Origin of the sequence: Microbacterium hydrocarbonoxydans, from assembly GCF_011752045.1 — a bacterium.
GTDB lineage: Bacteria > Actinomycetota > Actinomycetes > Actinomycetales > Microbacteriaceae > Microbacterium.
The window spans coordinates 166,958-622,929 of record NZ_JAAKXW010000001.1 but is presented as its reverse complement, the minus strand read 5'-3'; the positions used below and the strand labels follow the sequence as shown (position 1 = coordinate 622,929).

General features: G+C 70.3%; 414 protein-coding genes, 12 tRNA genes and 1 other RNA gene (2 of these 427 running past the window's edge). 183 read left to right on the top strand and 244 right to left on the bottom strand.

Features of this window, described 5'->3' with window-relative positions; all coding sequences use genetic code 11:
* The 4 genes in view from G6G98_RS02960 to G6G98_RS02945 are tightly spaced (at most 20 nt apart) and all read left to right on the top strand, a layout consistent with a single transcriptional unit that may run on beyond the window.
* Positions 1-1,620 carry the 3' portion of a hypothetical protein gene (locus G6G98_RS02960; RefSeq protein ID WP_164233706.1) on the top strand. Its footprint begins 1,152 nt before the window's first position, so 1,620 of the gene's 2,772 nt are visible here — the last part of the coding sequence; the start codon falls outside the window, past its left edge; its stop codon occupies positions 1,618-1,620.
* Positions 1,610-2,722: a glycoside hydrolase family 88 protein gene (locus tag G6G98_RS02955; protein ID WP_164233707.1), complete on the top strand. Its 1,113-nt coding sequence runs from the start codon at positions 1,610-1,612 to the stop codon at positions 2,720-2,722. Before G6G98_RS02960 ends, G6G98_RS02955 begins: the two co-directional genes overlap by 11 nt.
* On the top strand, positions 2,719-3,555 hold the full coding sequence (kduI, locus tag G6G98_RS02950) for a 5-dehydro-4-deoxy-D-glucuronate isomerase (RefSeq protein WP_243841981.1): 837 nt from the start codon (positions 2,719-2,721) through the stop codon (positions 3,553-3,555). The genes G6G98_RS02955 and kduI overlap by 4 nt, the downstream gene beginning before the upstream one ends.
* Before the next feature lie 20 nt (positions 3,556-3,575).
* Entirely contained in the window at positions 3,576-4,346 is a 771-nt protein-coding gene (locus G6G98_RS02945; protein ID WP_164233708.1) for an IclR family transcriptional regulator, read from the top strand.
* 57 nt (positions 4,347-4,403) lie between these two features.
* On the opposite strand, the gene glpK is transcribed toward G6G98_RS02945, so the two are convergent.
* The 3 genes from glpK to G6G98_RS02930 all read right to left on the bottom strand — a co-directional run bounded on the left by glpK (position 4,404) and on the right by G6G98_RS02930 (position 8,502).
* A complete protein-coding gene (gene glpK, locus G6G98_RS02940) occupies positions 4,404-5,918 on the bottom strand; it encodes a glycerol kinase GlpK (protein ID WP_067351501.1) in 1,515 nt (504 codons plus the stop codon).
* 29 nt (positions 5,919-5,947) lie between these two features.
* The gene (locus G6G98_RS02935; protein WP_067351505.1) at positions 5,948-6,700 is read right to left on the bottom strand and encodes an MIP/aquaporin family protein; all 753 of its coding nucleotides are present in this window, start codon (positions 6,698-6,700) and stop codon (positions 5,948-5,950) included.
* Positions 6,701-6,792: 92 nt separating this feature from the next.
* Positions 6,793-8,502 (bottom strand): glycerol-3-phosphate dehydrogenase/oxidase, encoded by a 1,710-nt coding sequence (locus G6G98_RS02930; RefSeq protein ID WP_164233709.1) that lies wholly within the window; start codon positions 8,500-8,502, stop codon positions 6,793-6,795.
* A gap of 173 nt (positions 8,503-8,675) precedes the next feature.
* On the opposite strand from G6G98_RS02930, the gene G6G98_RS02925 reads away from it, so the two are divergent.
* Positions 8,676-9,575: a sugar-binding transcriptional regulator gene (locus tag G6G98_RS02925; RefSeq protein ID WP_243842051.1), complete on the top strand. Its 900-nt coding sequence runs from the start codon at positions 8,676-8,678 to the stop codon at positions 9,573-9,575.
* Positions 9,576-9,577: 2 nt separating this feature from the next.
* On the opposite strand, the gene G6G98_RS02920 is transcribed toward G6G98_RS02925, so the two are convergent.
* Positions 9,578-10,729 carry a glutamate--cysteine ligase gene (locus G6G98_RS02920; RefSeq protein ID WP_164233711.1) on the bottom strand — a complete coding sequence of 384 codons (1,152 nt, stop codon included), beginning with the start codon at positions 10,727-10,729 and terminating at the stop codon, positions 9,578-9,580.
* Between the two features lie 208 nt (positions 10,730-10,937).
* Here G6G98_RS02920 and rpsP point away from each other — a divergent pair, with 208 nt between their 5' ends.
* The 7 genes from rpsP to G6G98_RS02885 all read left to right on the top strand — a co-directional run bounded on the left by rpsP (position 10,938) and on the right by G6G98_RS02885 (position 14,750).
* Positions 10,938-11,378 carry a 30S ribosomal protein S16 gene (rpsP, locus tag G6G98_RS02915; RefSeq protein ID WP_067351515.1) on the top strand — a complete coding sequence of 147 codons (441 nt, stop codon included), beginning with the start codon at positions 10,938-10,940 and terminating at the stop codon, positions 11,376-11,378.
* Between the two features lie 6 nt (positions 11,379-11,384).
* Positions 11,385-11,615, top strand: coding sequence for an RNA-binding protein (locus G6G98_RS02910; protein WP_042541671.1), 231 nt, complete (start codon positions 11,385-11,387; stop codon positions 11,613-11,615).
* A 1-nt stretch (position 11,616) separates the two neighbouring features.
* Entirely contained in the window at positions 11,617-12,222 is a 606-nt protein-coding gene (gene rimM / locus G6G98_RS02905; RefSeq protein WP_243841980.1) for a ribosome maturation factor RimM, read from the top strand.
* Positions 12,223-12,241: 19 nt separating this feature from the next.
* Entirely contained in the window at positions 12,242-12,943 is a 702-nt protein-coding gene (gene trmD, locus G6G98_RS02900; RefSeq protein ID WP_164233713.1) for a tRNA (guanosine(37)-N1)-methyltransferase TrmD, read from the top strand.
* A gap of 35 nt (positions 12,944-12,978) precedes the next feature.
* Complete coding sequence (locus G6G98_RS02895; RefSeq protein ID WP_164233714.1) at positions 12,979-13,716, top strand: class I SAM-dependent methyltransferase; 738 nt, start codon at positions 12,979-12,981, stop codon at positions 13,714-13,716.
* Positions 13,713-14,156, top strand: coding sequence for a pyrimidine dimer DNA glycosylase/endonuclease V (locus G6G98_RS02890; protein ID WP_164233715.1), 444 nt, complete (start codon positions 13,713-13,715; stop codon positions 14,154-14,156). Before G6G98_RS02895 ends, G6G98_RS02890 begins: the two co-directional genes overlap by 4 nt.
* A 195-nt stretch (positions 14,157-14,351) precedes the next feature.
* Positions 14,352-14,750 (top strand): VOC family protein, encoded by a 399-nt coding sequence (locus tag G6G98_RS02885; RefSeq protein ID WP_067351529.1) that lies wholly within the window; start codon positions 14,352-14,354, stop codon positions 14,748-14,750.
* Between the two features lie 21 nt (positions 14,751-14,771).
* Here G6G98_RS02885 and map read toward each other — a convergent pair whose 3' ends face one another.
* The gene (map, locus tag G6G98_RS02880; RefSeq protein WP_164233716.1) at positions 14,772-15,554 is read right to left on the bottom strand and encodes a type I methionyl aminopeptidase; all 783 of its coding nucleotides are present in this window, start codon (positions 15,552-15,554) and stop codon (positions 14,772-14,774) included.
* A gap of 110 nt (positions 15,555-15,664) precedes the next feature.
* Between map and G6G98_RS02875 the strand changes: the two genes are divergently transcribed.
* The 9 genes from G6G98_RS02875 to G6G98_RS02835 all read left to right on the top strand — a co-directional run bounded on the left by G6G98_RS02875 (position 15,665) and on the right by G6G98_RS02835 (position 22,716).
* A complete protein-coding gene (locus G6G98_RS02875; RefSeq protein WP_067351536.1) occupies positions 15,665-16,153 on the top strand; it encodes an MFS transporter permease in 489 nt (162 codons plus the stop codon).
* A gap of 179 nt (positions 16,154-16,332) precedes the next feature.
* Positions 16,333-16,683: a 50S ribosomal protein L19 gene (gene rplS, locus G6G98_RS02870; RefSeq protein ID WP_067351539.1), complete on the top strand. Its 351-nt coding sequence runs from the start codon at positions 16,333-16,335 to the stop codon at positions 16,681-16,683.
* Positions 16,684-16,801: 118 nt separating this feature from the next.
* Entirely contained in the window at positions 16,802-17,536 is a 735-nt protein-coding gene (gene lepB, locus G6G98_RS02865; RefSeq protein ID WP_164233717.1) for a signal peptidase I, read from the top strand.
* The gene (locus G6G98_RS02860; protein WP_067351545.1) at positions 17,533-18,195 is read left to right on the top strand and encodes a ribonuclease HII; all 663 of its coding nucleotides are present in this window, start codon (positions 17,533-17,535) and stop codon (positions 18,193-18,195) included. The genes lepB and G6G98_RS02860 overlap by 4 nt, the downstream gene beginning before the upstream one ends.
* 47 nt (positions 18,196-18,242) lie before the next feature.
* A complete protein-coding gene (locus G6G98_RS02855; protein WP_042541663.1) occupies positions 18,243-18,569 on the top strand; it encodes a DUF2469 family protein in 327 nt (108 codons plus the stop codon).
* 103 nt (positions 18,570-18,672) lie between these two features.
* Positions 18,673-19,035, top strand: a complete 363-nt coding sequence (locus tag G6G98_RS02850; protein ID WP_067351549.1) for a YraN family protein — start codon at positions 18,673-18,675, stop codon at positions 19,033-19,035.
* Positions 19,032-20,561 carry a YifB family Mg chelatase-like AAA ATPase gene (locus G6G98_RS02845; RefSeq protein WP_164233718.1) on the top strand — a complete coding sequence of 510 codons (1,530 nt, stop codon included), beginning with the start codon at positions 19,032-19,034 and terminating at the stop codon, positions 20,559-20,561. Before G6G98_RS02850 ends, G6G98_RS02845 begins: the two co-directional genes overlap by 4 nt.
* Positions 20,558-21,748 carry a DNA-processing protein DprA gene (gene dprA, locus G6G98_RS02840; RefSeq protein ID WP_164233719.1) on the top strand — a complete coding sequence of 397 codons (1,191 nt, stop codon included), beginning with the start codon at positions 20,558-20,560 and terminating at the stop codon, positions 21,746-21,748. The genes G6G98_RS02845 and dprA overlap by 4 nt, the downstream gene beginning before the upstream one ends.
* Positions 21,749-21,813: 65 nt before the next feature.
* The gene (locus tag G6G98_RS02835) at positions 21,814-22,716 is read left to right on the top strand and encodes a tyrosine recombinase (protein ID WP_164233720.1); all 903 of its coding nucleotides are present in this window, start codon (positions 21,814-21,816) and stop codon (positions 22,714-22,716) included.
* 22 nt (positions 22,717-22,738) lie between these two features.
* Here G6G98_RS02835 and G6G98_RS02830 read toward each other — a convergent pair whose 3' ends face one another.
* Positions 22,739-23,272, bottom strand: coding sequence for a murein hydrolase activator EnvC family protein (locus G6G98_RS02830; protein ID WP_067351615.1), 534 nt, complete (start codon positions 23,270-23,272; stop codon positions 22,739-22,741).
* 318 nt (positions 23,273-23,590) lie between these two features.
* Between G6G98_RS02830 and rpsB the strand changes: the two genes are divergently transcribed.
* From rpsB to G6G98_RS02785, 9 genes are all read left to right on the top strand, one after another.
* Entirely contained in the window at positions 23,591-24,442 is an 852-nt protein-coding gene (gene rpsB / locus G6G98_RS02825; protein ID WP_067351619.1) for a 30S ribosomal protein S2, read from the top strand.
* Between the two features lie 51 nt (positions 24,443-24,493).
* Entirely contained in the window at positions 24,494-25,321 is an 828-nt protein-coding gene (tsf, locus tag G6G98_RS02820) for a translation elongation factor Ts (protein WP_164233721.1), read from the top strand.
* A gap of 92 nt (positions 25,322-25,413) precedes the next feature.
* Complete coding sequence (gene pyrH, locus G6G98_RS02815) at positions 25,414-26,130, top strand: UMP kinase (protein ID WP_067351626.1); 717 nt, start codon at positions 25,414-25,416, stop codon at positions 26,128-26,130.
* A gap of 69 nt (positions 26,131-26,199) precedes the next feature.
* Positions 26,200-26,754, top strand: a complete 555-nt coding sequence (gene frr / locus G6G98_RS02810; RefSeq protein ID WP_067351630.1) for a ribosome recycling factor — start codon at positions 26,200-26,202, stop codon at positions 26,752-26,754.
* Between the two features lie 5 nt (positions 26,755-26,759).
* Complete coding sequence (locus tag G6G98_RS02805) at positions 26,760-27,929, top strand: phosphatidate cytidylyltransferase (RefSeq protein WP_208321412.1); 1,170 nt, start codon at positions 26,760-26,762, stop codon at positions 27,927-27,929.
* Positions 27,929-28,501, top strand: coding sequence for a DivIVA domain-containing protein (locus tag G6G98_RS02800; RefSeq protein ID WP_067351636.1), 573 nt, complete (start codon positions 27,929-27,931; stop codon positions 28,499-28,501). The genes G6G98_RS02805 and G6G98_RS02800 overlap by 1 nt, the downstream gene beginning before the upstream one ends.
* A 48-nt stretch (positions 28,502-28,549) precedes the next feature.
* Positions 28,550-29,212, top strand: a complete 663-nt coding sequence (locus tag G6G98_RS02795) for a transglycosylase SLT domain-containing protein (protein WP_243841979.1) — start codon at positions 28,550-28,552, stop codon at positions 29,210-29,212.
* A gap of 9 nt (positions 29,213-29,221) precedes the next feature.
* Complete coding sequence (locus G6G98_RS17115; RefSeq protein WP_084788267.1) at positions 29,222-29,509, top strand: hypothetical protein; 288 nt, start codon at positions 29,222-29,224, stop codon at positions 29,507-29,509.
* Positions 29,510-29,511: 2 nt separating this feature from the next.
* Positions 29,512-30,225, top strand: a complete 714-nt coding sequence (locus G6G98_RS02785) for an alpha/beta hydrolase (RefSeq protein WP_067351640.1) — start codon at positions 29,512-29,514, stop codon at positions 30,223-30,225.
* Here the strand turns inward: G6G98_RS02785 and G6G98_RS02780 are convergent.
* Complete coding sequence (locus tag G6G98_RS02780; RefSeq protein ID WP_164233722.1) at positions 30,222-31,274, bottom strand: AI-2E family transporter; 1,053 nt, start codon at positions 31,272-31,274, stop codon at positions 30,222-30,224. The genes G6G98_RS02785 and G6G98_RS02780 overlap by 4 nt on opposite strands.
* A gap of 179 nt (positions 31,275-31,453) precedes the next feature.
* Here G6G98_RS02780 and G6G98_RS02775 point away from each other — a divergent pair, with 179 nt between their 5' ends.
* Entirely contained in the window at positions 31,454-33,397 is a 1,944-nt protein-coding gene (locus G6G98_RS02775) for a glycosyl transferase (RefSeq protein ID WP_243841978.1), read from the top strand.
* The gene (locus G6G98_RS02770) at positions 33,394-34,326 is read left to right on the top strand and encodes a tetratricopeptide repeat protein (protein WP_067351651.1); all 933 of its coding nucleotides are present in this window, start codon (positions 33,394-33,396) and stop codon (positions 34,324-34,326) included. The genes G6G98_RS02775 and G6G98_RS02770 overlap by 4 nt, the downstream gene beginning before the upstream one ends.
* Before the next feature lie 65 nt (positions 34,327-34,391).
* On the opposite strand, the gene glgB is transcribed toward G6G98_RS02770, so the two are convergent.
* The 3 genes from glgB to glgX form a co-directional block, all read right to left on the bottom strand.
* A complete protein-coding gene (glgB, locus tag G6G98_RS02765; RefSeq protein ID WP_067351654.1) occupies positions 34,392-36,596 on the bottom strand; it encodes a 1,4-alpha-glucan branching protein GlgB in 2,205 nt (734 codons plus the stop codon).
* Entirely contained in the window at positions 36,593-38,665 is a 2,073-nt protein-coding gene (locus G6G98_RS02760; RefSeq protein ID WP_084788269.1) for an alpha-1,4-glucan--maltose-1-phosphate maltosyltransferase, read from the bottom strand. Before G6G98_RS02760 ends, glgB begins: the two co-directional genes overlap by 4 nt.
* A gap of 65 nt (positions 38,666-38,730) precedes the next feature.
* Complete coding sequence (glgX, locus tag G6G98_RS02755) at positions 38,731-40,803, bottom strand: glycogen debranching protein GlgX (RefSeq protein WP_067351659.1); 2,073 nt, start codon at positions 40,801-40,803, stop codon at positions 38,731-38,733.
* 91 nt (positions 40,804-40,894) lie between these two features.
* Between glgX and G6G98_RS02750 the strand changes: the two genes are divergently transcribed.
* Genes G6G98_RS02750 through ligA form a run of 3 tightly spaced genes read left to right on the top strand, consistent with a single transcriptional unit; the run spans position 40,895 to position 45,536 of the window.
* Positions 40,895-42,070, top strand: a complete 1,176-nt coding sequence (locus G6G98_RS02750; protein WP_067351662.1) for a cysteine desulfurase family protein — start codon at positions 40,895-40,897, stop codon at positions 42,068-42,070.
* Between the two features lie 10 nt (positions 42,071-42,080).
* Complete coding sequence (gene mnmA, locus G6G98_RS02745; RefSeq protein WP_084788270.1) at positions 42,081-43,178, top strand: tRNA 2-thiouridine(34) synthase MnmA; 1,098 nt, start codon at positions 42,081-42,083, stop codon at positions 43,176-43,178.
* A gap of 39 nt (positions 43,179-43,217) precedes the next feature.
* The gene (gene ligA / locus G6G98_RS02740) at positions 43,218-45,536 is read left to right on the top strand and encodes an NAD-dependent DNA ligase LigA (RefSeq protein WP_067351671.1); all 2,319 of its coding nucleotides are present in this window, start codon (positions 43,218-43,220) and stop codon (positions 45,534-45,536) included.
* Between the two features lie 94 nt (positions 45,537-45,630).
* On the opposite strand, the gene G6G98_RS02735 is transcribed toward ligA, so the two are convergent.
* The 4 genes from G6G98_RS02735 to G6G98_RS02720 all read right to left on the bottom strand — a co-directional run bounded on the left by G6G98_RS02735 (position 45,631) and on the right by G6G98_RS02720 (position 50,163).
* Entirely contained in the window at positions 45,631-45,912 is a 282-nt protein-coding gene (locus G6G98_RS02735; protein WP_067351674.1) for an acylphosphatase, read from the bottom strand.
* A 10-nt stretch (positions 45,913-45,922) separates the two neighbouring features.
* Positions 45,923-46,465 (bottom strand): GNAT family N-acetyltransferase, encoded by a 543-nt coding sequence (locus G6G98_RS02730; RefSeq protein WP_067351677.1) that lies wholly within the window; start codon positions 46,463-46,465, stop codon positions 45,923-45,925.
* 111 nt (positions 46,466-46,576) lie between these two features.
* Positions 46,577-48,415, bottom strand: coding sequence for a DEAD/DEAH box helicase (locus G6G98_RS02725; protein ID WP_067351682.1), 1,839 nt, complete (start codon positions 48,413-48,415; stop codon positions 46,577-46,579).
* A gap of 47 nt (positions 48,416-48,462) precedes the next feature.
* Positions 48,463-50,163, bottom strand: a complete 1,701-nt coding sequence (locus G6G98_RS02720; protein WP_164233723.1) for a long-chain-fatty-acid--CoA ligase — start codon at positions 50,161-50,163, stop codon at positions 48,463-48,465.
* Positions 50,164-50,230: 67 nt separating this feature from the next.
* Here G6G98_RS02720 and gatC point away from each other — a divergent pair, with 67 nt between their 5' ends.
* From gatC to G6G98_RS02690, 6 genes are all read left to right on the top strand, one after another.
* Entirely contained in the window at positions 50,231-50,530 is a 300-nt protein-coding gene (gene gatC / locus G6G98_RS02715; protein ID WP_067351689.1) for an Asp-tRNA(Asn)/Glu-tRNA(Gln) amidotransferase subunit GatC, read from the top strand.
* On the top strand, positions 50,527-52,044 hold the full coding sequence (gatA, locus tag G6G98_RS02710) for an Asp-tRNA(Asn)/Glu-tRNA(Gln) amidotransferase subunit GatA (RefSeq protein ID WP_164233724.1): 1,518 nt from the start codon (positions 50,527-50,529) through the stop codon (positions 52,042-52,044). The genes gatC and gatA overlap by 4 nt, the downstream gene beginning before the upstream one ends.
* Positions 52,044-53,558: an Asp-tRNA(Asn)/Glu-tRNA(Gln) amidotransferase subunit GatB gene (gatB, locus tag G6G98_RS02705; protein ID WP_067351695.1), complete on the top strand. Its 1,515-nt coding sequence runs from the start codon at positions 52,044-52,046 to the stop codon at positions 53,556-53,558. The genes gatA and gatB overlap by 1 nt, the downstream gene beginning before the upstream one ends.
* A 151-nt stretch (positions 53,559-53,709) precedes the next feature.
* Positions 53,710-54,969: a DNA polymerase IV gene (locus G6G98_RS02700; protein ID WP_164233725.1), complete on the top strand. Its 1,260-nt coding sequence runs from the start codon at positions 53,710-53,712 to the stop codon at positions 54,967-54,969.
* Between the two features lie 35 nt (positions 54,970-55,004).
* Positions 55,005-55,322 (top strand): hypothetical protein, encoded by a 318-nt coding sequence (locus G6G98_RS02695; RefSeq protein WP_067353693.1) that lies wholly within the window; start codon positions 55,005-55,007, stop codon positions 55,320-55,322.
* Complete coding sequence (locus G6G98_RS02690; protein ID WP_164233726.1) at positions 55,306-55,887, top strand: hypothetical protein; 582 nt, start codon at positions 55,306-55,308, stop codon at positions 55,885-55,887. The genes G6G98_RS02695 and G6G98_RS02690 overlap by 17 nt, the downstream gene beginning before the upstream one ends.
* Before the next feature lie 12 nt (positions 55,888-55,899).
* On the opposite strand, the gene G6G98_RS02685 is transcribed toward G6G98_RS02690, so the two are convergent.
* The 10 genes from G6G98_RS02685 to G6G98_RS02640 all read right to left on the bottom strand — a co-directional run bounded on the left by G6G98_RS02685 (position 55,900) and on the right by G6G98_RS02640 (position 62,295).
* A complete protein-coding gene (locus tag G6G98_RS02685) occupies positions 55,900-56,391 on the bottom strand; it encodes a DUF2017 family protein (RefSeq protein ID WP_164233727.1) in 492 nt (163 codons plus the stop codon).
* A complete protein-coding gene (clpS, locus tag G6G98_RS02680) occupies positions 56,388-56,684 on the bottom strand; it encodes an ATP-dependent Clp protease adapter ClpS (protein ID WP_067353697.1) in 297 nt (98 codons plus the stop codon). The genes G6G98_RS02685 and clpS overlap by 4 nt, the downstream gene beginning before the upstream one ends.
* Complete coding sequence (locus G6G98_RS02675) at positions 56,681-57,028, bottom strand: metallopeptidase family protein (protein WP_067351705.1); 348 nt, start codon at positions 57,026-57,028, stop codon at positions 56,681-56,683. Before G6G98_RS02675 ends, clpS begins: the two co-directional genes overlap by 4 nt.
* 35 nt (positions 57,029-57,063) lie before the next feature.
* Complete coding sequence (locus G6G98_RS02670; protein ID WP_164233728.1) at positions 57,064-57,582, bottom strand: OsmC family protein; 519 nt, start codon at positions 57,580-57,582, stop codon at positions 57,064-57,066.
* Between the two features lie 42 nt (positions 57,583-57,624).
* A complete protein-coding gene (locus tag G6G98_RS02665) occupies positions 57,625-58,254 on the bottom strand; it encodes a LysE family transporter (RefSeq protein ID WP_164233729.1) in 630 nt (209 codons plus the stop codon).
* A gap of 36 nt (positions 58,255-58,290) precedes the next feature.
* Positions 58,291-60,498: a heavy metal translocating P-type ATPase gene (locus G6G98_RS02660; protein ID WP_432207058.1), complete on the bottom strand. Its 2,208-nt coding sequence runs from the start codon at positions 60,496-60,498 to the stop codon at positions 58,291-58,293.
* Positions 60,499-60,626: 128 nt separating this feature from the next.
* Positions 60,627-60,699 (bottom strand) — tRNA-His (locus G6G98_RS02655).
* Between the two features lie 40 nt (positions 60,700-60,739).
* Positions 60,740-61,366: an oligoribonuclease gene (gene orn / locus G6G98_RS02650; protein ID WP_067351717.1), complete on the bottom strand. Its 627-nt coding sequence runs from the start codon at positions 61,364-61,366 to the stop codon at positions 60,740-60,742.
* Between the two features lie 52 nt (positions 61,367-61,418).
* A tRNA-Arg gene (locus G6G98_RS02645) sits at positions 61,419-61,494 on the bottom strand.
* Positions 61,495-62,025: 531 nt separating this feature from the next.
* Complete coding sequence (locus tag G6G98_RS02640) at positions 62,026-62,295, bottom strand: hypothetical protein (protein WP_084788272.1); 270 nt, start codon at positions 62,293-62,295, stop codon at positions 62,026-62,028.
* Positions 62,296-62,506: 211 nt separating this feature from the next.
* On the opposite strand from G6G98_RS02640, the gene ssb reads away from it, so the two are divergent.
* The 5 genes from ssb (at position 62,507) to G6G98_RS02615 (ending at position 95,038) form a co-directional block, all read left to right on the top strand.
* Entirely contained in the window at positions 62,507-63,016 is a 510-nt protein-coding gene (ssb, locus tag G6G98_RS02635) for a single-stranded DNA-binding protein (protein WP_164233730.1), read from the top strand.
* Between the two features lie 71 nt (positions 63,017-63,087).
* Entirely contained in the window at positions 63,088-63,612 is a 525-nt protein-coding gene (locus G6G98_RS17040) for a DUF6993 domain-containing protein (RefSeq protein ID WP_208321411.1), read from the top strand.
* Between the two features lie 71 nt (positions 63,613-63,683).
* Positions 63,684-65,363, top strand: a complete 1,680-nt coding sequence (ettA, locus tag G6G98_RS02625; RefSeq protein ID WP_067351729.1) for an energy-dependent translational throttle protein EttA — start codon at positions 63,684-63,686, stop codon at positions 65,361-65,363.
* 7 nt (positions 65,364-65,370) lie between these two features.
* Positions 65,371-65,859: an acyl-CoA thioesterase gene (locus tag G6G98_RS02620; protein ID WP_164233731.1), complete on the top strand. Its 489-nt coding sequence runs from the start codon at positions 65,371-65,373 to the stop codon at positions 65,857-65,859.
* A 355-nt stretch (positions 65,860-66,214) separates the two neighbouring features.
* On the top strand, positions 66,215-95,038 hold the full coding sequence (locus G6G98_RS02615; RefSeq protein WP_164233732.1) for a hypothetical protein: 28,824 nt from the start codon (positions 66,215-66,217) through the stop codon (positions 95,036-95,038).
* A 72-nt stretch (positions 95,039-95,110) separates the two neighbouring features.
* On the opposite strand, the gene G6G98_RS02610 is transcribed toward G6G98_RS02615, so the two are convergent.
* Positions 95,111-96,010: an acyl-CoA thioesterase gene (locus G6G98_RS02610; protein ID WP_164233733.1), complete on the bottom strand. Its 900-nt coding sequence runs from the start codon at positions 96,008-96,010 to the stop codon at positions 95,111-95,113.
* Between the two features lie 51 nt (positions 96,011-96,061).
* On the opposite strand from G6G98_RS02610, the gene G6G98_RS02605 reads away from it, so the two are divergent.
* Positions 96,062-96,727, top strand: a complete 666-nt coding sequence (locus G6G98_RS02605) for a hypothetical protein (protein ID WP_164233734.1) — start codon at positions 96,062-96,064, stop codon at positions 96,725-96,727.
* Between the two features lie 3 nt (positions 96,728-96,730).
* Here G6G98_RS02605 and G6G98_RS02600 read toward each other — a convergent pair whose 3' ends face one another.
* From G6G98_RS02600 to pepN, 4 genes are all read right to left on the bottom strand, one after another.
* Entirely contained in the window at positions 96,731-98,389 is a 1,659-nt protein-coding gene (locus G6G98_RS02600; RefSeq protein WP_164233735.1) for an FAD-binding dehydrogenase, read from the bottom strand.
* Entirely contained in the window at positions 98,386-98,835 is a 450-nt protein-coding gene (locus G6G98_RS02595; RefSeq protein WP_084788273.1) for a globin, read from the bottom strand. The genes G6G98_RS02600 and G6G98_RS02595 overlap by 4 nt, the downstream gene beginning before the upstream one ends.
* Positions 98,832-99,896, bottom strand: a complete 1,065-nt coding sequence (locus G6G98_RS02590) for a mechanosensitive ion channel family protein (RefSeq protein WP_084788274.1) — start codon at positions 99,894-99,896, stop codon at positions 98,832-98,834. Before G6G98_RS02590 ends, G6G98_RS02595 begins: the two co-directional genes overlap by 4 nt.
* An 80-nt stretch (positions 99,897-99,976) precedes the next feature.
* Positions 99,977-102,529, bottom strand: a complete 2,553-nt coding sequence (gene pepN / locus G6G98_RS02585) for an aminopeptidase N (RefSeq protein ID WP_164233736.1) — start codon at positions 102,527-102,529, stop codon at positions 99,977-99,979.
* A gap of 139 nt (positions 102,530-102,668) precedes the next feature.
* Here pepN and G6G98_RS02580 point away from each other — a divergent pair, with 139 nt between their 5' ends.
* Genes G6G98_RS02580 through G6G98_RS02555 form a run of 6 tightly spaced genes read left to right on the top strand, consistent with a single transcriptional unit; the run spans position 102,669 to position 109,707 of the window.
* Positions 102,669-103,853: a ferrochelatase gene (locus tag G6G98_RS02580; protein WP_067351757.1), complete on the top strand. Its 1,185-nt coding sequence runs from the start codon at positions 102,669-102,671 to the stop codon at positions 103,851-103,853.
* Positions 103,854-103,895: 42 nt separating this feature from the next.
* Positions 103,896-104,381: a ribose-5-phosphate isomerase gene (locus G6G98_RS02575; RefSeq protein ID WP_067351760.1), complete on the top strand. Its 486-nt coding sequence runs from the start codon at positions 103,896-103,898 to the stop codon at positions 104,379-104,381.
* A gap of 1 nt (position 104,382) precedes the next feature.
* Positions 104,383-105,381, top strand: coding sequence for an Fpg/Nei family DNA glycosylase (locus G6G98_RS02570; RefSeq protein ID WP_067351765.1), 999 nt, complete (start codon positions 104,383-104,385; stop codon positions 105,379-105,381).
* A gap of 23 nt (positions 105,382-105,404) precedes the next feature.
* On the top strand, positions 105,405-106,046 hold the full coding sequence (locus G6G98_RS02565; RefSeq protein WP_164233737.1) for an FMN-binding negative transcriptional regulator: 642 nt from the start codon (positions 105,405-105,407) through the stop codon (positions 106,044-106,046).
* Positions 106,043-107,539: an amidohydrolase gene (locus G6G98_RS02560; protein ID WP_067351771.1), complete on the top strand. Its 1,497-nt coding sequence runs from the start codon at positions 106,043-106,045 to the stop codon at positions 107,537-107,539. Before G6G98_RS02565 ends, G6G98_RS02560 begins: the two co-directional genes overlap by 4 nt.
* A gap of 59 nt (positions 107,540-107,598) precedes the next feature.
* Positions 107,599-109,707 (top strand): acyltransferase family protein, encoded by a 2,109-nt coding sequence (locus G6G98_RS02555; protein WP_067351775.1) that lies wholly within the window; start codon positions 107,599-107,601, stop codon positions 109,705-109,707.
* A gap of 77 nt (positions 109,708-109,784) precedes the next feature.
* On the opposite strand, the gene G6G98_RS02550 is transcribed toward G6G98_RS02555, so the two are convergent.
* Complete coding sequence (locus G6G98_RS02550) at positions 109,785-110,270, bottom strand: Dps family protein (RefSeq protein WP_067351779.1); 486 nt, start codon at positions 110,268-110,270, stop codon at positions 109,785-109,787.
* Positions 110,271-110,411: 141 nt separating this feature from the next.
* Between G6G98_RS02550 and G6G98_RS02545 the strand changes: the two genes are divergently transcribed.
* The 4 genes from G6G98_RS02545 (at position 110,412) to G6G98_RS02530 (ending at position 111,782) form a co-directional block, all read left to right on the top strand.
* A complete protein-coding gene (locus G6G98_RS02545) occupies positions 110,412-110,948 on the top strand; it encodes a gamma carbonic anhydrase family protein (RefSeq protein WP_067351783.1) in 537 nt (178 codons plus the stop codon).
* Between the two features lie 30 nt (positions 110,949-110,978).
* A tRNA-Ile gene (locus G6G98_RS02540) sits at positions 110,979-111,052 on the top strand.
* 132 nt (positions 111,053-111,184) lie between these two features.
* Positions 111,185-111,472 (top strand): hypothetical protein, encoded by a 288-nt coding sequence (locus G6G98_RS02535; protein WP_067351785.1) that lies wholly within the window; start codon positions 111,185-111,187, stop codon positions 111,470-111,472.
* Positions 111,473-111,578: 106 nt separating this feature from the next.
* Entirely contained in the window at positions 111,579-111,782 is a 204-nt protein-coding gene (locus G6G98_RS02530) for a DUF6458 family protein (protein WP_067351788.1), read from the top strand.
* A gap of 26 nt (positions 111,783-111,808) precedes the next feature.
* On the opposite strand, the gene G6G98_RS02525 is transcribed toward G6G98_RS02530, so the two are convergent.
* From G6G98_RS02525 to G6G98_RS02515, 3 genes are all read right to left on the bottom strand, one after another.
* Positions 111,809-112,123, bottom strand: coding sequence for a hypothetical protein (locus G6G98_RS02525; protein WP_067351790.1), 315 nt, complete (start codon positions 112,121-112,123; stop codon positions 111,809-111,811).
* A gap of 89 nt (positions 112,124-112,212) precedes the next feature.
* Complete coding sequence (locus G6G98_RS02520; protein ID WP_164233738.1) at positions 112,213-113,145, bottom strand: helix-turn-helix transcriptional regulator; 933 nt, start codon at positions 113,143-113,145, stop codon at positions 112,213-112,215.
* A complete protein-coding gene (locus G6G98_RS02515) occupies positions 113,142-113,870 on the bottom strand; it encodes an exonuclease domain-containing protein (protein WP_164233739.1) in 729 nt (242 codons plus the stop codon). The genes G6G98_RS02520 and G6G98_RS02515 overlap by 4 nt, the downstream gene beginning before the upstream one ends.
* 81 nt (positions 113,871-113,951) lie before the next feature.
* Between G6G98_RS02515 and G6G98_RS02510 the strand changes: the two genes are divergently transcribed.
* Positions 113,952-114,851, top strand: a complete 900-nt coding sequence (locus G6G98_RS02510) for an alpha/beta fold hydrolase (protein WP_067351796.1) — start codon at positions 113,952-113,954, stop codon at positions 114,849-114,851.
* On the opposite strand, the gene G6G98_RS02505 is transcribed toward G6G98_RS02510, so the two are convergent.
* Positions 114,823-115,296, bottom strand: coding sequence for an Lrp/AsnC family transcriptional regulator (locus tag G6G98_RS02505; protein ID WP_067351799.1), 474 nt, complete (start codon positions 115,294-115,296; stop codon positions 114,823-114,825). The two genes, G6G98_RS02510 and G6G98_RS02505, sit on opposite strands and share 29 nt — an antisense overlap.
* A gap of 170 nt (positions 115,297-115,466) precedes the next feature.
* Here G6G98_RS02505 and pdhA point away from each other — a divergent pair, with 170 nt between their 5' ends.
* From pdhA to G6G98_RS02490, 3 genes are read left to right on the top strand one after another with little or no spacing between them, the layout of a single operon-like run.
* Positions 115,467-116,582: a pyruvate dehydrogenase (acetyl-transferring) E1 component subunit alpha gene (pdhA, locus tag G6G98_RS02500; RefSeq protein WP_164233952.1), complete on the top strand. Its 1,116-nt coding sequence runs from the start codon at positions 115,467-115,469 to the stop codon at positions 116,580-116,582.
* Between the two features lie 2 nt (positions 116,583-116,584).
* Entirely contained in the window at positions 116,585-117,595 is a 1,011-nt protein-coding gene (locus tag G6G98_RS02495) for an alpha-ketoacid dehydrogenase subunit beta (protein WP_067353712.1), read from the top strand.
* A complete protein-coding gene (locus G6G98_RS02490; protein ID WP_164233740.1) occupies positions 117,592-118,938 on the top strand; it encodes a dihydrolipoamide acetyltransferase family protein in 1,347 nt (448 codons plus the stop codon). The genes G6G98_RS02495 and G6G98_RS02490 overlap by 4 nt, the downstream gene beginning before the upstream one ends.
* On the opposite strand, the gene G6G98_RS02485 is transcribed toward G6G98_RS02490, so the two are convergent.
* The gene (locus tag G6G98_RS02485) at positions 118,931-119,524 is read right to left on the bottom strand and encodes a TetR/AcrR family transcriptional regulator (protein WP_067351805.1); all 594 of its coding nucleotides are present in this window, start codon (positions 119,522-119,524) and stop codon (positions 118,931-118,933) included. The genes G6G98_RS02490 and G6G98_RS02485 overlap by 8 nt on opposite strands.
* A 111-nt stretch (positions 119,525-119,635) precedes the next feature.
* Between G6G98_RS02485 and G6G98_RS02480 the strand changes: the two genes are divergently transcribed.
* The 5 genes from G6G98_RS02480 to G6G98_RS02460 are packed head-to-tail and all read left to right on the top strand — an operon-like array spanning position 119,636 to position 125,567.
* Positions 119,636-121,189 (top strand): carboxyl transferase domain-containing protein, encoded by a 1,554-nt coding sequence (locus G6G98_RS02480; protein WP_243841977.1) that lies wholly within the window; start codon positions 119,636-119,638, stop codon positions 121,187-121,189.
* Positions 121,190-121,194: 5 nt separating this feature from the next.
* Positions 121,195-123,111, top strand: a complete 1,917-nt coding sequence (locus tag G6G98_RS02475) for an acetyl/propionyl/methylcrotonyl-CoA carboxylase subunit alpha (protein WP_164233742.1) — start codon at positions 121,195-121,197, stop codon at positions 123,109-123,111.
* Positions 123,111-124,259, top strand: a complete 1,149-nt coding sequence (locus tag G6G98_RS02470; protein WP_279587589.1) for an acyl-CoA dehydrogenase family protein — start codon at positions 123,111-123,113, stop codon at positions 124,257-124,259. Before G6G98_RS02475 ends, G6G98_RS02470 begins: the two co-directional genes overlap by 1 nt.
* Before the next feature lie 19 nt (positions 124,260-124,278).
* Positions 124,279-124,764 carry a MaoC family dehydratase gene (locus tag G6G98_RS02465; RefSeq protein WP_164233743.1) on the top strand — a complete coding sequence of 162 codons (486 nt, stop codon included), beginning with the start codon at positions 124,279-124,281 and terminating at the stop codon, positions 124,762-124,764.
* On the top strand, positions 124,761-125,567 hold the full coding sequence (locus G6G98_RS02460; RefSeq protein WP_164233744.1) for an HpcH/HpaI aldolase/citrate lyase family protein: 807 nt from the start codon (positions 124,761-124,763) through the stop codon (positions 125,565-125,567). Before G6G98_RS02465 ends, G6G98_RS02460 begins: the two co-directional genes overlap by 4 nt.
* Here G6G98_RS02460 and G6G98_RS02455 read toward each other — a convergent pair whose 3' ends face one another.
* From G6G98_RS02455 to G6G98_RS02445, 3 genes are all read right to left on the bottom strand, one after another.
* Complete coding sequence (locus G6G98_RS02455) at positions 125,568-126,155, bottom strand: histidine phosphatase family protein (protein ID WP_164233745.1); 588 nt, start codon at positions 126,153-126,155, stop codon at positions 125,568-125,570.
* The gene (locus G6G98_RS02450) at positions 126,152-126,991 is read right to left on the bottom strand and encodes a Sir2 family NAD-dependent protein deacetylase (protein WP_067351829.1); all 840 of its coding nucleotides are present in this window, start codon (positions 126,989-126,991) and stop codon (positions 126,152-126,154) included. Before G6G98_RS02450 ends, G6G98_RS02455 begins: the two co-directional genes overlap by 4 nt.
* 61 nt (positions 126,992-127,052) lie before the next feature.
* Positions 127,053-127,619, bottom strand: coding sequence for a hypothetical protein (locus G6G98_RS02445; RefSeq protein WP_164233746.1), 567 nt, complete (start codon positions 127,617-127,619; stop codon positions 127,053-127,055).
* Between the two features lie 83 nt (positions 127,620-127,702).
* Between G6G98_RS02445 and G6G98_RS02440 the strand changes: the two genes are divergently transcribed.
* Positions 127,703-128,503, top strand: a complete 801-nt coding sequence (locus tag G6G98_RS02440) for a TrmH family RNA methyltransferase (protein ID WP_208321410.1) — start codon at positions 127,703-127,705, stop codon at positions 128,501-128,503.
* A gap of 6 nt (positions 128,504-128,509) precedes the next feature.
* Here the strand turns inward: G6G98_RS02440 and G6G98_RS02435 are convergent, their stop codons facing one another.
* The gene (locus G6G98_RS02435; RefSeq protein WP_067351835.1) at positions 128,510-129,337 is read right to left on the bottom strand and encodes an SGNH/GDSL hydrolase family protein; all 828 of its coding nucleotides are present in this window, start codon (positions 129,335-129,337) and stop codon (positions 128,510-128,512) included.
* A gap of 112 nt (positions 129,338-129,449) precedes the next feature.
* Here G6G98_RS02435 and G6G98_RS02430 point away from each other — a divergent pair, with 112 nt between their 5' ends.
* The 3 genes from G6G98_RS02430 (at position 129,450) to G6G98_RS02420 (ending at position 134,368) form a co-directional block, all read left to right on the top strand.
* The gene (locus G6G98_RS02430) at positions 129,450-131,192 is read left to right on the top strand and encodes a DEAD/DEAH box helicase (RefSeq protein WP_067351839.1); all 1,743 of its coding nucleotides are present in this window, start codon (positions 129,450-129,452) and stop codon (positions 131,190-131,192) included.
* A 242-nt stretch (positions 131,193-131,434) separates the two neighbouring features.
* A complete protein-coding gene (locus tag G6G98_RS02425) occupies positions 131,435-132,994 on the top strand; it encodes an HNH endonuclease signature motif containing protein (RefSeq protein ID WP_164233747.1) in 1,560 nt (519 codons plus the stop codon).
* 279 nt (positions 132,995-133,273) lie between these two features.
* Positions 133,274-134,368, top strand: coding sequence for a VIT1/CCC1 transporter family protein (locus G6G98_RS02420; protein ID WP_067351846.1), 1,095 nt, complete (start codon positions 133,274-133,276; stop codon positions 134,366-134,368).
* A gap of 188 nt (positions 134,369-134,556) precedes the next feature.
* Here G6G98_RS02420 and G6G98_RS02415 read toward each other — a convergent pair.
* Positions 134,557-134,639, bottom strand: a tRNA-Leu gene (locus G6G98_RS02415).
* A gap of 113 nt (positions 134,640-134,752) precedes the next feature.
* Between G6G98_RS02415 and G6G98_RS02410 the strand changes: the two genes are divergently transcribed.
* Complete coding sequence (locus G6G98_RS02410; RefSeq protein WP_067351849.1) at positions 134,753-136,048, top strand: M20/M25/M40 family metallo-hydrolase; 1,296 nt, start codon at positions 134,753-134,755, stop codon at positions 136,046-136,048.
* A 41-nt stretch (positions 136,049-136,089) separates the two neighbouring features.
* Positions 136,090-136,914 (top strand): undecaprenyl-diphosphate phosphatase, encoded by an 825-nt coding sequence (locus tag G6G98_RS02405; RefSeq protein ID WP_067351853.1) that lies wholly within the window; start codon positions 136,090-136,092, stop codon positions 136,912-136,914.
* Between the two features lie 30 nt (positions 136,915-136,944).
* Here G6G98_RS02405 and G6G98_RS02400 read toward each other — a convergent pair whose 3' ends face one another.
* Entirely contained in the window at positions 136,945-137,793 is an 849-nt protein-coding gene (locus tag G6G98_RS02400) for a PAC2 family protein (protein ID WP_067351856.1), read from the bottom strand.
* 92 nt (positions 137,794-137,885) lie between these two features.
* On the opposite strand from G6G98_RS02400, the gene G6G98_RS02395 reads away from it, so the two are divergent.
* The 9 genes from G6G98_RS02395 to lnt are packed head-to-tail and all read left to right on the top strand — an operon-like array spanning position 137,886 to position 147,635.
* Entirely contained in the window at positions 137,886-138,569 is a 684-nt protein-coding gene (locus tag G6G98_RS02395) for an HAD family hydrolase (RefSeq protein WP_279587584.1), read from the top strand.
* Complete coding sequence (locus tag G6G98_RS02390; protein ID WP_067351863.1) at positions 138,566-139,585, top strand: tRNA (adenine-N1)-methyltransferase; 1,020 nt, start codon at positions 138,566-138,568, stop codon at positions 139,583-139,585. The genes G6G98_RS02395 and G6G98_RS02390 overlap by 4 nt, the downstream gene beginning before the upstream one ends.
* A gap of 10 nt (positions 139,586-139,595) precedes the next feature.
* Positions 139,596-140,522, top strand: coding sequence for a hypothetical protein (locus G6G98_RS02385; protein ID WP_067351866.1), 927 nt, complete (start codon positions 139,596-139,598; stop codon positions 140,520-140,522).
* On the top strand, positions 140,522-141,511 hold the full coding sequence (locus tag G6G98_RS02380) for a helix-turn-helix transcriptional regulator (protein WP_067351870.1): 990 nt from the start codon (positions 140,522-140,524) through the stop codon (positions 141,509-141,511). Before G6G98_RS02385 ends, G6G98_RS02380 begins: the two co-directional genes overlap by 1 nt.
* Positions 141,508-142,491, top strand: a complete 984-nt coding sequence (locus tag G6G98_RS02375; protein ID WP_067351873.1) for a helix-turn-helix transcriptional regulator — start codon at positions 141,508-141,510, stop codon at positions 142,489-142,491. Before G6G98_RS02380 ends, G6G98_RS02375 begins: the two co-directional genes overlap by 4 nt.
* A gap of 44 nt (positions 142,492-142,535) precedes the next feature.
* The gene (gene tatA / locus G6G98_RS02370) at positions 142,536-142,781 is read left to right on the top strand and encodes a twin-arginine translocase TatA/TatE family subunit (RefSeq protein WP_067351877.1); all 246 of its coding nucleotides are present in this window, start codon (positions 142,536-142,538) and stop codon (positions 142,779-142,781) included.
* Positions 142,782-142,837: 56 nt separating this feature from the next.
* The gene (gene tatC / locus G6G98_RS02365; protein ID WP_067351880.1) at positions 142,838-143,596 is read left to right on the top strand and encodes a twin-arginine translocase subunit TatC; all 759 of its coding nucleotides are present in this window, start codon (positions 142,838-142,840) and stop codon (positions 143,594-143,596) included.
* Positions 143,593-146,067, top strand: coding sequence for a DEAD/DEAH box helicase (locus tag G6G98_RS02360; RefSeq protein ID WP_067351884.1), 2,475 nt, complete (start codon positions 143,593-143,595; stop codon positions 146,065-146,067). The genes tatC and G6G98_RS02360 overlap by 4 nt, the downstream gene beginning before the upstream one ends.
* Positions 146,068-146,078: 11 nt before the next feature.
* Entirely contained in the window at positions 146,079-147,635 is a 1,557-nt protein-coding gene (lnt, locus tag G6G98_RS02355) for an apolipoprotein N-acyltransferase (protein ID WP_164233748.1), read from the top strand.
* Here lnt and G6G98_RS02350 read toward each other — a convergent pair.
* The 4 genes from G6G98_RS02350 to G6G98_RS02335 form a co-directional block, all read right to left on the bottom strand.
* Entirely contained in the window at positions 147,632-148,015 is a 384-nt protein-coding gene (locus G6G98_RS02350) for an RNA polymerase-binding protein RbpA (protein WP_067351887.1), read from the bottom strand. The genes lnt and G6G98_RS02350 overlap by 4 nt on opposite strands.
* A gap of 105 nt (positions 148,016-148,120) precedes the next feature.
* Positions 148,121-148,897 carry a glycerophosphodiester phosphodiesterase family protein gene (locus tag G6G98_RS02345; protein ID WP_067351889.1) on the bottom strand — a complete coding sequence of 259 codons (777 nt, stop codon included), beginning with the start codon at positions 148,895-148,897 and terminating at the stop codon, positions 148,121-148,123.
* Positions 148,894-149,820, bottom strand: a complete 927-nt coding sequence (locus G6G98_RS02340) for an SPFH domain-containing protein (protein WP_164233749.1) — start codon at positions 149,818-149,820, stop codon at positions 148,894-148,896. The genes G6G98_RS02345 and G6G98_RS02340 overlap by 4 nt, the downstream gene beginning before the upstream one ends.
* Before the next feature lie 8 nt (positions 149,821-149,828).
* Positions 149,829-150,302 carry an NfeD family protein gene (locus G6G98_RS02335; RefSeq protein WP_164233750.1) on the bottom strand — a complete coding sequence of 158 codons (474 nt, stop codon included), beginning with the start codon at positions 150,300-150,302 and terminating at the stop codon, positions 149,829-149,831.
* A 123-nt stretch (positions 150,303-150,425) separates the two neighbouring features.
* Here G6G98_RS02335 and G6G98_RS02330 point away from each other — a divergent pair, with 123 nt between their 5' ends.
* A complete protein-coding gene (locus tag G6G98_RS02330) occupies positions 150,426-151,190 on the top strand; it encodes an SDR family oxidoreductase (protein WP_164233751.1) in 765 nt (254 codons plus the stop codon).
* A 73-nt stretch (positions 151,191-151,263) separates the two neighbouring features.
* Here the strand turns inward: G6G98_RS02330 and G6G98_RS02325 are convergent, their stop codons facing one another.
* A complete protein-coding gene (locus G6G98_RS02325) occupies positions 151,264-151,857 on the bottom strand; it encodes an HdeD family acid-resistance protein (RefSeq protein WP_164233752.1) in 594 nt (197 codons plus the stop codon).
* A gap of 179 nt (positions 151,858-152,036) precedes the next feature.
* Between G6G98_RS02325 and G6G98_RS02320 the strand changes: the two genes are divergently transcribed.
* Genes G6G98_RS02320 through G6G98_RS02310 form a run of 3 tightly spaced genes read left to right on the top strand, consistent with a single transcriptional unit; the run spans position 152,037 to position 155,220 of the window.
* Complete coding sequence (locus G6G98_RS02320) at positions 152,037-152,429, top strand: helix-turn-helix transcriptional regulator (protein ID WP_164233953.1); 393 nt, start codon at positions 152,037-152,039, stop codon at positions 152,427-152,429.
* 10 nt (positions 152,430-152,439) lie between these two features.
* The gene (locus G6G98_RS02315) at positions 152,440-152,850 is read left to right on the top strand and encodes a VOC family protein (protein ID WP_067351906.1); all 411 of its coding nucleotides are present in this window, start codon (positions 152,440-152,442) and stop codon (positions 152,848-152,850) included.
* 18 nt (positions 152,851-152,868) lie between these two features.
* Entirely contained in the window at positions 152,869-155,220 is a 2,352-nt protein-coding gene (locus G6G98_RS02310; RefSeq protein ID WP_067351909.1) for an ATP-binding cassette domain-containing protein, read from the top strand.
* Between the two features lie 52 nt (positions 155,221-155,272).
* Here the strand turns inward: G6G98_RS02310 and G6G98_RS02305 are convergent, their stop codons facing one another.
* The 5 genes from G6G98_RS02305 to G6G98_RS02285 all read right to left on the bottom strand — a co-directional run bounded on the left by G6G98_RS02305 (position 155,273) and on the right by G6G98_RS02285 (position 159,657).
* Entirely contained in the window at positions 155,273-155,695 is a 423-nt protein-coding gene (locus tag G6G98_RS02305) for a hypothetical protein (RefSeq protein ID WP_067351913.1), read from the bottom strand.
* A gap of 122 nt (positions 155,696-155,817) precedes the next feature.
* Positions 155,818-156,663, bottom strand: coding sequence for a class I SAM-dependent methyltransferase (locus G6G98_RS02300; protein ID WP_164233753.1), 846 nt, complete (start codon positions 156,661-156,663; stop codon positions 155,818-155,820).
* Positions 156,664-156,751: 88 nt separating this feature from the next.
* Positions 156,752-158,377 (bottom strand): bifunctional phosphatase PAP2/diacylglycerol kinase family protein, encoded by a 1,626-nt coding sequence (locus G6G98_RS02295; RefSeq protein WP_067351918.1) that lies wholly within the window; start codon positions 158,375-158,377, stop codon positions 156,752-156,754.
* A gap of 41 nt (positions 158,378-158,418) precedes the next feature.
* Positions 158,419-158,796 (bottom strand): YciI family protein, encoded by a 378-nt coding sequence (locus G6G98_RS02290; RefSeq protein ID WP_164233754.1) that lies wholly within the window; start codon positions 158,794-158,796, stop codon positions 158,419-158,421.
* Between the two features lie 225 nt (positions 158,797-159,021).
* Positions 159,022-159,657 carry a TetR/AcrR family transcriptional regulator gene (locus G6G98_RS02285; protein ID WP_164233755.1) on the bottom strand — a complete coding sequence of 212 codons (636 nt, stop codon included), beginning with the start codon at positions 159,655-159,657 and terminating at the stop codon, positions 159,022-159,024.
* 75 nt (positions 159,658-159,732) lie between these two features.
* Here G6G98_RS02285 and G6G98_RS02280 point away from each other — a divergent pair, with 75 nt between their 5' ends.
* The 5 genes from G6G98_RS02280 to G6G98_RS02260 are packed head-to-tail and all read left to right on the top strand — an operon-like array spanning position 159,733 to position 162,813.
* Positions 159,733-160,113, top strand: coding sequence for a DUF1761 family protein (locus tag G6G98_RS02280; protein WP_164233756.1), 381 nt, complete (start codon positions 159,733-159,735; stop codon positions 160,111-160,113).
* A gap of 34 nt (positions 160,114-160,147) precedes the next feature.
* Entirely contained in the window at positions 160,148-160,432 is a 285-nt protein-coding gene (locus G6G98_RS02275; RefSeq protein ID WP_164233757.1) for a DUF1905 domain-containing protein, read from the top strand.
* Positions 160,433-160,462: 30 nt separating this feature from the next.
* The gene (locus G6G98_RS02270; protein ID WP_164233758.1) at positions 160,463-161,014 is read left to right on the top strand and encodes a GNAT family N-acetyltransferase; all 552 of its coding nucleotides are present in this window, start codon (positions 160,463-160,465) and stop codon (positions 161,012-161,014) included.
* 39 nt (positions 161,015-161,053) lie between these two features.
* Complete coding sequence (locus G6G98_RS02265; protein ID WP_164233759.1) at positions 161,054-162,379, top strand: MFS transporter; 1,326 nt, start codon at positions 161,054-161,056, stop codon at positions 162,377-162,379.
* Positions 162,380-162,399: 20 nt separating this feature from the next.
* On the top strand, positions 162,400-162,813 hold the full coding sequence (locus G6G98_RS02260; protein ID WP_347877961.1) for a GNAT family N-acetyltransferase: 414 nt from the start codon (positions 162,400-162,402) through the stop codon (positions 162,811-162,813).
* Positions 162,814-162,819: 6 nt separating this feature from the next.
* Here the strand turns inward: G6G98_RS02260 and G6G98_RS02255 are convergent, their stop codons facing one another.
* From G6G98_RS02255 to polA, 6 genes are all read right to left on the bottom strand, one after another.
* Positions 162,820-163,551 (bottom strand): SUMF1/EgtB/PvdO family nonheme iron enzyme, encoded by a 732-nt coding sequence (locus G6G98_RS02255; protein ID WP_084788339.1) that lies wholly within the window; start codon positions 163,549-163,551, stop codon positions 162,820-162,822.
* Between the two features lie 19 nt (positions 163,552-163,570).
* Positions 163,571-164,329, bottom strand: coding sequence for an SGNH/GDSL hydrolase family protein (locus tag G6G98_RS02250; protein ID WP_067351949.1), 759 nt, complete (start codon positions 164,327-164,329; stop codon positions 163,571-163,573).
* A gap of 38 nt (positions 164,330-164,367) precedes the next feature.
* Positions 164,368-165,720, bottom strand: a complete 1,353-nt coding sequence (locus G6G98_RS02245; RefSeq protein ID WP_164233760.1) for an MFS transporter — start codon at positions 165,718-165,720, stop codon at positions 164,368-164,370.
* A 40-nt stretch (positions 165,721-165,760) separates the two neighbouring features.
* Entirely contained in the window at positions 165,761-166,795 is a 1,035-nt protein-coding gene (locus G6G98_RS02240) for an LLM class flavin-dependent oxidoreductase (protein ID WP_067351956.1), read from the bottom strand.
* Positions 166,796-166,849: 54 nt separating this feature from the next.
* Positions 166,850-168,526 carry a DUF885 domain-containing protein gene (locus G6G98_RS02235; RefSeq protein WP_164233761.1) on the bottom strand — a complete coding sequence of 559 codons (1,677 nt, stop codon included), beginning with the start codon at positions 168,524-168,526 and terminating at the stop codon, positions 166,850-166,852.
* A 62-nt stretch (positions 168,527-168,588) separates the two neighbouring features.
* Positions 168,589-171,222: a DNA polymerase I gene (gene polA, locus G6G98_RS02230; protein ID WP_208321409.1), complete on the bottom strand. Its 2,634-nt coding sequence runs from the start codon at positions 171,220-171,222 to the stop codon at positions 168,589-168,591.
* Positions 171,223-171,267: 45 nt separating this feature from the next.
* Between polA and G6G98_RS02225 the strand changes: the two genes are divergently transcribed.
* A complete protein-coding gene (locus G6G98_RS02225) occupies positions 171,268-171,696 on the top strand; it encodes a hotdog fold thioesterase (RefSeq protein ID WP_067351965.1) in 429 nt (142 codons plus the stop codon).
* Here the strand turns inward: G6G98_RS02225 and G6G98_RS02220 are convergent.
* The 34 genes from G6G98_RS02220 to efp all read right to left on the bottom strand — a co-directional run bounded on the left by G6G98_RS02220 (position 171,671) and on the right by efp (position 209,849).
* The gene (locus G6G98_RS02220; RefSeq protein WP_067351969.1) at positions 171,671-172,234 is read right to left on the bottom strand and encodes a GNAT family N-acetyltransferase; all 564 of its coding nucleotides are present in this window, start codon (positions 172,232-172,234) and stop codon (positions 171,671-171,673) included. The two genes, G6G98_RS02225 and G6G98_RS02220, sit on opposite strands and share 26 nt — an antisense overlap.
* A 2-nt stretch (positions 172,235-172,236) precedes the next feature.
* Positions 172,237-172,854 carry an ANTAR domain-containing response regulator gene (locus G6G98_RS02215; protein WP_025103469.1) on the bottom strand — a complete coding sequence of 206 codons (618 nt, stop codon included), beginning with the start codon at positions 172,852-172,854 and terminating at the stop codon, positions 172,237-172,239.
* 25 nt (positions 172,855-172,879) lie between these two features.
* A tRNA-Leu gene (locus tag G6G98_RS02210) sits at positions 172,880-172,965 on the bottom strand.
* A gap of 83 nt (positions 172,966-173,048) precedes the next feature.
* Positions 173,049-174,497 carry a pyruvate kinase gene (gene pyk, locus G6G98_RS02205; protein WP_164233762.1) on the bottom strand — a complete coding sequence of 483 codons (1,449 nt, stop codon included), beginning with the start codon at positions 174,495-174,497 and terminating at the stop codon, positions 173,049-173,051.
* Between the two features lie 54 nt (positions 174,498-174,551).
* Entirely contained in the window at positions 174,552-176,018 is a 1,467-nt protein-coding gene (locus tag G6G98_RS02200) for a glutamate synthase subunit beta (protein ID WP_067351976.1), read from the bottom strand.
* On the bottom strand, positions 176,011-180,534 hold the full coding sequence (gene gltB, locus G6G98_RS02195) for a glutamate synthase large subunit (protein WP_164233955.1): 4,524 nt from the start codon (positions 180,532-180,534) through the stop codon (positions 176,011-176,013). Before gltB ends, G6G98_RS02200 begins: the two co-directional genes overlap by 8 nt.
* Positions 180,535-180,677: 143 nt before the next feature.
* Positions 180,678-181,706, bottom strand: coding sequence for a prolipoprotein diacylglyceryl transferase (gene lgt / locus G6G98_RS02190; RefSeq protein WP_067351983.1), 1,029 nt, complete (start codon positions 181,704-181,706; stop codon positions 180,678-180,680).
* Between the two features lie 10 nt (positions 181,707-181,716).
* Positions 181,717-182,520, bottom strand: a complete 804-nt coding sequence (gene trpA / locus G6G98_RS02185; protein ID WP_067351986.1) for a tryptophan synthase subunit alpha — start codon at positions 182,518-182,520, stop codon at positions 181,717-181,719.
* Positions 182,517-183,761: a tryptophan synthase subunit beta gene (trpB, locus tag G6G98_RS02180; RefSeq protein WP_067351988.1), complete on the bottom strand. Its 1,245-nt coding sequence runs from the start codon at positions 183,759-183,761 to the stop codon at positions 182,517-182,519. Before trpB ends, trpA begins: the two co-directional genes overlap by 4 nt.
* Positions 183,761-184,534, bottom strand: a complete 774-nt coding sequence (trpC, locus tag G6G98_RS02175) for an indole-3-glycerol phosphate synthase TrpC (protein WP_067351991.1) — start codon at positions 184,532-184,534, stop codon at positions 183,761-183,763. Before trpC ends, trpB begins: the two co-directional genes overlap by 1 nt.
* Entirely contained in the window at positions 184,534-184,764 is a 231-nt protein-coding gene (locus G6G98_RS02170; RefSeq protein WP_067351994.1) for an HGxxPAAW family protein, read from the bottom strand. The genes trpC and G6G98_RS02170 overlap by 1 nt, the downstream gene beginning before the upstream one ends.
* Positions 184,765-184,812: 48 nt before the next feature.
* The gene (locus G6G98_RS02165; protein WP_164233763.1) at positions 184,813-185,403 is read right to left on the bottom strand and encodes a Trp biosynthesis-associated membrane protein; all 591 of its coding nucleotides are present in this window, start codon (positions 185,401-185,403) and stop codon (positions 184,813-184,815) included.
* Positions 185,400-185,759: a phosphoribosyl-AMP cyclohydrolase gene (hisI, locus tag G6G98_RS02160; RefSeq protein ID WP_067352001.1), complete on the bottom strand. Its 360-nt coding sequence runs from the start codon at positions 185,757-185,759 to the stop codon at positions 185,400-185,402. Before hisI ends, G6G98_RS02165 begins: the two co-directional genes overlap by 4 nt.
* A complete protein-coding gene (gene hisF, locus G6G98_RS02155) occupies positions 185,756-186,517 on the bottom strand; it encodes an imidazole glycerol phosphate synthase subunit HisF (protein WP_067352004.1) in 762 nt (253 codons plus the stop codon). Before hisF ends, hisI begins: the two co-directional genes overlap by 4 nt.
* Positions 186,517-187,359 (bottom strand): ATP phosphoribosyltransferase, encoded by an 843-nt coding sequence (hisG, locus tag G6G98_RS02150; RefSeq protein ID WP_067352007.1) that lies wholly within the window; start codon positions 187,357-187,359, stop codon positions 186,517-186,519. The genes hisF and hisG overlap by 1 nt, the downstream gene beginning before the upstream one ends.
* A 40-nt stretch (positions 187,360-187,399) precedes the next feature.
* On the bottom strand, positions 187,400-187,663 hold the full coding sequence (locus G6G98_RS02145) for a phosphoribosyl-ATP diphosphatase (protein WP_067352011.1): 264 nt from the start codon (positions 187,661-187,663) through the stop codon (positions 187,400-187,402).
* Positions 187,660-188,340 (bottom strand): ribulose-phosphate 3-epimerase, encoded by a 681-nt coding sequence (gene rpe, locus G6G98_RS02140; RefSeq protein WP_164233764.1) that lies wholly within the window; start codon positions 188,338-188,340, stop codon positions 187,660-187,662. Before rpe ends, G6G98_RS02145 begins: the two co-directional genes overlap by 4 nt.
* Positions 188,341-188,344: 4 nt before the next feature.
* Positions 188,345-189,787, bottom strand: a complete 1,443-nt coding sequence (locus G6G98_RS02135; protein WP_164233765.1) for a transcription antitermination factor NusB — start codon at positions 189,785-189,787, stop codon at positions 188,345-188,347.
* On the bottom strand, positions 189,784-190,701 hold the full coding sequence (gene fmt, locus G6G98_RS02130) for a methionyl-tRNA formyltransferase (protein ID WP_164233766.1): 918 nt from the start codon (positions 190,699-190,701) through the stop codon (positions 189,784-189,786). The genes G6G98_RS02135 and fmt overlap by 4 nt, the downstream gene beginning before the upstream one ends.
* 18 nt (positions 190,702-190,719) lie before the next feature.
* Positions 190,720-192,678 (bottom strand): primosomal protein N', encoded by a 1,959-nt coding sequence (locus G6G98_RS02125; RefSeq protein WP_164233767.1) that lies wholly within the window; start codon positions 192,676-192,678, stop codon positions 190,720-190,722.
* The gene (gene metK, locus G6G98_RS02120) at positions 192,678-193,871 is read right to left on the bottom strand and encodes a methionine adenosyltransferase (protein ID WP_067352025.1); all 1,194 of its coding nucleotides are present in this window, start codon (positions 193,869-193,871) and stop codon (positions 192,678-192,680) included. Before metK ends, G6G98_RS02125 begins: the two co-directional genes overlap by 1 nt.
* 92 nt (positions 193,872-193,963) lie before the next feature.
* A complete protein-coding gene (rpoZ, locus tag G6G98_RS02115; protein WP_045258544.1) occupies positions 193,964-194,221 on the bottom strand; it encodes a DNA-directed RNA polymerase subunit omega in 258 nt (85 codons plus the stop codon).
* Positions 194,222-194,307: 86 nt separating this feature from the next.
* Positions 194,308-195,216: a guanylate kinase gene (gene gmk / locus G6G98_RS02110; RefSeq protein WP_067352028.1), complete on the bottom strand. Its 909-nt coding sequence runs from the start codon at positions 195,214-195,216 to the stop codon at positions 194,308-194,310.
* A complete protein-coding gene (gene pyrF / locus G6G98_RS02105) occupies positions 195,209-196,054 on the bottom strand; it encodes an orotidine-5'-phosphate decarboxylase (RefSeq protein ID WP_067352031.1) in 846 nt (281 codons plus the stop codon). Before pyrF ends, gmk begins: the two co-directional genes overlap by 8 nt.
* Entirely contained in the window at positions 196,051-199,338 is a 3,288-nt protein-coding gene (gene carB / locus G6G98_RS02100) for a carbamoyl-phosphate synthase large subunit (protein WP_164233768.1), read from the bottom strand. Before carB ends, pyrF begins: the two co-directional genes overlap by 4 nt.
* Positions 199,338-200,483, bottom strand: coding sequence for a glutamine-hydrolyzing carbamoyl-phosphate synthase small subunit (gene carA / locus G6G98_RS02095; protein WP_067352038.1), 1,146 nt, complete (start codon positions 200,481-200,483; stop codon positions 199,338-199,340). The genes carB and carA overlap by 1 nt, the downstream gene beginning before the upstream one ends.
* Positions 200,480-201,007, bottom strand: a complete 528-nt coding sequence (locus G6G98_RS02090; protein WP_067352041.1) for a hypothetical protein — start codon at positions 201,005-201,007, stop codon at positions 200,480-200,482. Before G6G98_RS02090 ends, carA begins: the two co-directional genes overlap by 4 nt.
* Positions 201,004-202,308 (bottom strand): dihydroorotase, encoded by a 1,305-nt coding sequence (locus G6G98_RS02085; RefSeq protein WP_067352045.1) that lies wholly within the window; start codon positions 202,306-202,308, stop codon positions 201,004-201,006. Before G6G98_RS02085 ends, G6G98_RS02090 begins: the two co-directional genes overlap by 4 nt.
* Positions 202,305-203,270 (bottom strand): aspartate carbamoyltransferase catalytic subunit, encoded by a 966-nt coding sequence (locus G6G98_RS02080; RefSeq protein WP_067352048.1) that lies wholly within the window; start codon positions 203,268-203,270, stop codon positions 202,305-202,307. The genes G6G98_RS02085 and G6G98_RS02080 overlap by 4 nt, the downstream gene beginning before the upstream one ends.
* Positions 203,267-203,797, bottom strand: a complete 531-nt coding sequence (gene pyrR, locus G6G98_RS02075) for a bifunctional pyr operon transcriptional regulator/uracil phosphoribosyltransferase PyrR (protein WP_067352050.1) — start codon at positions 203,795-203,797, stop codon at positions 203,267-203,269. The genes G6G98_RS02080 and pyrR overlap by 4 nt, the downstream gene beginning before the upstream one ends.
* Before the next feature lie 76 nt (positions 203,798-203,873).
* Positions 203,874-205,460 (bottom strand): Rieske 2Fe-2S domain-containing protein, encoded by a 1,587-nt coding sequence (locus tag G6G98_RS02070; RefSeq protein ID WP_164233769.1) that lies wholly within the window; start codon positions 205,458-205,460, stop codon positions 203,874-203,876.
* A 77-nt stretch (positions 205,461-205,537) separates the two neighbouring features.
* Positions 205,538-208,831, bottom strand: a complete 3,294-nt coding sequence (locus tag G6G98_RS02065) for an SNF2-related protein (RefSeq protein ID WP_164233770.1) — start codon at positions 208,829-208,831, stop codon at positions 205,538-205,540.
* Positions 208,832-208,874: 43 nt separating this feature from the next.
* A complete protein-coding gene (nusB, locus tag G6G98_RS02060; protein ID WP_067352056.1) occupies positions 208,875-209,285 on the bottom strand; it encodes a transcription antitermination factor NusB in 411 nt (136 codons plus the stop codon).
* A 3-nt stretch (positions 209,286-209,288) separates the two neighbouring features.
* Positions 209,289-209,849 (bottom strand): elongation factor P, encoded by a 561-nt coding sequence (gene efp, locus G6G98_RS02055; protein ID WP_045258534.1) that lies wholly within the window; start codon positions 209,847-209,849, stop codon positions 209,289-209,291.
* Between the two features lie 179 nt (positions 209,850-210,028).
* Between efp and G6G98_RS02050 the strand changes: the two genes are divergently transcribed.
* On the top strand, positions 210,029-210,388 hold the full coding sequence (locus G6G98_RS02050; protein ID WP_067352060.1) for a hypothetical protein: 360 nt from the start codon (positions 210,029-210,031) through the stop codon (positions 210,386-210,388).
* 10 nt (positions 210,389-210,398) lie between these two features.
* On the opposite strand, the gene aroQ is transcribed toward G6G98_RS02050, so the two are convergent.
* The 10 genes from aroQ to rpsD form a co-directional block, all read right to left on the bottom strand.
* Positions 210,399-210,836: a type II 3-dehydroquinate dehydratase gene (gene aroQ, locus G6G98_RS02045; protein ID WP_164233771.1), complete on the bottom strand. Its 438-nt coding sequence runs from the start codon at positions 210,834-210,836 to the stop codon at positions 210,399-210,401.
* Positions 210,833-211,921 (bottom strand): 3-dehydroquinate synthase, encoded by a 1,089-nt coding sequence (gene aroB, locus G6G98_RS02040; RefSeq protein WP_164233772.1) that lies wholly within the window; start codon positions 211,919-211,921, stop codon positions 210,833-210,835. Before aroB ends, aroQ begins: the two co-directional genes overlap by 4 nt.
* On the bottom strand, positions 211,918-212,436 hold the full coding sequence (locus tag G6G98_RS02035; protein WP_067352066.1) for a shikimate kinase: 519 nt from the start codon (positions 212,434-212,436) through the stop codon (positions 211,918-211,920). Before G6G98_RS02035 ends, aroB begins: the two co-directional genes overlap by 4 nt.
* A complete protein-coding gene (gene aroC, locus G6G98_RS02030) occupies positions 212,420-213,649 on the bottom strand; it encodes a chorismate synthase (RefSeq protein WP_164233773.1) in 1,230 nt (409 codons plus the stop codon). The genes G6G98_RS02035 and aroC overlap by 17 nt, the downstream gene beginning before the upstream one ends.
* 65 nt (positions 213,650-213,714) lie before the next feature.
* Entirely contained in the window at positions 213,715-214,536 is an 822-nt protein-coding gene (locus G6G98_RS02025) for a shikimate dehydrogenase family protein (RefSeq protein ID WP_164233774.1), read from the bottom strand.
* A complete protein-coding gene (gene mltG, locus G6G98_RS02020) occupies positions 214,524-216,005 on the bottom strand; it encodes an endolytic transglycosylase MltG (protein WP_164233775.1) in 1,482 nt (493 codons plus the stop codon). Before mltG ends, G6G98_RS02025 begins: the two co-directional genes overlap by 13 nt.
* A 2-nt stretch (positions 216,006-216,007) precedes the next feature.
* Complete coding sequence (gene ruvX / locus G6G98_RS02015) at positions 216,008-216,481, bottom strand: Holliday junction resolvase RuvX (protein WP_164233776.1); 474 nt, start codon at positions 216,479-216,481, stop codon at positions 216,008-216,010.
* Entirely contained in the window at positions 216,478-219,138 is a 2,661-nt protein-coding gene (alaS, locus tag G6G98_RS02010) for an alanine--tRNA ligase (protein ID WP_067352078.1), read from the bottom strand. The genes ruvX and alaS overlap by 4 nt, the downstream gene beginning before the upstream one ends.
* Positions 219,139-219,198: 60 nt before the next feature.
* Positions 219,199-219,387: a hypothetical protein gene (locus tag G6G98_RS02005; protein WP_067352081.1), complete on the bottom strand. Its 189-nt coding sequence runs from the start codon at positions 219,385-219,387 to the stop codon at positions 219,199-219,201.
* Between the two features lie 104 nt (positions 219,388-219,491).
* Positions 219,492-220,121 carry a 30S ribosomal protein S4 gene (gene rpsD, locus G6G98_RS02000; RefSeq protein WP_052676389.1) on the bottom strand — a complete coding sequence of 210 codons (630 nt, stop codon included), beginning with the start codon at positions 220,119-220,121 and terminating at the stop codon, positions 219,492-219,494.
* Between the two features lie 214 nt (positions 220,122-220,335).
* Between rpsD and G6G98_RS01995 the strand changes: the two genes are divergently transcribed.
* Positions 220,336-221,532: a hypothetical protein gene (locus G6G98_RS01995; RefSeq protein ID WP_164233777.1), complete on the top strand. Its 1,197-nt coding sequence runs from the start codon at positions 220,336-220,338 to the stop codon at positions 221,530-221,532.
* Positions 221,532-222,719 (top strand): ATP-grasp domain-containing protein, encoded by a 1,188-nt coding sequence (locus G6G98_RS01990; protein WP_164233778.1) that lies wholly within the window; start codon positions 221,532-221,534, stop codon positions 222,717-222,719. The genes G6G98_RS01995 and G6G98_RS01990 overlap by 1 nt, the downstream gene beginning before the upstream one ends.
* A gap of 44 nt (positions 222,720-222,763) precedes the next feature.
* Here the strand turns inward: G6G98_RS01990 and G6G98_RS01985 are convergent, their stop codons facing one another.
* On the bottom strand, positions 222,764-224,122 hold the full coding sequence (locus G6G98_RS01985) for a replication-associated recombination protein A (RefSeq protein WP_432207057.1): 1,359 nt from the start codon (positions 224,120-224,122) through the stop codon (positions 222,764-222,766).
* Between the two features lie 74 nt (positions 224,123-224,196).
* Between G6G98_RS01985 and G6G98_RS17205 the strand changes: the two genes are divergently transcribed.
* Complete coding sequence (locus tag G6G98_RS17205; RefSeq protein WP_164233779.1) at positions 224,197-224,511, top strand: hypothetical protein; 315 nt, start codon at positions 224,197-224,199, stop codon at positions 224,509-224,511.
* A 142-nt stretch (positions 224,512-224,653) separates the two neighbouring features.
* Positions 224,654-225,547 carry a formate/nitrite transporter family protein gene (locus G6G98_RS01975; RefSeq protein ID WP_067352092.1) on the top strand — a complete coding sequence of 298 codons (894 nt, stop codon included), beginning with the start codon at positions 224,654-224,656 and terminating at the stop codon, positions 225,545-225,547.
* A gap of 65 nt (positions 225,548-225,612) precedes the next feature.
* Here G6G98_RS01975 and G6G98_RS01970 read toward each other — a convergent pair whose 3' ends face one another.
* From G6G98_RS01970 to nirB, 4 genes are read right to left on the bottom strand one after another with little or no spacing between them, the layout of a single operon-like run.
* The gene (locus tag G6G98_RS01970; protein WP_164233780.1) at positions 225,613-226,740 is read right to left on the bottom strand and encodes a uroporphyrinogen-III synthase; all 1,128 of its coding nucleotides are present in this window, start codon (positions 226,738-226,740) and stop codon (positions 225,613-225,615) included.
* On the bottom strand, positions 226,737-227,504 hold the full coding sequence (gene cobA, locus G6G98_RS17105; RefSeq protein ID WP_243841975.1) for a uroporphyrinogen-III C-methyltransferase: 768 nt from the start codon (positions 227,502-227,504) through the stop codon (positions 226,737-226,739). Before cobA ends, G6G98_RS01970 begins: the two co-directional genes overlap by 4 nt.
* A complete protein-coding gene (nirD, locus tag G6G98_RS17100) occupies positions 227,501-227,863 on the bottom strand; it encodes a nitrite reductase small subunit NirD (RefSeq protein ID WP_067352097.1) in 363 nt (120 codons plus the stop codon). Before nirD ends, cobA begins: the two co-directional genes overlap by 4 nt.
* Complete coding sequence (gene nirB, locus G6G98_RS01960) at positions 227,860-230,439, bottom strand: nitrite reductase large subunit NirB (RefSeq protein WP_279587583.1); 2,580 nt, start codon at positions 230,437-230,439, stop codon at positions 227,860-227,862. The genes nirD and nirB overlap by 4 nt, the downstream gene beginning before the upstream one ends.
* Positions 230,440-230,655: 216 nt before the next feature.
* Between nirB and G6G98_RS01955 the strand changes: the two genes are divergently transcribed.
* Complete coding sequence (locus G6G98_RS01955) at positions 230,656-232,032, top strand: DUF349 domain-containing protein (protein ID WP_084788284.1); 1,377 nt, start codon at positions 230,656-230,658, stop codon at positions 232,030-232,032.
* Between the two features lie 60 nt (positions 232,033-232,092).
* Positions 232,093-232,644, top strand: coding sequence for a hypothetical protein (locus G6G98_RS01950; RefSeq protein WP_067352100.1), 552 nt, complete (start codon positions 232,093-232,095; stop codon positions 232,642-232,644).
* Here the strand turns inward: G6G98_RS01950 and G6G98_RS01945 are convergent.
* The 8 genes from G6G98_RS01945 to G6G98_RS01910 all read right to left on the bottom strand — a co-directional run bounded on the left by G6G98_RS01945 (position 232,631) and on the right by G6G98_RS01910 (position 241,284).
* On the bottom strand, positions 232,631-234,886 hold the full coding sequence (locus G6G98_RS01945; RefSeq protein ID WP_067352102.1) for a RelA/SpoT family protein: 2,256 nt from the start codon (positions 234,884-234,886) through the stop codon (positions 232,631-232,633). The two genes, G6G98_RS01950 and G6G98_RS01945, sit on opposite strands and share 14 nt — an antisense overlap.
* A gap of 69 nt (positions 234,887-234,955) precedes the next feature.
* Positions 234,956-235,945: a protein translocase subunit SecF gene (secF, locus tag G6G98_RS01940; RefSeq protein WP_164233782.1), complete on the bottom strand. Its 990-nt coding sequence runs from the start codon at positions 235,943-235,945 to the stop codon at positions 234,956-234,958.
* Positions 235,945-237,690, bottom strand: a complete 1,746-nt coding sequence (gene secD / locus G6G98_RS01935) for a protein translocase subunit SecD (RefSeq protein WP_164233783.1) — start codon at positions 237,688-237,690, stop codon at positions 235,945-235,947. Before secD ends, secF begins: the two co-directional genes overlap by 1 nt.
* A 58-nt stretch (positions 237,691-237,748) precedes the next feature.
* Positions 237,749-238,168: a preprotein translocase subunit YajC gene (locus tag G6G98_RS01930; protein WP_347877960.1), complete on the bottom strand. Its 420-nt coding sequence runs from the start codon at positions 238,166-238,168 to the stop codon at positions 237,749-237,751.
* 76 nt (positions 238,169-238,244) lie between these two features.
* The gene (gene ruvB, locus G6G98_RS01925) at positions 238,245-239,270 is read right to left on the bottom strand and encodes a Holliday junction branch migration DNA helicase RuvB (RefSeq protein WP_164233784.1); all 1,026 of its coding nucleotides are present in this window, start codon (positions 239,268-239,270) and stop codon (positions 238,245-238,247) included.
* Positions 239,263-239,883 (bottom strand): Holliday junction branch migration protein RuvA, encoded by a 621-nt coding sequence (ruvA, locus tag G6G98_RS01920; protein WP_067352117.1) that lies wholly within the window; start codon positions 239,881-239,883, stop codon positions 239,263-239,265. The genes ruvB and ruvA overlap by 8 nt, the downstream gene beginning before the upstream one ends.
* 9 nt (positions 239,884-239,892) lie before the next feature.
* Positions 239,893-240,477, bottom strand: coding sequence for a crossover junction endodeoxyribonuclease RuvC (gene ruvC / locus G6G98_RS01915; RefSeq protein WP_164233785.1), 585 nt, complete (start codon positions 240,475-240,477; stop codon positions 239,893-239,895).
* Positions 240,478-240,522: 45 nt separating this feature from the next.
* Complete coding sequence (locus G6G98_RS01910) at positions 240,523-241,284, bottom strand: YebC/PmpR family DNA-binding transcriptional regulator (protein WP_164233786.1); 762 nt, start codon at positions 241,282-241,284, stop codon at positions 240,523-240,525.
* 128 nt (positions 241,285-241,412) lie between these two features.
* Between G6G98_RS01910 and G6G98_RS01905 the strand changes: the two genes are divergently transcribed.
* The gene (locus G6G98_RS01905) at positions 241,413-242,777 is read left to right on the top strand and encodes a pyridoxal phosphate-dependent decarboxylase family protein (protein WP_164233787.1); all 1,365 of its coding nucleotides are present in this window, start codon (positions 241,413-241,415) and stop codon (positions 242,775-242,777) included.
* Positions 242,778-242,794: 17 nt separating this feature from the next.
* Here the strand turns inward: G6G98_RS01905 and G6G98_RS01900 are convergent, their stop codons facing one another.
* Genes G6G98_RS01900 through pdxS form a run of 3 tightly spaced genes read right to left on the bottom strand, consistent with a single transcriptional unit; the run spans position 242,795 to position 244,905 of the window.
* Entirely contained in the window at positions 242,795-243,397 is a 603-nt protein-coding gene (locus G6G98_RS01900) for a hypothetical protein (RefSeq protein ID WP_164233788.1), read from the bottom strand.
* A gap of 25 nt (positions 243,398-243,422) precedes the next feature.
* Positions 243,423-244,022 (bottom strand): pyridoxal 5'-phosphate synthase glutaminase subunit PdxT, encoded by a 600-nt coding sequence (gene pdxT / locus G6G98_RS01895; protein WP_067352129.1) that lies wholly within the window; start codon positions 244,020-244,022, stop codon positions 243,423-243,425.
* A complete protein-coding gene (gene pdxS / locus G6G98_RS01890; RefSeq protein WP_067352132.1) occupies positions 244,012-244,905 on the bottom strand; it encodes a pyridoxal 5'-phosphate synthase lyase subunit PdxS in 894 nt (297 codons plus the stop codon). The genes pdxT and pdxS overlap by 11 nt, the downstream gene beginning before the upstream one ends.
* Before the next feature lie 109 nt (positions 244,906-245,014).
* On the opposite strand from pdxS, the gene G6G98_RS01885 reads away from it, so the two are divergent.
* Together G6G98_RS01885 and pdxY are read left to right on the top strand one after the other, a co-directional pair.
* A complete protein-coding gene (locus tag G6G98_RS01885) occupies positions 245,015-246,322 on the top strand; it encodes an aminotransferase class I/II-fold pyridoxal phosphate-dependent enzyme (RefSeq protein ID WP_164233789.1) in 1,308 nt (435 codons plus the stop codon).
* A 46-nt stretch (positions 246,323-246,368) separates the two neighbouring features.
* On the top strand, positions 246,369-247,220 hold the full coding sequence (gene pdxY, locus G6G98_RS01880) for a pyridoxal kinase PdxY (protein WP_164233790.1): 852 nt from the start codon (positions 246,369-246,371) through the stop codon (positions 247,218-247,220).
* Here the strand turns inward: pdxY and G6G98_RS01875 are convergent, their stop codons facing one another.
* The 9 genes from G6G98_RS01875 to G6G98_RS01835 all read right to left on the bottom strand — a co-directional run bounded on the left by G6G98_RS01875 (position 247,221) and on the right by G6G98_RS01835 (position 252,777).
* Complete coding sequence (locus tag G6G98_RS01875; protein ID WP_067353755.1) at positions 247,221-247,778, bottom strand: HIT family protein; 558 nt, start codon at positions 247,776-247,778, stop codon at positions 247,221-247,223. It lies immediately after the preceding gene.
* Positions 247,779-247,846: 68 nt separating this feature from the next.
* Positions 247,847-249,847 carry a threonine--tRNA ligase gene (gene thrS, locus G6G98_RS01870; RefSeq protein WP_164233791.1) on the bottom strand — a complete coding sequence of 667 codons (2,001 nt, stop codon included), beginning with the start codon at positions 249,845-249,847 and terminating at the stop codon, positions 247,847-247,849.
* 151 nt (positions 249,848-249,998) lie between these two features.
* Positions 249,999-251,075 carry an FUSC family protein gene (locus G6G98_RS01865; protein WP_164233792.1) on the bottom strand — a complete coding sequence of 359 codons (1,077 nt, stop codon included), beginning with the start codon at positions 251,073-251,075 and terminating at the stop codon, positions 249,999-250,001.
* The gene (locus G6G98_RS01860) at positions 251,047-251,295 is read right to left on the bottom strand and encodes a hypothetical protein (RefSeq protein ID WP_164233793.1); all 249 of its coding nucleotides are present in this window, start codon (positions 251,293-251,295) and stop codon (positions 251,047-251,049) included. The genes G6G98_RS01865 and G6G98_RS01860 overlap by 29 nt, the downstream gene beginning before the upstream one ends.
* A complete protein-coding gene (locus G6G98_RS01855) occupies positions 251,292-251,492 on the bottom strand; it encodes a hypothetical protein (RefSeq protein ID WP_067352152.1) in 201 nt (66 codons plus the stop codon). Before G6G98_RS01855 ends, G6G98_RS01860 begins: the two co-directional genes overlap by 4 nt.
* A gap of 68 nt (positions 251,493-251,560) precedes the next feature.
* On the bottom strand, positions 251,561-252,412 hold the full coding sequence (locus tag G6G98_RS01850) for a transposase (protein ID WP_164233794.1): 852 nt from the start codon (positions 252,410-252,412) through the stop codon (positions 251,561-251,563).
* A gap of 70 nt (positions 252,413-252,482) precedes the next feature.
* Positions 252,483-252,554, bottom strand: a tRNA-Val gene (locus G6G98_RS01845).
* A 26-nt stretch (positions 252,555-252,580) separates the two neighbouring features.
* Positions 252,581-252,651: transfer RNA gene (locus G6G98_RS01840), tRNA-Cys, on the bottom strand.
* A gap of 53 nt (positions 252,652-252,704) precedes the next feature.
* Positions 252,705-252,777: transfer RNA gene (locus G6G98_RS01835), tRNA-Gly, on the bottom strand.
* A gap of 155 nt (positions 252,778-252,932) precedes the next feature.
* Between G6G98_RS01835 and G6G98_RS01830 the strand changes: the two genes are divergently transcribed.
* The 3 genes from G6G98_RS01830 (at position 252,933) to G6G98_RS01820 (ending at position 254,057) form a co-directional block, all read left to right on the top strand.
* Positions 252,933-253,005 (top strand) — tRNA-Val (locus G6G98_RS01830).
* Positions 253,006-253,144: 139 nt separating this feature from the next.
* A complete protein-coding gene (locus G6G98_RS01825) occupies positions 253,145-253,537 on the top strand; it encodes a hypothetical protein (RefSeq protein WP_067352157.1) in 393 nt (130 codons plus the stop codon).
* A 91-nt stretch (positions 253,538-253,628) separates the two neighbouring features.
* A complete protein-coding gene (locus G6G98_RS01820; RefSeq protein WP_164233795.1) occupies positions 253,629-254,057 on the top strand; it encodes a GIY-YIG nuclease family protein in 429 nt (142 codons plus the stop codon).
* A gap of 48 nt (positions 254,058-254,105) precedes the next feature.
* On the opposite strand, the gene G6G98_RS01815 is transcribed toward G6G98_RS01820, so the two are convergent.
* The gene (locus G6G98_RS01815; protein ID WP_164233796.1) at positions 254,106-254,492 is read right to left on the bottom strand and encodes an SPW repeat domain-containing protein; all 387 of its coding nucleotides are present in this window, start codon (positions 254,490-254,492) and stop codon (positions 254,106-254,108) included.
* A gap of 224 nt (positions 254,493-254,716) precedes the next feature.
* On the opposite strand from G6G98_RS01815, the gene G6G98_RS01810 reads away from it, so the two are divergent.
* Positions 254,717-255,877 carry a DUF1611 domain-containing protein gene (locus tag G6G98_RS01810; RefSeq protein WP_164233797.1) on the top strand — a complete coding sequence of 387 codons (1,161 nt, stop codon included), beginning with the start codon at positions 254,717-254,719 and terminating at the stop codon, positions 255,875-255,877.
* On the opposite strand, the gene G6G98_RS01805 is transcribed toward G6G98_RS01810, so the two are convergent.
* The 3 genes from G6G98_RS01805 to zapE all read right to left on the bottom strand — a co-directional run bounded on the left by G6G98_RS01805 (position 255,843) and on the right by zapE (position 258,874).
* On the bottom strand, positions 255,843-256,439 hold the full coding sequence (locus G6G98_RS01805; RefSeq protein WP_164233798.1) for a type II toxin-antitoxin system PemK/MazF family toxin: 597 nt from the start codon (positions 256,437-256,439) through the stop codon (positions 255,843-255,845). The genes G6G98_RS01810 and G6G98_RS01805 overlap by 35 nt on opposite strands.
* 20 nt (positions 256,440-256,459) lie before the next feature.
* Positions 256,460-257,698 (bottom strand): ammonium transporter, encoded by a 1,239-nt coding sequence (locus G6G98_RS01800; RefSeq protein ID WP_067352169.1) that lies wholly within the window; start codon positions 257,696-257,698, stop codon positions 256,460-256,462.
* Positions 257,699-257,833: 135 nt separating this feature from the next.
* The gene (gene zapE, locus G6G98_RS01795) at positions 257,834-258,874 is read right to left on the bottom strand and encodes a cell division protein ZapE (protein WP_164233799.1); all 1,041 of its coding nucleotides are present in this window, start codon (positions 258,872-258,874) and stop codon (positions 257,834-257,836) included.
* Positions 258,875-259,022: 148 nt separating this feature from the next.
* On the opposite strand from zapE, the gene G6G98_RS01790 reads away from it, so the two are divergent.
* Together G6G98_RS01790 and G6G98_RS01785 are read left to right on the top strand one after the other, a co-directional pair.
* The gene (locus tag G6G98_RS01790) at positions 259,023-259,919 is read left to right on the top strand and encodes a sulfurtransferase (protein WP_164233800.1); all 897 of its coding nucleotides are present in this window, start codon (positions 259,023-259,025) and stop codon (positions 259,917-259,919) included.
* A gap of 19 nt (positions 259,920-259,938) precedes the next feature.
* Complete coding sequence (locus tag G6G98_RS01785) at positions 259,939-260,370, top strand: SufE family protein (RefSeq protein WP_067352177.1); 432 nt, start codon at positions 259,939-259,941, stop codon at positions 260,368-260,370.
* Here the strand turns inward: G6G98_RS01785 and G6G98_RS01780 are convergent.
* Positions 260,354-261,508: an alpha/beta hydrolase gene (locus G6G98_RS01780; RefSeq protein WP_164233801.1), complete on the bottom strand. Its 1,155-nt coding sequence runs from the start codon at positions 261,506-261,508 to the stop codon at positions 260,354-260,356. The genes G6G98_RS01785 and G6G98_RS01780 overlap by 17 nt on opposite strands.
* A 25-nt stretch (positions 261,509-261,533) precedes the next feature.
* Between G6G98_RS01780 and G6G98_RS01775 the strand changes: the two genes are divergently transcribed.
* The 4 genes from G6G98_RS01775 to G6G98_RS01760 all read left to right on the top strand — a co-directional run bounded on the left by G6G98_RS01775 (position 261,534) and on the right by G6G98_RS01760 (position 266,722).
* Positions 261,534-262,115 carry a DUF3000 domain-containing protein gene (locus G6G98_RS01775; protein WP_067352183.1) on the top strand — a complete coding sequence of 194 codons (582 nt, stop codon included), beginning with the start codon at positions 261,534-261,536 and terminating at the stop codon, positions 262,113-262,115.
* Positions 262,108-263,301 carry a ribonuclease D gene (locus G6G98_RS01770; protein WP_067352187.1) on the top strand — a complete coding sequence of 398 codons (1,194 nt, stop codon included), beginning with the start codon at positions 262,108-262,110 and terminating at the stop codon, positions 263,299-263,301. Before G6G98_RS01775 ends, G6G98_RS01770 begins: the two co-directional genes overlap by 8 nt.
* A gap of 74 nt (positions 263,302-263,375) precedes the next feature.
* On the top strand, positions 263,376-264,581 hold the full coding sequence (locus G6G98_RS01765) for a thiolase family protein (RefSeq protein WP_164233802.1): 1,206 nt from the start codon (positions 263,376-263,378) through the stop codon (positions 264,579-264,581).
* Complete coding sequence (locus G6G98_RS01760; protein ID WP_164233803.1) at positions 264,581-266,722, top strand: 3-hydroxyacyl-CoA dehydrogenase NAD-binding domain-containing protein; 2,142 nt, start codon at positions 264,581-264,583, stop codon at positions 266,720-266,722. The genes G6G98_RS01765 and G6G98_RS01760 overlap by 1 nt, the downstream gene beginning before the upstream one ends.
* A gap of 46 nt (positions 266,723-266,768) precedes the next feature.
* Here the strand turns inward: G6G98_RS01760 and G6G98_RS01755 are convergent, their stop codons facing one another.
* Positions 266,769-267,686 (bottom strand): diacylglycerol kinase, encoded by a 918-nt coding sequence (locus G6G98_RS01755; RefSeq protein ID WP_164233804.1) that lies wholly within the window; start codon positions 267,684-267,686, stop codon positions 266,769-266,771.
* A gap of 179 nt (positions 267,687-267,865) precedes the next feature.
* Between G6G98_RS01755 and G6G98_RS01750 the strand changes: the two genes are divergently transcribed.
* A complete protein-coding gene (locus G6G98_RS01750) occupies positions 267,866-268,561 on the top strand; it encodes an SPFH domain-containing protein (protein ID WP_164233805.1) in 696 nt (231 codons plus the stop codon).
* Positions 268,562-268,622: 61 nt separating this feature from the next.
* On the opposite strand, the gene dxs is transcribed toward G6G98_RS01750, so the two are convergent.
* From dxs to dut, 5 genes are all read right to left on the bottom strand, one after another.
* On the bottom strand, positions 268,623-270,563 hold the full coding sequence (dxs, locus tag G6G98_RS01745; RefSeq protein WP_164233806.1) for a 1-deoxy-D-xylulose-5-phosphate synthase: 1,941 nt from the start codon (positions 270,561-270,563) through the stop codon (positions 268,623-268,625).
* Between the two features lie 159 nt (positions 270,564-270,722).
* On the bottom strand, positions 270,723-273,557 hold the full coding sequence (gene acnA / locus G6G98_RS01740; RefSeq protein ID WP_164233807.1) for an aconitate hydratase AcnA: 2,835 nt from the start codon (positions 273,555-273,557) through the stop codon (positions 270,723-270,725).
* 153 nt (positions 273,558-273,710) lie between these two features.
* Complete coding sequence (locus G6G98_RS01735) at positions 273,711-274,445, bottom strand: DUF3159 domain-containing protein (RefSeq protein WP_164233808.1); 735 nt, start codon at positions 274,443-274,445, stop codon at positions 273,711-273,713.
* Positions 274,442-275,029 carry a DUF3710 domain-containing protein gene (locus tag G6G98_RS01730; protein WP_067352210.1) on the bottom strand — a complete coding sequence of 196 codons (588 nt, stop codon included), beginning with the start codon at positions 275,027-275,029 and terminating at the stop codon, positions 274,442-274,444. The genes G6G98_RS01735 and G6G98_RS01730 overlap by 4 nt, the downstream gene beginning before the upstream one ends.
* On the bottom strand, positions 275,022-275,492 hold the full coding sequence (gene dut / locus G6G98_RS01725; RefSeq protein ID WP_164233809.1) for a dUTP diphosphatase: 471 nt from the start codon (positions 275,490-275,492) through the stop codon (positions 275,022-275,024). Before dut ends, G6G98_RS01730 begins: the two co-directional genes overlap by 8 nt.
* A gap of 12 nt (positions 275,493-275,504) precedes the next feature.
* Here dut and G6G98_RS01720 point away from each other — a divergent pair, with 12 nt between their 5' ends.
* Positions 275,505-275,969: a DUF3093 family protein gene (locus tag G6G98_RS01720; protein ID WP_164233810.1), complete on the top strand. Its 465-nt coding sequence runs from the start codon at positions 275,505-275,507 to the stop codon at positions 275,967-275,969.
* Between the two features lie 79 nt (positions 275,970-276,048).
* On the opposite strand, the gene G6G98_RS01715 is transcribed toward G6G98_RS01720, so the two are convergent.
* Positions 276,049-276,342, bottom strand: a complete 294-nt coding sequence (locus tag G6G98_RS01715) for a DUF4193 domain-containing protein (protein WP_067353762.1) — start codon at positions 276,340-276,342, stop codon at positions 276,049-276,051.
* 198 nt (positions 276,343-276,540) lie between these two features.
* On the opposite strand from G6G98_RS01715, the gene sepH reads away from it, so the two are divergent.
* Positions 276,541-277,569 carry a septation protein SepH gene (gene sepH / locus G6G98_RS01710; protein ID WP_164233811.1) on the top strand — a complete coding sequence of 343 codons (1,029 nt, stop codon included), beginning with the start codon at positions 276,541-276,543 and terminating at the stop codon, positions 277,567-277,569.
* A gap of 39 nt (positions 277,570-277,608) precedes the next feature.
* Here sepH and G6G98_RS01705 read toward each other — a convergent pair whose 3' ends face one another.
* The gene (locus G6G98_RS01705) at positions 277,609-278,730 is read right to left on the bottom strand and encodes an alkaline phosphatase family protein (protein WP_164233812.1); all 1,122 of its coding nucleotides are present in this window, start codon (positions 278,728-278,730) and stop codon (positions 277,609-277,611) included.
* 59 nt (positions 278,731-278,789) lie between these two features.
* On the opposite strand from G6G98_RS01705, the gene G6G98_RS01700 reads away from it, so the two are divergent.
* Positions 278,790-281,231 (top strand): DNA gyrase/topoisomerase IV subunit A, encoded by a 2,442-nt coding sequence (locus G6G98_RS01700; protein ID WP_164233813.1) that lies wholly within the window; start codon positions 278,790-278,792, stop codon positions 281,229-281,231.
* Positions 281,232-281,259: 28 nt separating this feature from the next.
* Here the strand turns inward: G6G98_RS01700 and G6G98_RS01695 are convergent, their stop codons facing one another.
* The 5 genes from G6G98_RS01695 to G6G98_RS01675 are packed head-to-tail and all read right to left on the bottom strand — an operon-like array spanning position 281,260 to position 286,197.
* Complete coding sequence (locus tag G6G98_RS01695) at positions 281,260-282,174, bottom strand: arginase family protein (protein WP_084788286.1); 915 nt, start codon at positions 282,172-282,174, stop codon at positions 281,260-281,262.
* A 19-nt stretch (positions 282,175-282,193) separates the two neighbouring features.
* Positions 282,194-283,126 (bottom strand): 3-oxoacyl-ACP synthase III family protein, encoded by a 933-nt coding sequence (locus tag G6G98_RS01690; protein ID WP_067352227.1) that lies wholly within the window; start codon positions 283,124-283,126, stop codon positions 282,194-282,196.
* On the bottom strand, positions 283,113-284,405 hold the full coding sequence (locus G6G98_RS01685; protein ID WP_208321407.1) for a F390 synthetase-related protein: 1,293 nt from the start codon (positions 284,403-284,405) through the stop codon (positions 283,113-283,115). Before G6G98_RS01685 ends, G6G98_RS01690 begins: the two co-directional genes overlap by 14 nt.
* Before the next feature lie 8 nt (positions 284,406-284,413).
* Complete coding sequence (locus tag G6G98_RS01680) at positions 284,414-285,211, bottom strand: MBL fold metallo-hydrolase (protein WP_164233815.1); 798 nt, start codon at positions 285,209-285,211, stop codon at positions 284,414-284,416.
* Positions 285,208-286,197 carry an NAD-dependent epimerase/dehydratase family protein gene (locus G6G98_RS01675; protein ID WP_164233816.1) on the bottom strand — a complete coding sequence of 330 codons (990 nt, stop codon included), beginning with the start codon at positions 286,195-286,197 and terminating at the stop codon, positions 285,208-285,210. Before G6G98_RS01675 ends, G6G98_RS01680 begins: the two co-directional genes overlap by 4 nt.
* A gap of 77 nt (positions 286,198-286,274) precedes the next feature.
* Between G6G98_RS01675 and G6G98_RS01670 the strand changes: the two genes are divergently transcribed.
* On the top strand, positions 286,275-287,498 hold the full coding sequence (locus G6G98_RS01670; RefSeq protein WP_067352241.1) for a glycosyltransferase: 1,224 nt from the start codon (positions 286,275-286,277) through the stop codon (positions 287,496-287,498).
* 2 nt (positions 287,499-287,500) lie between these two features.
* Here G6G98_RS01670 and G6G98_RS01665 read toward each other — a convergent pair whose 3' ends face one another.
* Positions 287,501-289,582: a DNA gyrase/topoisomerase IV subunit B gene (locus G6G98_RS01665; protein WP_164233817.1), complete on the bottom strand. Its 2,082-nt coding sequence runs from the start codon at positions 289,580-289,582 to the stop codon at positions 287,501-287,503.
* A 182-nt stretch (positions 289,583-289,764) separates the two neighbouring features.
* Between G6G98_RS01665 and G6G98_RS01660 the strand changes: the two genes are divergently transcribed.
* Positions 289,765-289,983 carry a DUF7455 domain-containing protein gene (locus tag G6G98_RS01660; protein WP_067352244.1) on the top strand — a complete coding sequence of 73 codons (219 nt, stop codon included), beginning with the start codon at positions 289,765-289,767 and terminating at the stop codon, positions 289,981-289,983.
* A gap of 21 nt (positions 289,984-290,004) precedes the next feature.
* Here the strand turns inward: G6G98_RS01660 and G6G98_RS01655 are convergent, their stop codons facing one another.
* A complete protein-coding gene (locus G6G98_RS01655; RefSeq protein WP_164233818.1) occupies positions 290,005-291,045 on the bottom strand; it encodes an alanine racemase in 1,041 nt (346 codons plus the stop codon).
* Entirely contained in the window at positions 291,042-291,746 is a 705-nt protein-coding gene (locus G6G98_RS01650) for an alanine racemase C-terminal domain-containing protein (protein WP_243841974.1), read from the bottom strand. Before G6G98_RS01650 ends, G6G98_RS01655 begins: the two co-directional genes overlap by 4 nt.
* Before the next feature lie 79 nt (positions 291,747-291,825).
* Here G6G98_RS01650 and G6G98_RS01645 point away from each other — a divergent pair, with 79 nt between their 5' ends.
* Complete coding sequence (locus G6G98_RS01645; protein WP_164233820.1) at positions 291,826-292,842, top strand: sugar-transfer associated ATP-grasp domain-containing protein; 1,017 nt, start codon at positions 291,826-291,828, stop codon at positions 292,840-292,842.
* Positions 292,843-292,906: 64 nt separating this feature from the next.
* Here G6G98_RS01645 and G6G98_RS01640 read toward each other — a convergent pair whose 3' ends face one another.
* The 3 genes from G6G98_RS01640 to G6G98_RS01630 form a co-directional block, all read right to left on the bottom strand.
* Positions 292,907-293,599, bottom strand: a complete 693-nt coding sequence (locus G6G98_RS01640; RefSeq protein ID WP_067352251.1) for a coenzyme F420-0:L-glutamate ligase — start codon at positions 293,597-293,599, stop codon at positions 292,907-292,909.
* Positions 293,599-294,840 (bottom strand): RNA polymerase sigma factor, encoded by a 1,242-nt coding sequence (locus tag G6G98_RS01635; protein ID WP_067352253.1) that lies wholly within the window; start codon positions 294,838-294,840, stop codon positions 293,599-293,601. Before G6G98_RS01635 ends, G6G98_RS01640 begins: the two co-directional genes overlap by 1 nt.
* 168 nt (positions 294,841-295,008) lie before the next feature.
* The gene (locus tag G6G98_RS01630) at positions 295,009-295,950 is read right to left on the bottom strand and encodes a proteasome assembly chaperone family protein (RefSeq protein WP_067352256.1); all 942 of its coding nucleotides are present in this window, start codon (positions 295,948-295,950) and stop codon (positions 295,009-295,011) included.
* A 114-nt stretch (positions 295,951-296,064) separates the two neighbouring features.
* Between G6G98_RS01630 and G6G98_RS01625 the strand changes: the two genes are divergently transcribed.
* The 3 genes from G6G98_RS01625 (at position 296,065) to sucB (ending at position 300,751) form a co-directional block, all read left to right on the top strand.
* The gene (locus G6G98_RS01625) at positions 296,065-297,561 is read left to right on the top strand and encodes a leucyl aminopeptidase (protein WP_067352259.1); all 1,497 of its coding nucleotides are present in this window, start codon (positions 296,065-296,067) and stop codon (positions 297,559-297,561) included.
* A gap of 3 nt (positions 297,562-297,564) precedes the next feature.
* The gene (gene lpdA, locus G6G98_RS01620; RefSeq protein WP_067352262.1) at positions 297,565-298,938 is read left to right on the top strand and encodes a dihydrolipoyl dehydrogenase; all 1,374 of its coding nucleotides are present in this window, start codon (positions 297,565-297,567) and stop codon (positions 298,936-298,938) included.
* Positions 298,939-299,005: 67 nt separating this feature from the next.
* Positions 299,006-300,751: a 2-oxoglutarate dehydrogenase, E2 component, dihydrolipoamide succinyltransferase gene (gene sucB, locus G6G98_RS01615; protein ID WP_164233821.1), complete on the top strand. Its 1,746-nt coding sequence runs from the start codon at positions 299,006-299,008 to the stop codon at positions 300,749-300,751.
* Between the two features lie 12 nt (positions 300,752-300,763).
* On the opposite strand, the gene G6G98_RS01610 is transcribed toward sucB, so the two are convergent.
* Positions 300,764-302,167, bottom strand: coding sequence for a hypothetical protein (locus tag G6G98_RS01610; RefSeq protein ID WP_164233180.1), 1,404 nt, complete (start codon positions 302,165-302,167; stop codon positions 300,764-300,766).
* Between the two features lie 170 nt (positions 302,168-302,337).
* Here G6G98_RS01610 and G6G98_RS01605 point away from each other — a divergent pair, with 170 nt between their 5' ends.
* Positions 302,338-303,048: a DUF4191 family protein gene (locus G6G98_RS01605; RefSeq protein ID WP_067352273.1), complete on the top strand. Its 711-nt coding sequence runs from the start codon at positions 302,338-302,340 to the stop codon at positions 303,046-303,048.
* 70 nt (positions 303,049-303,118) lie between these two features.
* Here G6G98_RS01605 and G6G98_RS01600 read toward each other — a convergent pair whose 3' ends face one another.
* Positions 303,119-304,306 carry a RimK family alpha-L-glutamate ligase gene (locus G6G98_RS01600; protein ID WP_067352276.1) on the bottom strand — a complete coding sequence of 396 codons (1,188 nt, stop codon included), beginning with the start codon at positions 304,304-304,306 and terminating at the stop codon, positions 303,119-303,121.
* 25 nt (positions 304,307-304,331) lie between these two features.
* Here G6G98_RS01600 and G6G98_RS01595 point away from each other — a divergent pair, with 25 nt between their 5' ends.
* Positions 304,332-304,841, top strand: coding sequence for an ATP-dependent zinc protease family protein (locus G6G98_RS01595; protein ID WP_067352280.1), 510 nt, complete (start codon positions 304,332-304,334; stop codon positions 304,839-304,841).
* 19 nt (positions 304,842-304,860) lie between these two features.
* Here the strand turns inward: G6G98_RS01595 and G6G98_RS01590 are convergent, their stop codons facing one another.
* Positions 304,861-305,289 (bottom strand): RDD family protein, encoded by a 429-nt coding sequence (locus G6G98_RS01590; protein ID WP_067352283.1) that lies wholly within the window; start codon positions 305,287-305,289, stop codon positions 304,861-304,863.
* Between the two features lie 120 nt (positions 305,290-305,409).
* On the opposite strand from G6G98_RS01590, the gene glnA (G6G98_RS01585) reads away from it, so the two are divergent.
* Positions 305,410-306,834 (top strand): type I glutamate--ammonia ligase, encoded by a 1,425-nt coding sequence (gene glnA, locus G6G98_RS01585; protein ID WP_067352286.1) that lies wholly within the window; start codon positions 305,410-305,412, stop codon positions 306,832-306,834.
* Positions 306,835-306,856: 22 nt separating this feature from the next.
* Here the strand turns inward: glnA (G6G98_RS01585) and G6G98_RS01580 are convergent, their stop codons facing one another.
* Entirely contained in the window at positions 306,857-307,396 is a 540-nt protein-coding gene (locus tag G6G98_RS01580) for a GNAT family N-acetyltransferase (RefSeq protein WP_067352289.1), read from the bottom strand.
* A 49-nt stretch (positions 307,397-307,445) separates the two neighbouring features.
* Positions 307,446-308,705 carry a serine/threonine-protein kinase gene (locus tag G6G98_RS01575; protein ID WP_164233822.1) on the bottom strand — a complete coding sequence of 420 codons (1,260 nt, stop codon included), beginning with the start codon at positions 308,703-308,705 and terminating at the stop codon, positions 307,446-307,448.
* A 143-nt stretch (positions 308,706-308,848) separates the two neighbouring features.
* Here G6G98_RS01575 and G6G98_RS01570 point away from each other — a divergent pair, with 143 nt between their 5' ends.
* Positions 308,849-310,015 carry an AI-2E family transporter gene (locus G6G98_RS01570; protein ID WP_084788289.1) on the top strand — a complete coding sequence of 389 codons (1,167 nt, stop codon included), beginning with the start codon at positions 308,849-308,851 and terminating at the stop codon, positions 310,013-310,015.
* On the opposite strand, the gene G6G98_RS01565 is transcribed toward G6G98_RS01570, so the two are convergent.
* From G6G98_RS01565 to G6G98_RS01550, 4 genes are read right to left on the bottom strand one after another with little or no spacing between them, the layout of a single operon-like run.
* On the bottom strand, positions 310,002-310,913 hold the full coding sequence (locus tag G6G98_RS01565; RefSeq protein ID WP_067352294.1) for a diacylglycerol/lipid kinase family protein: 912 nt from the start codon (positions 310,911-310,913) through the stop codon (positions 310,002-310,004). The two genes, G6G98_RS01570 and G6G98_RS01565, sit on opposite strands and share 14 nt — an antisense overlap.
* A gap of 60 nt (positions 310,914-310,973) precedes the next feature.
* Complete coding sequence (locus G6G98_RS01560) at positions 310,974-313,949, bottom strand: bifunctional [glutamine synthetase] adenylyltransferase/[glutamine synthetase]-adenylyl-L-tyrosine phosphorylase (RefSeq protein WP_067352298.1); 2,976 nt, start codon at positions 313,947-313,949, stop codon at positions 310,974-310,976.
* Positions 313,950-313,958: 9 nt separating this feature from the next.
* Positions 313,959-315,296 carry a type I glutamate--ammonia ligase gene (glnA, locus tag G6G98_RS01555; RefSeq protein WP_067352301.1) on the bottom strand — a complete coding sequence of 446 codons (1,338 nt, stop codon included), beginning with the start codon at positions 315,294-315,296 and terminating at the stop codon, positions 313,959-313,961.
* Positions 315,297-315,298: 2 nt separating this feature from the next.
* On the bottom strand, positions 315,299-315,514 hold the full coding sequence (locus G6G98_RS01550; protein WP_067353779.1) for a hypothetical protein: 216 nt from the start codon (positions 315,512-315,514) through the stop codon (positions 315,299-315,301).
* A 68-nt stretch (positions 315,515-315,582) separates the two neighbouring features.
* Between G6G98_RS01550 and ppgK the strand changes: the two genes are divergently transcribed.
* Positions 315,583-316,329, top strand: a complete 747-nt coding sequence (gene ppgK / locus G6G98_RS01545) for a polyphosphate--glucose phosphotransferase (protein ID WP_067352305.1) — start codon at positions 315,583-315,585, stop codon at positions 316,327-316,329.
* A gap of 89 nt (positions 316,330-316,418) precedes the next feature.
* Here the strand turns inward: ppgK and rnpB are convergent.
* The 4 genes from rnpB to G6G98_RS01525 form a co-directional block, all read right to left on the bottom strand.
* Positions 316,419-316,775: RNase P RNA component class A (rnpB, locus tag G6G98_RS01540), an RNA gene on the bottom strand.
* A 14-nt stretch (positions 316,776-316,789) separates the two neighbouring features.
* A complete protein-coding gene (locus tag G6G98_RS01535; RefSeq protein ID WP_243841972.1) occupies positions 316,790-318,487 on the bottom strand; it encodes a bifunctional 3'-5' exonuclease/DNA polymerase in 1,698 nt (565 codons plus the stop codon).
* A 25-nt stretch (positions 318,488-318,512) separates the two neighbouring features.
* Complete coding sequence (locus G6G98_RS01530; RefSeq protein ID WP_067352308.1) at positions 318,513-319,244, bottom strand: zinc ribbon domain-containing protein; 732 nt, start codon at positions 319,242-319,244, stop codon at positions 318,513-318,515.
* Positions 319,245-319,280: 36 nt separating this feature from the next.
* Positions 319,281-319,661, bottom strand: a complete 381-nt coding sequence (locus tag G6G98_RS01525) for a YchJ family protein (RefSeq protein ID WP_067352311.1) — start codon at positions 319,659-319,661, stop codon at positions 319,281-319,283.
* 22 nt (positions 319,662-319,683) lie between these two features.
* Here G6G98_RS01525 and G6G98_RS01520 point away from each other — a divergent pair, with 22 nt between their 5' ends.
* The 3 genes from G6G98_RS01520 to G6G98_RS01510 all read left to right on the top strand — a co-directional run bounded on the left by G6G98_RS01520 (position 319,684) and on the right by G6G98_RS01510 (position 321,917).
* Positions 319,684-320,523, top strand: coding sequence for an aldo/keto reductase (locus G6G98_RS01520; protein ID WP_067352314.1), 840 nt, complete (start codon positions 319,684-319,686; stop codon positions 320,521-320,523).
* 20 nt (positions 320,524-320,543) lie between these two features.
* A complete protein-coding gene (locus tag G6G98_RS01515; RefSeq protein ID WP_067352318.1) occupies positions 320,544-321,455 on the top strand; it encodes a methyltransferase family protein in 912 nt (303 codons plus the stop codon).
* Between the two features lie 72 nt (positions 321,456-321,527).
* On the top strand, positions 321,528-321,917 hold the full coding sequence (locus tag G6G98_RS01510; RefSeq protein WP_084788341.1) for a DUF2510 domain-containing protein: 390 nt from the start codon (positions 321,528-321,530) through the stop codon (positions 321,915-321,917).
* A gap of 15 nt (positions 321,918-321,932) precedes the next feature.
* Here the strand turns inward: G6G98_RS01510 and G6G98_RS01505 are convergent, their stop codons facing one another.
* Positions 321,933-322,823 (bottom strand): TIGR01777 family oxidoreductase, encoded by an 891-nt coding sequence (locus tag G6G98_RS01505; protein WP_164233823.1) that lies wholly within the window; start codon positions 322,821-322,823, stop codon positions 321,933-321,935.
* A gap of 28 nt (positions 322,824-322,851) precedes the next feature.
* Entirely contained in the window at positions 322,852-323,409 is a 558-nt protein-coding gene (locus tag G6G98_RS01500) for a dihydrofolate reductase family protein (RefSeq protein ID WP_067352325.1), read from the bottom strand.
* A gap of 71 nt (positions 323,410-323,480) precedes the next feature.
* Here G6G98_RS01500 and G6G98_RS01495 point away from each other — a divergent pair.
* The 7 genes from G6G98_RS01495 to G6G98_RS01465 all read left to right on the top strand — a co-directional run bounded on the left by G6G98_RS01495 (position 323,481) and on the right by G6G98_RS01465 (position 331,506).
* Positions 323,481-323,553 (top strand) — tRNA-Val (locus G6G98_RS01495).
* A gap of 332 nt (positions 323,554-323,885) precedes the next feature.
* The gene (gene aceE, locus G6G98_RS01490; RefSeq protein WP_067352328.1) at positions 323,886-326,612 is read left to right on the top strand and encodes a pyruvate dehydrogenase (acetyl-transferring), homodimeric type; all 2,727 of its coding nucleotides are present in this window, start codon (positions 323,886-323,888) and stop codon (positions 326,610-326,612) included.
* A gap of 31 nt (positions 326,613-326,643) precedes the next feature.
* On the top strand, positions 326,644-327,840 hold the full coding sequence (locus G6G98_RS01485) for a PucR family transcriptional regulator (RefSeq protein WP_067352331.1): 1,197 nt from the start codon (positions 326,644-326,646) through the stop codon (positions 327,838-327,840).
* 101 nt (positions 327,841-327,941) lie between these two features.
* The gene (locus G6G98_RS01480) at positions 327,942-328,862 is read left to right on the top strand and encodes an ACP S-malonyltransferase (RefSeq protein WP_067352335.1); all 921 of its coding nucleotides are present in this window, start codon (positions 327,942-327,944) and stop codon (positions 328,860-328,862) included.
* Positions 328,859-329,860 carry a beta-ketoacyl-ACP synthase III gene (locus G6G98_RS01475; RefSeq protein ID WP_067352337.1) on the top strand — a complete coding sequence of 334 codons (1,002 nt, stop codon included), beginning with the start codon at positions 328,859-328,861 and terminating at the stop codon, positions 329,858-329,860. The genes G6G98_RS01480 and G6G98_RS01475 overlap by 4 nt, the downstream gene beginning before the upstream one ends.
* Positions 329,861-329,928: 68 nt before the next feature.
* A complete protein-coding gene (locus G6G98_RS01470) occupies positions 329,929-330,177 on the top strand; it encodes an acyl carrier protein (RefSeq protein WP_067352341.1) in 249 nt (82 codons plus the stop codon).
* A gap of 93 nt (positions 330,178-330,270) precedes the next feature.
* Positions 330,271-331,506 (top strand): beta-ketoacyl-[acyl-carrier-protein] synthase family protein, encoded by a 1,236-nt coding sequence (locus G6G98_RS01465; protein WP_067352344.1) that lies wholly within the window; start codon positions 330,271-330,273, stop codon positions 331,504-331,506.
* Positions 331,507-331,569: 63 nt separating this feature from the next.
* Here the strand turns inward: G6G98_RS01465 and G6G98_RS01460 are convergent, their stop codons facing one another.
* Positions 331,570-332,229, bottom strand: coding sequence for a YczE/YyaS/YitT family protein (locus G6G98_RS01460; RefSeq protein WP_067352348.1), 660 nt, complete (start codon positions 332,227-332,229; stop codon positions 331,570-331,572).
* A gap of 95 nt (positions 332,230-332,324) precedes the next feature.
* Here G6G98_RS01460 and G6G98_RS01455 point away from each other — a divergent pair, with 95 nt between their 5' ends.
* A complete protein-coding gene (locus G6G98_RS01455; RefSeq protein WP_067352351.1) occupies positions 332,325-333,728 on the top strand; it encodes a PLP-dependent aminotransferase family protein in 1,404 nt (467 codons plus the stop codon).
* 128 nt (positions 333,729-333,856) lie between these two features.
* Here G6G98_RS01455 and G6G98_RS01450 read toward each other — a convergent pair whose 3' ends face one another.
* Positions 333,857-334,360, bottom strand: coding sequence for a DUF3145 domain-containing protein (locus G6G98_RS01450; RefSeq protein ID WP_067352355.1), 504 nt, complete (start codon positions 334,358-334,360; stop codon positions 333,857-333,859).
* A gap of 177 nt (positions 334,361-334,537) precedes the next feature.
* Positions 334,538-335,311 carry a hypothetical protein gene (locus G6G98_RS01445; protein WP_067352358.1) on the bottom strand — a complete coding sequence of 258 codons (774 nt, stop codon included), beginning with the start codon at positions 335,309-335,311 and terminating at the stop codon, positions 334,538-334,540.
* 174 nt (positions 335,312-335,485) lie between these two features.
* On the opposite strand from G6G98_RS01445, the gene G6G98_RS01440 reads away from it, so the two are divergent.
* Entirely contained in the window at positions 335,486-337,486 is a 2,001-nt protein-coding gene (locus tag G6G98_RS01440) for a DUF262 domain-containing protein (protein ID WP_067352361.1), read from the top strand.
* Between the two features lie 46 nt (positions 337,487-337,532).
* Positions 337,533-338,780 carry an alpha/beta fold hydrolase gene (locus tag G6G98_RS01435; protein WP_164233824.1) on the top strand — a complete coding sequence of 416 codons (1,248 nt, stop codon included), beginning with the start codon at positions 337,533-337,535 and terminating at the stop codon, positions 338,778-338,780.
* A 68-nt stretch (positions 338,781-338,848) separates the two neighbouring features.
* Here the strand turns inward: G6G98_RS01435 and G6G98_RS01430 are convergent, their stop codons facing one another.
* The 3 genes from G6G98_RS01430 to glgA form a co-directional block, all read right to left on the bottom strand.
* Positions 338,849-339,106 (bottom strand): type B 50S ribosomal protein L31, encoded by a 258-nt coding sequence (locus G6G98_RS01430; RefSeq protein ID WP_047520045.1) that lies wholly within the window; start codon positions 339,104-339,106, stop codon positions 338,849-338,851.
* A 107-nt stretch (positions 339,107-339,213) separates the two neighbouring features.
* On the bottom strand, positions 339,214-340,002 hold the full coding sequence (locus G6G98_RS01425) for an ABC transporter ATP-binding protein (RefSeq protein ID WP_067352368.1): 789 nt from the start codon (positions 340,000-340,002) through the stop codon (positions 339,214-339,216).
* Between the two features lie 18 nt (positions 340,003-340,020).
* On the bottom strand, positions 340,021-341,205 hold the full coding sequence (gene glgA, locus G6G98_RS01420) for a glycogen synthase (protein WP_164233825.1): 1,185 nt from the start codon (positions 341,203-341,205) through the stop codon (positions 340,021-340,023).
* A gap of 47 nt (positions 341,206-341,252) precedes the next feature.
* Here glgA and glgC point away from each other — a divergent pair, with 47 nt between their 5' ends.
* The 3 genes from glgC to G6G98_RS01405 are packed head-to-tail and all read left to right on the top strand — an operon-like array spanning position 341,253 to position 343,911.
* Positions 341,253-342,494 carry a glucose-1-phosphate adenylyltransferase gene (gene glgC, locus G6G98_RS01415; RefSeq protein WP_164233826.1) on the top strand — a complete coding sequence of 414 codons (1,242 nt, stop codon included), beginning with the start codon at positions 341,253-341,255 and terminating at the stop codon, positions 342,492-342,494.
* Positions 342,495-342,544: 50 nt separating this feature from the next.
* The gene (gene serB / locus G6G98_RS01410; protein WP_067352379.1) at positions 342,545-343,180 is read left to right on the top strand and encodes a phosphoserine phosphatase SerB; all 636 of its coding nucleotides are present in this window, start codon (positions 342,545-342,547) and stop codon (positions 343,178-343,180) included.
* Positions 343,181-343,212: 32 nt separating this feature from the next.
* A complete protein-coding gene (locus G6G98_RS01405) occupies positions 343,213-343,911 on the top strand; it encodes an alpha/beta fold hydrolase (RefSeq protein WP_164233827.1) in 699 nt (232 codons plus the stop codon).
* Positions 343,912-343,929: 18 nt separating this feature from the next.
* On the opposite strand, the gene G6G98_RS01400 is transcribed toward G6G98_RS01405, so the two are convergent.
* Positions 343,930-344,640, bottom strand: a complete 711-nt coding sequence (locus tag G6G98_RS01400; RefSeq protein WP_067352386.1) for a beta-ketoacyl-ACP reductase — start codon at positions 344,638-344,640, stop codon at positions 343,930-343,932.
* Between the two features lie 135 nt (positions 344,641-344,775).
* Here G6G98_RS01400 and G6G98_RS01395 point away from each other — a divergent pair, with 135 nt between their 5' ends.
* The 4 genes from G6G98_RS01395 to G6G98_RS01380 are packed head-to-tail and all read left to right on the top strand — an operon-like array spanning position 344,776 to position 346,782.
* Positions 344,776-345,369 (top strand): DUF4190 domain-containing protein, encoded by a 594-nt coding sequence (locus G6G98_RS01395; protein WP_164233828.1) that lies wholly within the window; start codon positions 344,776-344,778, stop codon positions 345,367-345,369.
* 50 nt (positions 345,370-345,419) lie between these two features.
* Positions 345,420-345,782 carry a DUF3099 domain-containing protein gene (locus G6G98_RS01390; protein WP_164233829.1) on the top strand — a complete coding sequence of 121 codons (363 nt, stop codon included), beginning with the start codon at positions 345,420-345,422 and terminating at the stop codon, positions 345,780-345,782.
* On the top strand, positions 345,779-345,973 hold the full coding sequence (locus G6G98_RS01385) for a hypothetical protein (protein WP_164233830.1): 195 nt from the start codon (positions 345,779-345,781) through the stop codon (positions 345,971-345,973). The genes G6G98_RS01390 and G6G98_RS01385 overlap by 4 nt, the downstream gene beginning before the upstream one ends.
* Positions 345,970-346,782, top strand: a complete 813-nt coding sequence (locus tag G6G98_RS01380) for an SURF1 family cytochrome oxidase biogenesis protein (RefSeq protein ID WP_164233831.1) — start codon at positions 345,970-345,972, stop codon at positions 346,780-346,782. Before G6G98_RS01385 ends, G6G98_RS01380 begins: the two co-directional genes overlap by 4 nt.
* 3 nt (positions 346,783-346,785) lie before the next feature.
* Here the strand turns inward: G6G98_RS01380 and G6G98_RS01375 are convergent, their stop codons facing one another.
* The 3 genes from G6G98_RS01375 to G6G98_RS01365 form a co-directional block, all read right to left on the bottom strand.
* On the bottom strand, positions 346,786-347,565 hold the full coding sequence (locus tag G6G98_RS01375) for a hypothetical protein (protein WP_164233832.1): 780 nt from the start codon (positions 347,563-347,565) through the stop codon (positions 346,786-346,788).
* 42 nt (positions 347,566-347,607) lie between these two features.
* Entirely contained in the window at positions 347,608-348,042 is a 435-nt protein-coding gene (locus tag G6G98_RS01370) for a cupin domain-containing protein (RefSeq protein ID WP_067352405.1), read from the bottom strand.
* Positions 348,043-348,146: 104 nt separating this feature from the next.
* A complete protein-coding gene (locus tag G6G98_RS01365; protein ID WP_067352408.1) occupies positions 348,147-349,745 on the bottom strand; it encodes an ABC-F family ATP-binding cassette domain-containing protein in 1,599 nt (532 codons plus the stop codon).
* Between the two features lie 146 nt (positions 349,746-349,891).
* Between G6G98_RS01365 and G6G98_RS01360 the strand changes: the two genes are divergently transcribed.
* From G6G98_RS01360 to G6G98_RS01345, 4 genes are all read left to right on the top strand, one after another.
* Entirely contained in the window at positions 349,892-350,566 is a 675-nt protein-coding gene (locus tag G6G98_RS01360; RefSeq protein WP_164233833.1) for a DedA family protein, read from the top strand.
* A 5-nt stretch (positions 350,567-350,571) separates the two neighbouring features.
* A complete protein-coding gene (locus G6G98_RS01355) occupies positions 350,572-351,807 on the top strand; it encodes a sensor histidine kinase (RefSeq protein ID WP_164233834.1) in 1,236 nt (411 codons plus the stop codon).
* The gene (locus tag G6G98_RS01350) at positions 351,804-352,475 is read left to right on the top strand and encodes a response regulator (protein ID WP_067352419.1); all 672 of its coding nucleotides are present in this window, start codon (positions 351,804-351,806) and stop codon (positions 352,473-352,475) included. The genes G6G98_RS01355 and G6G98_RS01350 overlap by 4 nt, the downstream gene beginning before the upstream one ends.
* 97 nt (positions 352,476-352,572) lie before the next feature.
* Positions 352,573-353,934 (top strand): acyltransferase family protein, encoded by a 1,362-nt coding sequence (locus G6G98_RS01345; protein ID WP_164233835.1) that lies wholly within the window; start codon positions 352,573-352,575, stop codon positions 353,932-353,934.
* Here G6G98_RS01345 and G6G98_RS01340 read toward each other — a convergent pair.
* Positions 353,846-354,868 carry an Lrp/AsnC family transcriptional regulator gene (locus G6G98_RS01340; protein WP_164233958.1) on the bottom strand — a complete coding sequence of 341 codons (1,023 nt, stop codon included), beginning with the start codon at positions 354,866-354,868 and terminating at the stop codon, positions 353,846-353,848. The genes G6G98_RS01345 and G6G98_RS01340 overlap by 89 nt on opposite strands.
* A gap of 114 nt (positions 354,869-354,982) precedes the next feature.
* Between G6G98_RS01340 and G6G98_RS01335 the strand changes: the two genes are divergently transcribed.
* Both G6G98_RS01335 and G6G98_RS01330 read left to right on the top strand, forming a co-directional pair.
* Complete coding sequence (locus G6G98_RS01335; RefSeq protein WP_164233836.1) at positions 354,983-356,206, top strand: amidohydrolase; 1,224 nt, start codon at positions 354,983-354,985, stop codon at positions 356,204-356,206.
* Between the two features lie 30 nt (positions 356,207-356,236).
* Complete coding sequence (locus G6G98_RS01330; RefSeq protein ID WP_164233837.1) at positions 356,237-357,634, top strand: DUF3100 domain-containing protein; 1,398 nt, start codon at positions 356,237-356,239, stop codon at positions 357,632-357,634.
* 39 nt (positions 357,635-357,673) lie between these two features.
* On the opposite strand, the gene G6G98_RS01325 is transcribed toward G6G98_RS01330, so the two are convergent.
* Genes G6G98_RS01325 through G6G98_RS01315 form a run of 3 tightly spaced genes read right to left on the bottom strand, consistent with a single transcriptional unit; the run spans position 357,674 to position 359,533 of the window.
* Positions 357,674-358,267, bottom strand: coding sequence for an energy-coupling factor transporter transmembrane component T family protein (locus tag G6G98_RS01325; RefSeq protein WP_067352440.1), 594 nt, complete (start codon positions 358,265-358,267; stop codon positions 357,674-357,676).
* Positions 358,264-358,956 carry an energy-coupling factor ABC transporter ATP-binding protein gene (locus tag G6G98_RS01320; protein ID WP_164233838.1) on the bottom strand — a complete coding sequence of 231 codons (693 nt, stop codon included), beginning with the start codon at positions 358,954-358,956 and terminating at the stop codon, positions 358,264-358,266. The genes G6G98_RS01325 and G6G98_RS01320 overlap by 4 nt, the downstream gene beginning before the upstream one ends.
* Entirely contained in the window at positions 358,946-359,533 is a 588-nt protein-coding gene (locus G6G98_RS01315) for a biotin transporter BioY (RefSeq protein WP_164233839.1), read from the bottom strand. Before G6G98_RS01315 ends, G6G98_RS01320 begins: the two co-directional genes overlap by 11 nt.
* A 76-nt stretch (positions 359,534-359,609) precedes the next feature.
* Between G6G98_RS01315 and G6G98_RS01310 the strand changes: the two genes are divergently transcribed.
* A complete protein-coding gene (locus tag G6G98_RS01310; protein WP_067352450.1) occupies positions 359,610-360,194 on the top strand; it encodes a TetR family transcriptional regulator in 585 nt (194 codons plus the stop codon).
* On the opposite strand, the gene G6G98_RS01305 is transcribed toward G6G98_RS01310, so the two are convergent.
* From G6G98_RS01305 to sufB, 7 genes are read right to left on the bottom strand one after another with little or no spacing between them, the layout of a single operon-like run.
* A complete protein-coding gene (locus tag G6G98_RS01305) occupies positions 360,157-361,521 on the bottom strand; it encodes an MFS transporter (RefSeq protein ID WP_067352454.1) in 1,365 nt (454 codons plus the stop codon). The genes G6G98_RS01310 and G6G98_RS01305 overlap by 38 nt on opposite strands.
* Entirely contained in the window at positions 361,518-362,672 is a 1,155-nt protein-coding gene (locus tag G6G98_RS01300) for a MalY/PatB family protein (protein WP_067352457.1), read from the bottom strand. Before G6G98_RS01300 ends, G6G98_RS01305 begins: the two co-directional genes overlap by 4 nt.
* Before the next feature lie 2 nt (positions 362,673-362,674).
* Positions 362,675-363,004, bottom strand: coding sequence for a metal-sulfur cluster assembly factor (locus tag G6G98_RS01295; protein WP_067352460.1), 330 nt, complete (start codon positions 363,002-363,004; stop codon positions 362,675-362,677).
* Positions 363,005-363,014: 10 nt separating this feature from the next.
* Positions 363,015-363,785: a Fe-S cluster assembly ATPase SufC gene (gene sufC, locus G6G98_RS01290; protein WP_067352462.1), complete on the bottom strand. Its 771-nt coding sequence runs from the start codon at positions 363,783-363,785 to the stop codon at positions 363,015-363,017.
* Positions 363,786-364,112: a non-heme iron oxygenase ferredoxin subunit gene (locus G6G98_RS01285; protein ID WP_067352467.1), complete on the bottom strand. Its 327-nt coding sequence runs from the start codon at positions 364,110-364,112 to the stop codon at positions 363,786-363,788.
* Positions 364,109-365,305 carry a Fe-S cluster assembly protein SufD gene (gene sufD / locus G6G98_RS01280; protein ID WP_067352471.1) on the bottom strand — a complete coding sequence of 399 codons (1,197 nt, stop codon included), beginning with the start codon at positions 365,303-365,305 and terminating at the stop codon, positions 364,109-364,111. The genes G6G98_RS01285 and sufD overlap by 4 nt, the downstream gene beginning before the upstream one ends.
* Positions 365,305-366,723, bottom strand: coding sequence for a Fe-S cluster assembly protein SufB (gene sufB / locus G6G98_RS01275; RefSeq protein WP_067352474.1), 1,419 nt, complete (start codon positions 366,721-366,723; stop codon positions 365,305-365,307). Before sufB ends, sufD begins: the two co-directional genes overlap by 1 nt.
* A gap of 233 nt (positions 366,724-366,956) precedes the next feature.
* Between sufB and G6G98_RS01270 the strand changes: the two genes are divergently transcribed.
* Positions 366,957-368,075 carry a COX15/CtaA family protein gene (locus G6G98_RS01270; RefSeq protein WP_084788292.1) on the top strand — a complete coding sequence of 373 codons (1,119 nt, stop codon included), beginning with the start codon at positions 366,957-366,959 and terminating at the stop codon, positions 368,073-368,075.
* Positions 368,076-368,153: 78 nt separating this feature from the next.
* A complete protein-coding gene (locus G6G98_RS01265) occupies positions 368,154-368,591 on the top strand; it encodes a hypothetical protein (RefSeq protein ID WP_208321405.1) in 438 nt (145 codons plus the stop codon).
* Here the strand turns inward: G6G98_RS01265 and G6G98_RS01260 are convergent.
* Positions 368,537-369,451 carry a heme o synthase gene (locus G6G98_RS01260; RefSeq protein WP_432207067.1) on the bottom strand — a complete coding sequence of 305 codons (915 nt, stop codon included), beginning with the start codon at positions 369,449-369,451 and terminating at the stop codon, positions 368,537-368,539. The genes G6G98_RS01265 and G6G98_RS01260 overlap by 55 nt on opposite strands.
* A 260-nt stretch (positions 369,452-369,711) precedes the next feature.
* On the opposite strand from G6G98_RS01260, the gene tkt reads away from it, so the two are divergent.
* Genes tkt through pgl form a run of 6 tightly spaced genes read left to right on the top strand, consistent with a single transcriptional unit; the run spans position 369,712 to position 377,813 of the window.
* Positions 369,712-371,805, top strand: coding sequence for a transketolase (gene tkt / locus G6G98_RS01255; protein ID WP_067353788.1), 2,094 nt, complete (start codon positions 369,712-369,714; stop codon positions 371,803-371,805).
* Positions 371,802-372,914 carry a transaldolase gene (gene tal, locus G6G98_RS01250; protein WP_067352478.1) on the top strand — a complete coding sequence of 371 codons (1,113 nt, stop codon included), beginning with the start codon at positions 371,802-371,804 and terminating at the stop codon, positions 372,912-372,914. Before tkt ends, tal begins: the two co-directional genes overlap by 4 nt.
* A complete protein-coding gene (locus G6G98_RS01245) occupies positions 372,911-374,518 on the top strand; it encodes a glucose-6-phosphate isomerase (protein WP_164233840.1) in 1,608 nt (535 codons plus the stop codon). The genes tal and G6G98_RS01245 overlap by 4 nt, the downstream gene beginning before the upstream one ends.
* A 27-nt stretch (positions 374,519-374,545) precedes the next feature.
* Entirely contained in the window at positions 374,546-376,096 is a 1,551-nt protein-coding gene (gene zwf, locus G6G98_RS01240; RefSeq protein ID WP_067352485.1) for a glucose-6-phosphate dehydrogenase, read from the top strand.
* Positions 376,093-377,028, top strand: coding sequence for a glucose-6-phosphate dehydrogenase assembly protein OpcA (locus G6G98_RS01235; protein ID WP_067352488.1), 936 nt, complete (start codon positions 376,093-376,095; stop codon positions 377,026-377,028). Before zwf ends, G6G98_RS01235 begins: the two co-directional genes overlap by 4 nt.
* On the top strand, positions 377,025-377,813 hold the full coding sequence (gene pgl, locus G6G98_RS01230; protein WP_067352492.1) for a 6-phosphogluconolactonase: 789 nt from the start codon (positions 377,025-377,027) through the stop codon (positions 377,811-377,813). The genes G6G98_RS01235 and pgl overlap by 4 nt, the downstream gene beginning before the upstream one ends.
* Positions 377,814-377,842: 29 nt before the next feature.
* Here the strand turns inward: pgl and G6G98_RS01225 are convergent, their stop codons facing one another.
* Entirely contained in the window at positions 377,843-378,826 is a 984-nt protein-coding gene (locus G6G98_RS01225) for a DMT family transporter (RefSeq protein WP_067352494.1), read from the bottom strand.
* 61 nt (positions 378,827-378,887) lie between these two features.
* On the opposite strand from G6G98_RS01225, the gene def reads away from it, so the two are divergent.
* Both def and G6G98_RS01215 read left to right on the top strand, forming a co-directional pair.
* Positions 378,888-379,454, top strand: a complete 567-nt coding sequence (def, locus tag G6G98_RS01220) for a peptide deformylase (protein WP_084788293.1) — start codon at positions 378,888-378,890, stop codon at positions 379,452-379,454.
* 124 nt (positions 379,455-379,578) lie between these two features.
* Positions 379,579-380,091, top strand: coding sequence for a septum formation family protein (locus G6G98_RS01215; protein ID WP_243841971.1), 513 nt, complete (start codon positions 379,579-379,581; stop codon positions 380,089-380,091).
* 89 nt (positions 380,092-380,180) lie between these two features.
* On the opposite strand, the gene G6G98_RS01210 is transcribed toward G6G98_RS01215, so the two are convergent.
* The 7 genes from G6G98_RS01210 to dusB all read right to left on the bottom strand — a co-directional run bounded on the left by G6G98_RS01210 (position 380,181) and on the right by dusB (position 387,586).
* Positions 380,181-380,756, bottom strand: a complete 576-nt coding sequence (locus G6G98_RS01210) for a CDP-alcohol phosphatidyltransferase family protein (RefSeq protein WP_243841970.1) — start codon at positions 380,754-380,756, stop codon at positions 380,181-380,183.
* Positions 380,757-380,855: 99 nt separating this feature from the next.
* On the bottom strand, positions 380,856-382,112 hold the full coding sequence (locus G6G98_RS01205; RefSeq protein ID WP_164233842.1) for a threonine/serine exporter family protein: 1,257 nt from the start codon (positions 382,110-382,112) through the stop codon (positions 380,856-380,858).
* Positions 382,113-382,181: 69 nt separating this feature from the next.
* Positions 382,182-382,257 (bottom strand) — tRNA-Asn (locus G6G98_RS01200).
* Positions 382,258-382,354: 97 nt separating this feature from the next.
* Positions 382,355-383,125, bottom strand: coding sequence for an ATP-binding cassette domain-containing protein (locus G6G98_RS01195; protein WP_067352509.1), 771 nt, complete (start codon positions 383,123-383,125; stop codon positions 382,355-382,357).
* Between the two features lie 36 nt (positions 383,126-383,161).
* Positions 383,162-385,021, bottom strand: coding sequence for a DNA primase (gene dnaG / locus G6G98_RS01190; protein WP_067352513.1), 1,860 nt, complete (start codon positions 385,019-385,021; stop codon positions 383,162-383,164).
* The gene (locus G6G98_RS01185; RefSeq protein WP_067352516.1) at positions 385,021-386,442 is read right to left on the bottom strand and encodes a deoxyguanosinetriphosphate triphosphohydrolase; all 1,422 of its coding nucleotides are present in this window, start codon (positions 386,440-386,442) and stop codon (positions 385,021-385,023) included. The genes dnaG and G6G98_RS01185 overlap by 1 nt, the downstream gene beginning before the upstream one ends.
* Positions 386,432-387,586, bottom strand: coding sequence for a tRNA dihydrouridine synthase DusB (dusB, locus tag G6G98_RS01180; protein ID WP_164233843.1), 1,155 nt, complete (start codon positions 387,584-387,586; stop codon positions 386,432-386,434). Before dusB ends, G6G98_RS01185 begins: the two co-directional genes overlap by 11 nt.
* Before the next feature lie 59 nt (positions 387,587-387,645).
* Here dusB and G6G98_RS01175 point away from each other — a divergent pair, with 59 nt between their 5' ends.
* Positions 387,646-388,140: a glutathione peroxidase gene (locus G6G98_RS01175; protein WP_164233844.1), complete on the top strand. Its 495-nt coding sequence runs from the start codon at positions 387,646-387,648 to the stop codon at positions 388,138-388,140.
* Here G6G98_RS01175 and G6G98_RS01170 read toward each other — a convergent pair.
* The gene (locus G6G98_RS01170; protein ID WP_067352524.1) at positions 388,137-388,823 is read right to left on the bottom strand and encodes a DsbA family oxidoreductase; all 687 of its coding nucleotides are present in this window, start codon (positions 388,821-388,823) and stop codon (positions 388,137-388,139) included. The genes G6G98_RS01175 and G6G98_RS01170 overlap by 4 nt on opposite strands.
* Positions 388,824-388,876: 53 nt before the next feature.
* Between G6G98_RS01170 and G6G98_RS01165 the strand changes: the two genes are divergently transcribed.
* Positions 388,877-389,482: an AAA family ATPase gene (locus G6G98_RS01165; RefSeq protein ID WP_164233845.1), complete on the top strand. Its 606-nt coding sequence runs from the start codon at positions 388,877-388,879 to the stop codon at positions 389,480-389,482.
* Here the strand turns inward: G6G98_RS01165 and G6G98_RS01160 are convergent.
* Together G6G98_RS01160 and recO are read right to left on the bottom strand one after the other, a co-directional pair.
* Positions 389,428-390,225, bottom strand: a complete 798-nt coding sequence (locus G6G98_RS01160) for an isoprenyl transferase (RefSeq protein ID WP_164233846.1) — start codon at positions 390,223-390,225, stop codon at positions 389,428-389,430. The genes G6G98_RS01165 and G6G98_RS01160 overlap by 55 nt on opposite strands.
* Positions 390,222-390,965: a DNA repair protein RecO gene (recO, locus tag G6G98_RS01155; protein ID WP_067352535.1), complete on the bottom strand. Its 744-nt coding sequence runs from the start codon at positions 390,963-390,965 to the stop codon at positions 390,222-390,224. The genes G6G98_RS01160 and recO overlap by 4 nt, the downstream gene beginning before the upstream one ends.
* Before the next feature lie 34 nt (positions 390,966-390,999).
* Between recO and G6G98_RS01150 the strand changes: the two genes are divergently transcribed.
* Entirely contained in the window at positions 391,000-391,704 is a 705-nt protein-coding gene (locus G6G98_RS01150; protein WP_164233847.1) for a trimeric intracellular cation channel family protein, read from the top strand.
* Positions 391,705-391,783: 79 nt separating this feature from the next.
* On the opposite strand, the gene leuA is transcribed toward G6G98_RS01150, so the two are convergent.
* The gene (leuA, locus tag G6G98_RS01145; protein ID WP_164233848.1) at positions 391,784-393,544 is read right to left on the bottom strand and encodes a 2-isopropylmalate synthase; all 1,761 of its coding nucleotides are present in this window, start codon (positions 393,542-393,544) and stop codon (positions 391,784-391,786) included.
* Between the two features lie 193 nt (positions 393,545-393,737).
* Between leuA and G6G98_RS01140 the strand changes: the two genes are divergently transcribed.
* Positions 393,738-394,382, top strand: coding sequence for a hypothetical protein (locus G6G98_RS01140; RefSeq protein ID WP_084788294.1), 645 nt, complete (start codon positions 393,738-393,740; stop codon positions 394,380-394,382).
* Positions 394,383-394,386: 4 nt separating this feature from the next.
* Here G6G98_RS01140 and G6G98_RS01135 read toward each other — a convergent pair whose 3' ends face one another.
* From G6G98_RS01135 to lepA, 15 genes are all read right to left on the bottom strand, one after another.
* On the bottom strand, positions 394,387-395,322 hold the full coding sequence (locus G6G98_RS01135; protein WP_067352545.1) for a quinone oxidoreductase family protein: 936 nt from the start codon (positions 395,320-395,322) through the stop codon (positions 394,387-394,389).
* A 3-nt stretch (positions 395,323-395,325) separates the two neighbouring features.
* Positions 395,326-395,820 (bottom strand): hypothetical protein, encoded by a 495-nt coding sequence (locus G6G98_RS01130; protein ID WP_067352548.1) that lies wholly within the window; start codon positions 395,818-395,820, stop codon positions 395,326-395,328.
* A complete protein-coding gene (locus G6G98_RS01125) occupies positions 395,817-396,794 on the bottom strand; it encodes a hypothetical protein (RefSeq protein ID WP_067352551.1) in 978 nt (325 codons plus the stop codon). Before G6G98_RS01125 ends, G6G98_RS01130 begins: the two co-directional genes overlap by 4 nt.
* Positions 396,787-397,314, bottom strand: coding sequence for an RNA polymerase sigma factor (locus G6G98_RS01120; protein ID WP_067352554.1), 528 nt, complete (start codon positions 397,312-397,314; stop codon positions 396,787-396,789). Before G6G98_RS01120 ends, G6G98_RS01125 begins: the two co-directional genes overlap by 8 nt.
* A 57-nt stretch (positions 397,315-397,371) precedes the next feature.
* On the bottom strand, positions 397,372-398,268 hold the full coding sequence (era, locus tag G6G98_RS01115; protein ID WP_067352558.1) for a GTPase Era: 897 nt from the start codon (positions 398,266-398,268) through the stop codon (positions 397,372-397,374).
* Positions 398,261-399,556, bottom strand: coding sequence for a hemolysin family protein (locus G6G98_RS01110; protein WP_067352562.1), 1,296 nt, complete (start codon positions 399,554-399,556; stop codon positions 398,261-398,263). The genes era and G6G98_RS01110 overlap by 8 nt, the downstream gene beginning before the upstream one ends.
* The gene (gene ybeY / locus G6G98_RS01105; RefSeq protein WP_067352566.1) at positions 399,553-400,011 is read right to left on the bottom strand and encodes an rRNA maturation RNase YbeY; all 459 of its coding nucleotides are present in this window, start codon (positions 400,009-400,011) and stop codon (positions 399,553-399,555) included. The genes G6G98_RS01110 and ybeY overlap by 4 nt, the downstream gene beginning before the upstream one ends.
* Positions 400,008-401,033 carry a PhoH family protein gene (locus G6G98_RS01100; RefSeq protein ID WP_243842046.1) on the bottom strand — a complete coding sequence of 342 codons (1,026 nt, stop codon included), beginning with the start codon at positions 401,031-401,033 and terminating at the stop codon, positions 400,008-400,010. Before G6G98_RS01100 ends, ybeY begins: the two co-directional genes overlap by 4 nt.
* A gap of 64 nt (positions 401,034-401,097) precedes the next feature.
* The gene (locus G6G98_RS01095; RefSeq protein WP_067352573.1) at positions 401,098-401,445 is read right to left on the bottom strand and encodes an HIT domain-containing protein; all 348 of its coding nucleotides are present in this window, start codon (positions 401,443-401,445) and stop codon (positions 401,098-401,100) included.
* Between the two features lie 24 nt (positions 401,446-401,469).
* Complete coding sequence (locus tag G6G98_RS01090; RefSeq protein ID WP_067352577.1) at positions 401,470-402,198, bottom strand: 16S rRNA (uracil(1498)-N(3))-methyltransferase; 729 nt, start codon at positions 402,196-402,198, stop codon at positions 401,470-401,472.
* Between the two features lie 12 nt (positions 402,199-402,210).
* The gene (dnaJ, locus tag G6G98_RS01085) at positions 402,211-403,323 is read right to left on the bottom strand and encodes a molecular chaperone DnaJ (protein WP_067352580.1); all 1,113 of its coding nucleotides are present in this window, start codon (positions 403,321-403,323) and stop codon (positions 402,211-402,213) included.
* 36 nt (positions 403,324-403,359) lie between these two features.
* Positions 403,360-404,391 carry a heat-inducible transcriptional repressor HrcA gene (hrcA, locus tag G6G98_RS01080; RefSeq protein ID WP_164233849.1) on the bottom strand — a complete coding sequence of 344 codons (1,032 nt, stop codon included), beginning with the start codon at positions 404,389-404,391 and terminating at the stop codon, positions 403,360-403,362.
* 75 nt (positions 404,392-404,466) lie between these two features.
* A complete protein-coding gene (gene hemW, locus G6G98_RS01075; protein WP_164233850.1) occupies positions 404,467-405,684 on the bottom strand; it encodes a radical SAM family heme chaperone HemW in 1,218 nt (405 codons plus the stop codon).
* Complete coding sequence (locus G6G98_RS01070) at positions 405,684-406,337, bottom strand: DUF1990 family protein (protein ID WP_067352590.1); 654 nt, start codon at positions 406,335-406,337, stop codon at positions 405,684-405,686. The genes hemW and G6G98_RS01070 overlap by 1 nt, the downstream gene beginning before the upstream one ends.
* Positions 406,338-406,409: 72 nt before the next feature.
* A complete protein-coding gene (lepA, locus tag G6G98_RS01065) occupies positions 406,410-408,263 on the bottom strand; it encodes a translation elongation factor 4 (RefSeq protein ID WP_067352593.1) in 1,854 nt (617 codons plus the stop codon).
* A gap of 238 nt (positions 408,264-408,501) precedes the next feature.
* Here lepA and G6G98_RS01060 point away from each other — a divergent pair, with 238 nt between their 5' ends.
* The 5 genes from G6G98_RS01060 (at position 408,502) to G6G98_RS01040 (ending at position 415,016) form a co-directional block, all read left to right on the top strand.
* Entirely contained in the window at positions 408,502-409,485 is a 984-nt protein-coding gene (locus G6G98_RS01060; protein ID WP_067352596.1) for an ABC transporter permease, read from the top strand.
* A gap of 1 nt (position 409,486) precedes the next feature.
* Positions 409,487-410,404 carry an ABC transporter permease gene (locus tag G6G98_RS01055; protein WP_164233851.1) on the top strand — a complete coding sequence of 306 codons (918 nt, stop codon included), beginning with the start codon at positions 409,487-409,489 and terminating at the stop codon, positions 410,402-410,404.
* Complete coding sequence (locus tag G6G98_RS01050; protein WP_067352601.1) at positions 410,401-412,332, top strand: ABC transporter ATP-binding protein; 1,932 nt, start codon at positions 410,401-410,403, stop codon at positions 412,330-412,332. Before G6G98_RS01055 ends, G6G98_RS01050 begins: the two co-directional genes overlap by 4 nt.
* A gap of 117 nt (positions 412,333-412,449) precedes the next feature.
* Positions 412,450-414,165: an ABC transporter family substrate-binding protein gene (locus tag G6G98_RS01045; RefSeq protein WP_067352604.1), complete on the top strand. Its 1,716-nt coding sequence runs from the start codon at positions 412,450-412,452 to the stop codon at positions 414,163-414,165.
* Between the two features lie 101 nt (positions 414,166-414,266).
* Positions 414,267-415,016, top strand: coding sequence for an alpha/beta fold hydrolase (locus G6G98_RS01040; RefSeq protein ID WP_164233852.1), 750 nt, complete (start codon positions 414,267-414,269; stop codon positions 415,014-415,016).
* Here G6G98_RS01040 and G6G98_RS01035 read toward each other — a convergent pair.
* Together G6G98_RS01035 and G6G98_RS01030 are read right to left on the bottom strand one after the other, a co-directional pair.
* The gene (locus G6G98_RS01035) at positions 414,985-416,202 is read right to left on the bottom strand and encodes an MFS transporter (RefSeq protein ID WP_243841969.1); all 1,218 of its coding nucleotides are present in this window, start codon (positions 416,200-416,202) and stop codon (positions 414,985-414,987) included. The genes G6G98_RS01040 and G6G98_RS01035 overlap by 32 nt on opposite strands.
* Positions 416,199-417,542 (bottom strand): GH1 family beta-glucosidase, encoded by a 1,344-nt coding sequence (locus G6G98_RS01030; RefSeq protein WP_164233853.1) that lies wholly within the window; start codon positions 417,540-417,542, stop codon positions 416,199-416,201. The genes G6G98_RS01035 and G6G98_RS01030 overlap by 4 nt, the downstream gene beginning before the upstream one ends.
* A 255-nt stretch (positions 417,543-417,797) precedes the next feature.
* On the opposite strand from G6G98_RS01030, the gene rpsT reads away from it, so the two are divergent.
* A complete protein-coding gene (rpsT, locus tag G6G98_RS01025) occupies positions 417,798-418,058 on the top strand; it encodes a 30S ribosomal protein S20 (protein WP_067352619.1) in 261 nt (86 codons plus the stop codon).
* A 93-nt stretch (positions 418,059-418,151) separates the two neighbouring features.
* Here rpsT and holA read toward each other — a convergent pair whose 3' ends face one another.
* The 5 genes from holA to G6G98_RS01000 all read right to left on the bottom strand — a co-directional run bounded on the left by holA (position 418,152) and on the right by G6G98_RS01000 (position 426,190).
* Entirely contained in the window at positions 418,152-419,189 is a 1,038-nt protein-coding gene (gene holA, locus G6G98_RS01020) for a DNA polymerase III subunit delta (RefSeq protein ID WP_164233854.1), read from the bottom strand.
* A 40-nt stretch (positions 419,190-419,229) separates the two neighbouring features.
* Positions 419,230-421,542 carry a ComEC/Rec2 family competence protein gene (locus G6G98_RS01015; protein ID WP_243841968.1) on the bottom strand — a complete coding sequence of 771 codons (2,313 nt, stop codon included), beginning with the start codon at positions 421,540-421,542 and terminating at the stop codon, positions 419,230-419,232.
* 14 nt (positions 421,543-421,556) lie between these two features.
* On the bottom strand, positions 421,557-422,153 hold the full coding sequence (locus tag G6G98_RS01010) for a ComEA family DNA-binding protein (protein ID WP_164233855.1): 597 nt from the start codon (positions 422,151-422,153) through the stop codon (positions 421,557-421,559).
* A gap of 109 nt (positions 422,154-422,262) precedes the next feature.
* Positions 422,263-424,842 (bottom strand): leucine--tRNA ligase, encoded by a 2,580-nt coding sequence (gene leuS / locus G6G98_RS01005; RefSeq protein WP_067352629.1) that lies wholly within the window; start codon positions 424,840-424,842, stop codon positions 422,263-422,265.
* A 34-nt stretch (positions 424,843-424,876) separates the two neighbouring features.
* Positions 424,877-426,190, bottom strand: coding sequence for an anthranilate synthase component I family protein (locus tag G6G98_RS01000; protein ID WP_164233856.1), 1,314 nt, complete (start codon positions 426,188-426,190; stop codon positions 424,877-424,879).
* 41 nt (positions 426,191-426,231) lie between these two features.
* On the opposite strand from G6G98_RS01000, the gene G6G98_RS00995 reads away from it, so the two are divergent.
* The 3 genes from G6G98_RS00995 to G6G98_RS00985 are packed head-to-tail and all read left to right on the top strand — an operon-like array spanning position 426,232 to position 428,781.
* Entirely contained in the window at positions 426,232-426,903 is a 672-nt protein-coding gene (locus G6G98_RS00995) for a DedA family protein (RefSeq protein WP_067352636.1), read from the top strand.
* Between the two features lie 4 nt (positions 426,904-426,907).
* Entirely contained in the window at positions 426,908-427,933 is a 1,026-nt protein-coding gene (locus G6G98_RS00990) for an App1 family protein (RefSeq protein ID WP_164233857.1), read from the top strand.
* Between the two features lie 2 nt (positions 427,934-427,935).
* Complete coding sequence (locus tag G6G98_RS00985; RefSeq protein ID WP_164233858.1) at positions 427,936-428,781, top strand: 3-methyladenine DNA glycosylase; 846 nt, start codon at positions 427,936-427,938, stop codon at positions 428,779-428,781.
* Here the strand turns inward: G6G98_RS00985 and G6G98_RS00980 are convergent.
* From G6G98_RS00980 to G6G98_RS00960, 5 genes are read right to left on the bottom strand one after another with little or no spacing between them, the layout of a single operon-like run.
* Positions 428,774-429,922, bottom strand: coding sequence for a glycoside hydrolase family 3 N-terminal domain-containing protein (locus G6G98_RS00980; protein WP_243841967.1), 1,149 nt, complete (start codon positions 429,920-429,922; stop codon positions 428,774-428,776). The two genes, G6G98_RS00985 and G6G98_RS00980, sit on opposite strands and share 8 nt — an antisense overlap.
* A 10-nt stretch (positions 429,923-429,932) precedes the next feature.
* Positions 429,933-430,460, bottom strand: coding sequence for a hypothetical protein (locus tag G6G98_RS00975; RefSeq protein ID WP_067352650.1), 528 nt, complete (start codon positions 430,458-430,460; stop codon positions 429,933-429,935).
* On the bottom strand, positions 430,457-431,248 hold the full coding sequence (locus tag G6G98_RS00970) for a hypothetical protein (protein ID WP_164233859.1): 792 nt from the start codon (positions 431,246-431,248) through the stop codon (positions 430,457-430,459). Before G6G98_RS00970 ends, G6G98_RS00975 begins: the two co-directional genes overlap by 4 nt.
* A gap of 37 nt (positions 431,249-431,285) precedes the next feature.
* On the bottom strand, positions 431,286-432,380 hold the full coding sequence (locus tag G6G98_RS00965; protein WP_164233860.1) for an NAD(P)-binding domain-containing protein: 1,095 nt from the start codon (positions 432,378-432,380) through the stop codon (positions 431,286-431,288).
* 43 nt (positions 432,381-432,423) lie between these two features.
* Positions 432,424-432,864, bottom strand: a complete 441-nt coding sequence (locus tag G6G98_RS00960; protein WP_067352657.1) for a GNAT family N-acetyltransferase — start codon at positions 432,862-432,864, stop codon at positions 432,424-432,426.
* Between the two features lie 110 nt (positions 432,865-432,974).
* On the opposite strand from G6G98_RS00960, the gene G6G98_RS00955 reads away from it, so the two are divergent.
* The 4 genes from G6G98_RS00955 to G6G98_RS00940 all read left to right on the top strand — a co-directional run bounded on the left by G6G98_RS00955 (position 432,975) and on the right by G6G98_RS00940 (position 436,021).
* Positions 432,975-433,050 (top strand) — tRNA-Ala (locus tag G6G98_RS00955).
* Between the two features lie 231 nt (positions 433,051-433,281).
* On the top strand, positions 433,282-434,658 hold the full coding sequence (locus tag G6G98_RS00950) for an NAD-dependent succinate-semialdehyde dehydrogenase (RefSeq protein WP_164233861.1): 1,377 nt from the start codon (positions 433,282-433,284) through the stop codon (positions 434,656-434,658).
* Positions 434,659-434,793: 135 nt separating this feature from the next.
* Positions 434,794-435,084: a hypothetical protein gene (locus tag G6G98_RS00945; RefSeq protein WP_243841966.1), complete on the top strand. Its 291-nt coding sequence runs from the start codon at positions 434,794-434,796 to the stop codon at positions 435,082-435,084.
* 10 nt (positions 435,085-435,094) lie between these two features.
* Complete coding sequence (locus tag G6G98_RS00940; protein WP_164233862.1) at positions 435,095-436,021, top strand: CorA family divalent cation transporter; 927 nt, start codon at positions 435,095-435,097, stop codon at positions 436,019-436,021.
* A gap of 33 nt (positions 436,022-436,054) precedes the next feature.
* Here G6G98_RS00940 and G6G98_RS00935 read toward each other — a convergent pair whose 3' ends face one another.
* The 12 genes from G6G98_RS00935 to rplU all read right to left on the bottom strand — a co-directional run bounded on the left by G6G98_RS00935 (position 436,055) and on the right by rplU (position 444,403).
* The gene (locus G6G98_RS00935) at positions 436,055-436,534 is read right to left on the bottom strand and encodes a ferritin-like domain-containing protein (protein WP_067352668.1); all 480 of its coding nucleotides are present in this window, start codon (positions 436,532-436,534) and stop codon (positions 436,055-436,057) included.
* A gap of 82 nt (positions 436,535-436,616) precedes the next feature.
* Positions 436,617-436,901: a hypothetical protein gene (locus tag G6G98_RS00930; RefSeq protein WP_067352671.1), complete on the bottom strand. Its 285-nt coding sequence runs from the start codon at positions 436,899-436,901 to the stop codon at positions 436,617-436,619.
* Between the two features lie 114 nt (positions 436,902-437,015).
* Entirely contained in the window at positions 437,016-437,705 is a 690-nt protein-coding gene (locus tag G6G98_RS00925; RefSeq protein WP_067352675.1) for an SDR family oxidoreductase, read from the bottom strand.
* 1 nt (position 437,706) lies between these two features.
* The gene (gene rsfS, locus G6G98_RS00920; RefSeq protein WP_067352679.1) at positions 437,707-438,087 is read right to left on the bottom strand and encodes a ribosome silencing factor; all 381 of its coding nucleotides are present in this window, start codon (positions 438,085-438,087) and stop codon (positions 437,707-437,709) included.
* Positions 438,087-439,286, bottom strand: coding sequence for a hypothetical protein (locus G6G98_RS00915; RefSeq protein WP_164233863.1), 1,200 nt, complete (start codon positions 439,284-439,286; stop codon positions 438,087-438,089). Before G6G98_RS00915 ends, rsfS begins: the two co-directional genes overlap by 1 nt.
* Positions 439,283-439,885, bottom strand: coding sequence for a nicotinate-nucleotide adenylyltransferase (gene nadD, locus G6G98_RS00910; RefSeq protein ID WP_067352685.1), 603 nt, complete (start codon positions 439,883-439,885; stop codon positions 439,283-439,285). Before nadD ends, G6G98_RS00915 begins: the two co-directional genes overlap by 4 nt.
* Before the next feature lie 6 nt (positions 439,886-439,891).
* Positions 439,892-440,116 (bottom strand): hypothetical protein, encoded by a 225-nt coding sequence (locus G6G98_RS00905; protein ID WP_067352688.1) that lies wholly within the window; start codon positions 440,114-440,116, stop codon positions 439,892-439,894.
* An 85-nt stretch (positions 440,117-440,201) separates the two neighbouring features.
* Positions 440,202-441,455, bottom strand: coding sequence for a glutamate-5-semialdehyde dehydrogenase (locus tag G6G98_RS00900; RefSeq protein WP_067352690.1), 1,254 nt, complete (start codon positions 441,453-441,455; stop codon positions 440,202-440,204).
* A 9-nt stretch (positions 441,456-441,464) separates the two neighbouring features.
* Positions 441,465-442,250, bottom strand: coding sequence for a glutamate 5-kinase (proB, locus tag G6G98_RS00895; protein ID WP_067352693.1), 786 nt, complete (start codon positions 442,248-442,250; stop codon positions 441,465-441,467).
* The gene (obgE, locus tag G6G98_RS00890) at positions 442,247-443,746 is read right to left on the bottom strand and encodes a GTPase ObgE (RefSeq protein ID WP_067352696.1); all 1,500 of its coding nucleotides are present in this window, start codon (positions 443,744-443,746) and stop codon (positions 442,247-442,249) included. Before obgE ends, proB begins: the two co-directional genes overlap by 4 nt.
* Positions 443,747-443,818: 72 nt before the next feature.
* On the bottom strand, positions 443,819-444,076 hold the full coding sequence (gene rpmA / locus G6G98_RS00885) for a 50S ribosomal protein L27 (RefSeq protein ID WP_028501603.1): 258 nt from the start codon (positions 444,074-444,076) through the stop codon (positions 443,819-443,821).
* A gap of 18 nt (positions 444,077-444,094) precedes the next feature.
* Positions 444,095-444,403 carry a 50S ribosomal protein L21 gene (gene rplU, locus G6G98_RS00880; protein WP_067352700.1) on the bottom strand — a complete coding sequence of 103 codons (309 nt, stop codon included), beginning with the start codon at positions 444,401-444,403 and terminating at the stop codon, positions 444,095-444,097.
* A 212-nt stretch (positions 444,404-444,615) separates the two neighbouring features.
* On the opposite strand from rplU, the gene G6G98_RS00875 reads away from it, so the two are divergent.
* Entirely contained in the window at positions 444,616-444,891 is a 276-nt protein-coding gene (locus G6G98_RS00875) for a DUF4031 domain-containing protein (RefSeq protein ID WP_067352703.1), read from the top strand.
* Here G6G98_RS00875 and G6G98_RS00870 read toward each other — a convergent pair.
* Positions 444,847-447,423, bottom strand: coding sequence for an Rne/Rng family ribonuclease (locus G6G98_RS00870; protein WP_164233864.1), 2,577 nt, complete (start codon positions 447,421-447,423; stop codon positions 444,847-444,849). The genes G6G98_RS00875 and G6G98_RS00870 overlap by 45 nt on opposite strands.
* Before the next feature lie 303 nt (positions 447,424-447,726).
* On the opposite strand from G6G98_RS00870, the gene G6G98_RS00865 reads away from it, so the two are divergent.
* Positions 447,727-448,338: a vitamin K epoxide reductase family protein gene (locus G6G98_RS00865; RefSeq protein WP_164233865.1), complete on the top strand. Its 612-nt coding sequence runs from the start codon at positions 447,727-447,729 to the stop codon at positions 448,336-448,338.
* 68 nt (positions 448,339-448,406) lie between these two features.
* On the opposite strand, the gene ndk is transcribed toward G6G98_RS00865, so the two are convergent.
* The 5 genes from ndk to G6G98_RS00840 all read right to left on the bottom strand — a co-directional run bounded on the left by ndk (position 448,407) and on the right by G6G98_RS00840 (position 455,131).
* A complete protein-coding gene (ndk, locus tag G6G98_RS00860; protein ID WP_067120383.1) occupies positions 448,407-448,823 on the bottom strand; it encodes a nucleoside-diphosphate kinase in 417 nt (138 codons plus the stop codon).
* Between the two features lies 1 nt (position 448,824).
* A complete protein-coding gene (locus G6G98_RS00855) occupies positions 448,825-449,256 on the bottom strand; it encodes a DUF4233 domain-containing protein (RefSeq protein ID WP_243841965.1) in 432 nt (143 codons plus the stop codon).
* On the bottom strand, positions 449,253-450,608 hold the full coding sequence (locus G6G98_RS00850) for a bifunctional folylpolyglutamate synthase/dihydrofolate synthase (RefSeq protein ID WP_164233867.1): 1,356 nt from the start codon (positions 450,606-450,608) through the stop codon (positions 449,253-449,255). Before G6G98_RS00850 ends, G6G98_RS00855 begins: the two co-directional genes overlap by 4 nt.
* Entirely contained in the window at positions 450,605-453,934 is a 3,330-nt protein-coding gene (gene ileS / locus G6G98_RS00845) for an isoleucine--tRNA ligase (RefSeq protein WP_164233868.1), read from the bottom strand. The genes G6G98_RS00850 and ileS overlap by 4 nt, the downstream gene beginning before the upstream one ends.
* A 357-nt stretch (positions 453,935-454,291) precedes the next feature.
* A complete protein-coding gene (locus G6G98_RS00840) occupies positions 454,292-455,131 on the bottom strand; it encodes an endonuclease domain-containing protein (protein ID WP_067352724.1) in 840 nt (279 codons plus the stop codon).
* Positions 455,132-455,359: 228 nt separating this feature from the next.
* Between G6G98_RS00840 and G6G98_RS00835 the strand changes: the two genes are divergently transcribed.
* Positions 455,360-455,972 carry the 5' portion of a pentapeptide repeat-containing protein gene (locus tag G6G98_RS00835; protein WP_164233869.1) on the top strand. It continues 38 nt past the right edge of the window, so the window shows 613 of its 651 coding nt (coding positions 1-613); it begins with the start codon at positions 455,360-455,362; its stop codon lies off the right edge, out of view.

Below are 455,972 nucleotides of genomic sequence, written 5' to 3'. Positions count from 1 at the left end.
CGAGCCGCCCTGGATGCCGCGACGCGAGTCACCGCCGCCGACCTCGTGTCCGCCCGGCACCGTGTCGTCACCCGGGGCGACTGCGCGGACTTCGAGGTGATCGCCCTTCTCTTCGCGTGGCACTGGATCCCTGCGGAGAACTGGGAGGACGGGCTGCGCGACGAGGTCCGCCATGACATCACCGGCATGAAGTACTGGATCACCCAGCCGGGCCTCGACGCCATGTGCTACTTCACGGAGAACCACCAGTTCGTGTGGCATGTGGCGCAGACGCTGGCGGGCGAGGCCTTCGCCGACGAGGTGTTCGCCGTCGACGGCCGGTCAGGACGGGAGCACGCGGACGAGGGGCGCGCGCGAGCGGCCGCCTGGATCGCCCGCAAGCTGCAGGGCGGCTACAGCGAGTTCGACTCGAACGCGTACCTGGCGATCGACTCCTATGCCCTCACGGCGCTCATCGAGCTGGCCGCGGACGACCGGCTGACGAAGCCGGCGACGACACTGCTCGACAAGACGCTCGTCACCCTCGCATCCAACTCGTGGCGGGGCGTGCACGGGGCAGCGCACGGACGATCCTACGTGCACACGCTGCGCAGCAGCCGGTACGAGGAGACGTCGCCGATGCTGCGCCTGATCGGCGGCGTGGGCACGCTCAACGACGCCGTGCTCCCGGTGACGGCGATGGCGCTGGCGCGCCGGTACGAGATCCCCGCCGTGGTGAGGGAGCTCGCCCGCACCCAGCCGGAGGAGTGGGAGGGGCGCCAGGTGTACCGCGGCGATCTCGCCTTCGAGCGGGATCTGCTCGCCCGTCCCTACCGCTCGGACCTGCGCGTGCACCGGACTCCCGATGTGATGCTCGCCAGCGTGCAGGACTACCGCTCGGGTCTCCCCGGCCTGCAGGAGCATCTCTGGGGTGCGACCCTCGGCCGCGAGCTGCAGGTGTTCGTGACGCACCCTGCGAACGCCGACACGGGATCCGCCGCGCGGCCCAACGGCTGGGCGGGTCACCGGGTGCTGGGCCGGGTCCAGCAGCACAGGGACGCGCTCATGCACGTGCAGCGCTTCACGACGACCGATCCGCGCCGGAGCACGCACCTGTGGTTCCCTGTCGAGCAGTTCGACGAGTTCGAGCTCCGCGGGGAGTGGATTCTCGGGCGGTGCGGTGACGGCTACGTCGCGGTCGCCGCCGAAGGCGGACTGCGCCCCGTGCTCGCGGGGGACACCGCTCAGCAGGAATGGCTCCCGCGAGCCGGCGGCGCCGCCTGGATCGCGGTCGTCGGCCGCGCGGCCGCCGACGGATCGTTCCGGGACTGGGCGGATCGCCTCACGGCGAGCAGCATCGAGTGGAACCCGCTCGGCCCGGAGGATCCCGGTGTGAGCTGGACGCGGGAGGAAGGCCGCTCTCTGGAGCTCACCTTCGACGGACCGTTCCTGATCGACGGCGCCCCGGCGGGGTTCGCCGACGGCGGCGTGGAGGTCGAGCCGCATCTGCAGAACCCCGCGGTGACGCTGGCCTTCGGCCAGGCCGAGGCGAACGTCGAGTGGAACGGAGAGCGACTGGTGCTCGAGATGGAGCGGGCGATCACGCTCGCGAAGGAGGTGTCGGCAGCACATGGCCGGTGAAGACCTGTCCTCGGCGGACCTGGCGGAGAGGCCGCTGGCCCCGCTGACACGCGCGCAGTTCCTGGCGCGCCAGGACGAGCTCGAGGAGTCGCTGCTGCGCGCGACGGGGGAGCAGGGCGTGAGCCGCTGGTTCTGGGGTGAGGGCGTGTGCCTGCTCGCCGGGTTCCGGCTGGCCGGTGCCCGAGGCGAGGCGCCACCCGCCTGGGTCTCGTCGTTCGAGGCGCCCTACCTGGCCGCCGCACCGGTGATCGAGCACGTGAACAACCTCGCACCCGGGGCCGTGCTGTGCGAGCTCCAGCGCGACGATCCCCGCGACGAACGGCTCGGCCTCATCGAGGCGTGCCTGGACTGGTACCGGTCGGCGCCGGAGGCGACCAGGGCGCCGAACGGCGCCCTGGAGCACTGGCCCGGCGGCGTCTGGGCGGACACCGTGTACATGGCCGGGCAGTTCCTCCTGCGGGTCGGCGGGGTTCTGGGGCGCCCGGAGTACGAGCAGGAGGCGCTGACCCAGTGGCTGGCGCACGCCGAGCTGCTGCAGCATCCGTCGAACCGACTGCTGGTGCACGGAACCAACGGCGGTGTGCGGATCGACTGCCATTGGGGACGAGCCAACGCATGGTTCGCCCTGGCCGGCGCCGATCTGCTCGCCGCCACCGGCGACGATCGGGTGCGGGAGCGCCTCGTCGCCCTGCTGCGCGCCGTCGCCGCCCTCCAGCCGGAGCACGGGGTGTGGGACGTGCTCGTGGATTCCCCGCCGGAGGTCCGCGGGCTCCTGGAGACGTCCGCCGCCGCCGGGCTCGGGGCCGCGCTGCTGCGCACCGCGCGGCTCCTCGGGCCGGAGGTGCTCGGTGCCGAGCTTCACGCGACGCTGTTCGAGGCGGGGGAGCGCGCCGTCCTCGGCACGGCCGCGTACGTGGACTCGGGGCTGCTTACGCGCGTGAGCGCGGGCACGATCCTGCAGCTCATCCCGTTCGGCTACTCGGTCATCCGAGACGACCGCCCGCAGCCCTGGGGCCAGGGCCTGATGATGGAGGCGCTCGCGGCCTGGCGCGAGACGCACGACGGAACGACCCCCGCCGAGGAGAGGACACAGCGATCATGACCGTGGAGACCCGCTACGCGCACAGCCCCTCGGCCGTGCGGCAGATGGACACCGCCGCCCTGCGGGAGGCCTTCGTCGACGACGGACTCTTCGCCGAGGGCGAGTGCCGCGGCGTGTACCTGCACCACGACCGCATCCTCGCGTTCGGGATCGTCCCGCTCGCGGAGCCGCTCGGCTTCCCCCACGTCGATCAGGTGCGTGCCGCGCACGTGCTGCAGCGGCGAGAGGCGGGGGTGCTGAACATCGGCGGACCCGGGGCCGTCACCGTCGACGGGCAGACCCTCGAGCTGGCGAACAAGGAGGCGGCGTACCTCGGACGCGGAGGGGCGGATGTCGCGTTCAGCTCGGAGGATCCGGATCATCCGGCCGTCTTCTACGTCTTCACGGCCGTGGCGCACACGTCCCTGCCGCACGTGAAGATCGGGCGCGAGCAGATGAACATCGTCGAGATCGGCGCCCCCGAGAGGTCGAACCACCGCACGCTGCACCAGTGCATCATCGAGGGGAGGACCGCGAGCGCCAACATCGCGTTCGGGTTCACGACCGTGCACAGCGGAAGCACCTGGAACACGATGCCGCCGCACACGCACGACCGCCGCACCGAGTGCTACCTGTACTTCGACCTCGACGAGGATGACCGCGTCTTCCACTTCCTCGGCCTGCCCGAGGAGACGAGGCACGTCGTGCTCGAGGACCGCGCCCTCGTCGCCTCGCCGAGCTGGTCGGTGCACTTCGGAGCGGGCACAGGGCCGTACAGCTTCGTGTGGGCGACGGCGGGTGAGAACGCCGCGTACGATGACATGGATCATGTGACGCTCTCTCAGATCCGCTGAGGTCACGGAAGGGGAGGGGAATGCCGGACCGCCAGCCGCCGCCGTCGGCCCTCGCGAAGGGGCTGAACATGCTCGAGGCGATGATGACGGCCGATCGGCTGTCCGATCTGGCGAAGGCGACGGACCTCTCCGTGAGCACCGCGCATCGGGTGCTCGGAGAGCTCGTCGCCACCGGATGGGCCTACCAGGATGCGGACAAGCGCTACGTTCCGGGACGGCGCATGCACGCGCTGGCCGGACTGCTCCGCGAGGACGGCGAGATCGGCCGCGTCGCGCGCCCGGCGCTGGAAGAGCTGCGCAGGGCCACGGGCATGACCGTGCACTTCGGGCTGATCAAGGGCGACAGCGTCATGTACGCGGCGAAACTCGACGGCCTGGGTTCGTACCGGATGCTCTCCCGGGTCGGGGGACTGGTGCCGCTGTACTCCACCTCGATCGGCAAGGCCTTCCTCGCCACGCTGCCCGACGCCCGAGTCGCCGAGATCGTGAAGCGCACCGGCATGCGCGGCGTCACCGATTCGACGCACACCTCGCTGCCCTCGCTGCTGGAGGATCTGCAGTCGACCCGCCAGCGAGGATGGGCGATCGACAACGGGGAGAACGAACCAGGACTCCGGTGCGTGGGCGTTCCCGTGCTGAACGCCGCGGGGATCGCCATCGGCGGCGTGAGCGTCTCGGCGCTGGAGTTCGAGCTCCCCGTGACGAAGCTGAGGGAGGTCGCCGAGCACGTCGTGCACGCGGGCCGCGACATCAGCGACGCCCTCGGGCACGAAGCCGTGGACGACCGCTGAGACGACGAAGGCGGGCCCGGAGCTCAGCTCCGGGCCCGCCTCGTCAGCGATGCAGGATCACTTCACGTCGTCGTCGACCCAGTCCATCGACTTCGTGACGGCCTTGCGCCACAGGCGCAGCTGGCGGTCGCGCTCGGCGGCGTCCATCGACGGCTCCCAGCGCTTGTCCTCCTGCCAGTTCGCGGACAGGTCGTCCAGACCGTTCCAGAACCCGACGGCGAGGCCGGCCGCGTAGGCTGCACCGAGCGCCGTCGTCTCCGCGACGACCGGGCGGACGACCGGCACGCCGAGCACGTCGGCCTGGAACTGCATGAGCGCGTCGTTCGCGACCATGCCGCCGTCGACCTTGAGCTCGGTGAGATCCACGCCGGCGTCCGCGTTGACCGCGTCGAGCACGTCGCGGGTTTGGAAGGCCACGGCCTCCAGCGCGGCGCGCGCGATGTGGTTCTTGTTCGCGTAGCGGGTGAGGCCGACGATCGCGCCGCGGGCGTCGGGACGCCAGTACGGGGCGAACAGACCGGAGAACGCGGGGACGATGTACACGCCGCCGTTGTCCTCGACCTGCTTCGCCAGCTCCTCGACCTCGGGTGCGGAGCTGATGATGCCGAGCTGGTCGCGCAGCCACTGGATCAGCGATCCGGTGACGGCGATGGAGCCCTCGAGGGCGTAGTGCGTCGGTCCGTCGCCGAGCTTGTAGCCGACGGTGGTGAGCAGCCCGTTCTTCGAGTGGACGATGTCCTCGCCCGTGTTGAAGATGAGGAAGCAACCGGTGCCGTAGGTGTTCTTGCTCTCACCGGCGTTGAACGCGGCCTGCCCGAAGGTCGCGGCCTGCTGGTCGCCCAGGATGCCGGCGATCGGCGTCTCGCGAAGCAGCGAGGAGTCCTCGGCGGCGCCGTACACCTCGGAGGAGGAGCGGATCTCCGGCATCATCGAACGCGGCACGCCGAACGCCTCGAGGATGTCGTCGCGCCACTCGAGCGTCTCCAGGTCCATGAACATGGTCCGCGAGGCGTTGGTCACGTCCGTGGCGTGCACGCCGCCGTCGACGCCGCCGGTGAGGTTCCACAGCACCCAGCAGTCCGTGGTGCCGAAGAGCAGGTCGCCCGCCTCGGCCTTCTCACGGGCGCCCTCGACGTTCTCGAGGATCCACGCGATCTTGGTGCCCGAGAAGTACGTCGCCAGCGGCAGGCCGACGACGGGCTTGAAGCGCTCGACGCCGCCGTCGGCCGCGAGACGGTCGACGATGGGCTGCGTGCGGGTGTCCTGCCAGACGATCGCGTTGTACACGGGCTCGCCGGTGGTCTTGTCCCAGACCACCGCGGTCTCGCGCTGGTTGGTGATGCCGACCGCGGCGATGTCGTGACGGGTGAGGTCGGCGCGGCTGAGGGCCAGGCCGATGACCTCCTGGACGTTGCGCCAGATCTCCGACGCGTCATGCTCGACCCATCCCGCCTGCGGCAGGATCTGCTCGTGCTCCTTCTGACCGGTCGCGACGATGCTGCCCTTCTTGTCGAAGATGATCGCGCGACTGGAGGTGGTTCCCTGATCGATGGCGATGATGTAGTCGGCCATTGTTTTCTCCTTTGAATTCAGGTGGCGGTTCAGGCGAGGTTCAGCAGGACGGGCGCCGCCAGGGCTGCGAGGGCGCCGCCGATGAGCGGGCCGACGACGGGGACCCACGAGTAGGACCAGTCGCTGGAGCCCTTGCCCTTGATCGGCAGGATCGCGTGGGCGATGCGCGGACCGAGGTCACGGGCGGGGTTGATCGCGTAGCCGGTCGGACCACCGAGCGAGGCGCCGATGCCGACCACGAGGAGGGCGACGGGCAGCGCGGTGAGCGGGCCGAGTCCGCCGGGCGTGCCGATCTCGATGTCGCCGTAGTCCGCGAACGCGAAGATCACGAAGACGAGGACGAAGGTGCCGATGATCTCGGTGACGAGATTCCAGCCGTAGGAGCGGATCGCGGGACCGGTCGAGAAGACGCCGAGCTTGTTGGCCGCCTCGGGCTCCTCGTCGAAGTGCTGCTTGTACGCGAGCCAGACCAGGATCGCGCCGACGATCGCACCCAGCAGCTCCGCGCCGGTGGCGACGGCGAACTGGGAGAAGTCGATCTTGCCGGCGACCAGCAGGCCGATGCCGACGGCAGGGTTGAGGATCGCGCCGGAGTAGGCGGAGACGAGCACACCGGCGAAGACCGCCAGGCCCCATCCCCAGTTGACCATCAGGAAGCCGCCGCCGAAGCCCTTGTTCTTCGTGAGAACGACGTTGGCGACGACGCCGCCACCGAGGAGGAGCAGCATCGCTGTGCCGACGAACTCCGACAGGAAGTAGAGACCGAGGTTCACTTCAGTCATGTCTTCATTGACCTTTCTTACGTGCCGGGACCCCTCTGCCCCGGCACAGTTGTGGGAGATACGCCGCGAGGAGGGCGGCGGGCGGATTCCCGTCAGCCGCGGGTGCGGGACGGGATGTGAAGTCCGTGGCGCTCGTTGAGCAGAAGCCGGGTCTGCTCGAGCTCGGCGTCGTGGCGGTGGCTGTCCCAGCCGAGAAGAGGGGCGAGGGCGTCGGCGATCTCCTCGAGGACGCCGGCGTCGACATGGCCGGTGAAGGCGAGGCTCGTGCGGCGGAGGACGACGTCCTGCAGCCGCGCGACCAGCTCGTTGCGCACCATCCACTCGAGCTCGCGCGTGGACAGGTCGCCGCCGGCGAGCGGGGCGTCCGCGCCCTGCTCGACGAAATCCCAGACCTGCGCTGCGCGAGTGCCGTACCGGGCGAGGAGGTGCTCGGCCCGGTCGCCGGCGCCCGCCAGGTTCTCCTGGATCCAGATGCGACGAGCCTTCTCGGTCCGCGGGAAGTCACGGCCCCCTCCGATCGCGCGGCCGGCCGTGGACACGGTACGGGTGCGGCCGATGAGGCCGAGCACCACGTCGGAGAGGGACTCGCCGAGGGCGCGGAACGTGGTCCACTTGCCGCCGACCAGGCTGACGAGCGGGACGGCGCCCTTCTCGTCGACCTCGATGCGGTAGTCGCGCGAGACGAAGCCCGGCGCGGTGTCCTCATGACGGGGGAGCGGACGGATGCCGGAGAAGTTGTAGACGATCTGATCGCGCGATACGGCGATCTGGGGGAAGACGTGGTGGATGAGGTCGAAGAAGTAGTCGATCTCCTCCTCGGTGCACACCGGCACCTCACGAGGGTCGGCGTCGATGTCCGTGGTGCCGACCAGCACGCGTCCCTTGAGCGGGTAGATGAGGACGATGCGCCCGTCGGAGTGCTCGAAGAAGATCTCGCGGCCGCGGGTGGCCTCCAGGAGCTCCGGGTGGTCCAGGACGATGTGCGATCCCTTGGTGCCGCCCATGAAGCGGGTGTCGGCGCCGAGTGCGTCGTTGGTGAGGTCGGTCCACGGGCCGGAGGCGTTCACGACGACGTCGGCCGTGACGGCGAACTCCGTGCCGCTCTCGCGGTCGCGCAGGATGACCTTGTCGCCGTCTCGGGCGACGGCCTCGACGTAGTTGAGGGCGATGGCGCCGGGATGAGCGGCCCTGCCGTCCTGGAGCACGTCGAGCGCGAGGCGCTCCGGATCGTGCATGGAGGCGTCGTAGTAGGTCGCCGTGTACTTGATGTTCGGGTCGAGCGCCGGCAGTTCGGCGAGCGAGCGCTTCCGGCCGAGGAATCGGTGACGCGGCACCGTGCCGCCGTCGCGCGAGAACGTGTCGTAGATGGTGAGGCCGACCTTGATGAGGAAGGCGCCGCGCTCCTGGGGCTTGCCGCTGCGGTGCGTCAGGAAGCGCAGGGGAGCGGAGAGGATCCCCGAGAACGTGGAGTAGATCGGAATCGTCGTCTGCAGCGGCTTCACGTAGTGGGGTGCGATCTTCAGCAGGCCGTTGCGCTCCTCGACGGACTCGCGGACCAGGCGGAACTCGCCGTTCTCCAGGTAGCGGATGCCGCCGTGGATCATGTGGCTCGATGCCGACGATGCGCCGGAGGCGAAGTCCCCGCGCTCGACCAGGACGACGTCGACGCCCTGGAGAGCAAGATCGCGGAATGTCGAGATGCCGTTGATCCCGGCACCGATGACAAGGACGCTCGTGCGCCCGGACTCGCGGACGGCGCGGACCTCCGCGCGCTCCGGCGATGAGTGTGTCGACTCGATCATCTTCGACCTCTCTTCTCTGCTTGCCCCCAGCTTCGACCCGACGCGCGGTGCGCGCAAGCGGAGTGCACATATGTGCAAGGATCGAGGGCGAGGAGGCATCGGTGACACATCCAGACGCGAGAACTCGCGACGCCAAGCTGATCGCCGCGCTCACTGCGGCCCAGCTCTACTACATGCAGGACAAGACGATGGAGGTCATCGCGCAGGAGCTCGGCACGTCGCGATCCTCCGTCTCCCGCCTGCTGAGCTTCGCGCGGGAGAGCGGTCTGGTCGACATCCGTATCAACTCGCCCCTCGAGCGGCTCGGCATGCTCGAGCAGCGCATCAGGGACCGCCACCACGTCGTGGCGCACGTCGTCCCGATCCCCGAGATCGTGAGCGAGGTCGAGCGGCTGGAACGCGTCGCGCTGACCGCCGGCCGTCTGCTGTCGCAATTCGTGGACTCGAACATGATCATCGGCATCGCGTGGGGATCGACCATCAGCGCGGTCAGCCGGGGGCTCACCCAGAAGGAGACGCACAACACGACATTCGTGCAGCTCAACGGCGCGGGGAACACGCAGACCAGCGGCGTCGAGTACTCCAGCGACATCCTGCAGCGGTTCGGCAGCGCCTTCGGCGCGCAGGTGCAGCAGTTCCCGGTCCCCGCGTTCTTCGACGATCCGTCGACGAGGGAGGCGATGTGGCGGGAGCGCAGCACCCTGCGCGTGCTCGATCTGCAGGCGAAGATGGACCTCGCGGTGTTCAGCCTCGGCTCACCTGCCGCGGAGGTGCCCAGCCGCGTGTACGTCGGCGGGTACCTGGGGCGCGACGACTACCGCAGCCTCCGGGAGGATCACGCGATCGGCGATGTCGCGACCGTCTTCTTCCGTGCGGACGGATCGTGGCGGGACATCAGGGTCAATGCCAGGGCGACCGGTCCGGGACTCGACCGTCTGCGTCGGGTGCCGCGGCGCGTCTGCGTCGTCTCCGGCGTCCCGAAGCTCGCCAGCCTGCGGGCAGCGATCGCCGCGGACCTCATCACGGACGTGGTCCTCGACGAGGGACTCGCCCGTCGTCTCGTCGAGGACTGAGCTCACGAGGCTGCGGTCGACGTCTCGGGGCCGGAGCGGAACTCGCGGATGAGATGCTGCACCACCGCGGAGAGATCGCCACCGGCGGCGTCTGCCACGGCCAGCTGCCTGGCGTAGCTCGCTCCCGCGTCGAGGATCGTCGTCACGCTGGCGAACTCGGCGGCGCAGCCGAGGTCGACCGCGACCGGGGCGAGCTTCTCGAGCGTCTCGGCAAGGTGCGCGCGCACCGGGCGCTGGGTGCCGGCGGCGTCCACGATCACCCTCGCATCGAGTCCGTAGCGCGCAGCGCGCCACTTGTTCTCCCGGTGGAACCACGCCGGCAGCTCCGGGAGCGCGCGCCCTTCATCCAGGTCCCTGGAGAACTGCTCCACGAGCACCTGCACGAGGGAGGCGACCGCCGCGAGCTCGGGCAGCGTCGACATCCCGTCGCACGCGCGGACCTCGATCGTCCCCCAGCGCGGCGCGGGCCGGATGTCCCATCGGACCTCGGAGGCGTCGGCCATCACCCCGGTGCGGACCATGTCGTCGAGGTAGGACTCGAACTCCGACCAGTCGTGCAGTGGCCAGGGGAGCCCCGCGGTGGGGAGCTGCTGGAAGACGAGGGCGCGGTTCGAGGCGTAGCCGGTGCGCTCTCCCGCCCAGAACGGGCTGGAGGCCGCGAGCGACTGCAGGTGAGGGAGGAAGCCCGCGAGCGCGTTGATGATGGGGAACACCTTGCGGCGGTCTTCGACGCCGATGTGCACGTGGATGCCCCAGATCATCATGTTGCGCCCCCACCACTGGGTGCGCTCGATGAGGGTGTGGTACCGGGTCTTGTCCGTGACCCGCTGGTCGTACCACTGCGCGAACGGGTGGCTGCCGGCAGAGAGCAGCTCGATCCCCGCCGGCTCGGTGGCGGAGCGGACGGCGGCGATCGCCCTGGCGACGTCGTCGACGGCCTGCGCGACGGAGGAGCCTATCCCGCTCGTCACCTCGATGGTGTTCGTCAGCAGCTCGCCGGTGACGGTGTGACGCTCATCGGCGCTCTCCTCCTCGAGGGCGGCGAGCAGCTCCGGGGCACGGCCGACCAGGTCGCCGGTGGCGGGATCGGCGAGCATGATCTCCCACTCCAGGCCGACGGTGGAGCGGTCCGAGCGGGCGAAATCCAGGTTCACGTGCACAGTCTGGCACGCAGCATCCGCGACACGGCAAGCACCGTGTCGCCGCGTTTCGCTCCTGGCGCGGGCATCTGGCAGAATAGAGGGTCGGACGACGTGCTCGACCCTCTATCCAGCACTCATCCTCCTTTCAGAGCTTCCGCCGGGTGTGCACCCCACTCTCCAGGCGACCGGTTCACTTCCTTCCACACCATTCAGGAGAATCGTGGCTGTCAAGATTCGTCTCAAGCGCATGGGCAAGATCCGCGCGCCTTACTACCGCATCGTCGTCGCCGACTCGCGCACCAAGCGCGACGGTCGCGTGATCGAGGAGATCGGCAAGTACCACCCCACCGAGGAGCCCTCGTTCATCGAGGTCGACTCCGAGCGGGCGCAGTACTGGCTGTCCGTCGGCGCGCAGCCGACCGAGCAGGTCACCGCCATCCTCAAGATCACGGGTGACTGGGGCAAGTTCAAGGGCGACAAGGACGCGAAGTCCACCCTCAAGGTCGCCGGCGAGAAGGCCGTCTTCGAGATCGACGCTGCCAAGAAGTCGGTCATCAAGCCCAAGGCGGAGAAGAAGGAGGAGGCTCCCGCTGAGGAGGCTCCCGCCGCCGTCGAGGCCGACGCGGAGGCCGCTGAGGCTCCCGCCGCCGACGCCGAGTAATCCGTCGTGCTCGCCGCCGCGCTCGAACACATCGTCAAGGGGATCGTCGATCACCCCGAGGATGTGCGCATCAACGCCTCCACCTCGCCGCGAGGCGATCTCCTCGAGGTGCGCGTGCACCCCGACGACCGTGGACGCGTGATCGGGCGCGGCGGCCGCACCGCGAAGGCACTGCGCACGCTCATCTCCGCCCTGGCGGATGGGCGTCGCGTCCGCGTCGACGTCGCGGACGACTGACGTGGTCGCGAAAGACCGCAACCAGGGCAAGAACCAGCTGCGCGTGGGGCGCCTCGTCAAGGCGCACGGCCTGAAGGGCGCGCTGAAGCTGGAGCTGTACACCGACAACCCGGAGCGACGGTTCGTCCCCGGGGCCGAGTTCACGCTGCAGGTGCCCGAGGCATCTCCGTGGCACGGCAAGACCGTGACGGTGCGTGAGTACCGGGTCATGAACGGCAACCCCGTGGTGTTCCTCAAGGACGTCGACGACCGCACCGCCGCCGAGAGCCTGGTGCGCGCGATCCTCTGGATCGACCAGGACGTCGACGAGGTCGAGGACGACGCGTGGTTCGACCACCAGCTCGTCGGGCTCGACGTCGTGCGCGACGACACCGTCGTCGGCCGGGTGGTCCGGGTCGACCACTTCCCGGCGCAGGATCTGCTGATCGTCAAGTCGGGAGACCAGGAGGTCATGGTCCCGTTCGTGCAGGCGATCGTGCCGACCGTCGACGTCGCCGCCGGCCGGGTCATCGTGACTCCTCCGCCCGGGCTCTTCGAGGAGCTCCCGGATGCAGAGGACGACGCCGTGTCGGCCGAAGAGGCTCCGAGCGCCGACGCGGCCGAGTGACCGCTGATACGGTTCCCCCGTGCGCATCGACGTCCTCTCCATCTTCCCTTCGTACTTCGACGGCCTGACGCTGTCCCTGCTGGGGAAGGCACAGGATGCCGGCATCCTCGACCTCTCGGTGCGAGACCTGCGCGACTGGACCCATGACCGCCATCGCACCGTCGACGACACACCGTACGGCGGCGGCGCCGGGATGGTGATGAAGCCGGAGCCGTGGGGACTCGCCCTCGACGAGGTGACCGCCGGTTCCGAGCACCCGACGATCATCTTCCCCTCCCCTGCGGGGGAGGTCTTCACGCAGAAGACCGCCAGGGAGCTCTCCGTGCGGGATCATCTCGTGTTCGGCTGCGGTCGCTACGAGGGCATCGACGAGCGCGTCTTCGAATACGCGGCGTCGCTCGGCGAGGTGCGCCTCATCAGTCTCGGCGACTATGTGCTGAACGGGGGAGAGGTCGCCACGATGGCGATGGTCGAGGCGATCGGCCGGCTCATCCCCGGCGTGGTCGGCAACCCTGACAGTCTCGTGGAGGAATCGCACGAGGACGGCCTGCTCGAGTACCCGTCCTACACGAAACCCTCCGTGTGGCGTGAGCGCGCCGTTCCCGACGTCCTGCTCAGCGGAAACCACGGTGCGATCGCGGCCTGGCGTCGGGAGCAGCAGCTCGAGCGCACCCGCCGGCGTCGACCGGATCTCCTCCGCGCGGCCGACGCCGACGCCTGAGACTCGGGCCCCCGGCGCGCTGGTAGCGTCGAGACATGGTCGATGAGGTGCTGGCGAAGTCATTCGAGAAGACCGGAGCGGACTACGATCGCTTCCGTCCCGGGTTCCCGCCGGCGGTCGCTGAGCACGTGATCCCGACGCGTATCGCGACCGTGCTCGATCTCGGCGCCGGTACAGGCAAGTTCACCGAGCAGCTCGTCGGCCGCGCCGATCGGGTCATCGCCGTCGAGCCGTCGGCCGCCATGCTCGACGTCCTGCGCGCGAAGCTTCCGGAGGTCGAGGCGCTCGAGGGAAGCGCCGAGACGATCCCGCTGCCGGATGGGGCGGTGGACGCGGTCGCAGTCGCTCAGGCGTTCCACTGGTTCGATCGCGAACCCGCCTGCGCCGAGATCGCACGCGTGCTCGCGCCCGGAGGGACGCTCGCGCTTCTCTGGAACCACTCGGATGCCGCATGCGCCTGGGACCGCGCCGCTCACCGTATCGCACACCCCGCCTTCGGCGAATCCGACGGGACGACGGACAGCGCCGCGGACGAGCTGCCCGGATTCGAGTTCGAGGCCAGGGAGGAGTTCGGCTGGAGCGAGCGGATCTCCCGCGCGGACTATCTGGCGCGCTGGGGGACGGTGAGCACCTTCCTCGTCGCAGACGACGAGACCAGGGCCGCGCTGACCGCGGAGATCGAGCGCATCCTCGACGGGGACCCCGAGACCGCCGGCCGTGCCGAGTTCGAGCTGCCGCTCGTCACCGACGTGTACCTCTACCGCCGCGCATGAGGATCTGGTCGCTCCATCCGCAGTACCTCGACCGTCAGGGCCTGCTCGCCTGCTGGCGGGAGACGCTGCTGGCCCAGGCAGTGCTGGCAGGTCGCACACGGGGGTACGACAGGCATCCGCAGCTGGAGCGGTTCCGAGCATCCGCTGACCCGCTCGCCGCGGTCGCGTCGTACCTGCACGCGGTCGCGGACGAGGCGGATGCCAGGGGGTACCGCTTCGATCGCACTCGCGTCGACCTTTCCGGCGCGGGTGCCGACGCGATCGATGTGACGACCGGCCAGTTGGCGCTGGAGTGGGCGCACCTGTCGGGCAAGCTCGCCGTGCGGGACCCCGGGCGTCTGAGCCGCTGGGGCGAGCTGACCGCGCCGGAGGCGCATCCGCTCTTCCGGATCGTGGACGGCCCCGTCGCGGGCTGGGAGCGGGCGCGCCCGCTCGGCTGACACGTCACGAGCTCGGCGCCGAGGGCGCGGCGGCAGACGTCGACAGCGGAGCGCCGGCGCCCTACGATCGGAGCGCATCCGTCCCTTCGCAGGGAGCATCATGACCGTCAGCCGCACGTTCGACATCTACGCCAGTCGACCGCGTCCAGCTGACGATCTTCCCGGTCATCACCGGACGGACCGAGGAGGACTCCCATGGAAAGACGTGTGCTGCAGATGCGGCTCGTGGTCGAAGCGGCGGACTACGAGGAGGCGGTGGCCTTCTATCGTGACGTGCTCGGCGCTCCCGAAGAGCTGTTCGTCGACAGCGGAGACGGAGCACGGGTGACGATCCTGGACGTCGGACGCGCGACACTCGAGCTGAGCACGCCGGAACAGGTCGAGCTGATCGATGAGGTGGAGGTCGGGCGCCGAGTGAGCCCGCGCCTCCGGGTGGCGTTCGAGGTCGCGGACGCGGCCGCGACGACCGCGGAGATGGCGGCGGCAGGAGCGGAGGTGGTGGCGCCACCGACTCGCACCCCGTGGGAGTCGCTCAACGCCAGGCTCGAAGCGCCCGCGGACCTGCAGATCACGGTCTTCGAGGAACTCCGCTGAGCTCTCGCCGCAGCCGTGCGCTCAGTCGACGCCGAGGAACGAGCGGTCGGTGAGGATGATCGGGCCGTCCGCCGTGACGGCGACCGTGTGCTCGGAGTGCGCCCCGCGGGAGCCGTCGGCGCTGCGCAGAGTCCAGCCGTCCGGGTCCGTGACGAGCTCATCGGTGGTGGCGAGCAGCCACGGCTCCAGTGCGAAGACGAGGCCCGCGCGCAGGGGGAAACCGCGTCCGGCTCGGCCGTCGTTCGGCACGTGCGGATCGCCGTGCATGATGCGCCCGACGCCGTGTCCGCCGAAGTCGGTGTTGATGGAATACCCCTCGCCGTGGGAGACCTCCGCGATGGCGGCGGAGATGTCGCCGATCCGGTTGCCGACGACGGCCGCGGCGATGGCGGCGTCCAGTGCGCGCTCCGTCGTGTCGATCAGGCGGAGGTCCTCGTCGCGAGGAGTGCCGACGACGAAGGAGACGGCGGAGTCCGCCACCCATCCGTCGACGGAGACGGCGAAGTCGAGGGAGACCAGGTCGCCGTCGCGCAGCGCGTAGTCGAAGGGGAGGCCGTGCAGCACGGCGTCGTTGACGGAGGTGCAGATGACCTTGCCGAAGGGGCTCGCGCCGAACGAGGGGTGGTAGTCGATGTAGCAGGACTCGGCACCGGCCCTGCGGATCAGGTCGTGCGCACGGCGGTCGATGGCGAGGAGGTTGGTCCCGACCTTGGTCTCCTCCCGGAGGGTCGCCAGGGTCTCGGCCACGAAACGGCCGGCGGCGCGCATCTCGTCGATCTCGGCAGGGGTGCGCAGTTCGATCATCGGGTGTCCTCTCGTCGGCATCCATTCTCCCCGATGCCGGAGGGGCCTGCGTCCGCGCGCTCTCAGCGAACACCGGGATCGGCGACGGCCGGCCGTCGTACGATCGCAGCATGTGGTTGCGTCAGGCGTTCTTCCGCTGGCTGATCCCGGCGGCCTTCGTGCTGCCGCTCTGGCTGCTGGTCGGCTGGGGCGTGTTCCAGGGCGGCTGGGCGATCCTCTGGGTGCTGTTCATCGCGGTTCCGTCGGTCTTCGCCGGACAGCTGCTGCTCACGCTGCTCACGCGGTCGCGCCCCTCGGTGCGCGTCGAGCGCGCGGTGTCCTGGTGGGACGTCTCCGGGTTCACGCTGTGGCACGGCCTGACGGTCGCAGTCGGCTTCTTCGTCGACGGTGCCTTCGGGTGGCTCCTGACCGGGGCGATCGTGGTCGGCATCGCGCTCATCTGGCTGCAGCTGTGGCAGCTGTGGAACGAGGCGAAGGGGTCGGGCGCGCGGATCCGCGAGACGATCTCCTGGTCGACGATCCCCGCGACGGACGGGCCCGCAGCACCCACCAGGGCCCATGACGTGATCGTCGTGCGAGAAGGCCGGCCGAAGGACTGAGCGCCGGGCGCGCGGCGTTTTGGCCGGGCGCCGCATCCGTGGCAGAATGGTTCCTTGTGCCGTGACCGGCTCTGCCTCAGGGGAGCCCGCGGACGCTTCGGCGCCGTACGGTGCACACCCGTTCTTATTCCTTCCAGCATCATGCATCCGACCTGAGGCGAGTGCAGAGAGAGACGATCATGCAGATCCTCGACGCCGTCGACGCGGCTTCGCTCCGTTCGGACATCCCTGTCTTCAACCCCGGTGACACGGTCAACGTGCACGTGAACATCACCGAGGGCAACCGCTCCCGTATCCAGGTCTTCAAGGGCGTCGTCATCGGCCGCTCGGGCGACGGCGTGCGTGAGACCTTCACGGTCCGCAAGATCAGCTTCCAGGTGGGCGTCGAGCGCACCTTCCCGGTGCACTCGCCGGTGATCGACCACATCGAGGTCGTCACCCGCGGTGACGTGCGTCGCGCGAAGCTCTACTACCTCCGCCAGCTCCGTGGCAAGAAGGCGAAGATCAAGGAGAAGCGCGACAACCACTGACGCGCAGATTCTCCACAGCACCCCGGGACACGATGTTCCGGGGTGCTGTGTTCTCCCCGCGGTGTGCGAACCTAGGTAGTGCCGTCTCAGAGCGGTGCGAGACTGCGAAGGAAGCTTGATGACGACTCACCCCGCGCCCACCTCCCGACGCGCGGCCAGACGGCGGCGGGGCCTGCTCGTCTTCCTGCGGGACGTGCTCATCATCGTCATCATCGCGGCTCTGGTCTCCTTCGTGGTGAAGACGTTCGTCGTGCGGTCGTTCTACATCCCCTCGGCTTCCATGGAGCGCACGCTCCTCATCAACGACCGCATCCTCGTCGACGAGCTGACGCCGCGCTGGACCGCTTACGAGCGTGGAGACGTGGTCGTCTTCAAGGACCCGGGCGGCTGGCTCGACGGCCAGTTGCAGTCCCCGGCGGCACCTCCGCTGGTCCAGGCCGTGGACTGGGTGCTCAACCTCGTCGGCATCTCGGCTTCCGACTCGCAGGATCATCTCGTCAAGCGGGTCATCGGTCTCCCCGGGGATCACGTCGTGTGCTGCAACGCTCTCGGGCAGATCACCATCAACGACGCGCCGATCGACGAGATGTCGTACCTGAACCTCCCGGAGGGGGACACCGCGGCCTCCAATGAGCCGTTCGACGTCGTCGTCCCGGAGAACTCGCTGTGGCTGCTCGGCGACAACCGCGACCGTTCGCGCGACTCCCGCGCGCACCAGGATCTGCCGAGCGGCGGATTCGTGCCGATCGGCAACGTCGTGGGCAAGGCGTTCCTGACGACCTGGCCGTTCGACCGCATGGGCGCCATCGACGGCCACCACGACATCTTCAACGGCGTGCCGGAGCCGGAATGACCGTCGTCGCACCGAAGCTGACCCTGGAGCGCAGGCTCCTCGGGGAGTGCGGTCTGATCATCTCGCTCGACGAGGTGGGCAGGGGAGCGCTGGCAGGGCCGGTGGCGGTCGGCGCGGCCGTGATGGATGCCGCGGGCGCCCGCAGACGGGTTCCGGAGGGGCTCAGGGACTCGAAGCTCGTCACAGAGAAGCGTCGTCCCGATGTCGCCGCGCGGGCGGCCGCCTGGGTGCAGGCCTCCGGCGTGGGCTGGGCGAGCGCCGCAGAGATCGATGAGGTCGGCATCATGCGGGCCCTCGGGCTCGCCGCATCCCGCGCCGTGCAGAGCGTCGTCGAGCAGGGGGCATCGGTCGAGGACGCCCTGATCCTCCTCGACGGCAACCACGACTACGTATCGAAGGTGCACCCGGTGCCGTTGCGGGTGCGCTCGGTGGTGAAGGCCGATCGGGACTGCGCCTCCGTCTCGGCCGCCTCCGTGATCGCCAAGGTCGCGCGAGACACGCACATGGCCGAGCTGCACGCGGACCACCCCGGCTACCAGTGGGACCGGAACAAGGGGTACGCGAGCCCCGAGCACCGGGAGGCGATCAGGGCGTTCGGTCTCTCCCCGTACCATCGCGCATCCTGGGCCATCGCGGATGCGGCCCCGACCCTGTTCTGAGGCGGCGGTGCGGCGGCGGCCCGCGGCCGCCCTAGGATGGATGAATCATGGATGAGGAAGCATTCGACGACTACGACCGCGAGCTCGAGCTGGCCCTTTTCCGGGAGTACCGGGATGTCGTGGCGCAGTTCCAGTACGTCGTCGAGACGGAGCGCCGGTTCTACCTCGCCAATGAGGTCAACGTGGTCCGCCGCGACACCGAGCACGACTTCTACTTCGAGATCTCGATGAGCGACGTCTGGGTGTGGGACATCTACCGCGCAGACCGCTTCGTCAAGGCCGTGCGCGTGCTGACGTTCAAGGACGTCAACGTGGAGGAGCTGCAGCGTCGCGAGTTCGAGCTGCCGCAGGAGCTCTCCCTCGACGGCGAGTGACCTCTTCTGCACCGACGTGGTGCACTGACCACTCTTCCTGAACCGCCGGGGATCTTCTCCCCGCGGGGCCGAGAGCGTCGATGCCGATCGGCAGGCTGTCGTCATGGCAGCGAAGGACATCCTCGGCAGGGCAGGCGAAGAGCGCGCCGTGCGGCATCTGACCGCGCAGGGCTACGAGATCCTCGATCGCAACTGGCGATGCCCCCAGGGCGAGATCGACATCGTGGCGCGTCGCGGCGGCATGCTCGTCGTGATCGAGGTGAAGACGCGCCGGACGGCCGCGTTCGGGCATCCCTTCGAGGCGGTGGACGGGCGCAAGCGCCGGCGCCTCTGGCAGCTCGCGCAGGCGTGGATCGCGACGAACCCGCACCTCGCGAACGGGCGGATGCTGCGGCTCGATGCGATCGGGATCATCGGCGCCGATCCGGATGCCGGCACCCTCGAGCACCTCGTGGACCTGACGTGAGGACGGCACGGACGTGGGCGGTGGCGCTCACGGGCGTCGACGGTCACCTCGTGGAGGTCGAGGCGGATCTGTCGAACCAGACGCCCGAGTTCAAGATCATCGGGCTTCCCGACAAGTCGCTCGGCGAGGCCGTGCAGCGGGTGCACAACGCATGCAAGAACGCGGGGCTGGATCTTCCGCGGAGGCGGCTCACCGTGAACCTGTCGCCGGCGAGCCTGCCGAAGCACGGCTCGGGCTTCGACCTCAGCGTGGCGGTCGCCACGCTTGCTGCCGGCGGCTCCCTGCAGCGGCGCTCGATCGCGCACACCGTGCACATCGGGGAGCTCGGCCTCGACGGCCGCATCCGGCCGGTGCCCGGCGTGCTGCCCGCGGTCTTCGCCGCGGCGCGGGCCGGCTTCGATTCCGTGATCGTGCCGCACGCCAACGCGGCAGAGGCGCGCCTCGTCCCCGGGATCGAGGTCAGGGCGGCATCGAGCCTCGCCGAGGTCGCGGTGTGGCACGGCGCGGAGGTCGACGTACCCGAGGTGGAGCCGGCGAGCGGGGCACCGCCCGTCGTCGACGTGACCGAGCCCCTCGATCTGGCGGACGTGGTCGGCCAGCAGGACGCGGTGGACGCCCTCATCGTCGCCGCGGCCGGCGGGCACCACATGCTGCTGAGCGGACCGCCCGGTGCAGGCAAGACGATGCTCGCCCGGCGCCTGCCGGGGATCCTTCCGCCGCTGACGGAAGAGGAGGCGCTCGAGGTCGCCTCGATCCGCTCGCTGACCGGCGAACCGGTGACGCGGCTCGATCCGCTGCCACCGCTCGAGGCGCCGCACCACAGCGCCTCCGTGGCCGCGCTGGTCGGCGGCGGGTCGCGCGCGGCCCGTCCGGGGTCGATCGTCCGCGCGCACCGCGGCGTGCTGTTCCTCGACGAGGCGGCCGAGTTCTCCCGCGTCGCGCTGGACGCCCTGCGGCAGCCCCTGGAATCGGGAGCGATCGAGGTGCACCGTGCCGGATTCATCGCGAGCTTCCCGGCACGGTTCCAGCTGCTGATGGCGATGAACCCGTGCCCCTGCGGGAACTACGGCGTGCGCGGGGCCGAATGCGTGTGCCCCTCTCTGGCGATCCGCCGCTACTCTGCGCGCCTCTCCGGGCCGCTGCGCGACCGCATCGACATCGAGCTGCAGGTCGCCCGCGTGGCGGCGTCCACGGCGACCGCCGGGATCAGGGCAGAGACCACGACCGCTGAGGCGCGTGCCCGGGTCGGCGCCGCCAGGGAGCGCGCGGCCGAGCGCTGGCGCGGGACGCCGTGGCGGCGGAACGGCGAGATCCCGGGTACGTGGCTGCGTCAGGGCTCGCTCCGCCTGGAGCCCGGTGCGCGGGCGCCGCTGGATCGCGCGCTCGAACGAGGCGCCCTCACGCTGCGCGGATACGACCGCGTGCTGAGGGTGGCGTGGACGATGGCGGATCTCGCCGAGCGTGAGCGTCCTGGCCGCGATGAGATCGGCCGAGCGCTCTATCTGAAGAAGGGACTCTCCGCATGATGGAGGAGCTGCTGGCCGACCCCGAGGTGATCGCGGCGATGCGCCGGCTCCGCGGCGACGGACCCGCAGACATCGCCGAGGTGATCGCCCGCGTCGCATGGAGCGTCGTGGCAGAGCCCGGTGACGGAGTCGCGGGCGCGCTCATCACCGAGCTCGGAGCAGCGGAGGCGATGCGGTTCGCCTTCGGTGGCGCTGCGCGCTCCGCGCCCGCGCAGCCCGGCGGTCGTGCGCTGAAGGAGGCGCTCGCGCGCTGGCGTCCGCGCGCCGCACCCCGGGCGGTGCGCGAGGCGATGAGCGGAGCCGACGAAGTCGGCGCCTCGCTGCTGCTGCCGGGGGATGCGGGCTGGCCGGCAGCCGTCGACGACCTCGGCCCGCACGCTCCGTCGCTGCTGTGGGTCCGCGGAGACGCCGGTCTCCTGACCGCCACGCCCCGGGTCGCGATCGTCGGTGCCAGGGCGGCGAGCGGCTACGGCGAGCTGCTCGCCTCCGAGTTCGCCGGCGACCTCGCCGCGACCGGCGCCGTGATCGTCTCCGGAGGCGCCTACGGCATCGACGGCGCTGCCCACCGCGCGGCCCTCAGTGTGCAGGGCGCCACCGTCGCCTTCCTGGCCGGCGGCGTCGACCGGGCCTATCCGCAGGGGCACCGGCAGCTGCTGCACCGCATCGCCGAGCGCGGAGCCGTGGTGAGCGAGGTGCCCTGCGGGGCGGCGCCCACCAAATGGAGGTTCCTCTCCAGGAACAGACTCATCGCCGCGCTCAGCGACGCCACCGTCGTCGTGGAGGCCGGATGGCGCAGCGGCTCCCTGAACACGGCAGGGCACGCGGCGGCACTGGGGCGCCCGCTCGGAGCGGTGCCAGGGCCGGTCACCTCGGCCACCTCCGCCGGCTGTCACCGGCTGCTGCGGGAGTACGACGCGCGCTGCGTGACGACGACGGCGGAGATCCGGGAGCTCTGGGCCGGCGACCAGCACGCTCCGGCCGGCGAGCAGGGAGCCGACCCGGATCAGCTGCGCCTCCTCGACGCGCTGAGCACGCGCACCGGGCTGCCGGCCCAGGAGATCGCGCGACGGAGCGGACTCGCGCCGGACACGGTCAGCGCCCTCCTCGGGCTTCTCGAGCTCGACGGCGTCGTTCAGCGCGGCGACACGGGCTGGCGCCGTGTGAGCGCACGCGAGCGGCTGGGCTGAGCCGCTCCCGGTGTCGCGCGGCGAGGCGGCGAGGTCATCGGGGGGCCTCCGGGCATGCTTGCTCCATGGACTTCACCGCGGCCGTGGACGCGTTCGCCGAGCACCTGCTGCAGGTGCGACGGCTCTCGCCGGCGACGGTGCGGGCGTATCGATCGGATCTGCGAGACCTCGGCGTCTCGCTCCGCGCCCCCGAGCTGACAGCGGTCGACCTGGAGGCGCTCCGTGACTGGCTCTGGCATGCGACCCAGCGGGGCGACGCCCGATCGACGCTCGCACGACGCGCTGCAGCCGCACGGTCGTTCTTCGGATGGGCGCACGAGCAGGGGCTCGTCGCCCACGATCCGAGTCTGCGTCTCATGGCGCCCAAGCGCGGTCGCACGCTCCCTGTCGTCGCCTCCCAGGACGCGATGGCGGCGCTGCTGGAGCAGCAGCGCGTCGCGGCGTCCGGCGGCGAGCCGAGCGCCCTGCGCGATCACGCGATCCTCGAGACGCTCTACGGCGCCGGCATCCGGGTCTCCGAGCTGTGCGGCCTCGACATCGACGACGTCGATCTCGACCGCTGCACCGCGCGTGTGCTCGGCAAGGGATCCAAGGAACGGGTCGTCCCCTTCGGAGCGCCGGCCCGCAACGCCATCGGCGCCTATCTGAGCCGAGGCAGGCCCGTGCTCACCGCCCGGGCGACGAAGTCGGTTCCGGCGCTCTTCCTCGGCGCCCGCGGCGGAAGGATCGGACCACGGGCCGTGTACGAGCTCGTCGCGGAAGTCCTCGCGCCCTACGTCGGCGCCGAGACGGTGGGGCCGCACGCCCTCCGGCACACGGCGGCGACACACCTGCTCGACGGGGGTGCAGACCTGCGCGCCGTGCAGGAGATACTCGGTCATGCCAGCCTCGGCACGACCCAGATCTACACGCACGTGTCCGCCGAGCGCCTCACCGCGACCTATCGCCTGGCGCATCCCCGCGCCTGACGAGGCGCGTCGCGCGCCGGAGTCAGAGCGGCGCGCAGCAGGGGAGGAGCACCGCCCGGGGGACGTCGCCGAACAGCAGCATCGGGTTGATGTACGCTCCGCCGAGACGCACTCCGAGATGAAGGCTCCCCGGTGGCGCATGACCGCCGACGTCGACGGTGCCGATCACTTCGCCCTCCTCGACCGCGTCGCCGGGCGACAGCGACGAGAGCAGCGGCTCGAACGTCGTGACGTATCCGCCGGGATGCTCCACGGTCAGCAGCGGACGGTCCACCACGGTGCCGCGGAAGGCGACGATCCCGGCGGCCGGGGCGTGCACCTCGGCTCCGTGGGCGGCGGCGATGTCCATGCCGCGGTGGCCGGGACCGTACTCGTGCGCGGGAGCCCGGTACGGTTCGACGATCTCTCGCGGGCCCGGCAGCGGCCAGCTCCACGACGGATGCCCGTCTGCGGACCCGGCGCCGGAGGGTGACGCGACGGCCAGGCCGGCTGCCGGTGCGAGAAGCAGCAGAGCCGCCAGCGCGGCAACGGCGGCGAGGCGCGGTCCGAGGAGCATGTCTTCACACTCGCGTGTCCGGGAGCACCCGGAGTGCCGGCTCTGCCCCGGAGGCGCGAACGGGGGAGAAGCCGAAACGCTGACCCGTGGTGCAGGAGAAGTCGCGCGGCGGCATCCTGTATGCTGGGGGAGCACCTCGAAATCGGGGTGACTACGCGTGCCCAGAGCGATGTCCGCAGATGCGGAGGTCGCGGCATCCACTCCCACAGGTCCGACTCGCAAGGGTCGGCGGGAGTGTGCCGGGCACCAGGAAGTCCGATCGCCCGATCGGCTTGACAACCTCAACGGCGCTGAACGCGCCAGAACAAGGAGACGACCATGGCTGTGGTCACCATCCGCCAGCTGCTCGACAGCGGCGTGCACTTCGGACACCAGACCCGCCGGTGGAACCCGAAGGTGAAGCGCTTCATCCTCACGGAGCGCAGCGGCATCCACATCATCGACCTGCAGCAGTCGCTGGGCTACATCGACAAGGCCTACGACTTCGTCAAGGAGACCGTCGCGCACGGCGGCACCATCCTCTTCGTCGGCACCAAGAAGCAGGCGCAGGAGATCCTCGCCGAGCAGGCCACCCGTGTCGGCCAGCCCTACGTCAACCAGCGCTGGCTCGGCGGCCTCCTCACCAACTTCTCCACCATCGCGAAGCGTCTCGCCCGCATGAAGGAGCTCGAGGAGCTCGACTACGAGAACCCGGCGGCATCGGGCTTCACCAAGAAGGAGCTCCTCCTCAAGAAGCGCGAGCTCGACAAGCTGCACAAGTCGCTCGGCGGCATCCGCAACCTCACCAAGACCCCGTCCGCCCTCTGGGTCGTCGACGCCAAGCGCGAGCACCTCGCCATCGACGAGGCGAAGAAGCTCGGCATCCCGGTGATCGGCATCCTCGACACCAACGCGGACCCGGACGACTTCCAGTACCCGATCCCCGGCAACGACGACGCGATCCGCTCCGTCTCCCTGCTCACCCGCATCATCGCGGATGCAGCCGCCGAGGGCCTGCAGCAGAAGCACAACCCCGAGGCCGGCGACGCCGAGCCCCTCGCCGAGTGGGAGCGCGAGCTCCTCGAGGCTCCGGTCGAGGAGGCCGCTGAGGCTCCCGCCGCCGAGGTCGTCGAGACCGAGGCTGTCGAGGCCGAGGTCGTCGAGGCTCCGGTCGAGGCCGACGCCAAGTAATCCCCGCGTACACAACGCACTCACACATCACGAAGCAAGGAGCCACCACACATGGCCAACTTCACCATCGCCGACCTCAAGGCGCTGCGTGAGCAGCTCGGAACGGGAATGGTCGACACCAAGAAGGCGCTCGAGGAGGCCGACGGCGACGTCGAGAAGGCCACCGAGATCCTGCGCCTGAAGGGCGCCAAGGGCAACGCGAAGCGCGCGGACCGCTCGACCAGCGAGGGCCTCATCGTCGCTCGCGAGCAGGACGGCGCCGTGACGCTCGTCGAGCTCGCGTGCGAGACCGACTTCGTCGCGAAGAACGAGCGCTTCATCGCGCTGGCCGACAAGGTCGCCGACGCCGTCGCCGCCGTGAAGGCGGACTCGGTCGAGGCCGCACTGGCTGCGCAGGCCGGCGACAAGAACGTCGAGACCGTCATCTCCGAGGAGGCGGCGATCATCGGCGAGAAGGTCGAGCTGCGTCGCGTCCGCACCGTCACCGGTGACAAGGTCGAGGTCTACCTCCACCGCACGAGCAAGGACCTGCCGCCGCAGATCGGCGTCGTCGTCGCCTACTCGGGTGACGACGCCGACACCGCTCGCAGCATCGCGCAGCACATCTCGTTCGCCAACCCGTCGTACCTCTCCCGTGAGGACGTCCCGGCTGAGGCCGTCGAGAAGGAGCGCGAGATCGTCACCGAGATCTCCCGCAACGAGGGCAAGCCCGAGGCCGCCCTGCCGAAGATCGTCGAGGGCCGCGTCGCCGCGTTCATCAAGCAGGTCGCCCTGCTCGAGCAGGACTACGCGAAGGACAACAAGCTCTCCGTCGCCCAGGTGGCGAAGGACGCCGGTATCATCGTGACGGACTTCGCGCGCTTCAAGGTCGGCGCGTAGCAGTTCATGAGGGGGTTCGGATCGACTCGATCCGGACCCCTTCTTCATGCCCAGAAGGCACTATCTTGAATCGGGACGAGAGGACCACATCCATGACCGAACGCACGGGACGCCGCCGCGTCCTTCTCAAGCTCTCCGGTGAGGCATTCGGCGCCGGCCAGCTGGGCGTGAACCCCGACGTCGTCAGCCAGATCGCCCGCGACATCGCGGCAGCGGTCGACCGCGTCGAGATCGCGGTCGTCGTGGGCGGCGGGAACTTCTTCCGCGGCGCCGAGCTCAGCCAGCGAGGCATGGACCGCGGCCGGGCCGACTACATGGGCATGCTCGGCACCGTGATGAACGCCCTCGCGCTCCAAGACTTCCTCGAGCAGGCAGGCGCCCCCACCCGGGTGCAGTCCGCGATCTCGATGACGCAGGTCGCCGAGCCGTACATCCCGCTCCGCGCGGAGCGCCACATGGAGAAGGGCCGGGTCGTGATCTTCGGCGCCGGCGCGGGGCTCCCGTACTTCTCCACCGACACGGTTGCGGCGCAGCGCGCTCTCGAGATCGGCGCCCAGGAGGTCCTCGTCGCGAAGAACGGCGTCGACGCGATCTACACCGCCGACCCGAACAAGCACGCCGATGCCGAGCGCATCGAGAGCGTCACCTACCGTGACGCGCTGCAGCGCGGCCTGAAGGTCGTCGACTCCACCGCGTTCAGCCTCTGCATGGACAACAACATGGACATGCGGGTGTTCGGCATGGAGCCGGCGGGGAACGTGACCCGGGCGCTCCTGGGCGAACCCATCGGCACCCTCGTCACCGCCTGAGCGCCGCTCCACGGCGACCCGGGTCGCGCCCGATAGAATTTTCTGAACACCCCGACGATAGGAGTCACCGTGATCGCGGATGTCCTCGCTGAAACCACCTCTCGCATGACGCGGGCGGTCGAAGCCGCCAAGGAGGACTTCGCCACGGTCCGCACCGGGCGGGCGAACCCTCAGATGTTCCAGAAGGTCCTGGTGGACTACTACGGCACGCCGACCCCGCTCGCGCAGCTCGCCTCGCTGGCCAACCCCGAGGCCCGCTCGCTGATCATCACGCCCTATGACAAGTCGGCGCTGAAGGCGATCGAGCAGGCCATCCGCGACATGCCCAACCTCGGCGCGAACCCGACCAACGACGGCAACATCGTGCGCGTCACGATGCCGGAGCTCACCGCTGACCGCCGCAAGGAGTACGTGAAGCTCGTCAAGTCCAAGGGCGAGGACGCCAAGGTGCACGTCCGCGGCATCCGCCGCAAGGCGAAGGACGAGCTCGACGCTCTCAAGAGCGAGCTCGGCGAAGACGAGATCGCCCGCGGCGAGAAGGAGCTCGACGCCCTCACGCGCCAGCACGTCGACCTCATCGACGACGCACTCAAGCGCAAAGAGGCCGAGCTCCTCGAGGTGTAGGCGGCATGTCCGACGACCGCACAGACGACGATTCCGGCACGCCTCAGACGCGCCGCGAAGCGCGCGATTCAGGGACACCGGAGAACGGCGCCCCGCCGGCAGGCGCGGCCTTCCCGGACTTCGATTCCTCCAGCATCCCCCCGCGGCCCCCGTTGCCGGCGGAGGCCGCTCCCGCGGAGGGATCGGCGGATGAGGCGCATCGGGCTCATCACTTCCGTCTGGACACGGGCGATCACACCGCGATCCGGGAGCAGTGGCGCGCGGCGCGCGACGAGCTGGGCAGCCACGTGACGCACGCGAAGGATCAGCTCGATCAGGCGAACGAGCGCATCAAGCAGCGCACGGGCCGAGACCTGATCGTCGCGACCGCGATCGGCCTGGCCTTCGGCGCCGCACTGCTCGCGTCGCTGCTGTTCATCAAGATGCTGTTCGTTCCCTTCGCCCTCGCGGCGGCCCTGCTGGGCGTGTACGAACTCGCCCTGGCGCTGCGCGCATCGGGCAGGAACATCGACGTGGTGCCGCAGCTCGTCGCTGCGGGCCTCCTCGTCGTCTCGGCGTACTTCGTCGAGGTGTGGCTGGTCTGGGTGCTGCTGTTCTTCGCCGTGGCCTTCGTGATCGTCTGGCGGCTCATGGCGCAGATGATCGCCAAGGACGGCCGGACCTATGGCGACGTGCTCGCGGATGCCGTCATCGGCGGCTTCGTGCAGGTCTACGTGCCGTTCCTCGCCGCGGTCGCCCTGATCCTGCTCAAGCAGGAGGGCGGCCAGTGGTGGGTGCTGGCCTTCATCGTCGTGGCGGTCGTCGCGGACACCGGTGCCTACGCCGCCGGTCTCGCCTTCGGGCGCCACCCGATGGCCCCGCGGATCAGCCCCAAGAAGACCTGGGAGGGCTTCGGCGGCGCGGTCGTCGCGTCGATCACCGCCGGAGTGCTGCTCGCCCTGTTCCTCCTCGAGATCCCGTGGTGGGCCGGCGTCATCTTCGGCGTCGCCATCCTCCTCTCGGCGACCCTCGGCGACCTCGGCGAATCGATGCTCAAGCGCGACCTCGGCATCAAGGACATGAGCTCCTGGCTCCCCGGTCACGGCGGGCTCCTGGACCGGCTCGACAGCATCCTGCCCTCGACGATCCCGGCGCTGTGCCTGTATTTCCTTCTCTCTCCCTGGGCGGTGCTGTGATGGCCTCTGACGTCGTGGATTCCGAACCGGCCGCGCGCCCGGCCTTCTCGCTCGCCGGCGGACGCACCCTCGGCTACCACCGGGCGGCAGTCGACACGTTCCTCGCCGCCGCCCGCACGGCGTTCGAAGGCGACGGAGAGCTCACCGCCGCAGACGTCCGGGTCGCCTCGTTCCCGCTGGTCAAGGGCGGCTACGTCGTTGCGGAAGTCGATGCGGCTCTCGGACGCGTGGAGGATGCTCTGGCCGGACGCGCCAGGGAGCGCGTCGTGCGCACGCAGGGTGCCGGAGCGTGGGTGCGGCAGGCGCGGGAGGAGGCGCAGGAGATCCTCGACCACCTCGCGCGTCCGCAGCGCCAGCGGTTCGCGCGCACGGGCTTCCTCACCTTCGGCTATCGCGTCGACGAGGTCGATCACGTCGCGACCCGGATCGTCCGCTACCTTCGCGACGGAGAGCCGCTCACCGCGGAGCAGCTGCGATCCGCTGCGTTCCGGATGCAGCGGGGCGGTTACCGCGAGGAGCAGGTCGATGCGCTCCTGGACGCCACCGTCGATGTCATCCTGGCGGTGCGCTGACGGCTCCCATCGCCGTCCCAGGGACGTGTGCGTAGACTGTCAGACATCGTGAACTCCCGAAACGACATGATCATCGAACGAAGAGACATCGCTCCTGTGCCTGCCTCCGCGGCCCTGTCGGCCCGCAAGGGCACGGTTCGTCGTGGCATCGTCGCGACCGTGAGCGCGCTCGCGGTCGTCGGATTCGCCGCCGCCATGGTCGCTCCGACCGGCGTCGCGCTCGCGGAGCAGGAGGAGCCGCCGGCCCCGGAGTCCGCGTACGCCGCCGCGCTCAGCGACACGCAGAACCTGACGGTCACGAACGAGGGCGCAGCCATCGCCCCCGTCACGCGCGGCACCTTCTCGGTGTACGTCACACCCAAGCCGACCCCTACGCCCGAGCCCGCCTCGAACTCGGGCTCCGGCGGCGGCGGACCCCTGTTCTACACCGGCGGCGGCGCGCCCGCGGAGTGGATGGCCGCTGCCGGCATCGCGGAGTCGGACTGGGGCTACGTCGACTACATCGTCTCGCGCGAGAGCGGCTGGAACCCGAACGCGACGAACTCGTCCTCGGGAGCCTGCGGACTCGTCCAGGCGCTGCCGTGCAGCAAGGTCCCCGGCAACGGCTACGACCCCGTCGACAACCTGCGCTGGGCCAACGGCTACGCGACGGGCCGTTACGGCAGCTGGGCGGGCGCTCAGGCGTTCTGGTCGAAGAACCACTGGTGGTGAGCCGGCGTCATGCCCCGCTCACGCAGACGGCATCCGGCGCGCCCTGACACCGACGACTCCCTCGACAGGCTCCTCGCGTCCTGGAAGCGCACGGAGATCCGGCGCGGCACCGAATGGACCGTGCAGCCTGTCTCGGCGGCACAGGCTCAGAAGGAGTACAGCTGCCCCGGGTGCGGTCGGGGAATCGAGCCCGGCACGGCGCACCTGGTCGCCTGGCGTGCCGACGGCGTTCTGGGCGACGCCGCAGACCTCGCCGCTCGACGGCACTGGCACACACACTGTTGGAGGATCGCGTGAGCATGGAGATCCGGGGGCCGCTCGAGCTGCCCGCTCGTCGTGAGGACATCGAACTCGAGACAGCCGATGATCTGACCCTGGTCGGCGAGCTCGCCCTTCCGGCGGCCACTGCTCCGGTCGCGACCCTCGTCACCCTGCATCCGCTGCCCACAGCCGGCGGGTTCATGGATTCGCACATCATCCGCAAGGCGGCAGCCCGGCTCCCCGCGCTGGCGGATCTCGCCGTCCTCCGCTTCAACACCCGCGGGACGACCTCTCCGCGCGGCACCAGCGGCGGGGCCTTCGACGGCGGCGCCTCGGAGCAGTTCGACGTGGCGGCGGCGATGGACTTCGTCCACGATCGCCGTCTGCCCCGTCCATGGCTCGTGGGCTGGTCCTTCGGCACGGAGCTGGCCCTGAAGTACGGCCGCGATCACGACATCGAGGGCATCATCCTGCTCTCGCCGCCGCTGCACCGGGCGACCGCCTCCGAGGTCGCGGCGTGGGCCGGGACGGACCGCGAGGTGGTCATCCTCGTTCCCGAGCTGGACGACTACCTGCGCCCCGACGAGGCCCGCGAGCGCTTCGCCGCCATTCCGCACGCACGTCTGATCGCCGTGGACGGCGGAAAGCATCTGTGGGTGGGGGAGAGCCAGACGCGCCGGGTGCTCACCGAGATCGTCGCCGCGGTGAATCCCGCCGCGCTGCCGCTGCCGACGCAGTGGCCCCGGCCCTAGAGCTCGTTCATGCGCGGGATCAGCACCTGCCGGTAGATGATGAGGATGCTCGCCGCGACCGGGATCGCGATGAGCGCGCCGAGCAGTCCGAGCAGGCTTCCGCCGGCCAGGGCCGCCACGACGACCACGGCGCCGGGGACCGACACGGCACGGCTCATGATGCGCGGGGAGATGACGTACGCCTCGATCTGCATGTAGACGAGATAGTAGATCGCGGCGGCGAGGGCGATCTGCGGCGATGACCCCACACCGGGGATCAGGCAGGCGAGCACGATGATCGTCGATCCGGTGAGAGTGCCGACCAGCGGGATCAGCGAGAAGAAGAACGCGACGACGGCGAGCACCGCCGTGAACGGAGCCTGGATGATCGACAGGTAGATCATGCTGAGCACGCCGTTGATGGCGCCGAGCGTGACCTGTCCCATGACGTAGTAGCCGACGGAGTCGGTGATCTGCTCGGCGAGGTCGACGAAGCGCCCCCGCTTGGACGCCGGCACCAGCTGGTAGACGGCGCGCTTGAGCGACGGCGTCGAGGCGGTCAGGTAGATCGTGAGGATGAGCACGATGAAGGCGCCGAAGAGCCCGCCGACGACGGACACGCTCGCGTCGATGACGCGGTTGGTGATGTCGCCCAGATTGCCGATCAGCCACTCCTGGGCCTCGACGAGCACGCGCTCGACATCCAGGTTCGGGAAGACGCTCGTGATCGTCTTCTCGAGATCGGCGAGCAGCGTCGGGCGGCTGACGAGCGCGGTGATCTGCTCCACGAGCTGGGAGATCTGGTCGACGAGCACAGGGATCACGATCAGCACGACACCCGCGAACGCGCTGAGGACGCCGAGGATCGTCACGAGCACCGCGAGCCAGCGCGGCAGCCGCCTGCGTTCGAGGAACGAGACCAGCGGATCGAGGCCGAGGCTCAGGAAGAGAGCTGTCCCGACATACAGGAGCACGGTCGACAGGCTCTGCAGGCTCCCGATGAGCAGGATCCCCAGACCCACGCCGAGCGTCGCCACCAGGGCGGTGCGGAACGGGTTGTGGATCTTCATCGGGGCTCCTCGGGAATGCGGACGCTCCCAGGCTATCGATCCCCGCGGACGCATGACGGCGACGTGCCGTGGCGTGCGGCCGGGCGGGGCTCGTGGGCAACACACAGGTCCTTTCGCTAGTCTGAAATGTCGAGTGTTGCGGCCCCGGCGCGTGCCGGAGCCGCGTGAGGAGACTATTCGTGCGTTTCGTATGGGCCGTCGTGGCCTTCGTGCTGGCCACGGTTCTGATCGGTGCGGGCATCGCACAGCGGACCGTCTTCATGGGCCCTTCCTCCCAGCAGACGGCTGTCGAGGTCGAGGAGGCGGCACCGTTCGTGCTCCTCGACGGCGACGTCCTCCGCGCGCACCCGGGAGCGCAGACCCTGCTCATCCGGGGTGACGGCGAGCTCTTCGCCGCCTACGGGCGCACCCCCGACATGAAGGCGTGGCTGTCGGACTCCGAGTACAACAGCGTCACCGTCGGCAAGGACGGCGACCTGGACGTGGAGCTGGTCAAGCCGGAGGGCTCCGACGAGGCGACGGAGACGGAGCCGACCCCGGCGCCGACGGAGACCCCCGCCGCTGATGGCGCGGAGGATGCCGCGGCCCAGCCGGCCGGCCGGAATCCGGTCGGCTCCGACCTGTGGCTCGACTCGTTCAGCGACACGGATGCGCTCATCGCCGACAACATCCAGATCCCCGAGGGCATGAGCATCATCGTGGCCCGCGACGGCACAGCAGACGCCCCGGAGGACATCCAGGTCTCCTGGCCGCTCGACACCTCCACACCGCTCGCCGGCCCCCTGATGGTGCTCGGAGCCATCGTGCTGGCGGCCGGACTCGTCCTCTACGTGCTCGCGATCCGTCATCAGCGTCGCGGACGCGGCCCCCGGCGCAAGGGGCCGGGGCCGCTTCCGGTCACCGAGCCGATCGACGTCGGCGCGCTCCCGCCTGCTGAACGCGAGGCGATCGAGGCACCCGCTGCGGATTCCCCGCGCTCTGAAGAGGGGGCGACGGACGCGGACGACGCGAAGGCGACCGGACCGAAGGCGGAGATGCGCACGGCAGGTTCGGCGCGCCGCCGTCGGATGCTCGCGCTCCCGGCGCTCGGCCTCACGGCGCTGCTCGCCGCCGGCTGCTCGGCCGATTCCTGGCCCCAGTTCGGCCAGGGCTCGCCGACGCCCTCGCCGAGCCCGACGGTGATCGCGCCGGAGAATCAGAAGCCGCCGGCCGTCACCGAGGCGCAGGCGACCCGGATCCTCCAGGAGGTCTCCACGACGCTGGCGGATGCCGACGCGGCGATGGATCTCGAACTGGCCAAGACGCGTCTCGACGGCGCGGCGCTGGCCGCGCGCACCACCGAGTACGCACTGCGCACCGCGCTTCCGGAGACCGCACCGCCGGCCACGATCCCGACGGATGAGGTCGAGGTCGTCCTCCCGGAGGCGACAGACCGCTGGCCGCGCACTGTCCTGATGCTCTCCAAGAACGCCTCCGACGACACCGTGCCCCCGGTGCTCCTGACCATGACGCAGCAGGACCCCTGGTCCACTTACAAGGTCACGGAGATCGCCGAGATGTCGGCCGAGGCCGTGTTCCCCGACGTCGCCGCCGCCTGGCTCGGCACCTCTCTCGTCCCTGCCGAGTCCGCGTTCCTCAGCGTCCCGCCCGGCGACCTGGCCGCGGCGTTCGCGGACGTCGTCGACGCCGGCGACCAGAGCCCGTTCTCCGGGCAGTTCGACGAACTGTCCCAGAACCTGGCGACCTCGATCCGCGACAGCCGGAACGCCGTGAAGCAGAACCTCATCGACAACAACGCGGCGGAGACCTCCGCGACGGCGTTCGACATGATCCCGTCGGACGCGCCGCCCGTGTCCATGACGACACTGGACAGCGGAGCGATCGTCGCGGTGTCGGTCATCGACACGGAGACGGTCACGCCCACCTCGGCGGACGCGGTCATCCGACTCGGTGACGCGAACCCGCAGGCCAAGGCGCTCACCGGAACCGCCGAATCGGCCAAGGGCTACCAGACGAATTACTCCTTCCAGCTGTTCTTCTCGGTGCCCGCCCAGGGGTCGACCGAGCAGATCCGACTCCTGGCGGTGCACCAGGACCTTCTCTCCGTCGAGGTGATCAAGTGAGTGAGATCTCTCCCGCCGCCCTCCGAGGAGCGGTCGACCTGTCCACGCTGCGCAACCGCCCGCCTGCTCCGGCGCCCGGCGCCCCGGCTTCGCAGGCTCCGGGCATCTCCGATGTGGTGGTCGACGCCACCGACGACTCGTTCGGCCAGATCCTCGAGATCTCCCGCACGGTACCGGTGGTCGTCGACCTGTGGGCCGAGTGGTGCGGTCCGTGCAAGCAGCTGAGCCCGATCATCGAGAAGGTGACGCGTGAGCTCGAGGGGCGTGTGCTTCTCGCCAAGGTCGACGTCGACGCGAACCCCCAGCTCGCGCAGGGCTTCCGCGCACAGTCGATCCCGATGGTCGTGGCACTGATCGCCGGCCAGCCGGTGCCGATGTTCACCGGCGCGGTGCCCGAGCAGCAGGTGCGCGAGGTGTTCGCGCAGCTGCTCCAGCTGGCCGCGCAGAACGGCGTCACCGGGACGCTCTCGATCGCCGACGGGGGAGAAGCCCCCGCGGCCGCGGAAGAGCCGCCGCTGCCCCCGCTGCACGCGGAGGCGTTCAGCGCGATCGAGCGCGGCGACTACGCGGCGGCCATCGCCGCATACGAGAAGGCTCTCGCCGAGAACCCTCGCGACGAGGACGCGATCGCAGGTCTCGGACAGGTGCGCCTGCTGCACCGGGTGCAGGGACTCGACCTGCAGGCCGCGCGTGCCGCTGCCGCCGCCGCTCCGCAGGATGTGCAGGCCCAGTTCGACGTGGCCGACCTCGACCTCGCCGGCGGGCACGTGGAGGACGCGTTCGGTCGCCTTCTCGACCTGTTCGCACAGCTCCCCGCCGACCAGCGCACCCCCGTGCGCGAACGACTCGTGGAGCTGTTCGGCCTCATCGGCGCAGCCGACCCTCGCGTCGTCACGGCCCGGAACCGGCTGTCGTCGCTGCTCTTCTGATGCGGAACGTCTGACGACGAGGGGCTCCCGCACGGCGATCCGTCGCGCGGGAGCCCCTCGTCCGTTCAGCCGTGGTTCACGGTCGGCACGTGCGGCTCTCCCTGGTAGCGGAGCCAGATGGTCGACAGCGCCGGCAGGGTGATCGTGGCGACCGGGCGACCGCCGTCCTCGGCCCGCGCGACCACCAGGCCGAAGTTGCCCGATCCGCGGCCGCCGAAGTCGGCGGCATCCGAGTTCAGGATCTCGTTCCAGACGCCCTCGCGCGGCAGCTCGAGACGGTAGCCGCCGTGTTCGACGCCGGCGAAGTTGCTCACGACGACCAGCCGGCCCCCGTGAGCGTCACGACGCTCGAAGGCGATGACCGTCGGATCCCAGCTGGGCGCTCCGAGACGGGAGAAGGAGGAGCCGTCGTTGTCCCGCTCCCACAGCGGGGCCTGCGCCCGGTAGGTGCGGTTGAGGGCGCCGACGAAGCCCTGCAGCTGAGCGTGCGAGGGCTGATCGAGCAGCCACCAGTCCAGCTCTCGGGACTCGGACCACTCCGCGAGCTGGCCGAACTCCTGCCCCATGAAGAGCAGCTTCTTGCCGGGGTGTCCCCACATGTACGCGAGGTAGGCCCGCATGTTCGCCAGCTTGTGCCAGTGATCGCCAGGCATCTTCGCGAGGAGACTGCCCTTGCCGTGCACGACCTCGTCATGACTGATGGGCAGCAGGTAGTTCTCCCCGAACGCGTACACGAAGGAGAACGTCATCTCGCCCTCGTGGTGCGAGCGGTACATCGGGTCACGCTCGATGTACTGCAGGGAGTCGTTCATCCACCCCATGTTCCATTTGAAACCGAACCCGAGTCCCGCGTGGTCGGTCGGCGCGGTGACCCCGGGGAACGCCGTCGACTCCTCGGCGATCATCAGGATGCCCGGGTGCAGACGATACGCGGTCGCGTTGACCTCCTGCAGGAAGCGGATGGCCTCGAGGTTCTCACGCCCGCCATGGACGTTCGGCTCCCATTCGCCGTCCTTGCGCGAATAGTCGAGGTAGAGCATGGAGGCGACGGCATCCACTCGCAGCCCGTCGACATGGAACTCGTTCAGCCAGTAGAGGGCGTTCGCGACGAGGAAGCCGCGGACCTCGGGGCGGCCGTAGTCGAAGATCAGGGTGCCCCAGTCCTGATGCTCGCCGCGTCGCGGATCGGGGTGCTCGTAGAGCGCCTGGCCGTCGAACCGTGCGAGCGCGAACGCGTCCTTCGGGAAATGCCCCGGGACCCAGTCCATGATGACGCCGATGCCGGCGCGGTGCAGGCGGTCGATGAGGTAGCGGAGATCGTCTGGGCTGCCGAAACGGCTGGTCGGAGCGTAGTAGCCGCTGACCTGATAGCCCCAGGAGCCGCCGAAGGGATGCTCGGCGAGGGGCATGAACTCGACGTGGGTGAACCCGGCCTCGGTCACGTGCGCGATGAGCGGTTCGGCGGCGTCCCGGTAGCCGAGTCCGCCGCGCCATGAACCGAGGTGCACCTCGTAGATGGAGAGCGGCTGCGCGACGGCGTGCGTCGCCGCGCGTCGCGTCATCCATGCGCCGTCCGACCAGGTGTACGACGAGGAGGTGACCACCGAGGCCGTCTCCGGAGGGACCTGCGCGGCCTGAGCCATCGGGTCGGCCTTGAGGATCCAGTCGCCGGCGCGGGTGCGGATCTCGTACTTGTACTTGGCGCCGGGCTCGAGGTCGGGGATGAACAGCTCCCAGATGCCGCTGACGCCCATGGAGCGCATCGCATGGCTCTCGCCGTTCCACTCGTTGTGGTCGCCGACCACGCGCACGGCGGTGGCGTTCGGCGCCCAGACGGAGAAGGCGACCCCGGTGTCGCCCTGGAGCGCGCGCGGGTGCGCGCCGAGCACCCGCCACAGCTGTTCGTGCCGGCCCTCGGCGATGAGGTGCAGGTCGATGTCACCGAGTGTCGGCAGGTGGCGGTACGGGTCGCCGGAGATGCTCTCGCCGCCCTCGTCGTAGGAGGTCGCGATGCGGTAGGGCACCGGTGAGCCGTCGTGCTGGCCCTCCCAGATCCCGTGCGCGACGTGTTCGAGCTCGAGCCGGCTGTCGTCTCCGAACACGGCCTCGACGGATGCCGCGAGAGGACGGCGCGCGCGGATGACCGTCACGGTGCGGTCAGCAGCGTCCTTGAAGGGATGCGCGCCGAGCACCGAGTGCGGGTCGTGGTGCGAGGCCGCTGCCACCGCAGCCCAGTCGGCGGATGCCGTCACGTCTTCCACGTAGCTCATGCTCGCTTCCTCACCTTCAGGATGTGCACCGGCTCCGAGAAGGCGTCGAGTCGCACGTAGTTGTGGTCTGTCCAGGTCCAGACAGCACCGGTGATGAGGTCTTCGACCTCGAAGCTCTCGCCGGGGGCGATGCCCCAGACGGTCGTGTCCAGATGGACCGTGGTCTCGCGGACGGAGTGCGGATCGACGTTGGCGACGACGATGACCGTGTCGGGCTCGCCCGTCCCCGTGAACGCGGCGTCCAGGTGCTTGCTGTATACGAGCACGGCGTCGTCGTCGCTCCAGTGCACCGAGAGGTTCCGCAGCTGGCGCAGCGCCGGGTGCGCAGCCCTGATCGCGTTCAGCGTGCGCAGCAGCGGGGCGAGGGAGTCACCGCGAGCTTCGGCGCCCTCCCAGTCGCGCACCTTGTACTCGTACTTCTCGTTGTCGATGTTCTCCTCGGAGCCCGGTCGCGCGACGTTCTCGAACAGCTCGTAACCGGCGTACACGCCGTATACGGGCGCTGCGGTCGCGGCGATGCACGCCCGGATCCTGTACGCGGCCCTTCCGCCGAACTGCAGGTACTCGGTGAGGATGTCGTGGGTGTTCACGAAGAGGTTCGGACGCATGTAGTCGCTGGTCTCCTGCGAGACCGTGGTGAGGAACTCCTCGAGCTCCGCCTTGGTGTTCCGCCACGTGAAGTAGCTGTAGCTCTGCTGGAATCCGACGGCGGCGAGGGCCCGCATCACCGCGGGCCTCGTGAAGGCCTCGGCGAGGAAGATCACGTCGGGGTCAGAAGCGTTGACCGTCGCGATGAGCCACTCCCAGAACTGCAGGGGCTTTGTGTGCGGGTTGTCGACCCGGAAGATCTTCACGCCCTGGCCCACCCAGTGCATCACGACGCGCAGCATCTCCTGATAGATGCCTTCGGGGTCGTTGTCGAAGTTCAGGGGGTAGATGTCCTGGTACTTCTTCGGCGGGTTCTCCGCATAGGCGATCGTGCCGTCGGGGAGCGTGGTGAACCACTCCGGATGCTCCGCGACCCAGGGGTGGTCGGGGGACGCCTGCAGGGCGAGGTCGAGTGCGACCTCCAGTCCCTCCTTCTGCGCTGCCCGGACGAAGGCGCGGAAGTCCGCGGGCTTGCCGAGATCGGGGTGGATGGCGTCGTGGCCGCCTTCCGCCGAGCCGATGGCGTAGGGAGAGCCGGGATCTCCCGGTTCGGCGGTGAGCGTGTTGTTGCGGCCCTTGCGGTTCGTCGTGCCGATCGGGTGGATCGGCACGAGGTAGATGACGTCGAATCCCATGGCGGCGACGCCGGGGAGGCGCTTGGCCGCCGTGCGGAAGGTGCCGGTCTTGATGCTGCCGTCCTTGAGGCGCTTGGCGCCCTCGGAGCGGGGGAAGAACTCGTACCAGGCGCCGACCCCGGCGGCCTCGCGCTCGACGAGGAGGGTGTGCGGGGCGGTGGCGGAGCGCAGCGACGTGAGCGGCCGGTCCGCGAAGATCTGCGCCAGCTCGGTATCGGTGGAGAGGGCGAGCGTGGTGGCGGCATCGCCGTCGCCGAGGGATGCGGCGAGGGCGGTGAGGCGCTTGCGCTGTGCGGCCGGACGGTCCTTCTCGGCGGCCGCTCGGGTGAGCAGCTCGGCGCCGAGAGCGGCCATGACGGCGACGTCCACGCCCGCGGCGACCTTGAGTTCCGCGGCGTGCGCCCAGGTGGCGAAGTCGTCGGAGAAGGCCTCGAAGCGGAAGGACCACGATCCCTGGACGTCGAGGGCGACCTCTCCGGCCCAGCGATCGGTGCCGTCCTTCAGGGGACGCAGGCGATGCAGGCTCTCCTCGCCGTCGGGGGAGGAGAGCCTCAGCTGGACGCCGATGATGTCGTGCCCCTCGCGGAAGGAGACGACGCTGAACGGGACCACCTCGCCGACGAACGCCTTGGGCGGGAAGCCGCCGGGCACCGACGGCGTGCCGCCGACGAGCGGTATCCGCGGAGTGCGGAGGCTCTCATCGAGAGAGGCGGCGCCGAACGGGCGCAGCGGGATCTGGGAAGGGCTCCGGAGAGCCGCGGGCCTGGTGCTCGTACGTGCTGCCACACCCTGAATGTACCGCTACGGCTGGACCGCGGGTAGCGACATGACAGGGCGCGTCGCCCGCGATCTCATTCGACCCGGAACAGCCTCATCGAGGTGCCGGGGATCGGCAGCACATCGCCCGGCGCGAAGATCTCCTCCGCCTCCGACGGACGCTCCTCCGCGCTCGACCAGAGCGACACGAAGCGCGTCGCCCCCTCGAGCTCCTCCGGCAGGCGGACGTCGATCGGCGACTCCGTGCCGTGCACGATGAGGAGGATGCGGTTGAAGTCCTCCTTGTCGGGGGTGGAGGCCGCGACGTACTGGAGGGTGCGGTTGCCGGGGTCGGTCCACTGCTCGCTCTCCATCGTCTCGCCGTTCTGGTCGAACCAGTCCATGACGGAGGCGTTGGGGATGTGCTCGCCGAGGCGCGCGTACCGGCTCGGCCGCAGCGCCGGGTTCTCCGCGCGGAGGCGGATCAGCCGCGTGACGTGGGCGCGCAGGTCCTCCTGCCAGGGCTCCTCGTCCCAGGCCAGCCAGGTCATCGCCGAGTCCTGCGCGTACGCGTTGTTGTTGCCGCGCTGCGTGCGTCCGACCTCGTCCCCGGCCGTGAGCATCGGGATGCCGGCGGAGAGCAGGAGAGTGCCCAGGAGGTTCCGCATCGCCTTGCGTCGCGCCGCGAGGATCGACGGGTCGTCGGTCGGCCCCTCGATCCCGTGGTTGAACGAGCGGTTCATGTCCGCGCCGTCCCGGTTGTGCTCGCCGTTGGACTCGTTGTGCTTGACGTCGTACGAGACGAGGTCGTGCATCGTGAACCCGTCGTGCGCGGTGACGAAGTTGATGCTGGCCAGCGGTCCGCGCTCCTCGGAGAACGTGTTGGACGACCCGGCGAGCCGGGTCGCGAAGCCGCCGACGCCCACGGGTGCGGATGCGCGCCGGGCGTAGTCGACGTCGCTGAGCCAGAAGTTGCGGACCCGATCCCGGTAGCGGTCGTTCCACTCGTGCCATCCGGACGGGAAGTTCCCGGTCTGCCAGCCGCCGAGGCCGACATCCCACGGCTCGGCGATGAGCTTCGTCTCCTTGAGCACCGGGTCGTTCGAGATCGCGGTGATGAGGGGATGCTCCGGGGTGAACGTGTGCGCCGCGTCACGGGCGATGGCCGTCGCGAGGTCGAAGCGGAAGCCGTCGATCTGCATGTCCTCGGCCCAGTAGCGCAGCGAGTCGAGCACGAGACGCGCTCCGGCATCCGTCGACGTGTTCAGGGTGTTGCCGCACCCCGTCGTGTCGATGTACGCGCCGGAGGCGTCCTGCCGGTAGTACGAGGCGTTGTCGATGCCGCGCAGGCTCCAGCGGGGACCGCCGATGCCCTCCTCGGCGGTGTGGTTGTAGACGACGTCGAGGATGACCTCGAGACCCGCCTCGTGCAGCAGCCGGACCATGCCCTTGAACTCGGCGAGAACCGCCTCCGGTCCGCCCTTGCGGGCGGCCTCCGTGGCGTACGCCGTGTGCGGAGTGAAGAAGTTGAGGGTGTTGTAGCCCCAGTAGTTCGTCAGCCCGAGCTGGAGCAGCCGCGGCTCGGGGACGAACGCGTGCACGGGAAGGAGCTCGACGGCGGTGATGCCGAGACCGCGGAAGTAGTCGATCATCGCGGGATGCGCGAGGCCCGCGTACGTGCCGTGCAGCGCAGGGGGCACGTCGGGATGACGCTTGGTGAGCCCCTTCAGGTGGCCCTCGTAGATCACCGTGCGGTCGAGCGGCGTCCGAGGCTTGCGGGAGTCGCCCCAGTCGAACCCGTCCACGATCACGACCGACCGCCACTCCTCGTACCCGTCGCCCTGCGCGAGTCCGCGCGCGTACGGATCGAGGAGAAGGGTCTCCGGGTTGAACGTGTTCCCCGGTCCGTGCGGTCCGCCGACCCGGATCGCATAGCGCGTGCCGGGCTGGAGCAGGTCCGTCGTGACCTCCCAGACGCCGCCGGGACGCCGCATGAGCGGCGCCGAGTCGGTGACCCAGTCGAGGTCGGTCGCATCGAAGATGACGAGCTCGACGGAGGAGGCATGCTGGGACCAGACGCGGAGGGTTCCGACGCCGTCGTGGAGACGGACGCCGAGGTCGTCGAGCGCTGTACCGCCGGGCACGGTGAAGTCTCGGATATCGGGCATGAGTACACATTAGAGGTCCGCACCCCGGTCCCAGGTCAATGCGCACTCAGTTCCATGTGCCACTCGCCCCGAAGTAGGGGAGAGTAGAGGGATGCGGCACTACCTCGATCACGCGGCGACGACGCCCCTTCGACCCGAGGCGCGCGCGGCCTGGATCGCGGCGTCGGAGACGGTCGGGAACGCGTCGTCGACGCACGGCGCAGGGCAGGATGCGCGCCGCCTCCTGGAGGAGTCGCGCGAGCGCATCGCCGCCGTGCTCGACTGCGACCCCATCGAAGTCGTGCTCACCTCCGGCGGCACCGAGTCGATCAACCTCGCGCTGCAGGGCCTGTGGCGGGGGCGTCCGGAAGGCGCAGATGCCGTCGTGCTCCCCGACGCCGAGCACCACGCGACCGTGGACACGGTGGAGTCGCTCGTCGCCGACGGCGCGGTACTCCGCCGGGTGGCGGTCTCGTCGTCGGCCGGTATCCGTCCGGCGGCGTTCGCCGCACAGCTGCCGGGTGCCGCCCTTGCGACCGCGCTCATCGCCAACAACGAGTCGGGGACGGTGAACGACGCGGCATCGCTCGCCGCGGCGGCGGCAGAAGCCGCGACGCCGCTGCACCTCGACGCGGTGGCCGCGCTCGGTCATCTGCCGCTGTCGTTCCGTGCCCTGCGCGGCGAGGCACCCTCGAGCGGCGGCCTCGTCGCGATGAGCGTCGCCGGTCACAAGATCGGCGCCCCGGTCGGCGTCGGCGCTCTCGTCGTCGCGCGATCCGCGCGGATCGCGCCGCTGCTCCGCGGCGGTGCCCAGCAGCGCGGGCTTCGCGCGGGCACACAGGACGTACCGGGTGCTGCGGCCTTCGCGACCGCGCTGGAACTCGCCGAGGGGGAGCGGGAGGCCGAGAGCGCACGGCTGCGGGAGCTGCGCGATCGCCTCATCGACGGCATCCGCGAGCGCGTGCCGTCGGCGGAGCTGCTCGGCGACCCCGTGCGCCGTCTCCCCGGCAACGCGCACCTGCTGTTCCCGGGTGCGGTGGGGGAGAGCCTGCTCTTCCTGCTGGACGTCGCCGGCATCGCCGCCTCCACCGGGTCGGCGTGCCAGGCGGGGGTGGCGGAGCCGTCTCATGTGGTGATGGCGATGGGCCGGAGCGAGCAGGACGCCCGGAGCGTTCTCCGCTTCTCCCTGGGCCGTACGTCCACCGCTGCGGATGTCGACGCCGTGCTCGCCGTGATCGGCGATGCGTTCGCCCGCGCATCCGGGGCCGGCACAGGCGCGCCCTCGTAGACTGGGGACCATGCGGATTCTTGCGGCGATGAGCGGCGGAGTGGACTCCGCCGTCGCGGCAGCCAGGGCCGTGGAGGCGGGGCACGACGTCGTCGGCGTCCACCTCGCGCTCTCCCGCGCCGGAGGCACGCTGCGGACAGGCAGCCGCGGCTGCTGCACGATCGAGGACGCGCTGGATGCGCGGCGTGCGGCGGACGTGCTCGGCATCCCTTTCTACGTCTGGGACTTCTCAGAGCGCTTCCGAGACGATGTGATCGCGGATTTCGTCTCCGAGTACCAGGCCGGGCGCACTCCGAACCCGTGCATGCGCTGCAACGAGAAGATCAAGTTCGCGGCTCTCCTCGAGCGCGCCCTGGAGCTCGGCTTCGACGCCGTGTGCACCGGTCACTACGCGACCCTCGTCCCCACCGCCGTGGGGCTGGAGCTGCACCGCGCCGCCGACAACGCGAAGGATCAGTCGTACGTGCTCGGCGTACTGACCGCGGAGCAGCTGGCGCACACGTACTTCCCGCTGGGGACGACCCCTTCGAAGGCGGTCGTCCGCGCGGAGGCCGAGAGGCGGGGTCTCAGCGTCGCGCAGAAGCCGGACAGCCACGACATCTGCTTCATCCCCGACGGTGACACGCGCGGCTGGCTCGCGGAGAAGGTGGGGACGGCGACCGGGGACATCGTCGACCGCAGCGGTGCCGTGGTCGGCTCGCATGAGGGAGCGCACGCGTTCACAGTGGGGCAGCGTCGCGGCCTGAAGCTCGGTGTCCCCGCCGCCGACGGCAAGCCGCGGTTCGTCCTCGAAGTGCGTCCGGTGTCGAACACGGTCGTCGTCGGCCCGAAGGAGGCCCTCGCGATCGGCGAGATCTCGGGGGAGCGGTTCAGCTGGGCCGGCGCGCCGCCGGCCGAGAGCGCCTTCTCCTGCGATGTGCAGATCCGCGCTCATGCCGAGCCGGTCGCCGCGCAGGCCTTCGTGACGTCCGACGGCGTCCGGGTCGTCCCGGACGCGCCGCTGGACGGTGTCGCCCCGGGCCAGACGGCAGTGCTCTATGTCGGCACCAGGGTGCTGGGCCAGTTCACGATCGACCGGACGGTGTCGGCGGTACCGGTCGACGCCTAGACGCCGTGGCGTGTCGGCCCCCGCTCGTAGACTGTCGGGGTGCCTGACGACATCTCGCTCGAAGCCGCCCGAATCGAAGCCGAAGAGCTGACCACGCTCATCCTCGAGGCGAAGGACGCGTACTACGGACGCGACACCTCCGTCGTCGACGACGCCACCTACGACGGCTGGATGCGGCGCCTCGAGGAGCTCGAGCGCCTGCACCCCGAGCTGCAGGGGCAGGACTCGCCGACGCAGATGGTGGGCGCCGCCCAGGCGACAGGACTCGCCACGATCGAGCACGCCGAGCGGATGCTCAGCCTCGACAACGTCTTCTCGATCGAGGAGCTCCGCGAGTGGGCGGCCAAGACCCGTGCCGCGGCAGGCCGCGACGTGGCGTGGCTCACGGAGCTGAAGATCGACGGTCTCGCGATCAGCTTGCGCTACGAGAACGGCCGGCTCACCTCGGCTGCCACCCGCGGAGACGGTCGCGTCGGCGAGATCGTCACGGAGAATGCGCTGCGTCTCCCGGAGATACCGCAGCGGCTCGCCGGCGAGGGGCATCCGCCGATCGTCGAGGTGCGCGGCGAGGTGTTCATCCCGGTCGCCGCTTTCGAGCGGCTGAACGCTGCGCAGGCGGCCTTCCGCGACCGCGCGTATGCCGACGCCCTCGCCCGCTGGGAAGCCCGCCCGGGGGCGAAGAAGCCCTTCGACGAGGAGAAGGCCCGTGCGGCCGCCGCACGCCGCTTCCCCGCGTTCGCCAACCCCCGGAACGCGGCCAGCGGCGGCCTGAGGCAGCAGATCGACAAGAAGGACGGTCTCGAGCTCGAGGCCGGCCTGCTGCGCATCGAGTCTCTCTCCATGTATGTGCACGGCATCGGCGCATGGGACGACCCGCCCGTGGCCGCGCAGAGCGAGGTCTACGAGCTGCTCGCCGGCTGGGGCCTTCCGACGAGCCCGCACACGAGAGTCTGCGCCACCATCGACGGCGTCGTCGGATTCGTCGAGCACTACGGAGAGCACCGGCACGACATCGAGCACGAACTCGACGGCATCGTGGTCAAGGTCGACGAGCTTGCGCTGCACGATGAGCTGGGCATGACCAGCCGGGCGCCGCGCTGGGCGATCGCCTACAAGTACCCGCCCGAGGAGGTGCAGACGAAGCTGCTCGACATCGTCGTCTCCGTCGGACGCACAGGGCGGGCGACGCCGTTCGCCGTGATGGCGCCGGCGCACGTCGCCGGATCCGTGGTCCGGCAGGCGACCCTGCACAACAAGGACGTGGTCAAGGCCAAGGGCGTGCTGATCGGCGACACCGTCGTGCTGCGCAAGGCCGGCGATGTCATCCCGGAGGTGCTGGGACCGGTCGTGGAGAAGCGCGACGGGACGGAGCGCGAGTTCGTCATGCCGGTCGGCTGCCCGGAGTGCGGGACGCCGCTGCGCCCGATGAAGGAGGGTGACATCGATCTGCGCTGCCCGAACGCGCGGTCCTGCCCCGCACAGGTGCGCGGCCGGGTCGAGCACATCGGGTCGAGAGGCGCCCTCGACGTGGAGGCCCTCGGCGAGGTCACCGCCGCAGCGCTCACCCAGCCGACCTCCCCGGCGATCCCGCCCCTGGAGACCGAGGCCGGCCTGTTCGCATTGACCCTCGAGCAGCTGGTGCCGATCGAACTGGTGGTGAAGGACGCTGAGACCGGACTGCCCAGGGAGGATGAGGACGGCATCGCCAAGATGCGGGCGCCGTTCCGCCGCAACCCCACGGCGGCGGAGAGGAAGGCGGGTCTCGAGGGGCCGCAGCCTTCGTCGCAGGCGCTGACGCTGCTCGCCGAGCTGGAGAAGGCGAAGACCAAGGAGCTCTGGCGGCTTCTGGTCTCCTTGAACATCCGTCATGTCGGCCCGGTGGCGGCGCGCGCCCTGGCGCAGTGGTTCGGGTCACTGGATGCGATCCGAGCGGCTTCGCGGGACGAGCTCGCGGCCGTCGAGGGCGTGGGCGGCATCATCGCCGATTCGCTGCTGGACTGGTTCGAGGTCGACTGGCACCAGGAGATCGTGCGCCGGTGGGCTGAGGCCGGAGTGCAGTGGTCGACGCCGGGGCACCCCGGTCCGGGGGCCGCCGTCGTCGAGGGCGGAGTGCTCGACGGCCTCACCGTCGTGGCGACCGGCTCCCTCGACGGCTACACGAGGGACGGCGCGCAGGAGGCGATCATCAAGGCCGGTGGCAAGGCGGCGTCGAGCGTCTCGAAGAAGACCGACTTCGTCGCGGCGGGCCCCGGGGCGGGCTCGAAGCTCGCGAAGGCCGAGGAGCTCGGCATCCGCATCCTGGACGCGGCGCAGTTCCACATCCTCGTCACGGACGGACCGGAGGCGCTGGACGCCTGACCGGCACGACGCGACAGCATGTCCGTCCGTTCTGGGCAGGCGACCTCGCCGTCAGGGCGATGACGTGGCCGACCCGGTCACGGGACCGTGACCGTCATTCGCTCGCGCGAATCTCGAATCCTGTCGGAGGCGAGTCGGACGGGGGGAGATCCTCGGAATCAATCCGGCTCACGGCCGCATTCGGGGGTCCCGTCCGAAGCAGGCGGAGGACGGCTTCCACGTCCTCCGCCGCACCGTGAAGCTCGGCCTCGACCGATCCGTCGCGGCGGTTGCGCACCCAGCCCGAGACACCGCGCGCCTCCGCGTGCGCGCGGGTGAACCAGCGGAACCCGACTCCCTGGACGACGCCGGTGATGCGCACGCGCGTCGATGTCATGACTCGCCGCTCACAGCTCGCGCACGTGGCGCAGCTCGTGCAGGCCCTGCACGCTCCCGCCCTCGCCGAACTTCTCGCCGCCATCAGCCGCCCAGCCGTGGGACTCGTAGAACCGGATCGCGCGTTCGTTGCCGTGCAGCACCCAGAGGTACGCGGCCGTCCAGCCCTCGGCGCGGAGCTCGTCCTCCACGCGCGTCAGCAATGCGTGACCGACGCCCTGCGACCAGGCCGAGGGATGCGCGTACAGTCCGGCGAGCTCGCCCAGATGCGTTGTCTCCGCGTCCCGGCCTCCGCCGAAACCCGCCCAGCCGACGATGCGACCGTCCGACTCGGCGACGAGCAGCCGGTGCGGCACCGGACCGTAGGCGTCCGTGGATTCGCCGGCCAGGGACTTCTCGATCCAGGTTCCCCACATCGCGGTGCGCTTCTCGACGCTCTGAGCGTCGAGCACGGCCTGGTCGATGAGTCCCGCATAGGCAGCGCGCCAGGCGTCCACGTGCACGACGGCCACGCCGCGCGCATCGGCGACCGTCGCCCATCTGATGTTCAGCATCCGACCACGCTAGCGCGCGCACGCCTTCGGAGCCGGCCGATGACACGCCAGCGGATCCTCGGATGCCGCGGCGCGCCGGCCGCGGCATCCGAGGACATGTCAGAAGGCGGATCAGCCCTTGTGCCGCGGCTTGCGGAAGGGCTTGTCATCGCGATCGCCCCGGGAGGGGCGGTCGTCGCGTGAGCCGTACGAAGGCCGGTCGCGGCGCTCGTAGCGGCCGCCGGCATCCCGGTCGCCGTCGCGACGTGCGCCGCCGCCGCGCGGGCCGCGGTCCGGCTTGATCTCGATGAGCCTGCCGGAGATGCGGGTGTCACGCAGCTTCTCGAGCACGGCGGCGTCGAGATTCGCGGGCAGCTCGACGATCGAGAAGTCCGGGCGGATGTTGATCGCGCCGAAGTCGTCGCGGCCGAGGCCGCCCTCGTTCGCCAGGGCGCCGACGATCTGCCGCGGCTCGACGCGATGCCGGCGTCCGACCTCGATGCGGTACGCAGCGTAGTCGCCGCGGCCCCGGCGCTCGGTGCGCGGCTCGCGCGGCTCACGGGTCGTGCGCTCGCGCGGCGGGCGGTTGTCGTTCTCGACGGCCTTCGCGAGCGGGTCGTCGGCGGGGTCGAGGAGCAGCGGGGTGTCGCCCTGGGCGACGACGGCCAGCGCTGCGGCGACGTCGGCCTCGGGTACGTCGTGGTTGCGCACGTAGTGGGCGATGATGTCGCGGAACTTCTCGATCCGCTCCGCCTCGCCGAGCGCGCTGGTGATCGCATCGTCGAAGCGCGCCAGACGGGTCGTGTTCACGTCCTCCGTGCTCGGCAGCTGCATCTGGGTCGGCTGCTGCCGCGTGGCCTTCTCGATCGACTTCAGCAGGTACCGCTCCCGCGGGGTGATGAAGCTGATCGCGTCGCCGGTGCGGCCCGCGCGTCCGGTTCGGCCGATGCGGTGCACGTACGACTCGGTGTCCGTGGGGATGTCGAAGTTGACGACGTGGCTGATCCGCTCGACGTCCAGGCCGCGGGCGGCGACGTCGGTGGCGACGAGGATGTCGAGCTTGCCGTCCTTGAGCTGGTTCACGCTCCGCTCGCGCTGCACCTGCGGGACGTCGCCGTTGATCGCGGCGGCGGAGTAGCCGCGGGCGCGGAGCTTCTCGGCGAGCGTCTCGGTCTCGTTCTTCGTGCGGACGAACACGATCATGCCGTCAAAGTTCTCGACCTCGAGGATGCGGGTGAGGGCGTCGACCTTCTGCGCGTACGAGACGACGAGGTAGCGCTGGGTGATGTTCGTGTTCGTCGCCGTCTTGGACTTGATCGTGATCTCTTCGGGATCGCGAAGGTACTGCTGGGCGAGCCTGCGGATCTGCGGCGGCATCGTCGCCGAGAACAGCGCGACCTGCTTCTCCTCGGGGGTCTGCGCGAGGATCTGCTCGACATCCTCCGCGAAGCCCATCTTCAGCATCTCGTCGGCCTCGTCGAGCACGAGGTACTGCAGCTCGGACAGGTCGAGAGTGCCCTTGGCGAGGTGGTCCATGATGCGGCCCGGCGTGCCGACGATCACGTGCACGCCGCGGCGGAGCGCGGACAGCTGGACGCCGTAGCCCTGGCCGCCGTAGACGGGGAGGACGTGCACGCCCTTCATCTTCGTCGCGTACGCCTCGAAGGCCTCGCAGACCTGGAGCGCGAGCTCGCGGGTCGGGGCGAGGACGAGGGCCTGCGGGCTCTTCTGGGCGACATCGAGACGCTCGAGGACCGGCAGAGCGAACGCCGCGGTCTTGCCGGTGCCGGTCTGCGCCATGCCGACGACGTCGCGGCCGGCCAGGAGCGTCGGGATCGTCGCGGCCTGGATGGGCGAGGGAGTCTCGTAGCCGAGATCCTTGATGGCTTTGAGGACCGGCCCGGTGATCCCGAGCGCCTCGAATCCGGGGGTCGAGGGGGCGTCGGTGGGCACAGCGTCTTCTTCAGTCACTGACCAAGGGTAGCGTGCGGCGTGATTCCGCGCCTGGGAGGGTGCCCTCAGGCGCCGCCGGTGAGGGCGACGAGCCTCTCCTTGACCTGGCGGCGGAGCACCTTCCCGATGAGGGACTTCGGCAGCTCGTCGACGACGAAGACCCGGCGCGGCACCTTGTACGGGGTGAGGATGCCGCGCGCGAACTCGCGGATCGCCTCGACGTCCACCTCCTCGCCGCTGTCGACGACGATCGCCGCGACGACCTCCTCGCCGGAGTGCTCGCTCGGGAGGCCGACGACGGCGGCATCCGACACCTGCGGATGCTGGCGCAGGGCGTTCTCGACCTCGGTCGGCGCGACGTTGAACCCGCCGGTGATGATGAGCTCCTTGATGCGGTCGACGATGCGGACGAAGCCGCCCTCGTCGATCGTGACGATGTCACCCGTGCGGAACCACCCGTCGGCGAAGACCGCCTCCGTCTCCTCGGGCTTGCCGTAGTAGCCGGAGAACACCTGAGGACCGCGGACGACCAGTTCACCGGCGGATCCCGCAGGCACGTCGACGGTCGGGTTCTCCGGATCGATCACACGGCACTCGGTCCCCGGAAGCGGAAGTCCGACCGTGCCGGGCACGCGGTTGCCGGCGACCGGGTTCGCCATGAGCACGGGGGAGCACTCGCTGAGGCCGTAGCCCTCGACGAGGTAGCCGTGAGTGGCCTCCTCGAAGGGGACCACGAGCTCGTGCGGCAGAGCCATCGCTCCGGAGATCGCCACCTCGATGCCGTCGAGGGAGACGCCCTTCGTCTTCGCAGCGGCGAGCAGGCGGTCGGCGATCGGAGGCACCAGAGGCAGGAACGTCGCCGGATGCTTCTCGACGACGTCGAGCACCAGGTCAGGGTCGAACTTCGGGAACAGCACGAGTCGTGCACCCATCGACATCGCGAAGGTGAGGCACAGCGTGAGTCCGTAGGCGTGGAACATCGGCAGCACCGCGTAGACCACGCAGCCCTTGCCGCGCTGGATGGACGGCACCCAGGCCTGCGCCTGCGCGGCGTTCGCGAGCAGGTTCCGATGCGTGAGTGAGGCGCCCTTCGGCGTGCCGGTCGTGCCGGAGGTGTACTGGATGATCGCGAGGTCGTCCGTGGCGGGCTTCGGATGCGACGGCGGGAGCGGCGCGGAACCGACGAGCGACTCCCAGGGGATCGTCCCGCGGACCTTCTCCGTCAGTGCCGCGCGCGACTCCCTCGCCTTCTCGACCGGCAGCCGCAGGGCGACCCGGGTGAGGAAGGGCATCGCCCGCGTCACGTCGACCGAGACGAGGTTCGTCACGGCGAGATCCACGGGGAACTCCTGCACGGTGGAGACGACCTTGTTCCACACGATGGCGTGCTTCGCTCCGTGGTCCTCGAACTGCTTGCGCAGCTCGCGCGGCGTGTAGAGCGGGTTGTGCTCGACCACGACGGCACCGAGGCGCAGCACCGCGTAGAACGCGACGATGTGCTGCGGGCAGTTGGGAAGCACGATCGCGACCGGGTCGCCCGCACGGACGCCGAGGTCGCGGAGCCCGGTGGCCGCGCGATCGATCGCGTCCTGGAGCCGCGCGTAGGTCGTCTCCCGGCCGAAGAACTGCAGGGCCGGAGCATCCGGATAATCGCGGGCGGATGCCGCCACGATGTCGATCAGGGATCCGGAGACGGGTGCGAGGTCCTCGGGGACACCGGCGGCGTAGCTGGCGACCCACGGACGAGGGGGCTGGAACGTGCTCACTCGCCCAGCATATGCGGGCCTCCGCGACCGGCACGGGAGCCGCGGACGCGGCAACTAGACTTGGGGCGTGTCTGAAATCACCCCTGATCTTGTGCGCCATCTCGGCGTGCTCGCGCGCATCCAGCTGAACGACGACGAGGTGACGCGGCTCACGGGCCAGCTCGACGCCATCGTCGACAACATCGCCAAGGTGTCCGAGGTCGCGACCGCCGACATCGCCGCCACGAGCCACCCGATCCCGCTGAGCAACGTCTTCCGACCCGATGTGGTCGGACAGACGCTCACGCACGAGCAGGTGCTCCAGAACGCGCCGGACCAGGCGGACGGCCGGTTCCGCGTCACCGCGATCCTGGGAGAAGAGCAGTGAGCGACATCATCCGCCTGAACGCCGCCGAGCTCGCCGAGAAGCTCGCGACGCGCGAGATCTCCAGTGTCGAGGCGACGCAGGCGCACCTCGACCGCATCGCCGCCGTGGACGGCGACGTGCACGCCTTCCTGCACGTCAACGAGGGCGCCATCGCGGCCGCCGCCGACATCGATGCCCGCCGCGCCGCGGGGGAGCAGCTCGGCCCGATCGCCGGCGTGCCCCTCGCCATCAAGGACGTCTTGGTCACCACCGACCAGCCCACGACGAGCGGCTCCCGCATCCTCGAGGGCTACCGCTCTCCGTACGACGCGACGGTCGTGGCTCGCTCGCGCGCCGCGGGTCTCATCCCGCTCGGCAAGACCAACATGGACGAGTTCGCCATGGGCTCCTCCACGGAGCACTCGGCGTACGGTCCGACCCGCAACCCGTGGGACCTGGACCGGATCCCGGGCGGCTCCGGGGGCGGCTCGGCGGCCGCCGTGGCCGCCTTCGAGGCCCCCATCGCGCTCGGCTCGGACACCGGCGGCTCCATCCGCCAGCCCGCGCACGTCACCGGCACCGTCGGCGTGAAGCCGACCTACGGCGGCGTCAGCCGCTACGGTGCGATCGCACTCGCCTCGAGCCTCGACCAGGTCGGCCCCGTGTCCCGCACCGTGCTCGACTCGGCGCTGCTGCACGACGCCATCGGCGGTCACGACCCGAAGGACTCCACCTCGCTCACCGACACGTGGCCGTCCTTCGCCGCAGCAGCCCGTGAGGGCGCACGCGGAGACGTGCTGAAGGGCCTGAAGGTCGGCGTCATCCGCGAGCTGCCCGACAGCGGCTTCCAGCCCGGCGTGGCGGCGTCCTTCCGCAGCGCGCTCGCGCAGATGGAGGCACAGGGCGCGGAGATCGTCGAGATCGGCGCTCCGCACTTCGAGTACGGCGTCGCCGCCTACTATCTGATCCTGCCGGCGGAGGCGTCGAGCAACCTCGCGAAGTTCGACTCCGTGCGCTTCGGCATGCGGGTCACCCCGGAGGGCGGCGCCACCGTCGAGGACGTCATGTCGGCGACCCGCGACGCCGGCTTCGGCGACGAGGTCAAGCGCCGCATCATCCTCGGCACCTACGCGCTGTCCGCCGGCTACTACGACGCCTACTACGGCAGCGCGCAGAAGGTCCGCACGCTCATCCAGCAGGACTTCGCGAACGCGTTCGCCGAGGTCGACGTCATCGCCACCCCGTCGGCGCCGACCACGGCGTTCAAGCTCGGTGAGAAGCTCGACGACCCGCTGCAGATGTACCTCAACGACATCACGACGATCCCGGTGAACCTCGCCGGCGTCCCCGGCATCTCCATCCCCAGCGGCCTCGCCGAGGAGGACGGCCTGCCGGTCGGCATCCAGTTCATCGCCCCGGCCCGGGAGGATGCCCGTCTGTACCAGGTGGGCGCGGCGCTGGAGGCCGTGCTGCTCGACTCGTGGGGAGCCCCGTTGCTCACCCGCGCGCCCCAGCTCGTGGGAGGGACCCGCTGATGGCCGCCGCCAAGCTCATGGACTTCGACAAGGCGCTCGAGCTGTTCGAGCCGGTTCTCGGCTTCGAGGTGCACGTCGAGCTCAACACCAACACGAAGATGTTCTCGGACGCGCCGAACCCGGCGAACGAGGCCTACCACGCGGCTGAGCCGAACACGCTCATCGCCCCGGTGGACCTCGGCCTGCCCGGTTCGCTGCCGGTCGTGAACGAGACGGCGATCCGCTCGTCGATCAGCCTGGGCCTGGCTCTCGGCTGCTCGATCGCCGAGTCGAGCCGGTTCGCGCGGAAGAACTACTTCTACCCGGATCTCGGCAAGAACTACCAGATCTCCCAGTACGACGAGCCGATCGCCTTCGAGGGCTCGGTCGAGGTCGAGCTCGAGGACGGCACTCTCGTGCAGGTGCCGATCGAGCGCGCGCACATGGAGGAGGACGCCGGAAAGCTCACACACATGGGCGGCTCGACGGGTCGCATCCAGGGTGCCGAGTATTCGCTCGTGGATTACAACCGCGCCGGGGTTCCGCTCGTCGAGATCGTCACCAAGACGATCTTCGGCACCGAGCACCGCGCTCCCGAGGTCGCCAAGGCGTACGTGCAGACCATCCGGGACATCGTGCGCAGCCTGGGCATCTCCGAGGCGCGCCTGGAGCGCGGCAACCTGCGCTGCGATGCGAACGTGTCCCTCCGTCGCCGTGGCGAGGAGAAGCTGGGCACCCGCACCGAGACGAAGAACGTCAACTCGATGCGCTCCGTCGAGCGCGCCGTCCGCTACGAGATCCAGCGCCAGGCGCAGATCCTCGCCGACGGCGGCACCATCACGCAGGAGACCCGGCACTGGCACGAGGACACCGGCACCACCTCGCCGGGGCGTCCGAAGTCGGATGCCGACGACTACCGCTACTTCCCCGAGCCCGATCTGCTCCCCGTCGAGCCGAGCCGCGAGCTGGTCGAGGAGCTCCGCGCCGCGCTGCCTGAGCAGCCGGTCGCCCGCCGCCGTCGCCTGATGGCGGAGTGGGGCTTCACCGACCTCGAGTTCCAGGACGTGCGCAACGGCGGGCTGCTCGACGTCGTCGAGGCGACGATCGCCGCCGGCGCGGCGCCCGCGTCCGCGCGCAAGTGGTGGACGGGCGAGATCACGCGACTCGCGAACCAGCAGGAGAAGGATGCCGCCGAGCTGATCAGCCCGGAGAACGTCGCCGCCCTGCAGCAGCTCGTCGATGCCGGGACCCTCACCGACAAGCTGGCGCGCCAGGTGCTCGAGGGCGTCATCGCCGGCGAGGGCACCCCGCAGGAGGTCGTCGACACGCGCGGCCTGGCCGTGGTGTCGGATGACGGCGCCCTGATCGCCGCGATCGACGAGGCCCTCGCTGCCCAGCCCGACGTGCTGGCCAAGATCAAGGACGGAAAGGTCCAGGCAGCCGGCGCCGTCATCGGCGCCGTGATGAAGGCCATGAAGGGCCAGGCTGACGCCGCCCGCGTCCGCGAGCTCGTGCTGGAGCGCGCCGCGCAGTAGCACCCTCTCCGTCGAGACCCCGTGCTCTCGTCGAAACCTCTCGCTGCCGCCGCCTGCAGCAGGGGGTCTCGACGGCTGCACGGGGTCTCGGCGCATCGTGACGACCGCGTCGGTGAGACCGCGTGTCCGACGTCCGGGGGACAATGGTCGTATGGGACACGGTGACGGCAGAGGGCGCGTCGTCTCGCCCGCCGGCGCCGATGACACCGGCACCCGCATCCTGCACGTCGACATGGACGCCTTCTACGCGGCCGTCGAGGTGCTCGACGACCCGAGCCTGCGGGGTCTTCCGCTGATCATCGGCGCACCCGACGGTCGGTCTGTCGTCGCCAGCGCGTCGTACGAGGCTCGCCGCTTCGGCGTTCGCGCCGCCATGCCGGTCGGGCAGGCGCTGAGGCTGTGCCCGAACGCCCGCATCGTCCCGCCGCACTTCCACCGGTACCAGGAGGTCTCGCGCGACGTGATGGCGATCTTCGAGTCGTTCACTCCGCTCGTCGAGCCGCTGTCGGTGGACGAGGCGTTCCTCGACGTGCGCGGGGTGCGCCGGCTGTGGGGGAGTCCCGGACGGATCGCCCAGCTGGTGCGGGAACGGGTCAGCGCGGAGGTCGGCATCACCTGCAGCGTCGGCGTGGCCGCCACGAAGCACGTCGCGAAGATGGCCTCCACGCTCGCCAAGCCCGACGGGATGCTCATCGTCGCCGAGGCGGACACGCTGGACTTCCTCGCGTCCCGGCCGGTGCGGGCGATGTGGGGTGTCGGTCCGAAGGCCGCCGAGGCGCTCGAAGCTCGGGGCATCCGCACGATCCGGGACATCAGGGCGACGTCTGCCGAGATGCTCGACCGCGCCGTCGGGCCGGCTCTCAGCGCCCGTCTCGCCCAGCTCGCCCGCGGGGAGGACGCCAGGGCCGTCGAGACGGATCGCGTCGAGAAGAGCGTCGGCCACGAGGAGACCTTCGACGAAGACATCACCGACCGCGTCTTCCTCCGCGCCGAGCTCCTGCGGCTCGCCGACCGGGTCGCCGCGCGGTTGCGGCGGGCGCAGTGGGAGACGTCGACGGTCGCCATCAAGATCCGCTTCGACGACTTCCGCACCCTCAGCCGCTCGCAGACGCTCTCCGAGCCGACGGCGGTCGGGCAGCGCATCGGCGAAGCCGCACAGGCGCTCTTCGAGCAGATCGACCGGCACGATCCCATCCGTCTGGTCGGCGTGCGCGCCGAGAAGCTGCGTCCTGCCGGTGGCGGTGCGCCGGGGCTCTGGGACGACGACGAGGACTGGCGCAGGGTCGAGGGCGCCATGGACGACGCGCGAGCCCGCTTCGGCTCCGCCACGATCACGAGGGCCCGGCATCTGGGCCGCGAAGACGGCCGCGGGGCTGCACAGCATCCGAAGGCGCACGGCGTCGAGAGGTGACGCGGCCGAGGTGTTCGTCGGCTAGCGTGGTGTTCATGCCGAACATCGCACTGGAACTCGGGAAGCAGGCCGCCTCGTTCGGGGTGAAGAGCGCGTACGGAGAGCCGCAGGACGTCGACGGCGTCAGCATCACGCCGGTGGCGCTCACCCTCAGCGGCTTCGCCGGCGGCAACGCCGAAGGCGGCGAGGGCGGAACCGGGGGCGGCATCGCCGTGCCGCTCGGCGTGTACGTGCGTCGCGAGGAGGGGCTGAGGTTCGAGCCGAACATCGTCACGCTGCTCGTGGTGGCGGCCCCGTTCGTCTGGATCGCCGGCCGGGCCCTCTCGCGCGTCATCCGTGCGCTCAAGAAGTGACGATCCGATCGCGGCGGCCCTCGGGCGCGCTGCGAGCCTGATCACCGAGGACATCCGCGCCCTCGCCGCAGCGAACCCCGTCGTCCTCATCGACGGCTGCAGCGGAGCGGGCAAGAGCTCTCTCGCACGCCGTGTCGCGGCGGCGTGGCCGGTCTCAGGGCGGCCGCAGCTCATCGCCCTGGACTCCCTCTATCCCGGCTGGGACGGGCTGGATGCCGGCGTGGACCGGGCACTGGAATGGATCCTCCGGCCCCACGGTCGAGGGCTGCTCGGAACATGGCGGCGGTGGGACTGGGAACGGAGCACCGAGGCGGAGAGCCATGCCGTCGATCCGGCGCTCGGCGTGATCGTCGAGGGCAGCGGCATCCTCACTCCGGCGACGGCGGCGCTCGCGGACGTGCGGATCTGGGTCGAATCGGCGGAGAGCGTCCGCAAGGTGAGGGCCCTCGCGCGCGACGGCGACACCTATCGACCGCACTGGGAGCGGTGGGCGGCGCAGGAGCGGCGGCACATCGAGCGTGACGATCCGCGGAGCCTGGCGACGAGGACGGTAGAGATCCCCTGACCGCCGGGCCGCTCAGAGCAGCTCGTCGGCGGCCTCGACCAGCGACTCCAGCCGGTAGGCGAGCCAGTCGTAGACGCCGTAGCGGGCGTCGTCGGCGCGGTTCTCCTCTTCGTCGACGATCCCGATGCGCTCGGCGATCACGAGCCGCAGGGCAGTCAGCGTGCGCAGCCACGCGTCGACCTGATCGGAGCCGATCGTCACCTCGTGCTCGGCGAACGCCTCCTGCTCGCTGATCGCCGACAGATCGGCGCGAAGGCCCGCGAGTCCTGCGGCCACGACGGCGGCGTCGGCCGATCGCCGGTCCAGCAGGTCCGACCGGGTCGTCTCCTGGAACGTCTGAGAGGCGCCGGCGTCGCCCGGGTACGCGTCCGGGGTGAGCCGGGCGACGGCCGGATCGTCCACATCACGCTCTGCGCCGACCAGGTCGCGCAGGTCGTCGACGAGTCGCCCGAGCTGCGAGGCCTCGATCACCGCCATCCGGAGGCGAACGCTCCCGCCGGTCATGCGGAGACCTTGCGCACGGTCGCCCAGAGACCGAAATCGTGCATGGCCTGCGCGTGGACCTCCATCGTCTCGCGCGGGCCGGTGGCGACGATGGCGTGACCCTCATGGTGCACGGCGAGCATGAGCTGCGTGGCGCGCTCGAGCGAATAGCCGAAGTACGTGCGGAACACGCGGACGACATAGCTCATCAGGTTGACGGGGTCGTTCCACACGACGACCTCCCACGGCTCGAGCGGAGCCGCCGCGAGGTCGGTGTCCTCTTGGATGTCCGGATGCGCGAACGGCGTGCTCATGCCCACCCCAGCTCGTGGAGCTGCTCGTCGTCGATCCCGAAGAAGTGCGCGATCTCGTGCACAAGCGTCGTGTGGACCTCGTCCCGCAGTTCGCCCTCCGTGTCGGCGGCCGCGAGATGCGGTTCGCGGTACACGATGATCCGGTCGGGGAGCTCGCCCATCCCGTACTGCCCGCGCTCCGTCAAGGCGAGTCCGTCGTAGAGCCCGAACAGGTCGAGACTGCCGTCCTCGGGGCGGTCCTCGACCACGAAGACGACGTTGTCGAGTCCGTCGACCATCTCATCGGGCAGTCGATCGAGCTCGTCCACCACGAGTGCCTCGAAGGCGTCGGCATCCATCTCCATCGTTCCCCAGCCTATTGCCGGCGGCGTGCGGAGGATCATCCGACGACGGGAGCGGCGCGGCGGACAGTGATGCGCACAGGTTCGCGCAGGCTCTGACCGACGACGCAGTAGCGCTCGGCGGAAGCGCCGAGACGTGCGAGGGAGGCGTCGTCGAGATCGCCGTCGACTTCCGCGAGCACCTCGATCGCCGACACACCCACAGGCGCCGAACGCTCGACGCCGAGCGTGCCCCGCACATCGAAACTGCCACGTGCGGTGAGCCGGGCGCCGCGGATGTCGAGGTCCATCGCCGTGGCGACGCTGCGGAGAGTGACGCCGGCGCAGGCGAGCACGGCCTGCAGCAGCAGGTCGGCTGAGCACGCGTCGGCGCCGGTGCCGCCGGTGGCCGGGTGGAGTCCCGCGCGGATCGGGCCCGCCCAGCTCTCGACGGTCGTCGTGATCCCGTCGTCGCGCCAGTCGCCCTCGGCGGACAGCGGCACGATCGCGGAACGAGGATCGGCCGCGTAGCGCTCTCGCAGCGGGGCCTGGAGTGCTCGGAGCTCGGCGCGGTCCATGTCCCGATGATCCCACCGGGATCGGCGGCGCGCCATGGGCGCTCAGTGCAGGAGAACGAGGAGACCGGCCACGGCGATGAAGAGGACGCCGAAGACCGTGTTGAGCGTGCGCTGACCGCGGACGGATCGGGTGAGGCGGCGGAACGGGCGTGCAGCCGCAGCGAAGAACCCCCACATCACGAGCACGTCGACGACGATGACGGTCAGGACGAGGGTGAGGTACTGCGGGAGCTGAGGCTGATCGAGCCGGATGAACTGCGGGATGAAGGCCAGGAAGAAGACGATCGCCTTCGGGTTGAGCAGGTTGACCCAGAAGCCGCGCCGGATCATCGACCAGTGGCTCTCGCGGGTGTCGTCCGCACCCTCCAGATCGTCGCCGGCGAGGTTCGGCTTCGCGAGGATCAGCCGGATGCCGAGATACACGAGGTACGCGGCGCCGGCATAGCGGATGACGTTGAACAGGAGTTCGGAGCGGGAGACGATCAGACCGACCCCGGCCGCCACGATGACGACGTGGACGATGAGGGCGAGCTGCTGGCCGGCGATGCCCCAGATCGATCGGCGCCATCCCTGCGTCAGCGCGTTCGACATCGTGTTGATGGCCCCGGCGCCGGGCGTGAAGCTGATGACGACGCAGGCGGTGAGGAGCGAGAACCAGACAGCGAGCGACACCTCGCAATTCTAGGGCTCGCCCCGCACCGTCCGCGGTCAGCCGGTGACGCTCTCCGGCCGCAGGTCGATCCGGCGCAGCAGCTGCGCGTTCAGCGCCACGACGATCGTCGACAGGGACATCAGGACCGCTCCGACCGACATCGGCAGCACGAACCCGAACGGGGCGAGCACGCCCGCCGCGAGCGGGACCGAGATCAGGTTGTATCCCGCGGCCCACCACAGGTTCTGCGTCATCTTCCGGTAGCTGGCGTGCGACAGTGCGATCACGGAGAGGACCGTCCTCGGGTCGTCGCCGGCGAGGATCACTCCCGCGGAGGCGATGGCGACGTCGGTTCCGGCGCCGATCGCGAGACCGACGTCGGCCTGAGCCAGCGCCGGGGCGTCGTTGACGCCGTCGCCGACCATCGCGACCTTCCGGCCCTCCGCCTGCAGCTCCCTCACCTTGGAGGCCTTGTCCTCGGGGCGAACCCCGGCGAACACCCGGTCGATGCCGAGCTCTGCGGCGACGTGCTCCGCGACGGCCTGTGCATCTCCGGTGATCATCACGACCTGGATGCCGCGCGCATGCAGCGCACGGACCGCCTCGGTGGACTCCGGCCTGATCTCGTCGGCGAGGCGCAGGGCGCCGGCCACGACGCCGTCCACGAGGACGTGCAGGATGATCGCACCCTCGGCGCGCCAGGCATCGGCGACCGGGAGCTCGACGGCTCCCGCCTCGGCGAGCAGGTGCGGGCCGCCGACCTGCACCGTCCGCCCGCCGACCGTGGCGCTGACGCCCACAGCGGGGGAGGAGGTGAAGTCCGTCGCAGAGAGGACGTCGAGCTCGTCTTCGGCTGCCGCGTTCACGATCGCCTTCGCGAGCGGATGCTCGGAGTCGTGCTCTGCGGCGGCGGCGAGCCGGAGGACGTCCTCGGCGGTGAACCCGCTCGCCGGTTCCACGGCGGTCACAGCAGGTGCGCCCTTGGTCAGCGTGCCCGTCTTGTCGAAGAGCACGGCGTCGACCGTGCGCATCGTCTCGAGAGCCAGCCGATCCTTGACGAGGACCCCGGCGCGTGCGGCCTTCTCCGTCGCGATCGAGACGACGAGCGGGATCGCCAGCCCGAGGGCATGGGGGCAGGCGATGACGAGGACGGTGATCGTCCGGATCACGCCTTCATCCGGCATCCCGACGAGCGACCAGATGATCGCCGTGATGACGGCGGCGCCGAGGGCGAACCAGAAGAGCCAGGCGGCGGCGCGGTCGGCGATCCGCTGGGCGCGGGAGGACGAGGCCTGGGCATCCGCCACGAGCTTCTGGATGCCGGCGAGCGCGGTGTCCGCGCCCACGGCGGTGATCTCGACACGGAGGCCGGAGTCCGTCGCCACGGTGCCGGCGACGACGTGATCGCCCGCCTCGCGGCGCACCGGCTTCGATTCGCCCGTGATCATCGACTCGTCGATGCTCGCGCTTCCCTGCACGACGATCCCGTCGGCCGGGAGGCGCCCGCCCGGGCGGATCACGACCACATCGCCGAGGCGCAGGTCTGCGGGGGACACGGTCACGACGTCGTCGCCGTCGAGGCGCTCGGCTTCGTCGGGCAGGAGCGCGGCCAGGGAGTCGAGCGCGGACGTCGTCCGGGCGAGGGACCGCATCTCCAGCCAATGGCCGAGCAGCATGATGACGATCAGCAGCGCGAGCTCCCACCAGAACTCGAGCTCGTGGTGCAGCATCCCGAGGCTGGCCCCCCAGGAGGCGAGGAAGGCGACCGTGATCGCGAGGCCGATGAGGAGCATCATCCCGGGCTTGCGCGCACGCAACTCGCTCACCGCCCCGGTGAGGAACGGCGCGCCACCCCAGACGTACATGACGGTGCCGAGAACCGGCGCGACCCAGCCCGCCCAGGCGGGCACCTCGTACCCGAGGATCATCGCGAACATCGGCGATGCGGCCACGACCGGGACTGCGAGGACGAGCATGATCCAGAACAGCCGGCGGAAGCGCTCGGTGTGCCCGGAGTGGTCACCGTGGCCGGAGTGGTCTGCGTGCCCGGAGTGGTCTGCGTGGTCGCGGTGAGCGGTATGGCCGTCGTGTGTGGCGTGCATCTCGTGACCGGCGTGGCCGTCGTGCGTGGCGTGCATCTGGTGACCGGCGTGCAGGTCGGGCGTGTCGACGGCCTGCCGGTCGTGTCCAGCATGTGCATGATGCTGTGCCGACGCGTCGCCGCCGGCGTGAGCGGTCGATGCCGCTTCAGGGTTCGTGCTCATGATGACGGGTCCCTTCGTGGATTCACTGGGACCAACCTAATACCCCGGTGGGGTATTCCCGGAGTGCGCAGGCAATTGTGCGGAGAATGCAGAAGGGCCCGAGTCTTCCGACTCGGGCCCTTCATCCGGGTGAGTAACGGGGCTTGAACCCGCGACCTCCTGGACCACAACCAGGCGCTCTACCAACTGAGCTATACCCACCATGTATGTGCCCGCCGAAACAGGCAACCCCACGATTGTATTACACGTTTGGGGCAAACTCCGACACGGTGCGGGCGGCGATGTCCCGGGCCTCGTCGCTGGAGGGTCCCGGCTCGTCGACGAACACCGCCTGGCGGTAGTAGCGGAGCTCGCGGATCGACTCCAGGATGTCGGCCAGGGCGCGGTGGCCGCCGTCCTTGAGAGGCGCGTGGAAGAACACGCGGGGGTACCAGCGGCGGGCCAGTTCCTTGATGCTCGAGACGTCGACGTTGCGGTAGTGCAGCCACTGGTCGACCTGGGGCATGTACTTGGCGAGGAACATCCGGTCCGTGCCGATCGTGTTCCCGGCGAGCGGAGCCTTGCGCTCCAGCGGCACGAAGCGGCGGATGTAGGCGAGCGTCTGAGCTTCGGCCTCCTCCAGGGACACGCCGTCGGGGATCTCCGTGATCAGACCGGAGGTCTCGTGCATCTTCGCGACGAAGTCGTTCATGTTCTCGAGTGCCGCGGCGCTCGGACGGATCACGACCTGGAATCCGGGATCGATCGGGTTGAGCTCGAAGTCGGTGATGACCACCGCGATCTCGACCAGCTCGTCGACGGCGAGGTCGAGGCCGGTCATCTCGCAGTCGATCCAGACGAGTCGATCGTTCTCGGACGCAGATACCATGCGGCCATCCTATCGGCGGCCTCGACATCGCCTTTCGGCGGCAGGAAGCAGGTGGCCCCCCAGGCACGATTCGAACGTGCGACCGGCGACTTAGAAGATCGATGCTCTATCCGCTGAGCTACTGGGGGTCAGAACTTCAGCCTACCCAATTCTTCAGGTCGGCTCGCTTCGTTCTTTCCGGGTCGGGGGCGACGGCTTTGGATCTCGCGCGCCACTCACGCGCATACGCGTTCCTTCGTTCCAAGCAGGCTTCGCAACGGCATCCGCGGCGTCCCTTGGCACCGCCTCCGTGCGGTACCCGCCTTCGACCGCCCACGTGCTCGGGCGCGTCGACGGGGAGACCCTGACTCAGCAGATGCCTGCGGTGGCCGGCCCGCGCCGCAGTCCGTCGGCGGTGGCAGTTGGCACAGACGACCTCGCATTTCCCGATCTCGCGAAGGATCGCCGGCCAGGCCCTGGTCGAGGAGTTGACCGCTCTTGCGATCTCGAACCGTTTCTCGACCCCGGGAAGGTGATCGAAGTCGAGGACGACAGGGTCGCCCTCGCCGCAATCCACGCACGGATGCCCCTGCAGATGCGCGATCATGCGGATGAAGTTCTGATGACGATGCCACGCCTGCGCCGTCTTGAGCCGCTCTCCCGTGCTCGGCATCGTTGCGTCACCCGTTGCGCAGCGCGGCCACCGCATCGTCGGCTCGCCAGAACTCGCCGATGAGGCGGAACGTCCCCGTGGCGAGCTGCAGGCGCTCGGCTCGATAGCGCAGGCCGAGCGGATCGGCAGCGATCCGAAGGTGGCCGAGCACGCGCCCGGTGCGGTCCTGCACGCGCCAGAGGTGATCGGCCGCGCGCACCAGATGCTCGCGGGGGGATGAGAGCCGAGGAGTCGCGTACGGAACCTCGGGCAGTGACGTGGTCAGGCTGTCGGACATCGGTATCTCCTTCCTGGTTCGAACATATGAGCGACCTCCGACATTGCGCCCTGCATCCAACACGCGGTCGCGGCCAGGACTTCTCCTGCACAGAAGCTGTCCGCGGACGATCTCTTCCCATGCCCCGGTTCCGGCGCGTCGAGCACTCCAGGCGGGAGCGCATCCTTGATCGATCCGGGCGAGCGTCCCGGCACACAGAGAAGAGACGAACATGATCGACACGCTGACGATCGTCGGCAAGGTGGCCACAGATCCGGTCCAGAGTCAGACCGCCGGAGGCATCCCGGTGACGAACTTCCGTCTGGCGAGCACGCACCGCCGGTTCGACAACGCGACCCAGGCGTGGGTGGACGCCGGCACCAACTGGTACTCCGTGGCGGCGTTCCGCCAGCTCGGCGAGCACGCCAAGGCGTCGCTGCGCACCGGCGACAGCGTGATCGTCACGGGCCGCCTGAGGATCCGCAACTGGGAGGCGGGCGGGAAGCTCGGGACCAGCGTCGACATCGACGCCGATGCGATCGGGCACGACCTGCGCTGGGGGACGACCGCCTATCTCCGCGCCTCCCGTGCGAGCGCCCCCGAGCAGGCGCGTGCCGCCGTCGGTGGCGGCGAGGTCGACGCCGCGCCCGACGCAGTCGACGAACGTCCCCTGGACACCTCGTGGGCCGTGCAGACGGATGCCGTCGAGGAGGTGGAGCAGGCCGAGACGGTGCCGTTCTGACCCGTGATGCACAGACGCGACGTCCGGGCATGAGAGCGGGACGCGGAGGAGGCGGGACATAGACTCGGTGCGTGCTCCGACGACCGGCCTCCTCCGCTCCGCGCGCCGCCCTCGCCGCGGCGGTTGCCGCGCTGGCCTTCGCGCTCGCGGCGTGCGCGCCGACGGACGGCGGCGCCCCGTCCGGTTCGCCGATCCCGACTCCCTCGTCATCCTCGCCGTCGCCGTCGCCGTCGATGACCGATGGGCCGGCCGGTGGGGTGCCGGAGTACGTCGCCGACGGCTCCGCCGCGGACAACCTCCCGCTCTTCTCCTCGGTCGCCTCCGCCGTCTGGAACTCGGATCAGCGCACGTCGGGCCGTGCGTACATCGACGCGCTCGTGGCCGCGGGCTTCGACAAGACGGCCATGCAGGTGACCCCGGACACGACGACGGTCGGCAACCCGGTGGAAAGCCTGCAGTTCTCCGTGCGCTGGGGGGAGACGGAGTGCCTGATCGGTCAGGTCGGCCCGTCGACGGGCGCACCCGTCACCGCCGTGATGCCGCAGCTCGCGAAAGGGCGCTGCCTCGTCGGCAGCACCCGCACCATCGACTGGTGAGGAGAAGTCGCTCAGCCGGGAGCCGGTAGGCTGGAGTGTCGATCTCGACGCCTACAGAAGGAGCTTTTTCGGTGGCTGAGTACATCTACTCGATGGTCCGTGCGCGCAAGGCGGTGGGCGAGAAGCTCATCCTGGACGATGTCACGATGGCATTCCTCCCGGGTGCGAAGATCGGCATGGTCGGCCCCAACGGCGCCGGAAAGTCCACGATCCTGAAGATCATGGCCGGCCTCGACACTCCGTCCAACGGCGAGGCGAAGCTGTCCCCGGGCTACACCGTCGGCATCCTCATGCAGGAACCCGAGCTCGACGAGTCGAAGACCGTCCTGGAGAACATCCAGGACGGGATCGCCATCAAGGCGAAGCTCGACCGCTTCAACGAGATCTCCGCGCTGATGGCCGACCCGGATGCCGACTTCGACGCGCTGCTCGCTGAGATGGGGTCGCTGCAGGAGGAGATCGACGCCGCCGACGGGTGGGACCTCGACTCCCAGCTCGACCAGGCCATGGACGCTCTGCGCACGCCGCCCGGCGACGCGGCGATCGGCCCGCTCTCCGGTGGTGAGAAGCGTCGCGTCGCTCTCGCGAAGCTGCTGCTGCAGAAGCCCGACCTGCTGCTCCTCGACGAGCCCACCAACCACCTCGACGCCGAGAGCGTGCTCTGGCTCGAGCAGCACCTGCAGGCGTACAAGGGCGCCGTCATCGCGATCACCCACGACCGGTACTTCCTCGACCACGTGGCCGAGTGGATCGCCGAGGTCGACCGCGGGCGGCTGATCGGCTACGAGGGCAACTACTCGACCTATCTGGAGAAGAAGGCGGAGCGCCTCGACATCCAGGGCAAGAAGGACGCGAAGCTCGCCAAGCGCCTCAAGGAGGAGCTGGAGTGGGTGCGCTCCAGCGCCAAGGGCCGCCAGACCAAGTCGAAGGCGCGTCTCGCCCGCTACGAGGAGATGGCCGCAGAGGCGGAGCGGACCCGGAAGCTCGACTTCGAGGAGATCACGATCCCCGCCGGTCCTCGTCTGGGCAATGTCGTGATCGAGGCCAAGAAGCTGCAGAAGGGCTTCGACGGGCGCTCGCTCATCGACGGTCTCAGCTTCAGCCTGCCGCCGAACGGCATCGTCGGCGTGATCGGCCCGAACGGCGTCGGCAAGACGACGCTGTTCAAGACGATCGTCGGGCTCGAGCCGCTCGACGGCGGTGACCTGAAGATCGGCGAGACGGTCAAGATCAGCTACGTCGACCAGTCCCGCGCCAACATCGACCCCGACAAGACGCTGTGGGAGGTCGTCTCCGACGGTCTCGACTTCATCACCGTCGGCAAGACCGAGATCCCCTCGCGCGCCTACGTGTCGAAGTTCGGCTTCAAGGGCCCGGATCAGCAGAAGAAGGCCGGTGTCCTCTCCGGTGGTGAGCGCAACCGTCTGAACCTCGCGCTGACGCTCAAGGAGGGAGGAAACCTGCTCCTCCTCGACGAGCCGACCAACGACCTCGATGTCGAGACCCTCAGCTCGCTCGAGAACGCGCTGCTCGAGTTCCCCGGCTGCGCCGTGGTCATCACCCACGACCGGTGGTTCCTCGACCGCATCGCGACGCACATCCTCGCCTACGAGGGCACCGACGAGAATCCCGACCAGTGGTACTGGTTCGAGGGCAACTTCGAGGCGTACGAGCAGAACAAGATCGAGCGCCTCGGCCCGGATGCCGCGAAGCCGCACCGCTCCACGCACCGCAAGCTCACGCGCGACTGAGCCCGAGATGTCCGTCGCCGACCCGGGGCCGCGCCTCCACATCCCCATCCACCTGCGGTGGGGCGACCTGGACGCGTTCAATCACGTCAACAACACCTCGATGCTCAAGCTGCTCGAGGAGGCGCGCGTGCGCGCGTTCTGGCGTGCCGGCCCCGGGGAGGAGGCACCGCCGACCGCGGTCCTCGACTCGGGCATCGATCAGGGCGTGCTCACGCTCATCGCCCGCCAGGAGATCGAGTACCTCGCCCCCGTGCCGTACCAGCGGCGCCCGCTCGAGGTGCAGATGTGGTTCGGCAAGCTCGGCGGATCGAGCCTCGAGGTCTGCTACGAGGTCTACAACCACCCGGAGAGCGACGGGCGGACGCTGTACGCGCGATCTGCGGCGGTGATCGTCCTGGTCGACGCCGCGACCGGCCGCCCGACCCGGCTCACGCCCGAGATGCGCGAGGTCTGGGAACCGTATGCGGGCGAGCCGATCGCCTTCGATCGCCGCTGACACGCCCATCGGCGCGGATGCTCCCCGAAGAATGTGCGTGACACCCGGGCCGGAGATCCGCGTCAAATCGCGGATATCACCATGCCGATGAGGGCATGGATTCACACCGCAGGGGAATTCTCCGCAACGTATTGACGAATCCGTCACCGCGGGTCTAGTTTTGCGTCGTTCGGTCCACGGACGGAGCCCTGGGGGCGACGCCGGACGGCCGGACGGGTTTGTCGCCGGGGTTCGGGGGAACCGCCACGCGGGAGAGTGTGCACCGGCGCGTTGTTGTCAGGTTCGTCCTACGAGCGACAGGCGCGTCATGGTTCGGAAAGTCGGAGCGAAGCGTTCATCGAGCGCGGCGTTCGGCATGATCACGTTTGCGACGGCGATCGCCGTCGCCGTGAGCATGGCGATCCCGTTCGGTGCGCCCTACTCCGCCCGGGCCTCCGCCCTCTCGATCTTCACGGCCTCACCGGTCGTCGAGCCGGCCTCGCCGCAACCGGCGGCGCTGCCGCTGCCGGCCGCAGACGTCGCTGCGGACCCGGGGATCGTCGTGCACATCAGCTCCGCCATCGGACCGGACAGCGCGGATGCCGCGCCCGAGACCGTGGTCGGCCAGCTCGCGTCCCTCGGCTCCCGCCCGCTCGAGGTCATCGAGCCGACGACACCGCCGGCGGAACCCGCGCCGGAGCCGAGCGAACCGGCCCCGGCCGAACCCACCCCGAGCGAGCCGGCTCCGGCAGATCCTGCACCCGCGGACCCCGCACCTGCGGACCCTGCGCCTGCGGACCCTGCGCCTGCCGACACCGCGCCCGCTGAGCCGGCACCTGCCGCTCCGGAACCGGAGTCCGTGACGGATCCCGCAGCTGCTCCCGCCGTGTCGGAACCCGCTTCCGCCGGCGACTCCCCGGCGGAAGCATCCGCCGCCCCGGCGCCGTGGACACTCACGATGGCGTCGTCGCATTCGCGGCTGGTGTTCCACGCCGACGGCACGGTGAGCATCGACGGCATCGTCCGTTCGCTCGCCGAGATCTCGGAGATCCGCATCTTCGGAACCGGCGCGGACGACACGCTGACCATCGACTTCGGCGGCACCGATCCCGGCATCCCGATCCTGTTCGACGGCGCTGGCGGCTTCGACTCGCTGGCCACCCTGGGCGCGGGGGGATTCGTCTCGCAGGCGGCCGACGCCTCCAGCGGAACCCTCCGATACGGCGGCACGGTCGTGACCTACACGAACATCGAACCGGTCGTGGACAACTCGCCGGGGGACAAGACCCTGACGCTGACTTCCGGCGACAACCAGGCCGAGCTCCTGCTCGACCCCGACGACAGCGGTCGGCTGCTGCTCCGGTCGACCGGCGGCGATGCGTTCGAGCAGGTGAGCTTCCTCGCGCCGAACCTCGACGGCGAGATGCTGCGCATCGAGGGCGGGGACGGCCACGACAGCATCGTCGTCAGCGGGGTGATCGCCCTGCTGAACGCCGCGCTCGTGATCATCTTCGAATCGATCCTCCTCGACGGCGCGCAGGTCACGGCAGGGTCCGTGACCCTCACGGCCGCCGAGAGCAACACCGACGGCGTGCCGCTCAACGTGGCCGACTGCACCGACTTCGACGACTTCAGCATCCTCGGCTGCCTCGACCACGACGCGACGGCCGAGGTGATCATAGACGACAGCACGATCACGACCACCGGGAACGTCACGATGACCGCCTCGGCCACGGTCGTGCCCGACGCGTCGGCGGCGACGGCTTACGCCGTGCTGGTGAACTCCGCGGCCGCTGTGGACGTGCGCGGCACCTCCCACCTGGACGTCGGCGGCGATCTCACCGCCACCGCGACCTCGGTGGTCGGACCGTTCGACCTCGTCAAGCAGTACGGCGACGCAGCGATCGTGTTCTCCACGGCGACGGCGACAGTCCGGGAGAGCGCAGTGCTCGACGTCGACGGCGCGGCGAGCATCTCCGCCGCCTCCACGGTGACGGCGAGCACGACCCCGCAGGTCGACGCCTCGAAGCAGCAGGGCAACTCGGCGAACGAGTACGACGCGGCGGTCGCCGTGATCACCGTCTGGTCCGACGCGGTGAGCCGGATCACCGGCACCGCCCGCGCCGCGATCGGGGGAGCCCTCGGACTCGCTGCGTCGAACGTCGCCACCCTCACCTCGACCGGCGACGCGAGCAACGCAGCGAGCGGCGCCGGCGTCGCCGTGGTGTATCTGGAGCAGAACACCGAGGCCGGCATCGACTCCACGAACATCACCGGCTCGACGGCGGCGTCCCTCTCGATCCTCGCGGACCAGGTCTCCACCGTCACCGCCCGGGCCAAGGCGGGCAAGGGCGGCGCCACGCAGAACAACCAGGGCGCGAACAGCTCGGGTCGCGGCAACGGCCAGTCCTCCACGAGCGACGGTGCGATCGATGTCGCCGGAGCCATCGCGGTCGTCGTGCTCGACAATGACACCCGCGCGCACATCACCGGCGCCGGCGTCGTGACCACGGGGGCGCAGTCGGTCACCGCTCGCGCGAAGAACACCGTCATCTCCGACGGCGACGGCGGAACGACCGACGGATCCGGCTCCGCAGGTGGCAGCGGGCTCGGCCTCGGCATCGGCGTCGGCATCATCGTCGCGGACCTCCTCACCGAGGCCTACGTCCAGAATGCGAGCATCGACGCCGCGGGCGGCCTCGTCATCGCCGCCTCCGAACCCTCGGCCGGCGACTCCAGCTACACGGCCACGGCCGTGTCCGGCAAGAACAGCGGCGGCTCGGCATCCATCGCCGGATCCTTCGCCCTCGTCAAGAAGGACGCGCGCACCTCCGCGCAGGTGCGCGGCACCGGCTCCTTCGGCGACAGTGCCGTCACCACCACGGCCCGTGGCAGCCACAGGAGCACCGCGAAGGCGACCGCCAAGCAGTCCGGCCGCGGGTCCAACGGCACCGCCGTGGGGGCCGGCGCCTCCGTCGCCCTCAGCCTCATCCGCACCACCGTCGAGGCAGGCCTCGCCGCAGGCGCCTCGCCGACCGCCCTCTCCGCCTTCACGGCGACCGCCACCGGCATCGACGACGCGACCACCGAGACCATCGGCGGCGCGGGCGGCGGCAGCACGGCGTCGCTCACAGGCGTCGCGAGCATCGCCATCCACAACGTCAAGACCGTCGCCGCACTCCTCGCGGGTCCCGCCGTGGTCGTCGCCGGCGCGGTGACCGCGACCGCCGTGCAGAGCGCCAAGGCGACGACCACCGCGACGGGTGCGACCGGAGCGGGCGCCGGATCCACGCTCGCCGCCACCATCGCGTTCGCGCTGACCTCGGCCGACCACGAGGCGAGCGCCACGATCGACCGCGGGCTCACCGCCCAGGGAGCAGTGACGATCACGGCGGAGAACACCTCGACCACCCTGACGAAGGCGGAGGCGAGTGCCGAAGGAGCCCCGGGGGAGTCCGGCGGCACCGGCAAGGACAGCACCGGCAAGGACGCCAACACGAAGTCGAACGACAAGCTCGGCAATGCGGCCGGGCGCACGACCGGGGGAGCGGGCGGCGGATCGACCACGCCGAAGGCGCAGAACGAGGACGGCACCACGGTCAGCGTCGCCGCGGCACTCGCCTTCAACCTCGTCCGCTCCGCGACCTTCGCGATGCTCGCCGCCGGGCAGTCGCTCACCACCACGGGCATCGCCTCGTTCCTCGCGAAGAGCAACACGGACGCCTCGGCGAGCGCCAAGGGCACAGCCACGAACTCCAGCTCGGTCGGCATCGGCGCGGCCCTCGCCGTCAACAAGGTCCGCCTCATCAACCAGGCCGGCATCGGCATCGGGGCCTCCGTGCAGGCGGCAGGACTCGTCATCAGCGCGACGGTCAAGCAGGTCGCCGCCGACGTCACGCACTCCTTCGAGGCCACCGCTGAGGCCGGAGCAGGAAACACCAGCGGCACGCTCGGCGTGGCCGGCGCGTTCGCGCTCAACCTCGTCGAGGAGGACACGAGCGCAGCGGTCCTCGGCGACCCGACACCCGGACCGCTGCCCGGTCCCGGACCACTGCCCGGCATCGCCATCGTCGGCGGCGGGGCGGTCACGATCACGGCGAGCTCGAAGAGCGTCGACAAGGCGTCCGCGAAGGCCACGCAGTCGGGTGGCGCAACGGTCGGCCTCGGCGCCTCCCTCGCCCTCAACCTGCCGACCCACCGCGTGTTCGCGGGCATCTCCCAGGTCCTCGACCCGACCCGCGGGCCTCCGCTCACGGGAGCCGGAGCACTCACGCTCACCGCGACCCACGATGTGACGCTGACGACCCAGGCAGAGGCCGGAGGCAAGTCGGGCACCGTCACGATCGTCCCCGCCGTCGCGATCGTCGTCGCATCCATCCGCACCAGCGCCACGCTCGGCGCCTCGAGCACCGCGCTCACCGCCTCGAGCATCACTGCCTCCGCCACTCAGAACGTGGCCGCGACCACCACCGCCAAGGGGTCGACGGTCGCCGGCAGCTCCGCCGGCATCGGCGTCTCGCTCGCCCTGGCCGTGCTCGACGACATCGTCGCCGAAGCCGCCACCGCTCGCAGCCTCGACGTCACAGGAGCCGTCTCGTTCACCGCCCATCAGCGCGCGGACATCGAGACCGAGGCCGAAGCCGCCACCAAGGGAGCGTCGCCCTCCGAAGGCGCAGACGGCGGCGGCAAGGACGTCAACCAGAAGGCCGATTCCAACCTCGGCAAAGCGAACGAGAGCAAGCAGCAGAACGCCGGCGGCGGCTCTTCCACCAGCTCCACGCCGAAGGCCGCGTCCAGCGAGAACGGCGGCAGCAGCGTCTCGATCGCCGGCGCCATCGCCATCAACGTGGTCGCCACCGCGGTGCGCGCCTTCTTCGCCGACGGGATCACGGTCGACACCGGCGGGGTCGTGACGCTCGAAGCGCGCGGAGACACCGACTCCTCGGCCGAGGCCTCCGGCGATTCCGCCACCGACGGGTCCGTCGGCATCGGCGCCGGCGTGGCCGTGCAGGTCGTCGGGATCGTCGTCCGCGCCACCACAGGGGCGTCGACGATCACCGCGACCGGTCTGAGCGTGACGGCCGGGATGCTCGCCGGCGACACCGACGACGTGGTGCGGCGCTGGAACGGCAGCGACTGGGAGGTCGTCGAATCGGGCAAGCAGCTGCCAGGCCCGTCCAAGGACGATCTCTCCTTCGTCCGCACGAGCGACGGGGGCGGGAACGACGGCCTCTACAAGTTCGACGGCTCCGACTGGAACCTCGACACCGACGTGAGCCTCACCGGCACCGTCGACACCCTTCCCGGCGGCGCGTCGGACGGCCAGTACTACCTGCTCAAGACGGCGAAGGACGGCCACCCGGCCGGCAGCATCTGGAAGCGCGACAGCGGCAGCTGGGTCTTCGTCACCGAGGACTCGGTCAACGAGAAGTCGGAGCTTCCGAAGGACGAGATCGAGAAGGACACCTGGTTCCAGCTCACCGCGCAGGACGGCGCGAACGCCGTCGGGTTCTACAAGCGCAACGACCAGCACCAGTGGATCCTGCAGGGATCGGTCACGGTCGGCTCCGGCGACCAGCTGCCGGCGAGCCCGGCGCTCGACAACCTGTTCCGCCTCTTCGAGCACGAGGTCACCTCGACCGCGCGGGCCGGCGCCAGCAAGGCCACCAGCGTCGGCGTCGCGGGAGCGCTCGCGATCAACGTCCTCGACAACACGACCGAGGCCCTCGTCGCCACGGGCGCCTCCGTGACCCTCACCTCCGCGGCGGCATCCGTCACCGCGCACAGCAACGAGCGCGACGCCGCACAGGCGACCAGCCGCGCCGAGGTCGGATCGGCCACCGGCGTCGGGGCATCCTTCGTCCTCCAGGTGATCGACACCAGCGACGTGCGGGCAGAGGTGCAGAACGGCGCCATGCTCACCGGCGGCACCGGCCTGACGGTCCGGGCCATCGGCCTCCGCGACATGAGCACGAAGGCCGAGGGCGGCACCGAAGGCGGCACGGCCGTCACCCCTGTGGTCGCGCTGGTCGTCAGCGTCGACGACGACGTGACAGCACGGATCGGCACCTCTGGCACGGGCTACGCCGGCACCGGTGCCGTGCTCGTGACAGCGACCAGGACCCTGTGGGTCCTGACCGAGAGCACGGCGGATGCCGCGGGCAAGAGCACCGCGGTCGGCGCGGACGTCGCGATCAATGCCGTCGTCGACCTCGACACGCTCGCCGAGATCGCCAGGAACGTGCAGGGCACCAGCGTGCAGGTGCTCGCCACCGTCACCATCGTCGCCGAGGCGAAGGCCACGGCGAGCGCGAAGGGCTCGAGCGACAGCGACGACTCCGCGGACAGCAAGTCCAACAGCCAGGTGAACGGCGCCGACAACCCGAACACCCAGGGCACCAAGGACTCCACGGCCGGGATGCCGTCGTCCAACGGCGGCACGAACGGCTCCAACGGAGCGACCGGCGCCAACGGGCAGGCGAGCGGGGAATCCGGCAGCTCCGGCGGAGGCACCGGCGTCGCCGCCGCGATCGCGGTCAACTGGATCGTGGCGACCAGCACGGCGCGCATTGCGGCGAACCGCACCGTCACGGCCACGACCGGTCAGGTGGTCGTCCGCGCGGTCCTCGGCGGCAGCGGCGCCGGGCGCGCGATGGGCTCGGCGATCGACCTGCAGAACGACACCGGGGTCGCCGCCGCCGTCGGCCTCACGGTCGCCGACACCACGGCCAAGGCCGAGATCGGGGCGGGCGCGACCGTCTCCGCGGCGACCGGCATCACCGTGCAGGCCCGGACGCCCTCCGGTCAGCGCACCGACTACATCACCTGGGGCATCGCGGCCGCCGGCGGAAAGAACACCGCAGGGGTCGCCGCATCCGCCGGCGTCCAGATCCTCCTCATCGACACCGAGGCCGTCGTCGGCAGCGGCGCCGACCTCGCGACGACGTCGGGCGGCATCACGGTCGACGCGGTCGCCGAGCTCGGCATGCAGAACATCGCCGTCGCCGGCGCCTTCTCCACCGGCAGCGGCACCGTCGTCGGCGGCGCGATCGTCGTCAACTGGCTCGAGGTGACGACGCTCGCGCACATCGAGTCGTCCGCGGCGGCCGACGCCCCCGGCGCGACCGCCGTGACGGCGCGGACCACGCTCACCCCCTTCGCCCCGGAGACGCCGCTGAAGGACAAGATCGACTGGCTGACCCTCACCTCCGTCGCCGTCGCGGGCGGCGCGGGCAGCAGCGGCACCGCGGTCGCCGGCGCCTTCGTCATCGAGATCCTCTCCTTCGACACCCGCGCCTGGATCGGCGCGAACGCCCAGATCAACCAGACCGGCGCGATCGGCGGCGCAGGGCAGACCGTGACCGTGAGCGCGACCGACGACATCCACGTCGTCGACATCGCCGGGGCCGTGTCGATCAGCCTGAGCTCCACGAGCGTCGGATTCACCGGCCTCATCGTGATCGTGAACCAGAACGCACAGGCCTCGATCGGCGACGGAGCGGACGTCCGCGCCGGCGGACTGATCCGCGTCGCGGCGACGTCGGGCGAGGAATGGTTCCTCATGTCGGTCGCCGGCGCGGGCACCGGCAGCTCGACCGCGGTGAGCGGCGCGGTGCTCGTGTTCGTCTCGAACCAGGGCGGCTCGAACCCCGCCGTGCGCGCCGCCATCGGCTCCTCGGCGGTCGTACGGGGCTCGGGCGGCGTGCAGGTCGACGCGGCGAAGACCGCGACGCTCGCCGGCTCCGCCGGGAACATCGCGATCGGCGGCGGAGGAGCGGGCGTCGGCGCCGGCGCCACGGTCATCGTCCGCGACAGCGTCGTGGACGCGGTGATCGGCTCCTCGGCCGTCATCCGGGCCGGTGGCACCGGGCTGCTCGTCCAGGCCGTCCAGAGCGGTTCGCTCACCCTCATCGCCGTCGCCGGCGCCGGAGGCAACTCCGCCGGGGTGGCCGGTGCGGCCCTCGTCGACGTACTCAGCGACACCACCACCGCGCACATCGAGGCGAACGCCGACATCGAGACCGGCACGACGCACGTCGCGGTGAAGGCGCAGGACACCACGACCGTCTTCGCCCTCGCGGGCATGCTCACCGTCGGCGGCACCGCGGGCGTCGGCGCCGGCGTCGACGTCGAGGTGATCACCAAGGTCACGCGCGCCTGGACCGGAACAGGCGTCTTCGTCCGCGGCACCGGGAACCTCACCGTCGACGCCGTGTCCAGAGAGACGATCACCTCGCTCTCGGTCGGCGGCGGCTTCGGCGGCAGCGCGGCGGTCAACGTGAACGCGGGCGTCTCCGTGATCGACATCACGACCGAGGCGTGGATCGGCGCGGATGCCGACATGATCGTCGACGGCAGCGTGCGGGTCTCCGCCGACGAGCGCATGAAGCTCAACGTCATCGCCGGCAACATCTCCGTCGGCGGCAGCGCCGGGGTGGGAGCATCCGTCTCCGTCCCGGTGACCACCAAGACGACCCGCGCCTGGATCGGCAGCGGCGCCGACGTCGCGGCGAAGGGGCTCAGCCCCGTGAACGTCGCCTCCGGCGCGTACTCCGTCATGACCGTGGATCTCCGGTTCGCGCCGAGCCAGGTCGACACCGGCAGCGGTCGGGTGACTGTGCCGGGGCACAACTTCGTGAACGGCGACCAGGTGCAGTACGACGTCGGCTGCGACACCGACGACGCCGCCTGCGTCGGCATCGGCGGTCTCACCCACCGCGGGCTCTACTGGATCGTCGGAGTCTCCGGCGACTCCTTCCAGCTCTCGCTCTCCAAGAACGGCGCGCCGATCACGCTCACCTCGCAGGGCGTGAGCAACAACCAGCGCTTCTTCAAGGCCGCCGAGGCCAACGTCCAGGAGGACTACTCGCCCCGCTTCGACCCGCAGTCCGCCGTGGACGCCGGCGCGAACACGATCACGCTGCCCTACGACTTCAGCGCAACCGACGGCGACGCGGTGGTCTACTCGTCCGGCGGCGGCGCGCCGATCCAGGGTCTCGTGGACGGCCAGACGTACTACTACTACGGCGCCGGCGGCTCCGCGTTCCGGCTGTACACCAAGCCGACCGCGCAGGGCGGCGTGGTCGTCGACCTCGGGCTCACCGGCACCACCGGACGGGCGCACAGCATCGTGAAGTCGGGCACGGCTCCGAGCGGCGACGCCTCGGCGTCCGGCCCGCGCACCATCACCCAGACGGCCCCCTCCTTCCAGGGCGTCGCGGTCACTGCCTCGAACTCCGACGACATCGGCACCTTCGGCGTCGGCGTCGGCATCGGCGGCACCGCCGGCGTCCAGGTCGCCGGCACCATCGCCGTGCACACCGCGGAGACGGCGGCGTTCATCGCGGCGAGCGCGCGCATCAACTGCGGCGCCACATGCTCCGACAACGTCGCCGGCGCGAGCGGCGCGCAGTCGGTCAAGGTCGCCGCGGCGAACCAGTTCTACGAGCTCGCCGTCGCCGCCGCCGTCGGCATCGGCGGCACGGCCGGCGTGGCGGTGCCGGTCGGCGTCCGCGTCGTGAACATCGACACCTACGCCTACATCGGCACCGGCGCCCACGTGAACGCTCGCGGCGACATCTTCGTCTCCGCCGACGGCGAGGACACCATCACCTCCGTCGCCGCCGGCGCGGGCGCCGGCACCGTCGGCGTCGCCGGCACCGTGTCGGTCACGATCCTCAACGTCCACACGGTCGCCTGCACGGGCACCCCGCTCGGCACCGAGGCGTACCTCTGCACGGGCAGCGGCGCCACCCTCCGCGCCGGCAACAACGTGGTCGTCTCGGCCAACGACGACAGCAAGCTGGTGCTCATCACCGTGGCGGCTGCCGGAGGATACGTCGGCGTCGGCGCCGCGGTCGGCGTGGCCGTCATCGACAAGCTCGTCCGCGCGGCCCTCGGCGCGAACGGCACCGTGGACGCACTCGCGGGCGGAGCACCGGTGAGCCTCGTCGCCGACGGCACCGTGGGCGCCGGCGGGGCGGGACGCAAGAGCTTCTCCGGCGTCGTGGTACGGGCCGATGCCAGCGAATCGCTGTTCGGGCTCGCACCGGCGATCGGCGGCGGAGTGGTCGGCGTGGCCGGTGGCATCGCCGTCACCGTCATCGACGTCCGCGTCGAGGCGCTGATCGGCGGCGGCTCCGCGGTGAACCACCTCTCCGGCGCCACCACGGCCCAGGGCGTCAGCGTCGCCGCGACCGACCGGTTCAAGAGCCTCACCATCGCCGGCGGTCTGGCCGGCGGCCTCGTCGGCGTCGCCGGCGGCGTCGACATCGGCGTGGTCAACATGGCCGTCCAGTCCACGATCGGCGCCTCCGCCGACGTGCGGGCTCGCGGCGCGATCGACGTCTTCGCCCTGTCGTCGAAGGACGTCTCCACCATCGCCCTGAGCTTTGCCGGCGGTTTCGTCGGCGTCGCCGCAGCGGTGTCCGTCTGGACCATCGGGACGACCGTCAGCGGGTCGTACCACGCGGCCGACGGCGGGAACGACCGCGGCGCCTGGAACGCGGCGACGAGCTACAAGATGAGCGACGTCGTCACGTACAACGGCAAGCGGTACTCGGCGAAGGTCGAGAATCCGACGGTCGGCGTCAACCCCGAGGCGAACCCCGGCCAGTGGCTGGCCGCCACCTCCGCACTCGGCCGCGGCACCTGGTCGTCGACGGCCGTCTACGACAAGGGCGACGAGGTCCTCGACGACAAGGGCACCGCCGACACGTCGGACGACGCGTACTACACCGCGAGGGACGACGGGGTCACCGGCGGCAGCCGGCCGAGCCTCAACCCCTCCGACTGGCAGGAGGGCGGCGTCCTGGGCAGCGCCATGGCCGGCGGCGACGTCGCCAAGGGCGACGGCGGCTACCTCGGGGCACTCGGCGGCACCACCTCCGCGAACCCCGTCGCCTGGGTGAGCACCGAGCCCTGGAACGAGGGTGCGCTCGTCACGCACGCGGGCAAGACGTGGGCGGCGACCGAGGACATCGCCGACAACACCGCGGCCGCTCCCGGCACTCCCGGTGCGAAGTGGCGCGAGGTCTCCGGTGCGTCGATGAAGACGCGCGAGCGGATGCTGTCGCACATCGGCACCGCGAACAGCGGCATGTCCACCGCCGCACCGGACTCGAACATCGCCGGCGACGCGCTCGGCAAGACCCCGACGGGCGGCACCAGCGTCACGATCAACGGCACCGTCAGCGCCGGCGGCGACCTCACCGTCTGGGCCTCCGACTGGCTGCGAGTGCTCGGCGTGGCCGGAGCCGGCGCCGTAGGCGCGGTGGGGGTCGGCATCTCGGTGCTCGTGCTCAACATCGACAGCAGCACGGAGGCCGCCATCGGCTCGACTGCACGGCTTTCCGCCGGCGGCGCGATCAGCATCAAGGCGGCGATGGACGAGTACTCCCGCGGCATCGGCGTCGCGGGCGGCGCCGGCCTGGTCGGCATCAGCGGTCAGGTCGTGGTGATCAACGACAGCGGCAGCCAGCACGCGCACATCGACGGCGGCGCGCAGGTGCGCAAGGCCACGGGCGGCCTGACGATCTCGTCGGTGGCGAACCGCACCATCGACAACCTGTCGCTCGGCTTCGCGGTCGGCTTCGTCGGCGCCGGCATCTCGGTCTCCGTCGTGAACGTGTCCGGCGACAACATCGCCGAGACCGGTGCCGTGGGCGTCGCGGCGGACGGCAGCGTCGGCGGCTTCACCGCCTCCACCACCGACAACGTGACCGTGGACGGACTCGGCGTCAGCATCGCCGGCGGCGTCGGCGCCATCGGCGGCGTGGTCGCGATCATCCGCCTCGACGGCGCCGCGCGCGCCGAGGTCGCCCCGGTGGGCACGGTGAGCGGCGGCGTCGGCGCCTCCCTCACCGGCACGCGCGCCGTCAAGGCCCGCACGCTGAACATCACCGCCGGCGGTCTCGCGGTCGGGATCAGCGTCGCCCGCGCGGTCGACGACCGCGACGCGGACGCGAAGCTCGGCTCCGGCGCCTCCGTCACGGCCACCGGAGGGGTGAGCGTCACCGCGCACGTCAGCAACACCGCCGACGCCAGCGCGCCGGGCGTGAGCGTCGGAGCCATCTCGATCGCCGTCCTCCTCGCCTTCGCCGAGGTCAACGGCCACACGACCGCCCGCATCGACGGGGACGTCGACGGCTCCGCATCGATCACGCTGCGCGCCGAGGGGGAGAACCACGCGAAGGCGCGGACCTACGTCGCCTCGCTGTCCCTCGGCGGTGCGGCCGGCGCCGTCGCGGTCGCGACGATCGGCGGGGGAGCCGACATCGAGGCGATCGCCGGGTCGGGCGCTCAGCTGAGCAGCACCGGCGACATCCTCATCGAGGCGAAGACCTTCGGCCTGCACGCCCTCGCCGACGCGAAGAGCGAGATCGACTCCGGTGCCCTCTTCGGCACCATCGCGATCGCCGGGTCCGTGGCCAAGGCATCGGGCGCGGTCACCGCCACCCTCGACGGCGGGGTCGCCGCCGCCGACGACCTCAGCGTCCTCGCCACCGGGACGATCATCGCGACGGCCGTCACCGACGTGCTCGCCGTCGGCATCGGCTTCGCCGGCGCCGGCTCGATCAGCGAGGCCAGCGTGCTGGCCGCGCACGTCACCGCGACGGTCGGCGGCGGTGCCGCGAACGCCGGCGGCGCGATCGTCGTCACGGCGAACGGCACCATGACCGCCACGACGACGTCGGACGTCGCCTCCGGCGGCATCGTGGGCATCGGCATCGCCGCCCCGATCGCGCAGGTGCAGGGCCAGGTGAAGGCCGCCTTCGGCGCCGACGTCACGGATGCCGACAGCCTCACCGTCTCGGCCATCGCGAACCGCACCGCCACGGCGACCTCGGCGGCGTTCGCCGCCGGGCTCGGTGCCGTCACCGACAGCCTCCCGCAGGCCTACATCGGCGACGACCCGTCGACCGGCGCCATCGAGCTGGGCGCCGAGACCTCCGCGGTGATCGGCTCCACGGCGCAGATCACCGTGACCGGAGCCGTGAACGTGACGGCGACCGCCACGAACGTCGCGAGGGCCGACCTCACCTCGAACACCCTCGGCGCCATCTCGGTGAACATCAGCAGCCCGACGGCGATCAACTCCGCCTACACGCTCGCCGCCATCGACGGATCGATCGGCGGCACGACCACCGGAGCCGGCGCCGACGGCGTGACCGGAACGCTCGGCATCCCCGGCGCCACCACCGTCACGACCATCGCCGCCGCGGCCGACCGCGCCGTCGCCCGGGTCGCGTCGACCACCATCGGACTCATCTCCGTCGATCCGTCCACGGCCCTCGCCCGCGTGCAGCCCACGGTCACGGCCCGCTTCGGAGGCGGACACATCGCGGCATCCGGCGACGTCGAACTCCGCGCGGAGTCGCACACCGACGCCGACTCGAACACCGACTCCACCGGCGGCGGCGCGATCAGCGTGCAGGACCTCACCTCGCGTTCGATCACCAACCCGACGGTCCGGGCGATCGTCACCGGCGGTCTCGTGCAGTCGGGTGGCACCTTGAAGATCTTCTCCCGGTACGGCAAGCTCGCCCCGCAGCTCGACGACGGCTCGGTAGACGGCGTGGACACGAACACCGACACCGTGTCCTTCGAGAGCCCGCACGGCCTCGTGTCGGGAGACAGCGTCGTCTACGAGGCCGGCGGCGACCTCATCGACGGCCTGGTCACCAAGCGCACCTACAGCGTCATCGTCACCGGCCCGAACGGCTTCCAGCTCGGCGCGCAGTTCAACGACGACGACGGCGACGCGGATGCCGAGCCGGGCGAGGCCTCCGTCGACCTGAACCAGGGCACCATCATCTTCCGCTTCGCGCACAACCTCGCCACCGGCGACCGGGTGCGGTACACCTCGACCGGCGCGGTCGTCCCCGGTCTCACGAACGGCACGCTCTACGAGGTCATCCGGATCGACGCCCTGCGCATCAAGCTGCGCCCGATCGGCAGCGCCTCCTTCGAGTTCGACCCCGGCACGGCCGTCGACGACGGCGACGACACCATCTTCCTCCCCGGCCACGGACTGCAGGACGACGACGCCGTCCACTACGTCGCGCCCCCGCAGCAGACCTTCCTCCCCGAGGGCGTGGACGTCGCGCTCACCGTCAAGGACGGCGTGAACGTCATCTCGCGCGACGGCAACGGCAACCCGGTCGGCGACGTCTCGGCGAACAACATCTACACGGGCACCCACGGGCTGTCGACCGGCCAGATCGTCCGGTACTTCAGCACCGGCGTCGCCCTCGCCTGCAGCGGCGGCTCGAGCGGGGCGCACACCGGCTGCGTCGGCGGGCGGCTCGTCAACGGCGGCTGGTACCGCGTGGTCGTGCAGACCGGCCAGTCCGTGCAGCTCGTCGATCTGGCGAACGCCGCCAACGCAGCGAACGTGATCGCGATCTCGGGCTCCGGAGCGACGGGCACCCACCGCGTCTACCGCGCGATCCACGAGCCGATCGCGACCTCCGACAGCACCTACTGGGTCGACAGGATCGACGACGACCACATCAAGCTGCGCACGCGTCCGCTGGCCGACGTCACCGGCGTGTACCTCGCCCTCAGCGACACGATCTCGGTGCCGACGATCGGCAGCCTCGCCCGCGGTGGCAGCCACTTCCTCACCGTGGTGGCCGGGCTCACCGGTCAGGTGCCAGGTGCCGGCACGACGCACAGCCTCGTGATCGACCTCACCGGCGGCGGCAACGGCACCATGGTCGGCGTGGGCGGCCCGAAGTCGCTCATCGGCTCCGGCACTGACGAGGTCTCCACCGCCTCCAGCTCCGGCTTCGGCATCGGCGCGATCTCGGTGCGGCTGTCGAAGTCCTACTCCGACGCCAGCGCCGACGTCCGCACGCAGATCCAGGGCGGCACCCTCCGCGGCCGTGACGTGCAGATCGACGCCACCTCCGTCGTCAACACCGCCTTCGTCTCGGCGAACTCCGGCGGCGGCTTCATCGACGTGGGAGACGCGCAGGCGTACGGCAGCACCCGCAACGTGGTGATGACGACGGTGGCCGGCGGCGCGAACATCGTCGCGGCGAGGGATGCATCGATCCTGGCGACCGCGTTCGAGTACGCGAACGGCCGCTCCGCCACCAACGGCGGGGGAGCGCTCGGCTTCGCCTACGGCGACGCGCGCTTCTACGACGACGTCGTGAACGTCGTGCAGGTCGGTGGCCGGGTGTACGCCTTCCGCACCCTGCTCGTCGAGGCGCGGCACGGCATCGGCCTGTCCGTCACGGCCGGCGCCGACACCGGCGGCCTCGGTGCGGATGCCGACGCCAACGACACCACGGCCAACGGCATCCACGTCACCAGCGTCATCGTCGTCGAGCTCCTCGGCACCGCCCGCCTCTTCGCCGGGAACGCCTACCTCTGGGCTCACCAGGGACTGGGGCACCGCGTGCAGATCGCCGACGGCGCGATCATCGACGACGCGGCGATCGTCTCCAAGTACCGCGGCTACGCGCGGTCCGATGCCGACGCCACGGCCCTCGGCGCCGACAGCGACGCCGGCGCGACCGTCATCATCAAGGACCTCACCGAGGTCATCCTGCGCGGCGGGGCCGAGCTCACCACGTCCGACCGGGCGGACCTGCGGGCGATGCACGTGAACACCGACCTCGACGCCGTCGCCCGCGCCGACTGCTCCTGCGGCGGCGGCGACACCGACGCCCGGTCGCACATCGACTACCACTCCAGCGCGCGGGTGTCCGCCGAGGACGCGAGCGTCATCCGCACCGCCCTGCTGTGGGTGGAGGCGTTCCAGGTCGCCTCGGGCGGCGCGTACAACCGCGACCCCGACTCCGACGGCGGGCTGTTCGACGGCGGCAGCGAGGAGCACAACGGCACGACCAGCGCCGCGCGGAGCTTCCTCTGGGAGGCGACCGTCATCCTGCTCGGGGAGCCGAACCCGGTGCTCGTCGTCGACGAGAACGGCACCATCGTCGCGAAGACACGCAACGTCCACGTCCGCGGCTACGACCCGGTCGCGAACGCCTACACCGCGCTGCTCGCCGTCGGCGACACCATCGCCTCCGGCTCCTGGATCGTCGTCGGCGACCTCATCTACGACGAGGGCGGGAAGATCCACTTCCAGGCGAACGACGTCGGCGCGCTCGGGCCGAACAGCCAGATCCTCGGCAACGCCGGCGAGGTGCAGATCAAGCACACCTGGGACTCCGTCCTGCTGCAGAACGCATCGAGCCGCCGCTTCGTGATCAACGACATCGACGTCGTGCTCCTCGAGACGAACCCGGTGATGGAGGTCTCGGTCGGCTCCGTTCCGGACGTCGCCGGTGCGTTCAACCTCACCGTCGCCGAGCCCGCGGTCGATCCGAACGTCACCCTGATGCTCGTCGGCGCCGGTGCCTGGCTGCGCACCGCGATCACCGCCGAGGGCGGTCCGCAGACCTTCGACTTCGACATCGTGCACAAGTTCGCCCCGACGCACGTGGAGATCCTGAACGTCGCGGGCGGCACGGCATCCGACATCTGGCTCGACGGCGACATCGAGAACCCGATCGGCCTCACCGAGATCCGCAACGTCCGCGGCTCGATCCTCGTCGACAGCGCCCTCGACCTCGACGGCATCGAGTCGACCGGCGTCGACGCGAACCTGGTCTCGGTCTTCGCGACCCCCGGCGCCGACACCGACTACGAGCTCGTGCGCACCAACCGGTTCCAGATCGACTCCGACACCGGCTCCATCGGCCGCCAGGCGGGCCCCGGCGTCACCCGCGCCCCCATGGCGGTGGAACTCGTCCGGTTCCGTCACATCGACCCCGAGTACTGCGGCGCGAACCCTGTCCCGTGCCTCTTCGAGATCCAGCTGCAGGCGGATGCCGCGATCGACCTGGTTCTCGACATCACGGCCAACGAGCGCGGCCTCGCGGTGGCCGCGGCATCTCTCGCCTGGCAGATCGATCGCATCATCGCCGGGGACGACGTCGACGTCGTCGTGAACGACAGCATCCAGGGTGCCGACGCGCCGAGCGTCAACGGACTGAAGGTCTACCTGTACACACCGGACAACGGCCGCGGGGAGCCGGCATCCGGCAGCGCGATCGCCGGCTGGCCGCAGACCTTCCAGTACCACTTCCGTCCCGACGTCCCCGTCGTCGACTACGCCGCGATCCTCCGCGCGTTCGGCGTCGCGACCCGCACCCGCACCGACAGCACCTACACGTTCGGCGACGCCGGAGCGGCGTACGGCGACCTGCGGGCCGGAGACGACATCTCGGTGTGCCATGTGCCCAGCCGCGACTACACGAGCGCCGCCGACTTCGCGACCGCGCCCCAGCGCGCCTGCGACACGCGCAACCCGAGCACCCTCGACTACGCCCTGGGCGCGGCCACGACCACCGTGCACTTCGTCGCGTACCTCGACGGCGACGCCGTGCTGCCGTACCCGGCGCCCGTCTTCGACGACGACGACGGCATCGGCATCGACGTGCCGCAGGTGTTCCTCTCCACCAACGGGGACATCACCGCCGCCGAGCTCGCCGGCGACTTCTTCCTCGGCCACATCCACTCCTCGCAGGGGGACGTGACCCTCTACTCGCCGCAGCGCTTCGTCGACGCCGACGGGCGGCCCACCATCGACATCACGGGCGTCAACATCACCCTGTACGCCGGCACCGCCGGGGGCGTCGGCGGCATCGGCACACCGGGCGACTTCATCGAGATCGACACCTCCGTGCTCGACACCACGTGGGACAGCGTCGCGGACGGCGTGCTGCGCGCCTACGACGTCGACGCGGACGACACGCAGACACCCGGGATCCACCTCGACGAGATCGTCGGCGACATGCCGATCTGGGAGGTCTTCACAGCCGGCAGCACCGCCGTCGTCACCGGCAACGTGTCGCTGCGGACCCAGAGCGGCTCGATCCTCAACGCCAAGGTCGACGACACGGAGGACAACGTCCGCGGCGACACCGTCGACATGGACGCCAACGGCGGCTCCATCGGCCTCCAGTCCAAGGACGTCATGGTCGACTCCGGCCGCGCGCCCCCGTTCGGTTGCACCTACCTCAACTGCGGCAACAACCCCGTCACCGGGGCATCCGACCCCGCACTGGCGACCGCCGGCGACGACGTCGCCCTCGAGGCCACCGGCGGCATCTACTACACGGAGACGGACTCGTACCTCCGCCTCGTGCTCGCGCACTCGCTCACCGGGAACATCCGTCTCACCGTCCGCGAGACCGGCGCGCTCGACGAGGACCTCTACCTCATCCACAGCGGCACGGCCCGGTTCGCCGAATCGAACACCCGCGGACCGAACTCCGACATCGACGCACCGCGCGTCATCCCGAACGGCACGATCTTCGCCGAGACCGGCAGCGTGGAGCTCCGCGTCGGCGACGACGTCACCCTGCACCAGAACAGCCAGATCCTCGCGAACCTGTCCATCGACATCCGCGGCGACTTCGGCAACGCCGACACCGGCGGCGTCGGCACCGAACACGGCACCTCGATGATCCTCCGCGGTCGCCTCATCGCCGACTGCGTGGTCACCACCGGCGGCCCCGGCGACGAGCCGATGGGAGCCTGCGCCCCGTCCGCGGCCAACCCGGTGGCCGGCCGCCAGACCAACATCTGGGGCGGCAGCGACGTCGACGTCATCCAGTTCGGAGACCCGTCGGGCCTGGACGTCAGCCAGCCCGGCGCGAAGACCACGTGGGGGAGCGCGGGCTACATCTTCCTCGGCTCGAAGACCCTCGTCCACGGCAACGCGGACCTGACCTCGAACACCGCCGACGGCGAGGACGAGATCACCGTCTGGTATCTCCAGTCGATGAACGTCGTCACCAGCCCGACCGGCATGCAGTCCGGCACCGGCGCCGGGCACACCCTCAACCTCGACGGACAGGGCGAGACCGACCACTACGCGGTCTACACGAGCGGCAGCCACGGCAGCGTGCGCAACTACGTCATCAACGTGCTCGACAGCGGCCCCGCGAGCGACGGCGTCGACGAGCTGGACGTCTACGGCTACGACAACGCCGCCGCAGGCTACAACGGCCCCGCCGGTGCCACCGACGACATCTGGCTGCTGCGGGCTCTCACCTGCATCGACAACGAATCGCCGTTCGCCCTGAACGCCGGAGTCCCCGCCACCTGCGCGACGCCGACGGAACAGGCCGATCACCCGGCCTTCATCGCCCTGCTCGCCGGCAACGGCAACGCCGACGGCGGCATCGGCCTCTACCGCGACAGGATCCAGGGGAACGAGCCCAGCGCCCTCGTCCAGCGCATCACGTACGACCGCGCGCTCAACGGACGCATCACCGTCTTCGGACTCGGCGGCAACGACGCCTTCTACGTCGACGACACCCAGGCCACCATGACGCTCGACGGCGGCGCCGGCAACGACACCTTCCAGATCGGGCAGATCTTCGGCACGCAGCGCGACAGCCAGCCGGAGCCGGACGGGGGAGCGCTGCTCTCCGCCGACACCTTCCCGTCGCTCGTGCCCACGACCCGCGGCTGGCTGAGCCCGGGGGCGCACGCACCGCTGCTCGCCACCGGCGGCACCGGGAACGACCGCTTCATCGTCTACGCGAACCAGGCGGAGGTGCAGCTCAACGGCGACGACGACAACGACCTGTTCATCGTCCGGGCCTTCGCGATCGCCGCGGTCTGCGACACGAACGCCGACAACATCGCCGGCTGCGGTCTCAGCGACGTCGACTACCGGCCCGCCGGCGGCGCGTTCCCGCAGGATGCCGCCGACGGCGCCGACGACGGGCAGTGCGTGCTCGCGGGCGGCTACATCCGCTACGACAACAACGGCGACGACGTCTGCAACAACGCCGACGCCCACATCACCTACAACCACGCACCCGGCAGCAATGTCGACCTCGACCACACCATGTGGCAGGACGACGTCATCCCGCTCGACGCGAACGGCGTGGCCGTGCCGGTGATCGGCCTCGGCTTCTCCACGAACCGCCCGCTCGACATCCGCGCCGGCGGCGGCGAGGACGAGGTGCAGTACAACGTCAACGCCCCGGTGAACGTCGACGGCGGCACCGGATTCGACAAGCTCGTCGTGCTCGGAACCGAGTTCGCCGACGACTTCGCGATCACCGACCGCGCCATCTACGGCGCCGGCCTCAACGTGAAGTACACCACGATCGAGGTGCTGGAGATCGACGGCCTCGAGGGCGACGACCAGTTCTTCGTCCTCTCCACGGCCTTCGGCGTCGCGTACCGGGTCATCGGCGGCCTCGGCTCCGACCAGATCTCGGTGGCCGGCGACGTCACCGCCGACATCGTCACCCGGGAGCTCGAGGGAATCTCCGGCGCCGTCGACCACATCGTGCTCTCCGACGACCCGCGCTACGACGGCATCGTCGTCGACGGAGTGCCGTACAACCTCGCCACCCCGGAGTCCGGCGTCGTCGTCATCAAGGAGTCCGGCACCTCGACGAGCGTGCGCGAGGGGACGACGAGCGGACCGATCACGGAGCGCGACTTCTACACCGTCGAGCTCAGCCACGCGCCGACGTCGAACGTGTACGTCACCGTGTCCGCCGCACTCTCGCCCGACGAGGAGGCGCGCGACACGTTCGACAACCCGACCGGTTTCGGACTGACCGACGGCGTCGCGGACACCGTCTGGGTCTGCGTGGACACCTTCCCGTACGGCGACCAGTGCCTCACCGCGGCGCACTTCCAGCGTCACTACCTCCGCAACGGCGTCCTCGTCGACGAGGCCGGACGGGCCGTCGTCCTCACCTTCACCTCCGGCAACTGGAACATGCCGCAGCGCGTGTACGTCCGCGCCTACGACGACCTGCGCTCCGAGGGCGACCGCACCGTCGTCGTGCAGCACTCGGTCATCGCCGCCGACCCGATCGCCGACGCCGAGTTCCACGGTGCGGCCGTCCGCCAGGTGAACGTGCGCGTCTACGACGACGACACCCCCGGCGTCTACGTGACTCACGTCACCCCGTCGGCGTCGTGCACCGCGAACCACGCGACCTGCGTGCTGGACGACCGCGGCATCGTGATCGAGGGCAGCACCACCACCCAGCGCACCGACCAGGTGCTGGTCCAGCTCGCCAAGGACCCCGGCGCCCTCACGATCACCGTGAAGATCACGATGGATGCCGACTCGCAGCGCATCCTGCAGATCGTCGACCCCGGCCTCGGCGCCAGCCGCTGGACGAAGGTCACCGACGCCCTGCTCGGCACCTGGTACCTGCTGACGTTCGACTCCACCAACTGGGACGACCCGGTGCTGCTCACCCTGCAGGCGCGGAACAACCCGGAGCCGGGCGATCCCACCACGGCCGTGATCACATGGGGCCAGGAGTTCGCGACGAACGCGTACCGCTTCCCGAACCTCCGGTCCGGAAGCCAGCGCAGCGACGTCCTCGTCTACGACGACGAGACGGCGCAGGTCGTCACCATCCCGACCGGCACCGACACCGTGATCGTCAAGTGCGGCGACGCCACCTGCAGCGTTCCGGGGCTGCGCGACGGCTACGACATCCGGCTCACCACGGCGCCCAACGGAGACGTGCACGTGGTCATCACGCCCGACGGGCTCGTCGACGTGGTCTCCATCAACGGCGTCGCGATCAGCCCCGCCCAGTACGTGGCCATCGGCGGCGACATCCCCTCGCGGGTGTTCCTCGGCAACCTCCTCTTCGCCGGCAGCACCGTCACCCGGGCGAACGGCAGCGACACCGGCAGCTTCCTCGAGGACGGCCTCGCCGCCGGGATGCGCGTGCGCTTCGCCGCATGCACCACCCCCGCGATCGGCTACTACACGGTCCTCGCCGTGGCGCCCGACGGCAAGTCGTTCACGGTCACCGTCCCGCTCATCGGCTGCGGCGGCTCCGCCACCGGCACCTCGATCAACGCGCTCACCCGTCGCGGCATCTGGGACGGCACGGCGACCCTCGGCACCGCGACCGGCGACGACCTGCTGTCGCACCACCGGCTCACTCGCGCCGGCGGCGGCTGGCTCGCCGACGGCTTCCTCGAGGGGCAGTGGGTCGAGATCTGCGACGACTTCGGACACTGCGTCCGGGCGAAGATCCAGAACATCCGCGGCACGAACCTCGCGCACGACCAGCAGCTCGAGTTCCGGCCGGTGTCCTACGACGACCTCAGCACGCTCCTGGGCTCGCACTTCAGCGTCGTCCGCATCGCCGCCCAGGCGACGTTCACCGCGGCCGACTGGTACCTCGACCAGCGCGTCGAGCTGGAGGCCGACCTCGGCTACTACCAGCCGATCGTCCGCCAGGGCGTGAAGAACTTCCCGGCCTCGCAGCACCTGCTGACCCGCCTGCGCGGACCGCTCGCGGTCGAGGGCGGCGTCACCGGCGCCGACCGCTCCCTGGAGCTCGGCCTGAAGCTGCCGGGGGAGCAGGACGGCCCGCTGTTCGCCATCGCCACCCAGGCCCCCGAGTCGAAGCAGATCGACGTGCTCAACGTGTACGGCGACGGCAGCGTCGCCCACAACTGGGGCGTGATGACTTCGACGACGATCCGGGGTCTGGGAATGGCGAAGGACCTCGACTTCGGGGCGAGCTACGGCGGCGCCCAGGGCGAGACTTTCGGCGAGCCCCAGGTGTTCCCCGGCGGCATCAGCTTCGGCTCCGTCTCCTTCGTCGACGGCGAGTACCTCACCGACGGCGGCAGGAGCACGATCGAGGTGGTCAACCTCCTCCTCGGCTCCGGCAACGACCGCCTCGATGTGCAGGGCACGCTGCAGCCCGACGTGCCGGTCAAGCTGACGGGGACCGTCGTCCTCGCCGCCACCGCCGGCCCGTTCGGCGCCACGCACCGCCTCTCGCGCTCGGCGCCGTTCGACTGGAAGGCTCAGGGCTTCCTCGTCGGGCAGCCCGTCACCATCAGCGGCATGACCGGCCTGTTCCGGGTCGTGGGCTTCGGCGACGACGACCCGATGGACACCACCGACAACACCGTGATGTACCTCCAGCTGCTCTCCGGATCGGCGACCGCCGGCACCGCGCTGCGGACCGTCATCGCGCAGGACGTCCCGGTGACGATCACCGTCCCCGTCACGATCGCCGGAGGAACGGCCGGCGGCACCGTCACCCGCTCCAGCGGCAGCTGGATCGCCGACGGCTTCGTGGTCGGGCAGCTCGTGCGGATCGCGAATGTGACGGGCCAGTGGCGCCTCGTCGGGGTCACGGCCACCACGCTCACACTCGACCGCGGCGACGTCCTCCCGAGCATCGGGGCGCCCACGCCGCAGAACGTGTTCGTGCCGGGCCCGCACGGCGGCCTCACGACCGTCCACGGCGGCGGCAACACGCCGATCAGGACCGTGTTCGAGATGACGCGCACCGCGCCCACCGCGGCGCAGAGCACCGCGTTCCCGGGCGCGTCCCTCGTGCTCACCCGCCTCGACGGGCTGAACTGGGCCTTCAACGGGCTCCTGCCCGGCAGCGGCTACTACGCCGGCGACCCGTACCTGCACGCCTACCAGCACGTGCAGCTCGTCGGTGAGAACTTCACCCGGATGATCCTCGGCTTCCAGGACCTGCCGTTCGAGCAGTGCCCGTACGCCGACCCGTTCCCCGGCTGTGGCAAGGGCTCGATCATGATCCTCGGCGGCCCGAACATCGCCCCGGTCCCGCCGGTCGCCCTGCCTCTGGGCAGCGCGCTCCTCACCGATGTGCGTGCCGCGACCCCGGTGAAGATCGAGGTCACGACGCCGGTCGTGATCCGCACCTCCAGCCTGACCCGCACCGACGGCGGCAGCTGGGCGGCGGCGGGCTACAAGGTCGGCATGCAGGTGCGCGTCAGCGGCTTCGCAGGTCCCTTCACGATCTCGGCGCTCTCCGGGAACGTCATGACATTCGCGAACACCGCCTGGGCGCCCAGCATGCACATGAACGCGGCGGGCATCGCCGTCTGGCACGCGGTGAGCCTCACCGTCACCGCCTGGGACGAGTACCGCGAGTCGGCGGGCATCGCCATCGGCGGCGACATCCTCACCGTCTGCAACCGCGCCGCCCTGCTGTTCCGGATCGACGCCGACCTCGACGGCGCCGAGGACGACCCCGTCGCCTGCGACCCGGCGCACACCGCCGGTCCCGGCTCGCCGCTCGTGCTGTACGGCGACACCTCGCAGGACGGCGTCTGGTACTCGGGCACGCCCGGCGACAACCTCGGCATGGAGTTCGGTCCCAAGCCCTTCGACCCGTTCACACACATCCCGGACGGTGAGAACGAGGACGACGAGTGGATCTTCGGACTCGCGAACCCGTACGACCTCAGCGGCGACGACATCATCGACGCGTCCGGCCTCTTCGCCGAACTCGCCCCGGCATCGCTGCCGTCGGTCGGGATCACGGCCTACGGCGGCCTCGGCGACGATCTCCTCATCGGCAGCCAGGCCGGGGATCACCTCGCCGGCGGCTCGGGAGACGACGAGATCCGCGGTCAGCGCGGCGTCGACCACATCTACGGCGACTCGGGCGTGAACGTCGACATCCTCACCCGGGCGCTCGACATCGCGACGATCAACGGCAGCCCGCTTCCGACCGTCACCGGTGCCGGCTTCATCCCCAACGGCACGACGCTCACCCCGGTCGCCGGCGGTGTCACCGGCATCGTGGACGACCTGCTGGTCGCGGGTCACGACGTGCTCCACGGCGACGGCGCCGGCGGAGTCGGTCTCGGCACGTTCGCCGTGAACGCGGGCACGCAGCCGGAGAGCGCCTACGACGACATCGTGTTCGGCGACCACGGCGCGATCGACCAGGACGTGGCGGACCCGAACGAGCCCGATGCACGGCTGCAGAAGATCCAGACCACCGCGCTCTCCACGCTCATCCGCATCCGGAGCGTGAACCTCGACAAGGGCGGGGAGGACGTGATCTTCGGCGGCCTCGGTCGTGATGTGCTGATCGGCGGGGCCGGCCACGACATGGCCGACGGCGACGAGGCCGACGACATCCTCTTCGGCGACGCCGTCTGGTTCGACCGCTCCGACTGGCTGAGCGGCCGCTTCCAGACGCTGTGCGGCACGCTGCTCTACAGCCGCAGCGACATCACGGCGGCGGGGAACCTCTGCAACGGCCTGCACCCCGTGCCCACCGAGAACAACTCCGGTCAGCTGCTCGTCGACGGCGCACCGCGGCCCTATCGCGACCCCGACGGCGCACCGTGGTGGGCCGAGTACGACGTGACGAACCTGTTCCACGACGTCGCCGCCGACACCGGCACCAAGTGGGCGGGGACGTGGGGCAACGACCACCTCGCCGGCGGACAGGCGAACGACCTGCTGTTCGGGCAGCTCGGCGACGACGTGCTGCAGGGCGACGGCGACATCGACCGCGCTCACCGCCGCTGGATCGACGACCACGCCCAGGCGGTGCGCGTCGGCGCCTCGCGCACTCCGCTCGGCTGCGTCGGCACCCCCGGCGTGTCCCTGGTCTGCGACTACACCGGCATCCTCGTGGTCGTCGCCGCCGTCGAAGCCGGCACGGACGGCGAGGACTACATCGAGGGCGGTGCGGGGAACGACGTGGCCTTCGGCGGGCTCGGCCAGGATGACATCGTCGGCGGCTCGAGCGACTTCTTCAGCCTGGACACGGCGGACGAGCGCCCCGACGGTCTCGCGACCCCGGCGCTCCCGTACCTCCCCGGTCACGACCGCGGCGCCGACATCCTGTTCGGCGGCGCCGGCACCCGGATCGGCATCGCCGACCAGACGACCGGAGCCGGCAGCCTCGCCAGCACCCCGGTCACCGGCGGCTCGCTCGCCGACGCGACGACGACGGCGAACATGGACGCTCGCGACGCCGACACGATCGTCGGCGACAACGGCCGGATCATCCGCATCGTCGGCACCAACGGCAACGACGTCAACGGCAACGCCAACGTCGGCTCGCCGAACGTGCCGCCGACGACGGGCCCGAACTACGTCACGTTCGTGTACGACACCTACGGCGGGACGGCGGCCGGCGCCCAGCGGATCGTCGTCCGCGGCGTGCACCTCCTCGACTACACCGTCGGCGGTCCCGACTACCTGCCGCAGAACTTCGGCCTCGGCGTCGGCTCCGACTGCAACGGCTCGCCGACCCAGCCGACCTGCTCGCTCGTGCTCGACACGGCGACCGGGACCTGGCGGAACACCGTGTTCCCGAACGGCGGCGGCGCGCAGACCGGCGGGCGCGACGAGGTGCACGGCGAGACCGGAGACGACACCGTCTACGGCGGTGCCGACCACGACATCGTCTTCGGCGACGCCCAGAACGACGACATCATCGGCGGCTGGGGCAACGACTGGATCTCCGGCGGCACCGGATCCGACGGCATCCTCGGCGACGACGGGCGCATCTTCACCAGCCGCAACACCGGATGCTCGGTGGCGTCGACCGCCGTATGCGCCGAGTACGCCGAGCCGCTGTACGGCATCCTGCGCCTGCGCACCGTGGACCCGGACACGAAGACCAGCCAGGGCGACGTGCTCGGCGAGTACATCTACACACCGGGTCAGGTGCAGACGGCCACCATCAACGTCGCAGGCGCGCTCGTGAAGAGCGTGGATCTCACCGTGTACAACCTCGGCCCCGACACGAACCAGAGCCAGCAGCACGTCGCCAACCAGCCGACCTACGACGCCAACAACTCCGACGACATCATCTTCGGCGGCTGGGGCGGCGACTGGATCCACGGCGGCGCCGGCGACGACGCGATCAGCGGCGCCGAGGCGATCGGCGTCGGCGGCACCGGCGGCTACGCGCAGCACTTCGACGCCGACGGCGACCCGATCGGCATCGAGTACATCGACTTCGCCCACCCGTGGAACCCGGGAGACGTGCTGCACTTCGGCGCCGACACCAACCCCTGGCACGCGAACAACCACAACGAGCTGCGCCTCGGCGAGTTCTACCTGTACGACGAGTACGACCCGCGGCGGGCGATCCTGTTCGACGGGGCCGGCTCGGTGTGGCGCTGCACGTCCACCTCGCCCAGCGGCCACACCTGCACCGGCAGCCCCGACCGCGCACTCTTCCCGCACCAGTTCTTCCTCAACAACGAGGACCTCACCGGAGACCACGTCACCGCGTGCATCGCGGTCGACAACCAGGGCAACTGCACCGCGACGACGAGCACGCAGCGCTCCGACGGGAACGACGTGATCTTCGGCGACCTCGGCAACGACTGGCTCGTCGGCGGCACCGGGCAGGACACGCTCTGGGGCGGCTGGGGCAACGACCTCCACAACGCCGACGACGACCTGCATTCCGGATGCATCACCATGCAGCCGAACGGCACCTGCACCCAGACCGGTGACACCTGGCTCAACAACACGCCCGACGGCGTCAACTCGAGCTTCCAGGACCGCGTCTACGGCGGCGCCGGCCTCGACATCCTCATCGGCAACACCGGCGGCGACCGCCTCATCGACTGGGTCGGCGAGTTCAACTCCTACGTCGTGCCGTTCTCCCCGTTCGGCATCGCGACGGTGAGCCGCCAGGTCGAGCCGCAGCTGCCCGAGTTCCTGTACGCACTCAGCCGCAGCCAGGGCGTCGACCTGACGCGGTGGAGCGACGAGGGCACGGAAAAGGCGCGCAACGGCGAGCCCTACGGCGAGCTGGGGCTCATCACCCAGCACGATCACAACCACTGGCAGACGCAGACCGGCGGGCCGACCGACCCGCAGGCGGGCAACATCCCGGGCGGGCGCAGGGACACGCTCCGTGGCTCGGACTTCAACGACGGCACGCTGCAGGGCTTCGCGACCGACTCGGGTGTGTTCACGGTGCAGCAGGGCGTGCTCAAGGTCACGGCCGCCTCGAACAGCGGCGACGCCATCGCGGTCTGGTACTCCGACGCGTACAAGAGCGTGTACTACGAGCTCTCGGCCAAGATCTCGATGGACAAGCCCACCGGAGGGTGGAAGGCGAACGCCTACGTGGTGTTCGACTACTTCGGCCCGATGGACTTCAAGTTCGCCGGCATCGACCAGTCCACGAACAAGGTGGTCATCGGGCACCGCGCCAGCTGGGGCTGGGCGGCGCTCGCCCAGGGAGCCGTCCCCGGCGGGGTGAAGGCCGGCACGTACTACGACCTGAACGTCGTGGTGAACGGACTCGTCGTGACCGTGACGATCAACGGGAAGAACGCGCTCTCGTACACATTCCCGCCGCGGATGCTGAACGGCGACCAGGTCGCCCTGAACAAGGGTCTCGCGGGTTTCGGCTCCGATCAGGCGCGCGGCTGGTTCGACAACATCGCCCTCACCGTCATCGCACCGGCCATCACCGTCGATCGCACCGAGTACTTCGACGGGACACCGCAGACCCGGGCCGAGCAGCAGACGGGCACCTGGACCACCACCCCGGACGGACGCTACGCCGGAACGGCGGATGCCACCGGCACGGCGATCTCCCTGATCGGCGTCGTGCCGGAAGGGCAGACCGCGGTCCCGGGCTTCGACGCGACGAGCTATGTGGAGCTCGAGGCGCGCCTGCGCGCGCTCGGCGTCACGGGATTCGTGTTCGACTGGTACTCCGCATCCGACCACAAGTTCGTCGCCCTCGACGCCGCGGGTCAGCGGGTGCTGATCGGGCACGTCGCCCGCGGCGCCCGCATCGTCGACGCGGTGATCGCCCGCGCGATCGCGGCCGGCTCGGAGTACACGCTCAACGTGGTGCTGAAGGCGACCGTCGTCACCGTGACCCTGAACGGCCAGGTGCTCGCGTCGTTCGCGTACAACTCACCGCTCGGCGACGGCCGGCAGGGCGTGTTCGGGCTCGGCGCGGGCGTGGTCGCCTCGGTCGACGAGTACCGGATGAAGACGGATGACGACGCCTACGCCGGGTCTCCGCCGGCGCCGCAGTCCGTGTCGATGTCGGACGCGACGGTGACGGAGGGTCGCGCGGGGACGACGAAGACGGTCACCCTGACGGTCACGCGCTCCTCGGGAGAGGGCGTGCTCTCGGTCGGGTGGACATCCGACCCCGGATCCACTGCGAACTTCGGGTCCGACGTCACGGGACCCACCTCCGGAGTGATCACGTTCGCGGAGGGACAGACCACGGCGACCCTCACATTCACCGTGATCGGCGACGCCGTCGCAGAGGGCACCGAGACGTTCGCCGTGCGCCTCCTCGGGTCCAGCACCGTGAACCTCAAGCGCTCCCGGGGCCTGGTCACAATCCTGGATGACGACGGCTCGACCTGAGCCGCCCCGCAAGCTCTGGCGGGTCGGGCCCTACCTCCCCCGGGGGTCCCGACCCGCCAGTCAGTCAGTCAGTCAGGACTGCGCGTCCGGCACTCGGATCATGATCTCCTGCGCCACTGTGGCCACGAGCTCTCCGTCCCGCGTGTAGATCCGCCCGTTCGCGAGGCCCCGCCCGCCGCGCGCGTTCGGCGACTCCTGCACGTACAGCAGCCACTCGTCGACGCGGGCCGGCCGATGCCACCACATCGCGTGGTCGAGGCTCGCGACCTTGAGGCCGGGCAGCGCCCAGTACACGCCATGTGCGCGCAGGATCGACTCCTGGATCGTCATGTCGCTCAGGTAGGCGAGCGCGGCGCGGTGCAGTCGAGGGTCGTCCGGCAGCGGGGCGCGCATCCGCATCCACACGCACTGGTGCGGCACGCGCTTCTCGTCGCTCGGCAGGAACAGCGGCGCCTCGACATGACGGATGTCGGCGGCGCGGTCGCTGAGCATCCTGCTGGTTCCCGGCGGCAGCCCGTCGACCCGGTCTTCGTCGGAGAGCAGAGATTCGGGGGAGGGGACGTCCTCCGGCATGGGCACGGCGTGCTCCAGTCCCGGGTCCGCGTCCTGGAAGGACGCGATCATCGAGAAGATCGGCACGCCGTTCTGATACGCCTGCGAACGGCGCGTCGAGAACGAGCGTCCGTCATGGATGCGGTCGACGGCGATCGTGAGGCCCTGCGTGGCGTCGCCGGGGCGGAGGAAGTAGCCGTGCATCGAGTGGACGGCGCGATCCTCCGGGAGCGTCCGCTCCGCGGCCAGCAGGGTCTGCGCCAGCACCTGACCGCCGTAGATCCGGCCGGACGGCATCGGGTGCGACGACCCGGTGAAGATGTCCTCGGTCGTGCGAGCCTGCGTCGCGTCCAGATCGAGCACGTCGAGCAGCTGCCGGACGGTGCGGACGGCGTGGTCATCTGGCTCGGTGGGGCGCATGAGTTCCTTCCCGCGACTGCGTCCGCCGCTGGCATTGCTAGTTTAGAGGGCGTGCCGCATCACCTGCTCCTCGCCGACGCCGACACGTCCAAGGACGTCCTGACCTTCTTCGGCAGGGCGTCCCGGATCGGCGACGAGGGGGTCCGGCTGCAGGCGGCGCGCGGGGTCCTCGCGCTCACGGCCGCCGCACTCGCCCCGCACGGTCTCTTCGATCACACGCCGACGGTGCTCGCGATGCGGATCGTGCACGCGGACCCCGAGCTCGAGTGCGACGTCGTCGTCGGCTCGCTCGGGACCACAGACGACGACCGCGCGCTCGCGCTCCCGGAGACGGGGCTCTCTCCGGCCTGGGCCGGCGTCGCCCCGCCGCGGGGAGCGTGGGAGCAGACCGCGACGCTGCCGGCATCCCTCATCGCGCAGCGCGCGCAGTGGGGCATCAGCGCCGTCGCCCGCGGCGCGGCGCCAGGGGCGGGGGAGGAGGCCGTGCGAGCCCTCCGCGCCGCCATCTGGGGGGAGCCCGACGAGGACCTCGGCGGTCTTCCGCGCGGTGTGGCCTTCGCCGCTGACGCCTTCGGCTTCATCTCGGGCGAGGAGGAGGTCCCGGTGCTGCGCTCCGGCCGCTGGACCCGTCTGCCGTTCCGCCGTGGGCACGTCCTCGCGCGCGGCCCCGTCGCCACCGGGCTCACGGCCGTGCGCGGAACGGGCTCGGCGGAGTAGCCCTCAGCCGGCGGCGGCCCTGCCGGCCTGCCGTCCGGAGAACAGGCAGCCGCCGAGGAACGTGCCCTCGAGCGCGCGGTAGCCGTGCAGGCCCCCGCCGCCGAAGCCGCTCGCCTCTCCCGCGGCGTAGAGCCCCGGGATGACTGCGCCGCCGGCATCCAGCGCGCGCCCGTCGAGGTCGGTGTTGATGCCGCCGAGGGACTTCCGCGTGAGGACGTGGAGCTGCACGGCGACGAGCGGACCGGCAGCCGGGTCCTGCAGCCGATGCGGGGCCGCGGTGCGGATCAGCCGATCGCCCCGGTATCCGCGCATCGAGCGCAGCATCCCGATCTGGGCGTCCTTCGCGAACTCGTTGTCGATCTCCCGATCGCGGGCGACCACCTCCCGGCGGACGCGATCGATGTCCAGGAGCTCACCGCCCGGATGCCGGCGCATCTGCTCGAGAAGCGTCTCGAGGTCGTTCTCGACGATGAAGTCCTCGCCCTCATCGAGGAACGCCTGCACAGGACCTGTCGGTCCCTTCGCCAGCCGGGACTTCAGCAGCAGCGGGATGTCCTTGCCGGTGAGGTCGGGATTCTGCTCGCTTCCGGAGAGTGCGAACTCCTTCTCGACGATCTGACGTGAGGTGACGAACCATGAGTGGTCATGCCCCGTCGAGCGCAGATGGGCGAGGGTGCCCAGCGTGTCGAACCCGGGGAAGAGGGGCACGGGAAGCCGGTGGCCAGTGGCGTCGAACCAGAGCGACGACGGACCGGGCAGGATCCGGATGCCGTGCGCCGGCCACACCGGATTCCAGTTCCGGATGCCCTCCACGTAGTGCCACATCCGATCGCCGTTGATCAGGCGCGCCCCGGCGGCGGAGCTGACGGCCTGCATCGAGCCGTCCACGTAGGCGGGGACGCCGGTGAGCATGTGCTCGGGCGGCGTGCCGAGCCGATCCGGCCAGAATGCGCGCACCAGATCGTGGTTGCCGCCGATGCCCCCGGAGGCGACGATCGTCGCACCCGCGACGATCTCGAAATCGCCGATGACGTCGCGCGAGGACTCCTCACCGCGTGCGGCGCCGCTGGACGCCAGTATGCCGCCGCGCGCCCCCGTGACCGTGCCGCCGGTGACGAGGAGCTCGGTGACGCGGTGACGGGGGAGGATCGTCGCCCGACCTTCTCTCTCACCCTGCTCGACGGCGGCGGCGAAGGGAGCGACGACCCCAGGACCGGTGCCCCAGGTGATGTGGAAGCGCGGCACCGAGTTGCCCGGCCCGAGCGCCCCGTAGCCGCCGCGCTCGGCCCAGCCGACCACGGGGAAGAACCCGACGCCGCGTTCGCGCAGCCAGGCGCGCTTCTCGCCGGAGGCGAAGTCGAGGTACGCCTCGGCCCAGCGTCGCGGCCAGTGGTCCTCGGGGCGGTCGAAGCCGGCGTTGCCGAACCAGTCCTGAGTCGCGAGCGCCAGGGAGTCCCGGATGCCCATCCGGCGCTGCTCGGGGGAATCGATGAGGAAGAGCCCGCCGAACGACCACCAGGCTTGCCCGCCGAGGTTCGTGCGCGGCTCCTGGTCGACGATGACGACGCGGCGGCCGGCATCCAGCGCCTCCGCCGCCGCGACCAGCCCGGCCAGCCCCCACCCGATCACCAGGACGTCTGCGGACAGGGGCGTGGTCGTCATGTGCTCTCCGTGGAATCCTGACGTGTGCGGGTCTCGAGCGGCGGCCGTCCGTCGGCTGCCGCGCCGATGCCGGACGGTTCGAATGTGTTCACCATGGCATAGGCGGCGCGCTCGAGGTAGTCCCAGAGCGTCGATTCGTGCAGGGGCGACAACTGCGCCTCATCCACGGCGGTGCGCATGTGACGCAGCCAACGATCCCGGGCGTCGGGGTCCACGTGGAACGGCATGTGGCGCATGCGCAGACGCGGGTGCCCGCGGGTCTCGCCGTAGGTCGTGGGGCCGCCCCAGTACTGGGCGAGGAACAGCGTGAGGCGCTCCGCCGCCGGCCCGAGGTCCTCCTCGGGGTACATCGGCTTCAGCACGGGATCGAGCGCCACCTCGCGGTAGAACACGCTCACGATGCGCTCGAAGGTGGCCATGCCGCCGACCTCGTCGTAGAAGGTCACTTCGCGTCTCCCTCGCCGGTGGTCTTCTTGCGCCGCCAGATCCCGCGCTCGGGCACCGGCGGCACGCCGGTGATCGCATTCGGGCGGGTCTTCGGCGGGTTGGCGCCGCGCACCCGCCGGGCGCCGTCGAGACCCGTCGGGACGACGTCCACCAGGCTCGGCACCGCGATCTCCTTCTCGATCAGCGCGGCGCGCAGCCGGCGCCGGAGCTCCTGCGCGACGTCGTCCTTGGCGTTGGCGCGCGCCTTGATGACGATGCGGACGACCAGTGCGTCGCCGCCGATCGACTCCAGCCCCCACAGCTCGGGCTTCTCCACGATGCGGGTGCGCCACTTCGGGTCCTTGGCGAGCCCCTGCGCCGTCTCCAGCATCGTCTGCTCGACGAGCTCCAGATCGGAGTCGGCCGGCACGCCGAGGTCGATGATGGCGCGGGCCCAGCCCTGCGACATGTTGCCGATCCGCAGCACCTCGCCGTTGCGCACGTACCAGAGCGTGCCGTTCACGTCGCGGACCTGCGTGATCCGGACGCTGACGTACTCGACCACGCCGGTGGCGAGGCCGAGGTCGACCACATCGCCGATGCCGATCTGGTCCTCCGCGACGATGAACATGCCGTTCAGCACATCTTTGACGATGTTCTGCGCCCCGAAGCCGAGACCCGCGCCGACGGCGGCGGTGAGGAGCGTGAGCGAGCCGAGCAGGCTCGGGGCCAGGAAGTTGATCACCAGCACCACTGCGATGACGACGAGCATCACGTTCACGATGTTCTGCAGGATGGTGCCGAGCGTGCGCGTGCGCTGCACGAGTCGCATGTCGGCGAGCGGGGAGCGCTCGAGGGCCTGCGTGTCGTCGACGGATGCCTTCGACTTGGCGCTGTCGACGATCCGGTGCACGACCCGTCGGATGACGAACCGGAGCACGAACGCCGCTGCCACGCAGCTGGCGATGATGATGGCGACGGTGAGCAGGCTCCCGCCGACGTCCATGAGCACCTTCAGCACCTTCGCCCAGGTGCTGGGGTCGGTCGGGTCAGGCGGCGGGGTCGTTTCGAAGGGCAGCATCACTTCAGATAGTAACGATCAGGCCTCTGCGCGGGCTGGACGCGCCGCGGCAGAGGCCTGAACGTGAGAGAGCCGGAGCGTCAGTCGTCGGCGTCGCGAGACTGCGCGGCGAGGGAGCGCTCGACGTCGGCGAGGTTCTCCATCACGAGACGGCGGAGGGCGGGTGCGGCATCCTGGTGCGCGGACAGCCAGGCGCGGGTCGCGTCGCGCAGCGCGGCGTTCGCCAGCGCGGTCGGGAACAGCCCGACGATCAGGTACTGCGCGATCTGGTACGTGCGCGACTCCCAGATCGGCAGCAGCATGTCGAAGTACGAGGGCACGAACTCGCCGAGGACCTCGACGCCCGCAGGGTGCACGAAGCCGAGCGCCGCGGAGCGCACGATCGTGTTCGGGGCATCGTCGCGCTCGATCAGGGATGCCCAGGCGGCCTTCTTCGACTCGAGATCGGGCAGCGCCGCCCGTGCCTGCGCGGCGAACTCCGCACCCTTGGCGGTGTTGTCAGCCGCGAGCGCGGCGTCGATCGTGGCGGCATCCGTCGCGCCGATCGTGGCGAGGCCGACGAGCAGCTGCCAGCTGAGGTCGGCATCGATCTCCAGGCCGGGCAGCGTGCTCTCACCCGAGCGCAGGCGTCCGACGATGCCCGCGTGCTCCGGGGTCACGAGGGAGCCGGCGAAGGCGGTGACGAACTGCAGCTGGCTGTCGCTGCCCCCCTCCGCGCCCTCGGCGAGGGCCCACAGCCCGTCCGCGACCTTCTGGCGCGCCTCCAGACGGCGCTCCGGGGCGACGTAGAGCGTCGCGGCGGTGCGCAGCTGCGCGAGCGTCGTGCGCACGGTGGTGGACTCGCTCTCGCGGCCGATGTTGCCGAGGACCAGGTCGATGTAGTCGGACGCCTTGCTCTCCGCATCGCGGGTCTGGTCCCATGCGGCGCCCCAGACGAGGGAGCGGGCCAGCGGGTCGCTGATGTCGGCGAGGTGCGCGATGGCGGTGGCGAGCGAGCGCTCGTCCAGGCGGATCTTCGCGTACGCGAGATCGTTGTCGTTGAGGAGGACGAGGTCGGGGCGCTTGAGGCCGTGCAGCTCGGGGATCTCGGTGCGATCTCCGTCGACGTCGACCTCGGCGTAGTGCGAGCGGACCAGCGCGCCGTCCTGCAGCGTGTAGAAGCCGATGCCGAGGCGGTGCGGACGGATGGTCGGGTAGTCGGCCGGGGCGGTCTGCGTCACGGCGAAGCGCGAGATCGTGCCGTCGGCGTCCTCCGCGATGACCGGCTCCAGCGTGTTGACGCCCGCGGTCTCCAGCCACTTCTTCGACCAGGTGCCGAGGTCGCGGCCGCTGGTGGCCTCGAGCTCGACGAGCAGGTCGCTGAGCTCGGTGTTGCCCCAGGAGTGCTTCTGGAAGTACTGGGAGACGCCGGCGAAGAACGCCTCGATGCCCACCCAGGCGGCGAGCTGCTTGAGGACGGAGCCGCCCTTGGCGTAGGTGATGCCGTCGAAGTTGACCTGGACGTCTTCGAGGTCGTTGATCTCGGCGACGATCGGGTGCGTGGAGGGCAGCTGGTCCTGGCGGTAGGCCCAGGTCTTCTCCATCGCGTTGAACGTCGTCCACGCCTCGGTCCACTCGGTGGCCTCGGCGGTCGCGATGGTCGACGCCCACTCGGCGAACGACTCGTTCAGCCAGAGGTCGTTCCACCACTTCATGGTGACGAGGTCGCCGAACCACATGTGGGCGAGCTCGTGCAGGATCGTGACGACGCGCCGCTCCTTGACGGCATCCGTCACCTTGCTGCGGAAGACGTACGTCTCGGTGAAGGTGACCGCGCCCGCGTTCTCCATGGCGCCGGCGTTGAACTCCGGCACGAACAGCTGGTCGTACTTCGCGAACGGATAGGGGACGCCGAACTTCGACTCGAAGTAGGCGAAGCCCTCGCGGGTCTTGTCGAAGATGTAGTCGGCGTCGAGGTGCTGCCACAGGCTCTTGCGGCCGTAGACCCCGAGCGGGACCACCTGGCCGGACGCGCTGGTCAGCTCAGAGAAGGTGGCCTCGTAGGGGCCCGCGACGAGGGCCGTGATGTACGAGGAGATGCGCGGGGTGGGCTCGAAGCCCCAGGTGGCGACCGACTTGTCGTCGTGGACGATCGGCTCGGGCGTGGGGGAGTTGGACACGACCTTCCACGCGGCGGGCGCGGTGACGGTGAACTGGAACGTCGCCTTCAGGTCGGGCTGCTCGAAGACCGCGAACACGCGGCGGGAATCGGGCACCTCGAACTGCGAGTACAGGTAGACCTCGCCGTCGACGGGATCGACGAAACGGTGCAGTCCCTCGCCGGTGTTCGTGTAGACGCAGTCGGCGTCGACCACGAGCACGTTCTCGGCCTGCAGGTTCGACAGCGCGATGCGCGCGTCGGCGTAGACCTCGCTGGGGTCCAGCTGCTCGCCGTTGAGGGAGATCTCGCGGACCTCGCGGGCGATCAGGTCGATGAAGGTGAAGCTCTCGGGCGTCGCCGTGAAGCGGACGACGCTGCGAGAACCGAAGACCTCGGCACCCTTCGTCAGATCGAGGGCGACTTCGTACGACTGCGTGTCGATGACGTCGCGGCGCTCCTGCGCTTCGATGCGGGTGAGGTTCTCTCCAGGCACAGCTCTACTCCCAGGGGTGAGGGGATGTGACCGCAATCGTGGCGCAGTTGGCGCCCGCGGCAACCATGACAGCCTACGCCAGGTGCGGCATTCCGCCGTTCCGGGAATCTCATAGGCTCCGGGATGGAAGGATGGAGGGGTGACTGCGATCGATCCGAATGTCGTCCCCTTCGCCTCTCCTGCCGCGGCAGGAGGCGCTCCCATCGTCACCCAGCCGGTCGCCTACGACGGCATCCTGCTGGCCGGCTTCGGCGGGCCGGAGGGGCAGGATGACGTGATCCCGTTCCTGCGCAACGTGACCCGCGGGCGCGGGATCCCCGATGAGCGCCTCGAGGAGGTCGCCCACCACTACCGGCACTTCGGCGGCGTCAGCCCGATCAACGCGCAGAACAGGGCGCTCAAGGCGGCGCTGGAGGACGAGCTGGCCCGTCGCGGCCACGACCTGCCCGTCTACTGGGGCAACCGCAACTGGACCCCCTACCTCGAGGACGCGGTGCAGGAGGCCGCCGCGAACGGCGACACGACTCTGCTGGCCTTCGCGACCAGCGCCTACAGCTCGTTCTCCAGCTGCCGTCAGTACCGGGAGGACTTCGCCCGCGTCCTCGAGGCCACGGCGCTCGGCGACACGGTGGCGATCGACAAGATCCGGCCGTTCTACGACCACCCCGGTTTCGTCGAGGCGTTCGAGACCGGCGTGCGCGAGGCGATCGAGGGCTTCCTCGGCGACGGCGTCGCCCCGGCCGGCATCCAGATCCTGTTCTCCACGCACAGCATCCCCACCGCCGACGCGGAGCGCTCAGGGGCCCGCGACATCGACTGGGGTCCCGGCGGCGGCTACGCCGCTCAGCACGAGGCCGTCGCGGCCTGGGTGATGGACCGGGTCGCGCAGACGCTCCCCGCCGCCAGGGAGGTGCCATGGGAGCTCGTCTACCAGTCCCGCTCCGGTCCCGCCTCCCAGCCCTGGCTCGAGCCCGACGTCTGCGACGTCATCGGCGAGCTGCCCGGTCGCGGACGCCAGGCCGTCGCCGTGGTGCCCGTGGGCTTCATGAGCGACCACATGGAGGTGCTCTGGGACCTCGACACCGAGGCGGCCGAGGCCGCGGAGGAGGCGGGGCTCCGCTTCGTCCGCACGCCGACACCCGGCGTGTCGCCCGCCTTCGTCGCCGGCATCGTCGACCTCATCGAGGAGCGCCTCGAGGGGCGTCCGCTCGAGGCGCGCAAGGCCGTCACCGGTCTCGGCGGAAGCTTCGACGTCTGCCGTCCCGGATGCTGCGAGAACATCCGCGCCGGGTTCAAGCCCGCGGCTGCCGGGATCGCCCCGTAATCGCGGGATTCCGCGTCCGACGCCCTCAATAGGATGGAACCCATGCGCATCCACATCGCCACCGATCACGCCGGTCTCGACTTCTCGACGCAGCTGCAGGAGCACCTCCGCGCCGCCGGGCACGAGGTCGTCGACCACGGGCCGATCGAGTACGACGCGGTGGACGACTACCCCGCCTTCTGCATCCGCGCCGCGCAGGCGGTGGTCGCCGACCAGGCGGCGGGCGTCGAGGCCCTCGGCGTCGTCTTCGGCGGCTCCGGCAACGGCGAGCAGATCGCGGCGAACAAGGTGCAGGGCATCCGCGCCGCCCTCGTCTGGAACGTCTCCACCGCCGAGCTCGCCCGCGAGCACAACGACGCCAACGTGATCTCGATCGGCGCCCGCCAGCACACCTTCGACGAGGTCGCGACCTTCATCGACACGTTCATCGCGACGCCCTTCTCGGGCGACGAGCGGCACGTGCGCCGGATCGGACAGATCGCCGATTTCGAGCGGGACGGATCGCTCCTGCCGGACCCGCGGGCCTGAGATGCCCGAGGGGCACTCCGTCCATCGGATCGCGCGCCAGTTCGACCGGAACTTCGTCGGGAAGACGCTGATCGCGTCCAGCCCGCAGGGGCGGTTCGCCGAGGGGGCCGCGGTCCTGGACGGTCGCGAGGCGGTCAGCGTCCAGGCCGTGGGGAAGCAGATGTTCCTCGAGGCCGAGGGCGACGTCTGGCTCCGCGTGCACCTGGGACTGTACGGCGCGTGGGACTTCGCGGGAGAGATCCTCGTCGACCCGACGATCGCCTCCGCGAACGGCCGGATGGGGCAGACCAACCAGCGCGGCACCGTCCTCGACGAGCCGATCCTCGATGACGCGGGGGAGAACTCGCTCGCATCGATCGGCGCCCCGCGGCGCACCCGCGTGCACGTGCGCATGTCGGAGCAGACGAAGGGTCTCGCCGATGAGGGCATGGAGTGGCCGCCGCCGATCGTCGGGCAGGTGCGGCTGCGCCTGATGACCGACATCACCGCCGCCGACCTCCGCGGTCCCACCGCCTGCGTGCTGCAGACTCCGGAGGAGATGCTCGCCACCGTGGCGAAGCTCGGCCCCGACCCGCTGGTCGGGGATCCGGTGGAGAACGAGGAGCGCTTCGTCCGCACCGTGCGCAAGAAGCAGACGGTCATCGCCCTGCTCCTCATGGATCAGGCCGTCGTCAGCGGAATCGGCAACGTGTACCGCGCTGAGATGCTCTACCGTCAGCGGCTCAACCCGCACACGCCGGGACGTGACGTCCCCGAGGACGTCGTCCGGGCGCTCTGGCGCGACTGGGTGCGGCTGCTCGCCATCGGCGTGGAGACCGGGCAGATGATGACGATGGACGATCTGTCGCCGGAGCAGTACCGCGCAGCGATGGCGAGCCGGGACGACCGGCACTGGGTCTACCACCGCGCGGGCCTGCCCTGCCGCGTGTGCGGCACCGAGATCGCACTGGAGGAGATCGGGGCACGCAAGCTGTACTGGTGCCCGCGCTGCCAGGCCTGACCGTGCGGCCGTAGGCTGAAGGGATGCGCCAGAACCCCAGCTTCACGCTCGCGGACGTCGCCGAGATGCGCCGCGTCATCAACGCGAATCCGTGGGCCACGATCGCCAGCGACGGCCCCGAGGGCATGGTCGCCTCGCACTACGCCGTGCTGCTGGACGAAGAGCGCGACGACCTCACCGTCGTCGGTCATGTCGGGCGTCCTGACGACCTCATCCACGGCATGGGCGAGCGCGAGCTGCTGGTCGTCTTCCAGGGGCCGCACGGGTACATCTCGCCCGGCTGGTACGGAGACGTGCCGGCGGTGCCGACCTGGAACTACACCGCCGTCCACCTCGCCGGCGTGCCCGAGATCCTCACGGCCGAGGAGAACCTGACCGTCCTCGACCGCCTCGTCGATCGATTCGAGCGCCGGATGCCGGATCCGCGCCGCATGTGGGAGCGTCCGAACGACGCCGCCTTCGTCGAGCGCCTCGCAGCCGGCACGGTCGGCTTCCGGCTCACACCCACGCGCGTCGTCGCCAAGCGCAAGCTCAGCCAGAACAAGCCGGCCGAGACGATCGAGACCGTCATCGCCGAGCTCGAGGGCGACGGCCCGTACGCGCAGCCGGCGCTGGCCCACGAGATGCGTCGCGCGCAGGATGCCCGCACGGGGGCGGCCCGATGACGGCTGTGGGCGCGCAGATCGCGATGATCAGGGCCGCGCGCGTCGCCGGCCCTGGGCGGGAGTTCCTCGTCGACGAGGACCCCGTGGACATCGTCATCGAGGACGGCAGGATCGCGGACATCGCACCCACCGGCGTGCTCCGCAGCGCGGGAGAGGTGCTCGACGCCGACGGCGGCTGGGTGATCCCCGGACTCTGGGACAACCACGTGCACACCGTGCAGTGGGCGCTGTCCGCAGAGCGGGAGCGGCTCGGCGCCGCGAGCTCGGCCGCGGAGGCGGCGGCCATCATGGGGGCTGCGCGCCCGCTGCCGGACGGCAGGCTGGTGGGGGCCGGGTTCCGAGACGCACTGTGGCCCGACGCCCCCTCGCTGGAGATGCTCGACGCAGTGACGGGGGAGACGCCCGCCTATCTCATCAACGCAGACGTGCACAGCACCTGGCTGAACTCCGCAGCGCTGCGGCGGGAGGGATTCGACAGCGTCGACGGGATGCTCCGCGAAGAGGATGCGTTCGAGATCTCGCGGCGGCTGAACGCCGCCGACCCGGAGCACGGCGATCGCGCGGTGCGCCTGGCCGGTGAGCGGGCGGCGGCTCGCGGGGTCACGGGTCTGGTCGACTTCGACATGGCGTGGAACGCGGACGCGTGGCCGCGCCGAGTGGCCGCCGGCTTCGACGCGCACCGCGTCGAGTTCTCCGTCTACCCGTTCGACCTGGAGCGTGCGATCGCGGCGGGCCTGCGCACAGGCGATCTCCGCGAGGAGCCGGATGCGCCCAGGCCGGCGCGCGGACTGATCCATGTCGGATCGCTCAAGATCATCACGGACGGCTCCCTGGGGACGCGCACCGCGGCCTGCTCCCACCACTATCCCGGTGATCCGTCGAACTTCGGGGTGCTCACCGTGCCGCCCGCCGATCTCGTCGCCCTGCTCACGATCGCGACCGGGGCCGGCCTCTCCGTCGCCGTGCACGCCATCGGGGATCGGGCCGTGACGGCCGCCCTCGACGCCTTCACCGCGACCGGAGCGTCAGGGACCGTCGAGCACGCCCAGCTCGTTCGCCACGCGGACCTGGCGCGCTTCGCCCGCCTCGGGGTGATCGCCAGCGTCCAGCCGCAGCACGCCCTCGACGACCGCGATCTCGTCGGCCGTCACTGGGCGGGGCAGACCGCCATCGGCTACCCCCTGGCCGCACTGCGCGACGCGGGCGTCGGGCTTCGCTTCGGCTCGGACGCGCCGGTCGCGGAACTCGATCCCTGGCACGCGATCTCCGCCGCCGTGACCCGCACCGACGACGACCGGGCGCCGTGGCACCCGGAGGAGCGGCTCAGCGTCGATCAGGCGCTCAGCGCCAGCGTCCGCACGGCGATCCGGCCCGGCGCTGCGGCGGACATCGTCCTCTGCGGTCTGGACCCGCAGTCGACGAGCGGAGCGCGGCTGCGAACCATGCCGGTCGACGCGACCGTCCTCGGCGGCCGGATCACGCACGCGGCATGACACCTGTCGTCGAGGCCGGTGAGACAGGCCCCCAGACGACTCCGCGCTAGGGTCGTAGGGTGCATTCCGAAGCCGTCACCTCCTCCCGTGCAGCCCTGCGACGCGATCGTTCGCCGGAGCACGCGGCGCCGTCCCGGTTCATCCCGCACGTGCAGGGCCTGCGTGCGATCGCGGTGCTCTTCGTCGTGCTGTACCACTTCTGGCCGGGCCGGCTCAGCGGCGGGTACGTCGGGGTCGACGTCTTCTTCGTCATCTCCGGCTTCCTGATCACCTCGCACCTCGCGAGGGAGCTCGTCTCCACCGGCACCGTCAAGCTCGGGCAGTTCTGGGCTCGCCGGGCACGGCGCCTGCTCCCGGCATCGCTGCTCGTGCTGCTCTTCTGCGCGCTGGTCGCGGCGTCACCGTACCTCACGCCGACCTCGGCGCTTCCCGCCGAGGTCAAAGAGATCATCGCCTCGACCTTCTACGTCGAGAACTGGTACCTCGCGGTGAACTCCGCCGACTACCTCGCCCACTCCGGCGACCCGACGACCGTGCAGCACTACTGGTCGCTCTCGCTCGAGGAGCAGTTCTACGTCCTCTGGCCGCTGATCATGCTCCTCGCCGCCTGGGTCGCGGTGAAGCGGCTGCGCGGCGACCGCCTGAAGGCCGCCGCCGTCGCGATCGGCATCGTCTCCGTCGCCTCCTTCATCTTCTGCGTCGTCTTCACCCTCACGAACCCGGCCCCTGCCTACTTCGTCACGTTCGGCCGGATGTGGCAGTTCGGCGTGGGCGCGCTCATCGCCCTCGTGCCGCTGCTGCGGGTCCGGAACGCGGTGCTCAGCTTCATCCTCGGCTGGGGCGGCGTCCTCGCGCTCCTCTACACCGCGTTCCGCTTCGACGGTCAGACTCCGTTCCCCGGCTACATGGCGCTGGTGCCGACGCTCGGCGCGGCGGCGGTCATCGCCGCGTCCAACGACGATCGCTGGTGGTATCCGACCAGGATTCTGGCGGTCCGGCCGATGCGCTTCACCGGTGACATCTCCTACAGCCTGTACCTCTGGCACTGGCCGCTCATCATCATCGCCCCCTCCGTGCCGTTCTGGGGACTCACGATCTACCACCGCGTCGCCCTCCTCGGACTCTGCTTCGTGCTCGCCTGGCTCACCAAGAGGTTCGTCGAGGACCCGGTCCGCTCGTGGAAGGTGCTCACCTCGCGCCCGCCGCGCGTCAGCCTCTGGGCCGCGCTGGTCGCGATGGTGATCGTCGGCGGCACGGCCGCCGGCGCGTGGGCGGTCAACGCCTCCGCCTACCAACAGGGCATCCAGGCGATCCAGGACCTCCGAGAGGATCCGCCCAGCTGCTTCGGCGCCGGCGCCGTGCTCGACCCCGCCTGCGCGGGGGAGGAGGCGGACGGCATCCTGCCCGCCCCCGGCTTCGCCGGCGTCGACCGCCCGACCGACGAGCAGTGCTTCATCCAGCTGAACGACTCACGACCCGTGTCGTGCGAGTTCGGATCGGACGCTGCTGACGCCCCGCGTGTCGCCCTCATCGGCGACAGCCACGCCTACCAGCTGCTCAGCACGTTCAAGGACATGGCGGAGCGAGAGGGCTGGCACCTGACGACCTACTTCAAGGGCGCCTGCCCCTGGAGCACGACGCCGCTTTCCACCCCCGGCTCCTTCGGTGCCGCGTGCGCCGACTGGCGGACGGGAGTCGCCGACAAGCTCGCCGACAGCGAGTTCGACGTGGTCTTCACCGCGGCCATCTCGAACACCCCGTACTCCTCGGCCGGGTTCGAGTCCGTGCACGACGCCGCCGTCGCCGGGTACCAGGAGGCCTGGGCCACCATGACCGAGCGCGGCATCCCCGTGGTGACCGTGGTGGACAACCCCGTGTGGGAGACGGACCCGAACAAGTGCCTGCGGACCCGCGATCAGGCCGAGTGCAGCGGCCCCCGTGCCGATCTCCTCGTGGAGGAAGACCCGCTGCGCGAGGCCGCCGCCTCAGCGGACGGCGTGACGCTCCTCGATTTCACGGACGTCTTCTGCGACGACGACACCTGCTACCCGGTGGTGGGCGGCGCGGATGTCTATCGCGACCAGGACCACCTCACCGTGACATTCGTCGACACGCTCGCGCCCTACTACACGGCGGCGCTCAAGGAGGCGATGAGCGGCCGGAGGTGATCCGGCGCCGACACGGCAAAGCTCCCCGGACCGATCGGTCCGGGGAGCTTTGCCGTGCAGCGAAGCCAGGCCGCTGCTCAGGCCGCGATGTGCGACACGAGGAACCAGCGGTCCTTCTCGAGGCCGCGCATGATCTCGATCGCGACGTCCTGGCTGGTGAGGTCGACCTCGTCGAGGCCGTCGATGGCGGCCTTCACGTCGACGAGGATCGCGTCGATGTCGGAGATCACGGCGCGGACGAGCTCGTCCGACTGCGTGAAGCCGGCGGGGACCGAGGTCGCGCCGGCCTTCTCGGCGACGGTGCTCAGGCGCGCGTCGATCGGCAGGCCGAGGGCGACGATGCGCTCCGCGGCGGTGTCGGCGAAGTCGCCGGCGTGGGCGACGATCGTGTCGAGCAGCTCGTGGACGCCGACGAAGTTGGCGCCGCGGACGTGCCAGTGCGCCTGCTTGCCGTTGACCGTCAGTGCCTCGAGCCCGAGGACGACCGGGGAGAGGAACTGCGCTGCAGCGGCCGCCACGGTCGGGTCGCTGGCGGTGGTGGGGACGGTCTGTGCCTTGCTCATCTGTGCTCCTCCGGAAGGTTCTTCTCGTACGTGCTGAAGACAACGCTACTCAGCCCCAGACATTCCGCAAGCAAGACAAGGCTGGGCTTACCGCCCCGGAATCACGCGGGAAAGCGGCCCGCCGAAGGGTAGTCTCGCCTCATGAGCATCGCGCCTGGAGCATCCGTCCTCGCCCTCGCCGACCGCGTTCCGTCGCTCGCCGACGGATGCTTCGTCGCGGAAGGCGCCCGCATCGTCGGCGACGTCTCCCTCGCCGCCGGCGCGAGCGTCTGGTACAACGCGGTGCTGCGCGGCGACTCGGCCGGCATCGTCATCGGTGCGGGCAGCAACGTGCAGGACAACGTCTCGGTCCATGTCGACGCCGGCCACCCGGTCGTCGTGGGCGCCAAGGTCTCGATCGGGCACAACGCCGTCGTGCACGGGTGCACGATCGGCGACGGCTCGCTGATCGGGATGGGGGCTGTCGTCCTCAGCGGTGCCGTCATCGGTGCCGGCTGCCTCATCGCCGGAGGTGCCGTCGTGCTCGGGGGGACCGAGATACCCGACGGCTCGCTCGTCGCCGGCGTTCCGGCGAAGGTGCGACGCGAGCTCAGCGAGGAGGAGCGCGCCGGGCTCATCACCAACGCGGACGTGTATCTGGGCCATGTGCAGACGCACTCCGCTGCGGCACCGGTCTGACCCGGGCGGACGCTAGGCTGGAGCACGCACGGGGCGGTGGCCAAGCTGGTTAAGGCAGTGGGCTCATAACCCAACGATCGCGGGTTCAAGTCCCGCCCGCCCTACTCGACACGTGCGGATCCGCTCGATTGCAGAGCGCCGCCCGCCTTCCTACAATCGAATCGATGTCCGACGGGTCCGCCCGTCCAGGGCTCCGAACGTCGGACCGGTTTGTTCTGATCGATTGGAGTGTTGAGATGTCGACGATGCCCGATCCCCGGTTCGAGCTGAAGAGGATCACGGATTCCGACTGGCTGATCCTCGATCACCGCTACGGCGAGCACGACGCGCGCAGGAACGTCGCCTGCGTCTACGAACTCGCTCCGTCGGAGGTGGAGGTCGCGTGGATGCGATCACTGCCGCTGGCCCGGTTCTACACCGACGCGGCGGAGGCGCTCGAGGACGTCGAGCGGTTCCATCGCCGCGCCCGCGCGACCCGCCGCCACCTCCCGCCGGCACGAGCCGCGGTGCTGTCGAACGCCTAGAAGCCCCGGGCTGACGCTCCCGTCGGTGTCAAGCCCCTTCTCAGAGTCGATGCCGGGGCGCGATCCTCGTGGTCAGTCGGCAGAGCGCCGAGAAGGAGGCATCACCATGACCATCGGCACCGGAATCGTGTTGTTCGTGATCGGGGCGATCCTCGTGTTCGCCCTCGACCTGCAGATCGAAGGGGTCAACGTCGACATGATCGGCTACATCCTCATGGGCGCCGGGGCGGTGGCGTTCCTCGTGGGGATCATCATGCTGTCGACCCGTCGAGGACGTCGAGGCACCGTCGTCGACGACGAGGTGGTCTGAGACTCGAGCCGGGCTGACCTGCGCGGTCAGTCCGGCTCGACGGGCTCCAGGTGCTCATCGATCAGGGTGATCCCGCCGCTGGAGTTGGCGGAGTGCGCGAGATCCTCGATCCAGCGGCGGCTGAGATCCGGGGGCTCGGGTTCCTGGAACACGAAGCGCAGCGGGATCGACGGATGCAACCAGATCGTGGAGCGTCCCTGAGGCTGCCCGTCGGGGTGACGCCACGACAGCGTGAAGCTCTCGTTCCGCCGCAGCTTCGTGGCCACCACGACCTTCAGGTGCGCCAGTGCGCGGTCGTCGATCTGGATCGGCTCGGACGCGCCGTAGAACAGAGAACCCATGATCGGAAACCTACGGCGCGTCGAAGGCCGGGACCCTCCGATGAGCCGCGACGCGCGGGTCGTGCGAACAGACTGTTCGCGTCGTGTCATCATCGCCGATGGCGCTGCGCGGTCACGGAAGGGGACACCCCGTAGACGTCGCGATACGCGGCCGCGAAGCGTGAAGGATGCGCGAACCCCCAGCGGCGGGCCAGGTCGGGGATGCGCACCGGCTTCCCGGTCTGCAGCTCCCGGTGGGCGCCGTCGAGGCGGGCCTTCCGCAGGCACTCGGCGGGCGTCGTGTCGAGCGCCCGGCGGAAGGCGTACTGGAGCCCGCGCGTCGAGATGTGCGACGCGGCGGCCACGTCCTCGACGGTGATCGCCTGGTGCGCGTTGTCCGCGATGAAATCGAGGGCTCGGCGCACCGTCGCGGGAGCGGCGGACCGCTGGGCCGGCCGGCGCACGGCGTCCTGCAGCGTGGTCGGGAAGGCCCCCAGCGTCATCGCCACCGCGTGACGGCCGAGCTCAGCGCGCAGGAGTGCGTCGCCGTCGCCGGTGAGCGTGGCCGAGGCATCCTCGAGATAGGCGAACATCCGCTCCCAGGCCTCGGCCGATCGCGCATCGCGGGGCGCGAGGTCCGTCACGCGCAGCACGAGCCGGTCGTCCCCGCTGATCCTGCGGGCGTGCTCCTGCACCGCCGTGCGATCGAACACCAGCGCGGTGACGCGGGCGCCGTGCTCCCAGCGCGCGTGGACGCGCGGGCCGTCGGTCAGCCAGGGACGCGCAGGATCGAGTTCGGCCCCGGCCGAGCTGATCCGCCCGTCGACGGCGTCGACGCGGCAGGCGAGAAGCTGGTCGGCCGGCTCGGCCGTCGAGCGCACCTCCGCGGCGAGGTCGTAGCGGACCAGGCTGACTCCGCCCAGATCCTCCGAGTGCCAGTCGAAGAGGAAGCGCCGGGGATCCACGTCGTGCAGGACCGCCGAGGGGACGAACTGCTTCCACGTCTCCTCGACGCGCTCGACCTCGCGAGAGCGGAACCTCATCGCGCCGCTCCGTGCCGGGGTGCGCGGACCGGCCAGGTGCCGTCCAGAGTCTCCTCCGGCTCCAGCCTGCCGATCCGGATGAAGTACTCGGTCAGGCTCTCCGCCTGTGCCCGCGCCCAGCCGATCTGACGGGTGTGGAGCTCCGCGAGCGTGTCGGGAAGGGTGAAGCGCTGGGCGAGGGCCTGGGCCACCCGCCCGGCGGCGACGGCATCCGCGGAGGCGTCGTGCGCGCCGTCGAGCGGCACCGCGTAATGCGCGGCCACCACCTCGAGCGTGCGCTTGCCCGGCCGGTATCTGTCGTACGCCTTGTCGATCACGAGCGGGTCGATGACGGGAGCCGGGTCGACGAGCGGCTCGATGCCGTGGCGGGACGCCTCGTGGGCGAGGAGCGAGAAGTCGTAGGAGGCGTTGTACGCGACCACGGGCACGCCCTGCCGCAGCAGCGATCGGAGCGCCGCGACGACCTGGGCGACCACCTCGGCGGCCGGGCGCCCGAGGCGACGCGCCTGCTCGGTCGTGATCCCGTGGACGGCCGTGGCGCCATCGGGGATGTCGATCCCCGGATCGGCGAGCCAGTCCCTGGCGGCGATCTCGCGGCCGTGGACGTCGAGCACGCCCACGTGCGCCGTCACGACACGGTCCGCCGTCACGTCGACGCCGGTGGTCTCCAGATCGAAGACCCCGACACGGGTCAGCCAGGACGGGATGACGGTACCGGAGGACATGCCCTCACCGTAGAGGCGCCCGCCGACATCGCCGGGCAGGCGCACGGGGCTTCGCCCAGCCACGGCTCGTAGACTCGGATCATGACCGTCCCCTCGCCATACGCCGACCGCCTCAGCCGACTCCCCGTCGTGCGCGAGGAGATCACCGTGCGCGGGTCCGCCACCGCCTACTGGGTGTACGGTCCCGCCGAGGCGGAGACGACGATCATCGCGGTGCACGGCTTCCGCGGCGAGCACCACGGACTCGAGCCCGTCCTCGCCTTCCTTCCGGAGGCCAGGGTGATCGCGCCCGACCTCCCGGGGTTCGGCGAGACCGCGCCGGTGGACGGGCGCACCTACGACCTCGACGAGTACGTCGCCTGGCTGACCGAGTTCGCCGCGGCCGTCGCACCCGGTGCGGTGATCCTCGGCCACTCCTTCGGCTCGATCGTCACGTCGGCGGCCGTCGCCGCCGGACTGGACACTCCTCGGCTCATCCTGATCAACCCCATCGGGGCGCCGGCTCTCGAGGGACCCAAGGGGATCATGACGCGCCTCGCCGTGCTGTACTACGCCCTCGGCGCGCGCCTGCCCGAGCCTCTCGGCACCGCTCTGCTGCGCAACCGCCTGATCGTCCGGGTGATGAGCATCACGATGGCCAAGACGAAGGACCGCGCTCTGCGGCGGTTCATACACGACCAGCACGACACGTACTTCTCGCGCTTCTCCGACCGGGACGTGCTCCGCGACGCCTTCGTGGCCAGCGTGTCCAGCGATGTCACCCATTCCGCTTCCGCGATCCGCGTCCCGACGCTGCTCATCGCTGCTCAGCGTGACGACATCACGCCGATCGAGGCGGAGCGCACGCTCGCGACGCTGTTCCCCGACGCCGAACTCGTCGAGATCGCGGACGTGGGGCACCTGATCCACTACGAGACGCCGGCGGAGGCCGCCGGCGCGATCCGCCGGTTCCTCAGGCTTCCCGTCGCGCGAGGCCGATGAGTCCTGCGACCCGGAAGGGGATGACCTCGCCCATGGCGAGCGAGGTCTCCGTCCTCTCGACGCCGTCGATCGAGAGGATCCGCGCGTCCGTGTCGAAGAGGTGGCGCGCGTCGCGACAGGCCACCCGTGCGAGGAGGTCGACCGATCCGCTGAGCCCGTGCGCCTGGACGACCTCCGGAATCCGCGCGAGCTCGTTGATGATCCGGGGCAGCTCCGTCTGCCGCACGCCGATGCTCACGAAGGCCTGCAGGGGGAAGCCGAGGACGTCGGGGGAGAAGGCGCGCTCGTAGGAGAGGAACACGCCGGTCTGCTCCAGACGCGCCATCCGCGCCTGGATCGTGTTGCGGCTGAGGCCGAGATTCTCGGCCAGGGCGACGATCGTGATGCGCGGATCGTCGGCGAGGGCCGCGAGAAGCTCCAGATCGATGCGGTCAAGTCCAGGCATAGTGCCAAAGAGTAGCAGGGGTGGACCCCTGCTTATTGAGCAACATGCTCAGAGCGTGCGGTAATGCTTGAGCGAGGTGTGCAGCAGACGTACGCTCGAATCAGCCGGTGAGGACGCCGGCGCAACGCGTGCATGCCCCACAAGGGCGGCCACGAATGAGGAGGACGATGATGTCACCGCAGATCACGCCGATCGCCGACACCGCACAGGATCTGGAGCTCTCCGAGCGCATCCTGACGCCCGACGGAACCCGCATCGCGAACCCTCAGCTGGACGCCTATGTGGCCGACGTGGATGCCGCGCAGCTGCGTGCGCTCCACCGTGACATGGTGATCCTCCGGCGCATCGACGCCGAGGGCGTCGCTCTGCAGCGCCAGGGTCAGCTGGGCCTCTGGGCTCCGTGCCAGGGGCAGGAGGCCACCCAGATCGGCACCGCCCGCGCGCTGGCCCCGCAGGACTACGTCTTCCCGAGCTACCGGGAGACCGGCGTGATCTACGCGCGCGGTGCACAGCCCGGCGACTACGTGCGCATGTGGCGAGGCGAGGAGGGTGCGGGGCACGATTCGACCGCCCTGCGCGTCGCACCGCTGCAGATCATCATCGGAGCGCAGACGCTGCATGCCGTCGGCTACGCGCTCGGCATCAGCCATGAGGGCGCCGACGAGGTCGCCGTGGCCTACTTCGGCGACGGCGCGACGAGCCAGGGCGACGTGAACGAGGCGATGATCTTCGCCTCGTCCTACCGTGCTCCCGTCGTGTTCGTCTGCCAGAACAACCACTGGGCCATCTCGGAGCCGGTGTCGGTGCAGTCGCAGTACCCGATCGCCGGCCGTGCTCCGGGCTTCGGCATCCCGAGCCTCCGCGTCGACGGGAACGACGTCCTCGCCTGCATGGCGGCGATGCGCTGGGCCCTGGACCACGCCCGCTCGGGCAAGGGGCCCGCCTACATCGAGGCCGTCACGTACCGCATGGGCCCGCACACGACCGCGGACGATCCCACCCGCTACCGGCAGGAGGGGGAGCTGGAGGCCTGGCGCCGCCGCGACCCGATCGCCCGCCTCGAGGCGCACCTGAAGTCCCTCGGCGAGCTCGGTGAGGAGCAGTTCGCCGAGACGCAGGCGGCGGCGGATGCGGTGGCGAAGGAGATGCGCGCCGCCTGCCTCGGCATGACGACGCGCCCGCCGCTCGCGGTGTTCGACGGCGTCTACGCCGAGCCGCACACCGGGCTCGAGCGCCAGCGCAGCGAGTACGCCGCGTACCTCGCGACCTTCGAAGGCGAGGCGTGATCATGACCGAGCTCACTCTCGGGAAGGCCCTCGGGGCCGGCCTTCGTCAGGCGATGAAAGACGACGAGAAGGTGGTGCTCCTCGGCGAGGACATCGGCAGGCTCGGCGGCGTCTTCCGCATCACCGACGGGCTGCTGGACGAGTTCGGCGCCACGCGCGTCATCGACACCCCGCTCGCCGAATCCGGCATCGTCGGCATGGCCGTCGGACTCGCGTTCCGCGGTTACCGGCCGGTCGTGGAGATCCAGTTCGACGGCTTCGTGTACCCCGCCTTCGACCAGATCGTCTCCCAGGTCGCCAAGCTCCATTACCGCACCCAGGGGCGGGTCAGGATGCCGATCACGATCCGCATCCCGTGGGCCGGCGGCATCGGCGCGGCCGAGCACCACTCCGAGTCGCCGGAGGCCTACTTCGTGCACACGGCCGGGCTGCGCGTCATCGCGGTGTCGAACCCGGAGGACGCGTACCGCAGCCTGCGGCAGGCGATCGCCAGCGACGATCCCGTCATCTTCTTCGAACCCAAGCGCCTCTACCACCACAAGGGCGAGGTTGACCTGGAGGCGCCGCTGGCGGATGCTCCGCCGATGGGCCTCGCGCGTGTCGTGCGCCCCGGCACCGATGCCACGCTCATCACGTACGGCGCGATGGTCTCGACCGCCCTTCAGGCGGCGGAGGCCGCGGAGGACGAGGGGATCTCGCTCGAGGTCATCGACCTGCGCTCGCTCTCGCCGGTGGACTACGACTCCGTCGCGGCGTCCGTGCGCAAGACCGGCCGGGTCGTCGTCGCCCACGAGGCCTCGCGCGAGGCCGGCGTCGCCGCCGAGGTGATCGCGAGCATCACCGAGCGCTGCTTCGAGTATCTCGAGTCCGCTCCGCTCCGCGTGACAGGCCACGACGTGCCCTATCCGCCGGCGAAACTGGAGAAGTATCACCTCCCCGACCTCGATCGCCTGCTGGATGCCGTCGATCGCGTCCTGGACCGGCCGAACAGCCTGACGGGAGCGGAAGCATGATCGCCGAGTTCCGGCTTCCCGACCTGGGTGAGGGTCTCACCGAGGCGGAGGTGGTGCAGTGGCTCGTCGCCCCCGGTGACACCGTCGCGCTGAACCAGACCCTCGCCGAGGTGGAGACCGCGAAGGCCATCGTCGAACTGCCGTCCCCCTACGAGGGCACGGTGTCGACGCTGCACGCGGAGGCGGGGGAGACCGTCGCCGTCGGCGCACCGCTCATCGCCTTCGACGTCGAGGGGGCCGAGGATCACCCGGCCGCGCCGGCGGAGGAGAAGGCGCAGCCGAACCTCGTCGGCTATGGCGCCGCCCCGACGACGGCAGGACGTCCCGCGCGGCGCGCGCGGCGCGCCGCGGCCCCGGCGCCCGCGGCTGACACCGCGGTCCTCGAGGCCGCGCCGCACGATGCGACGCCGACCGCGAGCGTCGACACCGTGATCGAACGGCCCCGTTCGACGCCTCCGGTGCGCGCCTACGCCAAGAGGCTCGGAGTCGACCTGGTGCTGGTGGCGGCGACCGTGGGCGACCGCGTGATCACCCGCGACGACATCGACGAGTATGCGCAGCGCGCGGGCATCCGCGCGGAGGCGGAGAGCGCTCCTGCCACCGTGTCGGTGCCCTCGACCGCGGCGTCCCTGCACGGTGACGAGCGCGAACTGCGCATCCCCATCCGCGGCGTGCGCAAGCACACGGCGGCGGCGATGGTGCAGAGCGCGTTCACGGCACCCCACGTGACCGTCTTCCACACGGTCGACGTCACGGCGACGATGGACCTGCTCGAGAGCCTCCGCGAGGACCGCTCCCTGGCGGAGCACCGCATCGGCCCGCTCGCGGTCATCTCGAAGGCCGTCTGTCTGGCGCTCGGTCGCACGCCGGGACTGAACTCCCGGTGGGACGAGGAGGCCGGTGAGATCGTCCAGCACAACTACGTCGACCTGGGGATCGCGGCGGCCACGGAGCGCGGACTCATCGTGCCGAACATCCGCGACGCGGAGCGGCTCACGCTGGTGGAGCTCGCCGATGCCCTGAAGACGCTGGCGGAGACCGCCCGGGCGGGGAAGACCTCGCCCGCGGAGCTCGCCGGGGGCACCTTCTCGATATCGAACATCGGCGTCTTCGGCGTCGACGCGGGTACGCCGATCCTGCCCCCCGGACAGTCCGGGATCCTCGCCGTCGGCGCTGTGCGCCGTCAGCCGTGGGAGCACCGCGGCGAGATCGCGCTCCGCCAGATGATGACGCTGAGCCTCTCCTTCGATCACCGCCTCGTCGACGGTGCGGAGGGTGCGCGGTTCCTCAAGGACGTCGCCGACATCCTTGAGGAGCCGGGACGGGCGATGCTGCTCAGGTAGCGACGGTGAGCGCGGCCTCGGCCATCGCGACCAGCACGGTCGCGGTGGCCGAGGCGCGTCTGGTCGCGGCCCTCGTGCTGTGGGGGGTGGAGTTGATGAGGCCGAAGCAGGCCTGCACGCGGAGGCGGAGCTCCTCGGCGGAGGCGTCGACGAGCGGCGCGAGAGCGTCGATCCACAGCGCGATGTACGCGCGCTGCAGGCGGCGCACCTCCGCATGGTCGCCCTCGGCGAGATGGGCCACATCGCGGTCCTGCACGCGGATCACCTCGGCGTTGCCGAGGGCGAAGTCGACGTGGAACGCGATCAGCGCGTGCATCCGCGCACGGGTGTCCGTGGCGGCCTCCGACACCGCCGAGCCGCCCGCCACCAGCTCCTGGCTGACCTTGACCAGCACCGCTCCCAGAAGCGCCTGCTTGCCCGCGAAGTGCCGGTACACCGCCGGACCGGAGACGCCGACGGCCGCGCCGATGTCCTCCAGGCTCACGCCGTTGTAGCCGCGCGCGGCGAACAGCTGCGCGGCCTCGCGGAGGATGGCGTCGGAGCGCTCCGCCTTCGCACGGTCGCGGGCGGTGGGCGGGGTTGTCATCTCAGTTAATCCTCGCTAACCTGAATGAACGGGTTAGTGAACACTAACCGAAAGGCACGGCGCGGCGCCAGAGCGTGTCGGCGAATGACGTGGGTCGAGGAGGACATCACGATGCCCGCAACCCAGGAGTCCCTGGCTGCAGAGCTGCGCGAGCGACGCGCGAAGGCAGCCGCAGGGGGACCGGAGGCCTCGCGCGCGCGTCACGTCGCCCGCGGCAAGCTCCTCCCGCGCGATCGGGTCGCCCGGCTGCTCGACGAGGGCAGTCCGTTCCTCGAGATCGCCCCGCTGGCCGCCGACGGCCTGTACGGGGGAGAGGCGCCGGGTGCCGGGGTGATCGCCGGCATCGGCCTCGTGCAGGGGCGGCAGGTGATGGTGGTCTGCAACGACGCGACCGTCAAGGGCGGCACGTACTATCCGCTGACCGTCAAGAAGCATCTCCGCGCGCAGGAGATCGCGCTGGAGAACCGGCTGCCCTGCCTCTACCTCGTCGACTCGGGCGGCGCCTTCCTCCCGAAGCAGGACGAGGTGTTCCCCGACCGGGACCACTTCGGCCGCATCTTCTTCAACCAGGCCCGGATGTCGGCAGCGGGCATCCCGCAGCTCGCGGCAGTGCTCGGCTCGTGCACGGCAGGAGGGGCCTACGTGCCGGCGATGAGCGACGAGACCGTCATCGTGCGGAACCAGGGCACCATCTTCCTCGGGGGTCCGCCCCTGGTGAAGGCCGCGATCGGGGAGGTCGTCTCCGCGGAGGAGCTCGGCGGCGGCGAACTGCACGCCCGGCGCAGCGGCGTCGTCGATCATCTCGCCGAAGACGACGAGCACGCCCTCGAGATCCTCCGCGAGATCGTCGCCACCCTGCCTCCGCCCCCGCAGCCGGCGTGGGACGTCCAGGAAGGAAGGGCGCCGGCCGAGCTCTCCTCGCTGTACGACGTCGTCCCCGTCGACGTGAACGCCGGCTACGACGTGCGCGAGGTGATCGCCCGGCTCGTCGACGGCGACACCTTCCGCGAGTTCAAGGCCGAGTACGGCACGACGCTCGTCACGGGATTCGCTCGCCTGCACGGCCACCCCGTGGGCATCGTCGCGAACAACGGCGTGCTGTTCAGCGAATCGGCCCTCAAGGGGGCGCATTTCATCGAGCTCTGCGACCAGCGCGGCATCCCGCTGCTGTTCCTGCAGAACATCACCGGCTTCATGGTGGGGTCGGATGCGGAGGCGGGAGGCATCGCGAAGGACGGCGCCAAGATGGTGACCGCCGTCGCGAGCACGCGCGTGCCGAAGCTCACGGTCATCATCGGCGGCTCCTTCGGCGCAGGGAACTACTCGATGTGCGGACGAGCCTATTCGCCGCGCTTCCTGTGGACCTGGCCGGCCAGCCGTATCTCCGTGATGGGCGGCGCTCAGGCCGCCTCGGTGCTCGCCACCGTCAAGGAGGATCAGCTGACCGCGCGCGGAGAGAGCTGGAGCGCGGAGGAGCGCGGCGCGTTCGAGGCGCCGATCCGCGAGCAGTACGAGCACCAGGGCGAGCCGTACTACGCGACCGCCCGCCTGTGGGACGACGGCATCATCGATCCCGCGGAGACCCGTGACGTCCTCGGTCTCGCCCTGGACGTCGTCGCCCGCAGCCCGCTGCCCGAGCCGCGCTTCGGCGTCTTCCGGATGTGATCGCCATGACCGAGAGCACTTTCGACACAGTCCTCGTCGCCAACCGCGGCGAGATCGCCCGCCGCATCATCCGCACATTGCGCCGCCTCGGCATCCGCAGCGTCGCCGTCTACAGCGACGCGGATGCCGGCGCCCCGCATGTCGCGGAGGCGGATGCCGCCGTCCGCATCGGCGCGGCCCCGGCTGCGGAGTCGTACCTCGACATCGATGCCGTCATCGCGGCGGCCAGGGTGACCGGTGCGCAGGCCATCCACCCCGGATACGGCTTCCTCTCCGAGAGCGTCGGGCTTGCCGAGGCGTGCGCCGAGAGCGGCATCGCGTTCGTCGGCCCCTCGGTCGAGGCGCTGCAGATCATGGGGGACAAGGCCAAGGCCCGCGAACACGTGATCAGGCACGGCGTGCCCGTCGTTCCCGGGTTCGACGCGAAGGGCCTCTCCGATCTCGAGATCGCCGAGGAGGCGGCGTCCGTCGGGTTCCCGCTGCTGGTGAAGCCCAGTGCGGGCGGCGGGGGCAAGGGCATGGAGGTCGTCTCCGGCCCTGGAGGGCTCTCGTCTGCGCTGGCATCCGCACGACGCGTCGCGGCGGCCGCATTCGGTGACGACTCGCTCATCCTGGAGCGGCTGATCCGCCGGCCACGGCACATCGAGGTGCAGGTGTTCGGAGACGTGCACGGCACCGTGATCGCACTGGGCGAGCGCGAGTGCACGCTGCAGCGCCGCCACCAGAAGGTCGTCGAGGAGGCGCCCTCAGCCGGCGTTCCCGAGCGCACGCGCGCGCTGCTGCTGGACGCGGCCGTCCAGGCCGCGGAGAGCGTGGACTACGTCGGCGCAGGCACCGTCGAGTTCCTCATCGACGCGGACGCCCCCGACGAGGTGTTCTTCATCGAGATGAACACGCGCCTGCAGGTCGAGCATCCGGTCACGGAGGAGGTCACCGGCCTCGACCTCGTGGAGCTGCAGCTGCGCGTCGCCGCCGGCCTGCCGCTGCCGCCCGCACCGCCGCTGCGCGGACACGCCGTCGAGGCGCGCATCTACGCCGAATCGCCGGAGCGCGGCTTCCTCCCGTCGACCGGCCGGGTCCTCCTGTTCGACGCCCCCGCCGGCGTGCGCGTGGATTCCGCGGTCGAGACGGGCAGCGAGGTCTCCGGGTTCTACGACCCCATGATCGCCAAGGTCATCGCCGTGGCGGAGGACCGTGCGACCGCACTGGAGCGGCTCGACGCTGCGCTGGGCAGGACCGTCGTGCTGGGCGTGGAGACGAACATCGCCTTCCTCCGGGCGCTCTGCCAGGACCGCCGCGTGATCGCTGGGGACCTCGACACCGGACTCATCGAGACCCTGCTGCCCTTCGCGGCGCCGGCGCCGACATCGGCGATGCTCGCGGCTGCCGGTGCCGAGGCGGGGCGCGATCGCCGCCGCGCGCCGGATCCCCTCCGCGCGGGAGGCGCCTGGTCGGCGCTCGCGGATGCCGGCGCCTCGACGCTCGCCTTCCTCACCGAGGACGGCGAGATCCTCGACGCCCCGGCGAGGGCCGAGGGCGCCGCGGTGGCCGCCGCCGGCGCGGACGGTGCGATCTGGGTGACCGCCGAGGGGCGCACGGCGCGCCTCATGCCGCTCGATCGCCGGCAGCGGATGCTGCGCCGCCTCGCCGCCCTGGAGCGTGCCGCGGCCGCCACCGATCCGGAGGCGCGCGCCCCGATGCCCGGCGGCGTGGTCGCAGTGCACGTCGCCGACGGCACGGTCGTGACCGCAGGCGACCCTCTCGTCTCGATCGAGGCGATGAAGATGGAGCACCCGGTGACGGCGCCGCACGACGGCACCGTCCACCTCCTGGTCGCCCTCGGCGACCAGGTGCGTCGCGACCAGCCGGTCGCGCGCGTGAGCACCGCCCCCGAACCCGGGACGACGGAGGAGGACCGATGATGGAAGATCTGACCGAGGAGGAGCGCGAGCTCGCCGCCATGGTGCGGGAGTTCGCCGAGACGGTCGTCGCGCCGCAGTCGTACGAGGCCGACCGCACGCACACCCTGCCCATGGACGTGGTGGCGCAGATGGGCGAGCTGGGCCTGTTCGGTCTGCCGTTCCCCGAGGAGTACGGCGGCCAGGGCGGGGACTACATGGCCCTGGGCATCGCCATCGAGGCCCTCGGACGCGTCGACCAGTCGATCGCGATCACCCTGGAGGCGGGGGTGAGCCTCGGCGCCATGCCGATCTTCCGCTTCGGCACCGAGGAGCAGAAGCAGGAGCTGCTGCCAGACCTCCTCGCCGGGCGTGCCCTCGCCGGCTTCGGCCTCACCGAGCCGGAGGCCGGCAGCGACGCCGGCGCCACCCGCACGACGGCCCGCCTCGACGGCGACGAGTGGGTGATCGACGGCTCGAAGCAGTTCATCACCAACTCCGGAACGCCGATCACGCGGTTCGTCACGGTCACCGCGGTCACCGGCAACGAGGGCGGGCGCAAGGAGATCTCGACGATCATCGTCCCGAACGGGACGCCCGGCTTCACCGTGGAGGCACCGTACGACAAGGTGGGCTGGAACGCCTCCGACACGCACCCGCTCACCTTCGCGGGCGCACGGGTGCCGGCTGCGAACCTTCTCGGGGAGCGGGGGAGCGGCTTCCGCAACTTCCTCAGCATCCTCGACGAGGGCCGCATCGCGATCGCGGCCCTCGCCACCGGAGCGGCGGAAGGCTGCCTGGAGGCCTCGGTCGAGTACGCGAAGAGCCGCACCATCTTCGGCAGCGCCCTCAGCACGCGTCAGAACGCCCAGTTCACGCTCGCGCGGATGCGGGCGCGCGTGCACGCCGCCCGGCTCGCCTGGCACCACGCCGCCCGTCTCCGCGACGCCGGCAAGCCGTTCGCAGAGGCGGCCGCCATCGCCAAGCTCGTCTCCGGGGAGGCGGCGATGGACAACGCCCGCGACGCCACGCAGATCTTCGGCGGCAACGGCTTCATGAACGAGTTCCCCGTCGCCCGGCACTACCGGGACTCGAAGATCCTCGAGATCGGGGAGGGCACCACGGAGGTGCAGCTGCTCGTCATCGCGCGGGCGCTGGGCCTCGCCGGGTAGCGTGGCAGCAGGAGGAACGATGAGCGCGCAGGAGATCATCCAGCGCGGGCTCTACTACGAGGAGTTCGTGGAGGAGGCCCGCTATCTGCACCGTCCTGGTCGCACCGCGACCGAGGCCGACAACGTGCTGTTCACGACGCTGACGATGAACACGCAGGCGCTGCACCTGGACGCGGCCTTCGCCGCCACGCAGGAGTTCGGCGACCGGCTGATGAACTCGATGTGGACCCTGTCGACGATGGTCGGATCCTCCGTCGCGCAGCTCACTCAGGGCACGCTCGTCGCGCAGCTGGGGCTCGGCGACATCTCGTTCCCGCATCCGCTCTTCGCAGGCGACACCCTGTACACGGAGAGCGTCGTGGTCTCGAAGCGGATCTCGTCCTCACGACCCGGCCAGGGGATCGTGACGATCGCGCACACCGGGCGGAACCAGGACGGCACCGTCGTCGCCACCGCCACCCGCACGGTGCTCGTGCACCGCCTCCCGGAAGGATCCGACGCGTGACCTTCGACCTCGGTCCCTCGCTGCTGTTCTGCCCCGCCGACCGGCCGGAGCGCTTCCAGGGCGCCCTCGAGAAGGCGGACGCCGTGATCCTCGACCTCGAGGACGCCGTGCTCCCCGCGGCGAAGGCCGCCGCGCGCGGCAACCTCATCGACGCTGAGGTCGATCCGGAACGGGTCATCGTGCGGGTCAACGCGCCCGGCAGCGCGGAGTTCCTCTCGGACATCGCGACGCTCTCGCAGACCGACTTCCGCACGGTGATGGTCGCGAAGACCGAGAGCGCCGACGACCTGCGGGCGTTCGACGCGCGCTTCTCGCTCCTCGCGCTGTGCGAGACCGCTCGCGGCATCCATGCGGCGCCGGGGATCGCGGCGCATCCGCAGGTCGTGGCGATGATGTGGGGCGCTGAGGACCTCGTCGCCTCGCTCGGCGGGACTTCGAGCCGACGGCCCGACGGCGGTTACCGTGACGTCGCCCGTTACGCCCGATCGCGGGTGCTGCTCGAGGCCGGTGCGCACGGCAAGGCCGCGATCGACGCCGTGCACATCGCGATCGACGATCTCGAAGGACTGAGGGCCGAGGTGGAGGACGCCGCCGCCTCCGGGTTCCGCGCCACCGCCTGCATCCATCCGAAGCAGGTCGCGGTGATCCGCGAGGCCTACCGGCCGGCGGACGCGGAGGTCGCCTGGGCTCACGCGGTGCTCGCGGCCGCGGAGGGGGAGCGCGGCGTGTTCCGCTTCGAGGGACGGATGATCGACGAGCCGGTGCTCCGGCACGCGCGCTCGGTGATCGCCCGCGCGAGCTGATCAGACCAGGACGGCCGTCTCCAGCAGGCGCAGCGATCCGGGCGACGCCTCGAAGCGGTGCACGGAGCCGTTGCGGAGCTGCTCGCCCTCGCGGGGGAGCGTCCCGCTGGACGCGCGGTTGATGAGCGACCGGATGACGCCGCCGTGGGTGACCACGACGACGGACTCCGCACGCGGCGCCGATCGGCGCCGGGCGTCGCGTGCGATCCGCTCGAGGGCGCGCAGCGCCCTGTCGGCGACCTGCTCCATCGTCTCCGCCCGCGGCACGGGGGAGAACCAGTCGCCATAGGTGGCGATGTACTCGGTGACCAGCATCCCCTCGCCGTCCCCGAACTCCCGTTCGCGCACGTCGGGGACGAGCTGCGGGGCGTCGAGGCCGAGGTCGGAGGCGATGATCTCCGCGGTCTCGCGGGCGCGGAGCAGCGGGCTCGCGTAGATCGCGTGATGCGTGCCATCGGCGAGGAGCGCCGCCGCGGCACGGGCGTCCGCCCGTCCGGTCTCGTTGAGCGGGATGTCGGTGGTGCCCTGGATCCTCTTGTCGAGGTTCCAGTCGGTCTGGCCGTGGCGGACGAGGGTGAGCAGGGTCACGTCAGACGCTCCTGGAGTGCGGGGAGCACCTCGCCGGTGCCGGCCGCGAGCGTGAGGTCCGCCCAGGCGTCGGCGCGGGTGGGCTCGCGGTTGATGATGATCAGGGGGATGCTGCGCCGTCGCGCGCGCTCGACGAGGCGGACCCCGGAGTTCACGACGAGGGAGGAGCCCGCGACGATCATCGCGGTGCTCGAACGCAGCAGCGACTCCGCGGCGCGGAACCGGTCCGGTGGCACGTACTCGCCGAAGAACACGACGTCCGGCTTGAGCATCCCCTCGCAGACCGTGCACACGGGGACGATGAAGCCGTCGGTGCTCTCGGGGAGGACGTCGCCGTCGGGGGCGAGCGCGACGTTCTCGGGCACGGTGATCCACGGGTTGGCCGCCTCGATCTGCGTGGCGATGTCGCGACGGTCGAACACCTGACCGCAGTGCAGGCAGAGGACGCGGCGCATCGTGCCGTGCACCTCGATCACATGCGAGCTGCCCGCGCGGAGGTGCAGGCCGTCGACGTTCTGCGTGATGACGCCGGAGACGGCGCCGGCGGCCTCCATCGCGGCGAGGGCGAGGTGCCCGGCATTCGGCTCGGCCTGGGCGAACGCCCGCCAGCCGAGATGTCCGCCCACCCAGTACCTGCGGCGCGCCGCCTCATCGGAGAGGTAGCGCTGGATCGTCATCGGATCGCTGCGGGTGCGAGCCCCCTCACCGCGGTACGCGGGGATGCCGGAGTCGGTGGAGATCCCGGCCCCCGTGAGGAGGGCGATCCGGCGGCCCCGCAGGAGCTCCGCGGCCCGGTCGACGGATGCCGACAGCTCGGCGATGCTCGATGCGCTCACAGGACCTCCTCGATGGGAGTCTACGACGTGGCCGCGGGCGGATGACGCCGCGCGCTCAGGGTCAGCGCAGACTGACGGCGACCACGCCGGCGGCGAGGACCAGATCGAGTGCCGCGCAGAACTCCGCCATCGACGGCGCGACCACGCGGCGGGTGCGGAGGTGCCTGACGTCCCACAGTGCGTGCGCGAAGAGCCCGACGCCGGCGAGGATCCCCGGCCACGGCCCGTCCAGGACCCCCGCGAGCAGGACGAGCAGCAGGACAGCCGTCATCGCCGCCGCCTGCAGCGGCAGACCGTCCGCCGGCCGGAGGCGTCCGCGGATCACGCCGTAGACCGCGAGGACGGCGCCGAGCAGCACCATCACGAGGAAGGCGGGGAACGGCCGGACGGCGAGTCCGATGCCGATCAGCACGAAGGTGAGCCCGAACAGCGGCCAGGCGGCCCCGCGATGGCCGAGCGCGGCGGAGCCGAGGTACACGAACGCGGCGGCGGTGAGGATGTCGGCGGCGGTGGCGGCATCCGCACGCCCGATCCAGAGCAGCACGATCATCCCGGCGGCGAACAGCACCCCCGCCAGGCCCGGCCACCACAGCAGCATCCTGACGCGCTGCGATTCCGTGCCGGTCATACGCCCCCTCCGTCGAGGTCCACGCTAGGGCGGCTCGACCGTCACGGCAATGCCCGGCGGGATCCGGGTGGCAGAGTGGAGGCGTGGAACTGCTGCCCGTCTCCGATGCCGACGACCCCCGCCTCGACGACTACCGGGGACTCACGGACACGGCGCTGCGGGCCGTCGCGGAACCCGCGGGCGGCCTGTACATCGCGGAGTCGGCCAAGGTGATCGCCCGAGCCGTCGCGGCTGGACACCGGCCGCGATCGGTGATGGTGCAGAGACGCTGGGCCGACGGTGTCCAGGAGATCGTGCGCGATCTCGACGTGCCGGTCTATGTCGTCCCCGACGAGGTCGCCGAGTCCGTGGCGGGCTTCGCCGTCCACCGCGGGGCGCTGGCCTCCATGCACCGTCCCCCACTCCCGTCGGTGCCGGATGTCGTCGACGGCGCGCGGACCGTGCTGATCCTCGAGGGGATCGGCGACCACACCAACGTGGGAGCGGCGTTCCGCGCGGCCGCGGGCCTGGGAGCGGATGCCGTGCTCGTCTCGCCGCGGTGCGCCGACCCGCTCTACCGGCGGAGCGTGCGCGTGAGCATGGGGACGGTGTTCCAGGTGCCGTGGACGCGCATCGAGTCCTGGGATCAGGCGGTGACGGATCTCCACGACGTCGGCATCGAGCTCGCCGCCCTCGCGCTCAGCGAGGACGCGGTGTCTCTCGACGAGTACGTGGCGCACCGACCGGAGCGGGTCGCGCTGATGATGGGATCGGAGGGCGACGGCCTGTCGGCGGAGGCGCTGGCTTCGGCCGATCGGACCGTGACGATCCCGATGTCCGGAGACGTGGACTCGCTGAACGTCGCCGCGGCAGCCGCGGTGGCGCTCTGGGCGCTCAGGGTCTGAGTGGCGTCAGTCCCTGTCGGGGAGTACGACCGGAGCAGGCTCCGGACGCTTCGCCGCGACATTGTCCCCGGATGACTGATGGCGCAGACGTCGCAGCACCCAGGGGACGAGATGCTCGCGGGCCCAGCCGAGATCCTCGGCGCGGGCCTCACGCCAGGTGCGCACCGGAAGCGGCTCCGGCTGCATGGCCTCGAGGTCGTTGGGGACGTTCAGTGCGCGGAGCACCATGCGCGCGACCTCGTGGTGTCCGAGCGCGTTGTAGTGCAGCCGGTCGTCGTCGAAGAAGCGCATGTCCTGCACGACCTTCAGCGCCCACTGGTCGGCGACGATGCAGTCGTACCGGTCGGCGATCGCGCGGACGTTCTCGTTGTAGATGGCGACCTTGCCGCGGAACGGGCGGAACACGGGGGTGAAGCCGGTGTCGATGCCGGTGAAGAGCACGACGGCGGCGCCGGTGGAGGAGAGGCGCGCGACGGCATCCTCCAGCTGCTGGGCGATGGCGTCGGGATCGGTGCCGGGGCGGATGACGTCGTTGCCGCCGGCGCAGATGGAGACCAGATCGGGGCGCAGGGCCACCGCCGGTTCGATCTGATCCTGGACGATCTGTGCGATCAGCTTTCCGCGCACGGCGAGGTTCGCGTACGCGAAGTCGTCCACCTGCTGGGAGAGCACGGCCGCCACGCGGTCCGCCCAGCCTCGGTGACGGCCGGGCACCGACGGATCGGGATCGCCGATTCCCTCGGTGAACGAGTCGCCGACGGCGACGAAACGCCGCCACGGGTGCGGGGTCTCGTTCGCCACGTACGGGGTCCGAGTCGAATCCTGGTCGGTCATCCAGCTCTCCTTCGCGAACGCGCGCCGGCCATTGATCGTGGCGGCGCAGTGACCGAGCCTACCCGGCTGCCGGCGCACGACGGTGTCCCCGGCACCGTTTATCGTTGATTCGATGCTTTCTCCCTCCTTTCCTCAGCGCGCCCCGTGGGGAACGGCGAGCAAACTGCGGGCGTGGCAGCAGGAAGCGCTGGACCAGTACTTCCAGGCCGATCAGCGCGACTTCCTCGTCGCCGCGACGCCCGGCGCAGGCAAGACGACCTTCGCACTGACGCTCGCCGTGGAACTCCTCCGGATGGGCGAGGTCAACCGCGTCATCGTGGTCGCGCCCACCGAGCACCTGAAGACCCAGTGGGCGGATGCCGCGGCGCGTGTGCACATCCGGCTCGATCCGCGTTTCAAGAACAGCCACTGGGCGCCCGCGCGGCACTACCACGGCGTGGTCGTGACCTACGCCCAGGTCGCAGCGAAGTCCTCCGTGCACCGTCACCTCACCGAGGACGCGAAGACCCTGGTGATCCTCGACGAGGTGCACCACGGCGGCGATGCGCTGAGCTGGGGCGACGCGATCCGCGACGCGTACGGGCCGGCCAAGCGGCGGCTGCTGCTGTCGGGAACGCCGTTCCGCAGCGACACCGCGCCCATCCCGTTCGTCGAGTACCTGCCGGACGAGTCCGGAGCGCGCGTCTCCAGCACCGACTACGCCTACGGCTACGGGCGTGCACTGGCCGACGGCGTCGTCCGTCCCGTGCTCTTCCACATGTACGCCGGGAAGATGCGCTGGCGCACCAGCGCCGGCGACGAGCTCGAAGCGCACCTCGGGCAGGACAACACCAAGGACGTCAACTCCCAGGCCTGGCGCACGGCGCTCGACCCGGAGGGGTCGTGGATGCCTGCCGTCCTCTCGGCGGCGGACCGGCGGCTCACCGAGATCCGCCATCACATCCCGGATGCTGGGGGACTGGTCCTCGCCACGGATCAGACCGTCGCCCGCGCCTACGCGAAGATCCTGCACAGCATCACCGGTCAGCAGCCGACCGTCGTCCTCTCCGACGACGCCTCCGCCTCGGAGCGGATCGAGAAGTTCAGCGCCGGAGACCGGCGCTGGATGGTCGCCGTGCGCATGGTGTCCGAGGGCGTCGACGTACCTCGGCTTGCGGTGGGGGTCTACGCGACCTCCTCATCGACACCGCTCTTCTTCGCGCAGGCCATCGGCCGGTTCGTGCGCGCCCGACGGCGTGGCGAGGCAGCGAGCGTCTTCCTGCCGAACGTGCCGGTGCTCATGGGCCTGGCCAACGAGCTGGAGAAGCAGCGCGATCATGCCCTCGACCGGCAGTCGAAGGACGAGGACGGCCTGGACGACTCGCTGCTCGAGAGCGCGAATCGCGAGGACGAGGCCTCCGACGCCCTCACCCAGGAGTTCAGCTATCAGGCGATCTCCTCCGTCGCGCACTTCGACCGGGTCGTCTTCGACGGCAAGGAGTTCGGTCAGCTCGCCGAGCCCGGCACCCCGGAGGAAGAGGAGTTCATCGGGTTCCCAGGCCTCCTCGAGCCCGAGCATGTGCACGAGCTGCTCATGCAGCGTCAGGCGCGCCAGTCGCGTCTGCGCGAGGCCCGCGAGGCGACGGCCGATCCGACCGAGACGACCACCCTGCCGGCACCTCTGCATCGCACGCTGCGTGAGCAGCGGCAGCTGCTGAACAGTCTCGTCGGCCTGTATGCACGCCAGTCCGGGGAGCCGCACGGCTCGGTGCACGCCGAGCTGCGACGCATCTGCGGCGGCCCTGCTGTGGCCCAGGCGACCGTGACCCAGCTGCAGTCGCGCATCGACGTTCTCCGCAAGCGCGTCCGCTCCTGAGGCGCCGTGCTTTCCGGCGCTTGCTGTGCGCGGCGGATTGAGGCGCTCGTAACCTGCCCGATCGTCGAGCGAGCGCCAGCCCACCGGTCGTTGAGCGAGCGGAGCGAGTCCATCGGTCGTTGAGCGAGCGGAGCGAGTCGAAACGCCCCTTCCGAAACACGACCCGAGAATCGGTCGGAAAGTATCTCAGACCTGGGGGAAACCGGCCTCTCAATGTCGGTGGCCCTCGGCAGAATTGAGGTATGAACAGCCCCGCAGACACCATCGCTCAGGTCGCTTCCGACCTGCGCGAGCTGCTGTCCGCGGACACGGTCGCGGGGCTGTCGGATGCCGACCGTGCGGCGCTGCTCGTCGGTCTCGGTGAGGTCTCCCGGCTGGCGGACGCCGGCATCGTGGAGGCGGTGGCGACGGCGGATGTGGAGTTCGGTCACCGGTTCGGATGTCGCGGCATGAACGAACTTCTCCGCCGCGCCACCCTGGTCGATGCGCCGACGGCGGGGAGGATCGTCCGTGCCGCGGACGCGGTCGCTCGGGATGTGAGCCTGGTGTCGGGGGAGCGGAAGCCGGCCCGCTGGCCCGCCATGCGGGAAGCACTCCTAGACGGCGCCGTCGGCGTGACCGGTCTGCTGGCCGCGGTGGGGCCGTTGGAGGCGGCGCGGGATCGGATCAGCCTGGAGGAGCGCCTGTGGGCGGATGCGAACCTCGCCGCCTTCGCACGCGGTGAGAACCTCCCCGATGTGGACGCCGACGGCGCGGAGGCTGACTCGGCCGGGGCAAGCGTAAGCGCCGATGTCGAAGACGTTGCAGATGCAGATGCAGATGGTGATGCGCCCGGCCCGGGTCCGCGGGCGTCGGCGGAGGACTTGAAGATGTTCGCGAGTGCTCTCGCGGTGGGGTTGGATCCCGACGGGGCGGAGCCTTCTGACTTGGAGGCGCAGTCGCGCCGGTGCTTCACGGTGGGCCGGTTGCGCAATGGGGTGCATCCGGTGCGCGGGAATCTGACTCCGGAGGTCGCTGCGGCGTGGCAGCTGATCGCCGACGCGTACAACAACCCGAAGGTCGGGGGAGCACCGGCACCGGGGGTGCGATTCGAGCCCGCTTCGGACGATGACGGCACCGATCCTGACGGTTATGGTGCCGATGGCGGCGAGGGTACTGGTGCGGGGGAGGACAGGTTCAATACCGATCCGCGGAACCTGATCGATGCCCGCACGCCCGGGCAGAAGCGCCACGACGCTCTCGCCGCCGCCGTGGGCATCGCCGCCCGCCACGACGACATGCCCACGCTCGGTGGTGCGGCCCCGACCCTGGTGGTGCATGTGGAAGCGAAGGACCTCGCCACCGGCACCGGCTGGGCCACGATCCCGGGCGCCGACACCCCCGTCTCGCTCGGCGTCGCCACGCACACGGCGTGTACGGGTGCGGTTCAGCGGGTGTTGTTCGACGAGGGCCGGATCGTGGGGATCTCGACGACCGATCGGGTGTTCACGGTGCATCAGCGGCGCGCGATCGTCGCCCGCGACCAGGAGTGCCTGATTCCGGGCTGTCATGTCCCGGCGTCGTGGTGTGAGATCCATCACGTCCACGAACACGCGAAAGGCGGTCCCACTCATACCGACAACGGGGTGCCGCTGTGCTGGTGGCATCACCGCTCCCTGGAGCATTCCGGGTGGGAGATCCGGATGAACGGCGGCCTGCCGCAGATCCGGGGTCCGGAGTGGTGGGACCCGCAACAGCGATGGCGCACCCCGCGACACTCCGTCCCGGTGAAACCACCCCGAAGAGCGGTGCTGCGCACCTGATGCATCCGCAGCATCCGCACCCTAGTGTCGTACGTCGGAAGGGGCGTTTCGACTCGCTTCGCTCGCTCAACGACCGGAACCGGGCTCCCTTCGCTCGCTCCACGGCAGGGTGGGGCGAGCTCGACAACCGGGCTTCAGAACGTCCGGGAAGGTGCCTTGACCGCGCACTTCGGAGGCCCGAAATGCTGTCAAACCTCGTCTCAGTTCGAGACCGGACATGACCCGCGGATAGCGTGGAACGGTTGCCCCGAACTCGGGCACGCATCGACCTGGAGGATCATGACAGCCCCCGCAGCCGCCGAGCCCACTGCCGCCGACCGCCGCCGCTGGGCGCGCTATCTCGTGGAGGAGCGCGCCGAGGGATTCGTCTACCAGAAGCTCGCGGACCGGCGCACAGGGGAGGAGCGCGAGATCTTGCTCAGCCTCGCGGAGGCCGAGCGTCGTCACGAGCAGCACTGGCTCGACCTACTCGGCGAGGAACCCGCGCGTCTGCCGCGCGCCGGCATCCGCTCCCGGCTGCTCGGATGGATGGCGGGCCGCTTCGGCTCGATCTTCGTGCTCGCACTCGCGCAGAGCGCGGAGGCCCGCTCTCCCTATGACGCGGAGCAGTACGCGACGCCCGCGATGCGCGCCGACGAGAAGGTGCACTACGAGGTCGTCCGCGGTCTCGCCGCGCGCGGGCGACGACGACTGTCGGGCTCCTTCCGTGCGGCCGTGTTCGGAGCCAACGACGGGCTGGTCAGCAATCTCGCTCTCGTGCTGGGCATCGGCGCCACCGGAGTGAGCCCGGGTTTCGTGCTGTTCAGCGGCGTCGCCGGGCTCCTCGCCGGAGCGCTGTCCATGGGAGCAGGCGAGTTCGTCTCTGTCCGCTCCCAGCGCGAGCTGCTCGCCGCGACCGAGGCGAACGAGGATGCCGCTGCATCCGCCGGAGATCTCGACATCGATGAGAACGAGCTCGCCCTGGTCTACCGCGCCCGCGGGATGGATCAGGACGAGGCCCTCGCCCGCGGTCGCCGGATCATCGCGGCGGCCCGCGCCGGCGCGCAGCGGGCGGCGACGGGCCCGGTCCGCGTTCACGGCGACGACCACGAGATCGTCGGCAGCGACTGGACCGCAGCGATCTCGAGCTTCCTGCTCTTCGCCTCCGGAGCGATCGTCCCGGTGCTGCCGTGGATCTTCGGTCTGCAGGGCACGACCGCGATCGTCGTCGCCCTCGTGCTCGTGGGGATCGCGCTGCTGAGCACCGGCGCCATGGTCGGCATCCTCTCCGGCGGACCCCCGCTGCGCCGCGCCCTCCGTCAGCTGGCGATCGGCTTCGGCGCCGCCGCGATCACCTACGCGCTCGGTCTGGCCTTCGGCGTCGGGGCCGTCTAGGGCCCGGCACGAAGCCGCATCGCACTCGCCGGAACGACGAAGTGGTGCTCCGATCTGCTGACCGGGGCACCACTTCACTCGGTGCGAATCAGCAGGTCCGCGTCACCCGCGCAGAACGGAGCGAAGCGCAGGGCATCGGAACGAAGAAGAGCCCCGATCCTTCCGGACCGGAGCTCTTCTTCGTTCTGTGCGCGGAGGGGGACTTGAACCCCCACGCCCTATCGGGCACTAGCACCTCAAGCTAGCGCGTCTACCATTCCGCCACCCGCGCAGGTGTTGGATTGTTCGTTGCCGAACGAAGATTTACATTAGCACGAGCGAAGCAGGTCTCAGAAACCGAGCGCTCCGCCCGGGCGCGCCACACCGCTTCGATAGCCTGGGACCATGACCGATCCCTGGCTCCCCGAGGTCGTCCGCATCGCGAGCGACCTGATCCGCTTCGACACGTCGAACTATGGCGGCGGCAAGGCGAACGGGGAGCGGGAGGCCGCGGAGTATGTGGGCGCCTACCTGGAGGGACTCGGTCTCGAGGTCGAGTACTACGAGCCGATCCCTCGCCGGACGAACGTGATGGCGCGTGTTCCCGGTCGCAATCGGGACAAGCCCGCCCTCGTCGTGCACGGTCACCTCGACGTCGTGCCCGCCATGCCGGAGGACTGGACGGTCGATCCGTTCAGCGGGGTCGTGCAGGACGGGATGCTGTGGGGTCGCGGCGCGGTCGACATGAAGAACATGAACGCGATGATCCTCACCGCCGTCGCCGACATCCTGCGGGCCGGGGAGCAGCCGGAGCGCGACCTCGTGCTCGCGTTCTTCGCGGACGAGGAGAACGGCGGCGTCGAGGGATCCGCGCTCGTCGTCCAGAACCGTCCGGAGTGGTTCGCCGGCGCGACGGAGGCGATCAGCGAGGTCGGCGGCTATTCGATCACGGTCGACGACCGGCGCGCGTACCTCCTGCAGGTCGGGGAGAAGGCCCTGATCTGGATCCGCCTCATCGCGAAGGGCCGCGCCGGTCACGGGAGTCGCCTGCACGAGGACAACGCCGTCACGAAGCTCGCCGAGGCCGTGGCCACGATCGGCCGCACGCGCTGGCCTCTGCATCTCACGCCCACGACAGAGGCTCTCCTGGGTGGCCTCAGCACGCTCACCGGGCGCTCGGCCGACGATCCCGACGCCCTCGCCGCCGCTGCCGGACCCGCGGAGGCGTTCCTGCGCTCCACGTTCCGGACCACGACCAACCCGACGATGCTCACCGCCGGGTACAAGCACAACGTGATCCCCGAGCGCGCGGAGGCCCTCATCGACGTCCGCGTCATCCCCGGCACCGAGGACGACGTGCTCGCCGAACTGCAACAGCTCGTCGGCGACGAGATCGAGATCGAGATCGTCGTGCGTGACATCGGCATGGAGACGCCCTTCTCCGGTGACCTCGTCGAGGCGATGGTGGCGAGCCTCGGCCGCCACGACCCGGGGGTCCCGGTCATCCCGTATCTTCTCGGTGCGGGCACGGACAACAAGGCCCTCGCGTACCTCGGCATCACGGGGTACGGATTCGCCCCGCTGAAACTCCCGGCTGACCTGGATTTCACAGGGATGTTCCACGGAGTGGACGAGCGCGTCCCCGTAGAATCGCTTGTCTTCGGCCAGCGGGTGCTGGCCGATCTGCTGCGCACGTACTGAGCGCCGCTCCCGCATCTGCGTCCTGAATCAGAAAGCCCTCCATGCACCTGCTCGAAGCGCTCATCCTCGGCATCGTCCAGGGACTCACCGAGTTCCTGCCCATCTCCTCCAGCGCGCACCTGCGCATCCTCGGCACGTTCCTGCCGTCGGGGGAGGACCCCGGTGCGGCCTTCACCGCCATCACCCAGATCGGCACGGAGGCCGCGGTCGTCGTGTTCTTCTGGCGTGACATCGTGCGGATCATCACGCAGTGGTTCCGCTCGCTCACGGGCAAGGCGCCGCGCAACGATCCCGACGCGCGGATGGGCTGGATGATCATCATCGGCAGCATCCCGATCGTCGTCCTCGGGCTGCTCTTCCAGGACCAGATCGAGACCGTGCTGCGGTCGATGTGGATCGTCGCGATCATGCTCATCGTGTTCGGAATCCTGCTCGGCATCGCAGACCACGTCGGTGCGAAGCGACGCAGGCTCGACGACCTCACGTACCCGCACGGCGTCGCCTACGGCTTCGCGCAGGCGCTGGCCCTCATCCCCGGCGTCTCCCGCTCGGGCGGCACGATCACGATGGGGCTCTTCCTCGGCTACGAGCGGGCCGCGGCGGCGCGCTACGCCTTCCTGCTGGCCATTCCGGCCGTGTTCGGGAGCGGTTTCTACCAGGTGTTCAAGAGCTGGGACGAGCCGGCGTTCTTCTCCTTCGGCGACACGCTCGCCGCCACCGGCATCGCCTTCGTGGTCGCGCTCGGCGTGATCGCGTTCTTCATGAACTGGATCTCGAAGCGCAGCTTCCTGCCCTTCGTGATCTACCGCATCCTGCTGGGCACGGCTCTCCTGGTGCTGCTCGGCACCGGAGTGATCCCCGCCTGACGATCTGCCGAGGCGGCCTGGACCCGGCGCTCAGCGCTTGCGGTCCCCGGGCTCGTCGCCGCGACGGCGCAGATACCGCTCGAACGCCTGGGCGATCGCGTCTCCGGAGGCCTCGGGCGAGTCCCAGGTGTCCCTGGTGCGCTCCAGCTGCCGGATGTACTCCGTCATGTCCTCGTCATCCGCCGCTGCGGCGTCGATCGAGGCCTCCCACGCGGCGGCCTCGGTGCGCAGCTGGTCACGGGGCGCGTCCACGCCGGTGAGCTCCTCGAGCCGGTCGAGCAGCGCGAGCGTCACCTTGGGGGATGGTGTGGCGGAGGCCACATAGTGCGGCACGCTGGCCCACAGGCTCGCGGTGGGGATGCCGGCGCCCTCGGCGAAGTGCTCGAACACGCTGAGGATGCCGACCGGTCCTTCGTAGAGCGAGCGCTCCAGGCCATGAGCCTCGCGCACGGCCTCGTTCTGGCTGGACGCGAAGATCGAGATCGGTCGCGTGTGCGGGACGTCGGAGAGCATCGCGCCGAGCGTCACGAGACCGGTGACGTCGTCGCGCAGCGCGACGTCGATGAACTCGGAGGCGAACGCCTGCCAGGTGCGCGCGGGCTCCACTCCGGTGAGAAGCCAGATCTCCGGGCCCGGCCCAGGGTCCCGCGGACGCCACAGACCCGCCTCGGGCCAGGTGAGCTGGCGCCTCCCCTCAGCGTCCATCTTCGTGGCGGGACGGGTGTACTGGTAGTCGAAGTACAGCTCGGGATCGATCGAGTGAACCAGGTCGTAGTCGGTCATCTGGCGGAGCACGGAGATCGCGCCGCTCGCAGCCTCGCCTGCATCGTTCCAGCCGTCGAAGGCGGCGACGATGATGCGCGAACCGAGAACATCCATCGTGTGTGCTCCCTTCGGGTTGCCGGATCGGTATCCCACCAGGCTAGTCCGCGCGGACGAGGCGCGGGCGGCGCCACGGCTAACATGGTCCAGTGAGCAGACAGCCCAGCGCGGTCCTTTGGGACATGGACGGAACCCTCGTCGACACCGAGCCCTACTGGATGGCGGCGGAGACGGCGCTGGTCGAGTCCCACGGCGGCACCTGGACCCACGAGGACGCACTGCAGCTGGTCGGGAACGGCCTGATCGACAGCGCGATCATCCTGCAGAACGCCGGCGTCGACATGGACGCCGAGACCATCGTCTCGCACCTCACGGATGCCGTGCAGGAGTCTCTGCGCACCCACGGCGTCCCGTTCCGCCCTGGTGCCCGCGAGCTGCTGCTCGACCTCAAGGGCGCAGGCATCCGCACCGGCCTGGTGACGATGTCGCTGCGCCGGATGGCGCTCGGCGTCGTGGATCTCATCGACTTCGAGGCCTTCGACGTGGTCGTCGCCGGCGATGACGTCGAGAACGCCAAGCCGCACCCGGAGCCGTATCTGCAGGCCGCTGCGCTGCTGGGCGTCGACATCGCGGATGCCGTCGTGCTCGAGGACTCCCCGACCGGCCTGCGCGCGGGGATCGCCTCCGGCGCCGTCGTCCTCGGCGTGCCGCACATCGTCGCCCTCGACCACGTCGGCGCCCATGAGCTGTGGCCGACGCTCGCCGACAGGGGCGCCGCCGACCTGGTCGACCTCTTCGACCGCATGACGTCCATGACAGGAGCCTCCCGATGACCCACACCAGCGCACAGCGGCCGAGCGGCCCGTTCCGGGAAGGCGACCGGGTGCAGCTGACGGGTCCGAAGGGACGTCTGCACACCGTCACCCTCCGTGAGGACGGCGAGCTCCACACGCATCACGGCGTTCTGTTCCACCGCGACCTCATCGGACTTCCTGACGGGTCAGTCGTCGCCAACAGCTCCGGTCACGACTACCTCGCCCTGCGCCCGCTCCTGCGAGACTTCGCCATGTCGATGCCACGCGGGGCAGCCATCGTCTACCCGAAGGACGCCGCGCAGATCGTCATGCAGGCCGACATCTTCCCCGGAGCCGTCGTCGTCGAGGCCGGTGTCGGCTCGGGCGCGCTCTCGCTCTCGCTGCTGCGCGCGATCGGCCCCGCGGGCCGCCTCGTCTCCTTCGAGCGCCGGGACGATTTCGCAGAGGTCGCACGGGGCAACGTGGAGACTTTCTTCGGCGCGACCCCCGACACGTGGAGCGTCGTCGTCGGCGATCTCGCCGAGGAGCTGCCCGCGCAGTTCGAGCCCGGCACCGTCGACCGCGTCGTGCTGGACATGCTCGCGCCCTGGGAGTGCATGGACGTCGTCGCCGAGGCGCTCACGCCAGGAGGCGTGGTGCTCTGCTACGTGGCCACCGCCACGCAGCTCTCCCGCGTCGCCGAGTACATCCGCGGCACGGGGCTGTTCACCGACCCGGATGCCTCCGAGACGATGGTCCGCGGCTGGCACGTCGAGGGTCTCGCCGTCCGTCCCGACCACCGCATGGTCGCACACACCGGCTTCCTGCTCACCGCGCGCCGTCTGGCTCCGGGAGCGGTCGCTCCGTCAGTGAAGCGCCGTGCCTCCAAGAGCAGCTACGGCGATGAGGACGTGGAGCTCTGGACCCCGGGCGCCGTCGGAGACCGCGAGATCACGGACAAGAACCTGCGCAAGCGCGCCCGGGAGGCGGCCAGGGCGGCGGAGGGGGCGCGCTTGGCGACCGCATCGCGCGAATCGGACTCGACGACGGAATAGACTGGAGCGCGTGCGTAAAACGTCCGCCGTTCTGGCCACTCTCAGCCTCGCCGTCCTCGCTCTGACCGGATGCACGGCGGCTCCGACCTTCGGCGGAGCATCGTGCGATCGCACCGCTGACGCGCACGGCGTCGCGGATGCCGTCACCATCGAGGGCGACCTCGGCAGTGAGCCGGACGTCGACGTCTTCGCCCCCGTTCACTTCAAGAGCACGTCGTTCACGGACGCGATCGTCGGCGAAGGCCGACCGCTCGTGTCGGACACGCAGCTGATGACCGCCGAGCTCTCCATCTACAGCGGGAAGACCGGCGAGAAGATCTTCGCGACGTCCTACGACGAGGAGAACGGCAGCCTGTCGAACATCGCGTCGTGGGCCACGCAGTCGCCCGGGCTCGCCACCGTCCTCCCGTGCGCCACCGAGGGATCCCGCGTCGTCGCGGCGCTCACCCCCGAGGACTTCGGCGAGCAGTCGCAGGCCGCGCTCGGTGTGGACCCCGACGACACGGTCATCTTCGTCGTCGACATCCTGGATGTCTTCCTCTCGAAGGCCGAGGGAGCACTGCAGTTCAACGACGCGCGCAACGTGCCGACTGTCGTTCGCGCAGCCGACGGCACCCCCGGTGTGATCATCCCCGACGGCGCGGCGCCGACCGAGCAGGTCGTGCAGACGCTGATCAAGGGCGAGGGAGAGCCGGTGGGGGAGACCCAGACCCCGATCGTGAACCTCACCGTGGTGGGCTGGGACGACAAGAAGGAGATCACCTCCACCTGGGGCGCGAACCCGAGCATGGATCTCGCCACCACGGCTCCGGCCGTCGCCGAGGCGCTGATCGGCAAGCCGGTCGGCTCGCAGATCCTCGTGGTCACTCCCGAGGCCGACGGCGTGCCCGCGGCCGCCTACGTCGTCGACATCCTGGGAGCAGTGACCGCCCGGTGATGGCCGCTGCCCGGATTCCCGCGGAGGAGCGCCTGACGAATCTCGTCGTGGCGCTGATGGCCACGGAGATCGGGCTCACCAAGCAGCAGATCCTCGACAACGTGTCGGGCTACCGCCAGCGTGCGGATGCCGGAGTCCGCACGGATGCTCTCGAGAAGATGTTCGAGCGGGACAAGGAAGAGCTCCGCTCGCTCGGCGTGCCCGTGGAGACCATCGGCGACCCGGCGGACCCCAATGATCTCCGCGAGGCCCGCTACCGTATTCCGCAGGCGGAATACGACCTGCCCGCGGACATCGCCTTCAGCCCGGCCGAGCTCGCCGTCCTGCAGCTCGCGGGGAGCGTGTGGAGCGCCGAATCGGCCTCTCGGGACGCACAGGCCGGCGTGCGCAAGATCCGTGCTCTCGGGATCGACGGCGACGAGCCGATCATCGGCTTCGCGCCGCGGATCACCGCTCAGGACGCCGCCTTCTCGCCCCTGCAGGACGCGATCGAGAAGAGCAGAGTCGTCGTCTTCGATTACCTGAAGCCGGGGGAGGACGCACCACGCAGACGGACGATCCGCCCTCTCGCGCTGGTGGACTACGAGGCGCGCTGGCACGTCTTCGGTATCGACGTGGACGTGGAGGAGGACAGGATGTTCCTCCTCAGCCGCATCGTCGGGGACGTGCGGGTAACCGCCACCGCATTCGATCCCGAGCTCCGCGAAGGAGCGGGGGAGCGCGCTCTCGCCGGTCTGGATCGGGTCGCCGCAGCCAACTCGGCCCTTCTCGAGGTCACGCCCGGCACCGAGGCCGCACTGCGCCTGGGCCGCCGGGCGACTCCGGCGACCCAGGGGATCAGGGTGCCTTTCGTGGACCTCCACATCCTCGCCGACGAGCTCGCCTCCTATGGTCCGGAGGTGCGGGTCGTGGAACCCGAGCCGCTGCGCGAGGCAGTCATCGCCCGTCTGCGCGCGGTGGTCGATGCCAACGGGGAGGAGCAGCGATGAGCGCCCAGCCCAAGCCCCTGCTCGCCGCCGACCGCGTGAGGCTCTACCTCACGCTCGTGCCGTATCTCCTCGAGCACGGCCAGGTGTCCCTCGCAGAGGCCGCGTCCGAGTTCGGCGTCACGCCCGAGGAGATGCGCTCGATGGTCGAGAAGCTCACCGTGATCGGCCTTCCCGGCGATTCCGGGTACTGGCAGCAGCCGCAGGAGATGTTCGACATCAACTGGGACCTCCTCGACGAGGAGGACGTGATCGAGATCACCAACGACGTCGCCCTCCGCCGGGTGCCGCGGTTCACGGCCCGTGAGGCCGCCGCCCTCCTCGCCGGTCTCCAGATGGTGGCCGCCGTGCCCGCCGTCTCCGACTCCGGACTCGTCGCCGGACTCATCTCCAAGCTCTCCCGGGGCGCGGCGGATGCCCCGGCTGAGGTGGTCGTCGCGCCGAGCGCGGTCGATGAGGTGCGCGAGGTCGTCGCCCGCGGCGTCCAGGAGGGGGTCGCGGTGTCCTTCACCTATCAGGCGCCGGATGCCGAGCCGACCACCCGGACCGTCGACCCGGTGCAGATCCTCATCACGAACGCCCAGTGGTACCTGCAGGGCTGGTGCCATCTGCGCCAGGCGATGCGCACGTTCCACCTGGATCGCGTGAGCGCTCCGCAGCTGACCGACATCCCGATCACCCATCGTGGCGATCAGGTGCCCGAGGCCTTCTCGACCATCGCGGACGACTGCGAGGTCGGCGTCCGCGTGCCCGAGCGCCTGGCTCCGCTGCTCGGCGCCTTCCTCTCCCCGGACGACGTGTCGACCGCGGACGGCGTGGTGACCGCCCGCCTGCACATGGCGGACCCGCGCGGGATCAAGCGGATCGCCGCGCGCTTCGGCGGTGCGCTGGAAGTGCTCGAGCCGAGTGTCGCGCGAGCCGCCACCCGGGAGTGGGCCGCGGCGGGACTCGCTCTCTATCGCAGCCCCGGCTCCGCCGATTGAGCTGTAGACTTCAGACACCACCCAAAGAAGACGGGATATTTGAGATGTTTGCTGGAATGCAAGGCTGGCACCTGCTGATCGTCCTCGCGGTGATCCTTCTTCTGTTCGGTGCCGCGAAGCTGCCCGCCCTCGCCAAGAGCGTCGGCCAGTCCGCCCGCGTGTTCAAGGGTGAGATGAAGGCGATGAAGGAGGAGGACGCCACGGCGCCCTCGACCACTCCGTCGGTCGCCGCCGAGCCCACCACGGCGAAGGATGCGGGCACCGATTCTGAGAATCCGCCCCGCACCTGACGGCCGTGGGACCCATCGAACCGACCTCAGATGTGAAGCCGGGTCGGGATCGGCGGATGTCGCTCGGCGCTCATCTTGTCGAACTCCGCAAGCGACTGATGCTCGCCGCGCTCGCGCTGCTTGTGGGCATGGTCGTCGCGTTCATCGTCGCCGACCCCGTCATCCACTTCATCACCGAGCCCATCCGGATCATCACGGAGAAGCGCGGGGATGACTTCAGCGCGCTGAACTTCGAGTCGGTGACGTCGGCGTTCGATCTGCGCATGCGGATCGCCTTCTCCATCGGCCTCTTCATCTCCGCACCGGTATGGCTCTGGCAGATCTGGGCCTTCATCATGCCCGGCCTCACCCGCAAAGAGGTCAGGTACACGATCGGGTTCGTCGCCGCCGCCGTGCCGCTCTTCTTCGCCGGCTGCTATCTCGGCATGGTCATCATGCCGCATGTGATCGAGCTGATGTGGGGCTTCACGCCGGAAGGCGGCACGAACTTCTACAAGGCGCAGGAGTACTACGACTTCGTCTTCAAGCTGATGATCGTGATCGGCGTCTCCTTCGTCCTTCCGGTCTTCCTCGTCGCCCTCAACATCGCGGGCATCATGTCCGGCCGTGCGATCCTCAAGGGCTGGCGCATCGCCGTTCTGATCGCCACCGTCTTCGCCGCGCTGGCCACGCCGGCCGCCGACGTGGTGAGCATGCTGATGCTCGCCGGCATCCTCATCGTGCTGTTCTTCGCCGCCGCGGGTCTGTCCCTCCTGTTCGACCGGCGCAAGCGGAAGAAGGACGCCGCGGCGGGGCTCCTGCCGGAAACCGCATGAGCTCTCCGTCCGAGAGGTACGCCGCAGCCAGGGACGCCGCCGAGCATCCGGAGACCGCCGCGTTCGCCGCACGGCAGAGATTCGACCTCGACCCGTTCCAGGTCGCCGGCTGTCACGCACTGGAGCGGGGGAACAGCGTGCTCGTCGCCGCGCCGACCGGTGCAGGCAAGACGATCGTCGGCGAGTTCGCCATCCATCTCGCGATGCAGACGCCGAGCGACAAGGCCTTCTACACGACGCCGATGAAGGCGCTCTCGAACCAGAAGTTCCGCGAACTCGTCGACGTGTACGGCCCCGACCAGGTGGGACTCCTCACCGGCGACACGAACATCAACGGCGGAGCACGCATCGTGGTCATGACGACCGAGGTGCTCCGGAACATGATCTACGCGGATTCCGCGGCGCTCCGCGACCTCCGCTACGTGGTGATGGACGAGGTGCACTACCTCGCCGACCGCTTCCGCGGCGCCGTCTGGGAAGAGGTGATCATCCACCTCCCGCAGCACGTGCGGCTCGTGTCTCTCAGCGCCACGGTCTCGAACGCCGAGGAGTTCGGCGACTGGCTGGACACCGTCCGCGGCGACACCGAGGTGATCGTGTCCGAGACGCGTCCGGTGCCCCTTGAGCAGCACGTCCTCGTCCGTGACGACCTGCTGCCCCTGTTCGACGACCGTGCCGGTCTCGCCACCTCGAGGGTGAACCAGGAGCTCATGCGCATCCGGTCGTTCACCGGCTCGAGCTACGACAGCAACCGCGAGGCGCAGGCGTACCGCAGCAACCGCCACGCCGGCCGTCAGGCACAGCGCCCGCCGCGGGGAGGGCGACGACCTGTCCGCTCCGCCAACGTGCGCCGCATCGAGCGCATGGACCGCCCGGACGTCGTCCACCTGCTCGAGCAGGCGAATCTCCTGCCGGCGATCTTCTTCATCTTCAGCCGCGTCGGCTGCGACGCCGCCGTGCAGCAGATCCGCCGCTCCGGGCTCCGGCTGACCTCCGCCGAGGAGCGTCAGGAGATCCGCGCGATCGTCGAGAACCGCACTCGGAGCCTCCAGGACGAGGACCTCGCCGTGCTCGGCTACTGGGAGTGGCTGGAGAACCTCGAGCGCGGGGTCGCGGCGCACCACGCCGGCCTCCTGCCCGCTTTCAAGGAGGTCGTGGAGGAGCTCTTCCAGCGCAAGCTCGTCAAGGTGGTGTTCGCCACCGAGACCCTCGCTCTCGGCATCAACATGCCGGCGCGGACGGTCGTGCTCGAGAAGATGGAGAAGTTCAACGGCGAGGCCAGGGTCGCGATCACCTCCGGCGAGTACACGCAGCTCACCGGGCGTGCGGGACGGCGCGGCATCGACGTCGAGGGCCACGCGGTCGTGCAGTGGACGGAGGGCATGGATCCGCAGGCGGTCGCCGCGCTCGCCTCGCGACGGACCTACCCGCTGAACTCGAGCTTCCGTCCCACCTACAACATGGCGGTGAACCTCATCGACCTGTTCGGGAAGGCGCGGGCGCGGCAGATCCTCGAGTCGTCGTTCGCGCAGTTCCAGGCGGATCGTTCGGTCGTCGGGCTCGCCAGGCAGGTTCGCGAGGCGGAGGAGTCCCTGGCGGGCTACCAGAAGTCGATGGCGTGCGACCACGGAGACTTCGCCGACTACTCGGCCATCCGCCGCGAGCTCAGCGACCTGGAGAAGAAGAACCGCCAGGATTCGCATGCGCCGCGCGCGACGCGCGAGAAGCGGCTGAAGAAGATCCAGTCCCTGCGGAACCGGATGCAGCGGCACGGCTGCCATCGCTGCCCCGACCGGGAGTCGCATGCGCGGTGGGCCGAGCGCTACTGGAAGCTCAAGCGCGAGACCGATCGCACGCGCCGGCAGATCGAGAACCGCACCGGCACGGTCGCACGCGTCTTCGACAGGGTCGTCGAGGTTCTGGAGACCCTCGACTACCTGACGCGGGAAGACGGCGAGACCAGGCTGACGGATGCCGGCCGGACGATGCGCCGCATCTACGGTGAACGCGACCTGCTCGTCGCCGAGTCCCTCCGGCAGGGCCTCTGGAAGGGGCTGGACGCCCCCTCGCTGGCCGCGATGGCCTGCTGTCTCGTCTACGAGCCGCGGAGGGACGAATCGAACTCGGGGGAGCGCGGCCTGCCTCGCGGCGCGTTCCGGGCCGCGTACGAGAAGACCGCATCGCTGTGGGCAGAGCTCGACGACCTCGAGAAGGAGCATCATCTTCCGGGCAGCGAGCCGCTCGCCGCCGGCCTGGCCGGTGCGATGCACTCCTGGGCCCGCGGGGGCACGCTCGATCGCGTCCTCATCGATGCGGACATGGCCGCGGGGGACTTCGTCCGCTGGGCGAAGCAGACCATCGACCTTCTCGACCAGCTGTCCATCGTGGCCGAGGATGCCGCGATCGCCCGCACCGCGCGCACCGCACTCGACGGCGTCCGCCGCGGCATCGTCGCCTACTCGTCGATGTGAGCATGACGGCGATGCGTGATTCTCCTGCGCGCCCACGCCCACGGCGCGTGCTCCCACCGCTTCCACGCGCCCCGCTGCCGCTCTGGGCCGCCGTCCTGGCAGCCGGCGGCGCGGCGCTGCTGATGGATCTCGCCTACCCGGACACCGGGATCTGGGGGCTTGCGTTCCCCGCGACCGCCCTTCTGCTTCTGGCGCTCAACGGCCGCCGGGTGGGGGGAGCGCTGCTGGTGGGCGCCGTCTACGGCATCCCGTTCTTCGGTCTACTGGTGTCCTTCACGGCCCGTTATCTCGGTCCGGTCCCGTGGGCGGCGCTGAGCGTCGTCGAAGGCGGACTCACGGCGCTGGCGGCGGTCCCGATCGCCCTCGCGTACCGGTGGATGCCACGCGCCTTCCCGGGACGCGCAGGCAGACTGCTGGGGCTGCCCGCCGTCGTCGCCGCCCTCTGGGTGGGTCGCGAGCTCTTCGTCGGCTCCTGGCCGTACGGCGGCTTCCCCTGGGCGCGACTCGGCATGACTCAGGCGGAGAGTCCGCTGGCCCATCTCTCGTCCTGGGTGGGTATCAGCGGCCTGAGCTTCCTCATGGTCCTCTTGGTGGCGATGATCGGCGAGATCGTGCGGCTCCGGGCGTGGGTCCGCCCGGCTGCCCTCGCCGCACCGGCGGTCGTCGTCGTGGTGCTGCTGTTCACGCCGCTCTTCCCGACGTCGTCGACCGGTTCCATGCGGATCGCCGCCGTGCAGGGCAACGGCCCGACGGGCTACTTCGACGAACGGGAGCCGTTCGCGGTGATCCAGGCGCAGACCGATGCGACCGAGCCGCTGTACGGCGAGGACGTGGACCTGCTGGTGTGGCCGGAGGGCTCCCTGGACGCGGATCCCTTCGAGTACGAAACCATCGCGCGCCGGATGAGCCTCGTCTCCGCGCGCATCGGGGCGCCACTGCTCGCGAACGCCGCGACCGCCAGGGATGACCGCTTCTACAACACCTCGATGCTGTGGACAGCCGACGACGAGGCCGGCCAGATCCACGACAAGCGGCATCCGGTGCCGTTCGGCGAGTACGTGCCCGATCGCGCGTTCTACAACGCGCTCGCCCCGGACCTCATCGGACTGCTGCAGCGTGACTACACGCCGGGCTCGAACTCGCCGACGGTCGAGGTCGACGGCGTGCCGATCGGCCTCGCGATCTGCTTCGACGTGATCTACGACGACGTGATCTCCGCCGGCATCGCCGACGGGGCCCAGGTGCTCGTGTTCCAGACGAACAACGCGGACTTCCGAGGCACGGACGAGAACCTGCAGCAGCTCGCGTTCGCGCGGATGCGCGCCATCGAGACCGGCCGCAGCGTGGTCAACGTCTCGACCGTCGGCACCAGTCAGATCATCCGCGCCGACGGGTCGACGGTCAGCCGGCTGGACGCGGATGAGGCCGGAGCGCTGCTCAAGGATGTCGAGCTGCGTTCCGGCCTCACGGCGGGTGTCGTCGTCGGCCCCTGGCTGCAGCAGCTGCTGCTGTGGGGCGGGCTGGGCGCGCTGATCGTCGGGTGGTGGCGCGCCCGTCGTCGGCCTTAGGCGCCGATCTTCTCGCGGGTGGGGTCCTCGCCGGCACCCCGGCGGCTGCGGATGTAGGCGAGGCGCTCCTCCAGGAGCTCCTCGAGCTCGGCGCGCGTGCGGCGCTCCATCAGCATGTCCCAGTGGGTGCGGGCGGCCTTCTCATCGCTGGTGTCGAGCGTCACGGCCTGGCCGTCGACGTTCAGGCGGGCGTCCGCGCCACAGGCACGGCACTCCCAGGTCTGCGGCGGCTCGGCGTCCGCCGCGAACATGAGGTTCGTGACGTGGCCGCATGCGTCACAGGTGTAGGTGGTCTCACGGCGCTCCATGAAAACGACGCCCTCTTCGCTCTGTAGGCTCTGGGCGCCGAGTCGGATGCCGCGCAGGCTGCGATCTGCCATTGTGTGGTCCTCTCGTCGCTGTCAGGTATAACGCTCGAGCCTGTGCGCTTCATCCGAGGAGGGGGAATCCAGGCAGGATTCACAGCGGAATCCCAGCGCGAAGGGTCAATCGCGCGCGAGGGTCGTCAGGGCGAGGTCGGCACGGTCCGACACGATGCCGTCGACGCCCGCCCCGATCAGGCGGGTCATGTCCGCGGGGTCGTTCACCGTCCAGACGTGAACCTCGACGCCATGGCGCTGGGCGGCGCGGAGGAGGGCGGGTGTGAGGACGCGCAGGCGGCCCTGGAATTCGGGGATCTGCACCGCGTCGATCCCCCGGAGGGCGCGGGCGGGGGAGAGGCGGGCGGCCGAGAGCGCGCGGAGCGAGGCGATGGTGCCGCTGCCGCCCGACGTGGCAGGACGCACCTCGGCGCCCGCGCCGAGGGCGGAGGCCAGTGCCGTGCGGCGGCGGGTGTCGGAGAAGCTCGTGACGAGCACCCGCTCGGCGTACGGCGCCACGATGGCGCCCAGCGGGCCGGCCGCGGCATCCGTCTTCACATCGATGTTGAAGCGGATGCCGGGGAAGGCGTCGAGGGCCTCCGCGGCGGTCAGCAGCCCGCCGTGCGCGGAGAACATCTCCCGCAACTCCCTGGTGCGCACCGCGGAGACGCGGCGAGAGTCACCGGTCAGGCGTGTCAGCGTGTCGTCGTGGAACAGCACCACGTCGCCGTCGGCGGTGACACGGCAGTCGGTCTCGATGTACTCGACCCCGGCGGCGTGGGCGGCCGCGAACGCGGCGGCCGAATTCTCCCAGACACCGGAGTCCTCGCCCGCTGCGGTCACCAGACCGCGGTGAGCGAGGACCCGAGGGTGCCGTGCCGTGTCGAAGTACGGGTGCGTCACGCGCCAGGAGTGCTGTTCGGTGTCTGCCCCGGCTTCGGCGTGAACGCGCTGCCGATTCCCTTGAGCGCCTCCGTGAGCTCGCTGGGGATGATCCACAGCTTGCTCGACTGGCTCTCGCTGATCTTCGGGAGCATCTGCAGGTACTGGTAGGCGAGGAGCTTGTCGTCCGGCTGCCCCTGGTGGATGGCACTGAAGACGTTCTGGATCGCCTCGGCCTCACCCTGCGCCCGGAGCACCGCGGCCTGCTTGTCGCCCTCGGCCTGGAGGATCGCCGCCTGGCGCTGCCCCTCGGCCTCGAGGATCTGCGACTGCTTCGAGCCCTCGGCCGTGAGGATCGCCGCGCGACGGTCGCGCTCGGCGCGCATCTGCTTCTCCATCGAGTCCTGGATGGAGACGGGCGGGTCGATCGCCTTCAGCTCGACGCGGCCGACGCGGATGCCCCACTTGCCGGTCGCCTCGTCGAGGACGACGCGCAGCTGGCCGTTGATGTTGTCGCGGCTGGTGAGCGCCTCCTCGAGGTTCAGGCCGCCGACCACGTTGCGGAGCGTGGTCGTGGTGAGCTGCTCGACCGCCCCGAGGTAGTTGGCGATCTCATAGGTCGCGGCGCGAGCATCCGTCACCTGGAAGTAGACGACCGTGTCGATGGAGACGACGAGGTTGTCCTCGGTGATCACCGGCTGCGGCGGGAACGACACGACCTGCTCGCGCATGTCGATGAGCGGGCGCAGCCGGTCGATGAACGGCACGAGGATGTTCAGACCGGGCATGAGGGTCTTGTGGTACCGCCCGAGACGCTCCACCACGCCGGCCGTGGCCTGCGGGATGATGCGGATGGACCGGGCGATGGTCACCACCACGAAGATGAGGACGGCGATCGCGAGGATCCAGCCGATCGCGGTCGGGATGAGCGATGAGTCGTCCACTGGTTCTCCTAGTCGTTGACGGGACGGACGATGGCGGTGGCGCCGTTGATCTCGCTGATGGCGACGGTCGCGCCCTGCGGGATCGGCATGGTGCCGGCGGTGCGAGCGGTCCAGGTGTCGCCGTTGCTCAGCTTGACCTGACCGGAGACCTGGGTGATCTCGTGCAGCGCGATGCCGCGGAGGTCGATCAGCGCGTCGACGTTGGACTTGGTCGGATCCTCCCCGCGCCGCAGACGCCGCAGGAGCGGCGGCCGGAGGAAGAGGATGAAGAGGGCGGCCGCCGCGGCGGCGACGATCACCTGCGCCCACACGGGCAGCCCGACGAGATCGGTGACGAGACCGACCGCGCCGCCGAAGCTCAGCATGAGGAACGTGAAGTCGAGCGACAGCATCTCGATCACGAGGAACACGGCGATCAGGACCAGCCACCCGATCCAGGCCCATTGGTCGATGAACGTCACGAAGGTTGCGAAGTTGTCCATGCGGCCTCCTTTGCGGTCAACCTATCACGCAGGGAGGATGCGATCCCCGCGCGACGAAGGGGTCGCTTGGTAATGTGAGTGAGCCGTGCGATCACGGCGATTCGCGCATCATGAGGAGTCACCGTGACCGACGTTCTTCCCGCAGGTTCCCTCGACGGCAAGGTCGCCCTTGTCACCGGCTCGTCGCGGGGCATCGGCGCCGACACCGTCCGCTACCTCGCGGAGGCAGGTGCTGACGTCGTCATCAACTACCGCAACAAGGCGCCCCGCGCGGAGAAGCTCGCGAACGAGCTGCGCGAGCTCGGCCGGCGCGTGCTCGTCGTGGGCGCCGACCTCACCGACCCGGCATCCGTCGCGAGCATGTTCGACGCGGTGAAGGCCGAGTTCGGGCGCCTCGACGTTCTCGTGCTGAACGCCTCCGGCGGCATGGAGTCGGGCATGGCAGAGGACTACGCCCTGACCCTCAACCGTGACGCGCAGCTGAACGTGCTGAACGCAGCCACGCCCCTCATGGGCGAGGGCTCCCGCGTCGTGTTCGTCACCAGCCACCAGGCCCACTTCATCCGCACGACGCCGACCATGCCCGAGTACGAGCCCGTCGCGCTGTCCAAGCGCGCGGGCGAGGATGCGCTGCGCGAGCTGATCCCTGGCCTCGCCGAGAAGGGGATCGGCTTCACGGTCGTTTCCGGCGACATGATCGAGGGCACGATCACCGCGACCCTGCTCGAGCGCGCGAACCCCGGCGCCATCGCCGAGCGCCGTGAGTCGGCAGGCAAGCTCTACAACGTATCGGAGTTCGCCGCCGAGGTCGCTCAGGCCGTCGTCGACCCCGTGCCGGCGGACAACACGCGCCTGGTCGGAGACGTCAGCGCCTTCGCGGCGGAGTGACCTGAGAGCCGCAACGTGTCGGCCCCGTCCTGCGCTGTGCAGGACGGGGCCGATCCGTGTGCGAGAGGATCGCCTATTCGGCATCCGCTCTGAACGCGTCGGCGACCGCCTTGGCGTCCCGTCCCAGCGTGATGGCGCGGACGATCTGGACGACGCCGAGGACGACGAGCGACGCTCCGAGGAAGATCCAGAGAACGACGCCTGCCGCGAGCACGTTGAAGAGCACGTAGATGCCCGCGAACAGGCTGAGGAGGGCGTAGACGAAGGTCCACACCCGGGAGCCGTCGCTGCCGAGCAGGGTCAGGGAGACGACGCCGTCGACGATCCAGCTGATGCCGATGAAGACGACCACGACGATCGCGAGCGTCGCGGCCGCGGCGCCCAGGTTGGCGAACGCGATGACGCCTGCGACGATGTACAGCAGGCCGAGCAGGATGTGTCCGACGCGCGCCCAGCCGCCCTTGGCGCCCGAGAAGATGCCGAGACCGATGTAGACCAGTCCGGCGATGATGAGGTAGGAGGCGAAGATCCCCGTGACAATCACGGCGGACTTCACCGGCCAGACGAGCAGGACGATGCCGGCCAGCAGAGCCAGCGCGCCGGAGACCGCGAGGGATATGCGGATGCTCTTGAAGACCGACTTCGCGTCGGCGATCAGTTCAGACATGGATGTGCCCCTTTCTGAGAGGACCCTGTGAGGACGCTGTCAGCGTAGCGCCGCCTGGCGCGAAACGGGGGAGGGCCTGCCGCACCGCGTCGCGCGGGTTCACGGAGGGAGATGAGCCGTCATGGCAGGATCGAGGGGTGGCTCCTGTCGATGATGCGCGGTTGCGCGACCTGACCGCGATGCGCAAGGTGCGGGATCGGATCGACCGCGAGTACGCGCAGCCGCTGGACGTGCCGGCACTGGCCGCGGGAGTGCACATGTCGGCCGGGCACCTCAGCCGGCGCTTCAAGGACACCTTCGGAGAGTCGCCCTACTCGTATCTGATGACCCGCCGCATCGAGCGGGCGATGGCGCTGCTCCGGCGAGGCGACCTCAGCGTCACGGAGGTCTGCTTCCAGGTGGGTTTCCAGTCGCTCGGCACGTTCAGCACCCGCTTCTCCGAGCTCGTCGGGCGCTCGCCCAGCGACTACAGGGCGAAGCCCGAGCCCGGTCCCGGCATCCCGTCCTGGGTGGAGAAGCAGGCGACGAGACCGATCAGGAATCGAGAAGCGCCCGCACGGCGCGATGGGTAGCGTCGGGGACATGAACATCTCCATCAACGCCAGTTTCCTCCCGCATACCGACGCCGAGGCCTCGGTGGCCTTCTACCGCGACATCCTCGGATTCGAGGTCCGCAAGGACGTCGGCTACGAGCAGATGCGCTGGGTGACCGTCGGCCCCGTCGGCCAGCCCGACACCGCGATCGTCCTCACGCCGCCCGCGGTCGACCCGGGGATCAGCGAGTCCGAGCGTGCGACCATCCTCGAGCTCATGGCGAAGGGCAGCTACGGCGGGATCGTGCTCGCGACGCCGGACGTGGATGCCGCTTACGCTGAGATCGAGGCCAAGGGCGCAGACGTCGTCCAGGAGCCGATCGACCAGCCGTACGGCATCCGGGACTGCGCGTTCCGAGACCCGGCCGGCAACATGGTGCGTCTCCAGCAGAGCGCCTGAGGAGAGAAGAGGACAAGGATGCCGCAGCACCTCGCCGACAGCCATGACATGATCCGCGTGCAGGGAGCACGCGAGAACAACCTGAAGGACGTGAGCGTCGAGATCCCGAAGCGTCGCCTGACGGTGTTCACGGGGGTCTCCGGCTCAGGGAAGAGCTCCCTGGTGTTCGACACCATCGCGGCCGAGTCCCGGCGGATGATCGACGAGACGTACAGCGCGTTCGTACAGGGCTTCATGCCGTCGGTGCCGCGCCCCGATGTCGACGTGCTCGAGGGGCTGACCACGGCGATCATCGTCGATCAGGAACGGCTCGGAGCCAACCCCCGATCGACCGTCGGCACGGTGACCGACGCGAACGCGATGCTGCGGATCCTCTTCTCCAAGCTCGGACAGCCGTACATCGGCGGCCCGACGGCGTTCTCCTTCAACATCCCCACGCAGAAGGCCAGCGGCGTGATGACCGGGCCGGGCGGAGAGAAGAAGATCGTCAAGGACGCGATCTACCTCGGCGGCATGTGCCCGCGCTGCGAGGGGAGGGGAGCGGTGTCCGATCTCGACCTGGCGCAGATCGTCGACGAGTCGAAGTCGCTCGACGAGGGCGCGATCATGGTGCCCGGGTACACCGCCGACGGCTGGATGGTGAAGGGGTTCTCGGAATCCGGGTTCTACCCGGCGGACAAGCCGATCTCGTCGTTCACGGACAAGCAGCGGCACCTCTTCCTCTACGGCGAGGTCACCAAGGTCAAGATCTCGGGGATCAACATGACCTATGAGGGCCTGATCCCGAAGATCACCAAGTCGATGCTGTCGAAGGACATCGAGGCGCTGCAACCGCACATCCGCGCGTTCGTCGAGCGCGTGGCCACGTTCGCGACCTGCCCGGAGTGCGACGGCACCCGCCTCACCGAGGGCGCCCGCTCGTCGAAGATCGAGGGCGTGAGCATCGCCGACGCCTGCCGGATGCAGGTAACGGACCTCGCCGAGTGGGTGCGCGGGCTCTCGCTTCCGGGGGCGGGGCCGCTGCTGGAAGCGCTCAGCCACAATCTGGACGCGTTCGTCACCCTGGGCCTCGGGTACCTGTCGCTGGAGCGCCCGTCAGGCACGCTGTCCGGGGGAGAGGCGCAGCGGATCAAGATGCTCCGCCACCTCGGATCCTCCCTCACGGACGTCACCTACGTCTTCGACGAGCCGACGATCGGGCTGCACCCGCACGACATCCAGCGGATGAACGGGCTGCTGCTGAAGCTGCGCGACAAGGGCAACACGGTCCTCGTCGTGGAGCACAAGCCCGAGACGATCGCCATCGGCGACCATGTCGTCGACCTCGGTCCCGGTGCGGGCAGCGCGGGTGGAGAGATCTGCTTCGAGGGCACGGTGGAGGGTCTCAAGACGAGCGGCACCCGCACCGGGAACCATCTCGACGACCGGGCGACGCTGAAGGGCGCCGTGCGCGCCGCGACCGGGGCGATCGAGGTGCGCGGAGCGACTGCCAACAACCTGCAGAACGTGGACGTCGACATCCCGACCGGCGTGCTCACGGTCGTCACCGGCGTCGCGGGCTCCGGCAAGAGCTCGCTGATCCACGGGTCGGTCTCGAAGCGCGAGGGCGTCGTGTCGATCGACCAGAGCGCGATCAAGGGATCCCGCCGCAGCAACCCGGCCACGTACACGGGGCTGCTCGAGCCGATCCGCAAGGCGTTCGCGAAGGCCAACGGCGTGAAGCCGGCGCTCTTCAGCGCGAACTCCGAGGGCGCCTGCCCGACCTGCAAGGGCGCCGGAGTCATCATCACAGAGCTCGGCTTCATGGACACCATCGAGACGCCATGTGAGGACTGCGGCGGCAAGCGCTTCCAGGCGAGCGTGCTCGAGTACAGGCTCGCGGGCAAGGACATCACAGAGGTGCTCGACCTGCCGGTATCCGAGGCGAGGGCGTTCTTCTCCGAAGGGGAGGCCAAGCTGCCCGCCGCGGCGGCGATCCTCGGACGTCTCGAGGACGTGGGACTCGGCTACCTCTCCCTGGGGCAGCCGCTGTCGACGCTGTCAGGCGGCGAGCGTCAGCGCATCAAGCTGGCGATCCAGATGGGGGAGAAGGGCGACGTCTACGTACTCGACGAGCCCACGACGGGTCTCCACCTCGCGGACGTGCAGAACATCCTCAGCCTCCTGGATCGCCTGGTCGATTCCGGGAAGACCGTGATCGTGATCGAGCACCACCAGGCCGTGATGGCGCACGCCGACTGGCTCATCGACATCGGCCCCGGTGCCGGCCACGACGGCGGCCGCGTCGTCTTCGAGGGGACTCCGGCCGAACTGGTATCCCAGAAGTCGACGCTCACGGGGGAGCACCTCGCGGAGTACGTCGGGGCGTGAATCCGGCAGCCGTCGGGCGGCGCGTGAGCGGACCGCCCGACGGTTCAGAGCATCAGCCGTTGACGTACGTGTAGAGGTTGTTCGTGTTGCCGTTCTTCCCCGTGACCGACGCATTCAGCAGCACGCGATGGTTGGGGGCGTAGACGCGGATCGCGTCCGTCTTGTAGGAGAAGTAGCCCTGATCGAAGCCGTAATCCTGCGGCGTGCTGACCATCAGGTCGGTGTAGGTGGGAACGCCGTACACCGGCCCCGCCTTCACGAGCACCGCGCACATGTAGTTGCCGTCGCGGTAGACGCCCACACGAGCGAGGACCGTGCCCGCGCTGTTCTTGATGGCCTTCGTCGCGACGTGACTGCCCTTGCACGATGAAGAGTACGTCGCGGCGTTCGCGGTCGCCGGCACCGCCACGGTCAGGCTCGCGGCGAGCAGGGCTGCGCCGAGACCGGCGACCAGGCGCTTCTTGATGGACTTCATGTCTTCCTCCCACGATCGAGCGCCCGATCGGCGCTTCCTGTGGCGATTATCGTCATCGCACGGAGCATCCGGACATGGGGAGGACTGCCCTGCCCATGACCGCCCCGGAGTGGTTCGTCAGCTCAGTCCCGGGAGGCGAGGATCGTATAGGTGCACGGGATGAGATCACGCTCCGACTGAGGCCACGCGAACCCGTGCGGGACCTCGACCATCCGCGGGCTGAACCGCCAGGGGAGCACCTTGCCCTCGCCGAAGTGGCGCAGCCGAAGGCCCGCACCCAGCAGCGAGCCGATGATCTCGGACAGCGGATGCGGCCATTCATAGGTGCGGGGGTGGGCGACCGTTCCTGCGCCGACGTACGTCGATTCGTCATCCCAGCGCTGGGCGCGTCCGTCGCCGAAGTACGGGTATCGCGTCGTCAGGTTCTCGGCGTTCTCATCGAGCGCGTACAGAGCCGGATGCCCGTCGCGGATGTAGAAGACCCCGCCGGGGCGCAGCAGCTGCGCGACCTGCGCCGCCCAGCGATCCAGATCGTCGAGCCAGGTGATCGTGCCGATGCTCGTGTACACGACATCGAAGTCACCGGATACCGCGGCACGGGCGTCCAGCACGTCGGTCTCGACCCATGTGGCGTGCACGCCGTGACTCTCAGCGAGCTCCCTGGCCACACGCAGCGCGGACGCCGAGAAATCGACACCCGTGACAGTGGCGCCGGCACGGGCCAGCGAGAGGGTGTCCGTGCCGATGTGGCACTGGAGGTGACAGAGGTCGAGTCCCCGGAGGCTCCGGGACGGCAGGTACGGTGTCAGCGCCTTGAGGTCGTGTGCGACGACGTCGCTGAGATGCGCTGGATCATCGAACGCGTCAAGGCCGTAGGCGTCCCGGTGCAGCGGCACGCGATCGTCCCAGTTCTGCAGGTTCGCCGCCCGCGCCGATTCCCAGTCGATCTCGACAGTGCTTCCGTCCATCTGCCGAGCCTATCGATCGATCCCGAACCGCCCCTCTCGCGCGGCCCGGAGTAACACCGATAATGCACCTTATGTCAGTACGCTGAGATCAAGCGCTTCCCCGCACCAAGGCTCTTCCCTCATGCGACACCCCTCCCTCGGAGGCCGCGCTGTACACGTCCAGACCGCCGGGCACGATCGTGATCGTCGCCGCCGCGCCGTGGTCCGGTCCGAGCGGTGCGCTCAGCGTCACCTCGCCGTCGTGCGCTATGGTCAGCGCCTGCCCTGCTGCGCGCGCCTCGATCCGCACGCTGCTCGCCGTGAAGGCCTCGATCGTCGGTGGCCGTCCGCGCCCGGGGACACGATCCAGCACGGCGGATGATCTCATGCCGAGGGCCAGTGCGACGAGACCCCGCAGCCGCGACATCCGGCCCGGGGCGTGCAGCACACGCACGTCGAGCACAGCGTCGTCGAGGCGCCGTCGCTGAAGCGGCACCGTGGCCGGGGACCGGCTCTCCCCCACGGCGACCGCCACCGACCAGACCAGTGCCGGGCGTCCGTCGATGCGAACGGCGATCGTCTCGGCGCGAGACAGCGCCTTAATCGCCGCGATCAGTGCCGCGAGCGGCTTGCCGAGCTTCTTCTCCATCGACTCCCTGGCTGCGACGAATTCGGGATAGATGCCGATGGACGCCGCGTTCAGCACGGTGATCGGCTCGCTCTCGTCGATGGCGAGCTCTGCCACGTCGACACGGCAGCCCGACCCGGAGCGGATCGCCTCGATCCCCTGCTCGAGCGTGGCGGTGCCGACTGTACGTGCGAAGTGGTTGAACGTGCCGCCAGGGAATGCCAGGAGCGGGATCCGTGCGCGTCGGGCGACGTCGGCGACGGACGCGACCGAGCCGTCTCCTCCCCAGATCCCGAGCACGCGGGGTGGGCTGTCCGACGCGAGCGCCTCACGAACGATCGCGGCGACGTGGTCACCCTGGTCGAGAACGTGGAGCTCGGCGCCAGGCAGCGCCTCTGTGAGGAACTCCACCGGGTCTGGCCGGAACGGATCGATTCCCGACGAGGGGTTGATGAGCACGGATGCACCGCCGCCGTCTGCAAGCGCCGGGAGGACGACCCGCGGCACCGTCGGCTCGTCGGCCGGAGCCGGTCGCGCCGGCACCAGCATCCGCCCGGCGCCCGCGACCGCTGCCCCGAGCGCCGCTCCCCCGACGACGTCCGAGAGCCAGTGGGCGCCCGTGTGCAGCCGCGAGTATGCGACCGCCGCTCCGAGCGGCGCGAGCGCCAGGCCTGCCCGGCGGGATTCGAGGGCGACCCCCGTCACGAAGGCTGCGGCCGATGCGGAATGCCCCGACGGGAACGAAGCAGAAGTCGGAAAGGATTTGAGCCGGCGGGGCACCGGCACGTCCTTGAGCAGAGGCCTGTCCCCGCCGAAGATCCGCTTCCCGATCAGGTTGGCGATCGCGCTGCCCGCGACGAGCGACGCGATGCCGCGCACCGCGCCGCGCCGGGCCGCTCCCCCGAGGATCACGAGTGTGAACGCGACCGCAAGCCAGAGGCGGCTGCGATCGGCGAGGTGCGACAGCTGCGCGAGGCGTCGATCGAGGCTGGGGAGATGGCGATGCCCGTTGATCATGCCGGCCACGCGGGCATCGATGCGGCGCACCCAGCGCGGCAGGATGCTGGCGCGCCGGATCAGGATACGCGGATGTGCGAGCAGGCCCATGTCTCGACACTAGGTCGGGCTGGGCCCTCGATTCGAGGGCTTTACACCTCGGGCTCTTCCTGCAAGGCACGCACCTCGATACGGCACTGCAGCGCATTCGACGCCTTCACAGCCCACGCCACGGCGGCGTCCTCATCCGCTGCGTCGATCACCCAGAATCCGCCCACGTAGGCGTCCGCCTCGACGAACGGCTCGTCCAGCACGCGCGTCTCCCCCGTGCTGACATCGACGGTCTTCGCGGTCGAAGGCGGGTTGAGCCCGCCTGCGAACACGAACGCGCCCGTGTCCTTCAGCTCGGTGTTGAAGGCGTCGACGGCGGCCAGAACGGCCGCGAGCTCCTCCGGGTCGAATTCCTGCATCGACTCCATGGTCGGTTCGGTGGCCGTGTCGTGCGGCACGGTCAGGAAGTACTGGGTCATGATCGATCCTCTCGTCTCGGGGTCACGCTCTGTCACCCTCTCACCTCTTCGTCGAACGAGACAGGGCCGGATCGACACGGAGCGCAGAGAGTTCTCGATGCAGCAGCCGATGACGTCGTCAGTGTTCTTGCGCTCGACCGCTCGGTCGAGAGGATCCGGAACACCCCCGCGTCGCCGGGATGCTGCGGCCGAAGCAGCAGGCCTTCGCTCTCGAGGGCGTGGAGCTCACCGTCGGGCTTCCCTCCCCTGCGGCGCATATGCCGCAAGGAAGAGATCGACGGCCCGCGAGACCGGCGTCGACTCCGAACCACCACCGAGCAGTCGTGCATTGAGCGGAGCCCCGACGACGAGCCAGGTGAACTGCTCCGCCGCGGCCGCCGGGTCCTCCACCCGGAGCCGGCCGGACGCGGCGATCCCGCCGAGCGCCTCGGCGAGATCGCCGATATTGCGCTCCCAGCTCTCCGCGAGATAGGTGGCGGCGACGTCGGGCCTTGTCGCCGCTTCCGCCGTGACCAGGCGCCGCATGGCGAGCACGGGCTCGCTGAGGATGCCGGCGCGCATCGTGTCCGCCAGCTCGACCAGTCCCTCACGAAGGTCGGCGCTCCCCTGCAGCCGCTCCAGCCCCGGACGCATCGCGTCCCGACCCGCCGCGGCCCACTGCCGCACGACTGCGGCGTACAGGGCGCTCTTCGATGCGTGCTCGCGGTACAGCGACGCCTTGGAGATGCGCGCTCTCCGCGCGACCTCGTCCATCGACGTGCCGGCGTAGCCCCGCTCGAGGAACACCTCGCGGGCGATCGACAGGAGGTCCTCCCCCGTGCTGCCTGCCGGGCGGCCCCGCGTTCGCATCGTCGTCGTCATGGATCCCACTTTAGTACTTGACAGTTTCAAAAGCACGCCCTATGTTCAGTACCAGGTAGTACTAAAGGAGGTATCATGATCGCTCTGGGCATCGCCGTCGCCACGGTCGTCTCGTTCATCGCGAGCGCGGCGCTCTACTCGCTCCCGCCGGTCGCCGCGCTGGTCACGCGCACCAGCACCCCGCGTCCGGGCGTCTCCGTCCCGCTGCAGATGGCGTCGGTGCTGCTGCGCAGCCTTCTCGCCTCATGTCTGATCGCAGGACTCATGGCCGCCGCCGACTGGCACGGCCCGTTCATCGGAGGACTCCTCGGCCTCGCCCTCGTGATCATACCGCTGATCCTGCTGCTGGGCGGCGTCGTGCACGAGAACACAGCCCCTTCCGCCGCCGGCATCCATCTGGTCGACTGGATCGTCAAGCTCACGCTCATCGGCGTCATCGTCGGCCTCTTCATCTGAATCGCAACGAATCGCAACGGATCGGAGCAGAAACATGCCGAACACCGGCCCTCTGGACATCACCTTCACCGCCACCCTCGGCAAAGTACGAGAGGGCGACACCTGGACCTGCGTGCAGCTGCCGGACTCGGCCACCGTCTTCGGGACCCGCGGACTCGTCAAGGTCGCCGGAACCGTCGACGGCGCGCCCTTCCGCGGCGCCTTCATGGCCCTCGGCGACGGCACGCACAAGCTTCCCGTCGCTGCAGCCATCCGCAAGACCGTCGGCAAGACGGACGGCGACGAGGTGACCGTCCATCTCACTGAGCGCCTGAGCTGAAACCCCGCGGTCCCGTGCGAGGCTGGATGCATGCCCGGCACCCACATCCGACCCTGGGACGGCGGCGACGATGAGCTCCGCGCCGTCGCCGACGTCTATGCCGACGCGTTCGCCGAACCTCCCTACGACGAGAACCCCGAGGACAGTCGCACGGAGATCATCGCGCGGATCCGTCGCTACGCGGCGGAGAAGCCCCGTTTCCGCCTGCTTCTGGCGATGGCGGACGACACGGTGGCGGGATTCGTCCTCGGCACAGGCATCGGACCCGGCGACTGGTGGTGGGGGCGCCTCGATGCCGCACTCTCGGATGAGGCGCGTGCGGAATGGCTCCGTCCGCAGCAGTTCTCCGTCGCCGAGCTCGCGATCGCAGCAGGCCGTCGCCGATCCGGCCTCGCCCGGGACCTCATGACGGCGGTGCTCCGGGATCTGCCGTACGACACCGCCCTGCTCGGCTGCTATCGGGATGCCGAGCCCGCGAAGCGGCTCTACGCGTCACTCGGCTGGACCGTCATCGACGCCGCGGCGCAGATCACACCGAACCGTCGCATCCAGGTGATGGGGCTCCGGCTCCCGGCGACATGAGCGCCGGAGCGCGCAGCGCACAGGAGTAGCGTGGAAGACGTGCCCCAGGTGTCCCACTCCCCCGTCTCCGCACCGGGGTGGCGTGCATGGCTGATCTGGACCGTCGGCGTCGCCGCCTACGTCCTCGCCGTCACGAACCGCACCTCGCTCGGTGCCGTCGGCGTCGACGCCGCCGAGCGCTTCCAGGCGGACGCCTCCACGCTCGCCCTGTTCGCCGTCGTGCAGCTCGCGGTCTACGGCGGGATGCAGATCCCCGTCGGCGTGCTCCTCGACCGCTACGGCTCACGGCCCATCATGACGATCGGCATGCTCCTGATGGCGGTCGGGCAGCTGACCATGGCCCTCTCCCCCGGCATCGGCATCCCGATCTTCGCCCGCATCCTGCTCGGCGCCGGCGATGCGGCCGTCTTCCCTGCGGTGCTCCGGCTCGTCGCGACCTGGTTCCCCGCGCAGCGTGGTCCGCTGATGGTCCAGTTCACCGGCATCCTGGGTCAGGCCGGTCAGCTGATCGCCCTCGTTCCGCTCGCGGCGCTCCTGCACGCCACGACCTGGACGATCACCTTCGGGAGCGTCGCCGGACTCGGCGTGCTCTTCACGATCCTCGTCGCCGTCGTGATCCGCAACCACCCGCCCGAGCGAGGCGCGGACGTCAGCATCGACACCGACACCGGTGTGATCCGGGTCGTCACGTCCGCGATCGACACCGGTGTCGGCATCCGCGCGGCCTGGGCGCACCCCGGCACCCGGCTCGCGTTCTGGTCGCATTTCACCGCGCCGTTCGCGGGCACGGCTTTCGTGCTCCTCTGGGGGATGCCGTACCTCACCGCGGCGCAGGGACTCGACGCCGCCCACGCCGCCGGCATCATCTCCGTGTACGTGATCGCCGGAATGGCCCTCGGCCCCGTGATCGGCGATCTGTCGCGGCGGATGCCGTACCGCCGGTCCTTCGCCCTGGTCCTCCCCGCGGTGGGTGTCCAGATGGCCGCGTGGATCGCCGTTCTGGCGCTTCCCGGGCCGGCGCCGCTCTGGCTCCTCTATGTGCTCGCCGTCGCGCTCGCATCCGGTGGCCCCGCGTCCATGATCGCCTTCGACCACGCCCGCACGCACAACCCTTCGCACCGCCTGAGCACGGCGACCGGTGTGACGAACGCGGGCGGCTTCATCGCCGCCCTCATCGCGATCTTCCTCATCGGCCTCGCCCTCGACCTTCAGGGTGCGGGAACGCCCGAGACGTACTCGTTCGAGGCGTTCCGGGTGGCGTTCCTCATGCCGATCCCGCTGTGGGTGCTGGGCGTCGTCTTCATCGTGATCGAGCGCAAGCGCACCCGCATCCGGATGGGACTGGAACCGGATCGTCGTCGCTGAGCGCACGTAGGATGAGCGACATGCCCGCTTTCACGTTCTCGAACGACACTTCCCGAATCGACCGCGCGCAGGTGCACGCATGGCTGAGCGAGGGCGCGTACTGGGCGAAGGGTCGCGCTCGTGACGTGCAGGACGCCGCGATCGACGCCTCCCGCAACTACGGCATCTGGGATGCGTCGGGAGCGCAGGTCGCCTACGCGCGGGTCGTCACCGATGCCGTGACCTTCGCCTGGCTCTGCGACGTCTTCGTGGCCGAGGACGCCCGCGGACAGGGCGCAGGCAAGATGCTCGTGGAAGGGGTGATCGACGATCTCGCCCCCCTCGGGATCAGGCGCATCCTCCTCGCGACGGCGGATGCACACGGGCTCTACGAGCGGTTCGGGTTCGCGGCGCCGGGGGATCCGAACCGCTACCTCGTCAAGATGATGGCCTGAGCCGCCTCACCTGGTCCGGGGCGTCCACCCGAAGGGGATCGAACCGTCGACGATCGCGTTCTCACGATCGGCCCGCGCAGACCAGCCCTGCGCTTCGCCCGGGGTTTCGAACGCACCGCGCGCGACGCGGAACCCGACGTCCTCATGGTGCATGCGCGGGGCCCCGCCGCGCCGCACGGAGGCGCGCACGCTCCATGCGTCGTCGGCGAAGCCGCCCCCTCGGAACACCCGGTCGTCGTCGTACCGGGCCGGGTCGAGGAGATCCCAGCACCACTCCCAGACGTTCCCGAGCGTGTCGAACAGGCCGTTCAGGTTCGGGAGCCGGCGGCCGACGTCCTGCGGCGTACGCACGCCGTCGGCACTCGTCCACGCCGCCTCGGCGAGCGGGGCGTAGTGCGGCCCGGTGGAGCCCGCGCGGCAGGCGAACTCCCACTCGGCCTCCGTCGGCAGCCGGTAGCCGTCGGCTGTGACATCCCAGGACACGTCCTCGCCGTCGAAGCGGTAGACGGCGTCGAGGCCCTCCCACTCGGATGCCGCGTTGCAGAAGTGCACCGCGCGCAGCCAGCTCACGTCCGCCGCGGGGCGTCGTGGATGCCGCGACGGCACCGGCAGCACCTCTGCGAGCTGCTCCTCGGTGATCGGGAAGACGCCGATCTCGAAGTCCTCCAGTTCCACCGTGCGCTGCGCCCTCCGCCGGGCGTCATGGAGGGTGACCGTGCCGCCGCGGATGCGGCGCATCTCGATGTCCGCCACGGCGTCAGGAGGCAGCGGCGTGCGGCGTGCGCTCGACCCAGGTCGGATACTTGGCCGCACGCCCGTCACCCGAAGACGTGCGCGTGACGCGCCGCTTCACCCAGGGACCGACGTGCTGCCGGTAGTAGCGGAATCCCGACGGCCCCGCCTGCGCCGCCGAGCGGGGCGCCCACCACGTCGCCGGCGGTTCGTATCCCAGGGCGTGCAGCACGCGCGCCGCCACGCGATGATGGCCGGCCGCGTTCATGTGCAGGCGATCCTCCGACCAGTACTGCGGCTCGGAGAGCTCACGATCGGGCCAGTTCAGAGCGCGGACGACGTCGTTACGGCCGGCGACCCGCCTCAGCACGGCCTCGGAGAGCAGGTCGCCGCGGCGCTGCACGAGAGAACCCATCGGGAGCTGTCCGCTGGGGTTCGCACCGGAGAGGAGGATCATCGTGACGCCCTCCTCGTCGCAACGGCGGAGTACGCGACTGAAGGCGTCGGCGATGTGCTCGAGGTCCGCTCGAGGGCGCAGCATGTCGTTGCCGCCGCCGTTGAAAGACAGATGTGTGGGTCGGAGGGCGAGAGCCGGCTCGAGCTGCTGGTCGACGATCGGCCAGGCGAGACGGCCGCGGATGGCGAGGTTCGCGTACTTGATCGGATGCCCTGCCGCATCCGCCCACCCCTGTGCGACCAGATCGGCCCAGCCGCGTTCCCGGCCGTCTGGGAGCACGTCGCCGACGCCCTCCGTGAAGGAGTCGCCGATGGCCACGTAACGCACTTCTGTCACCGGTCCAGCCTATTCCTCGAGCGGAGGACTCAGCGGTCGTCCAGGGCGATCCCCCGTCGGTCGATGAGGCCCCAGGCCGCCACGGCGGCGGTGAGGAAGCAGGCCCCGAAGATCACGAAGAGCAGCGGCGCGCCGCCGGCGAGCAGCAGCGCGGGCACGGCGAGCGGAGCGACGATGGAGGCGATGCGCCCGACGCCAGCCGCCCAGCCGCTGCCGGTGCCGCGCAGGGACGTCGGGTAGATCTCGGGTGTGACGGCGTACAGCGCGCCCCACGCTCCGAGGTTGAAGAACGAAAGCGCCATGCCGGACGCGATGATCGCCGGCTCCGTCGTCGCGGTGCCGAAGAAGAGGGCGGAGGCCGCGGACCCCACCAGGAACACGGAGAGGGTCGTGCGACGGCCCCAGACCTCGATCAGCCACGCCGCCACCGCGTAGCCGGGCAGCTGGGCCAGAGTGATGATCAGCGTGAAGCCGAAGGATCGCACGAGGTCGAACCCCGCGTCGACGAGGATGCTCGGGATCCAGATGAACGCCCCGTAGTAGGCGAAGTTGACGCACAGCCAGATCAGCCAGAGGCAGACCGTCCGCCACCGGAACTCCGGGTGCCACAGCGTCGTGACCCGCGCGCGCGTCGTCGCCGTGATCGCGCGGGACGGCGGCTCCTTGCGGATCGCCGGCCCCGCGACGATCCCTGCGTCCAGCTCGAAGGATGTCACGATGCGCTCCGCCTCGGCGATCCGCCCCCGGGAGGCGAGCCACCGTGGCGATTCCGGCATCCCCCACCGCACGACAAGCGCGTAGACGGCAGGGATGGCGCCGAGCGCGAAGGCCCACCTCCACCCCGATTCGGATGCCGGGATGACGAGGAAGCCGATGAGAGCCGCCGCGGTCCAGCCGAGAGCCCAGAAGGCCTCGAGGATCACGATCAGACGGCCGCGGATACGCGCCGGGGCGAACTCGCTGACGTAGGTGGATGCCACCGGCAACTCGGCGCCGAGGCCGAGCCCCACGAGGAACCTCAGCACGAGCAGCATCGCGATGCCGCCGACGAGGGCACTCGCTCCGGTCGCGACTCCGTAGACGAGCAGGGTCAGGGCGAACACCTGACGGCGGCCGAGGCGATCCGCGAGGAGTCCGCCGAGCGCGGCGCCGAGCGCCATGCCGATGAAGCCGACGGAGGCGATCCAGCCCGCCTCCGTCTTCGTGAGCGCCCACTGCTGCCCGAGCGCCGCGATGACGAAGGAGATGAGGCCGACATCCATCGCGTCGAGCGCCCAGCCGACGCCGGAGCCGGTCAGCAGGCGCAGGTGGTGTCGCGTGAACGGCAGCTCGTCGAGGCGTCCGGCGAGAGACGCACGGCTGGGAAGGGCGGTGTCGGCCATGCCCTCATCGTAGAGCGCGCGCGACCTGCCGGCGCGACGCTCAGCCGCGGGCGTCCAGGAGCCGCCGCACCCGCGGGATGACCTCGGTGCCGTAGAGCTCGATGCTCTTCATCATGTCCTCGTGCGCCATGGTGCCGGTCGCGTACTTCATGTCGAAACGTCCGAGGCCGAGAGCGGTGACCGTGTCGGCGATCTTGGCGGCGACCCGGTCCGGCGAGCCCACATAGAGCGCGCCCTCTGGCCCGACGTCGTTCTGGAAGCGAGCGCGGCTGTAAGCCGGCCAGCCGCGCTCCCGGCCGATGGTGTTGTTCATGGCCTCGAACCCGGAGTACGCGGCATCCCAGGCCTCCGCGTCCGTCGCGGCGATGTGACCGGGCGAGTGCACGGACACCGGGTGTGCGGTGGTGCCGAAGGAGGCGACGGACCGGTGGTAGAGGTCGACGAACGGCTTGAACCGGATGGCCGGGCCCCCGATGATCGCGAGCATCAGCCCGAGGCCGTGACGGGCGACGCGGACGACGGATTCGGGGCTGCCGCCGACACCCACCCAGGTGCGCAGGCCCTTCTCCGTCTTCGGGAAGACGTCCGCGTTCTCGAGCGGGGCCCGCATCGTCCCGGACCAGGTGACGGGCTGCTCCTTCAGCAGTTCCACGAACAGCTCGAGCTTCTGCTCGAACAGCGCCTCGTAGTCGCGGAGGTCGTAGCCGAAGAGGGGGAACGACTCGATGAACGACCCGCGCCCGAGCACGACCTCCGCGCGACCGTTCGACACGGCGTCGAGGGTCGAGAACCGCTCGAAGACGCGCACCGGATCATCGGAGGACAGCACGGTGACCGCGGTGCCGAGACGGATGTTCTCGGTGCGCGTCGCGATCGCCGCCAGCACCATCTCCGGCGCCGAGACGGCGAACTCCGGACGGTGGTGCTCCCCCACGCCGAAGAAGTCGACGCCGACGCGGTCGGCGAGCTCCGCCTGCGCGACGATGTTGCGGATCGTCTGCGCCCCGCTGAGGAGCTCACCGTCCGCGCCGCGGGTGATGTCTCCGAATGTGTCCAGACCGAACTCGATGCCCATGTCACGCCTTCCTATTCAGGTGAATGAACACGAGCCGGTCCGGACGCATTCCCGTCAGCGCGAGAGCAGCGCGGTGCGCAGGGTGTCGAGACCGACGCCGCCCATGTCGAGCGCCCTCTTGTGGAACTCCTTGATGTCGAAGCCGGCGCCGCGCTCGGCCTGGTACGCGTCGCGGACCTGCTCCCAGATGCGCTGACCGACCTTGTACGACGGCGCCTGCCCCGGCCAGCCGAGGTAGCGGTTCACCTCGAACTGCACGAACTGATCGGACATGTTCACGTTCCTGCGCATGAAGTCCAGCGCGTAGTCGGCATCCCAGACGCCCTCGCCGTCGAGACGCGGCTTTCCGAGGTGCACGCCGATGTCGAGCACGACGCGTGCGGCGCGCATGCGCTGACCGTCGAGCATGCCGAGGCGGTCGGCCGGGTCATCGAGGTAGCCGAGCTGCTGCATCAGGCGCTCCGCGTAGAGCGCCCAGCCCTCGGCGTGACCCGAAGTGCCGGCGAGCAGACGGCGCCACGAGTTCAGCTCAGCGCGGTTGTACACCGCCTGCGCGATCTGCAGGTGATGACCGGGGACACCCTCGTGGTACACGGTGGTGAGCTCGCGCCACGTGTCGAACTCGGTGACGCCCTCCGGCACCGACCACCACATGCGGCCGGGTCGCGAGAAGTCGTCCGTCGGGCCGGTGTAGTAGATCCCGCCCTCCTGCGTGGGAGCGATCATGCACTCGAGGGTGCGGATGGCCTCCGGGATGTCGAAGTGCGTGGCGCCGAGCTCTGCCACGGCGCGGTCGCTCGTCTCCTGCATCCAGCGCTGCAGCGCCTCGGTGCCGACGAGCTTGCGGGCGGGGTCCGATTCGAGGTGCGCGACGGCCTCCTCGACGGAAGCCCCAGGAAGGATCTCGTTCGCGATCGCCGTCTGCTCGGCGACCATGCGGGCGAGCTCCTCGCGGCCCCACTCGTAGGTCTCGTCGAGGTCGATCGTGGCGCCGAGGAAGCGCCGCGAGTTCAGGGCGTAGAGCTCACGGCCGACGGCGTCCTGCTCGGAAGCCACCGGTGCGAGCTCCTCGGCGAGGAAGCCGCGCAGCTCGTCGTAGGCCACCCGGGCCGCGGCGGAGTTGTCGGCGAGCTTCCGGGCGAGCGAGGCGGGGAGGCTGCCCTCCTCCGGCGCGGCGTCGGCGACGAACGCGGCGAAGAAGCCGTCGTCAGCGGTGTACCGGGTGATCTGCGTGGCGACCTCGGCGACCTGGCGGCGGGCTGGCATGACCCCCGCGGCGATGCCCGCCCGCAGCGTCTCGACGTAGCCGCGGAGAGCCTCGGGAACCGCACCGAGACGGGTCGCGATCACGTCCCAGTCGTCGGCGGTGGCCGTCGGCATGAGGTCGAATGCGGCGCGCACGTCCTGCGCAGCGGAGGCGATCACGTTGAGGTCGCGGAGGTGCCAGTTCGCGTCGTGCAGCTCGAGATCGAGAGTGAGCTCCGCCGTGAGGTCGGTCTTGGTCACCTCGTCGATCGCGTCGACCGGCTCCAGGGCGGAGAGCTTCTGCAGGGTGGCGCGCGTGGCCGCGGCGATCTCCTCGTGGCCGGCCGGGCTCAGATCGCCGAAGCGGTCGTCGACCTCGCTGCGGCCGATGTACGTGCCGAGCGTCGGGGCGAGCACGACGATCGTGTCGACCCACTCATCGGCGACCTTGTCGATGGCAGACGGAGTGCGGGGGGCTGAAGTCATCCGTCCAGCCTAAACCCCGGCACCCCGTCGCAGCATCCTCGGAACTGCGTCGCAGCCGTGCGTCAGTGCGCGGCTTCGTTCCAGTCGCGTCCGCGCCCGACCTGCACGTCCAGCGGAACCGACAGCTCGGCCGCTCCGCCCATGCGCTCGCGGACGATCCGCTCGGCGGCAGCCCACTCCCCCGGAGCCACCTCGACCACGAGCTCATCGTGGATCTGCAGCAGGACCCGCGAGGCCAGGCCCTCCGCGCGGAGGTCGTCGTGGATGCGGAACAGCGCGATCTTCATGATGTCGGCCGCGCTGCCCTGGATCGGCGCGTTGAGCGCGGCACGCTCGGCATTCTCCCGCAGCACCCGGTTCGGGCTGGCGAGGTCGGGGAACGGACGCCGGCGGCCGAAGATGGTCTCGGTGTAGCCGACCTCCTTCGCCTTCATCACCGACGCGCGCAGATAGTCGCGCACGGCGCCGAACCGGGCGAAGTACTCGACCATCAGCTGCTTCGCCTCGGACTGCTCGATGCGCAGCTGCTTCGAGAGTCCGAACGCGCTGAGACCGTAGACGAGGCCGTAGGACATCGCCTTGACCTTGGTGCGCATCGCCGCCGTCACATCGGCGGGAGCGACGCCGAACACGCGGGCGCCGACGAAGCGGTGGAGGTCCTCGCCGCTGTTGAACGCCTCGATGAGGCCCTCGTCTCCGGAGAGGTGCGCCATGATACGCATCTCGATCTGCGAGTAATCCGCCGTGAGCAGCGATTCATAGCCCTCACCGACCTCGAACGCGCTGCGGATGCGGCGCGACTCCTCCGTGCGCACGGGGATGTTCTGCAGGTTCGGGTCGGTGCTCGACAGGCGACCGGTCTGGCTGCCGGTCTGCACATAGGTCGTGTGGATGCGGCGGTCCTCCCGGATGGCGGTGTCCAGCGACTCGATGATCTGCCGGAGCTTCGTCGCCTCGCGATGCTGGAGCAGGAGGCCGAGGAACGGATGGGGGTTCGACTCCTGCAGATCCGCCAGCACGGCGGCATCCGTCGAATAGCCGGTCTTCGTCTTGCGCGTCTTCGGCAGCTGGAGGTCGTCGAAGAGCACCTCCTGCAGCTGCTTCGGAGAGCCGAGGTTGAACTCGCGGCCGACGACGGCGAACGCCTCCTGGGCGAGCACGTCGGCGCGCGCCCCGAGCTCGCCGGAGAAGCCGGAAAGGACCTCGTGGGAGACGGCGACGCCCGCGACCTCCATGTCGGCCAGGGTCAGCAGCGTCGGCAGCTCGATGTCGGTGAGCACCGCCGCGACCGGCTCGGGGATGTCTTCGCGCAGAGCCGTCGCGACGCGCAGTGCGAACCACGCCTCCTGCGACGGGGTGGCACCCTCGGTCTCGGGAACGAGCTGCGAGGGGTCGGCCTCGGGGAGCTTCTCGCCGAGGTAGCGCTCGACGAGATCGCCGAGGGTCTTGTCGGGGAAGCTGGGCCGCAGCAGCCAGCCGGCGAGGCTGGTGTCGTAGGCGAGGCCCTGAAGTCGGATGCCCGCACGCAGCAGCGCCTTCACCTGCGGCTTCGCGTCGTGGAGGGCCTTCGGCCGGTCCGACTCGATCCACCCCTTCACGGCATCCGCAGCGGCGTCGCTCCAGTCGAACTCGCGGAGCTCGGTCTCCGTCGCCGCGCCGATCCGGCTCGGCACGCCTCCCTGGGTCACGATGCGCAGGGCGACCTCACCCGTCTGCGCGTGCGCCCAGGCGGCGAAGTCGGCCGCAGTCACCTGCACGGGCTCGGGGAGCACGACGACGGATGCGGGGTCGTCGGCCACCTCGCCGGCGCCGACCGCCTCGAACACGCGCGGCAGGAGCGTGCGGAACTCGAGCCGGGCGAAGATGTCGCGGACGGCCTGCGCGTCGATCGGCGTCACCGCGAGGTCGGCCGGTGCGACGGGAAGCTCGACATCGGTCAGCAGCCGGTTCAGCTTGCGGTTGCGGCGCACGTCGTCGATGTGATCGCGGAGGTTGCCGCCGACGACGCCCTTGATCTCGCCGGAGCGCTCGAGCAGCTCATCGAGCGAGCCGAACTGGGTGAGCCACTTGACCGCGGTCTTCTCCCCCACCTTCGGCACGCCGGGGAGGTTGTCGCTGGTCTCGCCGACGAGCGCGGCGACGTCCGGGTACTGCTCCGGGCGCACGCCGTAGCGCTCCTGCACCGTCGCCGGGTCGTACCGCTTGAGCTGGGACACGCCCTGCACGGACGGGTAGAGCAGCGTGACCTCATCCGTCACCAGCTGGATCGTGTCCCGGTCGCCGGAGACCACGAGCACGTCGTACCCCTGCTCCGCCCCCTGCGTGGAGAGCGTGGCGAGGATGTCGTCGGCCTCGAAGCCCTCCTTCGTGAGCACAGGGATCGACATCGCCGCGAGGCAGTCCTGGAGGAGCGGGATCTGCCCGCGGAACTCCTGCGGGGTCTCCGAGCGGGTCGCCTTGTACTCCGGGTACTCGTCGGTGCGGAACGAGTGCCGGGACGTGTCGAACGCGACCGCGACGTGCGTGGGCTGCTCCGCCTTGATGAGGTTCACGAACATGGACAGGAAGCCGTAGATGGCGTTCGTGTGCTGGTTGTCCTTCGTCGTGAAGTTGTCGACCGGGAGGGCGAAGAAGGCGCGATAGGCGAGCGAATGGCCGTCGACGACCATGAGGGTAGGCTTTGCGGAGTCCGTCACTCTGCCAGCCTAACGAGGACGGCAGACACCCGCTGAGGAGGAACCATGGGCGAGACCGCGACGAGCGAGGGACTCGACTGGGCGACCGCGCGCGGCATGGGCGCCCTCGCCCAGAAGATGGGCATCGAGTTCATCGAGTTCAGCCTCGAGCGCTGCGTGGCCACGATGCCGGTGGAGGGGAACACGCAGCCCGTCGGCCTGATGCACGGCGGCGCGTACGTCGTGCTCGGGGAGTCTCTCGGCTCGATGGCGGCGAACCTGCACGCCGGTCACGGCCGTCTCGCCGTCGGCGTGGACATCAACGCCACGCACACGCGCTCCGCTACCTCCGGCGTCGTCACGGGCGTCTGCACGCCGATCCACCTCGGGCGCAGCGTCACGGTGCACGAGATCGTCGTCTCCGACGATCAGGGCCGCCGCTGCTCGACGATCCGGATCACGAACATGATCAAGGATGTTCCCGCGGCGGACTGAGCGGCTCCTCCAGCAGCCGCTGGAAGAGCAGGTGGTCCTGCCACTCCCCTGCGATCTTCAGGTACTTCGGCGCCATCCCGATGCGCTCGAATCCGTTGTGCGCCAGCACCCGCTGCGAGCCGACGTTGTGCAGCAGCGTCGCCGCCTGCAGCCTGTGCAGGCGCAGCTCGTCCTTCGCATAGCCGGCGACCTTCTCCACCGCGCGTGAGGCGAGCCCGCGGTGCTGGCGGGCGGTGTCGACCCAGTAGCCGAGATCCGCGCTCCAGAACGCACCGCGGACGACGTTGTTCAGATTCACGCGTCCGCGGATCTCGCCGTCGTCCGATTCGATGACGAAGCGGATGCTCCGCCCCGCGGCGGCATCCTCCACGCACTGACGCGCGTGCTGCTCCTGCCATTCGGCCGTGAAGAACACCGCGGAGCGCGTCGGCTCCCACGGGGCGAGGTGCGCCCGGTTCGCCGTGTACGCGCGCGCCAGAGCGGCACCGTCTCCGATGCGCACAGGACGCAGCGTGTGCTCCGCGTCGAGCGGGAGCATCGCTACTTCTTGGGTGCCAGCTGCTCGATGATCGCCTTGGCGACGTCCTGCATGGTCAGACGGCGGTCCATCGACGCCTTCTGGATCCAGCGGAAGGCCTCGGGCTCGCTCAGGCCCATCTTCTCGTTGAGCAGGCCCTTGGCCCGGTCGACGAGCTTGCGGGTCTCGAAGCGCTCGACCATGTCGGCGACCTCGGCCTCGAGCGTGATGATCTGCTCGTGACGGGCGAGGGCGATCTCGATCGCCGGGAGCAGGTCGTTCGGCGTGAACGGCTTCACGACGTAGGCCAGCGCGCCGGCCTCGCTCGCGCGCTCGACGAGCTCCTTCTGGCTGAAGGCCGTCAGCAGCACGACCGGGGCGATGTTGCCCTTGTGCAGCTTCTCGGCAGCGCTGATGCCGTCCAGCTGGGGCATCTTCACGTCCATGATGACGAGGTCGGGGCGCAGCTCCGTGGCCAGGGCCACGGCGGTCTCGCCGTCGCCTGCCTCGCCGACGACGTCGAATCCGTTGTCGCGGAGGATCTCGACGATGTCGAGACGGATCAGCGATTCGTCCTCGGCGACGACGACGCGTCGGGGTGCGGATGCCGTGGGCTGCTCAGCCTGTTCTTGCTCGGTCACAGAACCATCCTAGTCGAGAGAGATTTGGTGCCGGCGGTGGGACTCGAACCCACACGCCCTTTCGGACAAAGCATTTTGAGTGCTCCGCGTCTGCCATTCCGCCACGCCGGCCCATCGTCGACCCTATCGCAACGGGCCGGACGCAGCCGTGCGCCGTGCTCTCCACGAGGAGTGCACGGCGCACGGAGGAACGATCAGACGCCGGTCTTGTAGATCGGCGCGGCACCGCGGATGGTGTCGCCGACCTTGTGGACGCGGAGGTCGTTCGTCGAACCGATGATCCCGGGAGGGGAACCGGAGATCACGACGACCTTGTCCCCTTCCTGAGCCAGGCCGGTTCCGAGGAGGTACTCGTCCACCTGGTGGTACATCGCGTCGGTGTGCTGCACCATGTCGACCAGGGTCGAGCGGATGCCCCAGGTCAGCGCCATGCGACGGCGGATGCCGGGCTCGGGTGTGAACGCGAGCATCGGGATGCGCGAGCGCAGGCGCGACAGGCGGCGTGCGGAGTCGCCGGACTGTGTGAACACGCAGAGGAACTTCGCCTCGACGAACTCGGCGACCTCGAGGGCGGCGAGCGTGATCGCTCCGCCCTGCGTGCGCGGCTTGGTGGTCAGCGGGAGCACCCGCTCCAGGCCGTGCTCCTCGGTCGATTCGATGATGCGCGCCATCGTCTCGACGACGACGACCGGGTACTCGCCGACGCTGGTCTCACCCGAGAGCATCACCGCGTCCGCGCCGTCGAGCACGGCGTTGGCCACGTCCGACGTCTCGGCGCGCGTCGGCACCGGGCTGTTGATCATCGACTCGAGCATCTGCGTCGCGACGATGACGGGCTTCGCCATCCGGCGGGCGATCTCGACGGCCCGCTTCTGGACGATGGGCACGGCCTCGAGCGGCAGCTCGACGCCGAGGTCTCCACGGGCGACCATGATGCCGTCGAAGGCGTCGACGATCTCCTCGAGCGCATCGACGGCCTGCGGCTTCTCGATCTTCGCGATGACAGGGATCTTGACGCCCTCCTCCGCCATGATCTCGTGCACCCGGGTGACATCGGAGGCGTTGCGCACGAAGGACAGGGCGATGAGGTCGGCTCCGGTGCGCAGGCCCCAGCGCAGGTCGTCCTCGTCCTTCTCGCTGAGCGCGGGGACGTTGACGGCGACGCCGGGGAGGTTGATGCCCTTGTTGTTCGACACCGCGCCGGCGACGACCACCCTGGTGGTGACGGTGACGCCGTCGGTCTCGACGACCTCGACGCGGACCTTGCCGTCGTCGATGAGGAGGAAGTCCCCGGGCTTCACGTCCTGGGGCAGGCCCTTGAACGTGGTGCCGCAGATCTCCCTGTTGCCGATGACGTCCTCGGTGGTGATCTTGAAGATGTCGCCGACGGCGAGCTCATAGGGGCCGTCCTCGAACCGGCCGAGGCGGATCTTCGGACCCTGCAGGTCGACGAGGACGGCGACGGCGCGACCCGCATCGTCGGCCGCGCGGCGGACGTTGGCGTAGTTGGCCTCGTGCACCGAGTAGTCACCGTGGCTGAGGTTCAGTCGGGCGACGTCCACCCCTGCCTCGATGATCGCTCGCACGGTCTCGTAGGTGGATGTGGCGGGGCCCAGGGTGGCGACGATTTTCGCGCGTCTCAACAGATTCTCCAGGGTAGAGGGGGATAGAAATCAGGCGACGGTGCCGGGCTCAGCCTACGCGGGCTGCAGACCGATCGCGACATCCGTCGGACGCACCGGCGCGGGGAGCACGGTCGTGCCCATCAGGTAGCGGTCGACGCTGGCGGCGGCGGCCCTGCCCTCGGCGATCGCCCACACGATGAGCGACTGGCCGCGGCCCGCGTCGCCGGCGACGAACACGCCGGGGACGGTCGACTCGTAGTCGTCGTCGCGCTGGAAGGCGCCGCGGCCGGTCACCTGCGGGCGGGTGTCCTCCGTGAAGCCGTCCTGCTCCGGGCCGGTGAAGCCCATCGCGATGAGGACCAGATCCGCGGGGATCTCGCGCTCGGTGCCGCTCTTGGGCACGCGACGGCCGTCGACGAACTCGGTCTCGGCGACGCGCAGCGCGCGGACCTCACCGACCTCGTTCGACAGGAACTCGACGGTGGACGCGAGATACACCCGCTCACCGCCCTCCTCGTGCGCGGACTGCACCTCGAAGAGCGTCGGCATCATCGGCCACGGCTGGTGCCCCGGGCGCTCGGTGCCGGGCTGCCGGCCGATCGCCAGGTTGGTCACGCTGAGTGCGCCCTGACGGTGCGCGGTCCCGATGCAGTCGGCACCGGTGTCGCCGCCGCCGATCACGATGACGTGCTTGCCCTCTGCGGTGATCTGCTCGGGGACCTTGTCGCCGGCGACCGCGTGGTTGGACTCGACGAGGTACTCCATCGCGAAGTGCACGCCGTCCAGGTCGCGGCCGGGGATCGACAGGTCGCGCGGCACGGTGGCGCCGGTGGCGATCACCACGGCGTCGTACCGGGCGCGCAGATCGGCCCAGGAGATGTCCCTGCCGATCTCGACGCCGGCGCGGAAGCGGGTCCCCTCCTCCTGCATCTGGCGCAGACGCGACTCCAGGTGCGTCTTCTCCATCTTGAAGTCCGGGATGCCGTAGCGCAGCAGCCCGCCGATGCGGTCGTCGCGCTCGAAGACCGCCACCGTGTGCCCGGCCCGGGTCAGCTGCTGGGCGGCCGCGAGTCCGGCGGGGCCGGATCCGACGACGGCCACCGTCTTGCCGGTCAGGCGCGCAGGCGGCTGCGGCTCGACCCAGCCCTTGGCGAAGGCCTCGTCGATGATGGAGACCTCGATCTGCTTGATCGTGACGGCAGGCTGGTTGATGCCCAGCACGCACGAGCTCTCGCAGGGGGCAGGGCACAGGCGCCCGGTGAACTCGGGGAAGTTGTTCGTCGCGTGCAGGCGGTCGATGGCCGCGCGCCCCTCCCCGCGCCAGGTGAGGTCGTTCCATTCCGGGATGAGGTTGCCGAGCGGGCAGCCCTGGTGGCAGAACGGCACGCCGCAGTCCATGCAGCGGCTCGCCTGCCGGCGAAGGACCGCCTGATCGCCGGGCTCGTAGACCTCTTTCCAGTCCATGATGCGCACCGGAACGGGACGACGTGCGGGAAGCTCACGCTCGGTGACCTTCAGAAAACCTTTGGGATCAGCCACCGGTCACCTCCAGGATGCGGTTCCAGACGATGTCGCCGTCGGGGTCGATCCCCTCGGCCACGGCTTCCTCGCGCATGCTCCGCACGGCGGCGAAGTCACGCGGGAGGACCTTCACGAACTCTGCGGCGGTCTCCTCGAACCGGGCCAGGATGTCGGCGCCGAGCGGAGAGCCCGTGCGCTCGACGTGGTCGGCGATGAGGCTGTGCAGCACCTCGAGGTCGGCCCTGTCGAGTGGCATCAGGAGCAGCTCGCCGCTGCTCAGCGACTGCGCGTTGATCTTCGCGGTGTCGAGCGCGTGGATGTACGCCACTCCCCCGGACATGCCGGCGCCGAGGTTGCGCCCGGTGGACCCGAGGATCACCGCGGTGCCGCCCGTCATGTACTCGAGCGCGTGGTCGCCCACGCCCTCGACGACCGCGGTGGCGCCGGAGTTCCGGACGAGGAACCGCTCGCCGACGACGCCGGAGATGAACATCGTCCCTCCAGTGGCGCCGTAGCCGATCACGTTGCCTGCGATCACGTTCTCGTGCGGCGCGATCGTCGCTCCCCGCGGCGGGCGGATCGTGATGTCGCCGCCGGAGAGGCCCTTGCCGACGTAGTCGTTGGCGTCTCCTTCGAGCCGCAGCACGATGCCCGACGGGAGGAAGGCGCCCAGCGACTGCCCGGCCGTGCCGTGCAGCGTGACGTCGATCGTGCCCGTGGGCAGGCCGGCGGCGCCGTGCCGAGAGGTGACCTGATGGCCGAGCATGGTGCCGACGGCGCGCTCGGTGTTCGCGATCGGCAGCTCGACGTGCACGGGCTCGCCGTTGAGGAGGGCCTCCTTCGCGATGTCGATGAGCTGCACGTCGAAGTGCTTCTCGAGCTCGTGGTCCTGTGTGCGGCCGCTGCGACGGGGTTCGCCGGCGGGGAACGCCGGGCCGTCGAGGATCGGCGCGAGGTCGAGCCCCTCCGCCTTCCAGTGGTCGATCGCGGCATCCACCTCGAGGAGCTCCGCACGGCCGACGATCTCGTCGATCGATCGGAAGCCGAGCTCTGCGAGCAGCTCGCGGACCTCTTCGGCGATGAACTCCATGAAGTTCACGACGAACTCGGGCTTGCCGGTGAAGCGCTCGCGCAGCACCGGGTTCTGCGTCGCGACGCCGACCGGGCACGTGTCGAGGTGGCAGACGCGCATCATGATGCAGCCGCTGACCACCAGCGGAGCCGTCGCGAACCCGAACTCCTCCGCGCCGAGCAGGGCGCCGATGACCACATCGCGGCCGGTCTTCAGCTGACCGTCGACCTGCACCACCACGCGGTCGCGCATGCCGTTGAGCATCAGCGTCTGCTGGGTCTCGGCGAGACCGAGCTCCCACGGCGTGCCGGCGTGCTTGAGCGAGTTCAGCGGGCTCGCGCCGGTGCCGCCGTCGTGGCCGGACACCAGGATGACGTCGCTGAGCGCCTTGGCGACGCCCGCGGAGACCGCCCCGATGCCGGACTGGCTGACCAGCTTCGTGTGGATGCGCGCCTCGGGGTTCGCCCTCTTCAGGTCGAAGATGAGCTGCTTGAGGTCCTCGATCGAGTAGATGTCGTGGTGCGGCGGCGGGGAGATCAGACCCACGCCCGGGGTGCCGCCGCGCGTGCGGGCGATCCACGGGTACACCTTCTGCGGGGGCAGCTGGCCTCCCTCGCCGGGCTTCGCGCCCTGTGCGAGCTTGATCTGGATGTCATCCGACTCGGTGAGGTACAGGCTGGTCACACCGAAGCGACCGGACGCGACCTGCTTGATCGCGCTGCGGCGCTCGGGGTCGACCAGGCGGTCGAGGTCCTCGCCGCCTTCACCGGTGTTCGACTTGCCGCCGATCCGGTTCATGGCGATCGCGAGGGTCTCGTGCGCCTCCTTCGAGATGGAGCCGTAGCTCATCGCGCCGGTGGAGAAGCGCCTGACGATCTCGGACACGGGCTCGACCTCGTCCAGCGGCACCGGCTTGCGGGTGCCGGTGCGGAGCTTGAAGAGTCCGCGCAGGGTCTTCAGCTCCGCGGCCTGGTCGTCGACGAGCTTCGTGTACTGCCGGAAGATGTCGTAGCGGCGCTCGCGGGTGGCGTGCTGCAGCTTGAAGACCGTCTCCGGGCTGAACAGATGGGGCGAGCCGTCACGGCGCCACTGGTACTCGCCGCCGGTCCACAGGCGCTCGTGAGCGCGCGCCGCGGCATCCTCGGGATAGGCGTAGTCGTGGCGAGCCTGGTTCTCGGCGAAGATCTCCTCGATGCCGATGCCGCCGAGCTTGGACTCGGTGCGCGTGAAGTACGCCTCGATGAACTCCTCGCTGAGGCCGACGGCCTCGAACACCTGTGCGCCGGCATACGACGACACGGTCGAGATGCCCATCTTGGACATGATCTTCAGCACGCCCTTGCCGAGCGCGTAGATGAGGTTGCGTACGGCCTTCTCCGGCGTGATCCCGGTGATGTAGCCGGTGCGCACCAGGTGCTCCACCGTCTCCATCGCGAGGTACGGGTTGATCGCCGAGGCGCCGTAGCCGATGAGGGTGGCGACGTGGTGCACCTCGCGGACATCGCCGGCCTCGACGATCAGGCCGACCTTCATGCGGTTCTCGCGCCGGATGAGGTGGTGGTGGACCGCCGAGAGCATGAGCAGCGACGGGATCGGGACGAGGTCCTTGTTCGAGTCGCGGTCCGAGAGGATGATGAACTCCGCGCCGCGCTCGATGGCCTCGTCGACCTCGGCGCACATCTCCGTGAGACGCTGCTCGAGCGTGTGGGGTCCGGCGTCGAAGTGGTACAGGCCCTTGATGGTCACGCTGGAGCGCCCGGGAAGGGCCTTGTCGATGTGACGGATCTTCGCGAGCTCGTCGTTGTCGATGACCGGGAAGTCGAGCGACACCGTTCGAGTGTGCTCCGGTCCCCAGGTGAGCAGGTTGCTCTCCGGGCCGAGTCCGAGCTTGAGGCTGGTGACGACCTCCTCGCGGATGGAGTCCAGCGGCGGGTTGGTGACCTGCGCGAACTGCTGCGTGAAGTAGTCGAACAGCAGGCGCGGGCGCTTGCTGAGCACGGCGATCGGCGTGTCGGATCCCATCGCGCCGAGCGGCTCGACGCCGGTCTGCCCCATCGGGGTCAGGAGGATCCGCACCTCCTCCTCCGTGTAGCCGAAGGTGCGCTGACGGCGGGTGATCGACGCCGGCGGGTGCACGATGTGCTCGCGCTCAGGGAGGTCGGCGAGCCGGACGGAGCCGGCATCCAGCCACTCCTGCCACGGGTGCATGGTGGCGAGCTCGTGCTTGATCTCCTCGTCCTCGACGATGCGGCGCTGCGCGGTGTCGACGAGGAACATCTTGCCGGGCTGCAGACGGCCGCGGCGCTTGATGCGCTCCGGCTCGAACTGCAGCACGCCGGTCTCCGAGCCGATCACGACGAGACCGTCGGTCGTCTCGGTCCACCGGCCGGGGCGCAGGCCGTTGCGGTCGAGGGTGGCGCCGACCACCGTGCCGTCGGTGAAGATCAGGGCCGCGGGGCCGTCCCACGGCTCCATCTGGTTCGAGTGGTAGTCGTAGAACGAACGCAGTTCCGGCGAGATGTCGGACTGCTTCTCGTACGCCTCCGGGACCATCATCATGATGGCGTGGGGCAGGCTGCGGCCGGTCAGCGTGAGCAGCTCGAGCACCTCGTCGAAAGAGGCCGAGTCGCTGGCGCCGTCGGTGCAGATGGGCAGCAGCGGCCCCATGTCGCCGAGGAGCTCGGATTCGAGCTGCGACTGGCGGGCACGCATCCAGTTGCGGTTGCCGCCGACCGTGTTGATCTCGCCGTTGTGGGCGAGCATCCGCAGCGGCTGCGCGAGCGGCCAGGACGGGAACGTGTTGGTCGAGTAGCGCGAGTGGACCACCGCGAGCTCGGAGGCGAAGCGCTCGTCCTGCAGGTCGGGGTAGAACGGCTCGAGCTGCAGGGTGGTGACCATGCCCTTGTAGCCGAGGGTGCGGCTGGAGAGCGTGACGAAGTAGGCGCCGAGCTCGTGACCGGCGCGCTTGCGCAGTCGGTAGGCGACACGGTCGAGGGCGATGCCGGTCAGCGGAGCGTCGGCGTGCGTCGCTCCCCCGGCGCTGACGAACAGCTGCTCGAAGGCGGGGCGGGCCTCGTCGGCGAGCTTGCCGAGGTGCTCGTTGGCGGTGGGCACCTCACGCCAGCCGAGGACGCGCAGTCCCTCGGCACGCGCGATCTTCTCGATGTCCGCCTTCTGCTGGCGGCGCTGGCTCGAGTCCCGCGGGAGGAAGGCGAGGCCGACGGCGTACTCGCCGACCGGCGGCAGCTCGAAGCCCGCGACGGCCCGGAGGAACTCGTCCGGCATCTGGGTGAGGATGCCGGCGCCGTCACCGGTGCCGGCGTCGGATCCGATGGCGCCGCGGTGCTCGAGGTTGCGCAGCGCCTCGAGGGCGAGCGCGATGATGTCGTGCCCGGCTTCGCCGCGCAGCGTCGCGACCATGGCCAGGCCGCAGGCGTCCTTCTCGAACGCCGGGTTGTACATGCCCTGCTTCGGGGGGTATGCGCCGGAGGCGCCGTAAGGGGGCTGGAAGTACACCAGATACCGTCCTCAGATACTCAGGTGACACCGGGGACGACGTTGGCCCGCTCGTTCAATGCAGATGGGTTCTCACGCCACGAGGCGGACTATCGACGGCCGTCCTCGAGGGTGGGAGCGGTGCTTGTGGCTGTGGCTCCAGCGGTGACTTCTTCTGCCGGAGGCTCGCTCAGGTCGACGAAATCTAGGGGATTGTCCTGCGATTGTACATCAGCGTCCGCATCCTTCCGCGCGCGACCCGGCTGGTACGGCGACGGCTCGAGGCCGGGGTGGCGGCGCGTCTGGACGACGAGGATGACGATTCCGACGACCACGCCGACGATCGCGGCCCACACGTTGCTGCGCAGACCGAGGATGATCTCGCTCGGATCGATGCGGATCGACTCCCACACGATGCGGCCTGCGCTGTACCAGATCAGGTAGATCGCGAACAGGCGTCCCCACTGGAACGCCGTCGCCTTGCGGCTGAGCCAGAGCAGCACGATGACGCCGAGACCGTTCCAGATGACCTCGTAGAGGAAGGTGGGGTGGAACAGCGTGCCCTCGGGCAGCCCGGGCGGGAACGCCGGGTTCGTGGACTCGATCTCGAGACCCCACGGAAGGTCGGTCGGCAGGCCGAAGAGCTCGTGGTTGAACCAGTTGCCGAAGCGGCCCATCGCCTGGGCGAGCAGGAGGCCGGGTGCCAGCGCGTCGGCGAAGGTCCAGAAGCGGATGCCGGTCCAGCGGCAGCCGAGCCAGGCGCCGATCGCGCCGCCGATGAGCGCGCCGAAGATGGCGATGCCGCCCTCCCAGATCGCCCACACGGATCCCGGCTCGAAGGGGTTCCACGTGTTCTTGCCCTCGCCGAAGTAGAAGTTCGGGTGGGTGAGCACGTGGAAGATCCGCGCTCCGATGATCGCCAGCGGCACGGCCAGGATCGAGATGTCGATGACGACCCACGGCTCCGCCCCGCGCCTGGTGAGGCGGTGGTTGGTCAGCAGCACGGCGGCGATGATGCCGGCGATGATGCAGAGCGCGTAGAAGTGGATCCGGATCGGCCCCAGGTCGATGTAGGAGACCGGAGGGCTGGGGATGCTGGCGAGCACGTCGGTGACGGTGCTGTGGAGCGCGAGGGACATGAGTGCGATTCTAGTTCTCGGTTTCGGGGCGCGCGGACGTGGTGCCGGCGGCCAGCTTGCGGGTGACCTCGGCGAGGGCGGGGATGCCGCCGTCGCGGAGTGCGCGGACGAGCGCCGTGCCGACGATCGCGCCGTCGGCGTACTCCGACACGCCCGCGATCTGCTCGGCGGTGGAGATGCCGATGCCGACGCAGGCGCGCTTGGCGCCGTGCTCGCGGAGACGTGCGACGAGGGTGCGGGCGGCGCGGTCGAGCTCGGCGCGCTCCCCCGTGATGCCCATCGTGGAGACGGTGTAGACGAAGCCGGTCGACGAGGAGACGACCAGATCGAGACGCTCGTCCGACGACGTCGGCGCGGCGAGGAACACGCGGTCGAGGCCCGTCCGCTCGCTCGCGGCGATCCACTCCCCTGCGACCTCCGGCGTGATGTCCGGGGTGATCAGGCCGGCGCCGCCGGCGGCGACGAGGTCGTCGGCGTAGCGGTCGACGCCGTACTGGAAGACGGGGTTCCAGTACGTCATCACGAGCACGGGCACATCGGTGGCCGCGGTGATCCGGCGCACCGCCGTGAACAGGTCGGCCATCCTGAAGCCGTTCGCCAGAGCGGCGGTGGTCGCCTCCTGGATGATCGCGCCGTCCATCACGGGGTCGCTGTAGGGCGGACCGAGCTCGAGGATGTCGACGCCGTTCTCCGCGAGCGTGATCGCGGCCTGGATGCTGGTCTCGAGGTCGGGGTAGCCGACGGGGAGATAGCCGACGAAGGCGCTGCGTCCGGCGTCCTCGGCCTTGCGGATGGCCTCCTCGACGCGGCTCACTGCGCTCCTCCTTCAGCGGCGGACTCGTCGTACAGGCGGAAGTAGCGGGCGGCGGTGTCCATGTCCTTGTCGCCGCGGCCGGAGAGGCACACGGCGATCACGGCATCCGGTCCCATCTCGCGGCCGAGGCGCAGCGCGCCGGCGAGGGCGTGCGCGGACTCGATCGCGGGGATGATGCCCTCGGTGCGGCTGAGCAGGCGGAGCGCCTGCATCGCCTCGTCATCGGTGGCGGGGATGTACTCGGCGCGTCCGATGTCGGCGAGCCACGAGTGCTCCGGGCCGACTCCCGGGTAGTCGAGCCCCGCGGAGATCGAGTGCGACTCGATCGTCTGGCCGTCCTCGTCCTGCAGCACGTACGTCTTCGCTCCGTGCAGGATGCCGGGGCGGCCGCGCTCGATGGACGCGGCGTGCTTCTCGGTGTCGACGCCGTCGCCGGCGGCCTCCACCCCGTAGAGCTTCACGCCCTCGTCGTCGAGGAACGCGTCGAACATGCCGATCGCGTTCGAGCCGCCGCCGACGCACGCGACGACGGCGTCGGGGAGCCGGCCGACCTCGGCGAGGAGCTGCGCGCGCGCCTCCTCGCCGATGACCTTCTGGAAGTCGCGGACCATCGCGGGGAACGGGTGCGGTCCCGCGGCGGTGCCGAAGATGTAGTTCGTGGTCTCCACGGAGGCGACCCAGTCGCGGTATGCGTCGTTGATCGCGTCCTTCAGCGTGCGCGACCCCGAGGTCACCGCGACGACCTCGGCGCCGAGGAGGCGCATGCGCGCCACGTTCAGCGCCTGCCGCTGGGTGTCGACCTCGCCCATGTAGATCGTGCAGTCCAGGCCGAACAGCGCGGCGGCGGTCGCCGTGGCCACGCCGTGCTGGCCGGCACCGGTCTCGGCGATCACGCGGGTCTTGCCGAGGCGCTTGGTGAGCAGCGCCTGGCCGAGCACGTTGTTGATCTTGTGCGAACCGGTGTGGTTGAGGTCCTCGCGCTTGAGGAAGACGCGTGCGCCGCCGGCGTGCTCGGCGAACCGGGCCACCTCGGTGATCGGCGACGGCCGGCCCGCGTAGGAGCCGAGCAGGGAGGCCAGCTCGGCCCGGAAGGCCGGGTCGGCGATCGCCTCGGCGTACGCCTCGGTCAGCTCGTCGATGGCGGCGATCAGCGATTCGGGCATGTAGCGCCCGCCGTACTCGCCGAACTGCGGACCGTGCTGCTCGCGGAGGCTGCCCTCCGGTCGCTCGGTGCTGGGCATCAGGCCTCCAGGAAGCTCTTGAGGGTGGCGACCGGATCGCCCGTCACGAGCGCCTCTCCGATCAGGACGACGTCGGCGCCCGCGGAGCGGTAGTGCGCGACGTCGGCGGGGGTGAGCACGGCGGACTCGGCGATCTTCACCGCGGAGTCCGGGATCCGGTCGGCCAGGCGTCCGAACAGATCGCGGTCGAGCTCGAGGGTCTTCAGATCGCGCGCGTTCACGCCGATCAGCGGCGAGCCGAGGTCGATCGCGGCCTCGAGCTCCTCGGCGGAGTGCGTCTCCACCAGGGGCGTCATGCCGAGCTCGGTGATGAAGCCGAAGAGATCGCGGAGAACGTCCGGCTCCAGACCGGCGACGATGAGCAGGACGAGATCGGCGCCCGCGGCCCGGGCTTCCAGGACCTGATAGCGGGTCGCGATGAAGTCCTTGCGCAGCACCGGGAGCGACACGCGGGCGGTGACGGCCTCGAGGTCGGCGAGGCTGCCGCCGAAACGGCGCTCCTCCGTCAGCACGCTGATCGCCGAGGCGCCCCCGGTCTCGTACAGGGAGGCCTGGAGCGCCGGGTCCGGGATCTCGGCGAGGGCGCCGCGCGACGGGCTCGCGCGCTTGACCTCGGCGATGATCTTCACGCGGTCGGCGGGCGTCAGGTACGCAAGGGCGTCCTTCGCCGCGGGGCGGGCCAGCGCGGCGCGCTCGACCTCGGCCATCGGCCTGGTGAGTGCGCGACGCTCTGCGTCTGCGACAGCGCCGGCCGTCAGGTCGGCGAGGACCACTAGTGGCCCTTCGGCGAGTACTTGGGGCCCTTCACGCCGTAGCCGGCCTTGGCCAGCACCCAGCCCAGGATCGCGCCGATCGGGATCAGTGCGGCGGAGATCCACACGAACGTGGGCTGCTCGAAGCAGAAGGCGACCGTGCCGGCGGTGAAGCCGACGAGCATGACGATCACGGCGGTCCAGGCCGCAGGCGAGTGTCCGTGGCCGGGGTCGGCGATCGGGTTGGTCATGTTCTCCTCCGGGGGACGACGTGCGGGATCGGATTCAGTCTATCGGGGTCACCGCGTCGGATCGGTTCCGCGGGACAGCTCGTCCCAGGAATCGACGGCGTCGACGGGCCCGGCGCCCGAGGCCGTCGCGGCCGCGTCCGTGCGGTAGCGCCGGCCGCCCGCACGCCAGGAGCGTGCTGTGAGCAGCACGACGGCGCTCGCAGCCAGCAGGATCAGCCAGCCGACGAGAGCCAGCACGGGCCAGGCCGTCGGGGTGATCCCGGAGATGACGTCGGCGAGAGCGCCGCCGCCGGCCAGCCCTGTGGTCTCGGTGACCGCGGGGGCGACGGCGCTGAGCGGCAGCGTCAGCAGGAGCTGCGCGGTCGTCCAGCCGAGGAACAGCGCCGCGGCGCCCGCGAGGACGCCGAAGACGAGGCGGAGCACCGGCCCCACGATCGACAGCGCGGCGCCGAGGGCGAGCACGGCGAGGCTGAGCGGCGTCAGCAGCGGGAGCGCGGTGGCCCCGGGGACGAGGATCGCCTCGCCCGCGTCGGCGCGCTCGACCGTCAGCCAGGTCTGCGTCGAGGAGATGACGCCGACGGCACCGGCCAGCAGGAAGCCGGAGACGGCGATCGAGCGTCCTCTGCGCGCGAGGCTCATTCGCTCGCGCTCCCCGGGACGGCCTCGAGGTCGGTGGTGTCGAAGCAGGAGCGCGTGCCGAGATGGCACGCCGCTCCGGTCTGGTCGACGAGCAGCAGGATGGCGTCGCCGTCGCAGTCCAGCCGCGCCTCGCGGACGGCCTGGATGTGCCCGGACGTGTCGCCCTTGCGCCAATACTCCTGGCGGGAGCGCGACCAGTACACGGCCCGTCCCCCGGTGAGCGTGCGCCGGAGCGCCTCGGCATCCATCCAGGCGAGCATGAGCACCTCACGGGTGTCCCACTGCTGCACGATCGCGGGGGCGAGCCCGTCGTCGTCGAACGCCACCTGGGCGATGCGGTCCTCGATGTCGCTCAACGGACCAGCACCCCCTCGGCGCGCAGCGCGTCCTTCACGTCGCCCACTGTGAGGGCGCCGGTGTGGAACACGCTCGCGGCCAGCACGGCATCCGCTCCCGCCTTGATCGCGGGGGCGAAGTGCTCGACGGCGCCGGCGCCGCCCGAGGCGATGACAGGCACGGAGGCGGCCTCCCGCATCAGGCGGACCAGTTCGAGGTCGAACCCGTCGCGGGTGCCGTCGGCGTCGATCGAGTTCACGAGGAGCTCGCCGGCGCCGCGCTCGGCGGCCTCGCGGGCCCAGGCGACGGCGTCGATCTCGGTCAGCCGACGGCCGCCGTGCGTCGTCACGACGAAGCCGGACGGCGTGGTGTCCGCGCGCTTGACGTCCAGGGACAGCACCAGCACCTGCGCGCCGAAACGGTCGGCGATCTCGCCGATGAGCTCTGGCCGGGCGATGGCGGCGGAGTTGACGCCGACCTTGTCCGCCCCGACGGAGAGCAGCCGCGCGACGTCGTCGACGCTGCGCACTCCCCCGCCCACGGTCAACGGCACGAACACCTGCTCGGCCGTGCGCTGCACGACGTCATAGGTGGTCGCGCGCGCATCGACCGTGGCGGTGACGTCGAGGAACGTGATCTCGTCGGCCCCCTGCGCGGCGTAGTGCCGCGCGAGCTCGACGGGATCGCCCATGTCCCGCAGGTTCTCGAAGTTGACGCCCTTGACGACGCGGCCCTCCGCCACGTCGAGGCACGGGATGACGCGACTGGCGAGAGTCATCACAGCCTCGCGTTGTGGATCGCGGTGACGAGGATCGCACGGGCGCCGAGGGCGTAGAGCTCGTCCATCACCGGGTTGACGCGGGAGCGTGCCACCATGACCCGCACCGCCACCCACTCGGGATCACGCAGCGGCGAGACCGTGGGCGACTCGACGCCGCCGGCGATCTTCACCGCGTCGTCGAGCAGGGCCACCGGGAGGTCGTAGTCGATCATCACGAAACGGCGGGCGACCATCACTCCGCGCAGGCGGCGCAGAAGCGTCTCGGCGCCGTCGGCGTCCTTCGGTCCCGCGATGAGCACGGCCTCGGACTCCAGGATCACCGGGCCGAACACGTCGAGCCCCGCCTGGCGGAGCGTTGTGCCGGTCTCCACGACGTCGGCGACGGCATCCGCCACTCCCAGCCGGACCGCGGACTCGACGGCGCCGTCGAGCGGCACCAGGTCGACGGCGATGCCGCGCTTGTCGAGGAAGGCGTCGACCAGCCCCGGATAGGAGGTGGCGACCCGCAGCCCGTCCAGCTCGGTCACGTCGCTGTAGCGGCCGGTCGGGGCCGCGAAGCGGAACGTGGACGCCGCGAAGCCGAGGGCCTCGATCTCCCTGGCACCCGGCATGCGGGCGTCGAGGAGCAGGTCCCTTCCGGTGATGCCGACGTCGATCGCACCGGAGCCGACGTAGGTCGCGATGTCCTTGGGGCGGAGGAAGAAGAACTCGACGTCGTTCTCGACGTCGACGATGTGGAGGGTCTTGGGGTCGCGGCGACCGGCGTAGCCGGCCTCCGCGAGCATCTCGGCGGCGGTCTCGGAGAGAGAGCCCTTGTTCGGAACAGCGATGCGCAGCATGGGGGGAGCCTTCAGGTCGTGACGAGTGGGGCGGGGCGCGTCACAGATGTCGGTAGACGTCCTGCAGGGTCAGCCCCTTCGCGAGCATCATCACCTGCAGGTGGTACAGGAGCTGCGAGATCTCCTCTGCCGCGGCCTCGTCGGACTCGTACTCGGAGGCCATCCACACCTCGGCGGCCTCTTCGACGATCTTCTTGCCGATCGTGTGCACGCCGCCGTCGAGCTCCGCGACCGTGCCCGATCCCTCGGGTCGGGTCTCGGCCTTCCGGCTGAGCTCGGCGAACAGTTCGTCGAAAGTCTTCACGATTCCAGGCTAGCGGCTCTGGCGAGGTCCCTGAGCCGGGTGACGGCGGCCTCCACGTCGTCGGACCCGTACACGGCGGACCCGGCGACGAAGGTGTCGGCGCCGGCGGCGGCGGCGATCTCGATCGTGCTGTCGGAGATGCCGCCGTCGACCTGCAGCCAGACGCTCGATCCGCGCCGCTTCGCCTCATCGGCGAGGGCCCGCAGCTTCGGCATCGTCTCGGGCATGAAACCCTGCCCGCCGAAGCCGGGCTCGACGGTCATCACGAGGATCTGGTCGAACTCGTCCAGCACGTCGTACAGGCTGTCGGCGGCGGTACCTGGCTTGACCGCGACCCCGGCGCGCGCTCCGATGCTGCGCAGGCGCCTGGCGAGCGCGACCGGGTCCGTCGCCGCCTCGAGGTGGAAGGTCACGCTCGCCGCGCCCAGCTCCGCGTAGCCCGGAGCCCAGCGGTCGGGATCGGTGATCATCAGGTGCACGTCGAGGGGCACCGGGCTGGTCGCCTGGATGCGCTCGACCATCTGCGGGCCGAAGGTGAGGTTGGGCACGAAGTGGTTGTCCATGACGTCGACGTGCGCGAAGTCCGCCGTCGCGATCTTCGCGAGATCGCGCTGCATGTTCACGAAGTCGGCCGCGAGGATGCTGGGGTTGATGCGGGGGGCCGCGGGCAGATGCATGTCTTCAGTCTTCCTTCTGGTCGGGTGCCGTGCGCTGCAGCAGCGCGAGGAACATGGCATCGGTGCCGTGCCGGTGCGGCCAGAGCTGCACGCGGCCGGAGCCGTCGGAGCCGAGGTCGATCGGCGAGGCCGCGAGGCCTGCGAGCACGGCGCGTGCATCGAGCTCGATGACGTCCGTGCGATCGCGGAGCACCTCCTGAACGACCCCGGTGGTCTCGGCGAGGTGCGGCGAGCAGGTGACGTAGGCGACGACGCCACCGGGAGCGAGCGCGTCCAGCGCGCCGGAGAGCAGCCCGACCTGGAGCGGGACGAGTTCGGCGACGTCGGCGGGCGACTTGCGCCAGCGAGCCTCCGGTCGCCGGCGCAGCGCGCCGAGGCCCGTGCACGGGGCGTCGACGAGGATCCGGTCGAACTCGCCGGGCCGCGACGAGGCGAGCTCGCGTCCGTCCTCCTCATGGACGGTGACCTCTCCCGGCACGGCGCGCAGCGCATTGCGGACGAGTCCGGCACGCGCGGGCACGACCTCGTTGGCCTCGAGGGCTGCGCCGTGCTGCCGCGCGATCGCCGCGAGCAGCGCCGTCTTGCCCCCTGGCCCTGCGCACAGGTCGAGCCAGCGCTCGCCGGCACGGATCGGCGCGGCCCCGGCGAGGGCGAGGGCCACGAGCTGCGAGCCCTCGTCCTGCACGCGGATGCGTCCGCCGGAGCCGGCGACGACGCGGTGCGGGTCGCCTCCGGGCGACGCGAAGGCCGTCGGCGCGTACGGTCGCCGCGGTTCCCCGGGTTCTTCGAGTCCGGGGAGCGCCACGAGCGTGACCTCGGGTGAGGCGTTGTCGGCCTCCAGCAGCGCCTCCAGCTCGTCGGCTCGGTCCTCGGCGGCGAGGGCCCGGCGGAGCGCGCGGATGATCCACACCGGATGTGCGGTGCGCAGCGCGAGACGCTCGTCGTCCGAGCGGGCGTCCTGCTCGACGCGCTCCTGCCACTGCCCCGGCGTCTCCCGTGAGATGCGCCGGAGGACGGCGTTGGCGAAGCTCGCCGCGCCCCTCCCCTGCTCCGCCGCCACGAGGTTCACGGACTCGTTCACGGCGGCGTGCGAGGCGACGCGCGTGGCCAGCAGCTGATGCACGGCGAGCCTCAGCGCGTCGAGCACGGCCGGGTCGATCTCGGAGACCGGGCGGCCCGCCGCGGCGGAGATGACCGCGTCGTAGGTGCCGCGCCGGCGCAGCGTGCCGTAGGCGAGTTCGGTCGCGAGGGCCGCGTCCTGCGGGTTCAGTCCCGCCTCGGCGATCGCCGACGGCAGGAGCAGGTTCGCGTAGGCATCGGAGCCGGACACCGCGCGCAGCACGTCGTAGGCGACGCGGCGAGCCGGCTGCACGGCGCGGACGGGAGCGCGCCCGCCGTGTCCGCCGGAACCGCGCTGCGGGGAGCGTCCGCGCTGCGGGGCGGTCATGCGCCCGCTCGCAGACCTTCGGTGCCGCGCTGCCCGCGCCACCAGTCGACGGCGTTCATCGCGCCCTTGCCGGCGGGCTGGACACGGGTCACTGCCAGGGGGGACGACCCCGTCCCGATGAGGACGGCCGTCTTCGTGGCCGAGATCTCGCCGGGTGCGAGCGGCGGTTCCGACGACGGCAGCGCCGCGAGGATCTTCAGCCTCTGGCCGTCGAAAAGCGTGTGGGCACCGGGCTCCGGAGTGACCCCGCGGAATCGCGCGAACACGCGGTCGAGCGGCTCGTTCCAGTCGAGGAGACCGTCGTCGAGGGTGAGCTTGGGCGCCAGCGTCGGCTCGCCCTCCTGCGGCAGAGCGCGCGCGGTGCCGTCCGCGATGCCCGTCACGACCTCGGCCGTGAGCTCCGCGCCGTCGACGGCCAGCGCCTCGAGCGCGGCATCCGCCGTCGCCTCCCCGCCGATCTCCACCGTCCGCGCTGCGAAGACGTCTCCGGCGTCGAGTGCCGGCACCAGCTGGAACACGCTCGCCCCGAGCTCCGTGTCCCCCGCGATCAGCGCCCGCTGCACGGGGGCGGCTCCGCGCCAGGCGGGGAGGATCGAGAAGTGCAGGTTGATCCAGCCCTGCGCCGGTGCGGACAGGAGCGGCTCCCGGACGAGCCCGCCGTAGGCGACGATCACGCCGAGCTCCGCCCCCAGGGCGGTGATGGCGGAGGTCGCCTCGGCGTCGAGCGTCGCCGCCTTGATGACGGAGAGGCCGAGCTCCTCGGCCGCCTGTGCGACCGGGGACGGTGTGAGCACGCGCTTGCGGCCCAGCGGCGCGTCCGGACGGGTGACGACGGCGACGATCTCGTGCTCGGTCGCCAGTCGGCGGAGGGTGGGGACGGCTGCCGAGGGCGTGCCGGCGAAGACGAGGCGCATGAAGGTTCTCCGGGAGGGTCAGAGCTCTGGATCGAGGATATCGAGGCGCACCGAGAGGGTGCTGCGTGTGCTGCGCCCTCTGCCGCGGCGGCCGGCGACGGCCTCCGCGACGACAGCCGCGCGGAGCGCTGTCGCGACGCGGCTGCCTGCGGCGTAGTCGAAGCGGACGAGGGCGCGCACTCGAGGGGGGACGTCATCGGACTCCACCGGGACGGGGCCGAGGACGGCTCCGGCCGGCAGCGGGAGCTCGGCGAGCGAGGCGAGCGCGCGGCCGACCGCCGCTGCGGAGCCCTCGACGAGGGCCACCCGGGCTGCCGGCGGCATGTGCAGGGGCGCGCGCTCGCCGAGCTCGGCGCGGGCGTAGCCGGACTGCGACCAGGTGGCGAGGGCACGGGCGACCGCTCCGTCGACGCCGACGAGATGCACCGGTGCGCCCGGCGCGGCGAGGGCGGCTGCGTTGGACCACCACCGGAGGCAGGACTCGCCGATCCGAAGGTCGGGCGCCTGCAGCATCCGCGGGCCGTCCAGGAGCACGACGGCCCGGTAGCCGCCGTCGGCCAGCGGCTCTGCGCCGCGCGTCGCCACGACGAGGGCCGCCTTCGCTGAGACCCGCTCCACCGGGTGCGCACCGTCGGCGACGATGACCCGGATGCCGGGGAACGCCTTGCCGAGCTCGTCGGCGGTGCGCTCGCTGCCCGAGGAGGCGAGGCGCAGCTGGACCGAGGAGCACGACGGACAGGCCCAGGCGCGTGCTCCCCTGCCGCACCACCCGCAGACCGGCACGGCGCCGCGGTGCTTGGCGCCGAGCGGGCCGCCGCAGTGCGCACAGCGCGCGGGCGCCCGGCAGCCGGCGCAGACCAGGCTCGGGGCGAACCCGGGACGCGACACCTGCACGAGGACGGGGCCCTCCGCGGCGGCGGAGCGTGCGGAGAGGAACGCCGAGGACGGCATCCGCTGGGCCGTGGGCTGCTCCATCTCCTGCGGGGTGCTGAGGATCACCCGCGGCAGCACGCGACGTGTCGCACGGATGTCCTGCAGCCAGCCGTGCGCGACGAGGCGCTCGACGTCGGTGGTGCGGGTGTGACCGGCGAAGAGCAGAGCGGACTGCTCCGGCTCCTGACGCAGCAGCGCGGCATCCCTGGCGTTCGCATACGGCGCGAGCGGCTCGCCGAGGAGCGGATCGCCGTCGTCCCAGATGGCGACGAGACCGGCCTGCACCGGAGCGTAGACGGCCGAGCGGTTGCCGACGACGATGCACGGCGCCTCCTCGAGGGAGCGGAGGAACGCGCGGTACCGGTCGGGATTCGCCTGACGGGAGTCGTAGCGGACCACCGCCTCGGCAGGTGCCAGCACCTCCAGGGCCGCCAGCAGCCGGTCCAGATCGCGGTGGTCGGGGACGACGAGAACGCTCGAGCGGCCTGCGGCGAGCACGCGCACTGCGGATGCCGCGAGCAGCGCCGCCCAGCCGGGTTCGCCTTCATGCAGCGCCGGGATCGCCTCGAGGGCGGCGCGCCCGCGCTCGTCGAGCACCGCGGTGAGGCCGTCGTACGCGTCGAGGATCGAGGCCGCCTGCGCGAGCTGCTCGTCTCCGGGCACCGGGGCCGGACTGTCGGCCGTCCAGGCCTTCTCCACCCGCACCTGACGCTTGGGGATCACGAGGCGCAGCACGTCGGAAGCCGAGCCCGCCGCGCGGTCGGCGACGCGGCGTGCGAGGCGATACAGCCGCTCGGGCAGCACCGCCACCGGCGAGACGACGCTCTCCACCGCGCTCAATGGCCGGTCTGCGTCGTCCTCGGTGCCGATCTCGACGACATAGCCGTCCACGACCCGGCCTGCGGTGCGCAGAGGCACGCGGATGCGCGCCCCGAGCGGCACCTCGCCGAGCTCCTCCGGAAGGGCGTAGTCGAACAGCCGGTCGAGCTGCGGCAGGGGCGAGTCCAGGAGCACGCGCGCGATGCGCCGGCTCTGGCCGGCCATCAGAGCCCGGCGGCCCGGCGCAGGTCTTCGGCGCGGTCGGTGCGCTCCCAGGTGAAGTCAGGGAGCTCCCGGCCGAAGTGGCCGTAGGCCGCGGTCTGCGCGTAGATCGGGCGCAGCAGGTCAAGCTCCTCGATGATCGCCTGCGGACGCAGGTCGAAGACCGACTCGATCGCGCGGGTGATCACCTCGTCGGAGACCTTGCCGGTGCCGAACGTCTCGACGTACAGGCCGACGGGTCGTGCGACGCCGATCGCATAGGCGACCTGCACCTCGAGCCGGTCGGCGAGTCCCGCGGCCACGGCGTTCTTCGCCACCCAGCGGGTGGCATAGGCGCCGGAGCGGTCGACCTTGGACGGGTCCTTGCCGCTGAAGGCCCCACCGCCGTGCCGTGCGGCGCCGCCGTAGGTGTCGATGATGATCTTGCGTCCGGTGAGGCCGGCGTCGCCCTTGGGGCCGCCCGTCACGAACGGACCGGCGGGGTTGATGTAGTAGGTGACGTCGTCGAGGTCGAGTCCGGTCGTGGCGAGGATCGGGTCGATCACGTGCTCGCGCACCTGCGCCTTGAGGTCGTCCTGCGAGATGTCCGGGTTGTGCTGGGTGGAGAGGACGACAGCGTCGACCGTCTTCGGCGTGAAGCCGTCGTACCCGAGCGTGACCTGGGTCTTGCCGTCGGGGCGTAGGAACGGGAGCGCGCCGGAGCGGCGGACCTCGGTGAGGCGCTCCGCGATGCGGTGCGCGGTCCACGCGGCCATCGGCATCAGCTGCGGGGTCTCGTTCGTCGCGAAGCCGAACATGATGCCCTGGTCGCCGGCGCCGAGGCCGTCGAGCGGGTCGACCGAGCCGCCGTCGCGCTGCTCCTGGGCGTTGTCGACGCCGTGCGCGATGTCGCTGGACTGCTCCCCCACCGAGACGCTCACTCCGCACGAGGAACCGTCGAAGCCGGTGTCGCTGGACGTGTAGCCGATGCCGTTGACGACGTCGCGGACGATCGTGGGGATGTCCACGTACGCCTCGGTGCGGATCTCACCGGCGACGTGCACGAGGCCCGTGGTGACCAGTGTCTCGACGGCGACGCGGGACTCGGGGTCCTTCGCGATCAGGCCGTCGAGGATGCTGTCCGAGATCTGGTCGCAGATCTTGTCCGGGTGCCCCTCGGTGACGGATTCGGACGTGAACAGACGCAGGGCGCTCATCGGTGCTCCAGAACGGGTTCGGACAGACGGAAGGGGCGAACCCCATTCTGGACCGCGCCGCCGACATCAGCGGGCGACGCGGTCATCGAGGGTCACTCGGCGTGACGGAGGCGGAGCTTGTCCTCGTTGATCTCGTGCAGGGCGATGGTGAGCGGCTTGTCCTCGACCGAGGAGTCGACCAGCGGACCGACGTTGTCGAAGAGGTTGCCCTCGTGCAGGTCGGAGTAGTAGTCGTTGATCTGACGCGCGCGCTTGGCCGCGTAGATGACCAGCTCGTACTTCGAGTCGACGCGGTCGAGCAGGTTGTCGATGGGGGGATCGATGATGCCCTTGTTGTGGTGTCCGGCCATGATGAGACCTCCAGATCAGGCGACGGGATCGTCGCGGAAGACGGCGCGATGGGCGCGCGACCCTTCGACAGGCTCAGGAACCTGGGTCAGCGCGCAGAGCTTGAAGACAATTCTACGACCTCGGCGGCGGCAGCGGCGACGTCCTCGTTCACGACGAGGTGATCGAACTCGTGCTGCGCGGCCAGTTCGACCTTCGCCGTGCGCAGCCGGCGCGCCCTCTCCTCTGCTCCCTCGGTGCCGCGGCCGACCAGCCTCTGGACCAGTTCGTCCCAGCTCGGCGGCAGCAGGAAGATCAGCGTGGCGGCGGGCTCCGCCTTGCGGACCTGACGCGCGCCCTGCAGATCGATCTCCAGCAGGACGGTCTTGCCCTCGGCCAGCGCCGCGTCGATCGGCGCACGCGGGGTGCCGTAGCGCGAGCGGTTGTGCACGACCGCGTACTCCAGCAGCTGGTCCTCGGCGATCAGCCGGTCGAACTCGGCGTCGTCGACGAAGAAGTAGTGCACGCCGTCGATCTCACCCGGGCGCGGCGGACGCGTGGTCGCCGATACGGAGAGGTGGATCTCGGGGTGGTGCTCGCGGATGTGCGCGGCGACGGTGCCCTTGCCCACCGCCGTCGGTCCGGCGAGCACCAGCAGGCGGCTGCGCTCCCCGCGCGGCTCCAGGACGGGGAAGCGCCCGTTCAGCCACTGCCGGAGCACGCCGCGCTGGCGCACGCCGAGCCCTCCGAGGCGCTTGACCGGGGAGATGTGCAGCTCGTCGAGGACGCGGTCGCGCTTGCCGGCGCCGATGGCGGGCAGCGCGAGCAGGAAGTCGGTGATCCGCATCGAGCCCTCGACGGAGTCCGGGTCGGCGACGGCGCGATCGAGCACGGCCTGCGGGGTGACGACGCGCATCGTCAGGTCGCGCTTCAGCGAGGCGCGTGCGCGGCGCCGCTCGACCGCCTTGCGCGCCGCCGCGGCGCGGTCGACCTCGGGAACGGAGCGGGTCTCAGCCATGGGTCGCCTCTCGGTACTCTGCGACGCGAGCGTCGATGATCGCCGCCAGGCCGTCGGGGCCGGCGGACAGGATGCTGCGGCTCTCGCTCGCGATCACGGCCTCGGACATCGCCCCGAAGCGGGTGCGGAGGTCGGCCGGCGTGGCGCCCTGGGTGCCGAAGCCGGGGCCGAGGATCGGAGCGACCGGGGCGAACGGGGCGATGCCTGCATCCGTCCAGTCCACCGTGGCGCCGATGACGAAGCCGAAGCTCCCCCACTCCCCTGCGCCGGAGGCGGCCGCGTTGCGTGCGGACACCTCTGCGATGATCCCGGCGGAGACGGAGGAGCCGTCAGCGGCCGTCGAGCGCTGCAGCGCGGTGGCCTCCGGGTTGCTCGTCGCGGCGAGCACGAACAGGCCCTTGCCGTGAGCCACGGCGAGGTCGAAGGAGCCGCCCAGGGCTCCCACGCCGAGGTACGGGTTGACGGTGAGGGCGTCGGCCTCCAGCGGCGAGCCGGGGGTGAGCCACGCCGCGGCGTAGGCGTCCATGGTGGACCCGATGTCGCCGCGCTTGGCATCCGCGATCACGAGGAGGCCGGCGGCTCGTGCGGCCGTCATGACCTCCTCGAGCGCGGCGATGCCGGCGGATCCGAACCGCTCGAAGAACGAGACCTGCGGCTTCACGAGACCCACGCGGCCGGCCGCGGCGTCGACCGTGCGCAGGCCGAACTCCCGGACACCTGCAGCGTCCTGGGACAGGCCCCAGGACTCCAGCAGCGCCGCATGCGGATCGATGCCGACGCAGAGCGGTCCGCGCGCGCTCAGAGCCGCGCGGACCCGCTCACCGAACCGTTCGCTCACACCGCCGCCTTTCGATCCAGCTCATACTCCTGCAGGCTGCGGACATCGAAGCCCTCGTCGGCGGCATCCATCCCGCTGACGGCGGCGCCGAGCACGGCCATCGTCGTGAAGAGCGCCTTGTCGGCGGCGACGGCCGCCGCCCGGATCTCGTAGCCGTCCGCCCGCGCCGCACCGCCGGAGGGGGTGTTCACGACGATGTCGATCGCGCCCGCGTTGATGAGGTCGACGATGTTCTCGGCGCCCGACTCCTGCGTGTCGCTGTACTTCTCGACCACGGTGACGGCGATGCCGTTGCGCGACAGGATCTCCGCGGTGCCCTCGGTGGCGACGATGGTGAAGCCGAGCTGCTGCAGGCGGTGCGCCGGCAGGATCACGGCGCGCTTGTCGGAATCGGCGACCGAGATGAACACGGTGCCCGACGTCGGCATGCCGCCGTACGCCGCGGCCTGGCTCTTCGCGAACGCCGTCGGGAAGTCCTTGTCGATCCCCATGACCTCGCCGGTGGAGCGCATCTCCGGGCCGAGGACGGAGTCCACGGTGCGGCCGTCCGCGGTGCGGAACCGCTTGAACGGCAGCACGGCCTCCTTCACGGCGACCGGAGCGCCCAGCGGCACCCGCGAGCCGTCCTGCACCGGGAGCATGCCCTCGGCGCGGAGCTCCGCGATGGTCGCCCCCGCCATGATGCGGCTGGCGGCCTTCGCCATCGGGATGCCGAGCGCCTTGGAGACGAACGGGACGGTGCGGCTGGCGCGCGGGTTCGCCTCGATGACGTAGAGCACGCCGGCGCTGATCGCGAACTGCACGTTCAGCAGACCGCGCACGCCCACGCCCTCGGCGATCGCCAGCGTCGCTTCACGGACCCGGTCCACGTCGGTGCGCCCGAGCGAGATCGGGGGCAGCGTGCAGCTCGAGTCGCCGGAGTGGATGCCGGCCTCCTCCAGGTGCTCCATGACGCCGCCGATGAAGAGGTCGGTGCCGTCGTACAGCGCGTCGACGTCGAGCTCGATCGCGTCGTCGAGGAAGCGGTCCACGAGCAGGGGCTTCCCCTCCTCGATGACGACCTCGCCTGCCGTGCGGACGAAGTAGTCGCGCAGCGCCTCGGTGCTGTAGACGATCTCCATGCCGCGGCCGCCGAGCACGAAGCTGGGGCGCACGAGCACCGGGTAGCCGATCTCCTCGGCGATGCGCACCGCACCGTCGACGTCGATCGCGGTGCCGCTGCGCGGCGCGACCAGGCCGGCGTCGTCGAGCAGGCGCGAGAACAGCTCGCGCTCCTCGGCGAGGTCGATCGCCGCCGGGCTGGTGCCGAGCACCGTGTAGCCGGCGGCCTCGATGCCCTTCGCCAGACCCAGCGGGGTCTGCCCGCCGAGCTGGCACACGACCCCGAGGATGGTGCCGCTCGCCGCCTCGGCATCCAGCACCTCCAGCACGTCCTCCAGGGTGAGCGGCTCGAAGTAGAGCCGGTCGGAGGTGTCGTAGTCGGTCGAGACCGTCTCCGGGTTGCAGTTCACCATGACGGTCTCGAACCCGGCGTCCGACAGCGCGAACGACGCGTGCACGCAGGAGTAGTCGAACTCGACGCCCTGGCCGATGCGGTTCGGACCGGAGCCGATGATGACGACCTTGGTGCGGTCGGAGGGCGCCACCTCGGTCTCGAAGTCGTAGCTCGAGTAGTGGTACGGCGTGAGCGCGGGGAACTCGCCGGCGCAGGTGTCGACCGTCTTGTAGACGGGGCGGATGCCGAGGCCGTGACGGATGCCGCGGACCTCCGCCTCCTGGAGGCCGCGGAGCTCGGCGATCTGCGCATCGGAGAAGCCGTGCTCCTTGGCGTAGCGCAGCGTCTCGGCGTCGAGCTCGATCGCGCGGTGCACGAGGTCGGCGACCTCGTTGATCAGCACGATCTGGTCGAGGAACCACGGGTCGATGGCCGTCGCCTCGAACGCCTGCTCGACGGTCGCGCCCTTGCGCAGCGCCTGCTGCAGGGTGACGATGCGACCGTCGGTCGGGGTCTTCGCGACCTCGAGGAGTTCCTCGACGCTGCGCTCCTCGGCACCCCAGTGAAAGCTCGAGCCGCGCTTCTCCAGCGAGCGGAGCGCCTTCTGCAGGGCCGTCGCGTAGTTGCGTCCGATGGCCATCGCCTCGCCGACCGACTTCATGGTCGTCGTGAGCGTGGCGTCCGCGGCCGGGAACTTCTCGAAGGCGAAGCGCGGCACCTTGACGACGACGTAGTCGAGCGTCGGCTCGAAGCTCGCGGGGGTCACGCCCGTGATGTCGTTCGGGATCTCGTCGAGCCGGTAGCCGAGCGCCAGCTTGGCGGCGAGCTTGGCGATCGGGAAGCCGGTGGCCTTCGACGCGAGCGCGCTGGAGCGGGAGACCCGGGGGTTCATCTCGATGACGATGATGCGGCCGTTGGTCGGGTCGACGGCGAACTGGATGTTGCAGCCGCCGGTGTCCACGCCGACGGCACGGATGATGTCGATGCCGATGTCGCGGAGCTTCTGGTACTCGCGGTCGGTCAGCGTCAGCGCGGGCGCGACGGTGATCGAGTCGCCGGTGTGCACGCCGACGGGGTCGACGTTCTCGATGGAGCAGACCACGACCGTGTTGTCGGCGGTGTCGCGCATGAGCTCGAGCTCGTACTCCTTCCAGCCGAGGATGGACTCCTCGAGGAGCACCTCGGTCGTCGGCGAGTCGCGCAGGCCCGCACCGCCGATGCGGCGCAGGTCCTCCTCGTCGTAGGCGAAGCCGGAGCCGAGGCCGCCCATCGTGAACGAGGGGCGAACGACCAGCGGGTAGCCGAGCTCGGCGGCGCCGGCGAGGAGGTCCTCCATCGAGTGCGCGATGACGCTGCGGGCCACGTCCGCACCGGCGGCGAGCACCAGCTCCTTGAAGATCTGGCGGTCCTCGCCCTTCTGGATGGCCTCGACCTTGGCGCCGATGAGCTCGACGCCGTACTTCTCGAGGATGCCGCGCTCGTGCAGCGCCATGGCGGCGTTGAGGGCGGTCTGGCCGCCGAGGGTCGGCAGGATGGCGTCCGGCTTCTCCTTGGCGATGATCGTCTCGATCACCTCGGGGGTGATCGGCTCGACGTAGGTCGCGTCGGCGAAGTCGGGGTCGGTCATGATCGTGGCCGGGTTGGAGTTGACCAGGATCACCCGGACCCCCTCCTCGCGGAGCACGCGGCACGCCTGGGTGCCGGAGTAGTCGAACTCGCAGGCCTGGCCGATCACGATCGGGCCGGAGCCGATGACGAGGACGGAGTTGATGTCGTCGCGCTTGGGCATTACTTGGCGTCCTTCTTGCTCGCGATGACCAGGTCGCGGAACCGATCGAAGAGGTAGTTGGCGTCGTGGGGGCCGGCGGCGGCCTCGGGGTGGTACTGCACGGAGAAGGCGGGGATGTCGAGGGCGCGCAGTCCCTCCACCACGTTGTCGTTGAGGCCGACGTGGCTCACCTCGACGCGGCCGTAGCCGTTCGGGCTGTCGAACTCGCCCTCGAGGGGCGCCTCGACGGCGAAGCCGTGGTTGTGCGCGGTGATCTCGACGCGGCCGGTGGCCTTGTCGAGCACCGGCTGGTTGATGCCTCGGTGACCGAAGGGCAGCTTGTAGGTGCCGAGACCCAGTGCGCGGCCGAGGAGCTGGTTGCCGAAGCAGATTCCGAAGAACGGCAGCCCCTCGTCGAGCACCGAGCGCAGCAGCGCGACGTGGTCGCCGGATGCCGCCGGGTCGCCGGGACCGTTGGAGTAGAAGACGGCCACCGGGTCGATCGCGCGGATGCCGTCGATGTCGACGCTCTGCGGGAGCACGTGCACCTCGAAGCCGCGGGCGGCGAGGTTGTCGACCGTGGCCTGCTTCACGCCGAGGTCGAGGACGGCGAGGTTGCCGACCTTCTCCCCCACGGCGGGCGTGACGGTCGCGGTCTCCACGGAGACCTGCGCGGAGAGGTTCTGACCCGCCATCTCCGGCGCCTCGTTCACGATCCTCAGCTGCTCCTCGGGGTCGAGCGCGGCGTCCGCGCCCGAGAAGATGCCGCCCCGCATGGATCCGGCGGAGCGGATGTGGCGGGTGATCGCACGGGTGTCGATGCCGCTGATGCCGACGATGCCGTCCTGCACGAGGATCTCGTCGAGCGAGGCGTTCGCCCGCCAGTTCGACACGACGCGCGAGGGGTCGCGAACGATGTAGCCGGCGACCCAGATGCGGCGGGACTCGGGGTCCTCGTCGTTCATGCCGGTGTTGCCGATGTGCGGGGCCGTCTGCAGGACGATCTGACCGGCGTAGGACGGGTCGGTGAGGGTCTCCTGGTACCCGGACATTCCGGTGGCGAAGACGACCTCGCCGAGGGTGGTGCCGCGCGCACCGTAGGCGCGTCCGACGTGGCGGGTGCCGTCTTCCAGGACGAGGACGGCGGGTTCAGGCAGGGAGGTCATGATGTTGCTCCTGTGTCTGGGGCTGCGGCGTCTCCCGCGTCGGGGACGAGCCGCTGCAGTGCGGAGATGAAGTTCTGAGGATCGCCGTCGGCGATGCGCAGGTAGGAGTCGACGACGGTGTCGTCGTCGACGTTCCAGGCGACCCGGACCAGGCCGCCCGGTTCCACCACGCGGTCGATGGTCACCGTGGCCCTGTCGACCTCGATGAGACGCGCCGAGGCGAGGAACACGGTCGGGGCGCCGTCGAGGCAGAGCGCGAGGCCGCGATCGGTGACGGCCGCCTCGCCGCGGGCGCGGTACGCCAGCGGCGACAGGGCGACCCGCTCCAGCGGCTCACCATGACGCGTCGTGGACACGTACAGCACCTCGTGACGGTCGATGACCTCGGCGTGCTCGGGCACCCCGAGGGGTGCGACGAGGCCGGAGTCCCGGCGGAGCCGCCGGCGCCAGGCGAAGAGCATCGACAGCAGCACGAGCAGCGCCACGGCGATGGTGATCGCGATGGCGATGTCGCGCATGCTCATGCCTGGAGCTCTTCCACCACGGCGGCGTCGTCGACCGTGATCCGCCCGCCGTGCAGGGTGTACTGCACGCGGCCGGGGAGAGCGCGCCCGAGGTAGGGCGAGTTCACGCTGCGGCCGTTGAGGTCCGCCTCGGTGAACACTCCCTCGGCGGAGGCGTCGTAGAGGGCGATCTGCGCGGGGCGGCCCACCTCGAGAGGCGTGCCGTGCCCGCTCAGGCGCCCGATCCGGGCCGGGGCGGCGCTCATCACGCGGGCGACGTCCGCCCAGCCGATGAGGCCGGTCTCCACCATCGCCTGGTGCACCACGCGCAGCGCGCTCTCCAGGCCGACCATGCCGTTCGCCGCCGCCTGCCACTCGCAGGCCTTGTGCTCGCTGGGGTGCGGGGCGTGGTCGGTGGCGACGATGTCGATCGTGCCGTCGGCCAGGCCCTCGCGGACCGCGAGGACGTCCTCCTCGCGACGCAGCGGCGGGTTCACCTTGTACCGGGCGTCGTAGCCGCGCACGAGCTCGTCGGTGAGGAGCAGGTGATGCGGGGTGACCTCGGCGGTCACGGCGATGCCGCGCTTCTTGGCCCAGCGGATGATGTCCACGGAGCCGGCGGTGGAGAGATGGCACACGTGCAGGCGGGAGCCGACGTGCTCGGCGAGGAGGACGTCGCGGGCGATGATCGACTCCTCGGCGACGGCCGGCCAGCCGGCGAGACCGAGTTCTGCCGAGACGGTGCCCTCGTTCATCTGGGCGCCCTCGGTGAGCCGGGGGTCCTGCGCGTGCTGCGCGATGACGCCGTCGAAGGACTTCACGTACTCCAGCGCCCGGCGCATGATCAGGGGGTCGGAGACGCAGAAGCCGTCGTCGCTGAACACCCGGACTTGGGCGCGGGAGGTGGCCATGGCGCCGAGCTCGGCGAGGCGCTCGCCCTTCTGCCCGACGGTGACGGCGCCGATGGGCTGCACGGTCGCGTAGCCGGCTGCCTCGCCGAGGGCGAGCTCCTGCTCGACCACGCCTGCCGTGTCCGCGACCGGGGATGTGTTCGGCATGGCGAAGACGGCGGTGAAGCCGCCCGCCGCCGCCGCACGCGTACCGGTGAGGATCGTCTCGGAGGCCTCGTAGCCGGGCTCGCGGAGGTGCGTGTGCAGGTCGACGAGCCCGGGGAGGGCGATGAGCCCCTGGGCGTCGATGACGCGCGCGCCGGCGCGGCTCAGTCCGGTGCCGATCTCGGCGATCACGCCGTCCTCGACGATGATGTCGGCGCTCTCCGCACCGAGAAGCCGTGCGCCGGTGATGACGAGGGTCTCGCTCACAGGTCCCTCCCTCGTTCGTCGTCTCGTTCTCCTGCCAGCAGCAGGTACAGCACCGCCATCCGGACGGACACCCCGTTGGCCACCTGCTCGAGCACGGTGGAGCGCTCGGAGTCTGCGGCCTCGGAGGAGATCTCCAGCCCGCGGTTCATCGGGCCGGGGTGCATCACAATGCTACCGTCGGGAAGCCCTGCGACACGCAGTGCGTCCAGGCCCCAGCGGCGCGAATACTCCCGCTCAGTCGGGAAATACGCGGCATTCATCCGCTCGCCCTGGATTCGCAGCATCATGACGGCGTCGGGTCCGGCGGCCAGGGCGCGGTCGAGGTCGTATTCGACGCGGACCGGCCACAGCGACACGTTCTGCGGCACCAGCGTCGGCGGGGCGACCAGCGTCACCTCGGCGCCCAGCGTGCTGAGCAGCCACACGTTCGACCGGGCGACGCGCGAGTGCAGCACGTCGCCGACGATGACCACGCGCACGCCGCTGAGGTCCCGGCCGCGGCTCGCCGCGCCGAAGCGGCGCTTGCGGATCGTGTAGGCGTCCAGCAGCGCCTGGGTGGGGTGCTCGTGGGTGCCGTCTCCTGCGTTCACGACGCCCGCGGAGATCCAGCCGCTCGTCGCCAGGGTCTGCGGGGCGCCGGAGGCGCCGTGGCGGATCACGACGGCATCCGCTCCGATGGCCTCGAGGGTCTGCGCCGTGTCCTTCAGACTCTCGCCCTTGGAGACGCTGGAGCCCTTCGCCGCGAAGTTGATGACGTCGGCGGAGAGGCGCTTGGCGGCGGCCTCGAACGATATCCGGGTGCGGGTGGAGTCCTCGAAGAACAGGTTCACCACGGTCTTGCCGCGGAGCGTCGGCAGCTTCTTGACCTCGCGCGACTGCGTGTCGGCCATGTCCTCGGCGACGTCGAGGATGCGCAGGGCCGTGTCCCGGTCGAGGGTGCGGGTGTCGAGGAGATGCCTCATGCGCCGATCGTCACCTCCTCGGAGCCGTCGTGCTCCTTGAGGTGCACGTTGACGCGCTCGTCGCGGGCGGACGGGATGTTCTTGCCGATGAAGTCGGGGCGGATCGGCAGCTCGCGATGGCCGCGGTCGACGAGGATCGCGAGGCGCACGACCGCGGGACGGCCGATCGACTGGATCGCGTCGAGGGCGGCCCGGATGCTGCGCCCGGAGAAGAGCACGTCGTCGACGAGGACGACCGTCTTGCCGTCGATGCCGTCGGCGGGGATCTCGGTCGGGTGCGGCGACCGGGTCGGATGCTTCGACAGATCGTCCCTGAAGAGGGTGATGTCGAGCGCTCCGACGGGGATCTCGGTCTCGGCGATGCCGCTGATCAGGGCGCCGAGGCGCCGGGCGAGGGTGACCCCGCGGGTCGGGATGCCCAGCAGGACGAGGTTCTCCGCTCCCCGGTTCGATTCGAGGATCTCGTGCGCGATGCGGGTGAGCGCCCGCGATATGTCGGCTTCATGCAGCACGGTGCGCGTGCTCATCAGCCACTCCCTTCTCCGCCTCACAGGACGGTGTTAAAGGTTGCTTGCGATGACAGTCTATCGGGCCGATGCCCGCTCAGTTCGCCGGCTGCAGCTCCTCCGCCGACGCCGAGCCGGTCTCGATGATCCGCGATGCGCGGATCGGGTGGCCGCTCGTCGATAGGCAGCGCCCGGTCTTCAGGTCCCACTTCCAGTCGTGCATGCTGCACGTGAGGACGCCGTCCTCGTCGACCGTGCCGGTGCGGGTGAGGTCTGCGCGCAGGTGCGGGCAGCGGCGCTGCACGACCCAGTCGCCGATCTCCGCGTCCTCGGTCTGATCGGTCTGCTCCTGGTACCAGTTCTCGACGTACTCGATGCGGTCGACCGAGAGGCACTTCAGGAACGTCGTGAGGAACTCGTTGAACTTGCCGCTGCGGCCCACCGAGAACTGCATCGACAGGAAGATCGAGTTCGACCAGTCGATCTCGTGGTCGCGGATGTTCGTCGAGACGAGATCAGCGGGGATCGTGTACCAGTAGATGCACTCCTCCCCCGCGTACTCGCGGACCTTCGCCCGCGGGAAGTCCACCACCATGTCGAGCTCGCCGATGCGGAAGCGGACGCACCCGCCCACGCCCAGCCGGATGGTGCGCGACTTCTTCATCAGCGGCTCCCACCACTCCTTGATGGCCTGGAGCATCTCGGCCGGCGGGATCACCTCGGCGCGGGAGGCGATCTCGTCCTGGATCTCCTGCTGACGGGAGGCGCGCTGCTCCTCGAGGTAGTCCCACTTCTCGTCGAAGACGTGCGCGATCTCGGAATCCGTGTAGAGCGTCTGCTCGGTCGTCACCTCGCCGCCCTCGACGGTGACCACGGTGCCAGGGATGAAGAGCTGCCCGTCGTACTGCGGCGCCAGCTCCTTCAGGTGCGCGAGGAACTCCTTCTGGTCGGTGAAGATCGACTCGCCGTTGCGGCCGGTGCCGTTGAAGTCGAAGAGGTCGTCGCGGAGGAACATCGGCGGGCCGGCCATCGGGAAGACGTGCGGGGCGTCGACCTTCTCGATGTAGTACATCGCGCGCTTGTTCTGCGCGTCGCGCTTGAGCTTCGCGAAATTCTGCTTCGCGTCCATCGGCAGGTCGTAGACCATCGGCCACCAGATGGCGCCGGAGACCTGCGTGAAGTAGGCATCCGGCTTGCCGAAATGCAGCAGCTTCTCGAGGTCGAGCGGATGCGAGTCGTTCTGGTTCAGGACCGAGCCGGTGCCGTCGTCGATGCTGAGGGACGAGTCGCCGATCGGACCGTCGCTGGGCGCGCGCAGCGGCGTGATCATGATCTTCAGGTCGCCGCGCTCGATGATCTCGCCGGCCGGCGCGTAGGTGATGTTCGTGTAGCCGAGGGCGCGGATGTCCTGCTCGAGGTCGTCGATCGGGTACTCGGGCAGGAGCACCTCGATGTCCTTGCGGATGTAGCGCTCGAGGAGCCTCGGGTCGAAGTGGTCGCGGTGCCGGTGCGAGATGTACAGGAAGTCGGCCTCGCGGCCGAAGCGCTCCCAGTCGAGGCCGCGGTTGTCGGGGAAGGGGAACCAGGATCCGTAGAAGGACGGACCGAGAACGGGGTCGCAGATGATGTTGCCGCCGACCGTCTCGATGAACATCCCGGCGTGGCCGAGTCCCGTGATCCGCATGTGACTACCTCCTGATCGAACCGTTCGAGTCTACCGGCGGGCTCCTGTGCGCCCACGGTGACGAGCCGGGAGAAACGTCACTCCTCGAAGAGGCCGCGGATGTCGTCGGCGGTGAGGGACTGCGCGAAGAGGTCTTCGTCGTCCATGACCGCGGTGAACAGCCGCGCCTTGCGCTGCTGCAGCTCGCGCACCTTCTCCTCGATCGTCCCCGCGGCGATCATCCGGTAGACGAACACCTGGCTCGTCTGCCCGATGCGGTGCGTGCGGTCGACCGCCTGCGCCTCCGCGGCCGGGTTCCACCACGGGTCGAGCAGGAAGACGTAGTCTGCCTCGGTGAGGGTGAGGCCGAAGCCGCCCGCCTTCAGGCTGATGAGGAACACCGGCTGCTCCCCCGTCTTGAACCCGTCGACCACGTCCTGCCGCCGGCGGGTGGAGCCGTCGAGGTGCGCGTACGGGATCCCGGCATCCTCGAGGCGCCCGGCCGCCATGTCGAGGAACGTGGTGAACTGGCTGAAGACGAGGGCACGGTGCCCCTCCGCCTGCAGTTCGGCGATCCGCTCGCGCAGGACGTCGAGCTTTCCGGAGCCGATGTGCGCGTCGTCCTCGTCGACGAGGCCGGGGGCCAGGCTCAGCATCCGCAGCAGCGTCAGCGAGCGGAAGACGATGAAGCGGTTGCGATCGAGATCGTCGATGAGTCCGAGCACCTTCTGCCGCTCGCGCTGCAGCACGACGTCGTAGAGGGCGCGGTGCGCCGGGCTGAGTTCGACCTCGAGCACCTGCTCCTGCTTGGGCGGCAGATCGGCGGCCACGAGCTCCTTGGTTCGGCGCAGCATGAGCGGGCGCACGCGGCGGCGCAGCTGGGCGAGCCGCCGGGCACGGTACTCCCCGCCCTCCTCGTTCTCCGGGACCTTGCCCTTCTCGATCGGCTGGATGTAGCGGTCGCGGAACCGGCGCGCCGAGGGGAACAGCCCGGGCGCCGCCAGCTTCAGCAGCGACCACAGCTCGGACAGGCTGTTCTCCATCGGCGTGCCGGTGACGGCGTAGGTCACGTCTGCGCGGAACGCGGAGATCGCGCGGTGCAGCTTGGTCTTCGGGTTCTTCACGAACTGGGCCTCGTCGAGGATCAGCCCCGCCCACTCGACACCGCTGAACTCCTTCTCGTCGAGCCGGGCGACGGTGTACGAGCTCACGACCACGTCGGCGGAGGCCGCGGCATCCGCCAGTCCGCGAGGGCTCCGGCCGCTGGTGCTGTCGACGATCGCGACGCGCAGCCCCGGGGTGAAACGGGCGGCCTCGGTCTTCCAGGTGCTCAGCACCGAGGTGGGCGCCAGCACGAGGAAGGGGCGCTGCTCCCCCGACTCGCGCGTGTGCAGCATGAAGGCGAGCAGCTGCAGGGTCTTGCCGAGCCCCATGTCGTCGGCGAGGATCCCGCCGAGCCGGTGCCGCCAGAGGAAGGCGAGCCAGTCGAACCCGGTCTTCTGGTACGGGCGCAGCTCGGCCGTCAGGCCGGCGGGGACCGGAGTCGCGGGCACGCCGGTGGCTTGGCGGAGACCGTCGGCCGTCGCGCGCCAGCTCACCGCCGGCTGCGCCTCGTCGGCGAGGTCTTCGAACTCCTCCCAGAGGTCGAGCTGGTAGCGGCTGATGCGAGGACCGGTCTCCCACTCGGCGAGCTCCCCGGCCTCGTCGATGAGCTCTCGCAGCCTGTCGAGTGCCGGGTGGTTCAGCGAGAAATAGCTGCCGTCGACGAGCAGGAGCTTCTTCCTGCCCCTGCTCATCGCGGTGAACAGCGGACCGAACGGGATGCTCCGCCCGTCGATCGTGACGATGATGCCGAGGTCGAACCAGTCGGCATCCGTCGTCTCGACCGTCGACACCGTGACCGCGGGCTCGCCGGTCAGCTCGCGATAGTCCTTGCGGGTGCCCGTCGTCTCGATGCGGACTCCGGCGGCCTCCAGGGCCGGTACGACGTGCGCCACGAACGCCGCGGCGTCGATGTCATGGAAGGAGCCCGAGACCGCGAACCGCGCCGTGGTGTGCTCCTGCCAGATCCGCTCGATCCCGGCGCGCGTGCGCGCTTCCGCCTCGATGTCACGCACAGCGGCCGGCCCGGCCGCGAAGGGGACGGTTCCGAAGCCTCGGTACGACCATTCGAACCGGTGGCTGACGACGTCGCCGCGCTCGAAGGACACGTGCAGCACGGCGACCGGCGCCGGCACCTCGGGAAGCGACACCGGACCGCTCGTGCGCACAGTGGCGCGCCGGGCGAGCAGCGGATACGCCTCGGCGATGAACGCCGCTTCCTCGTCGGGCGGCACGACCAGCGCACTGCGGGCTCCGAGCAGTGCACGCAACTGCTCACTGAGCGGCGTCTCGGCGAGGGTGATCTCCATGCGGCTGCCGAGGAGCGTGGCCGCGTACACCCCGGTGCGCCCGATCGGGTGCACCTCCCCGGCGGGGACGGCTCGATCGTCGATCGTGACTCCGGCGCTGACGGAGAGCGCCCCTGCCTCGTCACGCTCGATCGAGGCGACGATCTCGGCCGCGTCGGCCAGTCGCACGGTCGCGTGCTTCTGGCTCGGCACCAGCGGGATGCCGAGTGCGGCGCCCGCGCGCAGGTGCTCCCAGAGCAGGGTCGACTCGATCTGGTCGACGACCAGCCAGTCGCCGGCGCTGCCGGAGAGCAGAGAATCGCGGGAGATGCTGAGCAGGTCGCCGAACCAGCGGGTCTGCGTCCTGCCGAACTGCGCGGTGTCGCGGCGGACGACGTCCCAGCTCGCGTGCCCCTGGATCCAGGCACCGGTCTGCGCGCTGCGCATGAGCGGGCGGATGCCGAGGAGGAGCTCGCCGTCCGGCTTGGCGAGGTCGCGCGGTGTCGCCGGGCGCACGGCCCGCGGCGCCCAGTGGTTGTCGCCGCGTGCATCGCGGTGACGCAGCTCGACGCCGAGCGCGAGCGCCTGCGTCCGTGCCGTGCTCGCCGTGTCGATCAGGGCGCGCCAGGACGGCCCGGGCGCAGGCGTCGCGGGTGTCGCGGGTGCCGGTGCATGATCGGAGGTCCTCGCGCCGGGCTGCTGCGCGTACTCGTGCACGTTGGACGCGAGCAGCGCGGCCACGACGTGCTTGCACGCCGACCGCACCGGACAGGAGCAGCGGGTCGAGCGGACGTGACGACCGCCGTTGGACGACACGAATCCGACCTCGGCGAGGTACTGCGCCCCGCGGCTGCCCTGGACGTACGCCTCGAGCTCCTGGCGGTCCTCGTGCCAGATCAGATCGAGGACGTGCCCCTCACGGAAGTAGGCGAGGCCGCGAGAGTAGCCGCCGGCATCCGTGATCTGCAGGAGATCGCGGAGATCGACGTGAGGCGCGGGCATACCGGCATCCTTCCGGCGGCGTCCGACATCGCGGACGCGGTCGTCACGCGGCGCGCGCCACCCTGGCGAGGACGCCGTGCACGAACGCCCCCGAGTCGTCGGTCGAGAACTCCTTGGCGAGCTCCACCGCCTCGTCGATGGCGACGGCCGTCGGCACCTCGTCGTTGAAGAGGATCTCCCACACGCCGATACGCAGCAGGGCGCGGTCGACGGTGGGCATGCGCTCCAGCTTCCAGTCGCGGCTGTGCGTGGTGATCTGCTCGTCGATCTCGTCGTGGTGATCGATGATCCCGTCCACGATCTCCCGGGCGTACAGCCAGGAGGCCTCGCGCGCGGGCTCGCTCGCCGCGCGCTTGGCCTCGGCTGCGAGGGTCACGGAGACCTCGTCTCCGCGGACGTCCGCGGAGAACAGGATGTCGAGTGCGCGCTTGCGCGCCTTCGTCCGGGCGCTCACGCCTTACTTCTCGCGACCGAGGTAGTCGCCGGTGCGGGTGTCGACCTTGACCTTGGTGCCGGTCTCGAGGAAGAGCGGGACCTGGATCTCGTAGCCGGTCTCGAGGGTGGCGGGCTTGGTGCCGGCCGAGGAGCGGTCGCCCTGCAGGCCGGGCTCGGTGTAGGTCACCTCGAGGATGACCGACGCCGGGAGGTCGATGTACAGCGGGTTGCCGTTGTTCAGCGCGATCGTGACCTGCTGGTTCTCGAGCAGGAAGTTCTTCGCGTCGCCGACCGTGGCGGCGCCGACCGTGATCTGGTCGAAGTCGGTCTGGTCCATGAAGACATAGCCGTCACCGTCGGTGTACAGGTAGGTGTAGTCGCGGCGGTCGACGTTCTCGATCTCGACCTTGGCGCCGGCGTTGAACGTCTTGTCGACGACCTTGCCCGTGAGGACGTTCTTGAGCTTCGTGCGGACGAACGCGCCGCCCTTGCCGGGCTTGACGTGCTGGAACTCGACGACGCTCCAGAGCTGACCCTCGAGGTTGAGGACGACGCCGTTCTTGATGTCTGCGGTAGATGCCATGCTGCAGGAGTTCCGTTCGTTCGTGAAAGTTCGCGGGGCGTGAGCGTGCGCACGCCGACAGTCGATTCTACGGGATGCCGCGGGCGACGCCGTTCGGAGCGCCGATTCCGGCGCGTGTCCACCCCATTGACGAACAGGCCGGCCGCGCTCAGCCTGGAGGCCCGAGGTGAGGAGCCGCCATGATGAATCGAGTGTTCCGGCGCGGTCGGCCGGAGCTGGACCCGACCCTGGTCAGGAGCCAGCCGGCGCTGCGCACCTCCTCCGGCGCGATCTGGATCATCGTCGCCTCGCTGTTCACGGCGGTCTGCCTGGTGCCGCTCATCGGGATCATCGGCCGTGGCGGCGCCCCCGCCGGCATCGCGATCGCGACCGCGGTGCTCCTCGTCGGCCTGCTCGCGGCCATGGTCGTGCTGCGGTTGACCGTGAGCCCCGGTCCGGCACTGCTCAGGGCGCTGGCCGTCTGCTTCATCGCCATGGCCCTGGTGGTCCTGGCGGGCATGATCACCTGCGTCCTGCTGGTGTGGGCGCCACCGGGCTGAGCGCGGGCGGCTAGCCGATGACCGCGACGAGTTCGCGCACGGCGTCCGCATAGCCGTCGACGCCGCGCCCGACGACACGGACGGCGGCGACGTCGTGCAGATACGAGTGGTGCCGGAACTCCTCGCGCGCGTACACGTCGGAGATGTGCACCTCGGCGAACGGAAGGCCGACACCGGTGAGGGCGTCGCGGAGCGACACCGACGTGTGGGTGAGGCCACCGGGGTTGATCACGATCCCCGCGCAGTCCTCGCGCGCGGCGTGGATCGCGTCGATGAGCACGCCCTCATGGTTGCTCTGCAGCGCGCGCAGCTCGTACCCGGCTTCCGCCGCGGCCTCCGCCGTCATCCGCTCGACATCGGCGAGCGTCGCCGAGCCGTAGATCCCGGGCTCGCGCGTGCCGAGCAGGTTGAGGTTGGGTCCGTTGACGAGGAGCAGGCGGCGGGTCACTCCCCCACCTCCTGGTAGGCGGCGAACAGCAGCGACTCGTCCGGCGCCTGAAGCACGGTGGGCTTGGCGATTTCGTCGAGGAGGATGAAGCGGAGCATCCCGCCCCTGCTCTTCTTGTCGCGCTGCATGGTGGCGAGCAGCTGCTGCCAGGCTCCGGCACGGTACGAGGTGGGCAGGCCGAGCGACTCGAGCACGGTGCGGTGGCGCTCGGCGCCGGCATCCGACAGCCGGCCGGCGAGACGGGAGAGCTCGGCGGCGTAGAGCATGCCGACGGAGATCGCGGCCCCGTGACGCCACTTGTACCGCTCGGCGTGCTCGATGGCGTGGCCGAGGGTATGCCCGTAGTTGAGGATCTCGCGCTGCCCGGCCTCGCGGAAGTCGTCGGAGACGACGCGGGCCTTCATGTCGATGGCGAGCTCGACGGCACGCCGGAACTCCGGCGTCGTGGTGTCGACGGCGCGCACAGGGTCGGCCTCGACGATGTCGAGGATCTCGGGAGCCCAGATGAACCCGGCCTTGACGACTTCCGCGAAACCGGCGGTGGCCTCGTTCGCGCTGAGGCTGCCGAGTTCGTCGAGGTCGCCGATCACGGCGCGCGGCGCCCAGAACGCCCCGACCAGGTTCTTGCCCTCGGCGGTGTTGATGCCGGTCTTGCCGCCGACCGAAGCGTCGACGAGGCCGAGAACCGTCGTCGGCACCTGCACCACCTGGACGCCGCGCAGCCACGTGGCTGCGACGAAGCCGGCGAGATCGGTCACCGCACCCCCGCCGTAGCCGATCACGGCATCGGTGCGAGTGAAGTCCGCCTGACCCATGACCTGCCAGCAGAACGCCGCGACCTCGATGCGCTTGCCCTGCTCGGCATCCGGCACCTCCGCCAGGAGCACCTCGCGCGGACCGTTCTCGGTGTCGGCGAGGAGCCGCTCGCGGAGCTCCGCTGCGCGGGCGGCAAGGGTCGGCGGGTGCACGACGAGCACCTTCCGCACCGTCGGCGCGAGGGCGGCGGAGACGCTGTCGAGGATGCCTCGGCCGATCGTGATGTCGTACGGATCGTTCCCCGTGACGCTGATGGTTGTCGTGGTCATCCCTGTTCTCTCCTCCATGTCGCGATGTCGTCCGCGATCCGCTGCATCGGACGGCGGGACGTGTCGAACGTCACCGTCGCGACCTCCTCATACCAGGCCAGGCGCTCCGCGAAGATCTGCTTCCAGCGCTCCAGCGGGTCCTCGGCGTCGAGCAGGGGCCTGCCGCCGCCGGAGATCCGCTCCGCGACCGCGTCCTCCGAGACGGTGAGGAAGACGACGGGATGCGCGCGGAGCAGCTCACGCGTTCCTGCATCGGTCACCGCTCCCCCGCCGAGGGAGACGACGCCGCCCTCGCTGAGCGCAGCGGCGACCGCGTCTCGCTCGAGCGAACGGAAGTGCGTCTCGCCGTGCGCGGCGAAGATCTCGGGGATCGGGCCGTGCGCGGCGGCGACGCGCTTGTCGGTGTCGATGAACGGCACGCCGAGCCGGCGGGCGACCCTCCGGCCGACGCTGGTCTTGCCGGCCGCCATCGGGCCGACGAGCACCAGCGTGAGCGGATCAGCCTCGCTCGTCATGCGCGATGAGCGCCGCCTCGGACGCGGGGGTCGTGCGCAGCTCCTCCGGGATCCCGGCGAGGTAGCCCTCGAGGTTCCGACGGGTCTCGCGGATGCTGTCGCCGCCGAACTTCTCGAGCACGGCGCGCGCGAGCTCGATCGCGACCATCGCCTCGGCGACCACTCCGGCCGCCGGCACGGCGCAGACGTCGGAGCGCTGATGGTGAGCGGTGGCGTCCGCCCCGGTGGCGACGTCGATCGTGCGCAGCGCGTGCGGGACGGTGGCGATCGGCTTCATGCCGGCGCGGACGCGGAGCACGGTGCCCGTGGACATGCCGCCCTCGGTGCCGCCGGCACGGTCGGAGCCGCGGGTGATCCCGTCAGCGGTGGCGAACAGCTCGTCGTGGGCTGCGGAGCCTCGGCGGCGGGTCGTCTCGAAGCCGTCTCCGACCTCGACGCCCTTGATCGCCTGGATGCTCATCAGGGCCTGCGCGAGACGCGCGTCGAGACGACGATCCCAGTGCACGTGCGAGCCGAGCCCCGGCGGCAGACCGTAGGCGAGCACCTCGACGATGCCGCCGAGCGTGTCGCCGTCCTTCTTCGCGTCGTCGACCTCGGCGACCATCAGAGCCGAGGTTGCCGGGTCGAAGCAGCGCAGCGGATCGGCGTCGAGGGCCGCGACGTCGTCAGGGGTGGGCAGCGGGGAGCCGTCGGGCACCTGCACGGGGCCGATGGAGAGCGTGTGGCTGACCAGGCGGATGCCGAGCTCGCTGAGGAACGAGCGGGCGATCGCGCCGAGGGCGACGCGGGCGGCGGTCTCGCGGGCGCTCGCGCGCTCGAGGATCGGCCGGGCCTCGTCGAAGTCGTACTTCTGCATGCCGACGAGGTCGGCGTGTCCCGGACGAGGGCGTGTGAGCGGGGCGCCGCGCCCGCGGGACTTGTCGGTGAGCTCCACGGGCTCGGGGTTCATGACCTCGATCCACTTCGGCCATTCGGTGTTGCCGATGCGCAGGGCGATCGGGCTGCCGAGGGTCTTGCCGTGGCGCACGCCGCCGGAGATCGTGAGCTCGTCCTGCTCGAACTTCATGCGCGAACCGCGGCCGTAGCCGAGCTTGCGACGCTCGAGATCGGCCTGGATGGCCTCGGAAGACACCGGGACGCCGGAGGGCAGGCCCTCCATGACGGCAATGAGTTCTGGGCCGTGCGATTCGCCGGCAGTGAGCACGCGGAGCATTGCTCTAGTCTCCCATGCGTTTCGGCGGTCGCCGGCCGCGTTTCGTCCCGTCGCGCGTCTGAGCGCTACAGGGCGGCGCGCATCGCCGCGACGACGGCGGCCTCGTCGGGCAGCGAGGTCTCCGGATCTCCGTGCAGGAAGACGCGGATCTGCCGGACTGCCTGGAACAGCAGCATCCCGAGCCCGGAGATCGCCGGCGCGTCGCCCCAGATCCGGGCGAGAGCCGAGGGCCACGGGGCGTAGGCGACGTCGAAGAGGGCACCGCCCCGGGCGGCCAGCGGCGTGGTGACCTCCTCGGGCAGTGCCGTGCCGCTGGGCAGCGTCGCAACCGTGAGGTCGACGTCGCCGGACGGCGCGTCGAGCGTGTCGACCTCGACGTCCACGCCCAGGCGGGCACCCAGGTCAGACAGGCCGGCGGCACGCTCGGGGCGCCGGACGCGCACCTCCGCCTGCGCGACGCCGAGGTCGGCGACGGCCACCAGAGCGGACGCCGCGGTGGCTCCTCCGCCGAGGATGCGGACACGGTCGAGCCGGTGGATGCCGTGCTCCCCCAGCGCGTCGACGATGCCGCCGACGTCCGTGTTGAACGCGGCGAGCCGGTCGCCGAAAAGGAGGGTGTTCGCCACGCCGGTGAGCTCGGCGTGACGGTCGTGCGTCTCCGCGATGCGATGCGCCTCGTCCTTCAGCGGCATCGTGAGCGACAGCCCGCGCCAGGAGTCGTCGAGGGAGGCGATCGTGTCGCGGAACGCGGCCTCGGTCACCTGACGCCGGCCGTACTCCCAGTCGAGTCCGAGCACGGCATACGCGGCGGCGTGCAGCTGCGGCGACTTCGAATGGGCGATCGGGTCGCCCCACACGGCGAGACGCGTGTGCGTCACTTCGCGCATCCGCCGTCCGGGTGCTCCTTGCACCAGGCGTCCCACTTCTCGATCCCCTCGAGGTGCTCCTCGTAGGTCTCGGAGAACTGGGTCTCGCCCGTCTCCAGGTTGATGGTGACGAAGTACAGCCACGGCCCCGGCTCCGGGTGCATGGCCGCCTTGATCGCGGCGTCGCTGGAGCTCGCGATCGGCGTCACCGGCAGCCCGGTGTGCACATAGGTGTTCCACGGGTTCGGGTCGGCGAGCGCCTCGGCCGAGCTGGACACGACGCCCTCGTGCAGTGATCCGTAGCCGTACTGGGCTGTGGAGTCCATCTGCAGCTTCATGTCGATGTCGAGACGGTTCTGGATGACCTGCGACACCTTCGCGAAGTCCGCCGTGCGCCCCTCGCGCTGGACGATCGACGCGATCGTGAGGACGCGCTGCTCGTCGCCGGCAGGTACGCCGGCCTCCGTGAGCGACTCCCGGGTGCGGTCCACCATCCGCTGGATCACCTGCTGCGCGGTGACGCCGGGGTCGAACGTGTAGACGGCGGGGAACAGCCAGCCCTCGAGGCTCTGCGCGGTCACGCCGTAGACCGACGGGTCGGCGACAGCTGCCTGGAAGTCCTCGAGCGGCAGGCCGAGCACCTCCGCCATCTCCGGCAGCGAGGAGGAGATGGTGGCGCCCTCGCCGACGCTGACGGAGTTCTCCAGCTTGTTCTCGGGGTTCTTGATGGCTTCGAGGGCCGCCTCTGCGGTCATCTTCTCCTGGAGGCGGTAGACGCCGGGATAGAACGTGACGGCGATGTTCTCCTCGACGAGGTAGTCGTAGAACACGTCCTCGGTGCGGGTGACGCCGGCCTCGAAGAGCGAGGAGGAGACCGGACCGCCCGTGTCGCCCTCGTGGATGGTGACGAGCACCTCGCCGGTGGCGAGGCCGGGCTCCCAGTCCGTGGGAGGGCCCCAGCCCATGAGGTCGCTGATCTTCTCGCTGTACGTGTTCCAGGCCCAGACGCCGGCGCCGGCGATTCCGCCGAGAATGGCGAGAACGACGATGAGGGCGATGAGGCAGCCGCGACGCCGCTTCCTCTTCGGCGTGGCGTGGTCCTCATGGTCGTCGTGGTGGCCGCCGAAGAGATCGTGCAGGCCGCCGGCGTGCTCCGGCTCGGCCTGCGCCGGCTCGGAGGGCACGGCCACGGCGGGCGACCCGGAGGGGATGCTCTGGCCAGGGTGCCCGGAGGGAGCGCTCTCCGCCGCCGCTGCCTGCGCGGATGCCGAGGCGGAACCCGCCGCCGGCTGATCGGCCGCCTGCGGGAAGGCGAAGGGCTCGCTCGCCGTCGCCGCCTGGGCGGCCGCACGGGCGGCCCGACGGGAGCCGGGCGCCGGTGCGCTGTCGGCCTGAGGGACGTGCTCCGCCGGGGCAGGCAGGTTCTCGAACAGGTCGCCGAGGCGGTCGTCCGCATCGTGCCGGGGGGAAGCACTCTCGCGTTCGGGCATCGTCAGGGGGACTCCTCGTGGGGCGGAATCACGGCACCGGGCGGGTTCCCGGTGCTCTTCTCCGTGTCGATCGCCTGCTGCAGGAGGACCACTGCGGCGACCTGATCCACAATGCTACGAGAGTTCTTCTGGGTTCTGCCCGAAGAGCGCAGCGCGGCGTGTGCGGTGACCGTGCTCAGCCGCTCGTCGACGAGCCGCACGGGGACGCCTGTCCTCCCCTGCAGAGCCGCCGCGAACTCCCGCGCATCCGTGGTCGACGCCGTGTCGGCGCCCTGCATGTTCACGGGGAGGCCGACGACGAACTCCAGCGGCTCGTACTCCGCGGCGATCTCCGCGATCCGGTCGATCGACGTGTCGCTGCGCGGCACCGTCTCGACGGGTACGGCGAGCATGCCGTCGGGGTCGCACCGGGCGACCCCGATGCGCGCCCTGCCGACGTCGATGCCGAGCCGCACGCCGCGACGGAACCCGCTCACGCTGCGCGCAGCTCCTGCGACACGGCGTCCAGCGCGGCCGGGAGGGCCGCGGCATCCGTGCCACCGCCCTGGGCGACGTCGTCGCGACCGCCGCCGCCGCCGCCGAGGACGGAGGCGGCGCGCTTCGCGAGCGCTCCCGCCTTCGCTCCGGCCGCACGGGCGGCGTCGTTCGTCGCGACCACGACGACCGGGCGTCCGTTGACCACAGCGCCGAGCGCCACGACGGCCGCCTCGGAGCCGAGCCGGTCGCGCACGCCGTTGACGAGGTCGCGCACATCGTCGGCCGAGGCGACCTCGCCGAGCGACTGGGCGGCGATTCGGAAGGCACCGACGCGCTGCGCGGCATCCGCGATCGCCGGCACCTGGCCGGCACGCTCCTTGGCCTCGAACTGGGCGATGCGCTTCTCCGCGGCCTTGAGGCTCGCGGCGAGATCGGCGATGCGCTCCGGGAGCTGCTCGCGCGGCGTCTTCAGCGAGCTGGTGAGCTGCGAGACGATCGCCCGCTCGGCGGCGAGCTCGCGGAAGGCGTCGGCGCCCACGAGAGCCTCGATGCGACGGTTGGACGCGCCGACCGACGACTCGCCGATGACGCTGACGAGTCCGATCTCGGCGCTCGTGCTCACGTGGGTGCCCGCGCAGAGCTCGCGCGACCAGGGACCGCCGATGTCGACCATCCGCACCACGTCGCCGTACTTCTCGCCGAACAGCGCCATGGCGCCGGCCTCCTTGGCCTCGTCGAGGGAGACGATGCGGGTGGTGACCTCGAGCGCGTCCTGCACGGCGCGGTTCGTGATGTCCTCGATCTCCGTGCGGGTCTCCGCGGAGAGCGCCTGAGACCAGGAGAAGTCGAAGCGCATGTAGCCGGCGCGGTTCAGCGATCCCGCCTGCGTGGCGGTCTTGCCGAGCGTGTCGCGCAGGGCGGCATGCACGAGGTGCGTGGCGGAATGCGCCTGACGCGCGGCACGGCGGTTCGCGGCATCCACGACCGTGGTCGCGGCGTCGCCGACCGCGACGGAGCCGCGGCTCACCTCGACGGTGTGGCTGATGAGACCGGGAACGGGGCGCTGCACGTCGAGCACCTCGAGCTCGAAGCCCGGACCGACGATGGTCCCCTTGTCGGCGACCTGGCCCCCGGACTCGGCGTAGAGAGTCGTCTCGGCGAGCACGACCTCGGCGATCTGGCCCTCCGAGGCGCTCGTGACGACCTGACCGTCGACGAGGATGCCGAGCACGCGCGACTCGACCTCGAGAGCGGTGTAGCCGTCGAAGCCGGTCTCGCCGAGGGCGCGGAGGTCGCGGTACACCGAGACGTCGGCGAGCTGGCGCTTGCGGTTGCGGGCGTCGGCCTTGGCCCTGGCGCGCTGCTCCTGCATGAGCGTGTCGAAGGCGGCCCGATCGACGTCGAGGCCGGCCTCCTCCGCGACCTCGAGCGTGAGGTCGATCGGGAAGCCGTACGTGTCGTGGAGCAGGAAGGCCTCGGAGCCGCTGAGCGTCTTGCCGCCGCCCTTCTTCGTCTCGTCGAGGGCGAGGTCGAGGATCGTCGAGCCCTGGGCGAGGGTGCGGCGGAAGGTCTCCTCCTCGGCGAAGGCCGCCGCCGAGAGCGTGGACCACTCCGTCTCCAGCACGGGATAGGCGGTCTTCATCGCGTCTCGGGATGCCGCGAAGAGCTCAGGGAACACCGGCTCGTCGACGCCGAGCAGGCGCATGGCGCGCACCGAGCGGCGCATCAGGCGGCGCAGGATGTAGCCGCGGCCCTCGTTCGACGGGCGGACGCCGTCGGAGAGGAGCATGAGCGAGGAGCGGACGTGGTCGGCGACCACGCGGAAGCGGACGTCGTCCTCGTGCACGGCGCCGTACCTGCGGCCGGAGAGCTCGATCGCGCGGTCGAGGACCGGACGCACCTGGTCGGTCTCGTACATGTTCTCGACGCCCTGCTTGAGGAACGCGACGCGCTCGAGCCCCATGCCGGTGTCGATGTTCTTCATGGGCAGGTCGCCGACGATGTCGAACTCGGTCTTGCCCCGGATGTTCTCGATGAAGTCCTGCATGAACACCAGGTTCCAGATCTCCAGGAACCGCGAGTCGTCGGCGGCGGGGCCGCCGTCCTTGCCGTAGGCGGGGCCGCGGTCGAAGAAGATCTCGGAGTCGGGGCCACCGGGGCCGGGCTGCCCGGTGTTCCAGTAGTTGTCCGCACGGCCCAGACGCTGGATGCGCTCGGGCTTGAGGCCGATGATGTCGCGCCAGATGGCCTCGGCCTCGTCATCGGTCTCGTAGACCGTGACCCAGAGGTCCTTCTCGTCGAACCCGAGTCCGCCGTCGGCCTCGGAGCTCGTCAGCAGCTCCCAGGCGTAGCGGATCGCGCCCTCCTTGAAGTAGTCGCCGAACGACCAGTTCCCGAGCATCTGGAAGAAGGTGCCGTGACGGGCGGTGCGTCCGACCTCTTCGATGTCGTTGGTGCGGATGCACTTCTGCAGGTCCGCGATGCGGGGATGCGGCGCGGGGACGACACCGGTGAGATACGGGATCATCGGCACCATGCCGGCCACCGTGAACAGCAGCGACGGGTCATCGCTGACCAGGGATGCCGAGGGGACGATCAGGTGGTCGTTCTTCTCGAAGTAGTCGAGATAGCGCTGCGCGATCTCCGCAGTTTTCATAGCTGTGCCGGGTGTCCTTGCTTGAGAGAGGTGAAGCGGGCGCGCGAGGGCGCGGAGAGGTCAGTCGTCCGCCGGCTCGGTGAGCCGTGCCTGCTGCTCGCGGTAGGCGTCGCCGATGATCGCGGTGAACTCGTTGATCCTGGCGTCGACCTCGGCGAGGAGGTCATGCCCGCGCGGGTCCTTGTTCATGAAATGCGCCGCGACGAAGCCGCCGATCACACCGATCAGGAACCACAGCACGTTCTTCATGTCGTCATCCTTGCCTAGACCCGCGAAGGCGCGGTGCCTCCATCGTATGCGGAAACGACAGGAGGCGTCGGGTCACCCCGACGCCTCCTGCTGAATCGCTGGAATCAGCGAGCTGCGTAGTACTCGACGACGAGCTGCACTTCACAGGTCACGGGGACCTCGGCGCGCTTCGGACGACGGACCAGGCGTGCCTGCAGCTTGTCGAGCTCGACCTCGAGGTAGCCCGGAACCGGCGGCAGGACCTCGGCGTGACCGCCGGCCGCTGCGACCTGGAAGGGCTCGGTGCCCTCGCTCTTGGCCTTGACGTGGATGAGCTGACCCGGCTTCACGCGGAACGACGGGCGGTCGACGAGCTGGCCGTCGACGAGGATGTGACGGTGCACGACGAGCTGACGGGCCTGTGCGGTGGTGCGGGCGAAGCCCGAACGCAGCACGAGGGCGTCCAGACGCATCTCGAGGAGCTCGACCAGGTTCTCACCGGTCAGGCCCTCCGTGCGGCGGGCCTCGTTGAACGTGTTCCGCATCTGCTTCTCGCGGATGCCGTACTGCTCGCGCAGACGCTGCTTCTCACGCAGGCGGACGGCGTAGTCGCTGTCAGCCTTGCGCTTGGTGCGGCCGTGCTCGCCCGGAGCGTAGGGACGCTTCTCGAGGTAGCGGGCGGCCTTCGGGGTGAGGGCCACGCCGAGGGCGCGGCTGAGACGGACCTTGCGGCGGTCCTGAGACTTCGTGGTCACGAAGCATCCTTCCTTGACGCGGTCGCGACTTTCGCGACTCGCGGACGTATCACCCGCGCTCTGCCTCGGGGCGCACGCCGGGGCGCCGTCGAGGTGTGGTGTGAACGAGGAGATGCTCGAAAACACGGTTTCGAGCCGATCAAGTCTAACAGATCGCCTCTTCCGCCCGCGGAGACCCCGGCCCGCACCGCGACCGGCCGATAGGATGCGGAGCGTGCAGGGAGTGGTCCGCGTGCGAATCGAGGCGGCCGACGCCCTCGACCCGACGCGTTTCGACGATCCGGATGCGCAGAAGGCGGTCGCCTGCATCCGGCTCCTCGCCGCCGACGGCGTGGAGTCGTGCGTGGCCAACGCTCGCGGCACGATGCTCGCCGTCGTCGTCGACGACGCGGTCGTGCTCCCCCTGTTCGTGCCCGATGCGCGCTCGCGGGACAACACCGCCTACACCTCGTCGATGTACGCGCACTACGTCTCCTACGCGCGCGCCGAGCTCCGGGAGCTGAGGTCGGCGATGACGCAGCGCCTCGCCGCACTCGCGCTTCTCCCCGTCGCCGCGCTGCTGCGGGTCGCCCGCATCGACGATGCCGTCTACATCAACAACTGGCTGCTCTCGACCAACCTCTATCCGGCGCTCGCGCCCGAGGCCGTCGCGGCCGTCACGGCGGCGGTCGCCGCCCGGTTCCCAGGGCGCTACGTCGTCTGGAACTCGATCAACGAGCACACGACGGGCGCGCTGCACACCCGGATGCGAGAGCTCGGCTACCTGACGCTGTTCAGCCGCAGCGTCTGGATCCAGGACGTGTACGAGGGGCTCGGCAGCCGCATCGAACACGTCCTGCGCCGCGAGCGTCGTCTCGCCGCGCGGTCGGAGTACCGCTTCCGCGGCTTCGGCTCCCACCCGGACCCGCGGATCGAGGACGGCGCACCCAGGGACCGTGCGGACGCGGCGCGCACGGCCGAGCTGTACCGCCTGCTCTACACGGAGAAGTACTCCGCGCACAATCCGCAGTTCACGTCACGGTTCGTGGAGCAGGCGCATGCCGCCGGCGTCATCGACTGCGAACTGCTCGCCCAGCGCGGAAAGGAGGCGGTCGGCGTCATCGGGCACATCGCACTGAACGGCGTCCTCACCACTCCGATCCTCGGATACGACCTCGATCGGCCGAGGCAGGACGGGCTCTACCGCATCCTCTCCATCCGCCTGCAGGACAAGGCCCGCGACCTCGGCCTCGTCTTCCACAGCAGCGCGGGTGCCGGGGAGTTCAAGAAGAGCCGCGGCGCGAGGAATCACCTGGAGTACCGCATGATCGCGCTCCACGGCGTCCCGCGATGGCGCGGCGCCCTCGTGCGCAGCTTCGCCGCGCTCGCCGAACGGGTGGTCGTGCCCATGATGATGCGCAGGGGCCTGTGATGCGGGCGCTCGTGCTGGGCGGAAGATCACCCGTCGCGCTGGAGATCGTGCGCAATCTCGGCCGTCACGGACACGAGGTGCACGTGGCCGAGTCCGTCGCGGTGAACCCCGCCGGGTGGTCGCGGCACGCGAGCGGGAGCATCCGGATCCGCTCGCCCCGATTCCACTTCCGCGCCTTTCTCCTGGACCTCGCCGCGGCGGTCGAGAGGCACGGCATCGACCTCCTGATCCCCACGTGCGAGGAGACCTTCTTCGTGGCACGCGGAGCCGAATGGCTGCGGCAGCGCTGCCCCGGGCTGCGGGTCGTCTCGGGGCCGTTCGACGACATCGCCGCGCTCCACGACAAGCACCGGGCGATGGGGATCCTGGGGCGGCTCGGTGTCCCCGTGCCGGAGACCGAGCTCATCCGGGGACCCGAGGAGTTGGATGCGCTGCTGAGACGCGATCGGTCCCGGCCGCTCGTGCTCAAGCGGCGCTTCTCGCGGTTCGGCGTGCAGGTGCGTCTCCTGCCGCCGGGGGCCCGCCGGGTGCAGCCGGAGATCGAGTTCGATCGCGACGAGCACCATGCGAGGATCGCTCCGGACCTCGCAGGCGACTGGGTCGCGCAGGAGCACGTCGATGGACGCCTCCACTGCGCATACGCCTACGCGCACGAGGGGCGGCTGCTCGCCTGCGTGCAGTACGCGGATGCCCGCGCCGCATCATTCAAGGTCCTGACCTCGTTCCGGCCCGTCCACGACCCGCGGTTCCAGGAGGCGATCGAGCGCACGGTCGCGGGGCTGCGCTTCTCGGGGCACATCTCGCTCGACGCGATCATCGGGGAGGATCGCATCGCCGTCATCGAATGCAATCCCCGTGTCACCAGCGGCATCCACTGCCTCCCGGATGCCGACCTCGGCGCGCTCTTCACCACGGGGAATCCGGCCGACGCGTCGGCAGCGCCTGCCCCTCCCGTCCCGCCCGTTCCCGTCCCCGCACAGATCCGCATGATGAACCTGCTCCGCCGCGGAGGGCACGACAAGGACGTCCGCGACGTCGTCCACGCCGCGGACGACCGGATGCCGTCGCTCGCCTACGCGCTCCTCCTCGGTGGGTTCGCACTCAGCGCGCTCCGGCACCGGATCCCCCTCGCCGCTGCGACGACGCGGGACATCGAATGGAACGGTCAGGAGCTTCCGGCTCTCTGAGACGCCTCGGCACCGTGCCGCGGTCCGTCCTCAGCCGCGATGCGTCAGCGACCGCCGAGGATCCGCCGGATGCGCTCGAGGCGAGCCGAGATGTCGCGCTCGGCGCCGAGGTTCTTCGGCTCGTAGTAGCGGCGCCCCTCGAGCTCGTCCGGCAGATACTGCTGCGGCAGGATGCCGAACTCGCTGTCGTGCGGATAGACGTAGCCGCGCCCGTGGCCGAGCCGCTTCGCCCCCGGATAGTGCGCGTCCCGCAGATGCAGCGGGACCCGGCCGAACCCGCCCGCTCGGATGTCGGCGATGGCGGCGTCGATGCCGACGTAGGCCGCGTTCGACTTCGCGGTCGTCGCCAGGTACACCGTCGCCTCCGCCAGCGGGATCCGTCCCTCCGGCATGCCGATGAATGCGACGGCGTCGGCGGCGGCGACCGCGATGCCGAGGGCCTGCGGGTCGGCGAGCCCGACATCCTCGGACGCCGAGATGACGAGCCGTCGCGCGATGAACCGCGGGTCCTCCCCCGCCTCGATCATCCTGGCCAGGTAGTGCAGCGCGGCGTCCGGGTCCGAGCCGCGGATCGACTTGATGAACGCGCTGATGACGTCGTAGTGCTCATCGCCCTGCCGGTCGTAGCGCAGGAGGGCCTTGTCGACGGCCTGGGCGACGTCGTCCGCGGTGACCTCCGGAACCTCCGCCCTCTCGTCGTCTCCATCCTCGTCGCCGGTCGCGCGGGAGAGCGCGACGGCGGCGGCCGCCTCCAGCCCTGTGAGCGCGCGACGCGCATCGCCGGAGGCGAGGCGGATGAGCGCAGAGCGCGCCTCGCCGGAGAGCGAGACGCCGCCGCTCAGGCCGCGCGCGTCGGTCACCGCCCGATCGACGAGCACGCCGATGTCGTCGTCGGTGAGCGGCTGCAGGGTCAGCAGCAGCGAGCGTGACAGCAGCGGCGAGATCACCGAGAACGACGGATTCTCCGTGGTCGCGGCGATGAGGATGACCCAGCCGTTCTCGACGCCGGGCAGCAGCGCGTCCTGCTGCGCCTTGGTGAAGCGATGGATCTCGTCGAGGAAGAGGATCGTGGTCTGCCCGTACAGGTCGCGCTGAGTGATCGCCTCCTGCATGACCTCCCGCACGTCCTTGACGCCGGCGGTGATGGCGGAGAGCTCGACGAAGCGCCGGCCTGAAGAGCGCGCGATCGCCTGTGCCAGCGTCGTCTTCCCGGTGCCTGGCGGGCCCCAGAGGATGATGGACACCGCGCCCGGCGAGGACGCGGCGGGATCGGCGAGGGCGACGATCGGCGACCCTGCGCGCAGCAGGTGCTTCTGCCCGGCCACTTCCGCGAGCGACACCGGCCGCATCCGCACGGCGAGCGGCGTCTGCCCTGAGAGCAGTGCGGATGCGGAGGTCATCATCCCAGGCTAATGCGGACGGCGGACACAGGCCCCATTAGGCTGGCGGAGAATCAGGTTCAGCGAGGGAGAACGGCATGGCAGGTCGCGGTTCGAGGAGCGCACAGCAGGCGCGGACGCAGGCGGAGCGCGCCCGGGTGCACGCGGCTCGTATCGCCTGGCACGACGGGCAGATCCGCCGGCGGGTGCGCGACAACGTGGTCGCCGGCATCGCGGGCGGCCTCCTCGTCGTCGCCGCGATCGCGAGCCAGGTCGTGCACGCTCAGGTGACCGCGCCCGAACCGACCCCCACGCCGACCGTCGAGCCCTCCGGCCCGCCGGCGCCCACCGGGACGCCCACTCCTGAGGCCACCACGCCGGCACCGACCCCGACCGAGACGCCTGCCGGTTGACCGGCCCGCCTCACAGGCGGTCCGCCGCGGCGTGAGAGCTTCGCACCACGGCCGTAACGCGGGGAGCGACCCGGCGAAACGCGGACCGGCGACCCTGGGGACAGCGAACACGCTGCTCCCCCAGAACCCGTGGAGGTCGCCCATGTCCTACATCAAGCCCGCCGAGCTCGTCACCCGCATGGTCGACGCCGGCTCATACAAGCTGCAGTTGTCGACCCGCGACACGCTGATCCGCGCCTTCATGGGCGCGGCGATCCTCACCCTCGGTGCCGCCTTCGCGGTGACGGTCTCGACGCAGACCGGTCAGCCGCTGCTGGGTGCGCTGCTGTTCCCGATCGGATTCGTGCTCCTGTACCTGCTCGGCTACGACCTGCTCACGGGCGTGTTCACGCTGACCCCGCTCGCCGTGCTCGACAAGCGGCCCGGCGCGACGGTCGGAGCGGTGATGCGCAACTGGGGGCTGGTCTTCCTCGGCAACTTCGGCGGCGCCTTCCTCGTCGCCGTGCTGATGGCCGTGTACTTCACGTACGGCTTCTCCGCCGAGACCAGCCCGGTGGGCCTCGCGATCGGCGAGATCGGCCACGGCCGCACGGTCGGCTACGCCGAGCACGGTGCGGCGGGCATGCTCACGCTGTTCATCCGGGGCGTGCTGTGCAACTGGATGGTGTCCACCGCCGTGATCCTGTCGATGGTGTCCGAGAACGTCATCGGCAAGATCGTCGCGATGTGGCTCCCGATCTCGCTGTTCTTCTACATGGGATTCGAGCACTCCATCGTCAACATGTTCCTGTTCCCCTCCGGTCTGCTGCTCGGCGCCGATTTCACGATCATGGACTACCTGATCTGGAACGAGGTCCCGACCGTGGTCGGCAACCTCGTCGGCGGACTGCTCCTCGCGGGGCTCCCGCTGTACCTCACCTACGGACGCCCTGCGGCGCGCCGGGTCCGCGTGCCCCGGGCACGGGTCGCGAGCACGCCCGAGGTCGCCCTGCCGACGACGGCGGAGCGGACGCCCGAGGCCGTGCCGGTGGCCTGACCCGGAGTGGGAAGTGGAGAGGGCCGGCGGGATGGTTCCCACCGGCCCTCTCCTCTTTCTCGGAATCAGCTCTCGTACACCGCCAGGCGGTACCCGCGCTTCACGACCGTCTGCACGATGTCGACGCCGCCCAGGGACTCGCGCAGACGCGCGATCGCGACCTCGACGGCATGCCCGTTCCGGTCCCCTCCGGGGAGGACCCTGCCGAGCTCTGCACGCGTGAGCACGCGTCCCTCCGCGACCGAGAGCGCCTCCAGCAGGGCGGTCGCGGAGCGCGACAGGGGCAGGAAACGGGAGTCCACGAGGACGCCGCCGCTGCGGACCTCGATCCGCCCGGCATCCGTCCACAGCGCCGGAGCGTGACCGCCGCCGAAGTGGGCGATCACGGAGCGGGCGAGCGAGCCGAGACGCCCGCGATCGGCGATGGTGGTCGGCAGATCCGCCTGGTGGAGAGGGCCCGCCGTGATCGGCCCGACCGAGGCGAGCAGCAGACGCTCTGCGCGCGCACGGCTGCGGATGCCGTCGAGCGCGCCGACCTCCTCGGCGACGGAGATCCACGACGCCGCTCCCGGCGCGGAGGTGAAGAGCACCGCATCCGCCTCGCCGGAGGCCGCCTGCAGCGCCGACCGCCGGACGATCTCGGGATTCGCGGGCGGCCCCCAGCGGTACACGATCACGCTGAGCACCTCCGCTCCGGCCGCGCTCAGCAGCTCGTCGAGCCCGTCGGAGCCCGCGCCGTGGTGCTGCACGACGACGCGCCGCCCTTCGATGCCGGAGGCGAGCAGGTATTCCCCCACCTCCGCGGCGGTCTCGGATTCGGCGACCCAGTCCGCGGTGAACCCGGCCTGCTGGATCGCGCCATGGGCCTTCGGGCCGCGGGCGACGAACTGCGCATCGCGAAGCGCCGCGTCGAGCTCCTCGTCGAGTCCGTGCTCGTGCGCGGCATCCATCCAGCCGCGGAAGCCGACGCCGGTGGTGACCACCACGATGTCGGGCGGGGACGCGATGAGCTGTCTCGTCCGGCGCAGCAGCTCGGCATCGTCGGCGTTGGGGACGATGCTGAGCGCGGGTGCCCTGTGCACGACAGCGCCACGGCGCTCCAGCGCCGTGGCGAGATCCGCAGAACGACGATCGGCTGCGACGATGATCGTGCAGCCGGCCAGTGCGGAGTCGAGCGCTCGTCCGGGCGTCACGCGGTGCCCGCCGTGAACAGATCCGGAGACGGGAGCAGCACTCCGGCGCGGGCGACCTCACCGATCACGATGACGGCGGGATTGGTCACCTGGGCCTCCTCTGCATCCGCCACGATAGCGCCGATCGTTGTGCGGATCGTGCGCTGGTCCCTGGTGTGGCCGTTCTCGACCACGGCAACGGGCGTCTCCGCCGGGACGCCGGTCGCGAGGGCGGCGGCGGCCAGCTTCGGGATCGCCGCGACCCCCATCAGTACGACGGTCGTCACGGCGGCGTCCGCCATCGACGCCAGCGCCGAGGCGGAGATCTCCCCCTGACCGTTGATCACGTGCACGGCGGAGGCGATCCCGCGGTGCGTCACCGGAATGCCTGCCGCCTGCGGCACCGAGATGGCGCTGCTGACGCCGGGCGTCACGGTGACGGGCACCCCGGCCGCCTCGCACGCGATGACCTCCTCACCGCCGCGCCCGAACACGAACGGATCGCCGCCCTTGAGGCGGACGACGCGGCGTCCCCGGCGGGCGTGACGGACGAGGAGTTCGTTGATCTCCTCCTGGGGCACCGGGTGGTGGCCGGGCCGCTTCCCGACGTCGATCACCTCGACGTGCGGGGCGAGCTGGGATCGCAGCTCCTCGAACGGACCGAGGCGGTCGGCGACGACGACATCCGCCTCCATCAGCAGGCGGTGGGCTCGCACCGTCATCAGGTCCGCCGGCCCCGGGCCGCCGCCGATCAGGTCGACCCGCCCGACCCGCAGGCGCTTCACGACCGGCTCCCGGCGGGAAGCTCCAGGATGACGTCGCCGTCGATGACGTGCACGGGCCACACCCGGAGCGCGGCCTCCGGCTTGCCCTGCGTCTCGACGCACACCCCGGTGCGCAGGTCGAAGACCTGCTTGTGCAGGGGGGAGGCCACGGTGGGGGCATCCCCCCTGGTCCCGACGATGCCGCGCGAGATCACGTGCGCGCCGCTGTACGGGTCGAGGTTGTCGACGGCGTGCACGCTGCCGTCCGGAAGCAGGAAGAGCGCCGCCTGCTCGCCGGCGACGAGCGCGGCCCGCCCCCGCTCCACCTCGAGGTCGGAGAGCGCGCACACGCGCACCGCCGTCTCTGCGATCGTCGTCATCTGCGGACCTCCAATGCCGTTCCGGCGATGAGGACACCGCCGCTGCGTCGTTCTTCTGCGGTCGCCGGACGGATCTGGCCGCGCTCGGCGACATAGGCGAGCGACGGGTCCGGCGTGTCGGCGGCGTTGACGAACGAGTGGAACCTCTGGAGCTTCTCGGGGTCGCGCAGGGTGGCCGCCCATTCGTCCTCGTAGCGATCGACGTGCTGAGCCATCGCGGCGTCGAGATCCGCGCAGATGCCGAGGCTGTCCTCGAAGATCACGGCCTTCAGCCCCTCCAGCCCGCCCTCCAGGTCGTCGAGCCAGGGTGCGGTGCGCTGGAGCCGGTCCGCGGTGCGGATGTAATACATGAAGAACCGGTCGATCGCCCGGATGAGCCCGTCGTCGTCCAGGTCGGTGGCGAGCAGCTGGGCGTGCTTGGGCGCGAATCCGCCGTTGCCGCCGACGTACATGTTCCAGCCGGTCTCCGTGGCGATCACGCCGACGTCCTTGCCCCGCGCCTCGGCGCACTCGCGGGCGCACCCGGAGACGCCGAGCTTGAGCTTGTGCGGCGCGCGCAGGCCCCGGTAGCGCAGCTCGAGCTTCACCGCCATGCCCACGGAGTCCAGGACGCCGTAACGGCACCACGTCGACCCGACGCAGGACTTCACGGTGCGCAGCGACTTGCCGTACGCGTGGCCGGACTCGAACCCGGCGTCGACGAGTCGCTGCCAGATCAGGGGCAGCTGCTCGAGCCGGGCGCCGAACATGTCGATCCGCTGCCCGCCGGTGATCTTCGTGTAAAGCGCGAAATCCTTCGCGATCCGGCCGATCTCCATGAGCCCCTCCGGGGTGACCTCCCCGCCGGGCATCCGCGGCACCACGGAGTAGGTGCCGTCCTTCTGCATGTTGGCCATCACATGGTCGTTGGTGTCCTGCAGGGTGGCATTCTCTCCGTCGAGCACGTGTGCGCCGACGAGGACCGAGAGGATGCTGGCGATCGCCGGCTTGCAGATGTCGCAGCCACGTCCGCGTCCGAATCGCTCGACGATCCCGCTGAAGGTGGTGAGCTGTGCGACACGCACGGCGTCGAACAGCTGACGACGCGACATGTCGAAGTGCTCGCAGAGGGCGTTGGACACGCTATGGCCCATCGCGGCGAGCTCCTGGCCGACGACCTTCTTCACCATCAGCACGCACGACCCGCAGGTCGCGCCCGCCTTCGTGCAGCCCTTGACGGCGGCTGCGTCAGTGCAGCCCTCCTCATGCACGGCCTCGCGGATCCGCCCTGCCGTCACGTTCGAGCAGGAGCAGACGACCGCCTCATCGGGCAGCGCGCCGCCGGGGGCCTCCACCCCGCCCTCCGGGAGCAGGTAGGCCGCCGGGTCTGCGCCCAGCTTCGCTCCGACGAGCGGTCGCAGGGAACCGTACGCCGCCGCGTCGCCGACGAGGATGCCGCCGAGGAGGGTCTGCGCGTCGTCGGAGAGGACGAGCTTCTTGTACACGCCGGCCACCGGATCGGCATAGACGACGTCGAGCGCGTTCGGCGTGGTGCCCATCGCGTCGCCGAAGCTCGCCACATCGACGCCGGACAGCTTGAGCTTGGACGAGTCGTCGTAACCGGGGAAGGTCGCGTCGCCGCCGAGGAGCCGCGTGGCAGCGACCTCGGCCATCGCGTAGCCCGGCGCGACGAGGCCGACGCAGCGGCCTTCGAAACTGGCGACCTCGCCGATGGCGAGGATGTGCGGGTCGGAGGTGGCGCAGCGCTCGTCGATGACGACGCCGCCCCGCGGGTCGACCTTCAGTTCGGCGCTGCGAGCGAGCTCGTCGCGCGGGCGCACCCCCACCGTGAACACGACCACGTCAGCGCGATGGAACGAGCCGTCCTGGAACTCCAGGGCGGTGACGGCGCCGGAATCGTCGGGGTCGAGCCGCGTGGTCCGCGACTCCGTGCGCACGCTCATGCCGCGCGCCTCGAGCAGACGACGCAGCATCGCACCGCCCGCGGCGTCCAGCTGCTGCGACATGAGGCGGTCCGAGTACTGCACCACGGTCGCGTCCACGTCCATGCCCTGCAGGGCTCCGGCGGCCTCCAGCCCGAGCAGGCCGCCGCCGATCACCGCGCCGCGCAGCGGCCGGCCGAGCTTCCGCCCGCGCCGCTCGACGAAGTCCTTCAGGTTCTGCACGTCCTCCACGGTCCGGTAGACGAAGCATCCGGGCAGGTCCGCACCGTCGACCGCGACGCGCGCGGCATACGATCCCGTGGCCAGCACGAGCTTGTCGTAGCCGATCGTGGCGCGTGAGCGCGTCGTCACCGTGCAAGCGGCACGGTCGATGCGGAGCACGCGGTCGCCGGGCAGCAGACGCACCCGGTCGTCGTCGAACACGGCCGCATCCAGCTCGAGATCCTCGGGAGTCGCCCCGGAGAAGAAGCCGGTGAGGCCGACCCTGTCATAGGGACGTCTGCCCTCGTCACCGATCACCGTGATGCGCACGGACGCCCCGGTGCGGCTCAACAGGCTCTCGACGAATCGATGCGCCACCATGCCGGCGCCGACGACCACGATCTCTGCGGGGTGGGGTGCGATGTCGTTCACGCGGGCTCCTGTCGACGTGGGGAGGTGTCGTGCTGGAGACGATAGGAGCGCGGTGTTTCCCGGATGTGACACGGCGTGTTTCACCCGTCGAACGATCTCCTCACAGATCGGTAACGCCGCTGTGAGATCCGAGGACCACACCGGGCGGCCCCTGGCGTACTAGGCTGATCCTCGTCCTTTCCGCCTCCCGCGGACCATCCGCGCAAGGAGTTCCACGTGTCTGCCAACGAGTCCTCGAAGCCGACTCCCCCCGTTCCCGCTCCCCCGGCCGTGCCCCGTCCGCCGAAGGCGCCGACGCCCGCAGCGGTGGCTCCGGCCGCCCCCATCGCCCCTGCCGCAGCAGTCGCGCCGCAGCAGAGCGCAGAGGAGATCGCCAAGTGGGGCCGTGTCTCCGACGACGGCACCGTCGAGGTGCTCGAGGGCGACGCCTGGCGCGTCGTCGGCCAGTACCCGGACGGCACGCCCGAGGAGGCCCTCGCCTACTTCGCGCGCAAGTTCGACGACATCGCCTTCAAGGTGCGCACCCTCGAGCAGCGCCACCAGGCCGGCGGCGCCTCCGCGACGGACCTCGCGAAGCAGGCGGGGCACGTCCTCGAAGAGGCGACGGATTCCGCCGCTGTCGGCGACCTCGCCGGTCTCCGCGACCGCCTGAACGCTCTCACCGCGGCGCTCGCCGAGGCGACGGAGAAGGAAGCGCAGCAGGCCAAGGAGCTCATCGATCAGGCGATCGCCGAGCGCACCGCCCTCGTCGAGCGAGCCGAGGCGATCGCCGCCCGCGACCTCTCGAAGGTGCAGTGGAAGCAGGTCACGGCCGAGCTGGGCGAACTGTTCGACGCGTGGCAGGCCCACCAGCAGAACGGCCCGCGTCTGTCGAAGGGCATCTCCCAGCAGCTCTGGAAGCGGTTCCGCGACGCCCGCGCCGTGGTCGACAAGCAGCGCCGCGCCTTCTACTCGGAGCTGGATGACGCGCACAAGGCCGCGCGTGATGCCAAGACCCGGCTCGTCGAGCGCGCGGAGGCGCTTGCGCCCCGGGGCGTCGACGGCATCCCCGCGTACCGCACCCTGCTCGACGAGTGGAAGGCCGCGGGCCGCGCCGGACGCAAGGCCGACGACGCGCTCTGGGCGCGTTTCAAGGCCGCCGGTGACGCGCTCTACTCCGCCCGCGCCGAGCAGGCCGCCGCCGAGGAGGCCGACTCCGCTCCGAAGATCGAGGCCCGCCAGGCGCTGCTCGAAGAGGCCAAGGCCGTCGCCGACGAGCCCAACATCAAGCGCGCCCGCGCCCTGCTCACGCAGATCCAGCGTCAGTGGGACGAGGTCGGCCGGATCTTCCCCCGCGAGAAGGAGCGGGCGCTCGACGACCGGCTCCGCGTCATCGAGCAGGCCCTCAAGGCCCGCGAGGACGTCGACTGGAAGAAGAACAACCCCGAGACCAAGGCGCGCGCGAACGACATGAGCTCGCAGCTGGTCGAGGCGATCGAGAAGCTCGAGGCCGAGCTCGCCGCAGCCGAGAAGGCCGGCGACAAGAAGGCCGCGAAGGCCGCGGCGGATGCTCTCGAGGCGCGCCGCACCTGGCTGAGCGCACTCGGCGGCTGATTCTCCACAGATCCTGTCAGCCGGCTCCGGACGCGGGGTGCGCTGCGCCACACTGGCGTGATGCACCCCGCGTTCCTGTACCTCCCGGGAGACCGTCTGACGCAGCCGGAGCTGTGCGCAGCGCGTCTGGACGGCCACGTCGTCGAGCTCGGCGAGGCCTACATCCCGGCCGATCTGGTCGAGGGAGCCGCGCTGAGGGCGGCGGCGGTCGCCGCCCTCATCCTGCCCGGTTCCGCAGCATCCGGTCCGACCGCGGCGTGGATCCATGGCGCCGGGGACGCGCCGCCGACGCCGCACCATGCCCGCCGCGCGGTGCCGCAGCGCATCCGTCCGCGGCCGCACCGGAGGCTGGTGTTCCATGACACTCCCGTCCCGGCATCCGACGTGACGCTGCTCGGAGGCGTCGCCGTCACCACTCCCCTGCGGACCATGATCGACCTCGCGCTCGGCCAGCACCGGGACCCGACGCTGCTCCCCTGGGCCAGGTCCCTCGCCGCAGCCCGCCCCGGGCTCGCCGAGGAGGCGCTCCACGTCCTGCGGAGCCTGACCCGCGTTCCCGGTACGAGGGCGGGAGTCGCCGTGCTCGAGCGGCTGGCGGTCAGGACGAGGTGACCCGGTACACGTCGTACACGGCGTCGATACGGCGGACGGCGTTGAGGACCCGGTCCAGATGCACGGCGTCGCCCATCTCGAACACGAACCGGCTGAGCGCGAGGCGCTCGTCGGTCGTCGACACCGTCGCCGAGAGGATGTTCACGTGGTGCTCGCTGAGCACGCGCGTGACATCCGAGAGCAGCCCTGAGCGGTCGAGCGCCTCGACCTGGATCTGCACCCTGAAGACGCTCTTCGTCGTCGGCGCCCAGGACACGTCGACGAAGCGGTCCTTGTCCTCGTCGCTGCTCAGCGCCTTCACGTTCACGCAGTCGGCCCTGTGCACGGAGACGCCGCTGCCGCGTGTGACGAAGCCCACGATCGGGTCACCGGGGACAGGCGTGCAGCACTTCGCGAGCTTCACGAGGATGTCCGCCGCGCCGCGCACGAGCACGCCGGAGTCGCCGGCGCGGGGTTCGCGGGTCGGGATCCGGCCCGGCAGGTCGATGGCGCCCGTGGTCGGGTCGTTCGCCGCGACGAGTGCGGTGACCTTCTCGAGCACCGACTGCGTGGAGACGTGCCCCTCGCCGACGGCGGCGTACAGGGCCGAGACGTCCTCGTAGCGGAGCTGATGAGCGACCTCGGCGAACGAGTCCTGGCTCATCAGCCGCTGCAGCGGCAGGTTCTGGCGGCGCATCGCGCGGGCGATGGCCTCCTTGCCCTGCTCGATCGCCTCCTCGCGGCGCTCCTTCGTGAACCACCCGCGGATCTTGTTGCGGGCGCGGGTGCTCTTGACGAAGCCGAGCCAGTCCTGGCTGGGGCCGGCATCCGGGTTCTTCGAGGTGAACACCTCGACGACGTCGCCGCTCTTGAGCTCCGACTCCAGCGGCACCAGGCGTCCGTTGACCTTGGCCCCCATCGTGCGGTGGCCGATCTCGGTGTGCACCGCGTACGCGAAGTCGACGGGGGTCGCACCGGAGGGCAGGCCGATCACCCGTCCCTTGGGCGTGAAGACGTAGACCTCCTTCGCGCCGATCTCGAAGCGGAGCGAGTCGAGGAACTCCCCGGGGTCCGCGGTCTCCGCCTGCCAGTCGGAGATGTGCGCGAGCCACGCCATGTCGGCGTCGGATGCGCGGACCTCGGCCTTGCCGCCGTTCATCCGCTCCTTGTACATCCAGTGCGCGGCCACGCCGTACTCGGCCTGCTGGTGCATCTCGTGCGTGCGGATCTGGATCTCGACCGTGCGCCCGGCCGGGCCGATCACCGTCGTGTGCAGCGACTGGTAGAGGTTGAACTTCGGGGTCGCGATGTAGTCCTTGAAGCGCCCGGGAAGGGGCGTCCATCGGGCATGGATCGCGCCGAGCACCGCGTAGCAGTCGCGCACGGAGGCGACGAGGACGCGGATGCCGATGAGGTCGTAGATGTCGTCGAACTCGCGACCGCGCACGACCATCTTCTGATAGACGGAGTACAGCTGCTTCGGGCGGCCGACGACCTTGCCGCGGATGCGCAGGTCGCGCAGGTCCTCGTCGATCTCCTCGACCACCTGGTTCAGGTACTTCTCGCGCTGCGGGGTGCGCTGCGCGATGAGGCTGTGGATCTCGTTGTAGATCTTCGGGTGCAGCACCGCGAAGGAGAGATCCTCCAGCTCGGACTTGATCGCCTGGATGCCGAGCCGGTTGGCCAGCGGCGCATAGATCTCGAGCGTCTCCTTGGCCTTCTTCGCCGCCTTCTCCGGCGGGACGAAGCCCCAGGTGCGCGCGTTGTGCAGGCGGTCGGCGAGCTTGATCAGCAGCACGCGGATGTCCTTCGACATCGCGACGATCATCTTGCGGACGGTCTCGGCCTGCGCGCTCTCGCCGTACTTGACCTTGTCGAGTTTCGTGACACCGTCCACGAGCATGGCGACCTCGTCGCCGAACTCCGCCGTGAGGTCGGTCAGTGCGTACCCGGTGTCCTCGACGGTGTCGTGCAGGAGCGCCGCGGCGATCGCCCGCGGGCCGAGCCCGAGCTCCGCGAGGATCTGCGCGACGGCGAGCGGATGCGTGATGTACGGCTCGCCGCTCTGCCGCTGCTGACCGGCGTGCTTCTCCTTCGCGACCGCGTAGGCGCGCTCGATCACGGAGAAGTCGCCGCGCGGGTGGTTCACCCGCACGGTGCGGATCAGGTTGTCGAGGTCGTTGACCCTGGGCGCGCGGGAGAAGATGCGGGGAACCAGACGTCGCAGGCTCGATCCCTGCGACGACGACTGCGGTTCCGCCATCCGCTCACCTCCTGAATCAGAACATCTTACGCGTGCTCGGCGGGCTGCGGACCCGCCGAGCGGGGCCGATCAGGCGTCGACGGTCGCCTTGGCGCGCGACTCGCGGATCTTCGCGTCGCGGGCCGCGATCTGCGGCTCGTTCTCGCGGAACAGCGAGTACAGCGGCGCCGCGACGAACAGCGTCGAATACGTGGCGACGAGGATGCCGACGAAGATCGACAGCGAGATGTCGGTGAGGGTCTCCGCACCGAGCCAGAACGCGCCGATGAAGAGGATCGCCCCCACAGGGAGCGCCGCCACGACCGAGGTGTTGATCGAGCGCACCAGCGTCTGGTTGACGGCCAGGTTGACCGACTCGCCGAACAGGCGCGACGACTTCTCTCCGTCCTCAGTGGTGTTCTCGCGGATCTTGTCGAACACGACGGTGGTGTCGTACAGCGAGTACGCGAGGATCGTGAGGAAGCCGATCACGGCCGCCGGGGAGATCTCGAATCCGGCGAGGGCGTAGACGCCGACGGTGATCACGAGCACGTCGAGCAGGCCGATGATGGCCGCTGCCGACATCTTCCAGGTGCGGAAGTAGATCGCGAGGATGAGGAAGGTCAGCGCGAGGAAGATCGCCAGGCCCCACAGCGACTGGCGGGTGACGTTCTCTCCCCAGGCCGGCCCGATGAACGACGAGGTGACGCTCTCCGGCTCGACGCCGTAGGCCTCGGCGAGGGCGTCGGAGACCTGCTGGGTCTCCTCCGAGCTCATCTGGTCGGTCTGCACCCGGATGTCGGTGCCGCTCACGACGACGACCTTCGTTGCCGCGCCGTCGACGACGGAGTGCACGGCATCCGTGGCCACGCCCTGGTCGGTGCTCTTCGGGGCCTGCACGGTGAACTGCGAACCGCCGGTGAACTCGATCGAGAACTGGATCGGGCGGATCAGCGGCACCAGCGCGGAGCCGACGACGAGGGCGATGGCGATGATGAACCACAGCCGGCGCTTCCCGACGAACGGGAAGGAGGTCTTCCCCGAATAGAGGTTGTTGCCGAACTCACTCATGGAGGCCATCAGGCGTCTCCCTCCTTGGATGCACTGATGGGACTCTCGGCGCCGGAGCGCTCGCCGGCGAGAGCCTCCGCGCGCTTGCGCTCGGCGATCGTCTGACGACGATCCGCCTCACCGCGCGAGCGCACGTTCCTGGCGCTGCGACCCGCCGTGCCGGTGGTGACGTCGCGGTACTGCGAGCGGTTGCGGTAGACGGCTCCGAGGGCATCGGGGTCGAGCCCCGACAGCGGGTGCCCGCCGCCGAAGAAGCGCGTGCGCGCGAGCAGCTGCATCACAGGGTGCGTGAAGATCACGAAGATGAACACGTCGATGAGCGTCGTCAGGCCGAGGGTGAAGGCGAAGCCCTTCACCGTGGCGTCCGCGAGGATGTAGAGCACGACGGCCGCGAGGATGTTGATCGACTTCGAGATGTAGATCGTGCGCTTCGCGCGTCCCCAGCCGTCCTCGACGGCGGCGGTGATCGACTTGCCGTCTCGGAGCTCGTCGCGGATGCGCTCGAAGTAGACGATGAACGAGTCCGCCGTGAATCCGATCGACACGATCAGACCGGCGACGCCGGCCAGGGACAGCCGGAAGCCCAGCCGCCAGGCGAGGATGCAGATGATGATGTACGTCAGCACCGCCATCACGGCGATCGAGGCGATGATGACGGAGCCGAGCGCGCGATACACGATCAGCGAGTAGATCGCCACGAGCGCGAGGCCGATGAGGCCGGCGATGAGGCCGATCTGCAGCTGCTGGGTGCCGAGCGTCGCGGAGATCGTGTCGGAGCTCTGCACCTCGAAGCTCAGCGGGAGCGCGCCGAACTTCAGCTGGTCAGCCAGCGTCTTGGCGCTCTCCTGCGTGAAGCTGCCCGAGATGCTCGGGCGGCCGTCGAGGATCTGGCCGTTCATGACCGGGGCGCTGATCACGGAGCCGTCGAGCACGAACGCGAACTGGTCACGGGGCGAGAGGCCGTCGATGCGGTTCTGGTTGAGCCGCGTGCTGACCTTGCCGAATGCCTCCGTGCCGTCGCCGTTCATGGTGAGCTGCACGATCCAGGCGCCGGACTGCGGGTCGCGCCCGGCGACGGCGTCGCTGATGGCGGTGCCGGTGAGCTCGGTCGGGCCGAGCAGGTACTTGGCCTGTCCCAGGGGATCGCAGGCGACCAGCGGCTGGTCCTGCGGGGCCCGCGCGGCGTCGTTCTCGGGGTTCGTGCAGTCGTAGGCGAGGAACTCCGCGGCGAGCTTGTCGGTGACCCACGAGAGGTCGCTGGCGTCGGTCGGCTCGGCCGTCGGCGTCGCGTTGAGCGAGGGGTCGGGGCTCGGGTAGGGCGTGGCGTTGCCGTCCTCGCCGATGAACTCGTTGGACGCCGCGTTCGTGGCCAGCACCGGGCGGAACTCGAGCTGAGCGCTCGACTGGATCCGGGCCCGGGTCTGCTCGTCGGCGACACCGGGGATCTGGACGACGATGTTCTGGCCGCCCTCCGTGGTGATGTCGGCCTCGGCGACACCCGAGGCGTCGACGCGCTGGCGGATGATGGCCGCGGCCTGATCCATCTGCTCCTGCGAGGGAGCGGCGCCGTCCTCGGTCTGCGCGCTGAGCACGATCTGCGTGCCGCCCTGGAGGTCGAGGGCGAGCTCGGGCGTCCACGAGCTCTTCTGGAAGACGTGCACGCCCAGGGCGTTGATGCCGAACAGGACGCCCGTCACCAAGGCGAGCCCGAGGAGGACCCGCCAGGCGTGACGGACCGGAGAGGAAGTGGCCACGTGAGCTCAGCTTTCTGCGTTGCCGGGGCGCCCGGAACAGGCGCCGCCGCCGAGAAGGTTACTTGTCGTCTGCGTCCCGCTCGAGGCGCGCCCTGGTCTCCTCGGCCGTCTCGATCGACGGTGCCGCGGCGGCCTCGGGTGCGGCATCCTCGACCGGAGCCTCCTCGACGACCTCGACCGTCTCGTCCTCGACGACGACGTCCTTGGGCTCGACGATCCGCAGGATCGCCTGGCTGTGCACCTCGATGACGGTGCCGGGGGCGATCTCGACGAGCGCCGGCGAGTCGAGGTCCTCGTGGTCATAGGCGACGATCGTGCCGTAGATGCCGCCCTGCAGGAGCACCTTGACGCCGGGCACCGTCTTCGACGCCTTCTCCTCCTGCTCGGCCTTCATCTGCTTCTGACGCTTGCGCGTGTTGAAGAACATGAAGACGATGAGGACGGCGAGGAGGCCGAAGAGGACGATTTCCATGGGCATGGGGGCTAGCGCCTTTCTCAGGTGCACGCACCAGCCATTGGGCGCACAACGTATAGGGGGGGGAAGTCTTCAGCGATTATAGGTCATCGAGGCGGAGCACCCCGTCCGGGTGCGCCACGCCGAGATGCGCGTACGCCTCGGGCATGGCGATCCGCCCGCGGGGGGTGCGACCGAGGAAGCCGATGCGAACGAGATAGGGTTCGACGACGCTCTCGACCGTCTCCGCCTCCTCGCCGACCGCGACCGCGAGGGTGCTGAGGCCGACCGGCCCGCCGCGGAACCGGCGCACCAGGGCCTCGAGCACGGCACGGTCGAGGCGGTCGAGTCCGATGGGGTCGACGTCGTACAGTTCGAGCGCGGCGCGCACGCCGCCGAGGGTCGCCGCTCCCCCGCCGTGCACGAGGGCGTAGTCCCGCACGCGGCGAAGGAGACGGTTCGCGATCCTGGGTGTGCCGCGCGATCGCCGCGCGATCTCGGCCAGGGAGTCCGGCGGCAGATCCACTCCGAGCACCTGGGCGGAGCGCGCGATGACCTGCTCGAGCTCGCTCTCCTCGTAGAACTCGAGGTGGCCGGTGAACCCGAAGCGGTCGCGCAGCGGGTTGGGCAGCAGGCCGGAGCGGGTCGTCGCGCCGACCAGGGTGAACGGCGCGAGATCCAGCGGGATGCTGGTGGCTCCGGCACCCTTGCCGACCATGATGTCGATGCGGAAGTCCTCCATCGCGAGGTAGAGCATCTCCTCGGCTGACCGCGCCATCCGATGGATCTCGTCGATGAACAGCACCTCGCCGGGCACCAGGCTCGACAGCAGCGCCGCCAGGTCGCCGGCGTGCTGGATGGCCGGGCCGCTGGACAGGCGGAGCGGACGCTCGCTCTCGTGCGCGACGATCATCGCCAGGGTGGTCTTGCCGAGTCCGGGCGGACCGGCGAGCAGGATGTGGTCGGCGGGCCGGCTCTGGATGCGTGCCGCATCCAGCAGCAGCTGGAGCTGGCCGCGGACCTTCTGCTGACCGACGAACTCACCGAGGCTCGTCGGGCGCAGTGCGCCCTCGATCGCGAGCTCGGTCTCGTCGACCGGCTCCATCGCGTCGCGGGCGTCAGACACGCGCCTGACCTCCCTGCGCCGGGCCCAGCAGCGCCAGCGTGCGGCGGAGCAGCGCCGAGACGGATGCCCGCTCGGCCTCGGTCGCCTCACCCGCGGTCTGAGCTGCGGCCTCCGCGGCGACCTTCTCCGACCAGCCGAGACCGACGAGGGCCGCGGTCACCTGATCGACGATGTCATCGCCCGGCGCGCCGGCGGCGCGCGCCGGCGCCGCGGTGGCGTGCACCTTGCCGGCGAGCTGGACGACGATGAGCTTGGCGGTCTTGGGGCCGATCCCGGAGACCCGCCGGAAGGGCGCGTCGTCCTCGGCGGTGACCGCCTCCGCGATCTGGTCGACGGTGAGGTGCGAGAGCACGCCGAGCGCGGACTTCGGCCCCACGCCGGTGACGCTGATCAGCAGGCCGAAGATCTCCAGCTCCCCGCGGTCGGCGAAGCCGTAGAGGGACAGCGCGTCCTCGCGCACGATGAGGCTCGTGTGCAGCAGCATCCTCTCCCCCACTGTGGCCGTGTGCGCCACATCGGCCGGGACGGCGACCGAGAACCCGACTCCGCCGACGTCGATGACGACCTGGTCCGGCGTGGTGTGCAGCACGGTGCCGTGCAGGGAGGAGATCATCCTCCCAGCCTAGGCCCGCGATCGTAGATATGTTCGAGCGACACGCTCCGCATCGGCCCACGCCTGCTGCGCGGGTGTGAGGGCGTCACCACCGGGGGCGGCGGATGCTCCACGCCGCCAGGCATGGCACAGCGCGATCGCGAGGGCGTCGGCGGCGTCCGCCGGCTGCGGCGGCGCGTCCAGGCGGAGGATGCGCGCGATCATGGCCTGGACCTGCCGCTTGTCCGCCGCTCCGTATCCTGTGACGGCGGCCTTCACCTCGCTCGGCGTGTGGGTGGCCGCGGGCAGCCCGGCCTCCGCGGCGAGCAGCAGGGCGACACCGCTGGCCTGCGCCGTGCCCATCACCGTGTGCGTGTTCTGCTGCGCGAAGACGCGCTCCACGGCGACGGCGTCCGGCCGATGAGTCTCCAGCACCTCGCGGATGCCGGCCGCGACCGTCGCGAGCCGCTCGCCGATCGGGGCGTCCGGCGAGGAGCGGATGACGCCGACGTGCACGAGCGTTCCTCGGCGCGCCCTGTCCACATCGACGACGCCGACACCGCATCGGGTGAGGCCGGGGTCGATGCCGAGAACGCGCAGCGAGGAGGAGGTCACGCCCCCAGGCTAGGCGTCACATCCGGCGCCGCGGCTCCGGCGCGCCTAGGCGTCGTCGTTCTCGAGCTCGGCCTGCACCTCGGCCGACAGGTCGAAGTTGCTGAAGACGTTCTGCACGTCGTCGCTGTCCTCGAGCGCGTCGATGAGGCGGAACACCTTGCGTGCGGTCTCGGCGTCGATCTCGACCTTGAGGTTCGGGACGAACTCCACGTCGGCGGAGTCGTACTCGATCCCGGCGTCGACGAGCGCCGTGCGGACGGCGACCAGGTCGGATGCCTCGGTGATGACCTCGAAGCCCTGCGCGTGCGGCTCGATCTCCTCGGCGCCCGCCTCGAGCGCCGCCATCATGACGTCGTCCTCGGTGGTGCCCTCGGCGCCGACCACGATCACGCCCTTACGGCTGAAGTTGTAGGCGACGCTGCCGGGGTCGGCGAGCGTGCCGCCGTTGCGGCTGAGCGCCGTGCGCACCTCGGCCGCGGCGCGGTTCTTGTTGTCGGTCAGACATTCGATCATGAGGGCGACGCCGTTCGGACCGTAGCCTTCGTACGTGATCGAGGTGTACTCGACGGACTCGCCGCCGATGCCGGCGCCGCGCTTGATCGCGCGATCGATGTTGTCCTTCGGGACGGAGGTCTTCTTCGCCTTGAGGACGGCGTCGAACAGGGTCGGGTTGCCCTGGAGGTCGGCGCCGCCGAGCTTGGCTGCGACCTCGATGTTCTTGATGAGCTTCGCCCACGACTTCGCGCGCCGCGCGTCGATGACGGCCTTCTTGTGCTTGGTCGTCGCCCACTTGGAATGCCCGGACATAGTTCTCCGCTCGTCGTCTCCGCCCGGGGCGCCTGGCCCAGGGCATCGTCCATTCTAAACGACTCGCCTCCGCTCCCCGCGGCGCACAGGCCCTTGTCGGCGGCACGGCACGGTGGGAGACTGCGCGCATGGATGATCGGGAGCGCGCTCTCGACGCCGCGCACCGCCGCGCCACGGAGTTCCTGGGGACTCTCGACGACCGCCCGGTGTGGCCGCGCGCGAGCCTGGACGACATGATGTCGGTGTTCGGCGGGCCGCTGCCCGATGAGGGCGCGGATCCGGCAGAGGTGATACACGGGATCGCCTCCCAGGCGGACCCCGGACTCGTCGCGATCCCGGGTGGCCGCTTCTTCGGTTTCGTCATCGGCGCCACGCATCCCGCGGCCCTCGCCGCCGACTGGCTGGTCTCCGCCTGGGACCAGAACTCGGGGTCCTCCGTGCTCACGCCGGCGACGGTCGCTCTCGAGCGGGTGGCGGGGCAGTGGATGCTCGACCTCCTCGGGCTTCCGCCGACCGCGAGCGTCGGCTTCGTGACGGGCGGGCAGATCGCGAACTTCACCTGCCTGGGCGCTGCGCGCACGGCCGTGCTCGCGCGTGCGGGATGGGACCTCGCCGAGCGGGGCATGCGGGACGCACCCCGGGTCCGCGTCGTGGTCGGGGCCGACCGGCACGCCTCCGTCGATCGCGCCGCCCGCTTTCTCGGCTTCGGGCGCGCAGAGCTCGTGATCATCGACTCCGACGACCAGGGTCGGATGCGCCCGGATGCTCTCGCCGCAGCCCTCGCGGACGGCACCGGTCCGCTCATCGTGTGCCTCCAGGCCGGCGAGGTCCACACCGGAGCCTTCGACGACTTCCGCACGCTCGTCCCGCTCGCCCACGAGCACGATGCGTGGGTCCATGTCGACGGGGCGTTCGGGCTCTGGGCGGCGGCATCCGGATCCCTGAGCCGGCTGACCGCCGGGATGGAGGCAGCAGACTCCTGGGCCACGGACGCGCACAAGACCCTGAACGTTCCGTACGACTGCGGGATGGCGATCGTGCGCGATCCGGCGGACTCGATCGCGGCGTTCCGCACCGGAGGCGACTACCTCGTCTATTCGGGACTGGACCCCTGGGACGTGACCCCGGAGCTCTCCCGGCGCGCCCGCGGCGTGCCCGCCTGGGCGGCGCTGCGGAGCCTCGGCAGGAGCGGCGTCGAGTCCCTCATCGACCGGCTGCACGCGAACGCCGTGGCGATGGCATCCGGGCTCTCGACGATCGCCGGGATCGAGGTGCTCAACGACGTGGACTACACGCAGGTGATGTTCCGCGCCGCGACGGACGAGGCCACACGCGCACTCGGCGCGGAGATCCTCGAGGAGGGGACGGCCGTGGTCACCGGCGCCGAGTGGCGCGGCCGGGCGGCGCTGCGCTGCTCGATGTCGTCCTGGGCCACGACCCCCGGTGACATCGAGCGCACGATCGCGGCGATCCGCGGACTCGTGGCGGCCTGAGCGCCGGCGATCCGTCGTCAGCCGAGCGGTTCGCGGCCCTCGAGCAGGGTAGGGACCGCGTCGATCTCCCCCTTGAGCCGTGATTCCTCGCCGACCGCAGCCTGCACGTGAGACGAGATGAACCGCGCCGCCTCGTCGCTCGGCTCGCCCAGGGCGCTCGACTCGACGGCGGCGTTCGCCTGCTGCACGAGACCCATCGACCTCTGCACCTGCTGAAGCAGCCAATCGGCCTGTTCGGTCCGGCCGAGGGCCTGGGCGCAGGCGTGCTCCGCCTTGATGCGATTGTCGGAGGAATAGACGTGCGCCGCCCCGAACGCGGCCTGCTCGCGCAGCGACGCCGAAGAGTCGTGGAGGAGGTAATGCAGATCGAGCTCGTCCTTCAGCCAGGGAAGGAGCGGGCGCAGTGCATCCAGAGCATCCTCATCGAGGTCCTGTCCGTGGATCATCGCGCCGAAGCTCTTGCCGACCGTCTCCATCCAGCCCTCCAGGACGGCACGGCGGGTCGGGTCCGGCTCGGCGCCGGCCACCCTCGCAGACGCCGCGTCGAACACGTACAGGCGCTGCAGGACGGCCAGCATCCCGATGAGGGCGGTCAGCCGGCGTTCGCGGGGACTCGTCACCACGCCGAGCCTATTCCGTCGGCCGTCAGGAGCGCGCGGCGACGCGGTCGAGGAAGCGCTCGTGGAAGCGCGTCTCCCCCGTGATCTCCGGATGGAAGCTGATCCCGAGCAGGTTTCCCTGCTCGACGGCGACCACGCGCCCGTCGGGCAGGGCCGCGAGCACCTCGGCATCCGCTCCGACCGACTCCACCACGGGCCCGCGGATGAAGGCGGCCTTCACCGGCTCCTCGCCGAGGGCGGGAACTTCGAGCTCGGCCTCGAACGACTCGACCTGCCTGCCGAAGGCGTTGCGGCGCACGACCACGTCCAGGCCTCCGAAGGACTCCTGGCCGTCGATCGCGTCGGCGACGGAGTCCGCGAGCATGATGAGGCCTGCGCAGGTGCCGAGCATCGGCATCCCGTCGGCGATCGCCGCGCGGATCGGCTCCTGCATCCCGAAGATGCGCGAGAGCTTGTCGATCACGCTCGACTCCCCACCGGGGATCACCAGGCCGTCGACCGCGGCGAGCTCCTCAGGTCGCCGGACCAGCACGACGTCGGCGCCGAGTCCCTCGAGCAGGGCGGCGTGCTCGCGCACGTCGCCCTGCAGCGCGAGGACGCCGACCTTCGCGGCCTTACCAGCCACGCTCGGCGAGGCGGTGCGGGGCGGGGAGGTCGGAGACGTTGATGCCGACCATCGCCTCGCCGAGGCCACGGGACACCTCGGCGATGACCTTCGCGTCGTCGTAGAAGGTGGTCGCCTTGACGATGGCCTTCGCGCGCTCGACGGGGTTGCCGGACTTGAAGATGCCGGAGCCGACGAACACGCCGTCCGCGCCGAGCTGCATCATCATGGCGGCGTCAGCCGGGGTCGCGACGCCACCGGCGACGAACAGCACGACGGGGAGCTTGCCGGTCTCGGCGATCTCGGCGACGAGCTCGTACGGGGCCTGCAGGTCCTTCGCGGCGACGTAGAGCTCGTCCTTGGAGAGCGCACCGAGGGCCGCGATCTCGCCGCGGATCTTGCGGATGTGCTTCATCGCCTCGGAGACGTCGCCGGTGCCGGCCTCGCCCTTCGAGCGGATCATCGCCGCGCCCTCGTTGATGCGGCGCAGCGCCTCGCCGAGGTTGGTGGCGCCGCAGACGAAAGGCACGGTGAAGTCGTACTTGTCGATGTGGTTGACGTAGTCGGCCGGCGAGAGCACCTCGGACTCGTCGATGTAGTCGACGCCGAGCTCCTGCAGCACCTGCGCCTCGACGAAGTGGCCGATGCGCGCCTTCGCCATCACCGGGATCGAGACGGCGTCGATGATGCTGTCGATCATGTCGGGGTCGCTCATGCGCGAGACGCCGCCCTGGGCGCGGATGTCGGCGGGGACGCGCTCGAGGGCCATGACGGCGACGGCGCCGGCATCCTCGGCGATCTTGGCCTGCTCGGCCGTGACGACGTCCATGATGACGCCGCCCTTGAGCATCTCGGCGAGACCGCGCTTGACGCGCGAGGATCCGGTGGTGGTCTGGTCGGTCATGGGAAGGCTCCTGTCGAGTGCGCCTGGAATCTGTGACGATCAAAGTCGGGTTTGATCTATGTCAAAAGATAGCACTGTCCGGAACGACCTAGAATCGACGGGAGGACACATGAGCGACGAGATCACAGGAACCACCGCGGCCGACATCGCCGACAGCGTGCGCGGGCTCCGCGACCGAGGCGTCCTCCGCCCCGGCAGCGTCCTCCCGCCGGTGCGCGAGCTCGCGGCCAGGCTGGGCGTGAATCGCAACACGGCCGTGGCCGCCTACCGGCAGCTCGCCCAGGCGGGACTCGTCGTCTCCCGCGGCCGAGCCGGCACCGTCGTGGCGGGGATCGAGTCCGTCGCCCAGGAGGGCTACGCGGCCGACACCGTGCTCCGCGACGTGGGCACCGGGAACCCCGATCCGACGCTCATCCCCGACCCCTCCCCTGCGCTGGCCACCGTCGCGGGCAGGCCGGTGCTCTACGGAGAGCCGGTCATCGACCGGGGGCTCGATGAGTGGGCGCGCGGCTGCGTGTCCGGCGACCTCGGCGACGTCGACTTCCGGATCACCGTGACGAGCGGCGCGGTGGACGCCGTCGAGCGGCTGCTCGCCCAGGCCCTGATGCGCGACGACGCGGTGGCCCTCGAAGATCCGTGCTTCCTGGCCAGCATCCACACGGTCCGCCTCGGCGGATACCGAGCCGTCGCCGTGCCCGTCGACGAGGAGGGCATGACGGTCGCCGGCCTGCGTGCGGCGCTCGACGCCGGCGTGCGGGCGATCATCTGCACGCCGAGGGCGCAGAACCCCACCGGCGCCAGCCTCACTGCCCGTCGGGCGGCCGAGCTGCGCGAGGTGCTCGCCGATCATCCATACGTGCTCGTCATCGAGGACGACCACTTCTCGATGCTCTCCCGGCGCCCGTACGAGTCGCTCATCGGCCCCGGCCACCGGCGGTTCGCGCTGGTGCGCTCGGTGTCGAAGTTCCTGGGGCCGGACATGTGCCTGGCGATCGCCGCGACCGACCCGGAGACGGCCGAGCGGCTTGCGATGCGTCTCAGCCCCGGCACGACCTGGGTGAGCCACCTGCTCCAGCGGCTCACGCTGGCCCAGCTCACAGACGAGAGCGTCACGGAACGCATCGCCGCCGCCGCTGCGCACTACGCCGACCGCAACGCCGCCTTCGCCGTCCGGTTGCGCGAGCATGGCATCGGCGTCCCCGACTCCGACGGCCTGAGCCTGTGGATCGAGCTGCCGCAGCCCGCCCGGGCCGTCGCGGAGCGGCTGATGCGCCGCGGCTGGCTGGCGCGCACCGGCGACGAGTTCGCACTCGACGAGCGTGCTGAGCCGTCTCGCCATCTGCGGCTCACCGTGCACGATCTCTCCGACGAGGATGCTGAGACGCTCGTCGCCGACCTCGTCGCCGCAGCGCGATGACCCACCCGCCGCGGGCAGCCGCCCGCCCGAATGAAAGGATCGGGGAATGAAGGTCCTCTCCATCCAGTCGGCCGTCGCCTACGGCCACGTCGGCAACTCCGCCGCGGTGTTCCCGCTGCAGCGGATCGGCGTCGAGGTTCTCCCCGTCTACACGGTGAACTTCTCGAACCACACCGGCTACGGCGCCTGGCGCGGCCCGCTGATCGACCCGGCCGACGTGGGCGAGGTGATCACGGGCATCGAGGAGCGCGGCGTCTTCGGACAGATCGATGCCGTCCTCAGCGGCTATCAGGGCGGCGAGGGCATCGGCGACGTCATCATCGACGCCGTCGCCCGGGTGAAGGCCGCCAACCCGGATGCCGTCTACGCCTGCGACCCCGTGATGGGCAACGCCACGTCCGGATGCTTCGTCGCCCCGGCGATCCCCGTGCTGCTGCGCGACAAGGTCGTCCCGGTCGCCGACATCATCACGCCGAACCAGTTCGAGCTCGGATTCCTCACCGGCACCGAGCCCTCGGACCTCGACTCCACGCTCGCCTCGGTCGACCTCGCGATGGCCATGGGACCGCGCACCGTGCTGGTGACCAGCGTCGAGCGCCCCGATCGCGAGGAGGGCACGATCGAGATGCTCGTCGCGGACGGCGAGGGCGCCTGGATCGTGCAGACCCCTCGTCTGCCGATGAAGGCGAACGGCTCCGGCGACGTGACCGCCGCCCTGTTCACCGCGCACTACGTCTCCACCGGCAGCGCGAAGACGGCGCTCGAGCGCACGGCATCCAGCGTCTACGACCTGCTGAAGCTCACCCTGGAGTCGGGCGAGCGCGAGCTGCAGCTCGTCGAGGCGCAGGAGTTCTACGCGAACCCCGCGCTGCAGTTCACCGCCCGCCAGGTGCGCTGATCACGCCGGCTGCTTCGGCCAGGCGTGCGCGACCGCGTCGCGCACCTCGCCGAGCAGCTGCGGAAGCGCCTTGGTCTTCGCGATGATCGGGAAGAAGTTGGCGTCCGACGTCCACCGCGGCACCACGTGCTGGTGCAGATGGGCGTCGACGCCGGCTCCGGCGACCGCTCCCTGATTCATGCCGAGGTTGAAGCCGTCGCACCGTGACACCTCGCGGAGCACGCGCATCGCGGTCTGCGTGAGGGCGCCGATCTCGGCGACCTCCTCGGGCGTCGCCTGGTCATAGGTCGCGATGTGCCGGTACGGGCAGACGAGCAGATGCCCGGAGTTGTACGGGAACAGGTTCAGCAGCACGTAGGCGGTCTCGCCGCGCGCGACGACGAGGCGCTCCGCGTCCGGGTACTTCGGCGCCTCGCAGAACGGGCAGTCCTCTCGCAGCGGCTCCGGGCCCGCCTGGATGTACGCCATCCGGTGCGGGGTCCACAGCCGCTGGAACTCGTCGGGGACGCCGGCGAGATGGCCGGCGCCCTCCAACGGCCCGGCGGCAGCGGGCGCCACGACGCTCTCCCCCGCCGGCGCCGCCTGCTCGGCACTGCGCAGCGACCGTCGCGACACCCGCTCAGAGGTCACGCCAGATCCCCTGCTGTCTGCACGAGGGTGTGCGCGTCGATGGCGCCGCGGATGCGGGCGACGGCATCCGCGATCGGGACGCCGTTCTCCTGCGTGCCGTCACGGAAGCGGAAGGAGACGGTGCCGGCGTTCCGGTCCTGCTCCCCCGCGATCAGCAGCAGCGGGACCTTGCCGGTGGTGTGCGTGCGGATCTTCTTCTGCATCCGGTCGTCCGAGGTGTCGAGCTCGGCCCGCACGCCCTGCGCGCGCAGGGTCGAGACGACCTCGCCGAGATAGTCTGCGAAGTCCTCCGCGACGGGGATGCCGACCACCTGCACGGGCGAGAGCCACACCGGGAAGTCCCCGGCGTAGTGCTCGAGCAGGATGGCGAAGAAGCGCTCGATCGAGCCGAACAGCGCGCGGTGGATCATGATCGGGCGCTTCTTCTGCCCGTCCCTGTCCATGAACTCGAGGTCGAAGCGCTCCGGAAGGTTCGGGTCGACCTGCACGGTGGAGAGCTGCCAGGTGCGGCCGATCGCGTCGCGCGTCTTCAAGTCGATCTTCGGGCCGTAGAAGGCGGCCTCGCCCGGGACCTCGGTGAGCTTCAGGCCCGAGGCCAGCGCGACGCGACGCAGAGCATCCGTCGATGACTCCCAGAACTCGTCCGAGCCGATCCACTTCGACTTCTCGTCGTCCTTCATCGACAGCTCGAGCTCGAAGTCGGTGAGGCCGAAGTCGCGGAGCATCGAGAGGATGAACTCCAGGACCTTGCCCACCTCCTCCTCGAGCTGGTCGGGCGTGACGAAGAGGTGCGAGTCGTCCTGCGTGAAGCCGCGCACGCGCGTCAGACCGTGCAGGGCGCCGGAGAGCTCGTTGCGATAGACGGTGCCGTTCTCCGCGAAGCGCAGCGGCAGGTCTCGGTAGCTGCGTGCACGCTCCTTGTAGATGAGGATGTGCATCGGGCAGTTCATGGGCTTCAGGTAGTAGTCCTGGCCCTGCTTGGTGATGTTGCCCTCGTCGTCGCGCTCCTCGTCCATCACGATGGGCGGGTACATGCCCTCCTTGTACGTGACGAGGTGGTTCGAGGTGAGGAACAGATCCTCCTTGGAGATGTGCGGCGTGTACACGTAGGTGTAGCCGCCCTCGATGTGGCGCTTGCGGGCGTGCTGCTCCATCTCGCCGCGGACGACGCCGCCGCGGGGGTGCCAGACGCTGAGGCCGGAGCCGATCTCCTCGGGGAACGAGAAGAGGTCGAGCTCCTTGCCGAGGCGGCGGTGATCGCGCTTCGCGGCCTCCTCCAGACGGTGCTGGTACTCGCGCAGCTCGTCCTTCGTGGGCCACGCCGTGCCGTAGATGCGCTGCAGCTGCGGGTTCTTCTCGCTGCCGCGCCAGTACGCGGCGGCGATGCGGGTGAGATCCCAGCCGTTGCCGATCATGCGCGTGTTCGGCAGGTGCGGGCCGCGGCAGAGGTCCTTCCAGACGACCTCACCATCGCGGGTCGTGTTGTCGTAGATGGTCAGCTCGCCCTCGCCGACCTCGACCGAAGCGCCCTCGGCCGCCTCTTTGCCGCCCTTGAGTCCGATCAGCTCCAGCTTGAACGGCTCTTCGGCGAGCTCGGCACGGGCCTCGTCGTCGGTGACGACACGGCGCACGAAGCGCTGGCCCTCCCGCACGATGCGCTGCATCTCCTTGGTGATCGCCTTGAGATCCTCGGGCGTGAACGGGTGCTCGACGCCGAAGTCGTAGTAGAAGCCGTCCGTGATGGGCGGGCCGATGCCGAGGTTCGCCTGCGGGTTGATGCGCTGCACCGCCTGCGCGAGCACATGCGCGGTGGAGTGGCGCAGGATGCTGAGCCCGTCGGGGCTGTCGATGGTGACCGGCTCGACCTCGTCGGCGTCGGTCACGGTGGCGGCGAGGTCCTTGAGGACGCCGTTGACGCGCATGGCGACGACGGATCGGTCAGAGAACAGGGCGAAGCCGTCTTTCGGCTGGGCATTTTCAGGCACTGAGCACTCCATCTGGGTCAGGAATCTAGGCTACCCGCATGCCCGGGTGCCGCTGACCGTCAGGACGCGCTCAGCGCCGCCGTTCCAGCCGCCGTCGGGGCGAAGATGATGATCGCGGCTCCGTGCCGAGCAGCCCGCGAGGTGACGGCCGTGCTGGGCGAGGTCATCGCGTGGCGCCGACGAACTCGCGAGACGCGTCGACGATCCGGCGCACCCACGACGCCGCGGCGAACGCGTCCGCCCTGGCGTGCTCCACGGCACCCGCGCCGGCGGGTTCCCTGCCGAGCTCGGCGATCGCCGTGTCAAGCGCATCGGCGGCGCGCTCGAGTCGCTGCGGCGCCCGGGCATCCCCCGCGGGCGCTTCGACGAGGTCGGCGCTCGCACGGATCGCGGTCGCGAGGGTCCGTCGTGTCGCCTCGTCGGCCACGCCGCCGTCGCCCGCGGCACGACCGAGCGTGTCCGCGAGCTCGAGGGTCGCCCTGGTCGTGCGCTCGAGCGCCGTCATCCGCGTCGAGTTGAGGCGGCGATCCCGTCGGCGGCGGTGACTCCGCGGGTTGGCACGGGTGCTCTCCTCTGCCATCCGCACCTCCTCGACGGCCGCGTCGAGCTCGCCCGCGAGGTTCGCCCGGAGCCGGGAGAGCGCGTCGCCGGGCCTCATCTCCTCCATCGCATCGGCGAGTCCGCGCAGCGCGCGGCAGACCGCGTCCCGCAGGGCCGTGAGCCGCTCCGAGGCGTGATTCAGATAGAGCGGCGGGAATATCAGCAGATTGGTGAGGATTCCGACCACGAACCCGAACGTCATCGTCAGCAGGTAGGACAGGGAGAACTCGTCTGCTTGGGGTCCGCCCAGCAGCAGCACGAACAGTGCGGCGATCGCGACCCACTCGCCTCCCGCGCCGAGCATCCGGATTCCGCCGACGACCAGGCCGCACCCGATCACGATCGCGACCGCCAGGACCGCCGGCATGCCGACGGACACCAGCCCGAGTGCGCCGAGGCCGAGCACGATCCCGATCCCGAGACCCGCGAGCGACTGCATCCCGGCGCGCGCGGAGCCCGCCACGGTCGGATACATGCTCACCAGCACGCCGAGAGGCGCGTAGTACGAGTACTCGGCGTCGGCGAACGGGACGTACGGTGCGAGGAACCAGGCGACGGATGCCGCGGCTGCGGCCTTCGCCGCGAGGATCAGCCGGCGCGCGGAGACGGCCTCACGCACCGGTGTCGCGCCGGCGCCCATCCCGGGTGCCCACCCCGGGCTCGTCGTTGTGCGGCGAGCGGTCGGGGATGGCGGCCTCGTCGTCGGGGTCGATGCGAACGGATTCCACGGCACCGGAGTCCGCTCCCGCTCCCCCGGCCGGGACGTCTCCGGCAGGCGTGTTCTCGTTCCGGTCCGCGTCGGCGGGGAGCGCATCGTCGTCGTGCGCGCGCCGACCCTCCGACGCGTGCGGCCCCGTCACGGCAGGTCCTCGACATCGATCGAATCGTCGTCCTCGTCTGACGTGTCGTCGGCAGATTCTCCGGATTCAGCGGATGCGGCATCCGTGATCGCCTCCGAGCCGTCGGCGCGCATCGGGTCCTCGCTCTCCTGGCGCGGCACCAGCTCCTCGGGAATGAACGGTCTCTCCTCGTCGGGGATCGCTCGCGGGTCGGACATGATCGCCTCCTTCGTCGGAGTCCCAGTCTTCGCGCGGGGCGTCGGAGTTCGCGAGGGGGTTGACACCGCTATCCGCCGAGGACCTCCTCGAGCGCTCGACGCGCGGCCGTGGTCGCCGCCTCGGCCTCGTCGACCCGCGCGGCGACCGCCGCGGCGCCTTCCTCCGCCTCCGAGAGCGCCGAGCGCGTCTCCACGATGTGCTTCCTCGTACGGGCCAGCTCGGCCTCCAGCTCGGCCTCCCGTGCCGTGAGGCGCTCGAGCGCCTCACGGTGCTCCCGCTGGGCGTCGGCGGCCGCGGTACGCGCGCGCTCGGCGCGTTCGAGGTCCTTCTCCGCCTCGCGGAGGGCACGCTCGGCCCTGCGCCTCTCCCGGCGCTCCCCCACCTCGTCGACGGCGGGACGGGCGATCTCCGGCGCCGCGGCCTCACCGCCGGCCACTGCTCCGGCGACGTCGACGTCCCCCGAGGGATCGAGTTCCCGTACCAGACGGCCCGAGGCGACCGCCGCGGCCGCTCCGGCGTCGAAGAACGCCGCCGAGAGGGTCTGCCGCACGGCCTCCAGCGTGGCCGGGGTGACCCTCTCGCCACGCGATTCCGCGAGGTCGGCGGCGTTCTGGGCGAGACGGTTCGTGAGCGTGCGCCGCTCCCTTCCCAGCGCCGACAACGTGGCGGCATCGAGGTCGGCCTGCGCCTCGTGCAGTTCCTCGGCGAGGCGGAGCGCTTCACCGAGCTGTGCGGAACGCTCCGTCGCGAAGACGTTCACGACCCACGCGGCGACCGATGGTTTCTTGAGCTTGCGGATCTGCGCCGCGAGCGCTTTGTCCGTCGTGCTCCTGACGATCGCGTCCCTGGCGGCGGTGAACGCCGCGGGCGGTTCGAGGTACAGCTCGGCGGCGATCTCGGTCAGAGTGCGAGCAGCCATGCGCGACACGCTACCCGCGTTCCACCCGGAGACGACAGAACCCCCGGCCGAAGCCGGGGGTTCTCGTCTGTGCGCGATACTGGGATCGAACCAGTGACCTCTTCCGTGTCAGGGAAGCGCGCTACCGCTGCGCCAATCGCGCCCAATGGGCTATTCAGTTTACCGGAGAGGTGGCGACGGGATTCGAACCCGTGTAAACGGCTTTGCAGGCCGGTGCCTAGCCGCTCGGCCACGCCACCGTGTGGATTGACCCCACGTGCGTAAGGCCTTCCGAAGAAGGCCCCTGCACTTGAGCGGATGACGAGACTCGAACTCGCGACCCCAACCTTGGCAAGGTTGTGCGCTACCAACTGCGCTACATCCGCGTCGTGTTCCGGGCTGTTCGCCCCGAGCACTTGATAAACATTAGCCGACGATCGGCGGTTGTCAAAACCAGGGCCGAATCTCGCGCGTGTCTCGCGATCTGGTCATCGAGGGCTCCGAGCGTCGGGTAGTATCGGTTGACGTACCCGCAAGGTATGGGCGATTGGCGCAGTTGGTAGCGCGCTTCCTTCACACGGAAGAGGTCATCGGTTCGAGTCCGGTATCGCCCACCGAATCAGCCCCGTCATCGCTCATCGCGGTCGACGGGGCTTCTTCGTACCCCCTGGGGAGTCCTCCCCATTGCACGCTCGCGCCGTGCGGCCCGAGTATCACTGCAGCGGAACACCGCGCTCACATGAGGGGGAACAGATGAAGAAGAAGCTCGTACACGCTCTCGCGGTTCTCGGACTCGTGATCGGCAGCTTCGGCGTCGCCACGACCGCAGCCCCGCCCGCGCAGGCCGCGACCGCCGGCTGCGCCGCATCGCTGATCGGCGTCACGCCGCCGTCGCTCTTCTACTGGAACCGGGTTCCGTACGGGATCGAGGCGATCGTCAGGAATCTCCGCACCACCGATGTCGCTCTGCTGCAGACGAAGACGAGCAGCGGCTGGTCGACCCGGGATCGGATCACGATCCCCCGTCCGGGCGAGGTCCTCCGCGCCGACGCGAGGAAGGGCTCGGTGTGGCGCGTCGTGATCAAGCGCGGGCCGACGCCGACGGGGTTCTGCGCCACCTACACGTTCGGTCCCGTCACCCGGTGACCCGACACCGGCCGTGCCCCGATCGGACGATCGGGGCACGGCTGCGCCTGAGGGTGAGCTGCTGTCGGCGGCCGGCAGTAGCGTCGCCCCCGTGACACCCGCACTCCCCTCCCCCTGCTGGCTCTGCGGCCACGTGGACGGCGTCCGCGAGGGCTCCGCCTGGGTGTGCGGCTGGTGCGGATGGCCGCACGCGGACTCCCCGGACTGGGAGCTGCCCCGGCCTGTCGTCGAGGTCGTCTACTACGTCCGCTACGACCGCCGGGTGAAGATCGGCACCAGCAGGCGCCCGCGACAGCGGCTGGCGAGCATCCGGCATGACGAGCTGCTGGCCTTCGAGCGCGGCGGCCGCAGCCTGGAACAGCAGCGCCATCGGGACTTCGCGGCGCTCCGCGAAGGCGGCGAATGGTTCACGCTGACCGGCGATCTCGCCGGTCACATCGCCGTGCTGCGCGAGGAGGGCGACCCCTGGCGGCTGCACGCCCGCTGGCTGAGCGCTGCATGGCAGGGTCACGACGTGTGAGCACCCGGAGCCGCAGGGGACACGGCCCCGGGTGCGCGCCCTCACCGGTCAGGCGGTTGCGGCGCGGTGCCGTGTGGATGCCGGCTGCGGCTGAGAGAACAGCACGACGACGATGACCGCGGCACCGACGACGACATGCGGGAGCCAGACGTTCAGCGCCTCGTCGGCGAACCCGAACAGCCACGGCGACAGCGCCAGGAAGAGACTGGCGGCCACGTCGAACACGAGGTGGACCGGCATCGGGATGAACCCGAACGGACCCCATTCATACTTCGTGAACAGGCTGTAGACGATGAGACCGACGCCGAGCACGATCGGGATGACGACCGCCGGACCGCCGAGCGCGGCGAACCCGAACAGCCACGGGGCCGCGATCAGCGCCAGACCGACGACGTAGTCCAGGATGCCGTGGACCTTGGTGGGGATGAAACGCATGATTCCTCCTTCGCTCCGCCGCGGATCCGCGGCTCACAGAGGGTTCGGAGCATCCGTCCGTGCGGATTGGATCCCGATCGCCTCGCGGCCAGGTCCCAGCTGGCACTGCTACGGTGAGCGGGCCGGCACCTCGCCGGCGTCAGGGAAGACTTCTCGTCGACCAACGGGCCTCTCGGTCATTTCGTTCTCCGTCGCCTCCTCTGTGTGATCTGAGGAGTTCCGTCATGCCCGCCCCGTCCCTCCACGCCTCCGCCGCCCCGTCTGCGTTCCTCAGCAGCGGGCCCGTGCCCCTTCCTGCGGGCTCGACCGCCGTCGTCTACTGCGAAGGCCGGTTCGGCGAGCAGGACGGCAAGACGGCGAACGGCCTGGTACGCCATTCCGAGAAGTACGAGATCCTCAGCGTCATCGACAGCACTCGCGCGTTCCGAGATGCAGGGACCCACCTGGACGGGAGCCCCAACGGCATCCCGATCCTCGCGAACCTCGCGCAGTCCATCGTTCACGCCGGCGGCGTCCCCGACTATCTGATCTGCGGCGTCGCGCCGGCCGACGGACTGCTCTCCGCCGCGCAGCGGGTCGTCCTGCTCGACGGCATTTCCCGGGGCATGCACATCATAAGCGGCCTCCACGAGTTCCTCTCCGACGACGCCGAGTTCGTCGCCGCCGCGCTTGCGGCGGGGGTGACCATCACCGACGTTCGGCGCCCCAAGGAGAAGAGGGACCTGCACCTCTTCTCCGGGCGCATCTTCGACGTGACCTGCCCGCGGATCGCCATCCTCGGCACCGATGGCGCGATCGGCAAGCGGACCACGGCGACGCTCCTCGTGCAGGCCCTCAACGACTCCGGCATCCGCGCCGTGCTCGTCGGCACCGGGCAGACGACGATCATGCAGGGCGGCCGCTACGGCGTGGCCCTGGACGCCCTCGTCCCCCAGTTCTGCTCCGGCGAGGTCGAGGACCAGGTCGTCGCGGCCTTCGAGGGTGAGGACCCGGACGTGATCGTGGTCGAGGGACAGGGTGCGCTGAGCCACCCCGCCTATCTCACCTCCGCGCACATCCTCCGCGGCAGCCGCCCGGAGGCGGTCATCGTGCAGCACGCACCCGGGCGGAGGATGCTCGGTGACTTCCCGATGGTGGCCATGCCCACGGTGGCTAGCGAGGTGGCGCTCATCGAGGCGTTCGCCGACACCCGGGTGATCGGCGTCACCGTCAACCATGAGAACCTGACGCCGGACGCTCTGGACGCGGCGATCGACGAGATCGAACTCGATCTCGGCATTCCGGCCACCGATCCGCTCACCCGGCCCGCGCACGAACTGGTCGAGATGGTGCTGCAGGCGCTTCCTGCGCTCAGCTCGCCGCGATCCACCCGTATCGGCGCGTGAGGGCCTCCGCCACCCTGCCGAACCGCTGACGGTCCAGCACCGCCGCCTCGCGGCGCAGACCGCTCTCGTGCACGCTGTAGAGCTGCTCGATGTCGACCCAGGACTCCCGGCCCTGCGAATCCCACCCGCCGGAGCCGATCGGGAGGTAGTCGCGGTCACGGTCGTGGGCCTTGCTCGTCATCCGCACGGCGTAGACCCTGTCGGCCGACTCGCGCCCGATCACGAGAACCGGCCGGTCCTTTCCGCGGCCGTCATTCTCCTCGTAGGGCACCCAGGTCCAGATGACCTCGCCGGCGTCCGGGGCTCCGTCGCGATCGGGCGCGTACGCGATGCGCAGCCCGGGGATGCGGTCGGGATCGATGCGGATCGTCTCGGAGCCGCCGGCGCGCCCCGGCTCGAGAAGGACGTCGGTCGCCCCGCCGACCGTCGACCCGCCTGCGGTGGTACGCAGACGCGCGTCAGGGCGCCTCGGACGATCCGCCGTCCGAGGCGCCCTGCCGGATCCCAATACCTTGAGAAGGATCTCCGCGAGTGCTGCCAGGATGCCGTTGGTGTTGCTCACACGGTCACCCTAACGGGAGTTCACGCATCTGCGAGCGCGTAGCCCTCCTCGCCGTGCACGACCAGGTCGACACCGGCGATCTCGTCCTCGTTCGTGATCCGGAAGCCGACGGTCTTCTGGATCGCGAAGCCGATGACGTACGCGACGATGAACGAGTAGATCAGCACGCCGATCGCGGCGATCGCCTGCACCGCCAGCTGGCGGAGGTCGCCGCCCACGAACAGCCCGGTGCCGGTGGCGAAGAAGCCCAGGTAGAGCGTTCCGAAGAGGCCGCCGACGAGGTGGATGCCGACGACGTCGAGCGAGTCATCGAAGCCGAGGCGGAACTTCAGCTCGATCGCGAGGGCGCACAGGACGCCGGCGAGGGCGCCGAGCAGCAGGGCCCAGCCCGGGGTCAGGTTCGCACAGGCAGGGGTGATCGCGACGAGACCGGCGACGGCACCGGAGGCCGCGCCGACCGAAGTCGCCTTGCCCTCCTTGATGCGCTCGACGAGGATCCAGCCGAGGATGGCGGCGGCGGTCGCGCCCAGGGTGTTGATGCCGATCAGGCCGACCTTGCCCATGTCCTCCGCGAGCCACTCGGCGCCCGCGTTGAATCCGAACCAGCCGAACCACAGCAGAGCGGCGCCGAGCAGCGTGAGCGGCACGTTGTGCGGCTTGAGGATGCCCTTCTGGAAGCCGATCCGCTTTCCGAGGACGAGCGCGAGGGCGAGCGCCGCCGCACCGGCGTTGATGTGCACCGCGGTGCCGCCCGCGTAGTCGATCACGGAGATCCCGCTGTCCTCGCCGAAGAGCGCCGTGCCGAGGTTCATGATCCAGCCGCCGCCCCACACCCAGGCCGCGACCGGGAAGTAGCCGACCGTCGCGAACACGCCGGCGAAGATCAGCCAGGAGCCGAACTTCGCGCGGTCCGCGATCGCGCCGGAGATCAGGGCGACGGTGATGATCGCGAAGGTCGCGCCGTAGGCGACGCCGAGCAGGGCGACGTTCGAGCCCTCACCGCTCGCCAGAGCGCTGAGGCCGAAGTCGGCGAAGGGATTGCCCGCGAACTGGGTCGGGCTCTCGACGGCGCTCATGGAGAAGCCGAAGAGCACCCACAGCACGGCGACGAGTCCGATCGAGCCGAAGCTCATCATCATCATGCTGACGACGCTCTTCGCCTTGACCAGACCGCCGTAGAAGAAGGCGACTCCGGGCGTCATCAGCAGCACGAGGGCCGTCGCCGTGATGACCCAGGAGATGTTGCCGGGTGCGTCCATGTGTAAACCTCACATTCGGGAAACTGTGGGCTTCAGTGTGACGAGGCCCGATTTCCGGAATGCGTGAAGTTTGTTGCGCGGACGTTACAGGCGGAGCCGCCATGTGAACATCGCGTTACGCGGCCGGCTGCGGCGTCAGCGCTCGGCGTGCGTGAGCGCGTTCAGGCGCGAGATCGCCCGCAGGTACTTCTTGCGGTAGCCGCCGCCGAGCATCTCCTCCGCGAACACCTGGTCCAGGCCCACCCCGGTCGCGACGATCGGGATCTGCGCATCGTAGACGCGATCCACGAAGGCCACGAAGCGCAGAGCCTCGGACTGGTCTGTGAGCACGTGGACGTCCCGCAGCCCGACCAGGTCGAGGCCCGCGATGACGCGTAGGTAGCGCGAGGGGTGCACGCGGGCGAGGTGGCGGATGACGTCCCCGAAGGAGTCGTCGGATGCCGTTCCGTCAGCGGCTCCGGCCGCGATCGCCGCCGCGTACTCGTCGTCGTCGCTCACCACGGCATGTCCGTCGAGAGCGCGCTGGCGGAAGTCGACGCCGTCGATCCGCAGCGTCTGGAAGCTGTCGGACATCGCGTGGATCTCGCGGAGGAAGTCCTGCGCGGCGAATCGTCCCTCACCGAGCGCGTTCGGCGGCGTGTTCGACGTGGCGGCCAGGCGCGTGCCGGTGGGGACGAGCTCGCCGAGGAGCCGCGTCATCACCATGGTGTCGCCCGGATCGTCGAGCTCGAACTCGTCGATGCAGAGCAGATCGGCTCCCTTGAGCAGGTCGACGGTGTTCTTGTAGCCGAGCGCCCCGACCAGCGCGGTGTACTCGATGAAGGATCCGAAGTACTTCCGGCGTGCCGGCATCGCGTGGTAGATCGACGCGAGCAGGTGGGTCTTGCCGACGCCGAAGCCGCCGTCCAGGTAGACACCGGGCTTCAGCTCCGGCTCCTTCTTCGCACGGCTGAAGAACCCACCGCGCTTGACGGGTCCGCCGCGGCCGGCGAAGCGCATCAGGGTCTCCTTCGCCTCCTCCTGCGAGGGGTGGGCGGTGTCAGCACGGTAGCTCTCGAAGGTGGCGCCGTCGAACTGCGGCGGAGGCACGAGACTCGCGAGCATCTCCGGGCCGGTGACCGTCGGCTGGCGGTCGGTCAGGTGCACGATGCCCGTGCGGGTCGTGGTCTCAGTCATCGTCATCCTGAAGATCGGGTGGAAGCCTGTGTCGAACTCTTACGAATCCGGTGCCGGACCCCCGGCGGGGATCTATCGTCGAAGGGACGGCTCCACATTACGCCGTCTGCACTTCCTTCATCGCCGCTCACCGTCTGAGGAGATCCCTGTGACCATCGAGTTCGATTCGTCTTCGCCCAAGTTCGCCGAGTACGCCGAGCCGGGCCGCCTGGTCACCACAGAGTGGCTCGCCGAGCGTCTCGGCGCTCCTGGCCTCGTGGTCGTGGAGTCCGACGAGGACGTCCTCCTCTACGAGACCGGGCACATCCCCGGCGCGGTGAAGGTCGACTGGCACACGGAGCTCAACGATCCGGTCGTCCGCGACTACGTGGACGGCGAGGGCTTCGCCGCGCTGCTGAGCCGCAAGGGCATCTCCCGGGACGACACCGTCGTCATCTACGGCGACAAGAACAACTGGTGGGCCGCATACGCCCTGTGGGTGTTCTCGCTCTTCGGCCACGAGGACGTGCGGCTGCTCGACGGCGGACGCGACCGCTGGATCGCCGAGGGCCGGGAGCTCACGCGGGAGACGCCCTCGCCGGCGCCGACCGACTACCCGGTCGTGGAGCGCGACGACTCCGTCATCCGCGCCTACAAGGAGGATGTCCTCGCCTTCATCGGTCAGGGCCCGCTCATCGACGTGCGCTCCCCCGAGGAGTACAGCGGTGAGCGCACCAGTGCCCCCGCCTACCCGGAGGAGGGCGCCCTCCGCGCCGGCCACATCCCGACCGCGCAGAGCGTGCCGTGGGCGAAGGCCGTGGCCGAGGACGGCGGATTCCGCACCCGCGCCGAGCTGGACGCGATCTACCGCGACGGCGCCGGACTGAAGGACGGGGACGACGTGGTGGCGTACTGCCGCATCGGCGAGCGGTCCAGTCACACCTGGTTCGTGCTGAAGCACCTCCTCGGCTTCGAGAACGTGCGCAACTACGACGGCTCCTGGACGGAGTGGGGCAGCGCGGTCCGCGTCCCGATCGTCACCGGCACGGAGCCAGGCGGCCGCTGAGCGTGGGAAAATGGCGGGGATGAGCACGAGCGCCGTTCCTGACACCCTCGCCGAGATCCGCGACGGATTCCTGGAGACCCCGGAGACCGATCGCCTCCTGCTGCTGCTCGAGTACTCCGACGAGCTGCCGGCGGTGTCCGAGGAGGTCGCGAGCCATCCCGAGATGTACGAGCGCGTCGCCGAATGCCAGTCTCCCGTGTACATCCACGTCGAGGTCGAGGGCGGCATCGTCACGATGCACGCCTCGGCACCTCCGGAGGCGCCGACGACGCGGGGCTTCGCCAGCATCCTGGTGCAGGGCATCAGCGGCCTCACCGCCGACGAGGTCCTCGCCATCCCGGACGACTACCCGCAGTCGATCGGACTCACCAAGGTCGTCTCTCCTCTGCGGATCAGCGGGATGACGGGGATGCTGATGCGGGCGAAGAACCAGGTCAGGCAGAAGCGCTGAAGCCCTGCTCCTCGAGCCAGCCGGTGATCGCGGCCGTCCAGCCCGTCTGGTCGTAGTTCCACAGCTTCGTGTGCCTCGCGACGCTGAATCTCGGCATGGTCACGAGATCCGGCCGCGCCTCCTGCAGCGCATGCGAGGCGTCGGCGGGGACGAAGCCGTCGTCGTCGCTGTGCAGGATCAGGATCGGCATCGTCAGCTCCTCGGCCCGCGCGACCATGTCCAGCCGGTCGAACGGGATGGCGTCCTCAGCGCCGCTGAGCCGTGCGGTGAGCGGCACCGACAGCGCTCCCATGGCCAGTTCCGGCAGGGGCGCGCGCATCCCCGACTCGCGCGCCTGGAAGCGGAGCACCGTGCGCCAGTCGATCACCGGCGACTCCAGGATGAGCCCGGCGATGCGATCGCGGTTCCCGGAGTTCACGGCGGCCTGGAGCGACACGGCGCCGCCCATGGACCAGCCCATGAGGATCACCCTCTCGGCACCGTGCCGGAGCGCGTAGGCGATCGCGGCGTCGATGTCACGCCACTCGGACGCGCCGAGGGCATAGGCCCCGCCCCGGCTGCGCGGGGCCTCCCCGTCGTTCCGGTAGGAGACCACGAGGTTGGGCAGTCCGGCCGCGTGCAGAACCGGCACGGCACGCAGGCACTCCGCCCGCGCCGCTCCCCGCCCGTGCACCTGGATGACCCACGTCGAGGACGTAGCCGGGAAGTACCAGGCCGGGCACGGACCCGCCGGCGAGCCGATCAGCACGTTCTCGCAGCGCAGGTGCAGCTCGCTCGGGGTGGAGTAGTACCAGCCGCTGAAGGTAGCGCCCCGGTCGACGCGGGCCCCCGGCTCGATCTGCGTGAGCAGCTTCCGGCGAACGCTCTTCCCGTCGGCGCTGAGCACGGCGCCGAGCTTCACGTATCCGTAGGTGCCGGTCGTGAAGAGTCCGTAGCGGCCGGGCAGCTCGGAGTCGAGGGTGCGCTGCAGCTCGATGGTCTGCGCACCGGTGTCGACCGCGAGGATCGCGGTGTCCTTGGCGCGCTGCGCCGGCGTGACGACGCGACGGGCGACGCGGAGGACGAGCAGGGACAGCGCCACCCCCAGTGCCAGCAGTGCGGGGACAAGGAGCGCAACGGCGTGCCTGAGACTCTTCATCGCCTCCTGACTCTAGCCTGTTGCCGTGACCGCACACCCCGATGACGGGACCCGATTCGACGCCGCTGTTGCCGAGCTGCGTGAGACCGCCTTCCGCGCGGACATCACCGTTCGGGAGATAGCCACGCCTCAGGGCCTCGCCCCCTACGCGATCGCCCTGGCCGCCGACGTGCGCCCCGGGCCGGACGGTGAGTCCGTGTACGGCACCGGGCGGTTCGTGCTGCTCCACGATCCCTCCGCGCCTTCGGCCTGGGGCGGGGAGTGGCGCATCGTCCTGTTCGCGCAAGCGCCGCTCGAGCCGGAGATCGGCACCGATCCCCTGCTGGCCGATGTCACCTGGTCCTGGCTGGTGGACGCCCTGGAGTCGCGGAACGCGATCCATCACTCCGCGTCGGGGACCTCGACGAAGACGCTGTCGAAGGGATTCGGGGGCCTCGCCGTCGAGGGCGACGGAGCCCAGATAGAATTGCGGGCGTCCTGGACTCCAGAGGGCCCCTTCCGACCGCACGTCGAAGCATGGGCCGAACTGGTCGGAATGCTGGCGGGTCTTCCGCCCGGCTCCGAGGGTATCGCCGTGATCGGCGCGCGAAAGGCTGCACGTGACTGAATACTCCGTGATCTCGGATGCCGAGGAGTTCCATGCGGCGTGCGCCGCACTCGCCGCCGGCACCGGGCCGGTGGCGGTCGACGTCGAACGGGCATCCGGCTTCCGCTATTCGCAGCGTGCATACCTCGTGCAGGTGTTCCGGCGGGGCGCCGGCGTCTTCCTCTTCGATCCTCCCGCCCTGGGAGATTTCGCGCCCCTGCAGGCGGCCATCGGCGACGCGCTGTGGGTGTTCCACGCAGCCAGCCAGGACCTGCCTTCACTCCGCGAGCTCGACCTGGTGCCCGCCACGATCTTCGACACCGAACTGGCCGCGCGTCTGCTCGGGCACGAGCGCGTCGGGCTCGCCGCGGTCGTGGAGAACACGCTGGGGATCACCCTGAAGAAGGAGCACTCGGCGGCCGACTGGTCCACGCGGCCGCTGCCGCCTGCCTGGCTGGAATACGCGGCGCTGGACGTCCTCCACCTCATCGACGTGCAGGAGGCCCTGCAGGCCCAGCTCGAGGAGCAGGGGAAGACCGAGTTCGCCGCGGAGGAGTTCGCGGCGACGCTCACGCGCCTGCCGAAGCCACCCCGGGAGGATCCCTGGCGGCGGCTGAGCGGACTGCACCAGGTACGCGGTGCCCGCAACCTCGCCGTCGCACGGGAGCTGTGGAAGGCGCGTGAGGCCTACGCGCAGGAGCAGGACGTGTCCCCCGGGCGGCTCGTCCCCGACCGCTCCCTGGTCGCCGCGGTGCTCGCCGGGCCGCAGAGCAAGCAGGCTCTGGCCGGCATCAAGGAGTTCCAGGGTCGCGCGAGCCGCACGCAGATCGACCGCTGGTGGCAGGCGATCGTCGACGGCCGGGCGAGCGAGGAGCTGCCCAGGGAGCGCGTGCCCAGCGACGCCCTGCCGCCGCCCCGCGCGTGGGCGGACCGCAACCCGGAGGCGGATGCACGCCTCAAAGCCGCCCGGCCGATCGTCGAGGCGACTGCCGAGGAGCTCGGCATGCCGACCGAGAACCTGCTCACCCCGGAGTTCCTCCGTCGCGTCGCCTGGGAGGCGCCGGGAACGACCGCCGAAGAGGTCGGCGCCGCGCTCGCCGCGCTCGGTGCACGCCCGTGGCAGATTGCACAGACCGCACAGAAGATCGCGGATGCCTTTGCAGAGGCTGCACAATCGCCTGACGACACGTCCGCGACCGCTTCGTAGGTTCGATCCAACCGATTCCTCCCGGTTTCCGCGGCGTTCCTAGACTGAGGCCACCGCACAAACTTGGAGGCAGAGTGGCCGAGATCTCGGACGTCTACTTCGTCGATGGAGTGCGCACCCCCTTCGGGCGCGCCGGCGAAAAGGGCATGTACTGGAACACCCGCGCTGATGACCTCGCCGTCAAGGCGACCATCGGCCTTATGGAGCGGAACGGCGCCGTTCCGGTCGACCGCATCGACGACGTCGCGATCGCCGCGACGAGCCAGACCGGCGACCAGGGCCTCACCCTCGGCCGCTCGGTGGCGATCCTCGCGGGCCTTCCGCAGACCGTCCCCGGCCTCGCCGTCGAGCGCATGTGCGCCGGCGCGATGACGAGCGTCACGACGATGGCCGCCTCGATCGGGGTCGGCATGTACGACTTCGCCCTCGCCGGCGGCGTCGAGCACATGGGCCATCACCCTATCGGCGGGAACGCCGACCCGAACCCGCGGTTCGTCGCCGAGAAGATGGTCGACCCCGGCGCGCTGAACATGGGCGTCACCGCCGAGCGCATCTTCGACCGATTCCCGCACCTCACCAAGGAGCGCTCCGACCGCTTCGGCATGCTCAGCCAGCACAAGGTGCAGGCGGCCTACGACGCAGGGAAGATCCAGCCCGACCTCGTGCCGGTCGCGATCAAGGGCGCCGACGGCGCCTGGGGTCTCGCCACCGAGGACGAGGGCCGTCGCCCGCAGACGACCATGGAGGACCTCGCCGCCCTCAAGACGCCGTTCCGCCCCCACGGACGCGTCACCGCGGGCACTTCCTCCCCTCTCACCGACGGAGCGACCATGTCGCTGCTCGCCGGAGGCGCCGCGGTCAAGGAGTTCGGCCTGGCCCCGAAGATGAAGATGGTCTCGTTCGCCTTCGCCGGCGTGCAGCCGGAGATCATGGGCATCGGCCCGATCCCCTCCACCGAGAAGGCTCTGAAGAAGGCCGGCCTCACGATCTCCGACATCGGCCTCTTCGAGCTGAACGAGGCCTTCGCCATCCAGGTGATCTCGCTCCTCGATCACTTCGGCATCGCCGACGACGACCCCCGCGTCAACGCCTGGGGCGGCGCGATCGCGCTCGGCCACCCGCTCGCGGCATCCGGTGTGCGACTGATGATCCAGCTGGCGGCCCAGTTCGCCGAGCGCCCCGACGTCCGCTACGGCCTCACCGCGATGTGCGTCGGCCTCGGCCAGGGCGGCTCCGTCATCTGGGAGAACCCGCACTACGACGGAAAGAAGAGGAAGTAATGGCCTACGAAGAAGTCGACTTCTCCCCGATCCAGGCCCTCACCGAGGGCGAGGTCGTCACGCACTCTCCCGTGCGCGACATCCGCCTGGCCTCGGGCAAGGTCCTCGCCCTCATCACGCTGGACAACGGCCGCGACCACACCCGGCCGAACACGCTGGGGCCGGCGACGCTCACGGAGCTCGGCCAGACGCTCGACGCCCTGAAGGCGCGTGCCGCCGCCGGCGAGATCCAGGCGGTCGGCATCACTGGCAAGCAGTACATCCTCGCCGCCGGCGCGGATCTGTCGGACATCAGCAAGGTGGGCTCGCGCGACAACGCCCGCCTGATCGCGCAGCTCGGTCACAAGGTGCTCGGCGGGCTCAGCGAACTCGGCGTGCCGTCTTTCGCCTTCGTGAACGGACTGGCGCTCGGCGGCGGCCTGGAGATCGCACTGAACTCGACGTACCGCACGGTGGACGCGTCCGCGGCGGCGATCGCCCTGCCGGAGGTCTTCCTCGGCATCATCCCCGGCTGGGGCGGCGCCTACCTGCTGCCGAACCTCATCGGCATCGAGAACGCGCTCGAGGTCGTCATCTCGAACCCGCTCAAGCAGAACCGGATGCTGAAGCCGCAGCAAGCGTTCGACCTCGGGGTCGTCGACGCGATCTTCCCGGCCGCGAACTTCCTCGAGAACTCGCTCGCCTGGGCGGATGCCGTGCTCGGCGGCAAGAAGGTCGAGCGGAAGGACGAGCCCGGCAGGATCGAGCGGCTCACCAAGTGGCCGATCGCGATCAAGATGGCCCGCGGGATGCTCGAGTCGAAGATCGGCACCGTGCCGAAGTCGCCGTACGTGGCGCTGGACCTGCTCGACAAGGCGAAGAGCGGAACGAAGGCCGAGGGCTTCGCCCGGGAGGACGAGGCTCTCGCCGATCTCGTCACCGGTGACCAGTTCGCGGCGTCCATGTACGCCTTCGACCTCGTCCAGAAGCGCGCGAAGCGCCCGGTCGGCGCCCCCGACAAGGCGCTCGCGAAGAAGGTCACCAAGGTCGGCATCATCGGCGCGGGACTCATGGCGAGCCAGTTCGCGCTGCTCTTCGTCCGCAAGCTCCAGGTCCCCGTGCTCATCACCGACCTCGACCAGGCGCGCGTCGACAAGGGCGTCGCCTACATCCACGAGGAGATCGGCAAGCTCGAGGAGAAGGGCCGCCTGGACTCCGATGCGGCGAACAAGCTCCGCGCGCTCGTCACCGGCACGACCGACAAGAGCCTCTACGCGGACTGCGACTTCGTCATCGAGGCCGTGTTCGAGGAGGTCGGCGTCAAGCAGCAGGTGTTCGGCGAGATCGAGAAGATCGTCGCGGAGGACGCGATCCTCGCGACCAACACCTCTTCGCTGTCGGTGGAGGAGATCGGCTCGAAGCTCGCGCACCCCGAGCGCCTCGTCGGCTTCCACTTCTTCAACCCGGTCGCGGTGATGCCGCTGATCGAGATCGTGAAGACGCCGGCGACGACGGATGCTGCGCTCTCGACCGCCTTCGTGGTGGCGAAGGGCCTCGGCAAGAACGCCGTGCTCACCGCCGACGCTCCCGGTTTCGTCGTGAACCGCCTGCTCGCCAAGGTCATGGGCGAGGCGGCCCGCGCCGTCTACGAGGGCACGCCGGTCGCCGAGGTCGAGAAGGCGTTCGCGCCGCTCGGCCTGCCGATGGGCCCGTTCCAGCTCATCGACCTGGTGGGCTGGAAGGTCGCGGCGCACGTGCAGGACACCATGGTGCGCGCCTTCCCCGAGCGCTTCTACGCGAACGACAACTTCCACGCTCTCGCCGAGCTGGACGCCGTCGTCGAGAAGGACAAGGGCGGCCGTGTCACCGGCTGGACGAAACAGGCCGAGAAGGTCATCAAGCCCGCTCTCGGTAAGACGCCGGCATCGGCCGCGACGATCCTCCAGCGCGTGCAGGACGGCCTCGCGACCGAGATCAAGCTGATGCTGGACGAGGGCGTCGTGCCCGAGGTCGAGGACATCGACCTGTGCCTCATCCTGGGCGCCGGCTGGCCGTTCATCGACGGCGGCGCCTCGCCGTATCTCGACCGCGAGGGCGCCTCGGAGCGCGCCTTCGGCGGATCCTTCCACACCCCGCAGATCCGCGGCATCGAGAGCCGCTGACCCCCGCGAACGGGACCGCACCGGCCGGTGCGGTCCCGTTCCGCGTCTAACGATCTGCCTCAGGCTTCCGGAACAGCGGCACCAGCACCGTCAGGGCGCGTCTGCGCAACCCGATGGTGCAGGACTCCTCGCCGATGCGCTCCCCGTCGGCATACACGATCAGTCCCGGGGCGTCGATGTGCACGCGGCGCGCCCGAGCGGTCCTCACTTCGGGCAGGGCGAAGTGCCGCCCCTGCAGCAGCACAGGGAACACTCTCACCAGGCGCCGCCGAGAGAGCACTCCCACGGTGACGACGTCGAGCACCCCGTCGTCGGGCACGGCTCCTCGACACATCGGCATTCCGCCGCCGTAGCTCTCCGTGTTGCCCACCGCGATGAGGGTCCCGCGCGCCATCGTCGGCGCACCGTCATCGATCGTGATCCTGAAATCCGTCGGACGCAGGCGGATCAGCTCGATCAGCAGCGCCAGGTAGTAGCGCAACGCCCCCGGCGGCCAGCGCAGGCGATTCGTCCGGTCGCTCACCCGTGCGTCGAAGCCCAGCGCCGCGACCGTCAGGAACGGGGTCACGCGTGCCCCCGACCGCACTTCGCCGAGATCGATCTCCCGCGCGATGCCGGTGAACACCAGATCCACCGCGGCGGCGGGATCGCTGCGCGGCAGCTCGAGCGATCTGGCGAGATCGTTGCCGGTACCCGCGGGGACCAGCACCACCGGCACAGCCGCATCCGCGATCGCATCCAGGATGCCGGCGAGAGTTCCGTCGCCGCCGACCACCACAAGCGCCCGGGGTCGCTCGTTCACCGCCTGCGCGGCGAGCCGCTGCGCGTCCTGCGCAGACTCGCCGATGTACACGCGGACCTCGCTGCCTCGCTCGCGCAGTCGCGCGACCGCCCGCTCCGTCGCCTGGCGGCCCCTCCCCTTCCCCGCGAACGGGTTGGAGAGCACCGCGATGTGCTCGCCCATATCAGCCGATCTTAGCGATGAGGAGCAGCGCATCCGGCACCGCCGCCGCGGGCCGTTCCGGTGAGTCGCGTTTCCGCCACGCGGCCCTCCGGGTAACGCCCGAGGAACAGCGCATGAACACCCCTGGATACCGGCCTCGGACGTCATCGTGCGCACCGCGGAGAGGGCACAGTGGTGTCATGGACATGCTCCTCGCGATGATGGGCGGCAAGGGGATGTCGGGGCTGTTCAAGACCGGCACCGCGATCCTCACGACGCTGCTGGTCGTCCCTGCCCTGCTCAAGCTGTTCGTGGTCACGGTGGACGAGGGCTGGGCGGCGATCCGGACCCGGAACGGCAAGCCGATCATCCGGAACCGCCCGCAGCGCCGCCCGACCAACCGCGGCGGTGCCGTCGGCGAGGTCGTCGTGCTGGACCCCGGCTCGCACGGCGCCTTCCCCCTCTTCTACTGGTACAAGCTCATCGACGTTCGCTGCCGCGCCAGCGACCTCCCTGCACGGGAGATGACGGGGGCCAACGGCCACCAGCATCGCGTGCACGCGTCCTTCGAGTGGAGGCCGATCCCCACCGGCAGAGACCTGCGCGTGTTCGAGCTCGACGTGGTGAACGTGAAGGAGCGCGCGTCGAACATCGTGGGTGCGGCCCTGCGCGACGTGATCCGCGGTCACGGCGGTGCAGAGCTCCCCCACAACGACGAGATCAACACCCGAGTGATCGCCGCCAGCGCGGAAGAGGTGCGTCGCGCGTGCGGCGTGGAGCTCGTGCGGGTCATGGTCACGGGTGACGCCCTCACCGACGGCTACCTGCTCTCCACGGCGCTGCGGGATGCCGATCGCGGGGCGCAGGCCGTGGCCTCACTGCACGCACTGAACTGACGATTCACTGCCGACGTCGGCACCGCGGCGAGGACGGGCGCGCCCGGCTCTGAATCCGCTGTCAGTGCCGCTCGTGCAGAGGCAGGTCGATCGCGCCGGTCTCCCCGGCGTTGCGGGCGACGGGGATCCGGGTGCCGAGCACCTGCGCCACGACATCCTGCGCGATCTTCGACGCGGTGAGTCCGGCATCCGCCAGCACCTGCTCGCGCGAGGCATGATCGATGAACTCGTCCGGCAGACCCAGTTCGTCCACCGCGGTGTCGATGCCCGCTTCACGGAGCACCTGGCGCACACGCGTGCCGATGCCGCCGACGCGGATGCCGTCTTCCAGGGTGATCACGAGGCGGTGTCGGGCGGCGAGGGAGACCACCGACGGCTGCACCGGGATCGCCCAGCGCGGGTCGATGACGGTCGCGCCGATGCCCTGCGCGCGCAGTCGTTCGGCGACGTCCATGCCGAGCGCGGCGAACGGGCCGATGCCGACGATGAGCACGTCCTCGCCCTCGCCGCGGGCGAGCACGTCGACGCCGTCTTCCAGACGCTCGAGAGCGGGCAGCTCCGCGGCGACCTCGCCCTTCGGGAAGCGGATGACGGTGGGGGCGTCGTCGATCTCGACCGCCTCGTCCAGCGCCTCCTTGAGGCGGATGCCGTCACGCGGAGCCGCGATGCGGATGTGCGGCACGATCTGGAGCATCGCCAGATCCCACATGCCGTGGTGGCTCGGGCCGTCGGGTCCGGTGACCCCGGCACGGTCTAGCACGAAGGTGACGCCGGCGCGGTGCAGGGCGACGTCCATCAGCACCTGATCGAAGGCGCGGCCCATGAAGGTCGCGTAGACGGCGACGACGGGGTGCAGGCCGCCGTACGCGAGGCCTGCGGCGGATGCCACGGCGTGCTGCTCCGCGATGCCCACGTCGTAGACGCGGTCGGGGAACCGCTCCGCGAACGGCGCGAGGCCCGTCGGGCGCAGCATGGCGGCCGTCATCGCGATCACGTCGGACCGGCGCGCGCCCACCTCGACCAGTGCGTCTGAGAAGACGTCCGTCCACCCCTGTCCCCCGGAGGAGAGCGTCTCACCGGTTGTCGGGTCTATCCGCCCGACGGCATGGAACTGATCCGCTTCGTCATCGCGCGCGGGCTGGTAACCGCGGCCCTTCTCCGTGATCGCGTGCACGATGACCGGCGCGCCGTAGGACTTCGCGAGCTCGAGCGTCTCCAGCAGCGCGGGGAGGTCGTGCCCGTCCACCGGTCCGAGGTACTTGATGTCGAGGTTCGAGTAAAGGGCCTCGTTGTTCGTGAAGCGCGAGAGGAAGCCGTGGGTGCCGCCGCGGAGTCCGCGGTACATCGCGCGGCCCACCGGGCCGAAGGCGCGGAACAGGCGGTCGGACTTGCGGTGCAGGTCCTTGTAGGCCGCCGCGGTGCGCACCCGGTTCAGGTAGCGCGACATGCCGCCGATGGTCGGCGCGTAGGAGCGGCCGTTGTCGTTGACGACGATGACGAGGTTGCGGTCGTTGTCGTCGGAGATGTTGTTCAGCGCCTCCCACGTCATCCCGCCGGTGAGGGCGCCGTCGCCGACGACCGCGATCACGTGGCGGTCCGATCGGCCGGTGGCCGTGAGAGCACGGGAGATGCCGTCCGCCCAGCTCAGCGAGCTGGAGGCGTGCGAAGACTCCACGACGTCGTGCGGGCTCTCGCCACGCTGCGGATACCCGGCGAGCCCGCCCCGCACCCGCAGGGCGGAGAAGTCCTGGCGGCCGGTGAGCAGCTTGTGCACATACGACTGATGGCCGGTGTCGAAGATGAACGGGTCGTCCGGCGAGGAGAACACGCGGTGCAGGGCGATCGTGAGCTCGACGACGCCGAGGTTCGGGCCGAGGTGCCCGCCGGTGCGGGAGACGTTCTCGACGAGGAACTCGCGGATCTCCGCGGCGAGCTCGACCAGCTGCGCCTCGGTCAGTGCGTCGAGGTCACGGGGTCCTGAGATGCTCGGAAGAATGGGCATCTGCACCTCCTCACAGGCTCCGTTGCGGCATCCGATTTCCGGTTCGGATGCCTCTGGAATCCTATCGTGCCCGTCCGGGAATCCCCGGTGAGCGGATGGGCCTTGACACGCAGAAGGGGCCCGGGTCCGAAGACCCGAGCCCCTCCCGACGACGGTGGATCAGACCAGCGAACGGAGGACGTACTGCAGGATGCCGCCGTTGCGGTAGTAGTCGGCCTCACCAGGCGTGTCGATGCGGACGACCGCGTCGAACTCGACGACCTGCTTGCCCTCGGGCGACTCGTCGCTCGGGGTGGCGGTGACGTGGACCGTCTTCGGGGTGACGCCGTTGTTGAGCTCCTCGAGACCGGTGATCGAGACGATCTCGGTGCCGTCGAGGCCCAGCGACTCCCAGCTCTCGCCGGCGGGGAACTGCAGCGGGACGACGCCCATGCCGATGAGGTTCGACCGGTGGATCCGCTCGAAGCTCTCGGTGATGACGGCCTTAACGCCCAGCAGGCTGGTGCCCTTGGCCGCCCAGTCGCGCGAGGATCCGGAGCCGTACTCCTTGCCGCCGAAGACGACGAGCGGGGTGCCCTGCTCGGCGTAGTTCATGCAGGCGTCGTAGATGTACGACTGCGGGCCGCCCGGCTGGGTGAAGTCACGGGTGAAGCCGCCCTCGACGACCTGGCCGTTGTTGACGGCGGAGACCATGAGGTTCTTCAGGCGGATGTTCGCGAACGTGCCGCGGATCATCACCTCGTGGTTGCCGCGACGCGAGCCGAAGGAGTTGAAGTCCTTGCGCTCGACGCCGTGCTCCTCGAGGTACTTCGCGGCGGGCGTACCCGGCTTGATGTTGCCGGCCGGCGAGATGTGGTCGGTGGTGACCGAATCGCCGAGCGTCGCCATCACGCGCGCGCCCTGGATGTCCTTCACCGGGGTGAGCTCCATCGTCATGCCGTCGAAGTACGGAGCCTTGCGCACGTAGGTCGAGTTCTCGTCCCACTGGAAGGTCGCGTCGTCGGGCGTGGGCAGGCTCCGCCAGCGCTCGTCGCCGTCGAACACCGTCGCGTACTGCTTGATGAACTGGTCGCGCGAGATCGCGGAGTCGACGATCTCCTGCACCTCGTCCGGCGTGGGCCAGATGTCCTTCAGGAACACGTCGTTGCCGTCGGTGTCCTTGCCGAGCGGGTCGGTGTCGAAGTCGAAGTGCATCGAGCCGGCGAGGGCGTAGGCGATGACCAGCGGCGGGCTCGCCAGGTAGTTCATCTTCACGTCGGGGCTGATGCGACCCTCGAAGTTGCGGTTTCCGGAGAGAACCGCGGTGACCGCGAGGTCGTGCGAGTTGATCGCCTCCGACACCTCCTCGATCAGCGGGCCCGAGTTGCCGATGCAGATGGTGCAGCCGTAGCCGACCGTGTAGAAGCCGAGGCCCTCGAGGTCCTTGTCCAGACCGGACTTCTCGTAGTAGTCGGTGACGACCTTCGAGCCGGGGCCGAGGGTGGTCTTGACCCACGGCTTCTGCTTGAGGCCCTTCTGCAGGGCCTTGCGCGCCACGAGACCGGCGGCGATCATCACCGACGGGTTGGACGTGTTGGTGCACGAGGTGATCGCGGCGAGAGTGACAGCGCCGTTGTCAAGGATGTACTTCTCGCCGGCGGGCGTGGTCACGGGCACAGGCTTGGAGGCGTGCGCCGGGGCGCCGCTGTTGATGTGCACCGGGCGCGTGGTCGGCTCCTCCTCGCCGGGGACCTGACCCGGGTCGGATGCCGGGAAGGAGTGCTTCGACTCGAGGTCGACGATGTCGTCCGAGGTGGAGGCGGACGCGTAGTTCAGGATGTCCTGCTCGAACTGCGCCTTCGCCTCGGAGAGGAGGATGCGGTCCTGCGGGCGCTTCGGGCCGGCGATCGACGGCACGACGGTGCCGAGGTCGAGCTCGAGGTACTCGCTGAAGACGGGCTCGTGGGAGGGGTCGTGCCAGAGCTTCTGCTCCTTGGCGTACGCCTCGACCAGCGCGACGGCCTCCTCGCTGCGGCCGGTGAGGCGCAGGTACTCGAGGGTCACGTCGTCGATCGGGAAGATCGCGGCGGTGGAGCCGAACTCCGGCGACATGTTGCCGATGGTGGCGCGGTTCGCGAGCGGCACCGAGGCGACGCCCGCGCCGTAGAACTCGACGAACTTGCCGACGACGCCGTGCTTGCGCAGCAGGTCGGTGATCGTGAGGACGACGTCGGTCGCGGTGACGCCGGCCGGGATCTCGCCGGTGAGCTTGAAGCCGACGACGCGCGGGATGAGCATCGACACCGGCTGGCCGAGCATCGCGGCCTCGGCCTCGATGCCGCCGACGCCCCAGCCGAGCACGCCGAGGCCGTTCACCATGGTGGTGTGCGAGTCGGTCCCGACGCAGGTGTCGGGGTAGGCGCGCAGGACGCCGTCGACGGTGCGGTCGTAGATGACCTTGGCCAGGTGCTCGATGTTGACCTGGTGGACGATGCCCGTGCCGGGCGGGACGACCTTGAAGTCCTGGAAGGCGGTCTGGCCCCAGCGCAGGAACTGGTAGCGCTCGCCGTTGCGCTCGTACTCGATCTCGACGTTGCGCTCGAGGGCGTTCTCGGTGCCGAAGAGGTCGGCGATGACCGAGTGGTCGATGACCATCTCGGCGGGCGAGAGCGGGTTGATCCGGTTCGCGTCGCCGCCGAGTGCCGTGACGGCCTCGCGCATCGTGGCGAGGTCGACGATGCAGGGCACGCCGGTGAAGTCCTGCATGACCACGCGGGCGGGCGTGAACTGGATCTCGGTGTTCGGCTCGGCCGCGGCATCCCACGACCCGAGCGCCTCGATCTGCGCCTTCGTGACGTTCGCGCCGTCCTCGGTGCGCAGCAGGTTCTCCAGGAGCACCTTGAGGCTGAAGGGGAGCTTGTCGAAACCGGGCACCGTGTCGATGCGGAAGATCTCGTAGTCGGTGCTGCCGACCGTCAGGGTGCTCTTGGCACCGAAGCTGTTCACCGTGGACACGAATCCGTCTCCTTCTATTCGGATGGGAGCGACAGGCGACTCCATCTTGCTCGCCGACGGCGTGCCGCGGCTAGCAAGGCGGACCTAACCAGTCTGCGCCTTCCGGCTTCTCGACAGAAGCCGCAGATTTATCTTGATATCGAGATAAATCTATCACGCCTCAGGTGCAGCATCCGCACCGGACGCGCGCGGATAGAGAGCACGGACGACGAGCCAGGTGACGGCGATCATGGGTGCGAACAGCGGCAGCCCCATGATCAGCTTCAAGGTTCCGAGGGCGGTGACCTCGCCGGCGAGGTACAGCGGGAGCTGCACGGCCAGTCGCGCGAAGAACAGCGCGGCCCACGCGACGCCGAGCCAGAGGAAGGCGCGGCGCTTGCGCCGATCCTGACGCCATGCCGTGCCCTCCCCCATCAGGAAGCCGACGGCGAGTCCGATCAGCGACCACCCGATGAGCGCGGACACGAGCAGCACGGTGCCGTATGCGGCGTTCGTGATGAGGCCGGGGACGAAGTTGTCCTGCCCCCGGCCGGTCCAGAGGGCGAGACCCGCCGCGGCCCCAGCGGCGACGAGGCCGCCGATCGCGGCGGACGGCGGTGACTTCTGGATGAGCCGGACGACCGTGAACACCGCGGCGAGGCCGACGGAGACGCCGAGCGCGAGGATCAGCGGCTCCGGCGTGATCGTGAAGAGGATCACGAACGCGAGGCTGGGCAGCACCGATTCGAGGATGCCGCGCCATCCGCCCATGGCGGACCAGACGACCTTGTGCGTGCTCGCACTGTCGGCGGGGTCCAGCCCCGCGCGACGGGCGGCCCCGCCGAGGGCGGCGCCGATCAGCTCCGAGGCGCTCTGGTCGCGCTCGGCGTCCGGTCCGGGGGCGCTCACGCCGAACCCGGCGTGGCCGGCATCTTCAGCGGGATGAGGTCGCGGGGCGGCATCGGGGCGCCGCCGCGGACGACGACGATGGAGCGGAACAGGTCCTCGACCTTGGCTGCGGCCTCGAGGTCGGATGCCGCGGCGCCGCCGATCACGCCGCGGAGGAACCACCGCGGGCCGTCGATGCCGATGAATCGGGCGAGTCGCAGCTCCGAACCCTCGCTCGCCGGAGCGGGGACCTCGGCGAGGAGCTCCTTGCCGAGCGGGCCCTCGCGCTCTTCGACGCGGCCGCCCTGCGCCCGCACCTGATCGCGCAGCTGCACGCGGGTCTCATCCCAGAGCCCACCCGAACGGGGAGCCGCGAACGGCTGCACCTGCAGCGAGGAGTCCGCATAGTCGAGTCCCACCGCGACGATGCGCTTGGTCTGCTCCTCCACCTCGAGGCGCAGATTCAGGCCCTCGCGGGGAAGGATCTTGATGCCGCCGAGGTCGATGTACGGCCGGACCGGGTTCGCCTCGGAGTCGTCGAACGGCCCCTCGGTGGCCCGGTTCTCGGGTGCCGACTTCGAAGGGGTGACGCTGTTGTCAGTCATTGCTCTTTCCTGCCTGGTATCCGGTGGATCCGAATCCGCCTTCGCCGCGAACGCTCTCGGGCAGCTCGTCCACCGGGAGGAACACGGCGCGCGCGACCGGCATGACGATCAGCTGCGCGATGCGGTCGCCGACCGCCACATCGTACGTGCTCCGCATGTCCGTGTTGATCAGGCTCACCTTGATCTCGCCGCGGTATCCGGCGTCGACCGTCCCCGGCGAGTTCACGATGGAGATCCCGTGCTTCGCCGCGAGTCCGCTGCGCGGCACCACGAAGGCGGCGTATCCGTCGGGAAGGGCGATGCGCACGCCGGTCGCGACGAGGGCGCGCTCCCCCGGCTCCAGTCGCACGGCCTCCGCGGCCACCAGGTCCGCTCCGGCGTCGCCGGGGTGGGCGTAGCCGGGCACCACGACCTGACCCTCGAGCACAGGGGCGATAATGGGGACATCAACGGAATCAGTCACCCCAAGAGGCTAATGCAGAACCCCGCCCCCGAGTCACGGTCGCGCTACCGCGAACGGCTCTCGCCGAGCCTGTGGCTGCTGGTGACCGTCGCCCTGGCCGGACCCATGGTCGCCCTGATCTTCGTGCCGGTCGGCTCGACCGTCGCCCTCGTCGCCGGCGCTGCCGTGTCCGCCGCCCTGGTCGCCGCCTTCATCTGGGTGACGCCCGTGGTGTCGGTGGAAGGGTCGGTGCTGCGTGCGGGGCGCGCCCGCATCGACGTGCGCCACCTCGGAGAGCCGGTCGACCTCACCGGCGACGAGGCCAGGCATGCCCGCGGCCCTGGCCTCCCGGCACGAGGCTGGCACCTCATCAGGGGCGGCATCGACGGTCTCGTCGTGGTGCCGAACGTCGACCAGGACGATCCCGTCGACGTCTGGACGATCTCCTCGCGCACGCCGGACCGGCTGGCTGCCGCCATCCGCGCTGCGCGCGGCTGACCCGCGTCGACCCACGGGAACGACAACGCGCCCCTGACCAGGAGGTCGGGGGCGCGGCAGGTGTCGCTCAGGGATGCGCTCAGGCAGCGCACTCCTTGCAGATGGGGCCCGAGGCATCTTCGTGGTCGAGCTGGGAGCGGTGCTTCACCAGGAAGCAGCTCATGCAGGTGAACTCGTCCTGCTGCGCGGGCAGCACGACGACGTCGAGCTCGAGGTCGGAGAGGTCGGCACCCGGGAGGTCGAAGCTGGACGGGTTGTCCGAGTCCTCGTCCCCCGTCGAGCCGGACAGCTTGTCCGGCACACGCTCCTTGAGGGCTTCGATCGACTCGGAGTCGTCTTCACTCTTGCGGGGAGCGTCGTAATCGGTTGCCATGTGGTAGATCTCCACTTTCATGGTGCGAGTGGGTTTGGTATGCCGCAGGGTTCGGCGGCCATAGTTTGCATGACCAGAAGCACATTTGCAAATGCCCGTGGGTGCGCCAGTGCAAACTCGCGGCACGCCCAGCGTATTCCCGGCCGTGGCGCGGGCGGCGTGACACCATGAACGGACACCCATCAGAGGGGCATTCGCATGGAAAACGTCACCATCGTCGGCACTGAAGCAGGAGTCCTCGTACTCGCGACCGAGTCGGGCGAACGGTTCGGGCTGCCCATCGACGACGTGCTGCACCGCGAGATCCGCCGTGCCACCCGTCAGAGCGAGCCTGTCACTCAGCGTCTCGCGGCGAGTCCGCGCGACATCCAGGCCCAGATCCGCGCCGGGCTCACCGCCCCCGAGGTCGCCGAGCTGCTCGGCATCAGCGTCGACGACGTCACCCGCTTCGAAGGTCCGGTGCTCGCGGAGCGCGAGCACATCATCGGCCAGGCCCTCGCCGTCCCGGTGCTCATCGGCAGCGAGGTCGAACCCGACGCCCAGCCGACCTTCGGCACCGCCATCCGCGCGAAGCTCGCCGAGGTCGAGGCCTCTGCGGAGCGCTGGGCGAGCTGGAAGGAGGAGTCCGGCTGGATCGTCAAGCTGGAGTTCACCGCGAACGATGTCGATCACGACGCGCGCTGGAGCTTCGACCCGCGGCGCAGCGCGCTGTCGCCGCTGAACGCCGACGCCACGCAGCTCTCCCGCCAGGGCTCCCTCCCCGAGGGACTCATCCCCCGCCTCCGCGCCGTCGAGTCCGAGCGCACCTCCCCGTACAAGGATGAGAGCCGGTTCGACTCCGGTGCCTTCGGCCCCCGCCTGGTCCCCGCCCCGGACGCGGACGCCGAGGAGCCCCCGCGCGCCGAGCGCTCAGGCGCCGCCGTGCAGGAGGCGGCGATGAACCGCGCACCCGAGCAGCAGACGACCAGCCCGGAGACCGCCGATCTGCTCGAGGCCCTCCGTCGTCGCCGCGGCCAGCGCGAGACCGCGCCGATCCTCGAGGACTTCGAAGAGGACTCGGCTCCCAGCCCCATCCACCTGTTCGACGCCTTCGACTCCGACGACGAGCAGGAGGAGGAGCCGAAGCCGGAGCCCGAGCCCGCTGCGGAGAGCAGTGCCCGCCGTCGTCGCCGCAATGCGATGCCGTCCTGGGATGAGATCGTCTTCGGCGCACGCACCGACGAGTAGCCGGCGCCTCGACGCCCGCTCGGTGCGCCTCCCCCCGCCTCAGCGCGCGAAGGCTCCGAAACGCAGCAGCGGGACCTGACGCTCCTCCGGCGTGATGCCGCCGTGCTGTCCGATCATGCCGCGACTGCGCTGATCTGCGGCGGTCCCGTCGTACACGGCGCCGTTCCCCCGCGCGACGACCAGCAGGTCGCCGATGCGGGATGCCGCGGCATCCGTCACCGCCGGTCCGAAGAGGCCGGCGGCGATCGCCTCGTCTCTCGTGCCGACGTCGGCGAGGCCGTCGAGATCGCGGCGCCAGCGCGCCAGCACGGCGGCGGCATCCGCATCCGGCTCGAGGTAGGCGTGCAGCATCCGCGGTTCACCGCCGACATGGCGGACGCCCTCGAGGTGGCCGGCATCCAGGACCACCTGCCTGTGCTCCGGCACGTCGACCATCCCGTGGTCCGATGTCACGAGGACGCCGACGCCGTCCGGCACCGTCCGGCTGAGCGCGGCATCGATGTCCTCCAGGGCCGACACCCACCGGGACGAGGCGATCCCGTGCTTGTGGCCCGCCTTGTCGGCTTCGGGGAGGTAGCAGTACACCACCGATCCGGGGTTGCGGGCGGCGAGCTCGTAGGCCGCCTCGACGCGCTCGGCCGGGGTGCGGGCGGCGACGAAGTCGGCGCCGCGCAGGGTCGCCCTGGTGAACCCGCTGTCGGCGTAGGCGGCGACGCCGACGGCGAAGGCGGGGCGGCCCTCCTGACGCGCACGCTCGAAGATCGTCGGCGACGCCTGCCAGGTGGCCGGATCCAGCCCTTCCGACTCCCAGCCCGTGAGCTGGTTGACGAGGATGTCCCGCGAGGGATCCAGCACCCGGTAGCCGACGAGACCGTGCGCACCGGGCCACGCGCCCGTGAGGATGCTGGTGAGCGCTGCGGCCGTGGTCGAGGGGAACACCGAGTGCGCGACGTCCTTCTTCGCCATTCCCGCCGTCAGCGTGCGCGCGTGGCCGGCGTGCGTGCGGAGGCCGATCACTCCCAGCCCGTCGATCAGCACCAGCACCACGGAGGTCGCGCGCGGGAGGGTGGGCGACTCGCCGCGCAGCGCGGCGAACAGGTCGTCCGCCACCCCGACGACGCTCCGGGCTGTCGGCGACTCGGACGGTAGCATGAGGGACATCCGAGCCAGTCTGACACAGGCTCCCGAAAGCCCTCCGTCACGCACCATTCAGGATGTCCATGCCGAAGACCCCGCCGCCCGAGCTCGCCCCGGAGAGAATCCAGGACATCGACCTCGAGAGCGAGATGCAGGGCTCGTTCCTCGAGTACGCGTACTCCGTCATCTACTCGCGCGCTCTCCCCGACGCCCGCGACGGCCTCAAGCCCGTGCAGCGCCGCATCCTGTATCAGATGTCGGAGATGGGCCTGCGGCCCGACCGCGGGCATGTCAAGAGCGCTCGCGTCGTCGGCGAGGTGATGGGGAAGCTGCACCCGCACGGCGACTCCGCGATCTACGACGCGCTCGTCCGTCTGGCCCAGGACTTCGCGCTGCGCGTGCCCCTCGTCGACGGCCACGGCAACTTCGGCTCCCTCGACGACGGGCCCGCCGCGGCCCGCTACACCGAGGCCCGCCTCGCCGCTCCCGCGATCGCGCTGACCGAGAACCTCGACGAGGACGTCGTCGACTTCGTCCCGAACTACGACGGACAGTTCCAGCAGCCCGCCGTGCTTCCGGCGGCGTTCCCGAACCTGCTCGTCAACGGCGCCAGCGGCATCGCCGTCGGCATGGCGACGAACATGGCCCCGCACAACCTCATCGAGGTCGTGGCCGCCGCCACGCACCTTCTGGAGAACCCGGACGCCACCACCGAAGAGCTGATGGAGTTCGTCCCGGGACCCGACTTCCCCTCGGGCGGCATCCTGATGGGCCTCGACGGCGTCAAGGACGCCTACACGACCGGCCGCGGCGCCCTGAAGGTGCGCGGCAAGGTCTCGGTCGAGCCGCTCGGGCCCCGCCGCACCGGCATCATCGTGTCGGAGCTGCCGTACATGGTCGGTCCGGAGCGACTGATCGAGAAGATCCGCGACGCCGTGCAGTCGAAGAAGCTGCAGGGCATCAGCGACGTCACCGACCTCACCGACCGCAACCACGGCCTGCGCGTGGCGATCGGCATCAAGACCGGTTTCGACCCGAACGCCGTGCTCGAACAGCTCTACCGGCTCACCCCGCTGGAGGACTCCTTCAGCATCAACAACGTCGCGCTCGTCGAGGGTCAGCCCCGTACGCTCGGGCTCAAGGAGATGCTCAGCGTCTACGTCGGGCACCGTCTCGAGGTCATCACGCGCCGCAGCCGCTACCGCCTCGCCCGCCGCGAGGAGCGTCTGCACCTCGTCGAGGGCCTCCTCATCGCGATCCTCGACATCGACGAGGTCATCCAGGTCATCCGCTCCTCCGATGACTCCGAGCAGGCCCGCACCCGCCTGCGCTCGGTGTTCGATCTCAGCGAGCTGCAGGCCGAGTACATCCTCGAGCTGCGGCTGCGCCGCCTCACGAAGTTCTCGCGCATCGAGCTGGAAACCGAGCGGGACGCGCTGCGCGCCGAGATCGCGCGCCTGCAGGAGCTGCTCGCCAGCCCGGCGCTGCTGCGTGCCGCCGTGGCGTCGGAGCTGCATGCCGCGGCCGACGCCTACGGCACCCCGCGACGCACGCTCCTGATGAACGCCGCACCCCCGAAGCAGCGCGCCGCGAAGGGCGCCGTCGACCTCCAGATCGCCGACGCGCCGACGATGCTCGTGCTCTCCACGACGGGGCGCGCCGTGCGCGTCGACCTCGCCGAAGGACAGGAGCTCACGGTGCCGGCGCGCCGCAGCAAGCACGACGCGATCCTCGCCACCGTGGAGACGACCGTCCGCGCCGAACTGGGCGCCCTCACCAGCGCCGGCCGCGTGGTACGCTTTTCCCCCGTCGACCTGCCCTCGGTGCCTTCGACCTCCGTGCAGCTCGCCGCCGGCACGCCGCTGCGCGACTACCTCGGCATCGCGACGAAGGGCGAGCGCATCCTCGGCTTCGTGCGCTTCGACAGCGACACGCCGATCGCCCTGGGCACGGCGCAGGGCACGGTCAAGCGGATCGTGCCCTCCGCGCTCCCCGTGCGCCCCGACCTCGAGGTCATCGGCATGAAGCCGGGCGACAGCGTGGTGGGTGCGGCGGAGGCGCCGGACGACGCGGAACTCGTCTTCGTCACGACGGATGCGCAGCTGCTGCACTTCTCCGCCTCCTCGGTCCGTCCGCAGGGAGCGCCGGCCGGCGGCATGGCGGGCATCAAGCTCGGCGCGAACGCCTCGGTGCTGTTCTTCGGCGCCGTCGATGCCGACGCGGATGCGGTCGTCGCCACGGTCTCCGGAGGCGAGAGCATCCTGCCTGGCACGGATCCCGGGCGCGCCAAGGTGTCGGCCTTCGCGGAGTATCCGGCCAAGGGACGCGCGACCGGCGGCGTCCGCGCGCACGCGTTCCTGAAGGGAGAGGATCGTCTGACGGTCGCGTGGGTCGGCCGGTCGCCGGCGCAGGCCGTGGATCCGACCGGCGCCGTGCGCAAGCTGCCCGAGCCTGGCGCGCGACGCGACGCCTCCGGTCAGCCCATCGACGGCGTGATCGGCAGCATCGGCCGCACCATCATCTGACGCACGTCTGACCCCGAGCAGCCTGCGGTCAGTCCTCTGGCTGCTCGGCCTCCTCTCCGAGACGATCGAGCCCCTCCGCGATGACCGTCGCCACCGTGCGGGCGTGAGTGCCGTCGGGGTCGAGATCGGGGTCGAGAACCGTAACCGATGCGCCCCAGGCGCGGGGTGCGGCGAGCCGGAGGAAGGCGATCAGCTCGTCGGGGGTGAGACCGCCGGGATCCGGGCTGTCCACGGCGGGCATGTGCTCCGGGTCGAGGACGTCGACATCGACCTGAAGCCAGAAGCCGCGCTCGAGGCCCGGGGAGTCGAGGATCCGCGACGCGGCACGAGCGCCCCCGTGCAGAATGATCTGATCCGCGGGGATCGTGAGGGCGATCGCGGCTGTCACCTCCTCGAGGAAGTCGTCGTCTCGACGGCATCCGACGTGCGCGGTCGCGGCCGGATCGAAGTAGGGCCCGAGGCCGTCGATGTCCGCGATCTCCGGAAGATGGCGTCCGATCGCGGCCGCGAGGTCCTCCCCCGCGAGCGCTCCGATGGCGGCGCTGTTGCCGGGGTTCCGGAAATCGGTGTGGCCGTCGACGTGCACGAGTCCGCCGCCGCCGCTCACCCGTGCCGCGAGGCCCGCCGCGACCACGAGGCTGCAGTCCCCGCCGAGGACGAGCGGGGCATGCCCGCCGCGTCGCAGCTCGACGAGGCGCGGGGCGAGCCGGCGGGCGTGCTCGACGATGGCGTCCTGATTGCGCAGGGTGCCCACGGGTCGCCCTGGATCATCGACATAACGGCCGGGGAGCACGACGCCGGCCTCGACGGCGCCCCGCCGGAGCAGGACGTGATGCAGGCCGGCCTCCCGCAGGGCCTCCGGGGCCTTCGCGGTGCCGGGCACCGCCCCGGGGACGGGAGGCCGGAGACCCAGGTTCGTCGGGGCGGAGACGATCGCGATCATCGTCCCATCCTGCGGCGGATCAGAGCCGCAGGGCGAGCACGTTCGCGGTGAGTCCGGCAGCCGTGCCGCACAGGATCACGGTGTCCCCCGCGCCGATCCGGCCGGAATCGAGGGCGCGGGCGAGCATGAACGGCACGGATGCCGACACCATGTTCCCGAACGAGGCGACCTCGTCCATGCGACGGTCGGCGGGGATGCCGAGGCGGTCGAGCATCGGCCCCAGAGCCGCCGAGGCCTGGTGCGGCACCCACAGCGCGACATCGTCGTAGGCGAGGCCCGAGGATGCGTGGAAGGCGTCGAAGAAGTCCGGCAGCACACGCATCATCCCCAGCAGCGCCCGGCGTCCGTCCATGTCGAAGAGGTAGTCGGCGGGGTCGGCATCCGCGTACCGCTGTGCGGGCGAGTGCGAGAGACCGCCGCGGATCTCGGTGTCGTGCGCGTACGCCGGCCAGGTCCGCTGGGCGCTCGCGATCACCCCGCGGGCCGGATCCTCCGATCGGCGCAGCACGACAGCCGCGGCGGCGTCGCTGAACAGCTCGAAGCTCTCCTTATGACCGGGATTGAGGAATCGCGTCCCGACGTCGCCGGAGAACACGAGGATCGTCTCGTGCGCTCCCGCCTCGAGGAACCGGGAGGCCACGTCGAGGGCGGTGATGAAGCTCGTGCACGTCGAGTTGACGTCGAAGGCCGCGGCATGGCCGGTGAGCGTGAGGCGTTCGAGCACGAGCGCCGCCGTGCACGGGATCGGCTGGATGCCGGCGGCGGAGGCTCCGATCACGAGGTCCACCTCGTCTGCGGCGACCCCCGCGTGCTCCAGCGCGCGCTCGCACGCACCGGCGAGCATGTCGAGGTGGGAGACGTGATCCTCTATCCGATAGCGCACCTCCTCACCGAATCGCACCGTGCGCTCCGGGAGCATGGTCCCCCACCCTGCGATCTCACAGCGCCGCATCGCCGTCCTCCCTCCACGTCCGCGCCACCCGGCGCAGCTTCACCGTCCCGTCGTGCGCGTACGGCGCCCAGTCGATCATCGGATGCTCGCAGCCCAGACGGTGGGCCAGCACGTCGATCTCCGCCTGCACGCTGCTGCGGCTGCGGTCGTCGAGCACGTCGAGCGCGATCTCGAGTCGTGACGGGCCGGTCTGCACGACGCGGTACTCGTCGAACCCCTCGGCGTACAGCAGCGCCCTGCTGACGAGGTCGGCGAACACCGGCACGGTCCGCCCGTCGAGCCCGCGGAGCAGCAGGATGTCCCCCTCGCGCCCCTCGATCCGCTCGATCGCCGTGAGGGCGCTGCCGCAGGCGCACGGCGTCGCCCGAGTGCGGAGCACGTCGCCGAGCCGATAGCGGACGATGGGCTGGGCCCGCCGCCGCAGGTCGGTGACGATCGGCGTGAAGCGTCCCTCTCCGAGCTCCTCCCGCTCGAACAGCACGCTGTCCTCGTTGAGATGGAGCACCCCGTGGTCGCAGGTGTGCGCGAGGAATCCCTCAGTGCACTGGTAGAGCTGGTGCAGGAACGGCTGTCGCAGGGCGGTGGCGATGCGACGCTCGTCGGCGATCTCCAGCACCTCCGCGACCGCATACACCCTCTCCGGCATCGCATCGAGGCGGCCGTCCTCGACGGCGCGGGCGATCATCCGGAGCACGGAGGGCGGGGCCACGAGGATCGTCGGCCGGTACGCCTGCAGCCGGTCGACGTTCTCGTCCATGTCGGCGTAGACGTCGAAGTAGGAGAACGACACCGCCCGGGAGCCGACGGACTCGTACAGGCTGTTGTCGGCGCGCAGGAACAGTGCGATGCGGTGGCCGAGCAGCCGCCGGCGCGGCAGCGTGCGCGCCAGCACCGTGCCGACCCACGCGTCGCGCTCCGCCGCGCTGACCACGAACAGCCCGCGGTGCCCGCTGGTGCCGCTGGAGAGGCCGACCGAGTTCTTCCCCAGGTCCGCATCGAAGTCGCGCGAGCGCTCGTTGGCGATCGCCAGCGCCAGCGCCTCGTCGCGACGCACGCCGACGGTGTTCATCACATCGAAGTGCGCCATCATGACGCTCTTGTCCATCACCGGGAGCTCCATGAAGCCGCGAGTCGCGAGCAGTCCGCGGAAGTACGGGGAGCGCCGCCCGAGGAACCGCAGGTGACGGCGCAGCAGGCGTCGCTGGCGCCGCGCCACCGCGGCGCGCGTGCGCAGCGGTCGCAGCCACCGTACGGCCGCGAACTCCCCCAGCATCCGCATGCGCCCCATCAACTCAGCAGCTCCCGGTCACCCAGCGGATCGTGGCTGCAGACGATGCGGATGCCGGCGTCCGCCAGCGCACGCAGCATCGCCGCGGTCTGCCGGTACCGCTCCGGGTTGTGCTGCACGAGTCGCGGAAGGGTCCGCATCCGCCCCGCCTCCTCGAGCAGGTCGCTTCCCCAGGCCGCATCGCCAGCGAGGAGCACGCGCTCCTCGATGAGCGCACCGACATGACCGTCGGCATGCCCCGGCAGGTCGAGCACGAGATACGAGCCGTCGCCGAGGAGGTCGGCGGCACGCAGGGGCACGCCGGCCACGTCCGTCGTCCGGAAGTCGTCCGGACCGAGCACGGTGCGCGCGGCCGTCTCGAACCAGGCGGGAAGCAGGCCGGTGAGCACGCCGGTGCGCGGCCGGGGGTCGGCGAGCGTCCGCAGCGTCCCCTCGGTGAACACGAACGTCGCGGACGGGAACCGGCGCACCCCGCCGACGTGATCCGGGTGCAGGTGCGAGAGCACGACGTGCGTCACGGATGCCGGCTCGACGCCGTCCGCCTCCAGCTGCGCGGCCACGTCGTCGACCTCGTCCACGATCGGCGGCAGCAGCCGGCGGTACACCGCTCCGCGCCAGCCGGCCCCCCAGTCACCGGTGGCGTAGCCCGTGTCGAACAGGACGCGACGGCCGCCGGGAGCGTCGTAGAGGAAGACCCCTGAGGGGAACTGGCGGACGCCCCGAGGCGCGCCGTGGAACATCCTGCCGAGGTCGTGGGAGGTCCGGCCGCAGGTGAGATGCCGGAGCCGCCCGGTCACGCCGCCGCCCTCAGGTGCGCGGCGACCCGGGCGAGCGCCTCGTCGAGGGAGACCTCCGGCCGATAGCCGAGCTCCGCCTTCGCCCGGGAGATGTCGAGAGTCTGCGAGAAGGCGATCGTGCTGAGCGTGTACCGGGTCAGCGGTGGTTCCGGCCGGCCGGGGAGCACGGTGAAGATCCCCTCCAGAGCGGATGCAGCCGCCCACGCCGCCCTGCGGTTCATCGGCCGCAGACGGGGCGTGAGCCCCAGCTGCTCGAGCAGCCCCGTCAGGAGATCGCGGAACGCCCGCGGCTCGTCGTTCGTGATGTTGTAGACGCCGCCGGCGGGATCCCCCTCCGTGAGGGCGAGCCGCAGCGCGGCCGCGGCGTTCTCCACCGCGGTCACGTCGATGACGTTGCGCCCGCCGTGGAACAGCGGCACCCCGATGCGCCGGTGCACGTCGAGCAGTCGGGGCAGGAGGCTCGGGTCGCCGGGTCCGATGAGGCCGCGAGGGCGGACGATCACGAGCTCGCCGATCACCCCGGAGCGCAGGGCGTCCTGCAGAAGACGCTCGGCGGCGATCTTGGAGCGGATGTAGCCGTTGAGACGGTTGCCCTCGTCGACCTGACTCTCGCGGATGGCGACGCGATCACGGGCGGCCGAGTAGATGCTCGGCGAGGAGACGTGCACGATCCGCCGTGCACCGTTCCTGCGCGCGAAGGCGACGACATGGGCCGTGCCCTCGATGTTCGCCTCGCGGAACTCCCGCCACGCGCCCCAGGGGGTGGACAGCGCGGCGCAGTGGATGACAGCGTCCACCGGCAGATCGACAGCGGGCAGAACCGCCAGAGCGCCGGGGACGCGGTGCGCGGCATCCGCCACCCTGGCCAGGGCCTCGACGTTCCGCCCGGCCGCGAACGCCTCGACGCCGTGCGCCCGAAGATCGCGCACGACGTTGCCGCCGAGGAACCCGCTCGCCCCCGTCACCAGCACACGGGCTCCGGACATGGACTTCACCCTAGCGGCCCTCGTCCGCCGGGACGCGCATCGCCGTGCCGCGGCGTGAGTCCCCGTAGGGTGGTCGCGTGCGGATCGCCATGGTCACCGACTACTACCTGCCGACGCTCGGCGGCGTGCAGACCGTGATCAAGGCGCATCGGGAGGCGCTGGAGCACGACGGGCACGAGGTGACCGTCTTCTCCCCTCTCGCCCATCCCAGCACGGACCCCGGCGTGGTGCGGCTGCCGACCGCCCGGCTCTTCGCACCGGACGGCTACCCGTTCACCTGGACCGCCGCCGCCGCGGCCCGCATGCTGCGCCGCGAGCTGCGCGCCAGACGCATCGACGTGGTGCACGTGCACACCGAGATGTTCGCCGCGCTCGCCGGGTTCGAGGCCGCGCGGGGGCTCGGCATCCCCGTCGTGCAGACGATGCACGGGAGGATCGACGTCTACACCCGCTCGGTCCTGCCGCTGCCGGCGCTCACCACCGCGCTGCTCGCAGGCCTGCATCGCCGCCGGATGAGCCACGACGAAGCGCGCATCGATCCGCGGGAGCCCTATGCCCGCACCCGCACCGCGCGGCGGATGTGGCGCCTCATGGTGAGCCAGGCGAACCACGCGACGCATGTGATCGTCCCGTCCGCCCACTTCGCGGCGAAGCTCCGCGCCCAGGGCGTGCGCACGCCGATCACGGTGCTCTCGAACGGACTCGAGGCCTCCGTGCTCGAGGCTCTCGGCACGCCGCAGCCGCGTGCGATCGTCCCCGGTGAGGCGCTGCGCGCGCTGTGGTGCGGCCGGCTCTCCCCCGAGAAGCGGCCGGACGTCTTCATCGACGCCGTCGCACGCACCCCCGGCATCGCCGCGGAGATGTTCGGGGACGGCGTCGCGCGCTCGGCGGTCGCGAAGCGCATCGCCGCCGTCGCCCCCGGACGCATCACCGCCCACGGAGCCGTGCCCCAGGATCGGATCCTCGAGGCGATGAGGGCCGCGCATCTGCTCGTCTCCAGCTCTCTGGACTTCGACAACCAGCCGATGGTCATCCTCGAGGCGATCGCGGCGGGGCTGCCGGTGCTCGTCACCGACCCCGACCTCGCGGAGGCGCTCCCTCCGCGAGGCGGCCTGGTGACGCCCACCCCCGATGTCGCCGGGCTCGCGAGCGCGCTCGCCGATCTGCGCGACGATCCCGCACGGATCGCCCGCATGAGCGCCGCGGCCCTCGCGCATCGCGCGCACATCGCGCAGAGCACGCACCGTGCGGGACTGGTCGACGTGTACCGCGCCGCGATCGAGAGCCGCGGAACGGGCTGAGATCAGGCGTCGATCGACTCGCGCGACAGACGGTCGGACGAGTCGATGATGAACTCCCGGCGGGGGGCGACCTCGTTGCCCATGAGCAGCTCGAAGACGCGGCCCGCGGCCTCGGCATCCTCCATGCGCACCCGTCGCAGCAGGCGCCCGCCGCGATCCATGGTCGTGGTCGCCAGCTGCTCGGCATCCATCTCGCCCAGGCCCTTGTACCGCTGGATCGGCTCGTGCCAGCGCTTGCCCGCCTTGCGGAGCTTGGCCAGCAGCGCGTGCATCTCCTGCTCGCTGTAGGTGTAGATCGTCTCGTTCGGCTTGGAGCCCGGGTTCATCACGATCACCCGGTGCAGCGGCGGCACGGCGGCGAAGACGCGGCCGTGCTCGATGAGCGGTCGCATGTACCGGAAGAAGAGCGTCAGCAGCAGCGTGCGGATGTGCGCGCCGTCCACGTCGGCGTCGCTCATGAGGATGATCTTGCCGTAGCGTGCGGCGTCGATGTCGAAGGTGCGCCCCGATCCCGCGCCGATCACCTGGATGATCGAGGCGCATTCGGCGTTGGAGAGCATGTCTCCGACCGAGGCCTTCTGCACGTTGAGGATCTTGCCGCGGATCGGCAGCAGCGCCTGGAACTCGCTGTTGCGCGCGTTCTTCGCCGTGCCGAGGGCCGAGTCGCCCTCGACGATGAAGAGCTCGCTGCGCTCCACGTCGTTCGTGCGGCAGTCGACGAGCTTGGTCGGCAGGGTCGACGACTCCAGCGCGTTCTTGCGCCGCTGAGTCTCCTTGTGGGCGCGAGCCGAGACGCGGGCCTTCATCTCGGCGACGACCTTGTCGAGCAGCTGCGTGGCCTGGCTCTTGTCGTCGCGCTTGTTCGAGCTGAACCGTTCCGCGAGGTCCTTCCGGAGCACCTGGGCGACGATCTGTCGCACGGCGGGGGTCCCGAGCACCTCCTTCGTCTGGCCTTCGAACTGCGGCTCGGGGACGTTGACCGTCAGCACCGCGGTGAGGCCGGCGAGCACGTCGTCCTTCTCCAGCTTGTCCGACGCCGAGACCTTGAGCCGACGGGCGTTCTGCTCGACCTGGGCGCGCAGCACCTTCAGCAGCTCCTGCTCGAAGCCCTGCTGGTGCGTGCCTCCCTTCGGCGTGGCGATGATGTTCACGAAGGACCGGGCGACCGTGTCGTAGCCGGTGCCCCAGCGCAGCGCGATGTCGACCCCGCACACGCGCTCGACCTCGGTGGAGACCATGTGCCCGTCGGCCTGCAGCACCGGGACGGTCTCCTTGAAGGTGCCCTCGCCCTGGATGCGCCAGGTGTCGGTGACCGGCGGGTCGGTGGCGAGGTACTCGACGAACTCGGAGATGCCGCCCTCGTAGCGGTAGGAGGTCTCGTTCTTCTCGTCCGCGCGCTCGTCGCGGATGACGATCTCGAGTCCGGGGACGAGGAACGCCGTCTGCCTGGCGCGCGTCTCGAGGTCGGCGAGCTGGAACGCCGCATCCTTCGTGAAGATCTGCCGGTCCGCCCAGTAGCGGATGCGGCTGCCGGTGACTCCGCGCGCGGCCTTGCCGACGACGCGGAGCTCGCTCTTCTCCTCGAACGGCGTGAACGGCGCATCCGGCCGCTTGTCCCCCGTGTCCTTGAAGATGCCGGGCTCGCCGCGGTGGAAGGACATCGCGTAGGTCTTGCCGCCGCGGTCGACCTCGACGTCCAGGCGCTCCGAGAGGGCGTTCACCACGGAGGCGCCGACGCCGTGCAGACCGCCGGATGCGGCGTAGGATCCGCCGCCGAACTTGCCGCCGGCGTGCAGCTTGGTGAAGACCACCTCGACGCCGGTGAGTCCGGTGCGCGGCTCGACGTCGACGGGGATGCCGCGTCCGCGGTCGTGCACCTCGACGCTGCCGTCGGCGTGCAGGATGATGTCGATCTTCGTGCCGTTGCCGGCGACGGCCTCGTCGACGGCGTTGTCGATGATCTCCCAGAGGCAGTGCATGAGGCCCGGGGATCCGTTCGAGCCGATGTACATGCCCGGTCGCTTGCGGACGGCCTCGAGGCCCTCGAGGACCTGGAGATGATGGGCGGAGTACTCGGCGGTCACAATCTCCGATTGTATTCTCGGCGACCGCCCCGGCCCTGCCGACACTCCCCGTCGTGGCACAGCCGAGACCGCGCGCGTACGCGCTGAGCGAAACACGCCGTGATCCGGGCATGCGCACAGGTTCTGCGTGGTTGTATTGATCAACACCCGGTAGTGGACCCGACACCTGAGGAGGCACCGAGATGAACGCAACGACCGAACGTGAGACCTCCGCCGTCGAGTTCCGCCTGACCGCCATGGACCGCTGCGACTCGTGCGGCGCTCAGGCGTACATCGCGGCCGAGGTCAATGGCACCGAGATGCTCTTCTGCGCCCACCACGGACGCAAGTACGAGGAGAAGCTCCGCAGCATCGCCACCAGCTGGCACGACGAGACCGCGCGTCTCATCGACAGCGTCTGACGCCTCCGGCGACCGCCGTCGTCAGTCGACGATGGTGCGGCGCACGCGCGGCGTGAGCCGCGTGAGGATCTCCTCGCCCACCGTGCCGATGCGCTCGGCGAGCGTGGTCGCACTGCACTCGCCGCGCTCTCCCGCGCCGAACACCGTCACCTCGTCGCCCGCCGTCATCCCGGGCCATCCCTCGACGACGGCGGAGGTGTGATCGATCCGGCGCAGCACGCGGGGTCCCCCTGGCGTGCCGACGGAGACGCCGGCGATCGTGGACGGCAGGCCGTCGAACGAGCCGATCCCGATCACCGCGTCACCGTCGACGACCTCCGTCACCGAGGCGATGAGCTCGGCCGCCGGAACGACTCCGTCGAGTTCCGGACCGTCGGCGGAGCGGATGCCGTAGCAGAACGCGCCGATCCGGCACAGCGAGCCGCGCAGCTCGGGGCGCCACCATGAGGCGGCGGATGCCGTGAGGTGCAGCGTCTGCGGCGACGCGCCCGTCTCCTCCGCGAGGGCGACGGCGCTGAGGAACACCCGCTGCGCCTCGTCGTCCTCCGCGTCGCTCGCCTCGGCGAGGTGGCTCCACACGCCGGCGAACTCCAGCAGGCCCTCCGCCTCGGCGGCGCGCACGGCAGCCATGCTCTGCGGCCATTCCTCGGGCAGCAGCCCGTTGCGGTGCAGCCCGGTGTCGATCTTCAGGTGCACGCGGGCCGTGATCCCCAGTTCCCGTGCGCGCGCGACGATGCGGTCGAGATAGTCGGCGGTGCCGACGCCGAGATCGAGCCGCTGCAGCAGCGCCTCGTCGATCTCGGCATCCGTGGAGGTGGCCCAGGCGAAGATCCGCGCATCGCCCTCGAGAGCCCGGCGCACGTCCAGGCCGCTGCGGACGTCGTAGCTGCCGAACCAGGTCACGCCGGCACGCTCGGCGGCCTGCACCGCCCAGGCCAGGCCGTGACCGTAGGCGTCGTCCTTGAGGACGAGCATCAGCTCCGACGGGCCGATGCGCTCGCGCACGACGCGGATGTTCTCGATGAGACGCGGCGTGTGCAGCCGCAGCTCCGGCCGGTTCACGCCTCCCACCCCCGCGCCGCGTGCGCGCCGGCGACGGTCACGAGCTCGGCGACGCTGAGCCCGGTCACTGCGCTCCAGCGCGCCAGAGCGGGACCTGCCGGACCGGTCCCGCCGAAGTAGGTGACCTCGGAGTCCACTGCGACGTCCTCGTTCTCCAGGTCGACGACGCAGACGTCCATGGCCACGCGTCCGACGATGGGCCTCGCCGAGCCCGCGACCTCGACGTGGGCCTCGTTCCCGAGCGCGCGGACGATGCCCTGCGCGTAGCCGCCGGTCACGAGGGCGACCACGGTGTCCTGCGCGGCGCGGTGCGTGTAGCCGTAGGACACGGCGTCTCCCGCCTTGAGCTTCTTGATCGAGAGCACGCGCCCTGCGAGCCGCATCACGGGACGGGTCCGCAGCATCCCGTCTTGATCCGGAAGGCCGTAGAGAAGAAGCGGGTCGATGTCCGGCACGCCGTCGGTGACCGCTGCGATGCCCTCGAGCCGCAGCATCTCGGCCTCGAGCGGGGTGTCGACGAGCGCGGCGCAGACGCCCGCCGCGGCGACCGTCTGCGCGACGCCGAGCACCCCGTGCCCCCAGGCGTCGCGGCGGAGATCTGCGACGGTGCCGCCGTCGGCGACGGCCGCGGCTGCAGCCGCCGTCAGCGCCGACCGGGAGATGATCGCGCGCGGGCGGGCGCTGGAAGTGGTGTCGCACACGGGATCAAGCCTAACTCGGGCTCCCCGGTCGCCCCGCGCCCCCACCGTAGACTGGGGGGACCCCTTACCTTGGAGACCCATGTCACGTTTTTCCCTCGCACCCCGCATCCGCTACCTGCTGGCCCGCGCCCGCCGTATCGATGTCGGCTCGGTGATCGAGAGGGCGAAGGAGGCCTCAGCCCAGCACGGCAAGGCCGTGCCGCTGATCGTCGTCGACATGCTGTGGTCGGCCGGACGGCACAACGTCGGGTTCCAGGACTACATCGACTACGACTTCGCGATCCTGACCAGAGCCGAACGCGACACGTACATGACGCACCCGGTGTCGAACGAGATCTCGCAGAAGTACGATCACCCCGACTACCGCCACCTGTTCCACGACAAGGCCGAGTTCGACGCGAAGTTCGACGCGTTCCTCAAGCGCGACTGGATGCTCATCACCGAGGGGAACGCCGATGAGCTGCGCGCGTTCACCGAGCGCCAGGGCACCATCGTCGTCAAGGAGACCCACGGGCAGGCCGGCACCGGCGTGCACCGCTACCACGCCGCCGACGTCACCGACTGGGACGCCTTCCACGCGGAGCTCCTGTCGAAGAAGCAGGTGCTCGTGGAGGAGGTCATCCGCCAGCACCCCGACCTCGCCGCCGTCTGCCCCGGCACGGTCAACACGACCAGGGTGACGGCCTTCTTCGACGGAGAGAAGACGCACATCCTCGCGATCGCGCAGAAGTTCGGGCGCGGCGCGGTGAGCGATCAGATGAGCTTCGGCGGCTTCTACACGATGCTCGACGACGACGGCCACGCCATCGGCGCCGGCTACGACTCGCACGGCCACGTGCACGTCACCCACCCGGACTCCGGCTTCCCGATCGCCGACTTCCAGCTGCCGATGATGGAAGAGGTCCGCGCGTTCGTGGATCAGGTCGCCCGCGTCGTCCCGCAGGTGCAGTACGTGGGCTGGGACATCGTCGTCACGCCCGACGGACCCGTGCTCGTCGAGGGCAACTGGGGCGCCGGCGTGTACGAGAACAAGCCCAGCGTCACCGGCATCCGCACCGGTCACAAGCCGCGCTACCAGGCCGCCATCGGGTTCTGACCCGGCGCCAGGTGCGCAGAAGGGCCCGGATGCCGAGCATCCGGGCCCTTCTCTGTGACGCGGGTCAGACCTCGCGGACGATGCCGAGCGGCGTCGACTGCCGCGCCTGGCCCAGCGGGTTGTCGCCGAGGATCTCGACCAGACGGCGCTCGCCGGCCTTGTCGAGAGTCGAGCCGAGGATGTTCCCGCCGATGTCGTTGATGTCCACCACGGCCACGTCGACGTCGCCGCCGAGCAGCCGCTGCAGGCGCTCGGCCACGCCGCGCGGGTCCTTCGGGCCGAGCACGACCGCCTCGTTGTACGGCGGGATCGTGTTCTTGGTGGGTCCGTCGATCGCCCTCGCCTTGTCGCCGGCGACGCGGTAGAAGTCGCCGCGCCGGCCGAAGGCCTTGGTGATCACCGAGACGCCCGCCGCGAAAAGGATCCGCAGCGTGCCGCACTCGCGCAGCGCCATCTCCATGGTCTCGGGCATCCCGAGGCCGATGCCGTACGACGTGCGCACGACGTAGCGGGAGAGGAAGCGCGCCAGCGGACGCGGAGTGATCTCGTCGAGACGGTACGAGCGACCCTGCGTGATCGCCACGATCTTCTCCGTGACGAACAGCAGGTCTCCCGGCTGCACGGCGTCCTTCGCGTACTCCGTGATCACGGCGTCGAGATCGTCGCCGGGCATGATCACACGGGTCTTCAGCGGGATCCGCGCATAGCTCTTGCCGTCGACGCTCGCCTCGAGCGCCTTGCCCTCGTTCGCCTGCATCACTCGAGGTAGTCCCGCAGCGACTGCGAGCGGCTCGGGTGGCGCAGCTTCGCCATCGTCTTCGACTCGATCTGGCGGATGCGCTCACGCGTGACGCCGAACGTGTCGCCGATCTGGTCGAGGGTCTTGGGCTGGCCGTCGCCGAGGCCGAAGCGCATCCGGATCACGCCGGCCTCGCGCTCCGAGAGCGAGTCGAGCAGCTGCTCGAGCTGGCGCTGCAGCATCGTGAACCCGACGGCGTCGGCCGGGACCACGGCCTCGGTGTCCTCGATGAGGTCGCCGAACTCGCTGTCGCCGTCCTCGCCGAGCGGGGTGTGCAGCGAGATCGGCTCGCGACCGTACTTCTGCACCTCCACGACCTTCTCCGGGGTCATGTCCAGCTCGCGGCTCAGCTCCTCGGGAGTGGGTTCACGACCGAGGTCCTGCAGCATCTGCCGCTGGACGCGGGCGAGCTTGTTGATGACCTCGACCATGTGCACGGGGATGCGGATGGTGCGGGCCTGGTCGGCCATGGCGCGGGTGATGGCCTGACGGATCCACCAGGTGGCGTACGTCGAGAACTTGAAGCCCTTGGTGTAGTCGAACTTCTCGACCGCGCGGATGAGACCGAGGTTGCCCTCCTGGATCAGGTCCAGGAACTGCATGCCACGGCCGGTGTAGCGCTTCGCGAGCGAGACGACGAGGCGGAGGTTGGCGCCGAGCAGGTGGCTCTTCGCGCGCTGGCCGTCGCGGGCGACCCACTGGAGGTCGAGGCCCAGCTGGCTCGTCTTCTCCGCCGCCGACATCGTCGACAGCTTCTCCTCGGCGAACAGGCCGGCCTCGATGCGCATCGCGAGCTCGACCTCTTCGGCCGCGTTCAGCAGCGCGACCTTTCCGATCTGCTTCAGGTAGTCCTTGACCGGGTCGGCCGTGGCACCGGTGATCTGCGTCGAGTAGACGGGGACGTCGTCCTCGTCGCTCGTCGAGATGACGATCGCGCCGGTGGGCAGCGGCTCGGTGAACTTCGGCTTGGAGTCCTCTTCGTCCTCGTCGGCCTCTTCCGCCGCGCCGGCGACGGGTGCCTCGTCCTCTTCGACGATGTCATCCGACTTCTTCTTCTTCGCGGGAGCGCGCTTGGCCGCCGCGCGCTGCGCCGCGGTCTTGGGCGCCGGCTTCTCCGGGGCCTCCTCGACCTGCGCATCGACCTCGGGAGCGTCGGCAGTCTTCTTCGTCCGGGATTTCTTCGTCGTGGCAGGGGTCACGTTTCGCCTTTCACGGGGCGGCTCGGCCACCCCGGGACATTTCGGACACTAGTAAGACCCTTGTCAAGTCCGATCTCCGGAAAAGATCGATTGACAACGGGTCAGACTCCTAGTATCGCACACGTGAGGGGATGCCGTCGCATTCCGGCGAAGTTCCCGCCGGGCGCGTCATCCCCGTCCTGGCTTGTCGTCGTCGGTGTTCGGCCGCGTGGCGAGATAGCGCTCCAGCTCGGCCGCCAGCTCGTCGGCGCTCGGCAGGTCGCGCTCGCTGAACCCGCCCTCGTCGTAGGAGCCGTCCTCGGGGTCGCGTCCTGCCATGTACGCGTCGTAGCGACGCTCGAGGTTGTGCACCATCTGCTGCAGCTCGTCGTTGCCCGCGACCTGCTCGTCGACGCGGGTGAGGTAGTCCTCCCGCCGCTCCTGGACCTCGTCCAGCATCAGCACGAGCCCTGTCGCAGCCATCAGCCGCTCCGCCGCGGCGATCACCGCATCCGGGTTCTCGGTCTCCGCGAGGTAGTGCGGCACCAGCAGCACGAAGCCGACCACGCGGTCTCCGCGCTCGGCGAAGCGGAACTCCAGAAGGTGCCCGGCGGTGGCGGGGACCTGCGTGCGCGGGCGCCAGACCGAGTGGGCCACCGTGAGCTCGCGGCGGTTGCCGCTCACCGTCGTGCCGATGGGACGCGTGTGCGGCACCGGCATGGCGATCGAGTGCACCCAGTTGAGACCTGCGACCTCGAACTCCGCCGCGAGGTCGAGGACCGTGCGGGCGAACGCGTTCCAGGCGAAGTCGGGCTCGTACCCCGCGAGGAGCAGGAACTTCTGGCCCAGGGCGTCGGTGGCCAGGGACAGCTCGAGTCGCGGAGGGCGGAACTCGGTGAGGTGGTCCTGGTCGAAGGAGATCACCGGACGGCGCGCGCGGTAGTCCAGGAGCAGATCGTTGTCGAACACGACGATCGGCTGCGGCGACGTCGTCTCCCGGAGGTGCTCGATGAGACCCGCGACGGCGCTGCCGGCGTCGGTGAAGCCGGTCAGCAGCATCACCAGGGGCAGACCGGGCGGCACATCCGGCGCGTTCGCGACACGTTCGTGGATCTCTCCGGAGAAGGGCATGACTCCATGCTACGAGCCGCGTCCGGCGGGAGGGTGACGGCCGTCATGCTGAGAGCGAACACGCGTCGACGCCGCCTCGCCCGGCAGGCCTCGCGCCATCCCTAGGATGGAGGCATGACGCTTCCCGTGCTCTCCCGCACCTCTGATCAGTTCCCCGGAAGCGCTGCAGATGCCGCAGTGCTCGTCGTGCCCGACATCTCGGACTCCGCGGAGTCGCTCGCCGGCTTCCCCGGGCTCGTGGAGTCCCTGCAGGGCGTCGGGTTCACCGGAGCCGCCTCGGCCTTCACCCGCGTCCACGCCCCCGAGGTCACTGCCGTCCCGTTCGCGGTGGTCGGCGCGGGCGCCGCTCCGACCGCACTCGCGGTGCGCAACGCCGTCGGCGCCGCCCTGCGCACGCTGACCGGATTCGGCACCGTCTCGCTGGCGCTCGCGCCCGGTCTCGAGGAGTTCGCGGATGCCGCTGCAGAGGGCGCCGCGCTCGGCGGCTACCGCTTCGACAGCTACAAGGCCGACAAGGGCAAGCCCCGTGCCTCCGCCGTCGTGCTGCACGCCGAGGTCGACGACGCGGCGATCGCTCGCGCGAACGCCGTCGGCGAGGCGGTCGCGCTGATCAAGGACCTGGTCCTCGTCCCGGCGGAGTGGCAGAGCCCGGCACAGCTCGCGCAGAGCGCCGCGGACAGCGTGGCTGGCCTGGACGTGACCGTCGAGATCCTCGACGAGAAGGACCTCGCAGAGCAGGGCTTCGGCGGCATCCTCGGCGTCGCGCAGGGCTCGGACCGCCCGCCGCGCCTGGTCCGTCTCGACTACGCCCCCGCCGACGCCGTGCGGCACATCGCCCTGGTGGGCAAGGGCATCACCTTCGACACCGGCGGCCTCTCCCTGAAGCCGGCGGCCTCGATGCTCGGCATGAAGTTCGACATGGCCGGCGCCGCCACCAGCCTCGCCGCGCTGCGCGCCGTCGCCGCCCTCGGTCTCCCGGTGCGCGTCACTGCCTGGCTGGGCATCACGGACAACATGCCGTCAGGGCGCGCGATCCGTCCCGGCGATGTCGTGCGCATCCTCGACGGCACCACGGTCGAGGTGCTGAACACGGATGCCGAGGGCCGTCTGGTGCTCGCCGACGGTCTGGTCGCCGCGAGCCGCGAGACCCCGGACGTCATCATCGACGTCGCCACGCTCACCGGAGCCATCGTCGCCGCGCTGGGCCACCGCCACACCGGCGTGTTCGGCGACGACGACACGGTCTCCGAGTTCCTCGCCGCCGCCGACGCCGCCGACGAGCTGGCCTGGCACATGCCGCTGCCGACGTACATGGAGGACTCCATGGACTCGCCGATCGCGGACCTGCAGAACGTGAACATGAGCGACCGGATGGGCGGCGCCTCGTATGCCGGGCTGTTCCTCCGTCGCTTCGTCGGCAGGGTCTCTGAGCAGGAGGACGCGCCCCGGATCCCCTGGGTGCACCTCGACATCGCCGGCTCCAGCGAGCACAACGGCGCACCGTACGGGTTCACGGAGAAGGGCCCGACCGGCGCGATGGTCCGATCGATCATCGCGTTCGCCGAGGCATCCGCCGCCGGCATCGCCGACGCATCCCACCAGGAGGCATGAACCATGACCACGCACACCTTCGACATCGTCGTCCTCGGTGGCGGCAGCGGCGGCTACGCGGCCGCTCTTCGCGCTAGTGAGCTCGGCAAGACCGTCGCGCTCATCGAGAAGGACAAGGTCGGCGGCACCTGCCTGCACCGCGGCTGCATCCCCACCAAGGCGCTCCTGCACGCCGCGGAGGTCGCGGAGCACGTGCGCGGCGCCGCGCACGTGGGCATCAGCGCCACCCTCGACGGGATCGACGCGGCCGGCGTCCGCGCCTACCGCGAGGGCATCGTGGCCAAGAAGTACAAGGGGCTCGAGGGCCTGGTCAAGGCCCGCGGCATCACCACCGTCTCGGGTCTCGGCCGGCTGAACGCCGACCGCACCGTCAGCGTCGGCGACGACGTATACGCGGGCACCGACGTCATCCTCGCGACCGGCTCCTACAGCCGCACGCTCCCCGGCCTCGAGATCGGCGGGCGCATCCTCACGAGCGAGCAGGCCCTGTCGCTCGATGTCATCCCCGAACGGGTGCTCATCCTCGGCGGCGGGGTCATCGGCGTGGAGTTCGCCAGCGTCTGGCGCTCCTTCGGCGCCGAGGTGACCATCGTCGAGGCTCTCCCCCACCTCGTGCCGAACGAGGACATCGCCCTCAGCAAGGGGCTCGAGCGGGCCTTCCGCCGTCGCGGCATCCAGTACTCGCTCGGCGTGCGCTTCCAGACCGCGACCCAGGACGACACCTCCGTCACCGTGACCCTCGAGGACGGCAAGGAGTTCACCGCCGACTACCTGCTCGTCGCCGTGGGCCGAGGGCCCGTCACCGCCGACCTCGGATTCGAGGAGGCCGGCGTCACCCTCGACCGCGACTTCGTGACGGTGGATGACGACCTGCGGACGGGTGTTCCGGGTGTCTGGGCCGTCGGCGACATCACGCCCGGCCTGCAGCTCGCGCACCGCGGCTTCCAGCAGGGCATCGCCGTTGCCGAGCGCATCGCCGGCCTCGCACCCGTGAACATCCCGGACGCGCAGATCCCGAAGGTCACCTACTCCAGCCCCGAGGTCGCCTCGGTCGGCGTCACGGAGCAGGCGGCGATCGCGGAGCACGGCGCGGATGCCGTCACCGCCTACGAGTACAACCTCGCCGGCAACGGCAAGAGCGAGATCATCGGCACCGGCGGCCTGGTGAAGGTCGTCCGCCTCAAGGACGGGCCTGTGGTCGGCGTGCATCTTCTCGGAGACCGGGTCGGCGAGCTCATCACCGAGGGCCAGCTGGCCGTCGTGTGGGAGGCGCACCCGGAGGACATCGCTCCGCTCATCCACGCTCACCCGACCCAGAGCGAGGCGCTCGGCGAAGCCTTCCTCGCCCTCGCCGGAAAGCCACTCCACGCTCTCTGAGCACCAATCGGTGCGCAGTTCACTAAGCTAGACAAGCGTCATACAACTTCCTGAAGGAGACTCCGTCATGAGCACATCCGTGGTCCTCCCCGCTCTCGGTGAGAGCGTCACAGAGGGTACGGTCACCCGCTGGCTGAAGCAGGTCGGTGACACGGTGCAGGCGGACGAGGGCCTGCTCGAGATCTCGACCGACAAGGTCGACACCGAGATCCCCTCCCCCGTGACCGGCGTGATCGAGGAGATCCTCGTCGCCGAGGACGAGACCGTCGAGGTCGGCGCGCTCCTGGCGCGCATCGGCGACGGCAGCGGTGCCGCACCGGCGGCGGATGCTCCGGCAGCCGCGGCGCCCGCCGCCGAGGCCGCTCCGGCTGAGGCAGCGCCCGCACCGGCCGAGGCCGCTCCTGCTGCTGAGGCGCCGGCCGCTCCTGCTGCTGAGGCGCCCGCCGCTCCGGCCGGCGACGCGACCGACATCGTGCTCCCCGAGCTGGGCGAGAGCGTCACCGAGGGCACCGTCACCCGCTGGCTGAAGCAGGTCGGCGACACCGTGGCGGTGGACGAGGCGCTGCTCGAGATCTCGACCGACAAGGTCGACACCGAGATCCCCTCCCCCGTCGCCGGCGTTCTGCAGGAGATCGTCGCCGCCGAGGATGAGACCGTCGCCGTCGGCGCCGTGCTCGCCCGCATCGGTTCCGGGGCGGCCCCCGCCGCCGCACCGGCCGAGGCTCCGGCCCCCGCTGCTGCTCCCGCACCGGCTGCTCCCGCTCCCGCTGCCCCGGCGGCGGCTCCTGCTGCTCCCGCACCTGCTGCCCCCGCACCGGCTGCTCCCGCGGCTCCTGCACCGGCTGCTCCGGCCCCCGCAGCTCCCGCAGCCGCCGAGTCGAAGCTCGCGCTGCCCACCGAGAGCGACAACCTCTACGTCACCCCGCTGGTGCGCCGCCTGGCTGCGCAGCAGGGTGTCGACCTCGCCTCGGTCACCGGCACCGGCGTCGGCGGACGCATCCGCAAGGAGGACGTCCTGAAGGCGGCCGAGACCGCCGCAGCACCGGCTGCCGCCGCACCGGCTGCAGCCGCCGCTCCTGCTCCGCTCGAGGTGTCGCCGCTCCGCGGAACCACGCAGCCGATGTCGCGCCTGCGCAAGGTGCTCTCCGAGCGCGCCGTCGCGTCGATGCAGCAGACCGCTCAGCTCACCACGGTCGTCGAGGTCGATGTCACCGCTCTCGCCGAGTACCGCGACAGCGTCAAGGCGTCCTTCCTTCAGAAGACCGGCGACAAGCTGTCCTTCCTGCCGTTCTTCGCGCTCGCCGCCGCCGAGGCGCTGCGTGCCTTCCCGATCGTGAACGCCACGGTCGACGGCACCGACATCGTGTACCCGGCCACCGAGAACCTCTCGATCGCCGTCGACACCGAGCGCGGCCTGCTCACGCCGGTCCTGCGCGATGCTGCCTCGAAGAACATCGCCGAGATCGCGCACGAGATCGCCGACCTGGCCGCCCGTACCCGCGACAACAAGCTGAAGCCGGACGAGCTCAGCGGCGGCACGTTCACGCTGACCAACACCGGATCGCGCGGTGCGCTGTTCGACACGCCCGTCGTGTTCCTGCCGCAGTCCGCGATCCTCGGCACCGGCACCGTCGTCAAGCGACCTGGCCTCGTCAAGGTCGGCGGCACCGAGGCGATCGCGATCCGCTCGTACGTCTACCTCGCGCTGTCGTACGACCACCGGATCATCGACGGCGCCGACGCCGCACGCTTCCTCGGCGCGGTGAAGGCCCGCCTGGAGGCGGCGCAGTTCGCCGCGCAGCTCGGAGCCTGACGCCTCGGAGAATCACCCTGGCTGGTCCGCGACGCCGTAGACGTCGCGGACCAGCCATTTCTCGTTCTGGCGCACGAGCACCATCATCTGCTCGACGCCCCCTGCGGCATCCGTCCCGCCCGCGGTGAGCCGGATGACAGCCACATCGCCGTACTCGTCGACGATCTCCGCCGCGCGCCCGGGCTCCTCGACGAGGACGCCTGCGAGAGCCGCGGCGATCCCCGACGAGCCAGGTGCCACGGCATCGGCGCAGAGCTCGTCACCGCTCTCGGTGCACGCGGCGAGAAGCTTCAGCAGGCCCTCCGCGGCGGCGACCGGGTCATCGTCCGCCGCGGAGGGGGTCTTCTCGGCCGCCCGTCCGGAAGGGGTGGCATCAGGCGCGTCCCGCCCGCCGATCGGTGCCGCCGTCTGTGCGGTCGAGGACCCGTCCGGATCTCCGGTCGCACCACCGGGCCACAGGAGACCGCCGGCCAGCACGGCGGCCGCGGATGCGCCGGCGACGAGCAGCGTCCGGCGTCGGCGCGGCACCGTCTTTGTTGCGCCGGCCGGGACCTGACTGGACGTCCCCGTCCGCGCCAGGCGGCCTCGCAGTGCGCCGATCGCCTTCCCCGCGGATGCGCCGCCGGCCGACAGGAACCCGCGGATGCGATCGAGGGGGGCGCCCTCTCCGTCGCCGCGGACCACGCGCGCCTCGCGCCTGCTGAGCACGGGTCTCCGGCCGGCCGCACGCAGCGCCTCGATGTCACGCACGCGTTCCGGGGCGTGCACGTCGCGGCGCAGCGGTCTCGGCGCGGCGATCGCCAGCAGCTCCGCCTCCCAGCGGTCGAGCTGGGCCTGCGGCATCCGCGGCCGTCCGGCGCCCCGCTCGAGCCCGTCGTGCACCGCGGAGAGCAGACGGGCCAGGGCGCGTTCCGGCTGGCCGTCGCGCAGCCGTCCGACGATCTCGAGGGCCCCGGCGCGGGCATCCGCTCCAGCCCCGATGGCGAACAGCGGGCGCCCGTCATCCGTCAGCCACCAGCTCCCGGTGAGCGGTTCCGCTCCTGCGTCCCCGAGTTCGCCGAGACCGCGCAGCAGGCTCGCCACGAGGGTGCACGTCTCGCCGGCCGCGAGTGCGGCATCGGCGGCGGCGCGGCGCCCGAGGAAGGCGAGGATCCTCTCCGTGCACCACGGCAGCAGAGCGTCCTGCCCGTCGGCACGGCGAGCGACGTCGACGGGACCGGCGACGTGCTCGGAGCCGGCGTGCACCCATCCCGCCCAGCCGTGCAGCTCCTCGGCGTCCACTCGCACCAGGACGGACTCTCCGCTCGTCACGAGGGCGCCCGTGTACGGCCCCTCTCCCGTGTCGAGCATCCTGATCATCCGATGCGCCCCGGGGACCAGCCCGGACGTCTCCGCGTCAACCTCGTCCACTGCCATGGAGCCATGACAGCGGACCCGGGCGACCGGCGGGCGGCTCAGGGCCCGATGTGGACGGATCCGAGCCAAGACGGCTTCCGTGCAGGAGGAGTGCAGGAGGAGTGCAGGAGGAATCCGCCTGACGCGAACGACGGCATCGGGCGCACCCCGGAATCGGTAGTCTTGTACGCATGTCAAACCGTGCGTCGCAACCCGAGAAGCGTCCTGGGTTCTTCTCCCAGATCAAGTCCCTCTTCCGGTTCACACGCGAGTCCTATTCGTGGCTCCCCTGGGCGCAGATCGCCATCGTCATCCTCGGCGTGCTGCTCGGCCTCATCGCCGGCTACCTCATCCCGCCGTTCCAGATCTGGACGCTCGTCCTGTGGGGCATCTCGGGCCTCATGCTCGGCGTCCTCGGCGCGATGTTCCTGATGACCCGCCTGTCGACCTCGGCGATGTACCAGAAGATCGACGGCATGCCCGGCGCCACCGGGCACGTCCTCAGCACCAGCCTCGGCCGCAATTGGCAGGCCTCGGAGACGCCGGTCGGCATCAACCCGAAGACGCAGGACGCCGTCTACCGCACGGTCGGACGCGGCGGCGTGGTCGTCGTCGGCGAGGGCGCCCGCGGTCGCCTCACCCGTCTGGTCAACGACGAGCGCAGCAAGGCCGCGCGCGTGGCCAACGGCGTGCCCGTGACGGTCCTGTACGTCGGCCACGGTGAGGGAGAGGTCGCGATCGCCGACCTCGCGAAGACGATCAAGAAGCTTCCCAAGGCGATCGACAAGGCGACGATGGCCGCCGTCATCCGCCGCCTCGAGTCCGTCTCGCAGTCGCTGTCCTCGCTGCCCATACCGAAGGGCATCGACCCGACCAAGGTCCGCTCGCAGCGCCCGCGCTGACCCGCAGCCCTCCGCACGCACGAGAGAGGCGGCCACCCCGAGGGGTGGCCGCCTCTCTCGTGTCGGCCCGTCACTCGGAGAGCGGCTGACGCGGCAGCCGGCGCACCTTGGCGCGCCGACGCTTGCGCTCCGGGATCATCGAGCGCATCTCCTCGAGCTTGCCGAAGCAGAACAGCCGGTCCTCCGCTTCGAGCACCACGTGCTTGCGCGGGTTCGGGATCACGCTCACGCCGCGGTGCAGCGTGAGCACGGTGATGTCGCGCTCCCACAGGCCCGCCTCGCCCAGCGTCTTGCCGACGAGGTCGGCTGCGCCGTGCACGAGGAGCTCGGCCACGCCGTAGCCGGTGGAGACGGTCAGACGCTGCCGCACGTCGATCTCCGGGAAGGCCACCTGACCGGCGATGTAGTCGATGATGGCGCCGGCGACGTCGAGCTTGGTCGCCGTCTCGATGCCCTGCAACCCCGGGGAGGAGTTGACCTCCATCACGAGCGGCCCGTCCTCGCCCTCGAGCATGTCCACGCCCGCGACGCGAAGTCCCATGATCTGCGCGGACCGCACGGCCGCGCGCTCGTAGACGGGGTCGAGCTCGATCGCCTCGACGGAGCCTCCGCGGTGGACGTTCGAGCGGAACTCGTCGCCGGCGGCGGAGCGCCGCATGGCGGCGACGACGCGATCGCCGACGACGAGCGCGCGGATGTCCTTGCCGCGGCTCTCCGAGATGAACTTCTGGATCAGCACGTTCTGCTTCGTCGAGTGCAGGGTCTCGATGATCGCCTCCGCGACCTTCACCTGCGGTGCGAGGATCACGCCGATGCCCTGCGTGCCCTCCAGCAGCTTGATGACGACGGGTGCTCCGCCGACGCGCTCGATCGCCGGGCGCACGTCGGCGCGGTTGCGGACGAAGGCGGTCGGCGGCATCGCGATGTTGTGCCGCGACAGGATCTGGTTGGCGCGCAGCTTGTCCCGCGCGCTCGAGATCCCGTTCGCGGTGTTCGGCGTGTACACGTCCATCTGCTCGAACTGGCGCACCACGGCGGTGCCGAAGTACGTGATCGAGTTGCCGATGCGGGGCAGGATGGCGTCGTAGTCGCTGAGCTGACGTCCCCGGTAGTGCAGATCCGGTTCCTCCGACGTGAGATCGATCGCGAAGCGCAGCGTGTTCAGCACCTTGACCGTGTGGCCGCGCTGGAGCGCCGCCGCCCGAAGTCGTTGGGTGGAGTACGCCTGCGGCGCACGGGAGAGCACAGCGATCTTCACGGGGATTTCCTGCCAGGATGGTCGGGTGAGTAAGACATCCCATTCAAACACTCTTATCGGGTGGCGAGAATGGGTGAGCCTGCCCGATCTCGGCGTCGACTGGATCAAGGCCAAGATCGACACCGGTGCGCGCACCTCGTCACTGCACGCCTTCGACATCCACGAGTTCGAGCGCGACGGCGTGTCGTGGGTGCGGTTCCGGGTCAAGCCCTGGCAGGAGAGCCAGGAGGATGCCGTCGACGTCGAGTCGCCCGTGCACGACCGTCGCGCGGTGCGCAGCTCTTCGGGTCACGCACAGGAGCGCTTCGTCATCGAGATGCTGATCCGCCTGCACGACCGCGAGGTGCTCGCGGAGGTGACCCTGAGCAACCGCGACGAGATGGGCTTCCGGATGCTCATCGGCCGCGAGGCGCTGCGCCAGGGCTACGTGGTCGACCCCGCCCGCTCGTTCGTGGGCGGCCGCGCCCCGCGAGAGGCGCGGCGCCGCAATCGCGGCAAGGACCCCGTGACGGGGACCCCGCAGGAGCGTTCCTAGAGATCGATGCCCCGGACGCTCAGGCGCGGATCAGGACCAGCCCCGCGGCCTTGTCGTGAAGCCCTCGCTGATCGGCATCCCAGATGACGGCGGGGATGACGACGACGAGCAGCAGCGTGCGCACGACCGGGCGCCAGATGCCGGGCCACCCTCCGCCGAGGCGCACCACGCGCATGCCGAGGATGCGATGCCCCGGGCTGCCGCCGGCGGTCGGGATGAACACGATCTGCAGCAGCGCGAACACCGCCATCGGCGCGAACTGGGTGAGCCCCGCCTCGGAAGGCAGCGCGAACTGCTCGAAGCCGAGGAACCCCGTCGCGATGATCGACGCGGCCAGGTAGTCGATGGCCAGGGCTCCGATGCGGCGGCCCGGCCGGGCGATGCTCCCCGTCCCCGTCTTCGGCAGTCCGAGTCGCTCACCGGGGTACGAGTTCACAGCATCCGTCACTCCCCCAGCCTACCGAGCCGCGTAACATGCCCGAAACAAAGCGGACACCCGGGGGAAATCCTCCGCACGTACTGTGCAGAATGGCCGTGAAGCCACCGACCCGTATTTCAGGAGCCGTACATGTTCAAAGATTCGTCCGAGGTGCTCGCCTACATCAAGGAGAACGACGTCAAGTTCCTTGACATCCGCTTCACCGATCTCCCCGGCGTGCAGCAGCACTTCAACATTCCGGCGTCGACGGTCGATGAGGACTTCTTCGTCAACGGCCAGCTGTTCGACGGCTCCTCGATCCGCGGCTTCGCCAGCATCCATGAGTCGGACATGCAGCTGATCCCGGATGTCACCACGGCCTACGTCGACCCGTTCCGCGAGGCGAGCACCCTCGTGATGGTCTTCGACATCTACAACCCGCGCACCGGTGAGATCTACACGAAGGACCCGCGCCAGGTCGCCAAGAACGCGGAGAAGTACCTCGCGTCCACCGGCATCGCCGACACGGCCTACTTCGCCCCCGAGGCCGAGTTCTACATCTTCGACGAGGTCCGCTACTCGGTCACCGCCGGCGAGAGCTTCTACAAGGTCGACTCCGAGGAGGCCGCGTGGAACACCGGCCGCGAGGAGGAGGGCGGGAACCTCGGCAACAAGACCCCGTACAAGGGCGGCTACTTCCCTGTCTCCCCCGTCGACAAGACGGCTGATCTGCGCGACGACATCACGCTGAAGCTGATCGATGCGGGCTTCGTCCTCGAGCGCTCGCACCACGAGGTCGGCACCGCCGGCCAGCAGGAGATCAACTACCGCTTCGACACGATGGTGCACGCGGCGGACGACATCCTGAAGTTCAAGTACATCGTCAAGAACACCGCCGACCAGTGGGGCAAGGTCGCGACGTTCATGCCGAAGCCGCTGTTCGGCGACAACGGATCCGGCATGCACACGCACCAGTCGCTGTGGAACGACGGCAAGCCGCTGTTCTACGACGAGGCCGGCTACGGTCAGCTCAGCGACATCGCGCGCTGGTACATCGGCGGCATCCTGGCGCACGCGCCGGCACTGCTCGCCTTCACGAACCCGACGCTGAACAGCTACCACCGCCTGGTCAAGGGCTTCGAGGCCCCGGTCAACCTGGTGTACTCCGCCGGCAACCGCTCGGCCGCGATCCGCATCCCGATCACCGGCTCGAACCCGAAGGCCAAGCGCATCGAGTTCCGCGCACCTGACGCCTCGGGCAACCCCTACCTCGCGTTCGCCGCCCAGCTCATGGCCGGCCTCGACGGCATCAAGAACCGCATCGAGCCGCACGAGCCGGTCGACAAGGACCTCTACGAGCTTCCGCCCGAGGAGGCCAAGGGCATCCCGCAGGTGCCGAACTCCCTGCTGGACTCCCTCGAGGCTCTGCGCGAGGACCACGCCTTCCTGCTCGAGGGCGGTGTCTTCACCCAGGAGCTCATCGACACCTGGATCTCGTACAAGTACGAGAACGAGATCCTGCCGATGGCTCAGCGTCCGCACCCGTTCGAGTACGAGCTGTACTTCGGCGTCTGATCCAGCCGCCTCCGAGAGCCCGTCAGGCCCGTCCTGGCGGGCTCTCCGCGTCTCCGCCGTCCGTCGCCTCGAGATCCAGCACCCATTCGTTGACGGTGAGATCCGCTCCGCGGAACGGCTCGGTGACGGTGCCGACGAGGGTGAACCCCGCTCGCCGGCAGACGCCGTTCGACGCGGCGTTGTCGACGCCGGGGCAGGCCATCAGGCTCCGGCGTCCAGTCCGCTCCCGGCGCGCCACCTCGATCAGCAGCTCGAGCGCCCTGGTGGCGACGCCGCGGCCCTGCGCTGAGGGGAGGACGAACCACCCTGTCTCCATCGCCGGTGCGCCGTGCCAGTCGACCGGCCACAAGCCGATGGAACCGAGCCGCTCTCCCTCGTCATCCACGATGACGAACATCCTCGCCTCACCGGCCGACTGCAGACGCAGATAGCGTGCGTGGCGCTCGTCGATCTCCTCCTCCGTCTCGGGGCCGTTGAGGTACGCCGTCATCTCCGGGGTGTTCGCGGCCTGCAGCAGGTCGCGATCGTCCGCGGACCAGGACCTCAGCGTCAGGTTCTCCATCCACGGATCGTCTCACGTGCCGACGACATCCGCAGCGGGAGGGGACTGCTCAGTCCTCGTCGTCCTTCTTCCCCGGGCCGCCCTTGTCGTTCCCCTTGTCGTCCCCCTTGTCGTCCCCCTTGGGACCCTTCCCCTCATCGCCGCGCGGCGCCTCCGGGGACTCCTCCTCGTCGGAGATCACGGGCGCGGGCGGAGACTTCGTCAGCACGACGTGGATCGCCCGGGCGGGCGCCTCCCCCGCCGATGTGGCGGCCCACACTCCGGCGACAGCGCCGACGGCGATCACGAACGCCCCGATGATGACGGTGACGAGGATGCGCCTCATCCTTCCGCGCGAGACGGTGGCTCCGCCCGCGCCGGGCATCAGCTTCGTCATGCCGGTGACACCGTGGGCATCGCTGCCCCCAGACGGGAGAACCTCCGTCTCGCGCGCGTCGGCAGGCGTCACGGAGACTGACCCTCCGCCGGCGTCGCCGGTGCCGAGCTGTGAGGCGGCGGCGACGACCTCGGCGGCCGTCGGACGTTCGCCCGGGTCCGTGCGCGTCATCCGCGTGAGCAGCAGCGACCACCCGCTGCCGAGTGCGGGCGGGATCACCGGAGGGCCGGACAGTCTCGCCAGGGCTGCCTGTGCGCCGCTCGCCCGCGGGAATGCCGGCTCGCCCGTGAGAGCCTCCAGGAGCACCAGGCCGAGCGCGTACACATCCGACGCGGGGACCGCCTCGCCGTCGCGCACCTGCTCCGGCGCCATGTACGCCGCAGTTCCGACCACCATCCCCGGTGTCGTCATCCGCGGGTCGTCGATGACGTGGGCGATTCCGAAGTCGGCGAGCTTCGCCGTCCACGGCTCGCCGGGCCGCGACCCGGCGCCGAGCAGCACGTTCGACGGCTTCACGTCACGGTGCACCACCCCGCGCCCGTGCAGCATGCTGAGAGCCTCCGCGAGACTGCGCCCGAGCAGCGCCACATGAGCGGGGTCCATCGGCCCTCGGGAGAGCTCCTGCGCCAGGGTGCGACCGTCGACGTACTCCATCACGAGGTACTGCGTCCGCCCCCGTGCGAGCTGCGCGTCGTGGAGCGTCACGATCGACGGGTGGTTGAGCGAAGCCAGCAGTGCGGTCTCGCGCTGGGCGCGTCCTCCGCCGAGTGCGGACTCGTGCTCCCCGCGGAGGATCTTGATGGCCACGGTGCGGCCGAGGACGACATCCTCGGCCCTGTGCACGTCAGCACTGCCCCCGGAACCCAGACGATCGATCAGGCGATACCGCCCGTCGAGGAGGGCCTCGGTCGGGGTCTCCTCTGCCACGGACATACCTCTACTCCTGCTCCGCCCGGCTCGGCTGCCCGGCGCCCACGACAGACTAACCCGGGACGCACCCTCGACGTGTCGGCTTGACTCAGCCCGAGCACGGCTGATCAACTGGCAGTCCGCGTTGAGAGGACTGGGGGAAGCACATGCGTCGTCGCCGACCGATCGTGAAGACCGAGAGCGCAGCGGCCCCTGCCCCTGCGCCGGTGCGCCCGGCGCCTCCGACGACGGCCGCAGCGGCGATCGCGCGCATCAACCCGTTCGTCTTCGGGCTGTTCGGCGCACTGGGCGTGCTGGTGGCCCTCACGCTCGGCGGCATCCTCACCCAGCTGGCCACCGTGCTCGTCTATATCGGCTTCGCGGTGTTCCTCGCTCTCGGCCTCGACCCGATCGTCACCGCCCTCGAGCGGAGGTTCTCCCTCCCCCGCGGTGGCGCGGTCGCGATCGTCGTCGCCGTCGTGCTGCTGCTGTTCGCCGGGATCGTCCTCGCGATCGTCCCGATCCTCGTCACGCAGATCTCCAACCTCATCGAGAACGGCCCGCAGATGGTCGAGGACATCCGGGCGTCGGGCTGGTACCAGGACCTGACGGCCCAGTTCGGAGCGAGCTTCGAGGACGCCACGGCCGCGGCTCTCGACTTCGTCCAGGACCCGAGCAACCTCGTCAACATCGGCGGCGGCGTGCTGGCCGTCGGCACCGGCATCGCCGGCGGATTCACCGGCGTCACGATCGTGCTCATCCTGACCCTGTACTTCATGGCGTCCCTGCGGAGCATGAAGAAGGTCGCGGCACGCTTCGTCCCGGCCTACCAGCGCGAGACGTTCACCGGTCTCGTGGAAGACGTCTCCGGAGCCGTCGGACGCTACGTCATCGGCCAGGTGAGCCTGGCCCTGGTGAACGGCGTGCTGAGCCTGTTCATGCTGTCGATCATCGGCGCCCCCGTCCCGGCGCTCCTCGCCCTGATCGCCTTCATCGGCTCGATGATCCCGCTGGTGGGCACGCTGTCGGCATCCATCGTGAACTCGCTGATCTGCCTGATCGTGAGCCCGGTGACCGCTCTCATCGCGTTCTGCTACTACCTCGTGTACATGCAGATCGAGGCATATGTGCTCTCGCCGCGCATCATGAGCAAGGCCGTGGCGGTGCCCGGCTCGCTCGTCGTGATCGCCGCCGTCGCCGGAGGCGCGCTCGGGGGCATCGCCGGTGCGCTCGTCGCGATCCCCGTCGCGGCGAGCATCATCATCGTCGTGCAGAAGGTGCTGTTCCCCGCTCAGGATCGCAAGGTCGTCGCACCCGACGTCATCGGACGGTGAGGGCCTCCGGCTGCACCGTCGCGGTGAAGCCGGACACCTCGCCGACCTCTTCGCCGTCGACCTCGAACTGCTGAGGCTCGGCGAGCTCCGCGACGATCCGGCGCGCCGCGACATGCCGCGTCGACTCCGTGCTCACGGCCTCGCCGCCGCCCAGCATCCGGCGGATCCCGTTGTCCCAGACCACCGAGCGCACCGTGTCCAGCCACTGCAGCGCCCCGTCTGCGCTGACCAGCAGCAGGTCCAGCAGGCCGTCGTCGAGCACGGCATCCGGAAGCAGCCGGATGCCGCCCTGGACCATGCCGCAGTTGCCGACGAGCATCGTGTGCCCGCGTACCGACGCGGGTGCGTCGTCGTCGAGCGTGAGGGTCATGTCTGTCATCGTCGTCCCGGCGAGGGCGCGCCCCATCGCCTCGACGTACGCGAGCCATCCGGCCCTGTCCTTGAGGTCGTCGTCGGTCTCGACGAGCATCTGCGCGTCGACGCCGAAGCCCACCATCACCGTGAAGGCCCGGCGCTCGTCGCCGAACTCCACCCAGCCGATGTCGATGCGCTGCGGTTCGCCGTCGCGCACCCGGGCAAGGGCGGCCGGGATGTCGTCGAGCGGCACGCCGAGGTTCCTGGCGAGCAGGTTGCCGGTGCCCTGCGGCACGATACCGAGGTGCACCTCGGTGCCGGCGAGTGCCTCGGCGACGGCGCGCACCGTGCCGTCGCCGCCGACCGCCAGCACGACCTCGCATCCGGCTTCGGCGGCCTCAGCGGCCATCCCGCGCCCCGGGTCCTCGGCGCTCGTCTCCCACCACAGCACGTCATCGCCGAACACGTCCGCGACGGCGTCCCGGAGGACGCTCTCGTCGATCTTCGAGGGGTTCCAGATCACGCCGAGCTTCGAGATGGTCATGACGTCAGACTGCGCCCCGGGGAGCGAGATCGCAAATCGGAGGCCGCAGGCACGACCGCGTCACCCGTAGAAGAGCTGCTCGAACGCCTTTCGCGCTCGGCGGGTGACGCCGAGGTAGTCCTCCTCGAGCGTGCTGGCGGAGCGGTCCGGGTAGCCCAGGAGCCGTCCGATCGCGTCGAGCTGCCGCGGCTCGACGGGCAGCACATCGCTGGTCTGCCCGGTGAACAGCGTGATCGCGGAGCGCAGCCGGCTCGACAGCCGCCATGCCTCCCGGAGCAGCTTCGCGGATGCCTCCGGCACGAGGTCGGCGTCCACGGCGGCGTCGAGCGCCGCCATGGTCGACGTCGTCCGCAGCTCAGGCACCGCATGCGCGTGCTGGAGCTGCAGCAGCTGCACGAGCCACTCCACGTCGCTGAGCGTGCCGGGGCCGAGCTTGAGGTGCCGGCGCGGGTCGGCGCCCTGGGGCAGCCGCTCCCCCTCGACGCGCGCCTTGATGCGCTTGATCTCCCGCGTGCCCTGCAGGTCCAGCAAGGCCGGGTAGCGGATGCTGTCGGCGAGCTCTGTGAACCTCGCGATGAGCTTCTGGCTGCCGGCGACGCCGCGGGCGCGGAGCAGCGCCTGCGCCTCCCAGGACAGCGACCACCGGCGGTAGTACTCCGCGTACGCGTCGAAGGATCTCACCACCGGGCCGTTGCGGCCCTCCGGCCTGAGGTCGGCGTCGAGATCGAGCGGAACCCGATGATCCGTCAGGTGCTCGCGCAGGCCTGACACGATCTGCGACGCGAGCGACTGCGCCCGCTGCGGGTCGATGCCGTTCGCGTCGTAGACGTAGAGGATGTCGGCGTCGGACCCGAAGCCCAGCTCCGCGCCGCCGAAGCGGCCCATCCCGATGACGGAGAAGTCGAAGGCCTGCTCCTCCGGGGGCACGACCGCGCGGTACACGGCGCGCAGCGCCGCCTGGATCGTCGCGTCGGTGATCTCCGTGAGCGAGGTCGCGATCTCCTCGATCGAGAGCACGTCGAGCACGCCGCCCATCGCGGTGCGCAGCAGCTCCCGCCTCCGCATCGCGCGCACGGCCCGCAGCGCGTCGCCCACGCTCTCGTGCCGGGTCTGGATCGCCCTGGCCTCCTCGTCGATCGCGGCGCCGCTGCGCGGCCGCAGCAGCTCGCTGCTGTCCAGCCAGGCCACCGACTCCGGGATCCACTCCATCAGCTCGCCGACATAGCGGGAGGAGGACAGCAGCCGGGTGAGGCTCTCCGCCGCGCCGGAGGAGTCGCGGAGCATCCGGAGGAACCAGGGGGTGTCTCCCAGCCGCTCGCTGATCCGGCGGAAGGCGACGAGGGCGTAGTCGGGGTCGCTGCCGTCGGCGAACCACCGCACCATCACCGGCATCAGGTGACGCTGGATGGTGGCCTTGCGGCTGAGACCCGTGGTGAGCGCGCCGATGTGCCGCAGCGCACCGGCGGGGTCGCGGAAGCCGATCGCCATCAGGCGGTCGTGCGCCTGCGCGGTGGAGAGCGTGCGCTCCTCCTCCGGCAGCGAGGCGACGGCGGTGAGCAGCGGCCGGTAGAACAGCCGGGTGTGGATCTCGCGCACCTCGCGCCGCACGCTCTCCCAGCGCTCCCACACGGCTTCTCCGGACTCCGCGAGCCCGGTCCCGCGGGCCAGCACCCGCAGGCCCGACGGCGTCCGGGGCATCAGATGGGTGCGGCTGAGATCGCGGAGCTGGAGACGGTGCTCCATGAGGCGCAGCAGCCGGTAGTCGCCGGCGAACGTCGCCGCCTCGCTCCGCCCGATGTAGCCGCCCTCGACGAGCGCGTCGATGCTCTCCAGCGTCCCTCGCGTGCGCAGGGTCGGATCGGTGAGCCCGTGCACCAGCTGCAGCAGCTGCACCGTGAACTCGATGTCGCGCAGGCCGCCCGCGCCGAGCTTGAGCTGGTACGGCACGTCCGCAGGGTCGATGTGCTCCATGACCCGCTCGCGCATGCGCTGGACGCTGTCGACGAAGTTCTCCCGCGCGGCACTCGACCAGATCTTCGGCTGCACGGCCGAGAGGTACTCGGCTCCGAGCTCCGCATCCCCGGCCATCGGCCGCGCCTTGAGCAGAGCCTGGAACTCCCAGCTCTTCGCCCAGCGGTCGTAGTAGGCGAGGTGCGAGGCGAGCGAGCGGACCAGCGCCCCCTGCTTGCCCTCCGGTCTCAGGGCGGCGTCGACCTCCCAGAGCGGCGGTTCGACCTCGATCCCGCTGAGACCCCGCATGGTCTCCCTGGCCAGACGCGTGGCGATGTCGATCGCGCGCGCCTCCGAGACGACCTCTTCGTCTGCCGTCCCGCCGACGAAGATCACGTCCACGTCGCTGACGTAGTTCAGCTCGCGCGCTCCGGCCTTTCCCATGCCGATGACCGCCAGCCGCGTCGCGGCGATCTCCTCCTCGCGCATCGTCGCGCGGAGCCGGGTCCGGGCGACCGCCAATGAGGCCTCCAGCGCCGCGCCGGCGATGTCCGCCAGGGCGGCGGCGACCGCGTCGACGATCCGCACCGGCTCGGGATGCCCGAGGTCGATCGCCGCGATCGCGGCGAGGTGGCGGCGATACGCGACGCGCAGCGTCACCAGCGCGGCGTCGTCCCCGGATGCCGCGAAGCCGTCCTGGGCGCCGACCGCGGCCAGCAGCAGCGTGCGCAGCTCCTCGGCCGACGGCAGCTGGCCCGGCGCCTCGCCGAGAACCGAGAGCTGCGCAGGATGCCGCAGGAAGAACGCGGCGAGCCCCGGGGAGGCGCCGAACACCCTCCAGACGCGCGCTCGCGTCTCCGGATCGGCGAGCAGCGCCCTCAGCGCCTCCGGGTCGCGCCGGACGACCCTGAGCATGCCCTCGACCGCTGCATCCGGATCCGCGGCGCTCGCACCGTCGAGGAGCACTGCGCGCTCGATGCCGAGCGCGCCGGAGAGCTCGGCGAGGGCCGCCGCGGCCTCACTGAGCTCCGCGAAGCCGAGCCTGGCCAGCGCGGAGAGCGAGACGGAGTCGTCCGAACGGGCCATGCGCGCGACTCAGAGCAGCTCGAGGTTGTTCTTCAGCTCCAGAGGAGTGACCTGGCCACGGTACGACTCCCACTCCTTGCGCTTGTTCAGCAGCACGTAATTGAAGACCGACTCCCCGAGCGTCTCGGCGACCAGCTCGGAGTTCTCCATGTACTCGAGTGCGTGGTCGAGGCTCGCCGGCAGCGCCGCGTAGCCGAGCGCGCGGCGCTCCGCGTCGCTGAGCGACCACACGTTATCCTCGGCCTCCGGCGGGAGCTCGTATCCCTCTTCGATGCCCTTGAGACCGGCGGCGAGCATGAGCGCGTACGCCAGGTACGGGTTCGCCGCGGAGTCGAGGGCGCGGTACTCCACGCGGGTGGATCCGCCCTTGTTCGGCTTGTACATCGGCACCCGCACGAGCGCGGAGCGGTTGTTGTGCCCCCAGGTGATGAAGCTGGGCGCCTCGTCGCCGCCCCACAGCCGCTTGTAGGAGTTGACGAACTGGTTCGTCACGGCGGCGATCTCGTTGGCGTGCTTGAGCAGGCCCGCGATGAAGTGACGGCCGGTCTTGGAGAGCTGGTACTTCGCGCCCTCCTCGAAGAACGCGTTGCGCTCCCCCTCGAACAGCGACATGTGCGTGTGCATGCCGCTGCCGGGCTGACCGCTGAGCGGCTTCGGCATGAACGTGGCGTACACGCCCTGCTCGATCGCGACCTCCTTGATGACGGTGCGGAAAGTCATCACGTTGTCGGCCATGGTGAGCGCATCCGCGTAGCGGAGGTCGATCTCGTTCTGGCCGGGTCCGCCCTCGTGGTGGCTGAACTCGACGGAGATGCCGAGGTCCTCGAGCATCCGCACGGAACGACGGCGGAAGTCGTGCGCCGTGCCGCCCGGCACGTTGTCGAAGTAGCCCGCCGAGTCGACGGGGATCGGGCCGTCAGGCCCGAAGGACGACGACTTCAGCAGGTAGAACTCGATCTCGGGGTGCGTGTAGAAGGTGAACCCCGCATCCGCCGCCTTCGCGAGGGCGCGCTTGAGCACGTGGCGCGGATCGGAGACCGCTGGTCGCCCGTCCGGCGTCGTGATGTCGCAGAACATGCGGGCGGTCGGGTCGATCTCGCCGCGCCACGGCAGGATCTGGAAGGTGGTCGGGTCCGGCTGCGCGAGCAGGTCGGACTCGTAGCTGCGGGTGAGGCCCTCGATCGCGGAGCCGTCGAAGCCGATGCCCTCGGCGAAGGCGCCCTCGACCTCGGCCGGGGCGATCGCCACGGACTTCAGGGTTCCGATGACATCGGTGAACCACAGGCGGACGAACTTGACGCCGCGCTCCTCGATGGTGCGGAGGACGAAATCCCGCTGCTTGTCCATCGTCACTCGGCGTTCTCGGCGGCGCCGGAGTCCCAGCCGCCCTCGGCGGCCTCCTCCTCAGCCCAGGCGCGCGAGCGCTCCTTGAGCAGCTCCGGAGCGCGGGCCGCCTCGGCCTCGCTGTCGAAGGGACCGACCCGGTCCACGCTGGGCGAGATCATGCCGAACTCGACCTCACCGGTCTCGAGGTTGTACCAGTACTTCTCATCGCCGTTGGACATCGCCGATCCCTTCTTCACGTCGTGTCATCGATCCTACTGGCGCGGGCCCCGGTCGCTATGCTGTCGCCATGGCAAAAGCGATCGGCGTCGACATCGGCGGCACGGGTATCAAGGCAGGCATCGTCGACCTCACCCACGGGACAATGGCGTCCGACCGGGTCCGGGTCCCCACGCCTGAGGGCGCATCCCCGAACGACGTCCTCCTCGCGGTCCAGACGGTGCTGAAGACCCTCGAGGTGCACGACTCCACCCTCCCGCTGGGCGTCGCGTTCCCCGCCATCGTCAAGCGCGGCAAGACGCTGTCGGCGGCGAACGTCTCCAAGGAGTGGGTCGACTTCGACGCCGAGCGCTTCTTCCGCGACGGCCTCGGCCGCAACATCGTGTTCGTCAACGACGCGGATGCCGCCGGCGTCGCCGAGGCGCGCCACGGCGCCGCCCGCGACGTCCGCGGCCTGACGCTGATGACGACGCTCGGCACCGGCATCGGCTCCGCCTTCCTCTACGACGGCCTGCTCGTCCCGAACACCGAGCTCGGTCACCTGAACTTCCGCGGCTACGAGTCGGTGGAGAAGTGGGCGGCGACCTCGGCGCGGGAGCGCGAGAACCTCAGCTGGGCGGAGTGGGCCGAGCGCCTCCAGGCGTTCTACTCGCACATCGAGTTCCTGTTCAGCCCCGACCTGTTCGTCGTCGGCGGCGGGGTCTCCAAGAACGCGGGCGACTTCCTCCCGCTGCTGGAGCTGAAGACCCCCATCGTCCCCGCGATCCACCGCAACAACTCGGGCATCATCGGCGCCGCGTCCCTCGCCGGCGACTGATCTCCACGCTGCCGACGCGTCGCCCGCAGCGACGAGGTTCCACGACGAAGGCCCCCGCAGCTCCTGCGGGGGCCTTCGTCACGTCGAGGCGAATGGGCCGACCTGTACGCCGGGTTCTGTTCCGGGGTTCTTCGCCCCTTCGACGGCCATCTCTCTCGGCGACACGTTGCCGTGGCGCTCCAGCGGTCTACCCGAGGACTCGGCGAGCCGCGTCATCATCCTCTGTCTGACCTTGCTCCGGACGAGGTTTACCTGGCGGGCCGTGTCACCACGGCCCCCGGTGGTCTCTTACACCACCCTTTCACCCTTACCCCTTGCGGGGCGGTCTGCTCTCTGTGGCACTTTCTCGCGGATTGCTCCGGGTGGGCGTTACCCACCGTCCTGCCCTGAGGAGCCCGGACGTTCCTCGGTGCGGTTGCCCGCCACGCGACCGTCCAGTCGACCCATTCGCCCTTCCATTCTACTTCGCGGCCGTCTCAGCGATCCTCAGGTCGAGCGGGACGTCGATGGGGAACGATCCGAACAGCCGCCTGGTCGCCACGGCGGCAGCCTCTCTGACGGCATCCGCCGCGGCCTCCGCCTGCTCCTCCGGGACGTGCAGGATGACCTCGTCATGGAGGAAGAAGGACAGATGCGGCATGGACCGGAACGGACCGGATGCCGCAGCCGGCACGGCCGCAGGCGGGAACCCCTGCAGACGGTGCCTGATCTCCGCGAGCCAGATGAGCGACCACTCGGCGGCGGTTCCCTGCACGACGAAGTTCCTGGTGAACCTCCCCCAGTCGCGCGCGCGGCGTCGCGCCACGGCGACGTCGGCCGGATCGGCGTCGGCATCCGTCGCTCGGGACTGCATGCGCGCCCACTCGGGCGATGGAGGCGGCGAGGAGCGACCGAGCCAGGTGGAGACCACCCCTCCGTCCTCACCGACCCTGGCCGCCTCGTCGACGAGCGCCATCGCCTGCGGGTACACCTTGCGGAGGCGCGGCACGAGGCGCCCGCTGTCGCCGGTCGTCGCCCCGTACATGGCGCCGAGCACGGCGTACTTCGCCTCCTCGCGGGTGGCGACGGCCCCCGAGTCGACGACACCCGCGTACAGGTCGCTGCCCTGTGCGGCCGTCGCCATCGCCCGGTCCCCCGCCATCGCGGCGAGCATCCGCGGCTCCAGCTGCGCGACATCCGCGACGATGAGCTTCCACCCGTCGTCGGCGCGCACCGCCGGCCGCAGGCTGCGCGGCAGTTGGAGCGCCCCTCCGCCCGCCGACGCCCAGCGCCCGGTGACGACGCCGCCTGGGATGTAGACCGGGCGGAAGCGGCCGTCGTGAACCCACTCGGCGAGCCATGCCCAGCCGTTCGCGCTGAGCAGGCGGGACAGCTTCTTGTACGCCAGCAGCGGCTCCACGACGGGGTGGTCGTGCTCGGCGAGCTCCCACTTCCCGGTGGACTCCACGTGCACGCCGACGCGGTGCAGGGCGCGGAGGAGCTTCGGCTGGCTGTCCAGGTGCAGCGACGGATCACCGAGGATCTCCCGCACCCGATCGCCCAGTTCGACCATCCGGCTGGGCAGGCCCCCTGAGATCGGACGCGTGCCCAGCGTCTCGGTGAGGATGCTGTCGTGGACGCGCTCGTCCCAGGGGAGCCCGGCGGCGCGCATCTCCTCGGCGACGAGCCCGCCGGCGGACTCGGCCGCGCACAGCAGGGTGAGCCGTCCGTCGGCCGAGTCCTGGATCACCCTCCGCTGCGCCCGGTACTGCTCGAGCGCCTCAGCGACCGGATCCGCGGGCGCGTGCTGCTCGACGACGTCGAACAGCGCCGGCGCCTCGTCGGCCGGCTCTCGCCGGATCCAGGCGGGCGACGGCGCCAGCGGACGGGCGACGGATGCCGTGTCGCGGAGGATCGCGTGGCAGAGCAGCAGGTCGTGCGTCCGCGCGAGCCGGACGCCGGCCGCGAGCAGACCGGGATACTGCTCGCGCGCGCTGCGGATGATCCAGCGCGGCGCGTTCTCCTGTTCCTGTGCGGCCACCCACTCCGGCAGGTCCCGCGCGGTGAGGGTCCGTCGATCGAGTTCGGTGCCGTCCTCGCCGAGCTCGACGACGACGTGTTGGCCTGACGCCGTCGCGATCAGGGCGACGCGGCGCTCGGCGGACTGCCGCGAGCTCACCGTCGGCGGGCTCGCGGCCCGTTCGTCACAGCCCGGACTCCTCGGTGCGCACGAGGATGCAACCGCACTCGGGGCAGGAGACGACCGCGTCATCGGCGGCGCGGCGGATCTCGTTCAGGTCTGTGCCGGGAAGCACGATGTGGCAGCCGCCGCACGTGCCGCGGGTGAGCAGGGCGGCCCCTGCGTTGTTCGCCGAACGGCGGGTGTAGTCCGCGAGCAGGTCGGCGGGAACCGTCGCGGTCACGGCCTCGCGGTCGCGGGCCAGCTGCGCGCCGAGCTCGGTCGCGGCGGCGACGTCGGCCTTGGCCTGGGCGGTCAGGCTGGTCCCCTCCGCCGTCGTCGCGTCGAGGAGAGCCTGCTGCGCGGCGACGGCGGCCTCGGCATCCTCCACACGACCCATCACGTCGAGCTCGATGTCCTCGAGATCGCTCTGCCGCTTCGCGAGGCTGGCGAGCTCGTGCTCGAGCGCCTGCGCCTCCTTCGAGTTGGTCGCCGCGGCGAGCCGCTCGGCGTCGCGCGCGCGGCGCTGCTCGACGAGCTTCACGTCGGCCTCGAGGCGGGCCAGCTCGGTGCGCACGTCGTCGCGGGCGCCGGTGAGCGTGGTGAGCTCCCGGAGCTGCTCCTGCCGGATCGCGACGAGCTCGGTGATGCGCGCGGCCTGCGCTGGTTGGGTGCGGGCGCGCTCTGCCTGCGCGATGCGCCGGTCCAGGTCGGCGACGTCGAGCAGGATGCGCTGGTTCTCGGGGCTGGCGTTCACGTGTTCAAATCTAGTCGCTGCACCGGGCTCGCCCCATCACCCGATCTCGCCGTCGACGTAGAGCCAGCGGCGGTCCTCCCGGACGAAGCGGCTCCGCTCGCGCAGCGAGCCGCGCTCGGCGCCCTGCCGCCAGAACGCCTCGAACTCCACCACGCCGTCCCTGTCGAACGGGCCTCCCGCGGACCGGCCCAGGATGATCAGCCGCCGCCACTCCAGATCCGGCTCGAACCCGATCGTCCGCGGGCGGCTCGACGGATGCCAGCTCGCGAGCAGGTGCGCCGCATCGTGACGGGCGAAGGCCGTGTAGCGCGAGCGCATCAGCCGCTCGGCGGTCGGCGCCGCGGCCCCGGCTAGCAGCGGACCGCAGCAGCCGTCGAACAGGTCGCCGGAGCCGCACGGGCAGCGCGAATCGTCCATGCTCTCAGCGTACGCTGGGGCCATGACGGCACTTCCCACCTTCACCGCGCACAACGGATTCACCCTCCCCGCGATCGGCCTGGGGACGTACGCCCTCTGGGGCGACGCCGGAGCGGATGCCGTCGCCGGCGCGCTCTCCGCGGGCTACCGTCTCGTGGACTCGGCGTTCAACTACGAGAACGAGGGCTCCGTCGGCCGCGGGGTCGCGGCATCCGGCGTCGACCGCGCCGAGGTCATCGTCACCACCAAGCTCCCCGGCCGCCATCACCGCACGGCGAAGGCGACGACGAGCATCGAGGAGAGCCGGTCGCGCCTGGGCGTCGACGCCGTCGACCTGCACCTCATCCACTGGCCGAACCCCAGCCAGGACGAGTACGTCCAGGCCTGGCAGGCGCTCGTGGAGGCGCAGCAGCGGGGCGTGGTCCGGCAGATCGGCGTGTCGAACTTCCTGCCGGCGCACCTCGAGCGCATCGAGCGGGAGACCGGGGTGCGGCCGGTCGTGAACCAGATCGAGGTGCATCCCTACTTCCCGCAGGAGGAGCAGCTCGAGTACCACCGCGATCACGGCATCCTGACGGAGGCGTGGAGCCCGATCGCCAAGGCCGCGGATCTGCTCGCCGAGCCGGTGGTCGTCGAGGTGGCGGCCGCGCACGACATCTCCCCCGCGCAGGCCGTGCTGGCCTGGCACGTCGCCCGGGAGACCATCGCGATCCCGAAGGCCTCGTCGCGTGAGCATCAGGTCGCGAACCTGGCAGCCGCATCCGTCGCGCTCTCGCGCGACGAGGTCGCGGCGATCACGGCGCTGGGCCGCGCGGACGGCCGCCTGTTCGGCGGCGACCCGCGCACGCACGAGGAGTCCTGATCGCACTCCAGACGGCGCCCGTGCTCGCGGGCCTGCCGATCACGCCGGCGACCGCACGGGCGTACTTCGCCGCGCAGTCGCTCGCCGGCGCCGCCTGGTGGATCGGCGTGTTCGCCTCGGACGCCGTGCGGGTCGCGACGCTCGGGGAGCTGCCCGTGCTGCCGATCGCGGCGGCCGATGTGCCGCTGTTCCTCGTCTCCTCGGCACTCGTCGCATCGGGCGTCCGCTGGGCGGCAGGGGTCGCAGCCGGATGGGCGACGCTGGTGGCCGCGGGGATGATCGTCTATGCGACGCTGACCGGATCGGCCGGCTGGGGCGCGCTGCTCATGACCGCGGCCGCAGGCGCGTCGCTCGTGGCAGGGATCGTCGTGGTGTGCGGACGTGCGCCGGTCGAATGGATCGTCACCGGCCCGTTCGCGTTCCGGTCGGCCGCAGCCGAGGGACGAACGCGGCTCGCGGCGCGGATCGTGCGGCAGATGGTGCTGTTCTGGGTGCTGTTCCTCGGCGTCCTCCCCGCCGCGATCGCGGCGCTCGAGTCCCGGTGGCTGCTGAGCATCCCGTTCCCGGTCGCCGTCCGCATCGTCGGCGGAGCGCTGTTCGTCGTGACCGGGGCTCTCGGCATCTGGTCCGCCGTCTCCATGCTCGTCGTCGGAGAGGGCACCCCGCTGCCCTCGCACATGGCGCGGCGCCTCGTGATCACGGGTCCGTACCGGTTCGTGCGCAATCCCATGGCGGTGGCGGGCATCGCCCAGGGAGTCGCCGTCGGACTCGCGCTCGGATCCTGGCTGGTCATCGCCTATGCGCTGTGCGGCTCGCTGATCTGGAACACCCTCGTCAGACCTCAGGAGGAGGCCGACCTCGCGGCGAGGTTCGGGGCCGAGTTCGAGGAGTACCGGACCTCGGTGCCCTGCTGGGTGCCGCGGCTGCGCTGACGGCGGCCGCGCAATAGGATCGATCGACTCGGGGCGAGGACGCCCCGGCATCCGATGCGAGATGAGGCGAGCATGGCGGAGACGCAGGCGGGCTGGTACGACGACGGCACCGGGACCCAGCGGTGGTGGGACGGACAGAACTGGACCGAGAACGTGCAGCCGCCCGCGGCGCCTCAGCCCGGGATCGGCGGGATCATCGAGCGGGCGCAGGCGGATGCCGTCGCCGGGGCGCAGCCCCGCCCTGCGGCGCCGGGCATGAGCTATGTCGTGCTGCAGGTCGTCCTCAAGGAGAAGTTCTTCGGCTCCGGCTCGGGCAACCTCACCGAGCTCGAGCGCGCCATCAACGCCCAGGCGGCGCTCGGCTACCGGCTACACACGATCACGACGGCGTCGTCCGGGAGCACGGGCTTCGGCGGCGGCGACCGCATCCAGGCGACCCTGGTCTTCGAGAAGCTCGTCTGAGGTCAGCCGCCCGGCTCACAGGGCGGCGGCGACCGCCTCCTCGGCGGTGCGGTGCGTGAACGCGAAACCGCTGCCCTCGAGAGCGGCGGGGCGCACGTCCGCGTCGGAGACCAGCAGCGAGTCGGTGGCCGCGCGGCTCAGTGCCAGGCGCATGGCCCAGGCGGGAGCGGGCAGCCAGAACGGGCGGTGCATCCTCGCGGCCAGCGCACGGCCGATGTCGTTCGCCGATGCGGGTGCCGGACCCGCGAGGTTCACCGGGCCCTCGAGCCCCACGTCGATGACGTGCCGGATCGCCCGCACCTCGTCGTCCAGGGATATCCACGGCCAGATCTGGTTCCCGTGGCCGATCGGGCCGGCGACGCCGAACCGGGTGAGCTGGACGAGCGGCCGCAGCACCCCGCGCCGGTGGATCACCGGCGCTGTGCGGAACAGGGCGACGCGCGTGCGATCGCCGGCCCGGCGCGCCTCATCCTCCCACCGGACGCACAACCGCGCGAGGAAGGTCTCCCCCGCCGGCGCATCCTCGGTGAGCACCGCTCCGGGCGCTGATCCGTAGAATCCCACCGCCGAGGCCGAGGCGAACACGGGCGCGTCGTCTCCGAGCGCGATCAGCGCGGTCGCGATCGCCCGCGTGGCACGCACCCGGGAGGCGACGAGTTCCCGCCGATACCGCGGCGTCCACGGCATCCGCCCGACGCTGGCGCCGCCGAGCGCGACGACGGCGTCCGCGCCGGCCAGGTCCTGCGGGTCGAGCTCCTGCTCCCCCGGCGACCATGCGATCTCTCCCGGAGCCTCCGGCGGACGACGGACCAGGGTCGTCACCTCGATGCCGTCCTGCCGCAGCGACGCCGCGAGGGCGGTGCCGATCAGGCCCGAGGCCCCGCTGATCACGACGCGACGTCTCACGCGGTCTCCGATCTCGTCTGTCGCCGGCTCAGGCCGCACGCCGGTAGTGCACGGCCACCGCGCCGCAGCGCAGCGGCTCCGACGACACCAGCTCGAGACGTCGCGTGCCGGGCAGCCCGCCCTGGTGGAGCTTCGGACCGTGTCCGGCGATCCGGGGGTGGACGAGGAACCGGTACTCGTCGATCAGCCCCAGCCGATCCAGTTCCGTCGCCAGCATCCCGCTGCCGAGGAGCACGCCGCCCGGCGTCGCGTCCTTGAGCCCCTGCACGGCCGTCCGCAGGTCGCCGCCGAGGTGGTGGCTGTTGCTCCACGGGAAGTCCTCGCGTGTCGTCGAGACGACGTACTTCGGCTTGGCCTCGAGCTTGACCGCCCATTCGCGCATCGCGGCCGGGGCATCCTCGTCGCCGCGGGCGACGGCCGGCCAGGCGTCCTCCATCATCTCGTAGGTGACGCGCCCCCAGAGCATCGCGCCGGCGTCGTCCATCAGGGCGGTGAAGTAGGCGTGCGTCTCGTCGTCGGCGATGCCCTCGCGGTGATCGACGCATCCGTCCAGCGTGACGTTGATGCTGAAGGTCAGGAGTCCCATGAGCCGAGCCTAAGCGCGCGAGGCGGCGATCACCACGGGACCCCGCACGTCGCGTCTAGGATGGATCGGAAGGGCCTTTAGCTCAGCTGGTAGAGCAACGGTTTTACACACCGTAGGTCGTCGGTTCGATCCCGGCAGGGCCCACCCCTGGAGAACCACCGGATGCTCAGCGCACCAGCGGCACCTCCTCGTCGACCTCGAACCGGATGCCGGGCTGGCCGTCGATCGCGGTGGCTGCCGCTTGGAAGGCGCCCTGCGGCTTCGCGAATCCGCCCACGACGCAGCGGGCGGACGTGTCGGCTTTGACACGGAGACACCGGCGCCGCGGAGGATGTGACAGGACGACTCCGCGCATCCGGCTCGCCGGGATCGGGGCTAAGGTAAACATCAGCGCGCGTTGTGCACTACCGACAAGGCTGCCCGTGCCGCACCCCGTTTCTTGGCGAGACCCGCCAGCTCGATGAAAGGTTCCCCCCGTGACCGTGCACGACCAGGATCCGTACTCCCAGGGCCCCCTCGACAGCGATCCGGAAGAGACCGGCGAATGGCAGCAGTCGCTCGACGAGCTGGTGGAGGCCAAGGGGCACGGCCGCGGCCGCGAGATCATGCTCAGCCTGCTCAAGCGCTCCAAGGAGCTGCATCTGGGCGTGCCGATGGTCCCCACCACCGACTACATCAACACGATCGCGTCGGAGAACGAGCCCGAGTTCCCCGGTGACGAGGAGGTCGAGCGCCGTTACCGCGCCTGGATCCGCTGGAACGCGGCGGTCACCGTGCACCGCGCGCAGCGCCCCGGCATCGGCGTCGGCGGTCACATCTCGACCTACGCCTCCTCCGCCGCCCTGTACGAGGTCGGCTTCAACCACTTCTTCCGCGGCGCGGACCACCCCGGCGGCGCCGACCAGATCTTCATCCAGGGCCACGCCTCCCCCGGCATCTACGCTCGCTCCTTCCTCGAGGGCCGGCTGACGGAGCAGCACCTCGACGGCTTCCGCCAGGAGCAGTCGCGCGCGCCCTTCGGCATCCCCTCCTACCCGCACCCGCGGCAGATGGAGGACTACTGGCAGTTCCCGACCGTGTCGATGGGTCTCGGCCCGATCAACGCGATCTACCAGGCCATGTCGAACAAGTACCTCGAGAACCGCGGCATCAAGGACACCTCGTCCTCGCACGTCTGGGCGTTCCTCGGCGACGGCGAGATGGACGAGGTCGAGAGCCGCGGCCAGCTGCAGGTGGCAGCCAATGAGGGCCTCGACAACCTCACCTTCGTCGTCAACTGCAACCTGCAGCGCCTCGACGGACCGGTGCGAGGCAACGGGAAGATCGTCCAGGAGCTGGAGAGCTTCTTCCGCGGCGCCGGATGGAACGTCATCAAGGTGGTCTGGGGCCGCGAGTGGGACGACCTGCTCGCCCGCGACACCGAGGGCGCGCTGCTGAACCTGATGAACAGCACCCCCGACGGCGACTTCCAGACGTACAAGGCCGAGTCCGGCGCGTACATCCGCGAGCACTTCTTCGGGAAGGACGAGCGCGCCGCGGCTCTCGTCAAGGACCTCACCGACGACCAGATCTGGCGCCTCAAGCGCGGCGGCCACGACTACCGCAAGGTGTACGCCGCGTTCAAGGCGGCGACGGAGCACAAGGGGCAGCCGACGGTCATCCTGGCGAAGACGGTCAAGGGCTACGGCCTCGGCCCGCACTTCGAGGGACGCAACGCGACCCACCAGATGAAGAAGATGACGCTGGACAACCTCAAGACGTTCCGCGACACCATGCACATCCCGATCACGGACGCGCAGCTCGAGGAGAACCCGTACCTGCCGCCGTACTACAACCCCGGGCCCCAGGACGAGACGATCCAGTACATGCTGGAGCGACGCCGCAGCCTGGGCGGCTTCCTCCCGGAGCGCCGTTCGACGCACGTCGGCCTCTCGCTCCCCGACGACTCCGCCTACGCGCTGCCGAAGAAGGGCTCCGGCACGCAGGAGATCGCGACGACGATGGCCTTCGTCCGGCTGCTGAAGGACCTGCTCCGCTCGAAGGACTTCGGCCACCGAATCGTGCCGATCATCCCGGACGAGGCGCGCACGTTCGGCATGGACGCCTACTTCCCGACCGCGAAGATCTACAACCCGAACGGCCAGCACTACACGTCGGTCGACCGGGAGCTTCTCCTCGCGTACAAGGAGAGCCCGCAGGGCCAGATCGTGCACGTCGGCATCAACGAGGCCGGCGCCCTGGCCGCGTTCACCGCCGCCGGCACCTCCTACGCGACGCACGGCGAGCCGCTGATCCCGATCTACATCTTCTACTCGATGTTCGGCTTCCAGCGCACCGGTGACGCCCAGTGGGCCGCCGGAGACCAGATGGCCCGCGGGTTCATCCTCGGCGCCACGGCCGGTCGCACCACGCTGACCGGTGAGGGCCTGCAGCACGCCGACGGCCACTCGCACCTGCTGGCGTCGACCAACCCCGCCACGGTGTCGTACGACCCCGCGTACGGCTACGAGATCGCGCACATCATGCGCAGCGGTCTGGAGCGCATGTACGGCGGCAGCCACCCCGACCCCAACGTGATGTACTACATCACCGTCTACAACGAGCCGTACGTGCAGCCGGCCGAGCCCGAGGGCGTGGACGTCGACGGCATCGTCCGCGGCATCCATCGCGTGTCGGCGGGCGAGGGCGACGGTCACCGCGCTCAGCTGCTCGCGTCGGGCGTCGGCCTGCCGTGGGCCCTCGAGGCGCAGGAGCTGCTGAAGAACGACTGGGGCGTCGTCGCCGACGTGTGGTCGGTCACCTCGTGGACCGAGCTGCGCCGCGACGGCCTCGCCGCGGACGAGCACAACTTCCTGCACCCGGAGGAGGAGCCGCGCACGGCCTACCTCACCCAGAAGCTGCAGGGCGCCGAGGGCCCGGTGGTCGCGGTCAGCGACTTCATGCACGCGGTGCAGGACCAGATCCGCCCGTGGGTGCCGAACCGCTTCGCGACGCTCGGCGCCGACGACTTCGGATTCTCGGACACCCGTGCCGCCGCCCGCCGCTTCTTCAAGATCGACGGCCCGTCGATCGTGGTGCGCACTCTGCAGTCGCTCGCCGAGGACGGCAAGGTCGACCGCTCGCTGGCCGCGCAGGCCATCGAGAAGTACCGTCTGCACGACGTGAACGCGGGTACCAGCGGCAACGCGGGCGGCGAGAGCTGAGTCGCCGGTGACGGATTCGTCCCCGCGCGGTATGGACAAGGCCGCGACCCTCACCTGGCTGCGCCGGATCTCCGGTGACATCGCCTCGGTGACGATCAAGCGGCTGGAGGACACCCTCCCCTGGTACGCCGACATGCCACCGGCCCGCCGCTCCGCGGTCGGGCTGGTGGCCCAGGCCGGCATCACCTCGTTCATCCAGTGGTACGACGACCCGTCTTCGACGCCGTGGATCGCGGCGGACATCTTCGCGGCGGCTCCGCGCGAGCTGCTGCGCAGCGTCAGCCTGCAGCAGACCCTGCAGCTCATCCGCGTGACCGTCGAGGTCACCGAGGAGCGCGTCGCCGGCAAGGGCGAGCACCTGCGTGAGGCGATCCTGCTGTACTCCCGCGACGTGGCTTTCGCGGCGGCCGACGTGTACGCACGTGCAGCCGAGGCACGCGGTCTCTGGGACGCCCGTCTCGAGGCTCTGGTCGTGGACTCGATCCTCACCGGCGAAGCCGACGAGGAGCTGCCCAGCCGCATCGCAGCGCTCGGCTGGCACGGGCATGGCGAGGTCGCCGTGCTCGTCGGCACGACGCCTCCGCAGTTCGACGTCGATCAGGTGCGCCGCACGGCCCGCAAGCTCGCCGTCGACGTGCTCATCGGCGTCCAGGGCTCTCGGCTCGTGCTCGTGCTCGGCCGGGCGCGCATCGCCGGGCAGGACGGAGAGGACGAGGAGCTGGGCTTCCAGGAGATCGCCACACGGCTCGAGCCCTCCTTCGGCCCCGGCTACGTTGTGCTCGGCCCTGCGGTCGCCGCACTCGTCGACGCCAGCCAGAGCGCCCGCGCCGCCCTCGCCGGCTTCGCGGTCGCCAGGGCCTGGCGCAGCGCACCGCGGCCGGTCGAAGCCGACGATCTGCTCCCCGAGCGCGCACTGGCCGGCGATCCGCTCGCGAAGCAGACTCTCATCGAGCGCATCTACCGGCCGCTGCAGTCGCATTCCACGGATCTCGTCACCACGCTGTGGAGCTACCTCGACAACGGGCGCTCGCTCGAGGCGACGGCCCGCGAGCTGTTCGTGCATCCGAACACGGTGCGCTACCGGCTCAAGCGCGTCAGCGAGGTCATCGGCTGGGACGCCACGGGTCCGCGCGAGGCGCTCATCCTGCAGACCGCCCTCATCCTCGGCTCGATCGGCGCCGCCGACCAGGTGCGCCGCCGTCCGCCCCTCCGTCGTCCGCCGCGCTGAACGCCTCGGCCGGAACGGCTGTACGCCATGCACAAGGGTTTTTCGCAATCTTGTGATGGTTCATCCACCGCTCGACCCCGATCGTTGGCAGACTGGGTGATGTGATTGTCGTCGTCTGCCCTGGACAGGGCTCGCAGACCCCCGGTTTCCTCTCCCCCTGGCTCGAGCTGGACGGCGTGGCCGATCGGCTCGCCGACTACTCCGAGGCCGCGCAGGTCGACCTCCACGAGCACGGGACGGTGTCGGATGCCGACACGATCCGCGACACCCGGATCGCGCAGCCGCTGATCGTGGCCGCCTCCCTGATCGCCGCCGACGCGCTGACATCGCGCGCCGGTCGCCGGGCGGACGGCGTCGCCGGTCACTCCGTCGGAGAGATCGCCGCACTCGTGGCGAGCTCCGTGATCGATGCCGAGACGGGCATGCGCCTCGTCGGCATCCGCGGACGCGCCATGGCGGACGCCGCCGCGCAGACTCCCACCGGCATGAGCGCCGTCCTGGGCGGTGACGAGGAGGCCGTGCTCGCCCGCCTCGCCGAGCTCGACCTCTCCCCCGCGAACTACAACGGCGGCGGCCAGCTCGTCGTCGCAGGCGCTCTCCCCGCCCTCGCGGCGCTGGCCGCGGAGCCGGTGAAGGGCACGCGCGTCATCCCGCTGCAGGTCGCCGGCGCCTTCCACACCGGGTACATGGCCTCCGCCGTCGCGGCTCTCCGTGACGCCGTGTCGACCGTGACGCCCGCCGACCCCGACCTCACGCTGTGGACCAACCGCGACGGCTCGGTCGTCTCCGACGGAGCGACCGCGCTGAGCTACCTCGTCGATCAGGTGTCCTCCCCGGTGCGCTGGGACCTCTGCATGGCCTCCTTCGCGGAGCAGGGCATCACCGGGCTCATCGAGCTCGCACCGGCAGGCGCACTCACCGGCCTGGCCAAGCGCGGACTGCGCGGCGTGCCCACCGTCGCCGTCAAGACACCCGAAGACCTCGACGCAGCGGTCGCGCTGCTGAACGGAGAAGCCGCATGAGCGCCACCCTGACCCAGCTCACCGGTCCCGCGTACACGCGCATCTACTCGTACGGCGCCGCCCGAGGCGAGAACGCCGTCCCGAACGAGGACCTCATCGGCCCGATCGACTCCAGCGACGAGTGGATCCGGCAGCGCACCGGGATCGTCACGCGCGTCCGCGCCGACAAGGAGACCGACGCCATCGACCTGGCGACGGATGCCGCCGCCGAGGCGATCGAGAAGGCCGGCGTCCCGGCCGACCAGGTCGACCTCGTGATCGTCGCCACGATCAGCAACCCGAAGCAGACCCCGTCGATCTCCGCGATCGTCGCCGACCGCGTCGGCGCCAACCCGGCCGCGGCCTACGACATCAACGCCGCCTGCGCCGGCTACGCCTACGCCGTCGCCCAGGCCGACGCGCTGATCAAGGCCGGAGCCGCCCGCTACGCGCTCGTCATCGGCACGGAGAAGCTCTCCGACATCGTCGACCCCACCGACCGCAGCATCTCGTTCCTGCTCGGCGACGGCGCGGGCGCCGCCCTCATCGGCCCCAGCGAGACCCCGGGCATCGCCCCGGCGGTCTGGGGATCCGACGGCTCGAAGGCGGATGCCGTCGGCATGAACCACACCCTCACCGAATTCCGCGACGGCGAGGTGCCGTGGCCGACGCTCCGCCAGGAGGGACCGACCGTGTTCCGCTGGGCCGTCTGGGAGATGGCCAAGGTCGCCCGCGAGGCGCTGGACAAGGCGGGCATCGAGGCGTCCGACCTCGCCGCGTTCATCCCGCACCAGGCGAACATGCGCATCATCGACGAGTTCGCCAAGCAGCTGAAGCTCCCCGAGACCACGGTGATCGCCCGCGACATCGAGACCACGGGGAACACCTCGGCCGCGTCGATCCCGCTCGCCAGCCACCGGCTGATGGAGGAGCACCCCGAGCTCTCGGGCGGACTCGCCCTGCAGATCGGCTTCGGCGCGGGCCTCGTGTTCGCCGCCCAGGTCGTCGTCCTCCCGTGAGATGGACCTGACGTTCCCTAGACTGTTCCACGGTTCCGAAAACAACCCGCAAGAAAGAGGAAGACCACATGGCTTTCACCAACGATGAGGTCCTCGCCGGCCTCGCAGAGCTGATCACTGACGAGACCGGCATCTCGGCCGACGAGGTGGCGCTCGAGAAGTCGTTCACCGACGACCTCGACATCGACTCGATCTCGATGATGACGATCGTCGTCAACGCCGAGGAGAAGTTCGGCGTCACCATCCCCGACGACGAGGTCAAGAACCTGAAGACCGTCGGCGACGCCGTCAGCTTCATCGTCGCAGGCCAGGAGTAATCCGCGCGGGATGCCACCCCCGCCACCCGCGGGGCGTGGCATCCTCTGCTCTGCCCACCATTCGTACGAGAACCGTTCGACAAGGAACCACACATGACCAAGCGCATCGTCGTCACCGGCATCGGTGCCACCTCCGCCATCGGCGGCACGGCTCCGGAGAACTGGACCAACCTGCTCGCCGGAATGTCCGGAGGCCGAACGCTCGAGCACGACTGGGTGGCCGAGCTGGAGCTCCCCGTGACGTTCGCCGCCGAGGCGATCGTCCGTCCTGAGGAGGTCCTCGCCCGTCCCGTGGCCAAGCGCCTCGACCCGTCGTCGCAGTTCGCCCTGATCGCGGCGATGGAGGCCTGGGAGGACGCCGGTTCCCCCGATGTCGACCCCGAGCGTCTCGGTGTCGACTTCGCGACCGGGATCGGCGGCGTCTGGACGCTGCTCGACGCCTGGGACACGCTGCGCGAGAAGGGCCCCCGTCGGGTCATGCCGATGACGGTGCCCATGCTGATGCCGAACTCCGCTGCCGGCAACCTCTCCCTCCACTTCGAGGCTCGTGCGTTCGCCCGCACCGTGGCCTCCGCCTGCGCCTCCAGCACCGAGTCGCTGGTCAACGCCTATGAGCACCTCCAGGCCGGTCTCGCCGATGTCGTCATCGCCGGCGGCACCGAGTCGGCGATCCACCCGATCACCATCGCGTCCTTCGCCTCGATGCAGGCGCTCTCGCGCCGCAACGACGACCCCGCGCACGCCTCGCGTCCGTACTCCGCCGACCGCGACGGATTCGTGATGGGCGAGGGCGCGGCCGTGCTCATCCTCGAGACCGAGGAGCACGCGAAGGCCCGCGGCGCCAAGATCTACGCCGAGCTGGTGGGCGGCGGCGTGACGGCCGACGCGTATCACATCACCGCCAACGCGCCGGAGGGCGCCGCCCGGGCGGTGAAGCTGGCGCTCGAGGCCGCCGGCCGCACGCCCGACGACATCACCCACGTGAACGCGCACGCGACGTCGACCCCGGTCGGCGACCCGAACGAGTACGCGGCGCTGAAGGAGGTCATCGGCGACCGCGTGCACGAGATCCCGGTCTCCGCCACGAAGGCGTCGACGGGCCACCTGCTCGGCGGCACCGGAGCGCTCGAGGCCATCTTCGCCGTGCTCGCCGTGAAGAACCGCATCGCGCCGCCGACGATCAACCTCACGACGCAGGATCCCGAGATCCCGCTGCTCGTCTCCGGCGACCCGCAGCCGCTCGGCGACGGTCCCCAGCTCGCGATCAGCAACTCCTTCGGCTTCGGCGGGCACAACGCCGTCGTGGCCATCGCGAGCGTCGACGACTGATCCGGCGCACACGATCGAGGGCCCTCGCCGTGCGGCGGGGGCCCTCCGTCGTTCTGTCGGTGCTCAGTGCGCCGCGGCGAGTTCCGCGCTGCGCCGGCCGCGCAGACGCGAGACCCAGGGCAGGAACAGGCCGACGAGCGGGCCGACGCCGAAGGCGAACAGCACCGTGCCGACACCGACGGGTCCCCCGAGCAGGAAGCCGATCGCGAGCACACTGCCCTCGATGAGGGTGCGCACGAGCCAGACCGGCCAGCCGGTGCGCGCCACGAGCCCGGTCATCAGCCCGTCTCTCGGCCCCGGACCGAAGTCCGCGCCGATGTAGAGGCCCGTGGCGAAGGCCAGCAGGACCAGTCCGAGCAGGAACAGCGGGGCGCCGATCCACACCGACGGCGCCGGCGGGAGCAGCCACAGGGCCAGATCGGCGCTCGGTCCGATGAGCATCGCGTTGAGGACCGTCCCGAGACCGAGCCGTTGACGCAACGGGATCCAGAGCAGCAGCACCACCACGGCGACGAGGTTCGTCACGACGCCGTAGCCGATGCCGGTGCTGCCCGTGACGCCCAGGGACAGCACGTCCCACGGGGCCACGCCGATCCCTCCGCGGACCATGAGACCGAGCGCGACTCCGTAGAGGAAGAGTCCGACCACGAGCTGGACGACGCGCTCGATGAGATCGCGGCGACCGGTGGCGACGACGGGGAGGAACAGGGAACGCAGGTGCATCCCTCCATGGTGGCCTCCGGAAAGACGCACGGATGCAGGCCAGTGCACGCAAAGTGGCCTGCACATCTCAGGCCACTTTGCGCCATGCTGGAGGCATGGCCTCACGACTGGTGGAACAGCTCGGCGCGCAGAACGTCGCCGGCGCGACCGCATCCGCGCTGGCCGGACGGATCAGGGCGCTCATCCTCGACGGCCGTCTCACCGTCGGCGAGCGGCTGCCCAGCGAGCGCTCGCTCGCTCTCGAGCTGCACCGCTCCCGGTCCACGATGACCCGCGCCTACGGGCTCCTCGAGGCCGACGGCTACGTCACGCGCCGGCACGGCGGCAGCACCACGGTGGCACTCCCCCACGACTACATCTCCCCGGCGAACACCGCGGACGAGGATGCGATCGACCTCTCGATCGCATCGATGGACTCGACCCCCGGCCTCTACGACGCCACCGTGCGCTCCCTGCCGCGCCTGGCCGCGATGCGCGGGACCAGCGGCTACTCGCTGCGCGGCCTGCCGGAGCTGCGCGATGCCGTCGCCCGGAGGTTCACCGAGCGCGGCGCTCCGACGACCGCCGATGAGATCATCATCACCTCCGGCGCGCTCAACGCCGTCAATCTCGTCCTCGCGACAATCGGCCGGCGCGGAGCTCAGGTGCTGGTCGAGCAGCCGACCTTCCCCCATGCGCTGGAGGCCCTGCATCGGCACGGCTACCGGATGCTCCCGACGCCGGTCGACGCGGACGGGTGGGACGTCGCGCACCTCAACGAGACGCTGCTGAGCAGCCGCCCGCACCTCGCCTATCTGATCCCGGACTTCCACAACCCCACCGGGGCGACCCTTCCGGACGCCGAGCGCGGGGTCCTCGCGGCGACCGCGCGCAGCGCCGGCACCCACATCATCGTCGACGAGACGACCGCGGAGCTGGACATCGACCGCGGCTGGAGGCCGCTGCCGATGGCGGCTCACGGACCGCATGTCATCACTGTCGGCTCGATGTCCAAGATCGCATGGGGCGGCCTGCGGCTCGGGTGGATCCGCGCAGACCGCTCCCTCATCTCCCGGCTGATCACGACCCGCCCGTCCTTCGAGCTCGGCACGGCGCTGCTCGAGCAGTGCATCGCCGTCGAGCTGCTCGCCGACATGCCCGCGCTCACCTCTCACGTGAGAGAACGACTCCGATCCGGACGGGCCGCCGTGGCCGCGGGGCTCCGGGAGCTGCCCGGCATCCGGATGCCGGTGACACCCGGGGGCCTGTCGGCCTGGGTCGATCTCGGCGCCCCGGTGTCGACGATGCTCTCCCTGGCCGCGCGCGAGCACGGCCTGCTGCTGCCACCGGGACCACGGTTCTCCACGGGAGGCGTACTCGAGCGCAGGGTGCGGATCCCGATCACCCTCCCTCCCGACCGCACCGCTGTCGCGATGGAGCGTCTCCGCCTGGCGTGGGACGAGGTGCGCGCCGGTGACGGCGAGCTCCGTGGGCAGATCCCGCACGCCGCCGTGATCTGAGCGGGACGACGAAGACCCCGCCCCCTGTGCGCAGGGGCGGGGTCCTCGTGGTACGGAGCGGGGATACGTCTTCTCAGCGTCCGGGATGATTCACCGGCATCCGATACTCACGCCTCCCGGCTCCAGGCCTATCCCACTTTGTGGAGCCACACCACGCGGGCGTCGTCGCTCGCATGCCGGAACGGCTCCAGCTCCTCGTCCCAGGCCGAGCCGAGCGCGATGTCGAGTTCGCGCTGCAGCTCGGCCGCGTTCCCCGCGGCGATCTCCATCGCATAGCGGATGCGATCCTCGCCGATGACGATGTTCCCTGCGGCATCCGTCTGCGCGTAGTGGATGCCGAGGTCGGGGGTGTGCAGCCAGCGTCCGCCGTCGCTGCGCGGCGTGGGATCCTCGGTGACCTCGAAGCGGAGGTGCTCCCAGCCGCGGATCGCTGTCGCGAGCGCTGCGCCGGTGCCGACCGGTCCGTCCCAGTAGAACTCGGCGCGACGCGCACCGTCGAGCACCGGCTGGTCGGTCCAGTCGAAGTTCACCGCACGCCCGATAGCGCGTCCCACCGCCCATTCCAGGTGCGGGCAGAGCGCGCGAGGCGCGGAGTGGATGAACACCACTCCGCGTGCGTAAGCCGTCGCCATGATCTCTCCGTTTCATCAGGTGCGTCTTCCCCAACGACCTGAACACCGAAGAACTGGCGAGAATATGCGGTTGTGCGCCTATTGTCGCCCAGATCAGGAGAAATCACAAGCATGTGATTCCACATGACGAAGGCCCCGGTCGCAGGGACCGGGGCCTTCGCCGACAGATGGTGCTGCTTACGCCTCGCTCATGGCCTGCTTGACCTGCTGGCCCTTGGCCGCGTAATAGGCGGCGCGGGCGGCGTCACGGCGAGCCTGCTCGGCGTAGCCCGCCTCGAGCACGTCCTGCGGGACCTCGACCTGCTCGTGCTGGTCGGTGCCGTGGTACTTCTCGATGTAGGCGTCGAGCTCGGGGCCCGACTCCCACGAGGTGATGAGGCAGTACCGCGGCTCGGTGCCGTTGTGCGTCGTGGCGTGCCACAGGCGCTGGGTGTCCACGATGAGCTGCGCACCGGCCGGGAGGGCGATGCGGTACTCGATGCTCGGGTCGGTGCGGTTCTCACGCAGGACGAAGTAGCTGTCCTTGTCGTCGGTGAGGTTGAAGAAGCCGCGGACGACCCAGCCGGTGCCGTCGGGGTTCAGGCGGTTGTTGTCGTCCTGGTGGAGGTTGTAGAGGCACTCGCCGTACGGGGTCGGCTGCAGCTCGATGACGCGGCAGCGCCCGACGTTGGCACCGGGCTCCTTCGCGCGGGCGGTCAGGGTCGGCGCGATCGCGGTCTGCGAGTCGATCCAGACGCCGTCCTTGTCGGTGCGCGGCGGCTTGTGGTTCCAGAAGCCGTTGCACTCGATCTCGCCCTTGGCGCTGGCGAGCGGAGAGAAGCGCGTGTCACCCGACGACTTCCAGTCGACGTACTCGATGTCGAGCCACTCGCGGGGATCCATCTCCCCTCCGTAGCTGTCGAGGATGACGAAGCCCTTGTCTTCGAGGGCGGCGGACTTGATGTATCCCATGATCTGAACCAGATCCTCTCATCGGGGGCCAGCACGTTTTAACAGGCCCTGATAAGGCAAGCCTAACAGCCGCGTCCCGGAGCGCCCCGGAGGGCCGCCGTGAATAAGCGAATAGACTGATCCGGGCGCACAGGCGACCTCGCCGCCGGCGTCAGAGGAGGACGAGACACCAGCATGAGCGCAGCCACCAACGTCGAGGCGACAGCTGTCAACACGATCGAATGGCTCGCGGCGGGGTCGACCACCATCGTCGTCCCCGTGTATCAGCGCCAGTACCGCTGGGACATCGGCGGATGCGAGCGCCTCCTCGCCGACATCCGCGCCGTCGCAGACGAGGCGGACGGCCACCGCCACTTCATCGGCTCGATCCTGTCCGCCCATGACGCGGACGCCGACAGCGATCTGGTGCTCATCGACGGCCAGCAGCGCATCACCACGCTGATGCTCCTCGTCGCCGCTCTCCACCACTCCGTGCGCGACACCGACGGGGAGCTGGCCGCCGAGCTGGAGCGCGTGCTCGTGCGCGACGACGATCCCCGCCGCACCAAGCTGCGCCCGCACGACGCCTGGGCCGACCTGTACGAGTCGGTCGTCCTCGACCGCCGCGACGCCGCTGAACGCGAGTCGCGCTTCGACGACAACTACGCCTTCTTCCGGAGCCAGGTGCATGTCGAGGAGGCACCGCGGATCTGGCGCGGGCTGCAGCGCCTGGAGCACGTCTCGATCACGCTGGGCGCGGAGGCGAACGCGCAGCAGATCTTCGAGAGCCTGAACTCGACCGGTGAGCCGCTGCGCGACCACGAGCTCATCCACAACTACATCCTGATGGGCCTCACGCACGCCGAGCAGCTCGACGTCGAAGCCCGGTTCTGGCTGCCCATCGAGAGGCACACCGGAGAGACGATCGGCGCCTTCTGGCGGCACTATCTGGTGATGACGACCGGCCGCGAGGTCGCCGCGAACGGAGAGCACGGGGTCTACAGCGCCTTCCGCCGGTCCTTCCCGCGAGTCGACGTGGAGCACCTGCAGGCGGATGCGGAGATCTGGCGCCACTACGCCGAGATCTACGGCATCCTGCTCGACCCCTCCCGGGAGGCCGACCCCGAGATCGCCCGCCAGCTCCGCTTCGTGAACACCTTCGGGCGGGCCTCGTATCCTCTCGTCCTGAGCGTCTACAGCGACCACGCCCGCGGCCTCATCGCCCGCGAAGAGCTCATCGAGACGCTCGAGCGGATCCAGGCGCTGTACCTCCGCCGCACTCTGGTGAACCTGCCGAACGAACGGCTCATCGCCCGGCTCTGCCGCGCCCGCTCCGAAGGCCCGGAGGCGCTCGCCCGCGCGTTCGCCCGCATCACCCCGTCCGACGAACGGGTGAGCGCGGTGCTGAAGTACAGCGAGCTCCCGCACGCGGCCTACGTCCTCGGGCGGCTCGAGGGGATCGACGATCCGGCCGGCTTCGACGTCGAGCACGTCGTGCCGCCCGTGCCGAACGACGCCTGGTCCGGGGACGGCATCCGGCCCTGGAGCGAGTACTCCGAGGACGAGCAGAACAGCCACCGCGCGCTCGCGCCGACACTCGGGAACCTCACGCTGCTCGAACCGCGCCTGACCGAGCGCGTCTTCGGGGCTCCCTACCCCGTCAAGCGCGCGGACGCGTACGCCCGCAGCGCGGTGCGTGCCACGAGGGAGCTCGCCGAGACGGAGACCTGGGGCACCGCGGCGATCACCGAACGCACCGTGCGCCTGACCGCGGAGCTGCTGCGCATCTGGGCACGTCCGGCATTGCCGGAGATCGACGACGACGGCCTGACCCCGATCCTCGACGCGGTCCGCCGGCGCGGCTGGCCGGCCGGCTGGGAGCGCGAGTTCGACTACGTCGAGTACCGGGGCGAACGCTGGGAGGTCCCCGACGTCAAGTACCTCTTCAACCGGGTCATGCGCCGCGCCTGGACCGACACCCGAGAGGCCGCGGAGCGGTACTGCGCGGCGCACGGCGGTCCGATCTACGGCGAGATGGCCTGGAAGGGGCAGTGGGACCAGCTCGACGAGTCCCACTTCCTCTACATGGGCTGGGACTCGAACTACATGATGACCGCCGTCCAGGGCGTGCTCGAGGATTCAGGTCTCGCCGCCGAGGTGTTCGTCAAGTACTCCTACATCGGGAACGTGATGTAGGACGGCCCCACGAGGAGCCCTCCCCGCCGACCGGTAGGCTCGACACGTGAGCACCGTCGTCCGTCGCCTGCAGGATCTGATCGTCGAAGAGCACACGCTCACCGTCCCGCTGGTCTGGTCGGATCCGTCCGACGCCCGCACGATCGACATCTTCGCCCGCGTCGTCACCCGTGAGGGCGGGGAGGCTCTCCCCTACCTCGTGTTCCTGCAGGGCGGGCCCGGGCACGAGGCCCCGCGCCCGTTCCATTCGTCCACGGCACCGGTGTGGCTCGATGAGGCGCTGGCTCACCACCGGCTGGTGCTCCTCGACCAGCGCGGCACCGGGCTCTCCTCCCCCGTCGGCGACGATGACCTCTCCCGCGGCGCCGCCGCTGTCGCCGAGCACCTCACCCACCTGCGCGCCGATGCGATCGTGCGCGACTGCGAGGCAGTGCGCGAACATCTGGGAGCTGCGACCTGGAGCGTCCTCGGGCAGTCCTTCGGCGGCTTCACCACGCTCGCCTACCTGTCGACCGACGCGGATTCCCTCGACGACGTGTTCATCACAGGAGGCCTCAGCACGGTCGTCCGACACCCCGACGAGGTGTACGCGCTCTGCTACGACAAGATGCGCGTGGCCTCCGAGCGCTACTACCGGCGGTTCCCGGAGCACCGCGACGTGATGCGCCGCCTCGTCGACCGTGCGGCGGCCGGCGAGATCGTGCTCCCCGACGGGGAGATCGTGTCACCCTCGCGCCTGCGATCGGTCGGTTCCGCCCTCGGCACCAACGACGGCTGGCAGACCGTCTGGTCGCTGCTCGAGCGCGACCCCCGCTCGAATGCGTTCCGGTACGACCTCATGCACGCGATGCCGTTCGACGGGCGGAACCCGATGTACTACGCCTTCCACGAGTCGAGCTACGCGAGCGGCCACGCGACCAGGTGGTCCGCCGAGCGCTCCGAGCCCGACGACTTCCGCGAGGACGTGACGCTGTTCACCGGCGAGCACATCCGGCGCGAGTGGACGGAGACTGTTCCGGCCTTCCGGCCGTGGCGCGAGGTCGCTCTCGAGCTCGCAGAGTTCGAGTGGCAGCGCATCTACGACGCCGACGCGATCGCCGCCTCGGGCGCGACCGGCGCTGCGGCGGTGTACGTCGACGACGTGTACGTGCCGCTCGAGTTCTCCCTGGAGACCGCGCGCCTGCTGCCCGGCGTGAAGCTGTGGGTGACCAGCGAGCACGAGCACAACGGGCTGCGCTCCGGTCCCGTGCTCACGCACCTCATCGACCTCGCGCAGGGCCGCCGCGTCCGCTGACGGCCGGGATCCCCGGGACGACGAAGGCCCCGCGCTCCGAGGAGCACGGGGCCTTCGCGGCGGAAGCCTTACTTGGAGGAGCCGCCGAAGCCCTTGAAGCGCTGGTTGAACTTCTCGACGCGACCGGCCGAGTCCATGATGCGCTGCTTGCCCGTGTAGAACGGGTGCGAGGCCGAGGAGATCTCGACGTCGATGACGGGGTACTCGACACCGTCCAGCTCGATGGTCTTGTCGCTGGTGACGGTGGAGCGGGTGAGGAAGGTCTCGCCCGAGCCGAGGTCGCGGAACACGACCGCCTGGTAGTCGGGGTGGATGTCAGTCTTCATGGGATTCCTTAGCTATGCCCTGGATTGTGCCAGGGTCGGGGAAGTCTGCGGTGCAGAGAGCACCAAGGGTCGAGTTTAGCAGTTCTTCGACAGGCGCGGAAACCCGGTCAAGCGGATGCTGCGCGCGCAGCATGACGGCCGCCGTCGCTGCTCAGGGCGATCGGCATCCCGAACGTCTCCCCGAGGGCGTCCGCGGTGAGCGTCTCGTCGATCGGGCCGGCGGCGACGACCTTCCCGTCGCGCAGCAGCATCACGTGGGTGAACCCGACCGGGATCTCCTCCACGTGGTGGGTGACCATGAGCATGGCGGGCGTCGTCGGCGAGGAGGCGTAGCCGCTGAGCAGCGCCAGAAGCTCCTCGCGGGAGCCGAGGTCGAGCGACGCGGTCGGCTCGTCCAGGAGCAGCAGCTCGGGGTCGGTCATCACGGCGCGGGCGATCTGCACGCGCTTCTGCTCGCCGTCGCTGAGCGTGCCGAAGGTGCGATCCGCGAGGTGCTCGAGCCGCCAGTCCCCCAGCACGCGCAGCGCGCGACGCTCGTCGATGTCCTCGTAGCTCTCGTTCCAGCGGCCGAGCACCGAGTACGCGGCCGTGAGCACGGCGTTCAGCACGGTCTCGTCGCGCGGGACCCGCTTCGCCATCGCTGAGGAGGCGAAGCCGATGCGCGGACGAACCTCGAACACGTCGGTGCGGCCGAGCGTCTCGCCCAGCACGGTCACCGTGCCGGAGGTCGGATGCATCAGCGTGTCCGCGAGCTGAAGCAGCGTGGTCTTGCCTGCGCCGTTCGGGCCCAGGATCACCCAGCGCTGATCATCGGCGACCTGCCAGGTCACGTGATCGATGATGTTGCGCCCCTCGCGGCGCACGACGACGTCGGTGAATTCCAGGGCGATCGACATGCAAGCCAGCCTATCGGCTCAGGCGGTGAGCTCCGCGTACAGCGCACGCGTCGTGTCGGCGATCGCGCCCCAGCTGAACTCGTCTCGGGCCCGCTCCCGTCCGGCCTCGCCGTACTCCTTCGCCCGTGCCGGATCCGAGGCCACCTCGGTGAGCACCGCGGCGAGGTCGGACACGTAGCGCTCCGGGTCCACCGGGGTGCCGGTGCCGTCCTGCACCTGCTCGATCGGGACGAGGCGACCGGTGACGCCGTCGGCGACCACCTCGGGAATGCCGCCGGTCGCGGTCCCGACGACCGCCGCCCCGCAGGCCATCGCCTCGAGGTTGACGATGCCGAGCGGCTCGTAGACCGACGGGCAGACGAAGGTCGTGGCGGCGGTGAGGATCGCGGAGAGCTCGTCGCGCGGCAGCATCCGCTCGATCCAGATCACGCCGTCCCGCGTCTGCTGGAGCAGCTTCACGCCCTCCTGCACCTCGGCCATGATCTCCGGGGTGTCCGGGGCGCCGGCGCAGAGGATCAGCTGCACCTCCGGCGGCAGCATCCGCGCCGCCTGCAGCAGGTACGGCAGACCCTTCTGACGGGTGATGCGGCCGACGAAGACGACGGAGGGCCTGGCCGGGTCCATGCCGATCGACTGGAGGAAGGCGGGGTTCTCCACCGGGCGCCAGCGCTCGACGTCGATGCCGTTGTGGATCACGCGCACCCTGGCGGGGTCGACGTCCGGGTAGCTGCGCAGGATGTCGGCGCGCATGCCGGCGCTCACCGCGATCACCGCGGCGGCGTTCTCGTAGGCGAGCTTCTCGATCCCGCTGGAGACGGCGTATCCGCCGCCCAGCTGCTCGGCCTTCCACGGCCGCAGCGGCTCCAGGCTGTGCGCGGTGAGCACGTGCGGGATGCCGTGCAGCTGGGAGGCGATGTGTCCCGCGAAGTTCGCGTACCAGGTGTGGCTGTGCACGAGGTCGGCGTCGGAGATCGCGGAGACGATCTCGAGATCGGTGCCGAGGGTCTGCAGTGCGGCGTTCGCGGAGGCGAGCTCAGAGGGTGGTCGGTATGCGAAGGTGCCCGCCTCGTCACGCGGAGCGCCGAAGGCGCGGACGCGCACGTCGATGCTCTCTCGGAGGGCCGCCACGAGCTCGGCGACATGCACCCCGGCACCGCCGTAGATCTCCGGCGGATACTCCTTCGTGATCATTTCAACTCGCATGTGCGAAACGCTAGTACACGATGGGATTCGCCCTCTAGGGTGGACCCATGTCCGCTCCAAAGAAGATCTTCGGCATCATCCTCGCCGGCGGCGAGGGCAAGCGACTCATGCCCCTGACGGCTGATCGCGCAAAACCTGCAGTGCCCTTCGGCGGACAGTATCGATTGATCGACTTCGCGATCTCGAACCTCATAAACTCTGGGCTCAGACAGATCGTCGTCCTCACCCAGTACAAGTCCCACAGCCTCGACCGTCACATCTCGCAGACCTGGCGGATGTCCGCTCTGCTCGACTCCTACGTGGCCTCGGTGCCCGCCCAGCAGCGACTCGGCAAGCGCTGGTTCTCCGGCTCCGCCGACGCGATCCTGCAGAGCCTGAACCTCATCAACGACGAGAAGCCCGACATCGTCGTGGTGATCGGCGCCGATCACGTGTACCGGATGGACTTCCGGCAGATGCTGGACGCGCACATCGAGTCCGGTGCGAAGGCCACGGTGGCCGGCATCCGTCAGCCGCTGGCTCTCGCCTCCCAGTTCGGCGTCATCGACGCGGACACGGAGTCCGGCCGCATCAAGCAGTTCCTCGAGAAGCCGACGGATGCTCAGGGCCTGGAGGACTCGCCCCATGAGGTCCTCGCCTCGATGGGCAACTACATCTTCGACGCCGACGCGCTGATCGCCGCCGTGGAGGCGGACGGCGAGTCCCCCACCTCCGGTCACGACATGGGCGGCGACATCGTCCCCTACTTCGTCGAGCGCGGCGAGGCGGGCTACTACGACATGAAGCAGAACGACGTCCCCGGCTCCTCGCCGCGCGACCGCTCGTACTGGCGGGACGTGGGCACGATCGACTCCTTCTTCGACGCCCACATGGATCTCATCTCCACGCTCCCGATCTTCAACCTGTACAACATGGAATGGCCGATCCACTCGCAGGCGGTGAACTCCCCGCCCGCGAAGTTCGTCCGGGACTCCGTCGGGCGCATCGGCAACGCCATCGACTCGATCGTGTCGCTGGGCTGCGTGCTCTCCGGGACGCACCTCGAGCGCAGCGTGGTGGGGCCGTGGATACTCGCCGGCGGCGGTTCGACGATCACCGATTCGGTGCTGTTCGACCATGTCCGCGTCGGCGCGGGCGCGCGCGTGCACAGGGCCATCCTCGACAAGAACGTCGTCCTCGCGGACGGCGCGACGGTCGGCGTGGACCGGGAGCGCGACCTCGCCAGGGGCTTCACCGTCACCGAATCCGGGATCACGGTCGTCGGCAAGGGCGTCCACGTCGATCGCTGAGCGCGTCACGCGGCGACTCGGGCCCTGCGACGGTCGCTAGGCTCGAAGCCGTGACCGCCGCGCGCTTCCTCGTCGTCCTCGATGCCGATTCCACGCTCATCCGCAATGAGGTGATCGAGCTGCTCGCCGACGAGGCGGGGCGGCGCGAGGAGGTGCAGGCCGCGACCGAGGCCGCCATGCGCGGCGAGGTCGACTTCGCCACGAGTCTCCGCACGCGGGTGGCGGCCCTCGAGGGCGTGCCCGTCACGGCGTTCGACCGGGTGCGCGCGCGCATCGAGCCCACACCGGGCGTGCAGCGACTCACCGCAGCCGTGCACGAGCGGGGCGGGGTCGTCGGCGTCGTCTCCGGCGGGTTCCACGAGATCCTCGACGACGTGGCCCCCGGGCTCGGCGTCGACCGCTGGCGCGCCAACCGGCTCGAGGTGACCGACGGCGCGCTCAGCGGACGGGTCGACGGCGCGATCGTGGATGCCGCGGCCAAGGCCGCCTCCCTGCAGGAGTGGGCCGCCGAGCTCGGCGTCGCACCGCACGCGACGATCGCCATCGGCGACGGCGCCAACGATCTGCAGATGATGGCGGTGGCGGGACTGGGGCTCGCCTTCAACGCGAAGCCGGCCGTCCGCGCCGCGGCGAGCCTCGTCATCGGTCCGCAGGACCTCTCCGAGGTCATCGCACTGCTTCCATAGCGGATGTCGGATGCCCCGGCTAGCGTCGGGGCATGGACATCATCCTCATCCCCGGTCTCTGGCTCGACGCCTCCAGCTGGGGCGACGTGACCCCCGCTCTGGAGCGGGCGGGTCATCGCGTGCATCCCCTCACCATGCCCGGCGTGGGCGCGCCCGCCGAGGAGTCCGCGGACATCAGCATCGCCGACTGGGTGGCCGCCGCCGTCGCGGAGGTGGACGCGATCGACGGGCCGGTCGCCGTGGTCGGCCACAGCGGAGGCGGCAACGTCGCCTGGGGGGTCGCCGACGCGCGCCCCGACCGGGTCGTCCGCGTGATCCTCGTCGACACGGCTCCCCCGCCGCCCGGCTTCGGGATCAGCGAGTTCGACGTCGTCGACGGCGTCATCCCCTTCCCGGGCTGGGACTTCTTCCCGGACGAGGACGTGCATGACCTGGACGAGGCGACCAGGTCGCGCACGGCCGCGCTCACGCACAGCGTCCCCGCCAGGGTGCCGACGGACGCGATCTCGCTGAGCGACCACGGCGGCCGTCATCGCGTTCCGGTGACGCTGCTGATGGGCGGCGCCGATCGGGAGGCTGTGGAGAGGATGCTCGCGGAGTGGCCGCCCTACGCCGAGGAGTTCCGGGCCATCGCGCAGTCCGAGGTCGTGCGCATCGGGTCGGGGCACTGGCCGCAGTTCTCCGTGCCGGCGCGGCTCGCGGAGCTGATCGACGCCGCGATCACGCGCTGACGAGGATGAGCGTGCGGGTCAGTGCCCCATGCCGAGTCCGCCGTCGACCGGGATGACCGCGCCGGAGATGTAGCCGGCGTCGTCTCCGGCGAGCCAGGTGACGACTCCTGCGACCTCGTCCGGGGTGGCGAAGCGTCCGGCCGGGATGTTCGCCTTGTACTGCTTCTGCGTCTCCTCGGGGAGCTCGGCGGTCATGTCCGTCTCGATGAAACCGGGGGCCACCACGTTCGCGGTGATGCCGCGGCCCCCGAGCTCGCGGGTGAGCGATCGCGCGAAGCCCACGAGCGCGCTCTTGGACGCCGAGTAGTTGACCTGCCCGGCGGAGCCGTAGAGGCCGACGACGCTGGAGATGAGGATGACGCGGCCGAAGCGGGCGCGAAGCATCCCCTTGGATGCGCGTTTGACGACGCGGAAGGTGCCACCGAGGTTGGTGGCGACGACGCTGTCGAAGTCGTCCTCGCTCATGCGCAGCAGCAGGGTGTCCTTGGTGATCCCCGCGTTCGCGACGACGATCTCGATCGGGCCGAGCTGCTGCTCGACCTCGGTGAACGCGGCGTCGATCGCGGCGGCGTCCGTCACGTCCGCACGCACGGTAAGCGTGCCCTCGGGGCCCTCGCCGCTGCGCGCCGTCACGGCCACCCTGTAGCCGTCGCGGACGAACCGCTCGGCGATGGCCCGGCCGATGCCCCGGTTGCCTCCGGTGACGAGGACGACGCGCTGAGAACTCATTTCCACTCCTGATCTGGCCGGTGCACTCCGGTTCCGGGTCACTGGAGATCCTATCGAGGATGCCCGTCGCGGACCGCGCGAGGTTTGACAGAACACCGCGCTGCTGAAACGCTGAAGGAGACGAAAGGGTCCCGCGTGAGCGACAGCAGCCTCCCCTCTCCCCTCGGCGACGAGCCTCCGGCTCCGGCCGCGCAGCCCGTCCAGCCGTACCCCGGTGCGACGCCCGTCGTCCCCGCGGCGCCGTCGTACCCCGCGCAGGCGCCGGCCTACGGCGCACAACCTCCGGCGTACGGTGCACAGCCGTCTGCGTACGGCGCTGCTGCAGCGCCCGCGCAGGCCCAGCCCGCGCAGGCCCAGTACGGAGCCGTCGCCCCGCAGCAGCAGGCACCCGGCTTCACCGCGTACGGCGCACCCGCGTACGCGGCTCCTCGTCCGAACAGCGGCCTGGCGATCACCTCCCTGATCTGCGGCATCGCCGGCCTCGTGCTGAGCGTTCTCCTCTTCTGGGCCATCTTCCCGATCCTGATCTCGGTCGCCGCCGTCATCACCGGTCACCTCGCACTGCGCCAGCTCCGGCGGACCCCGGGACTCGGCGGCCGAGGCATGGCGATCACCGGCCTCATCACCGGCTACGTGGGGTGCGCGTTCCTGGTCTTCACCGTCGTGGCGATCGTGATCGGCGCCGTCTTCCTCGGCGCCTTCACGCTGCCGTTCCTCTTCAACAGCTGAGCTCCTCCCGGCACCCCGCGCCTCCTGTTCCGGCGTAGGCTGGAAGCACCGTGAAGAGCAAGCGTCTGGTCCCCGCCGTGACCTCCCTGCCGCAGTCGCCGCAGGACGAGGCCGACCATCGCGTGCGCCGCTACGCCATCACGATGACGATCCGCATCGCCTGCTTCGGTCTCATGGTGCTCGTGCAGCCGTACGGCTGGTACACCTGGGTCTTCGCCATCGCCGCCGCAGTCCTCCCGTACATCGCCGTGGTGTTCGCGAACGCGGGCAGCGACAGCACCGAGGTCACCGCGGAATCCCCCGTCCAGGAGCTCGAGGCGCCGCCGGCTCCGGCCGCACCGGTCGTGCAGGACGCCGTCGCCGAGGATCCACGGATCTTCACGATCCGCGAGAACCGGCAGGACTCCGAGTGACGGCACTGGAGTGCTCCCGCGCCGGCTGCCGGAGCGCGGCGACGCATCAGGTCGTGTGGCGCAATCCGCGCATCCACGCGCCGGAGCGCGAGAAGGTCTGGCTCGCATGCCCTGAGCACGTCGACTTCCTCCGCGACTACCTGGCGGCCCGGGACTTCCCGGTGTCGGTGCGCGAAGGCCTGCCCGCATGAGCCCACGGGTGGTGCGATGGGGCGTCTACGTCCTCATCGCGATCGGCTTCGCGGTGGCATGCGCCTTCCTGTCGAACTGGCAGTTCGAGCGGAACGAGACCCGTGCAGACCAGATCGCCCTCGTCGAGCAGAACTACGATGCGGAGCCGGTCCCCCTGGCAGAGCGCATCGGCGCCGACGGACGCCTGGATCCTGACGACGAGTGGCTTCCGGTGACGCTCAACGGCGAGTACCTGGCAGAGGAGCAGGTCCTCGTCCGCAACCGCCCCCATGGCGGCACGAGCGCCTTCGAGGTGCTGGTCCCCTTCCTCGACGCCGACGGACGGCTGTTCCTCGTCGATCGCGGATGGGTGCCGCCGGGCGACGGCGACGCGCCGGATGCCGTGCCGGCCCCGCCGCCCGGCGAGGTCGAGATCACCGTGCGGCTGCGCCCGGGCGAGCAGCTCCCGGCATCGGGTCGCGGCGCCCCGGAGGGGCAGGTCCCGACGATCCATCTGCCGACGGTCGACGGGCTCGTCGACGGTGATCTGATCACCGGCGCCTATGGTCAGCTGGTCGGCGAGGACCCGGCGGCCTCGACCGTCCTCGGCGGCTTCGACTCCCCGACGGAGGATCCGGGGCCGCACCTCTCGTACGCGATCCAGTGGATCCTCTTCGCCCTGATGGGCTTCGTGTTCATCGGCTACATCATCCGCACCGAGATCGTGAAGCATCGTGAGGAGCTCGAGGGTTCGGCGGCGACTCCGAAGCGCCCGCGACGGCGCGACGCGGATGCCGACGCCGAGGACGAGCTCCTCGACACGCATTGACGGTCAGGATCCCCACGCCCGGACGCGGGTGACTCGCGCCGTCTTCGGATACGCCTCGCTCCTGCCTCCGGTCTCGAAGAGGTCGACGAGGAGGAACAGCGGATAGTCGGGTGCCTGCGGGATGCGGCGCAGGACGAGACCCTCGCAGCCGATCACCGTCTCCCCGTCGCCCCAGATCGCCGTCCACGTGTGCGATCGGCTGGCGGCGAACGGCAGCACCACCTCGCTCATGTCCGTCGTCAGCCGAGGATCGTGGTGGGCTTTGACGCCCGTGCGGGCGGTCGTCCTGCTGTCGATCGCCTCGGCGTCGATCTCGAAGACGCAGATCTCACCGGACTCCTCCCCGCACCGGTGCTCGGTCCCGACGAGCCAGACTGCGAGCATCGCGCCCGGATCGGTGCTCGCTGCCACCGTGACGTCGACGCGGCCGCTCCTCGGCGCGAACAGCAGCCGCTCGGGGGTCTCGGTGCGGACCAGGAGGCCGTCCGGACGGTGCCTGTGCGTCCCGCGCGACGACCCGACAGGCCCCGAGTACGTCCCGGTCTGAACGTTCGACACGCGCAGCGGGGCGTCCTCCGGACGCCAGTCGGGCTGGTCTGCGTCGATGCGCAGCTCGAGGCCCTCGCCGTCGGTCGAGAACCGCGCCTCCGAGCGCTCCGGCGTCGTCCAGTGCGGGAGGTAATGGGGCACCCAGAGCGCAGGATCGAGACCTCCGGAGAAGTCGTCGTCGACGTCGGGGGCACATTCAGGCGCCGGAGGAAGCGGCTCGAGGCTGTTGGTCACGCGCCATGCTCTCATGCCCCGCCGACACCGGGCGCGACGGGTTCAGTCCTGCCAGGGCATCGGCTTGTCGGGCAGTCGCGCACTGTCGTCCGGGAGATGCGGCAGCTCCTCGCCGCCCGCGCGGATGCAGAGCCAGCGCAGCTCGCCCTGGCTGTCCGGCCTGGCCCGCCAGGTACGGGCGACGCCCTGCCCGACCCTGATCACGGTGCCGGGGCCGACCTCGACGACGTCGTCGTCCAGCCCCATCTGCCCCCGGCCGGCGAGGAAGACGTACAGCTCCTCCACGCGGGAGTGCACGTGCCAGTAGCCGGCCTCCTCCCCCGGCACGAGCGCGTTCGCGGTCATCCCGATGTACTGCATCGTCAGCTCGTGGTCCACGACCCGCCGGCCGTCTCGCGAGCGCGCCGCATCGAACCCGCCGTGATGCGACCGCCATTCGTCGAGGGCGCCGATCTCGACCACCTGATATCCGCTCATGCCTGCTCCTCCTTCTCGTCGGGCGCGACGCCGCCACGAGCCGCCCCCGGCACGGCGCCACACGCCCTCCCGACTATGCCACGCCTCCAGCAGGGCGAGGCGCGTCAGGCGAGCTCGATGAGGTCCTGGTACTCCTGGCTCCAGATGTCCTCGACGCCGTCGGGGAGGATGAGGACGCGCTCGGGATTGAGCGACTGCACGGCACCCGGATCGTGCGAGACCAGCACCACGGCGCCCTCGTAGTGGGCCAGTGCACCGAGGATCTCCTCGCGGGAGGCGGGATCGAGGTTGTTGGTCGGCTCGTCCAGCAGCAGCAGGTTCGCCGAAGACACCACGAGCGTCGCGAGGGAGAGCCGGGTCTTCTCACCGCCGGAGAGCACGCCTGCAGGCTTGAGTACGTCGTCGCCGGTGAACAGGAAGGAGCCGAGCACCTTGCGCGCCTCGGTCTCCGTGATGTGCGGCGCCGCCGACACCATGTTCTCCAGCACCGAGCGGCTCACGTCGAGGTTCTCATGCTCCTGTGCGTAGTACCCGACCTTCAGGCCGTGCCCTGGCTCGAGCTGGCCGGTGTCCGGCTGATCGACGCCGGCGAGCATCCGCAGCAGCGTGGTCTTCCCGGCGCCGTTGAGACCGAGGACGACGACCTTCGAACCGCGGTCGATCGCCAGGTCGACGTCGGTGAAGATCTCCAGCGAGCCGTACGACTTGGACAGGCCGGAGGCCATCAGCGGGGTCTTGCCGCAGGGCGCCGGCTTCGGGAAGCGCAGCTTCGCGACGCGGTCCTCCTGGCGCACGTCCTCCAGGCCGGCGAGCAGCTTCTCCGCCCGGGCGAGCATCTGGTGAGCCGCCGCGGCCTTGGACGCCTTGGCCCCGAAACGCGCAGCCTGCTGCTGCAGCGTCGTCGCCTTCTTCTCGGCGTTCGCGCGCTCCTTCTTGCGGCGCTCCTCATCGGCCACCCGCTGACGCAGGTAGTTCTTCCAGTTCATGTTGTAGATGTCGATGACCTGGCGGTTCGCGTCGAGGTAGAACACGCGGTTGACGGTCTCGCCGACGAGCTCGACGTCGTGGCTGATCACGATCAGCCCGCCCTTGTAGCCCTTGAGGAACTCGCGCAGCCACACCACGCTGTCCGCGTCGAGGTGGTTGGTGGGCTCGTCGAGGATCATCGTCCCGGCATCCGAGAACAGGATCCGGGCGAGCTCGATGCGGCGGCGCTGACCGCCGGAGAGCGTCTTCAGCGGCTGGTCGAGGATCCGGTCGGGCAGCGAGAGGTTGTGGGCGATGGACGCCGCCTCCGCCTCGGCCGCGTACCCGCCCTGGGCCTCGAACTGCTCTGTCAGGCGCGCGTAGCGCTTCATCGCCTTGGCCGCCACCGCAGGGTCGTCCGAGCCCATGGCGAGCGATGCCTCGGTCATGCCGATGTGCAGCTGGCCGAGACCGCGCGCGTCCAGGATGCGGGTGCGGGCGAGGTCCTCGGGATTGCCGGAGCGCGGGTCCTGCGGAAGGTACCCGAGCTCTCCGGAGCGGGTCACGTTGCCGCCAGAAGGCAGCACGTCTCCCGCGAGCACCTTGGTCAGCGTCGTCTTGCCGGCGCCGTTACGGCCCACGAGCCCGATCTTGTCGCCGTCGGCGACGCGGAAGGAGACGTCCTCCATGAGCAGGCGCGCGCCAACGCGGATCTCGAGTTCGTGCACGGCGAGCACAGCGGTTGTCCGTTCGTCAGGGGGTGGGATCGGCCGAGGGGCCAGCCTCTCAGTATAGATCGCGGTGCTGAAGACCCTCTGAGGTATGAGGCGGACCATACCTCAGGGTGATGCGCGACCCGCCGTCGCCTTCGTAGCGTCGGAGAGTGGACGTCATCAACGAGCTCATCATGCAGGCCGCCTCCTCCCCGTGGCTGTACCTGGTCATGTTCGCGACCGCGATGATCGACGGGTTCTTCCCGCCCGTCCCCAGCGAGACGGTCCTCGTCGCCGCCGCCGCGGTCACAGCCTCCTCCGGCGACGCGGACATCGTGCTGCTGTGCGTCGTCGCCGCTGCCGGCGCGGTGATCGGAGACAACATCGCGTACGCGATCGGGCGGGCGCTCGGCGTGCGGCGGTGGGCGTGGATGCGGCGACCACGGGCCGCCGCCGCAGTGGACCGCGCCCAGCGGACGCTCCTGCACCGCGGCGCCCCGCTGATCCTGGGAGCCCGCTACATCCCCGTCGGACGCGTCGCCGTGAACATGTCCGCCGGCGCCCTGCGCTACCCCTGGCGCCGTTTCCTGCCCCTCAGCGTCATCGCCGGCATCACCTGGGCGGCGTACAGCGCGACGATCGGCATCCTCGCCGGGTCCTGGATCGAGGACCAGCCGCTGATGAGCGCGGTGCTCGGCATCGCGTTCGCGCTCCTCATCGGCATCGTGATCGAACGCGTCGCCGCGCTGCGACGCCGGTCAGCCTCCTCGCCCTCCGCGGTGGACAGCCGTCCGACGGAGAGCGAGGAGGAAAGCCGACTTCGCCGGATCGAGGTGGCAGGATGACACCCATGGCCGTGAAGACCCGCAGGACGCGGAAGCGCGGACCTCGGGAACGCCGGCGACCGGCCTGGCTGCGGGATCGCCGCGCGGCGATGACGGTCGTGTTCGCGGTCGTGGCCGTCACGCTGTACTCGGTACTGGTGCCCCTCCAGGCGTCCGCCTACGGCAGCCCGGTGGCCGTCACGATGCTGCTCGGCGCGGCGGCCGTCTCAGCACCCCTCGTCTCGGCGCGTCATCCTGCCCTCGCGATCATCCTGTTCACCGGAGCCGCCCTGCTGCTGCCGCTCACCGTGCCCAGGGCCGACGCGGTCGCGGCCCCGTGGCCGTGGTCTGTGCCCATGCTCCTGGCCTTCGCGGCAGCCGTCTCGGCGCTCACACTCCAGCATGGCTGGCGCCAGGGTCTCCTCCAGTTCGCGCTCGGCAGCGCAGCGGGCCTCAGCGCCGCGATCATGCTCCCCGTCTTCCCGAGTGCGAACTCGCTGATCGTCACCACCTCCGTCGTCGGCGGCCTGTACCTCGTGGCCGTGCTCCTCGCCGGCCGCCTGCGCCTCGGCGACGAGCTGACCCGCGAGCGCGCGCACACGGCCCAGGAGCAGGCCCGCCGCGAGCTCGTCGAGGAGCGTACTCGCATCGCCCGCGAGCTCCACGACGTGGTGGCGCACAGCATGTCTCTCATCCAGGTGCAGGCAGCGACGGCGCGCTACCGGGTGCCGGACCTGCAGCCGGAGGCGGCCGTGGAGTTCGACGACATCGCCGCCTCCGCCCGCGGGGCGCTGACCGAGATGCGCCGCATCCTCGGAGTCCTGCGCACCGAGGACCACGCGGCCGAGCTCGCTCCCCAGCGCGGCATCGACGACATCCCCGCGCTCGTCGAGACCGCCCGCCGAGCAGGGGCCTCTGTCGCGCTGGCGCACGCCGTGGACGGCGACGTCGCCCCCGCCACGCAGATCGCCGCCTACCGCATCGTGCAGGAGGCGATCAGCAACGCCGTCCGGCACGCCCCCGGGTCCCCCGTCACCGTCTCGGTGACCGCCGACGACGCCGCGGTCACCCTCGGCATCCGCAACCCCGTCTCTCCGGACGGCGATCGCCCGGCGGGCGTGCGCGGCCACGGGCTGCGCGGGATGTCCGAGCGGGCGTCCGTCCTCGGCGGCACCGTGCAGGCCGGCCCGGAGGACGGCGGCTGGATGGTCTCGGCCGTGCTCCCCCGGCATCCGTCCTCTCCGCCGGAAGGAAACCCATGACGATCAGCGTCCTCATCGCGGACGACCAGGCGATGGTCCGCGCCGGATTCGCCGCCCTCCTCGACGCGCAGGAGGGCATCCGCGTGGCCGGGCAGGCGGCGAACGGAGCGGAGGCGGTCACGATGGCCGCACGCCTCGATCCCGACGTCATCCTCATGGACGTGCGGATGCCGGAGCTCGACGGCATCGAGGCCACCCGCCGGATCCTCGGCCCCGGGTATCCCGCAGCGCACGTCCCGCGGATCCTCATGCTGACCACGTTCGACATCGACGACTACGTCTACGACGCGCTGGAGGCGGGGGCGAGCGGCTTCCTCCTGAAGGACGCGCTGCCGGAGGAGCTCGTGCACGCCGTGCGCGTCGTCGCGGGCGGCGACGCCCTGCTCGCCCCGAGCGTGACGCGCCGGATGATCGAGCAGTTCGCCGGCCGCCGCCCGCGCGCTCGGCACACGGAGACCGCCCTCGCCGACCTCACCGACCGGGAGCGCGAGGTGCTGGTCCTCATCGGCCGTGGCCGCTCCAACACCGAGATCGCCGGCGACCTCTTCATCGCCGAGCAGACCGTGAAGACGCACGTGGGCAAGATCCTGTCGAAGCTCGGCCTGCGGGACCGCGTGCACGCGGTGATCCTCGCCTACGACACCGGCCTCGTCGAGCCGGCCTCCTGACTCACACCGCAGTAGGGGGCGACACCGTCCCCCGGGTGGATGCCTTCCGGCGCACCGCATCCATAGTCTCCTCGGACACCGCTCCAGAGGAGGACCCATGGCCATCGTCCAGGCACCGCCGCTCGCCGCAGAATCCCGTCCCGCCCCCGCGGGACGGGATGTCGTGATCGACCTCGTCAGGGCGCTCTGCGTCACCGGCGTCGTGCTGCTGCACGCGATCATGGTCGGCGTCACCATCACCGATGCCGGCCCGGTTTTCGCGAACGCGAGCGAGGGCGCGTGGTGGATCATCCCGGTGAGCTGGATGCTGCAGGTGATGCCGCTGTTCTTCGTCATCGGCGGGTTCTCCGGCCTCCTGGCCCTCCGGCGGCTGAGGGCACGGGGCGGCTCCTCCTCCGGCTTCATCGCCGGCCGCGTCCAGCGGCTGCTGGGGCCGTCGCTCGTCGCGGTCGGCGTCGTGGGAGCCCTCCAGGCGATGCTGCTCCTCGGCGGGATCGATCCCGCGCTCGTCGCGGTCGCCTCCTTCCGCTACAGCCAGCCGCTGTGGTTCCTCGCGGTGTACCTCCTCGCGCAGTCGCTGCTCCCGCTGCTCGTCGCCGCGCACGACCGGATGCCGCTGCGCACGATCGCGGGCCTCGCCGCCGCGGCGCTCGCCGTCGACGCGCTGCGCGCCGTCACGGGGACGGAGGGGCTCGGCTACCTCAACCTCGCGTTCGTCTGGCTCGCTCTGCAGCAGGCGGGCTTCTTCCTCGCCGACGGCAGAGTCGACAGCCTGTCCCGCCGCACGCGCGCGGTCGCGGGCCTCGCCGCCATCGCCGTGCTCGCCCTCGGCGTCGCCGGCGGGCTGTGGTCCCCCGACCTCGTCGCGAGCATCAACCCGCCGACCGGCGCGCTGCTGCTCGTCGGCATCGCCCACCTCGCCGCCGTCTCCCTCTTCCGCGCGCCGATCGCCCGTCTCGCCCGCCGCCCGCGCATCGCGGCGTTCTCCGCGTTCGTGAACGCCCGCACCATGACGATCTATCTCTGGCACATGCCCGTGCTGCTCACGATGGCGGGGACGTCCGCGGTCTTCGCGCTCGTCACCGGACTCGGGCTTCCCGCGCCCGGTGGGGTCGAGTGGTGGCTCGGGCGGCCGCTGTGGCTGGCCGTCGCCCTGGCGCTGACGGCGCTCGCCGCCCTCGCCTTCGCGCGGTTCGAGTCCCAGCCGGTACGGGATGCGACCCGGGCGCCTCGGCGCCTGCTCGGTGCGGTCCTCACCGGCGGCGGCTCGTTGGTGCTCCTCCTGGTGTTCGGAACGACGGTGTGGACGGCGCTGATCGCAGTGCTGGCGATGTCGGCGGCGCTGCGACTCGCCCGTGAACAAGAGCCGGTCAGCCGGAGGGGTCGGGCCTCGGGGCCAGCGGCACTGTCCGCCCGGTGGCCTGCCCGCGGTCGTCGAGGATGCGCCCCATGTGCTTGACGATGCGCAGGACCAGCGACCTGTCCTGGATGCGCGCACCGGGAGCCGCCCGCTCGAATGCCACTTCGAACGCATGGATGGCGGGCAGGTCGCGCACCCACACGGCGAGGATGAGATTGTACCGGCTCGCAGTGAGCGCCGCGAGCCGGATCTGCGGCACCTTCTTCAGCGCGACCCTGAGCTCTTCGACGAGGCTGGCCGGCGCCTCGATGAAGTACCACGCGTACACCGGCCACTCCGACCAGCGGCGGGCGATGTCGGCGCGCAGACGCAGTTCCCCGGTCTGGCGGAGCACGGCGATCGCGTCGGTGATGCGCTGCGGGCTCACTCCCCAGCGGTGGCCGATCGCCGTCGCGGATGCGCGGCCGTCGATCGAGAGCTCGTACGCGAGTATCTCCCGGACGCGGGGCGGCACGGCGGCCGCCGCACGGGGACGCGGGCGCGGCGCCGAGGGCACCGCCGCGATCTCCTCCCGGGAGAGGGTGCGCAGACGCCAGTCCCCTCCCTCGAAGAACAGGTCGATCCACACATGGGTGCGCAGCGAGCGGACCCCTGGGAGCGTGGCGAGCCGCCCGGTCACGTAGGCGGCGAGGGCGTCCTGGGTGCCGCACGCCACCGTCACGAGCAGGTCGCGCGACCCGGCGGTCTGATCCAGGACGAACACCTCGGGATCCTCCGCCAGGACCGCCGCGGTCTCGGCGATGCGCTGCGGGTCGCATTCGACCTCGATCAGCGCCGCACCCTCCGGCGTCGGCGCGCCGAGACGGCCCGTGACCCAGGCCACGCCGTCCTCCTCCAGGCGCCGCCACCTCCGCGACAGCGTGGCGGCATCCGCTCCGACGACCGGCGCGAGCGCGCTCCAGCTCGCCCGCGGCTCGACCTGGAGCGCGTTGAGAAGCCGGCGATCCACGGCATCCAGCACTGATTCCTGCATCACACGCAATCATCCCGCATTTTCCGTGCAGAATCTGCCGCTGATGTCCTGACCTCTTCACACTGGTTCCAGCTTCGCACCGCCGCGGAGGCATCCGGACCCCGAAGGAACCCCATGACAGCGCAGACCACCGACCCCGCGTCCCTCAAGGCGCGGGCGGAATCGGAGATCGAGGCGCGGCGTGAACAGCTGATCGAGCTGAGCCACGCCATCCACGCGGACCCCGAGCTCTCCTGGGAGGAGCACCGCGCGGTCGCGAGGATCGCCGCCGTGCTCGAGGACTCCGGCTTCGCGGTGGAGGTCGGCGCGTACGGGGTCCCCACGGCGTTCGAGGCGACCTACGGCAGCGGCGACCTCACGGTCACCCTCTGCGCGGAGTACGACGCGCTCCCCGGGGTCGGCCACGCCTGCGGCCACAACGTCATCGCGACGGCGGGCGTCGGCGCCGCCCTCGCGCTCGCGCCCGTCGCCGAGGCCGCAGGGCTCCGCGTCAAGCTCCTCGGCACGCCCGCCGAGGAGCACGGCGGCGGCAAGGTGGCCCTCCTCGAGGCCGGCGCCTGGGAGGACAGCGACCTCTCGATGATGGTGCACGGCTTCACCGGACAGGATTTCGCGGCCGACGCCTTCCAGTCCACGGCGGTCGAGCGCTTCGAGGTGGAGTACACCGGCCTGACCGCGCACGCGGCCGCCGCCCCGGAGAAGGGCATCAACGCCGGCGCCGCCGCCACCCTCGCGCTCAGCGCGATCGCGCTCTACCGTCAGCACATGGGTCCCGGCGTCAACATCAACGCCTTCGTCTCGCACGGAGGCGAGGCGACGAACATCATCCCCGACCGCACCGTCGTGCAGGCCGAGGTGCGTGCGGCGGACCTCGACGTCTGGCGCTACACCAAGCAGCGCGTGCTGTCCTGCTTCGAGGGCGCGGCGATCGCGACGGGCTGCAACTGGTCCTGGAAGCCCACGGAGAACTTCTATGCACCGGTCGTGAGCGACCCGGATCTCGCCCGGCTGTGGGATGCGAACATGCCGGCCCGCGGACGGACGCCCTCCCCCGCGCAGGGCCTGACCGGCGGGTCGACCGACATGGGCAACGTCACGCAGGTCGTGCCCGGCATCCATCCGATGATCGCCTTCCTCGGCCAGGATGCGGTGCCCCACAACCCCGACTTCACCGCCGCGGCCGCGACCCCCGCCGCCGACGACGCCGCCATCGACGGCGGGCTGCTGCTGGCCTGGACCGCCCTGGACGCGGCCCTCGACCCGGTGCTCCGCGCAGACCTCCTCCGTCGTCGCGCCGAGCGCCCGGACGGCGCGACCCGCATCACCATCGCCCACTGATCCGTACCACCCGAGACCACGGAGAACCCCATGCCCGAAACCACCCGCAGCACGGACGCAGCGACGCAGCTGCGCCTGACGATCGCCTCGCCGCAGCTGTGGATCCTGATCGCCTTCGCGGTCGTGCTCGCCGCCGGCGCACAGCTCATCGGCCCCCTCGTCATCCCGATCGGCATCGCCTCGGTGACCCTGCTCCCGATGATCTGGGGTCTCATCGCCGGTGCGATCGTGTCCGGTCAGCGCCTGAAGCCCTTCCCCGTCGACCTCCAGCACGCGGCCACGACCCTGATGGGTGTCGGCGTCCTCGTCCTCGGCACCAGGCTGTCCTTCGAGATCGGCCCGCAGCTGCCGCTGGTGTTCCAGGCCGGCCCGGCGCTCCTGCTCCAGGAGGTCGGGCACCTGCTCGGCACGATCGCTCTGGCGCTGCCCCTCGCCGTGCTGCTGAAGATGGGTCCTGCGACGATCGGCGCGACGTTCTCGATCGACCGCGAGACCTCCTTCGCCATGGTGAGCGAGCGCTACGGCGCGGATTCCCCGCAGTACCGCGGCGTCCTCTCGATGTACGTGTTCGGCACGATCTTCGGTGCGCTGCTGGTGAGCCTGATCGCGTCCGTCACTGCGTCCCTGGGCATCTTCGACCCCCGTGCCCTCGCCATGGGCGCCGGCGTCGGATCCGGCTCGATGATGGCCGCCGCCGCTGCCGCCGTCACCGCGAGCCACCCCGAGCTGGAGCAGGAGGTCCTCGCCCTCGCCGCGACCTCGAACCTCATCACCGTCGTGCTCGGGCTCTATGTCGGCGTCTGGGTCGCCCTGCCACTCGCAGAGCGCCTCTACCGGCTGCTCACCCGGGATCGCGACGGCGCCGTGGCGCGTCGCATCCCCCGTGCGGTCGCGGCTGAGGCCGAGGCCGAGGGATCGGATGTCGGCACCGCAGAGCTCGAGCCGACGACCACGCAGATCAAGGTGGCCCGCCTCATCGGCAAGTCGCCGGTCACGATGCCGCTGTGGACGTCCCTCGGCATCATCGTCGGCGTCGGCATCATCCTCAGCTCCGTCGCGACGAAGGCGTTCAACCCCATGGTCCTCGTCGGCTACGCGCTCATCACCGCGATCGTGCTGCTGTCGATCGGCCTGTCGAAGCTCTCGCGCGGCCGCATTCCCGCGATCGTCACGGTGATGACGGTGGGCATCCTCTCGACGGCGCCGTTCATGCCCTTCGGCGCCTGGGTGCTGGAGATGGTGCACGCGGTCGACTTCCTGTCGATCACCACCTTCGTGCTCACCTTCGCCGGCCTCAGCCTCGGCAAGGACCTGCCGATGCTGCGCAGCATCGGCTGGAAGATCATCCCCGTCGGGTTCGTCGCGATCGCCGCGTCGTTCCTCCTCTCGGTCCTCGTCGCGCAGGCCGTCCTCGGCGCGATCGGCTGACCCGCCCGCTCCCGCCGCCCGCCCTCGCCGCCCGCGCGCTCACACGAGTCCGCGAGCGGCGAGGGCGTCTCCGACGTCGTCGCCGTGCCGCAGGGTACGCACGAGCAGCGGCACGATCCCGCGGAGACCCGGGCGCAGCCCGCGCGCCCGCTGTGCGTCGCGCACCTGCTCTGCGAATCCGGCGACAACCGGGATCATCGTGATCGTCAGCGAGACGGTCATCGCGACGGAGTCGACGTCCACCCCTCCCCTGCGCAGCGGCGACAGCATCCGGAGCAGCACCGACAGCAGGTCGGCCATCCGGGTCGTGATCGTCAGCAGGCTCGCCAGCAGCACGAGTGCGACGAGCCTGGCCGAACTGATCCAGGCGGCGAGGGGGCCCACGAAGATCCACAGCGCGGTGGCGAGGATGAGCACCAGCCACCGCAGCCGCCACGCCTCGGCAGCGAGCACGCGCACCGGGAGCCCGGCGATCGCATACAGCAGGCACACGATGAGCAGCGCGCCTCCGACGGTCCAGGCATCGTGCGGCCACACCGAGAGCAGGAGCGCGGAGACGGCGAGACCTGCGAGCTTCGCGGCGGCGGGCAGGCGATGCAGAATGCCGGTGCCGGGGCGATACAGCTTGATCACGCGCAGAGCTTCCGATAGGCCTCGATGACGGCGACGGGGTCGCCGGATGCCACGACCTCACCGTCCTCGAACAGCACCACCTGATCGCAGCGTGCGGCGAGCTCGAGGTCGTGCGTCACCAGAACGAGCTGGGCGTCCTGCGCGAGCAGCAGGTCGCCGACGCGACGGGAGTTGCGCAGGTCGAGGAGCGTCGTCGGCTCGTCGGCTACGAGGAGCGCCGGCTCCGTGATCAGCACCGACGCCAGGGCGAGCAGCTGCTTCTGACCGCCCGAGAGATCGGATGCCGGGATGTCCGCCCGCTCGGCGAGCCCGTGCGCGGCCAGGGCGCCCTCCACCCGTCGCGCGACCTCCGCCCGGTCGAGGCCGCGCAGCGACAGCGCGAGATCCTCAGCCGCCGTGGGCATCAGGATCTGCGCCTGCGGGTCGGTGAACACGAAGCCGACGCGGCGCCGCAGTGCCGCACGGTCGCGGTCGGCGTCGAGGCCGTGCACGACGACGCGGCCGCAGCTCGGCGTCACGAGGCCGTTGAGCAGCCGCGCGAACGTCGACTTGCCCGAGCCGTTCGCGCCGATCACGGCGACCCTCGGCGCGGTGAGCCGGATGCTGACGTCCCGGAGGATCGGCCGTCCGTCTCGATGCACCGACACGCCCTCGACGGCGATCGAGGCGACGGCAGTGTCAGGTTGCACGCGACGCCGCGGGGATCTGCGCGACGTGCGCTCCGAACGCGCGCGGGTACGCCCGGCGCAGCGCGAGGGTGAGCGCCGTGGCCGCCGCGACCTTGAGCAGGTCGCCCGGCAGGAACGCGAGCGAGGACAGCGCCGTCGGCCCGAGGTCGACACCCAGCACCAGCGCCTGCACCGGGATGCCGAAGAGGTAGACGACGAGGATGCCGCCCACGACGGCGCCGAGGGCGGTCCGCCACCACGTGATGCGACCGCCATGGACGATGAGCCCGATGACGAGGGCGCCGAAGATCCATCCGACGAGGTAGCCGGCGCTGGGACCGGCGAACACGCCGAGTCCGCCGCGGCCGCCGGCGAGAACCGGGAGCCCCAGCGCAGTCAGCGCGAGCACGAGCGCCACGGAGAGCGGACCGAGCCGAGGGCCGAGCACGGCACCGGCGAGCATCACGCCGAGCGTCTGGGCGGTGATCGGCACGCCGCTCGGCAGCGGGATCGTCACCATCCCCAGGACGACGATGAGCGCCGCGAAGATCGCGACCCTGGCCAGTTCGCGACCGAGGTCGCCACGCTGCAGTTCCATGCTTCCATCCCTGATCGATCGGAGGTCCCGCCTCCTGAACACTGTTCACCTGAACGGTGTTCACTATAGTGAGAGCATGACACCCGCGCACAATCCGGCCCGTCACGATCGCGACGGCGTGGCTCGCACCGCGCTGGCGCTGCTCGACGAGGTCGGGCTCGCCGACCTCTCCATGCGCCGGATCGCCGCGCGGCTCGACGTGCAGCCCAGCGCTCTCTACTGGCATTTCGCGAGCAAGCAGGAGCTCCTCGCCGAACTCGCCGACCGGATCACCGCCGGCATCCCCCGCAGCGGCTCCGATGTGCTCACCACGGCCCGGGGCATCCGCGACGCGCTCTTCGCCTATCGCGACGGGGCCGAGCTCGCGCTCAGCACCTACGCCCTCCGCCTCGGGTCGTCGCATGCGCAGACCGCCCTCGAGACCGCGCTGCGGGAGGCCGGCTCCGAGGATGCGGCCGACCGCGCCTCGGCGATCCTGCACTTCGTGCTGGGGCATGCGACCCTCGTGCAGCAGCGGATGCACGCCGACAGCTATGGAGCGGTGCGCGACGACGGCGAGGTCGATGTGACGGCGGGCTTCGACCGCATCTTCGACCTCGGGGTCTCCGCGATCGCCGCCGACCTCAGCGCGCCGGCGACTCGGCCGCGTGACCGAGCCTGAGCCCCGGGATCGCCGCTGCCAGCACGAGGACGATGCAGAAGGCGTAGACCGCGCCGAAGGCGCTTCCGCCGAGGCTCGCGACCGCGAGCCCGGCGATCGCGATCGCCACCGCCGAGCCGGTGTTCTCCGCGATCGAGAGCGCCGAGGAGTTGAAGCCCTGATTCGCCTCGTCGGAGTAGGCGAGGGTGAGCACCGTGAGCCGCGGATACAGCAGACCCATGCCCCCGCCGGCGAAGCCCCATCCGACGATCACCAGCACGGGTGAGATGCCGAGCAGCGCGGCGATGAGCACGCAGACGAGAGCCAGGAGGATCAGTCCGAGGCCGATCAGGGCGATCCGCCGGTTTCCCAGGCGGTCGCCGAACCGTCCCTGCAGGTCGGACGCACCGGCCCAGGCGAACGCCGCGAGCATCAGCGCCACGCCGGCCCAGGTCGGCGTGAAATCGAAGCGCGCCATCAGCAGATACGGCACGTACGCCTCGGCGGCGAAGAACGATCCGGCCGCGACACCGCGCATGAGAACGACGCTGGGAAGCCCCGGGGCGGCTCGCAGAGTGCGCCGCGGAAGCAGCGGCAGGACAGCGAACCCGATGAGCGCCGCGGCGCCGAGCGCCACCGGCCAGCCGATCTGCGGCCGCATGTCGGCGGAGAATCCGACGAGGACGGCGAGGACGGCCACGACGACCGCCAGCAGCAGCCGCCTCCGCAGCGCCCGCCTGTCCTGCGGCTCGCCGTGACCGAGGTCGACACGGCGCAGGCGGACGACGATCGTGAGGAAGGCGAGAGCCGTCAGCACCGCGACGCCGAGGAACGCCCAGCGCCAGTCCAGGTACTCGGCGACGGCCCCGGCGAGGAACGGGCCGATCATGGAGGGCACCACCCAGGCCGCCGCGAACGCGGCGAACACCCTCCCGTGGAGCTGCGGCGGGTAGAGCCGCGCCACCACCACGTACAGCGCCACGGTCTGGCCGCCGGTCCCGAGGCCCTGCACGAGGCGCCCGATCAGGAACTGGTGCATCGTCGTCGCGAGACCGGAGATCAGCAGGCCGGTGATGAACAGCGAGACCGCGACGTACAGGGCGACCCGGGGCCCGCGCGCATCCGACCAGGCGCCGGCCGCGACCATGCCGATGACGCTCGTCGCGAGCGTGCCGGCGAACGCGACCGCGTACAGCGCATCTCCGTCGAGCGCGTCGCTGACCACCGGCATCACCGTGGTGACGGCGAGAGCCTCGATGGCCGCGAAGAAGATCAGCGCCGCGGCGCCCAGGGTGACCCAGATCCGCTCGCGGTCCCAGATCGAGACGGCGATCTCAGTGCCGGTCATCGATCGGTGAGCGCCGCGATGCGATCGATCGCCTCGGTGAGGATCTCGGGGCTCGTGCCGAAGTTCAGCCGGACGTGCCCTGCGCCCTCGGCGCCGAAGGCGGGGCCGAAGTGCAGCGCGACCTTCGCGTCCTTGAGGATGCGCCGTGCCGGGTTGTCGCCCCAGCCCAGGGCGGTCAGGTCGATCCAGGCGAGATACCCGGCATCCGGGATCCGGTAGCGGGCTCCGGGCAGCCGCGAGGCGAGGAGGTCCTCGAGCAGCACGCGATTCTCATCGAGGGTCCGCAGCAGCCCGTCGAGCCAGGGTTCGCTCTCCTCGGAGAACGCCGCGACGGCCGCGAGCAGGCCGAGCTGTCCGGTGCGCCACTCCACCTCGACGGGCAGGCCGCGCACGATCGCGCTTGTGCGGTCGTCGGCGGTCACCATGATCGCGCACTTGAGGCCTGCGAGGTTGAACGCCTTGCTCGCGCTCACCACCGCATAGCCGACGCGTCGTGCCGCCTCCCCCGTCTCGAGGAAGGGCGTGAACCCGGTGCCGGGTTGCGCGAGCGGGGCGTGGATCTCGTCGGACACCACGGCCGCGCCGAACTCGTCCGCCAGCTCCGCAAGGGCCGTCAGCGCGTCGCGGTCGTGCACCGTCCCGGTCGGATTGTGCGGGTTGCAGAGCAGGATGGCGGTCGCGCCGTCCTCGAAGGCCGCGCGGATGCCGTCGAGATCGAGCTCCCAGGCGGTGCCGGTGTCGTGGAGGGGGACGCGCACCACCTCAGCGCCCGCCTCGTCCACCAGGTCGTAGAACGGCGGGTACACCGGAGGGGTCACGATGACGCGCTCCCCCGGCTGCACGACGCGGCGGAGGATCTCGACGATCCCCATGCTGACGTCGGCCGTCGTCCGCATGCGCGCCGGTTCCGGCGCCCAGCCGTAGCGACGCGCCGCGAACGCCGCGAACGTCTCGGCGAGCGGGTTCCGCGAGGCGATGTACCCCGTGTCCCCGATGTCGATCGCGCGCTGCAGGGCCGCCTTGACGGCGGGAGCCAGCGGGAAGTCCGTCTCCGCGACGAACAGCGGCAGCACGTCTGCGGGATACTCCCGCCACTTCTCGCTCGTGCGCGCGCGGAGCTCGTCCAGCGGCAGCGCCGTGACCGGAAGCATCCTCAGATCGCGAAGCCGAGCGCGCGCATCATGTCGCGCCCGTCGTCGGTGATCCGCTCCGGGCCCCACGGCGGCATCCACACCCAGTTGATGCGGAAGCGGTCGACGACCTTGTCCAGCGCCTGCGCGGTCTGGTCCTCGAGCACGTCGGTGAGCGGGCAGCCCGCGCTGGTCAGCGTCATGTGGATGACGAGAGCGTCGTTCTCGTCATCCCAGGCGAGGTCGTAGATGAGGCCGAGGTCGACGACGTTGATCCCGAGCTCCGGGTCCATGACGTCCTTGAGAGCCTCGGTGACCTCGTCGTACTTCTCGTCCGTGAGGGTCGCTGTCATGCCTTCCAGCCTACGCCTCGATGGGGGCGGCGGGGTCGAGGAAGCGGTCGTAGCCCTCGTCCTCGAGACGGTCGGCGAGCTCGGGGCCGCCCTCCTCGACGATCCTGCCCGCGACGACCACGTGCACGAAGTCGGGGCGGATGTAGCGGAGGATGCGGGTGTAGTGCGTGATCAGCAGTACACCGAGTCCGGTGTTCTCCTTGGCGCGGTTGACGCCCTCGGACACGATCTTCAGCGCGTCGACGTCGAGGCCGGAGTCGGTCTCGTCGAGCACAGCGAACTTCGGCTTGAGCACCTCGAGCTGGAGGATCTCGTGACGCTTCTTCTCGCCACCCGAGAACCCCTCGTTGACGTTGCGCTGTGCGAACTTCGGGTCCATGCGGAGGTTCTTCATGGCCTCCTTGACGTCCTTGGTCCACGAGCGGATGGCAGGAGCCTCGCCGTCGAGCGCGGTCTTGGCCGTGCGCAGGAAGTTCGTGACGGTGACGCCAGGGATCTCCACCGGATACTGCATCGCGAGGAACAGTCCGGCGCGGGCGCGCTCGTCGACGCTCATCTCCAGCACGTCCTGGCCGTCGAAGGTGATCGAGCCGGAGGTGACGGTGTACTTCGGGTGGCCGGCGATCGTGTACGCGAGGGTCGACTTGCCGGAGCCGTTCGGGCCCATGATGGCGTGCGTCTCACCGGTCTTCATCGTGAGGGTGATTCCGTTGAGGATCGGGGTGGTCCCCTCCTCGGTCTCGACCGTCACGTGCAGGTCGCGGATCTCGAGAACAGACATTCAGACTTCCTTAGTAACAGTCGGATCGATGAGCACGTCGTCGCCGTCGATCTCGACGACATAGACCGGGACGGGCTCGAAAGCAGGGAGGTTCTGGGGCTTGCCGGTGACCAGGGAGAATGCGGAGCCGTGGGCCCAGCACTCCACCGTGTCGCCTTCGACGAAGCCCTCGGAGAGGGAGATGTCGCCGTGCGTGCAGGTGTCCCCGATGGCGTGGATGACGCCCTCGGAGTCCTTGATCACTGTGATCGGCACCCCGTTCGGCTCGACGCGCAGCGGCATGTCCTGCTCCAGTTCGGAGACGCTGCAGACGCGTTCGGCGGTCATGCGTTCACCGTCGCGAGCTCGGCCTCGATCGCCTCCAGCAGCTCCGCCTCGAGGGACGGGATGCCGAGACGCTGGACGATGTCGGTGAGGAAGCCGAGCACGACCAGCCGGCGGGCCTCGTCCTCCGTGATGCCGCGAGCCTGCAGGTAGAACAGCTGCTCGTCGTCGAAGCGGCCGGTGGCGCTGGCGTGCCCGGCGCCCAGGATGTCGCCGGTCTCGATCTCGAGGTTCGGGATCGAGTCGGCGCGGGCGCCCTCGGTGAGCACGAGGTTGCGGTTCGCCTCGTAGGAGTCGGTGCCGGTCGCGCCGGCGCCGATGAGCACGTCGCCGATCCACACGCTGCGGGCGCCCTGCCCCTGCAGCGCGCCCTTGTAGAGCACGTCGCCGACGGTGTGCGGACCCTTGTGGTGCAGGTAGACCTGGCTCTCCAGGTGCTGACCGGCATCCGCGTAGGACAGGCCGTAGAGGTACCCCTCGGACCCGGCTCCGGCGAGCTCGACGTTCGGGTTCACCCTGACGACGCCGCCGCCGAAACTGATCACGAAGTGCTTGAGCGTGGCGCTCGCGTCGACACGGGCCTGATGCGCCGCGCTGTGCACGGCGTCGTCGGCCCAGCGCTGCAGGCTGACGACCGTCAGCGAGGCGCCGTCGCGGACCACGATCTCCACGTTCTGCGCGTACTGCGCCGAGCCGTGGTGGTCGAGGACGACGGTCGCGCGGGAGTTCGGCATGGCCTCGATGAGGACCTGACCGAATGCGCGCCTGTCGGCGGAGGCGCCGTCGAAGCGGACGACGATCGGCTCCGCGACCTCGTCATCGGCGGCGATGCGCAGGTGCATGCCGCGCTGGGCGTGCTTCCACGCGAGGGCGCTGGGCAGGTCCTCCGGGCGGAAGAACTGGCCGTAGGCGCCCTCCTCCGAGACGAGGAAGGCCTCGGCGGCGGCGAGGTCGATCGCCACTGCGCCGTCATCGCCGGGCTCGTCCGTGAGGAGTGCCGTGAGCTGCGCGACCGGAGTGTGCTTCCAGTTGACCTCGCGCCCGGTGGGGGCCCCGAAGTCGGCGGGCTCGAAGGAGCGGGGACGCTCCGAGCGGGTCTGCACGGGGACGAATCCCGCATCGGCCACCTGGGCGGCCGGGTCTACGTGCGCGTTCGTGTGCTGCGCCTCCGCGGGCGCGGTCGTGGGGGCCGTCACTAGCCGACCGATCCTTCCATGCCCATCTCGATGAGCTTGTTCAGTTCCATCGCGTACTCCATGGGCAGCTCGCGCGCGATCGGCTCGATGAAGCCGCGCACGATCATGGCCATGGCCTCGTCCTCCGGCATGCCTCGCGACTGCAGGTAGAAGAGCTGCTCCTCGCTGACCTTCGAGACCGTGGCCTCGTGGCCGAGCTGGACGTCGTCGACGCGGATGTCGATGGCCGGGTAGGTGTCCGACCGGGACTTCGTGTCGACGAGCAGCGCATCGCAGCGCACGGTGTTCGCGGAGTGATGCGCGGCGGCATCCACCCGCACCTCACCGCGGTAGCCGGCGCGGCCGCCGCCGCGGGCGATCGACTTCGAGACGATCGACGACTGCGTGTAGGGCGCCATGTGGATCATCTTGGCGCCGGCGTCCTGGTGCTGTCCGGGTCCGGCGAACGCCACGGAGAGGGTCTCGCCCTTGGCGTGCTCTCCCATGAGGTAGATCGACGGGTACTTCATCGTCACCTTGGAGCCGATGTTGCCGTCGACCCATTCCATGGTCGCGCCCTCGTGCGCCACGGCGCGCTTGGTGACCAGGTTGTAGACGTTGTTCGACCAGTTCTGGATCGTCGTGTAGCGCACGCGGGCGTTCTTCTTCACGATGATCTCGACGACGGCCGAATGCAGGGAGTCGGACTTGTAGATCGGGGCGGTGCAGCCCTCGATGTAGTGGACGTAGCTGTCCTCGTCCGCGATGATCAGGGTCCGCTCGAATTGGCCCATGTTCTCGGTGTTGATCCGGAAGTACGCCTGCAGCGGGATCTCGACGTGCACGCCCTTGGGCACGTACACGAACGACCCGCCCGACCACACGGCGGTGTTCAGCGCGGCGAACTTGTTGTCGCCGGCCGGGATCACCGTGCCGAAGTACTCCTCGAAGAACTCGGGGTGCTCGCGCAGCGCCGTGTCCGTGTCCATGAAGATGACGCCCTGCTGCTCCAGGTCCTCGCGGATCTGGTGGTAGACGACCTCGGACTCGTACTGCGCGGCGACGCCGGCGACGAGACGCTGACGCTCCGCCTCCGGGATGCCGAGGCGCTCGTACGTCTCGCGGATCTCCGCGGGGAGGTCCTCCCATGACTGCGCCTGCTTCTCGGTGGAGCGGACGAAGTACTTGATGTTGTCGAAGTCGATCTCGCTGAGGTCGGCGCCCCAGGTCGGCATCGGCTTGCGCCCGAAGAGGGAGAGACCCTTGAGGCGGGTCTTCAGCATCCACTCCGGTTCGTTCTTGAGCGCTGAGATGCCGCGGACGACCTCCTCGGAGAGTCCGCGCTTCGCCGTCGCGCCGGCGGCATCTTCGTCATGCCAGCCGAATTCATACACCCCCAGGCCTTCGAGCTCCGGGCGGTCGATCAGCACATCCGACATCACACACTCTCCTTATAGGTCCCAAACGGTGTCATCCGCCCCGACACACCTGATCCCCGTCGAGTCTGCGGGAGCGGGTGCCGCTGGTGGGGCCCTCATCACCGGCGCATCCGTCGCGCCTAAACTGTCATGGATGCCTTCCGCGGTTCCGCGGTCATCCCGACATCCTGATTCTACAGGTTCCCCCTGACGTGCGGGCCGCCGTGTCACGCCCCGGGGGTTCCGGAGGTGCCATGCCCGATCCCGCCGCTCCCCGCATCGCCTCTGCCGCCAGCGGATTCCTGCCCCGAGTCCAGGAATCCCGCGACGAGTTCGGGCGGCCGCTGCGCATCCTCGCGTGGCTCTCGTTCCTCGCCGAGGTGATCATCATCGGCACCGGCGGCGCGGTGCGCCTCACCGGATCCGGCCTGGGATGCTCGGAGTGGCCGCTGTGCACCCCGGAGTCGCTCGTCCCGATCTACGAGGTGCAGGGCCTGCACGGGCTCATCGAGTTCGGCAACCGCACGATGACCGGCGTGGTCGGGCTCCTCGCCCTCGCCGTGCTGCTGCTGACCCTCCTCGCCATCGGCGGACGCCGGCTGCTCGTGCGCGCACTGTGGTTCGCCCTGGGCGGCGTCGTGCTCGCCGTCGTCGTGTACGTCGCCACCGCGGGCCTCGGATCCGTGCTGGGCGCCGCGCTCATGTCCACCGCCCTGCTGCTCTCGGTCGTCGCCGGAGCCGTCGACTCCCTGCGGCGCACGACGCGGCGTCGTGATCTCGCCGTGCTCGCATGGGTGGTCCTGGTGGGCATCATGGCGCAGGCCGTCGTCGGCGGGTTCACCGTGATCAGCGATCTGAACCCCTTCATCGTCGGCTTCCACTACACGGCATCCCTCCTGCTGGTCTGCCTGACCGCCGCCTTCCTCGTGCGCCTGAAGGCGGAGCCCGGACCCCGCGAACGTGCGGTGCCCTCCTGGTTCGCGATCCTCACGCACATCACGGGACTCGCCCTGGCCGCGACCATCTTCTTCGGCGTCCTCACGACCGGAAACGGCCCGCACTCGGGCGATGCGGACATCCTGCGCACCGGGTTCGACGCCACCGTCCTCGCGCATGTGCACTCCTGGCCCGGTTACGTACTCGCCGCGCTCGTCGCGGCGCTGACCGTGGCTGCGTGGACGCTCCGCCTCGATCCGCGCCACTGGCTCCTCGTCCTCGTCATCGCGATCCTCGTGCAGGTCGGCGTCGGCGTGTGGCAGGCCCGCGAGGGGCTCCCGGAGATCCTGGTGGGCATCCACATGGTGCTCGCCTCGCTGTCCGCGGCGGCGTACACGGTCGTCGTGCTGCACCTCAAGCGGCCCGCCGCGGTCTGACCGGGCGACCGGAGATCCTCAGCCTGCGCACGGACGGCGCATAGCGGGCGCATCAGCGGCTCCGGAAGCGTGAGCGGCATGAACACGTCACTCACACGCAGCATCGGCTACTGGATCCTCCTCGCGCTCTCCCTCGCCTCCGCCGGAGTCGGCGGCTGGCTCATCGCCGGCCAGATCGGCACGATGACCACCACCCTGCTCGCCGGCACGGCCACGGGCGTCGAGGTCTACGTCGGACAGTCGCTCGTCGTCGTCGGCGCCGCCCTGCTGGGCGCGGGAGTGCTCGGCCTCCTGCTCGCGGTCGCGCTGACCGCCGTGCGCGCGATGATCCCGGTCGCGGCACCGGCCGTCGTCGAGGCGACCGACGGGTCCGCGGAGGACGCCGACGAACACCTCACAGACGAGACCCTCGTCGAGACTCCCGACTCACTGGCCGACGCGACGCAGTACGACGACGAGGATCAGAACGGCAGCAGCGGGTCGATCGCGACCGCGACGAAGATCAGCGTGAGATAGGTGATCGAGGCGTGGAAGACCCGCATCGGACGCGCCTCGGTCCCGCGCACCGCACGGTTGTACAGGCGGTGCGACTCGTAGATGAACCAGCCGCCGAACACCAGGGCGGACACGGTGTAGACGAGGCCCATGCCGGCGATCGGCACCAGCAGCAGCGAGCAGGCGACGGTCGCCCATGCGTACAGGATCACCTGCAGCCCCACCTGCGACGCGTTCCGGGTGACGCCGAGCATGGGCACGTCGACGTCGTCGTAGTCGTCGCGGTACTTCATGGACAGCGGCCAGTAGTGCGGCGGCGTCCAGAGGAAGATGAGCGTGAAGAGGATGAAGGCCGGCCAGTCGAGCGAGCCGGTCACGGCGGACCAGCCGATCAGGACCGGGAAGCATCCGGCGATGCCGCCCCAGACGATGTTCTGCTCGGTGCGGCGCTTGAGGATCATCGTGTAGATCACGACGTAGAAGAAGATCGCGGATGCCGAGAGCGTCGCGGCCAGCCAGTTGGTCGTGAACCACAGCCACACCGTCGACAGGATCGCGAGCGTCCAGGAGAAGACGAGCGCGCCACGCGGGGTGATCTCCCCCGTCACCAGCGGGCGGTTCTCCGTGCGGTGCATGTGCGCATCGATGTCGCGGTCGAGATACATGTTGAACGCCGCGGCGGAACCGGCGCTCATCGAGCCGCCGATCACGGTGGCCAGGACGAGCCACATGTCCGGCAGCCCGCCCTGTGCCAGGAACATGACCGGGACGGTCGACACCAGCAGCAGCTCGAGGACGCGCGGCTTGGTGAGGGCGACGTAGGCCTTCACGGTGCGACCGATGGACTTCTTCACAACGGTCTGATCAGACATCGTCGAGATCTCGATCGCCTCCTCCGCACGCGTCACGACAGCCCTTCCAGTCTAGGGCACCGCCTGCGCGCGGCAGGCCTTCGCGGAGACCGCGCTCACAGGGACTTCTCCAACGATGTGAAGCGTTGTAAGACGGTGTAACGGGAAGACGCACCCCGCTATGCTGAAACAACTCGCGCGCCCGGCGCTCAGCACACCTCTCCGTGATGTCGCGGACCGCGAACTGACATTCCGGGCGCCCTCGAAAACTGTTGGAGAAGGGCATCACCGTGTCGGAATTGCAGTGGGATGAGATCGATCGGCGCGCGGTGGACACCGCCCGCATCCTGGCAGCGGATGCCGTGGAGAAGGTCGGCAACGGCCACCCCGGGACGGCGATGAGCCTGGCCCCCGCGGCCTACCTCCTCTACCAGCGCGTCCTGCGCCACGACCCGGCCGACACGGACTGGCTCGGCCGCGACCGCTTCATCCTCTCCGCCGGCCACTCCTCCCTCACGCAGTACGTCGAGCTCTACCTCGGCGGCTTCGGCCTCGAGCTCGACGACCTCAAGGCGCTGCGCACCTGGGGCTCGCTCACCCCCGGCCACCCGGAGTACGGCCACACCAAGGGCGTGGAGATCACGACCGGCCCGCTCGGCCAGGGCCTCGCCTCCGCGGTCGGATTCGCCTACGCCGCCCGCTACGAGCGCGGCCTGTTCGACCCGGATGCCGCACCGGGCACCAGCCCGTTCGACCACTTCGTGTACGTGATCGCCGGCGACGGCGACCTGCAGGAGGGCGTGACCAGCGAGGCCTCCTCCCTCGCCGGCCACCAGCAGCTCGGCAACCTCATCGCGATCTACGACTCCAACCAGATCTCCATCGAGGACGACACCAACGTCGCGTTCACCGAGGACGTGGCCAAGCGCTACGAGTCCTACGGCTGGCAGGTGCAGACGGTGGACTGGAAGAAGACCGGCGAGTACGTCGAGGACGTCGCCGAGCTCTACGCCGCGATCGAGGCCGCCAAGGGCGAGACCTCGAAGCCGTCGCTGATCATCCTGAAGACGATCATCGGCTGGCCGTCGCCCGGCAAGCAGAACACCGGCAAGATCCACGGCTCCGCACTCGGCGCCGACGAGCTGGCCGCGACGAAGAAGGTCCTCGGCTTCGACCCCGAGCAGCACTTCGTCGTCGCCGACGACGTCATCGCGCACACCCGCGGCCTCGCCGCCCGCGCCGCCGAGGCCCGTGCCGTCTGGCAGGAGTCGTTCGACGCCTGGGCCGCCGCGAACCCGGAGCGCAAGGCGCTGCTGGACCGTCTCGAGTCCGGCGAGCTGCCGGACGGCATCGCCTCCGCTCTGCCGTCCTTCGAGGCAGGCAAGGAGGTCTCGACCCGCGCCGCCTCCGGCACGGTCATCAACGCCCTCGCCGCCGAGCTCCCCGAGCTCTGGGGCGGTTCGGCGGACCTCGCCGAGTCGAACCTCACCACCATCAAGGACGCGAAGTCCTTCATCCCGTCCGAGTGGTCCACGCACGAGTGGTCCGGCAGCGAGTACGGGCGGGTGCTGCACTTCGGCATCCGCGAGCACGCCATGGGCGCGATCGTGAACGGCATCAAGCTGCACGGCCCGACCCGCCCGTTCGGCGGCACGTTCCTCATCTTCAGCGACTACATGCGCCCCGCCGTGCGTCTGGCAGCGCTGATGGACATCCCGTCGATCTTCGTGTGGACCCACGACTCCGTCGCGCTCGGCGAGGACGGCCCCACCCACCAGCCCATCGAGCAGCTCGCGACGCTCCGCGCGATCCCGAACTTCACGGTGGTGCGCCCGGCCGACGCGAACGAGACCTCGGCCGCCTGGCTGGAGATCGTCCGCCGTCAGGGCGGCCCTGCGGGCATCGCGCTCACCCGGCAGAACATCCCGGTGTTCCCGCGCGGCGTCGACGGCTTCGCCGACACGTCGGGCGTGGCGAAGGGCGCGTACGTGCTCGTCGACGCCGAGAACGGCGAGCCCGACGTGATCATCATCGCGACCGGCTCCGAGGTGCAGCTCGCGGTGAACGCGCGTACGGCTCTCGCTGCCGAGGGCGTCGGCGTCCGCGTCGTCTCCGCGCCGTCGCTGGAGTGGTTCGACGAGCAGGACGAGTCGTACCGCGAGAGCGTGCTGCCGGCGTCCGTCACCGCCCGCGTCTCCGTCGAGGCCGGTTCCGTGCTGTCCTGGCGCGGCATCGTCGGCGACCGCGGACGCTCCGTCGGCATCGACCACTTCGGCGCCTCCGCCGACTACAAGACCCTGTTCGAGAAGTTCGGCATCACGACCGACGCCGTCATCCAGGCGGCACGCGAGACCATCGCGGCCAACATCAAGGAGAACGCATGAGCACCCCGACCTCTCAGCTCCACGACGCGGGCGTCAGCATCTGGCTGGACGACCTCTCCCGCACGCGGATCTCCTCCGGCAATCTGCAGGAGCTCATCGACACGCGCAACGTGACCGGTGTCACGACCAACCCGACGATCTTCGCGAACGCGATCACGAACCCGGATGACACGTCGTATGACGCGCAGGTCTCCGAGCTCGCAGTGTCCGGCGCGAGCGCCGAGGAGGCCGTCTTCGCCGCCACCACGCAGGACGTCGCCGCTGCGCTCGACGTCTTCCGCCCGGTGTGGGAGGCGTCCGGCCACGTCGACGGGCGCGTCTCCATCGAGGTCTCCCCCGACCTCGCGCACGACACCGAGGGCACCGTGGCGCAGGCCAAGGAGCTGTGGGCGAAGATCGACCGCCCGAACCTCCTGGTGAAGATCCCCGCGACGAAGGCGGGGCTGCCCGCGATCGCCGAGGCGATCGGCGCCGGGATCAGCGTGAACGTCACGCTGATCTTCAGCCTGGAGCGCTACGCCGAGGTCATCGACGCGTACCTCACCGGTCTGGAGACGGCCAAGGCCGCCGGCCTCGATCTGTCGACCATCCAGTCGGTCGCCTCGTTCTTCGTGTCGCGCGTCGACACCGAGACCGACAAGCGCCTCGCCGCGATCGGCACCGACGCCGCCGAGGCGCTGAAGAGCAAGGCCGGGCTCGCCAACGCCCGTCTCGCCTACGAGCTGTACGAGAAGACGTTCGCCTCAGACCGCGCGCAGGCGCTGGTCGCCGCAGGTGCGAACCGCCAGCGTCCGCTCTGGGCCTCGACCGGCGTCAAGGACCCGGCACTGCCGGACACCCTTTACGTCACCGAGCTCGTCGCTCCGGGCGTCGTGAACACGATGCCCGAGAAGACCCTCGAGGCGACCTTCGACCACGGCGTGGTCACCGGCGACACGATCACCGGCGGCTACGAGGAGGCCCGCGCCGTCTTCTCCGGGCTCGCCGAGGTCGGCGTCGACTTCGCCGACGTCACCCAGGTCCTCGAGGACGAGGGCGTCGCCAAGTTCATCGACTCCTGGCACGACCTGCTCACCCAGGTCCGCGAAGGGCTTGAGGCGCAGCGATGACATTCGCGATCCACGCGTCGGGCGCAGCCCGAGCGGCGATCGACGAGACCGTCCCCGCCCTGGTCCGCGACCTCATCGCTTCGCGGATCACGGGCGGAGACGCCTCGCTGTGGGGGCCGGATGCCGAGGCCGAGGCGTCCATCCGCCTCGGCTGGGTGGAGGCCGTCTCCGTCTCCCGCCCGCTGGTGGCCGAGGTCGTCGCCCTGCACAAGGAGCTGAAGGCCCAGGGCGTCACCCGCGTGGTGCTCGCGGGCATGGGCGGATCCTCGCTCGCTCCCGAGGTCATCGCGCAGACGGCGGGCGCCGAGCTGACGATCCTCGACTCGACCGCGCCCGGTCAGGTCCTCGCCGCCCTCGACGGCGGTCTCGAGAACACCGTCCTCGTCGTCTCCTCGAAGTCGGGCTCCACCGTGGAGACCGACTCGCAGCGCCGCGCGTTCGAAGCCGCCTTCCGTGATCTCGGCATCGATCCCGCGGGACGCATCGTCGTCGTCACCGACCCCGGCTCCCCGCTGGACGTGTCGGCCCGCGAGGCCGGCTACCGGGTCTTCAACGCCGATCCGAACGTGGGCGGCCGCTACTCGGCGCTCACCGCCTTCGGCCTGGTGCCCTCCGGTCTCGCCGGCGTGGACATCGCCGAGCTGCTCGACGAGGCCGAGGCGTCGCTCCTGCAGGTGGCCGTCGACTCCGCCGAGAACCCTGCGCTGCGACTCGCCGCGGCGATCTCGTCCACGGTGCCGCGGCGCGACAAGCTCGGCCTGATCACCGACGGCACGCACATCAACGGCCTGCCCGACTGGATCGAGCAGCTGATCGCCGAATCCACGGGGAAGGCCGGCACCGGCATCCTTCCCGTCGTCCTCCTCCCGGTCTCCCCCGAGCTCGACGCGAAGCCCGCCGACCTCCAGATCGTGCGGATCGTCGACGACGCGAACGAGTTCCACCTCAGCGAACGGCACGCCGGCGAGGTCCTCGTCAGCGGCACCCTCGGCGCGCAGTTCATCGTGTGGGAGCACGCCACCGCCATCGCAGGGCACCTGCTCGGGATCAACCCTTTCGACCAGCCAGACGTGGAGTCCGCCAAGGTCGCGGCGCGCGGTCTGCTGGACGCGCGCCCGGAGCCCACAGCACCGGCGTTCGTGGAGAACGGCGTCGAGGTCCGCGTCTCCGACGCCTCGCTCGCCGCCAGCGGCACCGTCGAGGGCGTGCTCGACGCGCTCTGGGCGCAGCTGCCGGAGGACGGCTATGTCGCGATCCAGGCGTATGTGAACAGTCTGGAGATGCCGCAGCTCCAGGGCATCCGCGAGCTCGTCGCAGCCGACTCCGGCCGGCCGACGACGTTCGGCTGGGGACCGCGCTTCCTGCACTCCACCGGTCAGTACCACAAGGGCGGGCCGGCCCAGGGCGTGTTCCTCCAGATCCTGGAGCGCACCGACGTCGATCTGGAGATCCCGGACCGTCCGTTCACGTTCGGACAGCTCATCGAGGCGCAGGCCGCCGGCGATGCCGCCGTCCTCGCCGAGCACGGCCGGCCGGTCGTCTCGCTGACGATCACCGATTCCTCGGCCGACGTCCTCACGCTCTTCGAAGCAGCCCAGAAGTAGAAGAAACAGCTGGAGAATCCCCCACCGATGTCTGTTCCCATCTCGCGCGGGCACAACCCGCTGCGCGACCCCGATGATCGCCGTCTCAACAGGATCGCGGGGCCGAGCGCCCTCGTGATCTTCGGCGTGACCGGAGACCTCTCGCGCAAGAAGCTCATGCCCGCCGTCTACGACCTGGCCAACCGCGGCCTCCTCCCGCCCGGGTTCGCACTGGTCGGGTTCGCCCGCCGCGACTGGGAGGACCAGGACTTCGCGCAGGTCGTCTACGACGCCGTGAAGCAGCACGCCCGCACCCCCTTCCGCGAGGAGACGTGGGCCCAGCTGCTCCAGGGCATCCGGTTCGTGTCGGGCGAGTTCGACAACCCCGAGTCGTTCCGCAAGCTCCGCGAGACGGTCGATCAACTCGACGTCGAGCGGGGCACGATGGGCAACCACGCGTTCTACCTCTCGATCCCGCCGAAGGACTTCCCCCTTGTCGCCAAGCAGCTCAAGGAGTCCGGCCTGGTCGGCGAGGAGGGCGACGAGTCCGAGAGCTGGCGCCGGGTCGTCATCGAGAAGCCGTTCGGGCACGACCTCGAATCGGCCCGCGAGCTGAACGCCGTGATCGAGGTCGCGTTCTCACCGGACTCGATCTTCCGGATCGACCACTACCTCGGCAAGGAGACGGTGCAGAACATCCTCGCGCTGCGCTTCGCGAACGAGCTGTACGAGCCGATCTGGAACCGCAACTACGTCGACCACGTGCAGATCACCATGGCCGAGGACATCGGCGTCGGCGGTCGCGCGGGCTACTACGACGGCGTCGGCGCTGCGCGTGACGTCATCCAGAACCACCTGCTGCAGCTGCTCGCGCTGACGGCGATGGAGGAGCCGATCAGCCTGTCCGCCGAGCACCTGCGCGCCGAGAAGGAGAAGGTCCTCGCCGCGGTCACGCTCCCCGAGGACCTCTCGCTGGCCACCGCTCGCGGGCAGTACGCCGGCGGGTGGCAGGGCGGGGAGCAGGTCACCGGCTTCCTCGACGAGGACGGCATGAACCCGCAGTCGGCGACGGAGACCTACGCCGCCATCAAGCTGGAGATCAACACCCGCCGCTGGGCGGGCGTGCCGTTCTACGTGCGCACCGGCAAGCGCCTCGGCCGCCGGGTCACCGAGGTCGCCGTCGTGTTCAAGCGCGCGCCGGAGCACCTGTTCGGCCGCTCGAACGCATCGGAGCTCGGCCAGAACGCCCTCGTCATCCGCGTGCAGCCGGACGAAGGGGTGACCATCCGCTTCGGCTCGAAGGTGCCGGGCAACGGCACCAACGTCCGCGACGTGACGATGGACTTCGGCTACGGGCACGCCTTCACCGAGGCGAGCCCCGAGGCGTACGAGCGCCTCATCCTGGACGTCCTGCTCGGCGACCCGCCGCTGTTCCCGCGGCATGAGGAGGTCGAGCTCTCCTGGAAGATCCTCGACCCGGTGGAGAAGTACTGGGCTGCCGAGGGCGGCCCGGTGGAGCAGTACGCTCCCGGTTCCTGGGGTCCGGCATCCGCCGACGACCTGCTGGCCCGCGACGGACGAGTCTGGAGACGCCCGTGATCATCGACCTTCCCGACACGACCGTCAGCCAGGTCGCGAAGAACCTCGTCAAGGCGCGCGAAGAGGGCGGCGTCGTCGCCCTCGGCCGGGTGCTCACGCTCATCATCTCGGCGCGCAACGGCGTCGCCGAGGCTGCCATCGATGCCGCGAACGACGCCTCCCGCGAGCATCCGATGCGCGTCATCGTGCTCACCACCGGCGAGGGAGAGGCGCGTCTCGACGCGCAGATCCGCGTCGGCGGCGATGCCGGAGCCAGTGAGGTCGTCGTGCTGCGCGCCTACGGCGACGCCGCCAGCAACGAGGAGAGCCTGATCACGGGGCTCCTGCTGCCGGACGCCCCCGTCGTGGCCTGGTGGCCCGAGGAGGCGCCCACCTCGCCGTCGACCTCGCCGCTCGGCCGGATCGCCCAGCGCCGGATCACGGACGCCGCGACCTCAGCCGACGTCCGAGACCGCCTCGCCCTCCTCGACCGCACCCACGCCCCCGGCGACACCGACCTCGCCTGGACCCGCCTCACCCACTGGCGCGAGCAGCTGGCCGCCGTGCTCGATCAGCCGCCGTACGACGAGGTGACGGCCGTCGAGGTCCGCGGCGCGAAGGCGTCGCCGTCGACGGCCCTGCTCGCCGCCTGGCTGCGGATGGCCCTCGACGTGCCGGTGCGCTGGTCGTACGAGGACCCGGAGCACTGGCAGGAGGGCATCAAGTCGGTGCGCCTGACCCGCGCGTCCGGGGACATCCTTCTGGAGCGCCCCATGCCCGGGCTGGCCGTGCTCACGCAGCCCGGTCAGCCGGATCACGACCTGCACCTCCCGCGGCGCACGCTGCGGGAGTGCCTCGCCGAAGAGCTGCGTCGCCTCGACCCGGATGTCCTGTACGGTCGAGTCATCACCGAGGGCTGGGAGAAGCTGGGTCCGCCCGAGACAGGAGCATGATGTCGATGCAGACAGCGTCCGCAGAGAGGCGGGTCGTGGTCGAAGCCACCCCCGCGGCACTGGCAGAGCGGGTGGCGGACAGGTTCCTGTCCCGCCTGCGCGCGCGCACCAGGAACGGCCGCGTCGCGCATGTCGCCCTCACGGGCGGTTCCATGGGCGGCGCCGTCCTCCGGGCGACGCGCGAGCATCCGCGCGCCGGGGAGATCGACTGGTCGCTCGTGCACTTCTGGTGGGGCGATGAGCGCTTCGTCCCGCGCGATCACGCCGACCGCAACTCGCTGCAGTCGCGCGAAGCGCTGCTGGATCACATCGACATCCCCGCCGAGAACATCCACGAGGTGGCGGGGCCGGACACCGGGCTGAGCCTGGACGAGTCGGCCGCCGCCTATGCGGCCGAGCTCGCGCGCTTCGGCGCACGAGGCAACCCGTGGCCTTCATTCGCCGTGTGCTTCCTCGGGGTGGGTCCCGACGGGCACATCGCGTCGCTCTTCCCCGACCGCCCCGAGGTGACGGTGACGGATGCCGCGGCGCTCGCCGTGCGCGACTCCCCGAAGCCGCCGCCGGAGCGGGTGACCCTCACCCGGCCCGTGCTGAACTCGTCCAAGCGCGTGTGGCTGGTGCTCACAGGAGCCGACAAGGCCTCGGCCCTCGGCCTCGCGCTCGCCGGCGCCAGCTACACGAGCGTGCCCGCAGCCGGCGCCAAGGGGCGCAAGCGTACCATCTTCTTCGTCGACGAGGCGGCGGCCGCCGAGGTCTCCTCCGACCTCATCGACCCCGCGTACTGAGGCCGGGCTCTCTCAGGGCCGGCAGGCGCTCAGGACGGGGTGGCACCCGGCTGGTCTCCGCTTCCCCGGGTGATCCCGAGCTCCTGGCTCTCGCTGAGCACCTGCGGATGGAATCGGGCGAGTCCGACGACCCCCCATACGGCGATCGCGCCGGCGATCGCGAAGATCACGAGCACCCATCCCGGTGCGGCGGCGGCCTCGCCGAGCACGACCATGCCGATGAGGACCGCGATCAGCGGATCCACCACGGTGAGGCCGGCGATCACGAGGTCGGGCGGGCCGGAGCTGTACGCCGTCTGCACGAAGTAGGCGCCGACGGCGGATGCCGCGACGAGGGCGATCACGCACACCAGCGTGATCCACTCGAAGTTCGACGCCTCGATGCGCTTGATGACGGCCTTCGCGAGGGTGGCGACGAAGCCGTAGAGCACGCCGGCGCCGATCACGTAGAAGAGCGCGCGCATGCGGTGGCGGAGGATCAGCCAGCAGGCGCCGAGCACGATGATGACGACGAGCAGAACGGCCAGGATCGTGAAGAGCTCGGTGTCGGTGATGTCCTTCTCCACCGCGAAGATCGCGGCGAACGACACGAAGAGGAAGATGCCGCCCACGCAGCAGACGATCGCCGTGATCGACTGCCTGGTCGGCGCGTGTCCGGAGATCCGCGCGTTCAGCAGCGTGGTGATCACCAGGGCGATCGCGCCGAGCGGCTGCACCACGATGAGCGGGGCGAGCGAGAGCGCCGCGAGCTGGCAGACGATCGCGAGACCGAGCATGAGCGTGCCGATGAGCCAGGACGGGCGCAGGAGGAGGCGCTTGACCTGATCGAGGCTCAGCCCCGTCGCCCCGTCGGCGCCGCTGAGGCGCTCCACCTTCTCCACACCGCGGTGCTGATACTGCGCGCCGAGCGACATGAACACCGCGCCGGCGAGGGCCAGCGGGATGCCGAGGAGCAGTTTGGGGTTCTGGAAGACACCGACCAGCTGCTCGGTGACGTCTTCCGCCCCAGTCATCCATACGGAGATGCTCACACTACGACCCTACCTGCCGACCCGCGCCGAGTAGGGTTATGGCGTGGCTGTACTTCCGATTCGCATCATGGGCGACCCCGTCCTGCACTCCCCCGCCTCGCCCGTCGAGGAGATCACGGACGAGATCCGAACCCTCGTCGCCGACATGTACGAGACCATGGACACCGCACCGGGCGTCGGTCTCGCCGCCCCTCAGGTCGGCGTGCCGCTGCGCATCTACACCTACTCGTACGTCGATGACGACGAGCAGCCCTGGCGCGGCGTGATCCTCAACCCCGAGCTGTGGATGACGCCGCTCGAGCCGGGTGACCCCGACCCCGATCTGGAGTCCGAGGGCTGCCTCTCCTTCCCGGGCGAGCGGTTCCCGCTCCGCCGCTCCGACCGGGTGCGCGTCACCGGCGTGGACCTCGACGGCGAAGCGGTGTCGATCGACGTCGACGGCTGGCGGGCCCGCATCATGCAGCACGAGTTCGACCATCTCGACGGCATCCTCTACGTCGACCGCCTCTCCGACGGCGACTGGAAGACCGCGCAGAAGATCTCCCGCAAGCGCGGCTGGGGTCGCCCCGGCGCGAGCTGGATGCCGGGCGTCGACGATCTCGAAGGCTGACAGGCTCTCAGCCGGGTCAAAGGATCCTCGGAGTTGCGGCACAGACTCCGGCCCGGATAGCGTGCTGGAGGCGGGCGCCGTCGCGCCCGCGCACCAAGAGGCTCTGGAGGGGTACCCAATCATGATGAAGCTGCGTACGCGTCGCGCTCTCGCGCTCGCCGGTTCCGCAGTCGCTCTGTCGGTCGCACTGACCGGCTGCAGCGCGCTCAACGGCATCCTCGGCGGTGGTTCGGGAGACGCCGACCGCGACGAGGAGACCGGACAGGTCACCGAAAGCTCGAACATCGACATCTTCTCGCTGAAGGTCGGCGACTGCAAGATGGCCAGCGCGACGGGCATGATCCAGGACGCGGATGTCGTGCCCTGTGACGAGATGCACGACGAAGAGGTCTACTACGAGTTCAAGATGGAGGACGGCGAGTTCTCCGAGGAAGCCGTCGACGCCGCGACCGAGGAGTGCGTCGGCGACGCCTTCACCTCGTTCGTCGGCCTCACCTTCGACGAATCCGTGCTCGAGGTCTACCCGATCACGCCGACCGAGCAGACCTGGAACGAGCTGAACGACCGCGTCATCCAGTGCGTCATCTCGGACCCGGCCGGTCAGGTCGACGTCTCGCTCAAGGGCGCCGCGCGCTGACGCATCCGTCCGGAACAGGGGTCCTGCCTTCGGGCAGGGCCCCTTTCTGCGTCCGACGCGGACGCGAGTCCGACGCGGACGCGACGGCGTCAGGCGCGGATGCGCCGGGTGCGCAGCAGAGTGCGGAGGTACCCGTATCCGACGACCAGGTGCAGCACCGCGCCGATCGCGCAGATGACGCCCCCTGCGGCGGTGGCCAGTTCCGCGCCGGGCAGCAGTCCCAGCCCGATCAGGGCGAGACCGGTCATGAAGACGGCCGTGCGGAACTTGCCCAGGCGCGTCGCCGCCGGCATCCGCTCGGGCTTCGTCAGCAGGTACACGATCCCGAGGCAGAGATCCACGCCCACCACCACGACCGCGACCCAGAGCGCCAGATGGCCGGCGATCACGAAGCCGGAGGCGATCACGGCGACGCCGACGCGGTCCGCGAACGGGTCGAACAGCGCTCCGAAGCGGCTCGTCTGCCCGAGCAGCCGGGCGAGGGTGCCGTCCACCCAGTCGCTCGCCCCGAAGATCACCAGGAGGACGAAGGCGAGCACGGGTTCCGCGCCCTGGACGAGGAGCACGGCGATAGGCACGACCAGGAGCAGACGCAGAAGCGTGATCGCGTTCGGGATCGTCGCCCAGTCGGGCCGGGACCTCGGATCCGCAGAATCAGCAGTCATTCGCCCCTTCGCTCCCTCCATGGTGCACCGAACTGCCAGCGTACCGCCGCGCTCCGGACGGATCGGCGGGACCCGCCATGGCACCGTCATCCCGCGGTGTCAGGCCGGCCGCCGACTCCCCTTGATCAGGCGCCACCAGTGCGTGTCGGCGATGATCGAGCCGACCTTGGTGCCGATGCAGAGGCTCACGAAGATGGCGGGGGCCGAGGACAGCGCCCCCATGTCGAACGACGCCAGAGCGACGAGTCCGACCGTCCCCGGAACCAGCAGCAGGAACGCCGGCTGGAAGGTGATCGTGGCGGGGATCGCGAACGTCGAGCGCTCGATGACACGGGCGAGCACGAAGAGCGCGGCGGCCGTCGCCCCGGTCGCGATCACCGTGCCCCAGAACGGGGCGATGGCGAACAGGAGCGCGTAGGCCACGCTCATCGCGGCGATGCTCACGGCGGTGAGCCGGTAGCCCGCACCGAGCGCGAGGCTGATGCCTACGGCGACGGCGGCGACCCCCACCCAGCCGAAAGCCGCCGGCGGAAGCGACGCCCAGGCGGGCGCCGTGCTGAGGACGCCGGCGACATCGGTGAGCAGCACGGCGGAGTCCTGGTCGATCTCGAGGCCGATGAGAGCGCTGCCCGCGGCGATCCCCGCGGCCATGAAGCTGAGCTGGACCACGCCGTAGACGAGGCGCGAGGCGCCCGTGACCACGTCGGCCGCGGTCAGTTCGAGCAGGGCGTTCGTGATCATCGCGCCGGGGACGAGCAGGGCGATGGGCGCGCAGACGGCGAAGAGCGGCACCGTCGAGTAGCCGAGCACCGCGGCCGATTCGCTCACGAGGACTGTGGAGAGCAGCGCGATGAGGAACGGGATGATCGCGGCGGCGGGACGCACGCGGCTGAGACCCGCGGCGACGCCGCCGACGAGAGCCGCCACCAGGGCGGCCACGATGATCGACCACCACGGGCAGCGGAAGAGCACCGCGAGGCCGCCCGCGAGGAGCGCGTTGCCGACCATCCAGCGCAGCACCGGCATCCGCATCGCCGCGGCTCGGATCCGCGCCTGCTCGGATCCGAGCGCGGTGTCGAGGGTGATCCTGCCGTCGCGGAGGCGGTGCATGAGGCGGCTCACCATCGCCGACTGCCGCGTCGACAGCGAGGAGGCCATCGCCATCCGGAGGATCGGCGCACCCGGACCGGTCGCCGGCGAGACGAAGACCGCTTCGGGAAGGACGGCGAAGGCCAGCTCCTGATCGGGAGCGACCCGATCGCGGATCTCCTCGAGGGTCTCGCGGGTGTCGGTCGCGGAGAAGCCGGCCTCCAGGAGAAGAGACCCCAGTTGCGCGAACTGCGAGGATTCCGTCATCCGCCCAGGCCTTCGTCGACTGTGATGAAAAGGGAGAACCCCCGGCCTTCAGATGAAGGCCGGGGGTCTTGGCTCCCCGGCTTGGACTCGAACCAAGAACCTGCCGGTTAACAGCCGGCTGCTCTGCCAATTGAGCTACCGAGGAATGTGCTCCGCTGCGCGGGCAACTCGTCAATCCTAGCAAACTCCGGAGCGTGGTCGTGACACCGGCCGCGAGCCGGGCGTGTCGAATCCGACGGGTCTCAGGACTGCGAATCCGCCTCGGCATTGGGCGCCCAGAGCAGGTCCTTGCCGACGCCGCGCGCCACCACATGGCCGCCCCGGAGCATGAGCGTCTCCGCGTTCAGTTCGCGGATGAAGTCGGCGTCGTTGGTCACGAGCAGCGCTCCCATCCCCTGCCCGCGCCGCCGCGTGATGGCGCCGAAGACCACAGGGCGGACCTCCAGATCGAGATTCGCGAGGACCTCGTCCGCGATGAGCACCCGAGGGTCCAGGACGAAGGCCCTGGCGATGGCGACGCGCTGCCGCATCCCGGCGCTGAGCTCGTAGGGGAAGCGCGACGCGGTGCCGAGCGGAAGGTGCATCTCGTCGAGGAGCGTCGCGACCCGGATCGAGAGCGCCTTCGTGTTGACGCGCCGGTCGCGGGCGAGGATCGGCTCCGCGATGATCTCGTTGACCGTGAGTCGCGGCGGGAGGCCGGCACCCGCCCCTTGCGGCACATACCCCGCACGATAGGTGAGCAGTCGCTGCCTGCGCCCGGGACGACGCGCGTCGACCCCGCACACCTGGGCGGCGCCGCCGACGATTCTGATGGAGGAGTCGGATGCTCCCGCGAGTGCCGCCACCAGCGTCGACTTCCCGGAGCCGGTCGGCCCCGCGACGCACATGAGGTCGCCCGGGGCGATCGAGAAGGTCACGCCGTCGATGGCGCGGGTCGGCGCACCGTGCCCGATCCGGTCGATCACCAGATCCGAGCAGTCGATCACGTTCGCGGATTCGGGCCGGCGGGACATGCATCCATCCTCTCCCGGGAGGGGCCTGGGCGGCGGTTACGACTCGACGAAGCGCTGACGCTCCACATCGAGGTCGCGCAGCCGCATGCGCAGTGCGCGCCCGCCGTCGGAGTCCGCAGGCACCCGCTGCACGGCGCCGAGCAGCTCCTGCTTCTCGTGCTCGAGGCTGCGCAGGATCAGCCGCCGGGCCAGGTCCGTGGCCGATGCCAGCGCGCCCTCCTCGTCGCGCGCGGGGAACGGGGTCATCAGCAGCTCCCCCGCGAGCGATCGGTACGGCTCCCGCACCGCGTTCACGGCATCCGTCACCCACCCAGGCCGGGTGCGGTCGGAGGCGGCGGCCACGGCCTCGCGCACCGCGTCCAGGCCGGGGGTGCGGAACGGGGAGCCCAGGGCGCGGGACAGCAGCGCCTGATCGACCTGGTGCCCGTACTGCAGGGCGCCCATCAGCGCATCGCGCTCGACGGCCATGTCGGGCGTCCGCGGCAGGCTCGCGAGAGTCACCGCGGCGATCCCCGGGGCGCCGCCGGTCTCGGCCTGCGCATGCTGCTCCGGACGCGGGGAGGCGGGCTGACCGCCGCCGCGGGCCGCACGCTCGACCTCGCCGTGGACCTCCGTCGGATCCATGCCGAGGCGGCGCGCGAGGACGCGCTCGTAGCCGGGCCGCAGCAGGCGGTCGCGGATCTCGGCGACGATCGGCGCCGCCGCTCGCAGCGCACCCACGCGCCCCTCGACCGTCGAGAGGTCGAATCCGGCGAGCTTGCGGTCGAGCGCGAACTCGAACATCGGCACCTTGGCGTCCATGAGGCCGCGGACGGCGGCGTCGCCGCGCTGCAGGCGCAGGTCGCACGGGTCGAGACCGTCAGGGGCCACCGCGACGAACGTCTGCGCGTTGAACCGGTCGTCCTCTGTGAAGGCGCGCAGCGCGGCCTTCTGGCCTGCCTCGTCGCCGTCGAAGGTGAACACCACCTCTCCGGACGCGTTGTCGTCGCCCATCACGCGGCGGAGGACCTTGATGTGCTCGGTGCCGAAGGCCGTGCCACAGGTCGCGATCGCCGTGGTGAGGCCGGCGAGATGGCAGGCCATCACGTCGGTGTAGCCCTCGACGACCACCACCCGCCGCGGGTCCCCCCGCGAGATGTCGCGCTTGGCGAGGTCCAGCCCGTAGAGCACCTGGGCCTTCTTGTAGATCGGCGTCTCCGGCGTGTTCAGGTACTTCGGCCCCTGATCGTCGTCGAAGAGCTTGCGGGCGCCGAAACCGATGGTCTGACCCGACACATCGCGGATCGGCCAGACGAGCCGCCCCCGGAAGCGGTCGTACACGCCGCGCTGCCCGGTGGAGACGAGCCCGGCTGTGGTGAGCTCCTCGCGGGTGAACCCCTGTGCGCTGAGCGCCTTGAGCATCCCGTCCCATCCGCGGGGAGCGAAGCCGACGCCGAAGTGGGCTGCCGCTCCCGCATCGAAGCCGCGCTCACCGAGGAAGCGGCGCGCCGCCTCGGCGTCGGGCGAAAGCAGCTGCGAGCGGAAGAACTCCGCCGCCGCCGTGTTGGCGGCGTACAGGCGGCTGCGGCCGCTCGTCTCCGGCGCCGCTCCGCCGTCCTCGTAGTGAAGGGTGTAGCCGATGCGCCCGGCAAGGCGCTCCACGGCCTCGGTGAAGCTGACGTGGTCCATCTCGCGGAGGAACGAGTAGACGTCACCCGACTCCCCGCAGCCGAAGCAGTGGTAGTAGCCCACCTGCGGACGCACGTGGAAGCTGGGGCTCTTCTCGTCGTGGAAGGGGCAGAGCCCCTTGAGGGAGCCGACGCCGGCGGACTTCAGCGCCACCCTCTCGCCGACGATGTCGGCGATGTTCGTCCGCGCCTTGACCTCGTCGACGTCGGCCTGGCGGATCCGGGGCATCAGCCCGCCCCTTCGGATGCCGCCTGCCGGCCGGCGAGCTCGGGAAGCGGTCGACGCTCCCCGTGCACGCGCGCGCCCGGACGCGCGTGCCGCGGCGTCCAGATGCCGACCTCCGCCGGGTCGATCTCTCCGACGAGACGGTTGTGCCAGTCGATCGCACTCTGGTCGGTGAGGCTCGCGATCTGGTCGACGACCACCCTGGCGCGCTCGGCATCCGTCGCCGCCGCGACGAAGTCGGCCGCGAAGGCGGGCTCGAGCACGTCGGCGCCGGCCGACCACAGCGCGTCGGTCGACCAGAGGGCGTCGGCGAGGCGCTTGAGGACCCTGCGCTGCTCCTTGTAGACGCCCTTGCGCGCGTCGATCGTGACGATGGCCTGCCCCATGATGCCCTTGAGCACCGCGATCTCGGCCTCGACGACGCGCGGGACCACGACGTGCGCGTTGTAGCGGACCAGGGCGCGACCGGGGTAGGCCTCGCGGGTCGCGGACACGGAGGCGCGCGCGAAGCGCCCGATGAAGTCGCTCGTGAGGTTCTTCAGCCGGGCGAGATCCTGGCGAGAGCGGTCGAAGGAGCGCAGCCACATCGGGATCCCGGCAAGCCGGTAGAGCGCATCCGCGAGCTCGTCGCGAGTGAAGTCGTAGCCGACCCACTGCTGGATCCGGTCGATCAGGGCGTCGTGCTCCCGCGGATCGGAGAGCTGGGCGACGTCGACGTAGCCGTTGACGATCGCATCCTCGAAGTCGTGCACGGAGTAGCCGATGTCGTCGGAGAGATCCATGATCTCGGCCTCGATGCAGCGCAGGCGGCCTGGAGCGCCCTCCCGCATCCAGCGGAACACGGCCTCGTCCTCCGGGTACACGCCGAACTTCAGCCGGCCCCCGGGGTCGGGCACGGGACTGTCCACGGTCCACGGATACTTGCAGGTCGCGTCGAGACTGGCCCGCGTGAGGTTCAGGCCGACGGAGCGGTCGTCGTCGTCGAGGACCTTCGCCTCGAGGCGGGTGAGGATGCGCAGGGACTGCGCGTTTCCCTCGAAGCCGCCGATGTCCTCGGCCCATTCGTTCAGCGCCCGCTCGCCGTTGTGCCCGAACGGCGGGTGGCCGAGATCGTGGCTGAGGCAGGCGGTGTCCACGACGTCGGCAGACACCCCGAGCGCGGACGCGAGCTCCCGGCCCACCTGCGCGACCTCGAGCGAGTGTGTCAGCCGGTTGCGGGCGAAGTCTGCCGTGCTCGCCGGGCTCAGCACCTGCGTCTTCGCCGCGAGGCGGCGGAGAGCCGCGGAGTGCAGCACACGCGCCCTGTCACGGGCGAAGTCGTCCCGCTCCGAACGGTGGGTCTCGGCGAAGAAGCGCTCGGCGTCGCGCGGGTCGTAGCCGTCCGTGCGCGGGGTTCCTGAGACCGTCGAAGGATCAGCCGCCACTGTTCTCGATCTCCGCGCCTCGCATCATCTCCGACGTCGACTCGCCGATCTCGCGCGACTCCAGCCACTTGTCGGGCAGCGCCGTGCGCTTCGGCCGGCCGGCGCGACCGCGCTGACCCTCGGCATCCGCTCCGGGATACGGCGCGTCGCGGTCCAGCTGACCGAGCAGATCGTCGATGTCCTGCAGGCTGGACGCCGTGGCGAGACCGGTCCGGATGTCGCCGCCGACCGGGTAGCCCTTGAAGTACCAGGCCACGTGCTTGCGGACGTCACGGCATCCGTGGTCCTCGTCGTCGAAGAACTCGACGAGCAGCTCCGCGTGGCGGCGGAAGGCGTCGGCGACGAAGCCGAGCGTCGCGTCGACCGGTGTCGACTCCGCACCGAAGGCGGCGGCGAGGTCGCCGAACAGCCAGGGACGGCCCAGGCAGCCGCGACCGACGACGACGCCGTCGCAGTCGGTCTGCTCCATCATCCGCACGGCGTCGTCGGCCGACCAGATGTCGCCGTTGCCGAGCACGGGGATGCTGGTGACCGCCTGCTTGAGCTCGCCGATCGCGTTCCAGTCGGCGTTCCCGGAGTAGTACTCCCCCGCGGTGCGCGCGTGCAGCGCGACCGCCGCGGCTCCCGCATCCTCCGCGGCACGCCCCGCCTCGATGAACGTCAGGTGGTCGTGGTCGATCCCCTTGCGCATCTTCACGGTGAGCGGGATGTCTCCCGCGGCCTTGACGGCCTGGGTGACGATGTCGGCGAACAGGCGGCTCTTCCACGGGAGCGCGGCTCCGCCTCCGCGACGGGTGACCTTCGGGACCGGGCAGCCGAAGTTCAGGTCGATGTGGTCGGCGTGGTCCTCGGCGACGATGATGCGCACGGCCTCGGCGATCGTGTGCGGGTCGACCCCGTACAGCTGGATCGATCGCGGAGTCTCCGACTCGTGGTGGCGGATGAGGCGCATGGTCGTCTCGTTGCGCTCGACGAGCGCACGCGAGGTGATCATCTCGCTCACGTAGAGCCCCGCCCCGTACTCGCGGCAGAGCCGGCGGAACGCGGTGTTGGTGATCCCCGCCATGGGCGCGAGCACGACCGGCACGTCGAGATCGATGGGTCCGATGCGGAGGGTTCGTGCGGAGGCGGTGGCGACAGTCATGACTCCTCCATTCTCCCAGACCGCGAGCCGGTGACGGCGCATCGATCTAGGCTGGGGATATGACCGATCCCTCAGTCCGCTCCATCCCGTTCACCGACGCCGACGGCGCGGAGAAGACGCTCGACGATCTCGGCGCGGATGTGGTGCTCGTCGTGAACGTCGCGTCCAAGTGCGGGCTCACTCCTCAGTACGAGCAGCTCGAGGAGCTGCAGCGTCTCTACGGCGACCGCGGATTCAGCGTCGTCGGCTTTCCCTGCAACCAGTTCTTCGGTCAGGAGCCGGGCTCCGTGGACGAGATCCTCGAGTTCTGCTCGACGACGTACGGAATCAGCTTTCCGATCGCCGACAAGGTCAAGGTGAACGGCCGCAACGCCGCAGACCTGTACAAGGCGCTGAAGGACACCCCGGACGCCGAGGGCAAGGCGGGACGCGTGGCGTGGAACTTCGAGAAGTTCCTGGTGCTCCCCGACGGCGACGTGCGCCGGTTCCGTCCGAACATCACTCCGGACGACCCCGCCATCGTGGGAACGATCGAGGCCGCGCTGGCGCGTTAGACCGCCGCGACCTCCTGCTCGCTCTCGCCGCGCTTGGCCCACAGGTCGCGGAGCACGTTCTCGAACGCCGCGGGCGGCTGCGCGCCGCTGATGCCGTACTGGCCGTCGATCACGAAGAACGGCACGCCCTGGATGCCGTAGGCGCGGGCCTGAGCCTGATCCTGACGCACGGCGGGAAGGTAGCGCGCGGTCTCGAGCGCCTCACGGGTCTCGTCGGCGTCGAGTCCCACCTCGACGGCGAGTTCGACGAGGTCGTCGATGCGGCCGACATGCTTCCCCTCGGTGAAGTAGGCGGACATGAGCCGCTCCTCCATCTCGTGCTGCAGTCCCTTCGCCTTCGCGAAGTGCAGCAGCTCGTGCGCCTTCACCGTGTTGGTGTGCTGAAGCAGGTCGAAACGGTACTCGAGGCCCGCATCGGCCGCGACGCCGGTCACATGCGAGAGCATCTGCTCGACCTGCGGGCGCGGCATGCCCTTGTGGCCCGCGAGGAAGTCGACCTCGTCGCCGTCGAAGTCGACGGGCGTGTCCGGGGAGAGCTCGAACGAGTGGAACGTGACGGTGACCTCGGGGGCGTCGTCGTCGCCGGAGACGGCTGCGAGCCCCTTCTCGAGATTGCGCTTGCCGATGTAGCACCACGGGCAGGCGATGTCGGACCAGATGTCGATCGAGATGGGTTCAGTCACACTCCCATCCAACCGCATGCATCCTGAGGCTATTCCGCGGCTAGTATTCTCTGATGCTCTCCGCCGACGATCCGCTGCCGCTCATGCCCTCGCGGGTGCTGATCGCAGGAGTCACCGGCTCAGGCAAGACGACGCTGGCCCGGCGGCTCGGAGCCGCCTGGGGTCTGCGGCACGTCGAGATCGACGGCCTCTTCCACGGCCCGGACTGGACGCCGCGCCCGGAGTTCCTCGACGACGTCCGCGCCTTCGCCGCCACCGACCGGTGGGTCACCGAGTGGCAGTACACGAGCAAGGGGACGGACGAGATCATGACGCCGCGGGCCGAGCTCGCGATCTGGCTCGACTATCCGTTCCCGCTGGCCCGTCGCCGGCTCGTCCGACGCACCGTGTCGCGGCGCCTGCTGCGAACCCGGCTATGGAACGGAAACGTCGAGCCCGCGCTGTGGACCCGCGCGGCGTGGACCGGTGAGAACGACATCCTCCGCTGGCAGCGCGAAACGCGCCACAAGTGGGAGGAGAGGATGCCGCTCATCGCCGCCCAGCACCCGCACCTCATCATCGTGCGCCTGCGGCATCCGCGGGAGGCCGAGCGGTGGCTCCGGGCTCAGGAGGAGGGCGCGTCCACCGCCCCGCCGAAGCGGCGGTCGCGGGAGAGATAGATCCCGATCGCGCGCCACAGCTCCTCGCGCGAGAAGTCCGGCCAGAGCGTGTCGAGGAAGACCATCTCCGCGTACGCCGACTCCCAGAGCAGGAAGTTCGAGGTGCGCTGCTCCCCCGAGCTGCGCAGGAACAGGTCGACATCGGGCATGTCCGGCACGTAGAGGTTGCGCCGGATCATCTTCTCGCTGATCGCATTCGGCTTCACGCGGCCGGCGGCGACCTCCGCCGCGATCCTGCGCATCGCATCGACGATCTCGACGCGTCCGCCGTAGTTCACGCACATCGTGAGCGTCAGCACGTCGTTGCCCCGGGTGAGCTGCTCGGCGTACTGCAGCTCCTTGATGACGGACCCCCACAGTCTCGGCTTGCGCCCCGCCCAGCGCACGCGCACGCCCCACTCGTTCAGCTGATCGCGGCGGCGATGCAGCACGTCGCGGTTGTAGCCCATGAGGAAGCGCACCTCCTCCGGAGAGCGCGCCCAGTTCTCGGTGGAGAACGCGTACACGGACAGATGCTTGACGCCGGCCTGGATCGCGCCCGCGACGACGTCGAGCAGGACCTCCTCGCCGGCCTTGTGCCCCTCGATGCGCGTGAGGCCGCGGCGGTTCGCCCAGCGGCCGTTGCCGTCCATGACGATGGCGACATGCTCGGGCACCGCCGGGAACGCCGGCGGATGGACGCCCGTCCAGTCCAGGGGCCGGTACGCCACGGCATCCTTGTGGGTGTAGGGCTTGGGGCTCACCGGGCTCCTTCTCGGGGGATGTCTGTCACATGCGCGAGCGAGCGGATGCCGCGCTCCAGGTGCCACTGCGCATAGGCGGCGACAAGGCCGGATGCTGCGGCGGTCTCGGCCGGCGCGGCGGCGTCGATCACGTCCCACTCCCCCGCCATCAGCGACCGCAGCAGCGCGAGGGTCTTCTCCGCGATGCGGGGGCTTCCTGCCGGTGCGCAGTCGGGGCACACCAGCCCGCCCAGTTGCGCGACGAAGGTCGAGTGCGGGCCGGCGGCGGCGCACCGGGCGCAGTCGCCGAGGGACGGCGCCCACCCGGACAGCGCCATCACGCGCAGCAGGTACGAGTCGAGGATGCTGCGCGGCGCGTGCTCCCCGCGCGACAGCGCCCGCAGACCGCCGACGAGCAGAAGGTACTGCTCCGGCGTGGCCTCCGCGTCGCTGAGGCGGTCGGCGGTCTCCACCATCGCGTTCGCCGAGGTGAACCGGTCGTAGTGCGCGGCGATGTCCGCCCCGTAGGCGCCCAGAGACTCGGCCTGCTGCACGATGTCGAGCGATCTGCCCTGATACAGCTGGACGTCGGCGACCATGAACGGCTCCAGCCGCGAGCCGAACTTCGACGAGGTGCGGCGCACGCCCTTGGCGACCGCCCGGACCTTGCCGTGCCGCCGGGAGAGCATCGTGACGATGCGATCGGCTTCACCCAGCTTGTGGGTGCGCAGGATCACTGCTTCGTCTCGGTAGGTCGGCACGGTTCGATTATCCTCTGTGCGGGACAATGGACGGGTGACCGAACCGCTCTTCACCATTCCCCTCTGGGCGGACCTGCTCGGCGTCGGTCTCGGCGGCGTCCAGGGCGCGATGTTCGCCTCCGGCTTCCAGGGCCAGCGTCGGCTCGACTGGCTGGGAGTGGCGATCATCGGCATCATGATCGGGATGGGCGGCGGTCTCATCCGCGACATCCTGCTCGGGCTGCCTCCGGCCTCGCTGAAGAGCGACTGGTACCTGCTCACGGCGACCGGCGCCGCCCTGTTCGGGATGCTCCTCGCCGGTATCTTCAATCGCCTGAACAAGGTCATCGTCGCGCTCGACGCCGTCGTCATCGGGATGTTCGGCGCCTTCGGGACCAGCAAGGCGATCGCCTTCGGGGTCCCGCCGGTGCCCGCGGTCTTCATCGGCGCGTGCGCAGCCGTCGGCGGCGGCGTGCTCCGCGACATGCTCATGGGCCTGCCGGTGTCGATCATGCACGTGGGGTCGCTGTACGCCGTCGCCGCGGGTGCGGGCTGCACGTTCATCGTCATCGGGAACGCGTTCGGCATGTCCATCACCCTCGCCGCCGTCATCGGCATCATCCTGACCGCCGTGATCCGCATCCTCGCCGTGAGCTTCGACGTCTCCCTGCCAGAGCAGCGCCGCCTCTACCGCCGGAAGGTCGCGGCGGAGACCGGGATGATCCCGATCATCAAGACCCCGGAGGAACCCGGTCGTTGAGCGAGGAGCGCAGCGACGAGACGAAACGCCTCACCCGACGTCGAACGTCAGATGAGGCGTTTCGTCTCGCTTCGCTCGCTCAACGACCGGTGGTCACGAGCTCCTGCTGACGCGTGCGGATCGAGCGGTTCACGCCCGACACGATCGCCTTGAGGGACGCGGTCGAGATGTCGCCGTCGATCCCGACGCCCCACAGCCGCTGGTCGCCGACCTGCAGCTCGACGTAGGCTGCGGCCTGCGCGTCGCCGCCGGCGCTGAGCGCGTGCTCGACGTAGTCGTAGACGGTGATGTCGAAGCCCTGGGCACGCAGCACCTCGACGAAGGCCGCCACAGGGCCGTTGCCGGAACCTGTGACCGCGAGCCGCTCCTCGTCGTCGCGGAGCACGACGTCGAGCACGACCTCACCGGACATGTCGCTGCGCGTCTGCGTGGCCAGCAGCTCGTAGCGGCCCCACTTGTGCTCCGCGTCCGCCGCCGGCAGGTACTCGTCGGAGAAGATCGACCAGATCTGCTCGCTGGTGAGCTCGCCGCCCTCGGCATCCGTCTTCGCCTGCACGACGCCGGAGAACTCGATCTGGAGCTTGCGGGGCAGGTCGATCGCGTGATCCGCCTTCAGCAGGTACGCGACGCCGCCCTTGCCGGACTGCGAGTTCACCCGGATGACCGCTTCGTACGAGCGCCCCAGGTCCTTGGGGTCGACGGGCAGGTACGGCACCGCCCACTCGATCTCGTCGACCGTGACGCCCGCGGCGGCCGCGCGGGCCTCCATGGCCTCGAAGCCCTTCTTGATGGCGTCCTGATGCGAACCGCTGAACGCCGTGAACACGAGGTCCCCCGCCCATGGGCTCCGCTCGGGCACGGGCAGCTGGTTGCAGTACTCGACGGTCCGCTTGACCTGGTCGATGTCGCTGAAGTCGATCTGCGGGTCGATACCCTGCGTGAACAGGTTGATGCCCAGCGCGACGAGATCGACGTTGCCGGTGCGCTCCCCGTTTCCGAACAGGCATCCCTCGATGCGGTCGGCGCCCGCCATGTATCCGAGCTCGGCCGCGGCGACCGCGGTTCCGCGGTCGTTGTGCGGGTGCAGCGACAGGATGACGTTCTCACGGTGGGCCAGGTGGCGGCTCATCCACTCGATCGAGTCGGCGTAGACGTTGGGCGTCGCCATCTCGACCGTCGCCGGCAGGTTGATGATCACCTTGCGGTCGGGCGTCGGCTCGAGGATCTCCAGCACCTCGTTGCACACCTCGACCGCGTACTCCAGCTCGGTGCCGGTGTAGCTCTCCGGCGAGTACTCGTAGTAGACCGCGGTGTCCGGGATGCGCTTCTCGTACTGGCGGCACAGCCGCGCGCCCTCCAGCGCGATCTGCTTGACACCCTCGCGGTCGGAGCGGAACACGACCTCCCGCTGCAGCACGCTGGTGGAGTTGTAGAAGTGGACGATCGCCTGCTTGGCGCCCGCGATCGACTCATAGGTCCGCTCGATGAGGTGCTCGCGCGCCTGGGTCAGCACCTGGATCGTGACGTCGTCGGGGATGAGGTTCTCCTCGATGAGCTGGCGCACGAAGTCGAAGTCGGTCTGGCTGGCCGAGGGGAAGCCGACCTCGATCTCCTTGTAGCCCATGCTCACCAGGAGCTCGAACATCACCCGCTTGCGCTCGGGCGACATCGGGTCGATGAGGGCCTGGTTGCCGTCGCGGAGGTCGACGGCGCACCATCGCGGCGCCTCGGTGATGCGCTTCGCGGGCCAGGTGCGGTCGGGCAGATCGACGCGGATCTGCTCATGGTAGGGACGGTACTTGTGGATCGGCATCGCGGACGGACGCTGGGTGTTCTGCATGATGGGGCTTCTTCTCTCGTCAGGATGATCGGGCCAACACAAGCGCCGCGACGAGGAAGGCCCTAGCTCTCAGGACTCGTCGCGGCAGCTAAGAAGAAGCAGACCGCCGAAAGGCATGCGGCCATGGTACCAGCACGGGAAGCGGCGTTCGACCCGTGTTGAGACGAAACAGGGCCGGCCGACACTGTCAGTCATGAGCATCATGCACTGTCGCCTGTCTCTCGCCGCCGCATCCGTCGCCGCCCTGCTGGCGCTGAGCGCCTGCACCGCGGGCCCCGCCTCCCCGGTTCCGACGAGCACGACCGTCCCCTCGGACGCACGCCTGGAGGAAGCGCATCCCGTTCCCCCTGAGGGTCGCGTCCTGGGCGTCGGCACCGTGCTCGACACCGGGGGCGAAGTGCAGCTGTGCCTCGGTCCGGTGATGGAGTCCTACCCGCCGCAGTGCTCGGGGGTCCCCCTCGACGGCTGGAGCTGGACCGGCCTCGACGGCAGCGAGACGAGCGGCGACACCACCTGGGGCGCGTATGCGGTGTACGGGCGCTACGACGGCGAGCGGCTCGTCTCCGACGGCGAGGCGATCATGCTCGCGCTCTTCGACCCGATGCGACCCGAGGACCCGACCGGCGGGGTCGACGGCACCACGGACGAAGCCGAGCTGACCCGCGTGCAGGACGACATCTCGGCGCGTCTGGGCACGGAGGCCCTGAGCCTGTGGACGGAGCGCGGCTACGTCTGGCTGCAGGTCGTCTGGGACGACGGGACGCTGCAGGACGCGGTCGACGCCGAGTACGGCGAGGACGTGGTCCTCGTGACCTCGGCGCTTCGGGAGGTCGACTGAGCGGTCACGGGATCAGGGCGATCTTCCCGCCCGGGTGCCCGGTGGCGATGATGCGCTGTGCGTCGAGGGCCGCCTCGAGCGGGAGTGAGAGGGCGACGGGCACGACGAGGTCGCCGTTCTGAGCGAGCGCGATGAGCTCGGCGCGCACCTCGTCGCGGAATCGGGCGCTGTCCGGCTGGGACCCCGCGATCGCAAGGAACCCGTCGGAGGCGGCTCTCGCCGGCGCCGCGATGGTGACGATGCGGCGCCGGTCGGCGACCAGCTCGAGGGACGTGTCGATCGCCTCGTCGGTCCCGACGGCATCGAGGGCCGCGACGACCGGACCGCCCGCGGCGGATCGGATGCGGGCGATGAGACCGACCCCGTGGCGCACAGGGATGCCGCCGAACCCGCGCACGACGTCCGCCCGCGCCTCGCCGGCCGTGCCGATCACGCGGATGCCGCGCAGGCGCGCCTGCTGGAGCACGCTCACCCCGACGGCGCCCGAGGCACCGTGCAGCAGGATCGTCTCCCCCGGCGCCGCGCCGGTGACCGCCAGCATCTCGGCCGCCGTCGTCCCTGCCAGCAGCAGGTTCGCCGCCTCGGCATGGCTGAGCGTGCTCGGCTTGGCGAAGACCTTGTCGGCGGGGACGGTGATCTCGGTCGCGTAGCCTCCGCGAACCCGGAAGGCGACGACCTCGTCGCCGATTCGCGCCTCACCGGAGCCGATGCGGGTTCCCGGTCCGAGCGCGGTGATCTCCCCGGAGACCTCGTAGCCGATCGGCACCGGCAGCCCCGCGCCAGGACGCGGATGCGCCACGTGCTTGGCGTCCGCGGGATTCACCCCGGCGGCGCGGACTCGGATGGTGACCTCGCCGCGCGCGGGCGCGGGCACTTCGAACTCGCCGAATTCCCAGGTCTCGGGCGCGCCCCAGCGCGTCGCGATCCAGTGCCTCGCCACGTTTCAGAGGACGCAGCGGACGTTCGAGACGTAGCCGTAGATGTTCGCCCAGCCGTTCGCGTACGCCGTGGCGACGACGGTGGTCCCGTTGCGCGCCTGTGTGTATCCGGACGAGCGGGCATGCGCGACGGAGCGCGCCGTGAAGGATGACGGGATGGAGTGGATTCCGCAGACCCCCCAGCTGAGTTTCGCGCCGCCGAGCGAATAGCCGCTGAAGACGCAGACGCTTCCGCTCGCGCAGCTGCCCACCGAGGCGGTGCTGAGGCTCGACGAACGGTTCGAGGCCGAGAGCGAGGGAACCTCCAGCTCCATGCCGAGCTCCGGCCAGACCGCGTGATCGGAGTCGATCAGGACGCCGCCGGGCACCTCGGCGAGCATCTCCGAGATCAGCGGATCGACGTCCGTCTCCCCTTCGGAGTCGGCCGCCGCCGGAGAGGTCAGCGCCCCCGCGAAGAGCAGGCCCGCCAGCACCGCCGTCAGAATCCGCGATCGTCTCATTCGATCAGTCCTTCCACGTCCCACATCCGGTAGGAGATGACCGCTCCCGCCGGGATCGGGTCCTCGCTGAGCAGCGCGGTGCGCTCCACGCCGACGATCCTGCCGGTGTCGCGGGAGATCAGGAGGACATCCGCCGCGGCGCCGTCCGCCGACTGCATCCGCAGGCCCGCGACCGGACGGCCGAGTCGATCCGTCGTCGTGCCGAGTGCCTGCGCGTCGCCGGTCTCCGCGAGGATGGCCAGCAGTTGCGACTCCTGTTCGTTCGTCAGAGTCCACTGCTCGAGGAGCGAAGTGGCAGCCGCGACCACCTCGGACGAGGAGGGGTCCGCGGGGAGCCCGAACGCTGTCAGCGCAGCCCGGACGTCTTCGCGGGATGATCCGGGAGGCTCGGCGACGGGTGTGTTGAACTGGCCCGCCTTGATGAGGAGATCCGTGGTGACCTCCCCCGTGCTCGTCACCTCCGCGTCGGCGTTCGCCGCCGCATCGGCCGGATCGTACGGCTCGCCCGCCACGATGGTCATCCGCCCCGACAGGTCCGGCTCCCAGTGCAGCGTCGTCAGCTGCGGCACGATCTCGGTGCGCTCGTCGTCGACGCCGAAGGTGAACGCCCAGACAGCCGATCGCACGGTGCGCAGCGGCTCCGCCGGTCCCGGGTCCCCTGCGAGGTCCGCCTGCGCCGCGTCGAGGATCTGCGTCACGCTGCCGCCGTCTGCGAAGTCGAGCGGTCGCGGGGTGCCGGCGACGGCCACGCCGTGCGGGATCATGACAGCGAACGCGACGACCACCGCGGCGACCGCCGTGGCGAGACCCGAGGCCCAGCCGACGACGACAGGCGCTCGGCGACGCGATGCCGCGCCCCTCCGGATGATCCGATCTCGGGTCATCAGCGCGGCGGCGTCGGGCTTCGCGTCCCGCGCCGTGCGCGCCGGATCGGCGTCCGCGAGCATCCGCTCGAGTACGGCGTTCTCAGGCATCCGCGTCTCCCGCCCCCTCCAGGCCGAGCTCCGTCCGCAGTCTTCGTTCGGCGCGGAGCAGTGTCTTGCGCACCCAGGGACGGGACCTGCGGATCAATTCAGCGCTTTCCCCCACCGCGAGTCCGTCCCAGTGCGTGAGCATGATGATACGCCGTTCAGCCGGGGTGAGGACACCCAAAGCTTTCAGGACCGCGCTGCGCGCCTCGTTCTCCGGCGGATCCGGCGTCCCCGACATGCCCTGGTGGACGGCGTCGAGCGCCGTCCGTCGTGTCGTCGTGCGCGTCGCCCGGGCCCGGAGGATGCGGTCGGCGGCTCGCAGCAGCCAGATCCGGTCCATCGGGCTGCGCGGCCGCAGGCGCAGCCACGCGGTGAGGAAGACCTCGGACACGAGCTCGGTGACCTCGGCGTCGTCGTCGACGACGCACTCGATGTGGTGCCGCACTGCTGCCCAGTTCTCGTCGAAGACGCGGGAGAAGACCTCGTTGCGCAGCGAGTTCGGGTCTTCGCTGCCGGCGCTCATGGCGCCGCGGTGGGCGGCCTCGCCGCCGTCGCCGTTGACAGGTCTGCCGGAGACATGTCAGAAACCGAGCCTGCCGAGCTGCTTCGGGTCGCGCTGCCACTCCTTCGCGACCTTGACGTGCAGGCCGAGGAACACCCGGGTCCCGAGGAGCTCCTCGATCCCGGTCCTGGCGCGGGCGCCGACGTCCTTGAGGCGCGAGCCCTTACGTCCGATGATGATCGCCTTCTGGCTGTCCCGCTCCACGACGATCGAGGCGTGGACGTCGGTAAGATCGCTGTCCTCACGCGGGGAGATGTCGTCCACCACGACGGCGATGGAGTGCGGGAGCTCGTCGCGGACGCCGTCGAGCGCCGCCTCGCGGATGATCTCCGCGATCCGGTCCTCCTCGGACTCGTCGGTCGTGATGCCCTCCGGGTACAGCGCGGGGCCCTCCGGCATCAGCTGCAGGATCTCGTCGGACAGCACATCGAGCTGATCACGGGTGAGAGCGGACAGCGGGATGACCGCCGCCCAGTCCTCGCGCAGGGAGTCCACCTCCATCAGCCGCTCGGTGATCTCCTCGCGACCGGCGGCGTCCGTCTTGGTGACGATCGCGACCTTCTTCGCTCGCGGGTAGCCGTCGAGCGAGGCGGCGATCCGACGGTCGCCAGGGCCCACCTTCTCGGTCGCGGGCACGCAGAAGCCGATCACGTCCACGTCGCCGAGCACCTGCTCGACGAGGTCGTTGAGCCGCTCGCCGAGGAGCGTGCGAGGCTTGTGGATGCCGGGGGTGTCGACGATCACGAGCTGGCCGTCCGGGCGGTTCACGATGCCTCGGATCGCACGCCGCGTGGTCTGCGGCTTGTCGCTGATGATCGCGATCTTCTCGCCGACCAGAGCGTTGGTCAGGGTGGACTTGCCCACGTTCGGGCGTCCGACGAAGGTCACGAAGCCGCTTCGCGTCTGCTCAGTCATCGTCTCGTTCTCCTTCATCGTCCGCGGTGCCGCTCTCGGGCGCCGCCCTCTCCACGAAGACGGTCGCGATGCCCCGTCCCCGCCCGCGCGACGCCCCGCCGGTGAGGACGAGACCGCCGACGGTCGCCGTCACGCCGGGCTGCGGCACCTGGCCGAGCGTCTTTCCGAGGAGTCCGCCGATGGAGTCGACGTCCTCGTCCTCGAGCTCGAGGCCGAACAGGTCGCCGACGTCCTCCAGCGAGAGCCGGGCGCTCACGCGGTATCGACCGTCGCCGAGGTCCACGAACTCCGCCGACACCTGATCGTACTCGTCGGAGATCTCCCCGACGAGCTCCTCGATGAGATCCTCCAGCGTGACCAGGCCCGAGATGCCGCCGTGCTCGTCGATCACCAGGCACACATGAACCGCATCGCGCTTCATCTGCTGGAGCAGCGTCTCCGCGCGCATGGACTCCGGGACGAAGGTCGCCGGGCGGGAGATCGGGCGGATCGGCGCCGCACGCCACGCGTTCTCGTCGCGGAAGGCGAACTGCACGAGATCCTTCAGGTAGAGCACTCCGACGACATCGTCGGCCTCGTCGTCGACGACCGGCATCCGGGACACGCCGCGATCGAGGAACAGCGACATCGCCTCGCTCGTCGTCGCGGTCGCGTCGACCGTCACCATCTCGGTGCGCGGCACCATGACGGCGCGGACGAACTGATCGGTGAAGTCGAACACCGAGTGGATGAGATCGCGGTCGTCCTCCTCGATGAGGTCGTTGGAGGCGGCCTCGTCGACCATGCTGAGCAGCTGCTCCTCCGAGGTGAAGGAGCTGCGGCCGCTGCCGGGGGTGACGCGGTTGCCGAGGGAGACGAGCCCCTGGGCCAGCGGGCCCAGCAGGATGCGCAGGGCGCGCACGACCGGCGCGTTGGCGCGGAGCATCCGGTCGGCGTGATGCCGCCCGAACGATCGGGGGCTCGCGCCCACGAGAACGAACGTGATCCCGGTCATCAGCACGGCGGCGGCGAGCATCGCCCACCAGATGTTGCCGGACAGCAGGGTGAACGCGACGGTGACGAGAACGGCGGCGGTGGTCTCCGCGAGCACGCGGATGAAGGCCACTGCGTTGACGTGCACGTCCGGATCCGCGGCGATGCGTCGGAGCTGCCGGGCGTTGCGGCCCTGGGAGCCCATCTCCTCGAGGTCCGATCGCGAGGTCACACCGAACGCGGCGTCGATCGCCGCCATCAGGCCCCCGAACGCGACCAGGAGGACCGCGCCGGCGAGGAGGAAGGCGGCGGTCATCGTCGGCGTTCGGAGGCGGCGAAGCCCTGGATGAGCTCCTTCTGCAGGCCGAACATCTCGCGCTCCTCGTCCGGCTCGGCGTGGTCGAAGCCGAGCAGGTGCAGCAGTCCGTGAGTGGTCAGCAGGATGAGCTCGTCCATCAGCGAGTGGCCGGCGGCCTGGGCCTGGGTCTCGGCGACCTGCGGGCACAGCACGATGTCGCCCAGCAGGCCGGGAGCGGTCGGGCGGTCTTCGGTGCCGGGGCGCAGCTCGTCCATCGGGAAGCTCAGCACGTCGGTGGGGCCGGGCTCATCCATCCACTGGACGTGCAGGGCCTCCATCGCCCCCTCGTCGACGAGGACGATCGCCACCTCGGCGTCGGGGCTCACATGCAGCTGCGCGAGGTTGAAGTCGGTGAGCCGCTGCAGCACGGTCTCGTCGACCTCGATGGCCGACTCGTTGTTGATCTCGATCATGAGAGTCCTCGTTTCGGCATCCGGTCTCTGGGTCCTGGGCGCTGGGCGGAGCGACGCTCGGCGCGGTTGGCGAACTCCGCCGCCTGTTCGCGCTCGTACCGCTGCGCCGTGCGCTTCTCGTCGTACTCGCTGTACGCGTCGACGATCCGGCCGACGAGCGAGTGCCGGACGACGTCCTCGCTGGTGAGCCGGGAGAAGTGGATGTCGTCGATGTCCTTGAGCACGCGGGTGACCAGGCGCAGCCCGGAGGAGCCCTGCGGGAGGTCGACCTGGGTGATGTCGCCGGTGACGACCATCTTCGTGCCGAAGCCGAGCCGGGTGAGGAACATCTTCATCTGCTCCGGCGTCGTGTTCTGCGCCTCGTCGAGGACCACGAAGGAGTCGTTCAGGGTGCGGCCGCGCATATAGGCGAGCGGGGCGACCTCGATGGTGCCCGTCGCCATCAGGCGGGGCACGATCTCCGGGTCCATCATCTCGTTCAGCGCGTCGTACAGCGGGCGCAGATACGGATCGATCTTGTCGGTGAGGGTGCCGGGAAGGAAGCCGAGGCGCTCCCCCGCCTCCACCGCGGGCCGGGTGAGGATGATCCGGGTGACCTCCTTGCGCTGCAGCGCCTGGACGGCCTTCGCCATCGCGAGGTACGTCTTGCCGGTGCCTGCGGGACCGATGCCGAACACGATCGTGTTCTCCTCGATCGCGTCGACGTACTCCTTCTGGCCGAGGGTCTTCGGCCGGATCACCTTGCCCCTGGTGGAGAGGATCGCCTCGCCGAGGACCTCGCTCGGGCGCGGCCCTCCGTCGAGACGGAGCATGCGGGCCGAGCTGCTGACGTCGCTCGGGGCGAGGTCGTGCCCCTCCCTGGTCATGGTCAGAAGCTCCTCGACGAGCGCCCTGGCGTCGGCCACGGCGGATGCCGCTCCGGTCAGGGTGATCTCGTTGCCGCGCACGAGCACCTGGACCTGCGGATGCTCCTTCTCCAGCATCCGCAGCAGGCGGTCCTGCGGGCCGAGCAGCTGCACCATGGCGACGCCGTCGGCGTAGATCTTCTCGGTGGTGCCGCCGGTGCCACCGGCGGCGTCGATCGCGTCAGAAGCCAACGAGCTTGCTCTCCTCGATGTTGCCGAGCACATGGGCGTGCACGTGGAAGACGGACTGTCCGGCGCTGGCGCCGTTGTTGAAGATCAGGCGGTACTCGCCGTTCGCGTGCTCGCCGGCGATCTGACGGGCGGCCTCGACGAGTTCGGCGAGGAGGCCGGGGTCCCCGGCGGCGAGCTCTGTGACGTCTCGGTACTCCTCGGTCTTCGGGATCACCAGCGCGTGCAGGGGCGCCTGGGGGTTGATGTCCCGGATGGCGAACACCCGGCCCGTGTCGAGCAGGATCTCACCGGGGATGTCGCCGTTGAGGATGCGCGTGAAGATCGAGGGCTCGGTCATGCGTTCAGTCTACTGAGCGCGACGTCACCAGCGGCCGAGCGCCACCGAGAGCACGGCGATCGCCGCGGGGCCGGCGGTCGAGGTGCGCAGCACGGTGTCGCCCAGCAGGACGCGCTCGGCACCGGCTCCGGTGAGCCGGTCGAGCTCCTCCGGGGCGATGCCGCCCTCGGGCCCGACGACGAGGAGGAGGTCCCGTCCGTCCGGCTCGAGCGCGGACAGCTTCGTCGATGCGGTCGGGTCGAGCAGGAGCATCCGGTTGCCGGCCGCCCGCTCCGCGAGCTGCCCGGTCGTCACCGGAGCGGCCACCTGCGGCACCCAGGCGCGGTGCGCCTGCTTCGCCGCCTCGCGGACGATGCTCGCCCAGCGCTCGCGGCCCTTCACCGCCTTCTGGCCTTCCCAGCGCGACACGCTGCGGCTCGCCTGCCACGGCACGATCTCGTCGGCCCCGAGCTCGCACGCCGCCTGCACTGCCAGCTCGTCGCGGTCGCCCTTCGCGAGAGCCTGCACCAGCACGATGCGAGAGGCCGGAGCGTCGTGCACCGCCCGCCCAGTGATCCGGACGTCGACGCGCTGCGGGGAGACCTCCTCCGCGGAGCCGGTGAGCCAGACTCCCGCGCCGTCGCCGATGGTGACCTCCTCACCGACGCGGAGCCTCCGCACGACGGCTGCGTGCTTCGCCTCGGCGCCGGTCAGCGACACGAGGCCGCCGACCGCGGCATCCGTCGACGTCTCGAGAAGGAAATGCAGTGCCATGCTCAGCCTCGGTCAGTGCGTGCGGAAGCGGTCGCGGAGCTTGGAGAACAGCCCCTGCTGGAACTGCGCGAGCTGCGGAGCCGGCGCCTTCGTCTTCTTCGCGAAGTCCTCGATGAGCTTGCGCTGCGCGGAGTCGAGCTTCGTCGGGGTCACGACCTGGACGCCGACCCGGAGGTCGCCGCGCTGCGTGCCGCGCAGCGGCGTGATGCCGCGGCCTTTGATCGTGAGCACGTCGCCGGACTGCACGCCGGCGCGGATCTCGAGGGCCACCTCGCCGTCGAGGCCCTGGATGGTCGTCTCGGTGCCGAGGATCGCGTCCGGCATCGACACCTCGAGCGTCGCCAGCAGGTCGTCTCCGTCTCGGCTGAACGCCGGGTGCGGGTTGACGGTGACCTCGACGTACAGGTCGCCGTTCGGGCCACCCGCCTTGCCCACCTCGCCGGAGCCCGGGAGCTGCAGACGCAGTCCGGTCTCGACGCCGGCCGGGATGTCGAGGGAGACGGTGCGACGGGAGCGCACGCGCCCCTGACCGCCGCAGGTGCCGCACGGGTACGGGATCGTCGTGCCGTACCCCTCGCAGCTGCCGCACGGTTGGGAGGTGATGACGTTGCCGAGGAGGCTGCGCACCTGACGCTGCACGTGGCCGGAGCCGCCGCAGATGTCGCAGGTGACCGGGGAGGTGCCCTCCTGGCAGCACGAGCCCTGGCAGGTCTCGCAGAGCACGGCGGTGTCGACCTCGATGTCGCGGTGCGCGCCGAAGACGACGTCGCCGAGCTCGAGATTCACCCGGACCAGCGCATCCTGACCGCGCTCGCGCCGCGACCTGGGCCTGGCGCTCCGCCCGCCGCCCTGCGCCGCGCCGAAGAACGTCTCGAAGATGTCGCCGAACCCGCCGAAGCCGCCGAAGTTCCCCGCGCCGTCTCCGCCGCCCATGTCGTAGCGGCGGCGGGACTCGTCGTCGCTGAGCACGTCATAGGCGTGCGTGACGAGCTTGAACCGCTCGGCCGCGTCCTCTCCCGGGTTCACGTCCGGGTGCAGCTGGCGCGCCAGCTTGCGGTACGCCTTCTTGATCTCGTCGGTGGATGCGTCCCGGGAGACCCCGAGAACCTCATAGTGGTCCGCCACGATGGCCCTTCTGCGTGTCGTGTCTGGGCGGCCGCGTCAGCGGCTCGCCTCGTCCTCATCGAGCATCCGCGACAGATAGCGGGCCACGGCCCGTGCCGCCGCGAGATTGCTCGGATAGTCCATGCGCGTCGGCCCCATCACGCCGACGCGTGCGGTGCCGCTGGGTGCGGCGTAGTTGCTCGCCACGATCGAGGCCTCGCCGAGGCCGAACGGGGCGTTCTCCGTGCCGATGCTGGCGGCGAGACCGTGCGCGTCGGCCTCCATCTCGCTCATCAGCCGCAGCAGTGTGACCTGCTCCTCGATCGCCTCGAGGAGGGGATGGATGCTGCCGCGGAAGTCCTGCTCGCGGCGGGCGAGCGTGGCCGCCCCCGCCATGACCAGACGCTCCTGACGGAACTCGCCGAGCTCGTCGACGATCACGCTCGCGAGCGTCCGGAGCGCCGGATCCTTGGTCTGGTCCTCGGCGTCGAGGAGGCTCTGCAGCCGTTCGGCGGCATCGCTCACCGCCCGGCCCGTGATGAGCGCGGACAGGCGGGCGCGCAGCAGCGCCATGTCGGACTCGTCGACCTCGACGGGCAGCGGCGTCATCCGCTGGGACACCCCGCCGGCATCCGTGACGAGCACGACGAGCAGCCGGTTCGGGGCGAGGGCGACGAGCTCGAGGTGGGTGAGATGCGCCCGCGCGAACGACGGGTACTGCGCCAGCGCCACCTGCCCTGTCAGCCGGGTGAGCACGCGGACGGTCCGCGCCATCAGGTCGTCGAGATCCACGGGGTCGGCGAGGAACGACTCGATCGCGGTGCGCTGCGCCGAGGAGAGCGGCCGCAGCTGCGCGAGGTGGTTGACGAAGACGCGGTAGCCCTTGTCGGTCGGCACGCGCCCCGACGACGTGTGCGGAGCGGTGATCAGCTCCTCGTCCTCGAGGAGCGCCATGTCGTTGCGGATCGTGGCAGCGGAGACGCCGAAGGCGTATCGGTCGACGATGGAGCGGCTGCCGACGGGCTCGTGGGTCTCGACGTAGTCCTGCACGATCGCGCGCAGAACCTGGAGGCCCCTCTCCGTGACCATCGCCCTCCCCTTCCCATTGGCACTCAGACGTTCAGAGTGCCAATTCTACCCTGCACCCCGGCTGTGCTCATCAGTTCAGTCGGTGAGTTCGCGCACGACGGCATCGGCGAGGAGCCGTCCTCGCAGGGTGAGCCGCACCCGGCCGCGAAGCGCCGATGCGGGGTCGACCAGCCCGCCGGCGATGAGACCGGCCACCCGGTCGCGGTTCCCGGCCGGGAGGTCAGCGACGGCGATGCCCTCGGCCAGACGGCTCTGCAGCAGGACCCGCTCCAGCATCCGCGCCTCCGGATCCGGGCGCTCCGTGCCCGCCGCCGGCGACTCGGATGCCGCCAGCCGCTGCGTGTACGCCGCAGGATGCTTCACGTTCCACCAGCGCAGGCCGGCGACGTGACTGTGCGCACCGGGGCCGAAGCCCCACCAGTCGCTCCCCCGCCAGTAGGCGAGGTTGTGCCGGGAGCGCTGATCCGGCGTGCGCGCCCAGTTGCTGACCTCGTACCAGTCGAATCCGGCGCCGGCCAGCCGTGCGTCGGCGAGCTCGTACATGTCGGCCTGGAGGTCGTCGTCCGGCATCGGCACCTCGCCGCGGCGGATCTGCCTGGCGAGCTTCGTGCCGTCCTCGATGATCAGCGCATAGGCGGAGACGTGGTCGGAATCGAGGGCCAGGGCAGCGTCCAGCGACGCCTCCCAGTCGCCGAGCGACTCCCCCGGCGCGCCGTAGATGAGGTCGACGCTCACCGCGAGCCCTGCGTCCTTGGCCGCGGCGACGGCGGAGCTGACGTTCTCAGGACGATGGGTGCGGTCGAGAGCTGCCAGCACGTGAGGCACCGCCGACTGCATGCCGATCGACAGCCGGGTCACGCCGGCGTCGGCGAGCGTCCTGACCACCTCGGGGGTGACGGTGTCCGGGTTCGCCTCGACCGTCACCTCGGCGCCGTCGGCGATGCCGAATGCGGATGCCGCCGCGTCGAGCATCCTCGCCAGGTCGCCAGCCGGCAGCAGGGTGGGCGTGCCGCCGCCGAAGAAGACGGTGTCCATCGGGCGCAGCGCACCGGCTTCGCCGAGGACGCGCTCGGCGAGGGCGATCTCGGCGAGCAGGGTCGAGGCGTAGTCCTCCTGCCGCGCACCCCGCAGCTCTCCGGACGTGTAGGTGTTGAAGTCGCAGTATCCGCAGCGGACCCGGCAGAACGGGATGTGCAGATATGCGGAGAACGGGACGTCCGCGTCGATCGGCAGGTCGGCGGGCAGGCGGCCGTCGGCCGGCGCCGGGTCGCCGAGAGGGAGGGGGCCCGCCATCAGACGGGGGTCGCGTACAGCGGGGAGATCGCCCGCAGATAGCGCGCGAAGAGCTCGCGCCGGCGGCGCTTCATCAGCACCGGAAGAGTGCGGTACAGCAGGGAGTTCGGCGCATCGAAGGCGCGTACGGTGAACCACACCTCGTCGTTGTCCTCGCGCCAGTCCAGGTCGAAGGACTCCTCGCCGCTCACCACGGAGCCGCCGACGGTGCCCAGCACGAAGCCGATGCGCCGCTTCTCCTCGGTGACCGAGATCACGCGCATCTCGGCGTCCGCGCGCATTCCGCCGATGCGACCCTTGAGGTGCAGCGTCATGCCCGGACCGACGAACGGCGTGCCCTCGGCGTCGAAGCGCTGCTCGACGTCGCGCTTGCTCGGCGCGATCGCGTTGCCCTCCGCGTCGAAGCTCACCCCCGCGTAGGCGGGGCCGGAGGCCGGGCGCACGTCTTCGATGCTGAGGCCGGCGGCGCGCTGAGCCGTCCACGACAGCAGCGCCTCACCGGCGGTCTGGAACCGCTCGGCCCCGCTGCCGATCCGCCACGACTCCTCGGCCGGGATGCTCCGCTCCGGCGGATACTGCATCAGGTCGGGGGCATGGGTCGCACCCACGGCCGCATAGTCCACCGTGTCGTCTCGGAAAGTCCCGCGCCGCATGGGTTCCAGACTACTGGGGCTTCCCTGAGCGAACACCCACCGCGCCGCGGTGGACCCGCCTTGGGAGTGCCGCTACTTCTTGTCCTTGCCCTCGACGTCGCCGGAGAGCGCGGCGATGAACGCCTCCTGGGGGACCTCGACGCGACCCACCATCTTCATGCGCTTCTTGCCCTCCTTCTGCTTCTCGAGGAGCTTGCGCTTGCGGGTGATGTCACCGCCGTAGCACTTGGCGAGGACGTCCTTGCGGATCGCCCGGATCGTCTCGCGGGCGATGATGCGCGCGCCGATCGCGGCCTGGATGGGCACCTCGAACTGCTGACGCGGGATGAGCTTGCGAAGGCGCTCGGCCATCATCGTGCCGTAGGCGTAGGCCTTGTCGCGATGCACGATCGAGCTGAACGCATCGACCTTCTCCCCCTGCAGGAGGATGTCGACCTTGACGAGGTCGGCCTCCTGCTGCCCGGAGGGCTCGTAGTCCAGCGAGGCGTAGCCCTGGGTCTTCGACTTCAGCTGGTCGAAGAAGTCGAAGACGATCTCGCCGAGCGGCATGTTGTACCGGAGCTCCACGCGCTCCTCGGAGAAGTACTCCATGCCGAGCAGCGAGCCGCGACGCGACTGGCAGAGCTCCATCACCGTGCCGACATAGTCCTTGGGCAGCAGGATCGCGGCCTTGACCATCGGCTCGGAGACGGATCCGATGCGCCCGTCCGGGTACTCGCTCGGGTTGGTCACCGTCACGGTCTCGCCGGTGTCGCTGGTGAGGACCTCGTAGATCACGCTGGGGGCCGTGGTGATGAGGTCGAGACCGAACTCGCGGGCGAGACGCTCGGTGATGATCTCGAGGTGCAGCAGTCCGAGGAAGCCGCAGCGGAAGCCGAAGCCGAGGGCGACCGAGGTCTCCGGCTCGTAGACGAGGGAGGCGTCGGAGAGCTTCAGCTTGTCCAGCGCCTCGCGCAACTCGGCGTAGTCGCTGCCATCGATCGGGTACAGACCGGAGAAGACCATCGGCTTCGGGTCGGTGTATCCGGCGAGCGGGGCGGATGCCGGCTTGCGGGCGGTCGTGACCGTGTCGCCGACCTTCGACTGACGGACGTCCTTCACTCCGGTGATGAGGTAGCCGACCTCGCCCACGCCGAGCCCCTTGGTGGGCGTCGGCTCGGGGCTGGACACGCCGATCTCGAGGAGCTCGTGGTTCGCGCCGGTGGACATCATCTGGATGCGCTCGCGCGGCGACAGGCTGCCGTCGACCATCCGGACGTAGGTGACGACGCCGCGATAGGCGTCGTACACCGAGTCGAAGATCATCGCGCGCGCCGGGGCATCCGCGTCGCCCTGAGGAGCCGGGATCTCCTGCACGAGGCGATCGAGGAGCTCCTCGACGCCGACGCCGGTCTTGCCGGAGACCCGCAGCACATCCTCCGGCTTGCCGCCGATGAGGGACGCGAGCTCCTTGGCGTACTTCTCCGGGTCGGCCGCCGGAAGGTCGATCTTGTTCAGCACCGGGATGATGTGGAGGTCGTTCTCCAGCGCCAGGTAGAGGTTCGCGAGCGTCTGCGCCTCGATGCCCTGCGCCGCGTCGACGAGGAGGATCGCGCCCTCGCAGGCGGCGAGCGATCGGGACACCTCGTACGTGAAGTCGACGTGCCCAGGCGTGTCGATCATGTTCAGCGCGAAGGTCTCGCCGTCGATCTGCCACGGCATCCGGACCGCCTGGCTCTTGATCGTGATGCCGCGCTCGCGCTCGATGTCCATCCGGTCGAGGTACTGGGCCCTCATGTCCCGGTCCGAGACCACGCCGGTGATCTGCAGCATCCGGTCCGCAAGGGTCGACTTGCCGTGGTCGATGTGGGCGATGATGCAGAAGTTTCGGATCTGCGCAGCCGGAGTCGCGGCAGGCTGAAGCGGAGTGAGAGCGCGTGGTGACATGTCCAGACGATTCTACGGTCAGGGGAAGGCAATCCTCGATTCCGCGGAACCGGTGATAGTCTCGCGAGGTTGCCCGGGAGCGAACAGTGACACTGGATCCCGCGAGCGATACGACTCCGTCACAGACCAAGTGGGTTGTCGCGTCGCGCAGTGCGGCGGATGGTGATTGAATATCTGCCGACTCAGCGTTGCGTCGGCAGATCCCGCGCGCGTCTGTAAAAGAGAAAGACTCACACCCTTGATCAAGTATCTATTGCGCCGCCTGCTCGGGTGGGTGCTGATGATCTTCGTCGCGACGAACATCACGTACTTCCTCGCCTGGCTGTATCTCGACCCCGAGAACAACTACTCCCAGCGCCGCCCACCGCTGTCGGCCGAGCAGATCGACAACCTCCTTCGCCCTCGCAATCTCAGCGAGTCGGTCCCGCTCATCGAGCGGTGGTGGACCTGGCTGTCGGGCATCTTCCTCCGCTGGGACTGGGGCATGGGTCCGACCGGTGAGTCCGTGAACGAGCAGGTCGCGTATCGAGTCTGGGTCAGCGCCGAGCTGGTTCTCGGCGCCACGATCCTGACGACGGTCCTCGGCATCGCACTCGGCGTCTACACGGCATCCCGCCAGTACAAGCTCGCCGACCGCATCGGCCAGGCCACCAGCATCGTGACGATGAACATCCCGGTCGTCGTCGCGGGCTTCACGGTCGTACTGCTCGCCATCAACTTCAACAACTGGGTCGGCACGACCGTGTTCTACGTCGTCGGCTCATCCAGCAAGGGCGTCGAGGGCTTCTTCCCCATCCTCGTCGACGTGCTCCAGCATCTCGCGCTCCCGACGATCGCCCTGGTCCTCATCGGATATGCGCAGATCCACTTCCTCCAGCGCTCGCTGCTCCTCGACAACATCAAGGCGGACTACGTGCGCACCGCGCGGGCGAAGGGGCTCACCAAGCAGCAAGCGATCCGCAAGCACGCGCTCCGCACGTCGCTGATCCCGGTCACCACCCAGGTGGCGTTCACGATCCCCCTCGTCTTCACCGGCGCGGTGATCACCGAGACGATCTTCAACTGGAACGGCATGGGCCGGTACTTCATCCAGACCTTGAACACCAACGACGTGCACGGCACGGTCGCCGTCGCCGCGTTCGGTGCCCTCATGACCGCGATCGGCGCCATCCTCGCCGACGTCATGGTCGTCGTCCTCGACCCGAGAGTGCGGGTGAACTGACATGTCCATCGAATCCATCGGGGTCTCCCCCGAGATCGCCGAGAAGCCGAAGGTGCGCAAGCGCACCTCGATGATGGCCCTCTACACGCGACGTTTCCTGCGCAACCGCGGGGCCGTCATCGGCGTCGTCGTCCTCGCCCTGCTCGTGCTGTTCGCGATCATCGGACCGCTCGTCTCGCCGTACACGCACGAGGAACTCGACTTCCTCGCACTCCGTCAGGCTCCGTCGGCCGCCCACTGGTTCGGGACGAACGGCTCGGGCAACGACAACTTCGCGCAGGTCGCGGTCGGTCTGCAGCGCTCGATGATGATCGCGGTGCTGGTCTCGGTGGGGACGACGGCCCTCTCCGCCGTCATCGGTGCCACCGCGGCGTACTTCGGCGGTCCCTACGAGCGGATCACGCTCACCGTCATCCACTTCATGATGGTGATCCCGAACTTCCTCATCCTCGCGATGATCTCCAACGACGCGGGCGGCAACTGGCTCATCATCTCGCTGGTGATGATCTTCATCGTGGGCTGGTTCTTCCCGGCGCGCGTGATTTGGACACTCTCGCTCTCCCTGAAGGAGCGCGAGTACATCCACGCCGCGCGCTACGCCGGTCTCTCCGGCATGAGCATCGTGATGCGGCACATGCTGCCCAACATCGGGTCGCTGCTGGTGATCAACTTCACCATCGGCGTCGTCAACGCGGTGGTGACGGAGACCGGCCTGTCCTTCCTCGGCTTCGGCGTGAAGCTGCCGGACGTCTCGCTGGGCGCACTCATCGGCTACGGATCCAGCACGCTGGTCAGCGCTCCCTGGCTCTTCTACTTCCCCGCTGCGGCGCTCACGCTGCTCACCGTGTCGATGGCCCTCATCGCCGACGGCCTGCGCGACGCCCTCGATCCGACCTCGGCGGCTGGAGGTCGCGCATGAGTACTGTCCTCTCCGTCCGCGACCTCAAGGTCAGCTTCGCCTCCGAGGCGGGGCGCGTGGATGCCGTGCGCGGTGTCTCCTTCGACCTCGAAGCAGGAAAGACCCTCAGCATCGTCGGCGAGTCCGGCTCGGGCAAGTCGGTGACATCGCTGGCGATCATGGGCCTGCTCGACGAGAACGCCAAGGTCACCGGCTCCATCGTGTTCGACGGCCAGGAGCTGATCGGCAAGTCCGACAAGCAGCTCTCCGTGATCCGAGGCAACGGCATGGCCATGGTCTTCCAAGACCCGCTGACGTCCCTCACCCCCGTGTTCACGATCGGCGATCAGCTCATCGAGGCGCTCACCGTGCACCGCCGGCTCTCCAGGAAGGCTGCGTGGGATCGCTCGGTCGAGTTGCTGAAGCTCGTCGGCATCCCCGAGCCCGAACGGCGCATGAAGGCCTTCCCGCACGAGTTCTCCGGCGGCATGCGCCAGCGCGTGGTGATCGCCATCGCGATGGCGAACGACCCTAAGCTGATCATCGCCGACGAGCCGACCACGGCCCTGGACGTGACCATCCAGGCGCAGATCCTGGAGCTCATGGACAAGGCGCAGGAGGAGACCGGCGCCGCCATGATCATGATCACGCATGACATGGGCGTCGTCGCCAAGACCGCGGACGACGTGCTCGTCATGTACGCGGGCAAGCCCGTGGAGCACGCCCCCGTGCGCGAATTGTTCTACCGCACGCGGATGCCGTACTCGATCGGCCTGCTCGGCGCGATCCCCCGGGTCGACAAGACCGAGAAGGTGCCGCTGATCCCGATCAAGGGCAATCCGCCGCTCCTCATCAACCTCCCGGACGCCTGCCCGTTCGCGGCCCGGTGCCCGATCGCGATCGACGCCTGCCGCCAGCGGGAGCCGGAGTTGCTGCCCATCGCGACCGAGGGGCACGCCGACCACACCGTGGCCTGCATCCGTGCCCACGACATCGATGACGACGGGATGATCGGCGGGCTGCCGGTGTTCCCCGTCCCGGAGCTCCCGGAGAGCAGCCTCACGAAGATCCCCCGTGAAGAGCGTCCGATCACCCTCGAGGCGATCAACCTGAAGAAGACCTTCCCGCTGATGAAGGGATCGTTCCTCAAGCGCAAGGTCGGCGAGGTGCAGGCCGTCAAGGGCATCAGCTTCGACATCCGAGAGGGCGAGACCCTCGCGATCGTCGGCGAGTCCGGCAGCGGCAAGACCACGACGCTGCTGCAGATCATGGACCTCGTGAAGCAGGAGGACGGAGACATCCGGATCGCCGGCACGAGCGTGGCGGACATCAAGAACCGCGCGCAGGAGCGTCAGCTCCGCCGTGACCTGCAGATCGTCTTCCAGGACCCGATGGGCGCTCTCGACCCGCGCATGACGGTATGGGACATCATCGCCGAGCCGATGCTGGCGATCGGCATGGACAAGGACGAGGTCTTCGACCGGGTCGAGGAGCTGATGGGTCTGGTCGGACTCGACCCCGCCCACGTCGATCGCTTCCCGCAGGCGTTCTCCGGCGGTCAGCGTCAGCGCATCGGCATCGCCCGTGCGCTGTCGACGAACCCGAAGATCGTCGTGCTCGACGAGCCGGTCTCCGCCCTCGACGTCTCCATCCAGGCGGGCGTGATCAACCTGCTCGACGAGCTGAAGGCGAAGCTGGGCCTGTCGTACCTGTTCGTCGCGCACGACCTCGCCGTGATCCGCCACATCGCCGACCGCGTCGCCGTGATGTACAAAGGCTCGTTCGTGGAGCAGGGCGACGTCGACCAGGTGTTCGACGATCCGCAGCATCCGTACACGAAGGCTCTGCTCTCCGCGATCCCGATCCCGGACCCGGACGTGGAGCGCACCCGCGAGCGGATCATCCTTCCGGTGGAGGGCTTCGACGCGGCGGCGGTGGCCGCGAACTGACCCGCGGACAATTGTGCACAGTCCGATAACGGTTCCGTGCGCAATGCGTTTCGCGCGCAGAGGGCGGAGATAGTCTGCCCCTATCCCAAGTAAGGCCGACAGGCACTAAGGAGTACCATGAAACGGCATCACAAGCTGATGGGCATCGTCGCTCTCGGCGGCGCCTTCGCACTCGCCATGAGCGGATGTGCGCCGGCTGGCAACGGCGGCGGAAACGGCGGCGAGGGCGAAGGCCCCAAGACCGTCGAGGGCGCGGACTACAACCCGCAGCCGCGCGAGAACCTCGCTGAAGGCGGCGAGCTCCGCATCCCCGTCTCGAACATCGCCGAGCAGCTGAACTACTTCCACAGCGACGGCGACGCCCGCGTCACTCAGATCGGAACCTGGTTCCGCCCGCAGGTCCTCCTGATGGACCCGGACGGCACCGTCAAGCCGAACCCCGCGTACCTGGACGACTACTCCTTCGGCGTCGAGGACGGCAAGACCGTCCTGCACTTCAAGGTGAACGAGAAGGCCGTCTGGAACGACGGCACGCCGATCGACGTCACCGCCTTCAAGGCCACCTGGGAAGCCCAGAACGGCACCAACGAGGAGTACCTGCCGAACGCGACCGACGGCTGGAAGGAGATCGAGTCCGTCGAGGCCGGCGAGAACGACCGCGACGTCATCGTCACCTTCAAGGGCGAGTTCGCCTGGCCGGAGATGGTGTACTCGCAGCTTCTGCACCCCGCCGTCAACACCCCGGAGCTGTTCAACACGGCCTTCCTGGGTGACTGGCACCCGGAGTGGGCAGCCGGCCCCTACACCGTCGAGGAGTTCGACAAGACCGGCGGCGTGGTCACCCTCGTCCCGAACGAGAAGTGGTGGGGCGAGGCTCCGCTGCTCGACAAGGTCACCTTCATCCAGATGGAGCCGACCGCCGCTGTCAACGCGCTGCGCAACGGTGAGGTCGACATGGCCGAGACCGGCAGCGCCGAGCTGCTCGCGCAGGTCGAGGACCTCGACGGCGTGAAGACCTACAGCGGCCAGGCGACCGCCAACGCGCTGTTCACCCTGAACGCGGCGTCCCCCGCCCTCGGCGAGATCGAGGTCCGCGAGGCCGTCATGACGGCGATCAACATCGAGCAGATCAAGCAGATCGTCTTCAACGGCCTCAACTACACCGAGGAGCCGGCCGGTTCACTCACCCTCTTCTCGTTCCAGCCGAACTACTTCAACGCTCTGGAGAAGGCCGGCCGCACGGACGGCGACGTCGACAAGGCGAACAAGCTGCTCGACGACGCGGGCTGGGTCGCCGGTGAGGACGGCATCCGCGAGAAGGACGGCGTGCGCCTGTCGCTCGTCTTCCCGGTGCACAGCGACACCGAGACCGCGAAGGCCCGCTCGCTCGCGGTGCAGTCGCAGCTGAAGGAGGTCGGCATCGAGGTGCAGGTGGACATGCGCCCCTCCGCCGACTTCGCCGAGGACTACACCAACCAGAACGGTGACATGTTCTTCCTGAACTTCACCTCGTCCGACCCGTTCGGCGCGGCGTGGTTCTGCCAGCTCTACTGCTCCGACAGCGGACTGAACCTCTCGGGCACCGGCACCGAGGAGATCGACACGATGATCCACGAGGAGCTGGAGACCATCTCCGACCCGGTCGAGCAGACCAAGAAGGCCATGGAGATGGAGGCGGAGATCTTCGCCAAGACCTGGGGCATCATGCCCGTCCTCAACGGCCCGGAGATCTGGACCGTCAAGGAAGGTCTCGCGAACCTCACCCCCGAGCCCTACGTGGGTCTCGACCTCTTCGGCATCACGCCGGTGGAGAACGTGGGTTACGAGAAGTGATCCTGACGGGTCGCTGAGCTGAGTCGAAGCGCCCGGGGCGGGGCCGGTGGTTCATCCACCGGCCCCGCCTTTCTGTCTGCCGACGTGCTTATGCTGGGGGCGTGAGCGTCCAGATCGTCCTCGTGCACGGCATCCGCACGTCCGCGACGATGTGGCGTGCGCAGCTCGCCCACCTCGAGGAGCGCGGCATTCCCGCCACCGCCGTCGACCTGCCGGGGCACGGCACCCGGATGCAGGAGGACTTCACCCTCCATGAGGCCCTGCACACCATCGACGCCGCGGTGCGCGCGGCCGCGGAGAAGGGGCCTGTCCTTCTCGTGGGCCACTCGATGGGCGGACTCCTGTCCCTCGCCTACGTCGGCGGCGCCCAGACTCCGCCGGTCGCAGGGCTCGTCGCCGCCTCCTGCACCGCGCTCCCCCACGGCACGAGTCTCGCCGCGTACCGGCTGATCGCGCGGGCCGTGGACCGTCTTCCCGACCGCGGCATGTGGATCACCGATCGCATCCTCGACGCGACGATCCCGCACGAGACCCGGGGCGACTTCGCCGCCGGCGGGTACGCCCTGGACACGCAGGACACGGCGCTGCGGAACCTGGCCGCTCTCGACCTCGCCACCGCCGTGCAGCGGATCCGCATCCCGCTCTGGTTCGTGAACGGGCAGTACGACCAGCTGCGGGTCAACGAATCCCTGTTCCGAAGGCTCGCACCGCACGCGGAGCTCATCGTGGTGCCGCGCACCACCCACCTCGTCACGGCCATGCGCCCGCAGGTCTTCAACGCCGTGCTCCGGCTGGCGATCGCGACGGTCGAGGCCACGGTCACCGAGACGGCTGACGCGCGCACGCCGTGAGAGCGCCGCCGGCCGCCGAGAGCACCGCGGCGGAGGCGAAGACCAGCCGGAAGCCGCCGACGAGCGCCACGAGCCCTGCGCCGAGCACCGGCCCGATCAGCTGACCGAGCGCCGCGGTGACGTTGACGATGCCGAGGTCCCGCGCGTGGTCCTTCTCATCGGGGAGGAGGTCGGCTGCGAACGCGAGTCCGACCGTCGAGAACGCCCCGTAGCCGAGCCCCATGAGCGCCGCCGCCACCATCGTCGCCTCGAAGGAGGGCGCGACCGCGATCACGATGCCGGATGCCGCCTGCACGAGCGTGGCGATGACGGTGAGGCGCCTGCGGTCGCCCGTGCGGTCGGAGAGGAGGCCTGTGAAGACGGAGGCGATCACGACGAAGACGGTGTAGACGACGATCAGGAGCAGGAGGTTGTCCTGCGCCTCGGCGCTCGGCTGGTTCAGTCCGTGCAGGAGGAAGAAGAGGAACAGTGCCGTGCCGAGCGCGTTGCCGATGTTCGCGACGAGTCGGCCGGAGAGCATCCAGGCGAAGTCCCGGTCGCGCAGCGATGCGAGGGGATGCCGTTCCCCGCGCTCCGCTCGCATGCCCGTGACGGCGGGCGGATCGGGGAGCAGTGCGGCGGTGACCGTGCCGACGACGGCGATCACGCCGGCGAGGAGCAGGTAGCCGTCGCGGATGCCGAGTCCCAGCAGCACCACGAGTCCGACGCCGAGCACGATGCCCACGGCCTGACTGGAGCCCACCGCGGCAGAGGCCGCGCCGCGCTGCGCCGGAGGGAGCTGATCGGCGATGAGGGCGGTGAAAGCCGCCGAGGCGACGGCGATGCCGACCGAGACGCCCACCCAGCCGGCGCCCACGCTCCACGGCCCCTCGGCGTATCCCGTGAGGAGGAGACAGGCGGCGGTCAGCCACACTCCGCCGAGCGCCCACGGACGACGTCTCCTGCGCCCTGCGGGTGCACGATCGGAGAGCGCTCCGGCGAGAGGGCCGGCGACGATCCCGGCCAGACCGCCCACGCCGAGCACGAGCCCGGAGGAGACGACTCCGCGGATCCAGTCGTCCTCCGGTGTGTCCAGCTGCAGCGGAAGGAGCAGCTGGACCGGCGTGAGCTGGACGGTCCAGATCGCCAGCCACGCGAGGGTGAACGAGGTCATCCAGCGGGCGCCGGCCTTCACCGTGGCGGTCACCGCGAGATCTCCGCCCGGTGCCGCGCGATGACGTCCCGGTACCAGTCGTAGGACGCCTTCGGCGTGCGCTCCCCCGTCTCGAAGTCGACGTGCACGAGTCCGAAGCGCTGCGTGTACCCGTCGGCCCACTCCCAGTTGTCCAGCAGCGACCACACGGTGTACTCCTCCACCGGGACGCCCTGGGCGATCGCCTCGGCCACCGCAGAGAGGTGGCCCGCGAGATAGTCGATGCGGTCGGCATCCTCCACCCTCCCCGCGCGGTCGGGCTCGGGGAACGAGGCGCCGTTCTCTCCGATGATCACGGGCGGCAGCTGCGGATGCCGGCGCCGGAGGTCGACCAGCAGGTCGCGGAGCGCCTCAGGCATGATCGGCCACTCCGGGCCGAATCCGGTGACAGGGACTCCCGGGGTCGGCACGATGTCGAACGGGATCGGCTCCCCCGGCGCCGCGACGGTGACCGTGGTCGGGTTGTAGAAGTTGATGCCGTAGAAGTCGACGGAGCCGCCGATGAGTTCGAGGTCGCCGGGGAGCATGGGCATGTCCGGGAGCCCGAGAGCGGCGAGATCCGGATACCCTCCGCCGAGCAGCGGCTCGCTGAAGACCCGATTGTGGATGATGTCGTAGGCGTGCGCGGCCGCGTGGTCCTCCGGCGTGTCGTGGAGCGGCAGCACCCACGTGTGGTTGTTCACGAGGCCGACGTGCGACGAGCCGTGCGCACGCAGCACCTCCGCGGCACGGGCATGCGCGAGCAGCTGATGGTGCACGGTCGGCAGCGCGCCGAAGAGGAGCTGCCGCCCCGGGGCCAGGGCACCGGTCGCATAGCCCTGAAGCGTCGTCATGGCCGGCTCGTTGAGCGTGTACCAGTGCCGCACCCGGTCGCCCAGGCGCTCCGCGACGAGGTCCGCGTACTCGGCGAATCGGGAAGCGGTGTCGCGCTCAAGCCAGCCGCCGTCCTCCTCGACCGCGCTCGGCAACTCCCAGTGGTACAGAGTCGGGAGCGGCGTGACACCTGCATCGAGCAGGGCGTCGACGACACGCGAGTAGTGATCGAGCGCCGTTCCGTTCGCCGGTCCCCTCCCTTCGGGCTGCACCCGAGCCCATTGGATCGAGAAGCGATAGCGGTCCAGCCCGAGCCCGGCCGCCAGGGAGACGTCGGCCTCCGGATGCCGGTAGCTGTCGCACGCCGGGTCTGCGGTCGAGCCGTCCTTGATCGCCCCAGGGCGTTCGAGGAAGTCGTCCCAGATCGACCGCCCCCGGCCGTCTGCGGTGCGCGCTCCCTCGACCTGGAAGGCGGAGGTCGCCGCGGAGAAGCGGAAGCCGTTCGGGAGGGCAGCGCTCATGAGGCTCCTTGACGTCGATGTCGGGATATCGTCGATTCTGCACCCGGTTCCACATTCTGCGCGACGGAGTCCCGCGGGAGAGCGCCGTGTCGCAGCATCCGATCGGCTCACAGGCCCCGTTTAGGGGGAACCGCTCGACTGCTGGTAGAGTTGACTCTTGGCTTGCGTGTGGGTTCTTCCCTCACGACCGCCGCGCAGGAGCCCTCTTCTCCGGCCGGCACTCCGAAACAACTCCTGTACAGAAAGCGTCCACACGTGGCAAACATCAAGTCGCAGATCAAGCGCAACAAGACCAACGAGAAGGCTCACGAGCGCAACAAGGCCGTGAAGAGCGAGCTGAAGACGCACATCCGCGCCGCCCGCACCGCCATCGCGACCGGCGACAAGGCTGCGGCCGAGGCCGCCGTCAAGGTCGCCTCCCGCAAGCTCGACAAGGCCGTCAGCAAGGGTGTCATCCACCAGAACCAGGCGGCGAACCGCAAGTCGGCGATCGCCAAGCAGGTCGCCGCTCTCTGAGTCGCAGCATCTGACAGAGCCCGTCCCGTTCGCGGGGCGGGCTCTTCTGCATCCCTGAGCACTGCGGCGGGCCCTCTGCTGCCCGCGGTGGTGCTACTCCCCGAAGGGCTGGCGAGTCGCGATCACCGTCACCATGCGCTCGAGCGCGAAGATCGGGTCACGGGCGGCGCCCTTGACCTCGGCGTCCGCGCGGGCCGTCGCCTGGATCGCCATGCCGAGGGAGCGCTCGTTCCAGCCGGCGAGATCCCGGCGGGCACGGTCCACCTGCCAGTCCTTCATGCCGAGCCGCTGCGCGAGCTGCCTGCTGGGTTCCCTGTTGCCGGCGACGCGCGCCATCGTGCGCAGCTTCATCGCGAACGCGGCGACCATCGGTACAGGGTCGGCTCCGGAGGCGAGTGCGTGGCGAAGGGCGATCAGGGCCTCACCGTAGCGCCCCGCGATCGCGGTGTCGGCGACGACGAAGGCGGAGACCTCGACGCGGCCGCCGTAGTACTTCGTCACGACGTCCTCGGTGACGTCGCCCTCGACGTCGCCGATCAGCTGCTGGCACGCGGCGGCGAGTTCGGTGAGGTCGTCGGCGAAGGCGGAGACCAGCGCGCGCATGGCCGCCGGGGCGATGCGCTTCTTCGCCGCCTTGAACTCCCCCGCCGCGAAGTCGACGCGGTCGCCGTCGCGCTTGATCGCGGGGCAGGCGATCTCGATGCCGTCACCCTCACCCGCGCGCAGCGCGTCGAGGAGCTTCTTCCCGCGCACGGTGGCGCCGGTGTGGCGGAGGACGACGGTGGCGCCGTCCTGCGTCTGCGCGAGGTAGGAGACCGCCTCCTGGAGGAACGCGTCGGAGCACTTCTCGACGCCGGAGACGCGGACCAGCCGGGGCTCGCCGAACAGCGAGGGCGAGGTGAGGGAGAGCAGCGTGCCGGGCGCGTAGTCGTCGGCGCGGACGTCGTGGACCTCGAGCGCCGGGTCCTCGGCGCGGAGGTAGTCGCGGACGCCGGCGATCGCGCGCTCCGCGCAGACCTCTTCGGGGCCGGACACGAGGACGACGGGCGCCGGACGTGGATCCCGCCAGGAGACCTGAGGGACCTTGGTGGGCTTGGCCCCGCCACGGGAGGAGGAACGCGGAGCTGCCATGCCACCAGCCTACCGGCGGGCGCCGACACCGCCGCGGCGATCAGGGCGGATTCTCGGTCCACACCTCCAGCGCGCCGTCGCGCACGGCGAGAAGGATCCGCCCCTGCAGGTCGGTGCGCAGCACGACCGCACCGGCCGCCTGCAGGAGATCGAGGGTCTCGTCGCGCGGATGCCCGTAGTCGTTGCCCGCGCCGGCGCTGAAGAGGGCGGCCGTGGCGCTCACCTCCTCGTACAGCCCCGGGTCCTGGTCGGCGCTGCCGTGGTGAGCCACCTTCACGACGTCGTAGTCACCCACCATGCGGGCAGTGCGCAGCATCATGCGCTGCGGGGCGGCGGAGAGGTCACCGAGGAAGAGTGCGCGCGGCACTCCTCCTCCCGAGAACTCCACGACGACGCTCGCGTCGTTCCCCGCGGGGAAGGCCATCGAATCGCGCTGCGGCCAGAGCACACGCCAGGCCGCACCGCCGAGAACGCCTCTCAGGCCCGCCGAGGCCGGCGTCACGACCGCACCGGCAGCGGCGAGGTCGTCGACGAGCCGCTCGTCCTCGGACTCGCCCGGCGGCCCGTGCAGCACGGCGTCGACGCGCCCCCGGACGCCCGCGACGCCGCCCACGTGGTCGAGGTCGAAATGCGTGAGGACGAGCAGATCGATCCGGTCGATGCCGAGCGAGCTCAGGCAGTCCTGCAGGGGCTCCGGTTCCGGGCCGGTGTCGATGAGCGCGATATGCCCTTCCGACCGGACCAGCACGGCATCCCCCTGTCCCACGTCGCAGGCGGCGATCGACCATCCTTCCGGTGTCGCCGCTGTCGCCAGCGGGCCGCTGAGGAGCAGGTGGGCGCCGCCGAGCGCGGACGCCACCACCAGCACACCGGCGGCGGCCATCCGGATCCCGCGCATCCACCCGATGCGCACGCCGACAACGAGCTCGCGCCCGCCGACGCGCGGACCGATCAGGACCACCCCGACGGCTGCGCTGAGCACCGTGACGAGGACGGCGCTGCCGATGCCGGGGATCAGCACGATCTGCGCGAAGGGCAGGCGTGCACTCACCCCGGCGGTCGTGGCGATCCAGGCCGCGGGCAGCCACGCGGAGGCGGCGAGGAGGTCTGCGAGCGGGCCGATCGGAGCACTGAGGCACCCGAGGAGGCCGACGACCGTCGCGATCGGGGCCGCAGGAGCCGCGAGCAGGTTCGCCGCGACGCCGACCAGCGACTGCTGCTCGGCGAACAGCGCGATGATGGGCCCGCAGGCCAGCTGCGCGGCGAGGGGCACCGCGAGCGCCAGCGCCACCGGGTGCGGCATCCACCGTCCGATGCCGCGCGCCAGCGCCGGCGCCAGCAGGATCAGCGCACCCGAGGCGACGACGGACAGTGCGAACCCCGGCGTCGATGCCAGCCAGGGATCGGCGATCAGGATGCCCGCGGCGCACAGGGCGAGCATCCCCGCGCCCGCACTCGGTCTGCCCAGCAGCACGGTGAGCATCGCGACCCCGGCCATCACGGATGCCCTGATCACGCTGGGCTCCGGCGTCACGAGGACCACGAATCCGGCCAGCGCGATCACGGCGAGAGCGACGCGCAGACCGCGCCCTCCCCCGCACAGCGCCACGAGCCAGAACACGGCGCCGACGACGATCGCGCAGTTGGCGCCGGACACGGCGGTGAGGTGGCTGAGGCCGCTCGCGCGCATGTCGTCGTTCAGCTCCGGTGTCACGGCGGTCGTGTCGCCCACGGCGAGCCCGGGAAGGAGGCCGCCACCTGGTTCCGGCAGCCGCACCGCCCGCTCGACGAAGGCGTCGCGGACACTCGCGGCGACGGCGAAGACCCCGCCCGCCCGCCGGTCGATCCCGGCAGTGCTCGCGAAGATCACGAGCGCAGACCGCTCCCCCGGGTCCGTCACCGCCGCCTCCCCGATCACCCGGATGCCGGCGCCGAGAGCGAACCCCTGTCCCGGCTCGACGCCGATCCGCACCGGCGCCGAGGCAGCCGACGGCGCTCCGGGCGGGCCGAGGCCGGTGAGCTGAGCCTCCACCCACAGGCGACCGTCCCGGCCGAGCGCGGCCGAGGAGGTGATCTCCGCGGTGGCCTCCACCACGCGACCGTCCCACGCCGCCGCGACGTCGCGTTCGGGCACCGCCAGGACCACCGTGAACGCGACAGCGGCCGACGCTGCGAGGATGACGGCGGCGACCGCGCCGCGGACGACGGCGTCGTGCTCCCGCTGCCGTCGCCACAGGCAGCCCAGGACGACGATCATCGCGAGCACGCCGCCCAGCGCGCACCACGGGGCGGTGGCGGGGAGGAACACGCACAGCAGCGCCACCGACCACACCGTCGCAGTGAGCGGCAGCATCCGCAGATCGCGCCTCACACGCGCACCCCGTCTCGGATGCCGGCGAGCAGCTTCTCGCCGATTCCCGGCACGGCGAGAAGGTCGTCGACCGACTGGAATCGGCCGTTCTCCTCCCGCCAGGCGACGATGCGCTCTGCCAGGGCGGGCCCGATACGCGGCAGCGTCTCCAGCGCCGCCTGATCCGCGGTGTTCAGGTCGATGCGGCCGTCCGCCGGCGGGGCCGGTCCTGCGGCTCCCGGCGCGCCGCCCGCGACGGGCACGACCACCTGCTCGCCGTCTTCGAGGAGGCGCGCCAGGTTGACGGCGGCGAGGTCGGCGGCATCCGTCGTCCCGCCCGCGGCGGCGACCGCGTCGACGAGCCGGGCATCGAGATCGAGGACATAGAGGCCGGGCCTCTCCACGGCGCCCAGCACGTGCACGTACAGCTCGCCGGAGGGGACCGGCGACGCGCCGCCCTCCGCCAGGGGCAGCGACTGCACCGGCGACGCCTGCCCGCGCAGCACGCCGATCCCCACGGCGCCCGACAGCACGACGAGCCCGAGCACGACGGCCGCGCCGATGCTCAGCCGCAGCCGCCGCGGAGGGGTGGACGGCGGCTGCGGCTGAGGCATCCCGCCACGCTAGACGCCACCGGAGACCCCGAGCCTCCGCGAGAACGCGGTCGGTGGAGAAGTCGTCCTCACCCGACGGCTGTGCAGAAGGCCCGGGACGGTTGCCGGTTCAGCCCTTGACGACGATGCTGACGATCTTCGGGGCGCGCACGACGATCTTGACGATCTCGCGGCCGTCGAGAGAGCGGATGACGCGCTCGTCGGCGAGGGCGAGCGCCTCCAGCTCCTTCTCGCCGATGCGAGCGGGAACCTCGAGCTGCGCCCGGACCTTGCCGCCGATCTGCACGACCGCGGTGACGGAGTCCTCGACGAGCAGCGCCGGATCGGCGGAACGCCAGTTCACCAGGCCCACGGAGGGCTCGTGACCGAGGATCTCCCACATCTCCTCCGCAGTGTGCGGGGCGATGAGGTCGAGCATCACGGCGATGGTCTCGGCTGCCTCGCGGACGGCGGGGTCAGCGGGTCCCGCGGCGCCGTCGATGGTCTTGCGGGTGATGTTCACCAGCTCCATCAGTCGGGCGACGAGCACGTTGAACTTGGTCTGCTCGACGAGCGCGGGCGCCTCGGACAGCAGCTTGTGCGTCGCGCGGCGCAGGGCTGCGTCGCCGCCGTCGAACACGACGTCGACGGGGCTGGAGACCTCGCGGGCGATGCGCAGTGCACGGGCCAGGAACTTCTGGGCGCCCGTCGTCGAGACGTCGGCCCAGTCCTTGTCGTCCTCCACCGGGCCGGCGAAGGCGAGCCCGACCCGCAGCGCGTCGGCGCCGTGGGCGTCGAGCTCCTCCTGGAACAGCACCAGGTTGCCCTTGCTCTTCGACATCTTCTGGCCGTCGAGCAGCACCATGCCCTGGTTGATCAGGTTCGAGAACGGCTCGGTGAAGTCGATCAGGCCCATGTCGAACAGGACCTTGGTGATGAACCGCGCGTAGAGCAGGTGCAGGATGGCGTGCTCGACGCCGCCGATGTAGGAGTCGACGGGGGCCCAGCGGTCGGCCTCGGCGGGGTCGAAGGCCATGGCGTCGCTGTTCGGCGACAGGAAGCGCAGGAAGTACCAGGAGCTGTCCACGAAGGTGTCCATGGTGTCGGGGTCGCGCAGCACCGGGTCGCCGGATGCGGGGTCGACCGTGCGCACCCAGCTCTCCGCGCCGCCCAGCGGCGAGGTGCCCTTCGGCGCGAGGTCCAGGCCCTCGACGCTGGGCAGCTTCACCGGCAGCTGCTCCTCCGGGACCGGGATGATCCGGCCGTCCTCGGCGTGCAGCATCGGGATCGGCGTGCCCCAGAAGCGCTGCCGGGAGATCAGCCAGTCCCGCAGGCGGTAGTTCTTCGCGGCGCGGCCGGTGCCGGACGCCTCCAGCTGCTCGATCGCACGGGCGATCGCGTTGCGCTTGGACAGGCCGTTCAGGTCGCCGGAGTTGATCATGCGGCCCTCGCCGCTCAGGGCGACCCCGGTGATCGACGGGTGCTGCTCGTCGAGCGTCGGCAGGCCGGTGTCGATGGGCACGCCGTCCTCGTCGACCTCGATGACCGGCATGGCGCCGGTGATCGGGGCGGTGGTGTCGACGACCACCTTGACCGGCAGGTCGAAGGCGCGGGCGAAGTCGAGGTCGCGCTGGTCGTGCGCGGGCACGGCCATCACGGCGCCGTGGCCGTAGTCGGCCAGCACGTAGTCCGCGGCCCAGATCGGCAGCTTCTCGCCGTTCACCGGGTTGATCGCGTAGCGCTCCAGGAACACGCCGGTCTTCGGCCGGTCCGTGGCCTGCCGGTCGATGTCGGTCTCCTTCTGCACCTCGGTGAGGTACGTCTGGAAGCGCTCGCGCACCTCGGCCGGGGCCTCCGCTGCCAGCTCGGCGGCCAGGTCGCCGTCGGGGGCGACGACGAAGAACGTCGCGCCGTGCAGGGTGTCGGGGCGCGTGGTGAAGACGGTGACCGGCTCGTCACGGCCCTCGATGCGGAAGTCCACATCGGCGCCCACCGAGCGGCCGATCCAGTTGCGCTGCATCTGCAGCACCTTCTGCGGCCAGAAGCCCTCCAGCTGGTTCAGGTCGTCCAGCAGGCGGTCGGCGTACTCGGTGATGCGGAAGTACCACTGGGTGAGCTTCTTCTTGATGACCTCGGCGCCGCAGCGGTCGCAGCGGCCGTCGACGACCTGCTCGTTCGCCAGCACGGTCTGGTCGTTCGGGCACCAGTTCACCGGGCTCTTCTTGCGGTACGCCAGGCCGCGCTCGTACAGCTTCAGGAACAGCCACTGGTTCCAGCGGTAGTACTCCGGGTCGGAGGTGTGCAGCACGCGCGTCCAGTCGAAGGAGACGCCGTACGCCTCGAAGCCCGCCTTCTGCTGCGCGATGTTCTGATAGGTCCACTCGCGCGGGTCGGCGCCCTGGCGGATGGCCGCGTTCTCGGCGGGCAGGCCGAAGGAGTCCCAGCCGATCGGGTTCAGGACGTTGTGCCCGCGGTGCCGCCAGAAGCGCGCCACGATGTCCGAGTACAGGTAGTTCTCGGCGTGCCCCATGTGCAGATCGCCGGACGGGTACGGGAACATCGCCAGGACGTAGCGGCGGGGCCGCGTGTCGTCGGCGCCGCCGGTGAGGAACGTGCCGTTCTCCGCCCAGTGCTTCTGCCACTTGGCCTGGATGGCGTGCGCCGAGGAGATCTCCTCGTCGACGGGAGCGGTGGACAGGTTCTCAGACAACGAACGCACGACCAATCTGAAGGGAAAAGCGGGATCAGTTCAGGATATCGGAACCCCAGAGCTCGGGCATTTCCGCACCGAGGGCCGCGAGCGGGGCGCGCGCCTTGGTCGCGACCTCCGCGACCTCGGACGCCGGCACCGAGCGCCAGGTGATGCCGCCGCCCGCGCCGACCACCGCGCTGTCGGCATCCACGACGATGCTCCGGATCACCATCGCGAGGTCCACCCCGCCGTCGTCTCCGACATAGCCGAAGCAGCCGGCGTAGACGCCGCGCGGCCCGCCTTCGAGAGCCTGCAGCCGGGTCATGGCCGACAGCTTCGGCGCCCCGGTCATGCTGCCGGCGGGGAACGCGGCGTCCAGGAGCGCGCCCGCGGTCGTCCCCGGTGCGGCCGTGCCGCTGACCGTGCTCACCAGCTGGTGCACCGCGGGGTAGCTCTCCACGACCCACAGGCCGTCGACGCGGATCGACCCTGGCACGCACACCTGCGAGAGGTCGTTGCGCATCAGGTCGACGATCATCACGTTCTCCGCGCGCTCCTTGGGGTCCGCGGCGAGCTCTGCGGCGAGCGCGGCGTCGGTCTCCGCATCCCGTCCGCGCGGGCGGGTGCCCTTGATCGGCCTGGTGCGGATGACCCCGCCCGCGGCGTGCAGGAACTGCTCAGGGCTGGCGCTGAGCAGGGCCCGCCCGCCGATGCGCACGAAACCGCCGTGGTGGGCCGGGGTCGCGGAGCGGAGCCGCAGGTACGCGGCCACGGCGTCGTGCGCGCCCGGCACCGTGAAGCGCGTGGTGAGGCAGAGCTGATAGGCGATGCCGGCCCGGATGAGGTCGCGGCAGCGTTCGATGAGCGCGGCGTACTCGTCGGGGGTGTGCCGGGCCCTGGCGCCGGTCCGCTCTCCTGTGAAGGGGGTGACGGATGCCGGGGGCCGCTGCTCGTGCACGGTCCGCTCCCAGGAGTCCAGGTCTTCGTCTCCGGCGAGCGCCCAGGCACGCCCTGTCGCGTGGTCGAAGGCGACGGCGCGCGTCACCCGAAGCCAGGCGCCGCCTTCGGGATCGGCGCCCTCGGCGGTCGGAGCCCCGGCGCGCCGGGCGCCGCTCTCGTAGTCGTACCAGCCGACCCACCCGCCCTGGAACGGCGGGGCGCCGTCGGGTGCCGGCGTCTCGACATCGAGCCTTACGCCGGCGGGGAGCACTGAGCGCTCCCCGGTGCCCACGAAGCTCCAGCCCTCGTCGGCGTCCGCGCCCGCATCCAGCCAGAAGACGTCCTGGGCGACGCCCTCCAGGGCGAGGAAGAGGCCGGCGGGGTCCACTCCGGCGGCGAGGGGGCGGGCGGTCAGGCGGTGCGGCACGTTTCCAGCGTAGGGCCGGGGGCGCGGCGTATCCTCATGGGGTGGATGACCTCCTGCTCTGGCTCCTCGACTTCGTGCAGTCGATCGACCCGGTCACCCGCACGCTCGTCGCCGGCCTCGCCGTGCTCCTGGAGACGAGCATCCTGATCGGGCTCATCGTCCCGGGCGACACCGTCGTGATCGTCGCCGCGGCCGGTGTCGCCAACCTCGTCGAGGGCGTCGCGCTCGGGGTCGCCGTCGTGATCGGCGCGCTCATCGGCGAGAGCATCGGCTTCGCCCTCGGCCGCTGGATCGGGCCGCACCTCCGCCGCTCCTGGATCGGGCGGCGCATCGGCGAGCACAACTGGGTTCGCGCGGAGATCTATCTCCGCCGTCGCGGCGGCTGGGCGATCTTCCTCTCCCGCTTCCTCCCGGTGCTGCACTCCCTCGTCCCGCTGACCGTCGGGATGAGCGGCTTCGGTTATCGCCGTTTCCTCGCATGGACCGCTCCCGCGTGCGTGCTGTGGGCGGCCGCGTACGTCAGCGTCACCTCTCTCGCCGCCGGCGGCTTCCGTCAGCTCGTCGACCAGGTCCACTTCGCCGGTTACGTCTTCGTCGGCGCGATCCTGCTCTTCCTGCTCCTCGTCTTCCTCGGCAAGAGGCTCCTGCACCGGATCGAGGCACGGCACCTGGAATCCCCTGAGGCGGCGGCGGACGCGGACGTGAAAGACTGAGGCAATGGCCTCAGCATCCCCGGCCCCCAGGATCCACTGGTTCGCCCGGCTCGAGCACCGCTTCCACGTGTGGCGCGAGGGTCGAGCGCGCCGTCGCGGACGCACCGCGACGATCCTGCCGTTCCCCGGGTACGGCGGACCGGGCTGGGTGCGCGTCGTCGGCCGCGTGCTCATCGTGCCCCCGCAGCGGCGGACGAGGAACGGCGAGCCGGCGAGCGTGCGGGGCTGGCGCAGCTTCGTCGGGATCCCGGTGAGCTTCGCCACCGTCAGCGTCCGGATCGGGGATGCGGTGCACGAGGTCGTCGCCGATCGCGGCGGCGTGATCGACGCCGTCGTCGACGCCGAGCTGCCACCAGGGTGGCAGACCTTCGAGATCTCCGTGGAGGGACAGGAGCCCGTCGAGGCCTCCGCGTTCATCGTCGCCGAGTCCACCCGCTTCGGCGTGCTGTCCGACGTGGACGACACCGTCATGGTGACGGCGCTCCCCCGGCCCTTCATCGCCGCGTGGAACTCCTTCGTCGTCGACGAGCACGCGCGCCTGCCCGTCCCCGGCATGGCGGTGCTCCTCGATCAGCTGCTGCGTCAGCATCCCGGCGCCCCGATGGTGTACCTCTCCACCGGCGCCTGGAACGTCGCGCCGACCCTGCGCCGCTTCCTCGGACGCCACCTGTTCCCCGCCGGCTCCATGCTCCTCACCGACTGGGGCCCCACGCACGACCGCTGGTTCCGCAGCGGCCGCGAGCACAAGCTCACCAACCTCCGCCGCCTCGCCGCCGAGTTCCCGCACGTCAAGTGGCTCCTCATCGGCGACGACGGCCAGCACGACGAGGCGATCTACTCGGAGTTCATGGACGAGCATCCGGACTCCGTCGCGGGCGTCGCGATCCGACGGCTCCTGCCCGCCGAAGCCGTCCTCGCCGGCGGCCGAGGGGGCGGGGAGCCGCACTCCGAGCACGTCGCCCCCTGGGTGAGCGCGGAGGACGGAGCCGGCCTGCGCGATCTGCTCGGCGAGGCCGGCATCCTGCACTGACGATGTCCCTCCGCAGATCAGAGTGGAGCGCCCGCGCCGAGGCGCACCGTGAACGCGCCGACGCCCTCACCGCGGAGCACCGCGCCCGCGCGGCGCGCGGGGAGAAGCATCCGGTCTGGGACTTCCTGTTCACCTACTACGGGTACAAGCCCGCTCAGCTCGCCCGCTGGCACCCCGGTGCCGGCGTCGAGCTGGAGGACGCTGCGGAGCGGCGGGCCTGGCGCTGGTACTCCCCCGGCTCGACGGCGGACGGCGTCGTCCCCGACGCCGGGCTGTACGCGCGGGAGAAGCCCGAGCTCGCCGCCCTCGTCGAGCGGATGCTGCGCCGCACGGCCTCGCGCCCCGGGCAGTTCGGCTGCTTCGGCCTGCACGAGTGGGCGATGGTCTACCGTGCGGAGGAGCACCGGCATCCGGTGCCGCTGCGGCTGGGCCAGGCGGGCACCGACGCCGTCGTGGAGAGCCACGAGCTGCGCTGCACGCACTTCGACGCCTTCCGGTTCTTCACCCCCGATGCGGTGCCCCGCAACCGCACCGCGCTCACCCGCGACGACCAGCCGCTGCTCGAGCAGCCCGGCTGCCTGCACGCCGGGATGGATCTGTACAAGTGGGCGATGAAGCTCGGCCCGCTCCTCCCCGGCGAGCTGCTGCTGGACGCGTTCGAGCTGGCCCGCGACATCCGCCTGCTCGACATGGAGGCGGCGCCGTACGACCTGGCGGACTGGGGCGTCGTCCCGGTGCCGATCGAGACGCCCGACGGCAAGGCCGAGTACGTGCGCCGGCAGCGCGGCTTCGCGGAGCGCGGCGCGGAGCTGCGGGCACGGATGCTGGACGCCTGGCTGGTCAGCTGAGCTGCAGGCGCAGCGTCATCACGCGGAGGGCGGCCTCCTCCAGCCGCTCAGCAGGCAGCGCACCCGCCTCCACCGCTGCCGCGATCCCGGCGGCGAGGCTCCCGGCCGTCTCGGCCGTCGACCCGAAGACGGTGAGCACGAGATCATTCCCCGCGGCCACCGCGGCGACGGCGTTCGCCACCGGGTCGGCGTAGGCCGAGTCGCCCGACGACGCCAGCATCCCCAGATCGTCGGTGACGGCGACGCCGTCGAACCCGAGCTCCGCCCTGGCGATGTCGTGCCACGACGCCGACAGCGACGCGGGGGCCGGATCGATCGCGGGATAGGCGAGATGCCCGAACATGAGCAGGCGCGCTCCCGCGTCGATTCCCGCGGTGAAGGGCACGGCGTCGGCCTGCCGCCACGCGTCGAGCGTGAGCGCGCTGGAGGGGATGCCGCGGTGGGAGTCGCCGGGCGCGGCGCCGTGCCCGGGGAAGTGCTTGAGCGTCGAGGCCACGAGCATCTCCTGCGCCTCGGTCGCCGCGGCCACCCGCTCGGCGGCGCCGGCCGGCTCGGTGCCGAGGGCGCGGCCGTGGATGAAGGACCCGGGGTCGGCGGAGATGTCGGCGACGGTCCCGAAGTTCACGGTGACGCCCGCGCGGACGAGGAGCTCGGCGCGCGCGGCGAAGGCTGCGGTCGTGTCGGCCGTCGGCAGGCTCTTGAGCACGTCGGCTCCGGGAAGCGTGTCGTCGTTGAGCCGTGTGACGGATCCGCCCTCCTCGTCGATCGCGATCAGCGGAGGCAGCTCCGGATCGACCGCGAGCGCCGCGGTGAGCGCCGGCAGCTCGGCGTCGGTCGCGGGGATGTTGGCCCCCATGAGGAGGAAGCCGCCGAGCCCCTGGGTCATGTAGGCGTTCAGCGCCGACGGATCCGTGCTCGCGATGTGGCCCATCACGATGCTCGCCGCCTGCTCGGAGACGCTCATGCCGCCGACGATCACGGCAGCCCGCTCCTCGACGGTCGGCGGCGCGACCGTGACAGTCGGGGTCGGGCTCGGCGAGGCGGTGACCGCGGGCTCCGGCGCGCAGCCCGCGGCGAGCGCCGCACCGAGGAGCAGCCCGGCTGCGCCCGCCCAGCGGCGGGTGCGGAGTGTTGCGCGCATCGTCACGGCCTCATCGCGGGGTCTGCGCGCTGTCGATCACGAAGGCCTGCGGATGCCCGGGCAGGTAGCGCACGACGACCTGCTCCCCCGAGGGGAGGAAGGCATCACGGTCCGGGTAGACGGCAGGCGTGAAGAAGTTGCTCTCCAGCGTGTACTCGACACCCGTCGTCGTCGTGAACGTGATCCAGTCCCCGTCCTTCGTCGCGGTCGTCGGCTGGCCGTGCTCATGGATGTACGCCCGCGTCACCGGGACGCCGGTGAGGCTGAGGATGCCGATGACGAGGTTCGCGAGCATCACGATGGCGAGCACGCGGAACACGGTGCGCACCACGGCCTGAGGGACGCGCCCGCGGGGGGCGTCTTCGGGGCGCAGAAGGCCCTCGCGCTCGCGGACCCGGCGCAGGGCGCCTCCGGGTGCGGCTCCCGATGCCGACATCGCGAACAGCCCGAACAGCGAGAACGCCGAGATGAAGACCATGGCGTACCCGTGGGAAGCGGGGAAGTTGATCAGCCAGATGAGCGTGTCGAGGGGGTTCACCGGCCCGCCTCCTTCTCGATCGTGACGGCGACGGTGTGCGGATCCTCCCTGCGGTAGTACGCCCACACGGGCGCTCCCACCTGCAGCCGCGAGATCGCCTCCGGATACACGAAGACCGTGGTGTCGGCCTCCCACGTGGAGGCGCCCTCCGGAGCCATCAGCACCTTCAGCGCGAGCTCGCTCTGCCCTTCACGCCGGCGACCCGTCGGGCGCACCTCCAGGACGGATGCCGGCACCGCAGTCCCGGTGGTGCGGGCCCGCACCTGACTCGGGTCGATGAGGCCGCGCTCGATGCGCCACTGCAGCACCGCCTCGCGGACGGCGGGATCCGTGATGTCGGCGAGCTCCACGGTGTCCTGATCTGTGAGGCTGTACCGCACCGGGACCGGGACTCCCGGCTGCAGGGCGGCGAAGTCGCTCGCATCCACCAGCATCCGCAGCTGCCCGATGAACTCGTCGCCGGATCCCGGGGTCACCCGGACGAAGATGTCGTACTGCGGCACGTCGTTGACGGTCAGACCGGTGCGGGCGATCTCCACGATCCGGCCGACGCCGGTCTTCACGTCGCCGCGGACCTTCTTGCGCCGTCCGAGGCCCGCCATGGTGCCGCCGAAGGTGAGGATGAGTCCCCACGCGACGCCGATGATGATGGGGCCGCCGAGGGTGTCCTCCCCCGCGAACGGCAGGATGGAGTGCCTCTGGTCCACACCGAACAGCCCCTCGCCGGTCCAGATGAGGAGCCAGGCCGAGAGCAGCAGCCAGATGATCAGGATGGCGATGCGGAGCATGCCCTCAGCGTAGCGACGACGCCGGTTCGGGCGCCGCTCAGCCTGCCGCCGCGGAGATGGCCGCCGCGGGCACCGGGGCTTCGTGGATCCGGGAGAGGGCGCGCTGCACGCCCTTCGCGGCCGTGCGGCCTGCGCGGTTGGCGCCGATGGTGCTCGCCGACGGCCCGTACCCCACGAGCTGGATGCGCGGATCGGCGACCGCGGTCGTCCCACGGCCGTTGCGGTCGAGCTGGATGCCGCCCGCTGCGCTGCGCAGGCGCAGGGGCGCGAGATGGCTGATCGCCGGCCGGAACCCGGTCGCCCAGAGGATCACGTCGACGCGCTCGAACGTGCCGTCCTTCCAGCGCACGCCATCCGGCTCGATGCGTTCGAACATCGGGCGCCGGGCCGCGTAGGCGCCCAGCCGCTCCGCTTCCCGCTCCTGGGGGCGCAACATGAGGCCGGTCACGCTGACGACGCTCTCCGGCGGGAGCCCAAGGGCGACGCGCTGCTCCACGAGCGCCACGGCTGCGGCCCCTGCCTCCGGGGTGAAGTCATCGGTGCGCCACACCGGCTCGCGGCGGGTGACCCAGATCGTGTCGGTGAGCGGGGCGAGGGCGCCGAGGAACTGCACGGCCGAGGCGCCGCCGCCGACCACGAGCACGCGCTTGCCGATGAAGTGCTCCGGGCCCGGGTAGTCGACGGTGTGCAGCTGCTCGCCGAGGAACGTCTCCATGCCCGGGTAGTGCGGCAGGAACGGATGCGTCCACGTCCCGGTCGCGTTCACCAGGGTGCGGGTGCGCCACTGGCGCTCACCGCCGTGGACGACGAGCACTCCCTCCTCGTCGTCCACGCGATCGACGCGCACCGGCCGGATCACCGGGAGCGCGTGCGCGCGCTCGTAGGCGGCGAAGTACTCGGGCACCGCCGCGTTGGCCCGCCGCCCGTCGCGGGGCGGAGGCGTGTCGCCCGGCAGCTCCGCGACGCCGTGGACGTCGCGCATGGTGAGCGCATCCCAGCGGTGGCGCCAGGCGCCTCCCGGTTCCTCATCGGCGTCCAGGACGACATGGCGGATGCCGAGCCTTGTCAGGTGATACGAGGCCGACAGTCCGGCCTGACCCGCGCCGATCACGATGCTGTCGAGGATGCTCACGCTGAATGGGAACGCCTCGGGCGCCCGGCTTGTTCCGGGGAGGTCAGAGGGCGATCTCGTAGTGCGTGAAGCCGGTGTGCGTCGCCACCCGGTCGTACAGGGCGCGAGCGGTCGCGTTCCCCTCCTGGGTGAGCCAGTACAGCTTGTCGCTGCCGTGCTCCGCCGCCCAGTCCCTGACGTGCGCGATGAGCGCGCGCCCCACTCCTCCGCCGCGGACGCCCGGCGCGACGAAGAGGTCCTCCAGGTAGCAGTAGTCGGTCGGACTCCACGTGCTCGCGTGCGTGAGCCAGTGGACGAGGCCGATCGCACGTCCCTCGTCGTCGCGGGCGATCGCCCCGTGCACGCCGTCGCCCTCCGTGATGCGGCGGAACGTGCGCGCCGTCACCGCCGCAGGCACCTCGGATTCGTAGAACCTCAGGTAGCCGTCCCAGAGGGCCGTCCACTCCTCGAAGTCCTCGGCCCGGATCGCGTGGATGCTCGTCATCCCGTCAGCCTAGGACGCGACGCGCCCGGGTTGCGCGGCCGAATTGGCGGTCCGCCCGGAACGTGTTGTATTCTTTTCGAGTTGCCCCGGGCTTCTACGGGGCGGCTTCTGGGCCTGTGGCGCAGCTGGTAGCGCACCTGCATGGCATGCAGGGGGTCAGGGGTTCGAGTCCCCTCAGGTCCACCAGAGAATCCCGCGAGAGATCGCGGGATTTCTTCGTTTCCGGACCGTTTCCGCCGCCGTACAGATCATCCGGAGTTCCGCGGTCTCCGCGCGAAGTGTGCGGACTCTGCCGCCTGCGCGTCGATCAGGCCGAGAACCGCGGATCGCCTCCCCCGCGCGGATGCTACGGTTCCAGGTACCCGCTGACGTCCCGTGCGGACGAGCACGACGACGCCGTCGCCCCGAAGGAGCAGAATGTCCACGTACCGTGTCCAGAATCCCGCCACCGGCGAGGTCATCGAGACCTTCGACACGGCGACCGACGCGCAGATCGAGGAGGCCCTGGCGAAGGCGCACACGGCGCACCTGGAATGGCGGGAGCGCAGCGTGCAGGAGCGTGCCGCTGTCGTCCATCGTGTCGCGGAGATCTTCGCCGAGCGTCGGGAGGAGCTCGCCGGCATCATCTCGCTCGAGATGGGCAAGTCGCACGCGGAGTCCCTCGACGAGGTCGATTTCGCGACCTCGATCATCGACTATTACGCGGCGCACGGACCGAGCCTCATCACCGATCATGAGATCCCCAGCACCATCCCGGGCAAGGCGATCATCGAGCGCCGTCCGATCGGAGCCCTCCTCGGCGTGATGCCGTGGAACTTCCCGTACTACCAGGTCGCCCGGTTCGCCGCGCCGAACCTCCTGCTGGGCAACACGATCCTGCTGAAGCACGCCGACATCTGCGCCCGGTCCTCCCTCACCGTCCAGGAGATCATGGAGCAGGCCGGCGTCCCGGTGGGCGGCTACGCGAACGTGTTCGCCTCTCACGACCAGATCGCGACCATGATCGCCGACCAGCGCGTCCAGGGCGTCTCGCTCACCGGATCGGAGCGGGCCGGTGCCATCATCGGGGAGCAGGCGGGCCGGCACCTGAAGAAATGCGTGCTCGAGCTCGGCGGCATCGACCCGATGGTCGTGCTCGACTCCGACGACGTCGCAGCGGTGGCCAAGGCGGCCTGGGACTTCCGCGTCTACAACGGCGGCCAGGTCTGCAACTCGAACAAGCGGATGATCGTGATGGACGACATCTACGACGAGTTCGTCAGCGAGCTGAAGAAGCTCGCCGACGGCCTGACGCCGGGAGACCCCGCCGGTCTGCCGGAGGGATCGTACGGGCCGCTGTCGACCCGCGCGGCCGCTGAGACCGTGCACGCCCAGGTACAGAAGGCGATCGCGGAGGGAGCGACCCTGGAGGCAGGCGGAGTGCTGTCGGACGGACCCGGCGCGTACTACTCCCCCGCCGTGCTGACCGGGGTCCCGCGGGATTCGGCCTCGTATCGCGAGGAGATCTTCGGGCCGGTCGCGACCGTGTACCGCGTGCACAGCGACGAGGAGGCGCTCGAGCTGGCGAACGACTGCGACCTGGGCCTCGGCGGTTCGGTGTTCTCCACCGACACGGCGCGTGCTGCTCGCGTCGCCTCCCGCCTCGAGGTCGGCATGACGCACGTGAACATCATCGCCGCGGAGGCGGCCGAACTGCCGTTCGGCGGCGTCAAGCGCTCCGGCTTCGGGCGCGAGATGGGCCCCGTGGGCATCGACGAGTTCGTGAACAAGCGCCTGTCCTTCATCGCGGAGTAGCCGGGGAAGCCGGCCGGCGGGCTGCCTCGCGGTGATGGCGGGCGGCGACTAGCGCGCGACGAGTCACAGGTCAACCCGCTCCTGCGCTGCCCGGCGCGGCGCTAGCGTGAGCATCCCGAACGAGAGGATGCGATCATGTCCACCCCATTTCCCCCTGTGGTCCCCTTTCCCGACGACGACGACGCGCGCGACGACGACGTCCCGACCAGGGAGGTCGACGGCGAGGAAGTCCTCGATGAGGACGTCGACGACGCCCTGATCGACAGCGCCGCGGCCGATCGCCTGGCCGCCGGCGCCGACGACATGGACGACGATGACGACGACCTCTACGACGATGACGACGACCTCCTCGACGATGAGACCGACGACGTCGGTGACGGCGAACTCGACGACGAGATCCTCGAGGACGACGACGACGAACGCTGAGGGGCCGCGCATGAGCAGGCCGTGGCGACGACTGGTGAACCCCGATCGCGCGGAGCTGATCGCGCTGCGGGAGGAGTTCGGCCTGCATCCGCTGATCGTCGACGACCTGCTCGAGGGGCGCCAGCAGCCCAAGGCCGAGAGCCTGGACAGGCACCTCTGCCTGTCGATCTGGGACGTGGATCGCAGCGGCCCCGATCCGGCGACCACCGACACGGACATCGCACTGATCCTCACCGAATCCGAGCTGATCCTCGTCCAGCGCGGCGATGAGACCGAGCTGCGGGATCTGGACGCCGTGCTGTCCGCCGCGGGGGCGCTGAAGGTCGATTCGCCGATCACCGCGGCACATCGGGTGCTCGACGCGGTCGTCCACGACTACGTGGAGCTCGGCGCGCAGGTGGAGCGCGACCTGGACGAACTGGAGGCGGAGGTCTTCGACCGCCGCGTCCACGAGGACTACCAGCACATCTACCGGCTGCGTCAGCGGATCGGCCGGATCGATCGCGCCGTCTCCGGTCTGGCCGAAGCGCTGCAGGACGCGCGCCCGCAGATCGAGGCCCTGACGGCCGGCCGGCCCGACCTGCGGCCGTACTTCTCCCATCTCGAGCTGGACGCCCGGGGCGTCGCACGGCTCGCTGCGACGGAGCACGCCTCGCTGGACGCTGTCGTGTCCAGCCACGAGAGCAATGTCGCGACGCGGCAGAACCAGGACATGCGCACCATCTCGGCGTTCGCCGCGCTGCTCGCCATCCCGACCGTGATCGCCGGCGTGTACGGCATGAACTTCAAGACCCTGCCGCCCTTCCAGTGGGAGTACGGCTGGATCATCGTCGGCGCAGGGATGCTGGTCCTCGACATCGCCACCGTCATCGCGTTCCGCCGCCGCGGATGGCTCGGGGGTGCACAGCAGAGGCGTCACGACGACGACGCGTCGTGACGCCTCCGTCCCGGCTGCGCGGAGGCCGGCCGCTCAGCCGGCGAGTTCGCGCAGGCGGCTGAGCAGCTCCTCGCTGGTGTGCACCTCCTGGTCCAGGTTCTCCTGGAGCAGCCGCGCGGCCTCGGCATCCTTCGCGCCCACCGCGAGGATGAGTGCCTGGTACGCGGAGATCTCGTAGTGCTCGTTTCCGAGCGCGGCGGAGAGCGCCACCTGGTCGTGCAGCTTCGCAGTCGACCTGGCCAGCGTGGACTTGGCCTGCTTCGAGATCCCCTTCGTGCTCGGTGACGGCGCGGTCGACTCCGGGATCTCGAGCAGTCCGAAGACGGTGCGCAGGTTCTCGATCTGCTGCTTCGTCTCATCGGCGTGGTGGCGGAACAGCTTCTTGATGTCGGCCGCGCGTGCCGCCTGCGCCAGTTCTGTCACGGCGGCGAGCGAGTCGTCCTCCATCGTCATCGCGGTGCGCAGCTGGAAGCGGAGCAGGTCCTGCGGGCTCTCGAGCGTGTTCTGAGACATCGGTGGTCCTTTCGTCGGTCAGGCCACCGTACGGAGCATCTCCGCCCTCGACGAGAGGGTTGCGCAGGACCCCTCCGAACCACTAAGTGGCCATCAGCGGCGGAAGGTGCGGGATCGCGACGGGGCGCGTGGCCCGGCTGACGCCCTGCGTCCGCTCGACGTCCTCGAGCACCTCGAACGGGGTCATGTAGCGGCTGGCGAGCGGCAGATCCCGCAGCCACACCACCTCGACCTCGGTCGGATCGAACTCGTACACGCAGGCGACGACGTGCCGCGGATCGTCAGAACCGAACTTGAGGTCGTTGATCACCCACTCCGACGGCGTGATGCGACGAAGCACGAAGCGCGGATCCGGATCTCCAGACATGTGACAGCCCTCCAAGGTCTCTCCTTCGGAGAGCATCCGCTGAACGGGCATTCCGCGGAAGACCCTTGACAGGCCGGGCCGGCTGCGTCATGCGCGCACGCGCGGCGGGAGCGGTCAGCGTCCGGGGCGGACGGTGAGATCCGTGAGGTGCGCGTCGGCGGGCAGGTCCAGGGCGGTCAGGATGGTCGCGGCGACCGACGCCGGGTCGATGTACCGGTCGGGGTCGTAGGGGCGCCCCTCCTGCTGGTGCACGCGCTCCTGCATGGGCGTCGCGGTGCGCCCGGGATAGATGGACGTCACCTTGATGCCGTGCTCGGCCTCCTCGGCCCGGAGCGCGTCGGCGAGCGCCCTGAGGCCGTGCTTGGACGCCGCATACGCCGACCAGCCTGCGTGGGCGGTGAGACCGGCCCCGGAGTTCACGAAGACGATCCGGCCGCGGGACACCCGCAGCTGCGGCAGCATCAGCCGGGTGAGCTCGGCGGGCCCGACGAGGTTGACGGCCAGCTGCCGCTCCCACAGGGCCGCGGGGAGATCGGCGACCGGACCGAGGTCGATCACTCCCGCGACATGAACGAGCGAGTCGATCCGCTCGGGCAGCCGCTGCTTCGACAGCGCCCAGGAGAGCCGCCCCGGCTGCGACAGGTCGCCGACGAGCGTCTCGGCCCCCGGCAGGGCCGCGGCGATCTCCTTCGCCCTGCCGATGTCGCGGACGAGCAGCACGACCTCGTCACCGCGGTCCAGCAGACGGCGCGCCAGGACGGCGCCGATCCCGGATCCGGCGCCGGTGATCAGATGGACGGCCATCTCAGGGACGGTCGGCTGCGTGCTCTGGCAGGTCGAACGGCACCACAGGGCAGTCCTTCCACAGGCGCTCCAGCCCGTAGTAGACGCGCTCCTCCTGGTGGAAGACGTGCACGATGAGGTCGCCGAAGTCGAGGAGCACCCAGCGGGCCTCCGCACGACCCTCGCGGCGCACGCGCTTGTGACCGGCCTCGATCAGCTTGTCCTCGACCTCGTCGGCGATCGCGGCGACATTGCGCTCGCTGTTCCCGGTGACGAGGAGGAAGATGTCCACGAGCGGCAGGGGCTCGGAGACGTTGAGGGCGACGAGATCCTCGCCGCCCTTGGAGGCGGCGGCGTCGACTGCGATCTGCAGCATCTCTTCGGCGGTTTCAGGTGACTGCATCAGAACACATTCGTTGTGAAGGCGATGACGACGGCGACGACCACCGCGAGGGCGAGACCGCCCGCCACGATCGCGAGGGTGAGCATGAGCTTGTTGCCCTTTTCGGGCGCCGGCGGACGGATGACCTCGCCCGCCGGTTTGATCGTGCTGACCGCCGAGCTGGCGGCGATCGGCGTGGGAGAGGATGCCGGGGGCAGCTCGCCGTCGATGAGCACGGCGTCCACCTCCTTGCCGTCGGCCGTGCCGTGCGCGTGCCCCTGCGAACCGATCCCCTGCGGGAGCTCATACGAGCCGGTCACCAGGATCTCGCCGGTGGAGGCGACGGGACCGGAGAGCGATCCCTCGCCCGGGGACGGGTTGAAGATCAGCGTGTTGGGCGCGAGGCTCTGCGACCCGGTGGTGTCGCCCGTCGTCAGCAGCTCGTCGAAGGACGGGGCCAGAGGCTTCTGCTGCTCGGGCGCTCCACCGAGGACGCCGCTGCCGAAGGCGGAGCTGACCGTGGGGCGGTCGTCGCCGATCACGTCGCCGCCGTCGGCCTCGTGGACGTCGGCGAGGACGTCGTCGACGTCAAGCTCGTGCTCGTCCCCCTCCTCAGGGACGACCTCGATGCCGAGGGCGGCCACGGCGTCGGCCGCGTCGTCGTGCGCCCCTTCGTCGCCGTCGCGCTCAGACGCGGCGGAGACCGGCTCGATGAGCGGGACCTCGCCCACCGTGTCGACGGAGGCCGCCGCACTCACCGGCACGACGTCGACCTGCTCGTCGGCATCGTCGTCGAGATCCGCATCCTCCGCGGGCGTGGGCGCCGGCGTCGCGAACACCGGGACGGCGGAGACGATGTCCGGGGTGGCGTCCTCGGTCGCAGCGGGCGCGGCCGGAGTCGCGGCCGAGACCTCCGGCGCATCTTCCTGCTGCTCGTCCTCGACGCCGACCACGGGCACGGACGCCGTCTTGATCCGCTCCTGCTCGCGCGCCTGGCGGCGGGTCAGCGGCGCAGACCCCAGGTCCACGTCGGCGTCGGCGACAGGGGCGGGCGGGACCTCGACGGGCTCGGCGGCACGGGGCAGCGGTGCGGCCGGAGGAGCGGATGCCGCTGCTGCGGCCTCCTCGGCCGTGATGACCGGCGTGGACCCGGTCAGCCGGATCTCCCGCAGCTGCTTTCGCGTCAGCGGGCCCTTCTCCTGCTGATCCGATGTACTCATGCCTTGCTCCGATACAGATGATGCTTCGCGATGTATTGAACGACCCCGTCGGGAACGAGATACCAGACCGGCTCGCCATCGTGCACCCGCTCACGGCAGTCCGTCGACGAGATCGACAGCGCCGGCACCTCCAGCTGGCTGACGTCGCCGGGCGGCAGTCCGTCCGTGCTCAGGACATGTCCTGGGCGGGACACCGCGACGAAGTGAGCCAGCTCCCACAACTCATCATGGTCCCTCCAACTGAGAATTTGCGCTACGGCATCCGCTCCGGTGATGAAGAACAGCTCGGCGTCGGGACGATCGCGCTTGAGGTCCCTGAGGGTGTCGATCGTGTAAGTCGGGCCCTCGCGGTCGATGTCGACGCGGCTGACCGTGAACTGCGGGTTGGATGCCGTCGCGATCACGGTCATCAGGTAGCGATGCTCGCTGGGTGAGACGCCGGACTTCTGCCAGGGGCGCCCTGTGGGGACGAAGACGACCTCGTCGAGGCCGAAGGAGTGCGCGACCTCGCTGGCGGCGACCAGGTGTCCATGATGGATCGGGTCAAACGTCCCGCCCATCACGCCGATGCGCGGGGCACGCGAGGCGGTGGCAGTCATAGGGGCCTAGTGGCCGTGTCCCGCCTCGTGGCCGTCCTTGCCGTGCTTCGCGGCCCAGGCCTCGGCCTTGGCCGAATGACGGTTGGCGACGTTCTTGTAGGACAGGGTCACCAGAGCCAGGAACGTGAACACGATCGCGGCGACGACCCCGAAGATCAGCGTGTCGAGCGCGACGTTGCCGTGGTGCTCGGTTTCGGCGGCGGCCATCGCGATCTGTGCGACGAGGTTCATCCTGACTCCGTTTCGTGACGTGCTGTTCGGGTCGTGCTCCGCCCCTCCGAGGGCACGGGCGGTACAGCGCCCCCTAGTCTAGCCCTCAGCCGCGCGTCTGCCCCGATCCACGCGCGAGCCACTTCGTGCTGGTCAGCTCGGCGAGCCCCATCGGGCCGCGGGTGTGCAGCTTCTGGGTGGAGATGCCCACTTCCGCGCCGAAGCCGAACTCGGCGCCGTCGGTGAAGCGGGTGGAGGCGTTGGCCATCACGACGGCGGAGTCGACCTCCGCGAGGAAGCGCTCCGCGTTGCGCGAGTCGGTCGTGACGATGGACTCGGTGTGGCCCGTGCTGTAGCGGCGGATGTGCTCGAGAGCCTCGTCGAGCGAGTCGACGACCTTCATCGCGATGTCGAGGCTCAAGTACTCGGTGGCCCAGTCCTCCTCGGTGGCCGGGATCACGTTCGAGACCATGCCCGCGACGATGTCGTCGCCGTGGATGGCGACCCCCTCGCTCTGCAGCGCGCTGGCCACGAGCGGGACGAGTCGCGGTGCGGCCTGGCGGTGCACCAGCACGGTCTCGACCGCGTTGCAGACGCTGGGGCGCTGGACCTTCGCGTTGACGACGATGTCGCGCGCCCAGTCGTCGGGGGCGCTCTCGTCGAGGAGGATGTGCACGTTGCCTGCGCCGGTCTCGATGACGGGGACGGTCGACTCCGTGACGACGGTCTCGATGAGACCCGCGCTCCCCCGCGGCACCAGAACGTCGATGAAGCCGCGCCCGTGCATGAGGGCCTTCGCCCCGTCGCGGCCGAAGTCGTCGACGGTCTGGATCGCCTCGGCGGTCACGCCGGCGCCTTCCAGCGCGGCGCGCATGACCTCGACGAGCACCGTGTTCGAGTCGCGGGCGGCGCTGCCCCCGCGGAGGACGACGGCGTTGCCGGAGCGCAGCGCGAGAGCGGCGATGTCCACCGTGACGTTCGGACGCGCCTCGTAGATCGCGCCGACCACGCCGAACGGGACGCGCACCTGCTCGAGGGCCACGCCGTTCGGCATCCGGTGCCCGCCGACGACCCGGCCGACCGGATCGGGCAGGGCCGCGACCTCGCGGACGGCGGAGGCGAGCGCGGCGACCCGCTTCTCGTCCAGGCGGAGCCGGTCGATCAGGGAGTCGCCGATGCCCTCTTCGCGACCCCGCTCGACGTCCCTGCCGTTGGCCTCGATGATGCGCGCGGCGTTCTGCTCGAGGGCGACGGCGATCGCCTCCAGTGCGCGGGCCTTGTCGTCGCTGGTGAGCGCGGCGGTGGCACGGGAGGCCTCCTTGGCGCGCTCGAGGCGCACCTGCGGGGTCTGGTCGGTCATCCGCCCAGTCTAGGAGAGCGCCGGTTCGAACCAGGTTCCTATTTCAGCCCCCGCGAGGGCCTTGTCGACGAGGTCGGCGCTGGTGACCAGCACCCCGATCCCGGATGCGGCGGCGAGGCGGGCCGCGGAGACCTTGGTGGCCGCTCCCCCTGTGCCCACGCTGTTCACGACGGTCGAGCCGAACTCGAGGCCGGAGAGGTCGGCGTCCGGCGCGACGACGTCGATCGGCTTCGCATCGGGATCCGTCGGCGGCTTCGTGTAGAGCGACTCGATGTCGCTGAGCAGGATCAGCGCGTCGGCCTGGATCAGCTGGGCGACGAGCGCGCCGAGGCGGTCGTTGTCACCGAAGCGGATCTCCTGCGTGGCCACCGTGTCGTTCTCGTTGACGATGGGCAGGATGCGCAGGCCCAGCAGCCGCTCCATCGCGCGTCGCGCGTTCGAGCGGGAGGTCGGGTTCTCCAGGTCGCCGGTGGTGAGCAGCACCTGTCCCGCGACGATGTCGAACGGATGCAGCGCCTCCTGGTAGCGGTACACGAGCACGTTCTGCCCGACCGCGGCCGCCGCCTGCTGCGTGGCGAGGTCCGTCGGCCGCGCGTCGAGGCGCAGGTACGGGATGCCGGTGGCGATCGCTCCGGAGGACACGAGCACCACCTCGGCACCGCGGGCGTGCGCGGCGGCCAGCGCCTCGACGAGCACCGGGATCCTCCAGGAGGACTCGCCGCTGATCGAGGAGGACCCGACCTTCACGACGATGCGCGCCGCGGTGGCGAGGTCGGCCCTGGTCCGGGCGGTCACTCCACGTCCTCGCGGGCGGTGGCGAGGCGACGGGCCTCGGCCTCGGCGCGCTCGGCGGCCTTGGCATCCATCCGCTCGTAGTACTGCTCGCGTCGCTCGGACGTCGTCCGGCGGGAGCTGGGGGCGAGACGAGGGTCGGTGCCTCGCGGCGCCGTCATCAGCTCGGCAGCGGACGTCATCGTCGGCTCCCAGTCGAAGACGATGCTGTCGCCCTCGCCGATCACGACGGTCGACCCCTGCACGGCGCCCAGGCGGAACAGCTCGTCCTCGACGCCCAGCTTCTCCAGCCGGTCAGCGAGGTAGCCGACGGCCTCTTCGTTCTGGAAGTCGGTCTGCTGCACCCAGCGCACCGGCTTCTCGCCGATGATGCGGTAGACGTTGCCGTAGGTGCCGCCCTCGACGCGGATCGTGAAGTCCTTCTTCGACCCTTTCGGGCGGATCACCACGCGCTCGCGGGGCACCTCGACGGCCGCCTCCGCACGGTGCTTCTCGACGAGCTCGCCGAGAGCGAAGGTCAGCGGACGGAGTCCCTCGTGCGAGACGGTGGAGATCTCGAAGACGCGGAAGCCGCGCGCCTCGAGGTCGGGACGCACCAGCTCGGCCAGGTCGCGCGCCTCGGGCACGTCGACCTTGTTCAGGGCGATCAGCTGGGGACGCTCGAGCAGCGGCGTCTGCCCCTCCGGAACCTCGTACGCGGCGAGCTCGGCGAGGATGACGTCGAGGTCGGAGATCGGGTCGCGCCCCGGCTCGAGCGTGGCGCAGTCGAGGACGTGCAGCAGGGCGGAGCAGCGCTCGACGTGCCGGAGGAACTCGAGGCCGAGCCCGCGCCCCTCGCTGGCGCCCTCGATGAGGCCGGGCACGTCGGCGACCGTGTAGCGGAAATCGCCCTGCTGGACGACGCCGAGGTTGGGGTGCAGCGTGGTGAACGGGTAGTCGGCGATCTTCGGCCGCGCCGCCGAGATCGCGCCGATCAGGCTCGACTTGCCGGCGGACGGGTAGCCGACCAGGGCGACGTCGGCGACGGTCTTCAGCTCGAGGACGACGTCGCCTTCGAATCCGGGGGTGCCGAGCAGCGCGAAGCCCGGCGCCTTGCGCTTGGGCGTCGCGAGTGCGGCATTGCCCAGTCCGCCCTGCCCGCCCTGGGCGACGACGAACCGCTCGCCCGGGATGATCATGTCGATGAGCACCTCGCCGGCGGGGTTCTTCACGACGGTGCCGACAGGGACCGGCAGCTCGAGCGTCTCGCCCTGGAAGCCGGCGCGGTGATCGCCCATGCCGGGGCCGCCGTTGCCGGAGGATCGATGCGGCGAGTGGTGGTACGACAGGAGCGTGCCGGTCTGCGGGTCGGCGACGAGAACGATGTCTCCGCCGTCTCCGCCGTTGCCGCCGTCAGGGCCGCCGAGCGGCTTGAACTTCTCGCGGTGCACGGAGACACAGCCGTTGCCGCCCTTGCCCGCGCGCAGGTGCAGCGTCACGGTGTCGACGAAGGTGACCATGTCTCTCCTCAAAAAAGAATTCGGGACGGGCCGAAGCCCGCCCCGAATCGGATGTCTGCTGTCGCGCTGAGATCACTCAGCAGCGGCGACGATGTTGACGACCTTGCGGCCGCCCTTCGCGCCGAACTGCACCGCACCGGCGGCCAGGGCGAACAGCGTGTCGTCGCCACCGCGGCCGACGTTCACGCCGGGGTGGAAGTGCGTGCCGCGCTGGCGGACGATGATCTCGCCGGCGAGGACCTGCTGACCGCCGAAGCGCTTGACGCCCAGTCGCTGTGCGTTGGAGTCACGACCGTTGCGGGTGGAGCTTGCGCCCTTTTTGTGTGCCATGTCCTGGTCTCCTCGGTCTTACTTGATGCCGGTGATCTTGACGCGCGTGAGCTCCTGACGGTGGCCCTGGCGCTTCTTGTAGCCGGTCTTGTTCTTGTACTTCTGGATGACGATCTTCGGGCCGCGGAGGTTGCCGAGAACCTCAGCCGTGACCTTGACCTTCGCGAGCGTGTCAGCGTCGGTGGTCACCGTGGCGCCGTCGACGAGCAGCACGGCGGGCAGCTCGATCTTCTCGCCCTGGGCAGCCTGAACACGGTCGAGCTGAACGATCGTGCCGACCTCGACCTTCTCCTGCCGCCCACCGGCGCGCACTACTGCGTAAACCACTTCATACCTGTTTCGTTGGGGAGCACGGGGCTCCGAGAATCTCACGGGAAGACTGTTGCTTGCATGCGTCGCGGGGCGACGGGTGCGAAGGCAAGACTCTCCGCTTCGGCCGTCGAGGACGACGCGGCTTACGCACCAAGGGACTACTTTACCGGATGCCGGACACTGTCGCAAAACGTGCCGGCGGGTGTGTCCGGTTCTAGGCTGGCGTCATGACCGTCCTCGTCGATGACCCGCTCTGGCCCGCCCACGGTCGCCTGTGGGCCCATCTGGTGAGCGACGAGAGCCTGGACGAGCTGCACGCCTTCGCCAGATCGCAGGACCTGCCGGCGCGCGGCTTCGACCGCGACCACTACGACGTGCCGGAGGAGATCATCCCCCGGCTCGTCGCCGCCGGCGCGCACCACGTCCCCGGCAAGGAGCTGGTGCGCCGGCTGATCGCGTCAGGACTGCGCGTCCCCGCCCGCGACCGGCGCGCCGGTCGCTGAGCTCGCCGACGCGTCCGAGTTCACGGAGATCGGCGTTCCGGTCAGCGCCGCGGTCGTGACACGGCGGCGCCCGCGCCCCTGCCCCGGAGCCTTCGGCTCGGGCAGCGCGTCGAGCACCGAGTCGAGCAGCTGCTCCGCGGGGCTCTTCGGGCCCTTGCGGTCCGAGCTGCGCTTCTTCCGCGGCTTCTTCGGGCGCTCGGTGGCGACGACGGCCTCGGGCGCAGGCGCCACGGCATCCGTCGGCCCCTCCGCGCTCGGGGAGAGCGTCGATGCGGCGATCTGCGCGAGAGCCGACTTGGCTCCTTCCGGGATGCTGTGGGTGGCCCCGGCCGCCGGAGCCGCGCTCTGGCTCTGGCCGTTGCCGCCGCGCTGACGACGGCTGGGCTGGGAGTTCCCGTTGGAGCTCGCCCGGTGCTTCACGACGGGGTCGTGGTGCACGATGACGCCGCGGCCGGCGCAGACCTCGCACGCCTCGCTGAAGGTCTCCAGCAGGCCGAGGCCGAGCTTCTTTCGCGTCATCTGCACGAGGCCGAGCGAGGTGACCTCGGCGACCTGGTGCTTCGTGCGGTCGCGGCTGAGGCACTCGATGAGGCGGCGCAGCACGAGGTCGCGGTTCGACTCGAGCACCATGTCGATGAAGTCGACGACGATGATGCCTCCGATGTCGCGCAGTCGGAGCTGGCGCACGATCTCCTCGGCCGCCTCGAGGTTGTTCTTGGTGACGGTCTCCTCGAGGTTGCCGCCGGAGCCGACGAACTTGCCGGTGTTGACGTCGACGACGGTCATCGCCTCGGTGCGGTCGATGACCAGCGAGCCGCCGGAGGGCAGCCACACCTTGCGGTCGAGGGCCTTCTCGATCTGCTCGGTGATGCGGAACGCGTCGAACGGGTCGATCTCGTCCTCGTAGGACTCGACGCGCTCGAGCAGGTCGGGCGCGACGCTCTCCAGGTAGGCGCGGATCGTGCGCTGCGCGTCCTCGCCCTGGATGAGCATCTTCGTGAAGTCCTCGTTGAAGACGTCGCGGACGATCTTCACGAGCAGATCGGGCTCGGCGTGCAGCAGCGCGGGCGCCTGCTGGCTCTCGACCTGCTTCTGGATGTGCTCCCACTGAGTGGTGAGGCGCTGCACGTCGCGCGTCAGCTGCTCCTCGGTGGCCCCCTCGGCCGCGGTGCGGACGATCACGCCGGAGGACTCGGGAAGGACTTCCTTGAGGATGCGCTTGAGGCGCGCCCGCTCGTTGTCGGGGAGCTTGCGGCTGATGCCGTTCATCGACCCGCCGGGCACGTACACGAGGTAGCGGCCGGGGAGGGAGATCTGGCTCGTCAGGCGGGCGCCCTTGTGGCCGACCGGGTCCTTGGTGACCTGCACGAGGACGCGGTCGCCCGGCTTGAGCGCGAGCTCGATGCGACGCGGCTGGTTGCCGGTCTCGACGCCGTCCCAGTCGACCTCGCCGGAGTAGAGCACGGCGTTGCGGCCACGGCCGATGTCGACGAAGGCGGCCTCCATGCTGGGCAGCACGTTCTGCACGCGCCCGAGGTACACGTTGCCGATGAGCGACGCGTCCTGGTTGCGGGCGACGTAGTGCTCGACGAGCACGCCGTCCTCGAGGACGCCGATCTGGGTGCGACCGTTCTTGGAGCGGACGACCATCATGCGGTCGACCGACTCGCGGCGGGCGAGGAATTCGGCCTCGGTGACGACGGGGCGGCGGCGGCCGGCGTCGCGGCCATCACGGCGGCGCTGCTTCTTGGCCTCGAGACGCGTCGAGCCCTTGATCGCCTTCGGCTCGGTGATGTACTCGACGACGCGCTGGCGCTGTCGCGGCTCGGAGCGCTCGTCTCCGTCGTCGGAGCCTCCACGGCGACGACGGCCACGGCGCGCGGAGCCCGGCTCGTCGAGATCGCGGGAGCCCTCCCGGTCGGCGATGCGGTCGAAGATCCGCTCGCGCCCCTGGCGGGCCGGGAGCGGAACGATCTCCGGCGCGTAGAAGTGCAGCTGCGTGGACACCTTCGAGACGAAGACCTCGGGGAGCAGGCCGAGCGACACGGCGGTCACCGGGGCCGGGGCCTCGGGAGTCGCAGGCTCCTCGACGGCGGGCTGCTCAGCGGCAGGGACCGCCTCAGCGGGGACATCCTCGGCCGGGGTCGCCTCGGCGCTCGAAGCCTCGTCAGCGGCGGGAGCTTCGTCAGCGGCGGGAGCGTCCTCGACCGGGGTCTCCTCGGCAGCCGGAGCCACATCCGCGACGGGGGCATCGTCGGCGGGGGAACCCTCTTCCGCCGCAGAAGCCTCCTCGACGGAGGCCTCCTCGGCGACCGGAGCATCCTCACCGTCCGGCGCGTCGCTCTCCGCGGGCGCCTCCTCGACGGGAGCCTCTTCGACGGGCACCTCCTCGACGGGCGCCTCATCGACGGGCGCCTCCTCCGCAGGAGCGTCCGCAGCCTCCTGCTGCTCCGAGGGGTCGGTCAGCTCCGGTGCGGCGTCAGCCGGGAAGTCGAGGGTAGGGGCGTCGTATTCATTGGTCTCATCGGCCATCTCTGGCGTACTCCTCGCGCGGGGCACCTGGTGCTCCGCGAAATCTCATGCGCCACCCGCAGGTGCCGCGAACTCACTCGGTGTGCGACCGGCTCATGGCTCTGGTCACGTGGGGCATACGGCCCCGAAGTCTGCGTCGATGCCTGCCACGACGAGGTCGTGCGATGCATCACAGGCCATTATCGCACCATGTTCGCCGGTTCGCGGCATCCGCTCTCTCGCGCGCCGCCGGCATCCGCCCTCTCCCGCGCCGTCATCGGCGCTTCACGTCCGGCGCATAGCATCCGCTGGGATAATCCGGATATGAGCGAGCAGCGCACCCGCCCCGTCGTCTACGCCGTCTGGCTGATCATCGCGAGCGTCGTCGGCTGGTTCGCCGCCTTCCAGCTCACCGTCGAGAAGTTCGTGCTGCTGGAGCAGCCCGACGCCGCGCTCGGCTGCGACCTCAGCGCCTTCATCCAGTGCGGCAAGAACCTCAGCTCCTGGCAGGGAGAGGTCTTCGGATTCCCGAACCCCCTCCTCGGCCTCACCGGCTGGATGGCCCCGCTCGTCGTCGGCGTCGCGCTGCTGGCCGGTGCGCGCTTCCCGCGGTGGTTCTGGGCCCTCTTCGGCGCCGGCATCACCTTCGCCTTCGGCTTCGTGTGCTGGCTCATCTCGCAGAGCATCTACGACCTCGTGGTGCTCTGCCCCTGGTGCATGGCGACGTGGGCCGTGACCATCCCGACGTTCTTCGCCACGATGCTGCACCTCACCCGCAACGGCACGTTCACCCGCAGCGAGAAGGTCCAGGAGCGAGCCGAGCGGCTCATGGCCTGGGTGCCGCTGGCGACGGTCCTCGCCTACGCGGTGATCGTGCTGATGGCCCAGTTCAAGGGGATCGACTTCATCGGCGAGATGGCGCGCATCCTCTTCTGATCCGCCGGCGCACACGACGAAGCCCTCCGCACGATCGCGTGCGGAGGGCTTCGCCGTGGAGCGGATGCTCAGTCGAACCAGATGCCGAGCTCGCGCGCGGCGGACTCGGGGCTGTCCGAGCCGTGCACGAGGTTCTGCTGCACCTTCAGGCCCCAGTCGCGGCCGAAGTCGCCGCGGATGGTGCCGGGAGCGGCGGTGGTCGGGTCGGTGGTGCCTGCGAGCGAGCGGAAGCCCTCGATCACGCGGTTGCCCGCGAGGCGGATGGCGACAGAGGGGCCGGAGAGCATGAACTCGAGCAGCGGCTCGTAGAACGGCTTGCCCTCGTGCTCCGCGTAGTGCGCGGCGAGGAGGTCGCGGTCGGGCTCGACCAGGCGGATGTCGACGAGGGCGTACCCCTTCGCCTCGATGCGCGCCAGGATCGCGCCCGTGAGGCCGCGGGCGACACCGTCGGGCTTGACGAGGACGAGGGTTTCTTCGGTGGCCATGTCATTCACTCTCTGTGTCTGAGATCTGCAGGGTCTGAGTCTCGGGCGTCGATCCGGCGGGGCGCCGTGCGTCCAGACGGACCCCCATGATCGTCGCATACGCCCACATGCCGCCGAAAATCAGGACGACGAGCAGGATCGCCGGCACGAGGATCGCGGAGAGCGCGACGATCACCTGGATCACCCATCCCGCGGTGATCGCCCACGGCTTCGTGATCATCCCGGCGACGGCGATGCACGCGAGCGCGACGACGACGCCGCCGACGATCCCCCACCACTGCGGGATGCCGGCGGGCAGCGCCTTCAGCCCGAAGATCGTGAGACCCGCGAGGAACACGACGATCGACTCGAAGCCGAGCACGATCGGCGCCAGCTTCTGCACGAGGGTGCGCGGCGGTCGCGGAGCGCGAGCCGGGGTCGCGTCGGCGCTCACGCCCGCCACCCCGACTTCCAGTCCTCCTCCTCGGAGAGCGCGATCGCCTCGCCGGCGAGCACCACGGACCCGGCGATGACGACGGCCCGACGGTCGGAGGAGGCGGCCCATTCGCGCGCGGCATCCGCGGCGTCCGCCAGGGACGGATGCACCGTGGCCCGGTGGCCCGCCTGCTCGACGATGTCGGCGATGGCGTCGGCGTCGCCGGCGCGCTCCGAGTCCGGAGCGGTGGCGAAGACGTGCGCGGCCATCGGCGCGAGCTTCTCGACGATGCCGGCCGCGTCCTTGTCCGCGAGGACGCCGAGCACGATGCCCCATTCGTCGAAGTCGAAGCTGTCGTCCATCGCCTGGGCGAGCGCCGCGGCGCCGTGCGGGTTGTGCGCGGCGTCGACGATCACGGTCGGAGCGATGCCCAGCAGCTGCAGGCGTCCGGGGGAGGTCGCGCCCTGCAGTCCCTCGGAGATGATGTCGGCGGCGATCGCCTGGGAGGCGCCGCCGATCAGCGACTCCACCGCAGCCACCGCGAGGGCGGCGTTGTGGCCCTGGTGGGCGCCGTACAGGGGCAGGTACTCCTCGGCGTACTCCCCCGCGAGCCCGCGGATCGTGAGCAGCTGCCCGCCGACAGCGAGCGTCTGCTCCGCGAGACCGAACTCCTCGCCCTCGAACGCGATCGTGGCGTTCCGCTCGGCGGCCACACGCCTCAGCACCTCGGCGGCCTCGGCGGGCTGCTGGGCGGAGACGACGGCTGCGCCCTCCTTGATGATCCCCGCCTTCACCTGAGCGATCTCGGCGATCGTGTTCCCGAGGCGGTCGGCGTGGTCGATGTCGATGGGCGCGAAGACCGCGACGTCGCCGTCGGCGGTGTTCGTGGAGTCCCATTCGCCGCCCATGCCGACCTCGAGCACGAGCACGTCGACGGGGGCGTCGGCGACCGCGACGAACGCGAGCACCGTGAGCAGTTCGAAGAAGGTCAGCGGAGCGTCTCCGGCGGCCTCCAGCTCGGCGTCGACGATGCCGACGAACGGCTCGATCTCGTCCCAGGCGTCGGCGATCGCCGCGTCGTCGATCGGCTCGCCGTCGACCATGATGCGCTCGGTGAACCGCTCCAGGTGCGGGCTCGTGAACAGGCCGGTGCGCAGGTCGTGCGCGCGCAGCAGGCTCTCGATCATCCGCGCGGTCGACGTCTTGCCGTTCGTGCCGGTGATGTGCACGACGCGGTACGTCTTCTGCGGGTCGTCGAGGAAGGCGAGGATCCGGGCGACGCGCTCCTTGCGCGGCTGCACCCACCGTTCCCCCGCGCGGCTCAGCAGCGCCTCGTAGACGGCATCCGCCCTCTGCCGGTCGTCGCTCATGCCGATGCTCCGATCCGCGCCACGTCGATGATGAACGGGCCGCTGTTCGCATACGTGCCGGCCGCGACGTCGGCCTCGAACTCCGGCTCCGCGGTCGCGTCGCCCGAGTCCACGTGCACCGTGCTCGCGGAGCGCACCGCGTAGCGCAGCGCGAGTGTCTCCTCGGCGACGCCGGCGAGCTCGAAGGCGGACGCCACGGCGGCGGCATCCGACTCCTCCTCGAAGGTCAGCACGAGCTGGATCCGGTCGCTGACGTCGAAGCCGGCGTTCTTGCGGGTCTCCTGCACGGCGCGGATGACGTCGCGGGCGAGGCCCTCCGCCTCGAGCTCGGGCGTCGTGGCCGTGTCGAGCAGCACGAAGCCGCCGGCGGGGACGATCGCGAGAGCCTCTCCCTCGGGACGACCGGTGGTCTCCAGCACGAGCTCGTACTCGCTCGGCTCGAGGACGACGCCGTCGGCGGTCACCACGCCGTCCTCCTCCGTCCAGAAGCCGGCCTTCGCGGCCTGGATGACCTTCTGCACCTCCTTGCCGAGACGCGGACCGGCCGCGCGCGCGTTGACGCTGAGGCGGTGGCTGATGCCGTACTCGGCGGCCGTACCCTCGGCGAGCGGCACGAGCTCGACGGACTTCACGTTGAGCTCGTCGCGGAGGATGTCCTCGAACTGGCCGAGCGTCGACGCGAGCGGCGACACGACCGTGAGACGGGCGAGCGGGAGGCGCACGCGGAGCTTCTCCTTCTTGCGCAGCGCGTTGCCGACGCTGGAGAGCTCGCGGACGGCATCCATCGCGTCGCGGATCTCATCGGCGGCGGGGAACGCGTCGGCATCCGGCCAGTCCTGCAGGTGCACGCTGCGGCCGCCGGTGAGGCCCTGCCACACCCGCTCGCTGATCAGCGGCACAAGCGGAGCGGCCACGCGGCACAGCGTCTCGAGCACCGTGTACAGGGTGTCGAAGGCCTCCGTGGACGCGCCCTCCCAGAACCGGTCGCGCGAGCGGCGGATGTACCAGTTGGTCAGGACCTCCGCGAAGTCGCGCAGGCGCGCGGCTGCGGTGGTCGAGTCCAGGCCCTCGAGGTCGGTGCGCACCTCGCGGACGAGGTCGCCGAGCCGGGCGAGGATGTAGCGGTCGAGCACGTCGGTCGAGTCCGTGCGCCAGGACGCCTCGTACCCTCCGTCCTTCGCCGCGTTCGCGTAGGTGGCGAAGAAGTACCAGGAGTTCCACAGCGGCAGCAGGAACTCGCGCACGCCGGCGCGGATGCCCTCCTCGGTGACCGCGAGGTTGCCGCCGCGGAGCACGGAGCTCGACATCAGGAACCAGCGCATCGCGTCGGAGCCGTCGCGGTCGAGCACCTCGGAGACGTCGGGGTAGTTGCGCAGCGACTTCGACATCTTGTAGCCGTCGCTGCCGAGCACGATGCCGTGACAGCTCACGCCGGTGAACGCCGGGCGGTCGAACAGCGCGGTGGAGAGCACATGCATGACGTAGAACCAGCCGCGCGTCTGCCCGATGTACTCGACGATGAAGTCGGCGGGGGCGTGCGTGTCGAACCACTCCTGGTTCTCGAACGGGTAGTGCACCTGCGCGTACGGCATCGAACCGGAGTCGAACCACACGTCGAAGACGTCCTCGATGCGACGCATCGTGGACTTCCCTGTGGGGTCGTCGGGGTTCGGACGGGTGAGGTCGTCGATGTAGGGACGGTGCAGGTCGATCTCGCCCTCGGGGTTGCGCGGCAGCGCGCCGAAGTCGCGCTCGAGCTCCTCCAGCGAGCCGTATGCGTCCACGCGCGGGTACTCCGGGTCGTCGCTCTTCCAGATCGGGATCGGCGAGCCCCAGTAGCGGTTGCGGCTGATCGACCAGTCGCGGGCGCCCTCGAGCCACTTGCCGAACTGGCCGTGCTTGACGTTCTCGGGCACCCAGGTGATCTGCTCATTGTTCTCGAGCATCCGGTCCTTGATGTCGGTGACGCGGATGAACCAGCTCGAGACCGCCTTGTAGATCAGGGGGTTCCGGCACCGCCAGCAGTGCGGGTAGGAGTGCTCGTAGCTCTGCAGGCGCAGCAGCTTCCCGCGCTCGCGGAGCAGTCGGACGAGCGGCGTGTTCGCCTCCATCCAGAGCACGCCCGCCACGTCGGTGACGTTCGGGAGGAAGCGCCCGCCGTCGTCGAGGGACAGGATGGTCGGGATGCCGGCCGCCTCGGCGACGCGCTGGTCGTCCTCACCGTACGCCGGGGCCTGGTGGACGACGCCGGTGCCGTCGCTGGTCGTGACGTAGTCGTCGACGAGGATCTGCCAGGCGTTCCCGGTGCCGTAGGTGTCGGCATCCGCGTAGTAGTCGAAGAGGCGCTCGTAGCGCAGGCCACCGAGCTCGGCACCGCGGACGGTGCGCTCGACGGCCTCGTTCGCCGCTGCGGCGTCCTCGTAGCCGAGGTCCTTCGCGTAGCCGGCGAGAAGGTCGCGCGCCAGCAGGTAGCGGGCGCCCTCGACGCCGTCGGCCGAGCCGTTCGGACCGGCCGCGACGACGACGTACTCGATCTCGGGCCCCACGGCGAGCGCCATGTTCGTCGGGAGGGTCCAGGGTGTGGTGGTCCAGGCGAGCACCCGTACGCCCTCGAGGCTCTTGGCGGCCGCATCCGCACCGGTGAGCGGGAACGACACCGTCACCGACGGGTCCTGCCGCATCTGGTACACGTCGTCGTCCATGCGCAGCTCGTGCGCGCTCAGCGGCGTCTCGTCGCGCCAGCAGTACGGCAGCACGCGGTAGCCCTCATAGGCGAGGCCCTTGTCGTACAGGGTCTTGAAGGCCCAGAGCACGCTCTCCATGTAGCCGAGGTCGAGCGTCTTGTAGCCGCGCTCGAAGTCGACCCAGCGGGCCTGGCGGGTGACGTAGTCCTGCCACTCGCGGGTGTAGGTGAGCACCGAGTCCCGCGCCTTCGCGTTGAAGACGTCGATGCCCATGTCCTCGATCTCGCTCTTCTCGGTGATGCCGAGCTGCTTCATCGCCTCGAGCTCCGCCGGCAGGCCGTGGGTGTCCCAGCCGAAGACGCGATCGACCTTCTTGCCGAGCATCGTCTGGAAGCGCGGGAACACGTCCTTCGCGTAGCCGGTGAGCAGGTGCCCGTAGTGCGGCAGGCCGTTCGCGAACGGCGGGCCGTCGTAGAAGACCCACTCGTCCTGCCCCTCGCGCTGCTCGATCGATGCGCGGAAGGTCTGGTCGGTGTGCCAGAAGTCGAGCACCTCGCGCTCGATCTCGGGGAAGCGGGGGCTCGGCGCCACGGAGGCGGCCTGGTCGGCGGCGGGGCCGAAGGAGGAGCGCGGGTAGGTCATGTCGTCTCGCAGGAGTCGTGGCGGATGCTGCTGCGAGGACGACCCGTCCGGGCTCTCGTGCCGGATGGACCGCGGTACCACCTCGCGTGCCGCGCCTCACGGCGGGGCCACTCTCACTGCGGCTGTGACGGGCCTGCCCCGCTCGGTTCTACTGACCTCGACCCGCCGCGTGCGCTGAGCCTGTCGAAGCGTTCTTCCGAGAGCTCCCCGGTGATGGCCGGATCGATGCTCGTGGGGTCCATTGTACGTGGTCGTGCGGCATCCGCTCTGCGGCGGCGCTTCGCTCGCACTTTCTCTCCTCGATCGCAGGAATTCCCCGAAACTCTGCGATCGAAGGTGATTCCTGCGACCGGAGAGTCACGCCGCCCGGTGCAATCCCTGCGCAACAGCCCGCATGATCAGGTCTTGGACGTACTCCCATTGCTCGATGACCTGGTGGTAGCCGACACGGATGACGTGGTATCCCATCAACCTGAGTTCGGCATCGTGCCTGATGTCCTCCGCCCGTTGCGCCCCGACATGGTGACCGCCGTCGATCTGCACGACGAGGCGCGAGCCGATCAGCACGTCGACGCGGTGCCCGGCGATCCATGTCTGGACCGTGATCGGCAGCCGCAGCCAGCCGAGCCGGACGCGAAGATACGTCTCGAGGCCGGCGTCGGCGAACGGCGTCGCGGCGTCCAACAGCCGACGTGCCCGCGGCTTCCATGGGAATCCGCGCAGCTCCGCGAGCGTGACCAGGTTCTTGTTCATGGCGGACTCCCACGTCGCCAACGCCCGCTCGAAAGGCTCGCACCCCGCGACCGCGGCCAGGACGTTGACGATCGGGTCAGCGACGACATCCGGATGCCGCGGGACGAGCGGCTTGAACCAGTGGACCTTCATCTCAGGCGTCCGTCTCACCGCCGAGCCCGGCGCTGCGGCCACATGCAGGACACTGCTCTTCGTGTCATGCACCCAGAGCCCGAGCCGAAGCGCCTGCGAGACGCAGCTGATCACGACACCGCTGCGGATCGCCTGGACGGCGAGCGGATCCGCGTTCGGCACGGAGACCCAGCCTCGTGTGGGTCGATGCAGCCGCCCCGTCGCAACCGCGCCTCTGACGTCACCCGGCCCGTGCCCCTTGTCACCCAGCACCGACGTGCGGCAGAGCCCACCGGCACGCATGACTTCGAACACGACTTCATCTGCGGTCATGACTGCAGATCATCGCAATATGGCAGCCCTTGCTCCCGCTGAAGAGCCGATTGTGGAGACACTCCTCGCGGGATCGGACTTGTGCAGAAGGAGTGCCGCGCATCCTGGATCGCAGATCTGCGCCTCGATCGCACGAACTCACGAGTTTCCTGCGATCGAGCGTGATTCCTGCGATCGGGGACCGCTGCTCCCGCCTCCGCGTCCGACCCACCCCGTACTCTCGACCCCATGGCCCGCACTCCCACCTCCCCCGCTCCGCCGCGCGTCTCCGCGCCCGACCTGCCCCGCGAGTTCGCCGAGGCCGAGCCGGCCAGGCGCGCGGACCTGCTCGCCGCGCATCTCGCCCTCTCCGGCACGGCCGATCTCGCCCACTCCTCGCTCGAGCAGTGCAGCATCAGCGCCGACGCGGATGCCGTGGATCTCGCCGGCGCGACGCTCCTCGACGTCGACATGAGCGGGGTGCGGATCGCCTCGCTGCGCCTGCGCGACGCCGGCATCCGCCGGCTCCGGATAGCGGGCGGCCGCATCGGCACCCTCGACCTCAGCGGCGCGCGCATCGACGAGCTCGAACTCCGCGACCTCCGGATCGACTATCTGAACCTCGGCGCCGCCCGCGCCACCGATGCAGAGGTCTCCGGGTGCGCGATCCGCACGATCGACATGCCGCAGGCCGAGCTCACCCGGGTCCGCTTCACCGCGTCGTCGAGCGAGGAGGTCGACCCTCGCGGCATGCGCGCGAAGGATGTCGACCTGCGCGGCCTCGACGCGGCGAGCTATCTCGACGCGAACAGCCTCCGGGGCACGACCCTCACCGGGTTCCAGGTGCAGCAGCTCGCCGTGG

Coding starts and splice junctions, on each gene's coding strand:
- G6G98_RS02695 (WP_067353693.1), top strand. CDS start 55,005: ATGCCGAACATCGCACTGGAACTCGGGAAGCAGGCCGCCTCGTTCGGG.
- G6G98_RS00990 (WP_164233857.1), top strand. CDS start 426,908: ATGGCCTCAGCATCCCCGGCCCCCAGGATCCACTGGTTCGCCCGGCTC.
- G6G98_RS02505 (WP_067351799.1), bottom strand. CDS start 115,296: ATGCCTGGACTTGACCGCATCGATCTGGAGCTTCTCGCGGCCCTCGCC.
- G6G98_RS02850 (WP_067351549.1), top strand. CDS start 18,673: ATGGCAGCGAAGGACATCCTCGGCAGGGCAGGCGAAGAGCGCGCCGTG.
- G6G98_RS00945 (WP_243841966.1), top strand. CDS start 434,794: ATGTCCACCCCATTTCCCCCTGTGGTCCCCTTTCCCGACGACGACGAC.
- G6G98_RS01465 (WP_067352344.1), top strand. CDS start 330,271: ATGACCAAGCGCATCGTCGTCACCGGCATCGGTGCCACCTCCGCCATC.
- G6G98_RS01510 (WP_084788341.1), top strand. CDS start 321,528: ATGGCGGAGACGCAGGCGGGCTGGTACGACGACGGCACCGGGACCCAG.
- G6G98_RS02165 (WP_164233763.1), bottom strand. CDS start 185,403: ATGAGCCTCGCGCGCAGAGGACGCTCGATCGCCGTCTCCGGCTTCCTG.
- zwf (WP_067352485.1), top strand. CDS start 374,546: ATGTCTGTTCCCATCTCGCGCGGGCACAACCCGCTGCGCGACCCCGAT.
- G6G98_RS01050 (WP_067352601.1), top strand. CDS start 410,401: ATGAGTACTGTCCTCTCCGTCCGCGACCTCAAGGTCAGCTTCGCCTCC.
- G6G98_RS02475 (WP_164233742.1), top strand. CDS start 121,195: ATGACCGAGAGCACTTTCGACACAGTCCTCGTCGCCAACCGCGGCGAG.
- G6G98_RS02260 (WP_347877961.1), top strand. CDS start 162,400: ATGCCCGCTTTCACGTTCTCGAACGACACTTCCCGAATCGACCGCGCG.
- mnmA (WP_084788270.1), top strand. CDS start 42,081: ATGCGGATTCTTGCGGCGATGAGCGGCGGAGTGGACTCCGCCGTCGCG.
- hrcA (WP_164233849.1), bottom strand. CDS start 404,391: ATGGTCACGGAGAGGGGCCTCCAGGTTCTGCGCGCGATCGTGCAGGAC.
- G6G98_RS01630 (WP_067352256.1), bottom strand. CDS start 295,950: ATGCCCTTCTCCGGAGAGATCCACGAACGTGTCGCGAACGCGCCGGAT.
- ppgK (WP_067352305.1), top strand. CDS start 315,583: ATGGCAAAAGCGATCGGCGTCGACATCGGCGGCACGGGTATCAAGGCA.
- glnA (WP_067352301.1), bottom strand. CDS start 315,296: ATGGACAAGCAGCGGGATTTCGTCCTCCGCACCATCGAGGAGCGCGGC.
- G6G98_RS02955 (WP_164233707.1), top strand. CDS start 1,610: ATGGCCGGTGAAGACCTGTCCTCGGCGGACCTGGCGGAGAGGCCGCTG.
- G6G98_RS01195 (WP_067352509.1), bottom strand. CDS start 383,125: ATGTCCCGCCGGCCCGAATCCGCGAACGTGATCGACTGCTCGGATCTG.
- G6G98_RS02700 (WP_164233725.1), top strand. CDS start 53,710: ATGGGACACGGTGACGGCAGAGGGCGCGTCGTCTCGCCCGCCGGCGCC.
- G6G98_RS02065 (WP_164233770.1), bottom strand. CDS start 208,831: ATGCCCGCGCCTCACGTCGATCTCCGCGATCTCCTGCAGATCACGGAT.
- G6G98_RS02430 (WP_067351839.1), top strand. CDS start 129,450: ATGCTTTCTCCCTCCTTTCCTCAGCGCGCCCCGTGGGGAACGGCGAGC.
- G6G98_RS01300 (WP_067352457.1), bottom strand. CDS start 362,672: ATGCTTCCGGTCACGGCGCTGCCGCTGGACGAGCTCCGCGCGCGCACG.
- G6G98_RS02890 (WP_164233715.1), top strand. CDS start 13,713: ATGAGGATCTGGTCGCTCCATCCGCAGTACCTCGACCGTCAGGGCCTG.
- G6G98_RS02600 (WP_164233735.1), bottom strand. CDS start 98,389: ATGACGACCACGCCCCTGTCCGCAGACGTCCTGGTGATCGGGTGGGGG.
- mltG (WP_164233775.1), bottom strand. CDS start 216,005: ATGCCCGAACGCGAGAGTGCTTCCCCCCGGCACGATGCGGACGACCGC.
- G6G98_RS01910 (WP_164233786.1), bottom strand. CDS start 241,284: ATGTCCGGGCATTCCAAGTGGGCGACGACCAAGCACAAGAAGGCCGTC.
- G6G98_RS00950 (WP_164233861.1), top strand. CDS start 433,282: ATGTCCACGTACCGTGTCCAGAATCCCGCCACCGGCGAGGTCATCGAG.
- G6G98_RS02780 (WP_164233722.1), bottom strand. CDS start 31,274: ATGAAGATCCACAACCCGTTCCGCACCGCCCTGGTGGCGACGCTCGGC.
- G6G98_RS02335 (WP_164233750.1), bottom strand. CDS start 150,302: ATGGACAACTTCGCAACCTTCGTGACGTTCATCGACCAATGGGCCTGG.
- G6G98_RS01225 (WP_067352494.1), bottom strand. CDS start 378,826: ATGACTGGGGCGGAAGACGTCACCGAGCAGCTGGTCGGTGTCTTCCAG.
- G6G98_RS01380 (WP_164233831.1), top strand. CDS start 345,970: ATGAGCCCACGGGTGGTGCGATGGGGCGTCTACGTCCTCATCGCGATC.
- G6G98_RS00875 (WP_067352703.1), top strand. CDS start 444,616: ATGACCGTCCTCGTCGATGACCCGCTCTGGCCCGCCCACGGTCGCCTG.
- rpoZ (WP_045258544.1), bottom strand. CDS start 194,221: ATGGCCGGACACCACAACAAGGGCATCATCGATCCCCCCATCGACAAC.
- sucB (WP_164233821.1), top strand. CDS start 299,006: ATGAGCACATCCGTGGTCCTCCCCGCTCTCGGTGAGAGCGTCACAGAG.
- sufC (WP_067352462.1), bottom strand. CDS start 363,785: ATGTCTGTTCTCGAGATCCGCGACCTGCACGTGACGGTCGAGACCGAG.
- G6G98_RS00850 (WP_164233867.1), bottom strand. CDS start 450,608: ATGAGCGACGACCGGCAGAGGGCGGATGCCGTCTACGAGGCGCTGCTG.
- G6G98_RS01010 (WP_164233855.1), bottom strand. CDS start 422,153: ATGCCTCAGCCGCAGCCGCCGTCCACCCCTCCGCGGCGGCTGCGGCTG.
- G6G98_RS02435 (WP_067351835.1), bottom strand. CDS start 129,337: ATGACCGACCAGGATTCGACTCGGACCCCGTACGTGGCGAACGAGACC.
- G6G98_RS02360 (WP_067351884.1), top strand. CDS start 143,593: ATGAGCTCTCCGTCCGAGAGGTACGCCGCAGCCAGGGACGCCGCCGAG.
- metK (WP_067352025.1), bottom strand. CDS start 193,871: ATGAGCGCCCTGCGTCTGTTCACGTCCGAATCCGTCACCGAGGGGCAC.
- G6G98_RS01520 (WP_067352314.1), top strand. CDS start 319,684: ATGACGGCACTTCCCACCTTCACCGCGCACAACGGATTCACCCTCCCC.
- pyrH (WP_067351626.1), top strand. CDS start 25,414: ATGACCGAACGCACGGGACGCCGCCGCGTCCTTCTCAAGCTCTCCGGT.
- G6G98_RS01570 (WP_084788289.1), top strand. CDS start 308,849: ATGCGTCGTCGCCGACCGATCGTGAAGACCGAGAGCGCAGCGGCCCCT.
- G6G98_RS01295 (WP_067352460.1), bottom strand. CDS start 363,004: ATGACAGCGACCCTCACGGACGAGAAGTACGACGAGGTCACCGAGGCT.
- G6G98_RS01270 (WP_084788292.1), top strand. CDS start 366,957: ATGCCCGATCCCGCCGCTCCCCGCATCGCCTCTGCCGCCAGCGGATTC.
- pdxS (WP_067352132.1), bottom strand. CDS start 244,905: ATGACCGACCAGACCACCACCGGATCCTCGCGCGTCAAGCGCGGTCTC.
- G6G98_RS02855 (WP_042541663.1), top strand. CDS start 18,243: ATGGATGAGGAAGCATTCGACGACTACGACCGCGAGCTCGAGCTGGCC.
- G6G98_RS01440 (WP_067352361.1), top strand. CDS start 335,486: ATGAGCGCAGCCACCAACGTCGAGGCGACAGCTGTCAACACGATCGAA.
- thrS (WP_164233791.1), bottom strand. CDS start 249,847: ATGGAGTGCTCAGTGCCTGAAAATGCCCAGCCGAAAGACGGCTTCGCC.
- G6G98_RS02515 (WP_164233739.1), bottom strand. CDS start 113,870: ATGTCCTCCGGTACCGTCATCCCGTCCTGGCTGACCCGTGTCGGGGTC.
- G6G98_RS01885 (WP_164233789.1), top strand. CDS start 245,015: ATGAGCGACGAGATCACAGGAACCACCGCGGCCGACATCGCCGACAGC.
- G6G98_RS02945 (WP_164233708.1), top strand. CDS start 3,576: ATGCCGGACCGCCAGCCGCCGCCGTCGGCCCTCGCGAAGGGGCTGAAC.
- G6G98_RS00925 (WP_067352675.1), bottom strand. CDS start 437,705: ATGGCCGTCCATCTGATCACCGGCGCCGGATCCGGGATCGGCGCCGTC.
- G6G98_RS02405 (WP_067351853.1), top strand. CDS start 136,090: ATGCACCTGCTCGAAGCGCTCATCCTCGGCATCGTCCAGGGACTCACC.
- G6G98_RS02925 (WP_243842051.1), top strand. CDS start 8,676: ATGCAGGACAAGACGATGGAGGTCATCGCGCAGGAGCTCGGCACGTCG.
- nadD (WP_067352685.1), bottom strand. CDS start 439,885: ATGACTGCCACCGCCTCGCGTGCCCCGCGCATCGGCGTGATGGGCGGG.
- G6G98_RS02305 (WP_067351913.1), bottom strand. CDS start 155,695: ATGAAGTCCATCAAGAAGCGCCTGGTCGCCGGTCTCGGCGCAGCCCTG.
- pyrR (WP_067352050.1), bottom strand. CDS start 203,797: ATGAGCACGCGCACCGTGCTGCATGAAGCCGACATATCGCGGGCGCTC.
- G6G98_RS01205 (WP_164233842.1), bottom strand. CDS start 382,112: ATGACGGAATCCTCGCAGTTCGCGCAACTGGGGTCTCTTCTCCTGGAG.
- ileS (WP_164233868.1), bottom strand. CDS start 453,934: ATGACCTACCCGCGCTCCTCCTTCGGCCCCGCCGCCGACCAGGCCGCC.
- glnA (WP_067352286.1), top strand. CDS start 305,410: ATGTTCAAAGATTCGTCCGAGGTGCTCGCCTACATCAAGGAGAACGAC.
- G6G98_RS00970 (WP_164233859.1), bottom strand. CDS start 431,248: ATGCTCCGCATCGCCATCCTGATCATCTGGCTGCTGCTCTCGGCCTGG.
- G6G98_RS02510 (WP_067351796.1), top strand. CDS start 113,952: ATGACCGTCCCCTCGCCATACGCCGACCGCCTCAGCCGACTCCCCGTC.
- G6G98_RS02590 (WP_084788274.1), bottom strand. CDS start 99,896: ATGCTGCCCTTCGAAACGACCCCGCCGCCTGACCCGACCGACCCCAGC.
- ssb (WP_164233730.1), top strand. CDS start 62,507: ATGATCGACACGCTGACGATCGTCGGCAAGGTGGCCACAGATCCGGTC.
- G6G98_RS01810 (WP_164233797.1), top strand. CDS start 254,717: ATGCCCGCCCCGTCCCTCCACGCCTCCGCCGCCCCGTCTGCGTTCCTC.
- G6G98_RS01945 (WP_067352102.1), bottom strand. CDS start 234,886: ATGGCGGAACCGCAGTCGTCGTCGCAGGGATCGAGCCTGCGACGTCTG.
- G6G98_RS01095 (WP_067352573.1), bottom strand. CDS start 401,445: ATGACCGAGCCCTCGATCTTCACGCGCATCCTCAACGGCGACATCCCC.
- G6G98_RS01815 (WP_164233796.1), bottom strand. CDS start 254,492: ATGCGTTTCATCCCCACCAAGGTCCACGGCATCCTGGACTACGTCGTC.
- glpK (WP_067351501.1), bottom strand. CDS start 5,918: ATGGCCGACTACATCATCGCCATCGATCAGGGAACCACCTCCAGTCGC.
- G6G98_RS01125 (WP_067352551.1), bottom strand. CDS start 396,794: ATGCCTGAGAACGCCGTACTCGAGCGGATGCTCGCGGACGCCGATCCG.
- G6G98_RS02895 (WP_164233714.1), top strand. CDS start 12,979: ATGGTCGATGAGGTGCTGGCGAAGTCATTCGAGAAGACCGGAGCGGAC.
- G6G98_RS01130 (WP_067352548.1), bottom strand. CDS start 395,820: ATGAGACGATCGCGGATTCTGACGGCGGTGCTGGCGGGCCTGCTCTTC.
- G6G98_RS02860 (WP_067351545.1), top strand. CDS start 17,533: ATGACCGTCGTCGCACCGAAGCTGACCCTGGAGCGCAGGCTCCTCGGG.
- G6G98_RS02320 (WP_164233953.1), top strand. CDS start 152,037: ATGCGCAAGGTGCGGGATCGGATCGACCGCGAGTACGCGCAGCCGCTG.
- hisF (WP_067352004.1), bottom strand. CDS start 186,517: ATGACTCTCGCCAGTCGCGTCATCCCGTGCCTCGACGTGGCGGAGGGC.
- lepB (WP_164233717.1), top strand. CDS start 16,802: ATGACGACTCACCCCGCGCCCACCTCCCGACGCGCGGCCAGACGGCGG.
- G6G98_RS01165 (WP_164233845.1), top strand. CDS start 388,877: ATGCTCTCCGCCGACGATCCGCTGCCGCTCATGCCCTCGCGGGTGCTG.
- obgE (WP_067352696.1), bottom strand. CDS start 443,746: ATGGTCACCTTCGTCGACACCGTGACGCTGCACCTGCGCGCGGGCAAG.
- G6G98_RS02315 (WP_067351906.1), top strand. CDS start 152,440: ATGAACATCTCCATCAACGCCAGTTTCCTCCCGCATACCGACGCCGAG.
- G6G98_RS02805 (WP_208321412.1), top strand. CDS start 26,760: ATGTCCGACGACCGCACAGACGACGATTCCGGCACGCCTCAGACGCGC.
- lepA (WP_067352593.1), bottom strand. CDS start 408,263: ATGTCACCACGCGCTCTCACTCCGCTTCAGCCTGCCGCGACTCCGGCT.
- G6G98_RS01560 (WP_067352298.1), bottom strand. CDS start 313,949: ATGGCCCGTTCGGACGACTCCGTCTCGCTCTCCGCGCTGGCCAGGCTC.
- G6G98_RS01780 (WP_164233801.1), bottom strand. CDS start 261,508: ATGAAGAGTCTCAGGCACGCCGTTGCGCTCCTTGTCCCCGCACTGCTG.
- G6G98_RS01905 (WP_164233787.1), top strand. CDS start 241,413: ATGGATGATCGGGAGCGCGCTCTCGACGCCGCGCACCGCCGCGCCACG.
- G6G98_RS02255 (WP_084788339.1), bottom strand. CDS start 163,551: ATGCGCCGCATCCGCGGCGGCACGGTCACCCTCCATGACGCCCGGCGG.
- pgl (WP_067352492.1), top strand. CDS start 377,025: ATGATGTCGATGCAGACAGCGTCCGCAGAGAGGCGGGTCGTGGTCGAA.
- G6G98_RS01265 (WP_208321405.1), top strand. CDS start 368,154: ATGAACACGTCACTCACACGCAGCATCGGCTACTGGATCCTCCTCGCG.
- G6G98_RS01455 (WP_067352351.1), top strand. CDS start 332,325: ATGGCCTCACGACTGGTGGAACAGCTCGGCGCGCAGAACGTCGCCGGC.
- efp (WP_045258534.1), bottom strand. CDS start 209,849: ATGGCATCTACCGCAGACATCAAGAACGGCGTCGTCCTCAACCTCGAG.
- rpmA (WP_028501603.1), bottom strand. CDS start 444,076: ATGGCACACAAAAAGGGCGCAAGCTCCACCCGCAACGGTCGTGACTCC.
- G6G98_RS01850 (WP_164233794.1), bottom strand. CDS start 252,412: ATGGCTGCTCGCACTCTGACCGAGATCGCCGCCGAGCTGTACCTCGAA.
- pdhA (WP_164233952.1), top strand. CDS start 115,467: ATGTCACCGCAGATCACGCCGATCGCCGACACCGCACAGGATCTGGAG.
- G6G98_RS02420 (WP_067351846.1), top strand. CDS start 133,274: ATGACAGCCCCCGCAGCCGCCGAGCCCACTGCCGCCGACCGCCGCCGC.
- pdxY (WP_164233790.1), top strand. CDS start 246,369: ATGAAGGTCCTCTCCATCCAGTCGGCCGTCGCCTACGGCCACGTCGGC.
- G6G98_RS01400 (WP_067352386.1), bottom strand. CDS start 344,640: ATGAGTTCTCAGCGCGTCGTCCTCGTCACCGGAGGCAACCGGGGCATC.
- G6G98_RS01755 (WP_164233804.1), bottom strand. CDS start 267,686: ATGGGCGAGCACATCGCGGTGCTCTCCAACCCGTTCGCGGGGAAGGGG.
- G6G98_RS01565 (WP_067352294.1), bottom strand. CDS start 310,913: ATGACCATCTCGAAGCTCGGCGTGATCTGGAACCCCTCGAAGATCGAC.
- G6G98_RS01485 (WP_067352331.1), top strand. CDS start 326,644: ATGGACAAGGCCGCGACCCTCACCTGGCTGCGCCGGATCTCCGGTGAC.
- G6G98_RS01110 (WP_067352562.1), bottom strand. CDS start 399,556: ATGACCGCCGCCTTCCTCCTCGCCGGCGCGGTCCTCCTGGTCGCGTTC.
- lnt (WP_164233748.1), top strand. CDS start 146,079: ATGCGTGATTCTCCTGCGCGCCCACGCCCACGGCGCGTGCTCCCACCG.
- G6G98_RS01330 (WP_164233837.1), top strand. CDS start 356,237: ATGCCCGAAACCACCCGCAGCACGGACGCAGCGACGCAGCTGCGCCTG.
- G6G98_RS00985 (WP_164233858.1), top strand. CDS start 427,936: ATGTCCCTCCGCAGATCAGAGTGGAGCGCCCGCGCCGAGGCGCACCGT.
- G6G98_RS02835 (WP_164233720.1), top strand. CDS start 21,814: ATGGACTTCACCGCGGCCGTGGACGCGTTCGCCGAGCACCTGCTGCAG.
- G6G98_RS02280 (WP_164233756.1), top strand. CDS start 159,733: ATGATCGCTCTGGGCATCGCCGTCGCCACGGTCGTCTCGTTCATCGCG.
- orn (WP_067351717.1), bottom strand. CDS start 61,366: ATGGTATCTGCGTCCGAGAACGATCGACTCGTCTGGATCGACTGCGAG.
- G6G98_RS02225 (WP_067351965.1), top strand. CDS start 171,268: ATGGGCGAGACCGCGACGAGCGAGGGACTCGACTGGGCGACCGCGCGC.
- trpB (WP_067351988.1), bottom strand. CDS start 183,761: ATGCCCAGCACCGAGCGACCGGAGGGCAGCCTCCGCGAGCAGCACGGT.
- G6G98_RS02535 (WP_067351785.1), top strand. CDS start 111,185: ATGTCGACGATGCCCGATCCCCGGTTCGAGCTGAAGAGGATCACGGAT.
- dxs (WP_164233806.1), bottom strand. CDS start 270,563: ATGCCCATTCTTCCGAGCATCTCAGGACCCCGTGACCTCGACGCACTG.
- G6G98_RS02080 (WP_067352048.1), bottom strand. CDS start 203,270: ATGAGGCATCTCCTCGACACCCGCACCCTCGACCGGGACACGGCCCTG.
- G6G98_RS02830 (WP_067351615.1), bottom strand. CDS start 23,272: ATGCTCCTCGGACCGCGCCTCGCCGCCGTTGCCGCGCTGGCGGCTCTG.
- G6G98_RS01140 (WP_084788294.1), top strand. CDS start 393,738: ATGAGCATCATGCACTGTCGCCTGTCTCTCGCCGCCGCATCCGTCGCC.
- kduI (WP_243841981.1), top strand. CDS start 2,719: ATGACCGTGGAGACCCGCTACGCGCACAGCCCCTCGGCCGTGCGGCAG.
- G6G98_RS01525 (WP_067352311.1), bottom strand. CDS start 319,661: ATGGACGATTCGCGCTGCCCGTGCGGCTCCGGCGACCTGTTCGACGGC.
- G6G98_RS00960 (WP_067352657.1), bottom strand. CDS start 432,864: ATGACGAGCATCCACGCGATCCGGGCCGAGGACTTCGAGGAGTGGACG.
- G6G98_RS02550 (WP_067351779.1), bottom strand. CDS start 110,270: ATGAGCAAGGCACAGACCGTCCCCACCACCGCCAGCGACCCGACCGTG.
- G6G98_RS02785 (WP_067351640.1), top strand. CDS start 29,512: ATGGAGATCCGGGGGCCGCTCGAGCTGCCCGCTCGTCGTGAGGACATC.
- G6G98_RS01315 (WP_164233839.1), bottom strand. CDS start 359,533: ATGGAACTGCAGCGTGGCGACCTCGGTCGCGAACTGGCCAGGGTCGCG.
- G6G98_RS01500 (WP_067352325.1), bottom strand. CDS start 323,409: ATGGGACTCCTGACCTTCAGCATCAACGTCACGCTGGACGGATGCGTC.
- rplS (WP_067351539.1), top strand. CDS start 16,333: ATGCAGATCCTCGACGCCGTCGACGCGGCTTCGCTCCGTTCGGACATC.
- G6G98_RS01370 (WP_067352405.1), bottom strand. CDS start 348,042: ATGAGCGGATATCAGGTGGTCGAGATCGGCGCCCTCGACGAATGGCGG.
- G6G98_RS01470 (WP_067352341.1), top strand. CDS start 329,929: ATGGCTTTCACCAACGATGAGGTCCTCGCCGGCCTCGCAGAGCTGATC.
- G6G98_RS02310 (WP_067351909.1), top strand. CDS start 152,869: ATGCCGCAGCACCTCGCCGACAGCCATGACATGATCCGCGTGCAGGGA.
- G6G98_RS02445 (WP_164233746.1), bottom strand. CDS start 127,619: ATGACCGGCACGGAATCGCAGCGCGTCAGGATGCTGCTGTGGTGGCCG.
- G6G98_RS01705 (WP_164233812.1), bottom strand. CDS start 278,730: ATGTCCCTCATGCTACCGTCCGAGTCGCCGACAGCCCGGAGCGTCGTC.
- G6G98_RS01070 (WP_067352590.1), bottom strand. CDS start 406,337: ATGCGGCGCGGGACTTTCCGAGACGACACGGTGGACTATGCGGCCGTG.
- G6G98_RS02025 (WP_164233774.1), bottom strand. CDS start 214,536: ATGCGCGAAGTGACGCACACGCGTCTCGCCGTGTGGGGCGACCCGATC.
- lpdA (WP_067352262.1), top strand. CDS start 297,565: ATGACCACGCACACCTTCGACATCGTCGTCCTCGGTGGCGGCAGCGGC.
- G6G98_RS02470 (WP_279587589.1), top strand. CDS start 123,111: ATGGAAGATCTGACCGAGGAGGAGCGCGAGCTCGCCGCCATGGTGCGG.
- G6G98_RS02290 (WP_164233754.1), bottom strand. CDS start 158,796: ATGACCCAGTACTTCCTGACCGTGCCGCACGACACGGCCACCGAACCG.
- G6G98_RS02640 (WP_084788272.1), bottom strand. CDS start 62,295: ATGTCCGACAGCCTGACCACGTCACTGCCCGAGGTTCCGTACGCGACT.
- G6G98_RS01285 (WP_067352467.1), bottom strand. CDS start 364,112: ATGACCGCCGAACGCGTCTGCAGCGTCTCCGAACTGGAGCAGGACATG.
- G6G98_RS02670 (WP_164233728.1), bottom strand. CDS start 57,582: ATGGACCGCGCCGAGCTCCGAGCACTCCAGGCCCCGCTGCGAGAGCGC.
- G6G98_RS02465 (WP_164233743.1), top strand. CDS start 124,279: ATGAGCGCGCAGGAGATCATCCAGCGCGGGCTCTACTACGAGGAGTTC.
- secF (WP_164233782.1), bottom strand. CDS start 235,945: ATGGCCTCCATGAGTGAGTTCGGCAACAACCTCTATTCGGGGAAGACC.
- G6G98_RS01425 (WP_067352368.1), bottom strand. CDS start 340,002: ATGTCGATCGCCCTGGAATTCACCGACGTCGTCGTGCGCCGCGAGGGG.
- G6G98_RS01685 (WP_208321407.1), bottom strand. CDS start 284,405: ATGCGGATGCTGGGGGAGTTCGCGGCCGTACGGTGGCTGCGACCGCTG.
- G6G98_RS01825 (WP_067352157.1), top strand. CDS start 253,145: ATGAAGAAGAAGCTCGTACACGCTCTCGCGGTTCTCGGACTCGTGATC.
- glgA (WP_164233825.1), bottom strand. CDS start 341,205: ATGCGAGTTGAAATGATCACGAAGGAGTATCCGCCGGAGATCTACGGC.
- G6G98_RS00915 (WP_164233863.1), bottom strand. CDS start 439,286: ATGAGTACATCGGATCAGCAGGAGAAGGGCCCGCTGACGCGAAAGCAG.
- G6G98_RS02245 (WP_164233760.1), bottom strand. CDS start 165,720: ATGGCCGACACCGCCCTTCCCAGCCGTGCGTCTCTCGCCGGACGCCTC.
- G6G98_RS01450 (WP_067352355.1), bottom strand. CDS start 334,360: ATGGCGACGGCTTACGCACGCGGAGTGGTGTTCATCCACTCCGCGCCT.
- G6G98_RS02480 (WP_243841977.1), top strand. CDS start 119,636: ATGCCCGCAACCCAGGAGTCCCTGGCTGCAGAGCTGCGCGAGCGACGC.
- G6G98_RS02135 (WP_164233765.1), bottom strand. CDS start 189,787: ATGACCGCCCCGCAGCGCGGACGCTCCCCGCAGCGCGGTTCCGGCGGA.
- G6G98_RS17115 (WP_084788267.1), top strand. CDS start 29,222: ATGCCCCGCTCACGCAGACGGCATCCGGCGCGCCCTGACACCGACGAC.
- glgC (WP_164233826.1), top strand. CDS start 341,253: ATGTCCGCTCCAAAGAAGATCTTCGGCATCATCCTCGCCGGCGGCGAG.
- G6G98_RS01695 (WP_084788286.1), bottom strand. CDS start 282,174: ATGATCGCGATCGTCTCCGCCCCGACGAACCTGGGTCTCCGGCCTCCC.
- dusB (WP_164233843.1), bottom strand. CDS start 387,586: ATGACTGTCGCCACCGCCTCCGCACGAACCCTCCGCATCGGACCCATC.
- G6G98_RS02750 (WP_067351662.1), top strand. CDS start 40,895: ATGCGGCACTACCTCGATCACGCGGCGACGACGCCCCTTCGACCCGAG.
- G6G98_RS01625 (WP_067352259.1), top strand. CDS start 296,065: ATGACGCTTCCCGTGCTCTCCCGCACCTCTGATCAGTTCCCCGGAAGC.
- G6G98_RS01760 (WP_164233803.1), top strand. CDS start 264,581: ATGGCCTACGAAGAAGTCGACTTCTCCCCGATCCAGGCCCTCACCGAG.
- lgt (WP_067351983.1), bottom strand. CDS start 181,706: ATGTCCCTCGCGCTCCACAGCACCGTCACCGACGTGCTCGCCAGCATC.
- G6G98_RS02300 (WP_164233753.1), bottom strand. CDS start 156,663: ATGGACGGAAGCACTGTCGAGATCGACTGGGAATCGGCGCGGGCGGCG.
- G6G98_RS02875 (WP_067351536.1), top strand. CDS start 15,665: ATGTGGTTGCGTCAGGCGTTCTTCCGCTGGCTGATCCCGGCGGCCTTC.
- G6G98_RS00940 (WP_164233862.1), top strand. CDS start 435,095: ATGAGCAGGCCGTGGCGACGACTGGTGAACCCCGATCGCGCGGAGCTG.
- G6G98_RS02285 (WP_164233755.1), bottom strand. CDS start 159,657: ATGACGACGACGATGCGAACGCGGGGCCGCCCGGCAGGCAGCACGGGG.
- G6G98_RS02350 (WP_067351887.1), bottom strand. CDS start 148,015: ATGGCAGATCGCAGCCTGCGCGGCATCCGACTCGGCGCCCAGAGCCTA.
- zapE (WP_164233799.1), bottom strand. CDS start 258,874: ATGACTGAGACCACGACCCGCACGGGCATCGTGCACCTGACCGACCGC.
- tatC (WP_067351880.1), top strand. CDS start 142,838: ATGTCGCTCGGCGCTCATCTTGTCGAACTCCGCAAGCGACTGATGCTC.
- G6G98_RS01610 (WP_164233180.1), bottom strand. CDS start 302,167: ATGGCAGTGGACGAGGTTGACGCGGAGACGTCCGGGCTGGTCCCCGGG.
- G6G98_RS02520 (WP_164233738.1), bottom strand. CDS start 113,145: ATGAGGTTCCGCTCTCGCGAGGTCGAGCGCGTCGAGGAGACGTGGAAG.
- G6G98_RS01660 (WP_067352244.1), top strand. CDS start 289,765: ATGAACGCAACGACCGAACGTGAGACCTCCGCCGTCGAGTTCCGCCTG.
- G6G98_RS02375 (WP_067351873.1), top strand. CDS start 141,508: ATGAGCGCCCAGCCCAAGCCCCTGCTCGCCGCCGACCGCGTGAGGCTC.
- G6G98_RS00935 (WP_067352668.1), bottom strand. CDS start 436,534: ATGTCTCAGAACACGCTCGAGAGCCCGCAGGACCTGCTCCGCTTCCAG.
- fmt (WP_164233766.1), bottom strand. CDS start 190,701: ATGCGCCTCGTCTTCGCCGGCACGCCCTCGGCAGCCGTCCCCACCCTC.
- G6G98_RS02675 (WP_067351705.1), bottom strand. CDS start 57,028: ATGGAGATGGATGCCGACGCCTTCGAGGCACTCGTGGTGGACGAGCTC.
- G6G98_RS02240 (WP_067351956.1), bottom strand. CDS start 166,795: ATGGGCATCGAGTTCGGTCTGGACACATTCGGAGACATCACCCGCGGC.
- gmk (WP_067352028.1), bottom strand. CDS start 195,216: ATGGCTGAGACCCGCTCCGTTCCCGAGGTCGACCGCGCCGCGGCGGCG.
- ndk (WP_067120383.1), bottom strand. CDS start 448,823: ATGGCCACCGAAGAAACCCTCGTCCTCGTCAAGCCCGACGGTGTCGCC.
- G6G98_RS02530 (WP_067351788.1), top strand. CDS start 111,579: ATGACCATCGGCACCGGAATCGTGTTGTTCGTGATCGGGGCGATCCTC.
- nirD (WP_067352097.1), bottom strand. CDS start 227,863: ATGACGACGATCGCAGAGACGGCGGTGCGCGTGTGCGCGCTCTCCGAC.
- G6G98_RS02660 (WP_432207058.1), bottom strand. CDS start 60,498: ATGAGCACGAACCCTGAAGCGGCATCGACCGCTCACGCCGGCGGCGAC.
- G6G98_RS01305 (WP_067352454.1), bottom strand. CDS start 361,521: ATGACCGGCACTGAGATCGCCGTCTCGATCTGGGACCGCGAGCGGATC.
- G6G98_RS02325 (WP_164233752.1), bottom strand. CDS start 151,857: ATGTCTGAACTGATCGCCGACGCGAAGTCGGTCTTCAAGAGCATCCGC.
- era (WP_067352558.1), bottom strand. CDS start 398,268: ATGACTGAGCAGACGCGAAGCGGCTTCGTGACCTTCGTCGGACGCCCG.
- G6G98_RS01055 (WP_164233851.1), top strand. CDS start 409,487: ATGTCCATCGAATCCATCGGGGTCTCCCCCGAGATCGCCGAGAAGCCG.
- G6G98_RS17205 (WP_164233779.1), top strand. CDS start 224,197: ATGGCAGGTCGCGGTTCGAGGAGCGCACAGCAGGCGCGGACGCAGGCG.
- G6G98_RS01640 (WP_067352251.1), bottom strand. CDS start 293,599: ATGCAGGCGAACGAGGGCAAGGCGCTCGAGGCGAGCGTCGACGGCAAG.
- G6G98_RS01355 (WP_164233834.1), top strand. CDS start 350,572: ATGGCCGTGAAGACCCGCAGGACGCGGAAGCGCGGACCTCGGGAACGC.
- G6G98_RS02545 (WP_067351783.1), top strand. CDS start 110,412: ATGAGCATCGCGCCTGGAGCATCCGTCCTCGCCCTCGCCGACCGCGTT.
- G6G98_RS01030 (WP_164233853.1), bottom strand. CDS start 417,542: ATGAGCGCTGCCCTCCCGAACGGCTTCCGCTTCTCCGCGGCGACCTCC.
- rsfS (WP_067352679.1), bottom strand. CDS start 438,087: ATGCAGTCACCTGAAACCGCCGAAGAGATGCTGCAGATCGCAGTCGAC.
- glgX (WP_067351659.1), bottom strand. CDS start 40,803: ATGCCCGATATCCGAGACTTCACCGTGCCCGGCGGTACAGCGCTCGAC.
- G6G98_RS01800 (WP_067352169.1), bottom strand. CDS start 257,698: ATGGACGCACCCGGCAACATCTCCTGGGTCATCACGGCGACGGCCCTC.
- G6G98_RS01575 (WP_164233822.1), bottom strand. CDS start 308,705: ATGTCCGTGGCAGAGGAGACCCCGACCGAGGCCCTCCTCGACGGGCGG.
- G6G98_RS02485 (WP_067351805.1), bottom strand. CDS start 119,524: ATGACAACCCCGCCCACCGCCCGCGACCGTGCGAAGGCGGAGCGCTCC.
- G6G98_RS01700 (WP_164233813.1), top strand. CDS start 278,790: ATGCCGAAGACCCCGCCGCCCGAGCTCGCCCCGGAGAGAATCCAGGAC.
- G6G98_RS01950 (WP_067352100.1), top strand. CDS start 232,093: ATGCACCCCGCGTTCCTGTACCTCCCGGGAGACCGTCTGACGCAGCCG.
- G6G98_RS02170 (WP_067351994.1), bottom strand. CDS start 184,764: ATGACCAACCCGATCGCCGACCCCGGCCACGGACACTCGCCTGCGGCC.
- G6G98_RS00980 (WP_243841967.1), bottom strand. CDS start 429,922: ATGCGCGCAACACTCCGCACCCGCCGCTGGGCGGGCGCAGCCGGGCTG.
- G6G98_RS01975 (WP_067352092.1), top strand. CDS start 224,654: ATGTCCTACATCAAGCCCGCCGAGCTCGTCACCCGCATGGTCGACGCC.
- G6G98_RS00900 (WP_067352690.1), bottom strand. CDS start 441,455: ATGACCGACCAGACCCCGCAGGTGCGCCTCGAGCGCGCCAAGGAGGCC.
- G6G98_RS02525 (WP_067351790.1), bottom strand. CDS start 112,123: ATGGGTTCTCTGTTCTACGGCGCGTCCGAGCCGATCCAGATCGACGAC.
- G6G98_RS01605 (WP_067352273.1), top strand. CDS start 302,338: ATGTCAAACCGTGCGTCGCAACCCGAGAAGCGTCCTGGGTTCTTCTCC.
- G6G98_RS02400 (WP_067351856.1), bottom strand. CDS start 137,793: ATGGATGTTCTCGGTTCGCGCATCATCGTCGCCGCCTTCGACGGCTGG.
- G6G98_RS02005 (WP_067352081.1), bottom strand. CDS start 219,387: ATGAAGAACGTGCTGTGGTTCCTGATCGGTGTGATCGGCGGCTTCGTC.
- rpe (WP_164233764.1), bottom strand. CDS start 188,340: ATGCATCTGCCCGCGGCCCCCCGCATCAACCCCAGCATCCTCGCGGCC.
- tal (WP_067352478.1), top strand. CDS start 371,802: ATGAGCACCCCGACCTCTCAGCTCCACGACGCGGGCGTCAGCATCTGG.
- G6G98_RS01445 (WP_067352358.1), bottom strand. CDS start 335,311: ATGGGATACATCAAGTCCGCCGCCCTCGAAGACAAGGGCTTCGTCATC.
- ruvA (WP_067352117.1), bottom strand. CDS start 239,883: ATGATCTCCTCCCTGCACGGCACCGTGCTGCACACCACGCCGGACCAG.
- G6G98_RS01550 (WP_067353779.1), bottom strand. CDS start 315,514: ATGTCCAACGGCGATGAGAAGTACTGGTACAACCTCGAGACCGGTGAG.
- G6G98_RS01475 (WP_067352337.1), top strand. CDS start 328,859: ATGAGCGCCACCCTGACCCAGCTCACCGGTCCCGCGTACACGCGCATC.
- G6G98_RS01730 (WP_067352210.1), bottom strand. CDS start 275,029: ATGACTGACAACAGCGTCACCCCTTCGAAGTCGGCACCCGAGAACCGG.
- G6G98_RS02295 (WP_067351918.1), bottom strand. CDS start 158,377: ATGGGCCTGCTCGCACATCCGCGTATCCTGATCCGGCGCGCCAGCATC.
- G6G98_RS00870 (WP_164233864.1), bottom strand. CDS start 447,423: ATGGCCGATGAGACCAATGAATACGACGCCCCTACCCTCGACTTCCCG.
- G6G98_RS01460 (WP_067352348.1), bottom strand. CDS start 332,229: ATGCACCTGCGTTCCCTGTTCCTCCCCGTCGTCGCCACCGGTCGCCGC.
- G6G98_RS02495 (WP_067353712.1), top strand. CDS start 116,585: ATGACCGAGCTCACTCTCGGGAAGGCCCTCGGGGCCGGCCTTCGTCAG.
- G6G98_RS02735 (WP_067351674.1), bottom strand. CDS start 45,912: ATGACATCGACGCGCGTGCGCATCACCGGCGTCGTCCAGGGAGTCGGG.
- G6G98_RS01245 (WP_164233840.1), top strand. CDS start 372,911: ATGACATTCGCGATCCACGCGTCGGGCGCAGCCCGAGCGGCGATCGAC.
- aroB (WP_164233772.1), bottom strand. CDS start 211,921: ATGACCACGACAACCATCAGCGTCACGGGGAACGATCCGTACGACATC.
- G6G98_RS01090 (WP_067352577.1), bottom strand. CDS start 402,198: ATGGCACTGCATTTCCTTCTCGAGACGTCGACGGATGCCGCGGTCGGC.
- G6G98_RS00840 (WP_067352724.1), bottom strand. CDS start 455,131: ATGACCGCAGATGAAGTCGTGTTCGAAGTCATGCGTGCCGGTGGGCTC.
- G6G98_RS02935 (WP_067351505.1), bottom strand. CDS start 6,700: ATGACTGAAGTGAACCTCGGTCTCTACTTCCTGTCGGAGTTCGTCGGC.
- sufB (WP_067352474.1), bottom strand. CDS start 366,723: ATGTCGGATGTGCTGATCGACCGCCCGGAGCTCGAAGGCCTGGGGGTG.
- G6G98_RS01405 (WP_164233827.1), top strand. CDS start 343,213: ATGGACATCATCCTCATCCCCGGTCTCTGGCTCGACGCCTCCAGCTGG.
- holA (WP_164233854.1), bottom strand. CDS start 419,189: ATGGCAGCTCCGCGTTCCTCCTCCCGTGGCGGGGCCAAGCCCACCAAG.
- alaS (WP_067352078.1), bottom strand. CDS start 219,138: ATGAAAACTGCGGAGATCGCGCAGCGCTATCTCGACTACTTCGAGAAG.
- carB (WP_164233768.1), bottom strand. CDS start 199,338: ATGCCCAAGCGCGACGACATCAACTCCGTCCTCGTCATCGGCTCCGGC.
- G6G98_RS01335 (WP_164233836.1), top strand. CDS start 354,983: ATGACAGCGCAGACCACCGACCCCGCGTCCCTCAAGGCGCGGGCGGAA.
- G6G98_RS01720 (WP_164233810.1), top strand. CDS start 275,505: ATGCAGAACCCCGCCCCCGAGTCACGGTCGCGCTACCGCGAACGGCTC.
- tsf (WP_164233721.1), top strand. CDS start 24,494: ATGGCCAACTTCACCATCGCCGACCTCAAGGCGCTGCGTGAGCAGCTC.
- carA (WP_067352038.1), bottom strand. CDS start 200,483: ATGACCTCCCTGCCTGAACCCGCCGTCCTCGTCCTGGAAGACGGCACC.
- G6G98_RS02220 (WP_067351969.1), bottom strand. CDS start 172,234: ATGCTCCCGCTCGACGCGGAGCACACGCTGCGTCCTGTGCGCATCGGA.
- G6G98_RS01690 (WP_067352227.1), bottom strand. CDS start 283,126: ATGCGGCGCTGTGAGATCGCAGGGTGGGGGACCATGCTCCCGGAGCGC.
- G6G98_RS02090 (WP_067352041.1), bottom strand. CDS start 201,007: ATGAGCATGCGCGACATCGCCATCGCGATCACCATCGCCGTGGCGCTG.
- G6G98_RS01930 (WP_347877960.1), bottom strand. CDS start 238,168: ATGCCCATGGAAATCGTCCTCTTCGGCCTCCTCGCCGTCCTCATCGTC.
- G6G98_RS01175 (WP_164233844.1), top strand. CDS start 387,646: ATGACCGATCCCTCAGTCCGCTCCATCCCGTTCACCGACGCCGACGGC.
- glgB (WP_067351654.1), bottom strand. CDS start 36,596: ATGAGCTACGTGGAAGACGTGACGGCATCCGCCGACTGGGCTGCGGTG.
- hisG (WP_067352007.1), bottom strand. CDS start 187,359: ATGCTGCGCATCGCTGTTCCGAACAAGGGCTCTCTCTCCGAGACCGCC.
- G6G98_RS01210 (WP_243841970.1), bottom strand. CDS start 380,756: ATGACTGCTGATTCTGCGGATCCGAGGTCCCGGCCCGACTGGGCGACG.
- G6G98_RS01345 (WP_164233835.1), top strand. CDS start 352,573: ATGGCCATCGTCCAGGCACCGCCGCTCGCCGCAGAATCCCGTCCCGCC.
- G6G98_RS02425 (WP_164233747.1), top strand. CDS start 131,435: ATGAACAGCCCCGCAGACACCATCGCTCAGGTCGCTTCCGACCTGCGC.
- map (WP_164233716.1), bottom strand. CDS start 15,554: ATGATCGAACTGCGCACCCCTGCCGAGATCGACGAGATGCGCGCCGCC.
- G6G98_RS01310 (WP_067352450.1), top strand. CDS start 359,610: ATGACACCCGCGCACAATCCGGCCCGTCACGATCGCGACGGCGTGGCT.
- G6G98_RS02570 (WP_067351765.1), top strand. CDS start 104,383: ATGCCCGAGGGGCACTCCGTCCATCGGATCGCGCGCCAGTTCGACCGG.
- G6G98_RS02070 (WP_164233769.1), bottom strand. CDS start 205,460: ATGCGGATCACGGGACTCGGCCACGCCGGGATGTTCATCGAGACGGTC.
- gatB (WP_067351695.1), top strand. CDS start 52,044: ATGGCCGCCGCCAAGCTCATGGACTTCGACAAGGCGCTCGAGCTGTTC.
- G6G98_RS02610 (WP_164233733.1), bottom strand. CDS start 96,010: ATGCGCCCCACCGAGCCAGATGACCACGCCGTCCGCACCGTCCGGCAG.
- G6G98_RS02615 (WP_164233732.1), top strand. CDS start 66,215: ATGATCACGTTTGCGACGGCGATCGCCGTCGCCGTGAGCATGGCGATC.
- G6G98_RS02730 (WP_067351677.1), bottom strand. CDS start 46,465: ATGCTGAACATCAGATGGGCGACGGTCGCCGATGCGCGCGGCGTGGCC.
- G6G98_RS01045 (WP_067352604.1), top strand. CDS start 412,450: ATGAAACGGCATCACAAGCTGATGGGCATCGTCGCTCTCGGCGGCGCC.
- G6G98_RS01855 (WP_067352152.1), bottom strand. CDS start 251,492: ATGTCCGACCCGCGAGCGATCCCCGACGAGGAGAGACCGTTCATTCCC.
- G6G98_RS02490 (WP_164233740.1), top strand. CDS start 117,592: ATGATCGCCGAGTTCCGGCTTCCCGACCTGGGTGAGGGTCTCACCGAG.
- tatA (WP_067351877.1), top strand. CDS start 142,536: ATGTTTGCTGGAATGCAAGGCTGGCACCTGCTGATCGTCCTCGCGGTG.
- G6G98_RS02685 (WP_164233727.1), bottom strand. CDS start 56,391: ATGACCGGCGGGAGCGTTCGCCTCCGGATGGCGGTGATCGAGGCCTCG.
- G6G98_RS01785 (WP_067352177.1), top strand. CDS start 259,939: ATGAGCACGAGCGCCGTTCCTGACACCCTCGCCGAGATCCGCGACGGA.
- gltB (WP_164233955.1), bottom strand. CDS start 180,534: ATGTACAACCCGGCGTTCGAGAAGGACGCCTGCGGCCTGGCCATGGTC.
- G6G98_RS02380 (WP_067351870.1), top strand. CDS start 140,522: ATGGCCGCTGCCCGGATTCCCGCGGAGGAGCGCCTGACGAATCTCGTC.
- dprA (WP_164233719.1), top strand. CDS start 20,558: ATGATGGAGGAGCTGCTGGCCGACCCCGAGGTGATCGCGGCGATGCGC.
- G6G98_RS01100 (WP_243842046.1), bottom strand. CDS start 401,033: ATGGTGCAGCTGCTCGGCCCGCAGGACCGCCTGCTGCGGATGCTGGAG.
- G6G98_RS00905 (WP_067352688.1), bottom strand. CDS start 440,116: ATGAACCTCGTCGCACAGATCGCGATGGCCGCCGCCGAAACCGAGCAC.
- aroC (WP_164233773.1), bottom strand. CDS start 213,649: ATGCTCCGCGTGCTCACTGCCGGCGAATCGCACGGCCCAGAACTCATT.
- G6G98_RS01340 (WP_164233958.1), bottom strand. CDS start 354,868: ATGCAGGAATCAGTGCTGGATGCCGTGGATCGCCGGCTTCTCAACGCG.
- ybeY (WP_067352566.1), bottom strand. CDS start 400,011: ATGATCGAGATCAACAACGAGTCGGCCATCGAGGTCGACGAGACCGTG.
- G6G98_RS01015 (WP_243841968.1), bottom strand. CDS start 421,542: ATGCTGCCGCTCACTGCGACGGTGTGGTCGGTGGCGCTGCTGTGCGTG.
- G6G98_RS01715 (WP_067353762.1), bottom strand. CDS start 276,342: ATGGCAACCGATTACGACGCTCCCCGCAAGAGTGAAGACGACTCCGAG.
- G6G98_RS01645 (WP_164233820.1), top strand. CDS start 291,826: ATGTCACGTTTTTCCCTCGCACCCCGCATCCGCTACCTGCTGGCCCGC.
- rpsB (WP_067351619.1), top strand. CDS start 23,591: ATGGCTGTGGTCACCATCCGCCAGCTGCTCGACAGCGGCGTGCACTTC.
- G6G98_RS02390 (WP_067351863.1), top strand. CDS start 138,566: ATGACCCACACCAGCGCACAGCGGCCGAGCGGCCCGTTCCGGGAAGGC.
- sepH (WP_164233811.1), top strand. CDS start 276,541: ATGGAAAACGTCACCATCGTCGGCACTGAAGCAGGAGTCCTCGTACTC.
- G6G98_RS02410 (WP_067351849.1), top strand. CDS start 134,753: ATGACCGATCCCTGGCTCCCCGAGGTCGTCCGCATCGCGAGCGACCTG.
- G6G98_RS02800 (WP_067351636.1), top strand. CDS start 27,929: ATGGCCTCTGACGTCGTGGATTCCGAACCGGCCGCGCGCCCGGCCTTC.
- G6G98_RS02930 (WP_164233709.1), bottom strand. CDS start 8,502: ATGATCGAGTCGACACACTCATCGCCGGAGCGCGCGGAGGTCCGCGCC.
- G6G98_RS02885 (WP_067351529.1), top strand. CDS start 14,352: ATGGAAAGACGTGTGCTGCAGATGCGGCTCGTGGTCGAAGCGGCGGAC.
- G6G98_RS02270 (WP_164233758.1), top strand. CDS start 160,463: ATGCCCGGCACCCACATCCGACCCTGGGACGGCGGCGACGATGAGCTC.
- leuA (WP_164233848.1), bottom strand. CDS start 393,544: ATGCAGAACACCCAGCGTCCGTCCGCGATGCCGATCCACAAGTACCGT.
- dnaG (WP_067352513.1), bottom strand. CDS start 385,021: ATGCCCCGGATCCGCCAGGCCGACGTCGACGAGGTCAAGGCGCGGACG.
- G6G98_RS02575 (WP_067351760.1), top strand. CDS start 103,896: ATGCGCATCCACATCGCCACCGATCACGCCGGTCTCGACTTCTCGACG.
- G6G98_RS02125 (WP_164233767.1), bottom strand. CDS start 192,678: ATGGCCGGCCAGAGCCGGCGCATCGCGCGCGTGCTCCTGGACTCGCCC.
- G6G98_RS01750 (WP_164233805.1), top strand. CDS start 267,866: ATGGACATGCTCCTCGCGATGATGGGCGGCAAGGGGATGTCGGGGCTG.
- G6G98_RS00930 (WP_067352671.1), bottom strand. CDS start 436,901: ATGTCTGGAGATCCGGATCCGCGCTTCGTGCTTCGTCGCATCACGCCG.
- G6G98_RS02560 (WP_067351771.1), top strand. CDS start 106,043: ATGACGGCTGTGGGCGCGCAGATCGCGATGATCAGGGCCGCGCGCGTC.
- G6G98_RS01580 (WP_067352289.1), bottom strand. CDS start 307,396: ATGGAGAACCTGACGCTGAGGTCCTGGTCCGCGGACGATCGCGACCTG.
- G6G98_RS02275 (WP_164233757.1), top strand. CDS start 160,148: ATGCCGAACACCGGCCCTCTGGACATCACCTTCACCGCCACCCTCGGC.
- G6G98_RS02035 (WP_067352066.1), bottom strand. CDS start 212,436: ATGACGAGCGAGGCTGATCCGCTCACGCTGGTGCTCGTCGGCCCGATG.
- G6G98_RS01215 (WP_243841971.1), top strand. CDS start 379,579: ATGAAGCTGCGTACGCGTCGCGCTCTCGCGCTCGCCGGTTCCGCAGTC.
- G6G98_RS01350 (WP_067352419.1), top strand. CDS start 351,804: ATGACGATCAGCGTCCTCATCGCGGACGACCAGGCGATGGTCCGCGCC.
- G6G98_RS01865 (WP_164233792.1), bottom strand. CDS start 251,075: ATGGGCGCCGGCGCGACACCGGTGCGTGAGGCCGTCTCCGCGCGCCGG.
- G6G98_RS01985 (WP_432207057.1), bottom strand. CDS start 224,122: ATGATGACCTCCGCATCCGCACTGCTCTCAGGGCAGACGCCGCTCGCC.
- G6G98_RS01675 (WP_164233816.1), bottom strand. CDS start 286,197: ATGTCCGGAGCCCGTGTGCTGGTGACGGGGGCGAGCGGGTTCCTCGGC.
- G6G98_RS02620 (WP_164233731.1), top strand. CDS start 65,371: ATGTCCGTCGCCGACCCGGGGCCGCGCCTCCACATCCCCATCCACCTG.
- G6G98_RS01120 (WP_067352554.1), bottom strand. CDS start 397,314: ATGAGCGCCGGCAGCGAAGACCCGAACTCGCTGCGCAACGAGGTCTTC.
- G6G98_RS00865 (WP_164233865.1), top strand. CDS start 447,727: ATGAGCGAGCAGCGCACCCGCCCCGTCGTCTACGCCGTCTGGCTGATC.
- G6G98_RS02235 (WP_164233761.1), bottom strand. CDS start 168,526: ATGACTTCAGCCCCCCGCACTCCGTCTGCCATCGACAAGGTCGCCGAT.
- G6G98_RS02565 (WP_164233737.1), top strand. CDS start 105,405: ATGCGCCAGAACCCCAGCTTCACGCTCGCGGACGTCGCCGAGATGCGC.
- hemW (WP_164233850.1), bottom strand. CDS start 405,684: ATGGCGGGCCCCCTCCCTCTCGGCGACCCGGCGCCGGCCGACGGCCGC.
- G6G98_RS01430 (WP_047520045.1), bottom strand. CDS start 339,106: ATGAAGACTGACATCCACCCCGACTACCAGGCGGTCGTGTTCCGCGAC.
- G6G98_RS01990 (WP_164233778.1), top strand. CDS start 221,532: ATGCGGGCGCTCGTGCTGGGCGGAAGATCACCCGTCGCGCTGGAGATC.
- G6G98_RS02050 (WP_067352060.1), top strand. CDS start 210,029: ATGATGAATCGAGTGTTCCGGCGCGGTCGGCCGGAGCTGGACCCGACC.
- clpS (WP_067353697.1), bottom strand. CDS start 56,684: ATGAGCACGCCGTTCGCGCATCCGGACATCCAAGAGGACACCGACCTC.